This window comes from Pseudomonas sp. B21-048, from assembly GCF_024748615.1.
GTDB lineage: Bacteria > Pseudomonadota > Gammaproteobacteria > Pseudomonadales > Pseudomonadaceae > Aquipseudomonas.
The window spans coordinates 5,198,496-5,652,870 of sequence record NZ_CP087168.1 but is presented as its reverse complement, the minus strand read 5'-3'; the positions used below and the strand labels follow the sequence as shown (position 1 = coordinate 5,652,870).

At 59.4% G+C, this 454,375-nt stretch carries 414 protein-coding genes, 1 other RNA gene, 14 pseudogenes and 1 riboswitch (2 of these 430 only partly in view); of the genes and pseudogenes, 218 read left to right on the top strand and 211 right to left on the bottom strand.

The window, feature by feature from the left end; translation table 11 throughout:
- The 3 genes in view from LOY56_RS26530 to LOY56_RS26520 are tightly spaced (at most 47 nt apart) and all read right to left on the bottom strand, a layout consistent with a single transcriptional unit that may run on beyond the window.
- Positions 1–258, bottom strand: the 5' portion of a protein-coding gene (locus tag LOY56_RS26530; protein ID WP_258618376.1) for a hypothetical protein. Its footprint begins 171 nt before the window's first position; only the first 258 of its 429 coding nucleotides appear in the window; its start codon is at positions 256–258; its stop codon lies beyond the left edge, outside the window.
- 47 nt (positions 259–305) lie between these two features.
- Entirely contained in the window at positions 306–2,930 is a 2,625-nt protein-coding gene (locus tag LOY56_RS26525) for an RHS repeat-associated core domain-containing protein (protein ID WP_258618375.1), read from the bottom strand.
- Positions 2,931–2,947: 17 nt separating this feature from the next.
- Positions 2,948–4,465 carry a DUF6531 domain-containing protein gene (locus LOY56_RS26520; protein WP_258618373.1) on the bottom strand — a complete coding sequence of 506 codons (1,518 nt, stop codon included), beginning with the start codon at positions 4,463–4,465 and terminating at the stop codon, positions 2,948–2,950.
- 379 nt (positions 4,466–4,844) lie between these two features.
- Between LOY56_RS26520 and hexR the strand changes: the two genes are divergently transcribed.
- Together hexR and LOY56_RS26510 are read left to right on the top strand one after the other, a co-directional pair.
- The gene (hexR, locus tag LOY56_RS26515; RefSeq protein WP_258618372.1) at positions 4,845–5,711 is read left to right on the top strand and encodes a transcriptional regulator HexR; all 867 of its coding nucleotides are present in this window, start codon (positions 4,845–4,847) and stop codon (positions 5,709–5,711) included.
- 196 nt (positions 5,712–5,907) lie between these two features.
- Entirely contained in the window at positions 5,908–6,120 is a 213-nt protein-coding gene (locus LOY56_RS26510) for a PA3496 family putative envelope integrity protein (protein ID WP_258618371.1), read from the top strand.
- On the opposite strand, the gene LOY56_RS26505 is transcribed toward LOY56_RS26510, so the two are convergent.
- The gene (locus LOY56_RS26505; protein ID WP_237885188.1) at positions 6,062–7,024 is read right to left on the bottom strand and encodes a LysR family transcriptional regulator; all 963 of its coding nucleotides are present in this window, start codon (positions 7,022–7,024) and stop codon (positions 6,062–6,064) included. The two genes, LOY56_RS26510 and LOY56_RS26505, sit on opposite strands and share 59 nt — an antisense overlap.
- 190 nt (positions 7,025–7,214) lie before the next feature.
- On the opposite strand from LOY56_RS26505, the gene LOY56_RS26500 reads away from it, so the two are divergent.
- The 3 genes from LOY56_RS26500 to LOY56_RS26490 all read left to right on the top strand — a co-directional run bounded on the left by LOY56_RS26500 (position 7,215) and on the right by LOY56_RS26490 (position 11,811).
- Entirely contained in the window at positions 7,215–8,630 is a 1,416-nt protein-coding gene (locus LOY56_RS26500; RefSeq protein WP_007896523.1) for an acetyl-CoA carboxylase biotin carboxylase subunit, read from the top strand.
- Between the two features lie 11 nt (positions 8,631–8,641).
- Positions 8,642–10,450 carry a sodium-extruding oxaloacetate decarboxylase subunit alpha gene (gene oadA, locus LOY56_RS26495; protein WP_258618368.1) on the top strand — a complete coding sequence of 603 codons (1,809 nt, stop codon included), beginning with the start codon at positions 8,642–8,644 and terminating at the stop codon, positions 10,448–10,450.
- 155 nt (positions 10,451–10,605) lie between these two features.
- Positions 10,606–11,811, top strand: coding sequence for an ISL3 family transposase (locus LOY56_RS26490; protein WP_258618365.1), 1,206 nt, complete (start codon positions 10,606–10,608; stop codon positions 11,809–11,811).
- Between the two features lie 78 nt (positions 11,812–11,889).
- Here LOY56_RS26490 and LOY56_RS26485 read toward each other — a convergent pair whose 3' ends face one another.
- The 3 genes from LOY56_RS26485 to LOY56_RS26475 all read right to left on the bottom strand — a co-directional run bounded on the left by LOY56_RS26485 (position 11,890) and on the right by LOY56_RS26475 (position 15,397).
- A complete protein-coding gene (locus LOY56_RS26485; RefSeq protein ID WP_258618364.1) occupies positions 11,890–13,413 on the bottom strand; it encodes an autotransporter domain-containing protein in 1,524 nt (507 codons plus the stop codon).
- A gap of 329 nt (positions 13,414–13,742) precedes the next feature.
- Positions 13,743–14,579, bottom strand: a complete 837-nt coding sequence (locus LOY56_RS26480; protein WP_258618363.1) for an amino acid ABC transporter permease — start codon at positions 14,577–14,579, stop codon at positions 13,743–13,745.
- A complete protein-coding gene (locus LOY56_RS26475; protein WP_258618361.1) occupies positions 14,576–15,397 on the bottom strand; it encodes an ABC transporter substrate-binding protein in 822 nt (273 codons plus the stop codon). The genes LOY56_RS26480 and LOY56_RS26475 overlap by 4 nt, the downstream gene beginning before the upstream one ends.
- Before the next feature lie 112 nt (positions 15,398–15,509).
- Between LOY56_RS26475 and LOY56_RS26470 the strand changes: the two genes are divergently transcribed.
- Positions 15,510–16,406 carry a homocysteine S-methyltransferase family protein gene (locus tag LOY56_RS26470; protein ID WP_258618359.1) on the top strand — a complete coding sequence of 299 codons (897 nt, stop codon included), beginning with the start codon at positions 15,510–15,512 and terminating at the stop codon, positions 16,404–16,406.
- Positions 16,407–16,518: 112 nt separating this feature from the next.
- Here the strand turns inward: LOY56_RS26470 and LOY56_RS26465 are convergent, their stop codons facing one another.
- Genes LOY56_RS26465 through LOY56_RS26455 form a run of 3 tightly spaced genes read right to left on the bottom strand, consistent with a single transcriptional unit; the run spans position 16,519 to position 18,287 of the window.
- The gene (locus tag LOY56_RS26465) at positions 16,519–17,190 is read right to left on the bottom strand and encodes a GNAT family N-acetyltransferase (protein ID WP_258618358.1); all 672 of its coding nucleotides are present in this window, start codon (positions 17,188–17,190) and stop codon (positions 16,519–16,521) included.
- 17 nt (positions 17,191–17,207) lie between these two features.
- Entirely contained in the window at positions 17,208–17,654 is a 447-nt protein-coding gene (locus LOY56_RS26460; RefSeq protein ID WP_258618356.1) for a GNAT family N-acetyltransferase, read from the bottom strand.
- A gap of 9 nt (positions 17,655–17,663) precedes the next feature.
- Positions 17,664–18,287 (bottom strand): FMN-binding negative transcriptional regulator, encoded by a 624-nt coding sequence (locus LOY56_RS26455; RefSeq protein ID WP_258618355.1) that lies wholly within the window; start codon positions 18,285–18,287, stop codon positions 17,664–17,666.
- A 90-nt stretch (positions 18,288–18,377) separates the two neighbouring features.
- On the opposite strand from LOY56_RS26455, the gene LOY56_RS26450 reads away from it, so the two are divergent.
- Positions 18,378–19,940 (top strand): PLP-dependent aminotransferase family protein, encoded by a 1,563-nt coding sequence (locus tag LOY56_RS26450; RefSeq protein ID WP_258618353.1) that lies wholly within the window; start codon positions 18,378–18,380, stop codon positions 19,938–19,940.
- 25 nt (positions 19,941–19,965) lie between these two features.
- Here the strand turns inward: LOY56_RS26450 and LOY56_RS26445 are convergent, their stop codons facing one another.
- The 6 genes from LOY56_RS26445 to aspA form a co-directional block, all read right to left on the bottom strand.
- On the bottom strand, positions 19,966–24,549 hold the full coding sequence (locus LOY56_RS26445) for a dermonecrotic toxin domain-containing protein (RefSeq protein ID WP_258618352.1): 4,584 nt from the start codon (positions 24,547–24,549) through the stop codon (positions 19,966–19,968).
- 269 nt (positions 24,550–24,818) lie between these two features.
- Entirely contained in the window at positions 24,819–25,850 is a 1,032-nt protein-coding gene (locus LOY56_RS26440) for a histone deacetylase family protein (protein WP_258618347.1), read from the bottom strand.
- A 136-nt stretch (positions 25,851–25,986) separates the two neighbouring features.
- Positions 25,987–26,979: an AraC family transcriptional regulator gene (locus tag LOY56_RS26435; protein WP_258618345.1), complete on the bottom strand. Its 993-nt coding sequence runs from the start codon at positions 26,977–26,979 to the stop codon at positions 25,987–25,989.
- 131 nt (positions 26,980–27,110) lie between these two features.
- Positions 27,111–28,115, bottom strand: coding sequence for an asparaginase (locus tag LOY56_RS26430; protein ID WP_258618343.1), 1,005 nt, complete (start codon positions 28,113–28,115; stop codon positions 27,111–27,113).
- A 189-nt stretch (positions 28,116–28,304) separates the two neighbouring features.
- Entirely contained in the window at positions 28,305–29,756 is a 1,452-nt protein-coding gene (locus tag LOY56_RS26425; RefSeq protein WP_258618342.1) for a sodium:alanine symporter family protein, read from the bottom strand.
- A 484-nt stretch (positions 29,757–30,240) separates the two neighbouring features.
- Complete coding sequence (gene aspA, locus LOY56_RS26420) at positions 30,241–31,665, bottom strand: aspartate ammonia-lyase (RefSeq protein WP_258618339.1); 1,425 nt, start codon at positions 31,663–31,665, stop codon at positions 30,241–30,243.
- 180 nt (positions 31,666–31,845) lie between these two features.
- On the opposite strand from aspA, the gene LOY56_RS26415 reads away from it, so the two are divergent.
- From LOY56_RS26415 to LOY56_RS26395, 5 genes are all read left to right on the top strand, one after another.
- A complete protein-coding gene (locus tag LOY56_RS26415; protein ID WP_258618337.1) occupies positions 31,846–32,763 on the top strand; it encodes a LysR substrate-binding domain-containing protein in 918 nt (305 codons plus the stop codon).
- Positions 32,764–33,225: 462 nt separating this feature from the next.
- Positions 33,226–33,717, top strand: coding sequence for a 5-(carboxyamino)imidazole ribonucleotide mutase (gene purE, locus LOY56_RS26410; protein ID WP_003196369.1), 492 nt, complete (start codon positions 33,226–33,228; stop codon positions 33,715–33,717).
- An 11-nt stretch (positions 33,718–33,728) separates the two neighbouring features.
- Positions 33,729–34,811 carry a 5-(carboxyamino)imidazole ribonucleotide synthase gene (locus LOY56_RS26405; protein ID WP_258618335.1) on the top strand — a complete coding sequence of 361 codons (1,083 nt, stop codon included), beginning with the start codon at positions 33,729–33,731 and terminating at the stop codon, positions 34,809–34,811.
- Positions 34,812–34,918: 107 nt separating this feature from the next.
- The gene (locus tag LOY56_RS26400) at positions 34,919–35,167 is read left to right on the top strand and encodes a GlsB/YeaQ/YmgE family stress response membrane protein (RefSeq protein WP_258618333.1); all 249 of its coding nucleotides are present in this window, start codon (positions 34,919–34,921) and stop codon (positions 35,165–35,167) included.
- 97 nt (positions 35,168–35,264) lie between these two features.
- The gene (locus LOY56_RS26395) at positions 35,265–35,801 is read left to right on the top strand and encodes a DUF3299 domain-containing protein (protein ID WP_258618331.1); all 537 of its coding nucleotides are present in this window, start codon (positions 35,265–35,267) and stop codon (positions 35,799–35,801) included.
- Between the two features lie 48 nt (positions 35,802–35,849).
- Here LOY56_RS26395 and LOY56_RS26390 read toward each other — a convergent pair.
- Positions 35,850–36,748: pseudogene (locus LOY56_RS26390) on the bottom strand (D-hexose-6-phosphate mutarotase).
- 101 nt (positions 36,749–36,849) lie between these two features.
- The gene (locus LOY56_RS26385; RefSeq protein ID WP_007896491.1) at positions 36,850–37,254 is read right to left on the bottom strand and encodes an acyl-CoA thioesterase; all 405 of its coding nucleotides are present in this window, start codon (positions 37,252–37,254) and stop codon (positions 36,850–36,852) included.
- 366 nt (positions 37,255–37,620) lie between these two features.
- Between LOY56_RS26385 and LOY56_RS26380 the strand changes: the two genes are divergently transcribed.
- Positions 37,621–38,919: an MFS transporter gene (locus LOY56_RS26380; RefSeq protein WP_258618330.1), complete on the top strand. Its 1,299-nt coding sequence runs from the start codon at positions 37,621–37,623 to the stop codon at positions 38,917–38,919.
- Positions 38,920–38,935: 16 nt separating this feature from the next.
- Here the strand turns inward: LOY56_RS26380 and LOY56_RS26375 are convergent, their stop codons facing one another.
- Positions 38,936–39,427 carry a type II toxin-antitoxin system VapC family toxin gene (locus LOY56_RS26375; RefSeq protein ID WP_258618329.1) on the bottom strand — a complete coding sequence of 164 codons (492 nt, stop codon included), beginning with the start codon at positions 39,425–39,427 and terminating at the stop codon, positions 38,936–38,938.
- Complete coding sequence (locus tag LOY56_RS26370; protein WP_258618328.1) at positions 39,424–40,482, bottom strand: XRE family transcriptional regulator; 1,059 nt, start codon at positions 40,480–40,482, stop codon at positions 39,424–39,426. The genes LOY56_RS26375 and LOY56_RS26370 overlap by 4 nt, the downstream gene beginning before the upstream one ends.
- A 187-nt stretch (positions 40,483–40,669) precedes the next feature.
- Between LOY56_RS26370 and LOY56_RS26365 the strand changes: the two genes are divergently transcribed.
- From LOY56_RS26365 to LOY56_RS26335, 7 genes are all read left to right on the top strand, one after another.
- Positions 40,670–41,668 carry a phosphate ABC transporter substrate-binding protein PstS family protein gene (locus tag LOY56_RS26365; RefSeq protein ID WP_123357149.1) on the top strand — a complete coding sequence of 333 codons (999 nt, stop codon included), beginning with the start codon at positions 40,670–40,672 and terminating at the stop codon, positions 41,666–41,668.
- A gap of 419 nt (positions 41,669–42,087) precedes the next feature.
- Positions 42,088–44,121, top strand: coding sequence for an ABC transporter permease subunit (locus tag LOY56_RS26360; RefSeq protein WP_258622904.1), 2,034 nt, complete (start codon positions 42,088–42,090; stop codon positions 44,119–44,121).
- 15 nt (positions 44,122–44,136) lie between these two features.
- Positions 44,137–45,807 (top strand): phosphate ABC transporter permease PstA, encoded by a 1,671-nt coding sequence (pstA, locus tag LOY56_RS26355; protein WP_258618325.1) that lies wholly within the window; start codon positions 44,137–44,139, stop codon positions 45,805–45,807.
- Between the two features lie 94 nt (positions 45,808–45,901).
- The gene (gene pstB, locus LOY56_RS26350) at positions 45,902–46,735 is read left to right on the top strand and encodes a phosphate ABC transporter ATP-binding protein PstB (protein ID WP_258618324.1); all 834 of its coding nucleotides are present in this window, start codon (positions 45,902–45,904) and stop codon (positions 46,733–46,735) included.
- A gap of 120 nt (positions 46,736–46,855) precedes the next feature.
- Positions 46,856–47,617, top strand: a complete 762-nt coding sequence (gene phoU / locus LOY56_RS26345; protein WP_008073516.1) for a phosphate signaling complex protein PhoU — start codon at positions 46,856–46,858, stop codon at positions 47,615–47,617.
- Positions 47,618–47,800: 183 nt separating this feature from the next.
- Complete coding sequence (locus tag LOY56_RS26340) at positions 47,801–48,751, top strand: response regulator (RefSeq protein ID WP_258618318.1); 951 nt, start codon at positions 47,801–47,803, stop codon at positions 48,749–48,751.
- Between the two features lie 131 nt (positions 48,752–48,882).
- On the top strand, positions 48,883–49,779 hold the full coding sequence (locus LOY56_RS26335; RefSeq protein ID WP_258618317.1) for a peptidoglycan DD-metalloendopeptidase family protein: 897 nt from the start codon (positions 48,883–48,885) through the stop codon (positions 49,777–49,779).
- Positions 49,780–49,949: 170 nt separating this feature from the next.
- Here the strand turns inward: LOY56_RS26335 and LOY56_RS26330 are convergent, their stop codons facing one another.
- From LOY56_RS26330 to phoB, 3 genes are all read right to left on the bottom strand, one after another.
- The gene (locus LOY56_RS26330) at positions 49,950–51,290 is read right to left on the bottom strand and encodes a hemolysin family protein (RefSeq protein WP_258618315.1); all 1,341 of its coding nucleotides are present in this window, start codon (positions 51,288–51,290) and stop codon (positions 49,950–49,952) included.
- A gap of 122 nt (positions 51,291–51,412) precedes the next feature.
- A complete protein-coding gene (gene phoR, locus LOY56_RS26325; protein WP_217450417.1) occupies positions 51,413–52,699 on the bottom strand; it encodes a phosphate regulon sensor histidine kinase PhoR in 1,287 nt (428 codons plus the stop codon).
- Positions 52,700–52,775: 76 nt separating this feature from the next.
- Positions 52,776–53,465 (bottom strand): phosphate regulon transcriptional regulator PhoB, encoded by a 690-nt coding sequence (gene phoB, locus LOY56_RS26320; RefSeq protein WP_007896474.1) that lies wholly within the window; start codon positions 53,463–53,465, stop codon positions 52,776–52,778.
- Positions 53,466–53,617: 152 nt separating this feature from the next.
- Here phoB and LOY56_RS26315 point away from each other — a divergent pair, with 152 nt between their 5' ends.
- Positions 53,618–53,995, top strand: a complete 378-nt coding sequence (locus LOY56_RS26315) for a hypothetical protein (protein ID WP_258618314.1) — start codon at positions 53,618–53,620, stop codon at positions 53,993–53,995.
- A gap of 75 nt (positions 53,996–54,070) precedes the next feature.
- On the opposite strand, the gene ubiA is transcribed toward LOY56_RS26315, so the two are convergent.
- Together ubiA and LOY56_RS26305 are read right to left on the bottom strand one after the other, a co-directional pair.
- Entirely contained in the window at positions 54,071–54,961 is an 891-nt protein-coding gene (ubiA, locus tag LOY56_RS26310; RefSeq protein ID WP_258618313.1) for a 4-hydroxybenzoate octaprenyltransferase, read from the bottom strand.
- On the bottom strand, positions 54,961–55,524 hold the full coding sequence (locus tag LOY56_RS26305) for a chorismate lyase (RefSeq protein WP_258618307.1): 564 nt from the start codon (positions 55,522–55,524) through the stop codon (positions 54,961–54,963). Before LOY56_RS26305 ends, ubiA begins: the two co-directional genes overlap by 1 nt.
- 200 nt (positions 55,525–55,724) lie before the next feature.
- Between LOY56_RS26305 and LOY56_RS26300 the strand changes: the two genes are divergently transcribed.
- From LOY56_RS26300 to LOY56_RS26290, 3 genes are all read left to right on the top strand, one after another.
- Positions 55,725–55,892, top strand: a complete 168-nt coding sequence (locus LOY56_RS26300) for a rubredoxin (RefSeq protein ID WP_237885215.1) — start codon at positions 55,725–55,727, stop codon at positions 55,890–55,892.
- A 19-nt stretch (positions 55,893–55,911) separates the two neighbouring features.
- Complete coding sequence (locus LOY56_RS26295) at positions 55,912–57,060, top strand: NAD(P)/FAD-dependent oxidoreductase (RefSeq protein WP_258618300.1); 1,149 nt, start codon at positions 55,912–55,914, stop codon at positions 57,058–57,060.
- A 192-nt stretch (positions 57,061–57,252) separates the two neighbouring features.
- The gene (locus tag LOY56_RS26290) at positions 57,253–57,528 is read left to right on the top strand and encodes an HU family DNA-binding protein (RefSeq protein ID WP_003213368.1); all 276 of its coding nucleotides are present in this window, start codon (positions 57,253–57,255) and stop codon (positions 57,526–57,528) included.
- Positions 57,529–57,616: 88 nt separating this feature from the next.
- Here LOY56_RS26290 and LOY56_RS26285 read toward each other — a convergent pair whose 3' ends face one another.
- The 12 genes from LOY56_RS26285 to LOY56_RS26230 form a co-directional block, all read right to left on the bottom strand.
- Positions 57,617–58,012: a DUF6124 family protein gene (locus LOY56_RS26285; RefSeq protein ID WP_258618299.1), complete on the bottom strand. Its 396-nt coding sequence runs from the start codon at positions 58,010–58,012 to the stop codon at positions 57,617–57,619.
- Positions 58,013–58,535: 523 nt separating this feature from the next.
- The gene (locus LOY56_RS26280) at positions 58,536–59,009 is read right to left on the bottom strand and encodes an SMI1/KNR4 family protein (RefSeq protein WP_258618298.1); all 474 of its coding nucleotides are present in this window, start codon (positions 59,007–59,009) and stop codon (positions 58,536–58,538) included.
- 132 nt (positions 59,010–59,141) lie between these two features.
- The gene (locus tag LOY56_RS26275; protein ID WP_258618297.1) at positions 59,142–59,375 is read right to left on the bottom strand and encodes a hypothetical protein; all 234 of its coding nucleotides are present in this window, start codon (positions 59,373–59,375) and stop codon (positions 59,142–59,144) included.
- 139 nt (positions 59,376–59,514) lie between these two features.
- Positions 59,515–59,895 carry a hypothetical protein gene (locus tag LOY56_RS26270; RefSeq protein WP_258618295.1) on the bottom strand — a complete coding sequence of 127 codons (381 nt, stop codon included), beginning with the start codon at positions 59,893–59,895 and terminating at the stop codon, positions 59,515–59,517.
- Between the two features lie 113 nt (positions 59,896–60,008).
- Positions 60,009–60,293: a hypothetical protein gene (locus LOY56_RS26265; RefSeq protein ID WP_258618294.1), complete on the bottom strand. Its 285-nt coding sequence runs from the start codon at positions 60,291–60,293 to the stop codon at positions 60,009–60,011.
- Positions 60,290–60,913 (bottom strand): hypothetical protein, encoded by a 624-nt coding sequence (locus tag LOY56_RS26260; RefSeq protein WP_258618293.1) that lies wholly within the window; start codon positions 60,911–60,913, stop codon positions 60,290–60,292. The genes LOY56_RS26265 and LOY56_RS26260 overlap by 4 nt, the downstream gene beginning before the upstream one ends.
- Before the next feature lie 10 nt (positions 60,914–60,923).
- Positions 60,924–65,306: an RHS repeat-associated core domain-containing protein gene (locus tag LOY56_RS26255; protein WP_258618291.1), complete on the bottom strand. Its 4,383-nt coding sequence runs from the start codon at positions 65,304–65,306 to the stop codon at positions 60,924–60,926.
- Between the two features lie 96 nt (positions 65,307–65,402).
- Positions 65,403–65,684, bottom strand: a complete 282-nt coding sequence (locus LOY56_RS26250) for a hypothetical protein (RefSeq protein ID WP_258618289.1) — start codon at positions 65,682–65,684, stop codon at positions 65,403–65,405.
- 55 nt (positions 65,685–65,739) lie between these two features.
- Positions 65,740–66,339 carry a hypothetical protein gene (locus tag LOY56_RS26245; protein WP_258618288.1) on the bottom strand — a complete coding sequence of 200 codons (600 nt, stop codon included), beginning with the start codon at positions 66,337–66,339 and terminating at the stop codon, positions 65,740–65,742.
- A 21-nt stretch (positions 66,340–66,360) separates the two neighbouring features.
- On the bottom strand, positions 66,361–70,803 hold the full coding sequence (locus tag LOY56_RS26240) for an RHS repeat-associated core domain-containing protein (RefSeq protein WP_258618287.1): 4,443 nt from the start codon (positions 70,801–70,803) through the stop codon (positions 66,361–66,363).
- Positions 70,804–70,815: 12 nt separating this feature from the next.
- Entirely contained in the window at positions 70,816–71,250 is a 435-nt protein-coding gene (locus LOY56_RS26235) for a DUF1795 domain-containing protein (protein ID WP_258618286.1), read from the bottom strand.
- Between the two features lie 18 nt (positions 71,251–71,268).
- Positions 71,269–73,206 (bottom strand): type VI secretion system Vgr family protein, encoded by a 1,938-nt coding sequence (locus LOY56_RS26230; RefSeq protein WP_258618285.1) that lies wholly within the window; start codon positions 73,204–73,206, stop codon positions 71,269–71,271.
- A gap of 248 nt (positions 73,207–73,454) precedes the next feature.
- On the opposite strand from LOY56_RS26230, the gene LOY56_RS26225 reads away from it, so the two are divergent.
- From LOY56_RS26225 to LOY56_RS26205, 5 genes are read left to right on the top strand one after another with little or no spacing between them, the layout of a single operon-like run.
- Complete coding sequence (locus tag LOY56_RS26225) at positions 73,455–73,889, top strand: DUF1795 domain-containing protein (protein WP_258618284.1); 435 nt, start codon at positions 73,455–73,457, stop codon at positions 73,887–73,889.
- Positions 73,890–73,943: 54 nt separating this feature from the next.
- The gene (locus LOY56_RS26220) at positions 73,944–75,239 is read left to right on the top strand and encodes a PAAR domain-containing protein (protein ID WP_258618282.1); all 1,296 of its coding nucleotides are present in this window, start codon (positions 73,944–73,946) and stop codon (positions 75,237–75,239) included.
- A complete protein-coding gene (locus LOY56_RS26215; protein WP_258618281.1) occupies positions 75,236–75,769 on the top strand; it encodes a hypothetical protein in 534 nt (177 codons plus the stop codon). Before LOY56_RS26220 ends, LOY56_RS26215 begins: the two co-directional genes overlap by 4 nt.
- A 12-nt stretch (positions 75,770–75,781) precedes the next feature.
- Positions 75,782–76,102 carry a hypothetical protein gene (locus LOY56_RS26210; RefSeq protein ID WP_258618279.1) on the top strand — a complete coding sequence of 107 codons (321 nt, stop codon included), beginning with the start codon at positions 75,782–75,784 and terminating at the stop codon, positions 76,100–76,102.
- Positions 76,099–76,362, top strand: a complete 264-nt coding sequence (locus LOY56_RS26205) for a hypothetical protein (RefSeq protein WP_258618277.1) — start codon at positions 76,099–76,101, stop codon at positions 76,360–76,362. Before LOY56_RS26210 ends, LOY56_RS26205 begins: the two co-directional genes overlap by 4 nt.
- 48 nt (positions 76,363–76,410) lie before the next feature.
- Here LOY56_RS26205 and LOY56_RS26200 read toward each other — a convergent pair whose 3' ends face one another.
- From LOY56_RS26200 to tssA (LOY56_RS26150), 11 genes and pseudogenes are all read right to left on the bottom strand, one after another.
- Entirely contained in the window at positions 76,411–78,351 is a 1,941-nt protein-coding gene (locus LOY56_RS26200) for a type VI secretion system tip protein VgrG (RefSeq protein ID WP_258618275.1), read from the bottom strand.
- Positions 78,352–78,491: 140 nt separating this feature from the next.
- Positions 78,492–81,171: pseudogene (gene tssH, locus LOY56_RS26195) on the bottom strand (type VI secretion system ATPase TssH).
- Positions 81,164–82,216 carry a type VI secretion system baseplate subunit TssG gene (tssG, locus tag LOY56_RS26190; RefSeq protein WP_258618273.1) on the bottom strand — a complete coding sequence of 351 codons (1,053 nt, stop codon included), beginning with the start codon at positions 82,214–82,216 and terminating at the stop codon, positions 81,164–81,166. Before tssG (LOY56_RS26190) ends, tssH (LOY56_RS26195) begins: the two are co-directional and overlap by 8 nt.
- On the bottom strand, positions 82,180–84,039 hold the full coding sequence (gene tssF / locus LOY56_RS26185) for a type VI secretion system baseplate subunit TssF (RefSeq protein ID WP_258618270.1): 1,860 nt from the start codon (positions 84,037–84,039) through the stop codon (positions 82,180–82,182). Before tssF (LOY56_RS26185) ends, tssG (LOY56_RS26190) begins: the two co-directional genes overlap by 37 nt.
- Entirely contained in the window at positions 84,036–84,548 is a 513-nt protein-coding gene (gene tssE / locus LOY56_RS26180) for a type VI secretion system baseplate subunit TssE (protein WP_258618264.1), read from the bottom strand. The genes tssF (LOY56_RS26185) and tssE (LOY56_RS26180) overlap by 4 nt, the downstream gene beginning before the upstream one ends.
- Entirely contained in the window at positions 84,542–84,988 is a 447-nt protein-coding gene (locus LOY56_RS26175) for a hypothetical protein (protein ID WP_258618260.1), read from the bottom strand. The genes tssE (LOY56_RS26180) and LOY56_RS26175 overlap by 7 nt, the downstream gene beginning before the upstream one ends.
- The gene (locus LOY56_RS26170) at positions 84,985–85,422 is read right to left on the bottom strand and encodes a type VI secretion system amidase effector protein Tae4 (protein WP_258618259.1); all 438 of its coding nucleotides are present in this window, start codon (positions 85,420–85,422) and stop codon (positions 84,985–84,987) included. The genes LOY56_RS26175 and LOY56_RS26170 overlap by 4 nt, the downstream gene beginning before the upstream one ends.
- Before the next feature lie 82 nt (positions 85,423–85,504).
- Entirely contained in the window at positions 85,505–85,993 is a 489-nt protein-coding gene (locus LOY56_RS26165; protein WP_007894494.1) for a type VI secretion system tube protein Hcp, read from the bottom strand.
- A gap of 158 nt (positions 85,994–86,151) precedes the next feature.
- Positions 86,152–87,645 (bottom strand): type VI secretion system contractile sheath large subunit, encoded by a 1,494-nt coding sequence (gene tssC / locus LOY56_RS26160; protein ID WP_258618258.1) that lies wholly within the window; start codon positions 87,643–87,645, stop codon positions 86,152–86,154.
- A gap of 15 nt (positions 87,646–87,660) precedes the next feature.
- The gene (gene tssB, locus LOY56_RS26155) at positions 87,661–88,170 is read right to left on the bottom strand and encodes a type VI secretion system contractile sheath small subunit (RefSeq protein WP_007894500.1); all 510 of its coding nucleotides are present in this window, start codon (positions 88,168–88,170) and stop codon (positions 87,661–87,663) included.
- Positions 88,171–88,250: 80 nt separating this feature from the next.
- Positions 88,251–89,270 (bottom strand): type VI secretion system protein TssA, encoded by a 1,020-nt coding sequence (gene tssA / locus LOY56_RS26150; RefSeq protein ID WP_258618252.1) that lies wholly within the window; start codon positions 89,268–89,270, stop codon positions 88,251–88,253.
- A 405-nt stretch (positions 89,271–89,675) separates the two neighbouring features.
- On the opposite strand from tssA (LOY56_RS26150), the gene tagH (LOY56_RS26145) reads away from it, so the two are divergent.
- The 12 genes from tagH (LOY56_RS26145) (at position 89,676) to tagQ (ending at position 106,876) form a co-directional block, all read left to right on the top strand.
- Positions 89,676–91,073 (top strand): type VI secretion system-associated FHA domain protein TagH, encoded by a 1,398-nt coding sequence (gene tagH, locus LOY56_RS26145; RefSeq protein ID WP_258618246.1) that lies wholly within the window; start codon positions 89,676–89,678, stop codon positions 91,071–91,073.
- 75 nt (positions 91,074–91,148) lie between these two features.
- Complete coding sequence (tssJ, locus tag LOY56_RS26140; protein WP_258618245.1) at positions 91,149–91,661, top strand: type VI secretion system lipoprotein TssJ; 513 nt, start codon at positions 91,149–91,151, stop codon at positions 91,659–91,661.
- 12 nt (positions 91,662–91,673) lie between these two features.
- Positions 91,674–93,008, top strand: coding sequence for a type VI secretion system baseplate subunit TssK (gene tssK / locus LOY56_RS26135; RefSeq protein WP_258618240.1), 1,335 nt, complete (start codon positions 91,674–91,676; stop codon positions 93,006–93,008).
- A 6-nt stretch (positions 93,009–93,014) separates the two neighbouring features.
- Positions 93,015–94,313, top strand: a complete 1,299-nt coding sequence (locus tag LOY56_RS26130; protein WP_258618238.1) for a DotU family type VI secretion system protein — start codon at positions 93,015–93,017, stop codon at positions 94,311–94,313.
- Positions 94,310–97,810 carry a type VI secretion system membrane subunit TssM gene (gene tssM, locus LOY56_RS26125; RefSeq protein WP_258618237.1) on the top strand — a complete coding sequence of 1,167 codons (3,501 nt, stop codon included), beginning with the start codon at positions 94,310–94,312 and terminating at the stop codon, positions 97,808–97,810. Before LOY56_RS26130 ends, tssM (LOY56_RS26125) begins: the two co-directional genes overlap by 4 nt.
- Positions 97,807–98,460 carry a type VI secretion system-associated protein TagF gene (gene tagF, locus LOY56_RS26120; RefSeq protein WP_258618233.1) on the top strand — a complete coding sequence of 218 codons (654 nt, stop codon included), beginning with the start codon at positions 97,807–97,809 and terminating at the stop codon, positions 98,458–98,460. Before tssM (LOY56_RS26125) ends, tagF begins: the two co-directional genes overlap by 4 nt.
- Complete coding sequence (locus tag LOY56_RS26115; RefSeq protein ID WP_258618230.1) at positions 98,461–99,192, top strand: PP2C family serine/threonine-protein phosphatase; 732 nt, start codon at positions 98,461–98,463, stop codon at positions 99,190–99,192.
- Complete coding sequence (locus LOY56_RS26110; protein ID WP_258618228.1) at positions 99,189–102,230, top strand: serine/threonine-protein kinase; 3,042 nt, start codon at positions 99,189–99,191, stop codon at positions 102,228–102,230. The genes LOY56_RS26115 and LOY56_RS26110 overlap by 4 nt, the downstream gene beginning before the upstream one ends.
- Entirely contained in the window at positions 102,230–102,946 is a 717-nt protein-coding gene (locus LOY56_RS26105) for an ABC transporter ATP-binding protein (RefSeq protein ID WP_258618226.1), read from the top strand. Before LOY56_RS26110 ends, LOY56_RS26105 begins: the two co-directional genes overlap by 1 nt.
- Positions 102,946–104,142 (top strand): ABC transporter permease, encoded by a 1,197-nt coding sequence (locus tag LOY56_RS26100; RefSeq protein WP_258618225.1) that lies wholly within the window; start codon positions 102,946–102,948, stop codon positions 104,140–104,142. The genes LOY56_RS26105 and LOY56_RS26100 overlap by 1 nt, the downstream gene beginning before the upstream one ends.
- On the top strand, positions 104,135–105,862 hold the full coding sequence (locus LOY56_RS26095) for a formylglycine-generating enzyme family protein (RefSeq protein WP_258618224.1): 1,728 nt from the start codon (positions 104,135–104,137) through the stop codon (positions 105,860–105,862). The genes LOY56_RS26100 and LOY56_RS26095 overlap by 8 nt, the downstream gene beginning before the upstream one ends.
- 84 nt (positions 105,863–105,946) lie before the next feature.
- On the top strand, positions 105,947–106,876 hold the full coding sequence (gene tagQ, locus LOY56_RS26090) for a type VI secretion system-associated lipoprotein TagQ (RefSeq protein ID WP_258618223.1): 930 nt from the start codon (positions 105,947–105,949) through the stop codon (positions 106,874–106,876).
- Between the two features lie 535 nt (positions 106,877–107,411).
- Here the strand turns inward: tagQ and LOY56_RS26085 are convergent.
- The 3 genes from LOY56_RS26085 to tssI all read right to left on the bottom strand — a co-directional run bounded on the left by LOY56_RS26085 (position 107,412) and on the right by tssI (position 112,366).
- Positions 107,412–107,747, bottom strand: a complete 336-nt coding sequence (locus LOY56_RS26085; RefSeq protein ID WP_258618220.1) for a DUF2388 domain-containing protein — start codon at positions 107,745–107,747, stop codon at positions 107,412–107,414.
- 511 nt (positions 107,748–108,258) lie between these two features.
- Positions 108,259–108,945 carry a DUF2931 family protein gene (locus tag LOY56_RS26080; protein ID WP_258618217.1) on the bottom strand — a complete coding sequence of 229 codons (687 nt, stop codon included), beginning with the start codon at positions 108,943–108,945 and terminating at the stop codon, positions 108,259–108,261.
- Positions 108,938–112,366 (bottom strand): type VI secretion system tip protein TssI/VgrG, encoded by a 3,429-nt coding sequence (gene tssI, locus LOY56_RS26075; RefSeq protein ID WP_258622901.1) that lies wholly within the window; start codon positions 112,364–112,366, stop codon positions 108,938–108,940. The genes LOY56_RS26080 and tssI overlap by 8 nt, the downstream gene beginning before the upstream one ends.
- A 735-nt stretch (positions 112,367–113,101) precedes the next feature.
- Here tssI and tssA (LOY56_RS26070) point away from each other — a divergent pair.
- The 17 genes from tssA (LOY56_RS26070) to LOY56_RS25990 all read left to right on the top strand — a co-directional run bounded on the left by tssA (LOY56_RS26070) (position 113,102) and on the right by LOY56_RS25990 (position 134,251).
- On the top strand, positions 113,102–114,658 hold the full coding sequence (tssA, locus tag LOY56_RS26070) for a type VI secretion system protein TssA (RefSeq protein ID WP_258618216.1): 1,557 nt from the start codon (positions 113,102–113,104) through the stop codon (positions 114,656–114,658).
- Positions 114,659–114,690: 32 nt separating this feature from the next.
- Complete coding sequence (gene tssB, locus LOY56_RS26065; RefSeq protein ID WP_258618214.1) at positions 114,691–115,194, top strand: type VI secretion system contractile sheath small subunit; 504 nt, start codon at positions 114,691–114,693, stop codon at positions 115,192–115,194.
- 26 nt (positions 115,195–115,220) lie between these two features.
- Positions 115,221–116,696, top strand: a complete 1,476-nt coding sequence (gene tssC / locus LOY56_RS26060) for a type VI secretion system contractile sheath large subunit (protein ID WP_258618212.1) — start codon at positions 115,221–115,223, stop codon at positions 116,694–116,696.
- A gap of 12 nt (positions 116,697–116,708) precedes the next feature.
- Positions 116,709–117,116, top strand: a complete 408-nt coding sequence (gene tssE, locus LOY56_RS26055) for a type VI secretion system baseplate subunit TssE (RefSeq protein WP_258618211.1) — start codon at positions 116,709–116,711, stop codon at positions 117,114–117,116.
- A 20-nt stretch (positions 117,117–117,136) separates the two neighbouring features.
- Positions 117,137–118,924 (top strand): type VI secretion system baseplate subunit TssF, encoded by a 1,788-nt coding sequence (gene tssF / locus LOY56_RS26050; protein ID WP_258618210.1) that lies wholly within the window; start codon positions 117,137–117,139, stop codon positions 118,922–118,924.
- The gene (gene tssG / locus LOY56_RS26045; protein WP_258618203.1) at positions 118,888–119,895 is read left to right on the top strand and encodes a type VI secretion system baseplate subunit TssG; all 1,008 of its coding nucleotides are present in this window, start codon (positions 118,888–118,890) and stop codon (positions 119,893–119,895) included. The genes tssF (LOY56_RS26050) and tssG (LOY56_RS26045) overlap by 37 nt, the downstream gene beginning before the upstream one ends.
- Before the next feature lie 13 nt (positions 119,896–119,908).
- Positions 119,909–122,563: a type VI secretion system ATPase TssH gene (gene tssH / locus LOY56_RS26040; protein WP_258618196.1), complete on the top strand. Its 2,655-nt coding sequence runs from the start codon at positions 119,909–119,911 to the stop codon at positions 122,561–122,563.
- Positions 122,564–122,573: 10 nt separating this feature from the next.
- Positions 122,574–124,094, top strand: a complete 1,521-nt coding sequence (locus tag LOY56_RS26035; protein WP_258618188.1) for a sigma-54-dependent Fis family transcriptional regulator — start codon at positions 122,574–122,576, stop codon at positions 124,092–124,094.
- A gap of 168 nt (positions 124,095–124,262) precedes the next feature.
- On the top strand, positions 124,263–124,403 hold the full coding sequence (locus tag LOY56_RS26030; protein WP_008150087.1) for a hypothetical protein: 141 nt from the start codon (positions 124,263–124,265) through the stop codon (positions 124,401–124,403).
- Between the two features lie 17 nt (positions 124,404–124,420).
- The gene (gene tagH, locus LOY56_RS26025) at positions 124,421–125,611 is read left to right on the top strand and encodes a type VI secretion system-associated FHA domain protein TagH (protein ID WP_258618184.1); all 1,191 of its coding nucleotides are present in this window, start codon (positions 124,421–124,423) and stop codon (positions 125,609–125,611) included.
- A 5-nt stretch (positions 125,612–125,616) separates the two neighbouring features.
- Positions 125,617–126,117, top strand: a complete 501-nt coding sequence (tssJ, locus tag LOY56_RS26020) for a type VI secretion system lipoprotein TssJ (protein ID WP_258618183.1) — start codon at positions 125,617–125,619, stop codon at positions 126,115–126,117.
- A gap of 2 nt (positions 126,118–126,119) precedes the next feature.
- Positions 126,120–127,451, top strand: a complete 1,332-nt coding sequence (gene tssK / locus LOY56_RS26015; protein WP_258618182.1) for a type VI secretion system baseplate subunit TssK — start codon at positions 126,120–126,122, stop codon at positions 127,449–127,451.
- Positions 127,452–127,456: 5 nt separating this feature from the next.
- On the top strand, positions 127,457–128,332 hold the full coding sequence (gene icmH / locus LOY56_RS26010) for a type IVB secretion system protein IcmH/DotU (protein ID WP_258618181.1): 876 nt from the start codon (positions 127,457–127,459) through the stop codon (positions 128,330–128,332).
- 13 nt (positions 128,333–128,345) lie between these two features.
- Complete coding sequence (gene tssM, locus LOY56_RS26005) at positions 128,346–131,870, top strand: type VI secretion system membrane subunit TssM (protein WP_258618180.1); 3,525 nt, start codon at positions 128,346–128,348, stop codon at positions 131,868–131,870.
- A complete protein-coding gene (locus LOY56_RS26000) occupies positions 131,870–132,598 on the top strand; it encodes a PP2C family serine/threonine-protein phosphatase (protein ID WP_258618179.1) in 729 nt (242 codons plus the stop codon). The genes tssM (LOY56_RS26005) and LOY56_RS26000 overlap by 1 nt, the downstream gene beginning before the upstream one ends.
- Positions 132,595–133,617 carry a serine/threonine-protein kinase gene (locus LOY56_RS25995; protein ID WP_258618178.1) on the top strand — a complete coding sequence of 341 codons (1,023 nt, stop codon included), beginning with the start codon at positions 132,595–132,597 and terminating at the stop codon, positions 133,615–133,617. Before LOY56_RS26000 ends, LOY56_RS25995 begins: the two co-directional genes overlap by 4 nt.
- A gap of 250 nt (positions 133,618–133,867) precedes the next feature.
- Positions 133,868–134,251, top strand: coding sequence for a helicase (locus LOY56_RS25990; RefSeq protein ID WP_258618177.1), 384 nt, complete (start codon positions 133,868–133,870; stop codon positions 134,249–134,251).
- Positions 134,252–134,298: 47 nt separating this feature from the next.
- Here the strand turns inward: LOY56_RS25990 and LOY56_RS25985 are convergent, their stop codons facing one another.
- The 8 genes from LOY56_RS25985 to exbB form a co-directional block, all read right to left on the bottom strand.
- Positions 134,299–135,063: a Fic family protein gene (locus LOY56_RS25985; RefSeq protein WP_258618176.1), complete on the bottom strand. Its 765-nt coding sequence runs from the start codon at positions 135,061–135,063 to the stop codon at positions 134,299–134,301.
- Positions 135,060–135,317, bottom strand: coding sequence for a hypothetical protein (locus LOY56_RS25980; protein ID WP_123357408.1), 258 nt, complete (start codon positions 135,315–135,317; stop codon positions 135,060–135,062). The genes LOY56_RS25985 and LOY56_RS25980 overlap by 4 nt, the downstream gene beginning before the upstream one ends.
- Before the next feature lie 157 nt (positions 135,318–135,474).
- Complete coding sequence (locus LOY56_RS25975) at positions 135,475–136,875, bottom strand: aminoacyl-tRNA deacylase and HDOD domain-containing protein (protein ID WP_258618175.1); 1,401 nt, start codon at positions 136,873–136,875, stop codon at positions 135,475–135,477.
- 78 nt (positions 136,876–136,953) lie between these two features.
- Entirely contained in the window at positions 136,954–139,029 is a 2,076-nt protein-coding gene (gene recG, locus LOY56_RS25970) for an ATP-dependent DNA helicase RecG (RefSeq protein WP_258618174.1), read from the bottom strand.
- 9 nt (positions 139,030–139,038) lie between these two features.
- Positions 139,039–139,968 carry a hydrogen peroxide-inducible genes activator gene (locus LOY56_RS25965; protein WP_008007618.1) on the bottom strand — a complete coding sequence of 310 codons (930 nt, stop codon included), beginning with the start codon at positions 139,966–139,968 and terminating at the stop codon, positions 139,039–139,041.
- A 173-nt stretch (positions 139,969–140,141) separates the two neighbouring features.
- The gene (locus LOY56_RS25960) at positions 140,142–140,894 is read right to left on the bottom strand and encodes an energy transducer TonB (protein ID WP_258618173.1); all 753 of its coding nucleotides are present in this window, start codon (positions 140,892–140,894) and stop codon (positions 140,142–140,144) included.
- Entirely contained in the window at positions 140,891–141,319 is a 429-nt protein-coding gene (exbD, locus tag LOY56_RS25955; RefSeq protein ID WP_007894651.1) for a TonB system transport protein ExbD, read from the bottom strand. The genes LOY56_RS25960 and exbD overlap by 4 nt, the downstream gene beginning before the upstream one ends.
- Before the next feature lie 6 nt (positions 141,320–141,325).
- Positions 141,326–142,267 carry a tonB-system energizer ExbB gene (gene exbB / locus LOY56_RS25950; protein WP_258618172.1) on the bottom strand — a complete coding sequence of 314 codons (942 nt, stop codon included), beginning with the start codon at positions 142,265–142,267 and terminating at the stop codon, positions 141,326–141,328.
- Positions 142,268–142,456: 189 nt separating this feature from the next.
- On the opposite strand from exbB, the gene LOY56_RS25945 reads away from it, so the two are divergent.
- Complete coding sequence (locus LOY56_RS25945) at positions 142,457–143,314, top strand: SDR family oxidoreductase (RefSeq protein ID WP_258618171.1); 858 nt, start codon at positions 142,457–142,459, stop codon at positions 143,312–143,314.
- A gap of 81 nt (positions 143,315–143,395) precedes the next feature.
- Here the strand turns inward: LOY56_RS25945 and LOY56_RS25940 are convergent, their stop codons facing one another.
- From LOY56_RS25940 to LOY56_RS25915, 6 genes are all read right to left on the bottom strand, one after another.
- Positions 143,396–144,136, bottom strand: a complete 741-nt coding sequence (locus LOY56_RS25940; protein WP_258618170.1) for a hypothetical protein — start codon at positions 144,134–144,136, stop codon at positions 143,396–143,398.
- 71 nt (positions 144,137–144,207) lie between these two features.
- On the bottom strand, positions 144,208–144,588 hold the full coding sequence (locus LOY56_RS25935) for a RidA family protein (protein ID WP_095633622.1): 381 nt from the start codon (positions 144,586–144,588) through the stop codon (positions 144,208–144,210).
- A gap of 24 nt (positions 144,589–144,612) precedes the next feature.
- Positions 144,613–146,718 (bottom strand): bifunctional GTP diphosphokinase/guanosine-3',5'-bis pyrophosphate 3'-pyrophosphohydrolase, encoded by a 2,106-nt coding sequence (spoT, locus tag LOY56_RS25930; RefSeq protein ID WP_258618169.1) that lies wholly within the window; start codon positions 146,716–146,718, stop codon positions 144,613–144,615.
- A gap of 57 nt (positions 146,719–146,775) precedes the next feature.
- Positions 146,776–147,039, bottom strand: a complete 264-nt coding sequence (rpoZ, locus tag LOY56_RS25925) for a DNA-directed RNA polymerase subunit omega (protein ID WP_003177259.1) — start codon at positions 147,037–147,039, stop codon at positions 146,776–146,778.
- Positions 147,040–147,206: 167 nt separating this feature from the next.
- Positions 147,207–147,827, bottom strand: coding sequence for a guanylate kinase (gene gmk, locus LOY56_RS25920; RefSeq protein WP_052964483.1), 621 nt, complete (start codon positions 147,825–147,827; stop codon positions 147,207–147,209).
- Between the two features lie 12 nt (positions 147,828–147,839).
- Complete coding sequence (locus LOY56_RS25915; RefSeq protein WP_258618168.1) at positions 147,840–148,703, bottom strand: YicC/YloC family endoribonuclease; 864 nt, start codon at positions 148,701–148,703, stop codon at positions 147,840–147,842.
- Positions 148,704–148,971: 268 nt separating this feature from the next.
- Between LOY56_RS25915 and rph the strand changes: the two genes are divergently transcribed.
- Positions 148,972–149,694: a ribonuclease PH gene (gene rph, locus LOY56_RS25910; RefSeq protein WP_008007612.1), complete on the top strand. Its 723-nt coding sequence runs from the start codon at positions 148,972–148,974 to the stop codon at positions 149,692–149,694.
- Positions 149,695–149,724: 30 nt separating this feature from the next.
- A complete protein-coding gene (locus LOY56_RS25905) occupies positions 149,725–150,093 on the top strand; it encodes a DUF4870 domain-containing protein (protein WP_038980733.1) in 369 nt (122 codons plus the stop codon).
- A 108-nt stretch (positions 150,094–150,201) separates the two neighbouring features.
- On the opposite strand, the gene LOY56_RS25900 is transcribed toward LOY56_RS25905, so the two are convergent.
- A complete protein-coding gene (locus LOY56_RS25900) occupies positions 150,202–150,981 on the bottom strand; it encodes an exodeoxyribonuclease III (RefSeq protein WP_008030595.1) in 780 nt (259 codons plus the stop codon).
- 82 nt (positions 150,982–151,063) lie between these two features.
- On the opposite strand from LOY56_RS25900, the gene pyrE reads away from it, so the two are divergent.
- A complete protein-coding gene (pyrE, locus tag LOY56_RS25895) occupies positions 151,064–151,708 on the top strand; it encodes an orotate phosphoribosyltransferase (RefSeq protein ID WP_007894680.1) in 645 nt (214 codons plus the stop codon).
- A 109-nt stretch (positions 151,709–151,817) separates the two neighbouring features.
- On the opposite strand, the gene LOY56_RS25890 is transcribed toward pyrE, so the two are convergent.
- From LOY56_RS25890 to coaBC, 5 genes and pseudogenes are all read right to left on the bottom strand, one after another.
- Positions 151,818–152,078 carry a zinc ribbon-containing protein gene (locus LOY56_RS25890; RefSeq protein WP_258618167.1) on the bottom strand — a complete coding sequence of 87 codons (261 nt, stop codon included), beginning with the start codon at positions 152,076–152,078 and terminating at the stop codon, positions 151,818–151,820.
- Positions 152,079–152,280: 202 nt separating this feature from the next.
- Positions 152,281–153,186, bottom strand: coding sequence for an acetylglutamate kinase (gene argB, locus LOY56_RS25885; protein WP_008007602.1), 906 nt, complete (start codon positions 153,184–153,186; stop codon positions 152,281–152,283).
- A gap of 25 nt (positions 153,187–153,211) precedes the next feature.
- A pseudogene (locus tag LOY56_RS25880) lies at positions 153,212–154,588 on the bottom strand (phosphomannomutase/phosphoglucomutase); the annotation flags it as partial.
- A gap of 332 nt (positions 154,589–154,920) precedes the next feature.
- Positions 154,921–155,376 carry a dUTP diphosphatase gene (dut, locus tag LOY56_RS25875; protein ID WP_007894692.1) on the bottom strand — a complete coding sequence of 152 codons (456 nt, stop codon included), beginning with the start codon at positions 155,374–155,376 and terminating at the stop codon, positions 154,921–154,923.
- A gap of 5 nt (positions 155,377–155,381) precedes the next feature.
- Complete coding sequence (coaBC, locus tag LOY56_RS25870) at positions 155,382–156,590, bottom strand: bifunctional phosphopantothenoylcysteine decarboxylase/phosphopantothenate--cysteine ligase CoaBC (protein WP_258622899.1); 1,209 nt, start codon at positions 156,588–156,590, stop codon at positions 155,382–155,384.
- Between the two features lie 136 nt (positions 156,591–156,726).
- On the opposite strand from coaBC, the gene radC reads away from it, so the two are divergent.
- The gene (radC, locus tag LOY56_RS25865; protein WP_258618166.1) at positions 156,727–157,401 is read left to right on the top strand and encodes a RadC family protein; all 675 of its coding nucleotides are present in this window, start codon (positions 156,727–156,729) and stop codon (positions 157,399–157,401) included.
- A 71-nt stretch (positions 157,402–157,472) separates the two neighbouring features.
- On the opposite strand, the gene LOY56_RS25860 is transcribed toward radC, so the two are convergent.
- Positions 157,473–159,062, bottom strand: a complete 1,590-nt coding sequence (locus LOY56_RS25860; protein WP_258618165.1) for an ABC transporter substrate-binding protein — start codon at positions 159,060–159,062, stop codon at positions 157,473–157,475.
- Positions 159,063–159,507: 445 nt separating this feature from the next.
- Between LOY56_RS25860 and rpmB the strand changes: the two genes are divergently transcribed.
- The gene (rpmB, locus tag LOY56_RS25855) at positions 159,508–159,741 is read left to right on the top strand and encodes a 50S ribosomal protein L28 (protein WP_007894701.1); all 234 of its coding nucleotides are present in this window, start codon (positions 159,508–159,510) and stop codon (positions 159,739–159,741) included.
- An 11-nt stretch (positions 159,742–159,752) separates the two neighbouring features.
- Positions 159,753–159,908, top strand: coding sequence for a 50S ribosomal protein L33 (rpmG, locus tag LOY56_RS25850; RefSeq protein ID WP_007894709.1), 156 nt, complete (start codon positions 159,753–159,755; stop codon positions 159,906–159,908).
- 316 nt (positions 159,909–160,224) lie between these two features.
- Here rpmG and LOY56_RS25845 read toward each other — a convergent pair whose 3' ends face one another.
- Positions 160,225–160,587, bottom strand: a complete 363-nt coding sequence (locus LOY56_RS25845; protein WP_258618164.1) for a cupin domain-containing protein — start codon at positions 160,585–160,587, stop codon at positions 160,225–160,227.
- 247 nt (positions 160,588–160,834) lie between these two features.
- On the opposite strand from LOY56_RS25845, the gene LOY56_RS25840 reads away from it, so the two are divergent.
- A complete protein-coding gene (locus LOY56_RS25840) occupies positions 160,835–162,328 on the top strand; it encodes an aldehyde dehydrogenase (protein WP_258618163.1) in 1,494 nt (497 codons plus the stop codon).
- Positions 162,329–162,510: 182 nt separating this feature from the next.
- A complete protein-coding gene (locus LOY56_RS25835; RefSeq protein ID WP_258618162.1) occupies positions 162,511–163,656 on the top strand; it encodes an MFS transporter in 1,146 nt (381 codons plus the stop codon).
- A gap of 17 nt (positions 163,657–163,673) precedes the next feature.
- On the opposite strand, the gene LOY56_RS25830 is transcribed toward LOY56_RS25835, so the two are convergent.
- On the bottom strand, positions 163,674–165,257 hold the full coding sequence (locus tag LOY56_RS25830) for a phospholipase D family protein (RefSeq protein WP_258618161.1): 1,584 nt from the start codon (positions 165,255–165,257) through the stop codon (positions 163,674–163,676).
- A 58-nt stretch (positions 165,258–165,315) separates the two neighbouring features.
- Entirely contained in the window at positions 165,316–166,737 is a 1,422-nt protein-coding gene (locus tag LOY56_RS25825) for a PLP-dependent aminotransferase family protein (RefSeq protein WP_258618160.1), read from the bottom strand.
- A 178-nt stretch (positions 166,738–166,915) separates the two neighbouring features.
- On the opposite strand from LOY56_RS25825, the gene LOY56_RS25820 reads away from it, so the two are divergent.
- A complete protein-coding gene (locus LOY56_RS25820; protein ID WP_258618159.1) occupies positions 166,916–167,161 on the top strand; it encodes a DUF1127 domain-containing protein in 246 nt (81 codons plus the stop codon).
- 198 nt (positions 167,162–167,359) lie between these two features.
- Positions 167,360–167,713 (top strand): YkgJ family cysteine cluster protein, encoded by a 354-nt coding sequence (locus LOY56_RS25815; protein WP_258618158.1) that lies wholly within the window; start codon positions 167,360–167,362, stop codon positions 167,711–167,713.
- Between the two features lie 38 nt (positions 167,714–167,751).
- Here the strand turns inward: LOY56_RS25815 and LOY56_RS25810 are convergent, their stop codons facing one another.
- Entirely contained in the window at positions 167,752–168,240 is a 489-nt protein-coding gene (locus LOY56_RS25810; protein ID WP_003206849.1) for an Lrp/AsnC ligand binding domain-containing protein, read from the bottom strand.
- 156 nt (positions 168,241–168,396) lie between these two features.
- On the opposite strand from LOY56_RS25810, the gene dadA reads away from it, so the two are divergent.
- The 6 genes from dadA (at position 168,397) to LOY56_RS25780 (ending at position 174,533) form a co-directional block, all read left to right on the top strand.
- A complete protein-coding gene (dadA, locus tag LOY56_RS25805) occupies positions 168,397–169,701 on the top strand; it encodes a D-amino acid dehydrogenase (protein WP_258618157.1) in 1,305 nt (434 codons plus the stop codon).
- Entirely contained in the window at positions 169,673–170,026 is a 354-nt protein-coding gene (locus LOY56_RS25800) for a RidA family protein (RefSeq protein ID WP_258618156.1), read from the top strand. Before dadA ends, LOY56_RS25800 begins: the two co-directional genes overlap by 29 nt.
- A gap of 97 nt (positions 170,027–170,123) precedes the next feature.
- On the top strand, positions 170,124–171,197 hold the full coding sequence (gene alr / locus LOY56_RS25795; protein ID WP_258618155.1) for an alanine racemase: 1,074 nt from the start codon (positions 170,124–170,126) through the stop codon (positions 171,195–171,197).
- 129 nt (positions 171,198–171,326) lie between these two features.
- Positions 171,327–171,875: a cupin domain-containing protein gene (locus tag LOY56_RS25790; protein WP_052964500.1), complete on the top strand. Its 549-nt coding sequence runs from the start codon at positions 171,327–171,329 to the stop codon at positions 171,873–171,875.
- A gap of 182 nt (positions 171,876–172,057) precedes the next feature.
- Positions 172,058–172,474, top strand: a complete 417-nt coding sequence (locus LOY56_RS25785) for a cytochrome c5 family protein (protein WP_258622890.1) — start codon at positions 172,058–172,060, stop codon at positions 172,472–172,474.
- A 133-nt stretch (positions 172,475–172,607) separates the two neighbouring features.
- Entirely contained in the window at positions 172,608–174,533 is a 1,926-nt protein-coding gene (locus tag LOY56_RS25780) for an acetyl-CoA hydrolase/transferase C-terminal domain-containing protein (protein ID WP_258618154.1), read from the top strand.
- 122 nt (positions 174,534–174,655) lie between these two features.
- On the opposite strand, the gene LOY56_RS25775 is transcribed toward LOY56_RS25780, so the two are convergent.
- A complete protein-coding gene (locus tag LOY56_RS25775; protein ID WP_020799401.1) occupies positions 174,656–175,228 on the bottom strand; it encodes a xanthine phosphoribosyltransferase in 573 nt (190 codons plus the stop codon).
- A 57-nt stretch (positions 175,229–175,285) separates the two neighbouring features.
- Entirely contained in the window at positions 175,286–177,295 is a 2,010-nt protein-coding gene (rep, locus tag LOY56_RS25770; protein ID WP_258618153.1) for a DNA helicase Rep, read from the bottom strand.
- Between the two features lie 263 nt (positions 177,296–177,558).
- Here rep and LOY56_RS25765 point away from each other — a divergent pair, with 263 nt between their 5' ends.
- Positions 177,559–179,232, top strand: a complete 1,674-nt coding sequence (locus LOY56_RS25765) for a bifunctional diguanylate cyclase/phosphodiesterase (RefSeq protein ID WP_258618152.1) — start codon at positions 177,559–177,561, stop codon at positions 179,230–179,232.
- A gap of 75 nt (positions 179,233–179,307) precedes the next feature.
- Here the strand turns inward: LOY56_RS25765 and LOY56_RS25760 are convergent, their stop codons facing one another.
- Positions 179,308–180,705, bottom strand: coding sequence for a NorM family multidrug efflux MATE transporter (locus tag LOY56_RS25760; RefSeq protein WP_258618151.1), 1,398 nt, complete (start codon positions 180,703–180,705; stop codon positions 179,308–179,310).
- Positions 180,706–180,862: 157 nt separating this feature from the next.
- Here LOY56_RS25760 and LOY56_RS25755 point away from each other — a divergent pair, with 157 nt between their 5' ends.
- Complete coding sequence (locus LOY56_RS25755) at positions 180,863–181,783, top strand: LysR substrate-binding domain-containing protein (protein WP_258618149.1); 921 nt, start codon at positions 180,863–180,865, stop codon at positions 181,781–181,783.
- A gap of 145 nt (positions 181,784–181,928) precedes the next feature.
- Positions 181,929–183,143, top strand: coding sequence for an aldose 1-epimerase family protein (locus LOY56_RS25750; protein WP_258618147.1), 1,215 nt, complete (start codon positions 181,929–181,931; stop codon positions 183,141–183,143).
- Positions 183,144–183,149: 6 nt separating this feature from the next.
- Here LOY56_RS25750 and LOY56_RS25745 read toward each other — a convergent pair.
- Positions 183,150–183,313 (bottom strand): annotated as a pseudogene (locus LOY56_RS25745) (magnesium chelatase); the annotation flags it as partial.
- A 38-nt stretch (positions 183,314–183,351) separates the two neighbouring features.
- The gene (locus LOY56_RS25740; RefSeq protein WP_258618144.1) at positions 183,352–184,851 is read right to left on the bottom strand and encodes a PLP-dependent aminotransferase family protein; all 1,500 of its coding nucleotides are present in this window, start codon (positions 184,849–184,851) and stop codon (positions 183,352–183,354) included.
- 272 nt (positions 184,852–185,123) lie between these two features.
- Between LOY56_RS25740 and LOY56_RS25735 the strand changes: the two genes are divergently transcribed.
- From LOY56_RS25735 to glyA, 3 genes are read left to right on the top strand one after another with little or no spacing between them, the layout of a single operon-like run.
- Positions 185,124–186,374: a benzoate/H(+) symporter BenE family transporter gene (locus LOY56_RS25735; RefSeq protein WP_258618143.1), complete on the top strand. Its 1,251-nt coding sequence runs from the start codon at positions 185,124–185,126 to the stop codon at positions 186,372–186,374.
- Positions 186,374–187,192: a YggS family pyridoxal phosphate-dependent enzyme gene (locus LOY56_RS25730; RefSeq protein ID WP_258618142.1), complete on the top strand. Its 819-nt coding sequence runs from the start codon at positions 186,374–186,376 to the stop codon at positions 187,190–187,192. Before LOY56_RS25735 ends, LOY56_RS25730 begins: the two co-directional genes overlap by 1 nt.
- 55 nt (positions 187,193–187,247) lie before the next feature.
- Positions 187,248–188,513 carry a serine hydroxymethyltransferase gene (glyA, locus tag LOY56_RS25725; protein ID WP_258618141.1) on the top strand — a complete coding sequence of 422 codons (1,266 nt, stop codon included), beginning with the start codon at positions 187,248–187,250 and terminating at the stop codon, positions 188,511–188,513.
- Between the two features lie 99 nt (positions 188,514–188,612).
- Here the strand turns inward: glyA and LOY56_RS25720 are convergent, their stop codons facing one another.
- The 3 genes from LOY56_RS25720 to LOY56_RS25710 form a co-directional block, all read right to left on the bottom strand.
- Positions 188,613–190,106, bottom strand: a complete 1,494-nt coding sequence (locus LOY56_RS25720; RefSeq protein WP_258618140.1) for a YifB family Mg chelatase-like AAA ATPase — start codon at positions 190,104–190,106, stop codon at positions 188,613–188,615.
- 192 nt (positions 190,107–190,298) lie between these two features.
- Entirely contained in the window at positions 190,299–191,174 is an 876-nt protein-coding gene (locus LOY56_RS25715; protein ID WP_258618139.1) for a TylF/MycF family methyltransferase, read from the bottom strand.
- Positions 191,175–191,365: 191 nt separating this feature from the next.
- Positions 191,366–191,626: an accessory factor UbiK family protein gene (locus tag LOY56_RS25710; RefSeq protein ID WP_258618138.1), complete on the bottom strand. Its 261-nt coding sequence runs from the start codon at positions 191,624–191,626 to the stop codon at positions 191,366–191,368.
- Positions 191,627–192,042: 416 nt separating this feature from the next.
- On the opposite strand from LOY56_RS25710, the gene glnK reads away from it, so the two are divergent.
- From glnK to sutA, 4 genes are all read left to right on the top strand, one after another.
- On the top strand, positions 192,043–192,381 hold the full coding sequence (gene glnK / locus LOY56_RS25705; RefSeq protein ID WP_002555808.1) for a P-II family nitrogen regulator: 339 nt from the start codon (positions 192,043–192,045) through the stop codon (positions 192,379–192,381).
- A gap of 35 nt (positions 192,382–192,416) precedes the next feature.
- Complete coding sequence (locus LOY56_RS25700; RefSeq protein WP_038980776.1) at positions 192,417–193,754, top strand: ammonium transporter; 1,338 nt, start codon at positions 192,417–192,419, stop codon at positions 193,752–193,754.
- A 214-nt stretch (positions 193,755–193,968) separates the two neighbouring features.
- Positions 193,969–194,394, top strand: a complete 426-nt coding sequence (locus LOY56_RS25695; protein ID WP_007989493.1) for a secondary thiamine-phosphate synthase enzyme YjbQ — start codon at positions 193,969–193,971, stop codon at positions 194,392–194,394.
- Between the two features lie 103 nt (positions 194,395–194,497).
- Positions 194,498–194,821, top strand: coding sequence for a transcriptional regulator SutA (gene sutA / locus LOY56_RS25690; protein WP_030129119.1), 324 nt, complete (start codon positions 194,498–194,500; stop codon positions 194,819–194,821).
- A gap of 102 nt (positions 194,822–194,923) precedes the next feature.
- On the opposite strand, the gene LOY56_RS25685 is transcribed toward sutA, so the two are convergent.
- Genes LOY56_RS25685 through lptM form a run of 6 tightly spaced genes read right to left on the bottom strand, consistent with a single transcriptional unit; the run spans position 194,924 to position 199,528 of the window.
- The gene (locus tag LOY56_RS25685; RefSeq protein WP_258618135.1) at positions 194,924–195,628 is read right to left on the bottom strand and encodes an HAD family hydrolase; all 705 of its coding nucleotides are present in this window, start codon (positions 195,626–195,628) and stop codon (positions 194,924–194,926) included.
- Positions 195,625–196,524: a tyrosine recombinase XerC gene (gene xerC, locus LOY56_RS25680; protein ID WP_258618133.1), complete on the bottom strand. Its 900-nt coding sequence runs from the start codon at positions 196,522–196,524 to the stop codon at positions 195,625–195,627. Before xerC ends, LOY56_RS25685 begins: the two co-directional genes overlap by 4 nt.
- Before the next feature lie 2 nt (positions 196,525–196,526).
- On the bottom strand, positions 196,527–197,252 hold the full coding sequence (locus tag LOY56_RS25675) for a DUF484 family protein (RefSeq protein WP_258618131.1): 726 nt from the start codon (positions 197,250–197,252) through the stop codon (positions 196,527–196,529).
- 13 nt (positions 197,253–197,265) lie between these two features.
- Positions 197,266–198,096: a diaminopimelate epimerase gene (dapF, locus tag LOY56_RS25670; protein WP_258618129.1), complete on the bottom strand. Its 831-nt coding sequence runs from the start codon at positions 198,094–198,096 to the stop codon at positions 197,266–197,268.
- A gap of 4 nt (positions 198,097–198,100) precedes the next feature.
- Positions 198,101–199,348 (bottom strand): diaminopimelate decarboxylase, encoded by a 1,248-nt coding sequence (lysA, locus tag LOY56_RS25665; RefSeq protein ID WP_258618125.1) that lies wholly within the window; start codon positions 199,346–199,348, stop codon positions 198,101–198,103.
- Between the two features lie 9 nt (positions 199,349–199,357).
- Positions 199,358–199,528 (bottom strand): LPS translocon maturation chaperone LptM, encoded by a 171-nt coding sequence (gene lptM, locus LOY56_RS25660; protein WP_258618122.1) that lies wholly within the window; start codon positions 199,526–199,528, stop codon positions 199,358–199,360.
- Between the two features lie 281 nt (positions 199,529–199,809).
- Between lptM and cyaY the strand changes: the two genes are divergently transcribed.
- From cyaY to rnk, 3 genes are all read left to right on the top strand, one after another.
- Positions 199,810–200,142 carry an iron donor protein CyaY gene (gene cyaY, locus LOY56_RS25655; protein WP_258618119.1) on the top strand — a complete coding sequence of 111 codons (333 nt, stop codon included), beginning with the start codon at positions 199,810–199,812 and terminating at the stop codon, positions 200,140–200,142.
- 4 nt (positions 200,143–200,146) lie between these two features.
- Positions 200,147–200,365, top strand: a complete 219-nt coding sequence (locus tag LOY56_RS25650; RefSeq protein WP_258618109.1) for a DUF1289 domain-containing protein — start codon at positions 200,147–200,149, stop codon at positions 200,363–200,365.
- A 298-nt stretch (positions 200,366–200,663) separates the two neighbouring features.
- Positions 200,664–201,074, top strand: a complete 411-nt coding sequence (gene rnk, locus LOY56_RS25645; RefSeq protein ID WP_008076120.1) for a nucleoside diphosphate kinase regulator — start codon at positions 200,664–200,666, stop codon at positions 201,072–201,074.
- 7 nt (positions 201,075–201,081) lie between these two features.
- Here rnk and LOY56_RS25640 read toward each other — a convergent pair whose 3' ends face one another.
- From LOY56_RS25640 to LOY56_RS25630, 3 genes are all read right to left on the bottom strand, one after another.
- Entirely contained in the window at positions 201,082–203,928 is a 2,847-nt protein-coding gene (locus LOY56_RS25640) for a class I adenylate cyclase (protein WP_258618108.1), read from the bottom strand.
- Positions 203,929–204,122: 194 nt separating this feature from the next.
- Positions 204,123–204,368, bottom strand: a complete 246-nt coding sequence (locus LOY56_RS25635; protein ID WP_007894898.1) for a TIGR02647 family protein — start codon at positions 204,366–204,368, stop codon at positions 204,123–204,125.
- Between the two features lie 309 nt (positions 204,369–204,677).
- Positions 204,678–204,962, bottom strand: coding sequence for a hypothetical protein (locus LOY56_RS25630; protein WP_258618107.1), 285 nt, complete (start codon positions 204,960–204,962; stop codon positions 204,678–204,680).
- Positions 204,963–205,087: 125 nt separating this feature from the next.
- Between LOY56_RS25630 and LOY56_RS25625 the strand changes: the two genes are divergently transcribed.
- Positions 205,088–205,747, top strand: coding sequence for a glutathione S-transferase family protein (locus LOY56_RS25625; RefSeq protein ID WP_258618106.1), 660 nt, complete (start codon positions 205,088–205,090; stop codon positions 205,745–205,747).
- Between the two features lie 115 nt (positions 205,748–205,862).
- Here LOY56_RS25625 and argH read toward each other — a convergent pair whose 3' ends face one another.
- Positions 205,863–207,257 carry an argininosuccinate lyase gene (argH, locus tag LOY56_RS25620; RefSeq protein ID WP_258618097.1) on the bottom strand — a complete coding sequence of 465 codons (1,395 nt, stop codon included), beginning with the start codon at positions 207,255–207,257 and terminating at the stop codon, positions 205,863–205,865.
- Positions 207,258–207,717: 460 nt separating this feature from the next.
- Here argH and LOY56_RS25615 point away from each other — a divergent pair, with 460 nt between their 5' ends.
- From LOY56_RS25615 to LOY56_RS25585, 7 genes are all read left to right on the top strand, one after another.
- Complete coding sequence (locus LOY56_RS25615) at positions 207,718–208,464, top strand: LytTR family DNA-binding domain-containing protein (protein WP_007899317.1); 747 nt, start codon at positions 207,718–207,720, stop codon at positions 208,462–208,464.
- Between the two features lie 176 nt (positions 208,465–208,640).
- Positions 208,641–209,582 (top strand): hydroxymethylbilane synthase, encoded by a 942-nt coding sequence (hemC, locus tag LOY56_RS25610; RefSeq protein ID WP_258618093.1) that lies wholly within the window; start codon positions 208,641–208,643, stop codon positions 209,580–209,582.
- A complete protein-coding gene (locus LOY56_RS25605) occupies positions 209,579–210,346 on the top strand; it encodes a uroporphyrinogen-III synthase (protein ID WP_258618090.1) in 768 nt (255 codons plus the stop codon). The genes hemC and LOY56_RS25605 overlap by 4 nt, the downstream gene beginning before the upstream one ends.
- Positions 210,347–210,362: 16 nt before the next feature.
- Entirely contained in the window at positions 210,363–211,517 is a 1,155-nt protein-coding gene (locus LOY56_RS25600) for a uroporphyrinogen-III C-methyltransferase (RefSeq protein ID WP_258618089.1), read from the top strand.
- On the top strand, positions 211,514–212,752 hold the full coding sequence (locus LOY56_RS25595) for a heme biosynthesis protein HemY (protein WP_258618088.1): 1,239 nt from the start codon (positions 211,514–211,516) through the stop codon (positions 212,750–212,752). Before LOY56_RS25600 ends, LOY56_RS25595 begins: the two co-directional genes overlap by 4 nt.
- Before the next feature lie 274 nt (positions 212,753–213,026).
- Complete coding sequence (locus tag LOY56_RS25590) at positions 213,027–213,569, top strand: disulfide bond formation protein B (RefSeq protein WP_258618087.1); 543 nt, start codon at positions 213,027–213,029, stop codon at positions 213,567–213,569.
- Between the two features lie 179 nt (positions 213,570–213,748).
- Positions 213,749–214,207: an Rsd/AlgQ family anti-sigma factor gene (locus LOY56_RS25585; protein ID WP_007899333.1), complete on the top strand. Its 459-nt coding sequence runs from the start codon at positions 213,749–213,751 to the stop codon at positions 214,205–214,207.
- Between the two features lie 70 nt (positions 214,208–214,277).
- On the opposite strand, the gene LOY56_RS25580 is transcribed toward LOY56_RS25585, so the two are convergent.
- Positions 214,278–214,943: an FKBP-type peptidyl-prolyl cis-trans isomerase gene (locus tag LOY56_RS25580; RefSeq protein ID WP_258618086.1), complete on the bottom strand. Its 666-nt coding sequence runs from the start codon at positions 214,941–214,943 to the stop codon at positions 214,278–214,280.
- 192 nt (positions 214,944–215,135) lie between these two features.
- On the opposite strand from LOY56_RS25580, the gene LOY56_RS25575 reads away from it, so the two are divergent.
- Positions 215,136–216,227 carry an AlgP family protein gene (locus tag LOY56_RS25575; RefSeq protein WP_258618085.1) on the top strand — a complete coding sequence of 364 codons (1,092 nt, stop codon included), beginning with the start codon at positions 215,136–215,138 and terminating at the stop codon, positions 216,225–216,227.
- Here the strand turns inward: LOY56_RS25575 and LOY56_RS25570 are convergent.
- Positions 216,224–216,688, bottom strand: a complete 465-nt coding sequence (locus LOY56_RS25570; protein ID WP_258618079.1) for a TIGR02444 family protein — start codon at positions 216,686–216,688, stop codon at positions 216,224–216,226. The genes LOY56_RS25575 and LOY56_RS25570 overlap by 4 nt on opposite strands.
- A gap of 50 nt (positions 216,689–216,738) precedes the next feature.
- Here LOY56_RS25570 and LOY56_RS25565 point away from each other — a divergent pair, with 50 nt between their 5' ends.
- The 3 genes from LOY56_RS25565 (at position 216,739) to LOY56_RS25555 (ending at position 220,011) form a co-directional block, all read left to right on the top strand.
- The gene (locus LOY56_RS25565; RefSeq protein ID WP_258618076.1) at positions 216,739–218,649 is read left to right on the top strand and encodes an ATP-binding cassette domain-containing protein; all 1,911 of its coding nucleotides are present in this window, start codon (positions 216,739–216,741) and stop codon (positions 218,647–218,649) included.
- Positions 218,649–219,230 (top strand): mechanosensitive ion channel family protein, encoded by a 582-nt coding sequence (locus LOY56_RS25560; RefSeq protein ID WP_258618073.1) that lies wholly within the window; start codon positions 218,649–218,651, stop codon positions 219,228–219,230. Before LOY56_RS25565 ends, LOY56_RS25560 begins: the two co-directional genes overlap by 1 nt.
- 148 nt (positions 219,231–219,378) lie before the next feature.
- Positions 219,379–220,011, top strand: coding sequence for a LysE family transporter (locus LOY56_RS25555; protein WP_258618071.1), 633 nt, complete (start codon positions 219,379–219,381; stop codon positions 220,009–220,011).
- Positions 220,012–220,169: 158 nt separating this feature from the next.
- Here LOY56_RS25555 and LOY56_RS25550 read toward each other — a convergent pair whose 3' ends face one another.
- Genes LOY56_RS25550 through LOY56_RS25535 form a run of 4 tightly spaced genes read right to left on the bottom strand, consistent with a single transcriptional unit; the run spans position 220,170 to position 223,325 of the window.
- Complete coding sequence (locus LOY56_RS25550; RefSeq protein ID WP_258618070.1) at positions 220,170–220,913, bottom strand: penicillin-binding protein activator LpoB; 744 nt, start codon at positions 220,911–220,913, stop codon at positions 220,170–220,172.
- A 3-nt stretch (positions 220,914–220,916) separates the two neighbouring features.
- Complete coding sequence (gene lpoB, locus LOY56_RS25545; protein ID WP_007899345.1) at positions 220,917–221,504, bottom strand: penicillin-binding protein activator LpoB; 588 nt, start codon at positions 221,502–221,504, stop codon at positions 220,917–220,919.
- A 39-nt stretch (positions 221,505–221,543) separates the two neighbouring features.
- Positions 221,544–221,915: a YcfL family protein gene (locus tag LOY56_RS25540; protein ID WP_007899347.1), complete on the bottom strand. Its 372-nt coding sequence runs from the start codon at positions 221,913–221,915 to the stop codon at positions 221,544–221,546.
- A gap of 15 nt (positions 221,916–221,930) precedes the next feature.
- Positions 221,931–223,325, bottom strand: coding sequence for a COG3014 family protein (locus tag LOY56_RS25535; RefSeq protein WP_258618068.1), 1,395 nt, complete (start codon positions 223,323–223,325; stop codon positions 221,931–221,933).
- Between the two features lie 327 nt (positions 223,326–223,652).
- Here LOY56_RS25535 and LOY56_RS25530 point away from each other — a divergent pair, with 327 nt between their 5' ends.
- Positions 223,653–225,551 carry an FTR1 family protein gene (locus LOY56_RS25530; RefSeq protein ID WP_258618066.1) on the top strand — a complete coding sequence of 633 codons (1,899 nt, stop codon included), beginning with the start codon at positions 223,653–223,655 and terminating at the stop codon, positions 225,549–225,551.
- A 77-nt stretch (positions 225,552–225,628) separates the two neighbouring features.
- Positions 225,629–226,081 (top strand): YaiI/YqxD family protein, encoded by a 453-nt coding sequence (locus tag LOY56_RS25525; RefSeq protein WP_258618065.1) that lies wholly within the window; start codon positions 225,629–225,631, stop codon positions 226,079–226,081.
- A gap of 113 nt (positions 226,082–226,194) precedes the next feature.
- Here the strand turns inward: LOY56_RS25525 and elbB are convergent, their stop codons facing one another.
- The gene (gene elbB, locus LOY56_RS25520) at positions 226,195–226,863 is read right to left on the bottom strand and encodes an isoprenoid biosynthesis glyoxalase ElbB (protein WP_258618064.1); all 669 of its coding nucleotides are present in this window, start codon (positions 226,861–226,863) and stop codon (positions 226,195–226,197) included.
- A gap of 61 nt (positions 226,864–226,924) precedes the next feature.
- Here elbB and LOY56_RS25515 point away from each other — a divergent pair.
- Positions 226,925–227,421 (top strand): annotated as a pseudogene (locus LOY56_RS25515) (sterol desaturase family protein); the annotation flags it as partial.
- Here the strand turns inward: LOY56_RS25515 and LOY56_RS25510 are convergent.
- The gene (locus LOY56_RS25510) at positions 227,324–227,956 is read right to left on the bottom strand and encodes a DedA family protein (protein WP_258618063.1); all 633 of its coding nucleotides are present in this window, start codon (positions 227,954–227,956) and stop codon (positions 227,324–227,326) included. The pseudogene LOY56_RS25515 and the gene LOY56_RS25510 overlap by 98 nt on opposite strands.
- A 273-nt stretch (positions 227,957–228,229) precedes the next feature.
- Between LOY56_RS25510 and hemB the strand changes: the two genes are divergently transcribed.
- A complete protein-coding gene (gene hemB, locus LOY56_RS25505) occupies positions 228,230–229,243 on the top strand; it encodes a porphobilinogen synthase (protein ID WP_258618062.1) in 1,014 nt (337 codons plus the stop codon).
- Positions 229,244–229,261: 18 nt separating this feature from the next.
- On the top strand, positions 229,262–231,484 hold the full coding sequence (gene ppk1, locus LOY56_RS25500) for a polyphosphate kinase 1 (protein ID WP_258618061.1): 2,223 nt from the start codon (positions 229,262–229,264) through the stop codon (positions 231,482–231,484).
- A gap of 108 nt (positions 231,485–231,592) precedes the next feature.
- Here ppk1 and ppx read toward each other — a convergent pair whose 3' ends face one another.
- The 5 genes from ppx to LOY56_RS25475 form a co-directional block, all read right to left on the bottom strand.
- Positions 231,593–233,095, bottom strand: a complete 1,503-nt coding sequence (gene ppx / locus LOY56_RS25495) for an exopolyphosphatase (protein ID WP_258618058.1) — start codon at positions 233,093–233,095, stop codon at positions 231,593–231,595.
- Between the two features lie 208 nt (positions 233,096–233,303).
- The gene (locus tag LOY56_RS25490) at positions 233,304–234,041 is read right to left on the bottom strand and encodes an amino acid ABC transporter ATP-binding protein (protein ID WP_258618057.1); all 738 of its coding nucleotides are present in this window, start codon (positions 234,039–234,041) and stop codon (positions 233,304–233,306) included.
- On the bottom strand, positions 234,028–234,678 hold the full coding sequence (locus tag LOY56_RS25485) for an amino acid ABC transporter permease (protein WP_007899375.1): 651 nt from the start codon (positions 234,676–234,678) through the stop codon (positions 234,028–234,030). Before LOY56_RS25485 ends, LOY56_RS25490 begins: the two co-directional genes overlap by 14 nt.
- Positions 234,675–235,346: an amino acid ABC transporter permease gene (locus LOY56_RS25480; protein WP_258618055.1), complete on the bottom strand. Its 672-nt coding sequence runs from the start codon at positions 235,344–235,346 to the stop codon at positions 234,675–234,677. Before LOY56_RS25480 ends, LOY56_RS25485 begins: the two co-directional genes overlap by 4 nt.
- A gap of 22 nt (positions 235,347–235,368) precedes the next feature.
- The gene (locus LOY56_RS25475) at positions 235,369–236,154 is read right to left on the bottom strand and encodes a transporter substrate-binding domain-containing protein (RefSeq protein WP_258618053.1); all 786 of its coding nucleotides are present in this window, start codon (positions 236,152–236,154) and stop codon (positions 235,369–235,371) included.
- A gap of 258 nt (positions 236,155–236,412) precedes the next feature.
- Here LOY56_RS25475 and LOY56_RS25470 point away from each other — a divergent pair, with 258 nt between their 5' ends.
- The 6 genes from LOY56_RS25470 (at position 236,413) to LOY56_RS25445 (ending at position 242,545) form a co-directional block, all read left to right on the top strand.
- Positions 236,413–237,120, top strand: coding sequence for a FadR/GntR family transcriptional regulator (locus LOY56_RS25470; protein ID WP_123360951.1), 708 nt, complete (start codon positions 236,413–236,415; stop codon positions 237,118–237,120).
- A gap of 122 nt (positions 237,121–237,242) precedes the next feature.
- Positions 237,243–237,572 carry a thioredoxin TrxA gene (trxA, locus tag LOY56_RS25465; protein ID WP_007899382.1) on the top strand — a complete coding sequence of 110 codons (330 nt, stop codon included), beginning with the start codon at positions 237,243–237,245 and terminating at the stop codon, positions 237,570–237,572.
- A gap of 247 nt (positions 237,573–237,819) precedes the next feature.
- Positions 237,820–239,079, top strand: coding sequence for a transcription termination factor Rho (rho, locus tag LOY56_RS25460; protein WP_007899384.1), 1,260 nt, complete (start codon positions 237,820–237,822; stop codon positions 239,077–239,079).
- A 142-nt stretch (positions 239,080–239,221) separates the two neighbouring features.
- Positions 239,222–240,688, top strand: coding sequence for a 4-hydroxy-3-polyprenylbenzoate decarboxylase (gene ubiD, locus LOY56_RS25455; protein ID WP_007899385.1), 1,467 nt, complete (start codon positions 239,222–239,224; stop codon positions 240,686–240,688).
- Complete coding sequence (locus LOY56_RS25450; protein ID WP_258618051.1) at positions 240,688–241,656, top strand: CDP-6-deoxy-delta-3,4-glucoseen reductase; 969 nt, start codon at positions 240,688–240,690, stop codon at positions 241,654–241,656. The genes ubiD and LOY56_RS25450 overlap by 1 nt, the downstream gene beginning before the upstream one ends.
- Positions 241,657–241,876: 220 nt before the next feature.
- The gene (locus LOY56_RS25445) at positions 241,877–242,545 is read left to right on the top strand and encodes a gamma-glutamylcyclotransferase (RefSeq protein WP_258618049.1); all 669 of its coding nucleotides are present in this window, start codon (positions 241,877–241,879) and stop codon (positions 242,543–242,545) included.
- A 53-nt stretch (positions 242,546–242,598) separates the two neighbouring features.
- Here LOY56_RS25445 and LOY56_RS25440 read toward each other — a convergent pair.
- Positions 242,599–242,988, bottom strand: a pseudogene (locus tag LOY56_RS25440) (alcohol dehydrogenase catalytic domain-containing protein); the annotation flags it as partial.
- A gap of 150 nt (positions 242,989–243,138) precedes the next feature.
- Between LOY56_RS25440 and LOY56_RS25435 the strand changes: the two are divergent.
- On the top strand, positions 243,139–243,546 hold the full coding sequence (locus LOY56_RS25435; protein ID WP_258618047.1) for a flagellar basal body-associated protein FliL: 408 nt from the start codon (positions 243,139–243,141) through the stop codon (positions 243,544–243,546).
- Between the two features lie 44 nt (positions 243,547–243,590).
- Here LOY56_RS25435 and LOY56_RS25430 read toward each other — a convergent pair whose 3' ends face one another.
- Positions 243,591–244,043, bottom strand: a complete 453-nt coding sequence (locus tag LOY56_RS25430; RefSeq protein ID WP_258618046.1) for an EVE domain-containing protein — start codon at positions 244,041–244,043, stop codon at positions 243,591–243,593.
- A gap of 202 nt (positions 244,044–244,245) precedes the next feature.
- Here LOY56_RS25430 and LOY56_RS25425 point away from each other — a divergent pair, with 202 nt between their 5' ends.
- Positions 244,246–244,395 (top strand): hypothetical protein, encoded by a 150-nt coding sequence (locus tag LOY56_RS25425; protein ID WP_007899400.1) that lies wholly within the window; start codon positions 244,246–244,248, stop codon positions 244,393–244,395.
- Positions 244,396–244,430: 35 nt separating this feature from the next.
- On the opposite strand, the gene LOY56_RS25420 is transcribed toward LOY56_RS25425, so the two are convergent.
- The 4 genes from LOY56_RS25420 to LOY56_RS25405 all read right to left on the bottom strand — a co-directional run bounded on the left by LOY56_RS25420 (position 244,431) and on the right by LOY56_RS25405 (position 245,854).
- On the bottom strand, positions 244,431–245,036 hold the full coding sequence (locus tag LOY56_RS25420; RefSeq protein WP_258618045.1) for a 5-formyltetrahydrofolate cyclo-ligase: 606 nt from the start codon (positions 245,034–245,036) through the stop codon (positions 244,431–244,433).
- A gap of 85 nt (positions 245,037–245,121) precedes the next feature.
- A non-coding RNA gene (gene ssrS, locus LOY56_RS25415) (6S RNA) lies at positions 245,122–245,300 on the bottom strand.
- A 30-nt stretch (positions 245,301–245,330) separates the two neighbouring features.
- Entirely contained in the window at positions 245,331–245,648 is a 318-nt protein-coding gene (locus tag LOY56_RS25410) for a cell division protein ZapA (protein ID WP_018927584.1), read from the bottom strand.
- Complete coding sequence (locus LOY56_RS25405; RefSeq protein ID WP_007899405.1) at positions 245,645–245,854, bottom strand: TIGR02449 family protein; 210 nt, start codon at positions 245,852–245,854, stop codon at positions 245,645–245,647. Before LOY56_RS25405 ends, LOY56_RS25410 begins: the two co-directional genes overlap by 4 nt.
- A 128-nt stretch (positions 245,855–245,982) precedes the next feature.
- Between LOY56_RS25405 and LOY56_RS25400 the strand changes: the two genes are divergently transcribed.
- The 10 genes and pseudogenes from LOY56_RS25400 (at position 245,983) to gcvP (ending at position 258,079) form a co-directional block, all read left to right on the top strand.
- Complete coding sequence (locus LOY56_RS25400) at positions 245,983–246,537, top strand: YecA family protein (protein ID WP_258618044.1); 555 nt, start codon at positions 245,983–245,985, stop codon at positions 246,535–246,537.
- 27 nt (positions 246,538–246,564) lie between these two features.
- Positions 246,565–247,899, top strand: a complete 1,335-nt coding sequence (pepP, locus tag LOY56_RS25395; RefSeq protein WP_258618042.1) for a Xaa-Pro aminopeptidase — start codon at positions 246,565–246,567, stop codon at positions 247,897–247,899.
- Positions 247,896–249,083, top strand: coding sequence for a 2-octaprenyl-6-methoxyphenyl hydroxylase (gene ubiH, locus LOY56_RS25390; RefSeq protein WP_258618041.1), 1,188 nt, complete (start codon positions 247,896–247,898; stop codon positions 249,081–249,083). Before pepP ends, ubiH begins: the two co-directional genes overlap by 4 nt.
- Positions 249,084–249,096: 13 nt before the next feature.
- Positions 249,097–249,189: pseudogene (locus tag LOY56_RS25385) on the top strand (tetrameric acyl-CoA thioesterase); the annotation flags it as partial.
- A gap of 9 nt (positions 249,190–249,198) precedes the next feature.
- A complete protein-coding gene (locus tag LOY56_RS25380) occupies positions 249,199–250,416 on the top strand; it encodes a 2-octaprenyl-3-methyl-6-methoxy-1,4-benzoquinol hydroxylase (protein WP_258622888.1) in 1,218 nt (405 codons plus the stop codon).
- A 160-nt stretch (positions 250,417–250,576) separates the two neighbouring features.
- Complete coding sequence (locus LOY56_RS25375) at positions 250,577–251,581, top strand: extracellular solute-binding protein (protein ID WP_258618039.1); 1,005 nt, start codon at positions 250,577–250,579, stop codon at positions 251,579–251,581.
- 177 nt (positions 251,582–251,758) lie between these two features.
- On the top strand, positions 251,759–253,375 hold the full coding sequence (locus LOY56_RS25370; protein ID WP_258618031.1) for an iron ABC transporter permease: 1,617 nt from the start codon (positions 251,759–251,761) through the stop codon (positions 253,373–253,375).
- 156 nt (positions 253,376–253,531) lie between these two features.
- Positions 253,532–254,614 (top strand): glycine cleavage system aminomethyltransferase GcvT, encoded by a 1,083-nt coding sequence (gene gcvT / locus LOY56_RS25365; protein WP_258618030.1) that lies wholly within the window; start codon positions 253,532–253,534, stop codon positions 254,612–254,614.
- 50 nt (positions 254,615–254,664) lie between these two features.
- Positions 254,665–255,048 carry a glycine cleavage system protein GcvH gene (gcvH, locus tag LOY56_RS25360; RefSeq protein ID WP_038980852.1) on the top strand — a complete coding sequence of 128 codons (384 nt, stop codon included), beginning with the start codon at positions 254,665–254,667 and terminating at the stop codon, positions 255,046–255,048.
- A gap of 157 nt (positions 255,049–255,205) precedes the next feature.
- Positions 255,206–258,079 carry an aminomethyl-transferring glycine dehydrogenase gene (gcvP, locus tag LOY56_RS25355; protein WP_258618028.1) on the top strand — a complete coding sequence of 958 codons (2,874 nt, stop codon included), beginning with the start codon at positions 255,206–255,208 and terminating at the stop codon, positions 258,077–258,079.
- A gap of 155 nt (positions 258,080–258,234) precedes the next feature.
- On the opposite strand, the gene LOY56_RS25350 is transcribed toward gcvP, so the two are convergent.
- The 3 genes from LOY56_RS25350 to LOY56_RS25340 form a co-directional block, all read right to left on the bottom strand.
- Positions 258,235–258,555, bottom strand: a complete 321-nt coding sequence (locus tag LOY56_RS25350) for a DUF2388 domain-containing protein (protein ID WP_258618025.1) — start codon at positions 258,553–258,555, stop codon at positions 258,235–258,237.
- Between the two features lie 164 nt (positions 258,556–258,719).
- A complete protein-coding gene (locus tag LOY56_RS25345) occupies positions 258,720–260,504 on the bottom strand; it encodes a GspE/PulE family protein (RefSeq protein WP_258618024.1) in 1,785 nt (594 codons plus the stop codon).
- 90 nt (positions 260,505–260,594) lie between these two features.
- The gene (locus LOY56_RS25340) at positions 260,595–260,933 is read right to left on the bottom strand and encodes a hypothetical protein (protein WP_258618022.1); all 339 of its coding nucleotides are present in this window, start codon (positions 260,931–260,933) and stop codon (positions 260,595–260,597) included.
- Positions 260,934–261,060: 127 nt separating this feature from the next.
- Here LOY56_RS25340 and LOY56_RS25335 point away from each other — a divergent pair, with 127 nt between their 5' ends.
- Positions 261,061–261,531 (top strand): Lrp/AsnC family transcriptional regulator, encoded by a 471-nt coding sequence (locus LOY56_RS25335; RefSeq protein WP_258618021.1) that lies wholly within the window; start codon positions 261,061–261,063, stop codon positions 261,529–261,531.
- Between the two features lie 125 nt (positions 261,532–261,656).
- On the opposite strand, the gene LOY56_RS25330 is transcribed toward LOY56_RS25335, so the two are convergent.
- Positions 261,657–263,024, bottom strand: a complete 1,368-nt coding sequence (locus LOY56_RS25330) for an inorganic triphosphatase (protein WP_258618020.1) — start codon at positions 263,022–263,024, stop codon at positions 261,657–261,659.
- A gap of 157 nt (positions 263,025–263,181) precedes the next feature.
- On the opposite strand from LOY56_RS25330, the gene argE reads away from it, so the two are divergent.
- Both argE and argA read left to right on the top strand, forming a co-directional pair.
- Positions 263,182–264,348: an acetylornithine deacetylase gene (argE, locus tag LOY56_RS25325; protein WP_258618019.1), complete on the top strand. Its 1,167-nt coding sequence runs from the start codon at positions 263,182–263,184 to the stop codon at positions 264,346–264,348.
- Between the two features lie 147 nt (positions 264,349–264,495).
- The gene (gene argA / locus LOY56_RS25320) at positions 264,496–265,794 is read left to right on the top strand and encodes an amino-acid N-acetyltransferase (RefSeq protein ID WP_258618018.1); all 1,299 of its coding nucleotides are present in this window, start codon (positions 264,496–264,498) and stop codon (positions 265,792–265,794) included.
- A gap of 310 nt (positions 265,795–266,104) precedes the next feature.
- Here the strand turns inward: argA and tauA are convergent.
- Positions 266,105–266,278 (bottom strand): annotated as a pseudogene (tauA, locus tag LOY56_RS25315) (taurine ABC transporter substrate-binding protein); the annotation flags it as partial.
- Between the two features lie 357 nt (positions 266,279–266,635).
- Between tauA and LOY56_RS25310 the strand changes: the two are divergent.
- The 8 genes and pseudogenes from LOY56_RS25310 (at position 266,636) to LOY56_RS25275 (ending at position 273,387) form a co-directional block, all read left to right on the top strand.
- A complete protein-coding gene (locus LOY56_RS25310) occupies positions 266,636–268,000 on the top strand; it encodes an OprD family porin (RefSeq protein WP_258618017.1) in 1,365 nt (454 codons plus the stop codon).
- 296 nt (positions 268,001–268,296) lie between these two features.
- Positions 268,297–268,362: pseudogene (locus tag LOY56_RS25305) on the top strand (peroxidase); the annotation flags it as partial.
- Between the two features lie 270 nt (positions 268,363–268,632).
- Positions 268,633–269,226, top strand: coding sequence for an NADPH-dependent FMN reductase (gene ssuE, locus LOY56_RS25300; RefSeq protein WP_258618016.1), 594 nt, complete (start codon positions 268,633–268,635; stop codon positions 269,224–269,226).
- Between the two features lie 103 nt (positions 269,227–269,329).
- A complete protein-coding gene (locus LOY56_RS25295) occupies positions 269,330–270,295 on the top strand; it encodes a sulfonate ABC transporter substrate-binding protein (protein ID WP_258618015.1) in 966 nt (321 codons plus the stop codon).
- A 25-nt stretch (positions 270,296–270,320) separates the two neighbouring features.
- Positions 270,321–271,469 (top strand): FMNH2-dependent alkanesulfonate monooxygenase, encoded by a 1,149-nt coding sequence (gene ssuD / locus LOY56_RS25290; RefSeq protein ID WP_258618014.1) that lies wholly within the window; start codon positions 270,321–270,323, stop codon positions 271,467–271,469.
- A gap of 9 nt (positions 271,470–271,478) precedes the next feature.
- Positions 271,479–272,261 (top strand): aliphatic sulfonate ABC transporter permease SsuC, encoded by a 783-nt coding sequence (gene ssuC, locus LOY56_RS25285; RefSeq protein WP_258618013.1) that lies wholly within the window; start codon positions 271,479–271,481, stop codon positions 272,259–272,261.
- Positions 272,258–273,064, top strand: a complete 807-nt coding sequence (gene ssuB, locus LOY56_RS25280; RefSeq protein ID WP_258618012.1) for an aliphatic sulfonates ABC transporter ATP-binding protein — start codon at positions 272,258–272,260, stop codon at positions 273,062–273,064. The genes ssuC and ssuB overlap by 4 nt, the downstream gene beginning before the upstream one ends.
- Before the next feature lie 107 nt (positions 273,065–273,171).
- Positions 273,172–273,387: a molybdopterin-binding protein gene (locus LOY56_RS25275; protein WP_003229256.1), complete on the top strand. Its 216-nt coding sequence runs from the start codon at positions 273,172–273,174 to the stop codon at positions 273,385–273,387.
- Between the two features lie 55 nt (positions 273,388–273,442).
- Here LOY56_RS25275 and LOY56_RS25270 read toward each other — a convergent pair whose 3' ends face one another.
- Both LOY56_RS25270 and LOY56_RS25265 read right to left on the bottom strand, forming a co-directional pair.
- Complete coding sequence (locus tag LOY56_RS25270) at positions 273,443–274,078, bottom strand: TetR/AcrR family transcriptional regulator (protein WP_258618011.1); 636 nt, start codon at positions 274,076–274,078, stop codon at positions 273,443–273,445.
- A 272-nt stretch (positions 274,079–274,350) separates the two neighbouring features.
- Positions 274,351–275,727 carry a glutamine synthetase family protein gene (locus LOY56_RS25265; protein ID WP_007897683.1) on the bottom strand — a complete coding sequence of 459 codons (1,377 nt, stop codon included), beginning with the start codon at positions 275,725–275,727 and terminating at the stop codon, positions 274,351–274,353.
- Between the two features lie 279 nt (positions 275,728–276,006).
- On the opposite strand from LOY56_RS25265, the gene LOY56_RS25260 reads away from it, so the two are divergent.
- The 8 genes from LOY56_RS25260 (at position 276,007) to LOY56_RS25225 (ending at position 285,152) form a co-directional block, all read left to right on the top strand.
- Positions 276,007–276,783, top strand: a complete 777-nt coding sequence (locus LOY56_RS25260; protein WP_258618010.1) for a gamma-glutamyl-gamma-aminobutyrate hydrolase family protein — start codon at positions 276,007–276,009, stop codon at positions 276,781–276,783.
- Between the two features lie 37 nt (positions 276,784–276,820).
- A complete protein-coding gene (locus LOY56_RS25255) occupies positions 276,821–278,179 on the top strand; it encodes a glutamine synthetase family protein (protein WP_258618009.1) in 1,359 nt (452 codons plus the stop codon).
- A gap of 33 nt (positions 278,180–278,212) precedes the next feature.
- Entirely contained in the window at positions 278,213–279,577 is a 1,365-nt protein-coding gene (locus LOY56_RS25250; RefSeq protein WP_258618008.1) for an aspartate aminotransferase family protein, read from the top strand.
- A 183-nt stretch (positions 279,578–279,760) separates the two neighbouring features.
- Positions 279,761–280,858: a polyamine ABC transporter substrate-binding protein gene (locus LOY56_RS25245; RefSeq protein ID WP_258622887.1), complete on the top strand. Its 1,098-nt coding sequence runs from the start codon at positions 279,761–279,763 to the stop codon at positions 280,856–280,858.
- 189 nt (positions 280,859–281,047) lie between these two features.
- A complete protein-coding gene (locus LOY56_RS25240; RefSeq protein ID WP_258618007.1) occupies positions 281,048–282,145 on the top strand; it encodes a polyamine ABC transporter substrate-binding protein in 1,098 nt (365 codons plus the stop codon).
- A 60-nt stretch (positions 282,146–282,205) separates the two neighbouring features.
- The gene (locus LOY56_RS25235; RefSeq protein WP_258618004.1) at positions 282,206–283,348 is read left to right on the top strand and encodes an ABC transporter ATP-binding protein; all 1,143 of its coding nucleotides are present in this window, start codon (positions 282,206–282,208) and stop codon (positions 283,346–283,348) included.
- Between the two features lie 35 nt (positions 283,349–283,383).
- Positions 283,384–284,265, top strand: a complete 882-nt coding sequence (locus tag LOY56_RS25230; protein WP_258622885.1) for an ABC transporter permease subunit — start codon at positions 283,384–283,386, stop codon at positions 284,263–284,265.
- Positions 284,262–285,152 (top strand): ABC transporter permease subunit, encoded by an 891-nt coding sequence (locus tag LOY56_RS25225; RefSeq protein WP_258618002.1) that lies wholly within the window; start codon positions 284,262–284,264, stop codon positions 285,150–285,152. The genes LOY56_RS25230 and LOY56_RS25225 overlap by 4 nt, the downstream gene beginning before the upstream one ends.
- A gap of 900 nt (positions 285,153–286,052) precedes the next feature.
- On the opposite strand, the gene LOY56_RS25220 is transcribed toward LOY56_RS25225, so the two are convergent.
- Positions 286,053–288,464, bottom strand: a complete 2,412-nt coding sequence (locus LOY56_RS25220; protein WP_258618000.1) for a penicillin acylase family protein — start codon at positions 288,462–288,464, stop codon at positions 286,053–286,055.
- A 103-nt stretch (positions 288,465–288,567) separates the two neighbouring features.
- Positions 288,568–289,146, bottom strand: a complete 579-nt coding sequence (locus LOY56_RS25215) for a DUF6436 domain-containing protein (RefSeq protein WP_258617999.1) — start codon at positions 289,144–289,146, stop codon at positions 288,568–288,570.
- Between the two features lie 97 nt (positions 289,147–289,243).
- On the opposite strand from LOY56_RS25215, the gene LOY56_RS25210 reads away from it, so the two are divergent.
- Positions 289,244–290,191, top strand: coding sequence for an alpha/beta hydrolase (locus LOY56_RS25210; protein ID WP_258617998.1), 948 nt, complete (start codon positions 289,244–289,246; stop codon positions 290,189–290,191).
- A gap of 100 nt (positions 290,192–290,291) precedes the next feature.
- On the opposite strand, the gene LOY56_RS25205 is transcribed toward LOY56_RS25210, so the two are convergent.
- Positions 290,292–291,044 (bottom strand): hypothetical protein, encoded by a 753-nt coding sequence (locus LOY56_RS25205; RefSeq protein WP_258617996.1) that lies wholly within the window; start codon positions 291,042–291,044, stop codon positions 290,292–290,294.
- Positions 291,045–291,177: 133 nt separating this feature from the next.
- On the opposite strand from LOY56_RS25205, the gene LOY56_RS25200 reads away from it, so the two are divergent.
- Both LOY56_RS25200 and LOY56_RS25195 read left to right on the top strand, forming a co-directional pair.
- Positions 291,178–291,810 (top strand): 2OG-Fe(II) oxygenase, encoded by a 633-nt coding sequence (locus tag LOY56_RS25200; RefSeq protein ID WP_258617995.1) that lies wholly within the window; start codon positions 291,178–291,180, stop codon positions 291,808–291,810.
- 2 nt (positions 291,811–291,812) lie between these two features.
- Positions 291,813–292,298: a DUF523 domain-containing protein gene (locus LOY56_RS25195; RefSeq protein ID WP_258617993.1), complete on the top strand. Its 486-nt coding sequence runs from the start codon at positions 291,813–291,815 to the stop codon at positions 292,296–292,298.
- A gap of 64 nt (positions 292,299–292,362) precedes the next feature.
- Here LOY56_RS25195 and LOY56_RS25190 read toward each other — a convergent pair whose 3' ends face one another.
- A complete protein-coding gene (locus LOY56_RS25190) occupies positions 292,363–292,950 on the bottom strand; it encodes a transporter substrate-binding domain-containing protein (protein WP_258617992.1) in 588 nt (195 codons plus the stop codon).
- A 135-nt stretch (positions 292,951–293,085) separates the two neighbouring features.
- On the opposite strand from LOY56_RS25190, the gene LOY56_RS25185 reads away from it, so the two are divergent.
- Positions 293,086–293,511: a DUF4399 domain-containing protein gene (locus tag LOY56_RS25185; RefSeq protein WP_258617991.1), complete on the top strand. Its 426-nt coding sequence runs from the start codon at positions 293,086–293,088 to the stop codon at positions 293,509–293,511.
- Positions 293,512–293,587: 76 nt separating this feature from the next.
- Here the strand turns inward: LOY56_RS25185 and serA are convergent, their stop codons facing one another.
- Positions 293,588–294,817 carry a phosphoglycerate dehydrogenase gene (gene serA, locus LOY56_RS25180; RefSeq protein WP_258617989.1) on the bottom strand — a complete coding sequence of 410 codons (1,230 nt, stop codon included), beginning with the start codon at positions 294,815–294,817 and terminating at the stop codon, positions 293,588–293,590.
- Positions 294,818–295,036: 219 nt separating this feature from the next.
- On the opposite strand from serA, the gene LOY56_RS25175 reads away from it, so the two are divergent.
- The 4 genes from LOY56_RS25175 (at position 295,037) to LOY56_RS25160 (ending at position 299,278) form a co-directional block, all read left to right on the top strand.
- Entirely contained in the window at positions 295,037–296,431 is a 1,395-nt protein-coding gene (locus tag LOY56_RS25175; RefSeq protein ID WP_258622884.1) for an FAD-binding oxidoreductase, read from the top strand.
- Positions 296,432–296,468: 37 nt separating this feature from the next.
- Entirely contained in the window at positions 296,469–297,134 is a 666-nt protein-coding gene (locus tag LOY56_RS25170) for a fumarylacetoacetate hydrolase family protein (RefSeq protein ID WP_008007329.1), read from the top strand.
- Between the two features lie 190 nt (positions 297,135–297,324).
- Positions 297,325–298,254 (top strand): SdiA-regulated domain-containing protein, encoded by a 930-nt coding sequence (locus LOY56_RS25165; RefSeq protein WP_258617986.1) that lies wholly within the window; start codon positions 297,325–297,327, stop codon positions 298,252–298,254.
- 106 nt (positions 298,255–298,360) lie between these two features.
- Complete coding sequence (locus LOY56_RS25160; protein WP_258617985.1) at positions 298,361–299,278, top strand: SdiA-regulated domain-containing protein; 918 nt, start codon at positions 298,361–298,363, stop codon at positions 299,276–299,278.
- Between the two features lie 57 nt (positions 299,279–299,335).
- Here the strand turns inward: LOY56_RS25160 and rpiA are convergent, their stop codons facing one another.
- The gene (gene rpiA / locus LOY56_RS25155) at positions 299,336–300,007 is read right to left on the bottom strand and encodes a ribose-5-phosphate isomerase RpiA (RefSeq protein WP_258617984.1); all 672 of its coding nucleotides are present in this window, start codon (positions 300,005–300,007) and stop codon (positions 299,336–299,338) included.
- Between the two features lie 148 nt (positions 300,008–300,155).
- Between rpiA and ilvA the strand changes: the two genes are divergently transcribed.
- Both ilvA and LOY56_RS25145 read left to right on the top strand, forming a co-directional pair.
- Positions 300,156–301,670, top strand: a complete 1,515-nt coding sequence (gene ilvA / locus LOY56_RS25150; protein WP_258617983.1) for a threonine ammonia-lyase, biosynthetic — start codon at positions 300,156–300,158, stop codon at positions 301,668–301,670.
- A gap of 39 nt (positions 301,671–301,709) precedes the next feature.
- Positions 301,710–302,135 (top strand): DUF2269 domain-containing protein, encoded by a 426-nt coding sequence (locus LOY56_RS25145; protein ID WP_258617981.1) that lies wholly within the window; start codon positions 301,710–301,712, stop codon positions 302,133–302,135.
- 121 nt (positions 302,136–302,256) lie between these two features.
- Here LOY56_RS25145 and LOY56_RS25140 read toward each other — a convergent pair whose 3' ends face one another.
- Positions 302,257–302,913, bottom strand: a complete 657-nt coding sequence (locus LOY56_RS25140; RefSeq protein WP_258617980.1) for an HAD family phosphatase — start codon at positions 302,911–302,913, stop codon at positions 302,257–302,259.
- A gap of 143 nt (positions 302,914–303,056) precedes the next feature.
- Here LOY56_RS25140 and LOY56_RS25135 point away from each other — a divergent pair, with 143 nt between their 5' ends.
- Together LOY56_RS25135 and ptsP are read left to right on the top strand one after the other, a co-directional pair.
- Positions 303,057–303,536 (top strand): RNA pyrophosphohydrolase, encoded by a 480-nt coding sequence (locus tag LOY56_RS25135; protein WP_007897732.1) that lies wholly within the window; start codon positions 303,057–303,059, stop codon positions 303,534–303,536.
- Positions 303,537–303,558: 22 nt separating this feature from the next.
- The gene (ptsP, locus tag LOY56_RS25130) at positions 303,559–305,838 is read left to right on the top strand and encodes a phosphoenolpyruvate--protein phosphotransferase (protein WP_258617977.1); all 2,280 of its coding nucleotides are present in this window, start codon (positions 303,559–303,561) and stop codon (positions 305,836–305,838) included.
- A gap of 106 nt (positions 305,839–305,944) precedes the next feature.
- Here the strand turns inward: ptsP and LOY56_RS25125 are convergent, their stop codons facing one another.
- Positions 305,945–306,691, bottom strand: coding sequence for an NRDE family protein (locus tag LOY56_RS25125; RefSeq protein ID WP_258617976.1), 747 nt, complete (start codon positions 306,689–306,691; stop codon positions 305,945–305,947).
- A 133-nt stretch (positions 306,692–306,824) separates the two neighbouring features.
- On the opposite strand from LOY56_RS25125, the gene LOY56_RS25120 reads away from it, so the two are divergent.
- The 3 genes from LOY56_RS25120 (at position 306,825) to LOY56_RS25110 (ending at position 309,531) form a co-directional block, all read left to right on the top strand.
- A complete protein-coding gene (locus LOY56_RS25120; protein WP_258617972.1) occupies positions 306,825–307,607 on the top strand; it encodes a sulfite exporter TauE/SafE family protein in 783 nt (260 codons plus the stop codon).
- An 83-nt stretch (positions 307,608–307,690) separates the two neighbouring features.
- A complete protein-coding gene (lgt, locus tag LOY56_RS25115) occupies positions 307,691–308,497 on the top strand; it encodes a prolipoprotein diacylglyceryl transferase (RefSeq protein WP_258617971.1) in 807 nt (268 codons plus the stop codon).
- Between the two features lie 62 nt (positions 308,498–308,559).
- Positions 308,560–309,531, top strand: coding sequence for a thymidylate synthase (locus LOY56_RS25110; RefSeq protein WP_258617970.1), 972 nt, complete (start codon positions 308,560–308,562; stop codon positions 309,529–309,531).
- A 46-nt stretch (positions 309,532–309,577) separates the two neighbouring features.
- On the opposite strand, the gene cadR is transcribed toward LOY56_RS25110, so the two are convergent.
- The gene (gene cadR, locus LOY56_RS25105) at positions 309,578–310,027 is read right to left on the bottom strand and encodes a Cd(II)/Pb(II)-responsive transcriptional regulator (protein WP_007897786.1); all 450 of its coding nucleotides are present in this window, start codon (positions 310,025–310,027) and stop codon (positions 309,578–309,580) included.
- An 84-nt stretch (positions 310,028–310,111) separates the two neighbouring features.
- Between cadR and LOY56_RS25100 the strand changes: the two genes are divergently transcribed.
- Entirely contained in the window at positions 310,112–312,391 is a 2,280-nt protein-coding gene (locus LOY56_RS25100) for a heavy metal translocating P-type ATPase (RefSeq protein ID WP_258617967.1), read from the top strand.
- A gap of 84 nt (positions 312,392–312,475) precedes the next feature.
- On the opposite strand, the gene LOY56_RS25095 is transcribed toward LOY56_RS25100, so the two are convergent.
- Positions 312,476–313,849 carry a GTPase/DUF3482 domain-containing protein gene (locus LOY56_RS25095; RefSeq protein WP_258617966.1) on the bottom strand — a complete coding sequence of 458 codons (1,374 nt, stop codon included), beginning with the start codon at positions 313,847–313,849 and terminating at the stop codon, positions 312,476–312,478.
- Positions 313,842–315,212: a DUF2868 domain-containing protein gene (locus LOY56_RS25090; RefSeq protein ID WP_258617965.1), complete on the bottom strand. Its 1,371-nt coding sequence runs from the start codon at positions 315,210–315,212 to the stop codon at positions 313,842–313,844. The genes LOY56_RS25095 and LOY56_RS25090 overlap by 8 nt, the downstream gene beginning before the upstream one ends.
- 85 nt (positions 315,213–315,297) lie before the next feature.
- Here LOY56_RS25090 and LOY56_RS25085 point away from each other — a divergent pair, with 85 nt between their 5' ends.
- Entirely contained in the window at positions 315,298–315,810 is a 513-nt protein-coding gene (locus LOY56_RS25085) for a dihydrofolate reductase (protein WP_038980923.1), read from the top strand.
- Positions 315,811–315,963: 153 nt separating this feature from the next.
- Here LOY56_RS25085 and LOY56_RS25080 read toward each other — a convergent pair whose 3' ends face one another.
- The gene (locus LOY56_RS25080; protein ID WP_258617963.1) at positions 315,964–317,214 is read right to left on the bottom strand and encodes an IS256 family transposase; all 1,251 of its coding nucleotides are present in this window, start codon (positions 317,212–317,214) and stop codon (positions 315,964–315,966) included.
- 65 nt (positions 317,215–317,279) lie between these two features.
- Positions 317,280–317,513 (bottom strand): annotated as a pseudogene (locus LOY56_RS25075) (cation:dicarboxylate symporter family transporter); the annotation flags it as partial.
- Positions 317,514–317,724: 211 nt separating this feature from the next.
- On the opposite strand from LOY56_RS25075, the gene LOY56_RS25070 reads away from it, so the two are divergent.
- Complete coding sequence (locus tag LOY56_RS25070) at positions 317,725–318,792, top strand: haloacid dehalogenase-like hydrolase (RefSeq protein ID WP_258617962.1); 1,068 nt, start codon at positions 317,725–317,727, stop codon at positions 318,790–318,792.
- A gap of 193 nt (positions 318,793–318,985) precedes the next feature.
- Here LOY56_RS25070 and ilvD read toward each other — a convergent pair whose 3' ends face one another.
- The 5 genes from ilvD to LOY56_RS25045 form a co-directional block, all read right to left on the bottom strand.
- The gene (ilvD, locus tag LOY56_RS25065) at positions 318,986–320,827 is read right to left on the bottom strand and encodes a dihydroxy-acid dehydratase (RefSeq protein ID WP_052964965.1); all 1,842 of its coding nucleotides are present in this window, start codon (positions 320,825–320,827) and stop codon (positions 318,986–318,988) included.
- 257 nt (positions 320,828–321,084) lie between these two features.
- Positions 321,085–322,305 carry an MFS transporter gene (locus LOY56_RS25060; RefSeq protein WP_258617961.1) on the bottom strand — a complete coding sequence of 407 codons (1,221 nt, stop codon included), beginning with the start codon at positions 322,303–322,305 and terminating at the stop codon, positions 321,085–321,087.
- Positions 322,298–323,275 carry a diiron oxygenase gene (locus LOY56_RS25055; RefSeq protein WP_258617958.1) on the bottom strand — a complete coding sequence of 326 codons (978 nt, stop codon included), beginning with the start codon at positions 323,273–323,275 and terminating at the stop codon, positions 322,298–322,300. The genes LOY56_RS25060 and LOY56_RS25055 overlap by 8 nt, the downstream gene beginning before the upstream one ends.
- Entirely contained in the window at positions 323,272–324,351 is a 1,080-nt protein-coding gene (locus LOY56_RS25050) for a SagB/ThcOx family dehydrogenase (protein WP_258617955.1), read from the bottom strand. The genes LOY56_RS25055 and LOY56_RS25050 overlap by 4 nt, the downstream gene beginning before the upstream one ends.
- A gap of 437 nt (positions 324,352–324,788) precedes the next feature.
- Positions 324,789–325,985 carry a class I SAM-dependent rRNA methyltransferase gene (locus LOY56_RS25045; protein ID WP_007897847.1) on the bottom strand — a complete coding sequence of 399 codons (1,197 nt, stop codon included), beginning with the start codon at positions 325,983–325,985 and terminating at the stop codon, positions 324,789–324,791.
- 259 nt (positions 325,986–326,244) lie between these two features.
- Between LOY56_RS25045 and LOY56_RS25040 the strand changes: the two genes are divergently transcribed.
- The 3 genes from LOY56_RS25040 to LOY56_RS25030 are packed head-to-tail and all read left to right on the top strand — an operon-like array spanning position 326,245 to position 328,278.
- Positions 326,245–327,057: an HDOD domain-containing protein gene (locus LOY56_RS25040; protein WP_258622882.1), complete on the top strand. Its 813-nt coding sequence runs from the start codon at positions 326,245–326,247 to the stop codon at positions 327,055–327,057.
- Positions 327,058–327,087: 30 nt separating this feature from the next.
- Positions 327,088–327,900 carry a bifunctional DNA-formamidopyrimidine glycosylase/DNA-(apurinic or apyrimidinic site) lyase gene (mutM, locus tag LOY56_RS25035; protein WP_258617954.1) on the top strand — a complete coding sequence of 271 codons (813 nt, stop codon included), beginning with the start codon at positions 327,088–327,090 and terminating at the stop codon, positions 327,898–327,900.
- A gap of 54 nt (positions 327,901–327,954) precedes the next feature.
- Positions 327,955–328,278: a multidrug transporter gene (locus LOY56_RS25030; protein ID WP_258617951.1), complete on the top strand. Its 324-nt coding sequence runs from the start codon at positions 327,955–327,957 to the stop codon at positions 328,276–328,278.
- A gap of 39 nt (positions 328,279–328,317) precedes the next feature.
- Here the strand turns inward: LOY56_RS25030 and LOY56_RS25025 are convergent, their stop codons facing one another.
- The 4 genes and pseudogenes from LOY56_RS25025 to LOY56_RS25010 all read right to left on the bottom strand — a co-directional run bounded on the left by LOY56_RS25025 (position 328,318) and on the right by LOY56_RS25010 (position 330,912).
- Complete coding sequence (locus LOY56_RS25025) at positions 328,318–328,569, bottom strand: YfhL family 4Fe-4S dicluster ferredoxin (RefSeq protein WP_003195146.1); 252 nt, start codon at positions 328,567–328,569, stop codon at positions 328,318–328,320.
- A gap of 162 nt (positions 328,570–328,731) precedes the next feature.
- On the bottom strand, positions 328,732–329,211 hold the full coding sequence (coaD, locus tag LOY56_RS25020; RefSeq protein ID WP_095052503.1) for a pantetheine-phosphate adenylyltransferase: 480 nt from the start codon (positions 329,209–329,211) through the stop codon (positions 328,732–328,734).
- Positions 329,212–329,360: 149 nt separating this feature from the next.
- Positions 329,361–329,474, bottom strand: a pseudogene (locus LOY56_RS27100) (twin-arginine translocation pathway signal protein); the annotation flags it as partial.
- 7 nt (positions 329,475–329,481) lie between these two features.
- Entirely contained in the window at positions 329,482–330,912 is a 1,431-nt protein-coding gene (locus tag LOY56_RS25010) for a coniferyl aldehyde dehydrogenase (RefSeq protein WP_258617933.1), read from the bottom strand.
- A 142-nt stretch (positions 330,913–331,054) separates the two neighbouring features.
- Between LOY56_RS25010 and LOY56_RS25005 the strand changes: the two genes are divergently transcribed.
- Both LOY56_RS25005 and LOY56_RS25000 read left to right on the top strand, forming a co-directional pair.
- Positions 331,055–331,726: a TetR/AcrR family transcriptional regulator gene (locus LOY56_RS25005; protein WP_258617932.1), complete on the top strand. Its 672-nt coding sequence runs from the start codon at positions 331,055–331,057 to the stop codon at positions 331,724–331,726.
- Positions 331,727–331,771: 45 nt separating this feature from the next.
- Positions 331,772–332,626 carry a sulfurtransferase gene (locus LOY56_RS25000; RefSeq protein WP_258617931.1) on the top strand — a complete coding sequence of 285 codons (855 nt, stop codon included), beginning with the start codon at positions 331,772–331,774 and terminating at the stop codon, positions 332,624–332,626.
- 215 nt (positions 332,627–332,841) lie between these two features.
- Here LOY56_RS25000 and LOY56_RS24995 read toward each other — a convergent pair whose 3' ends face one another.
- The 5 genes from LOY56_RS24995 to LOY56_RS24975 form a co-directional block, all read right to left on the bottom strand.
- Positions 332,842–333,672 (bottom strand): AraC family transcriptional regulator, encoded by an 831-nt coding sequence (locus LOY56_RS24995; RefSeq protein ID WP_258617930.1) that lies wholly within the window; start codon positions 333,670–333,672, stop codon positions 332,842–332,844.
- A gap of 3 nt (positions 333,673–333,675) precedes the next feature.
- The gene (locus tag LOY56_RS24990; protein ID WP_258617929.1) at positions 333,676–334,686 is read right to left on the bottom strand and encodes a hydrolase; all 1,011 of its coding nucleotides are present in this window, start codon (positions 334,684–334,686) and stop codon (positions 333,676–333,678) included.
- Between the two features lie 73 nt (positions 334,687–334,759).
- A complete protein-coding gene (gene rsmD / locus LOY56_RS24985; protein ID WP_258617924.1) occupies positions 334,760–335,377 on the bottom strand; it encodes a 16S rRNA (guanine(966)-N(2))-methyltransferase RsmD in 618 nt (205 codons plus the stop codon).
- The gene (locus tag LOY56_RS24980) at positions 335,377–336,867 is read right to left on the bottom strand and encodes a pitrilysin family protein (RefSeq protein ID WP_258617920.1); all 1,491 of its coding nucleotides are present in this window, start codon (positions 336,865–336,867) and stop codon (positions 335,377–335,379) included. The genes rsmD and LOY56_RS24980 overlap by 1 nt, the downstream gene beginning before the upstream one ends.
- On the bottom strand, positions 336,860–338,215 hold the full coding sequence (locus LOY56_RS24975) for a pitrilysin family protein (RefSeq protein ID WP_258617915.1): 1,356 nt from the start codon (positions 338,213–338,215) through the stop codon (positions 336,860–336,862). Before LOY56_RS24975 ends, LOY56_RS24980 begins: the two co-directional genes overlap by 8 nt.
- A 343-nt stretch (positions 338,216–338,558) precedes the next feature.
- Between LOY56_RS24975 and ftsY the strand changes: the two genes are divergently transcribed.
- From ftsY to rpoH, 4 genes are all read left to right on the top strand, one after another.
- A complete protein-coding gene (gene ftsY, locus LOY56_RS24970; RefSeq protein ID WP_258617913.1) occupies positions 338,559–340,097 on the top strand; it encodes a signal recognition particle-docking protein FtsY in 1,539 nt (512 codons plus the stop codon).
- Complete coding sequence (gene ftsE, locus LOY56_RS24965; RefSeq protein WP_007897888.1) at positions 340,094–340,765, top strand: cell division ATP-binding protein FtsE; 672 nt, start codon at positions 340,094–340,096, stop codon at positions 340,763–340,765. The genes ftsY and ftsE overlap by 4 nt, the downstream gene beginning before the upstream one ends.
- Positions 340,762–341,790, top strand: coding sequence for a permease-like cell division protein FtsX (ftsX, locus tag LOY56_RS24960; RefSeq protein ID WP_258617908.1), 1,029 nt, complete (start codon positions 340,762–340,764; stop codon positions 341,788–341,790). Before ftsE ends, ftsX begins: the two co-directional genes overlap by 4 nt.
- Positions 341,791–341,903: 113 nt before the next feature.
- Entirely contained in the window at positions 341,904–342,758 is an 855-nt protein-coding gene (gene rpoH, locus LOY56_RS24955; protein ID WP_007897890.1) for an RNA polymerase sigma factor RpoH, read from the top strand.
- An 84-nt stretch (positions 342,759–342,842) separates the two neighbouring features.
- Here rpoH and mtgA read toward each other — a convergent pair whose 3' ends face one another.
- A complete protein-coding gene (mtgA, locus tag LOY56_RS24950) occupies positions 342,843–343,565 on the bottom strand; it encodes a monofunctional biosynthetic peptidoglycan transglycosylase (protein ID WP_258617906.1) in 723 nt (240 codons plus the stop codon).
- A 74-nt stretch (positions 343,566–343,639) separates the two neighbouring features.
- Here mtgA and LOY56_RS24945 point away from each other — a divergent pair, with 74 nt between their 5' ends.
- The 4 genes from LOY56_RS24945 (at position 343,640) to trmB (ending at position 345,882) form a co-directional block, all read left to right on the top strand.
- A complete protein-coding gene (locus LOY56_RS24945; RefSeq protein ID WP_258617905.1) occupies positions 343,640–344,020 on the top strand; it encodes a DUF423 domain-containing protein in 381 nt (126 codons plus the stop codon).
- A 71-nt stretch (positions 344,021–344,091) separates the two neighbouring features.
- Positions 344,092–344,292, top strand: a complete 201-nt coding sequence (gene thiS / locus LOY56_RS24940; protein ID WP_258617904.1) for a sulfur carrier protein ThiS — start codon at positions 344,092–344,094, stop codon at positions 344,290–344,292.
- 60 nt (positions 344,293–344,352) lie between these two features.
- Positions 344,353–345,147 carry a thiazole synthase gene (locus LOY56_RS24935; RefSeq protein WP_007897902.1) on the top strand — a complete coding sequence of 265 codons (795 nt, stop codon included), beginning with the start codon at positions 344,353–344,355 and terminating at the stop codon, positions 345,145–345,147.
- A 9-nt stretch (positions 345,148–345,156) separates the two neighbouring features.
- Complete coding sequence (gene trmB, locus LOY56_RS24930; RefSeq protein ID WP_007945510.1) at positions 345,157–345,882, top strand: tRNA (guanosine(46)-N7)-methyltransferase TrmB; 726 nt, start codon at positions 345,157–345,159, stop codon at positions 345,880–345,882.
- A 131-nt stretch (positions 345,883–346,013) separates the two neighbouring features.
- Here the strand turns inward: trmB and LOY56_RS24925 are convergent, their stop codons facing one another.
- From LOY56_RS24925 to LOY56_RS24880, 10 genes are all read right to left on the bottom strand, one after another.
- On the bottom strand, positions 346,014–346,337 hold the full coding sequence (locus LOY56_RS24925; RefSeq protein ID WP_007897907.1) for a DUF3392 domain-containing protein: 324 nt from the start codon (positions 346,335–346,337) through the stop codon (positions 346,014–346,016).
- 9 nt (positions 346,338–346,346) lie between these two features.
- Positions 346,347–347,552 (bottom strand): radical SAM family heme chaperone HemW, encoded by a 1,206-nt coding sequence (gene hemW / locus LOY56_RS24920; RefSeq protein ID WP_258617900.1) that lies wholly within the window; start codon positions 347,550–347,552, stop codon positions 346,347–346,349.
- Positions 347,549–348,145: an RdgB/HAM1 family non-canonical purine NTP pyrophosphatase gene (gene rdgB / locus LOY56_RS24915; protein WP_258617897.1), complete on the bottom strand. Its 597-nt coding sequence runs from the start codon at positions 348,143–348,145 to the stop codon at positions 347,549–347,551. Before rdgB ends, hemW begins: the two co-directional genes overlap by 4 nt.
- The gene (locus tag LOY56_RS24910) at positions 348,142–348,576 is read right to left on the bottom strand and encodes a DUF4426 domain-containing protein (RefSeq protein WP_258617895.1); all 435 of its coding nucleotides are present in this window, start codon (positions 348,574–348,576) and stop codon (positions 348,142–348,144) included. Before LOY56_RS24910 ends, rdgB begins: the two co-directional genes overlap by 4 nt.
- Before the next feature lie 26 nt (positions 348,577–348,602).
- Positions 348,603–349,223, bottom strand: a complete 621-nt coding sequence (gene metW / locus LOY56_RS24905; protein ID WP_007939351.1) for a methionine biosynthesis protein MetW — start codon at positions 349,221–349,223, stop codon at positions 348,603–348,605.
- Positions 349,224–349,230: 7 nt separating this feature from the next.
- Positions 349,231–350,370 carry a homoserine O-acetyltransferase gene (locus LOY56_RS24900; protein ID WP_258617893.1) on the bottom strand — a complete coding sequence of 380 codons (1,140 nt, stop codon included), beginning with the start codon at positions 350,368–350,370 and terminating at the stop codon, positions 349,231–349,233.
- Between the two features lie 185 nt (positions 350,371–350,555).
- Complete coding sequence (locus LOY56_RS24895) at positions 350,556–350,852, bottom strand: DUF167 domain-containing protein (protein ID WP_258617891.1); 297 nt, start codon at positions 350,850–350,852, stop codon at positions 350,556–350,558.
- Entirely contained in the window at positions 350,852–351,439 is a 588-nt protein-coding gene (locus LOY56_RS24890; RefSeq protein WP_095052523.1) for a YggT family protein, read from the bottom strand. Before LOY56_RS24890 ends, LOY56_RS24895 begins: the two co-directional genes overlap by 1 nt.
- A 25-nt stretch (positions 351,440–351,464) precedes the next feature.
- A complete protein-coding gene (gene proC, locus LOY56_RS24885) occupies positions 351,465–352,283 on the bottom strand; it encodes a pyrroline-5-carboxylate reductase (protein ID WP_258617884.1) in 819 nt (272 codons plus the stop codon).
- A 36-nt stretch (positions 352,284–352,319) separates the two neighbouring features.
- On the bottom strand, positions 352,320–353,006 hold the full coding sequence (locus LOY56_RS24880; protein WP_258617882.1) for a YggS family pyridoxal phosphate-dependent enzyme: 687 nt from the start codon (positions 353,004–353,006) through the stop codon (positions 352,320–352,322).
- Positions 353,007–353,062: 56 nt separating this feature from the next.
- On the opposite strand from LOY56_RS24880, the gene LOY56_RS24875 reads away from it, so the two are divergent.
- A complete protein-coding gene (locus tag LOY56_RS24875) occupies positions 353,063–354,097 on the top strand; it encodes a type IV pilus twitching motility protein PilT (RefSeq protein WP_007897938.1) in 1,035 nt (344 codons plus the stop codon).
- Positions 354,098–354,226: 129 nt separating this feature from the next.
- Here the strand turns inward: LOY56_RS24875 and LOY56_RS24870 are convergent, their stop codons facing one another.
- The gene (locus tag LOY56_RS24870) at positions 354,227–354,847 is read right to left on the bottom strand and encodes a C40 family peptidase (RefSeq protein WP_258617873.1); all 621 of its coding nucleotides are present in this window, start codon (positions 354,845–354,847) and stop codon (positions 354,227–354,229) included.
- A gap of 250 nt (positions 354,848–355,097) precedes the next feature.
- Here LOY56_RS24870 and LOY56_RS24865 point away from each other — a divergent pair, with 250 nt between their 5' ends.
- Positions 355,098–355,517: a TM2 domain-containing protein gene (locus LOY56_RS24865; protein WP_258617872.1), complete on the top strand. Its 420-nt coding sequence runs from the start codon at positions 355,098–355,100 to the stop codon at positions 355,515–355,517.
- A gap of 156 nt (positions 355,518–355,673) precedes the next feature.
- Here LOY56_RS24865 and LOY56_RS24860 read toward each other — a convergent pair whose 3' ends face one another.
- From LOY56_RS24860 to gshB, 7 genes are all read right to left on the bottom strand, one after another.
- Positions 355,674–356,945 carry a dihydroorotase gene (locus LOY56_RS24860; RefSeq protein ID WP_258617871.1) on the bottom strand — a complete coding sequence of 424 codons (1,272 nt, stop codon included), beginning with the start codon at positions 356,943–356,945 and terminating at the stop codon, positions 355,674–355,676.
- A complete protein-coding gene (locus LOY56_RS24855; protein WP_007897943.1) occupies positions 356,942–357,946 on the bottom strand; it encodes an aspartate carbamoyltransferase catalytic subunit in 1,005 nt (334 codons plus the stop codon). Before LOY56_RS24855 ends, LOY56_RS24860 begins: the two co-directional genes overlap by 4 nt.
- Before the next feature lie 27 nt (positions 357,947–357,973).
- Positions 357,974–358,477, bottom strand: coding sequence for a bifunctional pyr operon transcriptional regulator/uracil phosphoribosyltransferase PyrR (pyrR, locus tag LOY56_RS24850; protein WP_258617870.1), 504 nt, complete (start codon positions 358,475–358,477; stop codon positions 357,974–357,976).
- A 100-nt stretch (positions 358,478–358,577) separates the two neighbouring features.
- Positions 358,578–359,015 (bottom strand): Holliday junction resolvase RuvX, encoded by a 438-nt coding sequence (gene ruvX, locus LOY56_RS24845; RefSeq protein ID WP_007897947.1) that lies wholly within the window; start codon positions 359,013–359,015, stop codon positions 358,578–358,580.
- Positions 359,015–359,587, bottom strand: a complete 573-nt coding sequence (locus LOY56_RS24840; protein WP_258617867.1) for a YqgE/AlgH family protein — start codon at positions 359,585–359,587, stop codon at positions 359,015–359,017. The genes ruvX and LOY56_RS24840 overlap by 1 nt, the downstream gene beginning before the upstream one ends.
- 229 nt (positions 359,588–359,816) lie before the next feature.
- A complete protein-coding gene (locus LOY56_RS24835; protein ID WP_258617866.1) occupies positions 359,817–360,716 on the bottom strand; it encodes an energy transducer TonB in 900 nt (299 codons plus the stop codon).
- A 77-nt stretch (positions 360,717–360,793) separates the two neighbouring features.
- Positions 360,794–361,747 (bottom strand): glutathione synthase, encoded by a 954-nt coding sequence (gene gshB / locus LOY56_RS24830; RefSeq protein ID WP_258617864.1) that lies wholly within the window; start codon positions 361,745–361,747, stop codon positions 360,794–360,796.
- Positions 361,748–361,968: 221 nt separating this feature from the next.
- On the opposite strand from gshB, the gene pilG reads away from it, so the two are divergent.
- The 6 genes from pilG (at position 361,969) to LOY56_RS24800 (ending at position 371,956) form a co-directional block, all read left to right on the top strand.
- Positions 361,969–362,373 (top strand): twitching motility response regulator PilG, encoded by a 405-nt coding sequence (gene pilG / locus LOY56_RS24825; protein ID WP_258617861.1) that lies wholly within the window; start codon positions 361,969–361,971, stop codon positions 362,371–362,373.
- A gap of 57 nt (positions 362,374–362,430) precedes the next feature.
- The gene (gene pilH, locus LOY56_RS24820; RefSeq protein ID WP_007897961.1) at positions 362,431–362,796 is read left to right on the top strand and encodes a twitching motility response regulator PilH; all 366 of its coding nucleotides are present in this window, start codon (positions 362,431–362,433) and stop codon (positions 362,794–362,796) included.
- 10 nt (positions 362,797–362,806) lie between these two features.
- Entirely contained in the window at positions 362,807–363,361 is a 555-nt protein-coding gene (locus LOY56_RS24815) for a chemotaxis protein CheW (RefSeq protein ID WP_258617856.1), read from the top strand.
- A gap of 157 nt (positions 363,362–363,518) precedes the next feature.
- A complete protein-coding gene (locus tag LOY56_RS24810; protein WP_258617853.1) occupies positions 363,519–365,567 on the top strand; it encodes a methyl-accepting chemotaxis protein in 2,049 nt (682 codons plus the stop codon).
- A gap of 37 nt (positions 365,568–365,604) precedes the next feature.
- A complete protein-coding gene (locus tag LOY56_RS24805) occupies positions 365,605–371,508 on the top strand; it encodes an Hpt domain-containing protein (protein WP_258617852.1) in 5,904 nt (1,967 codons plus the stop codon).
- Positions 371,501–371,956 (top strand): chemotaxis protein CheW, encoded by a 456-nt coding sequence (locus tag LOY56_RS24800; RefSeq protein WP_258617848.1) that lies wholly within the window; start codon positions 371,501–371,503, stop codon positions 371,954–371,956. The genes LOY56_RS24805 and LOY56_RS24800 overlap by 8 nt, the downstream gene beginning before the upstream one ends.
- A gap of 51 nt (positions 371,957–372,007) precedes the next feature.
- Here the strand turns inward: LOY56_RS24800 and LOY56_RS24795 are convergent, their stop codons facing one another.
- On the bottom strand, positions 372,008–372,385 hold the full coding sequence (locus LOY56_RS24795; RefSeq protein ID WP_258617847.1) for a DUF6124 family protein: 378 nt from the start codon (positions 372,383–372,385) through the stop codon (positions 372,008–372,010).
- 541 nt (positions 372,386–372,926) lie between these two features.
- On the opposite strand from LOY56_RS24795, the gene LOY56_RS24790 reads away from it, so the two are divergent.
- The 3 genes from LOY56_RS24790 to LOY56_RS24780 all read left to right on the top strand — a co-directional run bounded on the left by LOY56_RS24790 (position 372,927) and on the right by LOY56_RS24780 (position 374,845).
- Positions 372,927–373,556, top strand: a complete 630-nt coding sequence (locus LOY56_RS24790; RefSeq protein ID WP_258617845.1) for a nucleotidyltransferase domain-containing protein — start codon at positions 372,927–372,929, stop codon at positions 373,554–373,556.
- Positions 373,519–373,941 carry a hypothetical protein gene (locus tag LOY56_RS24785; RefSeq protein ID WP_258617843.1) on the top strand — a complete coding sequence of 141 codons (423 nt, stop codon included), beginning with the start codon at positions 373,519–373,521 and terminating at the stop codon, positions 373,939–373,941. Before LOY56_RS24790 ends, LOY56_RS24785 begins: the two co-directional genes overlap by 38 nt.
- A 286-nt stretch (positions 373,942–374,227) precedes the next feature.
- Entirely contained in the window at positions 374,228–374,845 is a 618-nt protein-coding gene (locus LOY56_RS24780) for a PAQR family membrane homeostasis protein TrhA (RefSeq protein WP_258617842.1), read from the top strand.
- A gap of 5 nt (positions 374,846–374,850) precedes the next feature.
- On the opposite strand, the gene LOY56_RS24775 is transcribed toward LOY56_RS24780, so the two are convergent.
- A complete protein-coding gene (locus tag LOY56_RS24775) occupies positions 374,851–375,759 on the bottom strand; it encodes a LysR family transcriptional regulator (RefSeq protein ID WP_258617839.1) in 909 nt (302 codons plus the stop codon).
- 107 nt (positions 375,760–375,866) lie between these two features.
- Between LOY56_RS24775 and LOY56_RS24770 the strand changes: the two genes are divergently transcribed.
- Genes LOY56_RS24770 through LOY56_RS24760 form a run of 3 tightly spaced genes read left to right on the top strand, consistent with a single transcriptional unit; the run spans position 375,867 to position 378,408 of the window.
- A complete protein-coding gene (locus tag LOY56_RS24770; RefSeq protein ID WP_258617838.1) occupies positions 375,867–377,108 on the top strand; it encodes a D-amino acid dehydrogenase in 1,242 nt (413 codons plus the stop codon).
- Between the two features lie 18 nt (positions 377,109–377,126).
- A complete protein-coding gene (locus LOY56_RS24765) occupies positions 377,127–377,477 on the top strand; it encodes a RidA family protein (RefSeq protein WP_258617836.1) in 351 nt (116 codons plus the stop codon).
- Positions 377,478–377,505: 28 nt separating this feature from the next.
- A complete protein-coding gene (locus LOY56_RS24760) occupies positions 377,506–378,408 on the top strand; it encodes a transporter substrate-binding domain-containing protein (protein ID WP_052965021.1) in 903 nt (300 codons plus the stop codon).
- Positions 378,409–378,534: 126 nt separating this feature from the next.
- Here the strand turns inward: LOY56_RS24760 and LOY56_RS24755 are convergent, their stop codons facing one another.
- Both LOY56_RS24755 and LOY56_RS24750 read right to left on the bottom strand, forming a co-directional pair.
- The gene (locus LOY56_RS24755) at positions 378,535–379,254 is read right to left on the bottom strand and encodes a 16S rRNA (uracil(1498)-N(3))-methyltransferase (protein WP_258617835.1); all 720 of its coding nucleotides are present in this window, start codon (positions 379,252–379,254) and stop codon (positions 378,535–378,537) included.
- A 142-nt stretch (positions 379,255–379,396) separates the two neighbouring features.
- Complete coding sequence (locus LOY56_RS24750) at positions 379,397–380,803, bottom strand: adenosylmethionine--8-amino-7-oxononanoate transaminase (protein ID WP_258617832.1); 1,407 nt, start codon at positions 380,801–380,803, stop codon at positions 379,397–379,399.
- A 222-nt stretch (positions 380,804–381,025) separates the two neighbouring features.
- Between LOY56_RS24750 and LOY56_RS24745 the strand changes: the two genes are divergently transcribed.
- Positions 381,026–382,882: an FAD-dependent oxidoreductase gene (locus tag LOY56_RS24745; protein WP_258617831.1), complete on the top strand. Its 1,857-nt coding sequence runs from the start codon at positions 381,026–381,028 to the stop codon at positions 382,880–382,882.
- 90 nt (positions 382,883–382,972) lie between these two features.
- Here LOY56_RS24745 and LOY56_RS24740 read toward each other — a convergent pair whose 3' ends face one another.
- Positions 382,973–383,902, bottom strand: a complete 930-nt coding sequence (locus tag LOY56_RS24740) for a YncE family protein (RefSeq protein ID WP_258617828.1) — start codon at positions 383,900–383,902, stop codon at positions 382,973–382,975.
- A 283-nt stretch (positions 383,903–384,185) separates the two neighbouring features.
- Between LOY56_RS24740 and LOY56_RS24735 the strand changes: the two genes are divergently transcribed.
- Together LOY56_RS24735 and LOY56_RS24730 are read left to right on the top strand one after the other, a co-directional pair.
- Positions 384,186–384,737: a cytochrome b gene (locus tag LOY56_RS24735; RefSeq protein WP_258617827.1), complete on the top strand. Its 552-nt coding sequence runs from the start codon at positions 384,186–384,188 to the stop codon at positions 384,735–384,737.
- 32 nt (positions 384,738–384,769) lie between these two features.
- Positions 384,770–385,363 (top strand): YceI family protein, encoded by a 594-nt coding sequence (locus tag LOY56_RS24730; RefSeq protein ID WP_258617826.1) that lies wholly within the window; start codon positions 384,770–384,772, stop codon positions 385,361–385,363.
- 68 nt (positions 385,364–385,431) lie between these two features.
- On the opposite strand, the gene LOY56_RS24725 is transcribed toward LOY56_RS24730, so the two are convergent.
- The 4 genes from LOY56_RS24725 to ahcY all read right to left on the bottom strand — a co-directional run bounded on the left by LOY56_RS24725 (position 385,432) and on the right by ahcY (position 390,971).
- Entirely contained in the window at positions 385,432–387,297 is a 1,866-nt protein-coding gene (locus LOY56_RS24725; protein WP_258617825.1) for a DEAD/DEAH box helicase, read from the bottom strand.
- A gap of 222 nt (positions 387,298–387,519) precedes the next feature.
- Positions 387,520–388,335, bottom strand: a complete 816-nt coding sequence (locus tag LOY56_RS24720) for an ABC transporter substrate-binding protein (protein WP_258617821.1) — start codon at positions 388,333–388,335, stop codon at positions 387,520–387,522.
- A 195-nt stretch (positions 388,336–388,530) separates the two neighbouring features.
- Positions 388,531–389,376 carry a methylenetetrahydrofolate reductase [NAD(P)H] gene (gene metF / locus LOY56_RS24715; protein WP_258617820.1) on the bottom strand — a complete coding sequence of 282 codons (846 nt, stop codon included), beginning with the start codon at positions 389,374–389,376 and terminating at the stop codon, positions 388,531–388,533.
- Positions 389,377–389,561: 185 nt separating this feature from the next.
- The gene (gene ahcY, locus LOY56_RS24710; RefSeq protein WP_007898042.1) at positions 389,562–390,971 is read right to left on the bottom strand and encodes an adenosylhomocysteinase; all 1,410 of its coding nucleotides are present in this window, start codon (positions 390,969–390,971) and stop codon (positions 389,562–389,564) included.
- A 23-nt stretch (positions 390,972–390,994) separates the two neighbouring features.
- Positions 390,995–391,093, bottom strand: a riboswitch (S-adenosyl-L-homocysteine riboswitch).
- Between the two features lie 189 nt (positions 391,094–391,282).
- On the opposite strand from ahcY, the gene LOY56_RS24705 reads away from it, so the two are divergent.
- The 4 genes from LOY56_RS24705 to LOY56_RS24690 all read left to right on the top strand — a co-directional run bounded on the left by LOY56_RS24705 (position 391,283) and on the right by LOY56_RS24690 (position 394,191).
- The gene (locus LOY56_RS24705) at positions 391,283–391,687 is read left to right on the top strand and encodes a hotdog domain-containing protein (protein WP_309474867.1); all 405 of its coding nucleotides are present in this window, start codon (positions 391,283–391,285) and stop codon (positions 391,685–391,687) included.
- Between the two features lie 241 nt (positions 391,688–391,928).
- On the top strand, positions 391,929–392,816 hold the full coding sequence (locus LOY56_RS24700) for a formate/nitrite transporter family protein (protein WP_258617816.1): 888 nt from the start codon (positions 391,929–391,931) through the stop codon (positions 392,814–392,816).
- 103 nt (positions 392,817–392,919) lie between these two features.
- Positions 392,920–393,753, top strand: coding sequence for an EamA family transporter (locus tag LOY56_RS24695; protein ID WP_258617815.1), 834 nt, complete (start codon positions 392,920–392,922; stop codon positions 393,751–393,753).
- 51 nt (positions 393,754–393,804) lie between these two features.
- Positions 393,805–394,191: an MAPEG family protein gene (locus tag LOY56_RS24690; protein ID WP_258617813.1), complete on the top strand. Its 387-nt coding sequence runs from the start codon at positions 393,805–393,807 to the stop codon at positions 394,189–394,191.
- A 126-nt stretch (positions 394,192–394,317) separates the two neighbouring features.
- On the opposite strand, the gene LOY56_RS24685 is transcribed toward LOY56_RS24690, so the two are convergent.
- Positions 394,318–395,502 (bottom strand): murein transglycosylase A, encoded by a 1,185-nt coding sequence (locus LOY56_RS24685; protein ID WP_258617810.1) that lies wholly within the window; start codon positions 395,500–395,502, stop codon positions 394,318–394,320.
- A gap of 128 nt (positions 395,503–395,630) precedes the next feature.
- On the opposite strand from LOY56_RS24685, the gene LOY56_RS24680 reads away from it, so the two are divergent.
- Entirely contained in the window at positions 395,631–396,080 is a 450-nt protein-coding gene (locus tag LOY56_RS24680) for a cytochrome c (RefSeq protein WP_258617809.1), read from the top strand.
- A gap of 60 nt (positions 396,081–396,140) precedes the next feature.
- Here the strand turns inward: LOY56_RS24680 and LOY56_RS24675 are convergent, their stop codons facing one another.
- The 4 genes from LOY56_RS24675 to LOY56_RS24660 all read right to left on the bottom strand — a co-directional run bounded on the left by LOY56_RS24675 (position 396,141) and on the right by LOY56_RS24660 (position 400,762).
- Positions 396,141–396,536, bottom strand: coding sequence for a DUF1090 domain-containing protein (locus LOY56_RS24675; protein WP_258617808.1), 396 nt, complete (start codon positions 396,534–396,536; stop codon positions 396,141–396,143).
- Positions 396,537–396,627: 91 nt separating this feature from the next.
- Entirely contained in the window at positions 396,628–398,307 is a 1,680-nt protein-coding gene (ligB, locus tag LOY56_RS24670) for an NAD-dependent DNA ligase LigB (RefSeq protein WP_258617807.1), read from the bottom strand.
- A gap of 250 nt (positions 398,308–398,557) precedes the next feature.
- Positions 398,558–399,748 carry a methionine adenosyltransferase gene (gene metK, locus LOY56_RS24665; protein WP_258617806.1) on the bottom strand — a complete coding sequence of 397 codons (1,191 nt, stop codon included), beginning with the start codon at positions 399,746–399,748 and terminating at the stop codon, positions 398,558–398,560.
- 18 nt (positions 399,749–399,766) lie between these two features.
- On the bottom strand, positions 399,767–400,762 hold the full coding sequence (locus LOY56_RS24660; RefSeq protein ID WP_258617805.1) for a metalloregulator ArsR/SmtB family transcription factor: 996 nt from the start codon (positions 400,760–400,762) through the stop codon (positions 399,767–399,769).
- Between the two features lie 273 nt (positions 400,763–401,035).
- Here LOY56_RS24660 and tkt point away from each other — a divergent pair, with 273 nt between their 5' ends.
- The 6 genes from tkt to fba all read left to right on the top strand — a co-directional run bounded on the left by tkt (position 401,036) and on the right by fba (position 407,223).
- Positions 401,036–403,033, top strand: a complete 1,998-nt coding sequence (tkt, locus tag LOY56_RS24655) for a transketolase (protein ID WP_258617804.1) — start codon at positions 401,036–401,038, stop codon at positions 403,031–403,033.
- 117 nt (positions 403,034–403,150) lie between these two features.
- Entirely contained in the window at positions 403,151–404,212 is a 1,062-nt protein-coding gene (gene epd, locus LOY56_RS24650) for an erythrose-4-phosphate dehydrogenase (protein ID WP_258617803.1), read from the top strand.
- A 25-nt stretch (positions 404,213–404,237) separates the two neighbouring features.
- Positions 404,238–405,401: a phosphoglycerate kinase gene (locus LOY56_RS24645; protein WP_007894933.1), complete on the top strand. Its 1,164-nt coding sequence runs from the start codon at positions 404,238–404,240 to the stop codon at positions 405,399–405,401.
- Between the two features lie 34 nt (positions 405,402–405,435).
- On the top strand, positions 405,436–405,657 hold the full coding sequence (locus LOY56_RS24640; RefSeq protein WP_258617800.1) for a hypothetical protein: 222 nt from the start codon (positions 405,436–405,438) through the stop codon (positions 405,655–405,657).
- Between the two features lie 56 nt (positions 405,658–405,713).
- Positions 405,714–406,046 (top strand): MliC family protein, encoded by a 333-nt coding sequence (locus tag LOY56_RS24635; RefSeq protein WP_038981062.1) that lies wholly within the window; start codon positions 405,714–405,716, stop codon positions 406,044–406,046.
- A gap of 112 nt (positions 406,047–406,158) precedes the next feature.
- Complete coding sequence (gene fba / locus LOY56_RS24630) at positions 406,159–407,223, top strand: class II fructose-bisphosphate aldolase (protein WP_007981624.1); 1,065 nt, start codon at positions 406,159–406,161, stop codon at positions 407,221–407,223.
- Between the two features lie 143 nt (positions 407,224–407,366).
- Here the strand turns inward: fba and LOY56_RS24625 are convergent, their stop codons facing one another.
- Both LOY56_RS24625 and LOY56_RS24620 read right to left on the bottom strand, forming a co-directional pair.
- A complete protein-coding gene (locus LOY56_RS24625) occupies positions 407,367–407,642 on the bottom strand; it encodes a hypothetical protein (protein WP_258617795.1) in 276 nt (91 codons plus the stop codon).
- Positions 407,643–407,739: 97 nt separating this feature from the next.
- On the bottom strand, positions 407,740–408,429 hold the full coding sequence (locus LOY56_RS24620) for a transposase (RefSeq protein ID WP_258617793.1): 690 nt from the start codon (positions 408,427–408,429) through the stop codon (positions 407,740–407,742).
- Between the two features lie 68 nt (positions 408,430–408,497).
- Between LOY56_RS24620 and LOY56_RS24615 the strand changes: the two are divergent.
- Positions 408,498–408,686: pseudogene (locus LOY56_RS24615) on the top strand (fructose-1,6-bisphosphate aldolase); the annotation flags it as partial.
- 92 nt (positions 408,687–408,778) lie between these two features.
- Here LOY56_RS24615 and LOY56_RS24610 read toward each other — a convergent pair.
- The 3 genes from LOY56_RS24610 to LOY56_RS24605 form a co-directional block, all read right to left on the bottom strand.
- A complete protein-coding gene (locus LOY56_RS24610; RefSeq protein WP_258617788.1) occupies positions 408,779–409,105 on the bottom strand; it encodes a hypothetical protein in 327 nt (108 codons plus the stop codon).
- A 241-nt stretch (positions 409,106–409,346) separates the two neighbouring features.
- A complete protein-coding gene (locus LOY56_RS27095; protein ID WP_408980347.1) occupies positions 409,347–409,637 on the bottom strand; it encodes a transposase in 291 nt (96 codons plus the stop codon).
- Between the two features lie 69 nt (positions 409,638–409,706).
- The gene (locus LOY56_RS24605) at positions 409,707–410,396 is read right to left on the bottom strand and encodes a transposase (RefSeq protein ID WP_258617785.1); all 690 of its coding nucleotides are present in this window, start codon (positions 410,394–410,396) and stop codon (positions 409,707–409,709) included.
- 263 nt (positions 410,397–410,659) lie between these two features.
- On the opposite strand from LOY56_RS24605, the gene LOY56_RS24600 reads away from it, so the two are divergent.
- Complete coding sequence (locus tag LOY56_RS24600; RefSeq protein ID WP_258617784.1) at positions 410,660–410,797, top strand: hypothetical protein; 138 nt, start codon at positions 410,660–410,662, stop codon at positions 410,795–410,797.
- 48 nt (positions 410,798–410,845) lie between these two features.
- Here LOY56_RS24600 and LOY56_RS24595 read toward each other — a convergent pair.
- Positions 410,846–411,141: pseudogene (locus LOY56_RS24595) on the bottom strand (fructose-bisphosphate aldolase).
- Positions 411,142–411,832: 691 nt separating this feature from the next.
- Positions 411,833–412,501 (bottom strand): polysaccharide lyase family 7 protein, encoded by a 669-nt coding sequence (locus tag LOY56_RS24590; RefSeq protein ID WP_258617783.1) that lies wholly within the window; start codon positions 412,499–412,501, stop codon positions 411,833–411,835.
- A gap of 318 nt (positions 412,502–412,819) precedes the next feature.
- Between LOY56_RS24590 and LOY56_RS24585 the strand changes: the two genes are divergently transcribed.
- The 3 genes from LOY56_RS24585 to LOY56_RS24575 are packed head-to-tail and all read left to right on the top strand — an operon-like array spanning position 412,820 to position 415,806.
- Positions 412,820–414,943 (top strand): bifunctional diguanylate cyclase/phosphodiesterase, encoded by a 2,124-nt coding sequence (locus LOY56_RS24585; protein WP_258617782.1) that lies wholly within the window; start codon positions 412,820–412,822, stop codon positions 414,941–414,943.
- A gap of 45 nt (positions 414,944–414,988) precedes the next feature.
- Positions 414,989–415,480: a M48 family metallopeptidase gene (locus LOY56_RS24580; protein ID WP_258617781.1), complete on the top strand. Its 492-nt coding sequence runs from the start codon at positions 414,989–414,991 to the stop codon at positions 415,478–415,480.
- 29 nt (positions 415,481–415,509) lie between these two features.
- Entirely contained in the window at positions 415,510–415,806 is a 297-nt protein-coding gene (locus tag LOY56_RS24575) for a helix-turn-helix domain-containing protein (protein WP_007894945.1), read from the top strand.
- A gap of 88 nt (positions 415,807–415,894) precedes the next feature.
- On the opposite strand, the gene LOY56_RS24570 is transcribed toward LOY56_RS24575, so the two are convergent.
- A complete protein-coding gene (locus tag LOY56_RS24570; protein ID WP_258617780.1) occupies positions 415,895–416,347 on the bottom strand; it encodes a GNAT family N-acetyltransferase in 453 nt (150 codons plus the stop codon).
- 259 nt (positions 416,348–416,606) lie between these two features.
- Between LOY56_RS24570 and LOY56_RS24565 the strand changes: the two genes are divergently transcribed.
- A complete protein-coding gene (locus LOY56_RS24565; RefSeq protein ID WP_258617779.1) occupies positions 416,607–417,344 on the top strand; it encodes an ABC transporter substrate-binding protein in 738 nt (245 codons plus the stop codon).
- 56 nt (positions 417,345–417,400) lie between these two features.
- Here LOY56_RS24565 and yccS read toward each other — a convergent pair whose 3' ends face one another.
- From yccS to betI, 9 genes are all read right to left on the bottom strand, one after another.
- Positions 417,401–419,584: a YccS family putative transporter gene (gene yccS, locus LOY56_RS24560; protein ID WP_258617778.1), complete on the bottom strand. Its 2,184-nt coding sequence runs from the start codon at positions 419,582–419,584 to the stop codon at positions 417,401–417,403.
- A gap of 139 nt (positions 419,585–419,723) precedes the next feature.
- The gene (locus LOY56_RS24555; RefSeq protein ID WP_258617777.1) at positions 419,724–420,902 is read right to left on the bottom strand and encodes an NAD(P)/FAD-dependent oxidoreductase; all 1,179 of its coding nucleotides are present in this window, start codon (positions 420,900–420,902) and stop codon (positions 419,724–419,726) included.
- A 132-nt stretch (positions 420,903–421,034) separates the two neighbouring features.
- Positions 421,035–422,372 (bottom strand): ATP-dependent RNA helicase DbpA, encoded by a 1,338-nt coding sequence (gene dbpA / locus LOY56_RS24550; protein ID WP_258622880.1) that lies wholly within the window; start codon positions 422,370–422,372, stop codon positions 421,035–421,037.
- A gap of 105 nt (positions 422,373–422,477) precedes the next feature.
- Positions 422,478–423,905 carry a multidrug transporter subunit MdtD gene (mdtD, locus tag LOY56_RS24545; RefSeq protein WP_258617776.1) on the bottom strand — a complete coding sequence of 476 codons (1,428 nt, stop codon included), beginning with the start codon at positions 423,903–423,905 and terminating at the stop codon, positions 422,478–422,480.
- A gap of 69 nt (positions 423,906–423,974) precedes the next feature.
- A complete protein-coding gene (locus LOY56_RS24540) occupies positions 423,975–425,312 on the bottom strand; it encodes a TldD/PmbA family protein (protein ID WP_258617775.1) in 1,338 nt (445 codons plus the stop codon).
- Positions 425,312–426,754 carry a TldD/PmbA family protein gene (locus LOY56_RS24535; RefSeq protein ID WP_258617769.1) on the bottom strand — a complete coding sequence of 481 codons (1,443 nt, stop codon included), beginning with the start codon at positions 426,752–426,754 and terminating at the stop codon, positions 425,312–425,314. The genes LOY56_RS24540 and LOY56_RS24535 overlap by 1 nt, the downstream gene beginning before the upstream one ends.
- Positions 426,755–427,069: 315 nt before the next feature.
- A complete protein-coding gene (betA, locus tag LOY56_RS24530) occupies positions 427,070–428,773 on the bottom strand; it encodes a choline dehydrogenase (RefSeq protein ID WP_258617763.1) in 1,704 nt (567 codons plus the stop codon).
- 134 nt (positions 428,774–428,907) lie between these two features.
- Positions 428,908–430,380, bottom strand: coding sequence for a betaine-aldehyde dehydrogenase (gene betB, locus LOY56_RS24525; protein WP_258617756.1), 1,473 nt, complete (start codon positions 430,378–430,380; stop codon positions 428,908–428,910).
- Positions 430,381–430,491: 111 nt separating this feature from the next.
- Positions 430,492–431,085, bottom strand: coding sequence for a transcriptional regulator BetI (gene betI, locus LOY56_RS24520; protein WP_052966694.1), 594 nt, complete (start codon positions 431,083–431,085; stop codon positions 430,492–430,494).
- A gap of 243 nt (positions 431,086–431,328) precedes the next feature.
- Here betI and LOY56_RS24515 point away from each other — a divergent pair.
- Positions 431,329–431,916 (top strand): annotated as a pseudogene (locus LOY56_RS24515) (BCCT family transporter); the annotation flags it as partial.
- A gap of 187 nt (positions 431,917–432,103) precedes the next feature.
- Here the strand turns inward: LOY56_RS24515 and choV are convergent.
- The 3 genes from choV to LOY56_RS24500 form a co-directional block, all read right to left on the bottom strand.
- The gene (choV, locus tag LOY56_RS24510) at positions 432,104–433,282 is read right to left on the bottom strand and encodes a choline ABC transporter ATP-binding protein (RefSeq protein ID WP_258617752.1); all 1,179 of its coding nucleotides are present in this window, start codon (positions 433,280–433,282) and stop codon (positions 432,104–432,106) included.
- Positions 433,279–434,124, bottom strand: a complete 846-nt coding sequence (choW, locus tag LOY56_RS24505) for a choline ABC transporter permease subunit (RefSeq protein ID WP_258617751.1) — start codon at positions 434,122–434,124, stop codon at positions 433,279–433,281. The genes choV and choW overlap by 4 nt, the downstream gene beginning before the upstream one ends.
- 68 nt (positions 434,125–434,192) lie before the next feature.
- Positions 434,193–435,140: a choline ABC transporter substrate-binding protein gene (locus LOY56_RS24500; RefSeq protein WP_258617750.1), complete on the bottom strand. Its 948-nt coding sequence runs from the start codon at positions 435,138–435,140 to the stop codon at positions 434,193–434,195.
- 437 nt (positions 435,141–435,577) lie between these two features.
- On the opposite strand from LOY56_RS24500, the gene LOY56_RS24495 reads away from it, so the two are divergent.
- Both LOY56_RS24495 and LOY56_RS24490 read left to right on the top strand, forming a co-directional pair.
- Positions 435,578–436,954 (top strand): L-serine ammonia-lyase, encoded by a 1,377-nt coding sequence (locus LOY56_RS24495; protein ID WP_258617747.1) that lies wholly within the window; start codon positions 435,578–435,580, stop codon positions 436,952–436,954.
- Between the two features lie 602 nt (positions 436,955–437,556).
- A complete protein-coding gene (locus LOY56_RS24490) occupies positions 437,557–438,660 on the top strand; it encodes a GlxA family transcriptional regulator (protein ID WP_258617744.1) in 1,104 nt (367 codons plus the stop codon).
- On the opposite strand, the gene aac(6') is transcribed toward LOY56_RS24490, so the two are convergent.
- The 7 genes from aac(6') to choX form a co-directional block, all read right to left on the bottom strand.
- The gene (gene aac(6') / locus LOY56_RS24485) at positions 438,661–439,107 is read right to left on the bottom strand and encodes an aminoglycoside 6'-N-acetyltransferase (protein WP_258617743.1); all 447 of its coding nucleotides are present in this window, start codon (positions 439,105–439,107) and stop codon (positions 438,661–438,663) included.
- A gap of 55 nt (positions 439,108–439,162) precedes the next feature.
- On the bottom strand, positions 439,163–439,423 hold the full coding sequence (locus LOY56_RS24480; protein ID WP_258617741.1) for a hypothetical protein: 261 nt from the start codon (positions 439,421–439,423) through the stop codon (positions 439,163–439,165).
- A gap of 160 nt (positions 439,424–439,583) precedes the next feature.
- Complete coding sequence (locus tag LOY56_RS24475; RefSeq protein WP_258622932.1) at positions 439,584–439,796, bottom strand: hypothetical protein; 213 nt, start codon at positions 439,794–439,796, stop codon at positions 439,584–439,586.
- A 13-nt stretch (positions 439,797–439,809) separates the two neighbouring features.
- Complete coding sequence (locus LOY56_RS24470) at positions 439,810–440,286, bottom strand: thioesterase family protein (RefSeq protein WP_218395245.1); 477 nt, start codon at positions 440,284–440,286, stop codon at positions 439,810–439,812.
- 134 nt (positions 440,287–440,420) lie between these two features.
- Complete coding sequence (locus LOY56_RS24465) at positions 440,421–441,386, bottom strand: L-carnitine dehydrogenase (RefSeq protein WP_258617740.1); 966 nt, start codon at positions 441,384–441,386, stop codon at positions 440,421–440,423.
- A gap of 140 nt (positions 441,387–441,526) precedes the next feature.
- On the bottom strand, positions 441,527–442,414 hold the full coding sequence (locus LOY56_RS24460; protein ID WP_258617739.1) for a 3-keto-5-aminohexanoate cleavage protein: 888 nt from the start codon (positions 442,412–442,414) through the stop codon (positions 441,527–441,529).
- 99 nt (positions 442,415–442,513) lie between these two features.
- Positions 442,514–443,458, bottom strand: a complete 945-nt coding sequence (gene choX, locus LOY56_RS24455; RefSeq protein WP_258617738.1) for a choline ABC transporter substrate-binding protein — start codon at positions 443,456–443,458, stop codon at positions 442,514–442,516.
- 207 nt (positions 443,459–443,665) lie between these two features.
- Here choX and LOY56_RS24450 point away from each other — a divergent pair, with 207 nt between their 5' ends.
- Positions 443,666–444,610, top strand: a complete 945-nt coding sequence (locus LOY56_RS24450) for a GlxA family transcriptional regulator (RefSeq protein ID WP_258617735.1) — start codon at positions 443,666–443,668, stop codon at positions 444,608–444,610.
- A gap of 40 nt (positions 444,611–444,650) precedes the next feature.
- On the opposite strand, the gene LOY56_RS24445 is transcribed toward LOY56_RS24450, so the two are convergent.
- The 4 genes from LOY56_RS24445 to LOY56_RS24430 all read right to left on the bottom strand — a co-directional run bounded on the left by LOY56_RS24445 (position 444,651) and on the right by LOY56_RS24430 (position 446,274).
- Positions 444,651–445,067: a DUF3010 family protein gene (locus LOY56_RS24445; protein WP_258617734.1), complete on the bottom strand. Its 417-nt coding sequence runs from the start codon at positions 445,065–445,067 to the stop codon at positions 444,651–444,653.
- Positions 445,068–445,099: 32 nt separating this feature from the next.
- A complete protein-coding gene (locus tag LOY56_RS24440) occupies positions 445,100–445,423 on the bottom strand; it encodes a helix-turn-helix domain-containing protein (RefSeq protein WP_123719627.1) in 324 nt (107 codons plus the stop codon).
- Positions 445,407–445,661, bottom strand: coding sequence for a type II toxin-antitoxin system RelE/ParE family toxin (locus LOY56_RS24435; protein ID WP_258617730.1), 255 nt, complete (start codon positions 445,659–445,661; stop codon positions 445,407–445,409). The genes LOY56_RS24440 and LOY56_RS24435 overlap by 17 nt, the downstream gene beginning before the upstream one ends.
- A gap of 211 nt (positions 445,662–445,872) precedes the next feature.
- Positions 445,873–446,274, bottom strand: a complete 402-nt coding sequence (locus tag LOY56_RS24430) for a lysozyme inhibitor LprI family protein (RefSeq protein ID WP_038981114.1) — start codon at positions 446,272–446,274, stop codon at positions 445,873–445,875.
- Between the two features lie 248 nt (positions 446,275–446,522).
- Between LOY56_RS24430 and LOY56_RS24425 the strand changes: the two genes are divergently transcribed.
- From LOY56_RS24425 to LOY56_RS24395, 7 genes are all read left to right on the top strand, one after another.
- A complete protein-coding gene (locus tag LOY56_RS24425) occupies positions 446,523–447,500 on the top strand; it encodes a dipeptidase (protein WP_007907542.1) in 978 nt (325 codons plus the stop codon).
- A gap of 78 nt (positions 447,501–447,578) precedes the next feature.
- On the top strand, positions 447,579–448,109 hold the full coding sequence (locus tag LOY56_RS24420; RefSeq protein WP_038981116.1) for a DUF5943 domain-containing protein: 531 nt from the start codon (positions 447,579–447,581) through the stop codon (positions 448,107–448,109).
- 15 nt (positions 448,110–448,124) lie between these two features.
- Complete coding sequence (gene dgcA, locus LOY56_RS24415) at positions 448,125–450,185, top strand: dimethylglycine demethylation protein DgcA (protein ID WP_095052597.1); 2,061 nt, start codon at positions 448,125–448,127, stop codon at positions 450,183–450,185.
- Between the two features lie 170 nt (positions 450,186–450,355).
- Entirely contained in the window at positions 450,356–452,305 is a 1,950-nt protein-coding gene (gene dgcB, locus LOY56_RS24410) for a dimethylglycine demethylation protein DgcB (RefSeq protein ID WP_258617724.1), read from the top strand.
- Positions 452,305–453,525, top strand: a complete 1,221-nt coding sequence (locus LOY56_RS24405; protein ID WP_258617720.1) for an electron transfer flavoprotein subunit alpha/FixB family protein — start codon at positions 452,305–452,307, stop codon at positions 453,523–453,525. Before dgcB ends, LOY56_RS24405 begins: the two co-directional genes overlap by 1 nt.
- Before the next feature lie 15 nt (positions 453,526–453,540).
- The gene (locus LOY56_RS24400; RefSeq protein WP_030128552.1) at positions 453,541–454,311 is read left to right on the top strand and encodes an electron transfer flavoprotein subunit beta; all 771 of its coding nucleotides are present in this window, start codon (positions 453,541–453,543) and stop codon (positions 454,309–454,311) included.
- Between the two features lie 21 nt (positions 454,312–454,332).
- Positions 454,333–454,375: the 5' end (the start) of a GNAT family N-acetyltransferase gene (locus LOY56_RS24395; RefSeq protein WP_258617716.1), read on the top strand. It continues 524 nt past the right edge of the window; the window shows 43 of its 567 coding nt (coding positions 1–43); it begins with the start codon at positions 454,333–454,335; the stop codon falls past the right edge of the window.

Here is a 454,375-nt window from a genome sequence, read left to right as displayed (position 1 = left end):
GTCTTTTTCTTGCGTGATTTTATTTATTAACATATCGGTTAGTTGAAGTCGTTGAGTACACCTTGCGACACCATCACTCTCGTAAGTTGTAACTGGAACTGCATTGACAATGGTTGATGCACAAATATTTTCGCCAATTATGCGGTCGATGCTCGACTCTGGATACAGCCAGATCACTAGCTCAAAGGGTTCCTGATTCACAAACTCAGAGATCAACTGTATCTGTCTCGCGAAGCTATTTTCTTCAATGTAAATCATTTTTTATTTCTCTTTGATTATTAGGTAATTTACGCTTGATATGAATTCTAACACTCTCTAGGCACGCCCTCCATTGGATCAGGGAGGCGGTATGGATTTATTCTTTCCAAAAATTCAGGAGAGAGGGGGATTAGTATTAAAGGGATTTTTAGATTCCAGTTGAACTTATTGTTTATCTTATTTTTTATTTGTTGTGGCGGTTCTTTACCGTGTCGTATTGATCCATCCTTATTTACCGCATTCTTCCGCGGATCGGACTTATCTCCCCAGTGAACATGTTCCTTGCCACCATTGTGTGATTCCACACCACTACCAAGATCGGGTTTGGCGAGGCCGTATGGGTCAATAAAGCTAATCGGATTTCCCTCAACATACCCATAGGTATTTAGTCCTCCACTCAGCCCAATCGGGTCACTTTCCACATACCGCCCTGTCTCCGGGTCGTAATCCCTAAAGTAGTTATAGTGCAACTCAGTCTCAACGTCATAGTACTGACCAGGGAAGCGGAGGTTTAGAGTCAAGGAACCACTGGCTTTCCCTATACCAAAGGCGTCGGGTTTCCATTCCCACACAATTTCCTGAGCGGCATTCGTTCCGATGCACGGTGTATTGAGGTGGTCGCTATGAAGATAGAACAGGGCGCTGCTGGCAAGTGCGCCTGTCGTATCGTAATTCACGCTCACACCGCCCAATGGCATACCTTCAAGCCAGATATAAAACTGACTCGTAAGCTTCATGCCGTGGCTGTCCAACAGAGTTTCGCCCAGCAATTCACCATCAAACCCATAGAGAAATGTGGTAACGCCTTGTGGAGTGATTTTCTGGATGCGTTGACCTAGAGCGTTATAGCGAAACTGAGCCCGGATCATCCCGTCAATCTTCACGCTGCTCAGGCGATTTTGCTCGTCGTACGAGAATTGGCGATTGGCGCGGTCTTTGATCAGGTTACCGGCCGCATCGGTGGTCACCAATTGGTCGCCTATTTTGATCAATCGATTGTTACTGGCGCCATACTGGTAGGTCGTGACTGTACTGTCTTGCACCTTGCCTTCGATCTGAGGAATAAGTGTTTTGTTGGTGCGGTTACCCACCGCGTCATAAGTAAAGGTTTGCTGTCGCTTGGCATTTTCTTCTTCTGTCAGGCGATCGAGCGCGTCATAGCTGTAGTTCAGATCACCGAGTGAACTGCTTTGTATTTTGGTGATGTTTCCGGTGGCATCGTAGGCATAAGTGCTGTTCCTGCCGGCGACTGTTTGTGCAGTTAGCCGATAGTCCAGATCGTAGGTACGTTGAAGCGTAGTCCCGTTGTTCCAGGTCAGGCTTTTGAGCGGGCCGAAGGGTAGATAAGCAAGGTCTCGCACGAAGGTGGTCGGCTCATCAACGCCACGCCGGATTTGCACGTGACTGACCTGACCAGCGGAATTGCGTAGGTAGTGGATGCTGAACCCGGTCGGGTAATCGATCCGATTGAGTCGATTTGCTCGATCGTAGCCGTAGCCAAGATTGTCAGATTGAGTGACTTCATTCACTAACGGCGTATGCAGTTGGGCTACGAGGTTTCCTTGTATGTCATAGACATAATTCAGCGTGCCATTGATATCTTCCACTGCAGTCAGTCTGCCGATACCTTTGTTGCTTGCGGCAATCGAATCGTAATGGAACCGGATATTAAGCTTCGGGTTTGCCGGATAACGTCGAGCGGTCAAACGATTAAGAGCATCGTAGGTGAGTGACGTAATTACGCCTCGCGCGTCGGTCTTTTGTGTGATGTTACCCGCGGCATCATATTCAAATTTACTGGTACCACTGTCGGAACTGTCCAACTGTGTCAAATTGCCTAAGCCATCGTACTTATATTGAGTGATCACTCCGCGTGAGTCACGAACTTGCGTGAGGTTGTCTTGAGCGTCGTATTCAAAATGAGTCGCGTTATTTAGTGGGTTCGTGTTCTTCACTAACCGATCGAGCGGATCATAGGCTCTTGTATGGTTGTCATTGCGAGGGTTGGTAATAGTGGTTGGATTGTTGTTCAGGTCGTACTGCGTGCGACTGGTCTGGCCAGCAGCTCCCACAGAGTGCAGTAAGCGACCGAGTTCGTCATATACCCACTGGTGTTGTTTCGTCAAACTACCTGTGACAGCTTTGAACCGTATTGCAATACGGTTACCCATTGGGTCGAGATCAAATTCGGCTTTTTCCTCCAAACTATTAGTAATGCGAATGAGCCGCCTTGCGTCGTCCCAAATGTAAGCTAACCAGCTACCATCGCCGCGAGTCAGCTTGGTAATGTCGCCGACAGCATTGTGTTCGAAGCGCGTAGTGTTATCGGCAGTACTTACTGACGTTAACCAGCCTTGTGGGGCAAAGGTCAGGTTTGTGATGACCCCATTGGGGTCAACAATCGTTTGCGGATTACCCATGACGTCGAAATTCGAAAGCGCAGTGATATGTCCGAGCGCATTGATCACACGCGTCAGATTTCCTTTGGTGTCGTATTCATAGCGAGTAATGTCGTTCACATCGGTGCGGGGGCCATCCGAGGTAGCAAGCAGGCCCTTAGCGTTGTAGGCGAACGACCAGCCGCGCTCCGCAGCTTGCAAAAATGGAGCGGTAATAATTGTTCCACCTAGAGCAAGTGTTAAAAGACCTACCCTCAATATAAGTATGTTCATGATCAGATCCTTCTGAGTCAGAGTGCAGTAATAGACTGAGTAAGTTGTCGTCCTTCAGCGTCGTAGGTGTATTGAATTGAACGGTTTGGTTGGGTGACGCGTACAGGAAGGGAAAGAGTCGGATGCCATTCGGTGGTGATGGTTCTCGAGTCGGTTGTTCCGCTGGCTTCGGTGCGGGAGGTTTCTAAACCACGATCATTGTGGGTATACGTTGTGATGTTTCCATTGCTATCAGTCTTCGACTTAAGCAGGCCGCGTTCGTCATAAATAAAGGTAGAGTTGCTACTTGGGCAATTAACCGTTGGTTCACCATCAATCGAGGTGATGCGCTTGATACCTTGGAAAAAACCAAATTTGTAATTTGTAATTTTACCGAGAGCATTCGTAACAGTGACTGACTCGTCGGGGTTGTATGTGATATTTGTTTTTTCCGCTCCGTTAGAGTGTTCGCTTGAGATGGCGCGGCCGTGATCGTCGTAACTCCATGATGCATAGGTGACGCCACGCTCGTCAGTCATCGATGTTAGTAACCTTCCGTCCCGAGGATCTTGGTAGAAAAACATTTTTTTATCTGACTTTCTGAAAAACGCTCTCGATACGGTCTTGAGTTGTCGATAGTCATCATAACCATATTCGATCTGAATATCTTCGGATGAGAAACTCAGAGGCTGTTTCTTAGTGTCTTCTGTAAATTTTATTGTAGTGCCGTAGCTATCGGTGACCGTAATATGGCTTTCGTCATATTTGATGTTTTGTAGTGCACCAAATTTCCGGATTTCAGAAATTCTGCCATTTTCATTAAAGGTGTAATAATGATTTTCTGGTGACTGATACGTCCATTGGGATTCCCCTTTTGTCAGGGATTCGCCAGTTGGTTTTTTCGGTTGATAGTTGTCCCCAACTTTATGAAATATCGATGTTTTTCCATTGGCAAGAGCAATCGATATAGAGGACTCATCGAAGAACATGCGGGATGCATAGTTGTGAGCCCATGTACCGTTTTTGCTGCTGTAGCTGCGTGAAAATTCAATTTCGTTGGGTTTGCGTATTTTTTTTGAGATAGGAAAATCAGTTTCCAATTCAACTTTATGGCCAGTCAGAAAATCAATCGGATTTCCGACGATGTTTGATGGGCAACTATTATCTATACTCTCAATTTCACACATTCCTGTCAGCTTGTTAAGTGATTGATTTTCTTTGCATGAATCTCCAGTAAGGAGTATTTCCTGAGTAAAAGTACCGGGATCCGGCCCGCCGTCTTCTTCGGCTATCTCGTCAGCTATATAATCTATTCTGCATAACCATTTCCAATCATAAGTTTCATGGGGTATGGCTGGGTGGTAGCCCAATATATGATCATATTCAATGCTGAGCTCTTTATGGAACGCTTGGCACGCGATGTCTGGAGAGTTATGCTGCGTTGGTTGATGGCGAAGATACCACGCTTTCCAGTTATATATTTCAGCTGTTGAATTTTGATGGAATGCTGCTATTAAAAGTAAGATGGCGATGCCGCAACTGTGTTTGATGTTCATTTGATCTTCCGTGATCATTCTTAATATTTTGGTGGTTGATTACCGCGAGTGCCCCTCCAGTTTATGAGCAGCAGTTGGCTGCTTTGCGGTACATATATATTGGATTTGTAAAATTGTGCGTCGCGTTGCCTGGCCAGAGTTGGGTCTTGGCCTTGGCCTTGGCCTTGGGCTGGGAGGGGCAGGGTTGAGAGGTATGGGCTTGTCAATAGCTTCTACGGCGTAGGTTCGAGCAGACCTTGACCGTAGGGCTACATGCAGCGCGTGTGCCTGAAATAGCGGGATCTTGTTACGCATTGAGCAGGCAAAATGCCGATTCATGTAGTATAACTACAAGCGTGCTACACCCCCGGCACCTGCCAATAACAAAGAGTCCGCCCCTTTGAATCTGCTGCAACACATCGCCCAGTCACGCCACCTATTACGCAAGTCGGAGCTCAAGGTCGCCGACCACGTGCTGCTTGACCCTGCGGCGGTGATGCACAGTTCCATGGCCGACCTGGCTCACAGCGTGGGCATCAGCGAGCCGACCATCGTACGGTTTTGCCGCGCCATCGGTTGCTCCGGGTTTCAGGATTTGAAGCTGAAACTCGCGCAGAGCCTGGCGGCCGGCGCGAGTTTCGGGCAGTTCGCGATCCATGAAGACGATTCGGTCGCCGATTACAGCCTGAAAATCTTCGACACCACCCTGCATACGCTAATGGAGGTTCGCGAGAAACTTGATCCGATGGCGTTGCAGAAAGCCGTGACGGCGATGTCCCAAGCCCAGCGCGTGGAGTTCTATGGCTTCGGCGCGTCCGGTGCGGTAGCGGCGGATGCCCAGCACAAATTCTTCCGTTTGCTGCTGACCGCTGCGGCGTATTCCGATCCGCACATGCAGGCGATGTCGGCGGTGACCCTGAAGCCAACCGACGTGGCGATCTGTATTTCCCAGTCGGGGCGTTCCAAGGACCTGTTGATCACGGCCAATCTGGTGCGTGAAAGCGGCGCTACATTGATCACTTTGTGCCCGAGCCAGACACCGTTGGCTGAGTTGTCGACTGTCAATCTGGCGATCGATGTACACGAAGACACCGAAATTTATACGCCGTTGACGTCGCGTATTGCCCACCTGGTGGTGATCGACGTGCTGGCGATGGGCGTGGCCATGGCTCGCGGGCCGAGTCTCGTCAATCACCTCAAAAGCGTCAAGCGCAGCCTGCGCAGCTTGAGGCTGTCACCAAAATCGGTGAAAGCGCTGGACGATTGATTCCTTGCCTTGAGATTGCCTTCGCGGGCAAGCCTGTAGCGGTCCAGTTTTTTTAGACCAATCTGTAGAGGCAAGGCTTGCCCGCGAAGGCGTCATCAAATTCGCTACATTTCATCTCACTGTCATCCCTTCGCCGCCAAACCGTCATCCCTCGCGCCTATCTTGAAACTCCCGTACTCGCCTTGGGAGACTCGAAATGGTTCAGCCCTACGAAGAACGCAATAGCGCCGTCAAAACCCGTCGTCAGCAAGAAGATCAGCGCCGCATGGAATTTCGCCGCGCCATCGAAGATCGCAGCGAACGCCGTCAGCTTATGGCGGAAATTGGCGAATTTCCTGACGGCCTGGAACTCAATTACTGGCAGGCAACTCCCGCAACTTCCCGTCGAAGCGCTCAACCAGGGCGCTGATTTGTATCCGCTCGCTGCGGATAAACGCAAGGAACGCGTGTGCCACGGGTGACAGCCGTTTGGCTTTGGCTTGTACCAGGCACCAGCTGCGGTACAGCGGCAGCTCTTCGACGGGCAACTCAATCAATCCGCCGGTTGCCAATTCAAGGTTCAGGGCATGGCGCGTCAACAGCGCCAGGCCCAGACCCGCTAGCACACATTCACGCTGGGCTTCGGCCGATGAGACCTCTTGTGTCTGGTTGAAGTGCACGCGCTTTTCTTTGAAATACTCCTCGCACGCCAATCGCGTACCAGAGCCGGATTCGCGCAATAGCAGTGTGTAGGGCTCCAGATCCTGTAAGCGCAGTGGGCCCATGTGGCACAGCGGATGATCCGGTGGTGCTACAGCGACAATCGGGTTGTTGAGAAATGGCAAGAACTCCAGCCCCATGTCCTGCGGCACCATGGACATGATCACCAGATCGTCGCGGTTATCGGAGAGACGCCGGATCACCTGCCCACGGTTGACCACCGTCAGTTGCAGATTCACCTCCGGGTGCTGACGCTTGAAGGCGGCAAACAGGTGCGGCACGAAATACTTGGCGCTGGATTCCACCGCCAGTTTCAGCTGACCCTGCAATGAGCCTTGCATGTCCGACAGTTGCATATCGAGGTTTTCCAGGCGCCCGAAAATGTCTCGGCTGGCGCGCTGCAATGCTTCGGCCGCCTCGGTCATGTAGAGTTTTTTGCCGACGTAATCGAATAAAGGTTGGCCGATCAGCTCTTCGAGTTGACGAATCTGTAGGCTCACGGCAGGTTGGGTGAGAGACATTTCGTCGGCCGCGCGGCTGTAGGACCTTAAGTCGCACACCTCATTGAAGATCTGCAATTGACGCAATGTCATACGCATCAATGACTTACGCATTTTTTGTGCATCCTGAGCGAAGAGCGATGACTCAACTATAAGTCTTTACTTATGCATGACCCAATTATTATTCATTTTTGTTAATCCCTTGCGAAGGCTAGTGTGGAGCTGCGACTGAATTGAAACATTTGGTCACGCGCCGACCTGGTCTGACAGGTCGTGGGTGCCACCGGCTCAAGGGAACCTCCAAGTGATAAAAAAGATCCTGATCGCCAACCGTGGTGAAATTGCCGTACGAATCGTGCGTGCCTGCGCCGAGATGGGCATTCGCTCGGTCGCGATCTATTCCGACGCCGATCGGCATGCCTTGCACGTGAAGCGTGCGGACGAGGCCCACAGCATCGGTGCCGAGCCTCTGGCCGGCTACCTGAACCCGCGCAAGCTGGTGAACCTGGCGGTGGAAACCGGTTGCGATGCGTTGCACCCCGGCTACGGCTTCCTTTCGGAAAACGCCGAGCTGGCAGACATCTGCGCCGAACGCGGTATCAAATTCATAGGTCCATCGGCTGAAGTGATTCGCCGCATGGGCGACAAGACCGAAGCGCGCCGCAGCATGATCAAGGCTGGCGTACCGGTCACCCCGGGCACCGAAGGCAACGTGTCGGGCATTGAAGAAGCCCTGACCGAAGGCGACCGCATCGGTTATCCGGTGATGCTCAAGGCCACCTCCGGTGGCGGCGGCCGTGGCATTCGTCGCTGCAACAGTCGCGAAGAACTCGAACAAGCCTTTCCACGGGTCATTTCCGAAGCCACCAAGGCTTTCGGTTCGGCGGAAGTGTTCCTGGAAAAATGCATCGTCAATCCGAAACACATCGAAGCGCAGATTCTCGGTGACAGCTTTGGCAACGTGGTGCACTTGTTCGAGCGGGATTGCTCGATCCAGCGTCGCAACCAGAAGCTGATCGAGATCGCTCCGAGCCCACAACTGACCCCGGAACAGCGCGCCTACATCGGCGACCTGTCGGTGCGTGCGGCCAAGGCTGTGGGTTACGAGAACGCCGGCACCGTGGAGTTCCTGCTCGCCGAGGGCGAGGTGTACTTCATGGAGATGAACACCCGGGTCCAGGTGGAACACACCATCACCGAAGAAATCACCGGCATCGACATTGTTCGCGAGCAAATTCGCATCGCGTCCGGCCTGCCGCTTTCGGTGAAACAGGAAGACATCCAGCACCGCGGTTTCGCGCTGCAGTTCCGGATCAACGCCGAAGACCCGAAAAACAACTTCCTGCCGAGCTTCGGCAAGATCACCCGGTACTACGCCCCCGGCGGCCCCGGCGTGCGCACCGATACGGCGATCTACACCGGTTACACTATTCCGCCGTTCTACGATTCCATGTGCTTGAAACTGGTGGTCTGGGCGCTGACCTGGGAAGAGGCGATGGACCGTGGCTTGCGAGCTCTGGACGACATGCGTCTGCAAGGGGTCAAGACCACCGCCGCGTACTACCAGGAAATCCTGCGTAACCCCGAATTCCGTAGCGGCCAGTTCAACACCAGCTTCGTTGAAAGCCACCCTGAACTGACCAACTACTCGATCAAGCGCAAACCCGAAGAGCTGGCCCTGGCCATCGCCGCCGCCATCGCCGCCCACGCAGGCCTGTGAGGAATAGAACAATGAGCAAACAAATCCACGTTACCGACACAATCCTGCGCGACGCCCACCAATCGCTGCTCGCCACCCGCATGCGCACCGAAGACATGCTGCCGATCTGCGACAAGCTCGACAAAGTCGGCTACTGGTCGCTGGAATGCTGGGGCGGCGCAACCTTCGACGCCTGCGTCCGCTTCCTGAAAGAAGACCCATGGGAGCGCCTGCGCCAACTGCGCGCAGCCTTGCCTAACACGCGTCTGCAAATGCTCCTGCGTGGCCAGAACCTGCTGGGTTACCGCCACTACAGCGACGACGTGGTCAAAGCGTTCGTCGCCAAGGCTGCGGTCAACGGCATCGACGTGTTCCGCATCTTCGACGCGATGAACGACGTGCGTAACCTGCGAGTTGCCATCGAAGCCGTAAAAGCAGCCGGCAAACACGCTCAAGGCACTATCGCTTACACCACCAGCCCAGTGCACACCATTGACGCGTTCGTGGCGCAAGCCAAGCAAATGGAAGCCATGGGTTGCGACTCCGTGGCGATCAAGGACATGGCCGGCCTGTTGACCCCGTACGCCACTGGCGAACTGGTCAAGGCATTGAAATCCGAGCAGTCGCTGCCTGTGTTCATTCACTCGCACGACACTGCTGGCATGGCCACCATGTGCCAACTCAAGGCCATCGAAAACGGTGCCGATCACATTGACACCGCGATCTCCAGTTTCGCTTCCGGCACTAGCCACCCAGGCACCGAATCAATGGTCGCCGCCCTTAAAGGCAGCGAATATGACACCGGCCTGAATCTGGAGCTGTTGCAGGAAATCGGTCTGTACTTCTACGCCGTGCGCAAGAAGTACCACCAGTTCGAAAGCGAGTTCACCGCCGTTGATACCCGCGTTCAAGTCAACCAGGTACCGGGCGGGATGATTTCCAACCTGGCCAACCAGTTGAAAGAGCAGGGCGCGCTGAACCGCATGAGCGAAGTGTTGGCGGAAATTCCGCGCGTTCGCGAAGACCTCGGCTTCCCGCCGCTGGTGACCCCGACTTCGCAGATCGTCGGCACCCAGGCGTTCTTCAACGTGCTGGCCGGCGAACGCTACAAGACCATCACCAACGAAGTGAAGCTCTACCTGCAAGGCGGCTATGGCAAAGCGCCGGGCACCGTGAACGAAAAACTGCGTCGTCAGGCGATCGGCAGCGAAGAAGTGATCGACGTCCGTCCAGCTGACCTGCTCAAGCCGGAAATGACCAAGTTGCGTGCCGAAATCGGCGCCGTGGCCAAGTCTGAAGAAGACGTGCTGACCTACGCCATGTTCCCGGACATTGGCCGCAAGTTCCTCGAAGAGCGCGCAGCCGGCACCCTCACGCCAGAAGTGTTGCTGCCGATTCCGGAAGCGGGCGGCGTGGCGTCGGCCGGCGGCGAAGGCGTACCGACCGAGTTTGTCATCGACGTTCACGGCGAAACCTACCGCGTCGACATCACCGGTGTCGGCGTCAAGTCGGAAGGCAAGCGCCACTTCTATCTGTCCATCGACGGCATGCCGGAAGAAGTGGTCTTCGAACCACTTAACGAATTCGTCAGCGGCGGTAGCAGCAAACGCAAGCAAGCCACTGCACCCGGCCACGTCAGTACCACCATGCCGGGCAACATCGTCGATGTGCTCGTCAAGGAAGGCGACACTGTGAAAGCCGGCCAAGCCGTGCTGATCACCGAAGCGATGAAGATGGAAACCGAAGTCCAGTCGGCCATCGCCGGTAAAGTCACCGCCATCCACGTGGCCAAGGGCGATCGGGTGAACCCGGGCGAGATACTGATCGAGATCGAAGGCTGAGTTACCAGCGTCGATAGACCGTTTTAAACCTCGGGGGGGCATGTGCTCCCCTTTTTTTTGGTTCTTCACGGAATCCCGGGAAACACAGAAACAAGAACGCCGATTTGATTGATGATGTTCGTGCGAGCAAACACATCTAACAAACCGGCGTTCTTATGCGCGATATTAATACTTTCCTTCCTTTTTGGGAGGGCTTTTCTGTTGTCACCATCAAGCCTGATGGCGATACGCTACAAATCGATCTAACCCCTCATGCCACCCGGTTCCCCTCCTGTGGCGGGTGCCAAAAGCCCTGTTCAACCACTCATGAGTATTGCGAGCGAACCGTTCGTGATTTACCCATCCTCGGCCGTGCGGTGCGTCTCAGTGTGTTGCTCAGACGTGTGGGCTGCCGTGATTGCGGTAAACGTATGGAGGCCGTCAGTTGGCTGGATCGCTATGCCCGCATGACGCGCCGCCTGGCTGAGGCCGTCATTCAAGCCTGCGAGCGCCTTCCCACGCTGCACGTGGCTCAACTGTTTGGGCTGCATTGGGACACCGTTCGGTTGCTGGAGCGTCGAGCCTTGCAAGCGGCGTTGAGTGTTTTGCCAAAGGCGCAGCCACGGCGCTTGGTAATGGACGAATTCGCGCTGTTCAAAGGTCATCGTTACGCCAGCGTTGTGCTGGACGCCGATACCCGGCGAGTGCTGTGGATTGGCGAAGGCCGCAGCCGTGCAGCGATCAGGCCGTTCTTCGAAGAGCTGGGGCCAGAGGGTTGCGCTCGAATAGAAGCGGTGGCGATGGACATGAACACTGCCTTTGACCTGGAGGTTCGTCAGCACTGCCCAAAAGCGCGAGTGGTCTACGACCTCTTCCATGTGGTGGCCAAATATGGAAGAGAGGTGATTGATCGGGTCCGCGTCGACGAAGCTAATCGGCTACGTCATGACAAGCCTGCACGAAAGGTCATCAAGCAAGCGCGATGGCTGCTTCTGCGCAACCCGGAGAACCTGAAAACGCCGGCGCAACAGGTCCGTTTGGAGGATCTGCTGGCGGCCAACCAAGCGTTGATGACGGTCTATTTGATGAAGGCTGAACTCAAAACGCTCTGGACGCCGAGTACCGCCTGGGGCTGGCGATCAGCCTGGAAGCAATGGCTGCGCCATGCTCATGAAAGCGGAATACCGGCGCTGATCCAGTTTGCAAAACGACTAAAGGGTTACTGGCGGGGCATCGTCAGCCGTGTTCGCTGGCCGATGCACACGGGGCAGCTGGAAGGCATAAACAATCGAATAAAGGTCATCAAGCGGATGGCGTACGGTTGCCGGGATAGCGAATTCTTTTTCATGAAGATCAAGAGCGTCTTTCCCGGTAATCCGTGAAGAACCTTTTTTTTTGCCCGGAGTTTTGGGCTTTCGTTCCCACAAGGTGTTGTGCTGAATCAGTGAATGACGGGTGAATCAGAACGCCATCCGCCACTGTCCCATCACGCTATGATTGCGACTGTCAGTGCCGATCTTCCCAGTGACGCCCACGCCCAGCGTGTGGTTGACCGAGAGCCCCAGGTCGAGCCCGGCATCAAGCGACAGGCTGTCGCGATCAAACGCTGCCCCGGCAATGTCGAAATGTTTCCCGCCCTTGACCAGCTGTTGGCGGGTTTCGCTGTCGAGCTCGCCGTAGGTGTGTTCCCAGCCGGCGCTGAATCGCGGAGTCAGGCGCATGCCGTTATCCAGTGTGTTCAGTTTCGCCGTGCGCAAGCCGAAGGTGCTACTGAAGTTGTCCTGGGTTTGCCCGTAGATTTTCAACGCCGCATCTCCACCTTTTTCGGTGTGACTGTCCCGTTGGTAGCGCTGATAACCCAGGCTGGCGAATGGCTCGATCGTCACATTGTTGCTGCCCAGGTTGAAGCCCACTTCGGCGACGGCTTGTTGGGTGTTGGCGTCATAACTGCCTTTGAGGCGGTCGCTGAATCCGTTGAACGCGACCCGACGTTTGCTGCTGCCTTCATGGTTGGCGAAGGTCGCACCGAGACGCAGCGTCAATGGGCCGTCCTGGCGCACTGCATAAGCACCCAGGTGCCAGCTGTCGAGATCGCCTTCGAATTGCCGGGCATCGAGTTTCGTCTGCGATTTTCCGCCCATCACCCCGACATACCATTGCTCGTCGAGCCGCCAGTCGGCGCCCAAAACCAAGCCATGGGTGGAATGTTTCAGCGTGTTGTCGGCGTCGCTCTCGACTTTGCCGCCATTGCCCAATGCCTGAAGCCATACGCGGCCGCTGTTTTCACTGCCAGTGGCAACGCGTGGAGCTTTGTCGGAAACATTGCCCGTGCCGTTATCCAGCTGACGCATGGCTGAGAGCATGCTGGTACTGACAGGGCTGACACTGCTTAAAGTGGCTTTTGCGAGGTTGGCGTTGCTACTTGCGGTCAATTGTTCAATGGCGACGGAGGCAGTGGCCTTGTTACTGGCCAGCAGCGCGCCGATGGCGGCGTTGGTGATCACGGTTTTGGGGGTGTCTACACTGCGGGCCAGGGCCTGCCCGCTGGCAGAGGTGGCAACCGTCTCAAGCGGCACATCGTTGCGGGTCAGCGCCACTTGAGTGTCACTATAGGAAGCCTCTGGCGTCATGAATGCCAGATTGCTGGTGACTTGTCCGAACTCACCTTCAACATTTCCGGCGTTCAGCACGGTGTGGACGGTGCTTTGGTCGTGGTTACCGGGAAGAGCAACAACATTCATGTCTGCGTTACTTGTTGTGGCCGTACCCTCGACCGTAGGCACTGAAGCGCTTACGGTGGGCTCTTCAAACACACTGCCAGCGGGGGCTACAGGTTTGGTGGCTTTTTTTCGGGTTTTGCTGGGCTTTGCGTCGGCGTCGACTTGAGGCTTCAGTTGCTGGGCCAGGGAGAACTCTGCACAACCAGCTGCAAGTGCAATGGCCAGGACAAGGTGATGGGGTATGTATTTATGTTGAATGGGCATCGAGTACAGCCTCTTTTGAGTAGAGGCCAAACTCTAAGAGGGAGGCTATAGGTGCCGATGTCAGCTGCTTCCGACGGGCTTGCGGGGAGTGTCAGATGGGTTGTGTAGAAAATGGCCAGTCGTTTGAGACCGGCTGATTTTATCTGTTCGCGCTGATGCTTTTTCTTACATCGAATCAAGATGCGGGGGCTATCGCATCTTCAAAAAAACGCATCTGCCACACGTTGAAGATCAAAAGATTGTCCGAGCGCGGCCCGAGCCTTCGGCAACGCCTACGTAGATTTTCGTACGCCCGTAGTTGCCGAAGGTTGGATTTCTCTGTTTTAAACCTAACTACGGCTCAAATACGCCTTCCCATAATGCCGCTCCATCCGCGCTTGAATCAGCTCCAATCCAATCGACATCACCCAATAAATAACCGCCGCCGTGGTCAGCATCTCGATATAGCGATAGCTCGAGCGCCCATACGACTGCGCCAAAAACATCACTTCCCAAACCCCCATCACCGAGATCAGTGATGAGTCCTTGAGCATGGAGATGAACTGGTTGGTGGTAGGCGGGATGATGGTGCGCATGGCTTGGGGCAGGGTGACGCGCCAGAAGATCACGGTTTCGCGCATGCCCAGGGCCAGCGACGCTTCACGTTGACCGTGGGGCACGCCGAGGATGCCGGCGCGGAAAATTTCACTCAGGTAGGCGCCGTAGTTCAGCGACAGGGCGATGATGCCGGCGGCGATGGCGCCTGGCACGATGCCGAGTTGTGGCAGGCCGAGGTAGATCAGCAGGATCTGGATCAGCAGCGGTGTACCGCGAAAGAATGAGGCATAGAAGCTCGCGATGCCGAACGCCACGGCGCTTTTCGACAGCCGCGCCAGGGCGGTGATGAATCCTAGCAGCGAAGACGTCACGATCGAGCACAGACACAAAAACAATGTCAGCGCCGCACCTTGCAGAAAGCCGTTGGGCGCCAGGTGCAGGCCGATCAGGTTCGGCAGTTTGTCGAGGATGATCGAGAACTTCAGGTCGAAGCTCAGGAAGAAACTCGCGAACAAGCCGAACATCGCCGCCCAGGTCAGGTACAGCCGCGTGCGGAAACCGAAAATCCGTTGCAGCAACGACTCAGCCACCGGTTGCGGTGGCTGAGGTGGTTTGGGGAAAGAAGTCATTTGCTGATGTCGGCGCCAATCCATTTTTGCGACAGTTTGCTCAGGGTTCCGTCTTGTTTCAACTGAGCGAAAACTTCACGCACTTTGCTGTTCCACTGCACGTCGCCTTTTTCGATGGCCACCGAGTTCGGTTCCGAGTACAGCGGCTGGCCGGCGAGTTTGAAACGCTTGTCTTCGTTCAGGCGTGGTTGGGCAGTGACAAGGTTGGTGAGGATCGCATCCAGACGCACGCCAGCGCCCAGGCCCAAATCCTGGAACGCGACGTTGTCGGTGTCATACGGGGCGATCTGCACATTCTCGAACGGGTACTGCAGTTGGGTGTCTTCGGCGCCTTCGATCACCAGGTTTTTGTTCAGGTAGCTTTCATAGCTGGAGGCGCTGGTGAGGCCGATTTTTTTGCCGCTCAGGTCCTTGGCGTTGTGAATGCTGTCATCCTTGGCGTTGACCACGATGACGGCAGGGGAGGCGTAGTACTCGACCGGGAAGTCGAAGACTTCGGCGCGAGCCTTGCTCGGCGTCATGGAGCAGATGCAGATATCGTAACGCCCGCTCCAGCGACCGGCGGCGATCACGTCCCAGGACGGCGTTTCGAGGCGCAGCTTGACGCCCAGTTTGTCCGCCACGGCCTTGGCCACGTCAACATCGAAACCGTCGAGCTGGTTTTGATCGTTGAGGAACGAGAAAGGTGGATAGCTTTCCATCAGCACGCCCACCAGTTCTTTCTTTTGCTCGATGCGATCCAGGGTGGCGCCTGCAAAGGCGTGAGTGGAGGCAGCCATAATTGTCAGGCCCAGGGCCAGCAGCGGTTGGAATTTCACAGTTGGATCCCTGAAAAAAAGAGGTTGTTATTAACCGAGTGGAGCGTATTAAATAGTTATAAGAACGACTCTGATAGTGAGTTATTTTCATAAGCTTATGAGTGAAAAGCATATGGGCGCAAATACGGTAATTCTGGATGGCGGCATGGGTCGTGAGCTGCAACGCCGCGGGGCACCGTTCAGGCAGCCCGAGTGGTCGGCGCTGGCCTTGAGCGAAGCGCCGCAAGCGGTGGAGGCGGTGCACGCAGCCTATATTGAAAGCGGTTCTAACGTCATCACCAGCAACAGTTATGCGGTGGTGCCGTTCCATATAGGCGAAGAGCGTTTTGCCGCTGAAGGCCAGGCCCTCGCGGCATTGGCCGGTGAGCTGGCCCGTCGTGCGGTCGATGCGGCGGGCAAACCGGTGCGTGTGGCCGGTTCATTGCCGCCGTTGTTCGGCTCCTATCGCCCGGACCTGTTCGACGCTGCGCGGGTAACTGAATTGCTGACCCCTCTGGTCAACGGTCTGGCGCCGCATGTCGACCTGTGGCTGGCGGAAACCCAGAGCTCGATCGTCGAGGCTCGGGCGATCCATGCGGGTCTGCCAAAGGACGGCAAACCATTCTGGCTGTCGTTTACCTTAAAGGATGAAGACACCGACGAAGTGCCGCGTTTGCGTTCCGGTGAGCCTGTGGCTGAGGCTGCCGCGGTGGCGGCTGAGTTGGGCGTCGAGACCTTGCTGTTTAACTGCAGCCAGCCCGAAGTGATCGGCGCTGCGATTGATGCGGCGCGGGAAACCTTTGAACGCCTGGGTGTGAAGATTTACATCGGCGCCTACGCCAATGCCTTCCCTCCGCAGCCGAAAGAGGCCACGGCCAATGACGGTCTGGACCCGTTGCGCGACGATCTCGACCCGCCGGGCTACCTGCAATGGGCGGCTGATTGGCAGAAGCGTGGGGCCAGCCATTTGGGCGGTTGCTGCGGGATCGGGCCGGAGCATATTGCGGTGCTCGCTCAGAAACTGGTTTGAAAGATCGTTCCCACGCGTAGCAAAGGAATGCATCCCGCGACGCTCTGCGTCGCCTTCCGGATCGAACGCAGAGCCGTGGCTGAATTCCCACGCAGGAGCGTGGGAACGATCATCAGGTGCGGCACTCCACCAACGTTTTCACCTGCCCCGATTCCGTCTGGTTTTCATCGGACAGCCACCGCTCGAACCCCGCGCCAATCGCTGGCCACTCCGAATCCAGAATCGAATACCACGCCGTGTCTCGGTTCTGTCCCTTGACCACCATGTGCTGGCGAAACACCCCTTCAAAACTGAACCCCAACCGCTCGGCCGCGTACTTGGAGCGGGCATTGCCGTTATTGCATTTCCATTCCAGACGCCGGTAACCCAAGGCAAAGGATTCCCTGGCCAGCAAGTAAACCGCCTCGGTGCTTCTTGGGGAGCGTTGCATCGCTGCGCCGAAGGTCACATGGCCGATCTCGATGCGGCCCTGAGCAGGGACAATCGACATCAGGCTGAGGATGCCCTGCACGTCGCCGCTGGCCCGGTCGATCACCGTGAAGAAATACGGGTCGCTGTTGGCCGCATGGTTGTTCAGCCAATCGTTGAAAGCGCTGCGCTCCGGGAAAGGACCATAAGGCAAATAGTCCCAGAGTTTCGGATCAGAGCCCGGGCCCTCCAGGGCTTTCCACAGGCCATCGGCATGACGGGGCGGGTCAAGTTTTTCCAGGCGAATGAAACGCCCTTCGATCAGTTGAACCGAGGGTGGCGGAACGCCTTTCCAGTCCGCGAGTGAAATCGACATGCTGCTCTCCTTGAACCTTATAGGGCGTGGCAAAACTGGATGAAGCCGGGACGCTCGGCGATTCGCTCATAGAGCTGGATCGCGGTGGCGTTGGTTTCGTGGGTCAGCCAATGAACCTCGCAGCACCCATCGGCCTTGGCCGTGGCGTAGACGTATTCGATCAGTTGCCGGCCAACACCGGTGCCACGGGTTTCGGGCGTTACCAGCAAGTCTTGCAGATAACAGGAGTTTTCGATGCTCCAGTTCGAGCGGTGATAGATGAAATGCACCATGCCCACCGCTTTGCCATCGGCCCAGGCCAGCGCCGCGTGGGTCGGCTCGCTCGGATCGAGCAGGCGCTGCCAGGTGCTCTGGGTGACTGCATCGGGCAATTCGGTGTTGTAGAAGCGCAAGTAGGCTTGCCACAACGGCAGCCAGGCAGCGTGATCGTCGGCGGTGACCTGGCGGATGTCGATCTGACTCATGGGGGTTCCTTAATGCATCAAGTGGGCGAGGGCCTGGTCGTGCACATCAGGGCTGGTGGCCAGCCCCTCGCGCACACCGGCGATGTCTGCAGCATTGCGGTTCTGGCTGAGCTTGCGTTTGCCCTCCAGACGCTGGATCGGCAAGGCAAAACCGACGATGGCCTTGAGCATCCCGTCAATGTAATCGGTGGGGGCATCGGCGACTTTCCATGGATGGGCGCGACCCGCTTCATGACGATCAGTCAGAGCGCTGACCAGAGTGCGCAGGCGTTCCGCATCGGTGAAAACTTCGGCCTTGCCATAGGCATGCACGGCGACGTAGTTCCAGGTTGGCACGACTTTACCGTGCTCGGCTTTGCTCGGGTAAAGCCCCGGGCTGACGTAAGCATCCGCACCGGCAAGAATCACCAGCGCTTCGGCGCCGTTTTGCAATTCACGCCATTGCGGATTGGCCCGGGCGAGGTGGCCGTAAAGGGTGCCATTTGGGCCGTGGTCGACGTTCAGCAGCAATGGCAGATGACTGGCTTGCAGGCCTTGCTCACCGTGGGTGACCAAGACCGCGAGACGAGTCCCGAGAATCTGCTGATGCAGTTCGTTCAAATCATCGATGGCGAAAGTGCTGGGCGTGTACATGGAAATTTTCCTTGGCGAATGCCTGCATCCTAGGCAGGCTATTGGTCTGTTGTAAGAGCCATTAATGACCAATTTCATAGGTCCATTATCATGTCGAACATGCCGCTTCCTTCTTCATTCAACCCCGCGGGTATCGAACTTGACCGCCGTCAGGGCCTGAGTCGTCAGCTCTACCAAGCGCTGCGGGTGCGAGTGCTCGACGGACGATTGGCCAGCGGCACACGACTGCCAGCCAGTCGCGATCTGGCGGCGGCGTTATCGATATCCCGTAACAGCGTGGTCCGTGCCTACGATCAGCTTTACGCTGAGGGCTTCATCGAGGGACGTGTTGGCGACGGGACTTATGTCGCGCAATTGCCTCAAGCCGCGGTATCGGTAAAAAAATTATCCACAAAATTATCCACAAAAGTATCCACAGGGTTTTCAACAGGGTTACCCACAGCCTTATCCACAAATTGGCTGGATTTACCTGTGATTTCATCCAGTAAAGTTATCCACAGGGGTGCTTTGGGCAGGGTTGAAAAGAACCATTTGGCCTTGCCTCCCAGTGGTCCGCCTCGGGCATTTCGTGTCGGCGTTCCGGCGTTCGATCTGTTTCCTTTCGAGGTCTGGGCCAAGCTGAATGCGGCTTTCTGGCGTAAGCCGGATTTACAGCAACTGTGTTATGGCGATCCGGCTGGCGATGCTCGACTGCGTGGGCTGATTGCCGCTTATTTGCGCAGTTCGCGGGGCATGCAGTGCACCGCTGGACAAATAGTAATCACCAGTGGTGCACAGCAGGGAATCAGCCTTTGTGCACAGCTGCTGGTGGAACCAGGCGACACAGTGGCGATTGAAAATCCGGGGTACCAGGCGGCGGGTCATGCATTCGCAGTGGCCGGCGCGCGATTGCAGGGCGTGGCAGTGGACAGCGAAGGCATCGAGTGTGCGCAACTGGCGGAACTCGGCGATTGTCGGCTGACGTATGTCACACCGTCGCATCAGTACCCGACCGGGGTGGTTATGAGCCTGGCGCGACGCCTCGAATTATTGGCTTGGGCTGAACGCACCCAGGGCTGGATCGTCGAGGACGACTATGACGGCGAATACCGCTACAGCGGCGCACCGCTGGCCCCGTTGGCGGCACTCGACCGGCAGGGGCGAGTGCTGTATGTCGGAACATTCGGCAAGGTTGCGTTTCCGGCATTGCGTCTGGGCTATCTGGTTTTGCCGCCGAGCCTGGTGGACGCGTTCGCGCAACGTCGGGCGGTGGATATGCGACATTCCGAAGTCAGTACTCAAGCGATCATGGCCGAGTTCATGGCCGCCGGCCATTTCCAGCGGCATATCCGGCGCATGCGGCGCGCGGCGCTGAGCCGACGCAATTGTTTGTTGAACCATTGGCCGATGAGCATCGAGGGCGTTGGCAACCTGCCCGCGGTGATGGCCGGGTTGCACATGACTGTGCCGGTGAGCAGCGTGGCCCGCGAACGTGAGTTGATCGAATACGCCGAAAGTGTCGAGGTCGAGGTCAACGGATTGAGCAATTACTGGCTGCCCGACTCGCAGACCCCATTGGATCAGCGAGCCGGGCTGGTACTGGGTTTTGCCGCGGTACCAGAGCCCGCGATCGAAGCGGCCCTGGCCCGTTTGCGCAAGGTCTGGTGCGACTGATCAGGTGTGGCTTTTTACCGTTGCGTCATGCTTTCGGTTCGGGTTTCAGAAACAGGTCCCGCACTGTCGGATTGACGATACGGCGCAGCGCGTTATCCACCGCATCAAAGGTATCGAGTTCCTGTCGGGTCTTCGCGGGTTGTTCCTGTAGATAGGCATCAGCAAACTTGAGGTGCGCGACGGTAAACCGGTCATCCGGATCGGTGAGGTTGTCATAATGAAAATGCGCTACCCATAGCGCCTTGTCGTTGTGAGTCTTGTCGAGGATTTTATATTCCTGAAAGTAGTCGTTGCGCTGTTTGGTTCTGATGCGGCCGCGCTCATCCTTTACGATCTTTACCTGGTTGTTTTCGTCAAGCCATTGCAGATAGGTTTCCCGAGGTTTGCGTTTCATGAGCATGGCGCCGTAGACGCTGACGCCTTCGCGTCGCAGCTTGTTCGCCCCGTCATGCAGTTCTGCGGGCAAACTCGTGACACCGAACCTGGAGCTGTTGCGAACAAGAACTTCTTTAACGGTATCGGCGGCTTGATCAAGCCGGGTCGCCTGTTGATCAAACAGATCTTTCATGTCCGCCGGCACACGCGAGGAACGTTGAGCATCGGTGCGCGTACGGCTTATGAACTTGTTGAGATTGATGCTCAAATCGAGCCCGTTGGAGATGATGCCTTCATCACTCATGGTTGCCGCTTGTGCTTGGCTACCGCGCCTCGCTTTGACGATGGGGACTTTTTCGACAGATTCCAGACTTTCTGTAGAAGGGGTCTTTTGTGCGTCAACGACCCGTGGCCGGGATTTGCTGACTTTGCCGATGGCTCTTGAAGTCGAGGGTATCGGTTCAAGTCTGGACATCGCAGCGACCGGTACTGCTTCCGGTTCCGGAAGCAACTCGAGCAGGCGATTGCGCGCCACTTGATGCAATTGCGCGATCAGTTCCTGAACGCGCTTGAATCTCACCGGCTCCAGTTGATCGGACGAGCGGACTGACAGCTCCCGCAGACGCCGTTCGCAGTCCGCCAGACGGTCAACCAGGAGGGTCAGCTGTTCCACATCCTGTGTCTGGGTGTCAGCAGATTGCGCGGCTTCGCGCCGCTCGACGAGCATGTGACCCGCATCACCTGCATTATCGAAAATTTTTACGACTAGCTGACGTGTCTGACTGATGTCGCTGCCCGACACCTCACGCAGGCAGAGCTCGGTGGACATGCCGATTTCATTGGCATAAAGGTCATAGCGCGAAAATGAAGGCTGTAACCGTTTCAGGTCACTGGCGACCTTGCGGGCGGGACCTGTACGGCTCATTAGCTTTTCCAGTGAGCTGTCCAGGCGACCGAGACGGTCAACTATTTCATCGCTCACGGCAATGGCCTTTTGTGCGGTCTCCATCTGTTTGGCACGGGTCATCGTGGTCGAGGCCTCTGCCTGGAGAGGTACGACGTTTTTTGCGTACTCGCGCAACTTCATTCTCAGCCAGCCGTTGATGTAGCGGTGCTGTTCAACGGTGAAGCGCATTAACTGCGACTGGTAAAACACGCCGGCGCCTCCCGCTTCGTGCCATTTTTCGAGGTCTTGCAGTGCCTGGTCATATCCATTGGCCAAGTCATTGGCCGTCGAGGTGTAAGTGGCGATGGCTGCGTCGGAGGCCGTTGATATGTCGTCATCCTCCAAAAGTTTTAAGGCCACCTCCAGATTGGCCTTACGAGTGGGTTCCTGTGCGATGAACTGATGCAGCGCGGCCCACGCCTCTTCCTTTTTCTTGGCTCTTGCTTGCCGAAACGCCTGGATCCGGCCGGTTGGGCCACCGCCGCGCAAGCGCAATTTCAGATCCCACACCCATTGACCTTCGGCGGTGTCGAACCTGATTCCCAATCCGGGCCGCGAGGAATCGTCTGGATCAACGACGAAAACCGGTTCGTCCGTTTCGGCACTGACCTGAAACCAGCGCTCACCGACCTTGGCGTAGCGTTTGCCCGCGAATGGATGGAGATGATCGGAATCAGCTTGCGCACCTTCGGGCAGCTGCGGTTCCGGAACCATGAGTTGATTGATGTGCTGTAAAAATCTCGTTCCTTTGTCAGCGCGGGTCTGGGCGGCCGGTGCCAGGGCGGAGAGATGAGCCTCGGGCAATTCGGCGCCCAGCGGGCTTGGGTTCTGCGCGATCATCGACGGCTTTGTGAGCGGCGGCGTGACGTTTACAGGCTCGCCCTCCGACAGGCTTTTCGGCGGGGTATTTTCGCTTTCTGGGCTTGAGAACCGAATACGTCGTGTCGCGATCCTCTGGGTGAGCAATATGCCCAAGGTCAACAGGACATTGCCAATCGAAGACCACGCCATGCTCGTGTCGCCACGCTCATGGGCGTCCAGAGCCTGCTGGATCTGGCTGATGCTTTGCCAGACCCAGATTGCGGTGCCTGCCGGGCCACTGAGGAAATTGGTCGCCACGCTGAAAATCGCCCAACCACTGTCGGCCAGCAATGCCCAGCGACGCTCGGCATTTGAGGTCGATTGGCGGTCGGCGAGCTGAGTCATGGCCTGGCTGTTGTGGGTGAACAGGGTCGCGAGAATATCGCTGCTCAGAGGCGTATTTGCCAGCTCGACAGAGGCGGTGAGGTCGAGGTGGATAAAGGGTTCGAAGGCCAGGTCGGTAATGGTCCACGGCGAGGGGGTGCCAGTGGAAAACACATACTGGGCGTATTCGAAATTCAACGCATTGGTGGGCAGCCAGGCCAGTATCGAATCGCGCAGTTCGCTCGGCTGGTAAAACGCGTACAGCATGTTTTGCTCGGACGGGAACTGGCGCAACGTTTGATCCAGCAAGGGTCGATAAAGCAGGCAGGGCCCGCTCAAGCCTTTGCGAGGGCCGATGATGTACATATTCGCCACGGTGTCCGGTGTGCTGCCAAAACGAAAATGCGGCATAAACGCCAGCGGACGAATCTGCACTGGCCATTCGGTTACTGGCGTGTTGTTTTCGATCGACTCCATCAGTTGGCAAACCTGACGGTAACCTTGTTCATCGACCCCCCCTTCACCTTTGAGTTTGCACTCCAGCGCCCGCAACGGCAGGAGCAATGGCAGCTGACGGCAGTAGCGGGTTTTGTGACGCCGGGCCTGGACCGGGTCGTCGATGAGCGTGCGCTTGATCAACTGCGGATAGGTTTCGCCGATGTTGACCTCGTTGGCCATGCTTAACAAAAACGTGACCGTCATCCAGTCCGGTGCGGCGGTTCCATTGGCATAAGCCACCGTCGCGCTGTAGGGGCGGGTGTTTTGCAGGGCGAATTCGCCAAGGGTTTCGATGCTGCGGCTGCGCGGGTCGGGTAGGGTGAAGCCGCCAGCTTCGAAGCTGTGCGTGACGGTGATCCGAATATCATCCAGATGCAATTTCACTGGGTCTTCGTCAGCTTTTTCGGCGACGATGGCGTCACGCATTTGCTGTTGGGCATAGCTTTGAATGATCGGGATGTCTTCGACGTCGAAAGCGTCACTGTCCACACCGCCTCTGAGGATGCCCAAATCAGTCAGGTAGCCACTATAGGCCTGGATATCGTCGTGTGAGCCTGCCGAAAGCCACTTGGGTATTGCGTTCTTCAGCTGCTCGACGCGTGCGCTATCCCTGGCACTGAGCGTGTTGTTCACGATCTGTCTGGACGCGAGTCGGGCCAAGGGCGAACGGCTGGTCGGGTCGAGTGTATCGATGGCGTCGAGCTGACAGCCCACCAGTGCCCGGGCCATGGCATCGAAAATGTTGCCCTCGGGTTCGTAGAGGCGCCACTTGAGGCTGTAGCCGCTGAAGTCGATGTCGATCCGTTCGGGGAGGGCGGCACCCAGTTGCTCCATCGAACTGAACGATTCGTAGCCGTTGGAGATCGTGTACATCACGATCAGCTCACGGGTGCCTTGAGTCGCCGTCAGCACCAGAGCACCGGGCAGCATCAAGTGCCGGGTGACGCTGTCCTCGGCCATTTCGAAGGCATGATCGAGATCCAGCAGGCAGGCGCGGACATTCGACAATCCGCTACCAGCCACCGGGCGCGATGCCTTGTCGGGGTGTTGCGAAACCAGGCGCCCGAGGGTGCATTGATCCGAGTTCCAGCCATTGACCGACTGAACGTCGAGCGCCTCTTTGAGGGTGTCGGACAGCAATTGCCAGCGCGGCAGTGAGCCAACGGTTTTATTCCAGTAGTCGAGCTGGCTTTGTTCGAAAGCCACAAACAATGAAGGTGCGCATTCGTTCAGCACCGAGGTAATCGCGTCCATGCTGACCGGCAGATGAATAGGTTCGGCGATATGGGGTGTCTGGGTCAGAAAGTGTTCACCCTCGATGTAGTTGGCGGTCGCTTGGGTGAAAGCCTGACGCGCCAGTGCATGGGTCAACGATTCGTAATGGCTGCTGTTGGAGACGAGAACTTCGTTTCGCTGGCGCCATACGGGGGACACCAGCATGGCCTTGCCGGGATCGATGTTTTGGTCGCTATAACGTTTTTTCAACGCGTTTCGCAACAGCTGGGCAGCTGCGTCATGCAGGGTCGGGCCGCTGCTGGTCTGTTTCACCAGACGGCTTTTGTTCAACAGCAGGGAGGCGGTGTTCGTTCGGGTTTTCTCGCTCATGGGATCGGAACCGGTTGGATAATGTTAGGGCATTAATGCCGTTCCAAACCGACAGTAATCAGGTGCCAACCGGTCCAGGTGGTACATATGTATTGGGTACAAAAAAGCCCATCGTTTTCAGGTGCGCGGCAGTAAATGACGCCAAGGGATGGGTTGACGATTCAGCCGGGGGAGAGGGGGCGCAGATAAAAAAGCCCCGCACTGGCGCGCGGGTCTTTGGCCCGGATCGTGGGGAAAAGCGCTTGAGTCAGTTCATTTCTTCTAATGCCTCATTGGGCGCTTTCAAAACCTTCGAGAACGTTCACGGCATTGATGCCGATTTCTTCCACCGCGTAACCGCCTTCCATCACGAACAGCGTCGGTTTGCCGAGACCCGCGATGCGCGCGCCCATCGCCAGGTAATCGGGGCTGTCGAGTTTGAATTGGGAGATCGGGTCATCTTTGAAGGTATCGACGCCCAAGGACACGACGATGATGTCGGCGCCGTACTTTCCGATCGCTTTGCAGGCCTGCTCCAGCGCCGCGCTCCAACTGTCCCAGCCTGAACCGGCGGGCAACGGGTAGTTGAAGTTGAACCCTTCGCCTGCGCCTTCACCGCGTTCATCTTCGTAGCCCAGGAAGAATGGGAACTCGGCTTGCGGATGGCCATGGATCGAGGTGAATAGCACGTCGCTGCGCTCGTAGAAAATCGATTGGGTACCGTTGCCGTGGTGGTAATCGACATCGAGGATCGCGACCTTTTTGTGGCCCTGATCGAGGAATGCCTGAGCGGCGATGGCGGCGTTGTTGAGGTAGCAATAACCGCCCATCAAATCGCGGGCGGCATGATGCCCCGGTGGACGGCACAAGGCGAAAGCACTGCGGGCTCCGCGTTGGATCCCCGCTTGGGCCGTGAGGGCAACTTGCGCCGCGCTATACGCCGCTTGCCAGGTGCCGGCGGTAATCGGGGCGCTACCGTCAAAGCTGTAATAGCCGAGTTGGCCATGCAGGCTGGTGGGCATGATTCGGCGCAAGGTGCGGGCCGGCCAGGTATAGGGCAGCAAGTCGCCGTCGGTATTGAATTCGGTCCAGCGCGCCCAGGCCCCTTTGAAGAAGTCGAGGTAGTCGCGGCTGTGGATGCGCTCGATCGGCCCGAGACCGAAATCCTGCGGCGCCTCGACCGGGCCAAGGTTTTGGTTCTGCACGCGTTGCAGCACATGGTCGGCCCGCGAGGGCATTTCGAAGCAGGGCATCAATTGCCCGTCCATCAATTCACAACGGCCGTGATGCAGGTGGTGATCGTCCGAGTAGATCGTCAGCATTTTTTGCGCTCCGCAGGCTGATTCGGTTGCGCACAGTCTTGCGGCGGGGCGGCGTTTGGGAGAACGGCAGGAAAGGCCAAAAGGGGATTGATATGGCCAAAATATTTGACCGAAATTCGCCCCTCGCAGGGGTAGATCACGGCCGGAACTGACTCGGCGCCACGCCACTCCAGCGTACAAACGCATGTCGGAAACTTGCGGTCTCGCTGAAACCCAGCGCCTCGGCGATTCGATAGATCGGCATGTGGTCTTCACAGAGCATTCGCTTGGCCTGCTCGAATCGCAATTCATCGAGCAGTTCCTGATAACTGCACCCCAGATCCTTCAGGTGTCGACGCAGCGTGCGCGCCGAGCAGTTCAACTGTTCGGCCAGCCCCTCCAAGCCTGGTGCCGCGCTCAATTGTGCGGCGAGTAGTTGGCGAATCCGCCCGAGCCAGGCCTGACGCCCGGTGAATTCGGTGTTTTGCTTGCGACAGCGCTCGGCCATGGCTTGATGGGTAATGGTGTCGGCCAGCGGCAGAGGTTGTTCGAGCCAGCATTTATCGAAGGCAAAGGCGTTGGACACCGCATCGAACTGCAAGGGGCAGTCGAAACGCTCAGCGTAGCGCGCCTGATAATCCGGCGCCGGGTGTTCAAAGCGTGCGCCGAGTAGAGGCAGAGGGTGGCCGAGCAGGTCTTCGCAGGTGACTTTCATCGAGACCAGGCAAAACTCGACATTGAACGGCGCCAGCGCCGGATTTTCCCGATAGTCGCTGGCGGTGAGCCAGATGCGTTCGCCCGCTTCCTCCAGGCTCAACTCGAACAGTGTTCCCAATAGCGCCGGATAGTGCAGCGCCAACCGCAAGGCGTCACCTAAAGTGGCGCTGGTGAGTAAAGCGTACCCGAGCATGCCATAGGACGAGACATGCATCCGCCGACCCAGTTCCAGGCCGATATCGCGGCGTAACGCGACGGCGTTGGCGCAAACCAGCATCTCTTGATTGGTGGTGATGCGCGTGTCCGCCCGGCTCAGATCCGCCGCGCTGATGCCGCTGCCGGCCAGCAATGCTTCGCTGGACAGGCCTTCGGCCTTGAAGGTGTCAAGCACCAGGGAGACGGCGTTGAGGGTGGTGAGGTGAGAGTGGAGCATAGGTGGTTCCAGCGTTGGGCATGCTGGAAGAGGAGCAAGTTATATGCCCAATGACGACCCTGTGGGCTTTTGTGGCGAGGGGGCTTGTCTGAATGCCGCCTCGCCACAAAAGCCACAGGGATTGTGCTGTGTCAGCTGAGTTCGCCGCACAGGTCGAGTTCAACCAACCGCCGAACTTCAGCGATCTCAAGCCCTGCACCCAGCAGCCCATGCAACTTGCCAAACGCTGCCTCGCGAGTCATGCCACCACCAGACAACACACCGACATCCCGCAAGCGGCTACCCGCCTCGTACACGTCGAGCTGCACACCACCGTCATGGCACTGCGTAACCGCGACCACCACCACACCTTTGTCCCGCGCCCGTTCCAGGCTGGCGAGAAACTCGGGGTTGTCGCTTGGCCCAGTACCGCTGCCATAACATTCCAGTACCAGACCCTCAATACCGCTGTTGAGCAGGCCATCCAGTTGATCGGCACCGATGCCGGGGAACAGCGGCAGCACCGCGACCTTCGCCAGCTGTTTAGGCTGGTTGTAGTTCAGTCGCTCAGGTATCGAGGACGCTTTCACGCCGTCGCCCTGACGCTCCAGCCGTTTGAACGGATGACGACCGAAACTGCGAACCTTCGCGCAGCGGGTCGGATCGAGCAGTTCGCCGTGGAAGTACAGATGAACGCCCGGCGCCAGGCCCTGGCCTAGGGCAACCAACGCACCGCTGAGGTTTCCCCAGGCATCGCTGTCGGTCACGCCGGCCGGCAACATGGAGCCGGTGAACACAACGCGCGCATGCAGGCCGAGCAGCTGAAAGCTCATGGCCGCAGCGCTGTAGGCCAGGGTGTCGGTGCCATGCAGGATCAACACGCTGTCGCAGCCCTGGACATCAACGGCGTCGACCACCGCTTCACGCAGTTGTTGCCAGTAGGCGGGCGTCATGTTGGCGCTGTCGATCAGCGGCGCCATCTCGCGAAAGCGCCACTGCGGCACCACCAGCTCAGGCTGGCTGTGCAGATACTCGCGCATCCGTGCTTCGAAACCGGACGCCGGCGCCAAGCCGTGGGCACTGGCTTGCATGCCGATGGTGCCACCGGTGTACAACACCATGACGTGCTGGGCCGCAGGAAAAGTCGAGGAATTCATGGGTGTCTCCGAAAACTGTGGGGGCGGCGGTGCGGCGATCCGACTTGCTCGCGAAGGCCGCAATGCGGTCTTACAGGCTTGAACCCTGAACGGCAGCCTCATCAAGCTGCCACAGCGTCAGGCCGAGCATGACGCCGACCGAACGCTGTGTCACGCCGGGCGCAGGGGATGCGCCCGGTTTTTTACCGATCAGCGTTGCGCTGCGGTCACGCCTTGTGGCTCGGCTTCGGCCTTTGGAGCGGCGGCTTGCGGATTGGCTGGCCACGCTTTCAGGTCCAGGTCCAGATCCGGGAACTTGCTCGAATCGAATACTGGAGTCTTGATGCCGGCAGCGCGCTGGTCATCGTAGTCACGCAGGATGCGCATGCCGACCTTGAACAGCAGGAACAGCGCGATCAGGTTTACGAAGGCCAACAGGGTCATGGTGATGTCGGCGAACGCGAACACCGTGTTCAAGTTCTCGATGGCACCCCAGAAAATCAGTACCAATACCAGCGCGCGATAGCCAATCAGCGCCTTGCGGTTTTCACCGATCAGGAAGCGCAGGTTGTTCTCGCCCAGGTAGTAGTTGTAGAGAATCGAGGTGAACACGAACAACGCCAAGGCTACGGAAATGAACATCCGGCCCCATTCACCGACCACGGCAGCCAGGGAGTTCTGGGTCAGGGCAATGCCGTCGCCTTCGAAGCCCGGAGTGTAGAAGCCCGACAGCAGGATCAGCAACGCGGTGCAGGTGCAGATCACGAAGGTGTCGAGGAACACGCTGAACGCTTGAACCACGCCTTGCGCGACCGGGTGCTCGACCGAGGCCACAGCGGCCACGTTCGGCGCACTGCCCAGGCCTGCTTCGTTGGCGAACACGCCGCGCTTCACGCCCATGACGATGGCGCTGCCGATCAGGCCGCCGAACGCCTGGTCCAGACCGAAGGCGCTTTTGACGATGGTGATCAACATGCCCGGAACGTGGTCGAACTGCAGCACGATCACGTAGATGGTCACGCCGATGTACACCAGGGTTTTCACCGGTACCAGCAGGTCAGCGACCTTGGCGATTCGCTTGATCCCGCCGATGAACACCAGCCCCAGCAACACCGCCAGGGCCAGCCCGGTGTAAGTGGTGTCGAAGCCGAACGCGTTGTTCAGCGAGTGGGTCACGGCGTGGGCTTGCAGGCCGTTGAAAGCGAAGCCGAAGGTGATCAGCAGCAGGAACGCCATGATCATGCCCAGCCAGCGCTTCTGCAGGCCGTGCTGAATGTAGAAGGACGGGCCGCCACGGAACTGGCCTTCGGAGTCGCAGCGCTTGTAGAGCTGGCCGAGGGAGCATTCGAAGAAGCTGCTGGACATGCCGACCAACGCGGTCACCCACATCCAGAACACCGCACCGGGGCCGCCGAGGGTCACGGCGATGCCGACACCTGCGATGTTACCCGCACCGACGCGGCCGGCGAGGCTGAGCATCAGGGCCTGGAACGAGCTGAGTTGTTCGGAGCTGCTGCGCAGACTGTCACGGAACACCGCGAACATGTGAAAGAAATGACGGAACTGAACGAAACGCGAGCGGATCGTGAAGTAGCTACCGAGCCCGACAATGAGCACGATCAGTACTTTCCCTGAGAGGAAGTCGTTGATGACTTCGAGCATGGAGTTTTCCTCGCTGTTTTTTGTGTGTGCGAATACTGGATGGTCCGACACCTCGTGTTACACCGGCCTGCGCGTGGCACAGCAGGTGGATCGAAGGTTCGTCCCGTTCCCATATCGCGGGTTTTATTAGTTCGGGTTTCGCATGGGTTTGGGTCTCGTTATCGACGACCGCTCAAGCGAAGAGGGCCGGCACTATACATAAGGTGAGTGCCGTCCGTCTGCACGATTGTGGTGCAAGCGACGAAACGAGAGCGCTGCAAAATCAAAAAATCGCAGCCTTCGGCAGCTTCAATAGGGGGTCAAACCCTGTAGAAGCTGTCGAAGGCTGCGATCTTGGCGGCACTGAAAACACTCAACATGTTCGGAAAATCCGCAAGGGTTAAAAAAAGGGCTTGAGGGAACAAATCCCCAAGCCCTCAAAAGGTGAGAGGTGTCTAGTCCCTCGACCTGGTGAGCGGTGCTCTTCAAAAGAGCCTGCGTTCGGTTAAGCCTTCAGAGGCACCAGACGCGGAGCAATCATGTTTTCCGGGCGCAGGATGTCGGCGAGCATGTCTTCGTCGAGCAACCGTTCTTCGCGCACCAGTTCCAGCACGCCGCGGCCGCTTTCGAGGGCGATACGGGCAATGCGGGTGGCGTTTTCATAGCCGATGTACGGGTTCAGCGCAGTGACCAGGCCGATCGAGTGTTCAACCAGTTCACGGCAGCGCTCTTCGTTGGCGGTGATGCCGACGATGCAGTGCTCGCGCAGCATGTCCATGGCGCGTTGCAGCAGGCGGATCGAGTCGAAGATCTTGAACGCGATCAGCGGCTCCATCACGTTCAGTTGCAGCTGGCCGCCTTCGGCAGCGATGGTCAGGGCCAAGTCGTTGCCGATGATCTGGAACGCCACCTGGTTGACCGCTTCCGGAATAACCGGGTTGACCTTGCCTGGCATGATCGAGCTGCCTGGCTGACGCGCTGGCAGGTTGATTTCGTTGATGCCGGTGCGTGGGCCGCTGGACAGCAGACGCAGGTCGTTGCAGATCTTCGACAGCTTGACCGCGGTGCGCTTGAGCATGCCGGAGAACAGCACGAAGGCGCCCATGTCGGAGGTGGCTTCGATCAGGTCGGCGGCTGGCACCAGCGGTTGACCGCTGATCAGAGCCAGACGCTGAACGGCCAGGGCCTGGTAACGCGGGTCGGCGTTGATGCCGGTACCGATCGCGGTGCCGCCCAGGTTCACTTCGGTCAGCAATTCAGGCGCCAGGGTCTTCAGGCGCGCCAGGTCTTCGCTCAGGGTGGTGGCGAAGGCGCGGAATTCCTGGCCCAGGGTCATCGGCACAGCGTCTTGCAGCTGGGTACGACCCATCTTCAGAACGTGGCTGAATTCTTCACCTTTGGCGGCGAACGACTGGATCAGGCTGTCGAGGCTGGCCAGCAGCGCGTCGTGACCCAGCAGCAGACCCAGACGGATCGCGGTCGGGTAGGCGTCGTTGGTCGACTGCGCCATGTTCACGTCGTTGTTCGGGTGCAGGTACTGGTATTCGCCCTTGCTGTGGCCCATGGCCTCCAGCGCGATGTTGGCGATGACTTCGTTGGCATTCATGTTGGTTGAAGTGCCAGCGCCGCCTTGAATCATGTCCACCACGAATTCTTCGTGGAAATCGCCGCGGATCAATCGGGCACAGGCTTCGCTGATGGCCGCGTGCTTGGCTTCGCTCAGGTGACCCAACTCGCGGTTGGCGTCAGCGGCGGCCTGTTTGACCATTGCCAGACCGACAACCAGTTTCGGGTAATGCGAAATCGGAACACCGGAAAGGCGGAAGTTATTCACCGCTCGCAGGGTCTGGATGCCGTAATACGCTTGCGCAGGTACTTCGAGTACGCCAAGCAGGTCTTTTTCTGTGCGGAAAGATGCAGCGGAAGACATGATAGAAATCATCTCGATATGGACCCGGTCTATGCCGGAACGCATCAAATGCTAGGCTTGTGAAGAATTTTGGGCCAATGCTGTTAAACACTAGCCTATGCACATTCGGCATAATGCCCGTGTGACGCCGTATGCGCGGCGAGCGTGTGACCTAAATTGGTGCGTGTCCGGGAGGGCGTGATGAATCTGGAAAGCAAATGGCTCGAGGACTTTAGTGCTCTGGCCGCCACCCGCAGCTTCTCCCAAGCGGCTGAGCGACGCTTCGTGACCCAACCGGCATTCAGCCGACGGATCCGCAGCCTCGAAGCCGCGCTGGGGCTGACACTGGTCAATCGCTCCCGTACACCCGTCGAGTTGACAGCGGCGGGTCAGCTGTTTCTCGTTACTGCGCGTACGGTGGTCGAACAATTGGGTGAAGTGTTGCGCCACCTTCATCACCTGGAAGGCGGGCAGGGCGAGGTGATACAAATCGCCGCCGCTCACTCCCTGGCACTGGGTTTTTTCCCGCGCTGGATCGCAAAATTGCGCAACGAAGGATTGAATATCGCCACGCGACTGGTGGCCACCAACGTCGGTGATGCGGTGCATGCGCTGCGTGAAGGCGGATGTGATGTGATGCTGGCGTTCTATGATCCGGACTCGGCGATGCAAATGGACCCGGAGATTTTCCCGTCACTGCATCTGGGTGACACTGAAATGCTCCCGGTCTGCGCGGCCGATGCCGACGGCAAGCCGTTGTTCGACCTGGAAGGCGAGGCCAGCGTACCGCTATTGGCCTACAGCGCCGGTGCGTTTCTTGGGCGTTCCGTGAACTTGCTGTTGCGCCAGCGGGCCCTGCGATTCACCACTATTTACGAAACCGCCATGGCCGACAGCCTGAAAAGCATGGCGCTGGAAGGCCTAGGCATCGCTTGGGTACCGCAACTGAGTGTGCGCGCCGAACTGGCTCGCGGCGAATTGGTGGTCTGCGGCGGCCCGCAATGGCATGTGCCGTTGGAGATTCGTCTGTATCGCTGCGCGCTGGTGCGCAAGGCCAACGTGCGGTTGCTCTGGCGCAAACTTGAGGGCGGCGCTGCACAAACCACCACCGGTCAATAAGGTTTTGTCGGCGCCAGCCTTGCCAGTCAGTTAAGCGTGATACTGAACCTGTGGCGAGGGAGCTTGCTCCCGTTGGACCGGTCCGTGCTTGGGGCGAAGCAGTCCCCCTCTTTTTGGGGATAAAGGGGGCCGCTTCGCGGCCCAGCGGGAGCAAGCTCCCTCGCCACAGGTTACTCATCCCTTGTTCTATCTCTTAACTGACTGGCATTACAGGCAAGCCTGGCGCCCACAGGCCAGGTCGATTTGCAACGTTTTCGCCTGACCTTCGGGTCAATAAAACCGGCACTTTGCGTCGTATGACAGATGGTCGCATCGGGGGCTGTTTATCTGCTTCATTGAGGTATACTGCGCGGCCTTCGGCCGGTTCGTCCGGCCATTTTTCCTACAATCAAGCCACGCACTTCTGCGTGGCTTGTTGTTTTTTGACGCGCCTGCGGGCGCCCAGAGAGAAGAGGCACGACGATGAGCGCACTGGTTGGCGTGATCATGGGCTCCAAGTCCGATTGGTCCACCCTTAGCCACACCGCCGATATGCTGGAAAAGCTCGGCATCCCTTACGAGGTGAAAGTGGTCTCTGCCCACCGCACCCCGGACCTGCTGTTCCAGTATGCCGAAGAGGCCGAGGCCCGTGGCATCGAGGTGATCATCGCCGGTGCCGGTGGCGCGGCCCATCTGCCAGGCATGTGTGCGGCCAAGACCCACCTGCCAGTGCTGGGCGTGCCGGTACAGTCGTCGATGCTCTCGGGCGTCGATTCGCTGCTGTCTATCGTGCAAATGCCTGCAGGCATTCCGGTTGCCACCCTGGCCATCGGCAAGGCCGGCGCGATCAACGCAGCGCTGCTCTCGGCGAGCATCCTGGGCGCCAAGCATCCGCAATTTCATACCGTGTTGAAGAAATTCCGCGCTGAGCAGACAGACAGCGTCCTGGACAATCCAGACCCACGCATCGCCTGAGGTTGTTGACGATGAAGATCGGTGTAATCGGTGGCGGCCAATTGGGTCGCATGTTGGCGCTGGCGGGCACTCCGCTGGGCATGAACTTCGCTTTCCTCGATCCGGCGCCGGATGCTTGCGCAGCCGCATTGGGCGAACACCTGCGGGCCGATTACGGCGATCAGGATCACCTGCGTCAGTTGGCCGATGAAGTCGATCTGGTGACCTTCGAGTTCGAAAGCGTCCCGGCCGAAACCGTGGCATTCCTGTCGCAATTCGTCCCGGTGTACCCGAGCGCTGAAGCACTGCGCATCGCCCGCGATCGCTGGTTCGAAAAGAGCATGTTCAAGGACCTGGGGATTCCGACCCCCGCGTTCGCTGACATCCAGTCGCAAGCCGACCTGGACGCCGCCGTGGCTTCCATCGGTCTGCCGGCCGTGCTGAAAACCCGCACCCTGGGTTACGACGGCAAGGGCCAGAAAGTCCTGCGCAAGCCTGAAGACGTGGTCGGCACCTTTGCCGAGCTGGGCAGCGTCGCCTGCCTGCTGGAAGGTTTCGTGCCGTTCACTGGCGAAGTCTCGTTGATTGCCGTGCGTGCCCGCGATGGCGAAACGAAATTCTATCCTCTGGTTCACAACACCCACGACAGTGGCATCCTCAAGCTGTCCGTGGCCAGCACCGATCACCCGCTGCAAGCGTTGGCTGAAGATTACTCCAGCCGGGTACTCAAGCAGCTGGAGTACGTTGGCGTGATGGCGTTCGAGTTCTTCGAAGTCGACGGCGGCCTCAAGGCCAACGAAATCGCCCCGCGCGTGCACAACTCCGGGCACTGGACCACCGAAGGCGCCGAGTGCAGCCAGTTCGAAAACCACCTGCGGGCCGTCGCCGGTCTGCCGCTGGGTTCGACGGCCAAGGTCGGCGAGAGCGCGATGCTCAACTTCATCGGTGTCGTGCCGCCCGTAGAGAAAGTGATTGCGATCGACGACTGCCATTTGCATCACTACGGCAAGGCTTTCAAGGTCGGCCGCAAGGTCGGTCACGCCAATTTGCGCTGTGCAGACCGTGAGACGTTGGCTGTGCAGATCCTCAAGGTCGAAGCGCTCATCGCCGAATAGTTTCATGTGGCAGCGGCGGAACCTTCAGGGGCCGCCGTTCTCTGATGGCAGGATGCCAAGGTCTGTCTAGGCTTTTGACATATCCAAATCAATCAGAGGGAAATGCCATGGGAATTATCGGAACCATCTTTATCGGCTTGATCGTCGGCCTGCTGGCTCGGTTTTTGAAACCGGGCGATGACAGCATGGGCTGGATCATGACCATCCTGCTCGGTATCGGCGGTTCGCTGGCGGCCACGTACGGCGGCCAGGCCCTGGGTATCTACCATGCGGGTCAGGGCGCAGGTTTCCTCGGTGCGCTGGTAGGCGCAGTGGTGTTGTTGGTGATCTACGGCCTGATCAAAAAAAACAACTGATTGAAGCGACAAAGCCCTCTCTGCGTCATCGCTGGAGAGGGCTAGAATGCTCGGCGTTGTCATCGTCACATTGTCCTATCCTTTACTGAGCACTTTCATGCGCAGTCTTCTGTTGACTCTTCTCTTCCTGGGCAGTGGTTTGGCCCATGCCGGCGAACTGCCGGAAACCGACTGGCTCGAACTGATGCCCAAGTCGGACCAGAAAGCCCTCGAGGCAATGCCCGAAATCGATCACAACTCCCCGGAAGCCAACGGCACCTTTACCCAAAAGGGTGGCATGAAGCAGAGCAAGGGCTTGCCGGCGGTGATGTACTCGACCAAAACCGTGCCGTCGATGAACGACAAACACATCCGTATTGGCGGTTATCCGGTGCCGCTGGAATCCGACGCCAAGGGCCGCAGCACATTGTTTTTCCTTGTGCCGTACCCGGGCGCTTGCATCCACGTGCCGCCACCACCACCTAACCAGTTGGTGCTGGTGCGTTATCCCAAAGGCTTGAAGTTGAATGACATCTACACGCCGCTGTGGGTGACCGGCACGCTGAAGATCGAGACGGTCAATAACGATCTGGCGGATGCAGCGTATGCGCTGGATGCGGCGCAGGTGCGAGTGGTCAAAGAGTCGGATTTGTAATCGCGCATACCAAAAAAGATCGTCCGAACGCGGCCCGATCTTTTGATCTTAAAGCGGTTTGCTGGCGATGCTCACGCCCAGGGTATGACTCGCCCCGGTGCCAACGTCACCACATCCCCCATCACATTCGCCGTTTCAATGCACAGCATGCGCTGCCAGCCATCGTCAGCCATGTCGCTGAACGCTGCAGCGCGGTCGATCCAGGGGTTCCAGATCACCGCAGAGCGCGAACCGCTGCTGGTCAGTTCGATGCGTCGTTCCCAGTGCGGGTCAACAATGCTCAGCTTCGGCGGGGTATTGAGATAGATGCGGTCGGTCTCGCCGATAAAACGCAGATCACCGGTCTGAGTGATGGTTTTCCAGTCGTCCAGGGTTTCGATATAACTCAAGCCATCCAGCCCTTCAACGTGCACGTTGCGCACATCGCTAACCGCGAAATAGCTGTGCAATGCCTGGCTGATCGTGACGTGTTCGGCGCCCTTGTTTTCGCTCGTCAGGCTGATATGCAACTGCTCATCCAGACGAATGCTCAGTTTCAAGTCCACCTGATGCGGCCATCCCGGCAGACCGCCTTCGGGGTAGGGCAGGACGAATTCCATCTTCAGGCTTTCGCCTTCGGTTTCGATGCCACCCAGTTCCCAGTCCATTGCCCGCACCAGGCCATGGGCGGTCGACGGTTCCTGGCTGACGCGCATGGCCTGGACGCTCTGCGGGTTGCGCGACAGGTTGCCGAACCATGGCCAGCACACCGGCACGCCGGCTCGGATGCTCTTGCCAGTCTTGAATACCGCCTCGTCGTTGAGCCAGATCAGCGGCGGTTCACCAGCCAATTGATAACTGAGGATGTGCGCTCCTTGCTGGGCCACCAGCAATTCGGCCTGACCGTGGCGGATGCGCCAGCAGTTCAGTTCATCCAGTTTCACGGTTTCAACGTTGGGCGTGCTCATGGGGCAACTCTCGATCAGGAACAGGACTGCAATGGACCGCAAAACGGTCGCCGGGTTTAACGCACCGTTTTTTTACAGGCTCCGTTTTTACCAGCTCCGGTTTAACGAGCTCTAGGCGGAACCGAGCGAGTGCGGCCGCTGCCGTCGATGGCGACGAACACGAAGACGGCTTCGGTCACTTTACGCCATTCGCTGGACAGTGGATCGTCGCTCCAGACTTCGACCATCATCTGGATCGAGCTGCGGCCGATTTCCAGCGCCTGGGTATAAAAGGACAGCTGAGCACCCACCGCTACCGGCACCAGGAACGCCATGCGATCGATCGCCACGGTGGCCACGCGACCACCGGCGACCTTGCTGGCCATTGCGGTGCCAGCCAAATCCATCTGCGCCACCAGCCAGCCGCCGAAAATATCGCCAAAGCCATTGGTTTCACGCGGAAGCGCGGTGATTTGCAGGGCCAAGTCGCCTTGCGGGATTGGATCTTCTTGTTCGAGCTCTATCATGCCGGGGGTGCCTCTGACCCGTGACTCTTCGTAGGTGTAGCGGGTGAATAGCCGTCTCCAGGAAAAACGATTCAGCCCCGAACATACTACGTTCGTCACGTTTTTCGTAAGGCGCCTAAAGGGAAACTCTGCGAAATCGGCTGACGGATGCCAACGACGGTTTCGCACAGCAACCCCTTACAAGCCGTTGCAATGTTGCGAGTATATCGATCGGTAGACTCCGAGACGACCGTCCGGTTCTCATTTCGACCGTCAAATACGCGCCTCTATGTGCTTTTTCGAACAATTTGCTATCGTGCCGAACCTGCCCAAGCCTCCGCCAGCGTTGTTGAGGTTGCAGATCCGACTATAAGAGAAGCCCTTGCCATGACCACAGCGCCTTCGAGCATCGCGCAGCCCGCCCAATCCGCACGTCCGCTGACCCGCAACGACTATAAGACGTTATCGCTGTCTGCCCTGGGCGGCGCGCTGGAGTTTTACGACTTCATCATCTTTGTGTTCTTCGCCACAGTGGTCGGCAAACTGTTCTTCCCCGCCGACATGCCCGAATGGCTGCGCTTGATGCAGACATTTGGCATCTTCGCCGCCGGCTACCTGGCGCGGCCGCTGGGCGGCATTGTCATGGCGCACTTCGGTGATCTGTTGGGGCGAAAAAAAATGTTCACCTTGAGCATTTTCATGATGGCCGTGCCGACCCTGATCATGGGCTTGCTGCCGACTTATGCGCAGATTGGTATGTGGGCGCCGATTCTATTGCTGCTGATGCGGGTGATCCAGGGCGCGGCAATTGGCGGTGAGGTGCCGGGAGCCTGGGTATTCGTTTCCGAACACGTGCCGCAGCGGTACATCGGTTATGCCTGCGGCACGCTGACCAGCGGTCTGACCGTCGGTATTCTTTTGGGCTCGCTGGTCGCCACCGCGATCAACAGCATTTACACGCCGGTTGAAGTCTCGGATTACGCCTGGCGGATCCCGTTCCTGCTGGGCGGTGTGTTTGGCCTGTTCTCGGTTTACCTGCGCCGTTGGCTCCACGAAACCCCGGTATTCGCCGAACTGCAATTGCGCAAGGCCCTGGCCGAAGAAGTGCCGCTGCGCGCGGTGTTGCGTGATCATCGCGGTGCGATTCTGATTTCCATGCTGCTGACCTGGTTGCTGTCCGCCGGCATCATCGTGGTCATCCTCATGACCCCGACCGTGCTGCAGACCGTTTACCACTTCGCGCCCACTACCGCGTTGCAGGCCAACAGCCTGGCCATCGTGTTCCTGAGCCTGGGCTGTGTGACCTCCGGTGCATTGGCTGACCGCTTCGGCGCCGGTCGTGTGTTCGTATTCGGTAGCGGTTTGTTGCTATTAATGTCGTGGACCTTCTATCACAGCCTGTTCAACCATCCCGACTGGCTGTTCCCGATGTATGCGCTGACCGGTTTTCTGGTCGGGATAGTTGGCGCAGTGCCCTATGTGATGGTCAAGGCTTTTCCGGCGGTGGTGCGTTTTAGCGGGTTGTCGTTTTCCTACAATCTGGCCTACGCCATCTTCGGTGGCCTGACCCCGATGGTGGTGACGCTGCTTTTGAAGGAAAGCCCGATGGGACCTGCCTATTATGTGGCGATCATTTGTGGCGTCGGGATTCTGGTGGGTGGGTATCTTTGGAAGAGCGGGCGGTAACAGGCGCGGTTGGATGTCAAGGCTTCCGCCAGTGCGAAAGCCTTGCATCACATTCTCCAGACGGTAAACGTGCTCCATGTTCGAGCATGTTATCCAAAGCATCTGCAGCGTGCGCTGGTGGAACAACTTGATGCTCGACCATTAGGTCGAGTAGCCAGAGCGCCCCGTGAACTTGCAAACCATCTCGTTGAGCCTGGCGTCTAAGCTTGCCGTCTCCGGTCAGTAACGGTCGGCCCGTCTCCTGTGCGAGCAAATAGCAGGAGACATCCGCCAGTGAACTGTTGTTGTGCTCGACTTTAAGGCTGAAAAGTCGAGCGACTCCAAGGCCATCGAAAGACTCGACAATCAACCCATGGGCGAGTAATTCGTCATGGGGGAAGTCTTCCAGTTCATCCATCACGAAATCGGTGCAGCATAATGTGAACGGAAGTCTGAACATCTGTTCCAGCAATCCAGCGTTTCTGAAATCGATCCAGATATTTGTATCGCTGATGTAGATCAGACTCATGCACTCTCCAGTGAGCCCAGGAAGTTGGGGTCCAAGGCGCTCGCTGGTTTACGTAAAAGTTCGGCTGCGCGGGATTTGGTTATCAGTCCTTCTGCCAATCCCCAAAACACCAATGATTCAAAACGTTGCGGTGGCTTGCAGGGCATGGGTTCTGGTTCAGTCTTGCGCCAGCCGTTCGCGCTAAATTGGATGGTTAGAGATTTGTAACCCGCATCGCTAAGCAGGTTCAGATCCTTGAGGCGCCGTAGTGCTGCGTGCATCGAAATTCCGTATTGGCGCTTAGCGATGAGTAGCTCGCGAGGATGAACCCGTGAACGTGGGTGGCTGCCGAAGTCGCTAGTGACGCCTTTTGCCGGGTAAAGAAATGCCCCTGCAAACCGATGACAGCAGTTTTCCTTGTCTCTCTCAGGCATGTATTCAGGTAACTGCATGACCCAATGGCCAAGCTCATGGGCAGCGGTGAAGCGTATACGCTCACCTGGCCGCTCGGCATTTAATGCGATCAAAACATGGCGCCCATCCCCAGTAGCGGCGCAGGCCCCATCGAAATCATCCGGCCCCATGAGCATCGCCACCTTGATACTGTGCTCTTCCAGTTGCTCGGTCAGATTGGCGATAGGGTCACTACCAATTCCCCAGAAATCCCGAAGTAATTCGGCCGCGTGCTCGGCCTCTTCAATAGAAGAAACGGGCAGCATCTGAGAGGGAGTGCCTGGAGTCTGGATGTCCGCGGGGTCGAAACATTCTTCCAGAGCCATATAGCGCTCAAGGTATTCACGAATCTGTTCTTCGACTTGCACCTGACGGTATTTGGGCATTTTCGCAAGCTTGCGGAACTCCAGCGGTGCAAGCGGGATGGCGTCCGCACGGAAAAAGTACTCAGGATTGACTTCGAGTACTTTTGCCATTTGCAGCAGACGTGAGGAGTTCGGGGTGCTTAACCCTTTCTCGTATTTGCTGAGGGCTTGCTTGGTAATGTCACCAAGCTGGCACGCCAGCGCCTCCAGGGACATACCACGCAGAAGGCGAGCGCGGCGGATTCGATCATTAATCATGGGTTCCTCTCGTGGTTGACAAGCCTATATTTTAGTTTTTATTTGTCAACCTGCCACGAGGATTGGATTGTATCCGGCAATTGGATGCTGGCCTTTCATCCAATTGTCATATTTCGGCCATAGAGTGTTCACACGGCCTGCTGATACTTGGCCCCGACTTAACACACCTATCTGCTAGGAGTAAGGCATGAAACTGAAGCGTTTGATGGCGGCAATGACTTTTGTCGCTGCTGGCGTTGCGACTGCCAACGCGGTTGCCGCTGTTGACCCGTCGATCCCGAGCTACACCAAGACCACTGGTGTGTCGGGCAACCTGTCCAGCGTCGGCTCCGATACCCTGGCCAACCTCATGACCCTGTGGGCTGAGAACTACAAAAAAGAGTACCCGAACGTAAACATCCAGATTCAGGCCGCTGGCTCCGCCACTGCGCCACCTGCGTTGACTGAAGGCACCTCTAACCTGGGCCCGATGAGCCGCAAGATGAAGGACACCGAACTGGCTGCCTTCGAACAGAAATACGGCTACAAGCCAACCGCGATCCCGGTTGCCGTGGACGCCCTGGCTGTCTTCGTACACAAAGACAACCCGATCCAGCACCTGACCATGGAACAGGTCGACGCGATCTTCTCCTCGACGCGTCTGTGCGGCGCCAAAGCTGACGTGAAAACCTGGGGCGACCTGGGTGTGACCGGCGACCTGGCCAACAAGCCAGTGCAACTGTTCGGTCGTAACTCGGTATCCGGCACCTATGGCTACTTCAAAGAAGAAGCCCTGTGCAAAGGCGACTACAAGCCAAACGTCAACGAACAACCAGGCTCGGCTTCGGTCGTGCAGTCGATCAGCTCCTCGCTGAACGGTGTTGGTTACTCGGGCATCGGCTACAAGACCGCCAGCGTGAAAACCGTGGCCCTGGCCAAGAAAGGTACCACTGAGTTCATCGAAGACACCGAAGAGAACGCCCTGAACGGCAAGTATCCGCTGTCGCGTTTCCTCTACGTATACGTCAACAAGGCCCCGAACAAGCCTCTGGCCCCGCTGGAAGCCGAGTTCGTGAAACTGATTCTGTCCAAACAGGGTCAGGAAGTGGTTGTGAAAGACGGCTACATCCCGCTGCCAGCCAAGGTTGCTGCAAAAGCACTGGCTGACCTGGGTCTGCAAGAAGGCAACAACGTAGTAAAAAAGTAAAACCCTAGGTCCGGGGTAAACCCGGACCTGTGTAGGAGCTGCCTCGGTTCCCTCGACAGCTCCTACACACCCCCCAAATTTCCGATCCGCTGCCAGTTCCCACAGGCGGCGGATTTGTTGCGTCACTGCATTGTCATCTTTCTGTCATACAGGATCGCTAGGGTGTGCGCATGAATGATCTGGCCAATTCCACCATGACTACAAATCCCCCCAAGCGAATTGACTTCAATACGCCTGAGCTGCAACGCAAGCGCCGTATTCGTGCGCTAAAAGATCGCCTGACCCGCTGGTACGTCCTCGTCGGCGGCCTCGCCGTTCTGGGTGCGATCACCCTGATCTTTTTCTTCCTCGGTTACGTCGTCGCGCCGCTGTTCCAGGGGGCCGACCTGACCGCCAAAGACGCCATCACGCCCGCGTGGATGCAAGACGCCGGCAAACCGCTGATGATCTCTCTCGAAGAACAGAACCAGGTCGCCATGCGGGTTTCCGACAAGGGCCAGGCATTGTTCTTTGATATTGACACTGGCGCCGAGCTGCGCCGCGTCGACCTGCCGATTCCGGCCGGCACCAGCGTGACCTCCATCGGTGAAGATCAACCGGGCCAGCCATTAGTGGCAGTGGGCTTGTCCAACGGCCAGGCGCTGGTGTTCCGTCACACGTATAAAGTCAGCTACCCGGAAGGCAAGAAAACCATCTCGCCGGCCGTCGAGTACCCGTATGGTGAAACGCCGGTCGCGCTGAACGAGGCGGGCGGTGCTCTGGAGCATGTCAGCCTCAACGCTACCGATTCGACCCTGCTGCTGGCTGGTTCCACCGGTGCGCAGTTGCATGTCATGTCGCTGACCAGCGAAGAAAACATGATGACCGGCGAAGTCACCAGCGAGCAGAAGCGCATCGAACTGCCGCAGATGACCGAGCCGGTGAAGAACATCTTCGTCGACCCGCGTCAGCAATGGCTGTACGTGGTCAACGGTCGCGCTCAAGCCGACGTGTTCAGCCTGCGCGAGAAGAGCCTCAACGGGCGCTACAAGTTACTTGAAGACGGTAATGCCGAAGTGACCGCCAGCACTCAATTGCTGGGCGGCATCTCGCTGATCGTCGGCAACTCCAAGGGTGGTCTCGCCCAGTGGTTCATGGCCCGTGACCCGGATGGCGAGCTGCGTCTGAAGCAGATTCGTAGCTTCCAGATGGGTACCGCGCCGATCGTTGAAATCACCGCCGAAGAGCGTCGCAAAGGCTTCGTTGCCCTCGACGCGTCCGGCAAACTCGGCGTATTCCACAGCACCGCTCACCGCACTTTGCTGGTGGACCAGGTGGTTGATGGCCAAGGCCTGTTCGGCCTGTCGCCACGGGCCAACCGCGTGATTGTGGAGCAGGGCGGCAAGCTGCAACCGTTGCTGCTCGACAACCCGCACCCGGAAGTCTCGTGGAGCGCGTTGTGGAGCAAGGTCTGGTACGAGAACTACGACGAGCCTAAATACGTCTGGCAATCGACCGCCGCCAACACCGACTTCGAACCCAAGCTGAGCCTCTCACCGCTGACCTTCGGTACCCTGAAAGCCGCGTTCTACGCGATGCTGTTGGCCGCGCCACTGGCCGTGGCCGCTGCGATCTACACCGCGTACTTCATGGCTCCGGGCATGCGTCGCAAGGTCAAACCGGTGATCGAGCTGATGGAAGCGATGCCGACGGTGATCCTCGGCTTCTTCGCCGGCCTGTTCCTGGCACCGTATGTAGAAGGGCATTTGCCGGGCATCTTCAGCCTGCTGATGCTCCTGCCGATCGGCATTCTGGTGGCGGGTTTCGTCTTCAGTCGCCTGCCTGAGTCCATCCGCCTGAAAGTGCCGGACGGCTGGGAAAGCGCGATTCTGATCCCGGTGATTCTGTTTGTGGGCTGGTTGTCGCTGTACATGAGCCCGTACATGGAAACCTGGTTCTTCGGCGGCGACATGCGCATGTGGATCTCCCACGACCTAGGGATTACCTACGACCAGCGCAACGCTCTGGTGGTCGGTCTGGCCATGGGCTTCGCGGTCATTCCGAACATCTATTCCATCGCCGAAGACGCCGTGTTCAGCGTGCCTCGCGGCCTGACCCTGGGCTCCCTGGCCCTCGGTGCCACGCCGTGGCAGACCATGACCCGCGTGGTAATCCTTACCGCCAGCCCGGGCATTTTCTCGGCACTGATGATCGGCATGGGCCGTGCGGTCGGTGAAACCATGATCGTGCTGATGGCCACCGGTAACACCCCGGTCATGGAAATGAACCTGTTCGAAGGCCTGCGCACTCTGGCGGCCAACGTCGCGGTGGAAATGCCCGAATCGGAAGTCGGCGGCAGCCACTACCGCGTGCTGTTCCTCTCGGCGCTGGTGCTGTTGTTGTTCACCTTCATCATGAACACCCTCGCGGAACTGATTCGTCAGCGTCTGCGCAAGAAATACTCGTCGCTTTAACAAAGGTAGAAGTCTGTGAAACAGAACTCCCTGAATGGATGGTTCAAGAGCGGCGCCCCCGGCGTCTGGATCAGCGGCGGCGCGGTGTCCATTGCGGTCATCATGACCATTGGCCTGCTGGCGGTGATTGCCGTGCGCGGTCTGGGTCACTTCTGGCCGGCGGACCTGATCCACGCCAGTTACGACGTGCCGGGCCAGGCCAATCACCTCGTCATCGGCGAAGTGGTGCAAAAGGAAGAAGTGCCACGCGAGCGCCTGAAAAGCGCTGGCCTGCCGGTGCCCGATCAGGGCCCGGAGTTCATGACCCGCGAGCTGATCAAGGTCGGCAACCGTGATCTGAACGGCACCGACTTCACGTGGATCGTCGGCGAGTGGCTAACTAACCAGAAGACCCCGCCAGAGCTCATGACCATCGAGCGTCGCGAGTGGGGCAACTTTTACGGTTATCTGGTCAACGTCAAACAGGATGGCAAAGTCATCGCTGAAGGCGAGGCCGCATGGCCTGAGTTGCAGGCGCGTGTCGATCGTGTCAACCAGCTCGCCGCACAGCTCAAGACTCTGGAAAAGACTGACATCGGTGCGATCAACGCCGGTCTTGAGCGCGTGCGTCTGCGCGGTCGCAAACTGGAATTGGCCGGCCATCTCGATGCTGCCGCACAAGCAGATATGGAGTCCGAGCGCGCCGAGCTGAATGCCCGTTATCAGGAAATCGAGGCGCGTCTGAACGATCTGCACACGCAGTTCAATCGCGACAGCCTGACCGCTCGCGACGCGAACGGCAAAGAAGTCGAAATCGGCATCGGTAAAGTGGTTCACGCCTACCAGCCGAACGCCATGGGCACCTTCACCAAGATCGGCTTTTACTTCAGCAAGGCCTGGGAATTCCTCAGTGATGACCCGCGTGAAGCCAACACCGAAGGCGGGATTTTCCCGGCGATTTTCGGCACCGTGATGATGACCCTGATCATGGCGATGATCGTGACGCCGTTCGGCGTGCTGGCGGCGGTTTACCTGCGTGAATATGCAAGGCAAGGACCGATGACCCGGCTGATCCGCATCGCGGTGAACAACCTGGCGGGTGTTCCGGCCATCGTTTACGGCGTGTTCGGTCTGGGCTTCTTCGTCTACGTGCTCGGCGGTTCGGTCGACCGGTTGTTCTTCCCGGAAGCACTGCCGGCGCCGACCTTCGGTACGCCGGGCCTGCTCTGGGCGTCGCTGACCCTGGCGCTGCTGGCGGTGCCGGTGGTGATTGTGGCCACCGAAGAAGGCCTGGCGCGGATTCCTCGCACCGTGCGCGAAGGCTCGCTGGCTCTTGGCGCGACCAAGGCCGAGACTTTGTGGAAGATCGTGCTGCCAATGGCCAGCCCGGCAATGATGACCGGCATGATCCTCGCCGTGGCCCGTGCCGCCGGTGAAGTGGCGCCGCTGATGCTGGTGGGGGTGGTGAAACTGGCGCCGTCGCTGCCGCTGGATGGCAACTACCCGTACTTGCACCTGGACCAGAAGATCATGCACTTGGGCTTCCACATTTATGACGTCGGCTTCCAGAGCCCGAACGTCGAAGCCGCGCGGCCGCTGGTGTACGCCACTGCATTGCTGCTGGTGCTGGTGATTGCCACGTTGAACTTGTCGGCGGTATGGATTCGTAACCACCTGCGCGAAAAATACAAAGCACTGGATAGCTAAAGCCATTAGCCACAAGCGGCAAGCTACAAGCCGCTTTTGCTCAAAACTTGCAGCTTGCAGCTAGAAGCTTGCAGCTATGAACGGAGTGAGACCCATGCAGCACGAAGCACACACTCACGGCATCAACATGTCGGCCTTGGGCCGCAACAAACAGAGCCTGAGCCTCGAACAGGAAACCGTGGCCATCGAAGTGCCGGGCCTGAGCCTGTTCTACGGCGACAAACAAGCGCTGTTCGACGTCAGCATGAACATCCCGAAACAGCGCGTGACCGCCTTCATCGGCCCATCCGGCTGCGGCAAGTCCACGCTGTTGCGCACCTTCAACCGCATGAACGACCTGGTGGACGGCTGCCGCGTCGACGGCGCGATCAACCTCTATGGCAACAACATCTATCGCAAGGGCGAGGACGTGGCCGAGCTGCGTCGCCGGGTCGGGATGGTGTTCCAGAAGCCCAACCCATTCCCGAAAACCATCTACGAAAACGTGGTTTACGGTTTGCGCATCCAGGGCATCAACAAGAAACGCATCCTCGACGAAGCCGTTGAGTGGGCGTTGAAAGGCGCAGCGTTGTGGGATGAGGTCAAAGACCGTCTGCACGAGTCGGCCCTTGGCCTGTCCGGTGGTCAGCAGCAACGTCTGGTGATTGCCCGCACCATCGCCGTGGAGCCGGAAGTATTGCTGCTCGATGAACCGTGCTCGGCACTCGACCCGATCTCGACGCTGAAAGTCGAAGAGCTGATCTACGAACTGAAATCCAAGTTCACCATTGTTATCGTGACCCACAACATGCAACAGGCCGCGCGGGTTTCCGACTACACGGCGTTCATGTACATGGGCAAACTGGTGGAATTCGGCGACACCGATACGCTGTTCACCAATCCGGCGAAGAAGCAGACCGAAGACTACATCACAGGACGGTACGGCTAGCCATACAGCCGCAAGCGTCAAGCTGCAAGCGGCAAGAAAGAAGCGGTGCGATATCAGGACTTATACATAACTGCTTGAAGCTTGCGGCTTGAAGCTTGCAACTTTCGCGGAGCGAACAAGATGATTAGTAAAGAAGGCCTTACCCATCACATCTCCCAGCAGTTCAACGCTGAGCTCGAGGAAGTGCGCAGCCACCTCCTGGCCATGGGCGGGCTGGTCGAGAAGCAGGTCAACGACGCGGTCACCGCGTTGATCGAGGCTGACTCCGGCCTGGCCCAGCAGGTTCGCGAGATCGACGACCAGATCAACCAGATGGAACGCAACATCGACGAAGAATGCCTGCGCATCCTGGCCCGTCGTCAGCCGGCGGCGTCGGACTTGCGGTTGATCATCAGCATCTCCAAATCGGTGATCGATCTGGAGCGCATCGGCGACGAAGCCACCAAGATCGCCCGTCGTGCCATCCAGTTGTGCGAAGAAGGCGAAGCGCCGCGCGGTTACGTCGAGGTTCGCCACATCGGCGACCAGGTGCGCAATATGGTTCGCGATGCCTTGGATGCGTTTGCCCGCTTCGACGCCGACCTGGCGTTGTCGGTGGCGCAGTACGATAAGATCATCGACCGCGAATACAAGACCGCACTGCGTGAGCTGGCCACCTACATGATGGAAGACCCGCGCTCTATCTCACGGGTCTTGAGCATTATCTGGGTGCTGCGCTCGCTGGAGCGTATCGGCGACCACGCGCGCAATATCTCGGAACTGGTGATTTACCTGGTGCGCGGCACCGACGTGCGTCACTTGGGCCTCAAGCGCATGAAGGAAGAAGTTGAAGGCACAAGTGCCGAAACCGCTAATGTTCCGGGCAAAGCTGACGATAAGTAAGATTGCCCAAGAAAAGCGCCCGGCCCTTTTGGCCGGGCGTTTTTGTTTGCGTGAGGCTCTCGAATTGAAAAGCCGAATAGAAAAGCAGCACCCGCGAACGAAAAGTCCCGGCGTGACTGAAGAGTTTTGGCAAAGTGCCATCAGCCAGCGTTATGCTTGCCGGGATTTTTAAAGGGGTGTTGGATGAGCAAGATCAGTGTATTGGTCGTGGACGATGCGTCGTTCATTCGTGACCTGGTGAAGAAGTGCCTGCGCAACTACTTCCCGGGGATCCGGACCGAAGATGCAGTCAACGGCAAAAAAGCCCAGGCCATGCTGGCCAAAGAAGCGTTCGACCTGGTCCTGTGCGACTGGGAAATGCCGGAAATGTCCGGTCTTGAACTGCTGACCTGGTGCCGTGAGCAAGACAACCTCAAGACCATGCCGTTCGTGATGGTCACCAGCCGTGGCGACAAAGAGAACGTGGTCCAGGCTATCCAGGCCGGGGTTTCCGGTTATGTCAGCAAGCCGTTCACCAATGAGCAGTTGCTGACCAAGGTCAAGCAGGCGCTGAACAAGGTCGGCAAACTCGACACCTTGATGAACAGCGCGCCGACCAAAATGAACTCGGCGTTCGGCAATGATTCCCTCAGCGCGTTGACCGGCGGTAAAGCTGCCCTGGCTACCCCATCGGCAGCCGTCGTCAACCCGTTCGCCAAGCCTGTCGCTGCTGCGCCAACCCCGACCGCCGCACCGTCTCGCGGCCTGCTTAACAGCCCGCCGGTCAAGGCACCTGTTGCCTCCGCGGCATCCGCTGGTGGTCGTGGTCAGGGCCAACTGCGCCTGCCAAACGGTACTCAGCAGTGCGTGATCAAAGCCTTGAGCATCAAGGAAGCGCTGTTGGTGGTGAAACGCACCGATACGCTGCCGCAAGTCCTCGACAGCGCCGTGCTCGACCTGGAACAGGGCGACAACGCCGAAATCGCCCGCCTCAACGGCTACCTGCATGCCATTGTCGCCCACGAGCCGAAACCCGACAGCGAGTGGCTGCAACTGACCTTCCGCTTTGTCGACCAGGACGCACAGAAGCTCGACTACATCTCCCGCCTGATCGCCCGTGGCACGGCGCAGAAGCATTTCGTACCGGGCGCATAACGTTTACCGCTGATCGTTCCAACGCAGAGCGTGGGAACGATCAGCCACCCATCTTGAAACATCTGTCGACTACGCTGGTCCATTTCAGCTGCTAGGCTCCTTCCCAGGCCTTACTCGACAGAATCTTGCCCATGCTCGCGCGCCTGCTGTTTTTCTGTGGTCTGTTCATGGCCTCCACCTCGGTTGTGGCCATGACGATCTACAGGTCCACCAATGCCAGTGGCGTGGTCTCTTATAGTGACCGCCCCACCAAAGGCGCGAAGGTGTTCGTTTTTCGAGACCGGATGGTCGAGCGCCTTGAGCGGCAGGTGTACCTCGATATCAAGAAGCAGGGGGGCATGGACAGTGTGTTCGTGCGCAACGATCTATATGCGCCGGTCGAGATCGAGCTGAGTTTTTCCGGGCTGAATAACGTCAGCGGCGCGCCGAGCCGGCCGATCCGTCGGGTTCTGCCGGCGCGCAGTAACATCCGTCTGGCGCTGCTCAAGGCGACGAAGGCCGGAAGGCCGCTGGCGTATACCCCAAGGTTCGAATATTCCATGGGCGACCCCGCAGGGGCCGCTATGGCCTATCGATATCCATTGCCGTGGCGCGGCGGGCCGTTTCGGTTGAGTCAGGGCGCCAATGGCAAATACAGTCACTACGGGCCGAAGAACCGTTATGCGATGGACATCGCGATGCCCGAAGGTACGCCGATCATCGCGGCGCGCGGCGGGATGGTGGTTAAAACCGAGAATGGCCAGACCGGGCGCGGCAACGATCCGTCGGGCAATTTCGTGCGGGTATTGCACGATGACGGGACCATGGGCGTATACCTGCACCTCAAGAAAGGTTCGGTCAACGTGCGGGAAGGTCAGCGCGTGGTGGTGGGCAGTGCGCTGGCGCTGTCGGGCAACACCGGCAACAGCAGCGGCCCGCACCTGCACTTCGTGGTGCAGCGTAATACCGGCTTGGGGTTGGTGTCGATTCCGTACCAGTTCAATCAACCGGTAGGCGCGTTGCCCAACTTTGCGTTGGGCAAGAAATGAACGATGGAGATCTACTGTGGCGAGGGAGCTTGCTCCCACCGGCCGGTCCGCGTTTGGGCGCAGCAGTCGTAAACCGGTGAATGCGGTGTACCCGGGTAAGCGCGGTTGCAGGATTGGGGCCGCTTCGCGACCCAGCGGGAGCAAGAACCCGCTCGCCACCGGTATCACACCTAGTCGAGCATCAACACCTTGGCCAAAACAATCTTCGGCCCTTTCATCTTCTTGATGATGATCCGCAAGCCTTCGACCTCTAGCACTTCTTCCTCTTCCGGCACCCGTTTCAGGGTTTCGTAGACCAGCCCGGCGAGGGTTTCGGCTTCGATGTGGTCCAGGTCGATACCCAACAGGCGTTCCACCTTGAACAGCGGCGTATCGCCGCGCACCAACAGTTTGCCCGGCTGATACGCGAGGATCCCGCGTTCAGCCTTGCGGTGTTCATCCTGAATGTCGCCCACCAGCACTTCCAGCACGTCTTCCATGGTCAGGTAGCCGATGATGTTGCCGTCGGCTTCTTCGACCACAGCGAAATGCGAACCGCCCTTGCGAAACTGTTCTAGCAGCTGCGACAGCGGCATGTGACGCGATATGCGCTCCAGCGGCCGGGTCAGTTCGGCGAGGTTGAACGACTCGGGAATGTGATCCAGGGCCGCCAGTTCCAGCAACAGATCCTTGATGTGCAGCAGGCCGACGAACTCCTGGCGTTCGCTGTCGTACACCGGGTAGCGGCTGAACTTGTGGCGACGGAACAGCGCCAGGATTTCCTTGAGCGGCGCGTTGAACTCAAGTGTGACCAGGTCTTCCCGGGAGTTGGCCCAATCGACCACTTCCAGCTCGCCCATTTCCACCGCCGAGGCCAAAACGCGCATGCCTTGGTCGCTCGGGTCCTGGCCACGGCTGGAGTGCAGGATCAGTTTCAGTTCTTCACGGCTGTAATGGTGCTCGTGATGCGGGCCGGGTTCACCCTGGCCGGCGATCCGCAGGATCTGGTTGGCGCTGGCGTTGAGCAGGTAAATGGCCGGGTACATGGCCCAGTAGAACAGGTACAGCGGCACGGCCGTCCAGAGCGACAGCAGCTCGGGTTTGCGGATGGCCCAGGATTTCGGGGCCAGTTCGCCGACCACGATGTGCAGGTACGAAATGATAAAGAACGCGGTGAAGAACGACACGGCCTTGACCACTTCAGCGGACTGTACACCGACCGCTTCGAGCACTGGCTCGAGGAGGTGTGCGAACGCCGGTTCACCGACCCAGCCAAGGCCCAGGGAGGCGAGGGTGATACCCAATTGGCATGCTGACAGGTAAGCATCGAGCTGACTGTGCACGGTGCGCAGGATGTGCCCGCGCCAGCCGTGCTGTTCTGCGATGGCTTCGACCCGGGTCGAGCGCAATTTGACCATGGCAAATTCCGCCGCAACGAAAAAGCCGTTGAGCAAAACCAGGATCAGAGCAAAAAGAATCATGCCGAAATCGGCGAAGAGTGTCGCGAGAGTCAAGCCAGGGGAAGGGTCCATGATGGAGTTTTGCGGGTTCCGTAATTCAAAAGGAGAGAAAAAAGTGCGCCTGAAGGGCAGGCACAAGTCAGCCAATGTAGCGGCTGACTCTTGGCTTGCCTAGTGGCGAGTGCTGGCCGGTATCAATCGGCGGTGCTGATGACGCGGGATTTCGTCACTTGGGCCGGCGCAAAATGGCAGGTAAACGTGCTGCCATGCCCCGGCACACTGCTGATTTCCATACGTGCCCGGTGGCGCAGCAACACATGTTTGACGATGGCCAGCCCCAGCCCGGTGCCGCCGGTGTTGGAGTTGCGGCTGGAGTCGACGCGGTAGAAGCGCTCGGTCAGACGCGGCAAGTGTTTGCTGTCGATGCCGATCCCTGAATCCTGCACGCTCAAATGCGCGCCTTGATCATCACCCCACCAGCGGATGCGGATATTGCCTTCGGCCGGGGTGTATTTCACGGCATTGAACACCAGGTTGGAAAAGGCGCTGCGCAATTCGGCTTCGCTGCCCTTGAGCAGAATCGTTGGATCGGCTTCCAGGCTGATGTGCTGGTTTTTTTGGCCGGACAGTTGCTGAGCGTCGCCCTTGATCGATTGCAGCAGGCTGTCGATGGACACTGGTTGATTGTCCGACGGGTAATCGGTGGCTTCCAGTTTGGCCAGCAGCAGCAAATCGTTCAGCAAGGTCTGCATGCGCCCGCCTTGCTGCTGCATCTGCTGCAGTGCACGGGTCCAGCGCGGGTTCACTTCCTCGACGTTGTCGAGCAGGGTTTCCAGGTAGCCGCAGATCACCGTCAGCGGCGTGCGCAGCTCGTGGGACACGTTGGCGATGAAGTCTTTGCGCATCTGTTCCAGCTGATGGATACGCGTCACGTCGCGCACCAGCATCAAGTGTTCATTGTTGCCGTAGCGGGTGATGTACAACTGAATACGCAGGCGATCATTGATCGGCGAAGGAATTTCCAACGGCTCGGCGTAGCTGTCCTGTTCGAAGTATTCCTTGAAGCGCGGATGGCGCACCAGGTTGGTCACGGGCTGGCCGCTGTCCTGTGGAGTCTTGAGACCCAACAGGGTTTCGGCGGCACGGTTCCACCATTCCAGGTTGCCATCGCTGTCGAGCATGATCACCGCGTCTTTCAGCGCCGCGGTGGATTCCTGGACCCGGTCGATAACCGCTTGCAGGCGCCCGCGCACCCGTTGGTCGCGGCGTTGCAAGTGGTAGATGCTGTCGAACACTTCGCCCCACAGGCCATAGCCATCGGGCGGTGCTTCATCGGGTTTGTGCAGGCGCAGCCATTCGTGCAGGCGCAGCAGTTGTTTGAGGGTCCAGGCCAGATAAAGGCCCAGGCCCACGGCGAGGCTCCAGCCGTAGTAGCCGGAAATCAGGCCGATCACCAGGCAGGCGGTGACCAGCAGCAGCATGTGGCGAATCAGGGTGCCATGCCAGTTTTGGTTCACGGAAAAATGCGTCCTTGTCAGCGAGTCTGGCGCAGTCGGCTCAGGCCTTGGTGGAAAACCGGTAGCCAGTGCCGCGCACGGTTTGTACCAGATTTTCATAGGCATCGCCGAGGGCTTTGCGCAGGCGACGGATGTGGACATCGACGGTGCGCTCTTCGACATAGACATTGCCGCCCCAAACCTGATCCAGCAACTGGCCACGGGTGTAGGCACGTTCCTGGTGGGTCATGAAAAATTGCAGCAAACGGTACTCGGTCGGGCCCATCTCGGCAGGTTTGCCGTCAATGGTCACGCGGTGGCTGATCGGGTCCAGCAGCAGGCCGCCGACTTCGATCGGCGCTTCGCCATCGGTCGGGCCGGCGCGGCGCAGCACGGCTTTCAGGCGCGCCACCAGTTCGCGTGGGGAAAACGGTTTGGTGATGTAATCGTCGGCGCCGACTTCCAGGCCCTGGATCTTGTTGTCCTCTTCGCCCTTGGCAGTGAGCATGATGATCGGGATATCCCCGGTCAGCTCATCGCGCTTGAGGCGGCGGGCCAGTTCGATGCCGGAGGTGCCGGGCAGCATCCAGTCGAGCAGGATCAGGTCCGGTTTGCGGTCGACGATAATGGCATGGGCCTGCTGCGAGTTCTCCGCCTCCAGGCAGTCATAGCCGGCCATTTCCAACGCAACGGCGATCATTTCGCGAATGGGCGCTTCGTCGTCGACGATCAGAATGCTCCTGCCAACCATGCGTTAATCCTCTTGTCATTTAACTGTCTTGCGCCGCATTAGATAACGGAATTATTGCAGTCGTGTGACAGTATTTTAGTCGCCCGGCGATTGTCATGATCCTGAACTAAGCTCTAAGTCCGAATCCTGACAACCACAAAAGGAAGGTTTCCATGAAGCACATCGCTCAATCCTGGAAGTCGCTGCTGGTCACTGCTGCGCTAACGCTGCCGTCCCTGGTCTTTGCCGCCGATCCGGGCATGATGAAAGACGGCATGATGGTCGACCACAAGGGTATGACCTTGTATACCTTTGACAAGGACAAAGATGGCAAGTCGATGTGCACGGGCGAGTGTGCGACGAACTGGCCGCCGTTGATGGCGCCGACGGATGCCAAGCCCATGGGTAAGTGGATGCCGATCAAGCGTGACGACGGCACGATGCAATGGGCGTATGACGGCAAGCCAATGTATGGCTACAAAATGGACGCGAAGCCGGGGGATGTCATGGGTGACGGTAAAGGCGGCTTCTGGCACATGTATAGGCACTGATTGAGTCCCGAACGATCACAGTCTCGGCAGCGCCGTTATCGGTGAGCTGCCGAAGGCTGCGATCTATTCGGAACATCAGCGCAACGCGTAATCCAGCACAATCCCGACAAAAATCGCCAACCCCGCCCAATGGTTATGCAAAAACGCCTGGAAGCAGCGCATCCGGTCCTTGCTGCGGGTGTACCAGAACTCCCACGCAAAACAACCCGCCGCCGCCAGTAACCCGAGGTGGAACCATCCGCCGAGCTGGAATTTCGAACCCGCCAGCAGCAGGCATCCCAACGCCAACCCTTGCAAAGTCAGAATGATCACCCTGTCGGCGTCGCCAAACAGAATCGCTGTGGATTTCACCCCGATCTTCAGGTCATCGTCGCGATCGGTCATGGCGTAATAGGTGTCGTAGCCAACGGTCCACAGCAGATTGGCGATCCACAGCAACCAGGCTGTTGCCGGCAGTTCACCTGTTTCGGCGGTGAATGCCATCGGCATGCCCCAAGAGAACGCTGCGCCCAGCACCACCTGCGGGTAATAGGTGTAGCGCTTCATGAACGGGTAAGTGAAGGCCAAGGCCAAACCGCCCAGCGACAGCCAGACCGTCGTCGCGTTGGTGCACAACACCAGCAGAAAGCTCACACCCATCAGTACCGCGAAGAACATCAGGGCTTCTTTAGAGCTGATTTTGCCGCTCACCAGTGGCCGCTGTTCGGTGCGTTTCACGTGGCCATCGACCTTGCGGTCCGCCCAATCGTTGATCACGCAACCGCCGGCGCGGGTCAGCACCACGCCGAGCACGAAAATCACGATATTGGCCAATGATGGCGAGCCTTCACCGGCAATCCAGAGTGCCCACAACGTCGGCCATAGCAGTAAATAAATGCCGATCGGTTTGTCCATGCGGGTCAGCTGAATGAAATCCCAGGCCCGTGGATTCAAACGGTTCAGGGACTTGAGCAGGCTTTGGTACATCAGCAGTTCTCCGGATGGGCGCGGGTGGCGTTCCACAAGGTCGGCAGAAAGATCTCGGCCACCAGCACGCTCAAGGCGCCACGGTCGAAACGCGAGCGCCGGCCCCACAGTTCAGGCGCCTGAGCGTCCACCGGCAGCCATGCTTGAGGATAGTGACAAACTTCGATGGCCCGGCGCTGAAACGCCTGATCGCAAAACAGCAATTCGCCCAGTGAACGGCTGCCCAATTCGTCCATGTGCAGTCCATCGCCCTGCAATGCGCTACGCGCCGCCACGCTGCGGGCAAACACCCAGGCTTCACCGTGACCGCGCAGATACACCTCGCGTACCCAGCCTTCACTGCCTTCGGCCAGCTCCAGCGCAGCACATTCGTCGGCGCGCAGCGATTGCCAGCCTTCGAACAGCGGCGTGACGCTGAAACTGTCATTCGACAGGCGGGTCAAGCGGCGGGTCAGCGATCCTTCATCGAACAGCCAATCGAGCGTAGACGTGTCGGGGAGGGGCGTCAGTTGGCTTCGAGCGAGCCAGACCGATATCGCGGAGGGGGTTTTTGAGTGCGGCACAGTGAGTCATTATTGGCAGCAAATGAGGCGGCGAGCTTACCATGTCAGGCACCGATGTTGATTGACCGGCCTGCCGTTGCGCCGAACAGGCTTGCATCTGCCCGGCCCGATCAGTACAAAACGCCCCTGAGCCGGACGGCAACGCTTCACCTATCGACCGTGCGCGCCGGCAAAAGCCTGAATCCTGAGGAAGTACCTGAATGAAAAAGTGGCAATGTGTGGTCTGCGGCCTGATCTATAACGAAGCCGACGGCTGGCCGGACGAAGGCATTGCGCCGGGAACGTTGTGGCAGGATGTGCCGGAAGATTGGCTGTGCCCGGACTGCGGCGTGGGCAAGATGGATTTCGAAATGATCGAAATCAACTAAGAATCCAAGGAGTAAGGGAATGAACGCACCTGTCGTGATCGTCGGCACTGGGCTGGCTGGCTACAACCTGGCCCGGGAGTTTCGCAAACTCGATGGCGAAACCCCGCTGCTGTTGATTACTGCAGATGACGGACGCTCTTACTCCAAGCCGATGCTCTCCACCGGCTTCGGCAAGAATAAAGACGCCGACGGCCTGAGCATGGCCGAACCGGGCGCCATGGCCGAGCAGTTGAAAGCCGAAGTGCGCACCCACACGCGCATCAGCGGTATCGATCCGGGCCATAAACGCCTGTGGATCGGCGAAGAGGCGGTGATCTACCGCGACCTGATCCTGGCCTGGGGCGCGGAAACCGTGCGGGTGCCGATCGAAGGCGACGCGGCGGATGCCGTTTTCCCGATCAATGATCTTGAAGACTACGCACGCTTTCGCGCGGCCGCGGCCGGCAAGCGTCGGGTATTGCTGCTGGGCGCCGGTTTGATCGGCTGCGAATTCGCCAACGATCTCATCCTCGGTGGTTACGAGGTGCAACTGGTTGCACCGTGCGAACAGGTCATGCCGACCTTGCTGCACCCGGCGGCGGCCGCTGCGGTCCAGGCCGGCCTGGAAAGCCTGGGCGCGCGCTTCCACCTCGGGCCGGTGCTCAATCGCCTGCAACGAGTGGCAGATGGCCTTGAAGCGCATCTGTCCGATGGCCAGGTCATCCCGTGCGATGTGGTGGTGTCGGCTATCGGTCTGCGTCCGCGCATTGACCTGGCGGCCGCCGCCGGGCTGCAGGTCAACCGTGGCGTGGTGGTCGACCGTCACCTGAAAACCTCTCACGCCAACATCTATGCCTTGGGCGACTGCGCCGAGGTCGATGGGCTGAATCTGTTGTACGTCATGCCCCTCATGAGCTGTGCGAGAGCGCTGGCCCAAACCCTCGCCGCAAACCCTACAGCGGTGAGTTACGGGCCGATGCCAATCACCGTGAAAACCCCGGTCTGCCCATTGGTGGTTTCCCCGCCACCACGGGGCGCGGAGGGCGTCTGGACAGTCGAAGGACAGGGCGCGGACATCAAAGCCCTGTGCCGCGACAGCGCCGGCAAATTGCTGGGTTATGCCCTGACAGGCGCGGCGGTGATGGAAAAACTCGCTCTGAACAAAGAGCTTCCGGCCTTGCTGGCGTAAATACCGGTCGTTCTGTCGGAATCACCCCGCTTTTGCTCCCACAAAGGTCGCGGGGAGACTGGCGCCGCTCTAAAGCGCGTGCCATTCTCACTCCCGTCTGCCGCAGAGTAGAGCACCTGCGGCGCCTTAGGCGCTGTTCCAACGAGAACAGCACGGACATAACAACAAAAAACCGTCAAAGGGGCTTCACTAATGCGTAAACCAGAACTCGCCGCTGCAATCGCGGAAAAAGCAGACCTCACCAAAGAACAGGCCAACCGCGTTCTCAACGCCGTCCTCGAAGAAATCACCGGCGCTCTGCACCGCAAAGACAGCGTCACGCTGGTGGGCTTCGGGACCTTCCTGCAACGCCATCGCGGTGCACGTACGGGCAAAAACCCGCAGACCGGTGAGCCAGTCAAAATCAAAGCCAGCAACACTGTTGCGTTCAAGCCGGGCAAGTCGTTGAAAGACAGCGTTAATCCGTAACACGCACCGACTTCCCGCATAGCGGGTGAGCGGGATAAAAAATGGGCACGCCAACGAGGTTGGGCGCCCATTTTTTCTGTCTGGCGGATCAGCCGACTCGGCTTTGTTTCCTGGCGAGAATCGCTGCTATTTCCGGCTCATTCAGGTGATCCAGCGCTCGCTCCACCAACAAATGCACCCTATCGGCCATGCGGCTGAGCGCCAGGGCTACGGAGCGGCGTGAACCGTCCACATCGTCGGCGAGGTCGGCGGCGATGGCGCTGATGGACAAGAGGTCTTCCGAGGCGTTGGCGAGGAGGGCTTCAGTGTTGATGCCCGGGCAGACGCTGAAGAGTTGGCCGATGCGTTTCGGTGGCTTTGGTTCGGCTGACGGGAAGTGATGGTCGAGGGCGCGCTCGGCGGCGTCGTTGAGTTTTTTTGAATCGGGGCTTTCGTATGGGGAGACCGGATCGGTGTCCGGTGGGTTAGGCGTAACTTTGAACATGATCTTCAATTCCTTGAGTGATGCTGACACCACTTCGCCGACTAAACGAAGGGGTGGCAGCTGTACGCAGGTTAGTCGGACCGGGGAATTGAAGAAGCCGGCGCACCCAAAGGTGCCCTACGCACAGCTACCATCAAATGCAGGTAGGAAATACCTGTCTGACGGACACTTGTACAACTTCAATTACCAGCGGGCGACTAAACCCGACCACTGACGATCAGTGACACGAATGAAGTTACCGGCCGGCCCCAAAGCGCACAAGCCGGCGGATTCTGGCGTAGCCGTAGGCAACGACGCAAGGTGTTGTAGCTTTCACGGCGTTACCTACAAGGCTTTTAAACAAGCACTGTCAGGCATTGGAGTGGGACCGACTGGAAAACCTTTTTTGATCAGGACTGGGGTTGCCTACGTAATCGTCAGGCAGAAAGCATTAGTATTTCCTTGTTGATTTGGATAACAGCTCCCTCGCCACAGGGGATCCACGTTTCTAACCAAATCCGCCGCTTGTGCGGCGTTGGCTCTTTCATTCCTCGTCCAAATCTTCCTCATCGATCAGCCCTTGAACAAACCGGAGGAAATTCGAGCAGACCAGTTTTTCGGATTGAGCCTGATTCTCTTCAGGGCTTAGGTCGCTATCAAAGCTGTCAGTTGTGAAATAACTAACGGCCTCCGTATCAAGATTCAAGCAAAAGAAGTTGCCACCCCAGTCGTTCGCGAAAGGCAGGAGGTGTGCAGGAAGTACCTGTTTTTTCAGGATCAACTGATAGGTGGACAGCAGAGTGGAGTCGCCACCGGTAATCGGCTTGAACGCAGCCACTTCCAGTGGCTCGTCAAAATCTTCGCTGACCCAATAGGTCCGCACCGGTACGCCGCCGTTGTACTTGAGGTAATGGTTTCGAAAGGCGGACGGTAGTTTCTTTCCGATAGCGGACTCCAGATGGTCAAAGTCTGCTGGGGTAATGGCCGCTTCATCATCTGAGAATGTGTTTTCGATCATGACTCATCTCAAGGGGGGGATCAGTTTGTAGGCGCGACGTTGGCCGCCACTGAAACACATTGTGCAATGTGGCTTTTCCAGGAAAATCCACGCTCTGGCAATGCCTGAAAAACTTTATTCGGGCACTTGGTATTATCCTGCTGAATACAAATAAATTGCATTTTCCGATATGTATATTATTTTTCTGTTTGGATGTGCCTGAACTGGAGCGATTAATAACTCACGCAGATCGCCTGAAGTCACGGAATCATCAAGAAAACTCACGAGATCGTTTCTTTCTGTCTTATACAGTTCTCCCTTGAAAATTATTTTTTTGCCTTTGTAAGCAATCAGTTTGTGGGCCACATAATAGTAATCTGAAGTCATGTGAGGCCCCAGATCTCTAAGTGAGTCGACTGCTTGAATGAAATAACACTGAGAGTGTTGGCTGTAACATCAGTGAATAGATAGCTTCTCTGCTTTCATTCTGCCTAATTCAAACTTATTAAGTTTTTCCAACCGATAGTTATTTCTCATACTGGTTCGGTTGATACGGACTACTAAGCAAAGAGGAGGAGTCAGAAATATATATTTCATTTAAAATCAAGTCTAGAGGTATGTTTTCAGTGCTATCGGCTATCTCGTCGTAAGGAGCAGGTAATGCATAGGAAAAACCGAAGTCATCATCTAGAATTATTGAGCCATTAAAGATGCGTTGACGCTTTGTAAGCTTTTTTACTTGGCCAAAAGACATCCCTGTAGAAAGCACACCTCTGTAAAGTCCTTGGTAATGTACATTGCAGCCGATTGAGAATATTGCTCCGTCAGAAAGGGTTACTATGGTGATGGTGTCGTTTACCACATAGGCCACCCTTGTTTCGTCGTCCGGTAGATTGTGATTTTTCATTGTGATGTTATGTTTTTTATATAGCTCATCGATATGGCTGGAAATGTTTTCCCCTAATAGTACGTTTGCTGCTGAGTGCTTGGATTTGATATCTGCTGTGAAGTCAATAATATTTAAGCTTCATCATTCATTAACGTGCCATTAACGTAAACTGGAAAATCTTTTATTAGGTCGTAATTTTTGAAATCGCCATGTCCAACTCTACCGAATATTACATCTTTTTCAGATTTCTTGGCCTTGTGCACTTTCCAATAATCGTTTCCGTGAATGTTGGGCTGGGTGGAGCCGCCATATTGGATGGTAATAAATAACCCTGGAGTACGACCGCCTCTCGAATGCTCTGAGTCTTCAAGTGTGGGTAAATACTTGCTCGTCAAGAGTTTGATCTCGTCAATCATTCCTCAGGATAAATTTTCAGTTTACTATTGTCCGTAAGTATTTCAAAAATGGTTAGGGAATCACCTGCGTGATTGATCTCATAAAATCTTTCCGTGAAGGTGCTTCGCCATATTTTTTCAGTAATCGAAGTGATTTTATCGGCGTTGTATTTATAAAGGGTTTCGAAATATTCTCCCGTGTTGTTCAAGCTGTAATGCCCTGTAGCTTTATTATTCAAAAACTTAATAAGGGAAACCGAGTCAAGGTTGGCCTCTAGGTTGCCGTTTAGCTCACTGCCGAATGTAAGCTCAAGGATTTGATCGGCCTCATGCAAAAAAAACCTTCTATAAACAATCCATTGCTTTTTAATTGTTACGTATTTCGCAAATTTCAACTCACCTATTATGTTGTTATCTTTATTTAAGAAGTAACATTGCCTGTTTTTGTCTGGCTCGGAATCTTTTTTTAGAAAGCGTCCAGGCTTACATCCCTGGAGCTCCGACATATAGGGGGCCGGCGAATAGGAAGGCATGATCCCCATGCCCCAGATTGTCGTTTTGTAGTTTTTCTCCATAGACGATATAAGCTCTGAATATTTATCCTTATATTCATTGAGTCGTGCATATAAAAAGTCTTTCATGGGGCATCTCCTACTTTGCTAATGGGAAAACCTTTCCGCCGTTGAGCTCCAAGTTGAGTTTATTTAAACCCGACTCGAATCCAGATTTTGTGTTCGCCCCTTTTAGGGTTTCCCATACGTGTTGTTTATACGCATTGCCATGTACTCCTTCCCCGGCATGAGCGGTTGCTGTTGTATTTGGTAAACGGGACTGTGGGTTTACAGGCAGCCATATACCATTTTCTTTCTGATTTATGTCAATGCCAAGTCTGTCCATACGTCTTCTCAACCAGCGCATACGCACATCCTTCGAATTGGACATTACTATATGGTGGGCTCGATAGTTCGAGTTTGGCGCTTTACCCAAACGGCTTCCAAGAACTTTAGCATCGCTCGAGCAACTCAGGCCCAGAGCGTCTATCCAAGTGAATGGGTTAGGTGAGTATTGATAAAGATTGATTCCCCCCGCCAACCCAATCGGATCCGGCGTCGTAAACCGCCCCACATCCGGATCATAAAACCTGAACGTATTGAAATGCAGCCCCGTCTCCCGGTCCAGGTACTGCCCCTGAAACCGCAGGTTCTGCTCTTCAAGGTAATACGGCTCGCGCACCTCTTCTAACGTGTTGCCCCATACCCGATAAGTTGCCTGCCAGACGTTGTGGCCGTCCGCCTCGGTGAGCTGTTCCGGCAGACCGTTGAGGTCGTTGTGGTAATAGCGGATTTTTTGCAGCGGGCCGGTGCCGTCGACGCGGGCCAGGGGTTCGTAACCTTCGTCTTCGTAGAGGTAAAGGCTGGTCTGTTGATGGCGATGCTCCTGCAACAGGCGCAGGCCGTCCCAGGTGAAGCGGGTTTCGCCGAGGGGATAACCATTGCCATCCTGTTCGGTCTTTTTAATGCGTCGACCCAACGGGTCGTAGGTCATCCTGAGCACGCTGCCGTTTTCATTGCGCACTTCAATCAACCGGCTTTCGGCGTCGTAACCGAAGCGCTGCAGGCCCCGCTTAGCGCTGCGTTTTTCGATCATTCGGCCAAACGCGTCGTAGCGGTAACGCTTGTCCTCGTAGGTCAGCAGTTTGTTGTGCACCACCAGCCCGGCGCCGGGTTGCGGGCCGTCCTGCAGGTTGGCGGCGGCGTCGTAGGCGAAGGTTTCGCGCTGGCCGTGCAGGCTGTCCTGGCTGGCGATGATGCGGCCAGTGGCGTCGTAGTGCAGCAGTTGGCGGTGTTGCGCGGCGGGTTGCTGGTCGAGTTTGCCGATCAGGTTGTCGGCGGGGTCGTACTCGAAATGTTTCTGCACCGCTGCCGGCATCAGCGAGGGCTGGCTGCTGTGTCGGCGTTGGCGTGAGCGTAAACGGCCGCTGCGGTCGTAATCGCTGCGGGTGCTGATCTGGCCTTGGGTGCGCAGCACTTCGCGGTGCAGGCGATCGCGCTCGAAGTCGCTGATGACCTGGCCGTCGAGGTTGATCTGGTGCAGGTGGCCGCTGCCGTAGTACAGGCGATTGAGCCAGCGACCGTCGGGCAGTTGGGTCTGGATCAGGTTGCCGAGTTCGTCATAGTGATATTGCAGGCTGCCAGCCGCGCTTTGTTCTTCGAGCAACTGGCCGAGGGCGTCGTAGGCGAAGCTCAGGGTTTGTGCGTTGCCTTGCAGGTCGGTGAAGGTGACGGCGGTGAGCTGGTCCAGTGGGTCGTAGGTGTAGCCGGTGCGGCCATCGTCGGTGATTTTGGCGATCAGCCGGCCGACAGCGTCGCGTTCCAGTCGATGAACGATGGGAGCGGGGGGCGACTCGGGGACGACGGCCAAACCGTTGCCGTAAGGCGCCGGAACAGCCGTGACCGCCGCGACGTTATCCAGCAGGTCATAGGTGTAGCGCTTGGCGCTGCCGTCGAGGTCTTGTTGTTCGGTCAGTCGATCGGCGGCATCCCAGGCAAACCGATAACTTTCGCCATTCTCATTGGTCAGCACGTGCAGCCGCCCGTAGCTGTCATACCCGAACTGCACCTGCCGGCCATGGGCGTCAGTGCGCTGACGCACCTGGCCGCGACGGTTGTGTTGATAGAGCGTGGTGTGCCCGGCCGGGTCGGTATAACCGGTCAATTGGCCGCTGACGTCGCGCTGATATTGCTCGGTGCGCCCATCCGGCAATTGGCTGCTGAGCAACCGCCCCTGGGCGTCGTAGCTGAATTGGGTGCGCTCGCCGAGGGCATCGGTGATGGTTTGCAGATAGCCCCGGTTGTCGTAGCTGAACCGCGTCGGATAACCCGAGCAATCAATGTGTTCGATCAATTGGCCGAACGGGTTCCAGCGCAGCTTTTTGCTTTTGCCGGTGGCGTCGATGATCTCGAGGACCTGGCCGTGGGTGTCGTAGCGGTATCGGGTGATGTGGCCCAGCGGATCGGTTTCGGCGATGCAGTTGCCGCGCTGATCGTAGCGATACTGCCAGCTGTTGCCGGCGGCGTCGGTTTCCACCAGCGGCAAGGCCCAGAGCTCCAGCCACAAGGTCGAGTCACTGCGACCCAGCGGGTCAGTTTCGCCGATCAGGTTGCCGGCGTCGTCGTAGCTGTATTCGTAGCGACCGCCCTGTGGGTCGGTGGCGCTGAGCAATTGGCGTTCGTCATTCCACTCGAACTGCCAGGTCTGGCCGAGGTTGTCGGTGTACTCGGTGATCTGGTGCTGGCTGTTCCAGCGTCGTGTACTAATGCGCTGCAAACCATCGGTAATGCGCGTGACACCGGCGCCGAGGTCATAGTCGAACTGGTAAGCGTCGCCCTCGTCGGTCCAGTGCCGGACCACGCGCCATTCCAGGTCTTCGATCAACGCCCATTCATAGCAGCAACGCAGTCCCGTGGACAACTGATGCTCGACCATCCGCCGCCCGGCGTCGTAGGCGAAGCGCCGTTGTACTTGGCCGGTGGTGTCGCGCACTTCGGCCAGGTTGCCGGCTGCGTCGTAGCCATAGCTGGCGAGTATTTCGCGGTGTTGGTCGGGGTACAGGCGTTCTATCTGGGTCACGCGGTTGCGTTCGCGAATCAGCTCGACCTGCACCAGATCGAAGGTGTCCCGCAGCCGGACAAGTTGCCCGACGTCGTCATAGTCGAGATAGATGCGGTTGTCGTTGCGGTCGCCCAATTGATCAAGGCGCAGCAGCGCTGTATTGCCCGGCGTCGGATTGAACAAGCGGTACACACCGTCATCGCTTTCAATCAACAACTGCCCATTAACATGGCGTCGAACACTGAGCCCTTCACCCGCACTGAACACCGCGCCGCCCAAGGGAATCGAACCCATGTCGATGCGCCGACCCTGTTCATCGGTGTAGACCAGCGTTTCACCGCCCTCGGGGTGAGGCAGGATTTCAACCCGCACCTCATAAGGCACACTCCAACCCGCCCCGAACAACCCGTCGCGACGCTCGTCGCGGCTGTTGTAGAAGCGCTGCCAATCCATCGGCAAGATGCCAGGCAACACGAAATCCAACTCTTCATCGCCACCCAGCACCTTGGCCCCCGTGGCGGCGTGCACCGGGTTCGACGAGCCCATGGCGGCGGTGGCCATCGCGCCCATCGCGCTGCTGACGGCCATCGACGTCGCGCCGCCGATCAACATGCACGGCAATTTGCTGAAGAACTTCCCTTTGCCGCCCTTGAGCATCAGCAACGCGGTGACCGCCAGCCCCACGCCCGGGGTCTTGCCACTGCGGATCTCACGCACCACCACCGAACCGCCACCAATGGTCACGTTGGATGAGATCAGCCCGGAGCCCACCACCTTGGCATCGCAGGTGCTGCGGTCGCCGCTGCGCACGGCGGGTTGGCCGTTGATGGTGACTTTGTCCGAGCCCTCGGCCAGAAACTGCGGCGGCATCGGCGGATGCTTCATGCAGACGAGCAGGTCCAGCGGCTTGGGCACGGCGCCGGGTGCCGGGGTGGCAACGGTGGGGCGCCACATCTGCGAGAAGAAGCTTTCGGCCATGTCCAGGTAACTGGCTTCTGCTTCGGGCTCGGGTATTTCCAGCTCGGTACCGGCCGGTGCGACATGGGACGGAATCGCCCCGGCGGCGCGGGCGGCGGGAATGTTGTTGGTGAGGGTGTTGGTGGAACCGGTGAGAATGTTCGCCTGCACCGTGGGCGGAAACAGGGCGTTGCTGATCTTCTCGCACCAGTTGCTTAAGCCCTTGTCGGCTCCGGTCTTGCTCATGGCAAGGCCGACGACCGTGCCCACCACCAGGCCGAGCACGAAGCAACCTAGTCCGCCAGTGACGACCGTGATGCCCGTGGCCGCCACCACGGCGGCAGTGGCCAGCGCGGTAATCGCGATGTTGGCCGCCACCTCCAGCACACCGCCGAGGATATCGGCCATCATCGAGGTGTGGTTGAGTGCATCACCCAGCCGGGCGGCCCAGAGCGCGTCAGACATGTGGGATGTTCATCCGACATAAGCATCTGACGGCTGCGTAATCGTTGTGCTTGTGGCGCAATTCGATGCCTTCCATTGCACCTTTCTCCGTGTCGGTTACGGCATACTCATCAGCGCCATTCTCAGGCGTTTGATCAGCTTCGGATTCTTGAGGCAATCGGCCGGCCGTTTGTTACCGAGGGCGGGCACTTTCTGTTCGATCCACCACAATCCTTCCTCAAGCCCTCTTTTACCGTTGAGGACGACCGCCATATCGAGGTTGCCATCCAAGGCTTTCGCCAGCGTGCGGGCGTTGCCGTCAAGATAGTCCTCTTCATACAACCGTACAAAACTTTGCCAATCGGCATCGTCCATGTACTCGTCTTCCAGTTGTTCCATCTTCAAATATCCAATATTTGCGCACATGGACCGGCTCAGGACCATGACCTAAAGATCAACCATAAAAATAATCAAAAAACCGTTCGAAGTTTTCTTTCCCAAGTAGTGGGCTGACTTCCTTTGTGAGTAACTTCACAAACTTGCTAGAAAGTTCGTCATCATCGTTGTATATCTCAAAAATTTCGAACTGGCCGTGAACAACCTCAATCAGTTTGGCAAAAGCGAAAAAGAAATCGGCCAATGAATCAGCAATTTTGAAGGGCAAGACCACGTCATAGCTCGCAAATACAGGCGTACCATCGATGTCGGTAACGGCTATGACAGGCTTGCCGCCTCCGATGTCATCCATAAATACTACAAAACTGGTAGGCCAGTGGGTATTGAGCTGCGACTTGTTTGAATTGCCATCCCACTTGTAGCCTACCTGGGCATCCTCAAGAATGTTCAGCTCAAAAAAACGTATCGGAGTCAAACCTGTCTCTATTTCTACATCCACAGGCTCGTAGTTGTCATAGAAGAAGTCAGTTTCGCCGGAGCGTTCAAGCGTTTGTGGCCATGTGGTGTTGACCTGGCCATTCTTTTCGAAGCTGCCTTCCAACTGGAATTTTTTGTGGATACGACGCAGCTCTATCAGTGCCTTTTCTAACGCGCTCATGTTCGTTCTCCAAATAAAAAATCAAGTGCCGCATTTACCCTTGCCGGGCGTTCTAAGGCGGTCGATCAAGCGCCCCTTGCCAGCGTTGCCGTAATTACCGCGGTGCCCCCGAGGACTGTTCAAATGCTCGTCCACACCGCTTGGGTGTTGCGCGTTCTGCAAAAATACAATATTCCTTGGATCGCCTTTCCAGGCTTTACCCAATGTTCCGTTGCCTTCGACACTGTTGATATGGTGTCCGGTATAGCCTGCTTTAGACATTTTGGAGTTCAGTTGTGCGTTGCTCTTGGTGTCCAGAATCATATCGCGCTCGGCCGCGGTCCAATCCCTTGAGCCACCGCCACGTGAAACAAGCTCCCGTTCCTGACCCCAAGCACGGTTAATGGCTGTTCCTCGTCCACCAGGCTTCGGTTTGACGGTTTCTCTAGGCTTATAACGCACCAAGTCCTGCGGGTTTAACCCGAGCGGGTCTATCCACATTAATGGATTGGTTGCGTAGAGGTAGAGGTTAAGCCCTCCAGTGAGTCCTATGGGATCGGGTGTCGTAAATCGTCCAACATCCGGGTCGTAGAATCGGAAAGTGTTGTAGTGCAGCCCGATTTCCCGATCCAGATATTGTCCTTGGAATCTCAGGTTCTGCTCTTCTATGTAATAAGGCTCACGGATTTCTTCAACCGTATTGCCCCATACCTGATAGCGAGCCTGCCAGACCGTTTGACCGTTCGCCTCCGAAAGCTGCTCAGGCAGACCATTGAGGTCGTTGTGGTAATAGCGCACTTTCTGTTGCGCGCCTGTCCCATCAATTCGGGCTATAGGTTCGTGGCCTTGGTTCCCATAGATGTAAAGGCTGGTCTGGGAGTGCTTGTGCTCCTGTAGCAGGCGCAGGCCATCCCAAGTAAAGCGGGTTTCACTCAGGAGATACCCATTGCCGTCATAAGTGGCTTTGGTAACGCGCCTGCCTAGAGGGTCATAGGTCATCCGCACGATCGATGCGCGTCCAGCATGATCATTGCGCACTTCAATCAGACGGTGTTCGGCGTCGTATGCGAAGCGTTGCGTTCCGCGAAGGCTACTGCGCTTCTCGATCATTCGGCCGAAGCCGTCATAGCGATAGCGTTTGTCCTGATAGGTCAGCACCTGGTTATGCACCACTAGCCCAGAGCCTTGTTGCGGCCCGTCGAGTAGGTTCGCAGCATCATCGTACGCAAAGGTTTCGCGCTGCCCGTGCAGACTATCTTGGCTGGCGATAATTCTATCGGTGGCATCGTAATGAAATAACTGTCTGTTTTGGTCACCGGATTGCTGGTCAAGCTTGCCAATCAAATTATCTGTTGGGTCGTACTCGAATTGTTTTTGCGCAGTTGTGGTTAGCGGGCTATGCCCACGTTTAAGAGAGCGCAAGCGACCGCAGCGGTCATATTGGCTGCGAGTGGTGATATGGCCTTGGGTGCGAAGCACTTCACGGTGCAGTCGGTCGCGCTCGAAATCGCTGATGACCTGCCCGTCGACATTGATCTGGTGAAGGTGGCCACTTCCGTAATACAGCTGATTAAGCCAGCAACCGTCAGGTGTTTTTGTCTGTATCAGGTTGCCCAGTTCGTCGTAACGATACTGCAGACTGCCGGCCGAGCTTTGCTCTTCAACCAGTTGACCCAGTGCGTTGTAAACAAAACCCAATGATTGTTGCTGGCCAGCCTTATCGATAAAGCTGACAGCCGTAAGTTGATCCAACGGGCTATAGGTGTACTCGGTACGTCCATCATCGGTCACCTTCGCCACCAGACGCCCCATGGCGTCGCGTTCAAAACGATGGATGATCGGGGCTTCGGATGTTGTGGGCACCAAAGCCATGCCGTTGCCATAAGGCGCTGGAACAGTTTCCACCACCGCAATATTATTCAGCGCATCGTAGGTGTAACGACGAGAACTGCCATCAAGATCATGTTGCTCGGCTACACGGTCATTGGCATCCCAAGCGAAACAATAATGTTCGCCGTTTTCGTTGGTCAGGACTTGGAGACGCCCATAGCTGTCATAGACGAATTGCACCTGACGTCCATGAGTGTCGACACGCCGGCATACTTGGCCCCGGCGATTACGCTGGTAGTGCGTGGTGTGCCCGACCGGGTCGGTATAACCGGTCAATTGGCCGCTGCTATCGCGCTGGAGGCGTTCAACGCGTCCATCAGGTAATTGACTGGTCAGCAAGCGCCCCTGAGTGTCGTAACTGAACAGGGTGCGTTCGCCCATGGCGTCAGTGATGACCTGCAAATAACCCCGATCGTCGTAACGGAAGCGAGTTGGGTAGCCAGAACAGTCGATATGTTCGCTGAGTTGGCCGAAGACATTCCATTTAAGCCTTTTGCTTTTACCTGTGGCATCGATGATTTCTACCAGTTGCCCGCGGTCGTCATAACGGTACTGAGTCACTTGTCCCAGTGGGTCGGTTTCGCCAATGCAATTACCCCGCTGGTCATACCGTAGTTGCCAACTGTTGCCTGCACTGTCCGTTCCTGCGACGGGCAAGGCCCAGTGCTTGAGCCATAAGGTCGAGTCACTGCGGCCCAGCGGGTCGGTTTCGCCGATCAAGTTTCCGGCGTCGTCGTAGCTGTATTCGTAGCGCCCGCCCTGTGGGTCGGTGGCGCTGAGCAATTGGCGCTCGTCGTTCCACTCGAACTGCCAGGTCTGGCCGAGGTTGTCGGTGTATTCGGTGATCTGGTGCTGGGTGTTCCACCGCCGTGTGCTGACGCGCTGCAAACCATCGGTAATGCGCGTGACACCGGCGTCGAGGTCATAGTCGAACTGGTAAGTGTCGCCCTCATCGGTCCAGTGCCCGACCACGCGCCATTCACGATCTTCAATCAACGCCCATTCATAGAAGCAACGCAGCCCCGTGGGCAACTGATGCTCAGTCATCCGCCGATCACTGTCGTAAACGAAACGGCGCTGTACCTGACCTGCTGTATCGCGCACTTCTGTCAGGTTGCCTGACTGATCGTAGCCATAACTCACCAACACTTCGCGGTGTTGGTCAGGGTAGACCCGCTCCACCTGACTGACTCGTGCCTGGAGGTAGGTCAATTCCACCTGAACCAAGTCAAAGGTGTCGCGCAGTTTTACAAGGCGTCCGGCGGCGTCATAGTCGAGGTGAACCCGGTTGTCGTTACGATCACCCAGCTGGCTAAGGCGCAGTGCCGATGAATTTCCAGGTGTTGCATCGAACAGTCGATACAGTCCGCTGTCGCTTTCAATCAACAACTGCCCATTAACATGGCGTCGAACACTAAGCCCTTCACCCGCACTGAACACCGCGCCACCCAAGGGAATCGAACCCATGTCGATGCGCCGACCCTGTTCATCGGTGTAGACCAGCGTTTCACCGCCCTCCGGGTGAGGCAGGATTTCAACCTGCACCTCGTAGGACACACTCCAACCCGCCCCGAACAACCCGTCGCGACGCTCGTCGCGGCTGTTGTAGAAGCGCTGCCAATCCATCGGCAAGATGCCCGGTAACACGAAATCCAGCTCATCGTCACCACCCAGCACCTTGGCCCCGGTGGCGGCGTGCACCGGGTTCGACGAGCCCATGGCGGCGTTGGCCATCGCCCCCATCGCGCTGCTGACGGCCATCGACGTCGCGCCACCGACCAGCATGCACGGCAATTTGCTGAAGAACTTCCCCTTGCCACCCTTGAGCATCAGCAACGCGGTGACCGCCAGCCCCACGCCCGGAGTTTTGCCACTGCGGATCTCGCGCACCACCACCGAACCGCCACCAATGGTCACGTTGGAGGAAATCAGCCCGGAGCCCACCACCTTGGCATCGCAGGTGCTGCGGTCGCCGCTGCGCACGGCGGGTTGGCCGTTGATGGTGACTTTGTCCGAGCCCTCGGCCAGAAACTGCGGCGGCATCGGCGGATGCTTCATGCAGACGAGCAGGTCCAGCGGCTTGGGCACGGCGCCGGGTGCCGGGGTGGCAACGGTGGGGCGCCACATCTGCGAGAAGAAGCTTTCGGCCATGTCCAGGTAACTGGCTTCTGCTTCGGGCTCGGGTATTTCCAGCTCGGTACCGGCCGGCGCGACATGGGACGGAATCGCCCCGGCGGCGCGGGCGGCGGGAATGTTGTTGGTGAGGGTGTTGGTGGAACCGGTGAGAATGTTCGCCTGCACCGTGGGCGGAAACAGGGCGTTGCTAATCTTCTCGCACCAGTTGCTTAAGCCCTTGTCGGCTCCGGTCTTGCTCATGGCAAGGCCGACGACCGTGCCCACCACCAGGCCGAGCACGAAGCAACCTAGTCCGCCAGTGACGACCGTGATGCCCGTGGCCGCCACCACGGCGGCAGTGGCCAGCGCGGTAATCGCGATGTTGGCCGCCACCTCCAGCACACCGCCGAGGATATCGGCCATCATCGAGGTGTGGTTGAGTGCATCACCCAGCCGGGCGGCCCAGAGCGCGTCAGACATGCAAGGTGCTCATCAGGCCGGAACGTCGAACAGCAGCGAACTTTTGATCGTCGCCCAATGCGCGGCTTCGGCATCGCCGAGTTTCTCGGCCTTCACGTAGCTCAGGGCGAGCATTTTGCGGGTGCCGGGCAACACCAGTGCCAACTGATATTGGAAGACTTTGTCGTTGCCCTTGTTGAACTGGCTGCGCAACTCTATGCCTTCGACTTGCTGGTTGGCCCCCAGACGCACCGCGACGCCCGGTTGGAAACGCAAGTCTTGCACTTGCTTTTCCAGGCGCTTGAGCTGGTCGTCGAAGTTGCTCTGCAAGGTTTCGCCCTCGGCCAGCAAGCTGCGGCTGACAATCAGCGAAGTGCCCAGTTCAGGGAACTTGAGGATGTTGATCGTCGCGTCTTGCAGTTCGCCTGCTGGCAGTTGGAACTGGAATTCATTGATTCGGTAAGTCATGGAGCACAGATCTCGTGATTAGCCCTTGGGCTTGGGAAACGCGGCATTGATGTTGGCGTCGATGCTGGCCTTGACGCCCTGGCCATCAGGTGTGGCACCAGCGCCGCCGCCATTGTTCAGGTGCAGCACGCCGCCGGTGTTGAACTCGGCATCACCGCTGGCATAGAAGCTGATTTGCACGCCGGTCAGGTTGATCTGGCCGCTGGCATTGAGCTCCAGGATGCTTTCACCACAGACCAGCCGCAGGTTCTCGCCCACTTCAATGACGTAGCTCTGGCTGATGCTGTCGGTCTTGCGCTGGCCCACCGAAAGAATGTCTTCCTGTTTGACGATACGCAGGCGGTTATTGCCGATGGTCACCGTCTCGTTATGCCCGATGCTCTTGTTGCGGTCGTGGCCCACCGAGTGGCTTTCGTCCACCTCGACCACGATGTCTTGATTGCGCTCGGCATGGATGTACAGCTGCTCGGCGCCTTTCTTGTCTTCCATGCGGATTTCGTTGAAGTTCGCTGGTGTGCCGCCCTTGCTCGAACGGCTTTTCATGCCGCTTTGGGTGGCGTTTTCCGGCAAATCGTAAGGCACGGTCTGTTCCGCGTTGTAGACGCGGCCGGTGATGATCGGCCGGTCGGGATCGCCTTCAAGAAAACTGACGATCACTTCCTGGCCGATCCGTGGGATCTGCATCGAGCCCCAGTTTTTCCCGGCCCAGGATTGCGACACGCGAATCCAGCACGAACTGTTTTCGTTGGATTGGTCGTGACGGTCCCAATAGAAATGCACCTTCACCCGGCCAAACTGGTCGGTCCAGATTTCCTCGCCCTTGGGGCCGACCACCAGTGCGGTCTGCGGGCCTTTGACGATGGGGCGGTGGGTGTTGGGCAGGGGGCGGTAGCTTTGTTGGGCGTCGATGCAGGTCAGGCTGCTTTCGAATTGCGCCGAAGGCGCACCACCACCGGTTTCCCCACTTTCCTGGGAAATGTAATAGCGGGCGCCGACGATCAGGTATTCGCGGTTCTGGTCCTGGCGGCTGAAGCCGGTGAGACTGAACAAATGACCCGAGCCCAGGCCCCGGGCGTTGCCGGCCAGCTCGACTTGTTCGTGCAGGGTCTGCAAGGCTTCGATGCGGGTGCGGGCGTAATGTTCGCCGTCTGCGCTTTGCACATAGGTGCCGGGATAGTCGTACAGCGGATAGTCGCCGGCGGTGTGCGGACGCGGCATGGCCGAGCGCACGTCAATTCGCGCGCTGGGGCGCTGGAAGTCATAGTCGTTGAGCTCCAGCGAGCCCGGCTGGACTTCCTGGGCCAGGTGCCAATCGTGAATATGATCGCGTTCGCGCTGCTGCTCATTCTTGGGGTAGTAGGGCACCGAGCCGTAGCCGGGCGCGCTGGTGTGGGCGCCGTAGGCATCGGCCAACACCAACACATGACGACCCTGTTCGTGGCGGAAGAAGTAGTAGATGCCTTCCTGCTCCATCAGGCGGCTGACGAAATCGAAACTGGTTTCGCGATACTGCACGCAGTATTCCCACTCGCGATAAGGCCGGCTCAGGGCATCTTCGAAATCGGAAAAGCCCAGGTCGCGAAACACCTGCTTGATGATCTGCGGGAGGGTCAGGTTCTGGAAAATCCGGCAATCGGAGGTGCGGGTCAGCAGCCAAAGCCAAGGCCGCAGCGTGACCTGGTAGCTGGCGAACTGGCCCTGGTCGACGTTCTGGCTACAACGGGCCACGATGCCATGGAAATGACGCTCGCCACCGCCGTCCAGTTGCAGGCTCAGGCACATGGGTTTGCCGAGCAACTGGTTGAGGTCGATGGCATTGTCCAGCGAGTGCAGCTGCAACTCATAGTTGAACAGCCGCCCCAGCTCCTCGCCGCCGCCCATGTCCTTGAGCAGCAGCACCTCCGGCCCCAGGGGGCTGGTGATTTTTGCCAGGCGTGAGAGTTGCTCGAATAGCATCGGTTGTCCTTATCGCTGCCGCAGTCCATTTGACGCTGCGCAAGATTGCCGACTTTTGACGTTGAAGATCAAGAAATCGCGCCCTTTGACAGCTCGTGCACAGGCATGAAATCGCCCGAGTAGTGACGCTGATCGCATAATGTAGTTCGTTAGTTGGGGCAGAGGAACCCGGTTCTTGATTGTTACCAGGCATTACTTGAATATCTGCTCCTTCGCGCGTCACCTCATGTCCATGGAAAGCGATTACTGTGACCTCTTACCGCATTCAAGAAGCCGATCTCGAAATCCCCGATACCTGGCAGGACCAGAGCATCAATATTTTCAAGCTACCGGCAGTCGGTCCTGCTAAAGAAGCCAGTTTTGTGATCAGCCGCGATGCCACCCAGGGCGACGCTCCCTTTGCAGAGTACGTGGACCGCCAACTCAAAAGCGCGGAGCAGCAACTGCCGGGCTTCAAGCTGGTTCAGCGCTGGGACACGGTGCTGCAAGGGCACACCGCCACATTGCTGGATTACACCTGGCAACGCGAAGGTCGCGAACTGATGCTGCGTCAGGTGTTCATCGAGCGTAAGCCGTCCGTGCTGATCACAACCCTGACCACGACCCCGAACGACTTCGCCTATCACGAGCAAGCCTGGAAGCTGGCGATGCATTCGCTCAAGCCACAGCCTCCGATCGTCTGAGCATCGATACGTCCCACTGAGCAGTCATACGAATCAGTAAGGTAGATGCGCGCAATGGATGCACAGGCAGCAGCACGTCTGGGTGACGAAATAGCCCATGGGTTCGGGTTGGCCGCGATGGTCGCCGGTGCCGTGGCTGGCGCCTTGATCGGCGCGGCGGTCGTCGCCGCGACTGTCGCCACGGGCGGCGTGGCGCTGGCTATCATGGCGGGCTCGATTGCGGCCGGCGGCTTGTCGATGTTCCAGATCGTCAAGGGCCTCTCCACCCTCTTCAACCTGCCCGAGCCCACCACGGGGGCGTTGGTGATGGGCAGTTTCAATGTCTATATCAACGACCGCAATGCCATGAGGGCGGGCGAAGACATTGCGTCTTCCTGCACCGGGCTGCCGATGAATCATCCGATATGGCCTTTCCCGGTGCTGATCGCCGAAGGCAGCGCCACGGTATTCATCAACGGCAAACCGGCAGCGCGCTTGCACAGCAAGATGGTTTGCGGCGCTCACATCAAGAGCGGCAGCCCGAATACGTTTATCGGTGGGCCGACGGTTTCGGTGGCGTTTGTCCTGGATCTCGAAGGCTGGATGCACACCGGGTTGGAAGCGTTGGGGTTGTTGGCCATGGGAGGCGCAGCGATTCTCGCGGCCATGGCTGGCGTGGCTGCTTTAGTCGGTTTCGTGGTGATCGGCGGCACGATGATGGCTGGCATGGCGTTGCTGGGAGACCTGGGGGATCGCTTGGGGCCGGGGTACCGGGACCTGCTGCAGGGCGTCGCGGGATTGGCGCTTTTGGGCCTGGGCCCGAAAATAGCAAAAATCGGTACTGCGCCCAAGCCCCGCTCGGTGAGCTTCAAACCGGGCTACACGTCGGACGATATCGCTGCGATACCCAAGTTAAGCCGCCCGAATCCTGCCGATTACCTTGAGGCCTCCTATATCGACAAGCACCTCAAAGTCTTTCAGGATGAAGGCGGTGCGTTTCTGTTTACCCCCGATGACATTGCCAACCCGATGTACGGAACCTTTAGCGACACTAAGTACGTCATGGCCAAATCAGACCTGCACGGTGTGGTCGCCGAGTTTAAGAAAACCGGTGATCTTTCCATTCTGGAGACCGCCTTGGGCTATGAACCGGGCAGCTTTACCGGCAAAGAGATTTACATGATGAACCTGGACAATCCCAAGGTTGTCATGCCCTCCGGTAACGAGCGCGGAGCGAACCCGTTATGGCGTCCTGGTGGTCTGACCCATCCCGGTGGCATGCGCGAAGCGGTATTGGACAAGGTGGCTATCCCACACAATAACGACATCAATTTCCTGCTCGCGAACCCTGATGTAGTGAGAATCCAATGAGTGCCAATCTGGACAACGTATTGCTGCTGGCTCTGGCCAATGACGAGCTGGATAAATTCCTTGTAGGCGAGCCGTTTTATTTTCAAGAAGCCAAGAATGACAATGAAGAACCACAGAACATCGTCGCGGCTTTCGATTTGCTGGTGCTGCGTTACTGGCAACAGTCGCGCGACCCCCAGTTTCCTATGCGCTTCGTCGCGGCTTTGCTCAAGATTCTCGCGACCTACCCTGACCGTAATCGGGCGATTTATGTCGCAGCGGTGTGGCTCTGGTACTACCGGTTTTGCCTGAGCAAAAAGCAGGCACAACCCGAGGGGCTTTATGCCGACTTGTTCGAGATCGATATGGGGGCCGTGGCGCTGGCCCTTCAGAGGCAGCTTGAGATCAACAAGGCTGAGCTTGTCCAGGATACGCGTTGGGCGGGTGGCAGCTGGAACAGCCAGAACGGCCTGTGGGGGCCGCTAATGCGGACCGCCCTGGTCGTTCGGGATAAGCTGGGCGGCCCGGACTTCGTGCCGGTCAATCTCTGAGTGATTAATGATGTGCTGAAGGCCTACGTGGAAAGAGCCGACGGTGACTCGATTCGTGTTCGAATCATGGATAACCCGCTGGACTCGCCCCTACGCGCTATCGGGTTTTTGAAGGCGGCAGAGAAAGATATCTATGTTTTGCACGTCGCGGACGACAAGCAGAAGGCTAAGGTCTTCGATGAGCTACGTTCTTTGCGGGTGGCCTTTTCGGCGGGCAAGGAATGGTGTCCCTCCGAAGTTTTCGAATATCTTCGTGACGAGCAACTGCTGAGCGGTAAATTTTTGCGCGTCGCGTGGACGCAGCTCGGTCAATACGTGCTTGTGAACGCATGAAATTTCAGGAGGCTTTGGTCAGTCGTGAGCACATGTTCTCCGTGGGCATCGAACAGGACTCGGGTCGATTCTATGTCTCCATACCGGTCAGCAATGGCATGGCCGACTACGAGGAATACTATGAAATCGACCGTGCGACCTTTGAGCTGTTCAGGCATGACCCGGATGCCGCGCTGCCGTTCGTGGCACGTTGCAGAAAGCGCGAGCTGGACGAGTTGTTGATTGTCCAGCCGGGAACGAACCGCGGCACCGCCATCTGATCGTCGAAAGGCAAGGGTGGTGAGGCTGGCGTTATTCCTTGCGTGAACTCAGTGTTTGGCTTTTGCCGGGAACAACGCTTTTACCGCCGCATCGATAACGCCCTTGATGCCTTTGCCTTTGGGGTCCACGGCGCTGGCGCCTCCGGAGTTGAGGTCCAAACGGCCGCCGGTGTCGATGTTGCCATTGCCGCTGGCGTAGATATTGAACGCGGTGCCCGAGATATTGATCTCGCCACTGGCATTGAATTCCAGCACGCTTTTGCCACACACCAGTCGAATCTGCGAACCCGCCTCCACGAGGTATTGGGTCGCGATGCTGTCGCTCTTGGTTCCGCCGACGAGCAGAGCATCGTTGCGCTGCACGGCCCGCAGCCGGTCTTCGCCAATCCGTACGGTTTCGTTGCGGTCGATATTCTTGCGCCGATCGCGACCGACCCAGTGGCTTTCATCCACTTCCACGGCGATGTCCTGGTTGCGCTCGGCATGGATGTACAGCTGCTCGGCGCCTTTCTTGTCTTCCATCCGGATTTCGTTGAAATTCGCCGGCGTGCCGCCCTTGCTCGAACGGCTTTTGGTACCGCTCTGAGTGGCATTGGCGGGTAATGCATAGGGTACGGTTTGCTCGGCGTTATACACACGACCGGTGACGATGGGCCTGTCGGGATCCCCTTCAAGGAAGCTGACGATCACTTCCTGCCCAATGCGCGGGATCTGCACCGTCCCCCAGTTCTTGCCTGCCCAGGATTGCGACACGCGAATCCAGCACGAACTGTTTTCGTTGGACTGGTCGTGGCGGTCCCAATAGAAATGCACCTTCACCCGGCCGAACTGGTCGGTCCAGATTTCCTCGCCTTTGGGGCCAACCACCAGTGCGGTCTGCGGGCCCTTGACGATGGGGCGGTGGGTGTTGGGCAGGGGGCGGTAGCTTTGTTGGGCGTCGATGCAGGTCAGGCTGCTTTCGAACTGCGCCGAAGGCGCGCCACCACCGGTTTCCCCACTTTCCTGGGAAATGTAATAGCGGGCGCCGACAATCAGGTATTCGCGGTTCTGGTCCTGGCGGCTGAAGCCGGTGAGGCTGAACAAATGACCCGAGCCCAGGCCCCGGGCGTTGCCGGCCAGCTCGACTTGTTCGTGCAGGGTCTGCAAGGCTTCGATGCGGGTGCGGGCGTAATGTTCGCCGTCTGCGCTTTGCACATAGGTGCCGGGGTAGTCGTACAGCGGATAGTCGCCGGCGGTGTGCGGACGCGGCATGGCCGAGCGCACGTCAATTCGCGCGCTGGGGCGCTGGAAGTCATAGTCGTTGAGCTCCAGCGAGCCCGGCTGGACTTCCTGGGCCAGGTGCCAATCGTGAATATGATCGCGTTCGCGCTGCTGCTCATTCTTGGGGTAGTAGGGCACCGAGCCGTAGCCGGGCGCGCTGGTGTGGGCGCCGTAGGCATCGGCCAACACCAACACATGACGACCCTGTTCGTGGCGGAAGAAGTAGTAGATGCCTTCCTGCTCCATCAGGCGGCTGACGAAATCGAAACTGGTTTCGCGATACTGCACGCAGTATTCCCACTCGCGATAAGGCCGGCTCAGGGCATCTTCGAAATCGGAAAAGCCCAGGTCGCGAAACACCTGCTTGATGATCTGCGGGAGGGTCAGGTTCTGGAAAATCCGGCAATCGGAGGTGCGGGTCAGCAGCCAAAGCCAAGGCCGCAGCGTGACCTGGTAGCTGGCGAACTGGCCCTGGTCGACGTTCTGGCTACAACGGGCCACGATGCCATGGAAATGACGCTCGCCACCGCCGTCCAGTTGCAGGCTCAGGCACATGGGTTTGCCGAGCAACTGGTTGAGGTCGATGGCATTGTCCAGCGAGTGCAGCTGCAACTCATAGTTGAACAGCCGCCCCAGCTCCTCGCCGCCGCCCATGTCCTTGAGCAGCAGCACCTCCGGCCCCAGGGGACTGGTGATTTTTGCCAGGCGTGAGAGTTGCTCGAATAGCATCGGTTAATCCGTAAGTGTTGTAGTCGCCGTGCCGCTTTTTTCAGCAGAAACCGGATCAAAGGTGGGAGCTGGCTTGTCGGATCGCCGCACCGCTGCGATCCGACAAGCCAGCTCCCACACTGACCGCATTCCTCCAGGGGCTATGCCGCGTCGCTGAAGTCGTAGTGCAATTCGTTATCCCGGGCGCTGATCCGCACGCCAGCCAGTGCTTTGCCTTCGAGCATGCGGGTGAGGAACTCGCGGCTCATGTCCGGCAGCAGGCTGTTGGTCAGGATGGTGTCGATCATTCGCCCACCGCTTTCGGTTTCGGTGCAGCGGGAGACGATCAGGTCGATCACCGCGTCGTCGTAGTCGAAGGCCACTTTGTGGGTGCTCTCCACACGCTTTTTGATGCGGTTGAGTTGCAGGCGGGTGATGGCCTTGAGCATCTCGTCGCTGAGCGGGTAGTACGGAATGGTCACCAGGCGGCCTAGCAATGCCGGCGGGAAAATCTCCAGCAGCGGCTGGCGCAAGGCCTTGGCGATCTCTTCGGGCTCGGGCACGTTTTGCGGGTCTTTGCAGACACGGGCAATCAACTCGGTGCCAGCGTTGGTGGTCAGCAGGATCAAGGTGTTCTTGAAGTCGATCACCCGGCCTTCGCCGTCCTCCATCACGCCTTTGTCGAAGACCTGGAAGAAGATCTCGTGCACGTCCGGGTGGGCTTTTTCCACCTCGTCCAGCAGCACCACGCTGTACGGTTTGCGCCGCACGGCTTCGGTCAGCACGCCGCCTTCGCCGTAGCCGATGTAGCCCGGTGGCGCGCCCTTGAGGGTGGACACGGTGTGGGCTTCCTGGAATTCGCTCATGTTGATGGTGATGACGTTCTGCTCGCCGCCGTACATGGCTTCGGCCAGGGCCAGGGCGGTTTCGGTCTTGCCCACGCCGGAGGTGCCCGCGAGCATGAACACGCCAATCGGCTTGCTCGGGTTGTCGAGACCGGCACGGGAGGTCTGGATGCGTTTGGCGATCATCTGCAAGGCGTGGTCCTGGCCGATGATGCGTTTTTTTCAGGTGCTGGTCGAGGTTGAGCACGGTTTCCAGTTCGTTACGGGCCATGCGGCCCACCGGAATCCCGGTCCAGTCGGCGACCACCGAGGCCACGGCCTGGTAATCGACCGTGGGCAGAATCAGCGGGGTTTCGCCTTGAAGGGCGCTGAGGCGCTGTTGCAGGTCCACCAGTTTCTCGCGCAGGGCGTGGCTGTCGTCACTGCCAACGTCGCTGTCCACCACGCCAACGCGTTCGCGCAGGGTGGCGCGGGTGGCGAGCAGTTCGTCCACCAGGGTTTTCTCTTCGGCCCAGCGGCTTTCGAGTCCGGCCAGGCGTTCGCGCTCGGCGGCCAGCAGGTTTTCGCTGTTGCTCTGGCGGGCGCCGATGACGATGCCGATGGCGTGCTCGCGGGCGATGATTTGCAGTTCGGTTTCCAGCGCCTCGATGCGACGACGGCTGTCGTCCACTTCGGCCGGCACGGCGTGCAGACTGATGGCGACCCGGGCGCAGGCGGTGTCCAGCAGGCTCACGGATTTGTCCGGCAACTGGCGCGCCGGGATGTAGCGATGGGACAGCTTGACCGAGGCTTCCAGGGCTTCGTCAAGGATCTGCACCTGATGGTGTTTCTCCATGGTCGAGGCCACGCCGCGCATCATCAGCAGCGCCTTGTCTTCGGACGGCTCGGCGACTTGCACCACTTGGAAACGGCGGGTCAGGGCCGGGTCTTTCTCGATATGCTTTTTGTACTCGGCCCAGGTCGTGGCGGCCACGGTGCGCAGGGTTCCCCGGGCCAGGGCCGGTTTGAGCAGGTTGGCCGCGTCCCCGGTACCGGCGGCGCCACCGGCACCTACCAGCGTGTGGGCTTCGTCGATAAACAGGATGATCGGTTTTGGCGAGGCCTGGACGTCTTCGATGACCTGGCGCAGGCGCTGTTCGAATTCACCTTTCATGCTCGCGCCGGCCTGCAACAGGCCGACGTCGAGGCTGCGCAGTTCCACGTCCTTGAGCGCTGGCGGCACGTCACCGGCGACGATGCGCAGGGCAAAGCCTTCGACCACGGCGGTTTTACCGACGCCGGCTTCACCGGTCAGCATCGGATTGTTCTGCCGACGGCGCATGAGGATGTCCACCAGTTGGCGGATTTCTTCGTCACGCCCGACAATCGGATCAAGCTTGCCGCTGCGGGCCTGCTCGGTGAGGTCGACGGTAAAACGCTTGAGCGCTTCCTGCTTGCCCATGGCGCTTGGAGCCATGGCGCCGCTGGCTTCACCGGGCACGCTGCCTGCGTTGAAACCATCGCTGGCGCTGAGCGAATTTTCCGGCGAGTCACCGACGTATTCGTCAAAACGTTCGCTCAGGGCTTCGACCTTGATCTTGTCAAACTCTGCCGACAGCCCCAGTAGCCCATGGCGCAGGCTCGGCGTCTTGAGAATGCCCAGCACCAGGTAACCGGTACGCACCTGGCTTTCGCCGAACATCAGGCTGCCGTAGACCCAGCCACGTTCCACGGCTTCTTCCACATGGGAGGACAAGTCAGTGATTGAAGTCGAGCCGCGTGGCAAACGGTCCAGGGCTTCGGTCAGGTCACGGGCCAGGCGCGCCGGCTCGATGTTGAACTGACGGATGAGGCGGTGCAGGTCCGAATCCTGCAATTGCAGCAACTGATGAAACCAGTGGGCCAGTTCCACATAAGGGTTACCGCGCAACTTGCAGAACACGGTGGCGGCTTCGATGGCTTTGTAAGCCACGCTGTTGAGTTTACCGAACAACGCGGCGCGACTGATTTCACCCATGCTCTTGGCTCCTTGAGGTCTGTGAGGTGTTGGCTTGCTCGGCGTAATGCCGGGCCAGTATTAGATCGTTGGCATCTTTTTCAGGACGTCCCAGCCAGGTGTTGAAACCCAGACGGAAGCGGCCATTGAGTTGTAACGCCGGTACTTCAGGCTGTTTCAGAATCAGGTTCAGGTCCCAGTCCAGTTCATGGCCCAGGTATTCGGCCACCCAGGCCACCAGCTCATTGAAGGGTTGGCTGCCGGGCAACATGCCCATGTAGTCATCCAGCTTGAGTGGGCCCAGGCGAATGCGGAATTTGTGCTGGCGATCCCAGACGTAGCGACCCAGGCAAAAATCCACGCCCAATTGATGGGCGCTGATACCCACGCGGCTGCGTTCGGGCAGCTCCAGCCATTGGCCGACGTACTCTTCGATCTCCGCCGGCAGGCCGAAGTACTCGCTGAGAATGGCCTTCAAACCGTCCGGGTAGCGGGTTTGTGCCGACAGGTGACCGCTGTAATGCAACTTCGCCGTGTCGGGGATCAGCCCTTGTTTGAGCAGGCTCGGCATCCCCCGGCCGCTCAGTGCTGCCAGGCGTGCCGACCAGTAGTCATCGTCCGGGCGATCATGGCTGACCGTCGGCCGCGCTTCGGCCCAGGCCCGGTAAAACAGGCTCAGCAGGCGGTGATGGAACACATCCAGGAAACGTTTACTGGTGCTGTCGGCGTTGTTGCGCTGGCGTTCGCGCACGTATTCGGTGATGTGCAGCGGCAATGGGCCGTTGGGGCCGCCGAGGCCGAAAAAGAACTGCTCCAAGCGCGCCGGCGCACCGTCAATGCCCGGCTGTACCGACGCCAGGGTCGCTGGGGCGAAGGTGCAATCGGCTTGTTGCCCAAGACGCAGCGGATCATCGGCCAAGCGCAACGAATGGCCCAGGCGCGGCAGTTCAGGCGATTCGCACTCGATGCGCCGCAACGCCTGGAAGAAGTCGTATTCCCAGGGCTCCTGGTGCATCGCGTCCAGGGTACTCACAGGGTCGGACGACGTCCGGGCTTGGCTTTCCATCGCATGATCTCGCCGCGTTCGGTGGTACGGATCACCGTCTCGGTAAAGCTGTTGATCGACACGTAGCGTGCCAGGAAGCGCTCGAACACTGCACCGAGCAAGAAGACTCCAGTGCCGCGAAACGCGTTTTCATCGAATTCCAGAGTGATCTCCAGGCCACGACCAAACACGATCGGGCCCGGCATTGGCAAGCGTCGGGTGCAGGCCTTGCTGCTGACTTCGCGCAGGCCTTCGATCTGCAACTGCAACGCCGCATCGTTACTGTCGCCGTACAGGCGCAGCAGTTCGCGCAGGGCGGCGGCACCCTGGCCTTGTTCGCTGAGGGACAAATAATTCAGCGAAAGCTGGCTGATCAACCGCCATGCCTTGGCGTCATGGGCATGGCTGGCGCGTGGGCGGCTCGGGCCGGCCACGCAGCGCACCGCCGCTACCGGTGCGCTGTCGGCCAGGGTGAAATCGGTCTTGCTGTTGCCCACGCTCATGAACAGTGGCAGGTCGCGGTTGGTGCACAACGCCGTTACGCCCAGTTGACGCAGGTCGTGGCGATAAGGCGCCTGCTGGCTGTCCACCAGGCTGACGAAGGTTTCGCTGCCGATGTAAGTCGAGCGCGGGCCGTTGCGCCGCTGGCCGCTGGACAGCACGCGAGGTTCGCGCCGCACCGTGTACCAGGCCTGATCGCGGCCGTAGCGAGACGGATCGCGTACCGCATAGAACGGCAAAAAAGGTTGCTCCGACCCGGTGCCGTGGCCGGTGAGGGTGGTCAGGGAATGAATCTCGAAATCCATCGGCCGGGTGCGGTCGGCGATCACATGGTGTTCATTGACCCGTTCCGACAGGTGAATGCGATCCAGGCGCTTGGGAAACAAGTTGATTGCCGGCGTGCAGAACGGCAGGAACTGCGCGGCGCCGACGCTGCCTTCCAGGCTCGGATCGTGACGGTCGAACAGCACGATCAATTCCAGTTCCTGGCCGTCGCAGCGTTTGACCGCACGGCTCAACTGGGTGAAATCGACGAACAGAAAGCGGTGGGGCAGGGCGAAGTATTCCTGCAGCAGGCGATAGCCCTGGAAGGCTCGCGAGACCACTGGCAGCGCGGCGTCGGTATCGTCGAATCCCCGGGAGCGTAGTGCATCCTGCGGCAGGCGTTCCACCCAATCGCCGCCGGGCTGACGAGCGAACACGGCGCAGACATTGCCCAGCAGTTGTTCGTAGAGGCGGAAGGGTTGTTCGTCTGCGCCGCTGAGGTACAGCGGCAGGTTGTTCAGGGCCAGACTGTTGAACGGTAGTTCGGCGCCGGTGCGCAGGGTCAGGCGCAGACCGGCCTTGGCCTTGGGTTCGCTGGCGGCCAGGCGTCCGAGCACGGCGGACGGGTTGCCGAAGTACTCGGCCTGGCTGACCTGCAGTGGCCACAACGTCACCGCGTGGGCGGTGCGGTACTCGCAGCAGGTTTGGGTTTCGCGGCCCAGGGCGGCACGCAGGACCGTGTCCCGGGGCAGCGGGAAGCCGCTGCTCAGCGAGCCTTCATCGGGGTCGGCCTGCAATTGCACCACGGTCATCGACGGTGTCGGCGCCAGGTAATGGGGGTATGCGATTTCCAGCAGGTTATGAGTGAAGGTCGGGTATTCGGCATCCAGCTTGAGCTGTACCCGCGCCGTCAGATAAGCAAACCCCTCCAGCAAACGCTCGACGTACGGGTCGGCGCAGTCCATGCCGGACAACGTCAGCCGACTGGCGATTTTCGGGTATTCCTGGGCGAACTCCGCCGCGCTTTCGCGCACGTGGTGCAGCTCTTGGTTGTACAGTTCCAGCAGGCGCGGGTTCATGAGCGTCTCCGTTGTTCGGCGTTGATCACTCGCACATGGCCGGATTCCAGGTCCAGGTCGGTTTGCAGCATCAGGCGCAGCGGCACCGGCTGCGCCCAAAGGTCGCCTTCGATCTCGAAACTCAGGGCGTTGTGGTTCATCTCGGCGGATGCCCGGGCCCGCACGCGCAAAGTGTTACGCAGAATCCGCGGTTCGAAGGTGGCGATGGCTTGGTGGATCAGCGCTTCAAGCGCCGCGATATCGACGTTCGACGCACTGTTGCCGGCCAGCGCTGGCAGCCCGAAGTTGACCACCGACGTGCCAGCCTCGGTGTGCAACGTCGCGTCGGCGCTGAGCAACGAAGTGGTGTTGAGCAGCCACGCCAGGTCACGCAGCACCGAGGCTTTCAATTGGGTCAGGGAGAGCACGCGCTTGTCGGCGCTTTCCTTGAGGTTGTTCGGTTCGTCGTCGGTCAACCGGTCCAGCAGGGATGGTTGCAGGCGATCGCGGGTGGCGATTTCGGTTACCACCGGAATAGCGCCGTAAACATTTTCTGGTCTTGCTGGCCAAGCCCGCACATGGCGCTGGGGTTGACCGACGAAGCCTCTAGAAAGCCATTGATTTTGCGTACAGCCTGGGATTTTGTATCGCAGTCCCGACTGGGCGGTGGTTCGGGCATGCTCCGTTCGACTAGAAAGATCGGAACGCCTTTGAACATTTCTACCCGCAATTCACCCTTTGGGTTCAGGTTGAAATAGCACGGCCATTCCATACCCAGTTCCAGATGAGTCTGATCAGGTTTGAGGACCGCGCATTGACCATTCAGGTCGACCAACTTAAGTGTCTGGCCCGCGAATGTTCCTTGAGTGCGAGCAGGTGCGTCGAGTTGATCGGGGGCGGTTTCAGCGCAGGCATTCAAGCTGATCAACAGGCTGCACAGGAGTGTGGCCCGTAGCGTTGGTCCTATCATGTCAACTCCCAGAACCAGACCTGTCTGGAAAGGAAGTCACCATCAAAGAAGCCTTTGGTTCGGCCACGATTCCATAGATCGATGTGGTCGCCTGAACGTTGGCCTTCAGACTCTTGTGCACGGGCAAAGCAATCCTTGAAAAAGATGATCCCGGTCTTCTGGCTGAGTGTCAGCCGATCGGTTGCGCTACCACTCAGAATGGTCGGGCGCCCTAAATGATGCCGCCAGAGCCAGTTTGCCAGGGACTCGGCGCCACGGGCATGGTCATGCTTGCATTTGGGATCGGTGTAGGTCGAATTGTTGACCTTGATGCTCAACTCGCCATTCAACGCGACACTCATGCGAATCGCGCACTGGTTGCCCCAAGGCTGGTCGCAGGGATCCTTGACGGTGGGATAGCTGCTCCACAAATTAATAAACGAAGGCTTGGCCATGACTCAGACACCGGGTGGAAAAGGATTGGATTCGAGCAGGCACTAAAACACCCCCGGCGTGTAACGCCGGGGGCATGTTCGATTACACCTTGACGTTCTGGCGGATGTTCCAGCCGAACTTGACCGGCCCGCCTTCCTTGGTGCCATCGGCCTTTTGCGGCTGGTAGTCCACCAGCACCTTGGCGAAGTTCAGGGTGAGGTTTTCAGTCAGACGATCATCGCTACCCGAGCCGCCAGTGCTCAGGGAAGTGACCAGCACTTCTTCCAGGTTGATGATCATGTACTCGACCTGGCTTTCGCCGCCGGCCTTGCGCACGGTCAGCTTGACCTTGTCGATGTGCTTGCCGCTGGCACAGTGCATCATCAGGTTCGGTGAGGCTTTGTCGACGTACTTGGTCAGCGACAGGTCCTGGATGTTCACCTTGCCGGCACCACCGCCGCTGCCCACGTGCATGTTGCCGGACTGAGACATGCCCCAGCTCCAGTTCAAGACGTCGATTTCGTCCTTGTGGGCCTTGTCCATGGACTCGCCCTTGATGTCGCCGATCTTGATGAAAATATCAACAGCCATGTTTTCTCCGTGTGTGGTCTCTACCACATTGTGTTTTGTTGATCGCTCCCACGCTCTGCGTGGTAACGCATCTGGGGACGCTCCGCATCACTGGGACGCGGAGCGTCCCGGGCGGCATTCCCACGCTGAGCGTGGGAACGATCACATCAAGCTCGGTGTTACGCGCCTTTGGCCGAAGGCAGCTTGGATACCAGGCGCAGCGACACGGTCAGACCTTCGAGCTGATAGTGCGGGCGCAGGTAGAACCTGGAGTTGTAGTACCCCGGATTGCCTTCCACGTCCTCGACGATCACTTCGGCCGCCGCCAATGGATGCTGGGCCTTGGTGGTTTCGGTGGAGTGCGCAGGGTCGCCGTCGACGTAGTTGAGGATCCAGTCCTGCAACCAACGCTGCATTTCGTCCTTCTCTTTGAAGGAGCCGATCTTGTCGCGCACGATGCACTTCAAGTAATGGGCGAAACGGCAGGTGGCGAACAGGTACGGCAGGCGCGCGGCCAGATTGGCGTTGGCGGTGGCGTCCGGGTCATCGTATTCGGCCGGTTTTTGCAACGACTGGGCGCCGATGAACGCGGCGAAGTCGGTGTTTTTCTTGTGCAGCAGCGGCATGAAACCGTTCTTCGCCAATTCCGCTTCGCGGCGGTCCGAAATGGCGATTTCGGTCGGACACTTCATGTCCACGCCGCCATCGTCAGTCGGGAAGGTGTGCGCTGGCAGGTTTTCCACTTCACCGCCAGACTCCACGCCACGAATGCGCGAGCACCAGCCGAAGTGTTTGAACGAACGGTTGATGTTCACCGCCATCGCGTAAGCGGCGTTGGCCCAGGTGTACTTGGAACTGTCGGCGCCGTCGGTGTTTTCTTCGAAGGCGAAGGCTTCCACCGGATCGGTCTTGGCGCCATACGGCAGACGCGCGAGGAAACGCGGCATGGTCAGGCCGATGTAGCGCGAGTCTTCCGATTCGCGCAGCGAGCGCCAGCCGGCGTATTCCGGTGTGGTGAAGATTTTGGTCAGATCGCGCGGGTTCGACAGTTCCTGCCACGAGCCCATGCCCATCACGGTCGGCGATGCGGCTGCGATGAACGGCGAGTGCATGGCGGCGCAGACTTTCGACAGTTCGCCCAGCAGTTCTACGTCTGGAGGCGACTGGTCGAAGTAGTAATCGCCCACCAGGCAACCGTAAGGTTCGCCGCCGAACTGGCCGTATTCTTCTTCGTACATCTTCTTGAAGATCGGGCTCTGGTCCCACGCGGTGCCCTTGAATTTCTTCAGGGTCTTGTGCAGGTCGGTCTTGGAGATATTGAGCACGCGAATCTTCAGTTGCTCATCGCTCTCGGTGTTGTTGACCAGGTAGTGCAAGCCACGCCAGGCGCTTTCCAGTTGTTGGAATTCCGGGTGGTGGATGACCTGGTTGACCTGGGCGGTGAGCTTGGCGTCGATGGCGGCAATGATTGATTCGATCGACTTGATGGCGTCGTTGGACACCAGGTCGGTCTGCGCCAGGGCCTGTTCGGCCAGGGTGCGCACGGCGGTCTCGACGGCTTCGCGAGCGCGTTCGGTCTTGGGTTTGAATTCTTGCAGCAGCAGGGAGGCGAACTCGCTGGCTTCTTCGGTGGTGCCCAGTTTCTGAGCGTCTGCACGTACTGAATCGGTCATGATCATTCGTCCTGATTAAGCCTGAGGCTCGGCTGGCTTCGGCGCACTGGCAAGCGCCTGAAGCAGCGCCGGATCCTTGATGGCCTTCATGATGATTTCTTCGGCACCGGTCTTGCCGTCCATGTAGGTCAGCAAGTTGGCCAGTTGGGTGCGCGCTTCGAGCAGCTTGTTCAGCGAGTCGACCTTGCGCGCCACGGCGGCGGGGCTGAAGTCGTCCATGCTTTCAAAGGTGATGTCCAGGCTCAGGTTGCCTTCGCCGGTCAGCTCGTTGGGCACGTGAAACGCGACGCGTGGCTGCATGGCCTTGAGGCGCGAATCGAAGTTGTCGACATCCACCTCGAGGAATTTGCGATCGGCCACAGGCGCCAGAGGCTCGGCGGGCTTGCCGGCGAGGTCCGCCATGACGCCCATGACGAAGGGCAACTGGACCTTTTTCTCGGCGCCGTAGAGCTCGACGTCGTACTCGATCTGCACTCGAGGCGCGCGGTTGCGCGCGATGAATTTCTGAGAACTTTGCTTCGCCACGTTGCTGCTCCTGGTCGCTTGAGCGACGGTGTTGGCGTCATCGGTGGTACCGGTGACGTGACTGCGTGATCCGTTCGCTTTTATTCGCTGTCTGGTCCGCGCAGGTTTTCAAATTGGCTCATGCCGTCGGGAATCAGGTTGCGCACGATGGCCGCAAAGTCGGCGTGCACCAGATTCTTCGCCCGGTTCAACAGCACCGGTAGCGGGCTGGAGGGTTCATGGCGGGTGTAATACGCAAGAATCCGGTCCAGGCTGCGCAGCACATCGTCGCGGTTGTTGATTTCGCCGGTGCTGCGCGGTGTGCTCGGCGCGGCGGGGTGTTCAACCGGCGCGGCATTGTCGTCGCTGATGGAATCGGGCAGGGGGCTGTCGCCGCTCTGCGGGGCGAACTGGCCGAGAATCTGCAGGGCCATTTTTAGTGGTTGCTTCAATGGGCCAAGGTCAACGCCCTGGGCGGAACCGATGTGTTCGCTGATCTGTTGCTCGATGGCCTCGGCGACGCTGCGGGCCTCGTGCAAAGCTGCCCGGGTGATTTCCAACTGTTCGGGATCGCTGTCCAGGAACGCCCCAGCGAGCTGCTCGGCGCCGAGGTTTTCGTCAGGGAAACTTTGCAAGCCGCTGGCATTGGCGGCGGCGCGCAGGCTGACAACACCAAAGGTTCGCGAACGGGTCAGGATGCTTTCGCGCAACAGGCGAATGGTGGCATCGGACGTCAGGCCGGCGAGGGCATTGATGCGCACGGTGGGGTCGTTGTCGTCTTCGGCATCCAGGCGCGGATGCAGGTCGGCCCAGTACTGCTTGAGCAACTCGCTGATCAGCGTCAGGACGCGGGCCAGGCCGGTGACGCCTTCGAGGGCAAGGGAACTTTGCAAAAGGAAGTGGGTGATACGCAGGTCTTTGCTGCGTTGCAACAAATCCAGACTTTGCTGCTGGATGCTGCGCCATTCAGGGGGGGCGGCAGGCAATATCGAATCGCCCATGCTGCGCTCGGGCTGGCCTTGGGAATCGCGTTCCAGGCGCAAAAAATCCGCGTCGTATTCCAGATCTTCGCCACAGGGCGAAGTCGCGGAAACGGCGGCGAGCAATAAAGGCACTTCCACTGAATTTGATCTCCCTATCGCCCGACTGACAGAGTCGGGCAGTTCACACGTTAGCGCCAGGTGGAACTACGCATGTTTCCTTGAGTGTAATGGCCCTTTGGATACGCAGTGATCTCAAAGCGCCATCATCGTTATTCAAGAAGTTGTTATTTTTGGTGTAGTACTTATGGCTTGTCAAGGTAAGCTATTTCCCCTGTATGACAGATGTGAGGTGCTTAACAACCCGCGCGACCGATGGGTCGAGGCAGGCACTGATGCAGGTTTTTTGTCATTCAAGCCGGTTAAGATCAGCAAACATGCTGGCAAAAAGCCGTTTTTCGAGGTTGTTTGCAAGGTCGTCGGACCGAGTCTGGCGGGAGTGAATCCCGATTCGTCCGCGCGCAAAGTGTTCAGCAAGGAGGCAAGATGTCGCTGTGTTTGACTATCACTAGTTATCACAAAATTACCCCTGGCCAGTGCCCTGAGAAATCCATGAATCAGGGTGTGATGGCGATAGGCCGAAACTCTGATAATGACTGGGTATTGCCCGACCCTGAACGCTTGGTTTCCGGCAAACATTGCAGTATTCAATATAAAGATGGTCGGTATTACTTAACCGATAACAGCACTAATGGTGTGGAATTGGTCAAGGCCGGTATTCGTCTGCGCAAGGGAAACAGCGAGCCGTTGCAAGATGGCGAAGTTATTCGCATCGGTGATTATGAAATCCAGGCGCGTATTGATTTCAGTCTGCCAGTGACCGACGGCAACCCTTTCGCTGATTCGTCCAGCAGCTTTGAGGCCCTGATGGGACGTCAGGGCGCCGTTGTGAATACGCCGACGTCGTTGCCCATGACCCCCCCTGCACATTTTCAGGGCGTATCGGCCATGGACACGATGCCGGACCTGTTCGACTTTTTGACACCGACCAGCGTTCCGCCGGCCACCCAGCCCGACCATGTCCCGGCCGAGCTGCACGATTTCCGCCCACCGACCCCGATCCCCGACCCAGCGCCCGTGGCCGGGCCTGAGCCATTGGCGTCGGCCCCGGTGATTCCGGAAGATTGGGACCTGTTCAGCGACAAGCCTGCGCCGGTGGCTGTTGCCCCTTTGCCTGTTGCAGAGGTTGCGCCGCCAGCCGTACCTCACATCAGCGCACCGATCGAACCGGCACCCCTTTGCGAACCGCCCGTGGCTATCGTCGAGCCCCTGATCAGCCCGGCCGACAATGCTCAACCCGACCTGTTGCAAGCCTTTCTACGCGGTGCCGGGCTGGATCAAGTGCGCCTGGACAAGGCCCAGGCCGAGGCGCAAATGGAAAGCATCGGTCGCAGTTATCGGCTGATGGTCGAAGGCCTGATCGATGTCTTGCGCGCCCGTAGCAGCCTCAAGGGCGAGTTCCGCATTCAGCAGACGATGATTCAGCCGGTGGAAAACAATCCGCTGAAATTCGCTCCCAATGTCGATGAAGCCTTGCTGTTGCTGTTGCGCCACAGCAATCAGGCGTTCATGGCGCCGGACCTGGCTGTGCGCGACAGCTTCGATGATTTGCGTGCCCACCAATTGGCGGTGATGGCCGGCGTGGAAGCTGCGATCAAGCATCTGCTGGCGCGCTTTGAACCGGCGCAGCTGGAAGAGCGCATGGGCAAGCCCGGTGGCCTGTCGAGCATTTTCCATGGCTCGCGACAGGCCCAGTACTGGCAGCAGTTCACCGAGCTCTACAGCAATATTTCCCGCGAGGCCCAGGAGGATTTCCAGGACCTGTTCGGTCGGGAATTCAGCCGCGCCTACGAAGAACACAGTACACGGCAGCGCCGCGGCTGAGCATCGCCATCGCATAGCGCCATTCATAGCAAAGAACGGAACAACGGATAGCTGAAACGTCATTGAGGACGCAGGATGATTCCCAGGTTTTTACTCGCAGTTGCCACCGCGCTTCTGCTGACCGCATGTGCCAAGGATGCGGCCAAACCCCAGCCCGAAGAGGCTGAGGCCGAGGCCGACACGGCCGCCGTCGAGTTGCACTTTCACGCCATTGCCGGGCTCAACCCCGGCGCCACTGGCCAGCCAGCCCCGGTCCGGGTGCGTATTTTCGAATTGAAAAACGCCGCCACCTTCGGCCGTTCCGATTATTTCGCACTGGCCGAACGGGCCCAGGCGACGCTCGGCGCAGACCTGATCGACCAGGACGAAGTGCTGATCCAGCCCGGCCAGCAGTTGAGCCTGCAGCGCGACCTCGACCCGGCCACCCGCCATATCGGCGTACTGGTGGGGTATCGCGAGCTGGATCAGTCGTTGTGGCGCACGGTGATGACCGTCCCGCCGCGCCAATACACCGAATACCAGATCAGCCTCGACGTGCGCGCCGTGCGCAGCGCCGTCGCGGTTTCCCCATCCAGCCCTGCCCAATAAATCGGAGCCCCCATGTCCTGGAACAATCGCGTGGTCTGGTCGGAAGGCATGTTCATTGGAACGCAGCACTTCCAGCAGCATGACCGTTACCTGGAGAACCTCATCGACGCCCGGAGCCGCCCATTGTCGGCCGGCGCCTGGGGTTTCTCCGAATTGCTGATCGACCAGGGTCTGCTGGCCCAGGGCAAACTGGCCATCGTCTCGGCGCGGGGCCTGTTGCCGGACGGCACGCCCTTCAACATTCCTCAGGATGACCTGGCGCCGAGCCCGCTGAATGTCGATGACAACCTGCGCGATGGTCTGGTGTACCTGGCCTTGCCGCTCAAGCGCGCCGGTGCGCGCGATACCGTTGACGAAGGCGAAGCCCTGGGCGCTGCGCGCTACGTGAGCCAGGTGCGCGAAGTGCGGGACGACAACGCGCCGTTCGAAAACCAGGTGCCGGTGGCCGTGGGTTCGAGGGCGCTGCGATTATTGGTTGCCCAGGATGGCATCAGCGACTACGCCGCCATCGGTCTGGTGCGTATCAAGGAAAAACGCGCCGACCGCGCCTTGGTGCTCGACAACACGTACATCCCGCCGCTGCTGGATGTGGTCGCCTCCAACCCCTTGGCGGCGTTTCGCAGCGAACTGCTGGGCCTGCTGCATCAGCGCGGCGAAGCCCTTGCCGGGCGCGTGGTGGCGTCCGGTGCCGGTGGTGCCTCGGAGATTGCCGATTTCATGCTGCTGCAACTGGTCAACCGTGCCCAGCCGTTGATCCAGCATTTGAGCCAGTTGAGCCCGTTGCACCCCGAGCGGTTTTACAGCGAGCTGGTGAGCCTGGCTGGGGAGTTCTCGACCTTTACCGCTTCCGGGCGGCGACCCCAGGAATACCCGCAGTACCAGCACGATGATCTGGCGCTGAGTTTCGCGCCGGTGATGCAGGCCTTGCGTGAGGCGCTGTCGATGTTGATCGACAGCAAGGCCACGCCGATTCCAATCGTCGAAAAAGCCTACGGCATTCATGTGGCCATGCTGGCTGACAAGACGCTACTCGAGAGCGCCAGCTTCATCCTGGTGGTGCGCGCCGACGTGCCCGCCGAGACCCTGCGCGGACGCTTCGGCCAGCAGAGCAAGGTTGGCTCGGTGGAACACATCCGCGATCTGGTCAACCTGCAATTGCCGGGCATCGGCCTGCTGCCGTTGCCGGTGGCACCACGGCAAATCCCATATCACACAGGCTCCACTTATTACGAACTGGACCGGGGCAGCGAGCATTGGCAGCAACTGGCCAACTCCGGCGGTTTTGCATTCCACATTGCGGGCCAATTCCCGGGGCTGAACCTGGCTTTCTGGGCGATCCGAGGATAAACCGCAATGAGCAACGACGATCGTACCCAATTCATGCCGACACCCGGTGGCCGTGGCGCCGACCCGCTCCGACCGCAGGCGGGTCGCGCCCAGGCCGCGCCGCTTTCGATGCCGGCCGCGCCGCTTTTGATCGGCACGGCCGAAGGTCTCAACCCCCTGGAGAGCGCCGCTGGCCCCTTGCTGGCGTTGCTGACCCGTTTGCGCAACACCATTGCTCACCCGGCGCCGGCGAGCCTGCGGGCGCAATTGCTGGCCTACCTGCGCCAGTTCGAGGAGCGCGCCGAGGCTGCCGGCGTATTGCGCAACGATGTGTTGCTGGCCCGTTATGCCTTGTGCACCGCCCTGGATGAAGCGGTGTTGAGTACGCCGTGGGGTGGTGCCAGCGATTGGGGCAAACAGAGCCTGCTAATCACCGTGCACAACGAAGCCTGGGGCGGCGAGAAGGTGTTCCAGCTGTTGGAACATTGCCTGCAAAGCCCCCGCGAACGTTTGTATCTGCTGGAGCTGTTGTACCTGTGCATGTGCCTGGGTTTCGAAGGGCGTTATCGGGTCATGAACGACGGTCGCAGCCAACTGGAAGCCTTGCGTGAGCGCACCAGTGCGGTCATCCGCGGCGCCCGTGGCGATTATGAGCGTGAACTGTCGCCCCATTGGCGTGGCGTTACCGTGGCCCGCGACCGGCTGGCGCAATTCATGCCGCCATGGATCGCCGTGGCCATCGGCGTGGCGTTGCTGCTGGCACTGCTGTTCGGGCTGCGCTTGAAACTGGCCGCCGATGCCGAGCCGGTGTTTAAAAATATCCATGCGCTGGGTGAGATCCCGGTGCAGGCCATCGACCGTCCGGTGGTGCAACCGAAACTGGTCGAGCGTCCACGCCTGGCGGGCTTTCTTGCCGATGAAATCAAGGCTGGGCGGATAGCGGTGGAAGACGCCGTTGACCGTTCAGTGGTGACCATCCGTGGCGATGAACTGTTCGCCTCGGGCAGTGCCAGCATCGTCGACAATTTTCAGCCGCTGATGCTGCGCATCGCCGATGCCATTCGTAAGGTCAAGGGCCAGGTCCGGGTGACTGGCCACAGTGACAATCGCCCGATTGCCACTTTGCGGTTTCCATCGAATTGGGCCTTGTCCGAGGCGCGGGCCACTTCGGTGCTGCAAATCCTTTCGGCCAAAACCGGCCAGCCTGAACGCTTCAGCGCCGAAGGCCGCAGCGACACCGAACCGTTGGCCTCGAACGCTACAACAGAGGGCCGCGCACGCAACCGTCGGGTCGAAATCACAGTGTTGGCGGAGGGGGTCGAGTGAAGGCGTTTTTCAGTTTTATCATCCGCTGGGTCATTCCGGTGCTGGGGCTGATCGCTCTGAGCCTGATCATCTGGTTTGTCGGGCCGCTGCTCGAATTCCTGGTGCCTGAAGGCCGGCGCTGGGCGCTGATCATTCTGCTGTTCGCGGTGTGGATCGCCTATCGAGTGTTTCGCATCATCCAGGCGCGCCGTCAGGCCGCTGAAGTGATGCGCAGCCTGGCGGCGCAAACCCCGCCGGACCCGACCAGTATCGCCACTGCTGAAGAACTCGAAACCCTGCGCCAGCGCATGGATGAAGCCCTGGCGTTGTTGAAGAAAGCCAAGCTGGGTGGTGACGAGCGACGTAACCTGTATGAACTCCCGTGGTACGTGATCATCGGCCCGCCGGGTTCGGGCAAGACCACGGCGCTGGTCAATTCCGGGCTGCATTTTCCGTTGGCGGCGCAGTTGGGCGCCGGTGCGGTCCGCGGCGTCGGTGGCACGCGCAATTGTGATTGGTGGTTTACCGACCAGGCCGTGCTGCTCGACACCGCCGGGCGCTACACCACCCAGGACAGCGACGCGACAGTCGATAAAGCCGCGTGGCTGGGTTTTCTCGGCCTGTTGAAAAAACAGCGGGCCCGACGTCCGATCGATGGCGCGTTTATCGCCATCAGCCTCTCCGATCTGCTGCTGGGCAGCGACACCGAGCGCGCGGCCCATGCCGCCGCGATCCGCCTGCGTATCCAGGAGCTGTATACGCAACTCGGCGTACGCTTTCCGATCTACCTGATGCTGACCAAGCTCGATCTGGTGCCAGGGTTCATGGAGTATTTCGATACCCTGAGCAAGGAAGAACGGACCCAGGTCTGGGGTATGACCTTTGCCCTGGACGACGGCAAAAACAATGACAGCCCGCTGGCCCATCTGCAAAGCGAATTCACCGGCCTGGAACAGCGCCTCAACGATCGTTTGGTGGAGCGTTTGCAACAGGAGCGCGACCCGGCGCGACGCGATCTGATCTACGGTTTTCCGCAACAGTTCGGCGCGTTGAAGGATTGCCTGCAAGGCTTCCTCGAGGGTGTGTTCAAACCCAACGCCTTCGAAGAGCGAGTGCTGTTGCGCGGGGTGTATTTCACCAGCGGCACCCAGGAAGGCAGCCCGATTGACCGGCTGATCGGCTCCATGGCCCAGAGCATGAACCTGGACCGCCAGCACCTGGCGCGCCAGAACGGCACCGGGCGCAGTTACTTCATTGAAAAACTCTTCAGCGCCGTGGCCTTTGCCGAGCGTGGGCTGGTGGGGGTCAATCCGAAAGTCGAACGTCGGCGCAAGTGGATCGCCCGGGGCGTGCTGGCCTCGACCGTGGCCCTGGTGCTGGTGGTCGGGACCTTGTGGTGGGTCAGCTACCGCGCCAACCAGGCATACATCGCGCAAGTCGATCAGAAAGTCGCGCCCCTGGGCCAGGCCGTGCAGAACCTCAGCCCGGCACAACGGGACGTGCTGGCGGTGTTGCCCTTGCTCAACGCGGTCAAGCATTTGGCCGACGACGCGCCGAGCTGGGCCGAAGGCCTGGGCCTGTATCAGGGCAACATGCTTGAAGCCGAGTCTGGCAGCGTCTATCGCAAGCTGTTGATCGCGGTCTTCGCGCCACGCTTGCTCACGCGCATCGAAGAGCAACTGCACGGTGGCGGCAATTCGGATTTCCTTTACGAAGGCTTGAAGGCCTACCTGATGCTCGCCGACAGCGAGCATTACGATGCCGACTTCATCAAGGCGTGGATCGCCCTGGACTGGGATCGCAGCCTGCCGCGCGACTTGCCGGGCGAGCAGCGCGCAGCCCTCGGGGAGCATTTGCAGGCACTGTTCGAGCGCCATCCGCCCACCGCACGTCTGGACACGCGCCTGATCGACGACCTGCGCCGACAGTTGCAGCAGCTGCCGGTGGCCCAGCGCGTCTATGACCGGGTCAAGCGGCAGAAACTGCCGGAAGGCATCCCGGACTTTCGTCTCAACGAAGCGGCCGGGCGCGATGCCGCGCTGGTGTTCAGCCGCAAGAGCGGCAAGCCACTGGGCGAACCCTTGAGCGGTTTCTTCACCGCCAAGGGTTACCGCCAAGGGTTTTTGCTCACCAGCCTGAGCCAGACCGGCACCTTGGCCGAGGAACAGTGGGTCCTCGGTAACGATCAGGCAGAACAACAGAACGTTGCAAGCCTGGCCGCCGACGTGCGCCGTCTGTATTTCCAGGATTACCAACGCCAGTGGGATGCCTTGCTGGCTGATATCGACTTTGTGCCGATCACTAGCGTGGCCCAGGCCGCCGATGTGCTGCGGGTGATTTCCGGCCCGACCTCGCCGTTGAAAAAACTGCTGGTGGCAGTGGCAAAAGAAACCGACTTGCAACAGGAAGAACGCCTGCTGGCCGCCAAGGGCGCACCGGTGGAGGGCGGGGTCGACAAGCTCAAGGAGCGTCTGGGCAGCTTGCTCGGCCAAGAGCAGGCGACACAAAACACGCCGGATGCCAGTGAAGATCCAATCACCGCGCATTTTGCCGGACTCAACAGCATCGTCAGCAAAAGCGAAGGCGAGCCGGCAGCCATCGACGGCCTTCTGGCCGACATGAACGCCCTGTATGTGCAGGTCAGCGCCATGGTCGGCGCCAGCGGCGACGCCTTGCTCGGCGAAGCCAAGAACCAGGCCACGGCGGCCGCGACACGGGTCAGCCTCAACGCCGAGCGTCAGCCGCCGCTGGTGCAGGGCCTGGTCAAGTCGGTGGTCAACTCCACCACCAACAGCATGATGGGCGGAGTACGCAATCAACTGAACGCGGCCTGGACCAGCGAAGTGGTGAACATCTATCGCCAGTCCCTGGCCGGGCGTTATCCGATGTCGCCGGGCAGTGCGCGGGACGCGACCCTGGACGACTTCGGCCAGTTCTTCGGCGTGGGCGGGGTGATGGACAACTACTTCCGCAAATACCTGCAGCCGTACGTGGATACCTCGACCCAGGCCTGGCGCTGGCAACCGGGCGCCGCGCAGAAGCTCGGCATCGCCCCGGGCGTGCTGCAAACCTTCCAGCGGGCAGCGACCATCCGGGATGCGTTTTTCCGTTCCGGCGGCACCCAGCCGATGGTGCGCTTCGAACTCAAGCCCGTGGCGATGGACGCCACCATCACCCAGTTTTTGCTCGACCTCGATGGCCAGCAATTGAGCTACGACCATGGTCCGAGCCGCCCCACCTCCATGCAATGGCCTAACCCCGGCAGCATCGGTGTGGTGCGGATTTCGATTATGCCGCCTTCGGCCAGCGGTCGTTCGGGCATTACCCTGGACGGGCCTTGGGCCTGGTTCCGCCTGCTGGAACAATCGGACCTGACCGCCGGCAACTCGCCGGATCGCTTCAATCTGCGGCTGCGGGTCGATGGCGCCAGCGTTTCTTATGAGCTGCGGGCCAACAGCGCCTTCAACCCATTCAAGAGTCGTGTGCTCAACGGTTTCAGCCTGCCGGAGCGGTTATGAGTACACCGGGCTTCTATGGAAAGCTGGCCAGTCGCGGGGACTTTGTCAGCCGTGGCTTGCCGAAGAGTTTTATCGACCCCTGGGATTCGTGGCTGGCGGCTGGCCTGCTCGCCAGCCAGACGAGCCTCGGCGAGCGTTGGCTGGACGCCTATCTGGTCAGTCCCTTGTGGCGCTTCATGGTCGCGCCTGGCGTGTGCGGGCCGGACGCTGCCGTCGGCGTGGTGATGCCGAGCATCGATCGAGTTGGCCGGTATTTTCCGTTGACCGTCGCAGTGCTGCTGGACCCGGATGCGGACCCGGCATCGGTGGTCGGCGGTGCGGATAATTGGTTTGAGCGGGTGGAGAACCTGTTGCTGAGTACGCTGAACGTGGAGGCCAGTTTCGAAGCCTTTGGCGCGCAGCTGGAGACCTTGGGCTACCCGATGTATCTGCCACGCACCCCGAGCAGCCGATTCGCCAGCCTGCATCGCTTCGATGCCACCGACCCGCAACGGCGGATGAATGCGCTCGCCGAGTCGGCCTGCGAAGGCTTCAGCCTGTGGTGGGGCCAGGGTTCGGAGCGCATCGCGCCCGGCTTGATGCGGTGCCAGGGCCTGCCGGCCGCCGCTGATTTTGCGCAATTTTTGCTCGGCCAAGAAGGTGTTGTGTAGATGTGTCCAAGCCTTGGAAAGACGTTCAAGTCTGCAAGCAAGAGCCATGTCGGCATGGTCCGCCAAGTGAACGAAGATGCTTGCCTGGACCGGCCGGAAAACGGTCTGTGGGTGGTCGCCGATGGCATGGGCGGGCACGCGGCGGGCGACTACGTCAGCAGTCTGATTGTCGACAGCCTGCGTAGCATTGCCGTGGGCCGCTCGCTGGATGAATACGTCTCTGCGCTGAAAACCGATCTGTTGCGGGTCAATGCCGCCGTGCGTGAAGAAACCGCCAACCGCGGCGTGACCATGATGGGCAGCACGGTGGTGGTGCTGGCGGCACGTGACTTGCGCGGGGTGTGCCTGTGGGCAGGTGACAGCCGCTTGTATCGCCTGCGTGACGGCCTGCTCGAAGGCATCTCGCGGGACCACAGTTACGTCCAGGATTTGCAGGACAGTGGCCTGCTCAGCGAAGCCGAAGCCCGGGTGCATCCGCGGTCCAATATTGTCACCCGCGCCATCGGGGTCCAGGCACAGCTGGAGCTGGCGAAGGTCGAGTTGCTGTTGAAGCCCGGCGACAGCTATCTGTTGTGCAGCGACGGGCTGACCAAGACCGTCGAGGACCATGAAATCGCCGAGGTGCTGGGCCACGACGACCCCGGGGAAATCGCCAGCAGCCTGGTGTCCCTGGGCCTGAGGCGCGACGCTCCGGACAACATCACCGTCATCGTCGTGAAGGTGCCTTCATGAACCTCACCGCGAACATTCTGATCCCGGGCTACGACATCGGCGATGAGATCGGCGAAGGCGCCATGGCCAGCGTTTACCTGGCGACCCAGCGCTCGCTGGAACGCAAGGTGGCATTGAAGGTCATGGCCGCCGCGCTGGCGGCCGACCCGAGTTTCTGCGAGCGCTTCCTGCGCGAAGGCAAAACCCTGGCGCGCCTGTCTCACCCGCATACGGTCACCATCCATGACATCGGCAATGTCGGTGAGCTGTATTACATGGCCATGGAATACCTGCCCAACGGCACGCTCAAGGAGCGTATAGCCGCTGGCCTGACACCAGAGCAAGGCCTGATCTACGTCCGCCAGATCGCCTCGGCCCTGGGCTATGCCCATGGGTTGGGGCTGGTGCATCGCGACGTCAAACCGGCGAATATTCTGTTTCGCGCCGATGGCACGGCGGTGCTGTCGGACTTCGGCATCGCCAAGTCTCTCGACGACCGCACTCAGTTCACCCAGGCCGGTTTCGCTGTCGGCACCCCCAGCTACATGAGCCCGGAACAGGCGCGCGGTCAGGACATTGACGGCCGGGCCGATCTGTATGCCCTGGGCGTGGTGCTCTACGAAATCCTCGTCGGCAAACTGCCGTATACCGGTAACGACGCACTCTCCACGGCCCTGGCGCATTTGACCGAACCGTTGCCGGAACTGCCAGTGCACCACGGTCGTTATCAAGAGGTACTGCGCAAGCTGTTGGCCAAGGATCCGGCCGAGCGTTACCCGGATGCAGCGGCGCTGTTGCAGGCGCTGGATAATTTGCCTAGGGAATCGGTTGAAGCGACCACCATCCGGCCATTGCCCATTCCGGTATTGCCGATTGCGGTGAGCAATGACCTGGCGGGACTGACGCCAGTGTCCATCGATATACCGACCGGCCCCGTGCAGCCACAACCTCGACCCAAGCCTGTTGCGCCAACGGTGAAGCCGACGCTGCACCCCACAGTCTCGGAGCCGCGCAAGGGGCCGGTGCTCGCACTCGCCGCCGTCGCGGTAGCCGTAGCGCTGGCCTTGGGCGGCGCGGGTTATTGGTGGCTGTCCGGTGACGTCGAAGCCGATGCCAAGGTGCCGGTGGTTTCACCGCCGGCCAGTGCGCCGCCGACCGTGGCGCCACCCGTAAAGCCCTTCGTGGCGACGGAGGTCGATGGCGGTCAGCGTCCGCTGCTGATGACCGGCAAAAAGACCTTGTTCCAGCGAGTACTCAGCAAGCCAGGGGCGAAACTCGCCAGCGACCCGGGGGCCACACCTGACAAGGCCTTGCCGGCGTTCTCGGTGCTTTACGTCTATCAGCGCAAAGAGGTGGATGGCAGCGCGTGGTTGCGTGTCGGCGCCGCCACCGACGGGCGCAGTGACGGCTGGTTGCCGGCCGCGCAAGTCAGCGACTGGAAGCAAAGCCTGGTACTTAAATTCACCGAACGCTCCGGCCGTGCGCCGGTGATGTTCCTGCGTCAGCCCGGTGACGTGGAGAAACTGCTGGCAGATCCGTCGACGGCAAAAAACCTGCTGCTCAAGGCCCAGCAGAATCGCGAAGACAACCAGCAGGTACTGGCCCTGGAACCGGCCGCCAGTGCGGTGCCGCAGAATCAGTTTTACCTGTTGCCAATTTTCGATTCGCGCGAGAGCTTCGATGAGAACGGCCAGTCGGTGCAGTTGCTGAACGTGGCGTCCATCGACCCTGGCAATGCGCCGAAGGTCACAGCCAACAACACGCCAATCACTACTGCTAACGCCGACGCGTTCCGCACCGCCGTGGTGTTGGTCGTTGATACCACCGTGTCCATGCAGCCCTACATCGATCAGGTCCGCGACGTCGTACACCAACTGCAAACCCGCATCGCCGAGCGGGGCGAGCAGGACAGTGTCAGCTTCGGCCTGGTAGGGTTTCGCAGCAGCACGCAGAAAACACCGGGTCTGGAATACGTCGCTAAAACCTTGATCACCCTGGAACAGGGCCGCGACCCACAGCGCTTCATGGACCTGGCGCGGCAGGTCAAAGCGTCCACGGTCTCTAGCCATTCGTTCAACGAAGATGCGTTTGCCGGTGTGATGGAAGCGGTCGAGGGCATGGACTGGTCCGGCTATGGCGGGCGCTTGATCCTGTTGGTCACCGATGCCGGTGCCTTGCGCAAAAACGACCCGTATGCCGCCACGCAAATGAACGAAGCCGAAGTGCGCCAGGCCGCGCAGGGCAAGCAGATCAAGATCTACGCCTTGCACCTGCTCAGCGATGCCGGCAAGAAAACCCATGGTGGTGCGCAAAGCCAATATCGCACCCTGACCGCCGACGCCAACCCGCAGATCGGCGACCTGTACATTCCGGTGCCGGGCGCCGATGTGCGCAAGTTCGGTGAGCGGGTCGACGAGATCGGTTCGGTGTTTGCCAATCTGGTGCATCAGGTGCGTGGCAACAAGCCGCAAACTGTGCCGCTGCTGAGCGCCGCGCCGAGCCTGACTGACAAATCGGCGGCCGTCGGCTACGCGATGCACATGGACTTCCTGGGGCGTAAAGCCGCCAGCCAGGCGCCGCAACTGGTCAGCGCCTGGACCGCCGACCGCGACCTGACCAACCCGGCACTGCCGGCGTTCCAGGTGTGCGTGATGCTGACCAAGTTGCAGCTCAACGACTTGCAGCAATCGCTGAAACTGATCGTCGATGCGGCCCGCAAAACCCAGACCTCGCCGAAGAATTTCTTCCAGGAAATCGCCAGCGCCAGTGCCTACATGAGCCGCGATCCCTCGGCCTTGCGCAAGGGTGGCAACCTGGCCGATGGCGGGGTTCTGGGTGAGTACCTGGAAGGGCTGCCTTACCGCAGCAAGTCGCTGAACATGACCCAGGATTTGTGGCTTTCGCTGAGCGTGGCCGAGCAAGAGGACTTTATTGACGAGCTGGATTCGAAGATCCGCCTCTACGAAACCTTCCACAACGACTTGGCTAACTGGGTGCGTTTCGGCGATGCCGAACCGGGTGATGCCTTGTATCGCGTTCCGTTGTCGACGCTGCCGTGATGCTGAACATGAGCGCAGTGCACAAACACCGGGGCGCCGGCCACCAACGCTACAGCCTGATGATTCCACGGCTGCAACTGCATGCCGGTGAACAATTGGCGGTGGTCGGTCCCAGTGGCTGCGGCAAAAGCACGTTGCTCGATTTGCTGGCGCTGGTACTGGCGCCGGATCAGGCCGGGCAGTTTGATTTTTCGCCCGGCCAAACCAGGACGGACATCACCCGGCTGTGGCGCGCTGATGCGCAAAGTGCCTTGGCGGACCTGCGTCGCCGGCACTTGGGCTACGTGCTGCAAACCGGTGGCCTGCTGGATTTTCTGGACGTGCGCGGCAACATCGACCTGTCGCGCAAACTGCTCGGCTTGAAAGACGACGGTAGCGTGGAACGCTTGGCCGGGGCGTTGGATATCGCCGATCAATTGGGCAAAAAGCCGGGTGATTTGTCTGTCGGCCAACGGCAACGGGTGAGTTGTGCTCGCGCCCTGGCCCATGGGCCACATCTGCTGCTGGCCGATGAACCGACCGCCGCCCTCGATCCGCTGAACGCGGAGCGCGTGATGCAGTTGCTGGTGACCCAGGCCCGCGAACATGGCGTGTGCTGCGTCGTCGCCACCCACGACGAGTCACTGGCCCGCGCCAGCGGTTTACAGGTGCGGCGCATCAGTTGTCATCGCGACATCGATGGCGGTGTCACCGCCGTTCTCGGGGAGGCCTGCTGATGCGCAGCGCGCTGGTGGCTTCTCTGGCCTGGCAGGATTACCGCAACGATGCGTGGCTGTCGGCTTGTTCGGTACTGGCGCTGGTGGCGGTGATCGCTCCGCTGCTGGTGCTGTTCGGCTTGAAATTCGGCCTGGTCAGCAGCTTGACCGAGCGCCTGGAAAACGACCCGGCCACCCGGGAAATCATTCCCTTGGGTGGCGGTCGGTTCAGTGCCGCGTTTATCGAACAGTTGAACCAGCGCAGTGACGTGGCTTTCGCCTTGCCGCGCACCCGGCAGATTGCCGCAACGACGGATTTGACCGCTGGCGCTTCGACCGTGACCGTCGAAATGATCCCCACCGCCGCCAACGATCCCTTGCTCGGCAGTCTGCCGGTGCCCCAGGGGCTGGGTCAGGTGCTGCTCAGCCAGACCACCGCCGAAAAACTCGGGGCCAAGGCCGGTGATTGGCTACAGGCCAGTTTTGGTCGGCAGGTCGCTGGTCGTGGCGAGGCTCAGCGCACTCGCGTCCAGGTGCTGCGTGTTCTGCCGCTGGAAGCCTTCGCCCGGGACGGATTGTTCGCGTCATTGGCGTTACTGGAAGCGGCTGAAGATTATCGGGACGGTCGCGCCGTGCCAGCGTTCGGTTGGCCAGGTGATGCGGTGGGCGTGACGGAGCAGCGGGTGTATCCGGCGTTTCGCCTGTACGCCAGTAGCCTCAAGGATGTCGAGCCGTTGCGTCAGTACTTCGCTGCACAGAATCTGCTGGTCTCGACCCAGGCCCAGACCATCGCCCAGGTGCAATCGCTGAGCCGCAACCTGTCGATCGTGTTCTGGATTATCGCCGGATTGGCCTTGGCGGGAGCGTTCGCGGCGATTTTTGCTGGCGCGTTGGCGGCGGTCGAGCGCAAGCGCCGAGCGTTGTCGGTGTTGCGCCTGCTGGGGTTTTCCACGGCGGCGTTGCTCTTGTTTGTGGTAGTGCAGGCACTGTACAGCGCCGGTCTTGCCGCCCTGTTGAGTGCCGTGCTGTATGGCCTGGCGCAATCGGGTCTGAACCATTTATTTGCGCAGGTGCCGGGCGAGTACGCCAGTCATCTGCTGGCGCGTCACTACGCGTTGGCCCTGGCGGCCGTGCTCGGCGTCAGCGCCGTGGCGGCCGTCTGTGGTGGCTGGCGAGTGGCGCGTATCCAAGCGTGTGAAGGAATCCGAGATGTATAAGTTACTGGGCGCCGCCGTGGCGCTGAGCCTGGCCAGCATGGTCTGGGCTGATGAAAGCACCGACAAACTGGACAACCCAAAGCCATTGCCCGATGACATCAGCCTGCCGCTGCCGTGCGAAGGGCAAATGGTGTTCCGTTACGTCTATATCCTGGCGCAGGGCACTCTGGACGACCGCGAGATCAGCCTCGGCTATCCATTCAGCGAGGGCGAGTCCGGTTATCAACAGTCGTTCATCTCCGGTTACCGCCGGGACTTTATCAACGGCCAGTTCACCCTCAAGGATCTGCCCAAGGATTGGGGCAAGACCATCACGCCGTTGATGCCCAAGACGGACGCCAAGACCCCGCTCAAACCGATGCTCTATTTCATCGGCAAATACGAAGTCACCGCCCGCCAATACGCCCAGGTCATGGCCCAGGCGCAATCGTTGGCCAGTGGCGAGCCGGCGCCGGCCTGCGAGGCATTGCAAGCCGAGGCCCCGCAAGGCATGGCCGGGCGTTTGCCCAAGGTGAAATTGTCGCGCTTCGAGGCCGAACGCTTCTCGGCGGTGTACAGCGCCTGGCTGATGAAATACCACAAAGACCTGCTACCGGTGAGCGGTCGCGGCACCTCGGCGGAAGAGGGCGGGCTGGGTTTTGTGCGCTTGCCGACCGAGGTCGAATGGGAGTTTGCTGCCCGTGGCGGGCAGGCCGTTAGCCGTCAGGACCTGGAAGGGCGTCTGTTTCCCCGGCGTCTGGAAGGCAGCGAAAGCGATGGACCACTGGCGGACTGGGCAGTCTTCAATCAGGTCGCCGGTGGCACCGGCCAGGCAGCGCGCCTGATGCCGATCGGTACCAAACTGCCAAACCCCATCGGCCTGTTCGACGTGATCGGCAACGCCGCCGAGATGGTCCAGGAGTCCTTCCAGCTCGTGCACGCCGGACGCCGCCAAGGCACCTACGGCGGCTTCGTGGTCAAGGGCGGCAATTACCTGGAAGGCGAGGGCACCTTGTTCTCCGGGATGCGCCGCGAGTACCCGCTGTTCGCCGCCGACGGCACCGAGCAAAACAACGAAACCACCGGCTTCCGGGTCGCGATTGGCGCGTTGTCGGCGCCACGTTCGCGCTACAAGGAACTGTTTGCCCAATGGCAGAAAGAAGGTCGGCTGGCTTCGCTGACCGATGCCATCGACGACGCCCAAGACCCGACCAAACGCCTGGACAGCATCATCGCCGCCAGCGTCGACCCGCGCCTGCAAGCCGAGTTGGGGCTGGTCAACGAAGAGCTCAAGCGCAACGTCTCGCTCATCGCCCAGCAGCGCGAGGAAGCGGCCGGCAACCTGATCCAGTCGGCGGCCCTGGTGGCCGAGACCATCAACAACTACAACATTCGCCTGACCAATTTACACAAGAGTCGCCAGCAGGCCGTGGATGCCAAGGACGAGGCCAGCGCCAAGCTGTTCGCTACCGCCATCGACAATGGCCGCAGCGCGCTGGACGGCGCGGTGGCGATCTACATCGACAACCTGGCGACCGGCACGCGCTACACCGATGCCGTGATTCAGGCGCAGTTGCAACGCATCAAGGAAGAGTTGGAGCGCAAGCCGGTACTGGGCAAAAGCCTGGTCACGCGCGCGACGTTATTCGTTCGCCATGTCGGTGATTATCGTCAGCAACGACGAGCCGACCCGGCGGCGATATTGAAGGAATTGCTCGCATCGAGCGCTCAGCGGTCTTGATCGTTCGTTGTACAGCGAGCTTGGAAGGGGCTCAGGCGGCGGTGGGCCGTGCTGAGCTGGTCAAACTTAAAAGAGAACACAACTATGCTTTCCTCCCGTAAACCTTTTGCTTCGCTTTCCAAGCGTCACTTGCTGCTGATGGCCGTCGGCTTCAGCACCGTACTGAGCGGTTGCGCCACGTCGCCGACCTCCAAGGTCGCCTCGAGCACCAAGGTCGAGTACTACCCCAACTGCTACGAGCCGGTGCAGCACCTGCGTGCCACTGATTCGAACATGACCAAGTCGGTCGTCACCGGCGCGGCCGTCGGCGCTGTCGGCGGAGCACTGCTGGGCGCCCTGACCGACTCCGAGAACCGTGGCCGCAACGCCGCCATCGGTGCGGCGGGTGGTGCCGTGGTGGGCGGCGCGGCCGGTTACTACACCGAGCGCCAGAAGCAGATCGCCGATGACAACCAGCGCATCGCGTCCTATGCCTCCGACGTCAACAAAAGTGCCGCCGATATCGACCGCAGCACCGTGTACGCCAAGACCTCGCAACAGTGCTACCAGACCGAGTTCACCAAACTGGTCGCCGACCGCAAGGCCAAGACCGTCAACGACACCGAAGGCCGCAAGCGCCTGGCGGAAATCGTCGCGGGCCTCAAAGAGTCCAACGACCTGATCGTCGCGGTAAACGGTAAAGCCAGCGAAGACCTGAACAACTACACCCAGGCCTACGAAAAAGACCTGCAACAAGTAGGCGTGCAGCGCACCGACGTGGTCACTGTGGCAACCGCCGACATCACGCCGGTCGTCGCGCCGACCAAGAGCAAGAAAGCAGTGAAACCGGCGAAAAAACCGGTGCTGCCAACCGTGCCGAAAGAAGCGGTGACCACCGAAAAAACCCTGCAGACCGCCAAGGCCAAACAGGATGAAAGCAAGCAGGTCGCCAGCGCCGGCACCACTCAGGTCAACAGCATGTGCAAGAACCCGGACCTGGGCGACTGGGCACCGGTGCCTTGCCCGAATGTTTGATTGAGTTTCTGTAGGTCTTTGATCATTCCCACGCTCTGCGTGGGAATGATCTGTACTGGCTACACCTTGGCGCTATGCGCCGCCATCTCCTGCGCTTGTGAATGATTCAGCGCTCGCGTCATCAACAATGCACCCCATCGGCCATGCGGCTGAGCGCCAAGTTGTCTGGCCAGCCTGCGGGCTTGCCCTTGTTGTCACTGGGAGTGTGTACCGAAGCAATCCCGGAGCCGGCTCTTCGTGAAACGCGCTTCTGGATATCCACGACGTCCGCTGTTTCAATCCAGGGCCAGTCAGGAAAACCGCATCCTTGTGGGAGCGAGCTTGCTCGCGATGGCAGCATTACATTCACATCAATGTTGACTGAACCTCCGCTATCGTGAGCAAGCTCGCTCCCACAGGTTTAGCACCTTAACTGACTGGCATTAGTGGCGAGGGTGTTTTTCATTGACCGCATCGTCAGTCGCGTTTGTATTTTCGTGTGGCGGATCAGCTGACTCGGTTCTGTTGTTTGGCGAGAATCGCCACCGTCTCCGGCTCATCCATAGTCAGCTAATACCATGTGGGCAAACTTTTTCTTACTTGGCTGAAGATCAGCGTGCTGCTCCAAGTGCGCGCGCCATGCGGATTCAAGCATGGGTCCATCGAAATCGCCGTCGGAAGCAATATAAGCGGCGGCATCGTCCTTCACCGCCTGGACGTAGTGTTTAGAGAGGCCATTCTTGGTGGCGTCCGACGTCGAAACAAACGGCCCGACCGTTGTGAAGAGCAACCCAAATCCAGTTGTTGCCGAGTAATCAAGGGGGCCGAATTCGCAGCGACCATAGCGGCAAAATTCAGCCCGAACAGAAGCGCTAGCTACGAGTGTGAGCATGGCGACCCAATAGCACCCAAATGCCACGGACCATTTTTTATTGTGTCGAGTAGCCATAATCTGATTGAACTCCCTGTTTATAGGCGCGCGCTGCCTTGAGCGATGTGCCGCACCAACTCAACATTGAGTGTGCCTGTGCAAGTAACGAGGCAGAAAGGTACTTCAAGACCAAGGAGACCAAATCAGACGCGTCCTACATGTGTTCCGGAAGCAGGGAAGATAACTGTGTTGGTTTCTATGCTCCCAACTGTGTGCTCGGGACGAGAAACCCCGATGGGGAGGAACACGCCATCAGGGTTATTTACTGCTTGGTGGGTTATCCGACCTGGTTCTCTTCTTACGATCAGTGATACGAACCAAGTTACCGACCGGCCCCAAGGCGCACAAGCCGGCGGATTCTGGCGTAACTGTAGACAACGGCACAAGGTGTTGTAGCTTGCAGGACGTAACTTTGAGGTGTTTTAAACAGGCGTTGTCGGGCGGTGTTTAACCATCGAAAATGTTTGCATGCCTACCAACTGCCATAGGGAATTCCGAACTTGTCGATGTAGGCTTTTGATTCTTCTGAAAGCGGGCGGTGTTTCCCGTTGGATGTGCCCCCGTAGGGGCCTTTGGGACTGATCGTGCCTTGGACTCGGGTGACTTCGGTCGATTGAAGACAGGCCCCACCCAACCACACTTTGGCGACTCCTCCTGGCGCCAAGCCGACAGTCAAAAACTTTCGGTAATCGGTTTTCCATTTGCCTACCGCACCGCAAAAAGCTGCTTCATCTTTAAGCATGGTGTTTCGCGCCGATTGGGGGATCTCGATGTAGGCCTCGTAGGTCTGCGGCTCTGCCATGGACTGCCAGCGCACATAGACCAAACGAGGCAGGTCAGCCCCCGTTACATATCGCCCCTTTCCTGTTGGATGCTCAAACCAGCCTTTTGCATCGCCCTTGAAGAGAGCGGGTATGCCTTTACTGAGCCCTCGGGGATAGCCAGTCGAGGGGATTCCGCTACCGGCACCCCGGAACACATGGTCATTGATGTCCACGACGTCAGCGGTTTCAATCCAGACCTCCATATAGTCTGGGTTAAAAAAATTGAGGCTCCACGCGTCGTAAGGTAATGATCTGCTTTCGTAAGAGGCACATCCTCCTAATAACGCGAATAGCAGCGCACAGCCGGTCTTAAGCATGTATGAGCGCTTACGCATCGGAATGCACCGCGCGCTTATAGTTTTCCGCAGGTCGATTAATAAACACGATGTTCAGATCGCTGTTGTTCCAGCCTTTGGCAGCATTCCAGTTGGCAGACAGATGGATGTAGCGGCGGTAGAGCAACTCCTCTTCGTCGAGGCTCAGGTTCGTGCGGCGAGTTTCGCCCAACGCATAAGCCATCAGTTTTTCGGCAATCGGTTTCAGCTCTGTCGGTAATGCGTACGTTTGATCCTCTTCGTCAATAACCTTGAACGGGACGTCGTGCGCGGCCCCCAACTCGCGCATGATTCGCAGGTAAACCAACGCCAGATCGTTGCGCACAGTTCGATGGCTGCGTACTGCTGCATACACATTTTTCGACCTGGATCTGTCGCCTTTTGCGTTGTTGGTTACCTCCACCGCCCAGGTTTGCACCTCCAGTGCAAGCCCATACAGGTTAAGTTGATCCTGAAGGCGACCTAGCTCTTGCTCAGCCCAACGATAGGCGGTTGACGCTGTGGAAGGCACGGAAAGTTCCATGTCGCGGCTGCAGCGCGGCTTGCTAAGCAGAACTCGTTCAATGAAGTTTGGTATATACCCTCCACCCAAGTCGGAGTGGACGCCGGGCAGCTCGATGTCGGCAGCACCGGCGTTGTTGAGCGAAAAGTTGTGGCGGCGCTCGTCCCGAGCCACCAAATGCACGACTTTTTTTGCGATGTCAGGTGCAAGGTACAAATTGACGCCGGGGTTGTTTGCATTGTGAGCGCTGACGTCGCCGTCGGAGATGCTTGCTATGGCGGCAACAGTGTCGAAGATGCCGATAAAGTTGATGGAGACATCGGTGTTGGTGCGCCAGGAAAAATCCTCGGTAAACAACGTCGCATTGGCGGGTAGCAGCGCTGCCAATGGATTCTTTTCTCCCTTTTGTACTTCATTGGCAAAATGCCGCGCAGCTGCGGCACCGCGACTGAAACCGAAGATATCGAACTCAACACGTTCAACTTTTCGATCAAGATTAGACAGTTTGAAATGCTCGACCCTTTCAAGAATTAGTGCTGGGCTCTGCGCAACACGCGCCAATACACCGTGTGCGCCGACGCCTGTTGCTAGCGAAAAACGTGAATCCCCTTCACCACTGCTAGTACCAATGCCATCCAGATAAACGGGGATGAAACCTATGGTTTCTTCATCATCCAATTGCCGCTGGCTGTCATCGGTATACAGCTTATACAACTTCGCCACATTACTCGCGTCATTCCCATAGCTGTTATCCGGCGTGTTCCCCAAACCGTCATACCCATGCGCCTGACAAAACCGCTGAATATCCTCAGCCTCATCCAGCAAATTCACATCCCGCGCATAACACCCTGCGACCTTCTCACTGTTGGACCGGTTATTCCCGGTCCCATCAAAAAACACCCCAATCCGCAAAGTAATCCCTTCCTCTTCGACTTCTTCCTCCTCTTCCTCCAGCTCATCCGTTTCATTTTCTTCTGATGGTGGTGGCTCAGGTGCGACGGATACCAACAACCCCGCTGCGGCCCCCTGCAGTAACGTATGTGCCGCAGAACCCGGCTTTGGAGCACTGCCGAGCTCAATCGCGTGACTGCTGAAAATACCGTCAGGGTTAAGCACGATGTGCTCACCGCCGACTTTTATGGAAATGCTCTCACCCGCTTCTATCACAAGGTGTGTGCCTGCCTTGATATGCACGTGCTCACCCGCTTCGACGACCAGCGTTTCATCGACTCTTGTGTGGCGGTCGCCTTCGACATGCAGGTAGTCGCTGGCGTTAACCTGAATCTTGCGATCCGACGTGACAGTGATGTGCTCTTCAGCCCCTACCACTCTAATGCTGTCGCCCTTGATGGTGACTCGACGTTCATTGCCTACTTCCAGCCGACTGTCGTTTCCAACCTTCTGCTCCATATCCCGCTGAGCACGCAGGTAGATCAACTCCTGCCCGGCGCGGTCTTCAATCGACAGTTCGTTGTAACCGCCTGTGCTGGGGGAGCTTTGGCTGCGCAGCACCGTTTTGGTTTTGTTCTCGGGCAAGGGGTAGGGCGCGGGCATGACCTTGTTGATCAGGCATCCGGTTATCAGCGGGTTATCGGGGTTGCCTTCGAGGTAGGTGACGAGGACTTCCATGCCAATACGCGGAATGGTCACCGCGCCGAAATTGTCCCCCGCCCAGCCGGACGCCACCCGCAGCCAGCAACTGCTTTTTTCGCTGTTGTACTCAGCTCTGTCCCAATGGAATTCGACTTTGACGCGACCGTATTCGTCGCAGTAGATCTCTTCACCGACAGGTCCGGTGACGCGAGCGGTCTGGCAGTTCAGCATCGGCCTCGGTGCGGGCATTGGTGGCCGATAAAACACGTCCCACGCAATCGCGCTAAAGCTGTTGCGGTAGCCCTGGGTAAAACCGTCCTCGGGTTCGGTGGCGTTTGTGATTGACTCTTCTAGCACCTGGGGGCTTTTTCCAGTGTGGGTAACACTGAGCAGCAGCCATAGATCGTTGTACGTTTCGTGTGGGTGTTCCCTCAGCCCGAAAAAGTGGCCACTGCGCAGCGTTGGCTCGTCGCTTTCACCTTCTGCCAACTGATAATCGACTCGGTGCCGTTCCAGTGCCTGTCGGGCCAGTTGTTTGCCGAGTTTTTCACTGCCGAAATAGAGCGGGTAACCATAGTCTTCAAGCTCGGGACTGAACCCAGCGGTAAAGCGAGTTTCCAGCAACCGACTGGGGCGGTTCAGGTCGTAGTCGCGGCGGGTGACTATGCTGGGGCGGGTGCTGAAACCCATGGATAACTGACTGACCACCGGATGCTCCGCCACCATGCCGGAGTCTTGCCGATACGGCGTTTCGCCCAACGTGGGGAAGCAGGTCTGGTCGTCGGTGAACACCAGCAAATGGCCTTCCCGAGAATGCTGGTGATGCCACGCAATGCCGTCCTCGGCGCACAACCTCCGGACGAACTCAAAATCAGTTTCGCGGTATTGGGTGCAGTATTCGCGCTCGGGACTCGTTTTGACGTGGAAGGTAAATGCATCGGCCTGGATGCCATGCCCCTCGAGTACTTGAGCAATGATTTGCGGCACCGTCTGGCCCTGGAAAATCCGCTGATCGTGGCAGAACTGCAAGTAGTACAGCGCCGGTACCAGGTTCACGCTATAGCGGGTCAGGCGTTTGCCGACATCGCCCACGGACACCGCTACGATGTGGCCATGAATACCTTCGCCGTTAAGGCCGAATTGCAAAAATGCAGGTTGGCTGAGCAGGCTCTCCAGATCGATATCCGGGTCCTCGCTGACCAGATCGACCTTAATGGAATACAAGGCGCTGATGGTTTCAGTGCCTTCAAAGGCCAGCACTTTAAAGTCGTTGTGAACCGTTGGGATCACAAGGGTGAATTGAGGGGCATTAGCTGGAGCGAACATGCGCTTATCCTTTTGCTTTTTTAGCTCGTCCTTAAGCTGAGAGAGGAAATGAATTGCGGTGCCCAAGCCATACGGGATCCGGGCAAGCGCGAATTACCGGGCACGCTAACAAGGCGTCAAAAGTATTGATGTAGGAAGGTTCTTGAGAACAAGTCCGAAATTTCCGCATTTCAAAATAATGCGACGGCGACCGAGAGGGGCGTGAAGTTATGTCGGAGTCATTAATAAAAACGTGAGAAGGCGCAGTTATGGGCCGGTCCGTTGCATTGGGGAGGTCAAATCCATACAAGTTCCGTCAATATGATGGCATTTTAATTGTCAGTTTCCCTTGGCGTTTTATTCGAAGATTTACGTACATTTCGGAATGATCCTACATTCACCCTATTATTTTTTTGGCATCCTTCGCACCTGCCTCAGGAGCGAATCGACAATGAATACGGCAATGATTATGCGTGCTTCGAAGAAACGGCTCTATTTCGATGGTTCTGGGCCGATTGGCTGGCTGGTGAACTAATAATCCGGTTTCAGGGATTATCCTTGCGCCATATAGGGAAATTTCCTACGACCAACAGAGAAGACGCTGTCTTGTTGTTAACGCCATTGTTGTGGTTGGGATGCGCGACTTTAAAGAGCACGAACTCAATTGGATGAGATTCATCGCAGCTCTTTAATACTGTCCCGCGTCATTGCAACTCCAATTGGCCGTCAAACTGTAATCCTAATTGAAGGCCACGGATGTCTTACTCCAGCAAACTTTCTGCCCATTACCTTGAACTCGTAAAAACCTCTGTTTCCACAGAGAATTTCGCGGGCGAGGACGTTCGTTTTTCGAGCGAATACGAGGCATTGGAAAGCGAGCTGGGCAAAGCCCGATCCATGCACGAAAGCGGTCAGATCGACTGGCAGAAAATCCGCGAAAACAGTGAAAACCTGCTGCGTAGCCAGTCCAAGGATTTGCGTGTCGGCGCCTGGCTGACCTGGGCGCTGTACCAGCGCGAATCTTTTCAGGGGCTGCTGGCCGGCCTCGGTTTGTTGCACCACCTCTGTGAAAACCACTGGGCCGAGATCCACCCGAACAAGGCCCGCACCCGCGCTGCCGCCATCAGCTGGTTGGTGCCGCGTCTTGAGCAGGTGTTGAACGAAAACGTCGCGATCAAAGAGCAACTGCCGCTGTTCCGCCGTCTGGTCGAACACCTCGAAGGCCTCGACGCCGCCTGCACTGAACACTTGGGCGACGACGCGCCATTGCTGCTGCCAATCTCCCGTCGCTTGAAGAACATGGTTCAGCGTGCCGCCGACAATCAGCCGGAGCCCGGCGTGGTGGGTGCCGCGGTGGCTCAGGTCAAGCAGGCCGCGACCCAGCTGTTCACCCCCGGCGCACCGATCGACAACGAGAAAGAAGCCCACAAGGCCCTGCGTGCCCAGCAGGAAAATGCTCGTCCGTTGTGCGCCTGGTGGCTCAAGCAGAAAGCCACCGACCTGCGCGCCCTGCGCCTGAATCGCACGCTGCTGTGGCTGCCCATCGATGCGGTGCCCGAGCGTAACGCCGAGCAGATCACCGTGCTGCGCGGGCTGCCGGCCGACAAACTCAAGGCCTGTCAGGACCGCTACGACCAAGGGAAATACGCTGATCTGCTGGTGGAGCTGGAGGCGAGCCTGGCCAAGGCGCCGTTCTGGTTCGATGGCCAGCGAATGGTCTGGGAATGCCTTCAGGGGCTGAACGCCGAGATGGCGATGCGCGAAGTGGAAATCCACTTCGCACTGTTGGTTCAGCGCCTGCCCGGCATCATCGAATTACGTTTCCATGACGGCGCGCCGTTTGCCGATCCGGCCACCCGCGTCTGGATCGGCGCCCATGTCATGCCGCATCTGCAAAGTGCCAATGCGCCGCGCAAGATCGCAGTCGCCGATACCCAGCCGGCCTGGGAACTGGCCCTGGAAGAAGTCTTGCCGATTCTGCGCAAGGATGGCCTCAAGGCCGCCGTGCAGATCCTCAAGCAGGGCCTGCAAAGTGCCCAAGGCGGGCGGGTCCGATTCTTCTGGCAGTTCGCCCTCGCGCGGCTGTGTTTCATGGCCAAAAAATACGAACTGGCCAAGACCCAACTCGAAACCCTCGACCAGACGTTACAGGACTCAGGCCTGTACGCCTGGGAGCCCGATCTTGCGCTGGAAGTACTGCATTTGCTGCATAGCTGCTGCGAGTTGTTACCGCAGAACCATGCAGTGCGTGAACGCAAGGAAGAGATTTATCGCAGGTTGTGCCACCTCGATCTCGAAGTGGTACTCGAATAGGCCGCAGGGCCACAACCGCAAGGAGAAAAGCCATGGCCAAAGAAGGCTCGGTAGCCCCCAAGGAACGCATCAACGTCACCTTCAAACCCGCCATCGGCGGTACTCAGGAAGAGATTGAACTGCCGCTGAAACTACTGGCAATCGGTGACTACACCCATCGCAAGGACGAACGCAAAGTCGAAGATCGCAAGCCGATCAGCATCGACAAGATGACTTTCGACGAAGTGCTGGCCAAGCAAGAGCTGAGCCTGACGCTGAGCGTGCCGAACCGTCTTCAGGAAGCAAGCGACACTGAAGAACTGGCCGTGCAGCTGCGCGTCAACTCGATGAAGGATTTCAACCCGGCCTCGCTGGTCGAGCAAGTGCCTGAACTGAAAAAACTGATGGAGCTGCGCGACGCGCTAGTGGCCCTCAAAGGCCCGCTGGGTAACGCGCCTGCGTTCCGCAAAGCCATCGAAGGCGTGCTCGCCGACGACGAATCTCGCGGTCGCGTACTGGGTGAGCTGGGCTTGAACGCCGCAGCCCAAGACGTCTGAGCCCTGATCAGCCAAGGAAGCCAACAATGAGCACTAGCGCAGCACAGCAAAAGAGCAACGAGAACGGCGAATACAGCATTCTCGACAGCATCATCGCCGAAACCCGCCTGACCCCGGATGACGAAGCCTACGACATTGCCAAACGTGGTGTGTCGGCGTTCATCGAAGAGCTGCTCAAGCCGCAGAACAATGGCGAGCCGGTCAAGAAGGCCATGGTCGACCGCATGATCGCCGAGATCGATGCCAAGCTCAGCCGTCAGATGGACGAAATCCTGCACCACCCAGACTTCCAGTCCCTGGAGTCGTCGTGGCGTGGCCTGCAGCTGCTGGTCGACCGCACCAACTTCCGAGAAAACATCAAGATCGAAATCCTCAACGTCTCCAAGGACGACCTCCTGGACGACTTCGAAGATTCGCCGGAAGTGATGCAGTCGGGCCTGTACAAGCACATTTACACCGCTGAATACGGTCAGTTCGGTGGTCAGCCTGTGGGCGCGATCATTGCCAACTACTATATGTCCCCAAGCTCGCCGGACGTGAAACTGATGCAGTACGTGTCCAGCGTTGCCTGCATGTCGCACGCACCGTTCATCGCGGCTGCCGGCCCGAAATTCTTCGGCCTGGAAAGCTTCACCGGTCTGCCGGACCTGAAGGATTTGAAAGATCACTTCGAAGGCCCGCATTTCGCCAAATGGCAGAGCTTCCGCCAGTCGGAAGACTCCCGCTACGTTGGCCTGACCGTGCCGCGATTCCTGCTGCGCAACCCATACGACCCGGAAGAAAACCCGGTCAAATCGTTCGTGTACAAAGAAACCGTCGCCAACAGCCACGAGCACTACCTGTGGGGCAATACCGCTTACGCGTTCGGCACCAAGCTGACCGACAGCTTTGCCAAATTCCGCTGGTGCCCGAACATCATCGGCCCACAGAGCGGTGGCGCAGTTGAAGACCTGCCGTTGCACCACTTCGAAAGCATGGGCGAAATCGAAACCAAGATCCCTACCGAGGTCCTGGTCAGCGACCGCCGTGAATACGAACTGGCCGAGGAGGGTTTCATCTCCCTGACCATGCGTAAAGGCTCCGACAACGCGGCGTTTTTCTCAGCCAGCTCGGTGCAGAAGCCCAAGTCCTTCGGCATCAGCGCCGAAGGCAAGGTCGCAGAGCTGAACTACAAGCTCGGCACCCAACTGCCGTACATGATGATCGTCAACCGCCTGGCTCACTACTTGAAAGTGCTGCAGCGCGAGCAACTCGGTTCGTGGAAAGAACGTACCGACCTTGAGCTGGAACTCAACAAGTGGATCCGCCAGTACGTGGCCGACCAGGAAAACCCAAGCGCCGAAGTCCGTGGCCGTCGTCCACTGCGCGCTGCCCAGATCATCGTCAGCGACGTTGAAGGCGAACCTGGCTGGTACCGCGTCAGCCTGAACGTGCGCCCGCACTTCAAGTACATGGGTGCCGATTTCACCCTGTCGCTGGTTGGCAAGCTGGACAAAGAGTAAACGGAGCGACTCATGACTGGATACGGCAGCCTTTTCGAACGCCTGGGTGGCGATGCGGACAAACGCGTCGGCTGGAGCCGTGAGGTTTGCGCCATGGCGTCGGTGGCTGCCCATCTGGCCAAGATGCTCAGCACCCGTGCGGGCAGCGTACAAACGCTGTCCGATTACGGGCTACCCGATCTCAATGACATGCGCCTGAGCCTGCACGACTCCCTGAGTCAGGCCCGCCAGGCCATCGAAAGCTTCATCAAAGCCTACGAACCGCGCCTGAGCAATGTGCGTGTCATCTCCCAGCCGCGTGACAACGATCAGCTTCGCCTGTCCTTCCGCATCGAAGGCCTGCTGGAAGTTGAGGGCTTCAAGCGCCAGGTCAGTTTCGCCGCGTGTCTGGATGGCAGCGGTCAAGTCAATGTCAGCTAACGACTTACAGGTAACCCCCCGTGTCCTTTAACCACTACTACCAAAGCGAGCTCACCGCACTTCGCCAGTTAGGTCGTCGATTCGCCGAGCGTAGTCCGGCGCTGGCGCCTTTCCTCGGTCAGGCCGGGCGGGATCCGGATGTGGAGCGGTTGCTGGAGGGCTTCGCGTTCCTGACCGGCCGCTTGCGCCAGAAGCTCGATGACGAGTTGCCGGAGCTGAGCCATTCGCTGATGCAGTTGCTGTGGCCGAACTATATGCGGCCATTGCCGGCGTTCAGTATTTTGCAGTTCGACCCGTTGGAGCGTTCCGGTCCTGCGTTGAGGGTCGAGCGTAATACGCCGGTGGAAAGTGTGCCGGTCGATGACATGCGTTGCCGTTTTCGCACATGCTATCCGACCGAGGTGTTGCCGCTGGATCTGACCGCGCTGACTTACTCGGTGAAGGGCGACGGTTCGCTGTTGAGCCTGCGCCTGGAAATGAGCGCTGATGGCCATCTCGGCGAACTGGAGTTGAGTCGCTTGCGTCTGCACTTTGCCGGTGAGCGCTACATCAGCCAGATGCTTTACCTGAGCCTGTTGCGCAACCTCGAAGGCATCGAGCTGATTCCGCTGGACGGCGCCGGCAAGGCCATTGACGGGGTGAACGGCCAGCCGATGGTGTTCAAGATGCCCGGCAGCCGCGTGCAGCCGGTGGGTTTTGCCGAAGAAGAAGCGTTGATCCCGTATCCGTTGAACACCTTCCGCGGCTATCGCTATTTGCAGGAATATTTCGCCTTCCAGGACAAATTTCTCTTCGTCGATGTCAATGGACTGGACCTGCTCAAGGCCTTGCCGGAAAACACTTTGAAGCAGATGCGCGGCCTGGAGTTGCGCTTCGATATTCGCAAGAGCGGCATCATGCGCATGCGTCCGACCCTGGACAACGTGAAGCTCTACTGCACGCCGATCGTGAACCTGTTCAAGCACGATGCGCTGCCCATTCGCCTCGATGGCAAACAGGACGAGTACCTGCTGCTACCGACCGAATACGATCTGGAAAACTGCGGCGTGTTCTCGGTGGAAACAGTGACCGGCTGGAAGCCGGGCGGTCTCGGTTATCAGGAATACGTGCCGTTCGAATCCTTCGAGCACGACCCGAGTTTCGACGTGCCCACCAGCCGCCCGTATTACAGCATCCGCCAGCGCTCGTCCTTGCTGCACGACGGCCTCGACACTTACCTGAGCTTCGGTATTCGCCACACCGAAGCCCACGAAACCTTGTCGATCGAGCTGATGTGCACCAACCAGAACCTGCCGCGCAAGCTCAAGCTCGGCGACATTTGCATGGCCTGTGAAAACACGCCGGAGTTTTTGAGCTTCCGCAACATCACCCCGGCTACTTCAAGTTTCGCGCCGCCGCTGAACCGTGACTTCCTCTGGAAGCTGATCAGCAATATGTCGCTCAACTATCTGTCGCTGGCCGACGTCAATGCGTTGAAAGTGATTCTCGAAACCTACGACCTGCCGCGTTACTACGACCAACACGCCGAAAAAGTCAGCAAGCGTCTGCTGGGCGGGCTCACGTCGATCAGGCACCAGCATGTCGACAGATTGCACCGAGGGTTGCCGGTTCGCGGGTTGCGCACCGATCTGACCATCGACCCGAAAGGGTATATCGGCGAGGGCGACCTGTTTGTGTTCGCTTCGGTTCTTAACGAGTTTTTCGCGCTTTACGCCAGTCTCAATTCGTACCACGAGCTGCGGGTAAAAAGCACACAGGGAGAGGTGTACCAATGGACACCCCGTATGGGCCTGCAGCCCCTGCTTTAAGCGGGCTGACCCGGGTAATACGCGAGTACTCGCTGTTTCAGGCCGTGCTGCTGGTCATTGACCGGCTGCGCGATGCACACCCGCACCTGAGCGAAGACGACCTGTACGACCAGCTGGAATTCCAGGCCAATCCGAGCCTGGGTTTCCCTGGCAGCGACGTTGATCGCGTGGAGTTTTTCAAAGAGCACGGGCAGATGCGTGCGCGTCTGCGTTTCAACCTGATCGGTCTGGTCGGTTCCGGTTCGCCGCTGCCGGCGTTCTATGGCGAACAGGCCCTGGGCGATAGCGAAGACGGCAACCCGACGCGCAATTTTCTCGACCTGTTTCACCATCGCCTGCAACGGTTGATGCTGCCGATCTGGCGTAAATACCGCTACTGCGCCAGCTTCCAGAGCGGTGCCCTCGATCCGTTTTCGGAGCAGCTGTTTGCCTTGATCGGCCTCGGTGGCGAAGAGATCCGCAAGGCTCAGGAGCTGAACTGGAAACGTCTGTTGCCCTACCTCGGCCTGCTCAGCTTGCGGGCGCACTCGGCGGCGTTGATCGAAGCGGTGCTGCGTTACTACTTCAAACACGCCGAATTGACTATCGAGCAATGCATCGAGCGCCGCGTCGAAATCCTCGACGAACAGCGCAATCGCCTGGGACGCGCCAATAGCCTGCTCGGCGAAGACCTGGTGCTGGGCGAACACGTGCGTGATCGCAGTGGCAAGTTCCGCATTCATATCCGTGAGCTCGACTGGCAATGCTTTCACGAATTCCTGCCGATCGGTTTCGGTTACCAGCCGCTGTGTGCGCTGGTGCGGTTCACCCTGCGTGATCCACTGGATTACGACATTCGCCTGGTATTGCGCCAGGAAGAAATCCGCGAACTGCGCATCGGTGAGCAGAACGCCTGTCACCTGGGCTGGACCAGTTGGCTTGGCCGCGAAAAAGCGGACGGCGTGGTGACCCTGGGTAGCAAAATCCATTAAGGACAGATGACACATGATCAACGTAGACCTGCAACAACTTATCCAGGCCCTGGACGCCGAAACCCGTCGTGACCTGGAAAGTTCTGCCGAACGTTGCGTCGCCCGTGGCGGCAGCAAGATCCTCGTCGAAGACTTGCTACTGGGCCTGTTGGAGCGCCCGCAAGGCCTGCTCGCACGGGCGCTGCAAGATGCCGAAGTGGATGCCGGTGAGCTGAACGTCGCGCTGCAATCGCGGGTCGAGCACAGCGCCTCGCGCAACCCGGTGTTCGCCCCGGAACTGGTGCAATGGCTGCAAGACGCCTTGCTGGTGGCCAACCTCGAATTGGGCCAGAGCCAAGTCGAGCATGCCGCGTTGATCCTCGCCCTGCTGCGTAACCCGATGCGTTACGCCGGCAGCCGCTATCTATCGTTGCTGGCCAAGCTAAACATCGAGCGCCTGAAAGAATTCGCCCTGTCGCAGAAAGAACAACCGGCCAACGGCAAACCCGCCGTACCCGGCGAATCGCTGCTGCAACGCTTCACTCACAACCTGACCCAACAGGCCCGCGACGGCAAACTCGACCCGGTGCTGTGCCGCGATGGCACGATCCGGCAGATGGTCGACATCCTCGCCCGTCGGCGTAAAAACAACCCGATTGTGGTCGGTGAAGCCGGCGTCGGTAAAACCGCGATCGTCGAAGGTCTGGCCTCGCGTATTTCGACCGGTGAAGTCCCACAGGTACTCAAAGGCGTCGAGTTGCTGTCGCTGGACATGGGTCTGCTGCAAGCTGGCGCCAGCGTCAAAGGTGAATTCGAACGTCGCCTCAAAGGCGTGATCGACGAAGTCAAAGCCTCGTCGAAACCAATCATCCTGTTTATCGACGAAGCCCACACCCTGATCGGCGCGGGTGGCAACGCCGGTGGTTCCGACGCAGCCAATTTGCTGAAACCGGCTCTGGCCCGTGGCGAGTTGCGCACCATCGCGGCCACCACGTGGGCGGAGTACAAGAAATACTTCGAGAAAGACCCGGCCCTGGCCCGTCGCTTCCAACCGGTGCAACTGCATGAACCGACCGCCAGCGAAGCAGTGACCATCCTGCGGGGCCTGGCTCAAGTCTACGAGAAGAGTCACGGCATCTACCTGCGCGATGACGCGGTGGTTGCGGCGGCCGAGTTGTCTGCCCGTTACCTGGCGGGTCGTCAGTTGCCAGACAAAGCCGTCGACGTACTCGATACCGCTTGCGCTCGAGTACGCATCAGCCTCGCCGCCGCCCCGGAAAGTCTGGAACGCCTGCGTGGCGAACTGGCCGAAGGTGGCCGTCAGCGTCAGGCCTTGCGTCGTGACGCCGAGGCCGGTCTGCTGATCGATCACGAAGCTCTCGACGCTCTGGAAGATCGCCTGGCCGGCGCCGAAGAAGAAATGGTCGCGCTGGAAACCCTCTGGACCGAGCAGAAAGCATTGGCCGAGCGTTTGCTGGACTTGCGTCAGCAACTGGCCAAGGCCCGTGAAGCCGCTATCGTCGAACCAACCATCACGGTTGAAGAAGACGCCGAAGGCGCTGTAATCGAAACCGTCGAAGCGACCGTGGATGAAGCGCAAAGCGTCGAGTCGCTGGAAGCCGCCCTCAACCAAACCCATTGCACCCTGACCGAGTTGCAAGTCAAAGAGCGTCTGGTGAGTTTCGAAGTCTGCCCGCGTCTGGTGGCCGAAGTGATCAGCGCCTGGACCGGTGTCCCATTGGCGCAACTGGCCCGCGAACACAACGCCAAGGTCGCGAGTTTCGCCACCGACCTGCGCACCCGCATTCGTGGTCAGGAACAAGCGGTTCATGCCCTCGACCGTTCAATGCGCGCCACCGCTGCTGGCCTGAACAAGCCTGATGCACCGGTCGGTGTGTTCCTGCTGGTCGGCCCGAGCGGTGTGGGCAAAACCGAAACCGCACTGGCCCTCGCCGATTTGCTGTACGGCGGTGATCGCTTCATCACCACCATCAACATGTCCGAGTTCCAGGAGAAGCACACCGTCTCACGTCTGATCGGTGCGCCGCCGGGCTACGTCGGTTACGGCGAGGGTGGCATGCTCACCGAAGCGGTGCGTCAAAAGCCGTACTCGGTGGTGTTGCTCGATGAAGTCGAAAAAGCCGACCCGGACGTGCTGAACCTGTTCTACCAAATCTTCGACAAAGGCGTGGCCAACGACGGTGAAGGGCGCGAGATCGACTTCCGCAACACGCTGATCCTGATGACCTCGAACCTGGGCAGCGACCGCATCAGCGAACTCTGCGAAAACGGCGCGCGGCCAACCGCCGAAGTCCTCGAAGAAACTATTCGCCCGGTGCTCAGCCAGCACTTCAAACCGGCGCTGCTGGCACGCATGCTTGTGGTGCCTTACTACCCGGTCGGTGGCCCGGTGTTGCGCGAGCTCATCGAAATCAAACTCGGTCGTTTGGGCGAGCGGCTGAACCGTCGTCAGCTGGACTTCACCTACTCCCAGGACCTCGTCGATCACCTGGCCGAACGCTGCACCCAAAGCGATAGCGGCGCGCGCTTGATCGACCATTTGCTTGACCTGCACGTGCTGCCGTTGGTGGCTGACCGCTTGCTCGATGCAATGGCCACCGGTGAAAGCCTCAAGCGTGTGCATGCGACGCTCGACGGCGACGCCAGCGTAATGTGCGAGTTCGCCTGAGGTGGGTGTGATGTTCACTCAAGTGCCGCAACCACTGGCCTATGCCGAAGCCTTGCTGGCGCAATTCGCCACCCTGTCGCACGCAGCGGACGGTGCCGCGCTGCTGGGGCACTTCGTGCGCGGGTTGGCCGAACTCAGCGGTTGCGAGCTGACGCAATTGTATTTACTGGACGCTACCCATACCTGCCTGGGGATGAATGCCGAGTGCCTGGATGGCATTCTGCAACCCCGGGAAGGGGCGAGCCTGCCGACGGATTACAACGGTGAACAACTGCTGCAATTCGCCCTGTGCCAGAACCGTGTGGTGTGCCTTGGCGAGCTGAGCGGCAGCTTGTACGAAACCAGTTTCCTGCCACCGCAGGCCACGCCCTGGCAGTCGCTGCTGTGCGTGCCGCTGGTCAATCGGCAGAAGGCTGTCGAAGGTTTGTTGTTGTGCGCCAGTCGCCGCCACATCGACCTACACGGCTTTGCCGATTCCCTCGGTCAATTGGGCTCGTTCGTACACGGCCAATTGCACTTGCTGCAGCGTTTGCGTCAGCCGAGCGGCGATGTTCGACCGGCGCCGGTCAGTGTCCCGAGCGCCAGCGGTTATGGCTTGATTGGCAAGAGCGCGGCGATGCGCCAGACCTGTTCGCTGATCAGCAAAGTCCTGCACAGCCCGTACACCGTGCTGTTGCGCGGCGAAACCGGCACCGGCAAGGAAGTGGTCGCGCGGGCGATTCACGACTGCGGCCCGCGACGCTCCCAGTCATTCATCGTGCAGAATTGCGCGGCGTTCCCCGAGAACCTGCTGGAAAGCGAGCTGTTCGGCTACCGTAAAGGCGCCTTTACCGGTGCCGACCGTGACCGTGCCGGGCTGTTCGACGCGGCCAATGGCGGCACCTTGTTGCTCGATGAAATCGGCGACATGCCGTTGTCCCTGCAAGCCAAATTGCTGCGGGTGTTGCAGGAAGGCGAGATCCGTCCACTGGGCTCCAACGACACCCACAAGATCGACGTGCGCATCATTGCCGCGACTCACCGGGATTTGGCGGTGCTGGTCAACGAAGGCAAATTCCGTGAGGACTTGTACTACCGCCTCGTGCAGTTCCCGATCGAGCTACCGGCGCTGCGTCAGCGTGAAGGCGACATCCTCGACCTGGCGCGGCACTTCGCCGACAAGGCTTGCGCGTTTCTGCAACGTGATGCGGTGCGTTGGTCCGACGCGGCGCTGGATCACCTGTCCGGTTACGCTTTCCCCGGTAACGTTCGTGAACTCAAAGGTCTGGTCGAACGCGCGGTATTGCTGTGCGAAGACGGCGAGTTGCTGGTCGAGCACTTTTCCCTGCGCATGGAAGCCATGCCGGAAGACAACGGCGGTTTGAACCTGCGTAAACGCCTGGAGCAGGTCGAACGCAGTCTGTTGCTCGATTGCCTGCGCAAGAACGACGGCAACCAGACTCTCGCCGCCCGCGAACTAGGCCTGCCGCGCCGCACGCTGCTGTACCGCCTCGGACGCCTGAATATCAATTTGGGTGACTTCGATGGCTGACCCCATTTTTGAGCGGCGAAATCCTGTGGCGAGGGAGCTTGCTTCCTCGCCACAGAGTCCGGTGTCAAATCCCTGGACTAGAGCGCTCGACCTTACCCCATTCGCTTCTGATAGCGCCGCCCAAACGGGTCGGTGCTTCGTGCTTTGTCTACCCCTGGAGACCCTCTGATGTCTGTTCGTCACTGGCAAGCCGTCCTGCTGACCCTCGTCGTTCTATGCGGCCTCGGCGGCTGTAGCGGCAATTACAAATACAACGACAACACCTATCGCCCATTGGGTGATCCGCAGGCGGTCAATCGCGGCAAGTGACTGCAAGGAGCATCATCATGGAACTGGTTTTCGAAATGCTGAACACCAAGCAGTTCGTGCCCACGGATTTGTGCCAGAAGACCTTCAAAGAGGCCGGTGGCGTAATTGGCCGGGGCGAGGATTGTGACTGGATCATCCCCGACCGCAAGCGTCACCTGTCCAACCACCACGCGGCGATCAGCTACCGCGAAGGTACGTTTTTCCTGACCGATACCAGTAGCAACGGTATTCAGGACAGTGAAAGCGGCGCGCGCTTGCGCAAGGGCGAGCCGATGCGCATCGAGCACGGCAGCGTGTATGTGCTGGGTGACTTCGAGATCCGTGCGCAACTGGTGCGCGCCCCGGCGACCTTCGACGGCGAAGTCGGTCGTCCGCAAGCGGCGGGCAGCACTATTCCGGACGATGCGTTCCTCGACCTCGACCCGCTGAATGCCCTCGACCAGCAAGAGCGTGTGTACTCGGAAATCGACGAACTGATTTCCCCGAGCACCACTATCGAAGACCCCCGTCAGCGTGCCGACTACGCGCGCATCGACATGGAAAGCCTGATGGTCCCGGAGTTGATCGACGCTCCGGCAGAGCTAGCACCGACGCCGCAAGCGGTCGAACGTCAGAGCGAAGGTTTCTGGGAGCACTTCGGTGCAGGGCTGGGCGTGGACCTCAAAGGCCTGGACCACGACGCCCGCGAAGCCTTGGCGCTGAACGCTGCGCGCCTGCTCAAACAAAGCGTCGGTGGTTTGCAACAGAGCCTGCGTACCCGCAGTGAACTGAAAAATGAACTGCGCCTGGCCCAGACCACCGCGCAAGGCACCCACAAGAACCCGCTGAAGTTCGCTGTCGATGCCGGCGAAGCGCTGGGCATTCTGTTGCAGGGCAACAAGCCGGGTCAGTTGCCGGCCGAGCAAGCTCTCTCCCGTGCGTTCCGCGATTTGCAGGCGCATCAGGTGGCGTTACTGACCGCCAGTCGCGCCGCTGTTCGCGGCACCCTGGAGCACTTCTCGCCGCAACAGTTGACCCTGCGTTTCGAGCGCGACAACAAGCCGTTGCTCGTCACCTCTGGCAGTCGCTGGAGAGCTTACGGGCGTTATCACCAGGCCCTGCGTCAGGACGATGACTGGAGCGAACGCCTGCTGGCCCGCGACTTTGCCCAGGCCTACGAAGAACAGATCCGCCTGATTTCCACCCTTCACACCGACCACCAAGGATGATGCGCATGTCTCGCTGCTCGACCGCTTTTTTCAAGACGCTGACTGCGCTCACTGCCCTCGTGCTGTTGGCCGGTTGCTCATCGCTGTCGCCGTATTCCACCGTGACCAAGCTCAACCTGAAGCTGACCGCCAGCGATCAGCTGAACCCGGACCTCAACGGTCGTCCGTCGCCGATTGTCGTGCGCCTGTTCGAACTCAAGCACCCGGTGGCTTTCGAGAATGCCGATTTCTTCAGCCTCTACGAACGCGCCAAGGAGTCCCTGGCCCCGGACCTGGTGGCCAGCGAAGAACTCGAGCTGCGCCCGGGTGAAACCGTTGAGCTCAAACTCAGCGTGGAAGAGGGCAGCCGTTACGTCGGCGTGCTGGCGGCCTACCGCGACCTGCCGGAAACCAAATGGCGCTACACGGTGCAAATCACGCCGGTGGAAGTCGCCGCCGCTGACCTGACCCTCGATCAGGCCGGCATCCGCAACACCCACGATACGCTCGCCAAGGCGGATGACTGATCATGAATACCCATAAAGTCATTTGGCAGGAAGGCATGCTGCTGCGACCGCAGCACTTCCAGCACAACGATCGTTACTACGACCACCAGATGAAGATCCGCACCCAGTTGCTGGGCAGCTACACCTGGGGCTTCCTTAGCCTGGAAATCGACTTGCAGTTCCTCAACATGGGCAAACTGGTGATCAACCAGGCCTCGGGAATTTTGCCGGACGGCAGCCTGTTCGAACTCGGCGGTAACGCCGAACCGTTGGCGCTGGATGTGCCGCCGAACACGAGCAACACGCCAATCTACCTGGCGCTGCCACTGGTGACCGGTAACCACATCGAGTCTCGCCGCCCGGAGCAATCCGACGTGCTGGCGCGCTATACCGCGTACGAAGCAGAAGTGGCCGACTCCAACGCCGGCGACGATTTCGCCAGCCAGGTCAGCTGCGCCCGTCCGGACTTCAAGCTGTTGCTCGGCGAGCAGCTGAGCGATCAGGCCTACGTGAAGCTGAAGATCTGCGAAGTGCTCGACACCACGCCCGACGGCGTGATCAGCCTCGCCCCGGGCTTCGTGCCGACCTACATTCAGGCGCATTCGTCCAGTTACTTGCTGTCGTGTCTGAAAGAAGTGATCAGCATGCTCGGCCACCGGGGCGACACCATCGCCGACCGGATTCGTTCCAACGGCAAGGTCGGTGGCGCCGAAGTCGGCGACTTCATGATGCTGCAACTGATCAACCGCACCGAAATGCTGTTGCGCCACTATCTTGACCTGGAACAGGTTCACCCGGAAGCGTTGTACCGCACACTGCTGACCCTGCTCGGCGATCTGGCGACGTTTTCCAGCGACAGCAAACGCCCGCGTCTGGACAGCCATTACCAGCACAGCGACCAGGGCACGAGCTTCCGCAAACTGATGGAAGCGATTCGTCAGGTGCTGTCGATGGTGCTCGAACAGCACGCCATCGAACTGGTGCTGCAAGCGCGTCAGTACGGGATCATCGTGTCGCCGTTGCACGACCACAAACTGCTGGGCTCGGCCTCGTTCGTGCTCGCGGCCAGTGCCAACTGCGACTCCGAAGAACTGCGCCATCGCTTGCCGGCGCACCTCAAGGTCGGCCCGGTGGAGCGCATCCGCCAACTGGTCAATCTGCACCTGCCGGGCATCAAGGTCAAACCGTTGCCGGTGGCCCCGAGGCAGATCGCGTTCCACTCCAACAAAACCTATTTCATCCTCGAGCTCAGTTCCGAAGACCTGGCGCAACTCGAGCGCTCTGGCGGCTTTGCGTTCCACGTGTCCGGCGAATTCGCCGAGCTTGAATTGAAATTCTGGGCCATCAGGAACTGACCGACATGATCAAGGACATGGAGCACAACCTGGACGACAAAACTGTCCTGCTCGACCGTCAGGGCCACGGCCCGGCGTCGAGTCCACTGACTGACTTCGCTGCACCGCCGCGTTTCGAACAGCTGGAAGAACGGATGATCTACGCCGCGCGTTTGCGCCCGGCCGAAGCGTTCAATATCAGCCTCAACTCGCTGGTGGCGGCGGCGTCCGACTTGCTGTCGGAAGTGGTGCGGCTCAAGCACAGCGATACCCGCGAAGACCTGTACGCGCTGAACGAGCGACTAACCGCCGGGCTCAAGCTGTTTGAGGTGCGTGCGCTGCACAACGGCGCTGAAAACAGCCAGATGATGACCGCCCGTTACTTGCTCTGCACCGTGGTCGACGAAGCCGTTGTCACCACGCGGTGGGGCAATGAAAGCGAGTGGTCGCAGATGAGTCTGCTCAGCAGCTTCCACAACGAAACCTTCGGTGGCGAGAAGTTCTTCCAGCTACTGGATCGCCTGTCGAAAAACCCGGTCAAGCACCTGCCGATGCTGGAGCTGATGTACCTGTGCCTGTCCCTCGGTTTTGAAGGCAAATACCGGGTGCAAGCGCGCGGCATGCTCGAACTCGAAGGCATCCGAGACGCCTTGTACCGGCAGATTCGTCAACTGCGCGGCGACGTGCCTCGTGAGCTATCGCCGCATTGGGAAGGCTTGAACGATCAGCGCCGCAGTCTGGTGCGCATCGTGCCGGCGTGGATGGTGGTGCTGTTCACCTTGGTCTGCCTGGTGGTGATGTATTCGGGCTTCGCCTGGGTACTGGGTGAGCAACGCGAAACCGTTCTGCAACCTTATCCGCCGCTAGATCCGGCCGCGGTCCAGCCGCAGTCGCAGCCGTAAACAGGGACGTGTGATGAAAAAGTTATTCAAGAAAGTCGGCGCCTTCCTGCGCCAGACCTGGGTCTGGACCCTGCTGCTGGCGCTCTTTGTCGCGCTGCTGGTGTGGTTCGTCGGGCCGTTGCTGGCGGTCAATGACTACAAGTTCTGGGAAGGTTCGACCGCCCGCCTGCTGTGCATCAGTGTGCTGTTCCTGATCTGGGGCCTGGCCATGGTATTCGTCAGCTGGCGCGCCGGTGTGCGCAAAAAGGCCATCGAAGAAACCGAAGACGGCCAGGACCGTATCCGTCGTGAAGGGCTGATCGACGAAGAGCAGAAAGAGTTGAAGGTGCGTTTCAAGGACGCCCTGAAAACCCTGAAGACCTCGAGCCTGTATCGCGGTCGCAGCGAACGCTGGCGCAGTGATTTGCCGTGGTACTTGTTAATCGGCCCGCAGGGCAGCGGCAAAACCAGCCTGTTGGACTTCTCGGGTCTGGAGTTCCCGATCAACAAGATCGACCGCAAACTCACCCGTGACACCCTCGGCACTCGGCATTGCGACTGGTACTTCGCCGACCACGGCGTGCTGATCGACACCGCTGGACATTACCTGACCCAGCCGAATACCGAAGTCGATGGCAGCGCCTGGAGCACCTTGCTCGACCTGCTGCGCAAGCATCGCCGCAACCGTCCGTTGAACGGCGTGCTGGTGACCATTGCGGTGGAAACCCTCACCGGTGGCAGCGAGCAAGACATTGAGATTCTTGCCCGCCAGGTGCGTGCACGTCTGCAAGACGTGCATCAGAAACTCCACGTCGATGTGCCGATTTATCTGGTGTTGAGCAAGGCCGATCGCTTGCTCGGTTTCGACGAATTCTTCGATCAACTGACCCGCGAAGAAAGCGATCAGGTACTCGGCACCAGCTTCCGCAAAGAGCAGAGCGGTACTGACGTGGCCGTGCTGCGCGCCGAGTTCGAAGAGCTGCTGCGTCGCCTCAACAGCCAGGTGATCATGCGCATGCATCAGGAGCGCGACACCCAGCGACGTGGCCGCATCCTCGACTTCCCGCATCAATTAGGGCAGATCGGCGAGCGCCTGTGCCTGTTCGTCGACATGGCGTTCACCGGCAACCGCTACCAGCGTGTCAGCCAGTTGCGTGGTTTCTACCTGACCAGCGCACCGCATCTGATTCAAGAAATGGACCAGACCACAGCCGGCATCGGCGCGAACCTGGGCATGAACGCTGGCGTGCTGCCGACCCTGCGCAGCGGCCGTTCGCGCTTCATTCACCATGTGCTCAGCCGAGTGATTTTCCCCGAAGCCGATCTGGCCGGTCTGGACAAGCGCGAACGCAGTCGCATCCATTGGGGCCAACGTGCGTTGTACGTAGGTGCACTGGCGGCATTGGCGCTGTTCGGCATACTGTGGGCTGGCGGTTTCTCGGCCAACTATGAACGTCTGGAAAACCTGCGTTCCCTGACACAAAACTGGAATCAGCAACGCTCGGCCCTGACTGCGCGGGATGACTCCATGGCGGTGCTCAAAACCCTCGACATCCGCTATATGGCGACCCAGGTCTTCCCGAACAAAGGTGACGTGTCGTACCACGAGCGCGGCGGCCTGTACCAAGGTGAAGACGTCAATCCGGTGGTCAAGAGCGCCTATGAGCGTGAGCTCGAAGCGCAACTGCTGCCACGGGTAGCAACGCTGCTGGAAGGGCAAATCCGCGCCAACATGAGGGACCGCGAACGCTTGCTCAACAGCTTGCGTGCGTACCTGATGGTGAACATGAAAGATCGCCGCGATGCCGCTTGGCTCAAGGATTGGGTCGCCACTGATTGGTCCCTGCGCTACGCCGGCAATACGGCAGTGCAGAATGGCTTGAACATCCATTTCGAGCGTTTGCTCAAGCAGCCATTTATCTACCCGCTGAACGATCAACTGGTGGCTCAAGCGCGTCAGGTGTTGCGCAGCGAGTCGCTGGCCAACGTGGTTTACCGGATGCTGCGCGAGCAGGCTCGTCATCTGCCGGAGTACCGTTTAAGTCAACACCTGGGTTCACAGGGTGCACTGTTTGTCGGCACCGATTACGTGATTCCGGGGTTCTACACCCGACAGGGTTATCAGCAGTATTTCTCGGTCCAGGGCAATGCGCTGGTTACCGACATCCTGCGTGATAACTGGGTACTGGGCGAAGGTTCGGGCATCAGCGGCATGGACTTGCGTCGCCTGATGGTCGAACTGGAGCAGCTGTACTTTCGCGACTACGCCAACTTCTGGAGCGAAGCGGTCGGCCAGGTGGCATTGCCGCCGATCATCGATGCCGGTGAAGGCGCCGAGCAATTGGCTGGCCTGACTTCCGCCAACTCCCCCGTGCTGCAACTGCTGGTAGAAGTGCGCAAGAACACCCGTTTCCAGGTGATTGCAGACCGCGCTGATGAAACCGCCGCTGCGGCAGAGAAACTGGGCGAGAAGGGTGGCAAGCTCGGCAAACTCGCGGCGGCTGCCGCTGACAAAGCGTCGGATATGGCCAAGAACCTCCCGGACACCGCGAAAAAATCCCTGCAACGTCGCTTCGAACCGCTGCACCGTTTGCTGGATGACAACAACGGCCCGGCGGCTGATTTGACCCCGGCGCTGACAGCGCTCAACGACCTGCAACTGCAACTGTCGAGCCTGGCCCGTGCCAGCGCGCCGGAGCAGGCTGCGTTCGAAATGGCCAAGACTCGCATGAGCGGCCAGCGTGATGCGTTGAGCAACTTGCGCAACGCGTCGAACCGTCTGCCGCGTCCGGTGAGCGTGTGGTTCAACGTATTGGCTGAAGACACCTGGCGTCTGGTGCTCAACGATTCCTACCAGTACCTGAACCAGCGTTATCAGAGCGAGCTGTACAGCTTCTACGGCAAGGCGATCAACAAGCGTTACCCGTTCAGCGCCCACAGCAACAGTGACGTCGCGATCAGCGATTTCCGTGAGTTCTTCAAGGCCCAGGGCATCGCCGACCGCTTCTTCGAGAATTACTTGCGTCCGTTCGTCAGTGGCGATCCCGGCCACTACCGCCTGCGCAGCGTTGACGGTCACAGCATGCCGATCTCCAAGGTCTACCTCGACCAGATGGCCGCGGCAAAAGTGATCCGCCAGAGCTTCTTCTCGATCAACCCGGCCGAGCCGCAAGTGCAGTTCAAACTGGAGCCGTACACCCTCGACCCGGCCGTCAGCCGTTCCGAGTTCAAGTTTGGCGATAAGACCATCGAATACCGCCACGGCCCGATCGTGCCGGTGTCGTTCAAATGGCCGACCGACGCTGAAGACGGTCGCACCAGCCTGGTCCTCGACAAAATGGCTGGCCGCCCGATCGGCATCGAGAAGAACACCGGCCCATGGTCGCTGTTCCGTCTGTTCGACCTGATGCAGACCGAGTACCTGACCGGTCGCGACGTGCTGGTGCTGAAGGCTGACGTGGGTGGCCTGCGCGCCAACTACTTGCTGTCGAGCCAGCGCATGCCGAATCCGTTCGACATGGGCGTACTGCGTACTTTCCGTATGCCGGCGCAGCTCTGATGCGGGTTGCCAGTCCCTGGCGCAGCGCTGCGCGTACCGATCCGGGCAAGGTTCGGGCGCGCAACGAAGATGCTTTTCTCGACTGCCCGCAGCAGGGGCTGTGGGTGGTCGCGGACGGCATGGGCGGTCATCAGGGTGGCGACATCGCCAGCCAGTTGATCGTCGCCAGCCTGGCGCAATTGCCGGTACAGAATGACTTCGACGAACGACTCAAAGGTATTCGCCAGTGCCTGCACTGGCTCAACCGCCGCTTGGGTCAGGAGTTGACTGTCACCGCCGGGCGCCATGACAGCATCATGGGCAGCACCGTGGTGGCGCTGCTGGTGGAAGTCAATCGCGCGGCCTGCATCTGGGCCGGCGACAGCCGTTGCTACCTGTGGCGCGGCCAGCGTTTGTATCAGCTGTCCAAGGACCATTCGCTGCAACAGCAATTGATCGACGAGCAGAACATGAGTGTCGAAGACGCTCGTGCGCATCCTGCCGCTCATGCGCTGACCCGTGCGGTCGGCGCTGCCGAGCAACTGACGCTGGACGTGCTCGAACTCGAAGTCTATCCCGGCGATGCGTTTCTGTTGTGCAGCGACGGTTTGTATCAAGGGCTGAGCAGCGATGCCCTAGGCAACGCCTTGAGCCTGACCGCGCCACACGTTGCGCTGGAGCGTCTGTTCGACGGCGCGCTGCGTGGCTCGGCCCGGGACAACCTGACTGCCGTGGTGATCCGCCAATGACTGAATTCATGCCCCTAATCGACGACCTGCTGGTGGCCGAGGAAGAAGCCAATAACCTGACTTACTTCGCCTTCGCCAAGCCTTTAAACGGAAAGCCGCATAAGGCTGAGCCTGCGCTGGCCCCGACCAAGGCCAGCGTCGGTGAACTGCCCGACGTGCTGGCGGGGCGTTACCGCATCGAGCGCCTGCTCGGCGCCGGGGGCATGGGCGCGGTTTACCGTGCACGGGACTTGTTGAGCGAACAGTTCGGCGACCCCGACCCTTACCTCGCGCTGAAAATCCTCAGCGAAGAATTTGCCGAATCGCCGGACGCCAGTGCCTTGCTCTACAGCGAGTTCGCCCTGACCCGACGACTGCGCCATAACAATGTACTGCGTTTGCACACCTTTGAAGTGGACACCGACCGTCAGCGCGCCTTCATCACCATGGAACTCATGCGTGGGTTGACCCTGGATAAATTACTCTGCGAGCGGCCCCTGGGCCTGCCGTGGAAAGAACTGCGCGACATCGCGCTGCCGCTGCTCGATGCGCTGGCCTACGCCCACGCTCGCGGCGTGCTGCATGGCGACATGAAGCCGAGCAACGTCATGCTCAGCGAAGAAGGCGTGCGCCTGTTCGACTTCGGCCTCGGCCAGGTGGAAGAGGGCATCTTGCCCGGCCTGCCGCATCTGAGCCGCAACCGCTTCAACGCCTGGACCCCCGGCTACGCCGCCCCCGAACTGCTCGAAGGCCAGCTGCTGTCAGCCAGCGCGGACGTGTACGGCGTGGCCTGCGTGATCTACGAATTGGCGGGCGGCAAACACCCGTTCCGCCGCTTGCCCTCGACCGAGGCCCGCGATGCTCACCTCGATCGTGAGCTGCACCCACCCCGACACCTACCGAAACACTGCTGGCCAGCCCTGCGAACGGCGCTGGCTTTTGATGCCGCAGAGCGAACGATCACTGCCGCGCAATTACATGACACATTAGCGCGTGCCGCCATGGACGCCTGGCTGCAATGTTTGCGACTCCGGGCGTAATGGATGACTCCCAAACGGGGAACAGGCAATCGGAGAAGACGTCGGTGTTGGATGTGATGCGGAGTATCACGGGGGCATTCCCACGCGGAGCGTGGCAATGATCAGGTGGCAGGTAACGAATAAAACGTGACTTGGCGGTCATTATGCTGGAAAAGTGGTTCATCTTCTTCTAACGAAAGCCGATTGTGGCGTTTTTGCTTGAAGCCGCTACACTGCGCCGGTCGTTCATTTTCCTTTTGAGGCTGTGCGCATGAAATTTCGTTTTCTTCTGTGGATGCTGGGTTTGTTGATGGGTAAGGCCAGTCGCACGAACCCTGCGTTTCAGCAGCAGTTGGGTGAGAAGGAACTTGTATTCCAATTACAGACCCTGGACGGGAAAGTGGCGCGGCATTTCTTTGTGAAGGATCAGCGCATTACCAGCAAGTCGGGCGTGTATGCCGAGCCGGCGTTTGCGATTGCGTTTAAAGACGCGGCGTATGGCTTTGCCACGATGCAGGCGAAGAACAGACAATTGGCGTTTATGACGGGGATTCAGGACAAGTCGATTCAGATCAAGGGCAACCCGGCGCTGGTGATCTGGTTTCAGGGGTTGACCAAGTATTTGAAGCCGAGGAAGGCCAAGCCTAAGGCCTAGGTCTTTCAAGTGGCTCGCCGGGATTCATCGAGAGCAAGCTCGCCTCTTCAGCCATCCGACTCAGGAGGCGCAGGGGCGTCGAGCGGTTGGGCTCGGTATGTCTTGTAGATTTGCTGGACTCGCGGGTTGTCCAGGTTCTCGTATGTGATGTCTTCCTTGTCCAGGCCATCCAGACCTCTGATACCACTAATGGTCTCTGGCCATTCGTCACGACTGGATATATCGACTACGAACGGGTTGAGGTAGTTATCGAGATGCCTCTCGCGAGGCTCTCGGATCTCATCGCTGAGTGCCCGCAGGTAGTCGTCTTTGCTTGTCCTTGACCAGTCAATGGCGAACTCGGCCCGATAACAGAGTTCCATGAAGACTAATAGAATTGTGCGCCCATTGCCGTCCAGGAAGGGGTGTGCGAAAGCCAGCTGGCCCATTACTCCGCCGGGATGGGCTCTGAAGCGTTTCTTGTCTGCTGCCAGCTTTAGCGCATAGTCGACAGATATTTTGATGGAGTCCGGACGCTCGAAGACGGTGCTTCGGGGATCGTCGTAGGAGCCCTTGAAGACCGCGAGGTGAGGGACAAGCTCGTTCCGGTCTTTTCCTGCCCAGTGATAGAAGCCGGAGAACAGGATTTCGTGAACTTTGAGTACAGTCTTGTAATCGATTGGCTTTTTCTTGGCCAAATAGGCAAGTGCATCTTCGATACTCAATTCGAACGAAAGATGCTCTGACTCTTTTACTTCAGTGGGATCTTTCAGTTGCAGCGAATTTTGAAGATATCCAGCAGTTTCGAAGTCGCCGAATGGATCAAAAGTCATGCGCTACGTTTCTGTGCACGCCTTTCCTGAAGATAACGCCCTTGGAGCGCCAGGATTTCAGACTTGCTTAGAACGCCTTTTCTCTTGAGATTGACGAGCAACTGTTCGATGCCATCCAGCTCGACGACATCGCCAGCCAAACGGGTAATGCTCACGGCCATACGACTCATGCCGTCACGTCCAGCAGTGACCTTGTTTTCTTTAGCAAGCTTACGGACTTGGCTTGCAACACTGACAGCAGCTGTTTGGGTCATCGGAAAGCCCTCTATTTGCCGTCAAATCATAGCAGGGCGCTTGCTTCTTGTCGTCTTGGGTGCATAGCCGACGATCAGGGAAAGAGCGTGTCTTCCGAGCCGGCGTTTGAACCCTGTGAGAGCGAGCCGGCTCCGGGCGGCGATCCGACGAAGCTTTTCAGGACTGGCTGAATTGTGAAGCGAGTTCGCGCAACAGCACTTCAGCCTCAAGCACTTTGCTGACCACATCGTTGGCCTTGTCGCGGGTCAGGCCGACTCGCTCCAGCAACGCATCCGGAATGTCTTCATCCGGGCCAGACCCAATCCCACGACTGCGCAGCAGGCGCACGGCCAGGCAGACGAGGTTCGGGTATTCGGCATAGTCGCCGTCGTAGCTTGGGTCGTGCTGGAAGCGCAGGGCGGTGGCCAGTTCTTCGGGCATGTCCCAATAGCGCATCAGCCACGCGCCGATCTGTTCGCGGCTGATGCCCAGCAGGTGTTGTTCCACGTAGCTGTGGCACAGGTGCGGGTTGACCTCCAGGTGGCGGCAGATCAGCGAGAAGTGTGGCGGGAACACGTGAGCCAGCAGCAAGTAGCCGAAGTTGTGCAGCAGGCCGGCGAGGTAGGTCAGGCCGGCTTCCGGGCGCTGGGCGCGGGGCATGGCGCGGGTCAGACCTTCGATGACGGCGGCGGTGTAGATCGATTGCTGCCAGTACGGCGTGGTGTGTTGCGGGTGGTCTTTGGGCAGGCTCAGGGTTTTGCCCAGGGCCAGGCCCAGCGCCAGGTTGATCACCAGGTCGAAACCGAGCACGCGGACGATGGCGTCTTCCACTGAACGAATCTTGCCCGGCGAGGCGTAGTACGGCGACGCTGCCCAGCTGACGACTTGTGCGGCCAGGGCCGGGTCGGTTTCCACCACGCCGGTGATGTCGTCGATGGTGGCGTTGGGGTCGACCCGCAGTTTGATGATTTTCTGCGCGGTTTCGGCCAGCGGCGGAATCTCGATGGTCGCTTCCAGACGCTGCTGGATGCGCCGCGCGGTGAACGCTTGCACGGCCTGGGTGATTTCCTCGCGGTCATCGTCGGGGCGGTCGAGGTTCGGGCGGATGCTGGTCAGGGCTTCGCCGAAGTTGGCGGCGCTGGCCTTGGTGAGCATGGCTTTGAAATCGTCGCGGGTGATTTCCAGCAGCACGCCCGGCTCACCCGAGTTGATTAGCAACGTCGGTTCGCGCAGCAGGCTTTCTTCATACATACACGGCGAGCTGGTGAGTGCCGGCAGGCCGGGCAGCAGGCTCAGGCTGTGTTTGCCGAGCATTTTTACCAGACGTTCGGTGGATACCGCAGTCAACCGGCGGCCAGTGAGTTCGGCGAGGCGGTTGAGGTCGAGCAATTGGCTCTGGGGGAACAGCACCATAAGCGCGCCGACGGCATCGTCCAGCAAAACTGCCTGCACTTTACGCGCGGCGTTCAGGCCGTGATGATCGAGGACTTCTTCGTAGGCGATGCCCAGCTTGCCGAGCAGCAGCCGAATAACAGACGGAGCGTGCGGGGTTTCGGGGGCGAGGGCAGCTTCTGGCATGGTCTGTATCCGTTTGCAAACAATTGCGGGAGTATAACCAGCTTGTTTAAAGCCAGGGCCCAGAAACTGCGACAGTGCTCACACTTGGCCGTATTGCTGCCCATGGCGTAGCCAGCGGTCGAGCAGCGGGCTGACATGACCCGGCCAGCGTTCGAGCAAGGCCTGAGCGGCGTCGCGTACGGCGGGCAGCAGGTCGGCGTCGCGCATCAGGTCCGCGACTTTGAATTGCAGCAGGCCGGTCTGGCGCGTGCCGAGCATTTCGCCGGGGCCACGCAGTTCGAGGTCTTTTTCGGCGATGACAAACCCGTCGTTGGTTTCGCGCATGATGCCCAGCCGCTGACGGCCGATCTGCGACAGCGGCGGGTGGTAAAGCAGCACGCAGTGGCTGACGGCGCTGCCCCGTCCGACACGGCCACGCAGTTGGTGCAGTTGCGCGAGGCCGAGGCGCTCGGGGTTTTCGATGATCATCAGGCTGGCATTGGGCACGTCGACGCCGACTTCGATCACCGTGGTGGCAACCAGCAGTTGCAGGTTGCCGGCCTTGAACTCGGCCATCACCGCGGCTTTCTCGGCGGGCTTCATGCGGCCGTGGATCAGCCCGACCTTCAACTCGCCGAGGGCGGCGGTGAGGTCTTCAAAAGTGGTTTCGGCGGCCTGGCAAGTCAGCTCTTCAGACTCTTCGATCAGCGTGCACACCCAATAGGCCTGACGCCCTTCGGCACAGGCACCGCGCACCCGTTCGATCACTTCGACGCGCCGGGTGTCGGTGACCAGCACGGTGTTTACGGGCGTACGACCGGGCGGCAGTTCGTCGAGGATCGAGGTGTCGAGGTCGGCGTAGGCGCTCATGGCCAGCGTCCGGGGGATCGGTGTGGCGGTCATGATCAACTGATGCGGGCACATCCGCCCGCCGACGCCTTTCTGCCGCAATGCCAGGCGCTGCTGCACGCCGAAGCGGTGTTGTTCGTCGATGATCGCCAGCGCCAGGTTCTTGAACTGCACCTCTTCCTGAAACAGTGCGTGGGTGCCGACCACCATTGGCGTACCACTGGCGATTTGCTCCAGCGCGGCGACGCGGTTTTTACCCTTGAGCTTGCCGGCCAGCCAGGCGACTTCGATGCCTAGTGGCTCGAGCCAGCGCTTGAAGGTGATGAAGTGCTGCTCGGCGAGAATTTCTGTGGGCGCCATCAGTGCGACTTGGTAACCGGCCTCCAACGCCTGGAGCGCGGCGAGGGCGGCAACCACGGTTTTGCCGGCGCCCACGTCGCCCTGGATCAGCCGCAACATCGGTTCGTGCTGGCTGAGGTCGTAAGCGATTTCGTTACCGACCCGTTGCTGGGCGCCGGTCGGCGTGAAGCCGAGGTTGGCCAAATACTGTTCTGGCAGCTTCGTGGCTTTCGGCATCGCCGGGGCACGCAGCGAACGCATGCTTTCGCGCAGGCGCTGCTGGGACAGTTGATGGGTCAGCAGTTCTTCGAAGGCCAGCCGATGCTGCGCCCAGTGATGACCGAGGGCGAGTTCGTCGACGTCGGCATCGGCGGGCGGGTGATGCAGGTAGCGAATCGCATCAGCCAGCGGCGCCAGTTGATAGTCCCGGGCCAGTTCGGTCGGCAACCAGTCGGGCAGGCTGCTGGGGCCGAGCAGGGTCAGGGTTTGCATGCACAACTGGCGCAAGCGCTGCTGGGTCAGGCCTTCGGTGAGCGGGTAGACCGGGGTCAGGGTTTCATCCACCGGCGGCGGTTCGTCGCCGGTGATGGCACGGTATTCCGGGTGGTAGATTTCCAGCCCTGACGCACCGGGCCGCGCTTCGCCGTAACAACGAATGCGCGTGCCGCGTTTGAGGCCTTCTTTCTGGGCGTTGCTGAAATGGTAGAAGCGCAGGCTAAGCCCGCCGGTGCCGTCCTGCAGACGGACAACCAGGCTGCGGCGCCGGCCCATGACCACGTCGGCGCCGCTGACGGTGCCTTCGATCACGGCGTCTTGCCCGGGTCGCAAATGGCCGATCGGGACCACGCGGGTGCGGTCCTGATAACGTAGCGGCAGGTGAAACAGTACGTCCTGGAGATTCTCCAGGCCGACCTTGGCCAGTTTCTCGGCCATGGCTTCGCCGACACCCTTGAGTGCCGTCACCGACACTTGCGACAACTCGGTCATGGCCGCGACTTAACCGGCCACCACCGGCGCGGGCGGCTTGGCCACCGAGCACAGGCGAATGGAGTCGGCGAGGATTTCAATCGCCTTCGGCCGCGGAAAGCTCGCGCGCCAGGCGATGGCCACAGTGCGGAACGGCACGGGCGCGCTCAATGGGCGCACTTCGATCACGCCGGGAGCGTAGTGGTGGCTGTCGACCGCCGACAGCGGCAAGATCGAAATGCCCAGGCCGGAGGCGACCATGTGGCGAATGGTTTCCAGCGAACTGGATTCCACCGTGGTGTGTTTGGCGCCGTCGTTGCCTTTGGCCAGGGTTGGGCAGGCTTCCAGCACTTGATCGCGGAAGCAGTGGCCTTCGCCGAGCAGCAACAGGCTCTTGTCGTTGAGCAGGGCGGCGTCGATGGATTCTTTTTGCGTCCATGGGTGCTGGGCCGGCATCAAGACGTAGAACGGCTCGTCGTAGAGCTGCAAGGTCAGTACGTCGGCTTCGTTGAACGGCAGGGCGATGATGATCGCGTCGAGTTCGCCGTTGCGCAGTTTGTCGCGCAGCACGTGGGTGAAGTTTTCTTCGATGTACAACGGCATCTGCGGGGCGACCCGGTGCAGTTGTGGAATCAGGTGCGGGAACAGATACGGCCCGACGGTATAGATCGCGCCGACTTTCAGCGGTGCGGTCAGCTGGTTCTTGCCGGCCTGGGCCAGTTCGCGGATGCCTTGGGCCTGCTCCAGGACTTTCTGTGCCTGGGCGACAATGCCTTCGCCGACCGGGGTCAGGCGCACGGCGCTCTTGCTGCGCTCGAAAATCAGCACACCGAGTTCGTCTTCAAGCTTTTTCACGCCCACCGACAGGGTCGGCTGGCTGACGTGGCAACGCTCGGCCGCATGGCCGAAGTGCTGCTCTTGGGCGAGGGTAACGATGTAGCGTAATTCTGTCAGAGTCATAGCAAGCGTCCATGAAGTTGCGGGCCAAGCATACCGGCTGCAATCGATAGACGCACGTTATCAGACTGAGTGTGTTGAGTGACACAGGGCAATGCAGGTTTGGCGTTTGCGGATATGCAAAAGGCATCTTTCGATGCCTTTTCATAGGTGTTGTAGTCACCTTCGGCGGTGCCTTAACGGCGACGTTCCAGCGAGTAAACAAACGGTGCGGTAATTTCGATGGTGCCGTTGGTCAACATATCAGCCGGTGGCTTGGGCAGCGGCTGGGCCTTATGGATCATTTGCAAGGTGGCCCGATCCAGATCGGCTACGCCCGAGCGGTCCACCAGCTCGAATGACAAGACGTTACCTTCAGCATCCACCACGAAGCGCAGACGGTTCAAGCCGCCCTTGTTCCGCATCCGTGCACTGGCCGGGTACTCTTTGTATTTGGCGAGGTGCGCGAGCAGAGTGCCTTGCCAACTGGCCTTGGCCGCTTGCTGCGCTGGCGATGGGCCGGGTGCTGGCTGAGCGGATTTCTCCGTCGGTGCCTGGGTCGGTTGCGCGTCGCTCGGTTTTTCCTCGGAAGGCTTTTCCTTCGGCGGCTCCGGCTTTTTTTCCACAGGCTTGGGCGGTTGAGGCTTCGGCTTCGGCTTGGGTTTGACCGGTTTAGGCACAGCAATCTCGGCCTTCGGCGCTTCAGCGAGTTTGGGCAGCGGCAGTTCTTCCACTGGGGCTGGTGGCTGCGGCGGCGTGATCACCTTCGGCGGTGCGGGCGGTGGCGGGGCCGGAGCCGGTGCCAGCTCGACCATCATCGCTTGCGGCGGCAGCTCGATCGGCGGGCGCGACGTCCAGTTCAGCGCCAGCGCAATGGCCAGCGCATGGACGCCCAGCACCACGGCCAGGCTCGCGCTGTAACGCGTCAGCTTTTGGCGCGTGTTGATCATTTCTTGGCTGCCGTCTCGAGTCCGACCAGGCCGACCTTCAGATAACCGGCGGCACGCAGGGCGTCCATCACGCTCATCAGGTCGCCGTAGTCCACGCCTTTATCGGCCTGGAAGAAGATCGTCGTGTCTTTCTTGCCCTGGGTCTTGGCGTCGAGTGTGGCGCCGAGGGTCTCGGCCTTCACTTCATCTTCGCCGAGGAACAGGCGCTGGTCAGCTTTCACGCTGAGGAATACCGGTTTCTCTGGCCGTGGCGCCGGTTTGGCGGTGGAGGCAGGCAGGTCGACCTTGATGTCCACGGTGGCCAGCGGGGCCGCCACCATGAAGATGATCAACAGCACCAGCATCACGTCGATGAACGGCGTGACGTTGATTTCGTGGTTCTCGGCCAGATCGTCGTCTGCGCCTTCTTTCAAATGCAGGCCCATGGCCGATTACCCCACTTTCACCATGTGCGGTTGCGAGATACGCTCGGCCGGCAGGTGGTCGAGATCACGGCTGACCAGCAGCAGGACTTCTGCCGAGGCGTCGGACACTTGTGCTTTGTATCCGGCGATGGAGCGGGCGAAGACGTTGTAGATGACCACTGCCGGGATCGCTGCAACCAGGCCCAGCGCGGTTGCCAACAGAGCTTCAGCGATACCGGGCGCTACGACGGCGAGGTTGGTGGTTTGGGTTTTGGCGATGCCGATGAAGCTGTTCATGATGCCCCACACGGTGCCGAACAGGCCGACGAACGGCGCGGTGGAGCCGATGGTGGCGAGTACGCCGGTGCCGCTGCTCATGTTGCGACCGCAGGCAGCGACGAGGCGCTCGAGGCGGAAGCTCACACGTTCCTTGATGCCTTCCTTCTCGCGGCTGTTGGCCGACAGGCGCATTTCTTCCAGCGCGTCGTGGACCAGCAGGTTGGCGAGGGTGCCTTCCTTGGCCGCCGTGGTGCTGGCTTCTTTAAGGGTGGCGGCTTTTTTCAGGTGGGCGATTTCAGCGCGCAAACGACGCTTGGCGCCCATCAGTTCGAAGCCCTTGGCGATCCAGATGGTCCAGGTAATGATCGAGGCGATGGCCAGGCCGATCATCACAAGCTTCACGATGATGTCGGCGTTCTGGTACATGCCCCACGGCGACAGATCATGGGCCATGCCCAGCGAGTTATCGGCTTCGAGGACTTCCGGCGCGTCAGCGGTATCTACGGCCTGGACCGGGTTGGTCGCGGCAGGCGCGGCGGGTGTTTGAATGGCAGCAGGCTGTGTGGTCGGCGCTTGTGCATCGGCGAAGGCGGCGGTCGGCGCCAGCATCAGGCTGAGCAGCAGGGCGGCCACCGCGCTCCAGGCGCGAGGTCGTTTGGTTGGCGAAGCGGGGAATTGATTGCGTGTCATGCTGGCCGGACCTGAGAGGAAAAGACGATAAATGTTCTTCCAGGCCTCGTGAGGCCGAGAACAAAAGTGGCGTGCATTATTGCAAGTAATTCTTGTTAACAAAAGTAATAGAGTATCTTTTTTTCTTTCATTGCTAGCCGCATGTCCTTTGCCGACGCTAGTCTGTAGCTTTCCGATAGGAGTGTTCTAATGTCCGCGCCTTCTGTTTTGATCGCCGGCTGCGGTGATGTCGGCAGTCGTCTGGCCACGCAATTGCTGGTTTCGGGGTGGGAGGTTCACGGCTTGCGGCGTGACGTCTCACGTCTGCCCGAGGGTGTGATTGGCGTTGCCGGCGACTTGTTCAATAAAGACTGTCCGGCGACCTGGCCAATCGGTGCGGTGGATTACCTGGTGTATTGCGCGGCCGCGACCGATCACGATGAGGCAGGATACCGCGCCGCTTATATTCAGGGTTTGCGGCACGTGCTGGAATGGCTGGGCGACTACGGGCAAGTGCCCAATCGGCTGCTATTCGTTTCCAGCAGCAGCGTTTACGGCCAGCAAGAGGGCGAATGGGTCGACGAGAGCTCGCCGACCGTGGCGGCTGGCTATTCAGGGCGTGTGATGCTGGAGGCTGAACAAGTGGCGCGTGATAGCGGCATCCCGACCAGCATTGTGCGCTTGACCGGTATTTATGGCCCCGGTCGTGAGTGGCTGCTGACCCAGGTCCGTCGCGGTTATCGGGTGGCGATAGATCCACCGTTGTATGCCAATCGAATTCACGTCGACGACGCGGCTGGGTTACTGGCATTCCTGCTTGAGGCGGATCAGCGTGGGGTGACGCTGGATGATGACTATATAGGCGTCGACGATGCGCCCGCGTCATTGGCGGAGGTGGTGGGCTGGTTGCGTGAGTATCTGAGCGTGACCGAATGGGCCGAGGATGCGAGTGTGCGTCGTGCCGGCAGCAAGCGCTGCAGCAATGCCCGGGCGAAGGCGTTGGGTTGGGTGCCGAAGTATTCGAGTTTCCGCGAAGGTTATGCCGCGATCCTCGAAGGCCGCTGCTAACTTTCAGTCATCACCGATACTGTAGGAGCAGGGGGAGACGCCTGCTCCTACATCTGGTTCTGCATTGGCCTTAGGGCCGGGTTACTGCTTTTCCAGTAACCACTTGCGATTACCCGGCGTAAACGAAGGCATCTCGTCCGCCAACGCAGTGTTCACGGTCTGGAAAATCTCCAGTTCCTTGCCCTTGCGCGCAAAGATCCAGGTATTGCCCTGGCCATTCACCTGCAACCAGATGTTGTCGTTGCCGCCGCTCATCGACGCGCAATCGCCCGCCAGGCACAGGGCATAACGATCCGCACCGGGCAGGCCGGCAACCTGGCCATCGGCCTGGAATTGCACGGTATTGCCTTCGCCCGGGCCGCTGAGGATTTTCCAGCCGCCACCCATATAAGCCGAATACAGTGCCCGCTCGAAACTCGCGCCAATCGGTGCGCCTTCCGGCACTGGGACCAATGCACGGTCGAAGACTTGCTCCGGTTCGTTGTCATTGGCGGCCTGGCTCAGTTGCTTGCCATCACGCTTCAACTCGCTGGCTGAGCTGCCGTAAAAGTCGACTTTCCAGGCGCCGGACTCTTCACCCAGCAGCTTGCCTTCGACATTTTCAAAACCATTGGTGTAGCGGGCCTGACCGGCTCGGGTGTTGACGTCCCATTCCAGATTCGGGCCATAGGCCTGAAGCGCTTCCCGCAGGGGGCCGCCTTTGGATGCAGCATCGATCGCCGACTGATTGATCCAGGTACCGCTGATATCACGGTCGGCAGGGTCGCTGGCACAACCGCCCAAGAGAAGGGCGACCAGCGAGAGAGCTAGCGCAGTGCGCATGGTGGAATCCTTTCAAGACGCTTTTTATACATATGGCAGCGGCGCAGCTTTAGAGAGCTGCGCCGGACACATTACTCGATGACCAGAATGGCATCCATCTCAACCTGCGAACCCTTTGGCAGGGCTGCTACGCCGATGGCGGCGCGGGCTGGGTAAGGTTGCTCGAAGTATTTGCCCATGATCTCGTTGACCTTGGCGAAGTGGCTCAGGTCGGTGAGGAAGATGTTCAGTTTGACGATGTCCTTGAACGAGCCACCGGCCGCTTCCGCCACGGCTTTGAGGTTCTCGAACACCTGGACGGTCTGGGCTTCGAAGCCTTCGACCAGTTCCATGGTTTTTGGGTCCAGAGGAATCTGACCCGACATGTAAACAGTATTGCCAGCCTTGATCGCCTGGGAATAAGTACCGATGGCGGCCGGAGCCTTGTCGCTGTTGATAACGGTCTTGGTCATGTATGACTCCTTGTGAGGGATGGGCTACGCGCGCATGCGGGTGATGCGGATGACCCCGGTCAGGGCGCGCAGTTTCTTGATCACGCGGGCCAGGTGCACGCGGTCGTGCACACTGACCACCAGTTGGACCACGCTGATACGACCGTCGCGTTCGTCCATGCTGATTTTTTCGATATTGCCGTCGGCCGCATTGACGCTGCTGGCCAGCAGGGCGATCAAGCCACGCTGGTGTTCCAGCTCGACGCGCAGCTCGACGTTGAATTCGCCGGTGACATCCTTGGCCCACGAGAGCTGGATGCATTTTTCCGGGTTGTGGCGGATTTCGCTGATGTTGCGACAGTTGTCCAGGTGCACCACCATCCCTTTGCCTGCGGACAGGTGGCCGACAATCGGGTCGCCCGGGATCGGCGTGCAGCACTTGGCGTAACTGAGTACCAGGCCTTCGGTGCCACGAATCGCCAGCGGACCCTCCGGGCTCGGCAGTTGTTCGCCTTCGCCGAGCAAGCGGCGGGCGACTACATAAGCCATGCGATTGCCCAGGCCGATGTCTTCGAGCAGGTCTTCGATCAGTTCGAGACGGTATTCGTGGAGCATCAGCTGCACGCGCTCGGTCGGGACTTTTTCCAGGGAACTGTCGAAGCCGTTGAGCACCTTGTTCAGCAGGCGTTCGCCGAGGCTGATGGACTCGGAGCGACGTTGCAGTTTCAGCGCATGGCGGATGTGCGTCCGCGCTTTGCCAGTGACCACGAAGTTGAGCCATGCCGGATTCGGCCGCGCGCCCGGGGCGCTGACGATCTCGACCGTGGAGCCGCTTTGCAGCGGTTCGGACAGCGGCGCGAGACGACGATTGATCCGACAGGCAATGCAGCTGTTGCCAACGTCGGTGTGCACCGCGTAAGCGAAGTCGACCGCCGTGGAGCCTTTTGGCAGCTCCATGATCCGGCCTTTGGGCGTGAACACGTAGACCTCGTCCGGGAACAGGTCGATCTTCACACTCTCGATGAATTCCAGCGAATTGCCGGCCCGTTGCTGCATCTCCAGCACGCCTTTGACCCATTGGCGGGCGCGAGCGTGAGTGCCTTTGGGCTGCTCGTCGCCGCTGGATTTGTACAGCCAATGGGCGGCGATGCCATTGTTGGCCATCTCTTCCATTTCACGGGTGCGGATCTGGATCTCGATCGGTACACCGTGCATGCCGAACAGCGTGGTGTGCAGCGACTGGTAGCCGTTGGCCTTGGGGATCGCGATGTAATCCTTGAAGCGCCCCGGCAACGGTTTGTACAAATTATGTACAGCGCCTAGCACGCGGTAGCAGGTATCGACCTTGTCGACGATGATCCGGAACGCATACACGTCCATGATCTCGTTGAAGGCCCGACGCTTGCCGCGCATTTTCTTGTAGATGCCGTAGAGGTGTTTCTGCCGTCCGCTGACCTCGCCCTGAATGCCATCGATGGCCAGGCAGTGACTGAGGGACTCTTCGATCTTGTTGACGATTTCCTTGCGGTTGCCCCGGGCGCGCTTGACCGCCTGGTTGATCCGCGCGGAACGCATCGGGTGCATGGCCTTGAAGCCGAGGTCTTCGAACTCTATGCGGATGGCATGCATGCCCAGCCGGTTGGCGATGGGCGCATAGATTTCCAGGGTTTCCTTGGCGATCCGCCGGCGTTTTTCGCCGGAGAGCACTTCCAGGGTACGCATGTTGTGCAGGCGGTCGGCCAGCTTGACCAGGATCACGCGAATATCGCGCGCCATGGCCATGGCCATTTTCTGGAAGTTTTCGGCTTGGGCTTCGGCCTTGGTCTCGAAGTTCATCTGGGTCAGTTTGCTGACCCCGTCGACCAGTTCGGCCACGGTTTCGCCGAACTGCGCTTGCAGCGCTTCCTTGGCAATACCGGTGTCTTCGATCACGTCATGCAGCATGGCCGCCATCAGGCTCTGATGGTCCATATGCATGTCGGCAAGAATATTCGCCACTGCAAGAGGATGCGTGACGTACGCCTCACCGCTGCGGCGGCGTTGGCCGTCGTGGGCTTGTTCGGCGTAGAAGTACGCTCGGCGGACCAGATTGACCTGGTCCTTGCCGAGGTAGGCCGATAAGCGATCGGCGAGGGCGTCTATGCTCGGCATGATAATTCCTGCCGTTCGTTGTGACCCCGCGCCGTGCTACGTCGACCAGGCATAGGCTTATACTGCCTCGTTGGACTCGTCCTCGAACGCTGCGAACAGCGGTTCGTCTTCGACGATTTCAGCGTTGGCAATGAACTCGTAGCTCATCAGCCCTTCAGCGATTTCACGCAGCGCTACAACAGTAGGCTTGTCGTTTTCCCACTGAACCAGGGGCTCTTTGCCACCGGTGGCCAGTTGACGGGCACGCTTGGTAGAGAGCATGACCAGCTCAAAGCGGTTTTCCACGTGTTCTAGGCAGTCTTCAACGGTTACGCGGGCCATGGTATTCCTCGGAGCGAATGCAATATGCGCGCTGCCCGGTTGGGCGAGCGGACTCAACAGTTTAAAAAATCACCAGCGATTAGGGAAGCGCTGATTTTTTGACCAGGCTCTTCAACGCGCTATAAGTGCCAATGTAAAGCCCTTGCAGCGATTTTGGGAAGAGCTGTTTAGTCGAGCAATTCAGCCAATAATTTGCCATGACGCTGCTGCTGACGCTTCTGATGCAGCTGATTGGCGCGGAAAATCGCCTTCAGATCGTCCAGTGCATGGGCGAAATCGTCGTTGATAATCAGGTAGTCGTAGTCGACGTAGTGGCTCATCTCGCTGACGGCTTCGCGCATCCGGCCTTCGATGATCTCGTCGCTGTCCTGGCCACGATTGGTCAGGCGCTGGTGCAAGGCCTGCAAAGACGGCGGCAGGATGAAGATCGAGCGCGCCTGGGGCATCAACTTGCGCACCTGCTCGGCGCCCTGCCAGTCGATTTCCAGAATCAGGTCGTGGCCTTCATCCAGGGTCTGCTGCAGGTGGCTTTGCGAGGTGCCATAGAGATTGCCGAACACTTCGGCGCGCTCAAGGAAATCCCCGTGCTCGATCATCTTCACGAACTCGCTGCGTTCGACGAAGTGATAGTTCACGCCGTTCACTTCGCCGGGGCGCATGGCGCGAGTGGTGTGGGAGACCGAGACACGGATCTCCTGATCAGCGTCGGTCAGGGCCTTGACCAGGCTGCTCTTGCCCGCGCCCGAAGGGGCGGAAATGATGTACAGGGTGCCGGTGCTGTGGGTCATGTCGGGTTTGCCTTACTCAATATTCTGCACTTGTTCGCGCATCTGCTCGATCAACACTTTGAGGTTGACCGCCGCTGTCGTGCTGCGCGGGTCGAAGGCTTTGGAGCCCAGTGTGTTGGCTTCGCGGTTGAGTTCCTGCATCAGGAAGTCCAGGCGCCGACCGGCAGCGCCGCCGGATTTAAGCACCCGGCGAACTTCGATGATGTGAGTGCTCAGGCGATCCAGTTCTTCGGCGACGTCGCTCTTTTGCGCGAGCATGACCATTTCCTGTTCCAGGCGCTGCGGGTCGAGGTCGGCCTTCATGTCGGTGAAGCGGTCGAGGACTTTCTGGCGTTGGGTGGCGAGCATCTGCGGGACCAGCTCACGCAGGATCACCACATCGCCTTCAATGAAGGTCAGGCGCTCGTTGATCAACCGCGCCAGCTCTGCGCCTTCGCGCTCGCGACCGGCCTTGAGTTCTTTCAGGCCCTGATTGAACAGTGCCAGGGCTTCGGCATTCAGTGCTTGCGGGTCGGCGGCATCGGCCACCAGCACGCCGGGCCAGGCCAGGACTTCCAATGGGTTCAACGCGGCTGGGTTCTTGATCAGGCCGGCGACCGTCTCGGCGGCAGCGACCAGTTGCGCGGCGCGTTCGCGGTCCACTTGCAGCGGTTTGCCGATGCTTTCTTCGGTAAAGCGCAGGGTGCATTCGAGCTTACCCCGGGACAAACCCTGGCGCAGAGATTCGCGGACCGCGCCTTCGAGGTCGCGGAAAGACTCCGGCAGACGCAGGTGGGGTTCCAGGTAGCGGCTGTTGACCGAGCGCAGTTCCCAACTCAGGGTGCCCTGGACGCCAGCTTTCTCGACGCGGGCGAAGGCGGTCATGCTGTGCACCATGGAGGTACCTCGCAATGCAGGTCGGCGCGTAACCCATGGTTCGCGGACCCGCTATCTGTGAATTAAAGCCGACAGGCAGCAAAGGCGCAGGATTGTAGCGCAGTGGGGCGGATGCGCCCAAACACACGCTGTGACAAAGAGCTGCAGGCCGTCGGCTAAGCTCTATTCAGGGGCTTCAATCGTCGGGCGATTTTTTTAGAAGTGCCCACGGACGGTCCACGGCTCTATAATGCTCGGCAGTTTTCCGTCCCCCGTACAGGTAATCCCTATGAAACGTCCAAGTGGTCGCGCTGCCGATCAGCTCCGCTCGATCCGCATTACCCGCAACTACACCAAACACGCCGAGGGTTCTGTACTGGTCGAGTTCGGTGATACCAAAGTCATCTGCACCGTCAGTGTCGAGAACGGCGTGCCGCGTTTCCTCAAAGGTCAGGGCCAGGGTTGGTTGACCGCCGAATACGGCATGCTGCCGCGCGCCACTGGCGAACGTAACCAGCGTGAAGCGAGCCGCGGCAAGCAAGGCGGTCGTACTCTGGAAATCCAGCGTCTGATCGGCCGCTCCCTGCGCGCTGCGCTGGACATGACCAAGCTGGGCGACGTCACCCTGTACGTCGACTGCGATGTGATCCAGGCTGACGGCGGCACCCGCACCGCGTCCATCACCGGCGCCATGGTTGCCCTGATCGATGCCTTGAAAGTGATCAAGAAGCGCGGCGGCCTGAAAGGTGGCGACCCGCTCAAGCAAATGATCGCTGCCGTTTCGGTGGGCATGTACCAGGGCGAGCCTGTGCTTGACCTCGACTATCTGGAAGATTCGGCTGCCGAGACTGACCTCAACGTGGTGATGACCAGCACGGGTGGCTTCATCGAAGTTCAGGGCACTGCTGAAGGCGCGCCGTTCCAGCCGGAAGAGCTGAACGCAATGCTGGCGCTAGCGAAGAAAGGCATGATCGAGATTTTCGAACTACAGAAGGCTGCACTGGCCGACTGATTGTTTTGACGCCCGGCAAAGGAGAGCGCCATGAGTGATGAACAGCAGTTGCTTCCCACCCCGAGCCCCGAGGCTCGCCAGTGGGCGATGTTTTGTCACCTCTCGGCGTTTCTCGGTGTCTGGTTTCCATTCGGTCACCTGATCGGGCCGCTGATACTCTGGCAGTGGAAGCGTGAAACCGATCCGTTCATCGATGCCCAAGGCAAGGAAGCGCTGAACTTTCAGATCACCGTGGCCCTGGTCTCGGGTATCTGTTATCTGCTGATGCTGGTGTTGATTGGCTTTGCGCTGTTGCCGTTGGTGCTGATCGGGGCGATGGTGCTGTGCATCATTGCCGGGCTCAAGGCCAATGATGGGGTGCCTTATCGTTATCCCTTCACCTGGCGATTGATCAAGTAAGCGCCGCGTCCCTTGTAGGATCGCCGCACCGCTCGCTCCTGCAGGAATCAAGTGCGCACAAAAAAAGCCGACAGCGATGTCGGCTTTTTTGCATCTGCGAATAGACGCTTAGATGGTCAGCGTCCAATCGTAGTCCACGATCAGTGGTGCGTGCTGCGAGAACCGTGGCTGACGCGGCAGGCGTGCGCTGCGTACAAAACGCCGCAGACCCGGCGTCAGTATCTGGTAGTCGAAACGCCAGCCCAGGTTGAGCATCTCGGCCTGTTCGTTGTCCGGCCACCAGCTGTACTGGTCGCCTTCACGGCTGACTTCGCGCAGGGCATCGACATACCCCATGTTGCCGACAATCTCGTCCATCCAGGCACGCTCAGGCGCCAGGAAGCCCGGAGATTGCTGGCTGTCGCGCCAGTTCTTGATATCCAGCTTCTGTTGCGCCACGTACAGCGAGCCACAATAAATGTACTCGCGGCGTTTGCGTCGCTGCTTATCCAGATAACGGGCGAAGTCGTCCATTAGCTTGAACTTCTGGTTCAAGTCTTCATCGCCGTTCTGCCCCGAAGGGAGCAGTAAGGTCGCGATGCTGACCTTGTCGAAATCGGCTTGCAGGTAACGCCCGTAGCGGTCGGCCGTCTCGAAGCCGAGACCGCTGATGACTGCCTTCGGTTGCAACCGCGAGTACAAAGCCACGCCACCTTGGGCGGGAACTTCGGCTTCGCAGGCATAAAGGAAGTAGCCATCCAGTTGGAAGGCTGGATCGTCCAGTTCAAAGGCGGAGGCGCGGGTGTCCTGCAGGCAGATGACGTCGGCGTTCTGTGCTTGCAGCCAACTGAGCAAACCACGCTCGACTGCAGCCTGAATACCATTGACGTTCACACTGATGATCCGCATAAGTGGCCCCAAAAATCGCGTGCGGGTATGATACACGGCGTCTACCTAATTAGCTAAATCCGTGGTATTTGGGGTTTTTTTCATGCAAGCGTATCAGCGCGACTTCATTCGTTTTGCCATTGATCGTGGCGTTTTGCGCTTCGGTGAGTTCACCCTGAAGTCCGGACGCACCAGTCCTTACTTCTTCAATGCCGGCCTGTTCAACTCGGGTTCTGCCCTGGCGCAGCTGGGGCGTTTCTACGCAGCAGCCATCGTCGAGAGCGGTATTTCGTTCGACGTGCTGTTCGGCCCGGCCTACAAAGGCATCCCGTTGGCGGCGACCACCGCCGTGGCGCTGGCCGAACATCATGGCCGTGATCTGCCATGGTGCTTCAACCGCAAGGAAGCCAAGGCCCACGGTGAAGGCGGCAGCCTGGTCGGCGCGCCATTGACCGGCGACGTGCTGATCATCGACGACGTGATCACCGCGGGCACCGCCATCCGTGAAGTGATGCAGATCATCGCCTCCCAGGACGGCGCCAAGGCTGCCGGCGTGTTGATCGCCCTGAACCGTCAGGAGCGTGGCAACGGCGAATTGTCGGCCATCCAGGAAGTGGAGCGTGACTTTGGTATCCCGGTGATCAGCATTGTTTCGCTGAACCAGGTGCTGGAATTCCTGGCGGATGATCCGCAGCTCAAGCAACACCTGCCGGCAGTCGAAGCCTACCGCGCCCAATTCGGCGTCTGACGCCATCCCCTGGAGGAGCTCGCTCCTGCAAGGGATCGCAGGCAACAAAAGACCCCGCTCAGCAATCTGAGCGGGGTCTTTTGTTGATGCGTGGTTCGGTCTCCCAGGATTATTCTTTGCTGGTGCTGCTGAGTGTCTCGGCCTTTTTGATTCCCACGGGTTTACTGGCTTTCTCTGGGTACGGATCAACAGCGGCATCGCCCTGACCGGTAAGAATTTTCCAGCCATGACGGGTGTGTGGGGTTTTGCGGAGTTGCGGGCACGGCGGCATTGAGGTTTTGGCCTGGTTCGAATACTCATGACCGCAATCGACGCAGGCATAGGTGCCAGGTGAAACATCACTGCCGTATGGGGCATAGTCTTTTTGCATGGAGAGATCTCCTGTGGATTCAGGGACGATCCTATGCAGATTGATTCTTTTGCGATGTCGGACGTTTCGCCCAATCGGGTCAGGCATTTCCTGCGCGCATAAAAAAGATCGCAGACTTCGTCAGCTCCTACAGGGTTTTCGTACATCCGAAAATCCGCTGTCGTAGGCGCTGTCGAAGGCTGCGACCTTTCTAAGGTTTGAATCAGTGACGCTTGCGATTACTGATCAGCGTACCCACACCGGTATCGGTGAAGATTTCCAGCAGAATCGCGTTCGGCACCCGACCGTCGATGATCAACGAGCTACCCACGCCGCCCTGTACCGCTTCCAGTGCGCAACGAATCTTCGGCAGCATGCCGCCGTAGATAGTGCCGTCGGCGATCAGGTCGTCGACCTGTTGAGTCGTCAGGCCGGTCAGAACCGTGCCCGACTTGTCCATCAGGCCGGCGATGTTGGTCAGCAGCATCAGCTTCTCGGCCTTCAACGCTTCGGCGACCTTGCCGGCCACCAAATCGGCGTTGATGTTGTACGACTCGCCGTTGGCGCCGACGCCGATGGGCGCGATCACCGGGATGAAATCACCTTTGACCAGCAGGTTCAGCAGGTCGGTGTTGATCCCGACCACTTCGCCAACCTGGCCAATGTCGATGATTTCCGGCTGGGTCATTTCCGGCGTCTGACGGGTAACAGTGAGCTTTTTCGCGCGAATCAGCTCGGCGTCTTTGCCGGTCAGGCCGATGGCGCTGCCGCCATGACGGTTGATCAGGTTGACGATGTCCTTGTTGACCTGGCCACCGAGGACCATTTCCACCACGTCCATGGTTTGCGCATCAGTCACGCGCATACCATCGATGAAGTGGCTCTCGATCGACAGACGCTTGAGCAGGTCGCCGATTTGCGGGCCGCCACCGTGAACCACCACTGGGTTGATGCCAACGGCTTTCATCAGCACGATGTCGCGGGCGAAGCCGGTTTTCAGCTCCTCGCTTTCCATCGCGTTGCCGCCGTATTTGATCACCAGCGTCTTGCCGACATAGCGGCGAATGTAAGGCAGCGCTTCGGACAGGACCTTGGCGGTGTTGGCGGCGGCTTCGCGTTCGAGGGTCATTCAGGGCTCCGGGTGCTTCAGAAGATCAAAACGGTAATTGGAGATCAGGTGCAACGCGTTTCAGCTGGACGTGGAACACATCCTTGATGCGCTGCAGTTCAGCCTCGTCATCGGCCTCGAAGCGCAGCACCAGCACCGGTGTGGTGTTGGAGGCGCGAACCAGGCCCCAACCTTTGGCATAGTCGACTCGCACGCCGTCAATGGTGGTCAGGTCGGCGCCTTCACCCCATTGCGCATCGTGCAGTGCATCAATGATGCTGAATTTGCTCTCTTCGGTCACATGGATATTGATCTCTGGCGTAGAAATATCGTTCGGGAAGGTCGCGAACAGCTCTTCCGCGGTGGATTTTTCCTTGCTGAGGATCTCCAGCAGCCGCGCGGCGCTGTAAATACCATCGTCAAAACCGAACCAGCGCTCCTTGAAGAAGATGTGCCCGCTCATCTCGCCGGCCAACAGGGCGCCGGATTGTTTCATTTTCTTTTTGATCAGCGAGTGGCCGGTCTTCCACATTAGCGGACGACCGCCGTACTCCTTGATCAGCGGGATCAGGCGGCGGGTGCATTTAACATCGAAGATGATTTCTGCGTCGGGGTTGCGTGCTACCACATCCTTGGCGAACAGCATCAGCAGGCGGTCCGGGAAGACTACGCTGCCGGTGTTGGTTACCACGCCCACTCGGTCGCCGTCGCCATCGAAAGCCAGGCCCAGATCGGCGTTGGTTTCCTTGACCTTGGCGATCAGGTCTTCCAGGTTTTCCAGCTTGCCCGGATCTGGATGGTGGTTCGGGAAGTTGCCATCGACTTCGCAGAACAGCGGGATGACTTCGCAGTTCAGGGCTTCGATCAGCTGCGGGGCGATCACGCCCGCCGCGCCGTTGCCGCAATCGACCACCACTTTCAGGCGACGGGCCAGTTTGATGTCCTGGACGATTTCAGTGTTGTAGCGGTCGAGGATCTCGACCTGGGTAATGCTGCCCTTGCCGCTGCTCAGGTTGTTGGTCTTGAGGCGTTCGTGCAGGGCCTGGATCTGTTCGTTGGCCAGTGTGTCACCGGCAATGACGATCTTGAAGCCGTTGTAGTTCGACGGGTTGTGGCTGCCGGTGAGCATCACGCCGGATTTACCGGCCAATACGTTAGCGGCGTAATACAGCGCAGGGGTTGGCACCAGGCCGACGTCGCTGACATGGCAACCGCTGTCGGCCAGACCCTGGATCAGTTGTTCCACCAGTTCCGGGCCGGACAGACGACCGTCGCGGCCGACGGATACGTTGGGTTCGTTCTGGGCCAGGCTCTGGGAGCCGATGGCGCGACCAAGCCAATAAGCGGTTTCAGCGTTCAAGAATTCCGGGACGGTGCCACGAATGTCGTAGGCGCGGAAGATGCTGTCGGGGAACGTGGGTGCGACTTGGGCTGGGGTGCTCATCTGTAGGAATGCTCCATCTTGAAAGTGGCTGGACCTGCCTGCGAAAAACTCGTCGGCAGGCTCAAACTGAAGGGTATGACGGCGTTTTTCACCGAGAGTTCGTGGTGTGAAAAGGCCATGCCATCAGCATCGGCGAGCAATTGTCCGTTCAATGCCTCGATTTTCAGTGGTAAACCTTCCAGATGACGTCTTTGCAATTTGTGGTGAGGGAGCTTGCTCCCGCTTGAGTGCGTAGTACTCAGAGTTTGGGGTCGCTTCGCTGCCCAGCGGGGGGGGCAAGTCCCCTCGCCACAGGGTTGCCATCTTTCGGATCAGTGGCTGCCGGAGTGGCCGAACCCGCCGGTGCCGCGCTGGGTTTCGACGAACTCTTCGACCATTTCAAAATGCGCTTGAACCACCGGTACCAGCACCAATTGGGCCAGGCGTTCGCCTACCACCATGTTGAAATCGGTCTGGCCACGGTTCCAGCACGACACCATCAGCGGGCCCTGGTAATCGGAGTCGATCAAGCCGACCAGGTTACCCAGCACGATGCCATGCTTATGGCCCAGGCCGGAGCGCGGCAGAATCAGCGCGGCCAAACCGGGATCGCCAATGTAGACAGACAGACCAGTCGGAATCAGCAGGGTTTCGCCCGGCTTGATGACGGTGTCTTTTTCCAGCATGGCGCGCAGGTCGAGGCCGGCGGAGCCTGGCGTGGCGTACTGCGGCAGCGGGAATTCGGTACCGATGCGTGGGTCGAGGATCTTGGCTTGCAAAGCGTGCATGTAAATTAAACCTGGTTCAGACGTTCGGCGATAAAAGTGATCAGCTGGCGAGCGATTTTGCTCTTGCTGGTCTGGGCGAAGAGTGTGGCGTGCAGCTCACGGTCAATCACGCTGCAGGCGTTTTCTTCGCTGTTGAAGCCAATACTCGGGTTCGCGACGTCGTTGGCGACGATCAGATCGAGGTTCTTGTCTTTCAACTTGCGGGCAGCGTAATCGAGCAGGTGTTCGGTTTCGGCGGCGAAGCCGACACTGAACGGACGGTCGGGACGGGTGGCGATGGTGGCTAGGATGTCTGGGTTGCGCACCATCTGCAGCAACAAGCCGTCGCCGTTCGTAGGGTCTTTCTTGAGTTTCTGTGGGGCGACGACTTCCGGACGGTAGTCCGCGACCGCTGCCGAGGCGATGAACAGGTCGCAAGGGATCGCCGCTTCACAGGCAGCGAGCATGTCGCGGGCACTCACCACGTCGATGCGCGTGACGCGATCCGGGGTCGGCAGGTGCACGGGGCCTGTGATCAAGGTCACGCGGGCGCCGGCTTCTACCGCGGCTTCGGCCAGGGCAAAGCCCATTTTCCCGGAGCTGTGGTTGGTGATGTAGCGCACCGGGTCGATGTTTTCCTGAGTCGGTCCAGCAGTGATCAGTACGTGTTTGCCGGTCAGCGCCTGGCGCTGGAAGCAGTCTGCCGCGCACTGGGCGAGGTCGGTGGCTTCGAGCATGCGACCCATGCCGACGTCGCCGCAGGCCTGGCTGCCGGAGGCTGGGCCGAAGACTTTGAGGTCGCGGTTTTCGAGGGTTTGCAGGTTGGCCTGGGTCGCCGGGTCGCGCCACATGGCCTGGTTCATCGCCGGGGCCACCGCGACCACGGCGTCGGTGGCCAGCACCAGCGTGGTCAACAGGTCGTCGGCAATGCCTTGGGCCAGTCGGGCGATCAGGTCCGCGGTGGCGGGAGCGATCAGTACCAGATCGGCCCATTTGGCCAGCTCGATGTGGCCCATCGCGGCTTCGGCCGCCGGGTCCAGCAGGTCGAGGTGAACCGGATGCCCGGACAAGGCCTGCATGGTCAGCGGAGTAATGAATTCGCTGCCGCCACGGGTCATGACCACGCGCACTTCGGCACCCTGGTCGATCAGGCGACGAACCAGCTCGGCGCTTTTGTAGGCAGCGATGCCGCCGCCGACGCCCAGAACGATGCGTTTCCGATACAGCCGCTGCATAGGTCTGCCTTTCATTTCGTGGATGACTGCTTGGCGATACCCCCTCCCCAGGGATGAATTCGCCAGCAAAAAAGATGGGCTACGATATCACAGCGACCGCTACGGAACAGCGGCGCCCACATTCCAGGGAGGTGCTATGAGTATTCGCGATTGGCCGGCGGCCGAGCGGCCACGGGAGAGGTTGCTTGAGTTGGGCTCGGGGAGTCTTTCGGATGCCGAACTGCTGGCGATTTTTTTAAGGACCGGCGTGTCGGGTAAAAGCGCAGTTGATCTGGCGCGACACCTGTTGAGTCAGTTTGGCAGCCTGCGCTCACTGCTCGAAGCCGATCAGGCAGCATTCAGCAGGCAGTTGGGGCTCGGGCCGGCGAAATTCGCTCAGTTGCAAGCGGTCCAGGAAATGAGCCGGCGGCATTTGGCCGAACGTGCGCGCCAAAAATCGGCGCTGGAAAATCCGCAGGCGGTTCGTGATTACCTGAAGTCAATGTTGCGCCATGAGCCTCACGAGGTGTTCGGGTGTCTGTTTTTGGATTCCAAGCATCAAGTTTTGGCGTTTGAGGCACTGTTTCGCGGCTCTATCGACAACACGAGCGTCCATCCCAGGCAGGTAGTCAAGCGCGCCCTGGCCCATAACGCCGCAGCGCTGATTTTGTGCCACAACCATCCGTCGGGTAACACCGACCCCAGTCAGGCCGACCGGATGCTGACCAAGCGCCTGCAAGAGGCGCTGGACCTGATTGATGTGCGGGTACTCGACCATTTCATCGTGGGTGACGGCGATCCGCTGTCCATGGCCGAGTATGGGTGGATGTAGGAGAAGCAGCGGCAAGTTTCAAGCTGCAAGCTAGAGCAGTGCTCGGACTGCTTGAGCTTGCCGCTTGTGGCTTATGGCTTGAACCTGACCTTGGAATAATCCTGCCGCCCGAACGGGCTGACCGAGTAACCCTCGACGTCTTTGCGTGTCAGCGCAAAGGCGGTCGGGTGAGCCAGCGGTAACCACAGCGCCTGTTGCTGGATCTGCGCCTGAGCCTGTTCATAGAGCTTGGTGCGCACGCCTTGCTCGCCGGTGGTCTTGCCGGCGCTGATCAGCTTGTCCAGATCCTGATTGCAGTAGCGGGCGAAGTTGGTGCCGGATTTGAGCCCCGCGCAGGAAAACTGCGGCGTGAGGAAGTTGTCCGGGTCACCGCTGTCGCCGGCCCAGCCCATGAACAGCAGGTCGTGCTCGCCGGCCTTGGCGCGGCGAATCAGTTCGCCCCATTCGATCACGCGAATCTCGGCCTGAATGCCGATTTCCGCGAGGTCGGACTGAAGCAATTGTGCACCGAGGCTTGGATTGGGGTTCAGCAGGCTACCGGAAGGGCGGGTCCAGATGGTGGTCTGGAAACCATTCTTGAGCCCGGCCTTGGCCATCAATGCACGGGCCTTTTCAACGTCATGCGGGTAGCCCGGCAAGCCTTTGGCATAGCTCCAGGTGTTGGGCGGGTACGGACCGTTGGCGGGTTCGGCGGTGTCTTCGAACACGGCTTTGATGTAGTTGGTCTTGTCGAACGCGAGATTGATCGCCTGGCGCACTTCAGGTTTGTCCAGCGGCGGATGCTGGCTGTTGATGCCGACGAACGCGGTCATGAATGCGTCAGTCTTTTCCACCTTCAGGGTCGGTTCCTGTTTTGCAGCCTGTACGTCCAACGGTTTGGGCGACAGGGCGATCTGGCACTCGTTGCGGCGCAATTTCTGCAAGCGCACATTGGCGTCCGGGGTGATGGCGAAGATCAGCGGGTCAACCGATGGCTTGCCGCGGAAGTAATCCGGGTTGGCCTTGTAGCGAATCGAGGCGTCTTTCTGGAAGCGCGTGAAGATGAACGGGCCACTGCCGATCGGCTGGCTGTTGAGCTTTTCCGGAGTGCCAGACTTCATGAGTTGGTCGGCGTATTCGGCCGAATAGATCGAGGCAAAACCCATGCTCAGGGTGGGCAGGAACGTCGAGTCCGGGTGGTCGAGGGTGAAGCGAATGGTAAGCGGGTCCAGTGCGTCGATCTTCTTGATCAGCGCCGGTAACTGCATCGACTGGGCGTGCGGAAAGCCACTCTGGGCGACTTTGTGCCACGGGTTCGCCGGGTCGAGCATGCGGTCGAAGCTGAACTTCACGTCTTCGGCGGTCAGGTCACGCGTCGGAGTGAAGTATTCGGTGCGGTGAAATTTTACCTGCGGGTGCAGTTTGAAAACATAGATCAGGCCGTCGGGCGTGACTTCCCAACTGTCCGCAAGGCTGGGGACCACTTTGCCGCTGTCCGTGTCGAAATCCACCAGGCTGTTCATCAGCACGTCGGCTGAGGCGTTGGTGGTAGTCAGCGAGTTGTATTGCACCACATCGAACCCTTCCGGACTGGCCTCGGTGCAGACGCTCAGGGCGGCGGCATGGGCCAAAGGGCTCAGTAGAAGCGGGGCGAGCAGCAGCGGTAGGGCAGCGAGGCGCATGGTCGGATTCCTTTACAGATCGAAGGCCCATCTGCAAGTGCAGTCTGGAAAAGGCTTACCCTAGTGGGCTCTTTTGCAAATGACTATCCCCTTTTTCATTTTAGGGGGAGTATGGCGATAGTTTTCGGTGAGTGGCGGTTGAGGAAAACCCTGAATGGGCCCGTTGGCCGATTCTCTGCGACGAGCGGTCGTTCTCGGTGACAGCCTTTGTCCAAGGCGCCCGGCGCCCGGAAACCCGGGTTTTTATCAACTCAATCCACACCGGTTGTTGTTGCTCTCTAGTCTTTCTGGTATAAAGCAGCGCTCTTTTCTAGGGGCCCGGTTCCTTCACTGTAGGTGTAGCCGGTAAGACCTCTAAAGAAACGCGGCGCCTGGCGCCAAATGACTGAGAGATTAAGCGGCCAACCCATGCCGGGTTGGGCATGTGGTTTTAGAGGGCTGAGGCATGTCGAGAGTCTGTCAAGTTACCGGTAAGGGTCCGGTGACTGGGAATAACATTTCCCACGCAAACAACAAAACCCGTCGTCGTTTCCTGCCGAACCTGCAGCATCACCGCTTCTGGGTTGAAGAAGAGAAACGTTTCGTGCGTCTGCGCGTATCTGCCAAAGGCATGCGTATCATCGACAAGCGTGGCATCACTGTCGTGCTGGCCGAAATCCGCAAAGCCGGCAAGATCTAAGGGAGCTAATCATGCGTGAATTGATTCGTTTGATTTCGAGCGCCGGTACTGGTCACTTCTACACTACCGACAAGAACAAGCGCACTACTCCGGACAAAATCGAGATCAAGAAATTTGATCCGGTTGTTCGTAAGCACGTGATCTACAAAGAAGGCAAAATCAAGTAATTGATTTTTCCCTCTTACGAAAAAGGCCCATATCGCGAGATACGGGCCTTTTTTGTTGTCATTGTTTCGTCCTGAAAAGGCGAGACCCTGTTCAGCCGCAATACATATCGGTGATAAACAGGTCGAAATCCGTGAGGATTTGCAGGCGGTTGTATTCAACATCTCGCGCCACTCGATTGACCACAACACTGATCGCGTTCGCCTCAACGCGTGCTTGCTCCTTGATTACCCGTGTCAGGCGTTGGCCAATGAGATGCTTTGCATACCGTATATGACCGAAAGCGCTACAGGGTGCGGTATCTATATATCGCGCGTGTCAGGCCTTCTGTTCAAACACCACGTAGATCTTGCGACAAGGCTCCAATACCTCCCAGGTACCCTTGAATCCGGCCGGGATCACGAAGCGATCGCCCACGCGCAAAGTCTTGGCGTTGCCATCGTTGTCGCGCAGTACTGAAACCCCCTGAACGATTTCGCAGTATTCGTGCTCGGTATAGTTCACTAGCCACTGGCCGACTTGGCCTTCCCAGACACCTGTACTCATCTGGCCGCACGGGCTGTTGTAGTGGTTGTACACCGCTTGCTCTGGGGCGCCCTTGAGGACTTTTGCCGGGTCTGGCCGATAGCGATCAGGTAGGGTGTTGGCCTGGCTGAAATCAACGATGTCTTGGATGTTCATTCTTATCATTCCCCGTGATTGCGGCGCGAGTGGCTGGACAGATGCTGGAAAGCCTAAAGTCTATGTTTATTAAAATGAACACTTCAAGACCGTTTTCCGACCTTATGTCAAATATATTGAAACAAGTAGGGCCGCTGGTTTAGGGTGACGGTTGTCTAGGCCGAAAGGTAGGCTGGCCGGGCAGCATTCCTGACAGCGCCCGCATAGAACGCGGGGCACTCGTATTCAATAAGAGGAGGACACTCGTATGACCACCCTGACTCGTGCCGACTGGGAACAACGGGCTCGCGATCTGAAGATCGAAGGCCGCGCCTACATCAATGGCGAATACACCGATGCCGTCTCTGGCGATACCTTCGAGTGCATCAGCCCGGTCGATGGCCGTCTGCTGGGCAAGATTGCCAGCTGTGACGCCGCCGACGCCCAGCGTGCCGTGGACAACGCCCGCGCCACTTTCAATTCCGGCGCCTGGTCGCGCCTGGCGCCGACCAAACGCAAAGCCACCATGATTCGTTTCGCCGGCCTGCTGAAACAGCACGCCGAAGAGCTGGCCCTGCTCGAAACCCTGGACATGGGCAAGCCGATCAGCGATTCCCTGTACATCGACGTTCCCGGCGCGGCGCAAGCCCTGAGCTGGAGCGGTGAAGCTATCGACAAGATCTACGACGAAGTCGCCGCCACTGCGCACGATCAGCTGGGTCTGGTGACTCGCGAGCCGGTCGGGGTGGTTGGTGCGATCGTGCCGTGGAACTTCCCGTTGATGATGGCCTGCTGGAAACTCGGCCCGGCGCTGTCCACCGGTAACTCGGTGATCCTCAAGCCTTCCGAAAAATCGCCGCTGACCGCGATCCGCATTGCGGCGCTGGCGGTTGAAGCCGGTATTCCGAAAGGCGTGCTGAACGTGCTGCCGGGCTACGGTCACACCGTCGGCAAGGCCTTGGCCTTGCATAACGACGTCGACACCCTGGTGTTCACCGGTTCGACCAAGATCGCCAAGCAACTGCTGATCTACTCCGGCGAATCGAACATGAAGCGCGTCTGGCTCGAAGCTGGCGGCAAGAGCCCGAACATCGTGTTCGCTGATGCGCCGGACCTGCAAGCCGCCGCCGAAGCCGCTGCCGGTGCCATCGCCTTCAACCAGGGCGAAGTCTGCACCGCTGGCTCGCGCCTGCTGGTCGAGCGTTCGATCAAGGACAAATTCCTGCCGCTGGTGATCGAGGCCCTGAAAACCTGGAAGCCGGGCAACCCGCTGGACCCGGCAACCAATGTCGGTGCGCTGGTGGATACCCAGCAGATGAACACTGTGTTGTCCTACATCGAATCCGGTCACACCGACGGCGCCAAACTGGTGGCCGGCGGCAAGCGCATTCTTCAGGAAACCGGTGGCACCTACGTCGAGCCGACGATTTTCGATGGCGTGAGCAACGCGATGAAAATTGCTCAGGAAGAAATCTTCGGCCCGGTGTTGTCGGTGATCACCTTCGACAGCGCTGAAGAAGCCATCCAGATCGCCAACGACACGCCATACGGTCTGGCCGCTGCAGTCTGGACCGCCGACATCTCCAAGGCTCACCTGACCGCCAAGGCTTTGCGTGCCGGTAGCGTATGGGTCAATCAGTACGACGGCGGCGACATGACCGCACCGTTCGGTGGCTTCAAACAATCCGGCAATGGTCGTGACAAATCGCTGCACGCGTTCGACAAATACACCGAGCTGAAGGCGACCTGGATCAAGTTGTAATGTGTAGCGGGCCTCGGTTCATATCGAGGCCCGACGCAACATAGATCCCTTGTGGGAGCGAGCTTGCTCGCGATAGCGGTATGACAGTCGACGTCAATGTTGAATGTTGCTCCGTCATCGCGAGCAGGCTCGCTCCCACATTGCTTTGCGCTGCACATAAAATATCCACAGGAGTGTGGAATATGCGTTGGGCGACTTATTTCGCCGTTTTGGCGTCTGTCTTGAGTGTCGGCCTGGCCCTGGGGGTCAGCATGCCGTTGGTATCGCTGCGTCTGGAAGGCTGGGGTTACGGCTCGTTCGCGATCGGCGTGATGGCGGCGATGCCGGCCATTGGTGTGCTGCTGGGGGCGAAAATCTCCAGCCACCTCGCGGCCCGTCTTGGCACGGCCAATTTGATGCGCCTGTGCCTGTGGGCCGGTGCGGTATCCATCGGTTTGCTGGCAGTGTGGCCGAGCTATCCGGTCTGGCTGGCGCTGCGGTTGATGATCGGAGTGATCCTGACCCTCGTCTTCATCCTCGGTGAAAGCTGGATCAACCAACTGGTGGTCGAGCAATGGCGCGGTCGGCTGGTGGCACTGTATGGCAGCAGTTACGCGTTGAGTCAGCTGGCCGGGCCGTTACTGTTGGGTGCGTTGGGCACCGAGCACGATTACGGCTTCTGGGTCGGTGTCGGCTTGCTGATGACGTCTCCGTTGCTGCTGCTGGGGCGCGGCGGCGCACCTACCAGCGAAGCCTGCAGCGTCACCCTCGGTGACTTGTTGACCTTCTGCCGCGGCTTGCCGGCGATTGCCTGGGCGGTATCGCTGTTCGCGGCGTTCGAAGCGATGATCCTGACCTTGCTGCCGGTCTACTGTCTGCGTCAGGGCTTCACGACGGAAATCGCCTTGGCGATGGTCAGCACGGTGGTGGTGGGTGATGCTTTGCTGCAGTTGCCGATTGGCGCGCTGGCCGATCGCTTGTCGCGGCGTACGTTATTCACCGGCTGTGCGATGCTCTTGTTGCTGTCGAGCCTGGCGATTCCGTTGCTGATCGATACGCTGCTGATTTGGCCGCTGTGGGTGCTGTTTGGCGCCAGTGCCGGCGGATTGTTCACCTTGTCGCTGATCCTGATCGGAGAGCGTTATCGCGACGATGCCCTGGTGCGCGCTAATGCCCACATCGCGCAGCTCTGGGGCATTGGTTGCCTGATCGGGCCATTGGCGGCGGGTGCCGGCAGCCAATGGATCAGCGGGCATGCCTTGCCGTTGCTGATGGCGGCGGGCGCGCTGGGGTTGGTGATTCTAGTGTCGCGGCAAGGGGCGTTTGGCACCATTGCCGAACCGGCCTGAATGCCACAGGGCCGTGTTTACAGCATCTTCTCCAGGCCGACCACGCTGCCGAGCCATGAATTGAAACGCCGCCACCATCCCCCCGGTTCTTTGGTCAATGTGTGCGGCTTGCCGTCATCTTCGGTGACCCAGACGAGCTGACCCTTTTCCAGCCGTGCCTGATAGCTGAGGGGCGGTGCCATACCCTCCAGTGCCAGTTCGCGCACCCGTCCGGCGAGCTGCGGATTGTCTACCAGCACCCCGACTTCGGTGTTCCACAGGACCGAGCGCGGGTCGAAATTGAACGAGCCGATGAAGGCTTTCTGTTGGTCGAAAATCATCGCCTTGCTGTGCAGGCTGGAGTCGGAGCTGCGGTAACTGCTCCCGCTGTGAAACAGGCTCGGTCCGCTGCCGCTGCCGCTGCCGCCGTTATCGCCGGGCTGGCGGCGTAATTCGAACAGCTGCACACTATGCTCCAGCAAGGCTTTGCGATAAGGCGCATAACCACCGTGTGTGACCGGAACATCGGTGGCTTCCAGTGAATTGGTCAGCAACCTGACTGACACGCCGGCATCGGCGCGACCGGTCAGGTACACCAGCCCCGGTTGACCGGGCACAATGTAGGCCGAGACCATAATCAGCTCTTTGTTGACCCCATTGAGCTCGGGTGCCAACTGGGTGGTCAGCTGCAAGTGCGGAGCCGGCTCGCCCTTGGACAGCACCTTGCTCGGTGCGTCCCATAGCGCCTGGTTCCAGGCCCAGATCAGCTCTCGACGCCAGACATCCAGGCGCGGGTGAGTGGTGTAGGCCATCAATTGTTGATAGAGCGCATGATTCTGTTTGCGCGTTTCTTCGAGGGACTCATTCAGTCGGATTCGGGTATTTTTCAGATCCCTGGCTGTCGACCTGATCGAGAGAAACTGCTCGATCGGCTTGCTCAGAGCGCTGTTCCAGTACTGGTCGAAGCTATGCCCCAGCTGCTCTGCAACCGGGCCGACACTGAGCATATCAATGTCGGTGAAATTCATTTTTGGCTCGGCATCGAAATACTCATCCCCCAGGTTGCGCCCGCCAACGATCGCCGCGCTGTTGTCCGCCACCCACAGTTTGTTGTGCATGCGCCGGTGTTGCAGCGACAGGTTGAAGAATCGGCCCATGGTTCGCGTAACGACGGTGCTGCGGCCCAGGTGCAGCGGGTTGAACACGCGGATCTGAATCTTCGGGTGGGCGGCGAGGGTCGCGATGATCCGGTCCAGGCCATCGCTGGTGGTGTCGTCGAGCAGAATCCGCACCCGCACGCCGCGGTCGGCGGCATTGAGCAGTTCGCCCACCAGTATTCGTGTGCTGATGCCGTCGTGGACGATGTAGTACTGCAGATCCAGGCTGCTTTGGGCGTTGCGAATCAGCTCGGCGCGGGCGGTGAAGGCCTCGGCGCTGTCGGAGAGCAAGCGAAAGCCCGATTGGCCCTGATGGGGGGCGGCCTGGGCCTGGATGGAGCGGCCGAACGCCGAGTCTGCTGCCGGTAGGGCCTGACTCGGTTCGCGAGGAACGTCGAGCGTCGCACAGCCACCCAGGAACGAGGCGAGCAACAGAAGAGCAAGCAGGGGCTGTCTGATTCTCACGGAGCATGTTCCGTTGGCGGCCTTGTTAGTTATATGGACGCCGGATCCCGAAGAAAGGTCAGTCGGTTTCTGCCAGCAGTTTGATGGCTGCCGTGCCAACCTTGCGCACTGCTTCTTCAATCTGCGGTGTGGGTTTGGCCGCGTAGTTCATTCGCAGGCAATTGCGGTATTTACCCGAAGCGGAAAAGATACTGCCGACGGCGATCTGAACGCCTTGGTCATGCAGCGCCCGATTGAGTTTCAGCGTGTCAAAGCCCTCCGGCAGTTCGACCCATAGCATGAAGCTGCCCTGCGGACGGCTGGCCCGGGTGCCAGCGGGAAAATAGCGGGTTACCCAGTCGATCATTACGTCACGATTGCGTTGGTATTGCGTACGCATCCGCCGCAAATGCGGTTCGAAGTGCCCGGCCTTGAGAAAATCGGCAATCGCCATTTGCGGCTGCGTCGCGGTGGAGCCGGTGCTGATGTACTTCATATGCAGCACCCGTTCCAGATAACGGCCCGGTGCGACCCAGCCAATGCGCAGGCCTGGTGCCAAAGTCTTGGAAAAAGAACTGCAGAGCAGGACGCGGCCGTCTTCGTCGAATGATTTGATCGTGCGCGGGCGCGGGTAGGTGTAGGCCAGTTCGCCATACACATCGTCCTCGATAATCGCCACGTCGAAACGCTGTGCGAGTGTCAACAACGCACGTTTTCGCGCCTCCGGCATGATGTAGCCCAGCGGGTTGTTGCAGTTGGGGGTCAACTGTATGGCTTTGATCGGCCATTGCTCCAACGCCAGCTCCAAAGCCTCGAGGCTGATGCCGGTGAGCGGGTCGGTGGGGATTTCCAGGGCTTTCATGCCCAAGCCCTTGAGCGTTTGCATGGCACCGTGAAAGCTCGGCGAATCGACGGCGACGATATCCCCCGGCTCGCAGATGGCGCGGATGCTGGCGGACAATGCTTCATGGCAACCGGTGGTGATCACCAGATCGTTGGCGCTCAACTGGCAGCCGGAATCGAGCAGCAGGCGAGCGATCTGTTCGCGCAACTCGAGGGTGCCATAGATGTTGTCGTAATACAGGCCAGGCATGTCTTGCCGCCGGCTGATTCGCGCCAGGTTGCGCAGCAGCGGTTTCATGGTTGGCGTGGTGATGTCCGGCATGCCACGACCCAGTTGCACGACGTCCTTGCGCGGTACGGCGCGGATCAGTTCCAGCACTTGATCCCATTGCGAAATATCCACCGGCCGTTGGGCCGGCCGGCCCACCACGGGTAGCTCCGGCAGTTCACGACTCACCGGTACGAAATAGCCGGACTTGGGTTTTGGCATCGCAAGTCCCACGTCTTCCAGCACTCGATAAGCCTGCTGCACCGTGCTCAGGCTGACGCCGTGTTCGACACTCAGCGCTCGCACCGAAGGCAACCGGTCGCCGGGGCGATAGAAGCCCTGTTCGATACGCGTGCCGAGCAACTCGGCGAGGTTGACGTAAAGGGTCATGGCGCAGTCTCGGTGTGGGTGAGTCGGTTAACCAGTACAGATTTGGCAGAAATATGGGATTCAGAGGCTGAGCTGAAAATCTGTATGGAGTTAATACGCTTTCGTTGAATCTGTAATGATTTTCGCCGTCCGCGCATCATGAAAGCTCTGGCTTCCCAAGTAAACAGGAGCAACGAAAATGAACGGCTTGAGCGATGTGCGGCTGACGTTACACAGTCAGGAACTGGCGGCAGGGCAAGAAACCGGCGCACGCGAGGCGGTCATGCGCAACGCACCGTCCTGCCTGGGTCGCTGGGGTTTGTTCTGGCATCGTCTGCACACGCGCAAGGTCTTACTGCAATTGACCCCGGAGCAACTGAAGGACATCGGTTTGAGTCGGGAGCAGGCGCAGGACGAGGGGCTTCGACCTTTTTGGCGGATCTGATATTGCGGGATTCCGACTTGCCCATCAGGTGCGTGGCGTTCACCCCAGCACCTGGATCATCCTGATGCGTGCGTTTGAAAAAATTGACGGAGCATGAGCCGCCGCTTCGAACACAGGCAACACCGGTCGGTTGGCGCTGTCTGGATCGGGATTTTTGCGTCAGAATCCCGGTCTATTCCGCATTCGGTCACCGCTTCAATGAGCTGCAACAGTCAGAAAATTCGCACGTTGCGTCAGCAAATTCCCACCTTCGAGTGCGTCCCCGGCTGCCATGATTGCTGTGGGCCGGTGACCACCTCGCCCGAAGAAATGTCCCGCCTGCCACGCAAGACCCGGGCTGAGCAGGATGCGGCGATGGATGAACTCAATTGCGTCCATCTAGGGCCCAACGGCTGTACGGTGTATGACGAACGACCGCTGATCTGTCGGCTGTTCGGTACCACCCAGACGTTGCCATGCCCCAACGGGCGGCGGCCGGTGGAGTTGATCCATCCGCGGGTCGAAAAGCAGATTCATGAGTACATGGCCAGCACCCGGCAGGTCCTCGTTTGATCGTTCCCACGCTCTGCGTGGGAATGATCTGTCTAGGCTCAATCCGGAATCGGCAGATTCAAGCTCTCTTTCACTTCTTCCATCACGATATAGCTCTTGGATTCGCGCACATGCGGCAGCTTGAGCAGGATGTCGCCCAGCAGTTTGCGGTACGAGGCCATCTCGGAAATCCGTGCTTTCACCAGGTAGTCGAAGTCCCCTGACACCAAATGGCATTCCAGTACGTGGGGCAGTTTCAGCACCGCGCGTCGGAACTCTTCGAAAGTATCGCCGGATTTGTAGTCGAGGCTGATCTCGACGAATACCAGCAGGCTACCCTTGAGGTGCTGCGGATTCAGGCGGGCGTTGTAGCCCATGATGATCCCTTCGCGCTCCAGTCGCCGTACCCGTTCGGTGCAGGGCGTGGTGGAGAGACCGACCTTTTCCCCCAGTTCGGTGAAGGAAATGCGCCCGTCCGCTTGCAGGATCCGCAGGATATTGCGGTCGATCTTGTCCAGCTCACGTTTGGTCTGAGTGTTGGTCCGCATAGGGGATGCGCCTCCGTGAAAAGGGTTTTTACCGAGAATTGTCGCCAAATATAGGCACTTATATAGTGAAAAGCACTGGCTAATCTTTTTTAAACTGCCCACATCTTCGGTCTGCACAATAAACGTCAGCGGTAAGCCGCGATGAGGGATATGAAAATGCGCGTTCTGGTCTTGGGTAGCGGCGTCATCGGTACCGCCAGTGCCTATTATCTGGCACGGGCCGGCTTTGAAGTGACGGTGGTTGACCGTCAGCCAGCGCCGGCCATGGAAACCAGTTTCGCCAACGCCGGGCAGGTGTCGCCGGGTTATGCCTCGCCGTGGGCCGCGCCGGGCGTGCCGCTCAAGGCCATCAAGTGGCTGTTACAGCGTCACGCGCCATTGGCGATCAAGGCCACCGCCGACATCGACCAATACCTGTGGATGGCGCAGATGCTGCGCAACTGCACCGCCAGCCGTTATGCGGTGAACAAGGAGCGCATGGTGCGCCTGTCCGAGTACAGCCGTGACTGCCTCGACGAATTGCGCGCCGAAACCGGCATTGCCTACGAAGGCCGCAGCCTGGGGACTACCCAGCTGTTCCGCACCCAGGCGCAGCTTGATGGCGCCGCCAAAGACATCGCCGTGCTGAAAGAGTCCGGCGTGCCGTTCGAACTGCTCGACCGCGCCGGCATTGCCCGGGTCGAACCGGCCCTGGCCAGTGTCACCGACATCCTCGCCGGTGCCTTGCGCCTGCCGAACGACCAGACCGGCGATTGCCAGATCTTCACCACCCGCCTGGCTGAAATGGCCACGAAGCTGGGTGTGGAATTCCGTTTCGGCCAGGACATTCAGCGCCTCGACTTCGCCGGTGATCGCATCAACGGCGTGTGGATCGACGGCAAGCTGGAAACCGCCGACCGCTACGTGCTGGCGCTGGGCAGCTACTCGCCGCAATTGCTCAAGCCGTTGGGCATCCGGGCGCCGGTGTATCCGCTCAAGGGTTACTCGCTGACCGTGCCGATCATTAACCCGGCGATGGCCCCGACGTCGACCATTCTCGATGAGACCTACAAGGTCGCGATCACCCGTTTCGACAATCGCATTCGCGTCGGCGGCATGGCGGAAATCGCCGGTTTTGACCTGTCGTTGAACCCTCGTCGGCGCGAAACTCTGGAGATGATCGTCAACGACCTTTATCCTCAGGGCGGCGATCTGCCTCAGGCGAGTTTCTGGACCGGTTTGCGTCCGACCACCCCGGACGGTACCCCGATTGTTGGTGCCACGCCGTTCAAAAACCTGTTTCTGAATACGGGCCACGGTACGCTCGGCTGGACCATGGCCTGTGGTTCCGGTCGTTTGCTGGCTGACCTGATAGCCAGGAGAACGCCACAAATCAGTGCCGAAGGCCTCGATATTTCCCGTTATGGCAACAAACTTAAGGAGTCTGCAAAACATGTCAATCCAGCGCCAGCTCACCAATGAGCGCATGAGCCAGATCGTTGTCCATAACAGCACGGTGTATCTGGCAGGGCAGGTCGGTGACGACATGAACGCCGGGATTGAACAGCAGACCCGTGAAACCCTCGCCAACATCGAGCGTTTGCTGGATCTGGCCGGGACTGACAAGAGCCGTCTGCTGTCGGCGACGATTTACCTGAAAGACATCGATGCGCACTTCGAAGGCATGAACGTGGTGTGGGACCAGTGGCTGCCAAAAGGCGTCGCACCGGCTCGCGCGACGGTCGAATCGAAGCTGTGCGAACCGCAAATCCTGGTCGAGCTGTCGGTTGTTGCCGCGCTGCCATAACGCTCAGCCAGAAAGATCCCTCTCCCGGCGCTGTTGGCGGTTCACGCTGTCAACCGGCGCCGGTTTTTTTCCAATGACCGACTAGAAGTCTGCCGCCATGCGTCCAGCCCGTGCCCTGATCGACCTTCAAGCCCTGCGCCACAACTACCGGATCGCCCGTGAAGTCACGGGTGCCCGTGCCCTCGCGGTGATCAAGGCCGATGCCTATGGCCATGGCGCGGTACGCTGCGCCGAGGCACTGGAAGCCGAGGCGGACGGGTTTGCCGTGGCGTGCATCGAAGAGGCGCTGGAGCTGCGTGCGGCCGGCATTCGTGCGCCGGTGTTGTTGCTCGAAGGCTTTTTCGAAGCCGAAGAACTGTCGCTGATCGTTGAGCATGACTTCTGGTGCGTGGTGCATTCGCTGTGGCAACTCGACGCCATCGAAAAAGCCACGTTGAGCAAACCGATCACGGTATGGCTCAAGCTCGACTCGGGCATGCATCGGGTTGGCTTGCACCCGGCGGATTACCAGGCAGCCTATCAACGGCTTTTGGCCAGCGGCAAAGTGGCGAAGATCGTGCTGATGAGTCACTTCGCCCGTGCCGATGAACTGCACTGCCAGGCCAGCGCCGAGCAGGTTGCGGTGTTCGAGGCAGCGCGTCAGGGTTTGGCGGCCGAAATCAGTCTGCGTAACTCGCCGGCGGTGCTCGGTTGGCCGCAGATTCCGAGCGATTGGGTGCGCCCAGGCATCATGCTCTACGGCGCGACACCGTTCGAAGAGGCCAATGCCGTGGCGTCTCGCCTGCAACCGGTGATGACTCTGGAATCGAAAGTGATTTGCGTGCGTGAGCTGCCGGCCGGCGAGCCGATTGGTTACGGCGCGAAATTTGTCACCCCCAAGCCAATGCGCGTTGGCGTGGTGGCGATGGGGTATGCCGACGGCTATCCACGTCAGGCACCGACCGGTACGCCCGTGATGGTCGCCGGGCAGCGCAGCCAGTTGATTGGCCGCGTGTCGATGGACATGCTCTGCATCGACCTGACCGACGTGCCGCAAGCCGGCCTCGGCTCGCCCGTCGAGTTGTGGGGCAAAAATATCCTCGTCAGTGACGTCGCAACGGCCGCGGGCACGATTCCTTACCAGATCTTCTGCAACCTGCGTCGGGTGCCGCTGCTCTATTCCGGGGCCTGATGAAAAACGTTCCCGACCGAAAGTCGCTTCGCCAAACAGGATTCAGGTCCAAGTGTTGTAAATACTGAACGCTGTCGCCATGATAACGCTCAATATTCCTGCAACCCTGAATCCCTGGAGGCTCCAGCATTGGACGTCGGTGAACGACTGCAATCGATCCGTAAGCTCAAAGGTCTTTCCCAGCGTGAGCTCGCCAAACGTGCGGGTGTTACCAACAGCACCATTTCGATGATCGAGAAGAACAGCGTCAGCCCCTCGATCAGTTCGCTGAGGAAGGTGCTGGGCGGGATTCCCATGTCCATGGTCGAGTTCTTTTCCGAAGAAATCCTGCAGGAAAAACCGACTCAGATCGTCTACAAGGCCCACGAGCTGATCGATATTTCCGATGGGGCAGTGACCATGAAACTGGTCGGTCGGGCTCATCCGAGCCGGGCTATCGCGTTCCTCAACGAAATCTACCCGCCAGGCGCCGACACCGGTGACGAGATGCTCACCCATGAGGGTGAGGAAACCGGAATTCTGTTGGAAGGGCGGCTGGAACTGGTGGTCGGGCTCGAAACATTTGTGCTCGAAGCCGGCGACAGCTACTACTTTGAAAGTACCAAGCCGCACCGCTTCCGTAATCCGTTCGATGCCCCGGCGCGACTAATCAGCGCAGCCACACCAGCGAACTTCTAAGAGAAGAGGCGTCCTGTCCGGATTGCGCAGACGCCCATGCTGTATTTCCGCTCCACGATAAAACCCCTTCGACTTTGGGGTTGTTTCAGTGTGACGGGCTTACCGCTATACTTGCGCCCGCCTGCGAACCGTGGCCGTAGGCGTGACTAGCCACCATTGAGGGTGTACGCGTGAACCTAATTATGAAAATGCTGGCCGCACCAGCAACCGTATTGGCCCTTTGGGCAGTCAGCGCACAAGCAGCGACCAACGACGATATTGCTAAACGTCTTGAACCCGTCGGCCAGGTTTGTGTGCAGGGCAAAGAATGCAAGGGGATGGAAGTCGCAGCATCTGCTGGTGGCGGTGGTGGTGCCAAGACCCCTGACGAAGTGATTGCGAAACATTGCAACGCTTGCCACGGTACCGGCCTGTTGGGCGCACCGAAAATCGGTGATGCCGCAGCTTGGGGCGAGCGCGCCAAGAAAGAAGGCGGTGTTGATGGCTTGCTGGCGAAAGCCATCTCCGGCCTCAACGCAATGCCGCCAAAAGGCACTTGCGCCGATTGCGCAGACGCCGAACTCAAGGGCGCCATCCAGAAGATGTCCGGTCTGAAGTAAGCCCGGCCTTCAACGAAAAGCCGCTTTCGAGCGGCTTTTTTGTGTCTGCGATTTACCCCTGAGGCTATGCTTTGCAGCAAAGACCCGGCAAGCTCGGTCCATCCCCAATTCATGGAGCGGGCGGGAGGATCAGATGGTGCAGTTGTGTTCTATCGAGCAGGCGGTCGATGATGTTCTGGCGCGGTTGCCGGCGCATGTCCACATGGGGTTGCCGCTGGGGCTGGGCAAACCCAACCACTTCGTCAACGCACTGTATCAACGAATCGCGCAACGGCCCGAGCGGCAACTGACGATCTACACCGCCCTGTGCCTCGGCCGCCCGCCATTAGGCGATGGTTTGCAAAAACGCTTCCTCGAACCCTTCATCGAGCGGGTGTTCGGCGATTACCCGGAACTGGATTTTCTCGCCGACCTGCGTTGCGACAGCCTGCCTAGCAACATTCGCGTTCATCAATTTTTCTTGCAGCCGGGTAGCCTGCTGAACAGCGCATCGGCGCAGCAGAATTATGTCAGCAGCAATTACAGCCACGCCGCACGGGACATCAATGCTGCTGGTTTGAACCTGGTGGCGCAACTGGTGGCCAGCCATGCCGAGCATCCCGATCGCCTGAGCCTGAGCTGCAACCCGGACATCACCCTCGACCTATTGCCGATGATCGCCAAACGCCGGGCGGCGGGGGAAACGATCCTGATGGTGGGCCAGGTGCACAACGATTTGCCATACATGCCGGGGGACGCGGAAATCGACTTCGACACCTTCGACCTGCTGATCGACGAGAAGGACGAAACCACACTGTTTTCCACGCCGAACATGCCAGTGGGTTTTCAGGATCATTTCATCGGGCTGCACGCCAGCACGCTGGTGCGCGATGGCGGTACCTTGCAGATCGGCATCGGTTCCATGGGCGATGCCCTGACGGCCGCGTTGCTGGCGCGACAGGCTGACAGTGATGGTTACAAGGCGTTGTTGGCTGATCTGAATCTCAGCCAGTGGGCGCAGCTGATTGAGCGCGAAGGGGGTATCGAACCGTTCGCCAAGGGCCTTTACGGTTGCAGCGAAATGTTCGTCAACGGCTTATTGGTATTGGCCGACGCCGGGATCGTACGGCGCAAAGTTTACCCGGACGTGCCGACCCAGCAGCAGGCGAATGCCGGCACGCTGGATGAGGCCGTGCAAACCGATGGGATCTGCGTGCACGGCGGGTTTTTCCTCGGGCCGCGCAGTTTCTATGAGCGCCTGCGGGAAATGCCCCAAGGCAAACGGCTCGAATTCAACATGACCCGCATCAGCTACATCAACGAGCTCTACGGTCAGGAACAACTCAAACGCTTGCAGCGCCTCGATGCGCGCTTCATCAACACTGTCTTCACCATGACCTTGCTCGGCGCCGGCGTGGCCGATCAACTCGAAGACGGGCGGGTGCTGAGCGGTGTCGGCGGGCAATACAACTTCGTCGTCCAGGGCCATGCGCTGGAAGGCGCGCGTTCGATCTTGCTGCTACGCAGTTGGCGCGAGTCGGGTGGTGAAGTCAGTTCGAATATCGTCTGGGAATACGGTCACTGCACGATCCCACGGCATCTGCGGGACATCGTCGTCACCGAGTACGGCATCGCCGATTTGCGCGGCAAGACCGACGCGGCGGTGATCGAGGCGTTGCTGAACGTCAGCGACTCACGCTTCCAGCCAGGGTTGATCGAGCAGGCGCAGAGTGTTGGTAAATTGCCGAAGCACTTTCGCCTCGATCCACGTTTTGCCGACAACCACCCACAGCGTTTGCAGGCCATTCAGGGTCGGCATTCGAATCTGTTTGCGGAGTATCCGCTGGGCTGTGATTTCACCGCTGAGGAACGGGACTTGTTGCGGGCGCTGAACTGGTTGAAGAGCAAGTTCAAGCTCACGGAGATTCTGGAGTTGGGCAAGGCTGCGTTGGATGCACCAGCGGCTTCGGAATTTCCGGTGCATCTGGAAAGGATGCAGCTGACCAACCCGGAAGGGCTGAAGGAGGATGTGTTTCAGCGGTTACTGCTCACCGGCCTGAAGGCCACCGCACAGGTTTGATCGCTCCCACGCTCTGCATGGGAATGCAGCCCGGGACGTTCCGCGTCCCATTCGAAAGCTGGAACGCGGAGCGTCCCTTGAGGCATTCCCACGCGGAGCGTGGGAACGATCATTGGCGGGCGTTATTCGATGAAGGTCACAACACCGCCAGCCAGCGACTGCACCCGAGCCAACGATTCAACGCGATAGCCCTGAGCATCCAGTTCCGCACGCCCTCCCTGAAACGACTTCTCGATCACAATCCCCAAGCCTGCAACGGTCGCACCGGCCTGTTTGATGATCGAAATCAGCGCTTGCGACGCCTTACCGTTGGCCAAAAAGTCGTCGATGATCAGCACGCGGTCGCTGCTGGTCAGGTGGCGCGGGGAGATTGCCACGGTGCTTTCGGTCTGTTTCGTGAACGAGTAAACGGTCGCCGACAGCAGGTTTTCAGTCAGGGTCAGGGACTGATGCTTGCGGGCGAAAATCACCGGCACGCCGAGGTTCAGGCCGGTCATGATCGCCGGAGCAATGCCCGAGGCTTCGATGGTGACGATCTTGGTGATGCCCGAATCCTTGAACAGCGTGGCGAATTCGTCGCCGATCAGCTTCATCAGGGCCGGGTCGATCTGGTGGTTCAGAAAGGCGTCGACTTTCAGAACCTGGTCGGAAAGCACGATGCCTTCTTCGCGAATTTTCTTGTGCAGTGCTTCCATAAAGCGTTCCTCTTTTGGCGCCTTGTGGCCCCTGAATGCTTATAAAAGTGCTCGATTCTAGCGCTTTAACATCGCGCGTATATCCGCCAATGCGGTATTACCGCGAACCGCTTTGACTTCAACGGGAGTGTCGTCATTACCTTCCCAGGCGAGGTCGTCCGGTGGCAGTTCATCGAGGAAACGGCTAGGCGCGCAGTCGATGATCTCGCCGTACTGCTTACGCTTGGCGGCGAAGGTGAACGCCAACGTCTGACGCGCCCGGGTAATCCCGACGTAGGCCAGGCGACGTTCCTCTTCAATGGTGTCGGCTTCGATGCTGGAGCGGTGCGGAAGAATTTCCTCTTCCATGCCCATGATGAACACGTAGGGGAATTCCAGACCCTTGGAGGCGTGCAAGGTCATCATCTGCACGCCTTCGGCGCCGTCTTCCTCTTCCTGCTGACGCTCCAGCATGTCGCGCAGAACGAGTTTGCCGATGGCGTCTTCGACGGTCATCTCGCCTTCTTCGTCTTTCTCCAGCGTGTTCTTCAACGCCTCGATCAGGAACCAGACGTTACCCATGCGGTAATCGGCGGCCTTGTCGCTGGAGCTGTTGGTGCGCAGCCAGTTCTCGTAGTCGATGTCCATGACCATGCTGCGCAGGGCGCAGATCGGGTCTTCGCCGGCGCACTGCTCGCGGACCTTGTCCATGAAACGCTTGAAGCGTGACAGGCGATCGGTGAAGCGCGTGTCCAGATGCTCGCCCAAGCCGATTTCGTCGGTGGCAGCGTACATCGAGATTTTTCGTTCGGTGGCGTAGTTACCCAGCTTCTCCAGCGTGGTCGAACCGATTTCCCGGCGTGGGACATTGATCACTCGCAGGAAGGCGTTGTCATCGTCCGGGTTCACGATCAGCCGGAAGTAGGCCATCAGGTCTTTCACTTCCTGACGTCCGAAAAAGCTGTTGCCACCGGAAAGTCGGTAAGGCACCTGGTGATGCTGCAGCTTCAGCTCGATCAGCTTGGCCTGGTAGTTGCCGCGATACAGAATCGCGAAATCGCTGTAGGGGCGGTCAGTGCGCAAGTGCAGGCTGAGGATTTCCACAGCCACGCGCTCGGCTTCGGCGTCCTCGTTGCGGCAACGGATCACGCGGATTTCGTCGCCGTGGCCCATCTCACTCCACAGCTGTTTTTCGAACTCGTGCGGGTTGTTGGAGATCAGCACGTTGGCGCAGCGCAGGATGCGGCTGGTGGAACGGTAGTTTTGCTCGAGCATCACCACTTTCAGGGACGGGTAATCATCCTTGAGCAGCATCAGGTTTTCCGGGCGGGCGCCGCGCCAGGCGTAGATCGACTGGTCGTCGTCGCCCACCACGGTGAACTGGTTGCGTTTGCCGATCAGCAGTTTCACCAGCAAATACTGGCTGGCGTTGGTGTCCTGATATTCGTCCACCAACAGATAGCGGACCTTGTTCTGCCATTTTTCCAGGATGTCGGCGTGTTCCTGGAACAGTTTGACCGGCAGCAGGATCAGGTCGTCGAAGTCCACCGCATTGAACGCCTTGAGCGTGCGCTGATAGTGGGTGTAGACGATGGCGGCGGTCTGTTCCTTGGGATTGCGCGCGTTTTCCAGGGCTTCGGGCGGCAGAATCAGGTCGTTTTTCCACGAGCCGATCATGTTCTTGATCTCGTCGACGCCGTCGTCGCCCGAGTATTCCTTCTGCATGATGTCGGTCATCAGGGCTTTGACGTCGGTCTCGTCGAAGATCGAGAAGCCCGGTTTATAGCCCAGCCGCACGTGTTCCTTGCGGATGATGTTCAGGCCCAGGTTGTGGAAGGTGCAGACCGTCAGGCCGCGGCCTTCGCCGCCCTTGAGCAGCGTGCCGACCCGTTCCTTCATCTCCCGCGCGGCCTTGTTGGTAAAGGTCATGGCGACGATGTACTGGGCGCGAATGCCGCAACTCTGGATCAGATGCGCAATTTTTCGGGTGATCACGCTGGTCTTGCCGGAGCCTGCGCCGGCGAGCACCAAAAGAGGGCCGCCGACGTAGTTCACGGCTTCTTGCTGCCGGGGATTGAGTCGGGACATACGAAGTCAGGGAGTCATTAGCGAAATGGGCCGGCATTTTAACAGGCTCAGCGAATTGTGCTGCTCTCTCCGACTTGTGACGCAACACGCGATCTCTATTTGCCGGTTTTGTTACTTTCACGCAGGATGCGCAGTGAATTTACGTCTAATGTTCGTATTCAATACGCCCAAAGCCGTGTTTGATAACCGATGTCATTTGGTCATTGGTTACCCGCGCGGCATAATGCCCGCCGCCTACATCTTTGCAGAGTCTAGGAGCTAGCTTGTCTACGCCTGTCGAACCCTTGCGTTTGCTGTTACTGGCCGAAGAGCCGGCGTGGGCAGCGTTGTTGCGCGAGTGTCTGGCTCCGATGGGGAGTTCGGCTGTGCTGCTCAGCGCGCCGAGCTGGGAGTCAGTCAGCAACCTGTTTGATGACAACCGCAGCGCGGTGTTGTTGACGATTCCCGCGCTTCAGCCAGCACCCGGCCGTTGCAACTTGCCGACGGTGTTGCTGCTCGAACACGAGCCGCTGGCGCCGCCCGACGGTGTGAGCGACTGGCTGGTGCGCAATCTGCTGGAGCCCGGCATGTTGCGCCGCTGCCTGCGCCATGTGCGTGAACGCGGCGTGCTGGAAAACACCTTGCAGCGCCTGGCCGAGCAGGACCCGTTGACCGGTATCGCCAACCGTCAGGGCTTCCAGACCTTGTTGGCGGCGCGTCTGGCTGAAAACGAAGGTCGCGGCCTGGCCCTCGGTCACCTCGACCTCGATAACTTTCGACACGCCAACGACGCCCTCGGCCATCAGGCTGGCGATCGGTTGATCCTGCAAGTGGTCTCGCGGTTGAAAAGCCAACTGGAGGCCAGTGATCAACTGGCGCGGCTGGGCAGCGACGAGTTTGCCCTGCTGATCGACACCCGCCGCGCCCCTCAGCGCGCCGAATGGATGGCCGAACGCATTACCGAAGCCCTGTCCGAACCCTATTGGATCGATGGCGAAAGCCTGTTGATCGGTTCCAGCCTTGGCATCGCTCATGCACGAGCGCAGGCCGGCGCCGACCCGTTGATGTGGCACGCGCACATCGCCATGCAGCAAGCCAAGAGTACTCAGGGCTGTACCTTTCACATCTTCAACGAGCGGATCAATCGCAATGCCCGTAGCATCGCCGACCTCGAAAGCGAACTGCGCCGGGCCTTGCGCCGCGATGAGCTGGAGTTGCATTACCAGCCACGCCTGAACCTTGAGGACGGGCAGATCGTCGGCCTCGAAGCGTTGGTGCGCTGGCGTCATGGCGAACGCGGCCTGTTGCCCCCCAGCGAATTCGTGCCGTTGGCCGAGCAAAGTGGTTTGATCGTGCCGCTGGGTTACTGGGTGATTTCCCGGGCCCTGCGGGACATGCAGGCGTTGCGTGAGCGGGGGCTGCCAGCACTGCACATGGCAATCAACCTGTCGTTTCGACAGTTTCAGGACAGCCAGTTGCTGGCGACCCTGAGCCGGCTGATTGCCGAGCGAGGCGTCGAGGCACAATGGCTGGAATTTGAATTGACCGAAACCGCGGTGATGCGTCGCAGCGATCTGGTCAAGCAGACCATGGACGCCCTCGGACGTTTGGGCGTGCGCTTCTCGCTGGATGATTTCGGCACGGGGTTCTCTTCGTTCGTGCACCTCAACAGCCTGCCGATTGCATTGTTGAAGGTCGACAAGAGCTTTGTCGGCGGGATGGAAGAGCGGGAAGAGAATCGCAAACTGGTGCACGCCATGATCAATCTGGCGCACAACCTCAACCTCGAAGTGGTTGCCGAAGGGGTGGAAACACTGGAACAGCTGGATTTATTGCGCGGATTCGGTTGCGACCAGGTGCAAGGGTATCTGATCAGCAAGCCGTTGCCGTTGGTGGAGTTGGTGGAGTATTTGACCTTTGGCAGCAGTCAGCAGCCTGCACTGGAAGTTATGAGCTGACCACAATCAACTGTGGATGCTTTTGTGGCGAGGGAGCTTGTCGGATCGCCACACAGCCTCACTCCTACAGGGATCTCAATCTGGCTGGGCGACTTGGAAACTCGCCCCTGACGCCGGCTCCCGCCGAATCATCCGCTTCATCTTCCACTCAAACGCCAGCGTCAGGCTCACCGCCGCACACGCCAGTCCCAGCGCCAGGCCCCACCAGACCCCCGTCGGTCCCCACTTCAAATGGAACGCCATCCACCACGCGGCGGGTGCGCCGATCAGCCAATAACAACCCAAGCCCACCAGGAAGGTGGTCTTGGCATCCTTGAGCCCACGGATGCAGCCCATGGCGATGGTTTGCGTGCCGTCGAACAGTTCGAACCACGCCGCCACCGCCAGCAGGCTCACGGCCAGGTTGATGACTTCGCGGAACGCCGGGTCATTGTGGTCCAGGAACAAGCCGATCAACTGATGCGGCAACAGCCAGAAGACCATCGCGAAGCCGAGCATTGCCGCCGCACCAAAGGCAATTCCGACCCGTCCGGCCAGCCGCGCATCGAGTAATTGCCCGGCGCCGTAATGCTGACCGATGCGCATAGTGATCGCGTAAGAAAGCCCCGCCGGAATCATGAACGCCACCGAGACGATTTGCAGGGCGATCTGGTGGGCCGCCAGTTGCGTACTGCCCATGGTGCCGATACACAGCGCGGCGAAGGCAAACAGGCCGACCTCCACCGCATAGGTGCCGCCAATTGGCAGGCCCAGGCGCCACAACTCCTTCAAGTACTGGCGGTTGGGCTGCGACAAACCTTGACGCAATGGATAAGCGTCGTAGGCCGGATGCCGGCGAATGTGCAACGCGAGCGCCAGCGCCATGAGGTTGGCCACGATCGCCGTGACCAGGCCGATGCCCACCAGGCCCATTTTCGGCAGACCGAACAGGCCCGTGATCAATGCATAGTTGAGCAGGAAGTTGGCCACGGTGCCGGCGAGGCTGATGACCATCACCGGCGTCGCCCGGCCGATGGCGCTGGTGAAGCCGCGCAGCACCATGAAGCTCAGGTAGCCGGGCAGGGCGAACGGCAGGATCAACAGAAACTGACCAGCCGCCCGGACGTTGGTTTCGGTCTGGCCGAACAGCAGCAATACCGGTTTCAGGTTCCACAGCACTAACCCCGCCACCAGCGCCATCAACCATGCCAGCCACAACCCGGCCTGGGTCAGCCGCGCCGCGCCGATGATGTCGCCCGCGCCCTGACGAATCGCCACCAGGGTGCCGACGGCGGCGATCACCCCGATGCAGAAAATCGACACGAACGAATACGTCGCCGCACCCAGACCGCCGCCCGCCAGCGCTTCGGGGCTCAGGCGCGCCATCATCAATGTGTCGGTGAGGACCATCAGCATGTGCGCCAACTGCGAGGCAATCAACGGCCCCGCCAGCCGCAGAATGGCCCAGAGTTCAATACGCGCTGGATGCTGCATGATCATCACGCTCGAGTGTCAGAATGAACAGGAAGCGTCGATTCTCGGCGCTCTGCGGCCTTTCCACAAAGGGATAAAAAGGATGGGTGGCATGATTAAAACTCATGTATGGGGCTTTCTGATAAGTTGATGCAACCGCGCTATAGGAGCTTTCCCGATGTCCCGTCGTCTTCCTCCCTTGTATGCCCTTCGAGCTTTCGAAGCGGCGGCGCGGCATAGCTCGTTTACCCGCGCCGCCGAAGAACTGTCGATCACGCAAAGTGCGGTCAGTCGGCACATTCGTACGCTCGAAGAGCATTTTGCCTGTCGGCTGTTTCATCGCAGCGGGCGCAACCTGCAACTGACTGAGTCGGCGCGGCTGATCCTGCCCGGCATTCGCGAAGGCTTCACCGCCCTCGAGCGGGCCTGCAATACCTTGCGCGCCGAGGACGACATCTTGCGCATGAAAGCCCCGTCGACCCTGACCATGCGTTGGCTGTTGGCGCGGCTCAGCCGTTTTCGGCACCTGCGACCCGGGAACGAGGTGCAATTGACCAGCGCCTGGATGGACATCGATACGGTGGACTTCAACCACGAACCCTTCGACTGCGCTGTCATCCTCAGCAACGGGCATTTTCCACCGGACTGGGAGACGACTCTCCTGTTCCCCGAAGAGCTGATTCCGGTGGGCGCGCCAAATCTTCGCAAGGATCAACCGTGGGACGTTGCGCGCCTGGCCAGTGCCGAGTTGCTGCACCCGACGCCGGACCGTCGTGACTGGCGCAACTGGCTGGAGCGAATGGGCCTGACCGATCAAGTCTCGCTCAAGGGCGGGCAGGTGTTCGACACGCTGGAACTGGGCATGATCGCCGCTGCCCGAGGTTACGGCGTGTCCATGGGCGACTTGCTGATGGTGGCGGAGGATGTTGCGCAGGGGCGTCTGAGTTTGCCGTGGCCGACGGCTGTCGCCAGTGGGGAGCATTATTACCTGGTCTGGCCGAAAACCCGCCCCGGCGGTGAGCGTTTGCGCCGCCTCAGCGATTTCCTGCAAGGCGAAGTCCGGGCCATGGAATTACCGGATGTCGAACGTCTGGGCTGACCGCCGCCATGGCGGTGAATCAATTACCTCACCGGTTGCCTGGTCGTCTTTCTTGGCATTTGCCACCGTAGTTGGCATTTTTAAGCTTGCTGAAACGTTTCTTCAGGTCTATAAAATTGGCACAACTCCAAGAAAGGCTGCTGCCATGACTCCGCTTAAACTTTTCGTCACTCTCAGCGCACTGTCCGCTGCTTCCCACGCCATGGCTTGGGATTACGTCCTGCTCGACACCGACAAAGCCGCCCAGAACTGGCAAATCACCAGCCAGCAACTCGGGGCAAAAACCGACAAACCCTTCAGCGTGACCCTGCGCACCTTGCATGGCGGTCGGCAGGAGGGCGTCAGTATCGTCGACATCGATAACGGCACGATGAAACTCTCGGTGGTGCCGACTCGCGGTATGAACGTCCTGCAAGCCTCGGTTGGCGATGTGCGCATGGGTTGGGATTCGCCGGTCAAGGAAGTGGTCAATCCATCCTTCATCGAACTCAACGGCCGTGGTGGTTTGGGCTGGCTGGAAGGTTTCAATGAACTGGTCACCCGCTGCGGCTACGAATGGGTCGGCCACCCTGGCATGGACAACGGCGAACTGCTGACCCTGCACGGTCGCGCCGCTAATATCCCGGCGAACAAAGTCATCCTGCACATCGATGAGAAACCGCCGTACGCAATCACCCTGCGCGGCGAATTGAAAGAGCAGGCATTCAAGAAAGTCGACTTCTCCGTCGCGACCGAACTCGTCACCGAACCCGGCAGCGTAGCGTTCGCCCTCAACGATACCCTGACCAACAACGGCGACTATCCGAAGGAATATCAGGCGCTGTATCACAGCAACTTCAGTACGCCATTCCTGGAGCAGGGCGCTCGTTTCGCCGCGCCGGTGAAACAGGTGTCGCCGTTCAACGATAAGGCCAAGGGCGATCTGCCCGACTGGCAAACCTACCGCGCACCGACCAAGGACTACGACGAAACGGTCTACAACGTGGTGCCGTATGCCGATGCCAAAGGCGATACGCTGACCGTGCTGCATAACAAGGCCGGCAGCCTGGGCGTCTCGGTCGGCTTCAATACGCAAACACTGCCCGTGTTCTCCCTGTGGAAAAACACCGATACCCAAGGGCAGGGCTATGTCACGGGGCTGGAACCGGGAACGAGTTTTTCCTACAACCGCCGGTATCAGCGGCCACTGAACCTGGTGCCGACAATTGGGCCGAAGGAACAGAAGCAGTTCCGCATCAACTACAGCTTGCTGGCGGATAAGGCGGCTGTGGATAAGGCATTGAAGCAGGTGAGCGAGATTCAGGATGGTCGGGAGACCGAGGTGCGGCAGACGCCGTTGGTTGATCTCACCAAGGGATGATGCTGATTAGAGCATTGTCGGCCGATATTGTAGCGCTTCGGCCAGGTGTTCACCGGTAATGCCGTCGATTTGCTCAAGGTTCGCCAGGGTGCGAGCAACCTTGAGCAGTCGATGGGCCGCGCGCAGCGACAAGTCAGCCGTTCACACGCCGTTTCCAGCCAGGTTTGGTCAGCAATGACGGGAATCGCGCGAGCCCTCCCAAAATGCCCTACCGGGTTTTCAGTGCATTGGCCAGGCGCAGCATGGCCGCTTCGATTTCATAAGCGGTCAGGGACGAGTAACCCAATAACCAGCCTTGTTTCTTCTCCTTGCCGGCGTACAACCGGCTCAGGCCGGAAAGCTGTACGCCCGCGCTGGCCGCTTGGCGGATGGTTTTTTCTTCAGACCAGCCATCGTGCAGCAGGCAGGGAATTTGTAGCCCGCCGGGAGGGCGCAAGGCGGTAACGATGCCATCCAAGTGCTTGCCGATTGTGTCGAGCATGATGGAGCGGCGTCCGGCATACAGCTTGCGCATGGCTCGGACGTGGGCGTTGTAATGGCCGTCCTCCATGAAGCGCGCCAGGGTCAGTTGCAGGATTTGTGGCGTGTGGCCGTCCATCATGCTGCGCGCGTAGGTGAAGGCTTTGATCAGCTCGTGGGGCAATACCATGTAACCCATTCGCAACCCAGGGTAGAGGGTCTTGCTGAAGGTGCCGATGTAGAGCGTACGCTGATACTTGTCCAGGCCCTGTACGCAGGCGGTCGGTTGCCCGTCGTAGTGAAACTCGCTGTCGTAGTCATCTTCGATGACCCATTTGCCCTTCTCCGCTGCCCAGTTGATCAACTCAAGACGACGTTCCAGCGGCAAGGTCGCGCCGGTGGGGTATTGATGAGACGGTGTGACATAAACGCAATTGGCGCCGCTGCGGTCGGCGTACAGCAGGTCGGTACGTATGCCCAGTTCATCGACATCGATGGGCAGAACCTTGGTCTCGGCGGTTTCAAAGGCCTTTTTGGCGCCATAGTAACCGGGGTTTTCCAACAGGATCGGTTTGCCGGCGTCCACTAGCAATTGCGCACACAGAAAGAGGGCCTGGCGAGTGCTGCTCAGCACCATGATCTGGTCGGGAGAGCATTTGGCCCCGCGCTCGAGGTTCAAGTAGGTGGCAATCGCCTTGCGCAGCGGCTCGGCACCTTGCGGATCGCCGTGCAACAGCACGTTGGCGCGATAGTCCTTCATGACCTGGCGTTGCAGGCGCTCCCAGACATCGGTGGGGAAGGTGCGGGTTTCCGGCAGGCCGGTCGCGAATGCCTTGATTACCTGCTGATCGTTCACGCCGCCACTGTCGAAGATCATCCGCCCGCGCTGGCTCAATCCCGCCCCCGCTGCCGCCTGACTGCTTTTGATTTCCTGCGCCTTGATGCGTCGGCGCGCTGCGCCGCGTAATTCGGTGCCCAGCGTTTCGCAGACATAACTGCCAGCCCCCTCGCGCCGCACGATAAAACCGTCGCGGTGCAGTTGCACGTAGGCGTTTTCAACAGTGTCGCGGGCAACCCCGAGTGACTTGGCCAGAACCCGGGTCGCGGGCAGCTTCAAGCCTGGGTCAAGGGCGCCATCGAGGATCAATGCACGCAGTGCGCGCTGAATCCGCTGATGCAGATTCAACAGCTGAAACTCAACATCGTTGAGGCGCATTTTCAGCGTTTCCAGCTCGAACGTTTTCGCCATGCGGTCTGCCTGATCCTAGTAAATTGGCCTGCAAAGGCAGGCCAGTCTATCCGTAGAATCCGCCCCTCGTCACTGCCTTTGCGCTCGGTGATCGGTCGATGCATTGACCGACTTCATGAAGAGTTTTGCCCGCGCGTATGGCTGAGGTAGGGATCGCTTTTCAGTCACAGCAAGCGGTCTGGCCCTCTACGACAAAGTGTCAGGGAGAAACATGCCATTTCAGCACTATAAATCCCCTCGCCCGGGGCAGTTTTGCAAGGAGCAAAGCCATCATGTCGTCTTCAGTATTGTCATCGCCCCTGCGTCTACGGGACCTTCTGCATCCGATTGTCGCCGGGATGATTTCAGTCATCGTCAACTATGGCGGCACGTTCATCCTGGTCTTTCAGGCCGCCAAGGTGGCCGGGCTCAGCCCCGAGCTGACGGCGTCGTGGGTATGGTCGGTGTCGATTGGCGTGGGCATTACCGGGCTGTTTCTCAGTTGGGTGAGCCGTGAGCCGATCATTACCGCCTGGTCGACACCCGCCGCGGCTTTTCTGGTCGTCGCGCTGTCCACCACGCCCTACGCCGAGGCGGTGGGTGCGTACATCATTTCGGCCGCCGCCTTCGTGCTGCTGGGGTTGTCCGGTTGCTTCGAAAAACTCATCCGCCTGATTCCGTCGGGTGTGGCTGCGGGCCTGCTGGCCGGTATCTTGCTGCAGTTCGGGATCGGCGCGTTTGGTGGCATGAGTCTTGACCCAATGTTGGTCGGGTTGCTGATTGCCATTTACGTTGTGCTCAAGCGTTTTACCGCGCGCTATGCGGTGGTGGGCATTCTGGTGCTGGGGCTGGCATTTCTACTGACGCAGGGCCGTGTAGAACTGTCGGGGCTGGCGCTGCAATTCGCGGCACCGGTATTCACCCAGCCTGAGTTTTCGATCAATGCGCTGCTCAGTGTGGCACTGCCGCTGTTCCTGATCACCCTCACCGGCCAGTACATGCCGGGCATGCTGGTGCTGCGCAACGATGGCTTCAGCACCAGCGCTAATCCTGTCCTGACTGTCACAGGGCTGGGCTCCTTGCTAATGGCGCCCTTCGGTTCTCACGCCTTCAATATCGCGGCCATCACGGCGGCCATCTGCACCGGCAAAGAAGCCTCGGAGGATCCGTCCAAGCGCTGGATCGCCGGGGTTGCCGCGGGCGTGTTCTACATGCTTGTCGGGATTTTCGGGGTGACCCTCGCCGCGGTATTCATGGCGTTCCCGCCCACCTTCATTACGACGCTGGCCGGGCTGGCCCTGCTCGGCACTATCGGCGCCAGCCTGGCCAGCGCCATGGCTGACGTCAAAACCCGCGAAGCCTCGCTGATCACCTTTCTCGCGTCCGCCGCGAACATCACTTTGCTGGGGATCGGTGGGGCGTTCTGGGGGTTGCTGATCGGTCTGGCGGCCTACGCCTTACTCAATGGGCGCTTGCCGCGTCGCGAGACGTTGGTCATTCCGGCTGCCGACGCTGTTGTGACGACCAAAGGAGCCACCCACTGATGCTCGATCAACTGGAAGAAACTGTCACCTTGCACGAGCGTCATGGCCGTTACCCACAGGCCACCAGCGTCGAGGACTTTTGCCGCAACCTGGCAGCCGTGCAGCAGCGAATCGCCAATGCCTGTCAGCGGGTCGGACGTGATCCGGCGAGTGTGCGTCTGCTGCCGGTCAGCAAGACCTTTGACGAAGCTCATCTGCGTCTGGCCTACGCCGCCGGCTGTCGCCTGTTCGGTGAGAACAAGGTGCAGGAAGCGCAGCGCAAATGGCAGGCCATGACCGACCTTGCCGACCTGCAATGGTCGGTTATTGGCCACCTGCAAACCAACAAGGCCAAGCAGGTGGCGTGTTTTGCCAGTGAGTTTCAGGCGCTGGACAGCCTGCGATTGGCCGAGGCCCTGGATCGTCGCCTGCACATCGAGGGGCGCCAACTGGATGTGTTCGTTCAGGTCAACACCTCCGGCGAAGCCAGCAAATACGGCTTGGCGCCCGAAGCCGTCGCGGACTTTTTGTACGCCCTGCCGGCGTTCTCGGCGTTACGGGTGCGTGGGCTGATGACGCTGGCGCTGTTTTCGGCCGACGTGGTCCGTGTCCGCCCTTGCTTTGTACGGCTGCGCGAACTGCGCGAGCGCTTGCGCCAGCACGCCCCGGCGGGCGTCGGGCTGGAGGAACTGTCCATGGGCATGTCCGGTGATTTTGAAGTCGCTATTGAAGAAGGGGCCACCGTGGTGCGTGTCGGTCAGGCCATCTTCGGCGCACGTGCCATGCCGGATGCCTACTACTGGCCGACCGCGGATGCCCGTCCGGAACGTGATGAATAGTCGCCGCTGATACCTCCCTTAACATCTTGATCCAGCTCTACAGGAAGCCAACCCGATGTACGACTCAACGCTGACCCTTAAAGCATTCGACGCCGAGCTGTGTGAGGCGATTCATAACGAAGAACATCGTCAGGAAGACCACGTCGAACTGATCGCTTCCGAAAATTACGCCAGCCCTCTGGTGATGAAAATCCAGAGCACCGTGCTCACCAATAAATACGCCGAAGGCTATCCAGGCAAGCGCTACTACAGCGGCTGCGAGTATGTCGATGTGGCCGAGCGCCTGGCCATCGAGCGGGTCAAGACCCTGTTCAACTGCGACTACGCCAACGTGCAGCCGCATGCGGGGGCACAGGCGAACGCCGCGGTATTCCTGGCATTGATCAATCCCGGCGATACGGTGATGGGCATGAACCTGGCCCAAGGCGGGCACCTGACCCACGGTAACCCTTCAAACTTCTCGGGCCGTCATTACAAGATCGTTCCTTATGGCCTTGACCCGAAGACGGGCCTTCTCGACTACGACGAGATGGAACGTATCGCCCTGGAAACCCGGCCGAAGATGCTGATCGGTGGTTTTTCTGCCTACTCCCGGTACAAAGACTGGGCGCGCATGCGAGCCATTGCCGACAAGGTCGGGGCCATGTTCTGGGTCGACATGGCCCACGTCGCAGGCCTGGTCGCCGCTGGCGAATACCCGGACCCATTGCCGCACGCCCATGTGGTCACCAGCACCACGCACAAGACCCTGCGGGGCCCACGGGGTGGCTTGATTTTGTCCAAGGGACAAGATGAAGCATTCTACAAAAAGCTCGACTCTGCGGTATTCCCGGGTGTCCAGGGCGGCCCATTGATGCACCAGATCGCCGCCAAGGCCGTCGCCTTCAAGGAAGCACTGAAGCCAGAGTTCAAAACCTATCAGGCCCAGGTGGTGATCAACGCCCGGGCCATGGCGGCCGTGCTGCAAGAGCGGGGTTACAAGATCGTCTCCGGTGGCACCGATAACCACATGATGCTAATCGACCTGTCCGACAGGCCTTATACCGGCAAGGAAGCCGACGCGGCCCTGAGCAATGCCTACATCACCGCCAACAAAAACTCGGTGCCCAACGACCCGCGCTCACCGTTCGTGACCTCCGGGCTGCGTATCGGTACCCCGGCCATCACCACCCGTGGTTTCGGCGTGATCGAATGTGAACAATTGGCGGGCTGGTTGTGCGACGTGCTGGACGCCCTGGAAAACGGCGACAGCGAGAGGGTCGGGCACCACGTGCGCGAGCAGGTGGTGGAGCTCTGCCGTCGTCATCCTGTCTATCGTTAACCCTGTTACTCCGGGCTATTACCAGGCTGATGTCATCATTGGGCGAAAAACCAGGCGCCCGGGACGACCGGGCGCACTCGATGCCAATCTGTTGAGTTTCTAGCTGGATGCGGATGGCCGATACTGCAGTGCTTCGGCGACGTGGCTGCGACCGATAGCGTCTACTTGTTCCAGATCTGCCAGGGTACGGGCGACTTTCAGTAGGCGGTGAGCGGCACGAAGCGAAAGGGTTAGTCGCTCGCAGGCGCTTTCCAGCCAGCCTTCATCTGCTTTGGATAACGCGCAATGCTGGCGCAGCCCTGGCAGGTCGAGAAAGGCGTTGGCGCAGCCCTGGCGTTGTTGCTGGCGCTCCCTGGCCTGGGCGACCAGGGCAGAAGCGCTGGCTGTGTCGTCACCGGTTTTGATCGGGTTCAGCGCCGTGCTTTCCCGGGCTACGGTTAGATGCAGGTCAATGCGGTCCAGCAAGGGCCCGGACAACTTGTTGCGATAGCGCTGAACCATGTCCGGCGTACAGGAACAACGGCCACTTGGCTCGCCAAGATATCCACAGGGGCAGGGATTCATCGCGGCGACCAGTTGAAAGCGCGCCGGGAAGCGTACGCGGTCCTTGGCGCGGGAAATCACAATATGGCCGGATTCCAGTGGCTCTCTCAGTACCTCCAATACCTTGCGATCAAATTCCGGGAGTTCATCGAGGAATAGCACGCCATGGTGGGCGAGGGTGATTTCGCCGGGTTGCGGTTTCGAGCCGCCGCCTACCAGTGCCGGGCCGGAGGCAGAGTGATGAGGTTGGCGAAACGGTCGTTGCGGCCAATGGCTCAACGGCACACAGCTGGCGACCGATTGAATCGCCGCCACTTCCAACGCCTCGCTCTCGATCAATGGCGGTAGCAGCCCCGGCAAACGACTCGCCAATAACGTTTTCCCCGTCCCCGGCGGTCCGCTGAACAGCAAGTTATGAGCCCCCGCGGCCGCAATCAGCAACGCGCGCTTGGCCGCGAGTTGCCCCTGCACTTCATTCAAATCGGGGTAGGGTTTGTTGGCGTAGAGCAAACCATTGGAAGCATAGGGCGCGATGGGCGTGTGGCCATTGAAATGCGCGACCGCCTCCAGCAAATGATCCACCGCAATCACCTTCAGCCCTGAAGCCAGACAGGCCTCCTCGGCATTCGCTCGCGGCACCACCAGCGTGCGTCCGGCTTTGCGCGCCGCCAGCGCAGCGGGCAACACACCACGGACGGCCCGAACCGCACCCGAAAGCGCCAACTCACCCAGGCACTCCACGTCATCCAGCGTCAACGTTGGCACCTGCACGCTGGCCGAGAGAATCCCCAGGGCAATCGCCAGATCGAACCGTCCGCCGTCCTTTGGTAAATCGGCCGGGGCGAGATTCAAGGTGATACGCCGTGCCGGAAATTGCAGACCTGAATTGATGATCGCGCTGCGTACCCGGTCCTTGCTTTCCTTCACGGCGGCTTCGGGCAGCCCGACCATCGTCAATGATGGCAAGCCGTTGGCCAGATGGACCTCGACGGTGACGGCAGGCGCTTCGACACCAACCTGGGCACGGCTGTGGACGATAGACAGAGACATGATCGTTCCTTGAGCTGAAAGAACCGCTTCCTGCGGTTTTTTGAAGGGTAGTCGTGGGTTGGCGTTTTGGCGGTGCGGTCGATAGGCCAAACCTTCGCAAGATGTTGCGAGTGCCCGAAATCAGATTTCAGGCGCAAAAAAACCGCCAGTACAGGCGGTTCTTTTGAACGGATCACGGGCCTTTCAGTTAATTCAAGGTTTGATCAGCAGGCCTTGGCCGGTCGGTAAACTGGCGATCGATATATCGTTTTTCGCAGCCCATTCATCCATGCCTTCCTTTTGCGGTTGATAGCCGAAGTAGGCGTAATCATCCAGGAGGACAAATGCACCCGGCACCAGACGATCCCACAAGTAATCAAGGGCCGCTACTTCTGGAATAGTGCAGTTCAAGTCGATATGCAAAAACGCGATTCGGTCTGAGTCAATCTGGGAAAGAGTATCCGGAATGCTGCCCTGAATGATTTTTGCATTGGGCCACTCTGCAAAGTTTTGTTTCACGGAGTCGAGATTGGTTGTGTAGAAGCCCGAGTCAATTTCGCGGAGATTACGATCGAAGGCGCCCGCCGATTTTTCGTCATCTGACAAGTAGCGTTCATCAAGACCGGCAAACGTGTCCAAAAGATAAAAGGTTCTGCCGGTGTTGTTCCAATCCAGGTCATGCATGATCGCGGAGCTCAGGAAGCCACGATTAACGCCGCACTCGACGAAGTCACCGGTGTATTTTGCGGCGGACCTGGCGGCCCAAAGCCCCAGGTGGACGCGCCAGAACCATTTGTAATCACCGCCTGCAGCGACGACGCCACGACCATAGGCCGCCATGAAGGCGGGATCAATCATGAAGTCATGATTGTGTTTGGAGGCCAGACTGTCGTATTGATAAGTGCCGTCGATCTTCGGGTGCAGCGGATTGTATTCTTTCTGCACGACGTAACGAGAGTCCCCCTTGTAAGCCCGCCCTTCAGCCACACCGTAGTTCAAGTAATGCAGTGCCGGATCAAGTCTTGCCTGGCGGACATCTGGGTGCAGCTCTAAATATCTCTCAGTGGAAAAATCTTCAGGTAACGTCATTTAAGCTCCACTTTTTTCTTTTTGAGATTCCACGGCGCTCACAGCGGCGATCACCCACGACCACTGAGTGCCCGATGACTGATCCGCTGTATTGGCTGGGGGGGTTAAATTGGGAAACTTTCTTAAACACAAATCTTGTGCAACTCGTGCGCCGAAACTTCAACGATCGCTCCCGCGCGCGCAGCGATCAGTTAATCGCCAGGCGGGGTGAGTCTGGCTTCCAGCTCAGCCACTTTTGCCTCAAGGCTCTCCAACCGTGCCCGGGTCCGTGCCAGCACAACCATCTGGCTATCAAACTCCTCCCGACTCACCAGATCCAGCTTGCTGAAGCCGCTCTGCAACAGCGCCTTGAACTGGCTTTCGATTTCGCTTTTTGGCAGTGGGGTGTCGCCGCTGAAGAGGCGGGAGGCGGTGCCGCTCAGGGCGTCGAGGAAGTCTTTGGGCGCGAGCATGGGAAATGTCCTGTCAACAATGGCGGGCAGTGTATCACGCAGTGTCTATAGTCAATCTCGGCAGCTGCGATGCACGCTTTTCGCGCATAGGGATGGACGGTGGCGCACTGTTATTGTGCGTATCCGTTGCGTCAATGGCGTGAAAGAGTTGGCGGCGGTAGCCAAGGGCTTGAAATCAATGGGTTTTGGATAGATGGCAAGCTTTCTGCTTAGTCGCTGGTGACCCATGCACTGATGCAGTCGCTGTGACGAATGCAGTGCGCCAAGCGGAACGGGGGAAGTTTCGTGCGGAGTGGTTCGCTGGCGTCGGACGGGCAGGTAAGGCCGACGATGCGTTACAAAGCCAGGCACTGCGCTTAGACTTGAGTCGGGTTTGTTTTCCTGGGGCAAGTCCACCAATTCGGGAGAGAGTTTTCATGAAGCTAGTCACTGCCATCATCAAGCCGTTCAAACTGGACGACGTGCGCGAATCGTTGTCCGAGATCGGCGTGCAGGGCATTACCGTTACTGAAGTCAAAGGCTTCGGTCGGCAGAAGGGTCACACCGAGCTGTATCGCGGCGCGGAGTACGTGGTCGATTTTCTGCCCAAGGTGAAGATCGATGTCGCCATTGACGACAAGGATCTGGACCGGGTTATCGAGGCGATAACCAAGGCCGCCAACACCGGCAAGATCGGTGACGGCAAGATCTTCGTGGTCAATCTGGAACAGGCGATTCGCATCCGTACCGGCGAAACCGATACCGACGCCATCTAAGCCGCCACAAACCCAACGCCCCAGGAGAAAACAATATGACTCTGCGTAAATTCGCAGGGCTAGGAGCCCTGTTGTCCCTCGTCATGCCCGGCCTGGCCATGGCGGCAGACGAAGTGGCGGCCCCTGTCCTCAATTCCGGCGATACCGCCTGGATGATGACCTCGACAGCCCTTGTGCTGTTCATGACCATTCCCGGACTCGCGCTGTTCTACGGCGGCATGGTTCGTTCGAAAAACATTCTTTCCGTGATGATGCAGTGTTTCGCCATTACCGGTCTGATCAGCATTCTGTGGGTCATTTATGGCTACAGCATTGCGTTCGACACCACCGGCATGGAGCAGGGCGTCGTCAACTTCAACTCGTTCTTCGGCGGCATGGGCAAGGCGTTCCTCGCCGGTGTCACGCCTTCGAGCCTGACCGGCCCCGCGGCGCTGTTCCCTGAGGCGGTCTTCATTACCTTCCAGATGACTTTTGCCATCATCACCCCAGCGTTGATCGTCGGTGCTTTCGCCGAGCGGATGAAGTTCTCCGCCATGCTGATCTTCATGGGCATCTGGTTCACTCTGGTTTATGCACCGATCGCGCACATGGTCTGGTCTGGCAACGGCGGCCTGATGTGGGACTGGGGCGTGCTCGACTTCGCCGGCGGCACCGTGGTGCACATCAACGCCGGTGTGGCCGGTTTGATTGCCTGCCTGGTATTGGGCAAGCGTAAAGGCTTCCCGACCACTCCGATGGCCCCGCATAACCTCGGCTACACCCTGATGGGCGCCGCGATGCTGTGGATCGGCTGGTTCGGCTTCAACGCCGGTTCCGCCGCCGCCGCCAACGGCACTGCCGGCATGGCGATGCTGGTCACCCAGATCGCCACCGCTGCTGCGGCGCTGGGCTGGATGTTTGCCGAGTGGATCACCCACGGCAAACCAAGCGCACTGGGTATTGCTTCGGGTGTGGTGGCCGGTCTGGTTGCAATCACGCCGGCGGCAGGCACCGTGGGCCCGATGGGCGCCTTGGTGATCGGTCTGGCGGCGGGCGTGGTGTGCTTCTTCTGCGCAACCACCCTGAAACGCAAACTCGGTTATGACGACTCCCTGGATGCCTTCGGCGTGCATGGTATCGGCGGTATCCTCGGCGCGATCCTGACCGGTGTGTTCGCGGCACCGGCACTCGGTGGCTTCGGCACCGTGACCGACATCGGTGCACAAGTCTGGATTCAGTGCAAAGGCGTGGGCTTCACGGTGATCTACACCGCGATCGTCACGTTCATCATCCTCAAGGTCCTGGACGCTGTCATGGGTCTGCGTGTCACCGAGGAAGAAGAAGCTGTCGGCATCGATCTGGCGCTTCACAACGAACGCGGCTACAACTTGTAAGCACGCGCATGAAAAATTTGCCCGGCTTGCCGGGCATTTTTTTGTCCGGGATTTGTCAGTGAAGGAAGGGCTGAAAGGTTTTTTCTGACACGTTCAGTCGCGTTTGCGACGGGCGTTTTTCTGCGGCCAATGGCTTACACGATTGAAGGAATATTAGGGCCTTTGTTTTTTTCCAGAGCGCGCTAGAATGCGCCCCGAACGTGCGGAGAACAGTATGTGGCAACAGACTCTGATCACCTTGCGAGCACGGCCCCGAGGGTTTCATCTGGTAACGGACGAATTACTCGCCGGCTTGCCTGAACTCAAAGCGTGTCGGGTCGGTCTGTTGCATTTGTGGCTACAGCATACCTCGGCCTCGTTGACCATCAACGAGAACGCCGATCCGGCGGTACGTCGCGACTTCGAACGATTTTTCAATCGTCTGATCCCACAAGGAACAGACGGCTATGAGCATAACGACGAAGGCCTGGACGACCTCCCGGCGCATTTCAAGGCCAGCGTGCTTGGCTGTCAGCTCAGTTTGCCGATCTCGGCGGGCCGACTGGCGTTGGGGACCTGGCAAGGTGTTTATCTGGGCGAGCACCGTGATCATGGCGGTGCCCGTAAAGTCCTCGCCACCGTGCACGGTGAAGGGGCATAAAACCGCTGGTTACCAGCGGTGGTTGATTTTTTTCCGGCAGCCGTCGACAGACGGCAAAGCTGGGCTATAACTAATCTGCTTTTCGCAAGTCATGAGGTAGAACATGAGCGACGATGATCTGGAAAACGACGACCTCGAAGTAGGCGACGAAGACGAAACCGAAGAAGGCCTTGAAGCAGCGGCAGAAGACGTTGCTGAAGATGACGGCGGTGATACGCCCGTTCCGACTGCCAAAGGCAAAGCCAAGGCTGCGGTATCGGTCGATGAACTGCCGAGCGTCGAAGCCAAGAACAAGGAACGCGATGCCCTGGCCAAGGCCATGGAAGAGTTTCTTGCACGGGGCGGCAAGGTGCAGGAAGTGGAGGCCAATGTGGTCGCCGATCCTCCCAAGAAGCCTGATAACAAGTACGGCAGCCGGCCTATCTAAGCGCCTGCTTCCTGCTTGCTGAAAAAGCCCGCCGTCGCTGCGGGCTTTTTCATGGGTGAAGATAAGTGGGCCGACTTGCCCGTGAAGGCGATCTCGAAGCCGTTACGAAACCGAATTCCACCGCGCCAACAACCCCGGCAACTCGGTCAAACTGCGAATCTCTGCATCCGGCGCCTTCTCGGCTTCCCACACTTTGGCTGCCGGGTTAAACCAGATTGCCCGCAGCCCCGCCTGCTGGGCGCCGGCAATGTCATCGCCGGGATGATCACCGATATGCACGGCGGTCTCGGCGGTCGCGCCGCCCCGGCGCAGTGCTTCATGAAACAGTCGCACATCGGGCTTGGCGATGCCGATGTCTTCGGCGCACAGGGCAAACTTGAAGTAATCCGCCAGCCCCAATCGACGCACATCGGCATTGCCGTTGGTCACCACACCAAGCGCATAGTGATTGGCCAGAATTTCCAGGGTCGGTTGCACCTCCGGGAAGATATCCAGTTGGTGCCGTGCATGCAGAAACACTTCGAAACCCTGATCAGCCAGGTCGAACGCTTCGGTATGTCCGTAACCGGCTTCTTCCAGCGCATGGAACAACACCTGCCGACGCAGGGCACTGATGCGGTGTTTTAGGCTCGGTTCGTTGCTTAGCACTCGCTCGCGAATCGACCACAGATGCTCCACCGGCACCGCGCCCAGGTTCGGTGCATGCCCGGTCAGCCATTCACGCAATACGACTTCGGCACTGGCAATCACCGGGGCGGTGTCCCACAGGGTGTCGTCGAGGTCGAAGGTGATCAATTGGAGGGTCATGAATCATCGCCTTTAATGCGTTTGGCCCGTGGATGGGCGCTGTCGTAGACCGTCGCCAGGTGCTGGAAGTCCAGGTGGGTATAGATCTGGGTGGTCTTGATGTCTGAGTGGCCGAGCAGTTCCTGCACCGCCCGCAAGTCCTGAGAGGACTCCAGCAAATGGCTGGCGAAGGAGTGTCGTAGCATGTGCGGGTGCAGGTTCTGCCCTAGCTCGCGTTCGCCGGCAGCCTTGACCCGCACCTGAATCGCCCGAGGGCCGAGGCGCCGGCCTTGCTGGCTGACAAACACCGCGTCGTCCGCCGGGTTGGTCATGGCTCGCAGTGGCAGCCACAACTCCAGCGCTTCGCGAGCCTTTTTGCCCACTGGTAACAGTCGAGTCTTGCTGCCCTTGCCGAGCACCTGGACCATGCCGTCAGCCAGGTCCAGCTGATCAAGGTTGAGCCCGGTCAGTTCGGAGAGGCGCAGGCCGGAGGAATAGAACAGTTCCAGAATCGCCTGATCCCGACGCGCGAGAAAATCATCCTCTACCGCACCCTCAAGCAGTTGTAGCGCGCGATCGGTGTCGAGGGTCTTCGGCAGGCGACGTTCGCCCTTGGGCGGTGCCAGGCCATTGGCCGGGTCGTGATCGCACAGACCTTCGCGGTTCAGATAGTGATAGAGCCCGCGCACTGCCGACAGCAATCGCGCCAGGCTGCGGGACGATTGGCCTTGAGCATGCAGGCGAGCGATCAGGCTGCGCAGGCGCTGGATGTCCAGCGCTGCCCAGCTGTCGATGTTCTGTTTGACGCACCAGCCCAGTACTTTGTCGAGGTCGCGGCGGTAGGCGTTCAGCGTGTGTGGCGACACCTGCCGCTCACTGCGCAGGTGTTCGCAGTAAGCGTCGAGTTGTCGTTCCATGGTCAGCGTACCGAGCGCAGGGAGCTGTTGACCCGTGGCAACACGCGGCCCATGACTTCAGCGATGTAACTCAGGAACAGCGTGCCCACCGAACTCTTGTAGTGCTGTGGATCACGGCTGGCGATGGCCAGGACGCCGTGGATGCCCTGGTGGCTGATAGCGACGACGGCAGTGGAGCCGATCTGTTTGCGCTGTTCTTCGCCGAACAGGAAATCCAGTTCATGCTCGCGCAGGCTGCCGCTGACGCTTTTGTCTTCCGAGAGCAAGCCGCCGATGGCTGTTTGCGCCTCGGCATGCGTCACCCAACGGCCTACCGGCATTGGGTTGTCGCCCAGCAGGATCAGGCTGACGAAGGGCACCTGGAAGTCTTGCCGCAAGCTGTCTTCGACGGCGATCACCACGTCTTCCAGGCTGGTGGCGTCCATCAGCGCCAGAATCAGGCGGCGGGTCTTGTCGAACAGTCGATCGTTGTCGCGGGCCACGTCCATCAAGTGCGAGAGACGATGACGCAACTCGATGTTGCGGTCGCGCAGGATGGTCATCTGGCGCTCGACCAGCGAAATGGTGTCGCCGCGCTGGTGCGGAATGCGTAGCGCCGGGAGCAGTTCTTCGTGTTCGATGAAGAAATCCGGATGAGCCTCCAGATACGCGGCAATCGCTGCCGCCTCAAGGCTTTCGGAAGGCGATTCGTCGGGCTGCAGGACGGGAACCTGGGGCTTGTCGGTCATGGATTTCGCTCACTCAAAGACGCACTTGTCCTTCGTATACGCGTACTGCCGGGCCGGTCATCATGACCGGTTGGCCAGGGCCTGCCCATTCTATGGACAGACGCCCGCCGGGCAGGTCGATCAATAGCGGCGAATCCATCCACCCCTGGCTGATCGCGGCCACTGCGGCAGCACAGGCGCCGGTTCCGCAAGCTTGGGTTTCCCCGGCGCCACGTTCCCAAACGCGTAACTGTGCGCGATTGCGGTCGATGATCTGGAGAAAACCGACATTGACTCGCGCCGGGAAGCGCGGGTGATGCTCGATTTTCGGCCCCAGTTCATGCACCGGTGCATTGTTGATGTCGCTGACCCGCAACACGGCATGGGGGTTGCCCATGGACACTGCGGCCAGTTCGACCGTGGTGCCGTCGACGTCGACTTGATAGCTCAGGGCCTGGCTCGGGGCTTGGAACGGAATCTCGGCCGGCACCAGGCGCGGGGCGCCCATGTTGACGCTGATCTGGCCATCGTTGCGGATGTCCAGTTCGATGATGCCGCTTTTGGTCTCGACGCGAATCAGCCGCTTGGCGGTCAGGCGCTTGTCGAGCACGAAGCGGGCGAAACAGCGCGCACCGTTGCCGCACTGTTCCACTTCGGAGCCGTCGGCGTTGAAGATCCGGTAGCGGAAATCCACGTCCGGGTTGCTCGGCGCTTCGACGATCAGCAACTGGTCGAAACCGATCCCCGTGTGCCGATCGCCCCATTGCTTGGCGTGTTTTGGCAGGATGTGCGCGTGCTGGCTGACCAGGTCGAGGACCATGAAATCATTGCCCAGGCCGTGCATCTTGGTAAAACGCAGCAGCATGGTTTTACTCCGGCAGCAGGCTTTCGCCAGCAAACAACTCGGCTACCGTCTCACGGCGACGCACTTCAAATGCCTGATCACCGTCCACCAACACTTCAGCGGCACGGCCGCGGGTGTTGTAGTTGGAACTCATGACAAACCCATAGGCACCGGCCGAATGCACGGCCAGCAGGTCGCCTTCTTCCAGGGCCAGCTGACGATCCTTGGCCAGGAAGTCGCCGGTTTCGCAGATCGGGCCGACGATGTCGTAGGCGCGAGCGGCGCTGTTGCGCGGGCGTACGGCGGTGACGTCCATCCAGGCTTGATACAGCGCCGGGCGGATCAGGTCATTCATGGCCGCGTCGACGATGGCGAAATCTTTGTGCTCGGTATGCTTGAGGTACTCGACCTGGGTCAGCAGCACGCCAGCGTTGGCGACGATGAAGCGGCCCGGCTCGAACACCAGCGCCAGGTCACGACCGTCGAGACGCTCGCGCACGGCTTTGATGTAGTCGGCAGCCGATGGCGGATCTTCATCACGATAACGCACGCCCAAACCACCACCGAGATCGATGTGGCGCAGGTAGATGCCGCAATCGCCGAGGCGGTCGACCAGGCCCAGCAGGCGGTCGAGGGCGTCGATGAATGGCGGCAGGGTGGTCAGTTGCGAACCGATGTGGCAATCGACGCCGACCACTTCCAGGTTAGGCAGTTGTGCGGCACGGACGTACACGTCTTCGGCGTCGGCAATGGCGATGCCGAACTTGTTTTCCTTGAGACCGGTGGAGATGTACGGGTGAGTGCCAGCATCGACGTCCGGGTTCACGCGCAACGAGATCGGCGCGCGAACGCCCAGCTCGGCGGCCACCACTTGCAGACGTTCGAGCTCATCGGTGGACTCGACGTTGAAGCAGTGCACGCCGACTTCCAGCGCCCGACGCATGTCGTCACGGGTCTTGCCGACGCCGGAGAACACGATCTTGTCGGCACTGCCGCCTGCGGCCAGTACACGTTCCAGCTCGCCACGGGAAACGATGTCGAAGCCGGCGCCCAAACGCGCCAGGACATTCAGTACGCCCAGGCTGGAGTTGGCCTTGACCGCAAAGCAGACCAGGTGCGGCATGCCGGCCAGCGCATTGGCGTAGGCCAGATACTGGGCTTCGATGTGGGCACGGGAGTAGATATAAGTCGGTGTACCAAAACGTTCGGCGATGGCGGACAGGGCAACCCCTTCCGCGAACAGCTCGCCGTCACGGTAATTAAAAGCGTCCATAGCGTTCCCTTAGTAGACGTCGTGCTTGTGAGCTTTCGACGGAGTCTGCTGCGACGATTTGGCTTGCTCTGCAGGGTCCTGATTTTCATCAGGCAGGTACAGCGGGCCTTTTTGACCACAGGCCGATACAAGGCAGGCAACCGCGAGGAGCGCAGCAAGGGAAGAGATCAGGCGCTTCATGGCGAAATCCTTGAAAATGCGTTAATTGCGCCGGAGTATACCGGCCACCCGGCAGCTTGCCTATGCGACGCGGCTCCCGTCCGGCGGGGCTTGTGCCGATGCCCGTCAGTAATGTGCAATCCCTGTGGACGCGAGCCTGCTCGCGAAAGCAGTGTGTCAGGCAACGAATAGGTTGAATGTACCGGCCATTCGCGAGCAGGTGGTTATTCTTTGCATTCGCCGGGGCTCGCCCGTATCTTGCGGCGCTTGAGCGTGAGTAGACACTTTTTGAGGTTCCCGCAATGAGTTTGACCGAAGCACGTTTTCACGACCTGGTCGATGCAACCCAGCAGACGCTGGAGGATATTTTTGACGAGAGTGGCCTGGATATCGACCTTGAGAGCTCGGCCGGTGTGCTCACCGTCAAGTTCGAAAACGGCAGCCAATTGATCTTCAGTCGTCAGGAACCGCTGCGTCAGCTGTGGCTGGCGGCGGCATCCGGCGGTTTCCACTTCGATTACGACGCAGAGAGCGAGCGCTGGATGTGTGACAAGAGTGAAGAGCAGCTTGGTGAGATGCTTGAGCGCATCGTCAAGCAGCAAGCCGACGTTGAACTCGATTTCGAAGGTCTGTGAGATCGTGACCCAACCTGCGCCCGTTCGTCCGCCCAAACCGCTTTACAGCAATGTCAGCCCGGCGGTGCCTTCTCCGTGCAGCGGTGTGTGTCGGCTGAATGAACAGAAGGTCTGCCTGGGGTGTTTCCGCCATGTCGAAGATATTCGCGAATGGCGCTCGGCGGATGATGAACGACGGCGAGTGATTTGTGCGCAGGCTGCCCAACGCCAAGTCTTGGCTTAAGGGCTTAAGGGCTTAAGGGCTTAAGGGCTTTTGTGGCGAGGGAGCTTGCTCCCGCTCGGTTGCGAAGCAGCCGCAAGGTTTTTAGGGCCGCTCCGCGCCCCAGCGGGACGGTGCGGCGTTCCGACAAGCTCCCTCGCCACAATGGTCAGCGCAGGGCCGTGATCGCCCCTCACTTGTATATTTATTGAGCTGTGATAGTGTCCGGAGACGCCTCAACCCATCGAGGCTCGTGAAAACCCCGCCTTTTTCTGGCGGGGTTTTGCTTTTTTCGTGCAGAAGAAAGGAGTCTGCCCTGATCATGACCGCACCTTCCATCACCCTTACCCGTCTGGACGTACAACGTCTGGAGCGCCTGATCGACAGCCTGGATGACACGCTGCCGGGCGTTATCGCGCTGCAAACCGAACTGGATCGCGCCGATACCCTGGTCGGTCACGATGAAGTGCCCGCCGATGTCGTGACCATGAATTCCCGTGTGCATTGCCGTGAAGAGAGCAGCGGCAAGGACTATCACCTGACCCTGGTTTACCCCAAGGATGCCAACGCCGACGAAGGCCGGATTTCCATTCTGGCGCCGGTGGGCAGTGCCTTGCTCGGCCTGAAGGTTGGCCAGCACATCGACTGGCCGGCACCTGGCGGCAAAACTCTGAAACTAACGTTGCTGGAAGTCGAATCGCAGCCGGCCAATGGCGGCGCCTTCCCGGAATGACATCCCTTCAGGCCTGTTCGAGCGCCTCGTTCAATGCGCGCTCCAGCTCGGCCTTGTAGCGCAGATACAGATGGCTTGAACCCTGACCATCACCGAGTAGGCCCGACAGGTCCAGGTCGGTGATGTAGCAGCGGTAGCGTTCTGTCTCGCGACGCTGCTCGAAGATTTCCCCCGCGACTACGCTGAACAATTGATCGCCATGTTCCAGCTCGGAAAATTCCCGCTGATTGCAATACAAGGTGACCTGCACCTGCCCCGGTGCGGCTTTGCCGATGATGGCCTGCACGTCATAGAACGGTTTGTTGAGCGGGGTTTGCGGTGTCGGCCGGGCTTCGACCCGACGCGCCCGCGCGGGACCTGAAGGCAACAACTGGTAATACAAAGTCTCCAGGCTCAGTGGCTGGGCGGCGTCTATCGGCAGCAAGGCATCGCGCCGGTACTGGATCGATTGCAGGAAGCGTTGCAGCGGCACCAACAGGCTCTGTTCGTCGTGATAGGGCAAACGCTGCTGCCACAAGGCATTGAATTCATCCAGTACATACACATCGGCCTGGTGTTCACTGATCCGGTAGAACACCTGAACGCAGTCGGGTTGCCCCATGGGCAGGATCAGCGCCAGGTCGTGGTCTTCCAGTGCCATCGAGTCCAGATGCAAGGGGCTGTAGCTCGCCAGTTCTTCGCCGAGGTAGTCGAACAGCGCCGGCAGGGTGGCGAGGGCAACGTGATTGACCTGCCCGGGCACCAGTTCCAGCACGTGGTAATGCTGCTGGACCTGAATCAGGTAACGATGATTGAGTTTGCTCAGCAGCAGGTTCTGCGCAGTGTCGAGAATTTCTTCGACCCGCCGGGCAATGAACTGCGCGCGGTTGTGGCAGAAGCAGCGCACCCGCAGCTTGGGCTGTTGTGGCCCGTCCGGCAGGTTGTTGAGGTAATCGCGCAGGCAGTCGAGCAGGGCGTGGGGACCGTCAAAACGGCTGACCAGCACCTCGTTCCAGCTATTGAGCGTGACTTGGTCCAGGGTCAACACCAGGTTTTCCCGCACGCCGGCGTAGCTCAGGGAGTCGGTGCGCTCGGTGGTCATCAGAATGTTCAGGTCGCGATGGTGCCTGAGCGGATCGACGCCGACGTTCACCAGAATCAGTATTTCACTCGGCACACTGGCGCGTAGCAAAGGCTCTTCGGCGACAGTGGTCAGGGGCAGGGCGATGCTTTGTTGCAGGCTGCCGAGCAGGTTGAACAGTTCGAACTCGCTCAAGTCACTGGTGCCGGGGTGCAAGGCCAGGCGGGTACTGCTGTCGATCACGCCGTTGCGGTGGCACCAGGTGAGCAGTTCCAGCAGCTGGCGGCTGCGCTTGATCGGCGCGAAATGCTCCCACTCGTGGGCGGCCAGGCTGCCGTTGTACAAACCCCATTGGGTTTGCCCCGACTCTTTCTTGTTGGGTGCCTGCACCAGCGTCAGGGTGTCTTCGGCCAGATCGGGGGCGATGCCCGGGTTGATGAATTCGACTTTGTCGGCCTTGCGCTCAAAGGCCGCGTACAGCCGCCGACCCAGCACATTGAGGTCGCGCTTGTTGATCAGGCTGACGGTCTGCTCGTTGCGGGCAAACTGCGTCAGGAAGCGGTAGCTGTAATTCAGCTCGCCGACCAAGGCTCGGCGTTCGGCGCTGACCTGACGGACTTTCCACTGGCTGCGGCTGTCGAGCAATGCAAGCTGACGCTGATCCCAGTGCCATTCGTGGGCCAGGCGTTCGAGCAACGAGCGCTGCCAGCTCTGAGTGCGACCGCTGCTGCCGGTGAGTTTGCGATTGACCTTCAGGTACAGCGCGCGGCGTACCAGCTCCAGCCGTTCCGGTTCGCCCCGGGCCGTGAGGTATTCCTCGATTCGCCGGTATACCACCACGTATGGATCCAGTTCGTCGAGGTCCAGTCGATTGGCAAACACCGCCTGCTTGAAACGTAGGCTCAGACACTGGACCTTGGGGTATTCGCTGGCGTAAACCTCGGTCAGCAGCAGTTTGAGCACTGATTTGTACGGTGACTCGATGCCTTTGAACAATTGCCAGAGCCCCGCACCGATGAATTCCCCGGGTGGGATATGCGCCAGATGCCCCAGGTCCAGAGTCTCGTCGGCACGGATGAAGCGCTTGGATAACAGCGTGTGGGTATAGCGGTCGTACGCCGCTTCTTCATAAATCGGCACCAGCCACCAGATGGGTGTGCGGCCGACCAGCCAGATCGCGGTGCGGTAGAACTCGTCCAGCAGCAGATAGTGCTGGGTGGTGCCACAGTCTTCCGAGCTCAGTTGGGTATCGCGCTCGCCGAGCACGAAGCGAGCCGGGTCGATCAGGAAAAAATGCGCCTCGGCACCCTGGCTGGCGGCCCATATTTCAAGTAACTGGCATTTCTTGCGCAGCTCAGTGAGCTCGCTTTCGCTCAAGTCCGGCCCGTGACAGACCCATACATCCATATCGCTCTGGTCGGCCTGGGCAAGGGTGCCGAGGCTGCCCATCAGGAACAGACCGTGGATCGGTCGCGGCGGATTGCTGCCGTGGCGCGGCTTGTAGGAAAACGAGCGGGTCAGGCGCTGGGCTTCGGCGAGAGCATTGGCGTCAGGTTCGAAATTCGACAGTCCGGCCGGGGTGCTACCCGAAACGTAACCCGGCAACAGCGGATGATTGACATGGAAAAACAGCGGCAGCAGGGTCAGAACCGTTTGCTGGCGCGTCGATAACCCTTCCATGGCACGGGCCATGCGGCCCTCGTTGAGCTTCAGAAAACGGGCGCGCAGCTGGCTGAGAACCTTGCGGTCGATTCCCTCGTCCAGATCGGGGCGGATTTCATGGGTGCGGGTCATGTCAGCTCAATCCGGCTCGCGGGGCTCGGACGTGGAGGGCTCGGGATGAGGGGCAGTTTAGCGCCTCGGCCCCGGGACTTTTAAGCTGATTTTATTTTCCAGGCGCCAGATGTCTATTACATGGCGACGGCGGGCACCAGAGTGTGCCCGCGGAAATCCCGTAACAGAGCTTTCCGTGGGCGATGCGGTGCTACTCAGGCTGTTTCGCGTACGGACAGAATGGTTAGAACAGTTTGCACATTTTGTGCGGCGTCACGACCCAGGCTAGTCAGATAACCGCCATCGGGCTGGGTGATCAATTCTTTGTCGAACAGTCTTTGGGCGGCGGCAATGGCTTTCGGGGCAGCGGTCTGATGAATTTTCAAACCTTCCTGGGAACTGTCCAGGTTGAAGAGGGCGAGGATTTCCAGTTCGGCAACCAACTCAGGGGTAAGCGACATAAGGACTCCAGACTTTCTAGGAATTAGACGATAGCGCTCCTAAGGTGAACTCGCTGGTGCGGCATGTCCAGTGCTCGTAACAGGGTTTTTTCGCCTTGGGGTGGTTTCCAGTTTAGTCAGCGTCTGGGGCAAGGCGGTATTGATTGGTGACAATCTATGTGGAGGCGGGCTTCTATGGCGAAAGGGCTTGTCTGTGGCGAGGGAGCTTGCTCCCGTTGGGTCACGAAGCGGCCCCAAAAGCTTTGCGACTGCTACGCAGCCGAACGGGTGCAAGCTCCCTCGCCACAAAAGCCCCGTGACAGGGCTGGCCTATTTCTTTTCCGGCGGCAATTCTGGCAGAGCGCGCAGCGCCGCTTCGTACCATTGGGTGTTGAACGCGCGGTCTTCTTCGAGGATCGCGTCGATTTCCACCGCCAGCACGTGGGCCATCAAGTTGAGGATTTCTTCACGCTCGTAACCCACCAGGGTCAGCTTGTTGAAGGTCGCCTTGGCCGCTGGCGGGTTATCGCTTTCGATCTGGTTCTCGATCGCTTCGATCAGCGTCGTTTCGGTGAACGCTTCTTCGTCGTTGTCGATGTCGTTTTGCTCGCTCATGGCAGGCTCCTCAAGGAAAGGCGGCCAGTTTACCTGCATTCAGCGCTGTGATGCTGCTGGCAAGAAGTGCCCGGGCGTTCTATAACGGGCGCTGCCAACCCCCTGCACGGCCTGGAGGCTATGTAATGCTCAAACTTTATGGATTTTGCGTCAGCAACTACTACAGCATGGTCAAGCTGGCGTTACTGGAGAAGGGACTGCCGTTTGAAGAGGTGCCGTTTTACCCAGGCACTACCCCCGAGGCGCTAGCGATCAGCCCGCGTGGAAAGGTTCCGGTGCTGGGCGTCGAACAAGGTTTCATCAATGAAACCAGCGTGATTCTCGAGTACCTCGAGCAGAGCCAGAAAGGCACGCCGCTGCTGCCAAGCGACCCCTTCGAACGAGCGCAGGTCCTGGCCTTGGCCAAGGAAATCGAGCTGTACATCGAACTGCCCGGACGCGCCTGTTACCCCGCGGCGTTTTTCGGCATGACGGTGCCGGAGGCTATCCAGGAAAAGACCAAGGCAGAGTTACTGCTGGGGTTTGCCTCGCTGGGCAGACACGGCAAGTTTGCCCCTTATGTGGCAGGTGACAGCCTGAGCGTGGCCGATCTGTATTTCTTCTACAGCGTGCCGTTGGCGCGTGCCGTGGCGCAGAAACTGTTCGATATCGATCTGTTGGCCGAGATGCCGGCGGCCAGGGCGCTACTGGAGCGTCTGGAGCAGAATCCGCATGTGCAGCGGATCGCAAAGGACAAGGACGCGGCGATGCCTGCGTTTCTGGAGATGATCGCGTCCAAAAAGTAGACGTGTAACGATCTTGAAAATGCCTTCGCGGGCAAGTCGGAACGCCGCCCGCTCGCTCATACACCGAAATCTGTAGGAGCGAGCGGTGCGGCGATCCGACTTGCCCGCGAAGCTTTTAGCGGCTGGCGAGCAACGCCTGACCGCGAGCAACAGCCTTCTTGACCTGCGCCGGCGCAGTCCCGCCGATGTGGTCACGGGCATTCACCGAGCCTTCCAGGGTCAGCACGGCAAACACGTCCTGCTCGATCTGGTCGCTGAACTTGCGCAGTTCTTCCAGGCTCATTTCCGCCAGGTCCTTGCCGCTGTCCACGCCGTACTTCACCGCGTGGCCAACGATTTCGTGGCAATCACGGAACGGCAGGCCACGCCGAACCAGATAGTCAGCCAGGTCGGTGGCGGTGGAGAAACCGCGCAGAGCCGCTTCGCGCATTATCGCGTGCTTGGGCTTGATCGCCGGGATCATGTCGGCAAAGGCCCGCAGCGAATCGCGCAGGGTGTCGGCGGCGTCGAACAGCGGTTCCTTGTCTTCCTGGTTGTCCTTGTTGTAGGCCAGTGGCTGGCCTTTCATCAGGGTCAGCAGGCCCATCAGCGCGCCGAATACCCGGCCAGTCTTGCCGCGAACCAGCTCTGGGACGTCCGGGTTTTTCTTTTGCGGCATGATCGAGCTGCCGGTGCAGAAACGGTCCGGCAGATCGATGAACTGGAACTGCGCGCTCGTCCACAACACCAACTCTTCGGAGAACCGCGACAAGTGCATCATCGCGATGCTCGCGGCCGAGCAGAACTCGATGGCGAAGTCGCGATCGGACACGTTGTCCAGCGAGTTGCCGCCGACCGCGTCGAAGCCCAGCAGTTGAGCGGTGTATTCGCGATCGATCGGGTAAGTGGTGCCGGCCAGCGCGGCGCTGCCCAGCGGCATGCGGTTGGTGCGCTTGCGGCAGTCCACCAGACGCTCGTAGTCACGGCTGAGCATTTCGAACCAGGCCAGCATATGGTGCCCGAAAGTCACCGGCTGCGCGGTTTGCAGGTGAGTGAAGCCCGGCATGATGCTGCCGGCTTCGCGCTCGGCCTGCTCCAGCAAGCCTTGTTGCAAACGGGTGATTTCGCTGAGGATCAGGTCAATCTCGTCACGCAGCCATAAGCGGATGTCAGTGGCGACTTGGTCGTTACGGCTGCGACCGGTGTGCAACTTTTTACCGGTCACGCCGATGCGGTCGGTCAGACGCGCCTCGATGTTCATGTGCACGTCTTCGAGGTCAATGCGCCAGTCGAACTGGCCGGCCTCGATTTCACTCTGGATGGTTTTCAGCCCATCGATGATGCTGTCACGCTCGGCATCGGTCAGCACGCCGACCTTGGCCAGCATGGTGGCGTGGGCGATCGAGCCCATGATGTCGTGGCGATACAGGCGCTGGTCGAAAGTGACGGAGGCGGTGAAGCGGGCGACGAAGGCGTCGACGGGTTCACTGAAGCGGCCGCCCCAGGACTGATTGGTCTTGTCAGTGCTCATGAATTCGCTCGTATCGGCTTGAAGAAAGATGGCGTGGAACGCTGATGCGGATAATAACAGGGTTGCCAATCCTGTCGCTGACACTGGTCGACAGGTTTTTTTTCATCGTGCACCCCCTGCTCGAAGCAAGCGATACGGAAATTGCGCAACGATATTTTTCAATTGAGCAATATCGTCCCGGCAACCGTCTACAGTTGGACAGAGGATCAGCGCATTTCTCGAGGCTGCAGCTGACTACAGAAAGAAGAGGGGTGTTCATATTGTGTATCAGCAAACCCTATGGCGATGCCTCGCCAGTGCGGGCCTGGGCCGTCAGTCACGCGGCAGATGAAAATTTAGCCGCCGGTCTCGCGGCACTTTTTGGCCCTCGCACTAGTCTTAGCGTGGATCGCGGTGACGGACGTCACTTCACCTGTCTACGCTATCCTTGTGCGAGACTCACGCAGGAATCCAGCGCAATATGAATGTCCTGATCGTCGATGACGAACCCTTGGCCCGCGAGCGCCTGAGCCGGATGGTCGGCGAACTCGAGGGATACAATGTCCTGGAGCCCAGCGCTACGAATGGCGAAGAGGCGTTGGCACTGATCGACAGTCACAAGCCGGATATCGTGTTGCTCGATATTCGCATGCCGGGTCTCGATGGCCTGCAAGTGGCTGCACGATTGTGCGAACGCGAAACCCCGCCCGCCGTGGTGTTTTGCACGGGGCCCGATGAATTTGCCGTGGAAGCCCTACAGGCCAGCGCCGTGGGTTATCTGGTGAAGCCAGTGCGCACAGAACAGTTACACGAAGCATTAAAGAAGGCCGAGCGACCCAATCGCGTTCAGCTCGCGGCCTTGACTCGCCCCGCGGCCGAAACCGGTAGCGGTCCGCGTAGCCACATCAGCGCCCGCACCCGAAAAGGCATCGAACTGATTCCGTTGGGTCAGGTGGTCTACTTCATCGCCGACCACAAGTACGTCACCTTGCGTCATGAAGGCGGTGAAGTGCTGCTCGACGAACCACTCAAGGCCCTCGAAGACGAATTTGGCGACCGTTTCGTTCGCATCCACCGCAACGCATTGGTTGCCCGCGAACGCATCGAGCGGCTGCAACGCACGCCTCTGGGGCATTTCCAGCTGTTTCTCAAAGGTCTGAACGGCGATGCCCTGATCGTCAGCCGACGCCATGTGGCCGGCGTGCGCAAAATGATGCAACAGCTTTAAAGCGACAACCCGGCGGGGAAATTAATTGAGAACGTCCCCTAATCCGCCATTCACGGCGGATTTCTACCTTATTGCAGGGCATTGAGGGCCAGGAGGCGATGCAGTTCTGATACAAATCAAAGCGGATTTGGCTGAGCTGTTATTATCCGTCGTATCTACTCAGTACGGATTGAACCATGTCCTCTCGCGAAATCCGCATCGCCACCCGCAAAAGTGCACTCGCCTTGTGGCAGGCCGAATACGTCAAGGCCCGTCTGGAAGAGGCCCATCCGGGCCTGCTCGTGACGCTGGTACCCATGGTCAGTCGCGGCGACAAGCTGCTCGATTCGCCGCTGTCGAAAATCGGCGGCAAGGGCCTATTCGTCAAGGAACTGGAAACCGCGCTGCTGGAAAACGAAGCTGACATCGCCGTGCACTCCATGAAAGATGTGCCGATGGACTTCCCCGAAGGCCTCGGTCTGTTTTGCATCTGCGAGCGTGAAGACCCGCGCGATGCCTTCGTTTCCAACACTTACGCCAGCCTGGATGAGTTGCCAAAAGGCAGCATTGTCGGGACTTCCAGTCTGCGCCGTCAGGCTCAACTGCTGACTCGTCGCCCGGACCTGGAAATCCGCTTCCTGCGCGGCAACGTCAACACTCGCCTGGCCAAGCTCGATGCTGGCGAATACGACGCCATCATCCTCGCCGCGGCAGGCTTGATTCGCCTGGGCTTCGAAGGCCGCATCACCTCGGCCATCAGCGTCGAAGACAGTCTGCCGGCTGGTGGCCAAGGCGCGGTCGGTATCGAATGCCGTAGCGCCGACACTGAAATCCACGCATTACTGGCGCCGCTGCATCATCAGGACACGGCCACTCGTGTGACTGCCGAACGTGCTCTCAACAAACATTTGAATGGCGGCTGCCAGGTGCCAATCGCCTGCTACGCCGTGCTTGAAGGCGAGCAGATCTGGTTGCGTGGTTTGGTGGGTGATCCGGGCGGCGGCCTGCTGCTCAGTGCTGAGGCTCGTGCGCCACGTGGCGATGCCGAGGCTTTGGGAGTGCAAGTGGCCGAAGACCTGCTGAGCCAGGGCGCCGGCGCCATTCTGAAAGCAGTTTATGGTGAGGCAGGTCACGAGTGACTGGCTGGCGCCTGCTGCTGACGCGCCCTGCGGATGAGTCGGCGGCGCTTGCCCGTGTGCTGGCCGACGCGGGGGTTTTCAGCAGCAGCTTGCCGCTTTTGGATATCGAGCCGATGCCTGCTTCTGACACAATGCGCGAAATGATTCAGAACCTGGATCGCTATTGCGCGGTGATCGTGGTCAGCAAACCGGCCGCCCGAATCGCTGTCGATCTGCTCAACCAGTACTGGCCGCAATCACCGGTTCTGCGGTGGTTCAGCGTAGGCGCGGCGACGGCGCAGATCCTCGGGGATAACGGGCTGGATGTGAGTTTCCCGGTCGCTGGCGACGACAGTGAAGCGTTGCTTGAGCTTGCGCCGTTGCGCGAAGCTGTCGCCGGCCCCGATCCGCGGGTACTGATCATGCGCGGGGAGGGTGGGCGCGAGCTGCTGGCTGAGCGTTTACGCGAGCTTGGTGCTAGTGTCGAGTATCTGGAGTTGTACCGACGCGGCTTGCCGCAGTACCCGTCGGCAACGCTGCCTGACCGGATCGAAGCGGAACACTTGAACGGGCTGGTGGTCAGCAGTGGACAGGGTTTTGAGCACCTGCATCAGTTGGCTGGCGATGCCTGGCTGCAGTTGTCGCAGCTGCCGTTGTTTGTTCCAAGCCCCAGGGTAGCCGAGCTGGCACGTGCCGCCGGGGCCCAAACAGTTGTGGATTGTCGTGGCGCCAGCGCCGCGGCCTTGCTGACGGCGTTACGGGAGCATCCCGGACCCGTTCTCTAATGCAAAGGATGGATACGTGAGCGAAACAGCCCTGCCTAAAGATGACGTCCGGCCTGTGCTTGATGCACCGGTTGATGCACCGGTTGAAACTGCGCCACCTGCTGTTGAGCAGCGCCGAGGCAATGGGTTGGCAATCATCGCGCTGCTGTTGGGCGCGGCCGGTGTTGCCGTGGGCGGTTGGGGAGTCTGGCAGGTGCGTCACCTGCAAGCCAATAACCAGCAACAGTTGAGTCAGGTTCAGGCGCTGAACGATCAGGCCCAGAGCTTGAAACTCAACGAGCAACGCCTGACGGCTCGCCTCGAGCAAATGCCGGCCGCCGAGGAACTCGACGCGCGCAGTCGCTTGGTCACTCAACTCCAAGGCGATCAGCAACGCCTGAATCAACGTTTGGAAACCGTCCTCGGTGCCAGCCGCAAGGACTGGCGTTTGGCCGAAGCCGAGCACTTGCTGCGTCTGGCCAGCCTGCGTCTGTCGGCGTTGCAGGACATCAGCAGCGCCCAGGCCCTGGTGCAGGGTGCCGATGAAATTCTCCGTGAACAGAACGACCCGGGGGCTTTTTCCGCTCGCGAGCAAGTGGCCAAAACCCTGGTGGCCCTGCGCAGTACCGAACAGCCGGATCGCACCGGGTTGTTCCTGCGTCTGGGGGCCTTGCGCGATCAGGTGATCAGCCTCACCGAGCTGGCGCCCGAGTACAAGGACCGTGGCGAATCCCTGCTGGGCCTGACCGCCGATGGCGACGGTGCCAGTCGCTGGGCGCAATGGTGGGATCAAATCTCGCGTTATATCCGCATTGATTTCAACGCCGACAAGAATGTTCGTCCGTTGCTGGCAGGCCAGAGCCTGAGCCAGGTGCGTCTGGCTCTCAGCCTGGCGCTGGAGCAGGCGCAGTGGGCCGCGCTCAATGGCCAGGCCGCGGTTTACACCCAGGCGTTGGCCGAGGCGCGGGACGTGCTCAAGGGTAACTTCAACCCGGACAACCCTCAGAGCAAGATCATGCTGGAGCAGGTGGCCGAGTTGAGCAAGCAGCCGGTCACGGTGGTCACGCCAGATCTGACGGGCACGTTGAGCGCCGTCCAGGCCTACCTTGAGCGGCGCAACGTCAACGCCGAAGACTCGGTCAAACCTTTTGCAAAACCCGCCTCGAACACTGCGCAGGAGGCCACGCCATGAAGCGCCTCTATGTGATCGTGTTTGTGGTCATCGCCGCTGCCGCCGCGCTGGGCCTGGCGATTGCCGAGCATTCCGGCTACGTACTGATCGCCTACAAAACTTTCCGTTACGAATCGAGCCTGTGGGCAACCCTGGCCTTGGTAACCGTGCTGTGGCTGGTGTTTTGGGGCATCAAGGCGTTGATCGAACTGGTGATGACTTCCGGAGGGGTGGTCAATCCATGGTCACGGCGCAATCGCAGTCGACGAGTGCAAGTGGCGATCGAGCACGGTCAGCTGGATTTGGCCGAGGGTCGCTGGGCCAGTGCGCAGCGTCATCTGTATCGCGCGGCGGAAGCCGAGCGCCAGCCGTTGCTCTACTACCTAGGGGCTGCCCGCGCCGCGAACGAACAAGGTCATTATGAGGAAAGCGATAACCTGCTGGAGCGCGCCCTCGAGCGCCAGCCCCAGGCCGAGTTGGCGATTGCCTTGAGCCATGCCCAATTGCAGACTGATCGCGGTGACACTGACGGCGCGCTGGTGACCCTGCAAGCGATGCACGAGCGTCATCCTCATAACGTCCAGACCTTACGCCAGTTGCAGCGCCTGCTTCAGCAGCGGGGCGACTGGTCGGCCGTGATTCGCTTGTTGCCGGAATTGCGTAAGGACAAGGTATTGCCACCGGCCGAGCTGGCTGAACTGGAGCGCCGCGCCTGGGGTGAGAATCTTTCGTTGGCGGCGCACCAGGAAGAGGACGGAACTGTCGGTTTGCAATCGCTCAATCGCGCGTGGCAACAACTCACCGCTGCCCAGCGTCAGGAGCCGCCACTGGTACTGGCCTATGCCGAGCAATTGCGGCAACTGGGCGCGCAGGTCGAGGCCGAAGAGCTCCTGCGTACGGCCCTCAAACGTCAATACGACAGTCATCTGGCACGCTTGTACGGACTCGTTCGCGGCAGCGATCCGGCCAGGCAACTGCACATCGCCGAAAGTTGGCTCAAGGATCATCCGGCCGATTCAAGCCTGTTACTGACTTTGGGCCGTTTGTGTCTGCAAAGCAGTCTGTGGGGCAAGGCCCGGGATTATCTGGAAAGCAGCCTGCGCGTGCAGCGTAACCCTGAAGCCTGCGCCGAACTGGCGCGATTGCTGGCGCAACTGGGTGACACCGAACGCAGTAATCAGCTGTTCCAGGAAGGTTTGGGTCTATTGGATGAGCGCTTGTTGGCGGCACCGCTGCCGGTGCCGGCTCACGCCTGATTACGGCGCGAACCTATGTAGCAGCTGCCAAAGGCTTGGGCCGCGTTCGGACGATCTTTTGATCTTCTTGTAAGAGCGCGGTCGCTTCGAATCCACCACTGTTTTAGCGTTGTAGTCCTTCGCCGGCAAAGTCCTACAGTGGACTACATCAAATCCTCTCGACCCTGTCGGGAATTCCCTACGCTTTTGGTGAAGTGTCCGTGCTGAGCTGCCTTGAAAGGCTGCCGTGCTTTCCTCTACCGTAACCGTCTGTCTCTACAGTTACGGAAAAGCCATGTCTTTGGCCTGCTCACGCTCCTTGTTTTTCATGGTTTTCATTGCAGGTGCCCTGGCCTTGGGCGTTTCCTATCACTTGGAATACGTGGTCGGCCTCAAGCCTTGCGGGTTGTGCCTGTTGCAACGAGTTTGCCTGGCACTGCTCACGGCTGTATGCCTGGCGGCTTCAGTGCAGGGACCTGGCCGCTTTGGATCCTTCCTGTATTGGTTGCTGGGTCTGCTTTGCAGTCTGGGGGGGACCGTCACGGCGTGGCGGCAAGTGGTGTTGCAGAGCGATCCGGAACATCAGTTATCGGCCTGTTTGCCTGATCTGGTCGCCAGTACGCCCTGGTTGTGTTTCCTGCAACGAATATTCAAAGGAACCGCCGACTGCACGGAAATTTCCTGGACGCTGTTCGACCTGAGCATTCCGGAATGGAGTTTGCTGTTCTTCGTTGCGATGACGATTCTGGGTGGCTATCAGTTGCTGCGCCTTGCCTGGATCAGGTGTCAGCGACCGCTCAGCGGCGAGTCGTCACACCGGCTACTGGCGGGCGATTAAACACTTGTATGAACTTTATCTCCTGCGTACCTTGAAGCGATAAGCGCGCGGGCATAATCTGGCCCGCACGTGTCATTGGATTTATGTTGCTCGAATGACGCTCTGCCTGGTCGATTCTTGATCCTCAAGTGTGCGACAGGTGTAGAGCAGCATGACCCACAAGGGAAGAGAGAATCACCATGCTTGAAAGTTGTCAGAATGCTCAGGAACGCTGGGGTGGAGTGCATCTGCTGATCGATCGCTGGTTGCAGGAGCGTCACGAACTGGTTCGGGCCTATGACGCTCTCGGCGCCAAGCCAGAAGCTTTGGGCGAGAACCGAAAACCGTTGCAGGAATTCTGCGGTGTGCTGGTCGACTACGTGTCTGCCGGGCATTTCGAGATTTACGAACAGCTGACCGGCGAAGCCAAGGCGTTCGGTGATACTCGCGGTCTGGAGTTGGCCGAGACGATTTACCCGCGCATCGACGTCATCACCGAGAAGCTGCTGGCGTTCAACGACCTGTGTGATGCAGGCAAATGTGTCGCGGAGAAATTCAAGGAGCTGGGAGGCTTGTTGCATGAACGCTTCGAACTGGAAGATTGCCTGATCGAAGTGTTGCATACCGCCCACAAGGAAGAAGATTCGGTTCAGGCCTGAACCTTGCGCAAGACCCTTCCCAAGAAACCAGAAACGGTGCGCAATGCGCGCCGTTTTTCGTTTCCGGCTTTCAGCTTGTAGCACCGCGCAATTCGACTTCGAATACCAGCGGCGTGAACGGCGCGATCACGTCACCGGCACCGTCGGCGCCATAGGCTTGGGCCGATGGAATGACCAGGCGCCATTTTGCGCCAACCGGCATGTTTTGCAGCGCATTGCGCCAGCCCGCGATCACACTGTCCAGACTGAACCACTGCGGTTGACTGTTCTGGTCGAACACTGAGCCATCTGGCAAGCGTCCGATATACAGCACCTGAACCCTGCCATTCGGTCCTGCCTTGGCACCGGTGCCCGGCGCCAGTTCTGTCAGCAATATTCCATCTGTCAGTTCGCGAACGCCGGGTTTGGCTTTTTCCTCAGCAAGAAAACGTTGCTCATTTTCCAAAGCCAATTCGCTTTGCGGCACAGGCGATTGCATGGCAATTCGGGCTTCATGCTCGGACAGTATCTGTTCAATCCGCTCATCTCTCAGGGCCAGCGGCTTGCCTTGATACGCTTGCTGCAAACCTTCGAGCAATGCCTGAAGTTGCAGGTCCGGAGCTTCCTGGCGCAAGCGTTCGCCAAGGCTTGCGCCCAAGCTGTAAGCGAGATCGTGAGCGTCATTTACGGCAGTTTTTTCGCCGGCCTGAGCCACGGAAAAACACACGAACAGCGATAAAAAAAGGTAACGCGACATAGGCACTCTCCGACCTGAGATGCGCAGGATTATGCCAGTGTGGATGCACTCGAAGGTGAACTGGTTTTGTGCTGGCGCCGAACATTTTTGCGCCGTTGCAACAGAGCGCTTGCAATACTGTCAACATGCCCTAGCGGCGGTAGCAGCAGAGGTCTAGTATGAGCCGCATTAACGCCAGCCAGGAGGTAAACCATGTCGGCCACCAAGAAGCCTGTAAATACTCCGTTGCACTTACTCCAACAACTCTCGGGCAGCTTGCTTGAGCATTTGGAAAACGCTTGTTCCCAAGCCCTGGCTGACGCTGAAAAACTGCTCGCCAAACTGGAAAAGCAGCGCGGAAAAGCGCAGGAAAAGTTGCACAAATCCCGCACCAAATTGCAGGACGCTGCGGCGGCCGGCAAAGCCAAGGCACAGGCCAAGGCCAAAGACGCGGTGAAAGAACTTGAGGGTCTGCTCGACGCCCTCAAGGATCGTCAGTCCGAAACTCGCAGCTACATCCTGCAACTCAAACGCGACGCTCAAGAAAGCCTGAAACTGGCCCAGGGTGTCGGTCGTGTCCAAGAGGCTGTCGGCAAGGCGTTGTCCCTGCGTGCGGCCAAGCCAGCTGCAGCACCTGCGAAGAAAGCGGCGGCCAAACCGGCTGCTGCAAAAGCGCCGGCCAAGCCTGCTGCCAAAACTCCGGTGAAAGCCGCAGCCAAGCCAGCCGCAAAACCTGCGGCGAAAAAACCAGTTGCTGGCAGCGCTGCAAAACCGGCGGCTAAAACGACGGCTGCAAAACCTGCCGCCAAGCCAGTTGCTGCCAAAACAGCTGCGGCTAAACCGGCAGCAAGAACCACGGCTGCCAAACCCGCCGCGGCGAAAACTGCAGCGGCAAAACCAGCGGCTAAATCTGCTGCCAAACCAGCCGCTAGAACTGCCGCCGCGAAACCGGCTGCCAAGCTTGCCGCCAAACCCGCCGCGAAACCGGCTGCCAAAACGGCTGCCAAAACGGCTGCTGCGAAACCGGCTGCCGCTGCCAAGCCAGCCACTGCTGCCAAACCAGCCACCGCAAAACCGGCTGCAAAACCAGTAGCCAAAACCGCAGCCAAGACAGCAGCAAAACCGGCCGTGAAAAAGCCAGTCGTCGCTGCCAAGCCGGCTGCTGCGCCAGCGATCAAGCCAGCAACTCCGGCCCCGGTCTCCTCGGCTTCGCCCGCGCCTGCAGCAACCACCTCGACCACCACGTCTGCGCCAACGCCAGCCGCGTCGTCGAGCACCGGCACCACCCCAACCAGCGCTTCCTAAGTGCCGGTTACCGCGACGCGCAACTGATGCAGCGCGTCGCGGTTCAGGTTGGCGGCGCCTGCCGCCACACCTTCGAGCCAGGCCGTTCGTTCGGTCTCCTCACACTGCGGCCAACTCTGTGCCAATCGTTCCAGCCGTGACAAGAGATGTCGTTCGGCTTCCAACTCCAGTGATTTTACTTGTTCGCGCAAATCATCCAGCCCGGCATCCTCGCTAGCGCCGGCTTTCCATTGCAGGCGCAAGGCGCGCAACGGTTGCACGACATCCGCGTCCCAAGGCCCGGCGACATCACGAAGCAGTTGCAAGCGTTGTTTGTTGCAGGTGACTCCACGTTCTTCCAGCCACAACCCGCACAGCAGCAGGCACACATTCACGCCTGCCGACTGCAATTGCAGGCACGCACCTTCTACTCCGCGACGGGAGTAAGTGATAACGGAAAAGCTCCACAGGTCAGAGGACATAGTGCTACTCGCGCCAGTTGCGAGCGAAGCTGGTAGACTCCGCCGCCATTATGATTCGACTTCAGAACCTGACTTTACAGCGTGGCCCGCAACGTCTGCTAGAAGACGCCGAGCTGACCCTGCACGCCGGCCACAAAGCCGGCCTCATCGGTGCCAACGGCGCCGGCAAATCGAGCCTGTTCGCCTTGATCCGGGGCGAACTGCACCCCGACTCGGGTGATTGCTTCCTGCCGGCCGACTGGCGCATCGCCCACATGCGCCAGGAAATCGAGACGCTCGAACGCATCGCGGTCGACTACGTGCTCGATGGTGACCTGCGCCTGCGCGAGGTGCAACGCGACCTCGCCGCAGCCGAAGCGGCCCATGACGGTGCCGCTCAGGCCCGCTTGCACTCGGAACTCGATAGCGCCGACGGCTACACCGCCGATGCCCGGGCTCGAAAGCTGCTGGCCGGCCTTGGGTTCACCAATGAGCAGATGGATCGGCAAGTAGGAGATTTCTCCGGTGGCTGGAGGATGCGTCTGAACCTGGCGCAGGCTTTGATGTGCCCCTCGGACCTGTTGCTGCTCGACGAACCGACCAACCACTTGGACCTCGATGCCATCATCTGGCTCGAAGAGTGGCTTAAAAGCTACCCCGGCACCTTGATGCTGATTTCCCACGACCGGGACTTCCTCGATGCCGTGGTCGATCACGTAGCCCATGTCGATCAACGCAAGATCACCCTGTATCGCGGTGGTTATAGCGCTTTCGAGCGCGCCCGTGCCGAACGTCTGGCCCAGCAACAACAGGCTTACGAGAAGCAACAGGCGCAACGTGCGCACATGGAAAGCTACATCGCCCGCTTCAAGGCCCAGGCCACCAAGGCCCGTCAGGCCCAGAGCCGGATCAAGGCGCTGGAGCGGATGGAAGAGTTGTCCGCCGCGCACGTCGATTCGCCGTTCGACTTCGTCTTCCGTGAATCGACGAAAATTTCCAGCCCGTTGATCGATCTGTCGGATGCCCGACTGGGTTACGGCGACAAAGCCGTGCTGGAGAAGGTCAAGCTACAACTGACCCCAGGCGCGCGGATCGGCTTGCTCGGCCCCAACGGCGCGGGTAAATCGACCCTGATCAAAAACCTCGCCGGTGAGCTTGAGCCGTTGGCCGGTCGCCTGACGCGCGGTGAAAACACCGTCGTTGGCTACTTCGCCCAGCATCAGCTCGATTCCCTCGACGCCAAGGCCAGTCCGTTGCTGCACTTGCAGCGCCTGGCGCCGACCGAGCGTGAGCAGACCCTGCGCGACTTCCTCGGTGGTTTCGATTTCCGCGGCGCGCGTATCGATGAGCCGGTACTGAATTTCTCCGGCGGTGAGAAGGCGCGTCTGGCCTTGGCATTGATCGCTTGGGATCGACCGAACTTGTTGCTGCTCGACGAACCGACCAACCACCTGGATCTGGAAATGCGTCTGGCGCTGACCATGGCGTTGCAGGAGTTCAGTGGCGCGGTACTGGTGGTCTCCCACGATCGTCATCTGCTCAAAAGCACCACCGATAATTTCTATCTGGTGGCAGACGGCAAGGTCGAGGAGTTCGACGGCGACCTGGAAGACTACGCCCGTTGGCTGGTCGACTACCGTCAACGCAATGCCCCGGTCAGCAATACCCCGGTCAATCCGGACAAGACTGACAAGAAGGCTCAGCGCCAGGCCGCTGCCGCATTGCGTCAGCAGTTGGCACCGCACAAGCGCGAGGCCGACAAGCTTGAAGCCGAACTGGGCAAGCTGCACGAGAAACTGGCGAAGATCGATACCAGCCTTGGCGACAGCGACATTTACGAGCCGATGCGCAAGAACGATTTGCGTGATCTGCTGGCTGAACAAGCCAAGCTGAAGGTGCGTGAAGCCGAACTGGAAGAAGCCTGGATGGAAGCGCTGGAACTGCTGGAAAGCATGCAGGCGGAGCTGGAGGCACTGTCCTGATGGAAGCCTTCAAGCTGCCTTTACCGGCTGGGTGGGGCGAGCCGCTCTGGCTGGTCATGCAAATCCTGCTGATCCTGCTGGCCGGTTATATCGCCCAGCGGGTGGTCGCTAAATGTCTGACTCGTCTGGGTGAGCGCTACCCGTTTCCGCCACAGTTTTTCATGCCACTGCGCGGCGGTTTGCGCTGGCTGATCATGGGCAGTGCGCTGATTTTTGTGCTGGAGCGTCTTGGCGTGTCGGCCACTGTGCTCTGGACCGCATTGTCCGGTTTCGTAGCGGTAGCGGCGGTGGCGTTCTTCGCCATGTGGAGCGTGCTGTCCAATCTGCTGTGCGCGATCCTGATCTTCACCGTCGGCCCGTTCCGCATCGGCGATGTGGTCGAGTTGGTGGACACCACCGACAAGCCCGGCGTCAAAGGCCGGGTGGTGGCGATCAATCTGCTCTATACCACGCTGATCGAAGCCGAAGAACTCGGCACCGGCAGCGCCATGGTGCAAGTGCCCAATAGCCTGTTCTTCCAGCGCTCGGTTCGGCGTTGGCGTGGTACGGATGTGTTTCCGTCCAGCGGGTTTGAAAAATAGGCTCTGAATTCCTGCATCGATCTCGCGATGAGGCCTTACAGCCGTAAACGCTGGTCGGCAGTCGCTCTGTCCGACAAAAAATCGGTAGTCATCGGCCCAAAGGCGCATTAGCTTAGACGTCTGTCACGAGTCTGAGTCGAGGTGTGCGATGGTGCTTCAAACATGGCTGGCGTTTTTTGCCGCCTGCTGGGTGATCAGTCTTTCTCCCGGTGCTGGCGCCATTGCGTCGATGTCCAGCGGTTTGCGCTACGGTTTCTGGCGCGGTTACTGGAACGCCCTGGGCCTGCAATTGGGCCTGGCGTTGCAGATTGCGATTGTTGCTGCCGGTGTCGGTGCGATCCTCGCGGCCTCCGCCACGGCTTTCTATGCGATCAAATGGTTTGGCGTGGCCTACCTGGTCTACCTCGCGGTCAAGCAATGGCGCGCGCTGCCCAACGAGATGAACGACGATGCTGCCATCCGGCAGATCGGTAAGCCGATGGCGCTGGTGTTTCGCGGTTTTCTGGTGAACGTCAGCAACCCCAAGGCCCTGGTGTTCATGCTCGCGGTGCTGCCGCAATTCATCGACCCCCACGTGCCGCTGGTGGCCCAGTACCTGATCCTCGGCGTGACCATGATCTGTGTCGACCTGATCGTCATGGCTGGTTACACCGGGCTGGCGGCCAAGGTGCTGCGTTTGCTGCGCACACCCAAGCAGCAAAAACGCATGAACCGCACCTTTGCCGGGCTGTTCATCGGCGCGGCGGCGTTCATGGCGACCCTGCGCAAAGCCGCGGTGTAAAACCTTCAGGCACAAAAAAGGCGACTCTTACAGGTCGCCTGATCGTTCCCATGCTCTGCGTGGGAATGCCTCAACGGAGGCTCCGCGTTCGGCTCTTTGGGACGCAAAGCGTCCCTGGCTGCATTCCCACACAGAGCATGGGAACGATCAAAGCCTGCTCAGTGCAGAATCACCGGTGCCGTATCCCGTGGCAGGTTATTGCGCAGCGGCGCTTGCCCCGGCTGCTCATAGCCACCGCCACCGAGCTGTTGGCTCAATTGCCCAGCCACATCCTCGCCCAACGCCTTGGACACATCACGCACCACCCGTGGGCGGTTCAGCGAAATCTTGATATCCCGGCCATTCACCAGTTTGGTGTCCTGACCTTCGCCCATCGCTGTGAAGGCCGAGGTGATTTCAAAGGTCTTGGTGTTGATCAGACTGAAATCCGCCACCAGCGTCAGCCCCAGCACCGCCGAATAGCTGTCGGTGTTGGCCAGTTCGTTCATGTCGCGGGTGAAGTCGATGTCTGACACGGTGCCGAACAGCACGTAGTCGGCACCCTTGAAGCTACCGGCCTTGATGCGCTTGATCACGTCATACACGTCACCTTTGGACGATGCCGTGTAAGGCGTGCCCTGCACCAACTGAAACATGCCGGTGCGAAGAATCTCGCCCTTGATGTCGCCGGTGAATTTACGCAGCTCACCTTGCTCGATGTAGCTGCTGGTTGCTTCGTACTCTTCGTAACTGGACGAACCACTGGCGCTGTAATAGCTCTGGCTGTGGTTGCTCTGGGCCGAAACAGTGTGGACGTATTGCTCCACCCGTTCCTGATACGCCAGGTCCGCTACGGCGACTTTCGGGGCCGCTTGCACGCTGAACGCGCAAGCCAGGGCCATCATGCCAATCCATGTGCGCATCGATTAACGCTCCGTGGTTTTGCGGATCTCTTTTTCGTCCATCCATTCGGCCAGACCGCTTTCAACGTCGATCAATTGCAGGCTGAACTTGTAGAAGACATCCTTGTAATCGCTGCTGCGCTTGACGATCGAGCTGATCGAACCTTCGATGCGATACTGGGCTGCGATCATGTTGCCAGTCTTGGCAACGGTGCTTTTCTTGTACAGGCCGCTCTGGTTTTGCAACTTCAGCTGGTCAACCTGGCTTTGCATGGCGGTGTTATCGCTGGCGAAGCGGGCGACGCCGGTCTTCATCAACTGGGTCTTGATGCTGGTGGTGATTTCGCGGGTATCGATGTACTCGCTGGTCTTGTTCTTCACGTCGTAAACCTGAACCACCGGACGGCCTTGCAGGATGCCGGACTGCGCCAGGGAGCGGGTCATGGATTCGGCGATCATCTGCAGGTCGGTGGAGCCGAACTCGTTGGTCACGGTTTCCACGGCTTTGGTGTCGCCGTAGCTGATGTTTTTGCTGCCCAAGGTTGGCGAAGTGTTGGCGCAACCGCTGGCCAGAAGGGCGATGACGGCGATGAACGAAAAGCGTGCAAACATGGGAATGCTCTCTAGAACTGAACGAATAGGGTGTGGGGCTTAAGGCGTTTTGATTTCGAGACGGAAATCCACGGCTTTGGCGGTTGGCGCAATGGCCTGGATGAAACTGGTCTGCTCGCCGTACATCATCTGGCTTTTCCAGGTTTCTTCCTCGGCAACCGGGAAACCTTCAGGGCCGAGCCAGGCAAAACGGTAGTAGAACGTCTTGTTGTTGTAGCTGGTGTTGCTCAGCTGCGCATTGACCGTCATGAAGCCGTTTTCCCGGGCCACGCGCATGGCACCGACCACGATGTTCTTGAGCTTGCCCATGGCCACGACCTTGCTGGCAGCGCTGCCTGGCTCAGGTGGTGGCGGGGTGGCGCAGCCGGCCAGCAAGGCCAGGGCGACGACAGCGATGAATTTGAAACGCATGCAAAGACTCCGTTCTTAAGGTTGTTTGAGGCTGGCCACGGTGGTCGGGTTGGCGCTCGGGATCACGTGCGCCGCCACGCCGCTGGCGAATACTTGATTGCCCACGGCGCGCAGGGTGATGACCTGAAAGCGCTGATCGACAGTGACCTTGATCACCGAGCCGCCCACGGCGCTCGGCAGCGAGACATGGTGCTCGCCTTTCTTCAAGCGCAGACGCACTACCTGAGTGTTGTCCGGCAGCGTACGCCACGTACGGGTATCGGCACCTTCGAGCACGGCTGAAGTGATGCCGACCGCAAGACCCGCCAACGGGTTGGTTTCGTTGATCTGCTTCTGTGCCACGCCACGGGTGATCGCCCGCACGGTGGTGCGCAGGATGATGCCCGGCATGTCATCACGCAGCGCGCGACGGGACATGGCGGTGGTGCTGTTGAGTTGAGTCAGGTTCAGTTGCTGACCGTCCACGCCAATCTGGGCGAAGGTGGCGGTAGAGGTATCCGGTTTGATGATCGGGAACGACAGCGGCGTGATCACCACGTTGTTGCTGATTGGCAACGGCAACGGAATGCGGATCGAGTCGCGGGATGGCGCCAGACCGCTTTGCACGACGATCAGGATGTCGCTGTCCTCATCCTTGGCGGGTTTGTCGAGACTCACCAGCGCCTGTTCCAGCAGCGGTGTGTTCGGACGCAGTTCGGCGGCCTTGCGATAACCCGGCGCCGCCAGATCTTTCTCGCCCAGGGCTTCATAAACGAAGCCGGCCAGATAATGGCTGAACGCGCTCTGGTAGCTGTTTTTCAGGCTGACCACGTCTGGCGCGTCGAGGCTGGCCACCGGGTAACCCTGAAGATCCTTGTACTGGGTTTTGACGCCTTCTTTCTCGGCTTGCTCTTCGCTCTTGAGGTATTCCTTGTCGCGCAGCTCGGCGATCACCGCTTCACGCTCGTGGGTCTTCTTGATCGCGGTGCGCGCCCCATCGAAGTCGTTCATCGCCAGCAGGTTGAGGGCCATCTGAGTCGTCAGCAGAACTTTTTCGTAGTCATAACCTTCGTAACGACGGACCTTGTCGTTGACCAGGAAACTGCCGAACTGGGCCAGGTATTTGTCGGTGTCGAGCTTGACCGCGTCTTCCCACTTTCCCACTACCTGATCGGCGCGGGTCCAGGCGTTCTGGCTGCCGGACAAATCGCCCTTGGCGCGCAGCAGTTCACCCTTCTCGAAGTAATAGAGCAGGTCTTTGTCGGCACCCGTGTTGTTTTTTTCCAACAGAGTCAACGCGGCGTCGACGTTGCCGGAAGCCAGTTGCTGATTGGTTTGTGCAAGTTCCGAATCGTAGTTACGAAAGGCCGAGCAGCCGGAAAGTAACATGACAGCGCTGAGCGCGATCAAGGTGGGGGCGCGGAATGCCATAGGGGTACGTCTTCCCTGAATAAAAGCAGCCGCGTGCTGGTCGGGCTGTTGGGACCCATCGACAGAACGGTTGGCGTCCTGCCAATTCCTCATAAAAAAAGGAGCATAAATGCCATATCGCAATAACGACGGCGCGGCATTATAAACAGGGATGCTGGCTATGTAATGGCTTTTTGGCGTCATATTTGAAGGGTTGTGCCATTATTTATTGCAACGGGAGTTCAATGCGGCGGCTGGTCAATACAAAAACCAAACACAACAAAGCTTGAGTGAAACTCATTGGAAGTGAACAATGTGTTACTTCGTATTTCCATTTGAGATTTATTCATGACTGGCTCCTCTCGTTTTCTGGCGTGGCTCCTGCTGCCGATGATCGCGCTCTGCGGCTTCAATGCGCTGGCCGAAACCACAGAAGGTGCGCCCAAGGCCCTGCATTTGCTCGATTACATTGGCGCCGATTACCCGGCGACGGTCGAGGCGGGCAAAGTCATCGATGAGTCTGAATACCGCGAGCAGCAGGAATTCTTGAAGGTGTTGCAAGGTTTGATCGCCGATTTACCGGCCAAACCCGAGCGCGCAGAACTGGAACAGGGGGTCAGCAGCCTTCGCGCTGCGATCGCCGCACGCAAGGACGGCGCGGATGTTGCCCGTCAGGCGCGGCAACTGGGGGCAAAACTGGCAGTGACCTACGAGGTCAGCCAGGCCCCGGTCATCACCCCGGACCCGACCCGCGGCGCACCGCTGTATGCCCAGCAATGCTCGGTGTGTCATGGCGACGCGGGCGCCGGTGATGGCCCGGCAGGCGTCGGCATGACGCCGCCGCCGGCCAATCTGCGCGATGCCGTGCGACTGGACCGTCTGAGCCTCTACGCGATCTACAACACACTGGGCATGGGCGTCGAAGGCACCGACATGCCGGCTTTCGCCGATCAGCTGGATGATCGCCAGCGTTGGGACCTGGCGACCTACATCGCCAGCTTCAGCGCCGATCCGGCCACGGCAACGTCCGAGAAAACCTACAACATCGCCGACCTGGCGCGTCAGACACCCGCCGAAGTGCAGGCCGCCGAAGGTCCGCAAGCCGCCGCGACCTTCCGCGCGCAACGAGCGCAACCGCCGCAGGTCAAGCGTGGCCCGGGGCAGTTGCTGGATTACACCGCAGCCACCTTGGACAAAAGCATCTCAGCCTACCGCGCCGGCGATCACGATCAGGCCTACGACCTGTCGGTGGCCGCGTACCTGGAAGGCTTCGAGTTGGTCGAAAGTTCTCTGGACAATGTCGATGCCAACGTGCGCAAAGACACCGAGAAGTCCCTGATGGCTTACCGTCAGTCGTTGCAGGATGGTTTGCCGGTGGCCCAGGCCGAGCAGCGTCTGGAGACGGTCAAGGCCAAGTTGAAAGAGTCCGCTGGCCTGCTCGGCAGCGATGGCTTGAGCTGGTCGCTGAGCTACATTTCTGGCCTGTTGATTCTGTTGCGAGAAGGCCTGGAAGCGATTCTGGTGCTCGCGGCGATCCTCGCATTCCTGCGCAACACCGGTCAGCAATCGGCGGTGCGCAGCGTCAATATCGGTTGGGGCCTGGCGCTGCTGGCCGGGTTGGCGACCTGGGCGGTGGCGGCGTATGTGATCGACGTCAGCGGTGCCCAGCGTGAACTGCTGGAAGGCGCGACGGCGTTGTTTGCCAGTGTCATGGTGCTCTGGCTTGGCGTGTGGATGCATGACCGTCGCCACGCAGCGGCCTGGCAGGATTACATCAAGAGCAGCCTGGTGAGCGGCGGCGGGCGTTTCGGGTTTGCGATCCTGGCATTCTTCTCGGTGTATCGCGAGCTGTTCGAAGTGATCCTGTTTTACGAAACCCTGTGGTTGCAGGCAGGGCCAGCAGGGCACAACGCCGTAATGGCGGGCGGGGCGACGGCGCTGGTATTGCTGATCGGTCTGGCCTGGGTGATTCTGCGCGGTTCGGCGAAACTGCCGCTGGCGTTGTTCTTCGGCATCAATGCCGGGCTGCTGTGCGCGTTGTCGGTGGTGTTTGCCGGCCATGGTGTGAAGGCGTTGCAGGAAGCCGGGGTCTTCGGCACGCGGCCAGTGCCGTTCTTTGATTTCGACTGGCTGGGGATCCACGCTGATGCCTATTCGCTGAGTGCTCAGGCCGTGGCGATCATTGCAATCATCGTGCTGTACAGCCGTAGCCGGATGGCTGAGAAGCGGCGGGTGTCGGTTTCCTGATCGAGTGATCCTTTAAAAGATCGTCCGAACGCGGCCCGAGCCTTCGGACGATCTTTTGCTTTCAAGAGGTGAAAAACATGCGCGTGTGGATCGATGCCGACGCCTGCCCGCGGGCAGCCAAGGATCTGGTGGTGAAGTTCGCCCTCAAACGCCAGTTCGAAGTGGTGCTGGTGGCCGGTCAGCCGCAGATCAAACCGGGCCTCGCCCTGGTGAAGCTGATCGTGGTGCCCAGCGGTCCGGATGCCGCCGATGATTACCTGGTGGAATACGCGGTGCCGGGTGAACTGGTGATTTGCAGCGATGTGCCGCTGGCGGACCGGCTGGTAAAGAAGGGCGTAGCGGCGCTGGATCCACGGGGCAAGGAGTTCGATGCGCAGAACATGGGGGATCGATTGGCGGTGCGTAACCTGTTCACCGATCTGCGCGAGCAGGGCCAGATGAGTGGTGGACCGGCCCCGTTTGGCGAGCGTGAGAAGCAGGCGTTCGCCAATGCGCTGGATCGGATACTCACGCGGCTGTCGCGTAGGTAATGATCGTTCCCACGCTCTGCGTGGGAATGCCTCAATGGACGCTCTGCGTCCGCTTTGGGACGCAGAGCGTCCCGGGCTGCATTCCCACGCAGAGCGTGGGAACGATCACAGTGTTATTCGTCGTTTTCGTGGGTCAGTTCCAGCACCCGGTCGACCAGTTTATTGATGCCGGAAGCGGCCTCGCTGATCGATTGCGCCAGCATGTACGCCGGAGTGCTCACCAGCTTGCGCGCCTTGTCTTCGACGATGTCGGTCACTGCGCACTCGGCATGGGTGGCGCCCATCTTGTTCATCGCGGCGGCGGTTTCGGCATCGTTGCCGATGGTGCAAGTCACACCCGGGCCGTAGATCTTGGCCGCCAGGGCCGGTGAGATGCAGATCAGCCCCACCGGTTTGCCGGCTTCGGCGAACGCTTCGGTCAACGCCAGGACGTCAGCCTGAACGCTGCAACCGGCGCCGTCGACGGCAAAGTTCGACAGGTTCTTGGCCGATCCAAATCCGCCAGGAACGATCAGCGCATCGAAGTCTTCGACGCTGGCCTCGCGGATGTCCTTGATGTTGCCCCGAGCGATTCGCGCCGACTCCACCAGCACGTTGCGCGCCTCGGGCATTTCTTCGCCGGTCAGGTGGTTGATCACCTGCAATTGCGAGATATCGGGTGCGAAACACTGCACCTGGGCACCGCGCTGATCCAGCCGCAGCAGAGTGATCACGCTTTCGTGGATCTCGGCGCCGTCGTACACGCCGCAGCCGGAAAGGATCACTGCAATTTTTTTGCTCATGGGCTTTTCTCCAGATTCATGGCGTTAAATGTCCACTAATTTGTCACTCGTTGCCATAGGGTTTATGGATCGCAACTACAGTGGGGTGTTCATTATTTGGGGCCGTCTGTTCGGCTCGTTCCAGGAAGAGGACGACAACGAACCGGTGATTTTCGGCATGACCACACTGCTGGCGAGCTGGAACCCGTAGGGGCGAACGTGCAGTTCCATGTGCCGCTGTGGGACGGCGCCCGGCGCGCCGAAAGCGGGTGGGACGCGCTGCGGATCGGGTTCATTCGCACCGGTTGGTGGCCGGCGGAGGTGGCGACCCAATATCCGATGAACAAACCGGACCTGAGCCAGTTCCGCAAATTCGAGGCGCCAATGGTCGGGCCATGGCCGGGCAGCGTGGTGGGCTGGGTGGGGCTGCTCAGCTACAGCCTGCTCAGCGGAATCGGTCTCTACTGTTGTAGAAACCGCTTCACTCGATGGGCGTCGTCGGTTCGCTGGACTTGGCCTGTTCGGCTTTCAATGCCTGCTCGTCGGCGTAGATCTGCTTTGCCAGGCGGGCATTCTTGAAGCGCCGCCGCAGCCACAGAACAAAGCCCAGTATCAGCAGGGCGCCCAGCACCCACAGCTCGTATTTCTTGATACTGCCCAGCATGCCTTCGAGCACCGCGCCGAAGTGATAAGAGGCTGCGGCCAGCGCCGTGGCCCAGATCGCGGCGCCAATCCCGTTGAGTAGCAGATAACGTCCCGGCGGATAGCCCGACAGCCCGATCGCCACTGGCATCACGGTGCGCAGGCCATAGACAAAACGGAAGCTCAACACCCAGATGTCCGGGTGCTTGCGGATATGTTCCAGCGCCCGATCACCCATCAGTTGCCAGCGCGGTTTACGTGCGAGCAATTTGCGCCCGTGCTTGCGCCCCAGGAAGTACCACAGCTGATCGCCGGCATAACTGCCGAAGAACGCCACGACGACTACCAGATTGATGTCCATGTATCCGCGGAACGCGAGGAAGCCTGCGAGCACCAGAATGGTTTCGCCTTCGAAAAACGTGCCGAGGAACAGGGCAAAGTAGCCGAAGTCATGCAGAAATTGTTGGAGCATTGTCTGGGTGCTGGCGAAATGAACGCGCAGCCTAACCCCTCGGACACATTCAGGAAAGTGTCAAAATGTGTCTCGACGTGAACATTTCCTACAAGGACAATGGAATGCGGCTACCTGTCACAGGGGGCACGGGTGTCTCGTCCTGAAGTCAGGTTCAAGCCGCCACTGCAGTTGAACAGTGACTTCAAGACAAGACACTTATGTCATGCGTTCGTCATAATGGCCGCTTATAACTGTCATGCTCGCCCGCCAGCGCGGGCTCAGGAGTCTGCCGTGAGCTTCACCCCCGCCAACCGTTTGTTTCCTGCAACCCGCCTGCGCCGCAACCGTCGTGATGATTTCTCGCGTCGACTGGTCCGTGAAAACGTGTTGACCGCCGATGACCTAATCCTGCCGGTGTTCGTGCTGGACGGTGAAAATCGTCGCGAAGCGGTGGCCTCCATGCCGGGCGTCGAACGCTTGACCATCGACCTTTTGCTGGAAGAAGCGGCCAAGTGGGTCGAGCTGGGGATTCCGGCGCTGGCCTTGTTCCCGGTGACGCCACCGGAGCTCAAATCCCTGGACGCCGCCGAAGCCTGGAACCCCAACGGTATCGCCCAGCGCGCCACCCGAGCACTGCGTGACCGGTTCCCGGAGTTGGGTGTGATCACCGACGTCGCTCTGGACCCGTTCACCACCCACGGTCAGGACGGCATTCTCGACGAAGAAGGCTACGTGCAGAACGACATTACCGTCGACGCACTGGTTAAACAGGCCCTGTCCCACGCCGAAGCCGGCGCTCAGGTGGTGGCCCCGTCGGACATGATGGACGGTCGCATCCAGGCGATCCGCGAAGCGCTGGAACTGGCCGATCACGTCAACGTGCGGATCATGGCCTACTCGGCGAAGTACGCCAGCGCCTATTACGGCCCGTTCCGCGATGCGGTCGGTTCGGCGCTGAACCTGGGCAAGGCCAACAAGGCCTCCTATCAGATGGACCCGGCCAACAGCAACGAAGCCCTGCACGAAGTGGCGGCGGACTTGTCAGAAGGCGCGGACATGGTCATGGTCAAGCCAGGCATGCCGTATCTGGATATCCTTTACCGGGTCAAGAAAGAATTCAAAGTGCCGACCTTTGTCTATCAGGTCAGCGGCGAGTACGCCATGCACATGGCGGCGATCCAGAATGGCTGGTTGAGCGAAGGGGTTATCCTCGAATCCCTGACCGCTTTTAAACGTGCAGGCGCTGATGGCATTCTGACTTACTTTGCCGTCCGCGCTGCTCAATTGTTACGAGAGCAAAAATAGCCCTCCCAGGAACATTCGATGAATACCGAAGGACTCACTGAAGTTGCCGTAAAAGACGCTCAACCTGTGGTGGAGCAAATCGCCGAAACCCCGCCGGAGCTGGAGCCTGCTCCACCCGCGGTGGTGGCCGAGCCCGCTGTGGCGGCGCCAGCGATTGCCATTCCCGGTCTGGATGACAGCAGCCTGTACATCCATCGTGAGCTCTCGCAACTGCAGTTCAACATTCGCGTGCTGGAACAGGCGCTGGATGAGTCCTACCCATTGCTGGAGCGGCTGAAGTTTCTGCTGATTTTCTCCAGCAACCTGGACGAATTCTTCGAGATTCGGGTGGCCGGCCTGAAGAAGCAGATCACCTTCGCCCGTGAGCAGGCCGGCGCCGATGGCCTGCAACCGCACCAGGCCCTGGCTCGCATCAGCGAATTGGTGCACGGCCACGTCGATCGCCAATACGCGATCCTCAACGACATTCTGTTGCCGGAACTGGAAAAACATCAGGTCCGCTTCATTCGTCGTCGCTACTGGACCACCAAGCTCAAGACCTGGGTTCGCCGTTATTTTCGCGACGAGATCGCGCCGATCATCACCCCGATCGGCCTCGACCCGACGCACCCGTTTCCGTTGTTGGTGAACAAGAGCCTGAACTTCATCGTCGAACTCGAAGGCATCGATGCCTTCGGTCGCGACTCCGGTCTGGCGATCATCCCGGCACCGCGCCTGCTGCCCCGGATCATCAAGGTTCCGGAAGAAGTGGGTGGCCAAGGCGATAATTACGTGTTCCTGTCGTCGATGATCCACGCCCACGCCGATGACCTGTTCCAAGGCATGAAGGTCAAGGGCTGCTACCAGTTCCGCCTGACCCGAAACGCCGACCTTGCGGTCGATACCGAAGACGTCGAAGACCTGGCGCGCGCCCTGCGCGGCGAGTTGTTCTCCCGTCGCTACGGTGACGCGGTGCGGCTGGAAGTGGCCGACACCTGCCCGAAACACCTGTCCGATTACCTGCTCAAGCAGTTCAACCTGCACGAGACCGAGTTGTATCAGGTCAACGGTCCGGTGAACCTGACCCGGCTGTTCAGCATCACTGGTCTGGACAGTCATCCGGAGCTGCAATACACCCCCTTCACCCCCCAGATCCCGAAACTGCTGCAAAACAGCGAGAACATTTTCAGTGTGATCAGCAAGCAGGACATCCTGCTGCTGCACCCGTTCGAGTCGTTCACCCCGGTGGTCGACTTGCTGCGCCAGGCGGCCAAGGATCCGCATGTGTTGGCGGTTCGTCAGACGTTGTATCGCAGCGGCGCCAACTCGGAGATCGTCGATGCGCTGGTGGACGCGGCGCGTAACGGCAAGGAAGTGACGGCGGTAATCGAATTGCGCGCGCGGTTCGACGAGGAATCCAACCTGCAACTGGCCAGCCGTCTGCAAGCGGCCGGTGCGGTGGTGATTTACGGCGTGGTCGGTTTCAAGACCCACGCCAAGATGATGCTGATTTTGCGCCGCGAAGCGGGCGAGATTGTCCGTTACGCTCACTTGGGTACCGGCAACTACCACGCGGCCAACGCTCGTCTGTACACCGACTACAGCCTGCTGACTTCCGACGATGCCTTGTGCGAAGACGTCGGCAAACTGTTCAGCCAGTTGATCGGCATGGGTAAAACCCTGCGCATGAAGAAACTGCTGCACGCGCCGTTCACGTTGAAGAAGGGCATGCTCGACATGATTGCCCGGGAGACGCAGTTCGCCCTCGACGGCAAACCGGCGCACATCATCGCCAAGTTCAACTCGCTGACCGATCCGAAAGTCATCCGCGCGTTGTACAAGGCCAGTCAGTCCGGTGTGCGTATCGATCTGGTGGTGCGCGGCATGTGCTGTCTGCGACCGGGTATCGCCGGCGTATCCCACAACATCCACGTGCGCTCGATCATCGGTCGCTTCCTGGAGCACACCCGGGTCTTCTACTTCCTGAACGGCGGTGAAGAGCAGATGTTCCTGTCCAGTGCCGACTGGATGGAGCGCAACCTCGACAAGCGCGTCGAGACTTGCTTCCCGGTCGAGGGCAAGAAGCTGATTTTGCGGGTCAAGAAAGAGCTGGAGCTTTATCTGACCGATAACACCCACAGCTGGAGCCTGCAGGCGGACGGTCGCTACATCCGCAACACACCGACCGGCAACCAGAACCCGCGCAGTGCCCAGGCAACCTTGCTTGAGCGTTTGGGCAGCCCGATTCTGGCTGTGCGTTAACCTCGGCGTAGCATAAAAAAATGGCGATCCCTGCGGATCGCCATTTTTGTTTTCACCGGACGTTGATGTCGAACCTGTTCCGTGTAGGGATTTTCGGCAGCCTTCTGATTAGCGCACGTTCAGCACGAAGCCGACGCGGGTCAGCCATTCCGCTTCCAGGGCGAAATCGGCCTGGGTCAGCTGGTTGTCCTCCAGCCAGTGTTCCGGGAATAACACATCCAGGCTGTCGCCGTTGGCGTGCAGCACCACTTGTGGCATTTCCTGGGTGCCGCGGATGTGATGGAACAGAATCGCAAAACGCAGCAGCGCGCACAGGCGAATCAGTTTGATGCCGTCGTCGCCGAATTCGGCGAACTTGTCCTTGGGAATATTGCGTCGATGGCCGCGCACCAGCAGCGCGAGCATTTGCTGGTCTTCGCGGGAGAATCCGGCCAGGTCCGAGTGCTCGATCAGATAGGCGCCGTGCTTGTGGTACTGATAGTGCGCGATGTCCAGGCCCACTTCATGGACCTTGGCCGCCCAGCTCAGCAGTTCGCGCCAGACACCGTCATCCAGCTGCCAATCCTCGGCCACCTGATCGAAGGCATGCAGCGCCTTGCGTTCGACCCGCACGGCTTGTTCCAGGTCGACGTGGTAACGCTCCATCAGCGAGCTGAGTGTGCGCTCACGGACGTCTTCGTGATGATGACGGCCCAGCAGGTCATAGAGCACGCCTTCGCGCAGGGCACCTTCACAGTGATCCATGCGTTGCAGTTCGAGGGCATCGAAGATCGCTTCGAGAATCGCCAACCCGGCGGGGAAGATCGCCCGGCGGTCGGGCTTGATGCCTTCGAAATCGATTTTCTCGGCGTCGCCGAGTTTGAACAGCTTGCGCTTGAGCCAGGCCAGGCCTTCGGCATTCACTTCGCCAGTGCCATGCCCGCCGGCCTTCAGCGCCAGGCCGATGGCGCGAATGGTGCCCGAGGAGCCGATGGCTTCATCCCAAGTCAGGCGGTGCAGAGCGTGTTCGATGCTCATGATCTCCAGCCGCGCAGCGGTGTACGCCTGGGCGTAACGGGCCGGCGTAATCTTGCCGTCCTTGAAATAGCGCTGAGTGAAGCTCACGCAGCCCATTTGCAGGCTTTCGCGCAACAATGGCTCGAATCTCTGCCCGATGATGAATTCAGTACTGCCGCCACCGATATCGGCCACCAGGCGCTTGCCCGGCGTGTCGGCGAGGGTGTGGGAGACGCCGAGGTAAATCAGGCGCGCTTCTTCTCGGCCGGAGATGACTTCTACCGGATGGCCGAGAATTTCTTCGGCGCGACGGATGAATTCGCCGCGGTTACGGGCTTCGCGCAGGGCGTTGGTGCCGACGATCCGCACGGCGCCGGGCGGCATACCGCTGATCAGTTGGGCGAAACGCTTCAGGCAATCGAGCCCGCGCTGCATGGATTCTTCGCTGAGTTGACGCTCTTCGTCGATGCCGGCGGCCAACTGAACCTTCTCCCCGAGACGTTCGAGAATACGGATTTCGTCATTCTGGGCCTTGGCCACGACCATGTGAAAGCTGTTGGAGCCCAGGTCGATTGCGGCGATCAGGGACAGATTCTTGGCTTGGGATTGCGGCATGGTCAGGGGGTCTCGGTCGATAACCTCGACATCCTGCCACGATCAAACGCTGCCGCCAACGCGTAGTGTTCAAAGCATTGATCCAGCACACCCTGTCTGCCCTGATCGTTCCCACGCTCCGCGTGGGAATGCCTCAATGGACGCTCCGCGTCCGCTTCTGGGACGCGGAGCGTCCCGGGCTGCATTCCCACGCGGAGCGTGGGAACGATCAGTTGGCGTGTTCAACCGTCCCAATGAAATTCGCCAGCTCCGCCGTCTGCGGGTTGGCAAACAGAATCTTCGGATCCCCCACCTCATGCACCTTGCCATGGTGCATGAACACCAATTTGTCCCCAACCTCCCGGGCAAAGCGCATTTCATGGGTGACCATGATCAGTGTCATGCCCTCCTTGGCCAGTTGCCGGACCACGTTGAGCACTTCGTTGACCAGTTCCGGGTCCAGCGCCGAGGTGATCTCGTCGCATAACAACACCTTCGGCGACATCGCCAAGGCACGAGCAATCGCCACCCGCTGTTGCTGGCCGCCGGACAATCGATCCGGGAACGCATCAAACTTCTCCCCCAGCCCGACCCGTTCCAGCATCTGTCGCGCCAGTTCGGCGGCTTTGGCTTTCGGCACTTTCTGCACCACTTGCGGCGCGAGCATGACGTTTTCGCCCACGGTCAGGTGTGGGAACAGGTTGAACTGCTGGAACACCATCCCGACTTTCTGCCGCAGGCTACGCAGGTCGGCGCGGGCGGCGTCGAGGTATTCGCCATCGACTTCGATCACGCCGTCATTGATCGATTCCAGACCGTTAAGGGTGCGCAACAAGGTGGATTTGCCCGAACCGCTGCGGCCGATGATCGCCACCACCTGACCTTCATCGACGCTCAGGTTGATGCCTTTGAGCACATGGTGGTCGCCGTAATATTTATGCAGGGCGGAAATTCTAAGCAGAGGCATGCAGTCTCCTTTCCAGGTAGCGCGCGCTGAGGGACAAGGGGTAGCAGAGCAGGAAGTAACCGAGCGCCACCAGGCCGTAGACCATGAAGGGCTCGAAGGTCGCGTTGGCGAGCATGCCGCCGGTCTTGGTCAGTTCGGTGAAGCCGATGATCGAGGTGACGGCGGTGCCTTTGACCACTTGCACCGAGAAGCCCACGGTTGGCGCCACGGCGATGCGCAGGGCTTGCGGCAGGATCACGTAGCGCAGTTGCTCCAGCGGATTGAGCGCCAGGCTCGACGAGGCTTCCCACTGGCCATTAGGGATCGAGTCGACGCAACCGCGCCAGATCTCCGCCAGATAAGCGCTGGTGAACAGCGTCAAGGCAATCGCCGCCGCCATCCACGGTGAAATTTCTACCCCGGCCAACGCCACACCGAAGAACACCAGAAACAGCTGCATCAATAGCGGCGTGCCCTGGAACAGTTCGATGTAGGTGCGGGCGAAGTGGCTGGGGAGGGATTTTTTTGAAATCCGCATCACCATGATCAACAAACCGATCAGCCCGCCGCCGATAAACGCCACCAGCGACAAGGCCAGGGTCCATTGCAGGCCCGTGAGCAGGTTGCGCAGGATGTCCCAGAAGGTGAAATCGCTCATTGGCTGCTGCTCCTTGCTATGTAGCGCCGGCCGATCCAGTTCAGCAATTGGCGGATCAACAGCGCCATGCACAGGTAGACCAGCGTGGTCAGGGCATAGGTTTCAAAGGCGCGGAAGTTGCGCGATTGAATGAAGTTGGCGGCGAAGCTCAGCTCTTCGGTGGCAATCTGCGAACAGACCGCCGAGCCGAGCATCACGATGATGATCTGGCTGCTCAGGGCCGGCCAGACCTTGCCCAGCGCCGGCAACAGAACCACGTGGCGGAAGGCTTCGGAGCGCGTCATCGCCAAGGCGGCTGCGGCTTCCAGCTGCCCGCGGGGGATCGCTTGAATGCCGGCACGGATGATCTCGGTCGAATAGGCGCCCAGGTTGATCACCATCGCCAGCACCGCCGCCTGCCATTCGGAAATCTGCAGGCCCAGCGACGGCAAACCGAAGAAGATGAAAAACAACTGCACCAGGAATGGCGTGTTGCGGATCAACTCGACGTAAACCCCGAAAATGCCGGCGAACGGGCGGATGTTCCACGCCCGCACCAGTGCCCCGACGATACCCAGACCGACCCCGAGCACCGCGCCAATGGCTGTCAACTCAAGGGTGAACAGCGCACCGCGCAGCAGCAGGTCGGTGTTTTCCACCACCGGCAAGAAATCGAACTGATAAGCCATTAATCGTCTCCCGCGCGAACGATCAGAGATCGGCCGGCAGCGGCTCTTTCAGCCAGGTTTGCGAGTTCTTTTCCAACGCACCGTCAGCCTTGGCCGAGGTGAGGATGTCGTTGACCTTGCCCAGCAGCGCCGACTCGTTCTTGTTCACGCCAACGTAAACCGGCGAGTCCTTGAGTTTCACTTTCAGCGCCGGCACGCGTTTCGGGTTTTTCTCACTGATTGCCACCATCACCACGTTACCGCTGGCGATCAGGTCGACTTGGCCGGCGAGGTAAGCGGCGATCGTCGAGTTGTTGTCTTCGAAGCGTTTGATGGTCGCGCCTTCGGGGGCGACTTTGGTCAGCTCGATGTCTTCGATGGCGCCACGGGTGACGCTGATGGTTTTGCCCTTGAGATCATCCAGGCTCTTGATGGCGGCGTCTGGCGGACCGAACACGGCGAGGTAGAACGGTGCGTAGGCACGGGAGAAGTCGATGACTTTTTCGCGCTCAGGGTTTTTGCCGAGGCTGGAAATCACCAGGTCGACTTTGCCGGTGGTCAGGAACGGGATGCGGTTGGTGCTGTTGACCGGGGTCAGCTCGAGTTTGACCTTGAGTTGGTCGGCCAGCAGTTTGGCGGTGTCGATGTCCAGGCCGCGAGGTTTCATGTCCGGGCCGACCGAACCGAACGGCGGGAAGTCCTGCGGCACGGCGACCTTGAGGGTACCGCGCTTGACCACATCCTCCAGACCGTCGGCGTGGGCGGGTGCCTGGCTCAGCATCAGGCTGGCGAACAGGGCTTTGATGAGGACGCTGTAACGCATGGTCATGGCAAATCTCCGAATCGGCGGGAAGTGATTTCTGCGGATCGACAGAGCACGGGCCATGCCAAGATTAGGTTTTGGGGGGCGCAGGCCACGGTTTTGCTGGGGGCGTTCGGTCTTACTGGTCTGAACAGTTGGGTGGCCTTTCGCACCCTGATGGCGCACCCGTTAAAAGTCCCGAACCCCCATGGGGCACGACTTGTCGGATGTCGCGAATAGCTTTACAACTAGCCGCTCATTGGCCTGGCTCGTCTGAAAAAAACCATGAACTCGATCTCCCGCGCCGTACCTGAAGTGGCGCTGCAAGCCATCCGCAAACTGATCACCGAGCAAGGCTTCGGGGCGGGGGATGCCTTGCCTTCGCAACGGGATCTGGCGGTGCAATTGGGGGTCAGTCGGGCGTCATTGCGTGAGGCGTTATCGTCCCTGAGTGCGCTGGGCGTGATCAGTATCCAGCCAGGCAAGGGCGTGTTCGTGCAGTCACCGGTCGATCTGCCCCGTGGCGATGCGGCGCCGGGCTGGCCGTTCGCGGCCCAGGCATCTCCGCTGGACATCTTTCAGTTGCGCTACGCGCTGGAAGGTTTTGCCGCCGGGCTGGCGGCCGTGACCCTGAGCACCGATGAGCTCGATGCCCTGGAAGACAATGTCGCCGCCATGCGCAATGAACTGCGCGCCGCCGACTTCGAGGCGGCGGCGCGACTGGATTTCGAGTTTCACCGACGCATCCTCCTGGCCAGTGGCAATCAGGCGATGCTGAGCATTCTGACGGCCAGCGCCGACATCTTCCTGGAGAGCCAGAAGCTACCGTTCATCCGGGCCGAACGGGCGATGGAAACCTGGCAGGAGCACCGCAAAATCCTCCGTGCGCTGGCGCGTCGGGCCTCTGGCGCCGCGCAGAAGGCCATGCAAGAGCATGTGCGCAACGCCGCCCTGCGTACCGGAATCGCTTTCGTCGCTCCCGCCACCTCATGACTTGAGCTATACCCAAACTCATGGGCCACCATAGCGAGACTCAATCATCTGCGGCTTCCTGAACACGGGAAGGGCGGCTATGATGGGCCACGTTTTTTATTGCTTACAACCCGGAGACATCCATGAGCAGCGATCTTATCAAGCACGTCACCGACGCTAACTTCGAAGAAGAAGTACTGAAGGCTGCTGGCCCTGTGCTTGTTGACTACTGGGCTGAGTGGTGCGGCCCTTGCAAAATGATCGCCCCGGTTTTGGACGAGATCGCTGGCACCTACGCTGGCAAGCTGACCGTTGCCAAGCTGAACATCGACGAAAACCAGGAAACCCCGGCCAAGCATGGCGTGCGTGGTATCCCGACGCTGATGCTGTTCAAGAACGGCAACGTCGAAGCCACCAAGGTTGGCGCGCTGTCGAAGTCGCAACTGGCTGCTTTCCTCGACGCCAACATCTAAGCGTTGTTATAAAGCGTCATGAAAAGGCCCCGTATAATGCGGGGCCTTTTCGTTATTGAGGGCTAGACGCTCCGAAACTCAGGTGGTACATTCGGCCCCGCACTGGTTTCTCCACTGCCCCCTGCTAGCCGTCGCCGACGCACTCCTTTTCGAATAAGTACGCGATCCTGTCGCCTTCTCTGCGGCGCGGCCTCATTAAGCCAAAAGCTTAATTTCCCCCCTCCATAAATGATTACGTCATTCCTATATGAATCTGACTGAACTCAAGCAAAAGCCGATTACCGAACTGCTCGAATTGGCCGAACAGATGGGCATAGAAAATATGGCCCGTTCGCGCAAGCAGGACGTGATTTTCTCCCTGCTCAAAAAGCACGCGAAAAGCGGCGAGGAAATCTCCGGTGATGGCGTGCTGGAGATTCTCCAGGACGGCTTCGGCTTCCTGCGCTCCGCTGACGCTTCCTATCTCGCCGGCCCGGACGATATTTACGTCTCGCCGAGCCAGATCCGCCGCTTCAACTTGCGCACCGGTGACACCATCGTTGGCAAGATCCGCCCTCCAAAGGAAGGCGAGCGTTATTTCGCGCTGCTCAAGGTCGACACGATCAACTACGATCGTCCCGAGAACGCGAAAAACAAGATTCTCTTCGAGAACCTGACCCCGCTGTTCCCGACCGTGCGCATGAAGATGGAAGCCGGCAACGGTTCCACCGAAGACTTGACCGGTCGTGTCATTGACCTGTGCGCCCCGATCGGCAAAGGCCAGCGCGGCCTTATCGTTGCACCGCCGAAAGCCGGTAAAACGATCATGCTGCAGAACATCGCGGCGAACATCGCACGTAACAATCCTGAAGTTCATCTGATCGTATTGCTGATCGACGAACGTCCGGAAGAAGTAACCGAAATGCAGCGCACCGTGCGCGGCGAAGTAGTTGCCTCGACGTTCGACGAGCCGCCAACCCGCCACGTGCAGGTTGCCGAAATGGTGATCGAGAAGGCCAAGCGCCTGGTCGAACACAAAAAAGACGTGGTGATCCTGCTCGACTCCATCACCCGTCTGGCGCGTGCCTACAACACCGTGATCCCGAGCTCCGGCAAGGTACTGACCGGTGGTGTCGATGCCCACGCCCTGGAGAAACCGAAACGTTTCTTCGGCGCTGCACGGAACATCGAAGAAGGCGGCTCGCTGACCATCATCGCTACCGCGCTGGTTGAAACCGGTTCGAAGATGGACGAAGTGATCTACGAAGAATTCAAAGGCACCGGCAACATGGAACTGCCTCTGGATCGCAAGATCGCCGAAAAGCGTGTGTTCCCGGCCATCAACATCAACCGTTCCGGTACTCGCCGCGAAGAGTTGCTGACGGCCGACGACGAACTGCAGCGTATGTGGATTCTGCGCAAGCTGCTGCACCCGATGGACGAAGTCTCTGCCATCGAGTTCCTGGTCGACAAGCTGAAACAGACCAAGACCAACGACGAGTTCTTCCTGTCGATGAAGCGCAAGTAAATCGCAGAAAGTCAGCAAAAGCCGGGGAAACCCGGCTTTTTGCTATCTGATTTTTGATGAACCGGCAGTTCGTGGTTCTGAATAGAGGGGTTCGGCGCTAAACTGCCTGCCCCGAACGCCACGGCCAACACGAGGCTCACGCATGCAGTATCGCGACTTGCGCGACTTTATCAGCGGCCTGGAAAAGCGCGGCGAACTCAAGCGCATCCAGGTTCCAGTGTCCCCAGTGCTCGAAATGACCGAGGTCTGTGATCGCACGCTGCGGGCCAAGGGCCCGGCGCTGCTTTTCGAAAACCCTACCGGCTATGACATTCCAGTACTCGGCAACCTGTTCGGCACCCCAGAGCGCGTGGCGCTGGGCATGGGCGCGGAAGCGGTCAGCGAGTTGCGCGAAATCGGCAAGCTGTTGGCGTTCCTCAAGGAGCCCGAGCCGCCGAAGGGCCTGAAGGATGCCTGGTCCAAGCTGCCGATCTTCCGCAAAATCATCGCCATGGCGCCGAAAGTCGTCAAAGACGCGGTGTGCCAGGAAGTGGTCATCGAAGGCGACGATGTCGATCTGGCGATGTTGCCGGTACAGACCTGCTGGCCGGGCGACGTCGGTCCGCTGATCACCTGGGGCCTGACCGTCACCAAAGGTCCGAACAAGGATCGCCAGAACCTCGGCATCTACCGTCAGCAAGTGATCGGCCGCAACAAGGTGATCATGCGCTGGTTGAGCCACCGTGGCGGCGCGCTGGATTACCGTGAGTGGTGCGAGAAACACCCCGGCCAGCCGTTCCCGGTTTCCGTGGCCCTGGGCGCTGACCCGGCCACCATTCTGGGCGCCGTGACGCCGGTGCCGGACAGCCTCTCTGAATACGCTTTCGCCGGTCTGTTGCGCGGCAATCGCACCGAACTGGTGAAGTGCCGTGGCAACGACCTGCAAGTGCCGGCCACCGCCGAGATCATCCTCGAAGGCGTGATCCATCCGGGCGAAATGGCCGATGAAGGTCCATACGGCGACCACACCGGTTACTACAACGAAGTCGACAGCTTCCCGGTGTTCACCGTCGAGCGCATCACCCACCGGATCAAACCGATCTACCACAGCACCTACACCGGCCGTCCACCGGATGAGCCGGCGATTCTCGGCGTGGCGCTGAACGAAGTGTTCGTGCCGATCCTGCAAAAGCAGTTTCCGGAGATCACCGACTTCTACCTGCCGCCCGAAGGCTGTTCGTACCGCATGGCCATCGTGACCATGAAGAAGTCATATCCTGGGCATGCCAAGCGGGTAATGCTCGGTGTCTGGTCGTTTTTGCGACAGTTCATGTACACCAAGTTCGTTATCGTCACTGACGACGATATCAACGCACGGGACTGGAACGACGTGATCTGGGCCATCACCACACGCATGGACCCCAAGCGTGACACGGTGATGATCGACAACACGCCGATCGACTACCTGGACTTCGCCTCGCCGGTCTCCGGCCTGGGTTCGAAGATGGGGCTCGATGCCACGCATAAATGGCCGGGCGAAACCACTCGCGAGTGGGGCCGGGTCATCGTCAAGGATGAAGCCGTTACCCAACGGATCGATGCCATCTGGAATCAGTTAGGAATAGATTGATGCGTGTAACCTTGCAGCCCTCCGGAGCAGTGCTAGAGATTCTGCCCGGCGAGCGTATTCTCGATGGCGCGCGGCGCCTGGGCTATGAATGCCCGCAAAGCTGTCGCAACGGCAATTGCCATGTGTGCGGCGCGTTACTGGTGGAAGGGCGGGTCGAACAAGCCGGCGATGTGCGCGACCATGGCGAGTTCTACACTTGCATTGCAGAGCCGCTGGAAGACTGCATCGTGCTGTGGGATGGCGTGCTCGCGCTGGGAGAATTGCCGGTGCGCAGCGTGTCGTGTCAGGTCATTGAATGCAGGGACGTCGGCGGCGATACCTGGCGTGTGCGCCTGCGTGCGCCGGCGGGCAAGCCGCCGCGCTATCACGCCGGCCAGTACTTGATGATCGAGCGTGAGAACGGCGAGAAATCCGCCTTCTCCCTGGCCTCTGCACCGCATTCCGGACGCGATCTGGAGATTCATGTGCTGGCGCGCGAAAGCAGTGCGCTGAGCCTGATCGAACAGCTTCAGCGCAACCTGATGGTGCGCATCGAGATGCCGTTCGGCGACACCCATCTGGCGGAACTGCCGGACGGTCCATTGGTACTGATTGCTGCCGGTACCGGCATGGGCCAGATCCACAGCCTGATCGAACATTGCCGGGCCACGGGTTTCAAGTATCCGGTGCATTTGTATTGGGGCGTGCGTCGTCCCGAAGACTTTTATCAGATCGAGCATTGGGATGAATGGTTGAAGTTGCCCAATCTGTTCCTGCATAAAGTCGTCAGCGATCAATGTGGCTGGGGCGGGCGTTGCGGCATGTTGCATGAGGCGGTGTGTGAAGATTTCCCTGATCTGAAAGCCCTGCACGTCTACGCCAGCGGCTCTCCGGCGATGGTCTATGGCACGCTGGATGCGCTGGTTGAAGCGGGGATGGATGCCCATCAAATGCGCGCGGACGTTTTCGCTTACGCGCCGCGATCTTGATCCGCCCCCCCCCCCGATTTTAAATCGTTATAACTCTCCATATAGCCGATCGGTATTTATAGATTTATATAAATGCCGGTAGGTTATATCTCATTCAGGCAATAAGTTTTAGAGCGCCGCCATGGCACTTAAATTGCCTTAAAACATATGTGCCTTATTGTTACAACGGTGCGTTCTATTAAGTAATTCTTCACTCGCGGGGAGCTGAACGCTATTCGCCATGAGCGCCATTGAATCTGCTTTTTTGAATCTGGCTTACCCTCCACGGCTCGATCTGGGGCCGCAGCTTACGCACGAACAATTACTCGGCTCAATGCAGGCGACCATGGCACGCCACAAGGGTGGGCCGGTCTGGTTGTTCGCTTATGGTTCGCTGATCTGGCGTCCAGAATGCGCGGCGGTTGAGCGAGTGCGCGGTCGCGTGCATGGCTACCATCGCGGTTTATACCTGTGGTCCCACGAACATCGCGGTACACCGGAAGTGCCTGGGCTGGTGTTTGGCCTGGATCGCGGCGGCTCATGCAGCGGGTTTGCCTATCGCTTGCCAGAAGAACAACTCGACGCTTCGCTTTATGCACTCTGGCAGCGTGAAATGCCATTCCCGTCCTATCGCCCCCACTGGCTCAACTGCCGTCTTGAAGATGGGAGCCAGGTTCAGGCATTGGGGTTTGTATTGGAACGGCACCTGCCCAGCTATGCCGGCAACTTGCCGGATCATGTGCTGAGCCAGGTGTTCGAAAGCGCTTGCGGACGTTACGGCACCACTCGCGAGTATGTCGAGCAGACTGCGCACGCCCTGCGTAGCCACGCCATGCCTGACCGGAATCTGGAAGCGCGGCTCAAGCGCTGTAAATCAAAGGCTGATCAGGTGGTCGCTTCGCGGCTCTGACTGGCGACGTTCTTGTGGCCCAGAGTGGTGCAAGGAGCGCCATCGTCACCAGAAGCCTCAACGGACCTGACGCGAGCGATGCTGAAGGCGGCGGCAGTGTTGAAGTCCATCGACGGTGGAATTGGCAGCACGTTGTAGCCCGGCCCCACGACCTGTTCGGCGAAGCTGCCCCAGCCAGTCAGAGCCATGACCCGGTCACCGACCTTGAGGTGGCTGACCTTTTCGCCTACTGCGCTGATCACCCCGGCCGCTTCGCCCCCCGGTGAAAAAGGGAAGGGCGGTTTGAACTGGTACTTGCCCTCGATGATCAACGTGTCCGGGAAATTTACCCCGGCCGCGTGCACGTCCAGCAGGATTTCGTTCTTCTTCGCGACAGGACTGGCGACGTCTTCCAGCACCAGCGATTCGGCAGGGCCGAAGGCTTTGCACAGCACGGCTTTCATCAGGGCTATTCCTTTGGGAGTGATGGCCGATAAGTGTAGGTGTGTGAGTCGATGGGGCAACGAGTATGCCCGACTCTGATAGTCAGCCATAAGCGTGTGCTTGAGCGGCGGGCCGTTATGCTTGGCCGCAAACCGGATAAGGAGCGAATTGTGAAAGCGTGGATCATGTTGATGCTGGCCCTGTCTCTGCCTGTGGCAGCGATGGCCGAAGAAGCCAAAGAAGGTGAAGCCCCGAAGGTCAACTACATCACCCTGAGCCCGCCATTCGTGGGCAATTATGGGCTGGACGGTACGCCGAAGCTCAAGGTCTACAAGGCCGATGTGGCGTTGCGGGTGACCGGTGAAGAGGCGACCAAAGCCGTGAAGGCCAATGAGCCATTGATCCGTAATCAGCTGGTGGCGTTGTTTTCGCAGCAGACCACTGAAGCCATGAACAATGTCGAAGCCAAGGAAAAGCTGCGTCAGGAAGCCTTGAAGCAGACCCAGCAAGTGATGAATGACGAAACCGGCAAACCGGTGGTTGAGGATTTGTTGTTCAACAACCTGATCATTCAGTAAATTTTTCGCTGTCCGAATGGGCCTCATCGCGGGCAAGCCCGCGATTACGGCTTGAGCGCAATCACCGCCGCCCACTGCTCAGCCGTCACCGGCATCACCGACAGTCGCGAGCCTTTTTGCACAAGTGGCATCTCGGCCAGCGCCGTTTGCTGTTTCAGATAATCGAGCTTCAGCACCTTGGGAAACGTCTCGACATGAGCAACATCAATCGCGCTCCAGGCGTTTTTCTCGGCAGTGGCCTTCGGGTCGAAGTAATGACTCTCAGGCTCCCGCGCCGTCGGGTCCGGATAGGCGGCCTCGACAATTTTGCCGATCCCGGCAATTCCCGGTTCCGGGCAACTGGAGTGATAGAAGAAAAATTTGTCACCTACCGCCATCGCTCGCAAGAAGTTACGCGCCTGGTAGTTGCGAACCCCGTCCCAGCGTGCTCGGCCAAGCTTCTCCAGGTCTTTGATCGAGAGTTCGTCGGGCTCGGATTTCATCAGCCAGTAGGCCATGGTTTTTGCTCCTTGCGAGGTGTGCGGACAAGTGGTGGGTCAATTTTATGACAAACCGACAGTCGGTTGACGCCAGCGTTTGCGTGTCGGTTCACGTTGTCGCAAAATGCCGGCCTTCCAAGCTTGACGCTGCTGCACGGCCTACACCTAAAACGGAAACCGCTGCTGTCATCGTGTTGATGTGCCTTGAGGGGGGCAATCGATGAAACGCAAACCGGATTTACTATGGATATTGGTTATTTTGTTCGGTTTGGGCGTCGTGACCACCGGCTATGCCCAAAGCCTGTGGGCCAACAAGACCGATGCTCCCGTCGAGATCGCGCAGCAACAACCGTCAGCCTTCAAGCGCTGAAGCTGTCTTTTTGACGCCGCTGATTTCAGTGGCGTCTAATCCGCGAAATACCACGCCTTGTCCGTGACCGTTCCCTGCAGCGGTACATCCCAGCTCGCCTGAGCCAATCGTTGAACCTTCTGACATTCATGGGCCAGGCCCAGCAGCGTCGGCTTGCGCCAGTTTTTGCGGCGAGCGAGATAGGCCAGGCTCCGGTCGTAGAAACCACCGCCCATCCCCAGGCGTCCGCCGACATCGTCAAACCCCACCAACGGCAGCAACACCAGATCCAGCGCCCAGACCTTGCGTTGTCGGGCGATGTTGTGCCGAGGTTCAGGGATGCGAAAGCGGTTGGGTTTAAGCTTTTCGCCGGGACGAATCCGCTGGAACGCCATTTTTGTTCGCGGCCACGCACTGAGCACCGGCAGATACGTCACCTTGCCCCGACGTTGCGCGGCACGCATCAGCAGGTGCGGATCGATTTCACCGTCCATGGGCAGGTACAGGGAGATGTGTTTTGCGCGGCGGAACAGCGGGTGCTGGGCCAATTGCTTATACAGCCCGCGAGCGGCCTCGCGCTGCTGACAGGGTGTCAGTGCGCGGCGGGCCTTGCGCAGCATGCGTCGAAGTTGCGGGCGGGGCAGCAGCGCAGGTTCGGTCATGGATTCAGGCTTCGAAGTGCGAGTACGTAAAGCGTACCCGTAAAAAAGCCGATGCCGGTATGAAAACCGGCATCGGACTGGAATCAGGCTCCCCGGATGAACCGCTGTCGACTTAGCCCTTGAACCCGAAAGTTCAAGGTGGAAGATGCAGTAGGCTTTAAGGCTTTCCGTCTAGCGGACATGCACACCAGCCCAACGTGCAACCTCCAGGGTAGTGCGAATCGGCTCAGGGACGTCGTCAACTGGCAAGCACCCCAGGGAGTGATGCGAGTATAACCCAAGCGATCACGCGAATCAGCCCTTGGTGACATCCGGATCGGTCGACAGCGCCAGATCGACGCGGTCCAGCAAATCGCGAACCTGCTCGCGGGTCGAGCCGCTGGCCTGTACATCCGGGCGTTCTTCTTTATGCAGAAGATCGTGCGTGATGTTCAGTGCGGCCATCACGGCGATGCGGTCGGCGCCGATGACTTTGCCGCTGCTGCGAATTTCGCGCATCTTGCCATCCAGATAACGGGCGGCGCTGATCAGGTTGCTGCGTTCTTCCTGGGGGCAGATGATCGAATATTCTTTGTCGAGGATCTGCACGGTAACGCTATTGCTTGAACTCATGAGTCTTGCTCCAGGGCCTTGAGGCGCGAAATCATCGATTCGACCTTACGCCGGGCGATTTCATTTTTTTCAATGAGGTGCGCGCGTTCCTCGCGCCAGCTCTTTTCCTGAGCTAATAGGAGTCCATTCTGGCTCTTTAGTTGCTCGACTCGAGTAATTAGCAGTTCGAGTCTGGCCATCAGCGCTTGCAGGTCGGTGTCTTCCATTGGGTCCACTGGGTTTGTGTCTGATGGTAGGTAACAGGCGGACAGCCTTTAATAGTCTTGGCGAGTCTGTCGATGTAGGATACAAGGCCTTCATTCTAGACATAGCGCCGTCTGGCGCCTAGCTGCCCATGCCCATTCAGAATTCACCGTACCAAGCCTTCGCCACCCTGCTGAACACCAGCGGCCACCCCGTCTCGCCTGCCGAACTGCACGGTCTGTTGCTCGGCCGCAGTTGCGCCGGTGCCGGCTTCGAAGCCGACAGCTGGTTGGCTGACGCCGCCGAGCTGCTCGAAGGCGAGCCGCAAGACAACGTTCGCAACGCCTTGATCGGCTTGCAAGAGATGGTCAAGGGCGAGCTGACCAGCGACGACATGACCGTGGTTCTGCTGTTGCCGACCGACGACGCGCCGCTCACCGAGCGCGCGGCTGCACTGGGCCAGTGGTGCCAGGGCTTCCTTACCGGCTTCGGTCTGACCCGCCGCGAATATGCCTTGAGCACTGAGGCCACCGAAGTGCTGCAGGATCTCGCCGCCATTGCCCAGGTGCAAGACGCGCTGGAAGAGTCCGACGACGGCGAAAGCGACTACATGGAAGTGATGGAGTACCTGCGCGTCGCGCCGTTGCTGCTGTTCACCGAAACCAAGAAAACCGACGAAGCGGCTGCCAAACCGTCGTTGCATTAATCGCGTGCCAGGGAAAGCCATCTGCCCATGATTCATATCCCGAAATCGGAATACAGCCGTCGCCGCAAGGCGCTGATGGCGCAGATGGAACCCAACAGCATCGCCATCCTGCCCGCCGCCGCGGTGGCCATCCGCAACCGCGATGTCGAGCACGTCTACCGTCAGGACAGCGACTTTCAGTACCTCAGCGGTTTCCCCGAGCCTCAAGCCGTCATCGTCTTGATGCCCGGTCGTGAGCACGGCGAATACGTGCTGTTTTGCCGGGAACGTAATGCCGAGCGCGAGTTGTGGGACGGCCTGCGCGCCGGCCAGGAAGGCGCGATCCGCGACTTTGGTGCTGACGACGCTTTCCCGATCACCGACATCGACGACATCCTGCCGGGCCTGATCGAAGGGCGTGACCGGGTGTACTCGGCCATGGGCAGCAATCCTGAATTCGATCGGCACCTGATGGACTGGATCAACGTGATCCGCTCTAAAGCGCACCTCGGCGCCCAGCCGCCGAACGAATTCGTTGCCCTGGATCATCTGCTTCACGACATGCGCCTGTATAAATCGGCGGCAGAAGTGAAGGTGATGCGCGAAGCCGCGCGGATTTCCGCCCAGGCACATATTCGTGCGATGCAGGCCAGCCGTGCCGGTTTGCATGAGTTCAGCCTCGAAGCTGAGCTCGATTACGAGTTCCGCAAGGGCGGGGCGAAGATGCCGGCTTATGGGTCGATCGTCGCGGCGGGGCGCAACAGCTGCATCCTGCATTACCAGCAGAATGACGCGGTGCTCAAGGACGGCGATCTGGTGCTGATCGACGCCGGTTGTGAAATCGACTGCTACGCCAGCGACATCACCCGCACCTGGCCGGTCAACGGCAAGTATTCACCGGAGCAGAAGGCGATTTACGAGTTGGTGCTGGCTTCCCAGGAAGCAGCGTTTGCCGAGATCGCGCCGAACAAACACTGGAATCAGGCGCACGAGGCCACGGTCCGGGTGATTACCACCGGTCTGGTGAAGTTGGGCCTGTTGCAGGGCGACGTTGACGAGTTGATCGCCAGCGAAGCCTATAAAGCGTTTTACATGCACCGCGCTGGCCACTGGCTGGGTATGGATGTGCACGATGTCGGCGAATACAAGGTCGGCGGCGAATGGCGCGTATTGGAAGTCGGCATGGCGCTGACGGTTGAACCGGGCATTTACATCGCCCCAGACAACCAGAACGTGGCGAAGAAATGGCGCGGTATTGGCGTGCGCATCGAGGACGACGTGGTAGTGACCAAAACCGGTTGTGAAATCCTGACTAACGGCGTGCCGAAAACGGTCGCCGAAATCGAGGCCTTGATGGCCGCCGCACGGGCACAAGCGGCATGAGTCGAATCAATCTGGCAATCATCGGCGGTGGCCTGGTCGGCGCCAGTCTGGCGTTGGCGTTGCAGGCTGGAGCCAAGGCCCGTGGCTGGAAGATCGTGCTGATCGAACCGTTTGCCCCCGGCCACACCTATCAGCCGAGCTATGACGCCCGCTCTTCGGCGCTGTCCTTCGGTGCCCGGCAGATTTATCAACGGTTGGGTGTGTGGCAGGAAATCTCCCGCCGCGCCGAGCCGATCAAGCAGATTCATGTCTCCGACCGTGGACGTTTCTCCACCGCCCGGCTGTCGGCGATGGAAGAGGGCGTTCCGGCGCTGGGTTATGTGGTGGAAAACGCCTGGCTTGGCCAATGCCTCTGGCAAGGTCTGGACAAGGACGTGATCAGTTGGCGCTGCCCGGCGGAAGTCACCCGCATGGAACCGCTGACCGACGGCTATCGCCTGACGCTCGACGATGAAACCATCCTGGAATGCGACCTTGCGGTGCTCGCCGATGGCGGCCGTTCCGGCTTGCGTGAGCAACTGGGGATCGGCATCAAGAAACGCCCTTACAACCAGAGCGCGCTGATCGCCAACATCACCACCAGCGAAGCGCACAACGGCATGGCCTTCGAGCGTTTCACCGACGATGGTCCAATGGCTTTGCTGCCGCTGCCGGAAAACCGCTGCGCTTTGGTCTGGACCCGTTTGGGCATGGACGCGCAGCGGCTGGCAGCCCTGGATGACCGCAGCTTTCTCGCCGAGTTGCAGGGCATCTTCGGTTATCGCCTCGGCACGCTGAAACAGGTCGGCGCACGGCATTTGTATCCGCTGTCGCTGATCGAAGCCGAGGAACAAGTCCGCCCGCATCTGGCAATTCTCGGCAACGCTGCTCATAGCCTGCATCCGATCGCCGGGCAGGGTTTCAACCTGTCGTTGCGTGACGCCCAGGCGCTGGCCGACAGTTTGTTGGGTAGCGAGACCGGGCCCGGCGACTTCGCTACCTTGCAGGCCTATCGCGAGCGTCAGCGAATGGATCAGAACCTGACCGTGGGCTTTTCCGATCAGGTCACCCGGTTATTTGGCAGCACTCAGCCGCTGGTTTCCCTGGGGCGCAACATCGGCCTGCTTGGCCTCGATCTGCTGCCGCCGGCCAAGCGCTGGTTCGCCCGACAGGCCATGGGTTTGGGTACGCGTCCTGATGTTTGAGCCTACGCACTGGCAAGTCGATATTCATGACAGCGCGAGCACTTTGCTGACACGCGTTGAAGAAACCCTTTACCTGCGGCTCAAACCGCAAGCGAGACAGGCTTAAAGCATGGAAATGCGCGCAGATCTGCTGATTGTCGGAGCCGGAATGGTCGGCAGTGCCCTGGCGCTGGCGTTACAAAACAGTGGGCTTGAAGTCCTGCTGTTGGACGGTAGCCCCCTGAGCGTCAAACCCTTCTATGGGCAGGCTCCGTTCGAACCACGGGTGAGCGCCTTGTCGGCGGCCAGCCAGCGAATACTCGAACGTCTGGGCGTCTGGGATGGCATTGCCAGTCGGCGCAGTAGTCCGTACACCGACATGCACGTCTGGGACGGCAGCGGCACCGGGCAGATCCATTTCTCGGCGACCAGTGTGCATGCCGACGTGCTCGGGCATATTGTCGAGAACCGCGTGGTTCAGGACGCCTTGCTCGACCGGCTGCACGACTGCGATCTCGGGATGCTGGCCAATGCGCGTCTGGAGCAGATGCGCCGCTCCGGTGACGATTGGCTGCTGACCCTGGCCGACGGTCGCACCTTGCGGGCGCCTTTGGTAATTGCGGCGGATGGTGCCAACTCGGCGGTGCGGCGTCTGACCGGTGTCGCGACCCGCGAATGGGATTACATGCACCACGCGATCGTCACCAGTGTGCGCAGTGCAAAACCTCATCAAATGACGGCGTGGCAGCGATTCACCGACAACGGCCCTCTGGCGTTTCTGCCGCTGGAACGGGACGGCCGGCAGGATTGGTGCTCGATCGTCTGGTCGACCACGCCGAGCGAAGCCGAACGCCTGATGGCGCTGGACGACGAAGGCTTCTGCAAGGCGCTGGAACGGGCCTTCGAAGGCTGCCTCGGCACAGTGCTCAGCGCTGACCCGCGCCTGTGCGTGCCGCTGCGTCAGCGTCATGCCAAGCGGTATGTGGCTGAAGGCCTGGCGCTGATCGGCGATGCGGCCCACACCATCCATCCGTTGGCGGGGCAGGGCGTGAACCTCGGTTTCCTCGATGCCGCAGTGCTGGCCGAAGTGCTGCTGCAAGCGGCCGCGCGGGGTGAGCGGTTGGCGGACGTGAAAGTGCTCAGTCGCTATGAGCGTCGGCGCATGCCTCACAACCTGGCGTTGATGGCGGCGATGGAAGGGTTCGAGCGACTGTTCCAGGCCGATCCGTTACCAGTGCGCTGGTTGCGTAATACCGGATTGAAGATGGTCGATCAGATGCCCGAGGCCAAGGCGTTGTTCGTGCGTGAGGCGCTTGGGTTGATCGGGGATCTGCCGGCGCTTGCCAAGGCTTGAAATTTTCGCTGCGGTAGCTTGCCCGCGATGGCGGCAGATCAGCCACCTCATATCCTTACCCGTGCAACATTTGGTAACTTCTCCGCAAACTGTTCGATTGAGAAGCTAAATGTGAGTCCTTATCATTTGCGCTCACTTCCCCATTCGAGAGACCGCTTCCATGTTGGCACCCAAGCGTCTACTGACCGCACTGGCCCTGACCCTGATTGGCAGCACCGCCGTCCAGGCCGCCGACGAGGTGGTGGTTTACTCCTCGCGTATCGATGAGCTGATCAAACCGGTCTTCGATGCCTACACCCAGAAAACCGGCGTGCAGGTGAAGTTCATCACCGACAAGGAAGCGCCGCTGATGCAGCGGATCAAGGCCGAGGGCGAAAATGCCACCGCCGATCTGCTGCTGACCGTCGATGCCGGCAACCTCTGGCAGGCCGAGCAGATGGGCATCCTCCAGCCGTTCACTTCCAAGGTGATCGACGCCAACATCCCACTGCAATACCGCGCTTCCTCCCATGCCTGGACCGGCCTGAGCCTGCGGGCGCGGACCATCGCCTACTCCACCGACCGGGTGAAACCGGGCGAGCTGAGCACCTACGAAGCGCTGGCCGACAAGCAGTGGGAAGGCCGTCTGTGCCTGCGCACGGCGAAGAAGGTCTACAACCAGTCCCTGACCGCCACCCTGATCGAAGTCCATGGCGCCGAGAAAACCGAGAAGATCCTCAATGGCTGGGTCAACAACCTGTCCACTGATGTGTTCTCCGATGACATTGCCGTGCTGGAGGCGATCAACGCCGGCCAATGCGACGTTGGCATCGTCAATACTTACTACTACGGTCGTCTGCACAAACAGAAGCCGGACCTGCCGGTGAAGCTGTTCTGGCCGAATCAGGGTGACCGTGGCGTACATGTCAACCTGTCGGGCATCGGCCTGACCAAACATGCGCCGCACCCGCAAGCTGCCAAGGCGCTGGTGGAGTGGATGACCACGCCTGAAGCACAGAAGATTTTCGCTGACGTGAACCAGGAATTCCCGGCCAACCCTGTCGTTCAGCCTTCAGCTGAAGTAGCGGCCTGGGGCAAGTTCGTTGCCGATACCCTGCCGGTGGAAGTGGCTGGCAAGCGTCAGGCAGAAGCGATCCGGATGATGGATCGGGCTGGCTGGAACTGAGTCTGTCGATATACTGCGCCACAGAATGAAGTCGGCGGCGTCCCTGCCGACCTGATCGTTCCCACGCTCTGCGTGGGAACGCATCCACCGACGCTCCGCGTCGAGGCGTGACGCAGAGCGTCACAAGATGTGTGCCCACGCAGAGCGTGGGCACAATCATTTAAACGAGAGCTTTCCTTGGCCCACCCCGCTCAACGCCGCTGGTATCCCCTGGTCTTCGCCATTGCTGCGCTGGTCCTGCTGCCCCTGAGCGTCCTGCTTCTTTCCTGGCAAACCATCGATCAGCAGATCTGGTCCCACCTGTGGGACACCCAGATGCCGCGACTGCTGGGCAATACCCTCACGCTGGTCCTCGGTGTCGGTTTCGGCGTAACGCTGCTGGGCGTCAGCCTGGCCTGGCTCACCAGCCTTTGCGAATTCCCTGGGCGGCGTTGGCTGGATTGGGCGCTGATGCTGCCCTTTGCGATTCCTGCCTACGTGCTGGCCTTCGTCTTTGTCGGCCTGCTGGATTTTGCCGGCCCCGTGCAAACCTTGTTGCGTGAATGGTTCGGCAGCGGTCTGAGGCTGCCGCGAGTGCGCTCCACCGGCGGTGTGATTCTGGTGCTGGTGCTGGTTTTCTATCCGTACGTTTACCTGTTGGCGCGTACCGCTTTCCTGGCTCAGGGCAAAGGCTTGATGGAAGCAGCGCGAGTCCTTGGGCAATCCCCATGGCAGGCGTTCTGGCGTGTGGCGTTGCCCATGGCACGTCCGGCCATCGGCGCGGGGGTGGCGTTGGCGCTGATGGAAACCCTGGCGGATTTTGGTGCGGTGTCGGTGTTCAACTTCGATACGTTCACCACCGCTATCTACAAAACCTGGTACGGCTTCTTCAGCCTTTCCACCGCGGCGCAACTGGCCAGCCTGTTGCTGTTGGTGGTGATGGTCGTGCTGTATGGCGAGCGCCGTGCCCGCGGGGCCAACCGGGCGAGCAACGAACGGCCACGGGTCAAGGCGTTGTATCACCTGCGCGGGGTCAAGGCGCTGGCGGCCATGAGCTGGTGTGGTCTGGTATTCGCCTGCGCCTTCGTCATTCCCGTGCTGCAACTGATGGTGTGGTTCTGGCAACGCGGGCGCTTCGATCTGGATGAGCGCTATGCCGGATTGATCGTGCATACCCTGTACCTGGGCGGTATGGCGGCGTTGATCACCGTCAGTGTCGCTCTGGTGCTCGCCTTTGCCCGTCGATTGGCGCCGACCCGGGCGATCCGTTCCGGCATCAGTCTGGCTAACCTTGGTTATGCGTTGCCAGGCTCCGTACTGGCGGTGTCGATCATGCTGGCGTTCAGTTACCTGGATCGCGAACTGGTGATCCCGTTGTCAGGCTGGCTTGGCGGCGCGGGCAAACCGTTACTGCTGGGCAGTCTGTCGGCGTTGTTGCTGGCCTATCTGGTGCGATTCATCGCCGTGGCTTACGGACCGCTGGAAAGCAGCCTGGCGCGAATACGGCCATCATTGCCCGAAGCAGCACGTAGCCTTGGCGTCAGTGGGCCACGACTGTTTTTCAAAGTGTATCTGCCGCTGCTGCTGCCGGGCACGTTGAGTGCTGCGTTGCTGGTGTTCGTCGACGTGCTCAAGGAAATGCCGGCGACCCTGCTGATGCGCCCGTTCGGCTGGGACACGCTGGCGGTGCGCATCTTTGAAATGACCAGCGAGGGCGAGTGGGCGAGGGCCTCGTTGCCGGCACTGACCCTGGTTTTGGTTGGGCTGTTACCGGTCATCGGACTGATCAGAAGGTCGGCGCATCGAAACACCTAGGTGTCAGTCCTACACCTTGCGGCTACAATGCGCGGCATTCGGTGCGGTCCGTCCTTCAGACCGGGTCGCTGAAATCGGCTGAAAGCCTTTATTTACAGGTATTTCACCCCGTGCAGCGCCCGTCCGCACCTTCGCCACGCCCGGAAGGAGAAACCCATGGGACAGCGTACGCCTCTGTATGACCTTCATCTCGCCCTCGGCGCGAAGATGGTCGATTTTGGCGGTTGGGACATGCCTCTGCATTACGGCTCTCAGGTCGAGGAACACCATCAGGTGCGCCGCGATTGCGGGGTTTTCGATGTATCCCACATGACCGTGATCGATGTTGACGGCCCTCAGGCCAAGGCCTGGCTTCAGTATTTACTGGCCAATGACGTCGAACGTCTGCACAGCCCCGGCCGTGCCTTTTACAGCGCCATGCTCAACGAGCACGGCGGCATCGTCGACGACATGATCGTCTATCGTCTCGAGGACGGTTATCGCCTGGTGGTCAATGCCTCCACCCGCAATCAGGATCTGGCCTGGATGCAAGCTCATCTCGGCGACTTCGATGTGCAGCTCAACGAGCGCTCCGAGTTGGCGATGCTGGCCATTCAAGGGCCTCACGCCCGGCACAAGATTGCCGAACTGGTGACTCAGTCCCGTGGCACGCTGATTCAGCAGCTCAAATATTTCGAAGGTCAAACCGACGGTGACTGGTTCATCGCGCGCACCGGTTACACCGGTGAGGATGGTCTGGAAATCGTGCTGCCGGCCGATCAGGCGCCGGGGTTCTTCAATGATCTGGTGGGTGCGGGCATTTCCCCGATCGGCCTCGGTGCCCGCGATACCTTGCGGGTCGAAGCCGGCATGAACCTCTACGGTCAGGATATTCATCAAGACGTTTCGCCATTAGCCTCCAACATGGCCTGGAGCATTGCCTGGGAACCGGCCACGCGCCCGTTCATCGGCCGCACTGCCCTGGAAGCCGAACTGGCTGCCGGCGTGCAGCACAAACTGGTCGGTCTGGTCCTTGAAGAACGGGGAGTTTTGCGTGCGCATCAGGTGGTTCGCATCGCCGATGTTGGCGAAGGGGAGATCACCAGTGGTAGTTTCTCTCCTACGCTTAGCAAGTCGATAGCACTGGCGCGCGTGCCGGTGGCCACCGCTGACCGCGCTGAAGTGGAAATCCGTGGCAAGTGGTACCCGGTTCGAGTGGTCAAACCGACCTTCGTACGCCACGGCAAAACCTTGATCTAACTTTTTCTGGCGGGCAATGACCGCTGACATTTTTCTTGAGGACACAGAACATGAGCGAAATCCCTGTCGACCTGCGTTTTGCCGAAAGTCACGAATGGGCCCGTCTAGACCATGATGGCGGCGTGAAAGTGGGTATTTCAGACCATGCTCAGGAAGCCTTGGGTGACGTAGTGTTCGTTGAGCTGCCGGAAATCGGCAAAGTGTTCGCTGCCGGTGAGGCTGCGGGTGTCGTCGAGTCGGTCAAGGCTGCGTCGGATATCTACTCGCCAGTTTCCGGCACCGTCATTGCCGTTAACGAAGAGTTGGCCAACAATCCGGAACTGGTCAACAGCGCGCCTTATGACAGCTGGTTCTTCAAACTCGAGCCGAGCGATACCTCCGAGCTGAACAACCTGCTCGACCCGGTGGCCTACAAGGCTGCTATCGGCGAGTAATGCTCGCCCCGTAGGAGCTGCCGAACGCGGCCCCAGCCTTCGGCAGCTCCTACATCGTTTACATACGACTCCTTCTTCAAGGCACTGTGACAGCGACTGCTATGCTGGTTTGACCGCATTGCATCGACGCCGAGCGCCAGTCAAGAGAGAGCCCGTCATGTCCCAGTTGCCGTCCTTGAGCCAGTTACGCGACCCCAATACCTTTCTGCGCCGCCACTTGGGCCCCGATGCCGCCGAGCAGCAGGCGATGCTCGACAGCCTTGGTCTTGGCAGCCGGGTCGAACTGATCGAGCAGACGGTGCCGCCGGGAATCCGCCTCAACCGGCCGTTGGATCTACCGCCGGCCCTCGACGAGGAAGCCGCACTGGCCAAGCTGCGGGGCTACGCCGAGCAGAACCAGGTCTGGACCAGCCTGATCGGAATGGGGTACCACGGCACCCTCACGCCGGCCGTCATCCTGCGCAACGTGCTGGAAAATCCCGGTTGGTACACCGCCTATACCCCCTATCAACCAGAGATCGCCCAAGGCCGGCTCGAAGCGTTGTTGAATTTCCAGCAGTTGACCATCGACCTGACCGGCCTGGAACTGGCCAACGCCTCGCTGCTGGATGAAGCCACGGCGGCAGCCGAGGCCATGGCTCTGGCCAAGCGCGTGGCCAAGTCCAGGAGCAACCTGTTTTTCGTCGATGAGAATTGCCACCCGCAGACCATTTCCGTAGTGCGGACCCGGGCCGAAGGGTTCGGTTTCAAGCTGATCGTCGACGCTGTGGATAACTTGAAACAACATCAGGTGTTCGGCGCGCTGCTGCAATATCCCGACACCCATGGCGAAGTGCGTGATCTGCGCCCATTGATCGATCATTTGCATGCCCAGCAAGCTCTGGCCTGTGTAGCGACCGATCTGCTAAGCCTGCTGATGCTGACTCCGCCGGGGGAGCTGGGTGCCGACGTGGTATTCGGTTCGTCCCAGCGCTTTGGTGTGCCCATGGGTTACGGCGGCCCGCACGCGGCGTTTTTTGCCAGCCGCGACGAATACAAACGGGCAATTCCCGGGCGGATTATCGGCGTGTCGAAAGATGCGCGTGGCAACGTCGCCCTGCGCATGGCCCTGCAAACCCGCGAGCAACATATTCGCCGGGAGAAAGCTAACTCCAACATCTGCACCGCTCAGGTGCTGCTGGCCAATATCGCCAGTTTCTACGCGGTCTACCATGGCCCGGAAGGGCTCAAACGGATTGCCCAGCGCGTCCATCGGCTGACCTGCATCCTCGCTGCTGGCCTGGAGCGTCACGGCATTACACGTCTCAACCAACACTTCTTCGACACCCTGACCCTGGAGGTCGGTGGCACTCAGACTGCGATCATCGAAAGTGCCCAGGTGGCGCAGATCAATTTGCGCATTCTCGGCCGTGGACAGCTCGGCCTCAGCCTCGACGAAACCTGTGACGAAACCACCGTGGCGAAGCTGTTCAATGTGTTTCTCGGTGCCGATCATGGGCTCAACATCGACGACCTGGACGCTGAAGCACTGGCATCCGGCATTCCTGCCGGGTTGCAGCGCAGTACGCCGTATCTGCGTCATCCCGTGTTCAACGCTCATCACAGCGAAACCGAAATGCTGCGTTATCTGAAGCAGCTGGAGAACAAGGACCTGGCGCTCAACCAATCGATGATTCCGCTGGGCTCCTGCACCATGAAGCTCAACGCGACCAGCGAGATGATCCCCATCACCTGGCCGCAGTTCGCCAACCTGCATCCGTTCGTGCCGAAAGAGCAGGGGGTGGGTTATTCCTTGATGATCGAGGAATTGGAGCGCTGGCTCTGCGCGATCACCGGTTTCGATGCGATCTGCATGCAACCCAATTCGGGCGCTCAGGGTGAGTACGCCGGGTTGTTGGCGATTCGCAAATATCACGAGAGCCGCCATCAGGGCGCGCGGGATATCTGCCTGATCCCGTCCTCGGCCCACGGCACCAACCCGGCTTCGGCGCAAATGGCCGGAATGCGGGTAGTGATCGTCGAGTGCGACGAGGGGGGTAATGTCGATCTGAATGATCTGAAGGAAAAAGCCACGGAGGCGGGGGACAAACTCGCCTGCCTGATGGCGACTTATCCGTCGACTCACGGGGTCTACGAGGAAGGCATCAGCGAGATCTGTGAAGTTATCCACAATCACGGCGGTCAGGTGTACATGGATGGCGCCAACCTTAATGCGCAGGTTGGATTGGCACGGCCGGCCGACATCGGTGCCGACGTATCGCACATGAACCTGCACAAAACCTTCTGCATTCCCCACGGCGGTGGCGGACCGGGGATGGGCCCGATCGGCGTTCGGGCGCACCTGGCGCCATTCGTCGCCAATCACCCGGTGGTGCCAATCGAAGGTCCGCTGCCGGAGAACGGCGCGGTGAGCGCGGCACCTTGGGGCAGCGCAAGCATTCTGCCCATCAGCTGGATGTACATCGCGATGATGGGGCCGCAACTGGCGGATGCGAGCGAAGTGGCGATTCTCGCCGCGAATTACCTGGCGCAGCATTTGGCGGGTGCATTTCCAGTGCTCTACACCGGGCGCAACGAGCGAGTGGCCCACGAATGCATCCTCGACTTGCGACCGCTCAAGGCGCTGACCGGAATCAGTGAAGAGGACGTTGCCAAGCGCCTGATGGACTACGGCTTCCATGCGCCGACCATGTCATTCCCGGTGCCGGGGACGTTGATGGTCGAACCGACCGAGAGTGAGTCGAAGGCGGAGCTGGACCGTTTTATCGGCGCGATGCTGAGTATTCGCGCGGAAATCACCGAGGTGCAGAACGGCAACTGGCCGGCGGAGGACAACCCGCTGAAACGCTCACCGCATACCTTGGCCGACATCACCGGGGTTTGGGAGCGGCCGTACAGCATCGCGCAGGCGGTAACGCCGGATGCGCATACCAAGGCCCATAAGTATTGGCCGGTGGTGAACCGTGTGGACAATGTTTACGGTGACCGCAATCTGTTTTGCGCGTGTGTGCCGGTGGACGAATACCGCTGACAGGGGGAGGCTGATCGTTCCCACGCTCTGCGTGGGAATGCATCCCGGGACGCTCCGCGTCCCAAGAGCGGACGCAGAGCGTCCATGGCGGTGCTACCACGCGGAGCGTGGGAGCGATCATCAAATGGATCGCATTTTTTGTTCAGCAACGAACCTTATTTCGAGGCGATGGCATTCTTCGCCAGGATTGCGTTCGCCAGTTCCATGTCCGTGGCTTGCAGGCCAGGGTTGTCGGCGCGGACTTTCTGCATGGCGGCTTCCAGGTACGGGCCGCGAATGGCGCCGTCACTGGCGACAAAGCTGCCGGCGTCGTCCTGGGCAGCGACGACCAGCTTATGATCCCTGGAGGTCAGGTAGGACGTACCGGTGGTGGCACCGGACGTAAGAACGTTACGCAAAAAGCTGTCATCAGCCATCGCCGAACCGACTGGGAGGGACAACACGGCGAAGGTAGCGACAGCAAGTTTGAGACGCATAAAAGGTGACTCCACTGGGTTTTAACTGCGGGCTTTGATTGCCAATATCCCAATCGAGTTCCGTGACGTTAGTCGGCTCGCCGCAGGCTGCGATCTTTTGATTTTCGCTTTTAAAAACAAGATAAAAGGATCGCAACCTGCGGCAGCGCCTACCAGCATCAGGCCTATTTCTGCTCGCTCTGCGGCGTCACTCGCAACACCTCTTCGATCGTGGTCAAACCCGCCGCCACTTTCTGCGCCCCCGACAAGCGCAAACTGCGCATGCCTTCCTTGAAAGCCTGACGGCGGACCGCCAGCAAATCGGTATCAGGGTTGATCAGCGCTTTAATGCCGTCAGTCAGCTGCATGATTTCGTACACCCCGGCGCGGCCGCGATAGCCGGTTTCGCGGCATTCCAGGCAGCCGATGGCGCGTTGTGCGTTGCCTGGCAGTGGCGCTTGCCAAGGCCGGGTCAGGGTTTGCCAGTCGTCCTCGCCCAACGTTAATGGTGCCTTGCAGTGAGGGCATAGCGTACGGACCAGACGCTGAGCCATGACCCCGAGCACCGTGGCCTTGATCAGGTAATGCGGCACGCCGAGTTCCAGCAGGCGGCTGATGGCGCTCGGGGCGTCGTTGGTGTGCAACGTCGACAACACCAAGTGGCCGGTGAGTGCGGCCTGAATCGCCATCTCGGCGGTTTCGAGGTCGCGGATCTCGCCGATCATGATGATGTCCGGGTCTTGGCGCATCAGCGCGCGCACGCCGGCGGCAAAGGTCAGGTCGATGTTGTGCTGGACCTGCATCTGATTGAACGCCGGTTCGACCATTTCGATCGGGTCTTCAATGGTGCAGAGGTTGACCTCCGGCGTCGCCAGTTTCTTCAGGGTGGTATACAGCGTGGTGGTCTTGCCCGAACCGGTCGGCCCGGTCACCAGAATGATGCCATTGGGCTGGCGGGTCATGTCTTGCCAGCGGCGCAGGTCATCGGCGGAAAAACCCAGCTGATCGAAGTCCTTGAGCAGCACTTCCGGGTCGAAGATCCGCATGACCATTTTTTCGCCGAATGCAGTCGGTAATGTCGACAGCCGCAGTTCGACTTCGCCGCCATCCGGGGTCTTGGTTTTGACCCGGCCGTCCTGGGGTTTGCGCTTTTCCGCGACGTTCATCCGCCCCAGGCTTTTCAGGCGGCTGACGATGGCCATGGTCACCTGCGGCGGGAATTGATAGACGTTGTGCAGCACGCCATCGATGCGAAAACGTACCGTGCCTTGCTCGCGCCGGGGTTCGATGTGGATATCGCTGGCCCGCTGCTGGAACGCGTACTGGAACAGCCAATCGACGATATTGACGATGTGCGCATCGTTGGCGTCCGGCTCCTGGTCGCTGGCGCCGAGGTTGAGCAACTGTTCGAAGTTGCCCAGAGTGCTTGTTTGCTGATCAGCGTTGGTGGCGCCCGTGACCGATTTGGCCAGGCGGAAAAATTCCACGCTGAAGCGCTGGATGTCCACCGGGTTGGCCACTACGCGCTTGATTGGCAGCTTCAATACGTGGGTCAGGTCGGCTTCCCAACTGCTGACGAAGGGCTGGGCGCTGGCCACGGTGACGGCGTCGCGGTCGATAGACACTGCCAGAATCTTGTGGCGTTGGGCGAAGGCATAGGACATCAACGGCGTAATGGCCGCGACATTGATTTTCAGCGGGTCGATGCGCAAGTAAGGCTGACCGGCCTGCTGAGACAGCCAGAGCGTCAGGCTTTCCAGATCGAGGTGTTTGCCGGGACGGCTGAGGTCGTCCAGGTGTTGGCTGGCGATGAGCTCCAGCGGGTGCTGCTGACCAGTGGTGGCGTGACGGCGGCGGGCGTTGAGTGCGTGTTCGGCCGAGTCCTGGCTGATAAAGCCCTGGGCGACCAGTTCACGCAGCAAATCGTTAAGGTCCAGCCAGCGGTCCTGAGTGGCGAGTAGAACGGACATGCGGGCTCCTTATGAACAACCGTTTGCAAAGGATAGCTGCGTGCCCGCAGACCGTTGGGCCACTACCGGACCAACACGTGTCGGGTTTTTTCAGCCGGCTGCCTGAGCCGGCCCTTGCCACGCAGAATCCGCCGCTTGCAGGTTCACCGAGCAGACGCTGATCAGGTTACGTAATTTTTCCGCGATCACCTGAGCACGGTGCCAGCTCAGGCCGTCCATGACGATGTCGACCGATAGCAAATCGTCCATGCGCTGCACGTTGACCTGCTGCGGCGTCAGAAACTGCAAGGCGAACAGGTTGAGCGCCCGGCACAGCAAATCCGGCTCGGCCTCGGCCAGTAATTGATAGTGAACGCGGCAGTGGGCGTTGCTGACGTTCCAGACATCGGCGCGGGCAGGCGGGGTGTTCACGGCTTCTAAATGCGGCATGGGTCGGTCTCCAAAATCACTGGAGGAATTTTTACATTCGGTGCCGGGCATTTCTTATCTATGATGGGGCTTATTGACCGTTTATCGAATCGATCAATTCGATTTAGTACCAACTATAGGTTTTTTTATGCACAGCGAGCTGGATGGCTACGACCGCAAGATTCTCGCGTTGCTGCAAGAGGACGCTTCGCTCTCCAGCGCGCAGATCGCCGAACAGGTAGGGCTCTCACAGTCGCCGTGCTGGCGGCGGATTCAGCGGATGAAGGAAGAGGGGATCATTCGCGCTCAGGTGACGTTGCTTGACCGGAAGAAAATCGGTCTTAACACGCAGATCTTCGCCGAGATCAAACTCAACGCCCACGGACGTTCGAACTTCAACGAATTCACCGAAGCGATTCGCGGTTTTCCCGAAGTACTGGAATGTTATGTGCTGATGGGGTCGGTGGATTTCTTGCTGCGGATTGTCACGGCAGACATCGAGGCTTATGAGCGCTTCTTCTTCGAGAAGCTGTCGATGGTGCCGGGGATTCAGGAGGTCAACTCGATCGTGGCGTTGTCGGAAATCAAATCCACGACGAGTTTGCCGGTGTTGCGCTGACCCGACACTGATCGTTCCCACGCTCTGCGTGGTAATACCTCAAGGGACGCTCCGCGTCCAGGTGACGCGGAGCGTCACCGGCTGCATTCCCACGCGGGAGCGTGGGAACGATCACCATCGCGAGATTACATACGCAGAAGCATCTTCCAGGCACGATTCTGATACACCGCAATCGCCTGCTGCTTGCGCGCATCCAGCGATTCATCAGTGATCGGCTCGTTCGCTAGCAGAGCAAGCTGTTTCAGCTCACCGTACAGGCGATCCATTTCCGGGATGTCCAGTACGTTACGGGCATGGTGTAGCCAGGCCTGGATGCGCTCGATACGCGGCAGCTGCTCGGCCAAGTCTTCCGGCTGTTGCTGATAACGCTGCAATTGCAGCGAGTTGGCTTCTTCGCCCAGCATGCGCGGCAGCCAGCTGCCCAGTTGTGCAGCGCCCTGGCGATTGCCACGGACGTTACGATCAGTCGTCCAGGTGCGGGCCAGCAACCAGCGCGAAGTGTTCAGGGAGAACAGGCCCCAGCGTGGGTCTTCCAGTTCTTCAAGGAACTGTTCCGGCGCGGCTTTGCGCACGTCTTCGTCGTCCAGGCCGGCTTGTACCAGCGGACGCCAGTCTTCTAGCAGGGCATCCAGCGCGACCCGCAGATCGTGAGTCGACTGACGCGGTGCGGCCTGACCGAGGCTGCTGATCAGCGCGCGCATTTCAGCGAGGTTCTCGACCCAGTCCTGCAACAGGCGCCAGTGGCCATTGAAGCGATATTGCTCGGCCAGACGCTGGCTGCTGCTCAGCAAATGCCAGCTCAGGGCGGCGAACGCATCGTCCAGCGGCATTTCGGCGGTGATCTGCGGCGCCGGCAAGCTCAGCGAGTAGCTGTTGGCGTCGAACAAGCGATAACCGCGTTCGGCCTTGCTGATGTCACATGGCATCAGCGCCAGGGTTGCAGCCAGTTCGGCGGCCAGTTCCAGCAGCGCGGCCGGTTCGCCTTCGCGCAGTTCCAGTTCCAGCTCGCAGATTTCTTCTTTCTGCTTGCCGACCACCACGTGGCCCAGGTCCAGCGCGGCTTCGATGACCACTTTGGTCTTGCCACGGCCCCAAGCGATTTCGGCGCGTTCGCGAACGAAATCGGTGGTGAAGATGGCTTTCAGGGTTTTCTTGTCCAGCTCGGCCAGCTCTTCGGGCCAGCATTCACCGTCGAGTTTCTTCACGTCGAGCTTGGCTTTGGGCAGGGACCAGTCGTACTCGTGACGCTCGGACAGACCGGCGATACTCTGGCCACGGGTCTTGAGGGTCTGAATCACTTCTTCGCCATCGCGACGCAGGCGCAGGGCAACCTTGGCGCGGGCCAGGTCGCGCTCAGGCGTGTCGAAGTACTGGTTCATCAATTCACGGCGTTCCCAGCCACTTTTGTTGCGTTTTTTCAGTAACGGGTGCTCGCGCAGGGCGGCGAGGGTTTCGCGGCTGACGCGGAGTTTGATTTCGGTTTCTTTCTGCATGGCCGGAAAATCCAGGATCGGGAGCGCAGCCGGGGGAATGTGTGGCTGCCAAGGTCGTGCAGTGTACAGGACTCATCCGTGATAGGCCGCGACGGTTTATTCCTGTCGCCGGATGGTTCTATGATGGACTTCAATTCGGGAGTGTTGGGAGTCAGCGATGTCTTTGCCGTCCATGAAAGATCAGTTTGCTGCGCTGATCGCTGCGCCATCTGTCAGCTGTACCCAACCCAGCCTGGATCAAACCAATCGGCCGGTCATCGACTTGTTGGCGACATGGCTCGGGGACTTGGGTTTCGCCTGCGATATCCAACAGGTCAGCCCCGGCAAATTCAATCTGCTGGCCAGTTTTGGCTCCGGCCCCGGCGGCCTGGTGCTGGCCGGTCACAGCGATACGGTGCCGTACGACGAGGTGTTGTGGCAGACCGACCCGCTGAAGCTGACGGAAGTGGACGGTCGCTGGGTCGGCTTGGGCAGTTGCGACATGAAGGGCTTTTTCGCCCTGGCCATCGAAGCCGTCAAACCCTTGCTTGATCAACCGTTCAAGCAACCCTTGTTGATCCTCGCCACCTGCGATGAAGAAAGCTCGATGTCTGGCGCTCGCGCTCTGGCCGAAGCCGGGCGGCCATTAGGTCGCGCGGCGGTGATCGGCGAGCCGACCGGGCTGAAGCCGGTGCGGATGCACAAAGGCATCATGATGGAGCGCATCGACATCCTCGGCCAGAGCGGCCATTCCTCCGACCCGCGTCTGGGCCACAGTGCCCTCGAGGCCATGCACGATGCCATCGGCGAACTGCGCGGCTTGCGCCTGGCGTGGCAGCGCGAATTCCGTAACCTGCAGTTCAGCGTGCCGCAGCCGACGATGAATTTCGGCTGCATTCACGGCGGCGATAACCCCAACCGCATCTGTGGCCAGTGCTCGCTGGAGTTCGACTTGCGTCCGTTGCCGGGCATGGACCCCAAAGCCCTGCGCGCGGCGATTTTGCAGAAGCTTAATCCGATCGCCGAACGGCATCAGGTGAAGATCGATTACGCGCCGTTGTTCCCCGAAGTACCGCCGTTCGAGCAGGCCGAGGACTCGGAATTGGTGAGGATCGCTGAAAAGCTCACCGGCCATCGCGCCGAAGCAGTGGCATTCGGCACAGAAGCGCCTTATCTTCAGCGACTTGGCTGTGAAACACTGGTATTGGGACCGGGTGATATCGCCTGCGCCCACCAACCGGGGGAATACCTCGAAATGTCACGTTTGCAGCCTACCGTGCATCTATTACGTCAACTGATTGAACATTACTGCCTGACGCCGGCCAAAACGACGATGCCAGTGTAGGAGCGTGTATAAATTGCCGATGTCCCAACCCGTATTCATGAGGAGAGCGCGCGTGTCGCCAAGCCTGTTCCGACGATAACCATCAGCCCGCTGTGCGTTTACTGCTTTACCCTTTTTTCGGCTGCTATTTATTACAGGCCCAGGTTCATGCCCGAATACGTCAATTGGCTTCGTCACGCTTCGCCTTACATCAACGCCCACCGCGATTGCACCTTCGTCGTCATGCTGCCCGGCGACGGCGTGGAGCACCCGAACTTCGGCAATATCGTCCACGATCTGGTGCTGCTGCACAGCCTGGGCGTGCGTCTGGTGCTGGTTCACGGTTCGCGTCCGCAAATTGAAACCCGTCTCGCCGCTCGCGGCCTGACCCCGCATTACCACCATGGCATGCGCATCACCGATGCGGCGACGCTTGAGTGTGTGATCGATGCGGTCGGCCAACTGCGCATCGCTATCGAAGCGCGGCTGTCCATGGACATGGCCTCGTCGCCGATGCAGGGCTCACGCCTGCGGGTGGCCGGCGGCAATCTGGTTACTGCGCGGCCAATCGGCGTACTTGAAGGTGTCGACTATCACCACACCGGCGAAGTGCGCCGGGTCGATCGCAAGGGCATCAATCGCCTGTTGGACGAGCGCTCCATCGTGCTGTTGTCGCCGTTGGGTTACTCGCCGACCGGTGAGATCTTCAACCTCGCTTGCGAAGATGTCGCCACCCGCGCAGCTATTGATCTGGGGGCGGACAAGCTGCTGCTGTTCGGCGCCGATCTGGGCTTGATCGATGAAAATGGTCGTCTGGTTCGCGAATTGCGCCCGCAGCAAGTGCCGGCGCATTTGCAACGTCTGGGCAACAATTATCAGTCCGAGCTGCTGGACGCTGCCGCTGAAGCGTGCCGGGGCGGGGTGGCGCGCAGTCACATCGTCAGTTACGCCGAAGATGGTGCGCTGCTGACCGAACTGTTCACCCGTGACGGTGGCGGTACGCTGGTGGCGCAGGAGCAATTCGAAGTTGTGCGCGAGGCAGCCATCGAAGACGTCGGTGGTTTGCTGGACTTGATCAGCCCGCTGGAAGAGCAGGGGATTCTGGTGCGCCGTTCCCGTGAGGTGCTGGAGCGTGAGATCGAGCAGTTCAGCGTGGTCGAACGCGAAGGCATGATCATCGCCTGCGCGGCGCTGTATCAGATTGCCGATTCGGATGCTGGGGAGTTGGCGTGTCTGGCGGTGAACCCGGAGTACCGCCATGGCGGTCGCGGCGATGAACTGCTGGAGCGCATCGAAACCCGTGCCCGGGCTCAGGGGCTGAAAACCTTGTTCGTGCTGACCACCCGGACGGCTCACTGGTTTCGTGAGCGGGGCTTCGTGCCGAGCAGCGTCGAACGCCTGCCGTCGGCGCGAGCGTCGCTTTACAACTACCAGCGAAATTCGAAGATCTTCGAAAAAGCCCTCTGACTGGGTGGCTGTCCGTGTTGGCTTTTGTGGCGAGGGAGCTTGCTCCCGCTGGGCTGCGAAGCGGCCCCAAAACCAATAAACGCGTTATGACTGATTTACCGCGTTGTCGGGTTTGGGAGTCCTCCGGCCTGGAGCGCCAGCCCGGTCCAGCGGGAGCAAGCTCCCTCGCCACAGGTTCTGCGTGTTACTCAGTGACGAATTTCGCGCTGACGTACGGCGAATAATCCGGCAGCACCGTCTCGACCTTCCCTTGCTCCGGCACCGGTCAGTTTGGCGATTTTCTGCACCGGTACTGAATCGACGTAGTGGGATCAATTTTCTGGCCAAGGGTTTTCTCGTAAACACCATCAGCCTGAGGGACTTTACTGGGGTCGATACCGGTTTGATAACCGACGGTGAGCGTGTCTGCTTGGGCGGAAAAAGAAAATATCAGCGATACACAAACTGTAACAAATTGACTGGATAGTGCGCGTCTGGTCATGATGGCGTCGCCTTTTCGAAAGTGATTGACGTATAGGGGATGCGTCGAAAGCTAATCGATCTAAAAAATGGCGAACAAATACCATTTAGGAATTAGCTTATGAGCCGATACCTTGTGTCCAGGCTCGGATCATCAGTAGCGAGCTATATTCCTAAATGGCATTAAAAAGAATTAAACAATTCTTTTTGGGTTTATGAGGAGCTCATTACCCTGCAGGGACCAAATCACTGCGGTTAGACCTTAGTCGTATCACACAGGGTTACGATTGAGTCGTGGTCTGGCGCTAATCGCGCATCTGTGGATCCGGGCGTTAGACCCGAGACCAAAGAACACAAAAATTAGAACGAGAGGAGCGAAACAATGAAGAAGTCCACCTTGGCCCTGGCTGTGGCCGTAGGGGTTTTGGCGCAGCAGGCAGGCGCCGCTGGTTTCATCGAAGACAGCAAGGCTACATTGGGGCTGCGTAACTTCTACATCAACACCGATAACCGTGATTCCGCTGCGAGCACGGCTTCTGGCGTTCAAAACAAGAACGAAGAATGGGGTCAAGGTTTCGACCTGCGCTTCACTTCCGGCTACACCCAAGGCACTGTCGGCTTCGGTATCGATGCCATCGGCCTGCTGGGCGTGCGTCTGGACTCGGGCGGCGGTACCAACGGTGCCACTTCGACTTCTTACGGCGGCACTGTTTTCCCAAGCAAATCCAACGGCGAAGCGGTTGATAACTTCTCCAGCCTGGGCCTGACAGCCAAAGCCAAGATTTCCCAGACCGAACTGAAATTGGGCACCCTGCAGCCAAAACTGCCAGTGATCGTGACCAACGACGGTCGTCTGCTGCCGCAAACCTTCCAGGGCGGTCAGATCACCTCGAACGACATCAAAGACCTGACACTGGTCGGCGGTCAGATCGAGCACGCCAAGGGCCGTAACTCCAGCAACAACGAAGAGTTGTCGATCGCTGGTGCAAACGCTCACACCGCTGCCGGTCGTGACAGCAACAAGTTCATTTACGGTGGTGGTGACTACAAAATCACCAAAGACCTGACTGCCCAGTACTACTACGGCAACCTGGAAGACTTTTACAAGCAACACTTCCTGGGCCTGGTTCACAACTGGTCGATCGGTCCTGGAGTGTTGAAGTCTGACTTGCGTTACTTCAACAGCTCCGATGATGGTGCCAACGGCCATGACTCGGCTTACTACAGCTCCGGTAACTATCAGGGCTTCCGTGGTGGTAAAGGCAAGGTCGACAACAACCTGTATAGCGGCCTATTCCTGTACACCGTTGCCGGTCACACTTTCGGTGGCGGTTATCAGGTCAGCAACGGCAGCAGCGACTTCCCTTGGCTGAACCAGGGTGACGGCTCGTCGGCTTACCTGACTACCGACATGCAGATCGCCAAGTTCGCCCGTGCCGGCGAACGTACCTGGCAAGCTCGCTACTCGTATGACTTCGCCAAGGTTGGTCTGCCGGGCGCTACTGCCGGTATCGTTTACCTACGTGGTGACAACATCGATACCATCAGCAGCACCAGCACTGCTGTCGCCGGTTCCGGCCGTTCGGAGTGGGAACGTGACCTGACCCTGGCTTACGTAGTGCCAGAAGGTCCGCTGAAAAACCTGGGCCTCACCTGGAAAAACGCCATGTGGCGCAACGACGTTCCAGGTCAGCGCGACCAGGACGAAAACCGTCTTATCGTCAGCTACTCGATCCCGCTGTTGTAACAGCACTCGCGTAACCGAACGTAAAAAAAGCCCCGCCCGGCATCACGCCGGGCGGGGCTTTTGCGTTTTCAAGGTGGGCTCACCCCCGTAAACCCTCCTTGAAATTCCCCTTTTTTGCAGCAACTCAAGGCCTTCTCGAACCTTGTGATCGATGTTCGTATCGATGGCTATTCAGGTCCAGTGAACAGATATTTAATATTCACTTGTGATCTAAATAAATCGATATTTATTCTTTTTAATCTCTAAGGAATGCAGGCAAAGTTCAGCTCAAACAAGCACTCCCAAGGAGCAGCACCATGAGCCTCAGACTCGGCGATATCGCCCCCGATTTCGAACAGGATTCCAGCGCCGGCACCCTCCGTCCGTGACGCTCTGCGTCATAGTGGGCGCGGAGCGTCCATGGATGCATTCCCACGCAGAGCGTGGGAACGATAAGTCCACCAAAGCAGGAGATTTCGGGCCGTTTCGACGGCCTATTTTTTTGCCTGAAAAAAGCCAATTCTTATATTCATTTAAGATATAACCAAATGAATAAATATGATTTATGGATATATAAATCACCTGTTAAGGTCACTCCATCAACGCGAAATTGCAAGCCGCGAATCGCCAACACCGCTCAAGGAATTGTCTGAATGCTGGTCGTCTCACTCGGTGGCAGTCCCAGCCCGCGCTCCCGTTCCGGGGTTTTGCTGGAGCGCTCGCGACGCTGGTTGCAAGAACAAGGGGTGGAAGTGGTGAATTACCAGGTACGGGATTTCCCGGCCGAAGATTTGCTATACGCACGCTTCGACAGCCCGAAGGTGATCGACCTGTTGCAACAGATTGAAAACGCCGATGGCTTGCTGATTGCCACACCGGTTTACAAAGCGTCGTTCTCTGGCGCGCTGAAAACGGTACTCGATCTGCTGCCCGAACGCGCCCTGAGCCATAAGGTTGTTCTGCCGATGGCTACTGGCGGCAGCATCGCCCACATGCTGGCGGTGGATTACGCGCTCAAGCCGGTGCTGTCGGCACTGAAAGCCCAGGAAATGCTCCAGGGAATTTTCGCCGTGGACAGCCAGATCGCTTATGGCGAAGGCAGCGCCCAGGCGCAGTTGGCGCCGGAACTAGCGCAACGATTGTTTGAAGCGCTGGAGCAGTTTTTCAGCGCCATGGCTCGTCGGCCCAAGCCGCTCGATCCGAACCTGTTGAACGAACGTTTGTTGAGTGCTCGCTGGGGCATTTAAGCCAGCACTCAAGCCACGCCCATATTTGATGTACTCCACCTTACTGGCCCGCTAACGGGCAAGCAGGTGCAGCCAAAACCCAACTGCAAAAAAGGAGAGCGCCATGCGCCCTGTCATTTTGCGTCGTGGTCTGGTCGCTCTGTTTGCTGCGGCTGTGTCCTTCGGCGTCATTACCCAAGCTCAAGCCGAGACCTTAAGAATCGGCTATCAAAAATATGGCACCCTGGTGCTGGTCAAAGCCAAAGGCACACTCGAAAAACGCCTCGCCGCCCAAGGCGTAGACGTGCAATGGACTGAATTCCCCGGTGGCCCGCAACTGCTCGAAGGCCTGAACGTCGGCTCCATCGATTTTGGTGTCACCGGTGAAACGCCGCCCGTGTTCGCTCAGGCGGCCGGTGCCGATCTGCTCTATGTCGCCTATGAGCCACCAGCGCCCCACAGCGAAGCGATCCTGGTGCCGAAGGGTTCGCCGATCCAATCGGTGCAGGACCTCAAGGGCAAAAAAATCGTGCTCAACAAAGGCTCCAACGTGCACTACTTGCTGGTGCGTGCGCTTGAAGACGACGGCCTCAAATACACCGACATCCAGACCGTGTTCCTGCCCCCCGCCGATGCCCGCGCCGCGTTCGAGCGTGGCAGTGTCGATGCCTGGGTGATCTGGGACCCGTATCAGGCCGCCGCCGAACAGCAATTGCAAGCGCGCACCCTGCGCGATGGCAAGGGCCTCGTCGACAACCACCAGTTCTACCTGGCGACCAAACCCTACGCGCAGAAAAACCCTGAAGTGATCAAGGCGCTGGTGGAAGAAGTGCGCGCGGTTGGCGAGTGGTCCAAGGCCAATCCCATCGAGGTGACCCAACAAGTTTCGCCACTGCTCGGCCTGCCAGCGGACATCACCCTGACCTCGGTGAAACGCCAGGGTTATGGCGCGCTGTTCCTTACGCCGGAAGTCGTCGCGGCCCAGCAAAAAATCGCCGACAGCTTCTACCAGCTCAAGTTGATTCCCAACCCCTTGAGCATCAAAGACGTGATCTGGACGCCACCGGCCGCCGTTGCCAAAGCGCCGTAATTCGACTTCCCAAGGAGACCACTCCATGAGCCTCAATATCTTCTGGTTCCTGCCTACCCACGGCGATGGCCATTACCTTGGCACCGCCGAAGGCGCTCGCGCCGTCGACCACGGTTACCTGCAACAGGTCGCGCAAGCGGCGGATCGTCTGGGCTTCGGCGGGGTACTTATTCCAACCGGTCGCTCTTGCGAAGACTCATGGCTGGTGGCGGCATCGCTGATCCCGGTGACCCAGCGTTTGAAATTCCTTGTCGCCTTGCGCCCCGGGATCATTTCCCCGACGGTGGCGGCACGTCAGGCCGCGACACTGGATCGCTTGTCTGGCGGTCGTGCGCTGTTCAACCTGGTTACCGGTGGCGATCCGGAAGAACTGGCCGGCGACGGTTTGTTCCTCAGTCACGAAGAGCGCTATCAGGCCTCGGTGGAGTTCACCCGCATCTGGCGCCGGGTACTGGAAGGTGAAACCGTCGACTATGACGGTCAGCACATCAGCGTGAAGGGCGCCAAATTACTCTATCCTCCGATCCAGCAACCGCGTCCGCCGCTGTATTTCGGCGGCTCGTCGGAAGCCGCGCAAGACCTCGCGGCAGAACAGGTCGAAATGGTCCTGACCTGGGGCGAGCCACCGGCCGCCGTGGCAGAAAAAATCGCGCAGGTTCGTGCCAAAGCCGCGAAGCTCGGGCGCACCGTGCGCTTCGGTATTCGCTTGCACGTGATCGTGCGTGAAACCAATGCCGAGGCCTGGCAAGCGTCGGATCGACTGATCTCGCATCTGGATGATGAAACCATCGCCCGTGCCCAGGCTTCTTTGGGGCGTTTCGATTCAGTTGGCCAACAACGCATGGCCGCCTTGCATGGCGGCAGCCGCGATAACCTGGAAGTCAGCCCCAACCTCTGGGCCGGTGTCGGTCTGGTGCGCGGCGGGGCCGGTACGGCGCTGGTTGGCGATGGTCCGACCGTGGCTGCTCGGGTCAAGGAATATGCGGACCTGGGCATCGACACGTTCATCTTCTCCGGTTATCCACACCTGGAAGAATCCTATCGGGTGGCCGAGTTGCTGTTCCCTCACCTGGACATCGAGCGCCCGGAGCTGCCGAAAAGTGCCGGTTACGTCAGCCCGTTCGGCGAGATGGTGGCCAACGACATTCTTCCCAAAGCAGCGTCCCAGAGCTGAGGAGCTGTCATGAAGAAACTCCTCCACAACCTTGCACCCTGGGCGTTGCCGGTCTTGTTGCTGGCGGTATGGCAGTTGTCGGTGTCGGCGGGCTGGTTGTCGACGCGGATTCTGCCGGCGCCCATCGCGGTGATCGAGGCCGGTGTGAGCCTGGTCAGCAGCGGTGAAATCTGGACCCACCTGGCCATCAGCGGCTGGCGTGCGGCGCTCGGTTTCGCCATTGGCGGCGGCATCGGCCTGACCTTGGGTTTCATCACCGGCTTGTCGACATGGGGCGAACGCCTGCTCGACAGTTCGGTGCAGATGATCCGCAACGTACCGCACCTGGCGCTGATTCCACTGGTGATCCTGTGGTTCGGCATCGACGAGTCGGCGAAGGTATTTCTGGTGGCGTTAGGCACGGTGTTCCCGATCTACCTCAACACGTATCACGGTATCCGCAACGTCGATCCGGCGCTGGTGGAGATGGCGCGCAGTTATGGCTTGTCCGGTTTCAGCCTGTTTCGCCAAGTGATCTTGCCGGGTGCATTGCCTTCGATTCTGGTCGGTGTGCGTTTCGCGTTGGGCTTTATGTGGCTGACATTGATCGTGGCGGAAACCATTTCCGCGAGCTCGGGCATCGGCTACCTGGCGATGAATGCCCGAGAGTTCTTGCAGACCGACGTGGTGGTGCTGGCGATTCTTTTGTACGCGGTGCTCGGCAAGCTGGCCGATCTTGCGGCGCGTGGGCTTGAACGTGTGTGGCTGCGCTGGCATCCGGCCTATCAGGTTGCCAAGGGAGGTGCCGCATGACGGCTCAACAACCTCCACGCTTGCTGCACGGCATTCCGCTGGTGGTGCGCAAGCTGCAAAAAACCTTCGGTTCGCGGCAAGTGTTGCGTGAAATCGATCTGCACATTCCGGCCGGGCAGTTTGTGGCGGTGGTCGGGCGTAGTGGCTGCGGCAAAAGCACCTTGCTGCGCTTGCTCGCCGGTCTCGACAAGCCCACGGGAGGTGAGCTGCTTGCAGGCGCAGCGCCACTCAGTGATGCGCGGGAAGACACTCGGCTGATGTTCCAGGAAGCACGTCTGCTGCCGTGGAAAAAGATCATCGACAACGTCGGTCTCGGGCTTAAAGGCGACTGGCGGCCGCAAGCATTGCAAGCGCTGGAAACGGTCGGCCTGGCGGATCGCGCCAATGAGTGGCCGGCAGCGTTGTCTGGCGGACAAAAACAGCGTGTGGCCCTGGCTCGCGCGCTGATTCATCAACCACGCTTGTTGTTGCTCGACGAACCCTTGGGCGCATTGGATGCCCTGACCCGAATTGAAATGCAGCAACTGATCGAACGGCTCTGGCAACAGCATGGCTTCACCGTGTTGCTGGTGACCCACGACGTCAGCGAAGCGGTGGCGATTGCCGATCGGGTGATCCTGATTGAAGAGGGCGAAGTCGGCCTCGACCTGCATGTGGAACTGCCGCGCCCTCGGGTCCGTGGCTCCCATCGGCTGGCGGCGCTGGAAACCGAAGTGCTTAACCGTGTGCTGTCCCTGCCTGGCCAACCGCCGGAACCGGAACCTGTTTCACCACTGCCTACGCAATTGCGCTGGGCGCAATAGAAGCAGCGGCAAGTTGCAAGCTTCAAGCGGCAAGGGGAAGCAGAGCGCTTTTACTTGCAGCTTGTCGCTTGCCACTTGCAGCTCATTTCGACCTCAGGAGAAATATCATGACTATCAAAGCCATCAACGTCCGCAACCAGTTCAAAGGCTCGATCAAGGAAATCGTGCTGGGTGACGTGCTGTCGGAAATCGACGTGCAGACCGCCTCCGGCATCGTCACTTCGGTGATTACCACCCGTTCGGTGAAAGAGCTGGAACTGGTGGTCGGCAGTGAAGTGATCGCGTTTGTGAAATCCACCGAGGTGTCGATCGCCAAGTTGTAAGCGCGTGCGCAAACGGTGTGAGCCCTGATCGTTCCCACGCAGAGCGTGGGAACGATCAAAGCACTTCGCGCTTGGGCAGGTAGGGCGGCAAATACAGCCCAAGATAAGCATCAAACACGCGCATCCCTTCTTCAGCCATTCTCGGCGTGATCTGCCCATGCTGCTGCACCGAGCGTGCATACACTCGGTCCCCCAGTTCCATGGCCAGCGCAAACACATCGACATCACCCGGCAGTCTCGGCAGCTCGAAGTGATGATCGAACAGCTTGTGCATCAGGTCGCCGAGTTCGATGTCGTGCTGGCGGTCAGCCTGGGTGACTTCGGTCAGGCCATGCTGGGCGAGGATCAGTTGGCGGGCGGCGGCATCTTCGTCGTAGATGGCGAGCATGCGTTGTTCCACCAGTCGCGACAGATCGCGCCAGCCGTTGAGGGCATGGTGGTCGATGGGCGCTTGCAAGCAGGCGCGGAACGCGGCGTGGACGTCGGCGGTCAGGGCTTCAAGCAGGGCCGGGACGCTGGCGAAAAAATGGTAGACGGAGGAGGGCGGGATCTCCGCGCGTTCGGCGACGCTGTAAATCGACAGGCTGGCCACGCCCTCGGCGGCCAGCAGCGTGCGGGCGGCATCGAGTATCGAATCGATCCGGGCCTGGCTGCGGGCGCGGGGTTTGCGAATGGTGGCGGTGCGCGTCATTGAAGTCTCCTGCGGGCAGCGGGCATTGTACGAGTCGAGTTGTGTGTTGTCTTCTCGGCCGCCATCGCGGGCAAGTTGATCGTTCCCACGCTCTGCGTGGGAATGCAGCCCGTGACGCTCCGCGTCACATCGATGTCAGGCAAGACATCATCGGTGAGACTGGAACGCGGAGCGTCCCTTGATGCATTCCCACGCAGGAGCGTGGGAACGATCGATGCACAAAAAAACGCCGCAAGCTGTGAGGCCGGCGGCGTTGTTTTTACTGCAACCGCTTACACGGTATGCAGGTACCAGTTGTACTCAAGGTCGGAGATGGAGTGTTCGAACTCCTCCAGCTCGCTCTCTTTACAGGCGACAAAAATGTCGATGTATTTCGGATCGATGTACTTGGCCATGACTTCGCTGTCGTCCAGCTCACGAAGTGCATCACGCAGGTTGTTCGGCAGGCTTTGCTCGTTCTGCTCGTAGGAGTTGCCTTCCACGGGCGCGCCCGGTTCGATCTTGTTGGTCAGGCCGTGGTGCACGCCCGCCAACACCGAAGCCATCAACAGATACGGGTTGGCGTCGGCGCCGGCGACACGATGCTCGATGCGCACGGCATCGGAGGAACCGGTCGGTACGCGGATCGCGACGGTGCGGTTGTCCAGGCCCCAGCACGGCGAATTCGGCACGTAGAACTGTGCGCCGAAACGACGGTAGGAGTTAACGTTCGGGCAGAGGAAAGCCATCTGCGCCGGCAGGGTCTCGAGCACACCGCCGATCGCGTGACGCAGTGCGGCGTTCTGCTCGGGATCCTCGCTGGCAAAAATGTTTTTGCCATCTTTATCAAGAATCGAGATATGGACGTGCAGACCGTTACCTGCCTGGCCTGGATAAGGCTTGGCCATGAAGGTGGTGTCCATCTCATGGTCGTAGGCGATGTTTTTGATCAGACGCTTGAGCAGGACCGCATAGTCGCAAGCCTTGATCGGGTCGGCCACGTGGTGCAGGTTCACTTCGAACTGTGCCGGGGCGCTTTCCTTGACGATCGCGTCGGCAGGGATACCTTGCTCTTTCGCACCTTCCAGAATGTCCTGGAGGCAGTCGACGTATTCGTCGAGGTCGTCGATCAGGTAAACCTGTGTCGAATGCGGGCGTTTGCCGGAGATCGGCGAGCGCGGCGGTTGCGGGCGACCGTTCACGTTCTCCTGGTCGATCAGGTAGAACTCCAGTTCGAACGCAGCGCAGATGGTCAGGCCCATCTCGTCAAACTTGGCTACGACTTGTCGCAGGACTTCGCGCGGGTCGGCGAAGAAAGGATCACCTTCGAGTTCGTGCATGGTCATCAACAGCTGCGCGGTCGGGCGCTTCTGCCAGGGCTCATTGCACAGGGTGTCTGGGATTGGATAACAGATTCGGTCAGCATCGCCGATGTCCAGGCCCAGGCCGGTGCTTTCCACCGTCGAGCCATTGATATCCAGAGCAAATAGAGAGGCCGGCAGGTTGATGCCTTTCTCGTAAACCTTGTGGAGGCTGGTGCGTTCAATGCGCTTGCCGCGCACCACACCATTCATATCCGCAATCAGAAGGTCAACGTACAGAACCTCAGGATGTTCCTTAAGGAACGCGTTCGCTTCGTTAAGCTGAACGGCACGCGGGGGTACCGACATGATGCAACACCTTTGTTGTTAAAAATATCAATCATTGATCTCTTCGGATTCCAGTCAACCCGAACGGCATGCCGAAGTCAAGCGAGGCCTTTTTTGCTCTAAAAAAGCACGTGAAGGGCTTTTTTGAGGCACTTTGTGGCGTTTTTTTGCCTTCAGCCTTCTTGGCATCCGCGAGCTTGAGCGGGCCGTGTTGTATTTTTTACGGGGGTGTTGTGTAAAAAAATGAACAAGGCTAAGCTCGATTCAAACCCATAACAGCAATAATTACCGGGGTGCTTCATGTCTCGCCTGCCGTTAATCGGCGTCACCGCCTGCTCAAAGCAGATCGGTCTGCATGCTTATCACATCAGTGGCGACAAATACGTACGCGCCGTGGCATCAGCTGCCAAGGGCCTGCCGTTGATTCTTCCATCCCTGGCGGATCGACTGGCGCCGTCCGATATTCTCGACGCTCTGGACGGCATTCTCTTTACAGGCTCTCCCTCTAATATAGAACCGTTTCACTATAACGGCCCGGCCAGTGCGCCGGGTACTGCTCATGATTCTGCACGCGATGCCACCACTCTCCCGCTGATCCGCGCCGCTGTCGAGGCCGGTGTTCCCGTGCTCGGCATTTGCCGCGGCTTCCAGGAAATGAATGTGGCGTTCGGCGGCAGTCTGCATCAGAAGGTTCACGAGGCCGGTCCATTCATGGATCACCGTGAAGACGACAGCCTGCCGCTGGAAGGGCAGTACGCGCCAAGTCACCCGGTGCACGTCCAACCGGGTGGCGTGCTGGCCGGCCTGGGCCTGGCGAGCGAGATTCAAGTCAACTCAATTCATGGTCAGGGTATCGAGCGTCTGGCACCGGGCCTTCGTATGGAAGCCGTGGCACCCGACGGGTTGATCGAAGCCGTCTCTGTTATCGAAGGCAAGGCTTTTGCTTTGGGCGTGCAATGGCATCCCGAATGGCAGGTAAGCTTGAATCCTGACTACCTTGCGATTTTCCAGGCATTTGGTGATGCCTGTCGCAAGCGCGCATTACAACGCGACGCCGATGCGTCAAACAACGCCTGACTTATAAGAGTCAGGAAACTCAGCCTAAGAGGCATTTATGAGTAACAACCTCGACCAGCTCACCGATTGGTTGAAAGACCACAAGATCACAGAAGTCGAATGCATGATTGGCGACCTGACCGGCATCACCCGGGGCAAGATTTCGCCGACCAACAAGTTCATCGCCGAAAAAGGCATGCGCCTGCCCGAAAGCGTCCTGTTGCAGACCGTGACTGGCGACTACGTCGAAGACGACATCTATTACGAACTGCTCGACCCGGCCGACATCGACATGATCTGTCGCCCCGACCATAACGCCGTATTCCTGGTGCCCTGGGCCATCGAGCCCACCGCCCAGGTGATCCACGACACCTACGACAAGCAGGGCAACCCGATTGAGCTGTCCCCGCGCAACGTGCTCAAAAAGGTGCTGAAACTCTACGCCGACCACGGCTGGCAGCCGATCGTGGCGCCGGAGATGGAGTTCTACCTCACCAAGCGCAGTGATGACCCGGATTACCCGCTGCAACCGCCGATCGGCCGCTCTGGTCGTCCGGAAACCGGTCGCCAGTCCTTCTCGATTGAAGCGGCGAACGAATTCGATCCGTTGTTCGAAGACGTCTACGACTGGTGCGAACTGCAAGAGCTGGACCTCGACACGCTGATCCACGAGGACGGCACCGCGCAGATGGAAATCAACTTCCGTCATGGCGATGCCCTGTCCCTGGCGGACCAGATTCTGGTGTTCAAACGCACCATGCGTGAAGCCGCGCTCAAGCACAACGTGGCGGCGACCTTCATGGCCAAGCCCATGACCGGCGAGCCGGGCAGCGCCATGCACTTGCACCAGAGCATTATCAGCATCGAGACCGGCAAAAACGTCTTCTCCAATGAAGACGGGACCATGAGTCAACTGTTCCTGAACCACATCGGCGGATTGCAGAAATTCATTCCTGAGCTGCTGCCGTTGTTCGCCCCCAACGTCAATTCGTTCCGCCGCTTCCTGCCGGATACCTCGGCACCGGTGAACGTGGAGTGGGGTGAAGAGAACCGCACCGTTGGCCTGCGGGTGCCGGATGCCGGGCCGCAGAACCGTCGGGTGGAAAACCGTTTGCCGGGCGCCGATGCCAACCCTTACCTGGCCATCGCCGCCAGCCTGTTGTGCGGCTTTATCGGCATGGTCGAAGGGCATAACCCGAGTGCTCCGGTCGTGGGTCGTGGTTACGAGCGGCGCAACCTGCGCCTGCCTCTGACTATTGAAGACGCCCTGGATCGCATGGAAAACAGCAAGACCATCGAAAAGTACCTGGGCAAGAAATTCATCACCGGCTACATCGCGGTCAAGCGGGCCGAGCATGAAAACTTCAAGCGCGTGATCAGTTCGTGGGAACGGGAATTCCTGCTCTTCGCCGTCTGATGCGCCCTTCACTGCAATCCAAGGAGAATTCGCATGACCAGCAACAACCCGCAAACCCGTGAGTGGCAAGCCCTGAGCAGCGATCACCACCTGGCCCCGTTCAGCGACTTCAAGCAGCTCAAAGAGAAAGGCCCGCGGATCATCACCCATGCCAAGGGCGTTTACCTGTGGGACAGCGAAGGCAACAAGATCCTCGACGGCATGGCTGGCCTGTGGTGTGTAGCGATCGGCTACGGTCGCGATGAACTGGCCGATGCCGCCAGCAAGCAGATGCGCGAGCTGCCTTATTACAACCTGTTCTTCCAGACGGCTCACCCGCCGGTGCTAGAGTTGGCCAAGGTCATTGCCGACGTTGCGCCTGAAGGTATGAATCACGTGTTCTTCACCGGTTCCGGTTCCGAAGGCAACGACACCATGCTGCGAATGGTTCGCCACTACTGGGCGATCAAGGGCCAGCCGAAGAAGAAAGTCATCATCAGTCGCAAGAACGGCTATCACGGTTCCACCGTGGCCGGCGCGAGCCTGGGTGGCATGACGTACATGCACGAACAGGGCGACTTGCCGATCCCGGGCATCGTCCACATTGCCCAGCCGTACTGGTTCGGCGAAGGCGGCGACATGACCCCGAACGAGTTCGGTATCTGGGCGGCCAATCAGCTGGAAGAGAAGATCCTGGAAGTCGGCGTCGATAACGTCGGTGCCTTTATTGCCGAGCCGATCCAGGGCGCCGGCGGCGTGATCATTGCGCCAGACAGCTACTGGCCGCGGATCAAGGAAATCCTCGCCAAGTACGACATTCTGTTCGTGGCCGACGAAGTGATTTGCGGTTTCGGCCGTACGGGTGAGTGGTTCGGTACCGATTTCTACGACCTCAAACCTCACATGATGACCATCGCCAAAGGCCTGACGTCCGGCTACATCCCGATGGGCGGCCTGATCGTGCATGACGACGTGGTCGAGGTGCTCAACGAAGGTGGTGATTTCAACCACGGTTTCACTTATTCCGGGCACCCGGTGGCCGCGGCGGTGGCGCTGGAAAACATCCGCATCCTGCGCGACGAGAAAATTGTCGAGCGCGTACGTGCAGAAACGGCACCTTATTTGCAAAAGCGTCTACGGGAACTGAGCGATCACCCGTTGGTGGGGGAAGTGCGTGGGGTCGGTCTGTTGGGGGCCATCGAACTGGTTCAGGACAAAGCCACCCGCAAACGTTACGAAGGCAAGGGCGTTGGCATGATTTGCCGCACCTTCTGCTTCGACAACGGCCTGATCATGCGCGCCGTCGGCGACACCATGATCATTGCTCCGCCACTGGTGATTACACCGGCTGAAATCGATGAGCTGGTAACAAAAGCACGCAAGTGCCTGGACCTGACCCTGAGTGCGTTACAGGGCTAAGTGCTAGGCTCTGAGCGAGGTGTGAAGTGTGCACTTCGCTCAGTGCAAACAAAGGATGGGTCTTTCCTTGAAAGCCTGCCTTGGATCTTGCCAGACTAACGGTTGTTCGGATGCCCGCTAAAAGGCCACCGAGCACGTGCTTAAAAAGAAAAAACTGGAGCATTACCCATGAAGGCATTAGGTATGAAGATAGCTGGCAAGACCCTCCTCGCCATGTCCCTGATGGGCGTGATGGCGGGCGCCGTTCAGGCGGACGACAAGGTGCTGCACGTGTACAACTGGTCCGATTACATCGCACCGGATACCGTCAAGAAGTTCGAGGCCGAGTCGGGTATCAAAGTCGTCTACGACGTGTTTGACAGTAACGAAACCCTTGAAGCCAAGTTGCTGGCGGGCAAGTCCGGCTACGACATCGTCGTGCCGTCGAACAACTTCCTGGCCAAGCAGATCAAGGCCGGCGTTTACCAGAAGCTGGACAAGTCCAAGCTGCCTAACTGGAAAAACCTGAACCCGGATCTGCTTAAAGCGGTAACGGTGAGCGACCCGGGCAACGAACATGCGTTCCCTTACATGTGGGGTTCGCTCGGTATCGGTTTCAACGCCGAGAAGGTCAAGGCTGCACTGGGTGCCGATGCGCCAACCAACTCCTGGGACTTGCTGTTCAAACCTGAAAACGCTGCCAAGTTGAAGTCGTGCGGTATCAGTTTCCTCGATTCGCCAACCGAGATGATTCCGGCGGCGTTGCATTACCTGGGCTATCCGACCGACAGCCAGGACAAGAAACAACTGGCTGAAGCCGAAGCATTGTTCCTGAAGATTCGTCCTTCGGTGAGCTACTTCCACTCGTCCAAGTACATCTCCGACCTGGCCAACGGCAACATCTGCGTCGCCGTGGGTTACTCGGGTGACATGTACCAGGCCAAGGCTCGCGCCGCTGAAGCCGGTGACAAGGTGAAAGTCAGCTACAACATTCCGAAAGAAGGTGCCGGCAGCTTCTACGACATGGTCGCCATCCCTAAAGATGCCGAAAACGTCGAAGGCGCCTACAAGTTCATGACCTTCCTGCAGAAGCCGGAAATCATGGCCGAGATCACCAACGCCGTGCGTTTCCCGAACGGTAACGCGGCATCGACTCCACTGGTCGATAAAGAAATCACCAGCGACCCAGGCATCTACCCGCCAGCGGAAGTCCTGGCCAAGCTGTACGCGATTGCCGACTTGCCGGCCGCCACCCAGCGGATCCTGACGCGCAGCTGGACCAAGATCAAATCCGGTAAATAAGCCGGTTTGAAGCAACGTCCTGTTGTTCGTCGTCTGCGCGACGGCGGCAACAGGAACCAGTAAATGACAGAAAGTTTTGCTGGAACGGTTTTTCGAGGGTAAGTTGCGCGCCGGTTTGGTTGCCAGGCAGCCATGGCTTTCATGTAACGCGGGGCAACTTGAGCCCAACTCATTTTAGAGGACCTCCACTTGCCTATTTTTTCTTTGTTGCGCAACGTCCTGCTGGTCGGCGCCGGGCTGGCACTGGCTGTCAGTGTTCAGGCCGCTGGCACAGTGCATATTTATAACTGGTCGGACTACATCGGTGAAACCACCCTGGCCGACTTCCAGAAAGAAACCGGCATCAAGCCGGTGTATGACGTATTCGATTCCAACGAAACCCTGGAAGGCAAGTTGTTGGCAGGCCGTACCGGTTATGACGTGGTCGTGCCGTCCAACCATTTCCTTGGCAAGCAGATCAAGGCTGGCGCTTTCCAGAAGCTCGACAAGTCGAAGCTGAGCAATTATTCCAATCTCGATCCGGTGCTGCTCAAGCGGCTGGAGCAGAACGATCCGGGCAACCTGTACGCCGTGCCGTATCTGTGGGGCACCAACGGCATCGGTTACAACATCGACAAGGTCAAGGCCGTGTTGGGCCTCGACAAGATCGACTCCTGGGATGCGGTGTTCGAGCCGCAGAACATCAAGAAGCTGCACAGCTGTGGTGTGGCGTTTCTCGACTCCGCCGATGAAATGATGCCCACGGTCCTCAACTACATGGGCCTGAACCCCAACAGCACCAACCCTGAAGACTACAAAAAGGCTGAAGCCAAGTTGCTGGCGGTGCGGCCTTACGTGACGTATTTCCACTCCTCCAAATACATCGCAGACCTGGCCAACGGTGATATCTGTGTGGCGATCGGTTTCTCCGGCGATATATTCCAGGCCAAGGCCCGCGCGGCTGAAGCCGGCAAAGGCATGAACATCGCCTATTCGATTCCGAAAGAGGGCGGCGCGCTCTGGTTCGACATGCTGGCGATACCCAAAGATGCGGCCAACGCCAAAGAAGCTCATGCCTTCATCAACTATGTGCTCAAGCCTGAGGTGATCGCCCAGGTCAGCGATTCCGTAGGCTACGCCAACCCGACCCCCGGGTCGGACAAACTGATGGAACAGTCCATACGCACTGACGCATCGGTTTATCCACCGCAAGCGGTCCTCGACAAGACATACGTATCCATCGAGTTGCCACCGAACATTCAACGGTTGATGACGCGCAGCTGGACCAAGGTCAAGTCGGGCAAATAGCTTCAAATTATCCAGGTTCGCCACATGAGCGAACTGCACATTCTGTTGGGAGTTTCGTAAATGGCAGTTGCCTCCGGCGCCTATAAGAAAGCCCTCGAGGGCGACCAGACACCTAAACAGGTGTTGGTCAAAATCGACCGGGTCACGAAAAAGTTCGACGAGACGATTGCCGTGGACGACGTGTCCCTGGAAATCAGGAAAGGCGAAATCTTCGCCCTGCTCGGCGGCTCGGGTTCGGGCAAATCCACCTTGCTGCGGATGCTGGCAGGTTTCGAACGGCCCACGGAGGGGCGCATTTACCTCGATGGCGTCGACATCACAGAGATGCCGCCGTACGAGCGACCGATCAACATGATGTTCCAGTCCTATGCCTTGTTTCCGCACATGACCGTGGCGCAGAACATTGCCTTCGGCCTCAAGCAGGACAAGATCCCGGCGGCTGAAGTCAATGCTCGCGTGGCCGAGATGCTCAAACTGGTGCAGATGAGCCAGTACGCCAAACGCAAACCGCATCAATTGTCCGGTGGCCAGCGTCAGCGCGTGGCGCTGGCGCGCTCCTTGGCCAAGCGGCCGAAGCTCTTGCTGCTCGACGAACCCATGGGCGCGCTGGACAAGAAACTGCGCTCGCAAATGCAACTGGAACTGGTCGAGATTATCGAGCGGGTCGGCGTGACCTGCGTGATGGTGACCCACGACCAGGAAGAGGCCATGACCATGGCCGAGCGCATCGCGATCATGCACCTGGGCTGGATCGCCCAGATCGGCAGCCCGATCGACATCTACGAAACCCCGACCAGTCGTCTGGTCTGCGAATTCATCGGCAACGTCAACATTTTCGACGGTGAAGTGATCGACGACGCCGAAGGCCACGCGACCATCACCTGCAAGGACCTGGACCGGCAGATTTATGTGGGCCACGGCATCAGCACGTCGGTGCAGGACAAGTCCGTGACCTACGCGATCCGTCCGGAAAAACTGCTGGTGACGCCGACCATGCCGACCTGCGAATACAACTGGTCCAGCGGCAAAGTGCATGACATCGCCTACCTCGGCGGCCACTCGGTGTTCTACGTCGAACTGCCGAGCGGCAAGCTGGTGCAGTCCTTCGTCGCTAACGCCGAACGTCGCGGTCAGCGCCCAACCTGGGGTGACCAGGTTTACGTGTACTGGGAAGACGACAGCGGCGTGGTACTTCGCTCATGAACATGCGCAAATTCAAACGCCGGCTCAATCGAATAATTCCCGGTGGCCGTCAGCTGGTCATCGGGGTTCCGTTCATTTGGCTGTTCATGTTCTTCATGCTGCCGTTCTTCATCGTCTTGAAGATCAGCTTCGCCGAAGCCGACGTGGCCATTCCGCCGTACACCGAGATCTACAGTTTCATTGACCAGAAGCTCCAGGTGCTGCTTAACCTCGGCAACTACGCGATGCTCGGCGACGACGAGTTGTACATCGCTGCTTACCTTGGCTCGTTGAAGATGGCGCTGATCAGCACCGTCCTCTGTTTGCTGATCGGCTATCCAATGGCCTACGCCATTGCCAGCGCCCGCAAAGAGCTGCAAACGGTGCTGGTGCTGCTGATCATGATGCCGACCTGGACTGCGATCCTGATCCGCGTTTATGCGTGGATGGGCATCCTCAGCAACAACGGTCTGCTTAACGGTTTTTTGATGAGCATGGGCTGGATCGACGAGCCGCTGCAGATTCTCAACACCAACCTCGCGGTTTATATCGGAGTTGTTTACTCCTATCTGCCGTTCATGATCCTGCCGCTCTACGCCAACCTGGTCAAACACGATACCAGCCTGCTGGAAGCCGCATCGGACCTCGGTTCGAGCACCTTCAACAGCTTCTGGAAAATCACCGTGCCGCTGTCGAAAAACGGCATCATCGCAGGCTGCATGCTGGTGTTCATCCCGGTGGTGGGTGAGTTCGTGATCCCGGAACTGCTGGGCGGGCCGGAAACCCTGATGATCGGTAAAGTGCTCTGGCAAGAATTCTTCAACAACCGTGACTGGCCGGTGGCATCAGCGCTTGCGGTGGTGATGCTGGCGATCCTGATTGTGCCGATCATTCTGTTCAACCGCAGTCAGGCCAAAGAAATGGAGGGCAAGGAATGAAGCGCTTCCGTTTCTCAAGTTTCATGCTGGTAGCGGGTTTGCTGTTCATCTACGCGCCGATGCTGATCCTGGTGATCTACTCGTTCAACGCCTCGAAACTGGTGACGGTGTGGGGCGGCTGGTCGATCAAGTGGTACGTGGGGTTGATGGACAACACGCAACTGATGGGCTCGGTGGTGCGCTCGCTGGAAATCGCCTGCTACACCGCGATTGCTGCCGTGGCACTGGGGACGCTGGCGGCCTTCGTGCTGACGCGTATTACCCACTTCAAGGGCCGTACGCTGTTCGGTGGTCTGGTCACCGCGCCGCTGGTGATGCCGGAAGTGATCACCGGTCTGTCGCTGTTGCTGCTGTTCGTGGCTATGGCGCAGATGATCGGTTGGCCACAGGAGCGTGGCATCGTCACCATCTGGATCGCCCACACCACGTTCTGTGCGGCGTATGTGGCGGTGGTGGTCTCGGCGCGTCTGCGTGAGCTGGATCTGTCGATCGAAGAAGCGGCCATGGATCTCGGTGCGCGGCCGTGGAAGGTGTTCTTCCTGATCACCATCCCGATGATCGCGCCGTCACTGGCGGCGGGGGGCATGATGTCGTTTGCCTTGTCGCTGGATGACCTGGTGCTGGCGAGCTTCGTGTCCGGTCCGGGTTCCACGACCTTGCCGATGGAAGTGTTCTCGGCGGTGCGCCTGGGCGTGAAGCCCGAGATCAACGCCGTGGCCAGCCTGATTCTGCTGGCGGTGTCGCTGGTGACGTTCCTGGTCTGGTACTTCAGCCGTCGTGCCGAAGAGATTCGCAAGCGTGCGATCCAGCAAGCCATCGAAGAAGGCGCTGCCGACTCCTGGAAACAACCGGACGTGCGCCGGGCGCAGGCGTCGGAAGCGGCTTGAGCCTGATGCCGGGTTGACCACCGTTGCGTGGTCAACCCGAATCCCTGTAGGAGCGGGCCTTTACTGACTGGCATTAAGGCTTGCCCGCGATGGCCATGGGTATCTACATATCTTCCCTCGCTTGATGGTGTACATATCCGTTTCTGCGGTCACGGCCGCTGGCGGTTTCGCTTTTACAGCGAGTCACTTGGAAGAGCCCCAAGTAACCAAGGGCTCTTGCCCCTTTCGTTCGGTGCCTCGCTTAGGCTCGGCATGCCCTCGCTCCGGTCCTGCTCCGTGGGCCCGCCGCGATCGGCCATCCATGGCCGTGCGCGGCTAACCCGGCATCCATGCCGGGTTGCCCACTGCGCAGAACCTCCACTCGGCCTCTCGATGGGGCGGTGCATCAAGATCAAGAGCTGCAGGCGAGCTAACGCTCGGCCTGTTGAGTGGTGAGAAGCGCAGTCGTATGCCGATCCATTGTGGGATGCTGATTCATTGTGGGAGCGAACCTGCTCGCGAAGCTGTTGATCTGCCGTTGCCGTTGCCGTTGCCGTTGCCGTTGCCGTTGCCGTTGCCGTTGTTTTGGCTTTTGATCTTGATCTATCTGCCCCTTTCCCAGAGGCCGAACGCAGGCGTTGCGCAGGGGGCACCGCGGCAAGGATGCCGCGGCGGGCCCCCGGAGCAATGCCGGAGTGAGGGCATGCCGAGCCTAAGCGAGGCACCGAATGGCGGGGCAAAGCCTTTTGGTTCCTTTTCGGCGTTTGGAAAAGGGACTCGCTGTAAAAGCGAAACCGCCAGCGGCCGTTACCGCAGAAACGGATATGTACTCCAAAAACACCAAGCCCCGGCAGTGAATCTGTAGCTCAAGAGATATGCAGATACCCATGCCGCGAAAGCGTCAGCCCGGCCAACAAAAATCTACTGCGCAACCCGCGCCGGCAACAGCTTCAGCGTGCTACGGGTATTGGCCGTCACTTCTTCATCATTGAAATACGCCTGGTTATAAACCCCTTCGATATACGCCTCGGCCTGATCGGCATAGTGGCTGTCGAACGGCACGCCGCTCTGGCCGACCGGGTTGATGGTCAGGCTGTGGGCCGGGTCGGCGAAGTCGATCAGCCGTCGTGTCGACGGGCCGTAAGTCACGGGCCACGGCGCCGGGCCGATCTTGGCCGAGAGGTTGTTCGGCACTTCGTGGGTGCCGGGCGCCGCGAATGGCCCGACGTTGAAGATCCGCTCCAGCGGTTTCTGCGTCCCCAGCGGATGGCCGTGAGTCAGGGTGTGCGCCTTGCCCCACTTCCATTGTGTCGAATCAGCGCCAAGGGTGGTTTTGAGGTGAGCCATGCTCGCTTGCCAGGCAACCTTGACCGTATCGGCGCGGGTTTCCTTGCCGGGGGTGTTGCGGTTGTCCCACCACGGTGAATCGGCCGAAGCCGCCAGGCGCGGCAGCGCGGCATCGATCACCCGGGTCGGGAGCAGCGTTTCGAAAAAGTCATTGCCCAATTCATCGCGCATCGCCGCGTCGGCAAGGTTGAACAAAAACTGGTTGAACAGCGTGGCGCTGATGGAGTCCAGCGGGTAATCGCCGCTCCACTGCGCCAGTTGCTCCACCCATTTGAGCTCGGCGGGATCACTCACCACTTCACGCAGCACCGGCAGCAACGGCGCCAGCAAACGCGGGCCATAAGCGGTGATGGTGCCCAGCTGCAGCTTCTGGTTGGCCTCGTTGTCCCACTTCATATTTTTGTCGCTGAGTTGACGATTGAGCTGCTGACCGCGATCGGCGAGGTTGTAGTAACCGGGAATTTCCATGCCGGTCGGCGACACCGGTTGGAAGTTGGCCGAGACGATATAGCCCCGCCCCGGGTTCTCTTCCTGTGGGTTGGCGCTGAACGGGTAAAAACCTTCCTTGTCCGCCTGAGGAGTGCTGCCGTCGAGGATGAAACCTGGCTTCACTCCGGCCGGGCGCTTGGGCAGCAGCGCCGAGGCCCACCAGCCGATGTCGCCCTTGGCGTTGGCGTAGACGATGTTCAGCCCCGGAGCCTGAACCTTGGCCGACGCGGCACGGGCCTTGGCCAGGGTGTCGGCGCGGTTGAGCTGGTAGAAGCCGTCGAGGATCGGATTCGGGGTCTCGAGGAAGGCCCACCACATGGCGACCGGCGTCTTGCCGGCGGCGGTGCCGAGTGCATCGTTGATGATCGGGCCGTGGGGCGACTGGCGCAGGGTCAGCGTGACCGGTGACTGGCCTTTGACCGCGATCTGTTGTTCGGTGTTGACCATGTCGACCCACTGGCCGCGATACCAGACCTGGTTCGGGCTGTCCGGGTTGACCTTCTCGGCGATCAGGTCCAGATCGTCGTTCTGGAACATCGTCAGGCTCCAGCCGAAGTCCAGGTTGTGGCCAAGAAACGCAAACGGCACCAGCGCCTGATGGTAGCCATAAAGCTCGAAGCCCGGCGCCGACAGGTGCGCTTCGTACCACACCGACGGCACCGAGAAGCGAATATGCGGGTCACCGGCCAGCAGGGGCTTGCCGCTTTTGCTGCGGTTGCCGGCAATCACCCAGGCATTGCTGCCTTCGAATTGCGGCAGGCCATTGTCGGCCAGGGCCTGCTCACTCAAACGGGCGAGGGCGTTCAGATCCTGCCAGTCACTGGCGGCGAGGGCCGGCGCAGGGTTAGCGCGCCCTTTGACCAACACGCCCTGAGGCTGCCAGTCGAGATCGAAGATGTTCAGGTATTCGGCGCCCAGTTGATCGCGCACGTAAGTCAGCAACGGCTCGGTGCGAAATGCCGCGGCAAAGCTGTAGGCCATGTAGCCGGCGATGCTGATGCTGTCTTCGGCGGTGAAAGGGCGCTTGGGGATCCCCAGCACGTCGAACTCTACTGGCGCTGCGTGGCTGTCCTGATATTGATTGATGCCATCCAGATAGGCTTGCAAGGCTTTCCATGCCGGAGACTGATGATCCAGCGCGGCCACGTAACGGTCAGCCCGTTCGCGGATGCGCAGGCTGCGAAACAGTTTGTCGGTGTCGAGCAGTTTCGGGCCGAGGACTTCGGCCAGTTCCCCACGGGCCAGACGCCGCACGGCTTCCATCTGGAACAATCGGTCCTGGGCCTGCACATAGCCGAGGGCGCGGTAGAGGTCGGTTTCGTTTTCGGCACGGATATGCGGCACGCCACGCTCGTCGTAGCGTACGGTCACCGAACCCTGCAGGTGCTGCAATTTCACCTGGCCCTGACGCGTCGGTTGCTTGCTGTACACATACCAGCCGCCCCCGGCGACGAGCACGACGATCAGCAAGGCAAGTACGGTCAGGACGCGTTTCATGGTGACTCCTTGTTCTTTCGGGATTGCCGCCCGTGTGGGCTGAAAACGTGTAGCACAGACCTCCTGTGCCGGGCATCGCGGGCCTGGAAAAGTCAGGAATGCCTTACTTCACCTTGGCAGGCCACGGGCAGTAGCAACCCACCGCCAGCGTGTGGGTAGCGTTTACCGCCCGGCCTTCATTCAGCGCTTGCAGGATGGGCTCGATAAAACTGTTGCTCGAATTGCAGGTCAGGCCTTCGCTGTAAGGACCGAAATACGCCAGCCTGCCACTGCGGTCCCAGATCGCCACTGCCGGGCTGGCAGGGATCTGTTCGGAACCTGGCAGGACAGTGATGGTTTTAAGACGACTCAAAGTACCGGGCAACTGGCCGTGGCTGCCGGGCTTTTGGACTGCATAGAACTCGACGCCCTGCGGTACATACTGCTCAACCAGTTCGCTCAGGTGTTGTTGGTTGCCGACATTGCACGGGCAGGCCGGGTCCCAGAAATGCACCAGGCGGATGGCGCCGGGGCCGGCAAGTTCGCCTGGCAGGCGCAACGGGTCGCCGGAGAACACCGCCGTGTGCGAACTGAAAGCGCGCAAGTAGCGCCCCTGAAACCAGTCATAGGCGGCCCACAGCACGCCGGCACACACAAGGGCGAGCAGGCTGGCAAGCAGTGTGGTGTGGTAGGCCGGACGCATGGGTTTCAATCCTCGAAGGTCGGCTAGCTTGCCATGCTTGCCGCGACAGATGAATATCGCAGGCCCATAAAGTCCGTTTCGCGCTCTGGAATAGCCCATGTCCGCCACTTTCGATCCCGATCATTTGCGTGCCAGCCTGCGGCCATTGGCCGAGTGGCAGCCGCTGTCGACGGAAGCCATGGCCTATCAGCATTTTTATCGGCTGGATTTCCCGCAGCGAAACCTGCGCAGTGGCCTGGGGCGTTTTGAGGTCGAGGGCTATGAAGTGGTCAGCCAGCTCTGGTGGCCCGAGCGGGCGAAGGCGACGCTGTTTTTGTTTCACGGCTTCTACGATCACACCGGGCTCTATCGGCACGTGATCGAGTGGGCGCTGGGCCAGGGTTTTGCGGTGATTGCCTGTGACCTGCCGGGGCATGGCCTGTCCAGCGGCGAACGGGCGAGCATTAAGGATTTCGCCGAGTATCAGAACACCCTGCAAGGGCTGTTGGCTGAGGCGCAGTCGCTGGGCCTTCCGCAGCCCTGGCACTTGTGCGGGCAAAGCACCGGCGGGGCGATTGTGATCGATCATGTGCTCAATCAGGGCGCGAACAGCCCGGCCCAGGGGCAAGTGATTCTGCTGTCGCCCCTGGTGCGGCCACGCGCCTGGGGCTGGTCGAAGCTCAGTTATTATCTGCTCAAGCCATTCGTCAAAGGCATCGCCCGGCGCTTCAGCGAGAACTCCAACGACCTTGACTTCCTGGCATTCCTGCAAGCCGATCCGCTGCAGCCGCTGCGCCTGCCCACGGCTTGGGTCGGTGCGTTGGGGCGGTGGATCAAGCGTATCGAAGCAGCGCCGAGCAGCCGGCGGCGACCGCTGATCGTGCAGGGGCAGGCGGACATGACCGTGGATTGGCAGCACAACCTTGAGGTGTTGCGGAGCAAGTTTGATCGGCCTCAGGTGCTGATGCTGCCTGAGGCGCGGCATCATCTGGCGAATGAGACGTCGGCGTTGCGTGGGGAGTATTTCGGGTTTTTGACCAGGCGGATGAGTCGTCAGAACCGATGAGGCAAGATCAAAAGATCGCAGCCTTCGGCAGCGCCTACAAAAGCATGTCGTGCACCCTGGAGCTGCCGAAGGCTGCGATCTTTTCGGGAGCGGCGCTATTTCACTGGGCAAGGCTCGACGTACTTTGCCCCACCGCAAGTCCCGCCCGAATCGCCGCCAATGCCGCTTGGTAGTAAGCCTTGCCTTCCATGGACTCGGCAAAGGTCGCGAACTCTTCCAGCTCGTCATCCGACAGGTCGCGATAGACATACAGCAACGTGTTGTTCAGGTCCGCGCCAATCTGCTCCATCAAGCGCTGGCGCTGACCGTTCAACATGCCTTGCGCCTGACCGCCGCCGAGCAGACCGGGGATCATCGAACTCAGGCTGTCGGCCGCCACGCCCGCGATCGCCAGGCTGACTTCAGCGCCGGCCTCGCGGGCGGGCAGGGCCTGGGCCAGGTGACCGATGATGAGTTGACGGGTATCGCTGGCCTGCATTTTCGGCAAGCCCTTGGCGTTTTTCGCCAATTGATCGCGACGGGTCGCCAGCAGTTCGGCGGCGACGATTTTCTTGCCCAGCGCCGATTGAAAGAAGGTCAAGGCAGGCTTTGGATCGACAAGCTTTTTGCGCAATTGCGCTTCGGCACGCTGGTCCATGGCCTTGGGCGCAAAGCGCTGATTGCTGTTACTGACCAGGGCCTGGAACACTGCCGGCGGCAGGCTGTTCTGATAGCGCTGCTGAGCGACAGAGAGAGCATCGTTGAAATGCGCGCGTTGTTCTGGCCAGCCGGCGACCTTGTACAACTGGTCGTGGCCGTCCGCCCAGGCGGGCAAAACGCAGAACATCAACAGTGAGAAAAGCAAGCGACGCATAGGGACTCCTGTCAGCAGGCGACCATTCTCCGTGCGGCATACGTACTTGTCGAGAATTCGTATCAGGTTGAGTGCCTTATCCGACCAATCCTCCGCTGCGCGGCGCTGTCGGATTTGCGGGCACAGGAATACTATGCGCGCCATGCACATACCCTCTGATCATCCGCTGCTGTTACGTATCGTCGACGACTTGGCTGCACGCGGCTGGTCGCGGCAGAATATTTTCCTGCCTCTGGATCTGACCCAGGCGCTGGCGGCCGAGTGCCGCAAACGTGCGGCCGAGGGCGAACTTGCCCCGGCCGCCGTGGGGCGCGGGCCGTTTTCGGAAATTCGCGAGGGCATCCGTGGTGACCATATCCAGTGGATCGAACCCGGTCAGGTCGAGGCCTGCGACCGTTATCTGGGGTTGATGGACAGCCTGCGTGAGGCGATGAATCGCGGTTTGTTTCTGGGCCTGGAAGATTTCGAAAGCCATTTCGCCCTGTACCCGCCTGGCGCTTTCTACCTAAAGCATGTCGACCGTTTCCGCGACGACGACCGGCGCATGGTCTCGGCGGTGATCTACCTCAATGACGGCTGGCTGCCCGAGCATGGCGGTCAGCTGCGCATGTACCTGGACAAAGGCGTCGAACACGATGTGGTGCCTACCGGCGGATGCCTGGTAGTGTTCCTGTCGGGCGAAGTCCCCCACGAAGTCCTGCCCGCGACCCGAGATCGCCTGTCGTTGACAGGCTGGTTCCGCCGTCGTGGCAACGAGCCGTTCTGATCATGCAAAAGATTCTGGTAAGCCGCTGTTTGCTGGGGCACCGCGTCCGTTACGACGGTGGGGCCAGTGGGCCGTTTGATCTGTTGGAGCAGTGGATTGCCGAAGGCCGAGTGGTGCCCTTGTGCCCGGAAGTCGCCGGTGGCTTACCGACGCCAAGGGCTGCGGCGGAGATTGCGGGCGGGCAGGGCGCTGAAGTGCTTGATGGCCTTGCATCGGTCATCACCACCGAGGGCGAGGACGTCAGTGCCGAGTTTCTTTCGGGGGCTTATCAGGCGCTGGAACTGGTGCAGCAGCACGGCATCCGCATTGCCGTGCTCAAGGCCAACAGCCCGTCCTGCGGGAATCTATTAACCTATGACGGGACGTTCAGTGGCGTGAAGGTCCGTGGTGAGGGTGTGACGGCGGCGTTGCTCAAGCGCAATGGCGTGCAGGTTTTCAGTGAGCTGGAGCTGGTTGAAGCCGCTACAGCCCTGGCAACCCTGAATTAACGACCTGCCCAAAACCCATTGTGGGAACGGCGGTGCGTCGATCCCACATAAAATCTTCAGTGCCTTATGGTTTCGGCGCCACACTCGTATCCGCCCCGAACCACTTCTGCGACAACGCTTCCAATCGCCCATCTCCCTTGATCCGCTGCAAGGCGTTTTCGAGGCTGGCGTGAAACGCCGGGTTACCCTTCTGAAACGGAATCGCCAGGCTCACAGCAGAGGCGGCTTTCGGCTTTTCCTCTGTCAGCGACTGCACCAGCAATATTGAGCGCGGTGGTTCTTCTTTCTGCGCGATCAAGTGTGCATTGGTTTGAATGTAAGGTTCGCTGAAGTCGAAACGCGCCATGAGCGCCGGGGTCTCTGTGATGTGATTGATGGCCACGTCGTACTTGCCGCTTTCAACGCCAGTCAACAAATCGCCGGAATCGGTGACGACGAAATCGGCCCGTACATCCAGTTCATTGGCCAGCAGTTGACCCAACTCGACTTCGAAGCCGGTCAGTTTGTCGTCCTCCTTGAAGTTGAAGGGCGGTGTATTAGCCTCAAGAGCAATGCGCAATTCGCCGCGATCGTTTACATCGTCAATCAGTTCGGCATGAGCCAAAGGGCTCAAAAGGGGTAGCAGGCAGATCAGGCCAGGCAAAAAGCGCATGGTCACTCCTTGGAATTTATTTATCGCGATGCGCTGTTCAGGCTCGCTTTGCTATGGTTGTCGTGTGCCTTCGACAACGAATGGCCGTGAAGTTGTCTCGGCCGCGCGAATTTTACGGAAAAACTGGAGAAGAGAATGAAAACCTTTATGTCACGTGTTGCTTTGGCTGGCCTGTTGATGGGCGTTTCGGTGCTGGCGAGTGCTGCCACGCCGGCCCCCAAAGGCGCCGAAGCGTCCATCGTTTCTCCTGAGGACGGCGCCACGGTTCCCCAGACCTTCACCGTCAAATTCGCTGTGAAGAACATCGCGCTGGCGCCTGCCGGCGATGTCACCAAGAACACGGGGCATCATCACTTGCTGATCGATGTCGACAAACTGCCCTCCGCCGGTGCGCCGATCCCGATGGATGCCAACCACATGCACTTCGGCAAAGCGCAGACCCAGGCTGAAATCAAACTGGCACCGGGCAAGCACACCTTGCAGCTCGAGCTGGGCGACAGCGGTCACATGCCGTTCGATCCGCCGATCGTTTCGAAGAAAATCACCGTGACGGTGAAGTAACGTTTTCCACTGGCATGGACACAGCCATGAAAAAGGGAGCTCCGAGGAGCTCCCTTTTTTGTCGCTCAAAACGCGATCAGAACAACACCCGGCTACGGATAGTGCCTTTGATGTGCTGTAGCTTCTCTTGCGCCAGGTCCGAGTATTCGGCGTCTACGTCGATAACCACATAACCGACTTTTTCGTTGGTCTGCAGGAACTGACCGGAAATGTTGATGCCGTTTTCGGCGAAGACCTTGTTGATCTCGCTCATCACACCCGGAATGTTCTCGTGGATGTGCAGCAGGCGGTGCTTGCCAGGGTGAGCCGGCAAAGCCACTTCCGGGAAGTTCACGGACGATACCGACGTACCGTTGTCGCTGTACTTGACCAGCTTTTCCGCCACTTCCAGACCGATGTTGGCTTGTGCCTCAGCGGTGGAACCACCGATGTGCGGGGTCAGGATCACGTTGTCCAGGCCGCGCAGCGGGCTTTCGAACTCTTCTTCGTTGGAGCGCGGCTCTACCGGGAATACGTCGATGGCCGCACCGATCAGGTGCTTGTCCTTTATCGCGTCCGCCAGGGCGTCCAGTTCTACAACGGTGCCGCGAGCAGCGTTGATCAGGATGCCGCCCTTCTTGATGGCGCGGATTTCCTTCTCGCCGATCATCCACTGGGTGGCTGCGGTTTCCGGAACGTGCAGGGTCACGATGTCGGACATACCCAGCAATTCGTGCAGGTTGCCGACCTGGGTGGCGTTACCCAGTGGCAACTTGGTCACGGTGTCATAGAAGTACACCTGCATCCCCAGGCCTTCTGCCAGGACCGACAGTTGGGTACCGATCGAGCCGTAACCGACGATGCCCAGCTTCTTGCCGCGGATTTCGAAGGAGTTGGCTGCGCTCTTGATCCAGCCGCCACGGTGGCAGGAAGCGTTCTTCTCAGGAATGCCGCGCAGCAACAGGATCGCTTCGGCCAGTACCAGCTCGGCAACGGAACGGGTGTTGGAGTACGGTGCGTTGAACACGGCGATACCGCGTTCGCGGGCCGCGCCCAGATCGACCTGATTGGTGCCGATGCAGAAACAGCCGACAGCCACCAGTTTCTTCGCGTGATCGAAGATCTCTTCGGTCAGTTGAGTGCGGGAGCGAATGCCGATGAAGTGAGCATCAGCGATCTTTTCCTTGAGCTGGGCTTCCGGCAGAGAACCTGTGAGGTACTCGATGCTGGTGTAGCCCGCCGCCTTGAGGACGTCGACAGCCGATTGGTGGACGCCTTCGAGAAGAAGGAACTTGATCTTGCTCTTATCGAGAGAAGTCTTGCTCATCTGCGTAAACCTGTGTCCCGGAGAAAAAAATGGCAGGGAAGGGAGCGAGTGCTCTGAGCACTGGAGCTGACCCGGACGGCAAGAAAGCCGCGACCGCAGCACAGCCTTTGGGCACTATCCTGCGGGGTCGGTATGCTAGCATATGCACCCCGCTAAACACTCATTCCTGCGACGTGAAGCGTTCTCAGGATGACCATGAATTGTTCGAGAGTTCTGTCGATGACCAATCCTGCGCTGATTGATGAGCTGAAGACCCTGGTTGAGCCTGGCAAGGTGCTGACCGACGCCGACTCCCTGAATGCTTACGGTAAGGATTGGACCAAGCATTTCGCTCCGGCCCCGACGGCCATTGTGTTTCCCAAGACCACTGAGCAGGTCCAGGCCATTGTTCGTTGGGCCAACGAACACAAGGTGGCGCTGGTGCCGTCCGGCGGTCGTACCGGGCTTTCGGCTGCGGCCGTGGCAGCCAATGGCGAAGTGGTCGTGTCCTTCGACTACATGAACCAGATCCTCGACGTGAACCTGACTGACCGCACGGCCGTTTGTCAGCCAGGCGTGGTCACCCAGCAATTGCAGAACACGGCCGAAGAGCACGGTCTGTACTACCCCGTAGACTTCGCGTCGGCAGGTTCCAGCCAGATTGGCGGCAATATCGGCACCAATGCCGGCGGGATCAAGGTGATTCGCTACGGCATGACCCGCAACTGGGTGGCTGGCATGAAAGTCGTCACCGGCAAGGGCGATGTACTGGAACTGAACAAAGACCTGATCAAGAACGCTACTGGCTACGACCTGCGTCAGTTGTTCATCGGTGCCGAAGGCACCCTCGGTTTCGTGGTCGAAGCGACCATGCGTCTGGACCGTGCGCCGAAAAACCTCACCGCGATGGTCCTCGGTACCACCGATTTCGATTCGATCATGCCGGTGTTGCACGCGTTCCAGAGCAAACTTGACCTGACCGCCTTCGAATTCTTCTCTGATAAAGCCTTGGCCAAGGTCATGGCGCGCGGCGATGTGCCGGCACCGTTTGAATCCGATTGCCCGTTCTACGCGCTGCTGGAATTCGAAGCGACCACTGAGGAAGTGGCCAACCACGCCCTGGAAACCTTCGAGCACTGCGTCGAGCAGGGCTGGGTGCTGGACGGCGTGATGAGCCAGAGCGAAACCCAGTTGCAGAACCTGTGGAAATTGCGCGAGTACATCTCTGAAACCATTTCCCACTGGACGCCGTATAAGAACGACATTTCGGTCACTGTGTCGAAAGTCCCGGCATTCCTCAAAGAAATCGACGCGATTGTCGGCGAACACTACCCGGATTTCGAAATCGTCTGGTTTGGCCACATCGGTGACGGCAACCTGCACTTGAACATCCTCAAGCCGGATAACCTGAGCAAGGACGAGTTCTTCGCCAAATGCGCCACCGTCAACAAGTGGGTGTTCGAAACCGTCGAGAAGTACAACGGTTCGATTTCCGCCGAACACGGCGTGGGCATGACTAAGCGTGATTACTTGACCTACAGTCGCTCGCCGGTTGAGATCGAGTACATGAAAGCCGTCAAAGCGGTGTTCGACCCGAACGGCATCATGAACCCGGGCAAGATTTTCGCTGTTTGATTCTTCGAACTTTAAGAGCACGAAGCAGGAGTCGGTAATGAGCTATCAGCACCAGTATGTCGACGGTACGCGTATTCATTTCCCGTTGGGGAAAGTGGTATGCATCGGCCGCAACTACGCCGAACACGCCAAGGAACTGGACAATCCGGTGCCTACCGAGCCATTGCTGTTCATCAAGCCGGGCAGTTGCGTAGTCCCACTGGAAGGCGGTTTCAGCATTCCGACCGAGCGTGGCTCGGTGCATTACGAAGCGGAAATCGCCGTGTTGATCGGTAAGCCGTTGTCGACCAAACCGAGTCGTGAAGAAGTGCTGGATGCCATCTCCGGCATCGCCCCGGCCCTGGACCTGACCCTGCGCGACAAGCAGGCCGAGCTGAAAGCCAAGGGCCTGCCTTGGGAAATCGCCAAGTCCTTCGACGGTGCGGCGGTAATTGCGCCATTCGTGGCGGGCAGTACCTTCGCTGATCTGACTGATATCGGCATTCGCCTGACCATCAATGGCGAAGTCCGCCAGGATGGCAACAGCAAGGACATGCTCAATCCGATCGTGCCGATGATCCAGTACATGGCCGGCTGCTTCTCGCTGCAGGCCGGTGATGTGATCCTCACGGGTACGCCGGTGGGCGTTGGTCCGCTGAATGTCGGCGATGAACTGGTGCTGGAACTGCCGGGCGCTAGCCGCTTCACCAGCAGCGTGCGCTAAAAAAGCAAAAGATCGTCCGAACGCGGCCCGAGCCTTCGGACGATCTTTTGATCTTGACTGCCCGTACAGGGCAATCCCGCCATTTCCCGTTTTTTTCACATCATCTCTGGATAATTCCTGGGCTTCTGGCGTCTGAGCCAGCCCCAATGTGCTATTACCCATAGCCTGAATTTCTGGAAAGCATCCCTGCATGGCCACCCAACCGCTGCCCAAGCTGAAAACTGCCCGCCGCTCGCGCTTTGTCATGCGGTGGTATTCCTGGCTTTTGCTGGTGGCGGCCGCTGTGTATGGCCTCGTGCATGCGATGCACTGGGATGATCGCGGCGTGCTCTGGGTGAAGGAGCGGTTCGAAAGTCCGGCCGAGCGTCAGGAGAGTGTCTGGCTGCCGGATTACCGGGCGGTGATCGACGCCAAGCTGCTGCCGGGCATGGAGAAGGATGAAGCATCAGACGTCTCTTATGATCCGCAGACCAAAACCCTGTTTGCGGTGATGGGCAAGAACCCGTTCCTGGTCGAGCTGACTTTGCAGGGTGATGTGTTGCGCAAAATGCCGCTGGTGGGCTGGAGCAACCCGGAAGGGGTGACGGTCATGGGCAACGGTTTGCTGGCGATCACCGATGAGCGCGAACATTTGCTCTCCATCGTCAAGGTCGATGCCGATACTCGCGAACTGAATATCGCCCATTTCCCGAAATACGACCTGGGCCCGTCGAAAGACCAGAATAAAGCCTTCGAGGCGATCGTCTGGGATGCGCGTAACCAGCAACTGCTGCTGGGTGAAGAGCGTCCACCGGCGTTGTTCAGCTGGAAAAGCGACGGCAGCCAAATCCTCAAGGGCGACAAACGAAAGCTGTCCAGCGACGAACTGGATATCCGTAACCTGTCGGCCTTGGCCATTGATCCGCGCTCCGGCCATACCCTGGTGCTGTCCGCCGATTCCCACTTGTTGCTGGAATTGGACGAGAAAGGCGAGCAGGTCAGCTTCATGACGTTGCTTGGGGGGTTCAATGGTCTGAAGAAAACCATTCCCCGTGCCGAAGGCGTAACCATGGACGAAGCGGGCACGCTGTACATGGTGAGCGAGCCGAACCTGTTCTATCGCTTCGAAAAACAACGCTGACCTGTAGGAGCTGCCGCAGGTTGTGGTGTCAGGCCAGTGGCCATTAAGCTTGAATTCATACTGCCGTGGTATTTCATCTGCCCGTCTTGTTGCCGAGCTCGCCTGAATGCGCCGACTTGCCCGTCCCAAACCCCTGATGCTGATCCTGTCGGTAATTGCGCTGATCGTGCTGATTGCCATCGGCCAGTACCTGCGCCTGTTCGAGCGCGCCTGGTTTAATGTTCAGGCGTTCTGGCAGCCGATAAATGCGCAGTCCATCGGCCTGGATCAATATCAGGTCGCGATCGAGGCGCAGGTCATTGAGGGTCTGGACGATGATGTTTCGGCGCTGACCTTCGATCCCGTGCGCAAAAGCCTGTTCACCGTCACCAACAAAAACGCTGAACTGATCGAATTGTCCCTGGAGGGCAACATTCTGCGGCGTGTGGCGCTGGTCGGGTTTGGCGACCCGGAAGCGGTGGAATTCGTCAGCGCCGACACTTACGTGATCACTGACGAGCGCCAGCAACGGTTGATCAAGATTCATCTGGAGAAGGACGCGACATTCCTCGATGCCGCGGATGCCGAACAGATGACCCTCGGCGTGCACATGAGCGGCAACAAGGGTTTCGAAGGGTTGGCCTATGACTCGGTGGGCAAGCGCTTGTTTGTCGCCAAGGAGCGCGATCCGATGCTGATTTACGAAGTGCAGGGCTTTCCGCATTACAACCCGGAGAAGTCCTACGCGGTGCATGTGGTGAACAACCCCAAACGCGATGCCGGGATGTTCGTGCGAGACCTGTCGAGCCTGCAGTACGACGAGCGTAGCGGCCATTTGCTGGCGCTGTCCGATGAATCGCGACTGATTCTGGAGCTGGATGTCGATGGGCGACCGCTGACTACCCTGTCACTGAGCAAGGGCCGCCAGGGATTGCAGAAGACTGTGCCGCAAGCGGAAGGCATCGCCATGGACGACGACGGCACCCTGTACCTCGTCAGCGAGCCGAATCTGTTCTACGTCTTCAAAAAACCGGCACAACCCTGACAACACCCCAAAACCAATTGTAGGAGCGAAGCTTCGCTCCTACAGGAGGACGAGGCGTCAGGCTTTGAGGGTTTTCACGCCTTCACTCGTCCCCAGCAGCAGCAAATCAGCCGGGCGGGCTGCGAACAAGCCGTTGGTGACCACACCGACGATCGCATTGATCTGTGTTTCCAGCTCCACCGGGTTGGTGATCTGCATGTTGAACACATCGAGGATGATGTTGCCGTTGTCGGTCAGCACGCCTTCACGGTAAACCGGATCGCCGCCGAGCTTCACCAATTGGCGGGCGACGTGGCTGCGGGCCATCGGGATCACTTCCACCGGTAGCGGGAACGCACCGAGCACCGGCACCAGTTTGCTGGCGTCGGCGATGCAGATGAAGGTCTTGGCCACGGCCGCGACAATCTTCTCGCGGGTCAGGGCCGCGCCACCGCCCTTGATCAGGTGCAGGTGCTCGTCGCTTTCGTCGGCACCGTCGACGTAGAACTCCAGGTCGCTGACGGTATTGAGCTCATACACCGGAATGCCGTGGCCCTTGAGGCGGGCGGCGGTGGCTTCGGAACTGGCAACCGCGCCATCGAACGCACCCTTGTGTTTGGCCAAGGCATCGATGAAGCAGTTGGCGGTGGAGCCGGTGCCGACGCCGACGATGCTCTTGTCGTCGAGTTTCGGAAGGATGAAGTCGACGGCGGCCTGGGCTACGGCCTGTTTGAGTTGATCCTGGGTCATGCGGGCTCCGGAAGCGGGCAAGGGGAGAACAGAAAGGCCGGCATTATAGCCCCATGCCGGGCTAAAACCTCTTGATTCGTGTGGTCGCCCGCCCGAAAGCCGGGTTAGACTCCTTGACCCTGCCCAACCCGCTCAGTGATGCTTTCCGATGCTCGAACAGTACGTCAAAAAGATTCTCACCTCGCGCGTTTATGACGTTGCCGTAGAAACCCCATTGCAGACGGCCCGCCAGCTCTCCGAGCGGCTGGGCAACGATATCTTGCTCAAGCGTGAAGACTTGCAGCCGGTGTTCTCGTTCAAGATTCGCGGCGCCTACAACAAGTTGACGCAGCTGAGCGATGAAGAGCGCGCTCGCGGCGTGGTCACCGCGTCGGCGGGCAATCATGCGCAAGGCCTGGCCCTGGCTGCCAAGGTTCTGGGCGTGAAAGCGACCATCGTGATGCCCAAGACCACCCCGGAGATCAAGGTTGAAGGCGTGCGTTCGCGCGGCGGCAAAGTGGTGCTGCACGGGGATTCGTTCCCGGAAGCCCTGGCCTACTCGCTGAAACTGGTCGACGAAAAAGGCTACGTTTACATTCACCCTTACGACGATCCCCACACCATTGCCGGGCAGGGCACGGTGGCCATGGAGATTCTGCGCCAGCAGCCGGGGCGTCTGGACGCGATCTTCGTTCCGGTGGGCGGCGGCGGGTTGATCGCCGGGATTGCGGCGTACGTGAAATACCTGCGCCCGGACATCAAAATCATCGGCGTCGAACCGGATGACTCCAACTGCCTGCAAGCCGCCATGGCGGCCGGCGAGCGGGTGGTGCTGCCGACCGTGGGTCTCTTCGCCGACGGCGTCGCGGTGGCCCAGATCGGTCAGCACACTTTCGATATCTGCAAAGACTACGTAGATGAAGTCATCACTGTCAGCACCGACGAGATCTGCGCAGCAATCAAGGATATCTACGACGATACCCGCTCGATCACTGAGCCTGCTGGCGCCTTGGGCGTGGCCGGGATCAAGAAGTACGTCGAGCAACGCGGTGTCACGGGGCATACGTTTGTGGCCATTGATTCCGGTGCCAACGTCAACTTCGACCGCTTGCGCCACGTGGCCGAGCGCGCTGAACTGGGCGAAGGTCGCGAAGCCATCATCGCCGTGACCATTCCCGAGAAACCGGGCAGCTTCAAGGCGTTCTGCGAAGCCATCGGCAAGCGCCAGATCACCGAGTTCAACTACCGCTACAACACCGGCAGCGAAGCGCACATCTTTGTCGGCGTGCAGACGCACCCGGAAAACGATCCGCGCAGTGCGCTGCTCGCCAGCCTCACCGAGCAGGGTTTCCCGGTGCTCGACCTGACCGACAACGAACTGGCCAAGTTGCACATCCGTCATATGGTTGGCGGGCGCGCCGCCCAGGTTGTCGATGAAGTGGTGCTGCGCTTCGAGTTCCCGGAGCGCCCGGGTGCGTTGTTCAATTTCCTCAACAAACTCGGCGGGCGCTGGAACATTTCGATGTTCCACTACCGCAACCACGGTGCGGCCGATGGCCGTGTGGTCGCGGGCCTGCAGGTGCCGCACGACGAACGTCATCTGGTACCGGCCGCGCTGGAAGAAATCGGCTATCCGTACTGGGACGAAAGCGACAACCCGGCCTATCAGCTGTTTCTCGGCTGAGCGGCTACGCTGATCGGCAGGCCATAAGGAAATCGAACAATGGAAACGTTAACCGCCCTCAAAATCGCTCATAGCGTGGCGACGGTGTTGCTGTTGATCAGCGCGCTGGGGCTGGCGATCTGGGTCTGGCGCACACGCCGTAACGGCGACGCGACGGCTCACACTCGTACCTTGCAACGACCGCTGGTGTTCATCTGGCTATTGATGGGCCTGGCACTGCTGAGCATGCCGTTCACTGGTTGGTGGATGGTGCATCTGGTGGGCTGGCCATTGGGGCAGACCTGGCTGCTGGCTTCCAGTGTGCTGTACACCTTGGCGGCGTTGGGGTGGTTCTGGTTGCTGGTGCGACTGAACAAGTTGCGCAAGGCGCCGGCGGGGAACGGCAAATTCACCTTTGCCATCGCACTGTTCAGCTTTGTTTGTTTCATCGCGATTGCGGGTTTGATGGGCGCCAAGCCGGTTTAAGGCTACAGACCGAGTCGGCCCCTTCGCGAGCAAGCCCGCTCCCACATTGATCTCGGCTGTACACAAATCCTGTGTCCACTGAAGATCAATTGTGGGAGCGGGCTTGCTCGCGAAGGCGATATCAGCCGCGCAACGAAATCACCGGCCAACCCCGCTTCTCGGCCTCGGCGCGCAAGTTAGGATCCGGATCGACCGCGATCGCATTCGTCACTTGCTCCAGCAGCGCCAAGTCATTCATCGAATCGCTGTAGAAATAGCTGTCTTCCAGAGTGTGGCCAGTCTCTTCCAGCCAACGAATCAACCGGGTCACCTTGCCTTCACGGAAGCACGGAACATCGGTGCTACGCCCGCTGTAGCGGCCATCCACCATTTCACACTCGGTGGCAATCAGGGTTTCAACGCCTAAGCGTGCTGCAATCGGCCCGGTCACAAAGCGATTGGTGGCGGTGATGATCACCAGCTTGTCGCCGGCCTTACGGTGCTTGGCCAGCAGTTCGATAGCCTTGGGCAGCACGATCGGTTCGATGCAGTCGCGCATGTAATCCAGGTGCCATTGATCCAGCGTGGCCATCTCGGTGCGGCCGAGGACTTCCAGGCAGAAGTTCAGGTACGCGTCGTTATCCAGCTTGCCGGCCAGGTAGTCCTGATAGAACTCGTCGTTGCGTGCCTTATAGGCGACGGCGTCGAGGAAACCGCGTTCACACAGGTAATCGCCCCAGGCGTGGTCACTGTCACCGCCCAGAAGCGTGTTGTCCAAGTCGAATAAAGCCAGGCGCATTGCAGTTACTCGCTGAAAAGACTGTAGAAAGGTGTCCAGAATACGGACTTTTCACAAGAGTGCACATAAGGTAGGTCGGCTCGTTGCTGCTTTCACAACCTTTGTGGAACAATGCCCCGACATGCGTTTGCGAGGTTGTTGCCGTGATCGACCCCGATGGTTTCCGCCCCAATGTCGGGATCATTCTGACGAATGATGCCGGCCAGGTGCTATGGGCTCGCCGTATCAATCAAGATGCCTGGCAGTTTCCACAGGGAGGGATCAATCCCCAGGAGACGCCGGAAGACGCCTTGTACCGCGAGCTGAACGAAGAAGTGGGCCTGGAGCGCGAAGATGTTGAAATACTCGCCTGCACCCGGGGCTGGTTGCGCTATCGTTTGCCGCAACGTCTGGTCAGGACACACAGCCAACCGCTGTGCATCGGCCAGAAGCAGAAATGGTTTCTCCTGCGCCTGATCTCCAACGAGCAGCGGGTGCGGATGGATTTGACCGGTAAACCGGAATTCGATGGCTGGCGCTGGGTCAGTTATTGGTATCCGTTGGGCCAGGTGGTGACATTCAAGCGCGAGGTGTATCGCCGCGCTCTCAAAGAGCTTGCCCCGCGCCTTTTAGCGCGCGACTGACGACGGAGTTCGACCCCGAGCCATGCTCAATACGCTGCGCAAGATCGTCCAGGAAGTTAACTCCGCCAAGGATCTCAAGACGGCGTTGGGGATTATTGTGTTGCGCGTCAAAGAGGCCATGGGCAGCCAGGTCTGCTCGGTCTATCTGCTTGACCCTGAGACCAACCGCTTCGTGCTGATGGCCACCGAGGGCTTGAACAAGCGCTCGATCGGCAAAGTCAGCATGGCACCCAACGAAGGTCTGGTCGGCCTGGTCGGCACGCGTGAAGAACCCTTGAACCTCGAGAACGCCGCGGATCACCCGCGCTACCGTTACTTCGCCGAGACCGGTGAAGAGCGCTACGCCTCGTTCCTTGGTGCGCCGATCATTCACCACCGTCGCGTCGTCGGCGTGTTGGTCATTCAGCAAAAAGAGCGTCGCCAGTTCGATGAAGGTGAAGAAGCTTTCCTCGTGACGATGAGCGCGCAACTTGCCGGCGTTATCGCCCACGCCGAGGCCACTGGCTCGATCCGTGGCCTGGGTCGTCAGGGCAAGGGCATCCAGGAAGCAAAGTTCGTCGGTGTACCGGGTTCGCCGGGCGCGGCGGTCGGCACCGCGGTCGTCATGTTGCCACCGGCCGATCTGGACGTGGTGCCGGACAAGACCATCACCGACATCGACGCTGAACTGAAACTGTTCAAAACCGCCATCGAAGGCGTGCGCGCCGACATGCGTGCCTTGTCCGCCAAGTTGGCGACCCAGCTGCGGCCTGAAGAACGGGCGCTGTTCGACGTTTACCTGATGATGCTCGACGATGCCTCGCTCGGCAGCGAAATCACCACGGTGATCAAAACCGGTCAGTGGGCCCAGGGCGCGTTGCGCCAGGTGGTCACCGAACACGTCAACCGTTTCGAATTGATGGACGACGCCTACCTGCGTGAGCGCGCCTCGGACGTCAAAGACCTCGGTCGCCGCTTGCTCGCCTATTTACAGGAAGAGCGGCAGCAGACGCTGGTCTACCCCGACAACACCATTCTGGTCAGCGAAGAACTGACGCCGGCGATGCTCGGCGAGGTGCCGGAAGGCAAGCTGGTCGGTCTGGTGTCGGTACTCGGTTCCGGCAACTCCCACGTGGCGATCCTGGCGCGCGCCATGGGTATTCCGACGGTGATGGGCCTGGTCGACTTGCCGTACTCCAAGGTCGACGGGATCCAGATGATCGTCGATGGCTACCACGGTGAGGTCTATACCAACCCGAGTGACGTGCTGCGCAAGCAGTTCGCCGAGGTGGTCGAGGAAGAGAAACAGCTGGCCCTGGGGCTGGATGCACTGCGGGACCTGCCGTGCATCACGGTCGACGGTCACCGCATGCCGCTGTGGGTCAACACTGGCCTGCTGGCGGACGTGGCGCGGGCGCAGAAGCGCGGTGCCGAGGGGGTGGGGCTGTACCGCACCGAAGTGCCGTTTATGATCAATCAGCGCTTCCCGAGCGAAAAAGAGCAGCTGGCAATTTATCGCGAGCAGCTCGCCGCATTCCATCCGCAACCGGTGACCATGCGCAGCCTGGACATCGGCGGCGACAAGGCGCTGTCGTACTTCCCGATCAAGGAAGACAACCCGTTCCTCGGCTGGCGCGGCATTCGCGTGACCCTCGACCACCCGGAAATCTTCCTGGTGCAGACCCGCGCCATGCTCAAGGCCAGCGAAGGCTTGAACAACCTGCGCATCCTGTTGCCGATGATTTCCGGCACCCATGAACTCGAAGAAGCCCTGCACCTGATCCATCGGGCCTGGGGCGAAGTCCGCGACGAAGGCACCGATGTGCCGATGCCGCCGATTGGCGTAATGATCGAGATTCCGGCGGCGGTGTATCAGACCAAGGAGCTGGCGCGGCAAGTGGACTTCCTGTCGGTCGGCTCCAACGACCTGACCCAGTATCTGCTGGCCGTGGACCGTAACAACCCGCGAGTAGCCGACCTCTACGACTACCTGCACCCGGCCGTGTTGCAGGCCTTGCAGAGCGTGGTGCGCGATGCCCATGCCGAAGGCAAGCCCGTGAGTATCTGCGGCGAAATGGCCGGTGATCCGGCGGCAGCGGTGTTGTTGATGGCGATGGGTTTCGACAGCCTGTCGATGAACGCTACCAACTTGCCGAAAGTGAAGTGGATGCTGCGTCAGATCAATCTGAGCAAAGCCAAGGAGTTGCTGGCGGAACTGATGACCATCGATAACCCGCAAGTTATCCACAGCTCGCTGCAACTGGCGCTGAAAAACCTTGGTTTGGCGCGGATGATTAATCCGGCTTCGGTTAAAACCCTCTGAAACGCTGAGGGCCTCTTCGCGGGCAAGCCTCGCTCCTACAGATTGATCGCATTCCCCTGTAGGAGCGAGGCTTGCCCGCGAAGGCGTCCGCAAACACACCACATCTTCAAATCCTGATCTCTACCTCCCCCAAATGCCCTCCATACGGCCCGAAACTCCTTTCGACCATATGCCGCCCCCCATCTGCCTGAACAATCAACGCCGTGCTTGCCCGTGTCCCATAAGTCGGGCTCTTGATAAACACGCTCGACAACAACGTCTCCGTAGCCTGTCCCACGCCAGTGTCCGGCAATTCGGCAAGCGGCGCTGTCTGCGAGTCGCTGAGCAAGGCTAACAGCGCCTGCGGCTGCGGATCGCCCAACACCTCGCTCAAGGCTGCCTTGGCCTTGAGCACTTTCGGCCACGGCGTATCCAGCCCCGCGTTCGATAACCCATGAATGCCTGGTGGGAGCATGACCGCCTCCGTCTCCCGAGCGTTGAAGTGCCATAGCTCGTGGGTATTGCCGACCAACAGATTAAACCCGGCATATTCAGGCGAACGTCCGACAACGTCCTTTAAATAGTCATCAATCGACAGGTCGCCGCTGAGAAACTGCGCAACCAGTTCACCCCGCGACTTGCGCGCCGGCGGTTGAAGGGAGTCACGGATGTTGGTCAGCGCGGCGAAGCGCCCGTTGGCGCCGACACCGAGCCACGTACCGCCGGCCTCAAGGTCGCGACCGGCATACACGTGCGGGGCATGCGGCCATTGCGCCAGGGGCAGGCTGGGTCGGGCATAGAATTCGTCGCGGTTGGCCGCCACGATCAACGGCTGGGCGTGACCCGGCCGCCAGGCAAAAACAATCAGGCACATAAGGGGATCCTTGTGTGTTTTTTGCTCACTCTACGCAGACATCGCTCATCGATCCATCGCCATCACAGTGGAGCCCGAGGCCATGCATCCGTTACCATGCCGCTCCTGATTCGGGATGCTTGGGGATGTGGCCATGGAATTTCTGCTCTATCTGGCGCTGGGCGCCTGCGCGGGCGTGCTGGCCGGGCTGTTCGGGGTAGGCGGCGGGATCATTATTGTCCCGGTGCTGGTGTTCAGTTTCACCTTGCAGGGATTTGATGCCTCGATCCTGACGCATCTGGCAGTCGGCACCTCGCTGGCGACGATCATCTTTACGTCGGTCAATGCGATTCGCGAGCACCATCGCCGCGGCGCCGTGCGTTGGCCGATTTTTGCCTGGATGACCCTCGGCATTCTGATCGGTGCCGGTTTCGGCGCGCTGACGGCCGAAGCGATTTCCGGGCCGAATTTACAGAAGATCATCGGCGTATTCGCGCTGATCATCGCCGTTCAACTCGCTTTGGACGTCAAACCCAAGGCCAGCCGAACGGTGCCCGGTAAAGTCGGTCTGACCGTGGCCGGCAGCATCATTGGCTGGGCCTCGGCGATTTTCGGAATTGGCGGCGGCTCGTTGACCGTGCCGTTCCTGACCTGGCGCAGCGTGCCGATGCAGCAAGCGGTGGCCACTTCGTCGGCCTGCGGCCTGCCCATCGCCTTGGCCAGTGCATTAAGTTTCATGATTCTGGGCTGGCACGATCCACTGCTGCCGGCCCATAGTCTCGGTTTTGTGTATTTGCCGGCGCTGCTGGGGATCGCCCTGACCAGCATGGTCTTCGCCCGCCTCGGTGCGCGACTGGCCCACAGGCTGTCGCCGCGCTTGTTGAAAAGACTGTTTGCCGCTTTGCTGTTTTGCGTCGGCTTGAGCTTCCTGCTCTGACGCATCGCGCAATCCTGGCTTAATCCTGGCGTGACAGCGTGGCCCGGGAATTTTGAAGGTTTCAACTCTAACGAGGAGTCGCAATGCTGCCTTACCCGCAGATCGACCCGGTGGCCCTGGCCATCGGTCCGCTGAAAATCCACTGGTACGGCCTGATGTACCTGATCGGCATCGGCGGCGCATGGTGGCTGGCGTCTCGTCGGCTGAACCGCTTCGATCCGACCTGGAGCAAAGAGAAACTCTCCGACATGGTGTTCTGGATGTCGATGGGCGTTATCGTCGGCGGCCGCTTGGGTTATGTGCTGTTCTACGACCTGAGCGCCTACATCGCCAACCCACTGCTGATTTTCGAAGTGTGGAAGGGCGGCATGTCGTTCCACGGCGGCTTAATCGGCGTGATGCTGGCGGCGTTGTGGTTCGGTAAAAAGAACAACAAGTCGTTCTTCCAGCTGATGGACTTCGTTGCGCCCATGGTGCCGATTGGCCTGGGAGCCGGGCGCATTGGCAACTTCATCAACGCTGAATTGTGGGGCAAGGCGACCGACGTGCCGTGGGCGATGGTCTTCCCGACCGATCCGGCGCAGCTGGCGCGTCATCCGTCGCAGCTGTACCAGTTCGCGCTGGAAGGCGTGGCGCTGTTCGTGATCCTCTGGCTGTTCTCGCGCAAGCCGCGGCCGACCATGGCGGTGTCCGGGATGTTCGCGCTGTTCTATGGCCTCTTCCGTTTCATCGTCGAATTCGTTCGCGTGCCGGACGCGCAACTGGGTTATCTGGCCTGGAACTGGCTGACCATGGGTCAGGTGCTATGTGTACCGATGATCGTCTGCGGGCTGTTCCTGATCTGGCTGGCTTATCGACGCGCTCCGGCGACCCCGGCGGCCGCTGTATAAGAAACAGGCGTTAAATTCGAACCCCGGGGCGACGCTTCCGGGTTCAAGGACACAGGTAATTCATGAAGCAATATCTCGAACTGGTCGCCCACGTCATCAAGAACGGCACCAAACAGGCCAACCGTACCGGCGTGAACACCATCAGTTTTCCGGGCGCGATGCTGCGCTTCGATCTGCAGGAAGGTTTCCCGGCGATCACCACTCGCAAGATGGCCTTCAAATCCGCCATCGGCGAAATGTGCGGATTTCTACGCGGGGTGAACAACGCCGCCGAATTCCGTGCGCTGGGCTGCAAGGTCTGGGACCAGAACGCCAACGAAAACGCTCAGTGGCTGGCCAACCCGTTCCGTCAGGGTGAAGACGACCTCGGCGAGATCTATGGCGTGCAATGGCGCAAATGGCCGGCGTACAAGCAGATCCCGGTCAGCAATCAGGCCGCCATCGAGCAGACGTTGAGCCAGGGTTATCGTCAGATTGCCGAAGGCTCCGAGGCTGGTCAGGCCTACGTGGTGCTGTACAAGGCGATCGACCAGATCCGCCAGTGCGTCGACACCATCATCAAGGACCCGGGCAGCCGTCGCATTCTGTTCCACGGCTGGAACGTCGCCCAGCTCGACGAAATGGCCCTGCCACCGTGCCACTTGCTGTATCAGTTCCACCCGAACGTTGAGACCAAAGAGATCTCTTTGACCCTCTACATTCGCTCCAACGACCTGGGGCTGGGCACGCCGTTCAACCTCACCGAAGGTGCCGCGCTGCTGAGCCTGATCGGTCGCCTGACCGGTTACACGCCGCGCTGGTTCACCTATTTCATCGGCGACGCCCACGTCTACGAAAACCATCTGGACATGCTCAACGAACAGCTCAAGCGCGAGCCGTTCCCGATGCCGAAACTGGTGATCAGTGATCGTGTGCCGGAGTTTGCCAAGACTGGTGTTTATCAGCCGGAATGGCTGGAGTTGATCGAACCAAGTGATTTCTCGCTGGAAGGCTATGAACACCACGCGCCGATGACCGCGCCGATGGCGGTCTAGTCCCTCCTGATCGTTCCCACGCAAGCGTGGGAACGATCAGGAGCTGCTAATGCCCGTGACTGCGCCCAACATGGGAATGCTCAACCTCCGTCGCCACAACCCCGCCGCTCACTTCCAGCCGCTGCAAAATCCCGCACTGATCGATATCCGGCCCTTCGCTGCAGCGTTGGCGCAGGTCGAGCAGTTGTGTCTGCAAGGCCAGCAAACCATCGATCCGAGCTTTCACATGGTGGATATGTTCATCGATCAACGCATTGACGTTTTCGCATTGATCCTGCGGGCTGTCGCGCAGGGCCAGCAGGCTGCGGATTTCCTCGAGGGTCATGTCCAGAGTGCGGCAGTTGCGGATGAAGGTCAGGCGCTCGGCGTGGGCCTGGGTGTAGACGCGGTAGTTGCCGTCGCTGCGGGCCGGCTCCGGCAGCAGGTTTTCGCGCTCGTAGTAGCGAATGGTTTCCACGGCGCAGTCGGTGAGTTTCGCCAGTTCTCCGATTTTCATCGCGACAATCTCCAAAAGGATGCTTGACCCTATAGTGGCTACAGGGTCTTTACTTGGCAACAGGCACTTTCATGGACGCGACCGATGAGCGATTCTCTTCACACCCACAAACCCGAAGCCGGGCACGATCACAGCCACAAACTGAAGCCTGTCATCCGGCATGAGCATGGAAACCACGGGGATTCCTGCTGTGCCTCCAAAGCCGCGGCACCTTCGCGGATTGTGTTGAGCGAGACGCCGACCGCCGGCGCGCGGTTGAGCAGTTTCCGCATCGAAGCCATGGACTGCCCGACCGAGCAAACGCTGATCCAGAACAAACTCGGGAAGCTTGCAGGTGTGCGGCAACTGGAATTCAACCTGATCAATCGGGTGTTGGGCGTGACCCATGACCTGCCAAGCACTACGCCGATCATCGACGCGATCAAGTCCCTCGGCATGCACGCCGAACCGATGGAGCAGGGCGCTGAAACGCCAGTGTCGAGCCCTGCACCTGCGAAAAAGCCCTGGTGGCCGCTGGCCCTGTCCGGCGTCGGGGCGCTGGCTGCCGAGCTTCTCCACTTCACCAATGCGGCGCCAAACTGGGTGGTGGCGGTTATCGCGCTGATCTCGATCCTCAGCGGTGGCCTCAGCACTTACAAGAAGGGCTGGATTGCCCTGAAAAACCTCAACCTGAACATCAACGCGCTGATGAGCATCGCGGTGACCGGGGCGATTCTGATCGGCCAATGGCCGGAAGCGGCGATGGTGATGTTCCTGTTCACCGTGGCTGAGTTGATCGAAGCCAGGTCTCTGGACCGGGCGCGCAACGCCATCGGCGGGCTGATGCAGATGGCTCCCGAGCAGGCCACGGTGCAGCAGGCGGATGGCAGTTGGATCGCCCAACCGGTTAAAAACATCGAACTGGGTGCGCGGGTGCGGGTGCGTCCCGGCGAACGGATTGGCCTGGACGGCGAAGTGCTGTCCGGCAACTCGACCATCGATCAGGCGCCGATCACCGGTGAAAGCCTGCCGGTGGAGAAAACCATTGGCGACAAGGTGTTCGCCGGCACCATCAACCAGTCCGGTTCGCTGGAATACACGGTAACCGCTGCGGCGAACAATTCGACCCTGGCGCGGATTATCCACGCCGTGGAACAGGCTCAGGGGGCACGCGCTCCGACCCAGCGTTTCGTCGACGCCTTCTCGAAAATCTACACCCCGGCGGTGTTCATCCTGGCCCTGGCCGTGGCGGTGATCCCGCCGCTGTTCATGGACGCGTTGTGGTTCGACTGGATCTACCGGGCACTGGTGTTGCTGGTGGTCGCCTGCCCATGTGCGCTGGTGATTTCCACCCCGGTGACTATCGTCAGCGGCCTTGCGGCGGCGGCGCGCAAAGGGATTCTGGTCAAGGGTGGCGTTTACCTGGAGCACGGCCACAAACTCGATTACCTGGCCCTCGACAAGACCGGCACCCTCACTCACGGCAAACCGGTGCAGACCGACTATTTGTCCCTCGACCCAACCGCTGATGGAACAGCACCGGCCATAGCGGCGGCACTGGCCGGTCGCTCGGATCACCCGGTGTCGCTGGCCATCGCCAATGCGGCTGTGGATGCAGTTGTGGATAGCCAACTAGCGCCGCTGACTGTGGATAACTTCGAAGCCCTGGCGGGGCGTGGTGTACGCGGCGAGATCAACGGTGAGCTCTATCACTTGGGCAACCACCGTCTGGTGGAAGACTTGGGCCTGTGTTCACCCGCGCTGGAAGAGCAGCTGTTTGCACTGGAGAAACAGGGCAAATCCGTGGTGCTGTTGCTCGACAAGTCAGGTCCACTGGCATTGTTTGCCGTGGCAGACACCGTGAAAGCGTCCAGCCGCGAAGCGATCCAGCAATTGCATGAGCTGGGCATCAAAACCCTGATGCTGACCGGCGACAACGTTCACACCGCTCAGGTCATCGCCGCCCACGTGGGCATCGATCAGGCGCAGGGCGATCTGTTGCCGACCGATAAGCTGCAAGCCATTGAAAGGCTGTATATCCAGGGCCATCGGGTCGGAATGGTCGGCGACGGTATCAACGACGCTCCGGCGCTGGCGCGGGCCGAGATCGGTTTCGCCATGGCGGCCGCCGGTACCGACACCGCCATTGAAACCGCCGATGTCGCCCTGATGGACGACGATCTGCGCAAGATCCCGGCCTTCATCCGCCTGTCGCGGCAGACCTCGAATATCCTCAAACAGAACATCGCCCTGGCATTGGTCATCAAGGCGATCTTTCTTGGGGTAACCTTCGCCGGGCTCGCCACCATGTGGATGGCGGTGTTCGCCGACATGGGCGTGAGCCTGTTGGTGGTGTTCAACGGTTTACGCCTGTTGCACAAATAGACGATGAGGGACGGGTGTGCTGAGGCGCAGTAAATGGCCTCGGTTGAAGAACTGCGGCGATCCGACTTGCCCGCGAAGGCGTACTTAACTATCAACCACCTTCCCAGCCAACACCTCAACCTGCTCTTGGCGCTCCGCCTGACTCAACTTCGAATGAGGATTGAGCGACGACCATTGCGGATGCGCCCGCGCCTTGTTCAGCGCATCCGGCAGTTTGCCTTCGCGCCAGGTTTTATCCTGCGGCGTGGCGACCTGAATGCTGTCCATCGCCGCATGCCCACGGGAATTCAGAGCCTGCAGCAATTGTCGCTGGCGCAAGGCCAACAGCCGTAACACGCCGTCGTCGACAGTCAGTTCTCGCTGCCCTTTGATTTTTCCCAGCAGGCGGCCGCCGTAACTGCGGGCGGTTTGCAGGGCGCCGCCGGCAATCGCTCCGGCCAGCGCCGCAGCGCCGAGGGTCAGGCCGCCCACCAGCAAATCAACCCCGGCCCCGGCCGCCGCGCCGGCCGCGATACCGCCGCCGACCCGCACACCGAGCTGCTTCAGGGTTTCCGGGTTGAACAGATCATCGCCCCAGCGGCCATCAAGCAACGGCAAGTCACTGGCCGCCGCATCTTGTGGGCGGAAAGCGTAGAGCTTGAGCAAGGCCTCGACGCAGCGTTGTTCGCGCTGACGCACGGCTTTGCGCAGTTCGCTGATCGCTTGCTGTTCCTGCGCCGCCTCGCTGACCACACTGCGGCGGCAGGCGGCGCAATCGATCAATAAATCGGCAATCAGCCGCGCTGCACTTTGCTGACGGGCCAGGCGTTGGGCCTGCTGGTCGGCAATCAAACGCTCAAGCTGTTCGCGGGAGTTTTCCAGCAGCAGCGCGAGGCTTTCATAGAGTCGACGCTCGCCATCTTCCGGTGGCGCGACGCTGTCGAAGCGCACCAAGGCATGCAAGCCCAACCGCGCCAGTGCTTCGCGCCAATCAGGTTCGCGATGCTGGGCGCTGCTGACAAAATTCAACACCGGCAGCAGCGGTTTGCCGCAACTGGCCAACACTTCCAGTTCGTCGCGGTACTTGGCCAGCACCGGCTCTCGGGCGTCGATCACATAGAGGCCGGCGTCCGAGGCGAGCAATTGCCGCAGCACTTTGGCTTCCTGTTCGAAGCGCTGCCGGGCTTCGCTGCTCTCCAGAAAACGCGCCAATCGTGCCGGGCCGTCGAGGCGTTCGCCAGGTCGTTCCAGGCGTTCGAGGTAGTCGAGTAGGGCGATGGCGTCTTCCAGGCCCGGAGTGTCGAAGAGATCAAGCAATGGCTCGCCGTCTACCGACAATCGTGCGCCTTCGACGTGGCGAGTGGTGCTGGGACGATGGGACACTTCGCCGAAGCCGACGTCTCGTGTCAGCGTTCGCAGCAACGAAGTTTTGCCGACATTGGTGTGACCGACCACGGCGAGCTTTAAGGGATTAGTCATGACCCGTCTCCAGCCAGTTCAACGGCGCGCAATCGGCGAATGGCAGGTCCAGTTGTTGTAGCGCAACATGCCAGTCGCCCAGGCGTTCGGCATCCAGCGCTTCGCCGGGCGGCGCTTGCAACAACCACACGCGGGTGGCGCTGGCGCTGCGGGCCAGTTCGGCAATCAGCGCCAGGCTGCCACGGTCCGGCGAACGCCGTGGGTCACAGGCGATGGCCAGACGGGCCGGAGGAAAACGACTCAGTTGTTCGAGCAGTTTGTGCCGCGATTCACGGCTGTCGAGGACGCCGGCGTTGTTGACGGTTTTCGGCAATTGCGGCGGCCAGGGGCGTTGCTCGTCCAGTTCGATGGCCACCAACAGCGCGCCATCGCTTTGCAGGTCGCTGGCGGCGCTTTCCACCCGATGAAGTTGTTCTGGCGCGGCATCGCTGATGCCCAGGCGTTCGCTGGTGGGCATCAGCCGTTCGCGCAGTTGGGCGTAGCCGGGCAGGTTCAAATCCAGATGCAGGGCTGCTTGACCGGTTTTCCAGCGCCACAGGCAGAACAATGCGAGCAACAATCGCGGCAAAACGCCGTACACCAACAGCACCCCAACCAGCCACGCCGCCCAGGCCTGGCGGGCGCTTTCGATGTTCAGCGCGGCATCGCCGCTGGCGCGGATCATCTCCACGCTGGGCACGCTGAAACCGAGCAAGGCCGGCAGGGCGCCGAGGGCTTGGGTCATGGCGACGAAGGTGTCGCCGCCGAGAATGGTGGTTTCCCAGACGAAGCCGTAGCGCCGGGTCGCCATCAGCGTCAGCACCATCACTAAAGCGCTGAGCATTGCCAACAACCACAATCCATTGACCAGTAGGCCAAGTGCCCAACGATTGAGTTTCTGCCGTTGCAGCAACAGCAGCAGGGCCGGCGCCAGTTGCGCGGCGTTGGCATCGCGGGCGAGTTTTTCACTGAGCCACAGCCACAAGCGTCCGAGGGCGGCACCCTGTTCGCCGGCAAACACCAGGCCCAAGGCCCAGCTCAGCAATAGAATCAGGTTCAACCCGAGCAGGCTGCCCAACGCCCAGAACACATTGACCGGGATTTGGCCGTCGCCCAGCGCGGCAAACGCCAGGCCGGCGCCACTGATCACGGCCAGAGTGGCCAGCACGATCAGCGCCAGTCGCGCGCCTTGCAGCCAATGTTTGAGGGCGTGGGCCTGTCCGTCGCGCTCAGCCAGCCACAGGGCGCGGCGTTGAATGCGCGTCGGCAGATCGCCGCCGGCGCTACGGGCGATTCGATTGGCTTCCAGGTCGTCCAGGGGACCCGCGTGTTCTTCACGCAGGCGTATGGTTTCTGTCAGCCAGAGGTTATTCAGTTCAGTCACGCGGCATCCCGTCGCTTAATTGAGCGATGAGCATAACCGCTGTGACGCTTATCGGGGTAAGGGAGGCTCTGGTATCCTCGCCGACATGACTAAATCACTCCCCCTCAGCCTGATCGCAGCCCTCGGTGAAAACCGTGTGATCGGCGTCGACAACAGCATGCCCTGGCACTTGCCGGGGGACTTCAAATACTTCAAGGCCACCACCCTCGGCAAGCCGATCATCATGGGTCGCAAGACCTGGGATTCCCTCGGTCGTCCGCTGCCGGGCCGGTTGAACATCGTGGTCAGCCGTCAGGCGGATCTGCAACTGGAAGGCGCGGAGGTTTATCCGTCGCTGGAGGCAGCAGTGGTTCGCGCGCAGCAATGGGCGAACGAGCAGGGCGTCGATGAGGTGATGTTGATTGGCGGGGCGCAGCTGTATGCGCAAGGGTTGGCACAGGCTGATCGGCTGTACCTGACCCGCGTGGCACTGAGCCCGGAAGGAGATGCGTGGTTTCCGGAGTTTGATTTGAACCAGTGGAAACTGGTGTCGAATGTTCCGAACCCGGCGGAGGGTGACAAACCGGCGTATAGCTTCGAGGTGTGGGAGCGCACATAGATCGTTCCCACGCTCTGCGTGGGAATGCAGCCCATGACGCTCCGCGTCACTGGACGCGGAGCGTCCCTTGAGGCATTCCCACGCGGGAGCGTGGGAACGATCGGTACGGCTTAAGCGGGGGGTGTACGGGATTCTGTGTAAACGGCGTTGCTGTTAATCCTGCAAAAGCCGGTCTTCGAACTGGATACTGAACCGGTTCAAGGCCCCCGCCCAGTCCCTGATTGGCATTGTCCACTTCTTGCTGATGTTATTCAGCGCCAGATAAAAGAGCTTCATAACCGCGTCATCAGTCGGGAATGAGGCTCTGCTTTTGGTGACCTTGCGCAAGCTCATGTTGATCGACTCGATGGCGTTGGTGGTATAGATCACCGTCCGTATCTCAGGTGGATAATCGAATAGAGGTATGACCCTCGCCCAGTTTTTGCGCCATGACTGGCTGATCAGAGGGTATCGATCATCCCATTTGGCCTCGAAATCGGTCAGCTTTTGCTCGGCCATTTCAACCGTCGTCGAGCGGTAAATAAGCTTGAGGTCGGCAGCGGCTTCGCGTTGATGCTTCCACGATACGAACTTCAAGCTGTTGCGCACCATATGCACGATGCACAGTTGAACCGAGGCTTGCGGATAGACCACTTCGATCGCCTCAGGAAAGCCCTTGAGCCCATCCACGCAGGCGATAAAGATGTCTTTTACCCCGCGTGTTTTAAGCTCTGTGACTACTTGCAGCCAGAATTTGGCACCTTCAGTCTGTGCGATCCACAATCCTAGAACTTCTTTTCGACCGTCCATATTGACGCCAATGGCCAAGTAAACCGCCTTGGTTCTGACCGCGCCACTGTCGCGCACTTTGACGTGAATGCAATCGAGGTAGAGGATCGGATAGAGCTCGTCCAGAGGACGCGATTGCCAGACTTTGACCTCTTCGCTAACGGCGTCGGTAATCGCCGAGATGAGGCTAGGAGAGACCTCTGTGCCGTACATCTCCTGCAGGTGCCCCTGAATTTCCCGAACAGTCATCCCTCGGGCGTACAGCGAAATGACCTTGTCATCGAAGCCGGTCCAACGCGTCTGGTGCTTGGAAACTAGCTGGGGCTCGAACATTCCCTGGCGATCACGGGGAATCTCCAGCGGTAGCTCGCCAAAGTCGCCCTTGAGCGTCTTACCGCTATGGCCGTTGCGAGCATTTCCTTCGGCATTGGTAACGGCTGCGCTTTTGTCATGCCCCAGGTGCTCGGTCATTTCAGCTTCCAGCGCTCGTTCGACGAGCATCTTGGTGAGCTGCTTGAGCAGGCCATTTTCGCCGATCAGATCTTCGGGTTTTCGGTAGTTGGTCAACAGGCTGTCGGCCAGCTTTACCAGTTCAGGATCGGGTTTGACTCGTTTAGTGCGCTTGGGCTCGGTCATTGAGACTCCTTGGGAAAGGCAGTGTGCGCCTAATGACCGTTTACACAAACCTCAGGACACCCTCCTTAAGCGTGAGCCAACTCCGAATGCTCATCCGCCTCCAGCAACGCTTTATCCGTCTGCTGCATCATCTGGCTGGTAATCGCCCCCGCCGTAATCGAACCACTCACGTTCAACGCCGTACGCCCCATATCAATCAACGGCTCAACCGAAATCAACAACGCCACCAGTGACACCGGCAAACCCATGGCCGGTAGCACGATCAGCGCGGCGAAGGTCGCGCCGCCACCGACCCCGGCCTTCCGGGGCTTGCCGCGAACGGGGAAGCCTAACAGCTTGAAAACTAATGAATTAATATCAAAAAAATATGGTTTCCGTCGTTTTTGGAATAAGGGAGTGTCGCTGTCGGAGATGCAGTTGGCGCAATAGGAACGCGGGCGGTCGCTGACAGACGAGGACTGTCACACTTATTTGTTAGCGTCGATTTCTTTGAATCAGGGAGAAGCGCCGATGAAGCTCGCACCGAAATTTCTGGCTGTCGCACTTGGATTGAGTTTGGGCTTTGGCCTTGCCGGCCAGGCGTTCGCTACGGACCTGAAGCACTGGCCTGCCGATCAGGCCAAGGCGCTGGATGCGATGATCGCGGCCAACGCCAACAAGGGTAACTTCGCGGTGTTCGACATGGACAACACCAGCTACCGCTATGACCTCGAAGAGTCCTTGTTGCCGTTCATGGAAAACAAGGGCCTGATCACGCGCGAGAGCCTTGATCCCTCCCTGAAACTGATCCCGTTCAAGGACACGGCCGACCATAAGGAAAGCCTGTTCAGCTATTACTATCGCCTCTGCGAAATTGACGACATGGTTTGCTATCCATGGGTCGCCCAAGTGTTTTCCGGGTTCACGCTTCAGGAGCTCAAGGGTAACGTCGATGAGCTGATGGCGTCTGGCAAACCGGTGCCGAGCACTTATTACGAAGGCGATGTGGTCAAGACCATCGACGTCAACCCGCCGAAAATCTTCACCGGTCAGAAAGAGCTCTACAACAAGCTGATGGAGAACGGCATTGAGGTCTACGTGATGACCGCTGCCTCCGAAGAATTGGTGCGCATGGTCGCTGCCGATCCGAAGTACGGCTACAACGTCAAACCACAGAACGTGATTGGCGTGACCACGATGCTCAAGGACCGCAAGACTGGCGAACTGACCACGGCGCGTAAGCAGATCACTGCCGGCAAGTATGACGAGAAGGCCAACCTTGGCCTCGAACTGACCCCGTACCTGTGGACCCCGGCAACCTGGATGGCCGGCAAGCAGGCAGCGATTCTGACTTACATTGATGAATGGAAAAAACCGGTCCTGGTGGGCGGCGATACCCCGACCAGCGATGGCTACATGCTGTTCCACAGCGTCGACGCATCCAAGGGCGGCATCCATTTGTGGGTCAATCGCAAAGACAAATACATGACTCAGATTAACGGCATGATGGCCAAAAACGCAGCAGCCCAGGCGAAAGAAGGCTTGGCGGTGACGGCGGACAAGAACTGGGTGATCGTTAAACCGGAAGAGATTCAGTAAGACCGAGTCGCACCCATCGCGGGCAAGCCTCGCGGATCTTCGGTGATGATCGTTCCCACGCTCTGCGTGGGAATGCAGCCCGTGACGCTCCGCGTCACTAGACGCGGAGCGTCCCTTGAGGCATTCCCACGCGGGAGCGTGGGAACGATCTGCCCCGCACTTGGCGGGGCATTTTTGTTTCTGCGACTGAGGCTTACAGCCCGTCGAGCATCGCCTTGTTACGTACCGCACCCTTGTCGGCGCTGGTGGCCAACAGGGCATAGGCTTTCAGCGCAGTGGTCACTTTGCGTGGACGCACTTCCACCGGTTTCCAACCTTTCTTGTCCTGCTCGACACGGCGTGCGGCCATTTCTTCATCGCTGATCAACAGGTTGATCGAGCGGTTCGGAATGTCGATCAGTACCTTGTCGCCATCCTGCACCAGGCCGATCGCGCCGCCAGCAGCGGCTTCTGGCGAAGCGTGGCCAATGGACAGGCCCGAAGTACCGCCAGAGAAACGGCCGTCGGTGAGCAGGGCGCAGGCTTTGCCCAGGCCTTTGGATTTCAGGTAAGACGTCGGGTAGAGCATTTCCTGCATGCCCGGGCCGCCTTTCGGGCCTTCGTAACGAATGATCACGATGTCGCCGGCCTTCACTTCGTCGGCGAGGATGCCGCGTACGGCGCTGTCCTGGCTTTCGAAGATCTTCGCGTTGCCTTCGAAGACGTGGATCGACTCGTCGACGCCGGCGGTTTTTACCACGCAGCCATCCAGAGCGATGTTGCCGTACAGAACGGCCAGGCCGCCTTCTTTCGAGTAAGCGTGTTCGACACTGCGGATGCAGCCGTTTTCACGGTCGTCGTCCAGGGTTTCCCAACGGGTCGACTGGCTGAACGCGGTTTGCGTCGGAATGCCCGCCGGGCCGGCCTTGAAGAAGTGATGCACGGCTTCGTCGGTGGTCTGGGTGATGTCCCACTTGGCGATGCCTTCAGCCAGGGATTTGCTGTGCACGGTCGGCAGGTCGGTGTGCAATAGACCGCCACGGGCCAGGGAACCGAGGATGCTGAAGATCCCGCCGGCACGGTGCACATCTTCCATGTGGTACTTCTGGATGTTCGGCGCGACTTTGCACAGTTGCGGCACATGACGGGAGAGACGGTCGATGTCGCGCAGGTCGAAATCGATCTCGGCTTCCTGGGCTGCGGCCAGCAAGTGCAGGATGGTGTTGGTGGAACCGCCCATGGCGATGTCCAGGGTCATGGCGTTTTCGAACGCCTTGAAGTTGGCGATGTTGCGCGGCAACACCGACTCATCGTTCTCGCCGTAGTAACGCTTGCACAGCTCGACGATGGTGCGGCCGGCCTGCAGGAACAGCTGTTCGCGGTCGCTGTGGGTGGCCAGGGTCGAACCGTTGCCCGGCAATGCCAGACCCAGGGCTTCAACCAGGCAGTTCATCGAGTTGGCGGTGAACATGCCGGAGCACGAACCGCAGGTCGGGCAAGCGCTACGCTCGTACTCGGCGACTTTCTCGTCGGATGCGCTGGAGTCGGCGGCGATCACCATGGCGTCGACCAGATCGAGACCGTGGCTGGCCAGTTTGGTCTTGCCGGCTTCCATCGGCCCGCCGGACACGAAGATCACCGGGATGTTCAGGCGCAGGGCGGCCATCAACATGCCCGGGGTGATCTTGTCGCAGTTGGAGATGCAGACGATGGCGTCGGCGCAGTGGGCGTTGACCATGTATTCGACGGAGTCGGCGATGATCTCGCGGCTCGGCAGCGAATAGAGCATGCCGTCGTGGCCCATGGCGATGCCATCATCCACGGCGATGGTGTTGAATTCCTTGGCGACGCCGCCGGCCCGTTCGATTTCGCGAGCGACCAGTTGTCCCAGATCCTTGAGGTGCACATGGCCCGGTACGAACTGGGTAAAGGAGTTGGCAATGGCGATGATCGGCTTCTTGAAGTCGTCATCTTTCATCCCCGTGGCGCGCCACAGTGCGCGGGCACCGGCCATGTTGCGGCCGTGGGTGGATGTTTTCGAGCGGTAATCAGGCATGAAGCACTCCGGGCGGCTAATCAGGTATCAAAAGGGAAGTGAGCTTCTATTGACGTCTGGAACACTCAGAAATGGCCGTGTGTCCGGAAGTTGCCGATAACTTTGCGGGATCGCCGCGCGCTTCAGCTTGAGCTCATAAACCCGCCGGGGGATGAATGGCGATGAATCTCGCGATTCTACACCGGTGGCGTCAAGAGGGAATGCCGGAAAGTGTTGAACCAGCGCTGATGGCGCGTGTGGGGTGACGATCGGCCGGATTATTCGGTGCTTGGGCTGGCTCTTGGGCTTTTGGCTCGACGATTGATACGACTGTTCAGCGCCAGCGCCGCGCTGCTCAAAATGATGAAACTGTATCCAAGAGTGGATTGCAGATTGGCCGGGCTCAGGCTGATGAGCGCACTGATCAATCCACCGCAGATGAAAGTCACCGTGCTGCCGGCCGACGCGGAGGTTCCCGCATTTTCAGGGAACAGGCTCATGGCTTTGGAACTGGCGGCCGGTCGAGTGATGGTGGTGCCGGCGGTACAGATAAGCATCGGTATCAGGACGGTGATCGGGGACAGCGCAAAGTGGCTCGCGAGGTAAAGCATGATGAGGCCAGACAGCAGGATCAGGCTCAACCCGCTGATGATTTGATGGCCGGGACTGATGCGTTTACCCAAGAGAGTCGCCACCATGCCTCCGACAATGTAGGCGCCGCCGTACATCAACAGAATCAGCGAGAAGTCATAGGCCGATAGCTGGAGTTGATCCATGAAAATCAGCGGCGAAATGACGATGAACGAAAAATGGCAGGCGAAAGCAAAGGCAGAGATCAACCAGTAGGGCAAGAAGTCGGCATCACGCAGGACCCGACCATAAGACTGGAGGATATTCGGCCGGGCTCCAGTTACCACCGGACGGGTGTTTTCGAGAAACAGACAGGCTTTGAGCAGTACCACGCCAGCCACTGCGATAAACATCCCAAAGCTGCCCTGCCAGCCCAGCGTGGCTTGCAGGAATGTTCCGGCCAATGGCGAGACCGAGATGAAAATGCCGCTGGCGGTGACCATCAGGACCCGCAACCGGGTACGTTCCTCACCCTCGAACAGATCCTGCACCAGCGCTTGTGACAGCACGAAACACCCGCAGCCCAAGGCTTGAATGACACGGAACAGCAGGAAGTAGCCATAGTCCGTGGTCAATAGGCAGCCCACTGCGCCCAGCATCGAAACGGTTATTCCGGCGAGCAACAGTCCTTTGCGCCCGATCACATCGGACAGCGGCCCGAGCAGCAGTTGAGAGGCCGCTATGCCGATGGCAAATAGACTGACCGACAGCGCAATATCGGCCCGCGTGTTGCGAAAGTGTTCGGCGAGCGCAGGGAACGAGGGAAGCAGGACATCCAGCGGGAACACGCCAAGCAGCACCATTGCCAACAACAGGCTGACCTTTCCTCGGCGGTGTCTGGAGGTTGCAGCAGAGTGGCCTTCATCCATCGATCAGTCCTGCCTTCATGAATAGTTGCCGGTTGTAAGCCAGATCGAAGAAACCGGCCTTCTTCAGAGCCTGAAGCATTGCCTCGGCGCCGGATCGCGCACGGACAAGGGTGGCTTGGGGGCTGGTCAGCTCGCCGAGAACTTCCGTGACGGCTGTCTCGCCGACCCCCGCGCTGTGCAGGCTTTCCCGCAGCCAGCGCTCATCGGCTTCGAAGAAAATCCGGATGCAGTCCATCAACAGCCTGGCGGCGAATAGGCGTTGGCGGCTGTTCAGCGTCAGCCACAGGTAATGGAACACTTCAGAGAAATAGCGACTGTGGCGCGCCTCATCCGCAAGATGATCCCTGAGCATTGCCTGGACGCTGGACACCAGGTCGTCACGGCAGGCGTCGAGCAGTTCCCTGGCAATGATCGTCTCCGACACGAACCCGACGAGAAACCAGGCCAGCGCTCGGTGCTTGTCAGGTGTGCGCTCGAGCAGGGTGTTCAATCGCGTGATGCGCTGCGGCATGACCGGGCGCAAGTTGATCCCGTAGAACCCGGCAATCTGCTCGGCAAGGCTATTGGAGAACAGCGCGTGATAACCCTCGTCGGTATAAAGCTGAAGCGCGGCAGTTTTCATCCGCGAAGGAATGTTGACCTTCAGTTCGCCGTGGATGATGGTTTCCACGGAACGGTTGACGATGCGATGTTCGAGCACGGTGGTGTAGTCGAGGAAGTACACCAGATGATTGGCCGACAGCCGATGGATGACGGTTGGACCTAGCGCCTTGATAGCCGGGTGATTCAGGTAAGCCAGGAAACCTGGGGGAAACCAGTGACGTGTTTCCAGTTGCTGTTCCAGGTCTGGCGGTAATAGATAGTCATGCTCGCTGGTTCGCACCGACGCGCGGGTATTCCAGTCGCCGAGGGTGAAACAATGAGCCCATGAAACGGGGCGGTCCAACGGGTCAATGGTGGGATGAGTCATTGTTGCGGCTCCCGACTGCTCAGCAGTTCTTTTAATTCCTTACACATCACTTGCCCTTCGCTCTGCCCGCAGCCAACAAAAAACAAGGGTTGTTCCGCGCTGTTCTCGAGCCCCAGTAACATTTCGACCTGATCGTCCGTCAGCGCTCCGGTCAGCCACGTGTTCAACCCCAGAGCAGTGGCCACCAACTGGAACGTCTGGGAAATGTGCCCCGCCTCCACGAAGGCCATGCGGTAGGCTCGCGAGTGTTCATATTTCCACCACAACTTGTCGAAGCGAGCGGTAATGAACAGGCCCACCGGCAGGTTATTGATGAAATGTTGCCCACACAGCAACTGCCCCAAGGGCGAGGAAGGTATCGGGTTGACAAAGCTCAGTGCATGATCGATGGGATGGTAGGCGTAGAGCCCGGGATTCAGGCCGTTGACGTTTTGTACAAGAAGAAAACCTTCGCAAGCATTCAGTCCGCCACCGGACGGGCTGCTGCGCCGGGCACCGAGACCTTCGACGATGGTTTCGTCGATGTCGTTGTCACGCTCATGTAAATAGCCCAGGGACAGGTAAAGCAGTGTGCTGACATCCTTCAGTGAAACCGCTGCATCCGTGAAAGTGCGGCAGGTTTTTCGACTGACCAGGACATTGGCAAGAGCACCTTCGGGTGGGCAGGCAGGTTTTGGCAGGGCAATCAACTCACCTGCATGGCGTTCTGTAAGCCTGGCGTGCGGCGCGGGAGCGGCCAGTACTTCGGTGCAATGGTCCAGATAGTGTCGGGACCATTCATGGATATTCTGAGGAATATGTACGCAGGGGATGTTCTTGGTGCCGATATGAAATATTTTCGACAGTTCATCCCAGCCCCATTCAAGAGTGTCTTGTATTGAAGTGGTCAGTATTCCAGCGTTAAAAAGTTGAGTGTCGACTATGTTGCTGTCGTTATACAGTTCGGGGTCGCTGATAAGTTGTGCGAGCCGGGTTGAATATTCAAGATTGAGTTCAAATTGTTTGTGATTTTTGTAATCCCAGACTATTTGTCCGGGCGTACGGGGAAGTATGAACAGGTATGGATTTATCTGCATGATGGGCCGTTCGCTCTGGGCTGTGCCATAGAAAACGCTGGGTAGCCGGCACTCCCCAGCGTCTCATTTACTTAACGGGCTTTTGGCGCAACCAGAAAAGCCAGATTAGCGATCTTGTTAGCTTCCAGAGTAATTGCTTTCATGTTTTGAACTCCTTGTTATTGATAGTGAGTGTCACTTCGTGGTGACAACTTAATCATAGGCCGTAATGAGTTCTTATCAAGGGGATATTAAGTAGGAATATTCCAGTAATTTTGTCGGAGCGATCTTGGGTTTGGAGGAAGTTTGTAAGTCGTATTCTTTAAAGTAGGATCTGCAGGGAAACGTCCTGCAAGCCAGTAGGACTGCAAGAGTAAGACGTTGAGGGCGAAAAGTAGATTTTGTGGGAGCAAAACGGCTGACGGAGAGCCTGTTGGCTCCCCGTCAAACCAGCACACTCAGCTGTTTGGCAACAAACGGCAGGTAATGCTCTTGATGTAGCGGGTCTCGGCAATGGCCGGGTGTACCGGGTGATCCGGGCCCTGACCGCCGCGCTCCAGCATCTGGATGTTGCGGTCCAGGTGACGGGCACTGGTCAGCAGGATGTTCTGCAGATCATCTTCCGGCAGGTGCATCGAGCATGAAGCGCTGACCAGGATGCCGTCCTTGCTGAGCAGGCGCATGGCTTGCTCGTTCAGACGACGGTAAGCACCTTCACCGTTTTTCATGTCTTTCTTGCGTTTGATGAAGGCAGGAGGGTCGGCCACGATGACGTCGAAACGTTCTTCGCTGGCTTTCAGTTCCTTCAGGGCTTCGAACACGTCGCCTTCGATGCAGGTCATTTTTTCGGCGACGCCGTTCAGTGCGGCGTTGCGCTCGACCCCGTCGAGGGCGAAGGCCGAAGCGTCGACGCAGAACACTTCACTGGCGCCGAAGGCAGCCGCTTGAACGCCCCAGCCGCCGATGTAGCTGTACAAGTCCAGTACGCGTTTACCTTTGGCGTAAGGGGCCAGACGCGCGCGGTTCATGCGGTGGTCGTAGAACCAGCCGGTTTTCTGCCCCTGGATGACGGGCGCTTCGAATTTCACGCCGTTTTCTTCCAGCGCGACCCACTCCGGCACCAGGCCGAACACGGTTTCGACGTAGCGGTTGAGGCCTTCGGCATCACGGGCGGCGGAGTCGTTCTTGAACAGAATGCCGCTTGGCTTGAGCACTTGGGTCAGTGCCGCGATCACGTCATCTTTGTGAGCTTCCATGGTCGCCGAGGCGATCTGCACCACCAGGATGTCGCCGAAACGGTCGACCACCAGGCCTGGCAGCAGGTCGGAGTCGCCGTAGACCAGGCGATAGAACGGCTTGTCGAACAGGCGATCGCGCAGGGACAGGGCCACGTTCAGGCGATGCACCAGCAGCGACTTGTCCAGCGGCAACTTGATGTCGCGTGACAGCAAGCGGGCGCAGATCAGGTTGTTCGGGCTCATGGCAACGATGCCCAGCGGCTTGCCGCTGGCGGCTTCGAGGATCGCTTGGTCGCCGGCCTTGAAACCGTGCAAAGGCGTAGCGGCTACATCGATTTCGTTGCTGTAAACCCACAAGTGGCCGTTTCGCAGGCGACGGTCGGCGTTGGCTTTGAGGCGCAGGCTAGGCAGGGACATGACGTCGCTCCGGAAAAAAGAGCGGGAGTATAGCGTGTTGAGATCCAGGATAGGCCGGCGACTGGACATGTGGCGAGGGAGCTTGCGCTGTGCCCGGAAGAGGGCCTGAGCATTTGCGGATGAAACTTCAAGTGATCTACCGGCCAATGTGTCGGATCGAACTTTATAAAGGTTAGAATCCCCGCCTGACCCGGAGTGCGTACTGATGTCCCAAGAACTGACGACCGAACAGATTCAACAGTCCCTGCAAGGCATCAGCGTGCCGGCCCAGCCGCAGATCATGGTGGATCTGCAGATGGAGCAATACATGCCCGACCCGGACCTGGAGGTGATCGCGAAGCTGATCTCCCAGGACCCAGGCCTTTCCGGCGCCTTGCTGAAAATCGTCAACTCGCCGTACTACGGCTTGAGCAACAAAATCACCGCGATCCAGCGGGCAGTGAACCTGTTGGGCAGCCGTTCGATCATCAACCTGATCAATGCGCAATCGATCAAGGGTGAGCTCAACGACGACGCCATCGTCACCCTCAACCGTTTCTGGGACACGGCACAGGACGTAGCGATGACGTGCCTGACCCTGGCCAAACGCGTCGGTGTCCAGGCCGGTGATGAAGCCTATGCGCTGGGCCTGTTCCACGATTGCGGCATCCCGTTGATGCTCAAGAAATTCCCCGATTACATGAAAGTGCTGGAGCAGGCCTATGGCACCGCCAGCGCCGAATGCCGCGTGGTGGATACCGAGAACAAAAATTACAACACCAACCATGCGGTGGTCGGGTATTACACCGCCAAGTCCTGGCGCCTGCCGGAACACGTCACCCAGGCCATTGCCAACCATCACAATGCCCTGGCCATTTTCAGTGATGAATCGTCGCGCAACACACCACTGAAAAACTTGCTGGCGCTCCTGAAGATGGCCGAGCACATTTGCGCCTCCTTCCGGGTGCTGGGCAACCAGTCCGAAGACCATGAATGGAACAGTGTCGGGCCTCTGGTGCTCGATTACATCGGTCTGTCGGAATACGATTTTGAAACCCAGAAACAAGAGATTCGCGACCTCGCCACTCGTTGAGTGTCGAACCTCGCCTGATTCGAGAGCCCCATGCCTGAACTGCCGGAAGTCGAAACCACCCGCCGCGGGATAGCGCCGCACCTGGAAGGCCAGCGCGTCAGCCGGGTGATTGTGCGTGAGCGCCGTCTGCGCTGGCCGATCCCCGAAGACCTGGATGTGCGGTTGTCCGGCCAGCGCATCGTGCTGGTGGAACGGCGCGCCAAGTACCTGTTGATCAACGCCGAAGTCGGCACGCTGATCAGTCATTTGGGGATGTCGGGGAATTTGCGGCTGGTAGAAGCCGGCATGCCGGCGGCCAAGCATGAGCATGTGGACATTGAACTGGAATCGGGCCTGGCCCTGCGTTACACCGACCCGCGACGTTTTGGCGCGATGCTCTGGAGCCTGGACCCGCTCAACCATGAATTACTGATTCGCCTCGGGCCGGAGCCATTGACCGACCTGTTTGACGGCGAGCGTTTGTTTCAGCAATCGCGCGGACGTTCCATGGCGGTCAAGCCGTTCATCATGGACAACGCGGTGGTCGTCGGCGTCGGCAATATCTATGCGACCGAAGCGCTGTTCGCCGCCGGTATCGATCCCCGGCGCGAAGCCAAGAGCATTTCCCGGGCTCGCTATTTGAAGCTGGGAATCGAGATCAAACGCATCCTGGCCGCCGCTATCGAACGCGGCGGCACCACGCTACGGGACTTTATCGGTGGTGACGGTCAACCGGGTTACTTCCAGCAGGAACTGTTCGTGTACGGCCGTGGTGGTGAACACTGCAAGGTCTGTGGCACAGCACTGCGGGAGGTCAAGCTGGGGCAGCGCGCCAGCGTCTTTTGTCCGCGCTGTCAGAGCTGATCCTGCCTACGGTCTATAGTCAGTGTTCTGACTGCCTAGCCGAAGGACCGTGCCATGAATCTGTTTCGAACCCTTGTCGTTACGCTGCTGCTGAGCGTCGGTGCGTCCGCGCTGGCGGCTGAAAACGGCAGCGGCGATCCGCGTTACACCATCCAGAACCCACCGGCCTACGCCATGCTTGGCGATTTACTGATTGCCCGACCATTGTTGGTGGTGGCGACCGTGATCGGTGCCGGCGCGTTTGTGCTGTCGTTGCCGTTTACCGCACTGGGTGGCGGCATTGGCGATGCGGGGCAGGCGTTGGTGGTCGACCCGGCGAAAGCCGCATTTGTGCGGTGTCTGGGGTGTATCGGGGAAGGGTTTGAGCAGCGAGAGTGAGCTCTAAGAGCTTCGGCGCCCTGACAGGCGCCGAATGACTCAAGCCTTACCGGTGATCTTGCGGTACTTCTCCATCAACTGCTCTTCAGTCTCCGGATGAGCCTCGTCCAGCGGGATGCAATCCACCGGGCAGACCTGCTGGCACTGCGGTTCGTCGTAGTGGCCAACACATTGTGTGCACAGATTCGGGTCGATCACATAGATCTCTTCGCCCTGGGAGATGGCGGCGTTCGGACACTCGGGTTCGCAGACGTCGCAGTTGATGCAATCGTCGGTGATGATCAGGGACATGCTAACTCCAGCCGGGGCGGCAGGCCCGGGCGCAATAAATCAATGCGCACAATTGTGCCGCATTGGCGCCCGCAGTGCACGCGGGCGCGATCAAGTGCAGCGATCGAAGATTGCGGCAGCCGTAAAAGATCGTCCGAACGCGGCCCGAACCTTCGGTAGCTCCTACTTTTTAAAGCGTAGGGTAAGGGCGTCGGCCACCACCGGGTGGACGAACTTGGTGATATCGCCGCCCAGGGCTGCGATTTCACGGACCAGCGTCGAGGAAATGAACGAATAACGCTCGGATGGGGTAAGAAACAGGCTTTCCACGTCCGGTGCCAGTTGGCGGTTCATGTTGGCCAGCTGGAATTCGTATTCGAAGTCCGACACCGCGCGCAAACCACGCAGGAACACGTTGGCATTCTTCTCTTTGGCGAAGTGCGCGAGCAGCGTCGAGAAACCGACGACTTCAACGTTCGGCAAATGTTTGGTGACCTCGCGGGCCAGCTCCACGCGTTGTTCCAGGGGAAACAGCGGGTTTTTTTTTGGGCTGGCGGCGACGGCGATGATCACGTGATCGAACAGGCGCGAGGCGCGTTCGACCAGATCGCCATGGCCCTTGGTAATAGGGTCGAAGGTACCTGGGTACAACACTCGGTTCATCGCGTCGTCCTGGCGGGAATCCGTTGGGGAGTCGGATGGTATCGCAGCCTTCCCGGTCGGCCAAGTCGCCTGTTGGGTAAGAAAGCACTATAGACGATGGGAATATTCCGCGTTTTCATGGATTTTTCAAACGTCGGGCCAGCAAAGTGGCCAATTGCGCCGTCAGCCGAAGAGCAGCCGCTGAGGCTCGCGCCTGATCCGGCCGGGGCCATAAACGCACGGGCGCCGAGGCTGAATTTAAGCAGGTCGCGCGGTGACAGCACGAGATCGTTAGCGGATAAACAGCTTCTGGATCAGTTTCTGAATGGATTTGCCATAGGGTGGATAGATCAGTTTTGCCGCATTGAAGCGCTGTTTGATCAACACGCCTTTGGCCTTGCTGAAGGTCAGAAAACCCTCGTGGCCGTGGTAGTGGCCCATGCCCGAGGCACCGATGCCGCCAAACGGCATGTCGTCCTGAGCCACGTGCAGCAAGGTGTCATTGAGGCAAACACCGCCGGAATGGGTTTCGTGGAGGACGCGGTTTTGCTCGCGCTTGTCGTAGCCGAAGTAATACAGCGCGAGCGGACGAGGGCGTTGGTTGATGTAGGCAAATGCTTCGTCGAGATCCTTGTACGGCACGATCGGCAGCAGCGGGCCGAAAATTTCGTCCTGCATCACCGTCATGTCGTCGCTGACGTTGAGCAGCAGGCTATGACTCATGCGCCGCCCCTGGCCCTGATCGAACAGCGGAATCAGCAGCGCGCCCTTGCTGGTGGCGTCGCTGAGGTAGCCGTTGAGCCGCGCCAGCTGCCGGTCATTGATGATGGCGGTGTAGTCCGGGTTGTCGGCCAGCGTCGGATAAAACCCGCGAACCGCCTGACGATAGGCTTCGACGAAAGAGCCGACGCGGTCTTCCGGCACCAACACGTAGTCCGGGGCGACACAGGTTTGCCCGGCGTTGAGGGTCTTGCCGAAAGCGATGCGTTCGGCGGCGTCCTTGAGTGGCACATCGCGGGAAACGATGGCCGGGGACTTGCCGCCCAGTTCGAGGGTCACCGGCGTCAGGTTCTCGGCTGCCGCGCGCATCACGTGTCTGCCGATGCTGGTGGCGCCCGTGAACAGCAAGTGATCGAACCGCAGCCGCGAGAACGCCACACCGATATCGGCCTCACCCAGCACCACGCAGACCAGGTCCTGGGGGAAAACCCTCCCCAATAATTCCTTGAGCAGCAAACCGGTGGCCGGGGTCGATTCGCTGAGTTTGAGCATCACCCGGTTGCCCGCTGACAACGCACCCACCAACGGCCCGATGGCCAGGTAAAGCGGGTAGTTCCACGGCACGATCACGCCGACCACGCCCAACGGCTGATAAACCACTTTGGCCGACGCGGGTTGAAAGGCGAGACCGACTTTGCGTCGCGAGGTTTTCATCCAGTCTTTGAGGTGCCGGCTGGCGTAGTGAATGCCGTGCAGGCTGGGCATCAGTTCGGCGAGCAGGGTTTCATCGGCGCTGCGGTGACCGAAGTCCTGGTTGATGGCGTCGATCAGGGCCTGACGCTCATTGCTCAGCAGGTCCTGCAACGAGTTTAGCCATTGCTGGCGCTGAGCCGCCGGGGGCATTGGGTTGCCTGAATATGCCGCGCGTTGCGCATCGAATAGCGTTTGAAGATCGTCCAGAGGCTGCTGCGGATTTTTCAGGTAGGCGATGTCAGCAGGCATGGTCGGCTCCGGGTTTATTCAGCGACTTTTTTAGAGTCTATGCTCTAAGGTGTCAAATACTCTTCTGGTGCAGCTTTGTTTTATCCCTTCGCGGATAGGTCGTAAGATGCCTCTCACCGCACTCTGAATTAAAGCTCAAGCCATGGCCCCTCGGATCAAAACCAGCGAGCGCATCGTGCAGAACAGCCTGGAGCTGTTCAATCAACAGGGCGAGCGCAGCATCAGCACCAACCATATCGCTGCCCACATGGAGATTTCCCCGGGCAACCTGTACTACCACTTCCCCAACAAGCAGGCGATCATCGCCGTGTTGTTCAGTGAGTACGAAAACCTGGTGGACAGCTTCCTGCGCCCACCTCAGGGGCGCGCCGCGACGGTCGACGACAAGCGCTTCTACCTCAAGGAATTGCTCTCCGCCATGTGGCGCTACCGCTTCCTGCATCGCGACCTCGAGCATTTGCTCGACAGCGACCCCGAGTTGGCCGCCCGTTACCGGCGCTTTTCCCAGCGCTGCCTGATCCAGGGCACGCACATCTACGCGGGCTTCGTCGAGGCGGGCATTCTGTGCATGGACAAGGTTCAGATCGAATCCCTGACCCTCAATGCCTGGATCATCCTTACCTCATGGGTGCGCTTTCTGTGCACCACGCGGGAAAACTCCAACCATCTGAGCGAACAGGCCATCAAACGAGGGGTGTATCAGGTGTTGGTGCTGGAGGCCGGTTTTGTCACGGATCAATCTCGCGATGCGGTGAATGCGCTGTTCGAAGAGTTTTACGTGCCGCTGGCCCAGGCGCTGGAAGAAGTGGGATAAAGAGTGCAGTAGGATTGTAGACAGACAACCTCACAGGAGCCCGTTATGCCCATTGCGCAACTGATCAGCCCGCAAGCGTTGGACCGGAAAAAGGAGGCGCCGGGGCTGGTGATTCTGGATTGTCGTTCTGCCCTCGAAGACCCTGATTACGGTCAGCGCAGCTACGCCGAAGGGCACATTGCCGGGTCGAGCTTTGCCGATCTGGGGCGTGATTTGAGTGGTGCGGTGGTCAAGGGGGTGACTGGGCGTCATCCGTTACCTGAGTCCGCCGACTTGATCGAACGCTTTCAAGCCTGGGGCATCAACGCCGACAGCGAAGTGGTTTTGTACGATGACGGTCCCGGTGCCTACGCGGCGCGGGCCTGGTGGTTGCTGGCGTGGCTGGGCAAGCGCGATGGCGTGTTCATTCTCGATGGTGGGCTGAAAGCGTGGCACGCCGCCGGATTGCCCCTGAGTCTTGATCCGCCGTCGGTTACCCGTGGCACCTTCACCGGCACGCCGGATGCTTCGTTGGTGCTCAGTGCCGAACAACTCCAGCAACGTCTCGGCCAGCCCGCATTGACCTTGCTCGACGCCCGCGGCTTACCGCGCTTCAAGGGCGAAGTGGAGCCGATCGATCCAATTGCCGGGCACATCCCCGGCGCACAATGTGCCGCGTTCACCGATAACCTGGGCAGCGACGGTCGGTTCCTGCCGGCCGAACAGCTCAAGCAACGGTTTGCCGCAAAGCTCGGTGATCGTTCACCGACGGAGCTGGTCGCGTATTGCGGTTCCGGGGTGACCGCCTGCCACAACCTGTTTGCCTTGTGCCTGGCGGGTTATCCGTTGGGGTCGTTGTATGCCGGGTCGTGGAGCGAATGGATCAACGATCCCGCGCGAGGCGTCGCCAAGGGCGAGTAAACGCCAAACCCTGTCGGAGCGAGCCTTTGTGGCGAGGGGGCTTGCCCCCGTTGGAGTGCGAAGCACTCACGAAGCGAGCGGATGCGGTGCTTCAGTTAGACCTCGTCGTCCGATCTGCGACTGCTTCGCAGCCCAACGGGGCGATGCGGCGTTCCGACAAGCCCTCTCGCCACAAAGGCTCGCTCCCATATGGTTAATAAGGTGCTCTTGAGATTTCACAGCTGCCGCGCGCTGCGATACGCCCCCGGTCCTACCCCGTAAACCTGTTTGAATTGCCGACTCAGATGGCTTTGATCGGCAAAACCCAGCTGCGTCGCGACCTCCAGCGGCAGGCAGCCGCGCTGTAACAGCGCTCGTGCCCGGGCGATACGCTGTTGCATCAACCAAGTGTGTGGCGGCATACCGGTGGCTCTGCGGAATACTCGGGCGAAGTGGAAGGGCGACAGGTTCACCGTCGCCGCCAGTTCTTCCAGCGAGGGCGGCGCCGCCAAGCGTGATTGCAGCAGTTCCTTGGCCAGGGTTACCGCCCGGTGTTCCTTGCCAGGGTTGTTGGCGATCGGAACGGCTGCGTGACGTTGCAACAGCGACAGCATCATTTCCCGCCAGACCGTTTGCTGCTGCAGCGCCATGGACGGACTCTCCAGCAAGCAATGCAGTTGGCAGAATCCCTTCACCAGATCCGGATCGCGATACAGCGTGGCGCCAAACGCCGGCAAGGTATCGGTCGGCAGTTCGAGCTCGTCCAGCAGTGAAAGAATCTGCCCGCTGTCGGGATAAAACGCCCGATACAACCAACCACCTTCCGTTCCTTTGTGGCCGGTGTGCAGTTCATCCGGGTTGATCAACACCAGTGTGCCGCTGCCGGCCAGATGCTCGGCGCCTCGATAGCGATAACGCTGGGCGCCGGCCATGATCATGCCGATCACATAGCCGTCGTGCACGTGGGGGGTGAAGCGTTGTTCGATGTAGCGTGCGGACAACAACTCGACCCCAGCCAACGGCGCCGTTTGCCAGAAGTGAATCGATTCGCCCTGATCCAAATCCATGGGTTACTTGCGTCCTGTGGTGGCTAGCCATTGGGGAATGCGCCGTTCCAGGTAGTAACCCGGTTGCCGAAACGAGCCCTCGACGAAGCCGACATGCCCACCCTTGGCCTGCAACTCGAATTGAGTGGAGGCAGACAATTCGTCGGCATGCGGCAGGCTATGAGGAAACACAAACGGATCATCGGCCGCCTGGATAATCAGGGTCGGTGTGCGAATCTCCCCAAGGAAATAACGACTCGACGCGCGGCGATAATAATCCGCGGCATCGGCGAAACCATTCAGCGGCGCGGTCACCCGGCCATCGAAATCCCAAAAGGTGCGCATATTCTCCAGCGAGCCCAGCGCCGCCAATGCCGCCAAGCCATCCTGATGCCCTTCATGCTGAAACCTGCGCTGCTTGTTCTTGATGTAGGCGACCATCTCCCGCATGAAATGCGCCTGATAGAACTTGGAAAAACCCTGGCTGATCCGATCGGCGCAGTGATCGAGGCGAAACGGCACGGACACCGCTACTGCGCCAAGCACACCGCTGTTGCTGCCGGTTTCGCCCAGATGCTTGAGTAACACGTTACCGCCCATGGAATAACCGACCGCGTACAGGGGCGCGAGGGGGCGCTGGGTCCGCAGGTGTTTGATGGTTTCCGCCAGATCTTCACTGGCCCCGGAATGGTAACTGCGCGGCAACAGATTGGGTTCGCCGGAACAGCCTCGCCAGTTCAGCGCGACGCTGGCCCAACCTTGGGCGCCCAGAGCCTTTTGCATGCCCGCCACGTAAGGCGAATTCGATGAGCCGGTCAGGCCGTGCAGCACTAACACCAGTGGCACATTCGCGCTGTGGGGGCCGTGCCAGTCCAGGTCAAGGAAGTCGCCGTCTTCGAGCCATAAACGTTCGCGCTCGCGGTCCAGGTGAGTGGTTTTGCGCCATAGCGGTCCCCACAGGGTTTGTAAGTGCGGATTGCCCAGGCCGTAGGCGGGCGTGAAGGCGGGGTTGAAGCGTTCTGGCAGATGGGACACGATTGCTCTCGATGCAGCGGTGCTTACCCGCAGCGTTAACTGACTGAGCTTCGCACCGTTTCTACAGGCCGGACTAACCGGCGATCCCTGCCATACGTTGCCACAACGCGTAGTACACCCGTCCTGATTTTTGCTCCCGATGCAGGCGCCAATTTTCTGGCAAACCCAATATCGACGGTGCCGTTTCGCTTTCAGTGTAGACCCACGCATCGTCACTCAGCCAATGACGCTCTTCGAGCAACGTGCAAACGGCCGGCAACAGATTCTGATTAAACGGCGGGTCGAGAAACACCAGATCGAATGCCGTTGCCGGTTGGGTTTCCAGATAGCGCAAGGCGTCGGCAGTCTGTACCTGACCAGTCGTGCAGCGCAGGGTGCCCAGATGTTCCTTGATGCTCGCTACCGCGATGTTGCTGGCATCCAGCGCCTGGCCCATTGCTGCGCCACGGGACAAAGCCTCGAGAAACAACGCGCCGCTACCGGCAAAGGGGTCGAGCACCTTGGCCCCGGCGACATAAGGCGCGAGCCAGTTGAACAGGGTTTCACGGACTCGGTCCGGTGTTGGACGCAAGCCTGGCGCATCGGGGAAGCTCAGCTTTCGGCTGCCCCATTGGCCGCCAATGATGCGCAGTTGATTCACACCGTTATGCACGTTGTGAACAGGTTTTTTTGGACGCGATGGACTGGCCATTAATGCTCCGGAACCCCGAGCGGTTGCTCGGCAGGTTTGTCTGTGGGGGCCGGCAAAGGCTTTTGTGGCACGGTCGGGCCAACGCTGACGATGACCAGTTTGTCCGTGCTCAGGTGTTTGTTCAGTGCAGCTTTGACTTGCTCGACGGTCAGGCTCTGGGACTGCTGCATGAAGTCTTCCAGATAGCTCAACGGCAAGTTGTAGAAACCCATGGCGCCAAGCTGACCGACGATATCGGCGTTACTGGCGGTGGACAGCGGAAAGCTGCCGGCCAGTTCACGCTTGGCGTCGTCGAGTTCTTTCTCGGTGGGGCCGGTTTTAAGGTAGTCGGCGAGCACATCCTGCACCAGTTTCAGCGTACCTTCGCTCATCTCGGCACGGGTTTGCAGGTTGATCATGAATGGGCCGCGAACCTGCATCGGGCTGAAACCCGAATACACGCCGTAAGCCAGGCCGCGCTTCTCGCGCACTTCGCTCATCAACCGGGTACCGAAGCCACCGCCGCCAAGGATCTGATTGCCCAGCGACAGCGCCGCGTAATCCGGATCGTCACGGTCGATGCCCAGTTGCGCGATCATCAGGTTGGTCTGCTTGGACGGAAACTCGATGTGGCCGATGCTGGGCTTGGGGTCGGTCGGTTGTTCGATTTTTGCCAAGGCCGGCCCTTTGGGCAGGTCGGCGGAGACTTGTGCGGCAACCGCCTCGGCCTCGGCGCGCGACAAGTCGCCCACCAACGCAATCACCACGTTGCCAGCAGCGTAGGCTTTCTGATGGAAGGCCCGCAGCTGCGCCAGGGTGATCGGTGGAATGCTTTTCGCCGTGCCATCGCTGGAATGCGCGTACGGGTGATCGCCATACAAGCGGTTCATCAGCTCCAGGCTGGCGAGTTTGCCGGGGTTCTGTTTCTGGTATTCGAAGCCGGCCAGCATCTGGTTCTTGATGCGGGCAAACGAATCGGCGGGGAAGGTCGGTTTACCGACGACTTCAGCGAACAGCTTCAAGGCCGGCGCGCGTTTGTCCGCGGCACTGAGACTGCGCAGCGAGGCAATCGCCATGTCTTTATAGGCGCCGTTACCGAAATCGGCCCCCAGCCCTTCGAAGCCCTGGGCGATAGCGCCGACGTCTTTGCCAGCCACACCTTCGTTGAGCATGGCGTTGGTCAACAGTGCCAGGCCGGATGCATCGCCGTCCTGGCTGCTGCCAGCGGCGAAAGTCAGGCGCATGTCGAACATCGGCAGCTCACGGGCTTCGACGAACAGCACCTTGGCACCTTCGGCGGTGTTCCAGGTCTGCACGTTCAGTGAGCGATGGCTTGGGGCCTTGCCGTCGAGCTCCGTCAACGATTGCAGTTTCTGGCTCGCCTTGGCTTTGTCGAGGGCTTCGCTGGCGCTGGTTTCATCAGGCTTGGAAAAATAGAAGGCGGCGGACCCGAGCAGTGCAATGACGATCAGGCCGATCAGGGCCAGGCGCGGTTTTTTACGCTCACTCATGAGTCGTCTCCTGTGGCAGTACATGGGCGACGCTGAGACGTGCGCGAGTGAAATACAGCTTGGCGGCCTTCTGGATGTCATGCGGGGTCACGCTTTCCAGATCGGCGAGTTCGGTGTCCATCAGTTTCCAGGACAGCCCGACGGTTTCCAGTTGGCCGATGGCGGTGGCCTGGCTGGTGATCGAGTCACGCTCGTAGACCAGGCCGGCAATGACCTGCGCTCGCACGCGCTCCAGTTCTTCAGTGGATGGCGCGGTGGTTTTCAGCTGTTCGAGCAGTTTCCACAGGCCGGCTTCCGCCTGGGCCATGGTTTTCTTCTTCTGGGTGTTCGGCGTGGCCGACAAAGTGAACAGGCTGTCGCCACGGGTATAGGCGTCGTAGCTCGACGAACCGCCGGACACCAGTTCTTCGCCGCGTTCCAGTTGCGTCGGGATCCGGCCGCTGTAGCCGCCGTCGAGCAGTGCGGAGATCAGGCGCAGGGCATTCACCGATCGCTTGTCTTCGGCGGTGGCGATGCTCGGCACGTTGAAGGCCAGCATCAGGCTCGGCAATTGAGTCTGCACATGCAGGATGATTTTCCGTTCGCCGGGCTCGGCCAGTTCCAGCGGGATTTTCGCGGATGGCACGTCGCGCTTGGCGATTGGGCCGAAGTAACGCTGGGCCAGGGTTTTGACTTCGTCCGGGGTCACGTCACCGACCACTACCAGGGTAGCGTTGTTCGGCACATACCAGGATTGATACCAGTGGCGCAGTTCTTCGATCTTCATGCGGTCGAGGTCCGCCATCCAGCCGATGGTCGGCGTGTGATAACCGCTGGCAGGGTAGGCCATGGCCATGAAGCGTTCGTAGGCCTTGGACATCGGCTTGTCGTCGGTGCGCAGGCGACGTTCTTCCTTGATCACCTCGATCTCGCGGGTGAACTCGTCGGCTGGCAGGCGCAGGTTGGCCATGCGGTCGGCTTCCAGCTCGAAGGCCACGCCCAGACGATCACGGGCCAGCACTTGGTAATAAGCGGTGAAGTCATCGCTGGTGAAGGCGTTCTCTTCGGCACCGAGGTCGCGCAAGATCAGCGACGCTTCGCCGGGGCCGACTTTCTCGCTGCCCTTGAACATCATGTGTTCCAGCGCGTGGGACAGCCCGGTCTGGCCCGGGGTCTCATAGCTTGAGCCAACCTTGTACCAGACCTGGGAAACGACGACCGGTGCACGATGGTCTTCGCGCACGACAACCTTCAGGCCGTTGTCGAGGGTGAATTCGTGGGTGGGTTGTGGATCGGCAGCCAGGGCTGAAAGGGGCAGACAAACTGTGCTGAACAGCAGGCCTGCAGCGCGGCGGGCTAGAGCATTCATTCGTTTTTAAACCTGTTGGGCTGCCCGCTTGGTCTTAGCGTCGGCGGGCGAGAGGGTGCTAGGATACTGATCCGTTTTACTGGCGGCCACGCCTATCAGGCCTTTGTGTTTGATCAGGCTGTATAGGTTTGCGACGGAAGGCATGTGTTTAGCAGCTAAACTCTGCTTTTTCGCCGATTTTGCCGGTCTAGTCCTTCGTGAAATCGTATCTTTGAGGTGCCGTTCGTACCTCGACAAAATGTTGCGCGCGAACAAGCTGGATGAATCGCAGTCTGTTCTGCATCGAATTATTTATTGCCGAGGCGCCCTTTGGCGCGTCGCTACTGTGAGATAGCCGTCCTCCATGTTTGGTTCCAACGACGACAAGAAGACCCCAGCTGCGGCTGGCGAAAAGAAAAGCCTGTTCGGATGGCTGCGCAAAAAGCCGCAGGAACCCGTTATCGAACAGCCACAGCCACTTCCTGAGCCAACACCTGCGCCGGTCATGGAACAAGTGCCTGCGCCGATTGCCCTGCCGATCGCCGAGCCGGTGCTGCAACCCGCGGCCGAGCCTGCGCCTGAGCCTGAAACCGTAGTCGTGGCCCCGTTGCCACTGACGCCAGCCGCCGAGCCATGGCTGACGTTGCCGGTGGCGGAAGAGCCGGTGGCGTTGGTCGAAGATGAGCAAGCGGTTCACATCACGCCACCGATTCCGGCCCAGGCCGCATTTGCTCCTGAGCCGGTTCAGGCGCCAGTGGTTGAGCCGGTCGTTGAACCTGTGTTCGTGGCCGAGCCTGCACCGGTTGTTCCAGAACCAGAAGTGCCGGTATTTGTTGCTCCCGCTCCGGTTACTCCGATTGTTCAAGCACCAGAGCCTGCACCTGCACCTGCACCGGTCATCGTTCCTGTTGTCGCCACGCCCGTTGCTCCCGTCGAAACACCGGTCGAGCCTGTGCGTACCGAAGAGTCCAAGGCCGGTTTCTTCGCCCGCCTCAAGCAAGGCCTGTCCAAGACCAGCGCCAGCATTGGCGAGGGCATGGCCAGCCTGTTCCTCGGCAAGAAAATCATCGATGACGAGTTGCTCGAAGACATCGAAACCCGTCTGCTGACCGCCGATGTCGGCGTCGAAGCAACGTCGGTAATCATTCAACGCCTGACCCAGAAAGTCGCCCGCAAAGAACTGGCCGACGCCGACGCCTTGTACAAATCCCTGCAAGCCGAACTGGCAGCGATGCTCAAGCCCGTCGAACAGCCGTTGAAAATCACCTCGCAGAACAAGCCGTTCGTGATTCTGGTGGTGGGCGTCAACGGCGCCGGTAAAACCACGACCATTGGCAAACTGGCGAAGAAACTGCAACTGGACGGCAAGAAAGTCATGCTTGCCGCCGGTGACACCTTTCGCGCCGCAGCGGTCGAGCAATTGCAGGTCTGGGGTGAGCGCAACAAGATTCCGGTCATCGCCCAGCACACCGGCGCCGACTCGGCTTCGGTCATCTTCGATGCCGTGCAGGCCGCCAAGGCCCGGGGTATTGACGTGCTGATCGCCGACACCGCCGGTCGTTTGCACACCAAAGACAACCTGATGGAAGAACTGAAAAAAGTTCGCCGGGTAATCGGCAAGCTCGACGCCGATGCGCCGCACGAGGTGCTGTTGGTGCTCGACGCCGGTACCGGCCAGAACGCCATCAATCAGGCCAAGCAATTCAACCAGACCGTCGAACTGACCGGCCTGGCACTGACTAAACTCGACGGCACCGCCAAGGGCGGGGTGATTTTCGCCCTGGCCAAGCAGTTTGGCTTGCCGATTCGCTACATCGGCGTCGGTGAAGGCATCGATGATTTGCGTACTTTTGAAGCAGAACCCTTTGTCCAGGCATTGTTTGCCGAGCGGGAGCGTTCATGATTCGTTTCGAACAGGTCGGTAAACGCTACCCGAACGGTCACGTCGGCTTGCATGAGCTGAGCTTTCGAGTCCGTCGGGGCGAATTCTTGTTTGTCACCGGCCATTCCGGCGCTGGCAAAAGCACCTTGTTGCGGCTGTTGCTGGCCATGGAGCGTCCGACCACCGGCAAATTGCTGCTGGCAGGGCAAGACCTGAGCACCATCAGCAATGCGCAGATTCCGTTCCTGCGCAGGCAGATTGGCGTGGTGTTCCAGAATCACCAGTTGCTGTTCGATCGCACGGTGTTCAATAACGTCGCGTTGCCGTTGCAGATCCTTGGCCTGTCAAAGGCCGAAGTCGCCAAGCGCGTGGACTCGGCCCTGGAGCGCGTGGCGCTCTCGGACAAGACCGATCTTTACCCCGGCGACCTGTCCACGGGTCAGCAACAACGCGTCGGCATCGCCCGCGCCATCGTTCATCGTCCGGCCTTGCTGCTGGCGGACGAGCCCACCGGTAACCTCGACCCGCGTCTGGCGGCAGAAATCATGGGCGTGTTTGAAGACATCAACCGTCTGGGCACCAGTGTGCTGATCGCCAGTCACGACCTGGCCCTGATTGCCCGCATGCGTCATCGCATGCTCACCCTGCAGCGTGGCCGATTGATCGGCGACGGGGAGGCTGGCGTATGAGTGCGACACGGAGCCCCAAGGTTTCCGAGCGCGTGGCCCCGAAGGCTGCCGATCCACAACCGCAGCAGCAGAAGAAAAAGCGCGACGATGACGATGGCCCGGATTTCTCTACGCTGTTCCGTGCCTGGGTCGAAAGCCATCGTGCCAGTCTGCTGGACAGCTTGCGCCGCTTGGGTAAACACCCGATCGGCAGCTTTTTCACCTGCATGGTGATGGCAGTGGCCCTCAGCTTGCCGATGGGCCTGTCACTTTTGCTAAGTAACGTCGAGCGTCTCGGCGGTTCCTGGCAGCGTGCTGCGCAGATTTCCCTGTACCTGCAACTCGATGCCAGCCCTGAACAGGGCGAATCGTTGCGTGAGCAGATCAAGGGCATGCCGGGCGTGGCCGACGCCGAATACGTGGGTCGTGATCAGGCACTGGAAGAGTTCCAGCAACAGTCCGGACTGGGCGAAGCGCTCAAGGAACTCCCGGAAAACCCGCTGCCGGGCGTGGTCCTGGTGACCCCGGATGAGGTCGACAAGCCCACGCTTGAAGCATTGAGACAAAAACTTTCCGAATTGCCGAAGGTACAACAGGCACAACTTGATCTAGTCTGGGTCGAGCGTCTGGCAGCCATCCTCAAGCTGGGTGACCGTTTTGTCTTTGGTCTGACCGTGCTTTTGGTTTCTGCATTACTTTTGGTGATAGGCAATACCATTCGTCTTCATATTGAAAACCGCCGCACAGAGATAGAAGTGATTAAACTCGTCGGCGGCACTGACAGCTATGTGCGCAGGCCCTTTCTGTATATGGGCGCGCTTTATGGCTTCGGTGCGGGGATTCTTTCCTGGGGTGTACTGGCGTTCGGCCTGAACTGGCTGAACGACGCGGTGGTTGGACTGGCCGGGTTGTACGGCAGTGATTTTGCGCTGGCCGGAGTGCCTGTTGCCGACGGTCTGTCGCTCTTGCTTGGCGCGGTGCTGTTGGGGTATATCGGTGCATGGATTGCAGTCGCACGCCACCTGCGGGAGCTTGCGCCAAAGTAATATCATTTTGCTCGTATTGACCTTTCAGCGTTTATGGGAACTTGTCTTTTGGTTTCCGGTCAATTTTCGCAGTGCTGAACTGCACGAGTTAGGTAAGTCGGAGGTTTTTTCGTATGACCAATTCTTTGCAACCTGCATATGCTCTGGTCCCGGGTGCGAACCTGGAGGCCTATGTGCACACGGTGAACAGCATTCCATTGCTGACGCCGGAGCAGGAGCGTGAACTGGCCGAGAGTCTCTATTATGAGCAGGATTTGGGGGCGGCTCGGCAGATGGTGCTCGCCCACCTGCGTTTTGTCGTACACATTGCCCGTAGCTATTCCGGCTACGGCCTGGCCCAGGCTGACCTGATCCAGGAAGGCAACGTCGGCCTGATGAAAGCGGTCAAGCGTTTCAACCCGGAAATGGGTGTTCGCCTGGTGTCCTTTGCGGTGCACTGGATCAAGGCAGAAATCCACGAGTTCATCCTGCGCAACTGGCGGATCGTGAAAGTCGCGACCACCAAGGCTCAGCGCAAGTTGTTCTTCAACCTGCGCAGCCAGAAAAAACGTCTGGCCTGGCTGAACAACGAGGAAGTCCATCGCGTGGCGGAAAGCCTCGGCGTAGAGCCGCGGGAAGTGCGCGAGATGGAAAGTCGCCTGACCGGCCATGACATGGCCTTCGATCCGGCCGCGGAAGCGGACGACGACAGTGCATTCCAATCGCCGGCCAATTATCTGGAAGACCACCGGTACGACCCGGCCCGTCAACTGGAAGATGCCGACTGGAGCGACAACTCGAACCACAACCTGCACGAAGCGCTTGAAGTGCTGGACGACCGCAGCCGCGATATTCTCTATCAGCGCTGGCTGGCAGAAGAAAAAGCTACGCTGCACGACCTGGCGCAGAAGTACAACGTCTCGGCCGAGCGTATTCGTCAGCTCGAGAAGAGTGCGATGAACAAGCTCAAGTTGTCGATCGCCGCGTAACCCGCGCACCGGCAATAAAAAACGCCCCGATCATTGATCGGGGCGTTTTTGTTGGTGCCCAATATTTCACTGTTCTGCGTCACGTCATTGAGACCAAGGCGCCCGACGCGAATCATTGAGCCCGAGCAGATAACTGTCCCCGCCCAACTGACTCATCTGCTGGCGAATCCACCCGGCCCGTCTTGCAACGTAAGAGGTTGGATGGCTGGCGCTCCACACCCGCGGGTTCGGCAGTACCGCAGCCAGCAAACTCGCCTGCTGTCGGGATATCGAGCGAGCGCCCACACCGAAGTGATGCCGAGCCGCTGCTTCGGCGCCAAACACCCCTTCATCCCACTCGACGCTGTTGAGGTATACCTCAAGAATCCGCTGCTTGGGCCAGAACACCTCGATCAGCCCGGTAAACCAGACTTCCAGGCCTTTGCGCAGCCAGCTGCGGCCAGACCACAGAAACAGATTCTTCGACACTTGCTGGCTCAGAGTGCTGGCACCACGAATCGAGCCACCGCGTTCGTTATGCGCAAACGCCGCCTGAATCGCGCCGATATCAAAGCCCCAATGCTCGGGAAATTTCTGATCCTCACCCGCAATCACCGCAACTTTCAGGTCGTCGGAGATTTCATCCCAGGGTTTCCAGGTGCGTTGCACGTCGATCGGTTCGCCGTCGAACCAGGATTCGATCTTGCGCTCGACCATCAGCGCCGTTCCCGGTGGTGGCACCACTCGAAACAGCAACACCAGCAATACGCTGCCGCCCGCGAACCAGAGCAGGGCCTTCGTGAAACGACGGAAAATTAAACGCAGCATAGAGATGGCTTGGCCGAACCCGTTGAGCCGGCCATTATACAGACCCTGTTGATCGAGTCTGACTGGAGTTCTTCATGTTGCGTGGCTTCCTGATGCTGGCTGCTTTTTTTGGCTTCACCGGTGTCGCCTTGGGCGCATTCGCCGCTCATGGCCTGAAAAGCCGCCTGAGCGCCGAGTACCTGGCGATTTTCCATACGGGCGTCACCTATCAACTGGTGCACACCCTGGCGTTGCTGGGTGTAGCGCTGCTCGCCACGCAAATGCCCGGTCGACTGATCACCTGGGCCGGCGCATCATTTGCTATTGGCATTCTGTTGTTTTCCGGCAGCCTGTACCTGCTGACGATAACGGGCATCAGCAAGCTCGGGATCGTTACGCCCTTCGGTGGCCTGGCATTCCTGATCGGTTGGGTTTGCCTGGGGCTTGCCGCCTGGCGCTTGCAGCTTACCGCTTGACGCTTGTTGCTGACCTTTAGGTCATGATCGGGCTAGAATGCCAGCCCCTAGAAATGATGGCGGCATTCGGTATGCGCATTCAATTGAACGGCGAATCCCTTGAACTGCCCGACGGTGAAACCGTTGCGGCCCTGCTGACCCGTCTGGAACTGACCGGACGCCGGGTGGCGGTCGAACTCAATCTGGATATCGTCCCGCGCAGTCAACATGCCGGCACCACGCTGAACGACGGCGATTCTGTCGAAGTCGTTCACGCCATCGGCGGCGGCTAGCCGTGCAGCCCGCAAGGGCACAGAATTCTGCAAGAACCTCACCCCTACAGAGGATTTCCCATGAGCATCGTTCGTAGCGACAAGCCCTTCGTCCTGGCCGGTCGTACTTACCAGTCGCGTTTGCTGGTAGGCACCGGCAAGTACCGCGACATGGAAGAAACCCGCCTGGCCATCGAAGCCTCCGGCGCCGAGATCGTGACCTTCGCCGTGCGCCGCACCAACCTCGGCCAGAACCCGGGCGAACCGAACCTGCTCGAAGTCCTGTCGCCGGATCGCTACACCTTCCTGCCTAACACCGCCGGCTGCTTCGACGCTACCGAGGCTGTGCGCACCTGCCGCCTGGCCCGTGAGCTGCTCGGCGGCCACAACCTGGTGAAGCTGGAAGTGCTGGCGGACCAGAAAACCCTGTTCCCTAACGTGATCGAAACCCTCAAGGCCGCCGAAGTGCTGGTCAAGGAAGGTTTCGACGTGATGGTGTACACCAGCGATGATCCGATCATTGCCCGTCAACTGGCGGAAATCGGCTGCATCGCGGTCATGCCGCTGGCCGGCCTGATCGGCACAGGCCTGGGGATCTGCAACCCGTACAACCTGCAGATCATCCTCGAAGAAGCCAAGATTCCCGTGCTGGTAGATGCCGGTGTCGGCACCGCTTCCGACGCCACCATCGCCATGGAACTGGGTTGCGAAGCGGTGCTGATGAACTCGGCCATCGCCCATGCCCAGCAGCCGATCATGATGGCCGAAGCCATGAAACACGCCATCGTGGCAGGTCGCTTGGCCTACCTCGCCGGCCGCATGCCGAAAAAACTTTATGCCAGCGCCTCCTCGCCGCTGGATGGTCTGATCAAGTAAGAGCCATTGATGACTGAATCAAACGACACGCCTATCCAGACGGAAGAAGGCGAAGAGCGCCAACACCGCCGCATCAAGAGTTTCGTGATGCGCGCCGGGCGAATGACTGAAGGCCAGCAAAAAGGTCTGGAGCAGGGCACGCCGCTGTTCGTACTGCCTTTGGCCGATGCGCCGGTGGACTTCGATCAGGTGTTCGGTCGCTCGGCACCGCGCTCGCTGGAAATCGGCTTCGGCATGGGCCATTCGCTGCTGGAAATGGCCGCGGCCTCGCCGGAGCAGGATTTCATTGGCGTTGAGGTTCACCGTCCGGGTGTCGGCGCGCTGCTCAATGGTGTGCTGACTCAGGGCCTGACCAACCTGCGCGTCTACGATTGCGATGCGATCGAAGTGCTCAACCGTTGCATCGCCGACAACAGCCTCGATCGCCTGATGCTGTTTTTCCCGGACCCGTGGCACAAGAGCCGCCACCACAAGCGTCGTATCGTTCAGGCGTCGTTCGCTGAGCTGGTGCGCAGCAAGTTGAAAGTCGGCGGTGTGTTGCACATGGCCACCGACTGGGAACCGTACGCCGAGTACATGCTGGAAGTGATGAACGTCGCGCCGGGCTATCGCAACCTCGCCGAAGACGGCAAATGCGTCCCACGCCCGACTGAACGCCCGATCACCAAGTTCGAACGCCGCGGCGAACGCCTTGGGCATGGCGTGTGGGATTTGAAGTTCGAAAAACAGTCTTAAGCGATGCGCAATGATCGTTCCCACGCTCCGCGTGGGAATGCCTCAACGGACGCTCCGCGTTCGGCTCTGAATGGGACGCGGAGCGTCCCTGGCTGCATTCCCATGCAGAGCGTGGGAACGATCGTCAGTCCTCAGCGGCGGTCGGCTACGACACCGATGAGCACCAGCACCACCAATAGCACCGGTGCCAGGCTGTAGTTGTTGAACTGGCTCAGGCCTTTGATGATCCATGGCGTGGCATAGATCAGCGCCACGCCGCTGCCGACCATGCACAGCAGGGCCATCAGCGGGACGCGCAAGGCGCCGGCGATGCTGCCCAAGCGTTGGTCGACCCAGCCTTTGATGTCGGCGCCAAACAGCACCAGCAAGCATCCCACCAGCGCCAGAGAGATTTCCGACAGGTTGCTACGGCTCCAGCGGGACACGGTGGCGAGCAGGTCGAGTACCAGATCCATTCGATTTCCTTATGTCAGAAAATTCTGCAGCAAGTCATTGAGAAAGAGTTGTCCGCGCAGCGTGGCCGCCAGACGTGACGGTTCGACCTGCAACAAGCCACTTTGTTCGGCTTCGCGGCGGCCTTCGGCGAGGCTTTCCAGGGGCAGCCCGGTACGCTCTGGATACAATCGCGCTTCGACGCCCTCGGTCAGGCGCAAGGCGTTCATCAGGAACTCGAACGGCAGCTCTTCGTTGGTCAGGGCTTTCTCGCCGGCCTGAAAGCTTTTGGCCGGGTTGAGGTAGTCCTTCGGCAGGCGGGTCTTCCAGGTGCGCACGATGCGCCCATCCGGATGGCTGAGCTTGCCGTGAGCCCCGGCACCGATGCCGATGAAGTCGCCGAAACTCCAGTAATTGAGGTTATGCCGTGCCGGACGACCGGGCAGGGCATAGGCCGAGACTTCGTATTGTGCGTAACCGTGTTCGGCCAACAGCGCCTGACCGGCCTCTTGAATATCCCACAGGGTGTCGTCTTCCGGCAGCGTCGGCGGCTGGTTCCAGAACACCGTGTTCGGTTCCAGCGTCAGCTGATACCAGGACAGGTGCGTCGGCTTCAGGGCAATGGCCTGGCGCAGGTCGTTCAGGGCATCGTCCAAGGACTGATCGGGCAAACCATGCATCAGGTCCAGATTGAAGTTGTCGAAGCCGGCCTGACGGGCCATGCCGGCGGCACGCACGGCTTCATCACCGTTGTGAATCCGTCCCAGGGCCTTGAGTTTCTCTTCCTGAAAGCTCTGGGTGCCGATCGACAGGCGATTGATGCCCAGTGCCCGGTAGGCACGAAATTTTTCCTGCTCAAACGTTCCGGGGTTGGCTTCCAGGGTGATTTCAATGTCACTGGCAAACGGAATACGTTGCTCGACGCCCTTGAGCAAACGGCCCAGCGCATCAGCACTGAACAGGCTCGGCGTACCGCCACCGAAGAAGATCGAACTCAGTTTGCGGCCATAGACCGCATGCAGGTCCTGATCGAGGTCGGCCAGCAAGGCGTCGACATATTCTTCTTCCGGCAATACGGGGCTGGCGGTGTGGGAGTTGAAGTCGCAATAAGGGCATTTGCGTACACACCACGGGATGTGGATGTACAGCGCCAGAGGCGGCAGCACGGGCAAGGGCGCTCGAGGTGATTGTGCGGCGCCGCCGAAGATCAGCGGCGACGCGGACGAGTCATGGGTCATTTCAGGCCCAGACGCTGGCGCAGCAGATCCGTTGCACGGGCGCGGTGGCTGATCTGGTTCTTTTCGCTCGGGCTCAGTTCGGCGCTGGAGCATTCGCGTTCCGGCACCCAGAACAGCGGATCGTAGCCAAAACCATGCTCACCGCTGGCCTGGGTCAGGATGCGCCCATGCCACAGGCCTTCGCAGAGGATCGGCAACGGATCGTCGGCATGACGCACCAATGCCAGCACGCAGACGAACTGCGCGCCGCGCTCGGCTTCGGGCACGTCTTTCAAGACGTCGAGCAGTTTGGCGTTGTTCGCCGCATCGCCGTTGCCGTCGGCATAACGCGCCGAATAGATACCCGGTGCACCGCCGAGGAAATCCACCGCCAGCCCGGAATCGTCGGCCAAGGCCGGCAGGCCGGAAATGCGCGAGGCATTGCGGGCCTTGAGAATGGCGTTCTCGACGAACGACAAGCCGGTTTCTTCAGGCTCGACGCTGCTGAACTCGCCGATCGAGCGCAAGTGCACCGATTCGCCGAGCATGGCCTGGAGTTCCTTGAGTTTGCCGGCGTTATGGCTGGCCAGTACGAGTTGGGTGAAATTCATCATTGGCCGGGGAAAAGCTCTTGCTGGAAATTGATGGTGTTGGTTTTGTCGCCGGTTTTAACATCGATCTTGAAGGTGCGGATTTCCTGCTGATCCACCGGGAACTGGGCGATGTAGTACACCGCGCCTGTTTCAGTGATCTGTTTGAACTTCAGCGGGATGCTTTGGCTGGTCAGGTCTTTGACCGTACCGCTGACTTGGGCCGTCTGTGGTTTACCTTCCTTGAGTACCGAGACGTTGATCACGCCCTGATTTTTGCTGCGGTTCAACTCGGCCGCTTTAGCGATCTCCGGTGTCAGGAAGGTGGAATTGAAGGTGTTGTAATGCACCGTCACATCGCCAAAGGTTTCCTTGCGCTCGCCCTTGATGACATCGGCGGCCATGGCGGTGACGCTCAGGCAGGCAGTAAGTAAAAACAGCGCTAGACGACCCATGATCGTTCTCCTCGAAGTGTCGTGATTCAGACCGCGACCTTGTGGTCCGGCAGACCGGGGCTGCTGACGCGATAGATACCGATCTCACCTAACAGATTAGGCCATAGCTTACTGGCCCACCCGTGCCGATGCTGTTGATCCACGGCAAGTCGATCAATGACCTTGGCTTCACGTTCGCGACACAGCGCTTCAAAGTCTTCGAAGGTGCAGAAGTGGATGTTCGGCGTGTTGTACCAGGTGTACGGCAGAAACTCCGAAACCGGCATCCGGCCCTTGCTCGCCAGGTACCAGCGGCAGCGCCAGTGACCGAAGTTGGGGAAGGTGATGATGCACTGGCGACCAACCCGCAGCATTTCGTCGAGGATCTTGTCCGGGTAATGCACCGCTTGCAGGGCCTGGGTCATGACCACGATGTCGAAGCTGTTGCTGGCGAAGTTGCCCAGGCCCTTGTCCAGGTCCTGCTCGATGACGTTGATGCCCTTGGCCACGCACTCGGCAATATTGTCCGGGTCGTTTTCCAGGCCATAGCCGGTGACCTGTTTGTGGTCACGCAGCCAGGTCAGCAGCTCGCCGTCACCGCAACCGAGGTCGAGCACGCGGCTGCCGGCGGGGATCCATTCCTGGATGATTTCCAGATCGGCTCTCATGTCTTCCTCAAAACGCTATACGGTTCATGTAATTGCTGAAAGCCTGCAAATAACGCGGGATCGGAATCAGGAAGGCGTCGTGGCCTTGCGGGGCATCGATCTCCAGGTAGCAGACATCTTTTCTGGCCGCCATCAGCGCGTCGACCAGTTCCCGCGAGCGGGCAGGGGAGAAGCGCCAGTCCGTGGTGAAAGACATCACGCAGAACCTGGCCGTGGCGCCGGCGAAGGTTTTCGCCAGGTCATCGTCGAAGTTCGCCGCCGGGTCGAAGTAGTCCAGCGCCTTGGTCATCAGCAGGTAGGTGTTGGCGTCGAAACGTCCGGAAAACTCCTCGCCCTGATACCGCAGGTAGCTTTCGACCTGGAACTCGACGCTGTGGAAGTCGTAGTTAAGCTTTTCGCTCTTCAGGCCGCGACCGAATTTCTCGCCCATGGAGTCGTCGGACAGGTACGTGATGTGCCCGACCATTCGCGCCAGCATCAGCCCGCGCTTGGGGATCACGCCCGCTTCCTGGAACGAGCCGCCGTGGAATTCCGGGTCGGTGAGGATTGCCTGGCGGGCGACTTCGTTGAACGCGATGTTCTGTGCCGACAGTTTCGGTGCCGAAGCGATCGCCAGGCAGTGCCGTACGCGGTCCGGGTAGGTGATGGTCCACTGCAAGGCTTGCATGCCGCCGAGGCTGCCGCCGATCACCGCCGCCCATTGGCGAATGCCGAGCAAGTCGGCGAGACGCGCCTGGCTGTGCACCCAGTCTTCCACGGTCAGGACCGGGAAATCGGCACCGAATGGCTTGCCGGTTTCCGGATTGATGCTGCTGGGGCCGGTGGAACCGTTGCATCCGCCGAGATTATTCAGGCTGACCACGAAGAACTTGTTGGTGTCGATCGGCTTGCCGGGGCCGATGCAGCTGTCCCACCAACCGGGTTTGCGGTCGTTGGGGCTGTGGAAGCCGGCGGCGTGATGGTGACCGGACAAGGCGTGGCAGATCAGCACGGCGTTGCTCGCCGTAGTGTTCAGCGTGCCGTAGGTTTCGTAGATCAGGTCATAAGCGGGCAGCGAACGTCCGCAGGCCAAGGCCAGGGGTTCACTGAAGTGCGCCACTTGCGGCGTCACTAGACCAACAGAATCGGGGGGGAAGGCAGCTGGCATCGACCCTGCTCTCATTGAAATGAGGCGTAAGTCTAAAGACCGCTGCCCGTAGCAGCAAGCGACGACCTATGATCGTTACCACGCTCCGCGTGGGAATGCCTCAATGGACGCTCTGCGTCCGCTTGGGCAGGGACGCGGAGCGTCCCGGACTGCATTCCCACGCGAAGCGTGGGAACGATCATAGGTCAACCTGATGGGCGCACCAGATCGGGCAAATCCGGCAGCTTCTTCGGCGAACAAATCCGCACCCGCTTCTGCCGGTTCAGCTCTCCGCTGATCAAACTCACCTGACTCTTGGAAACCCCGAACGCCTTGGCCAAAAATGCCATCAGGTACGCATTGGCCTTGCCTTCAACCGGTGGCGCCGTCAGGCGAATCTTTAATCGATCGCCATGCAGCCCGCAGAAATCATCGCTGCGGGCCGCCGGTTGCAGGTGACATTCCAGAATCAGATCATCACCGTCCCAGCGAAAGTAGCTCATCAGATCAGCCCGAGCAGTCCCTGAGGCATGAGGGCATAGTACGCAAGACGTGGGATCAGCCAGCTTTGCACCAGCTGGATCGCGATAAACGCGAAGATCGGCGAGATGTCGAGGCCGCCCAGGTTTGGAATGATCCGGCGGAACGGGGCGAGTACCGGTTCAGTAATCTGCGCGACCAGTTCTGCGCCCGGATTGTGGCTGCCCGGGGCGACCCAGGACAGAATCACACTGATGATCATTGCGTAGAACAGCACACTCAGAAACAGCGAGAAGATTGCGATCAATGCCCAAGGCACCAAAAGCAGCAAATCGACCTCGAAGCCTTTGAGCAGCAGGATGACGGCTATTAGCACCATCTGCACGATCAGCGCCAGTACCAGTGACGACATGTCCAGCCCGAACATGCTCGGGATTACCCGGCGCAGAGGCTTGAGCAGCGGTTGAGTGGCCTTCACGATGAACTGGCAGAGCGGGTTGTAAAAATTCGCCCGAACCAATTGCAGAATGAAGCGCAACAGCACGATCAGCAGGTACAGGCTGCCCAAGGTCTTGATTATGAAAATGGCAGCGTCATTGAGTCCGAGCATCGTTGAATTCCTTTGTAAGAGCTGATTAGCGACCCAGTTGCTCGGCCATTTCGGCCGAGCGGTGCGCAGCGGCGCCGAGTGCTTTTTCGACCAGGGCTTCGAATCCGTCGGCCTGGAAGGACTTGATCGCCGCTTCGGTGGTGCCCGCAGGCGAGGTCACGCGGCGACGCAATTCTGCCGCGTCGACATCACTGGCGACCGCCATGTGTGCTGCGCCCAACGCGGTTTGCACGGTCAGTTGTGCGGCAATGTCCGCTGGCAGACCGAGCTTCACGCCAGCGGCGGTCATGGCTTCGATCAGCAGGAAGAAATACGCAGGGCCCGAGCCGGAAACGGCGGTGACCGCGTCCAGTTGCTGTTCTTCGTCCAGCCACAGGGCGATGCCAACCGCCGACAGCAGCTCTTCCGCTTGCTGGCGCTGTGCGGCGCTCACTTCGCGGGTGGCGAACAAACCGCTCACGCCCTGACGCAGCAGCGCCGGGGTGTTGGGCATGCAGCGCACAATAGGCTGGGCGCCAAGCCAGTTGTTCATGCTGGCGCAGGTGATGCCGGCCGCAATCGAGACCACCAGTTGATTCGGCTTGAGGCTTGGGCGAATGGCTTCACAAACGGTTTTCATCGCCTGGGGTTTGACCGCCAGCACGATCACGTCCACGCCCTCAATGGCTTGGGCGTTGTCGGCAAACATTTCGATGCCGTGTTCGGCGCTCACGCGGGCACGGGTTTCTTCACCCGGATCGCTGGCGCGGATCTGCGCGGCGTCCAGACCTTTGGCGCGCAGGCCGCCGATCAGGCTGGCGGCCATGTTGCCGGCACCGATAAAGGCAATACGAGTCTTGCTCATGTCAGGTCCTTGTAAAGAGTGGTGTCAGCCATTGTTTCAAGGCTGGTGGTAGTCGCGGGCACCAAACAGGGCCGTACCGATACGGACCCAAGTGGCGCCCATGGCAATGGCCGACTCGAGGTCGTGGCTCATGCCCATGGAAAGTGTGTCGAGTGGCAGATTCAGGCTGGCTTGCAGGCTCTGCACGGCAGCAAAGGCTGCATCCTGGGCGGCGCGATCTTCAGTCGGCTCAGGAATCGCCATCAGCCCGCGCAATTTCAGATGCGGTAGAGCGCTGATGGCAGTGGCCAGTGCGGGCAAATCGGCCGGGGTGCAGCCGGACTTGCTGGCTTCACCACTGACGTTGACCTGGATGCAGATGTTCAATGGAGGCAAATCGGCAGGGCGTTGTTCGGACAGGCGTTGTGCGATTTTCAAGCGATCCACGGAATGCACCCAGTCGAAATGCTCGGCGATAGCGCGAGTCTTGTTCGATTGAATGGGGCCGATGAAGTGCCAGATCAAGGGCAGGTCGGCCAATTCGAGCTGTTTGCTCAGCGCTTCCTGCAGGTAGTTCTCGCCAAAATCGCGCAGGCCGGCGGCATACGCTTCACGCAAGGCCTCGGCGGGTTTGGTCTTGCTCACGGCCAGTAGCTGGATGGTGTGTTCGTCGCGACGGGCAGCTTTGGCCGCTGCCTGGATGCGCGAACTAACCTGAAGGATGTTGTCTGCTATCGTGGACATCAAGAGGCGCCAGCGGTCTGAAGGTTCGCGGCATTCTACTGGAATTGAGGAGCGCTATGGATATCACTGAGCTGCTGGCTTTCAGCGCCAAACAGGGCGCGTCCGACCTGCACCTGTCTGCCGGCCTGCCACCGATGATCCGTGTCGACGGCGATGTGCGGCGTATCAACCTGCCGGCTCTGGACCACAAGGAGGTGCATGAGCTGATCTACGACATCATGAACGACCTCCAGCGAGTGGACTTCGAGAAGCATCTTGAAACCGACTTTTCCTTCGAAGTGCCCGGCGTGGCGCGTTTTCGGGTCAATGCCTTCAACCAGAATCGTGGTGCGGGGGCGGTATTCCGGACCATCCCGTCCAAGGTCCTGAGCATGGACGACCTGGGCATGGGGGAAGTGTTTCGCAAGATAACCGAAGCGCCCCGGGGCTTGGTGCTGGTGACCGGCCCGACCGGTTCAGGCAAGTCCACCACGCTGGCGGCGATGATCGATTACCTGAACAACCATCGCCATCACCACATTCTCACCATCGAAGACCCCATCGAGTTCGTCCACGAATCGCGCAAATGCCTGATCAATCAGCGCGAAGTCCATCGCGATACCCGCAGCTTCGCCACGGCCCTGCGCTCGGCCCTTCGCGAAGACCCGGACGTGATTCTGGTAGGGGAAATGCGTGACCTGGAGACGATTCGGCTGGCATTGACCGCCGCCGAAACGGGTCACCTGGTATTCGGCACGTTGCACACCACGTCGGCGGCGAAAACCATCGATCGCGTGGTGGACGTGTTTCCGGGCGACGAGAAATCGATGGTGCGTTCAATGCTCTCCGAGTCGTTGCTGGCGGTGGTGTCGCAGACGTTGATCAAGAAAATCGGCGGCGGGCGGATTGCCGCGCACGAAATCATGCTCGGCACTTCGGCGATCCGTAACCTGATCCGCGAAGACAAGGTGGCGCAGATGTATTCGTCGATTCAGACCGGAGGGTCGCTGGGGATGCAGACACTGGATATGTGCCTGAAGGAGCTGGTGACCAAGGGCGTGATCAGCCGCGAACACGCGCGGGAAAAAGCCCGGTCGCCGGATAACTTCTGACAGGAAGTTGATCGTTCCCACGCTCTGCGTGGGAATGCCTCAATGGACGCTCCGCGTCCGCTTTGGCAGGGGACGCGGAGCGTCCCGGGCTGCATTCCCACGCAGAGCGTGGGAATGATCAGTGTCGAATCAACGCTGAACAACCCGCAATGCGTTCTGTTCTTTCGGCAGGACCCGCTTGGCAACCACGTAATGGCTTTCCCAGTACGGTTTCTTCAGGGTATCGATGGTCACCGACTTGCCACGGCGTGGTGCGTGGATGAAGCGGTCGTTGCCCAGGTAGATGGCAACGTGATTGACCCGACGGCTCTTGATGTTGAAGAAAATCAGGTCGCCTGGTTTCAGATCGTTGCGATCGACTTTCTCGCCATGACCACTGGCCATGGCGTTCGAGGTACGGGGCAAGTCAAACGTGGCGTCGTTGAACGCGTATTTCACCAGACCGCTGCAATCGAACCCTTTACTTGGGCTGCTGCCACCCCAACGATAAGGTGTACCGAGCACGTTTACCGCGCGGCTCAGCACGTTGCTGCTTTCCTTGGTCGCCATCGGCGGGACTAGCTTGCTGTTTACGCTGCTCAGTTGGCTGGAGCGTTTTACTGTTTGTTTGTTTTTGCTCGAAGTAGCAGAAACATGGGATTTTGGGGTGTAACCATTAACGTTAGGAAGACGTTGCTCACGATTGGTGGCGTGGGCGGCCAGGGGCAATAATAGGCAAATGGTTAGCCATGTCTTGAAAAATGGACGCATTAGGCAAGGCTCATATGGGTGAACGCGCAACTTTATAACAGCTTTTTTGGCCCTTCCGAGGCCATTGGTCGATTCAGACTGAGGGCCGCGGAACTAAAAAGCAGCAAAATTGACCTGAGTTGTCTGACAAAAGTCAGGCATTACAAGGCTTTGACAGAAGTGAAGGTAGCATTTGCCGTATGTCGGTCATCTGTAAAAAAGTCACAAAGAATTCAAGAATATTTCTCTATCGTGTGATTCGAGGTCATCCATGAACACCTATCGACATCCCATTTCAGAGCAAGACACACACAGCAAAGTGATCGGTTACCTGCTGTGGATTTTCGGTTTTACCGGGGCGCATCGCTTCTATTACGGCAAACCGGTGACCGGGACGATCTGGTTTTTTACCCTCGGTTTACTGGGTATTGGCTGGCTGATCGACGTGTTCCTGATCCCGGCCATGGATCGTGAAGCGGACCTGCGCTTTACCGCCGGCCCCATCGAATACAACATTGCGTGGATTCTGCTGACGTTTCTCGGGGTGTTCGGTGTGCACCGGATGTATCAGGGAAAATGGATCAGCGGGTTGCTGTACCTGGTGACGGGCGGGGTGTTCTTTCTGGGAGTGTTATATGACTTCTGGACGTTGAATGACCAGGTGTCGATTCGCAACGCGCAGAACCGCTGATGATCGTTCCCACGCTCTGCGTGGGAATGCCTCAAATGGACGCTCCGCGTCCGCTTCGGAAGGGACGCGGAGCGTCCCGGGCTGCATTCCCACGCAGAGCGTGGGAATGATCAACGGGGCGGTGCGGCGTTCCGACAAGCCTCCTCGCCACAGGTTTTACACCTGGTAGCTGATCCGCCCATCCACCAACGTATAGCGCACCACACCCGGCAAGCTATGGCCAATGAACGGGCAGTTTTCGCCCTTGGACAGCCAGGTTTCACCGACCACAGTCGAGGCCGCTGGGTCGAACAGTACGATATCTGCAGGCCCCCCCACCGCCAGCTTGCCCGCTGGCAGACGCAACGCTTCGGCAGGACCTGCGCCCAAGCGTGCGAGCAGCGTCGGCAAGTCGAGCAAACCGTCTTCCACCAAGGTCATCGCCAGCGGCAGCAGCAGTTCAACGCTGCTGATGCCCGGTTCGGTAGCACCGAACGGCGCCAGTTTGGCATCGCGTTCATGGGGCTGGTGATGGCTGGAGATGGCTGACACCACCCCCGACTTCACCGCTGCCCGCAGGCCATCGCGGTCCGCACGAGTGCGCAGCGGCGGCTGGACGTGATAGAGGCTGCTGAAGTCGATCAGCGCTTCGTCGGTGAGGATCAGCTGATACAACGCCACGTCCGCCGTGACCTTCAGGCCACGGGCTTGGGCCTGAGCGATCAGCGCCACACCGCGGGCGCTGGTGAGCTGGCTGAAGTGCGCACGCACGCCGCTTTGCTCGACCAGCAGCAGATCCCGGGCCAGGGCCACGGTTTCGGCGGTTTCCGGAATGCCCGGCAAACCGAGGAAACTCGCAGTCGGACCTTCGTGAGCCAGGCCGCCTTCGGCCAGATCATGGTCCTGCGAATTGAAAATCACCGTCAGGTCGAACGTCGCCGCGTATTCCAGCGCCCGGCACAGGGTGCGGGTGTTGCGAAAGCTCTCCAGACCGTTGCCGAAGGCCACACAACCGGCATCGCGCAAGGCGACCAGTTCGGCCAACTGTTCGCCGTCCAGGCCTTTGCTCAAGGCGCCGATCGGGAAGACTTTGGTGTTGCCGGCTTCGCGGGCGCGGTCGAGGATCAGTTCGGCCACAGCCGAGGTGTCCAACACCGGTTTGGTTTTCGGTGGGCAGCACAGGCTGGTCACACCACCGGCAGCAGCGGCGCGGGTTTCGCTGGCGATCGAGCCTTTGCGGCTGTAGCCCGGCTCGCGCAGGGCGACGTTCAGGTCAACCAGACCCGGGGCCGCCACCAGACCCTTGGCGTCGATGGTGTCTACTGCAACGAAACCGGCCGGAGCGGCGCCAAAGGCGACGATCTTGCAGGCTTCAACGTGGATATCAGTCACTTGATCCAGGCCGCTGGCCGGATCGATCACGCGTGCGCCGAGAATGCTGAGCTTCACTGGGCGTTCTCCTGCTCGAATTGGCGCTGGGCAGTTTGCCCGCTCATGGCCATGGACAACACGGCCATACGAATGGCGATGCCGTAGGTCACCTGGTTGAGGATCACCGAGTGCGGACCGTCGGCCACCGCCGACTCAATTTCCACCCCACGGTTGATCGGCCCCGGGTGCATGACGATGCAATCCGGTTTGGCTCCGGCCAGACGCGCGGTGGTCAGGCCGAACAGGCGGTAGAACTCACCTTCGCTCGGCAGCAGGCCACCGGTCATACGCTCACGCTGCAGGCGCAGCATGATCACCACGTCGACGTCTTTCAGGCCTTCGGTCATGTCGGTGTAGACCTTCACGCCGTATTGCTCGATGCCGATCGGCAGCAGGGTTTTCGGCGCGATCACGCGGATGTCCGGGCAGCCGAGGGTTTTCAGGGCCAGCATGTTCGAGCGCGCCACCCGCGAGTGCAGGATGTCGCCGACGATAGCCACCGAGAGATTCTCGAAGCCGCCCTTGTGCCGACGGATGGTGAGCATGTCGAGCATGCCCTGGGTCGGGTGGGCATGACGGCCGTCGCCACCGTTGATGATCGCCACTTGCGGGCAGACATGCTCGGCGATGAAGTGCGCCGCGCCGGAATCACCGTGGCGCACGACGAACATGTCGGCGGCCATGGCTTCCAGGTTGCGCAGGGTGTCGAGCAGGGTTTCGCCCTTGCTCGCCGACGACGTGGACACGTTCAGGGTGATCACGTCCGCCGACAGCCGCTGGGCTGCCAGTTCGAAGGTGGTGCGGGTGCGGGTGGAGTTCTCGAAGAACACGTTGCACACGGTCTTGCCGCGCAGCAACGGGACTTTCTTCACCGCCCGGGCGCCGACTTCGAGGAACGAGTCGGCGGTGTCGAGGATTTCCGTCAGCAGCTCGCGGCGCAAACCGTCGAGCGAGAGGAAGTGGCGCAGCTGGCCCTGATCATTGAGCTGCAGCGGGCGCTTGGTTTCTAGAGGCGTCATCGCGAGGGGGACTCTCAATAGGGCAAATTAAAGGGCGAGGTCTTGAAGTTCGAGCTTGAGTTCCGGGCCGGACAGTTTCACTCGTTCGTGGGCCGCCAGCGACAGGGTCGCGCCGACCACGTTCGGGCGGATCGGCAACTCACCGGCGTCCAGGTCCAGCAGGCACACCAGCGTCACGCTCGCCGGGCGGCCGTAGTCGAAGAGTTCGTTCATCGCGGCGCGGATGGTCCGACCGCTCATCAACACGTCATCGATCAGCACCAGATGCTGGCCTTCGATCTCGAACGGCAGCGCCGATGGGCGTACTTGTGGGTGCAGGCCATTCTGGCTGAAGTCATCGCGGTAGAACGAAACGTCCAGGGTGCCCAAGGGCGAATCGCTGCCCAGTTCATCGAGCAACGCCTGCGCGACCCAGACGCCACCGGTCCGAATGCCGATGTAGCGTGGTTCGGTGATGCCACGGTTTTCCAGATAAGCCTTGAGACGGATCGCCATCTGGCTGATCAGTTCGGCGGGATTGGGCAGGCTCATGGTTTGCTCCTTTCTTTGTCCCGAGCCGGATGCTGCTTGAGTGGTGGCTCGGGTTGTCGCCAAGGGAGACGCCGCAGCGGCTCTTCAGAATTAAATGCGGTCAGGATTCGAACAGCGCGGTGTTTTCGTCGAGCCAGCCTTGCAACAGCAGCGCGGCGGCGATGGCATCGACCGGGTTGTCGCGGTAACTGCCTTTCTGGCCGCCACGGACCAGGCGTTCACCCTTGGCCTCGAAGGTGGTCAGGCGCTCGTCGTGAGTATAGAAAGGCAGGTTGTAACGGCCGTTCAGGCGCCGGGCAAACTTCTCGGCGCGCAGGCACATGTCGCTCGGCGTGCCGTCCATGTTCAGCGGCAGACCGACTACCACAGCGTCGGGTTTCCACTCTTTAATCAGGGCTTCGACCTGATTCCAGTCGGGAATACCGTTTTGCGCTTTCAAGGTGCACAGCTCGCGGGCCTGGCCGGTAATCACCTGGCCGACCGCAACGCCGATCTGTTTAGTGCCGTAGTCGAAACCCAAAATCAGCCGCAGGGCCATCAGGCGTGCCCCGCCTGACTGGTGAGCAAACTGAGATTGATACCCAGATGTCTGGCCGCCGCTTCAAGGCGCAATTCGCTGCTGGTGTTGAACAGGATGTCGGCGTGGAACGGGCAAGTCAGCCAGGCGTTGTCAGCCAGTTCGGCTTCCAGTTGCCCGGCTTCCCAACCGGCGTAACCGAGGGTGATCACACTTTTCGCGGGGCCGACGCCATCGGCGATGGCGAACAGCACGTCCTGGGAGGTCGACAGGGATAACTCGCCGTCCAGATCAACGGTCGCCTGATAGGTTTTTCCCGACGGGTGCAGGACAAAACCGCGATCGGTTTGCACCGGGCCACCGATAAAGATCGGCACATGCTGGCAGAGCACCGGCGGCTCGATATCGGGGCGCAATTGCTCGAGGATGTCGGCCAGGTTCAGGTCCTGCGGACGGTTGACCACCAGCCCCATGGCACCATTGGCCGTGTGCTCGACGATGTAGGTCAAGGTGTGCGCAAAGTTCGGGTCGGCCATATGAGGCATGGCGATCAGGAAGTGATGCTTGAGGTAGCTGGGGCTGACGTTCTTCATGAGCGCTAGTGTGGCGTTGGAGGGGCGAACTGACAAGCCGGGGATGCACAGGAAATGGCTGGGTGAGTGTCTTTTTGATGTGGTTTTGCTTGAGGGCCTCTTCGCGGGCAAGTCGGATCGCCGCCCGCTCGCTCCTACAGGTTTGGTATGCACTTTGAAAATGGCGCATGACCTGTAGGAGCGAGGCTTGCCCGCGAAGGCGGCGGCTCAATCACCACAAACCAATCGGTCAATTACTGGATAACCGGTCCCCACGCGCAAACTTCCAGGTGCGGATGATTTCCAGGCGGTCAATGTCCGACAGATCCCCGGTGAACGGTGAAAACGGCGCCGCCAGCCTTACGATGCGCTGCGCCGCCTGGTCCAGCAGCGGCTGGCCGGACGATTCCAGCACCAGCACTTCATACAGCGAGCCGTCGCGGTTGATCGAGACCATCAGGCGCAAATTACCGTAAATCTGTTTGCGCCGAGCCTCGTCGGGGTAGTTGAGGTTGCCGATGCGCTCGACCTTCTTGCGCCATTCATCTTTGTACCAGGCGCCTTTGTCGCGCATGGTCGATGCGGCGCTCAAACGGTGAATGCGCGGGCGCTTGGCGTACAGCTGTTGTTCGCTGGCCAGTTCCGCTTCCAGGCTGGCGATGTCGCTGGACAGTTGCGCGCTGTCGAACGTCGGTGCCGCCACTTGGGGTTTGGTCAGGGGCTTGGGTTCTTCAGTCTTGGTTGCGGCTTTTTTCGGCTTCGGCGCGACGGTGGTCACAGACGCCTTGGGCGCGGCTTCCTGCACTTGAGGTTTGGCAGCGGGCGGCGGGGTGACCTTCTGTACCTTGTTGTCCTGGAAGGGCGCGACCTCGGTGGTCTTGGGAATCGCCTTTTTCTCCAGGGTGCCGCTGCCTTGCTGATTTTCCTGGGCGAGAAAGTCAGCTTTTTCCGGCTTCTTTTCGCTTTTGAAAGTGGCGAGGGTGATTTCCAGGGTTTTGCTGATTTGCTGGGGTTCGACCATGGAGAACCCGACGCCCAACAGCAAGGCCAGGTGAATCAGCGCCGCCAGAAACAGAGTAAAACCGAGGCGATCAGCTGGACGCACGCCATGATGGGCGAGTTCAGGGGGCAGATCGGACGGGAGTGTCATAACAAGAAAACCAACATCGCGTTTTTTACAAGCCGGGGATGATAACGCAATGTTGGTTGCTTCTTGGCTGTTCTCGATCAACGAGTCTTGAGCTTCTGATCGATGGCATCCATCAGAAGGCCACCAATGTCGGTGCCGAACGCGTTATCGATCTCGCGAATGCAGGTCGGGCTGGTGACGTTGATCTCGGTCAGATGCTCACCGATCACGTCGAGACCGACGAACAGCAAACCCTTCTCGCGCAGGGTCGGGCCGACTTGCGCGGCGATCCAGCGATCTTTCTCGGTCAGCGGTCGGGCTTCGCCACGGCCACCGGCGGCGAGGTTGCCACGGGTTTCACCGAGCGCGGGAATCCGGGCCAAGCAGTAATCCACCGGCTCGCCGTCGATCATCAGGATGCGTTTGTCGCCATCAATGATCGCCGGCAAGTAACCCTGGATCATGATCTGCTGACGGCCATGCAAGGTCAGGGTTTCGAGGATCACCGACAGGTTCGGGTGGCCAGCGGTGTGACGGAAGATCGACGAGCCGCCCATGCCGTCCAGCGGCTTGAGGATCACGTCACCGTGATGGTCGGCGAACTCACGCAACACGTCCGGGCGACGGCTGACGATGGTCGGCGGCGTGCACTGCGGGAACAGCGTGGCGAACAGCTTTTCGTTGCAGTCACGCAGGCTTTGCGGCTTGTTGACCACCAGTACGCCGGCATTTTCCGCTTGTTCCAGCAAATACGTGGAATAGACGAATTCCATGTCGAACGGCGGATCCTTGCGCATCAGGATCACGTCCAGGTCGCTCAGCAGCGCGTCGCTTTCGGCGCCCAGTTCAAACCATTTTTCCGGGTTGGCGAACACCTTCAGCGGACGCATCCGCCCGCGAGCCTCGCCTTCGGCCTGATACAAGTCGCGCTGTTCCATATAGAACAGTTCCCAGCCACGCTTTTGCGCGGCCAGCAGCATGGCCAGCGAGCTATCCTTTTTATAGGAGATGCTGGCGATAGGGTCCATGACAATCCCGACGCGAACGCTCATGGGGTTTTCCTCGAAATTGGGGTGGAAAGTGTGGTGAAAAAGTGGCGTCAGAGTGGCGCTGAGCGTGTTCCCGGTCAAGGAAAAACCTCCGCCAGGGTCGTCCGATAGATTGGAGGGGGAGACTGTGCTAAAAAGGCTCGGCCCTTGATCAATAAGGGTTTCGAGCCATCAATGAGCCGTAAACAGACAAATTGATTCACAAAGGCGACGGTAGAGCCCCTATGGAACAGCATTCCAGCGCCTTGAAGGTCATGGTGATCGATGATTCGAAAACGATTCGTCGCACCGCCGAAACGCTGTTGAAAAATGTGGGCTGTGAAGTCATCACCGCAATCGATGGTTTTGATGCCCTGGCCAAGATTGCCGACAATCACCCCGGCATCATCTTTGTCGACATCATGATGCCGCGTCTGGATGGCTATCAGACCTGCGCTTTAATCAAGAACAACAGTGCGTTCAAGTCCACGCCAGTGATTATGCTGTCGTCCAGGGACGGGTTGTTCGACAAGGCCAAGGGGCGGATCGTTGGCTCCGACCAGTTTTTGACCAAGCCTTTCAGCAAGGAAGAGCTGTTGAACGCGATTCGGGCTCATGTACCGGGCTTCGCCGCTGTTTCGCCGCAGTAGGACACGCACAGTGACGCTCGGCCATGGGGCCCGGTGTCGACAAGAATGGGGAAGACCATGGCACGTATTCTGATCGTCGATGACTCGCCGACTGAAATGTACAAACTGACCGGCATGCTCGAAAAGCACGGTCATGAGGTGTTGAAAGCCGAAAACGGCGCCGACGGCGTTGCCCTGGCCCGCCAGGAAAAACCCGACGCGGTGCTGATGGATATCGTCATGCCCGGCCTCAATGGTTTCCAGGCGACCCGTCAGCTGACCAAAGACCCGGAAACCGGGCACATTCCGGTGATTATCATCACCACCAAGGATCAAGAAACCGACAAAGTCTGGGGCACGCGCCAGGGCGCCAAGGACTACCTGACCAAACCGGTCGATGAAGACACCCTGATCAAAACCCTGAACAACGTGTTGGCCGGTTGATCGTCCGGCCATGACCGAGTCGCTGACGGCTTTCGAACTGCTGCTGCAGATTGACCAGCGCTGTCGTCTGCTGGCGGCGGACCTGCCGTCCCAGCCGACCCGACAGGCCAGCTGGAGCGGCATCGGCTTTCGCTTGGGCGAGCATTGGTACGTCGCGTCCATGGGCGAAGTCAGCGAAGTGCTGCACGAACCGCGCGTTACCCAATTGCCAGGGGTCAAACCTTGGGTCAAGGGCGTGGCCAACCTGCGCGGGCGACTGCTGCCGATCGTGGATTTGCATGGCTTTTTTTATGGTTATGAGCCCGGCCATGAACTGCCTGCCTTGCGCAAGCAACGGCGGATATTGGTGGTGGAGCACAAAGACGTGTTTGCAGGGTTGATGGTCGATGAGGTCTTCGGCTTGCAGCACTTTGCCCAGGACAGCCTGGAGCCGGTGCCGGCCGATGACGTGCAAGGGCCGATGACGGCGTTCGTCAAAGGCCGGTTTCAGCGTGAGCAGAAGTGGCAGGTGTTCAGCCCGTTTGCGTTGGCGCAGTCGCAAGGATTCATGAACGTAGCGCTGTAAACGCGGCGCCGGCGATCCTGAGCGAGGCTTGCCCGCGAAGAACGAAAACGCGGTGTTCCTGAAAGACCGCAGCGCCTGCTTCGCGGGCAAGTCGGATCGCCGCACCGCTCGTTCCTACAAGGGCATAGAGTGAATTGGGCAGGACAGGCGAGGACCGATGATAAAAGCAAACACAGGCAAGCCAGAAGGGTCGCGCAGCCGGTCGCAGATCATCGTGCTGTTCATCGCGCTGATTGTCTTCATCATGCTGCTGTTCGCCAACTTCGCGTACCTCAACACCCAGGCCAATTACGACAAACAGTACATCGGCCATGCCGGTGAGCTGCGCGTGTTGTCCCAACGCATCGCCAAGAATGCCACCGAAGCCGCCGCCGGCAAGGCCGCGGCGTTCAAATTGCTCAGTGATGCGCGCAACGACTTTGCCCAGCGTTGGGGCTATCTGAAGAAAGGCGATTCTTCCACCGGCCTGCCGCCGGCACCGTCCATCGTGCGCCCGGAAATGCGCGCCGTGCAGCTGGATTGGGAGCGTCTGCTGAAAAATACCGACGCCATCCTTTCCAGCGAGCAGACCGTGCTGTCCTTGCATCAAGTCGCCGCCACCCTGGCCGAAACCGTGCCGCAGTTGCAGGTCGAGTATGAAAAAGTCGTCGAAACCCTCCTGCAACGTGGCGCCCCGGCCGCTCAGGTGGCGATGGCTCAGCGTCAGTCGCTGCTGGCCGAGCGGATTCTCGGTGCGGTGAACACCGTGCTGTCGGGCGATGAAAATTCGCAGCAGGCGGCCGACGCTTTCGGTCGCGACGCGGCGCGTTTCGGTCAGGTGCTCAACGGCATGCTTCAGGGGAATGCGGCACTGAAAATCAGCCAGGTCGAAGACCGTGATGCGCGCGCGCGGTTGAGCGATATTTCCGAACTGTTCGAATTCGTATCGGGTTCGGTGGACGAAATCCTCGAAACCTCGCCGCAGCTGTTCAAGGTCCGCGAATCGGCCAGCAACATCTTTACTCTGTCGCAAACCCTGCTCGATGAAGCCTCGCAACTGGCCAGCCGTTTCGAAAACCTCGCCGGCGGGCGCAACACCGATACCATCGGCGGCTATGTGCTGGGCTTGCTGGCATTGATGTCGATCATCCTGATCGGCCTGGTGATGGTGCGCGAAACCAACCGTCAACTGCGTGAAACCGCCGAGAAGAATGAGCGTAACCAGAACGCGATCATGCGTTTGCTGGACGAAATCGAAGACCTCGCCGACGGCGACCTGACCGTGACCGCCTCGGTGACCGAAGACTTCACAGGCACCATTGCGGACTCGATCAACTATTCCGTCGACCAACTGCGCGATCTGGTGGCGACCATCAACCTCACTGCCGGCCAGGTCGCCGCCGCCGTGCAGGAAACCCAAGCCACCGCCATGCACTTGGCCCAAGCCTCGGAGCATCAGGCGCAGCAAATATCCGAAGCCTCCACGGCGATCAATGACATGGCCCAGTCCATCGATCAGGTCTCGGCCAACGCCGCTGAATCCTCTGCGGTGGCCGAGCGCTCGGTGGAAATCGCCAACAAGGGCAACGAAGTGGTGCACAACACCATTCATGGCATGGACAATATTCGCGAACAGATTCAAGACACGGCCAAGCGCATCAAACGCCTCGGAGAGTCTTCTCAGGAAATCGGTGACATTGTCAGCCTGATCGATGACATTGCCGATCAGACCAACATCCTCGCCCTCAACGCGGCGATTCAGGCCTCCATGGCCGGTGATGCCGGGCGTGGTTTTGCGGTGGTGGCCGATGAAGTACAGCGTCTGGCCGAGCGTTCGTCCGCGGCGACCCGGCAGATCGAAACGCTGGTGCGGGCGATTCAGGCCGACACCAACGAAGCGGTGATTTCCATGGAACAGACCACCACCGAAGTGGTGCGCGGCGCGCGTCTGGCGCAGGATGCTGGAGTGGCCCTGGAAGAAATCGAAGGCGTATCGAAGACCCTCGCGGCACTGATCCAGAGTATTTCCAACGCCGCGCAGCAACAGACTTCGTCGGCCGGCCAGATTTCCCTGACGATGAACGTGATCCAGCAGATCACCACGCAGACCTCGTCCGGCTCCACCGCCACCGCCGAGAGTATTGGCAACCTGGCGAAAATGGCCAGCCAGCTGCGGCGTTCAGTGTCAGGGTTCACCTTGCCGGCCAAGTCTGCGGACAACGTTTGACCGCCCCCGGGCGGATTGCATCTTGATTGGAGTAGTTATGGGTGATCGGCACGACTATGTGGCCCTCGAATGGGTCAAAGGCGAGATTGCCGAAACGCTGAAACAGGCTCATCAGGCGATCGAAACCCTGATCGACGACCCGCAGGCGACACACACGCTGGGTGAGTGTCTGGCCTGTGTCCATCAGGTTCACGGTAGCTTGCAGATGGTCGAGTTTTACGGCGCGGCCCTGCTCGCCGAAGAAATCGAGCAGCTGACCAGCACCTTGCAGCAAAACCGCATCAGCCATCGCGACGAGGCGATCCATCTGTTGCTGCACGCCCTGGGGCAATTGCCGACTTACCTCGACCGGGTGCAAGGTGCCCGTCATGATTTGCCGTTAGTCGTGTTGCCGTTGATCAACGACTTGCGCAGTGCCCGCGGCGAAAGCCTGTTGTCGGAAACCAGCCTGTTCAGCCCGCAACTGCCGGAGCTGCCGCCTCTGAGCCCGCAAGCCCTGGCGCTGCTGGAGCCGTCCGACTTGCCGAATGTGCTGCGCAAGTTGCGGCAGATGTTGCAGATGGCCCTGGTCGGTTTGCTGCGCGAGCAGGATGACGAAACCCACTTCGGTTATCTGGCCAGGGTGTTTGCGCACCTTGAAGCGCTGTGCGGCAATGCGCCCCTGAGCCCGTTATGGCAAGTCGCTTCGGCGCTGGTCGAAGGCATGCGAAATGGCTCGATTGCCAACAGCCCGGCGTTGCGCAGCCTGTTCAGGGACGCCGACAAAGAGCTCAAACGTCTGCTCGAACACGGCATGCGCGCCATCAATCAACCGGCACCGCCGGAGCTGCTCAAGAGTTTGTTGTTCTATATTGCCAAGGCCGAACACCACACCGGGCAGATGCTGACCATGAAAGATCGCTACTCACTTGACGATGCGCTACCCGACGGCGCGATGGTCGATGAAGAAGGCGCAAGGCTGGCCGGCCCCGACCGCGACGCCATGCGTTCGGTATTGTCGGCGCTGTGCGAAGAGCTGGTGCGGGTCAAGGAGCGCCTGGACCTGTTCGTGCGCAGCGACCGCCAGCACACCTCGGACCTCGAAAGCCTGCTGGCGCCCCTGCGGCAAATCGCCGATACCCTGGCGGTCCTCGGTTTCGGCCAGCCGCGCAAAGTCATCATCGATCAACTGGCGGTGGTGCTGAGCCTTGCCCAAGGCCAGCGCGAACCCAACGACGCCACCCTGATGGACGTCGCCGGGGCCTTGCTCTACGTCGAAGCGACCCTGGCCGGCATGGTCGGCACCGTTGAACCGGAAAGCCAGGAAGACAACCGTCTGCCGACCATCGACCTGACGCAGATCCATCAGATCGTGATCAAGGAAGCGCGCATTTGCCTGCAACAGGCCAAGGACATGATCGTCGACTACATCGACGCCGACTGGAATCGCCAGCATTTGCAACCCTTGCCGGCGTTGCTGACCCAGGTGCGCGGTGCGTTGGCGATGATTCCGCTGGCCCGCGCAGCGAGCCTGGTCGAGGCCTGCAACGGTTTCATCCGCGAGCATTTGCTGGTGGACCCGGGCCAGCCCGGCTGGCGGCAACTGGACAGCCTGGCCGACGTCATCACCAGCATCGAGTATTACCTGGAGCGCCTCAGCGACGACCCCGAAGCACCGGGGGAACACCTGCTCGACGTCGCCGAAAAAGGCCTGGTCTCACTCGGCTTCTTCCCCAGCGAACAGCAAGTGCCGATGCTCAAGGATGTGCTCAGCCCCAATGAAGCACTGGTCATGCAGGACATGCAGGAACTCGACGATCCCGAAACCGTTCAGTCTCTGGCCGATGTGTTGGCCAGCCCGGTGTCGTCCGTCAACCCGCCAGCCCTGACCATGCCGGGTAGCCTGTTGCCGCCGCCCGCCGGGGAAGAACCGGTGGACGATGAGCTGCGGGACGTCTTCCTCGAAGAGACTGACGAGGTGCTGGAAATCCTCGAGGAGTATCTGCCGCGCTGGTCGGCCAACCCCGACAGCACATCGGTTTTGAGTGAATTACGCCGCGCCTTCCACACCCTCAAAGGCAGTGGCCGGATGGTCCGTGCGCTGGTGCTGGGTGAGTTGGCCTGGGCGGTGGAAAACCTGCTCAATCGCGTGCTTGAACACAGCGTCACCCCAGGGCCTGCGGTGCAACAACTGGTGGGAGATGCGCTGAAGCTGCTGCCGGAACTGGTGGCCGAGTTCGCCGCCAATGCCCAGCGCCAGCGCAACGATGTCGATCAGTTGGCCGCTCGCGCCCATGCCCTCGCCAAGGGTGATGAGCCGGTGGCGGATGAGGACACGCAGGATGTCGCGGCGCTCGATCCACTGTTGCTGAAGATCTTCCGCAACGAGGCGCAAACCCATCTAAGCAGCCTTAATCGTTTCCTCGATCAAGCCGCCGAGCACGTGCCGCTCCAGGCCAGTGACGAGTTGCAGCGTGCCTTGCATACGCTCAAGGGCAGCGCGTCCATGGCCGGCGTGCTGCCGATTGCCGAGCTGGCGGCACCCCTGGATCAACTGGCCCGGGAATACAAGGCACACCGGATTGCCTTCGATCTGGACGAAGTCGAATTGCTATTGGAAGCCGAAGGGCTGTTCCGCCTTGGCCTGCGACAACTCAAGAGTGATCCGCTGGCCGAAATTCCCGACGCCCGCTCGTTGATCGAGCGAACCCAGGCATTGCTGGCCGAACGTCTGCAAAGCCTGTTGAACGCACCGAGTACGAAGCAGCGCATCAAGCGCGATCCGCAACTGATCAACAACTTCCTCGCCCAGGGCATGGACATCCTGCTGGACGCCGAAAGCCTGTTGCAGCGCTGGCAGCAGCATCCCGGCGAGCGGCAGGAACTGAGCGCGCTGCTGGACGAATTGACCACCCTCGGCGAAGGCGCGCACCTGGCCGATCTGCATCCGGTGGATGAGCTCTGCGAAGCATTGCTCGACCTGTATGGCGCGGTGGAAGAAAGCAGCCTGGCGGTCAGCGACAGGTTTTTCCACGAGGCGCAAAGTGCCCATGAAGCGCTGATCAACATGCTCGACGAACTGGCGGCCGGCCAGGAAGTCACTGCGCAACCGGAGCGCGTTCGGGCCTTGCGCGGCTTGCTCGATGAGAGTCTCGATCCATCCTCCATGGGCCTGATCCGCAGTGACGGCAGCCGCACCCTGAGCATCCGGGAACTGGGCAGCGCCACCGCCGAGCTGGAGCAGAGCGCGACGCAGGTGGAGCTGGACGACGAAATCGTTTCGATCTTCCTTGAAGAAGCGGTGGATATCCTCGAGAGCGCCGGCCAGGCCTTGCAGCGTTGGCTGAGTGACCCGGACAACGCCGCGCCGCTGTTGTCCTTGCAGCGCGACCTGCACACCCTCAAGGGCGGTGCGCGGATGGCCGAGGTCGAGCCGGTCGGCGATCTGGCCCATGAACTGGAAAGCCTTTACGAAGGCCTGGTGGACCGCCGTTACAGCCACAGCGAAGCGCTGGCGCAGTTGCTGCAACAGAGCCATGACCGACTGGCCATGTTCCTTGATCAGTTGCAGCACAATCGTCCGCTGGGTGACCCGGGCGAGTTGATCGCGGCCATTCGTGAGTTTCGCCAGGGCAATGCCGGCAGCGCCGAGGTAGTCGAGCCGGCGGTCAGCAATGACTCGGCGGGCCATGATTCCGAGCTTCTGGAGATCTTCCTCGAGGAAGGTTTCGACATCATTGAAAACTCTGGTGCGGCACTGTTGCGCTGGCAGGCCGAACCGTCGAATCGCCAGGAAGTGGAAACCCTGCTGCGCGACCTGCACACCCTCAAGGGTGGCGCGCGAATGGTGGAGATTGTGCCGATTGGCGACCTGGTCCATGAACTGGAATTCCTCTACGAAGGCTTGTCGGCTGGCGTGCTGCAACCCACCGCCGAGCTATTCTCGTTGTTGCAACGCAGCCATGACCGACTGGCGCAGATGCTCGACGCCACCCGCGCCGGCCAGCCATTACCGCCAGCCGATCGGTTGATCGATGCGATCAAGAATTTCAGCCATCCGGCGGTGCCTGAAACATCGGCACCCGTGACGCTGCCCGTAGCGCCCAAAGCCGATCCAACCGCACCACAAGCCGAAGGCACCGACACGGTCAAGGTCTCGGCGGAGTTGCTCGACGACCTGGTCAACCTGGCCGGGGAAACTTCAATCTTCCGTGGCCGCATTGAACAACAGGTCAACGACGCACGGGTGGCCCTGAGCGAGATGGAAACCACCATCGAGCGCATGCGCGACCAGTTGCGCCGCCTCGATACCGAAACCCAGGGGCGGATTCTCAGCCGTCAGCAAGTCGAAGCCGAACGCCTGGGCTATGAGGAATTCGACCCGCTGGAGATGGACCGTCACTCGCAGCTGCAACAACTGTCACGGGCGCTGTTCGAGTCTGCCTCCGACCTGCTCGACCTCAAGGAAACCCTCGAACGGCGTAATCATGACGCGGAAAACCTGCTGCAACAGCAGGGCCGCATCAACACCGAATTGCAAGAAGGCCTGATGCGTACGCGCATGGTGCCTTTCGAGCGGATGTTGCCGCGGTTGAAGCGCATTGTTCGGCAGGTCGCCAGCGAACTGGGCAAGGACGTGGACTTCATTGTGGGCAACGCCGAAGGCGAGATGGACCGCAATGTCCTTGAACGCATGGCCGCGCCGCTGGAACACATGCTGCGCAACGCCGTCGACCACGGGCTGGAATCGGCCGAGGTGCGTATTGCGGCCGGCAAACCGGCTCAGGGCAAGATCACCCTCGACCTGTCGAGAGAGGGCGGCGACATCATTTTCGACATTCGCGATGACGGTGCCGGCGTGCCTTTGGACGCCGTGCGGCGCAAGGCAATCAAGCGCGGGTTGCTCGACCCGGACAGCGACATCAGCGACCGCGACGTGCTGCAATTCATCCTGCAACCGGGGTTCTCCACCGCCGAGAAAATCACCCAGATCTCCGGGCGTGGCGTGGGCATGGACGTGGTTCACGAAGAAGTCCGGCAGCTCGGCGGCAGCATGGTCATCGACTCTGTGCCAGGGCAGGGCGTGCATTTCCGGATTCGCCTGCCGTTCACCGTGTCGGTCAACCGCGCGCTGATGGTGCAGTGTGGGGAGGATCAATACGCGATCCCTTTGAACACCATTGACGGCATTGTTCGGGTGTTGCCCAACGAACTCGAAGGGCATTACCGGCTCGATCCGCCGACCTACGAATACGCCGGGCAACGTTATGAGTTGTGCTATCTCGGTGAGCTGCTGAAAACCAGCCCCCGCCCGAAACTGCTGGGCCAGAGCCTACCGTTGCCGGTGTTACTGGTGCAGTGCAATGAGCGACACGTCGCGGTGCAAGTGGATGCCATGGCCGGCACCCGGGAAATCGTGGTCAAAAGCCTCGGCCCGCAGTTCGCCGCGGTGCAGGGTTTGTCCGGCGCGACGATTCTCGGTGATGGCCGGGTGGTGCTGATTCTCGACTTGCTGGCGCCGATCCGCGCCATGCAAGCGCAGGTGCCGTCACGGCCTGTGACGCAGGACGTAGAGCCTGAATCGCAACGACCGTTGCTGGTGCTGGTGGTCGACGATTCGGTCACCGTGCGCAAGGTCACCAGCCGTTTGCTGGAACGCCACGGCATGAACGTGCTGACCGCCAAGGACGGTGTCGACGCCATGTTGCTGCTCGAAGAACACATGCCCGACCTGATGCTGCTGGACATCGAAATGCCGCGCATGGACGGCTTCGAAGTGGCGACCCAGGTACGCGCCGACGAACGCTTGCAGCATCTGCCGATCATCATGATCACCTCCCGTACCGGCCAAAAACACCGCGACCGCGCCATGACCATTGGCGTCAACGACTACCTCGGCAAGCCGTATCAGGAATCGGTGCTGCTCGACAGCATCGCCCGGTGGAGCAAAACCCATGCATGAACACCGCTCCAGCAATCTTACCGGCCTGCTGCTGCCCCTGGCTGACCGCAACCTGATCCTGCCCAACGTCGCTGTCGCTGAACTGATCGACTATCAGCCGGGGGCATTCGATCTCGATACACCGCCGTGGTACCTGGGGTTGGTGAAGTGGCGGGATCGGCAGATTCCGTTGCTAAGTTTCGAGTCGGCGTGTGGCAACAAAGTGGTGATCGGTGATCGGGCGCGGATCGTCATCCTCAACGCCCTCGGCGGGCGGCCTGAGCTGAAGTTCATTGCGCTGCTGGTGCAGGGGATTCCGCGGTCTTACAAGCTGGATAGCCAGTTGAGCTATGTCGATGTGCCGTTGTGTGCGCTGGAAAAGGCGGCGGTGCAGGTGGGGGAGCAAGTGGCCAAAGTGCCGGATTTGTTGGCGCTGGAGGAGCTGCTTGTAAGCGCGGGCCTGGTCTGACCGGATCGCCTGTGGCGAGGGAGCAAGCTCCCTCGCCACAGGGGGGCTGCGCTAAACCCCGGCCTGAGCCTTCATCTGCAACGACTCATGATGATCCAGCACCCGCTCCACCAACAACTGCACGCCATCTGCCAAACGGCTGAGCGCCAAGGCGATAGAGCGGCGTGAGCCCTCCACATCGTCCGCCAGATCGGCCGCAATGGCGCTGATGGACAGCAGGTCTTCGGAGGCATTGGCCAGAAGGGCTTCGGTGTCGATATCGGGGGAGACGGTGAAGAGCTGGGACTTGCGGCGTTTGGCCGGTTTTTCGTGGGGTGACGGGAAGTAATGGGAGAAGGCGCGGTCGGCGGCTTCCTTGAATTTCTCGGCTTCGAGGGATGCTTGGGAATCGACGCCGGTTTCCGGGGGATTGGGAGTAGCTTTGAACATAGTGAAGCTCCATTTAATGAGTTTCAGCTGCTCCATCGGGTTCCAATCGAAGGGGTGGCAGCTGTACGCGGGCTGGAACCCGGGCAAACGGACAAAACCCGACAGACACTAAGGTCTCCCGCGCACAGCCGCCATAACGGAGTGCACACATTAAAGGTGCGCAAGCATACGTTATGAAAGGCGCTTTTGCCTCGTTAACACCACGGGGTTCCAATCCCGGTCGCTGAGTTTGCAGCGACCTCCAAACGATAAAGATCAACGCAAAACCGCACCAGTCGGCGGGTTCCGGCATTGCTGTAGGCAGCGCCGCCAGATTGCGTAGCCTCTCACCGTGTCTGCGGACAAACTTTTAAACACAAAACCCCAGGCTGTCGGCCCCCCCTGTGGCGAGGGAGCTTGCCCCGTTGGGTTGCGCAGCAGCCCCAAAACCTGCAATCAAGGTGTATCAGGTACGCAGAGAACAATGGTTTACGCTGCGTCAGGTTGAAGATTCCCAAAAAGGGACCTATCGTTCCTTTTTTGGGACTTATCGGTCGTTGCCGTGAAAAACCTGTCACTGAGCGAAGCCTTGTTCACCACCACCCAGCAAAAAGTGCTCGGCCTGCTGTTTGGTAAATCCGACCGAAGTTTTTACGCCAACGAGATCGCCCGCTGGGCTCAAGTGGGTAAAGGCAGCCTCATGCGCGAGCTGGATCGGTTGCAGCGGGCAGGCGTGCTGACCATGACCCGTCAGGGTAACCAGACCCACTATCAAGCCAATCCCGACTGCCCCATCTATGCCGAACTGCTGGGCATCGCCCGCAAAACCTTTGGTATTGCCGAGCCTCTGCGTCAGGCGCTCCAACCCTTTGCCGAACAGATCGCCTGGGCATTTGTGTACGGCTCTATCGCCAAGGATCAGGCAAACGCATCCAGTGACATTGATCTCATGCTGATCGGCGAGGGCCTGCACTACAGTGAAGTGATGGAGCGGCTTATCCCGATGGAAGAACTGTTGGGCCGCGTCCTCAACCCGACGCTCTACACCCCCGACGACTGGGCCGCAAAACTGGCGGCCGAAAATAGTTTTGTCGTGCGGGTAGCGCAGCAGGACAAGATCAATCTGATGGGGGGAAACCCTTTGGAGTCCAAGGATGGGCAGCAACGAGAACCTGGAAAACCTGTTACGTAGCGGTGGACTGAAAGCTGAGCCGCCGGACCGCAAGGAATGCGAAGGGCTGATGCGTTCGGCTGTGGATCGATTGAAAGACGCGCAAACGCCTTCGCTTTCCTTCGCGAGTCGTTTCGACCTGGCTTACAACGCTGCCCATGCCCTTGCACTGACGGCTCTTCGCTTGTGCGGCTACCGTTCAGACAAGCGATATCTGGTGTTTCAGTGCCTGGTTCATACCGCTGATATTGGCAAAGTACAGGTTCGGCTATTCGCCCTGTGTCATGAGCGACGAAACCTGGCGGAGTACGAAGGTTATATGGATGAAGATCCGGCGTTGTTGGCGCAACTATTGGAAAGCACCGCGCAGCTGCAGATTCGTGTGCAGCAGTTGACCGGACTGTAATGCTCCGCCATTGAAAACTGCGGGGATTATTTCTGGCCTCTTCGCGGGCAAGTCGGATCGCCGCACCGCTCGCTCCTACGGATTGGTGTGATATGCGGTTTCTGTGAACGACATATACCTGGAGCGAGACTTGCCCGCGATGCAGGCGACATGGCCGAAAATCAAAATCAAAAGATCGCAGCCTTCGGCAACTCCTACGGGGGTGTCGTGTTCTGAAACATTGCGCTTTTACGCTTGAGGCCTGAGCCTTGCGCGATGCGGTAACGAATTTTGAGGTGAGCAACACATGTATCACGGGGAAAGATTGAACGCCTGGACGCATTTGGTCGGGGCGGTGGCGGCGTTTGTCGGGGGCGTGTGGCTGCTGGTGATCGCCAGTATGGACGGCAGTCCGTGGAAGATCGTCAGCGTGGCGATTTACGCGTTCACCTTGCTGGTGCTCTACAGCGCCTCGACCGTTTACCACAGCGTGCGCGGGCGCAAGAAAGCGATCATGCAGAAGGTCGATCACTTTTCGATCTACCTGCTGATTGCCGGCAGTTACACGCCGTTCTGCCTGGTGACCCTGCGTGGGCCGTGGGGTTGGACGTTGTTCGGGATTGTCTGGGGGCTGGCGCTGATCGGCATCCTGCAAGAAATCAAGCCGCGTTCGGAAGCGCGGATTTTGTCGATCGTGATTTACGCGGTGATGGGCTGGATCGTGCTGGTGGCGGTCAAGCCGTTACTGGCGGCACTGGGGCCAGTCGGCTTTACCTGGTTGGCGTCGGGCGGGGTGTTGTACACCGTGGGGATTATCTTTTTTGCCCTCGACCATCGTTTGCGCCATGCCCACGGGGTCTGGCATCTGTTTGTGATTGCCGGGAGCTTGCTGCACTTTGTGGCGATTCTGTTTTATGTCATTTGAGGCTTCTAAGGGATCAAGCGATCCAATTGCGCCTGTGCCCGTCGGCTGAACACCTGCAACAAATCGCTCAAGGTGTGTGGCGGCGGTTCGTCGGCGCGGGTTACCGCGTACAGGGTGATCGGTAGCGCCGGGGCCAAGGGACGAATCGCCGTGGCAGCGGGGGACGCGCCGAGTGCGGTGAACGGGTCGATCACTGCTAGCCCGGCCCCGGATTCAACCATCGCCCGCGCCAGCGAATAGGTCTGCACCGCGATGCGTACCTTTGGCGGCGGATCGACCGCCTCGAGGTAGCTGTCGAGTCTGGCGGCCAGCGGATCGGAGCTGGACAGACCGATCAGCGGTGCGCCGGCCAGTTCGATCAACGGCAGCGGTTTACCGTGAGTGCCCTCGACCCAAAAGCCCTTCGGCGCCAGCGCCACCAGCATTCCACAGGCCAAGGCCTGCGCCTTCAGGCCCGGATGATCGGGCAGTTGCAGCGTCAGGGCGACATCCACCTCGCGCATCAACAGGTTCTGCATCAGCTCGCGGCTGTGGGCGCTGGACAGTTCGCAGGCAATTTCCGGGTAGCGTTGCGTCCATTCGTTGATCGCCGGCGGCAGCAGCGACAAGGCCAGCGCCGGGATCGCGCCGATCCGTACACTGTGGCCCGGCTCGCGACGCAGGCTCTGGGCCAGACGTCGCACGCCTTGCAGGCTCTCTGTGACCTTGTCGACTTCGCGCTCAAGCTCCAGGGCTTCGGGCGTCGGCTGCAATTTACCGCGAACCCGCAGGAATAATGGAAAGCCCAGTTGCTGTTCGGCGTGTTGCAGCACTTTGCTCACCGCCGGCTGCGACACGTGCAGCAACTGGGCGGCGCCACTGACTGAACCGGTCTGGCGAATGGCCTGAAAAATCTCGATGTGTCGCAGTCGCATGGCAAGTCCATAACCTTTGTTTATGGGGCAAGCATCTTTATGCATTGTTCAACGGCTGTCACCTGGTCCTAACCTGAAGCACGTTCCAACAACGCTTAAGGACAGACATGGCTCAGCGGATTTGCATCATCGGTGGTGGCGTCATCGGGCTGACGACGGCTTACGCACTGGTTCGCGACGGCATCGACGTAACGCTGATCGAGGCCCGGGATTCGTTTGCCAGCGAGACCAGTTTCGCCAACGGCGGCCAGTTGTCCTACCGCTATGTCGCGCCACTGGCCGATGCCGGCGTACCGTTGCAGGCGCTGGGCTGGATGTTGCGCGGTGATTCGCCGTTGAAGCTGCGCCCGCGCCTGGACCCAGCCCAGTGGCGCTGGATGGCGTCCTTTCTGGCGGCTTGCCGTCGTTCGGTGAATCAGCGCAACGGCGCACATCTGCTGCGCCTGGCGTTGCTGAGCCAGGCCACGCTGCAAGGCTGGCGCGACGAAGACCGCCTCGACGGTTTCGACTGGCGGCGCAACGGCAAACTGGTGACGTTTCGTGAAACGGCGAGTTTCGAGCATGCGCGCCAAGGGCTGGCCGATCCGCGACAGCAACAGGTGTTGTCCCGGGCCGAGTGCGCTCAGCTGGAGCCGGCACTCGCCGAGGCGCCGTTCGTGGGCGCGATCTACACGCCCGATGAAGAAGTCGCCGATTGCCATGCGTTCTGCCAGCAACTGGTGGCCCGGCTCAAGGCGTCGGGGCGTTGCGAGTTTTTGCTGGGCCGCACGGTTACCGGCATTCGTCACGGAGACGGCGCGGTACAGGCCATCGAAATGGGCGCGCAGGTATTGCCGGTTGAGCAATTGGTGATCGCTGCCGGTCATCGCAGTCCGGCGCTGGCGTTGCCGGGCATGAGCCTGCCGCTGTATCCACTCAAGGGCTATAGCCTGACCCTGCCGATCCGCGCCGAACATCGCGCGCCAGAGCTGAGCATCACCGATTACAACCGCAAGATCGTTTACGCCCGGATCGGGGCACAACTGCGCATAGCGGCGATGGTCGACATTGTCGGTTTCGACCCGGCACTCGATCCCAAGCGTCTGGCGCTGATCAAGCGCCAGGCGCAGGAAACACTGCCCATTGCCGGCGATTACGACGCCGCCATCGAATGGGCCGGCATGCGCCCGGCGACTCCCAGCGGCGTGCCGTTGATTGGTGCCACGACGTACCGCAACCTCTGGCTCAACCTCGGCCATGGCGCCTTGGGTTTTACGTTGGCCTGCGGTAGCGCGCGGCTGCTGAGTGAGTTGATTGCCCGGCGCGCACCCTCGATCGAAATGCAGGGCCTCGCACCCCGCGTCGCCTGACTGGAAAAGGAACAACCGATGAGCGTCAAGCGTTTCAACAGCAACAGTCGACTCTCTGGCGCCGTGACCTTTGGCGAGCTGGTGTTTCTATCGGGACAGGTACCGGGTGACAGCTGCGACGCCGCCGGCCAAACCGCAGAGGTGCTGGCGAAAATCGATGGGTTGCTGGCCGAGGCTGGCAGCGACAAGGATCACTTGCTCAGCGCGACCATTTACTTGAGCGACATTGGCCGCGATTTCGCCGCCATGAACGAGGTCTGGTCACAATGGCTGTCGCCGGACATGGCACCGACCCGCACCACGTTGCAGGCGCAACTGGCCCGTCCAGAGGTTTTGGTGGAAATCACCGTGATCGCCGCCCGCCGTTAATTCGATCTACCCACAACGGAGAATAACAATGCAAAAAATCACGTTGATCGGCTGCACCCTCGGCCTGCTGCTCGGCAGTCAGGTCCAGGCCAATGAAGCGCCGCTGACCGGCACGCTGAACAAGGTCGCCAATGCCAAGAGCATCACGCTGGGTTATCGCGACGCGTCAGTGCCGTTCTCTTACGTGGGTGATCACACGGGGCAGCCGATGGGTTATTCGGTGGATCTGGCGAGCAAGATTGTCGAGCGCATCAAGCAAAAACTCGAGCTGCCGGATCTGCAGGTGAAGTACAACCTGGTGACCTCGCAAACACGCATACCGCTGGTGCAGAACGGCACGGTCGACCTTGAATGCGGCTCCACCGGCGTGACCGCCGAGCGCATGCAGCAAGTGGCGTTTTCCTATGGGTTCATCTACGTGAAGGGGCAGCTGCTCACGGCGAAAGACAGCGGCATCAAGCGCTTCGCCGACCTGCGCGGCAAGAACGTCGTGACCACCGCCGGCACCACCAATGAGCGGTTTCTGAAGAGCTACAACGTCGATCACAAGATCGATATGTTCGTGATCAGCGCCAAGGACCACGGCGAAGCATTCCAGATGCTGCAGTCAGGGCGGGCAGCGGCGTTTTATATGGATGACGCGCTGCTCTACGGTGAGCGCGCCAAGGCTCGCGATCCGCATAAGTGGGTCGTGGTGGGCGAGGAGCAATCGCGGGAAATCTACAGCTGCATGGTGCGCAAGGGCGATCCGCAATTTCTCGAGTTGGTGAATTCGACGCTTGCTGATTTGTACAGCTCAGGGGAAATCAATGGCATCTACAACCGCTGGTTCCAGCAGCCGATTCCGCCTAAAGGTTTGAACCTTGAGTTTCCGATGACCAGCGAACTCAAGGCGATCATTGCAAAGCCGGTGAGTGATCCGGTGCAGTAGTTCCTGAAAGATCGTTCCCACGCTCTGCGTGGGAATGCCTCTACGGACGCTCCGCGTTCGGCTTTTGATGGGACGCGGAGCGTCCCGGGCTGCATTCCCACGCAGAGCGTGGGAACGATCATGGGGTTAGAAGTCGCCCCACAACTGCTGGGCTACCGCCAACGCCACCACTGGCGCGGTTTCGGTGCGCAGTACGCGAGGGCCGAGGCGGGCGGCTTGAAAACCGCCAGCCTTGGCCTGCTCGACTTCAGCGTCGGACAACCCGCCTTCCGGGCCAATCAAAAACGCCAGCGTCGCCGGTTTCGCATGACTCACCAGCGGCTCGGCCACCGGGTGCAGCACCAGTTTCAATTCGGCCTCAGTCTGTTTCAGCCAATCGGCCAACAGCAGCGGCGGATGAATCACCGGCACCGATGAGCGCCCACACTGCTCGCAAGCGCTGATCGCCACCTGACGCCAGTGCATCAGGCGTTTGTCGGCGCGCTCGTCCTTGAGGCGGACTTCGCAGCGGTCGGTGAAGATCGGGGTGATTTCGCTGACACCCAGTTCGGTGGCTTTCTGAATCGCCCAGTCCATCCGCTCACCACGGGACAAGCCCTGGCCGAGATGGACCGCCAGCGACGACTCGACCTGCCCGGCGAAGCTTTCATCGATGCGCACCGAGACGCGCTTCTTGCCGACTTCCGCCAGCCTGCCGCGAAACTCATGGCCCGAGCCGTCGAACAATTGCACCGCATCACCCTCGGCCATGCGCAGCACGCGGCTGATGTAATGGGCCTGGGCCTCGGGAAGCTCGTGTTCGCCGATGCTCAAGGGGGCGTCGATAAAGAAGCGGGACAGTCTCATCAATGGTCTCTGTAAAAGTGTGGAAGTCTGGCGGCCCCATCGCGGGCAAGCCCGCTCCCACAGGTTTTGCGCCGATCCTGTGGGAGCGGGCTTGCCCGCGATGACGGTAGTCCGGTCACCGCTGAAGCTTAGGTGAAGTCAATCAGCCCGGATCACGGTAGCCCGGATGAAAGTCCTTCGGCACTGCCACGCTGATGCTGTCACGGGTGGCGATGTCGATGCCTTCACTGGCCACTTCGGCCAGAAAATCGATCTGCTCCGGGGTAATCACGTACGGCGGCAGGAAATACACCACGCTGCCCAACGGCCGCAATAAAGCACCACGCTCCAGCGCATGCTGGAACACCTTCAAACCGCGACGTTCCTGCCACGGATAAGCAGTCTTGCTGGCTTTGTCCTTGACCATCTCGATGGCCAGGACCATGCCGGTCTGGCGCACTTCGGCAACGTTCGGGTGATCGGCCAGGTGCGCGGTGGAGGAGGCCATGCGTTGGGCCAGGGCCTTATTGTTCTCGATAACGTTGTCTTCTTCGAAGATATCCAGCGTCGCCAATGCCGCCGCGCACGCCAGCGGATTGCCGGTGTAACTATGTGAATGCAGGAAGGCGCGCAGGGTCGGGTAGTCGTCGTAGAAAGCGCTGTAGACCTCATCGGTGGTCAGGCAGGCCGCCAACGGCAGGTAACCGCCGGTCAGGGCCTTGGACAGGCAGAGGAAATCCGGGCGGATGCCGGCCTGTTCGCAGGCGAACATCGTACCGGTGCGGCCGAAACCGACGGCGATTTCATCGTGGATCAGGTGCACGCCATAACGATCACAGGCTTCGCGCAGCAACTTGAGGTACACCGGGTGATACATGCGCATCCCGCCGGCGCCCTGAATCAGCGGCTCCAGAATCACGGCGGCCACGGTGTCGTGGTTGTCGGCCAGCGTCTGCTCCATGGCGGCGAACATATTGCGCGAGTGTTCTTCCCAGCTCATGCCCTCGGGGCGCAGGTAGCAATCGGGGCTCGGCACCTTGATGGTGTCCATCAGCAGGGCTTTGTAGGTTTCGGTGAACAGCGGCACGTCGCCCACCGCCATCGCCGCCATGGTCTCGCCGTGGTAACCGTTGGTGAGGGTGACGAAGCGCTTCTTGTTCGGCTGGCCGCGGTTGAGCCAGTAGTGAAAGCTCATTTTCAGCGCGACTTCGATGCACGACGAACCGTTATCGGCGTAGAAGCACCGGGTCAGGCCTTCAGGCGTCATCTTCACCAGACGCTCCGACAGTTCGATCACCGGCTGATGGCTGAAACCGGCGAGGATCACGTGTTCCAGCTGATCGACCTGATCCTTGATGCGCTGGTTGATCCGCGGGTTGGCGTGACCGAACACGTTGACCCACCAGGAGCTGACCGCGTCGAGATAGCGTTTGCCTTCGAAGTCTTCCAGCCAGACGCCTTCGCCGCGCTTGATCGGGATCAGCGGCAGCTGTTCGTGGTCTTTCATCTGGGTGCAGGGATGCCACAACACCGCGAGATCGCGTTGCATCCACTGATTATTCAGGCCCATGTTCAGTCTCCTCGAGGCGGCTCGCTGGGTGCGCGGGCAAACAATCGCGCAAGCCTATGCAATGCGCGTCATCGGGACAACCCATTGTGTCGATTGAGCTACTTTGTATAGGTGGATAGACGTCGCTGGCGGCCTTTTGATGGCTGACGTATTCTTCGCGGTTCTTTGAGTCGTCTGACTCGTAAAACCGCTATTTCCTCGTGTATTTCCGGAGTTCGCTGAATGTCTGCTGGTTGGCTGCGCGCCTGTGCGCTGGTGATGTTGGGGCTGTTCAGCGTTTCGGCGCTGGCCAAGGATAAAACGGTGATCGTGGTCGGCGGCGGGCTTTCGGGCCTCACCGCGGCGTACGAACTGCAGAACAAAGGCTGGCAGGTCACCCTGCTGGAAGCCAAACCGACTTTGGGCGGTCGCTCCGGCATGGCCACCAGTGAGTGGATCGGCAACGACAAGACCCAGCCGGTGCTGAACAAGTACATCTCGACGTTCAAGCTGACCACCACGCCAGCCCCTGAATTCGTACGCACCCCAGGCTATCTGATCGATGGTGAATACTTCACCGCCGCCGATCTGGCGACTAAACAGCCAGCCACTGCCGAAGCGCTGAAACGCTACGAAAAGACTTTGGATGATCTGGCGCGTTCGATCGAAGACCCGCAAAACCCGGCCGCCAACAGCACGCTGTTTGCCCTGGACCAGATCAACGTGTCCAACTGGCTCGATCGTCTGAATCTGCCGACCACTGCGCGTCAGTTGGTGAATCAGCAGATTCGTACCCGCTATGACGAACCTTCGCGCCTGTCGCTGCTGTACTTCGCACAACAGAGCCGCGTCTACCGTGGCATTGCCGACCGTGACCTTCGCGCCTCGCGTCTGCCTGGCGGCAGCCAGGTGCTGGCCCAGGCGTTCGTCAAACAACTGAAAACCATCAAGACCAGCTCCCCGGTTTCGGCCATTACTCAGGACAAGGATGGCGTGACCGTCAAGGTCGGCAGCGTTGGCTATCAGGCGGACTACGTAGTGCTGGCCGTGCCATTGCGCGCACTGAACAAGATCCAGATGACCCCGGCGCTGGATGCCCAGCATCTGGGCGCCATCAAAGGCACCAACTACGGCTGGCGTGACCAGATCATGCTGAAGTTCAAGACGCCTGTGTGGGAAAGCAAGGCGCGCATGTCCGGGGAGATCTACAGCAACACTGGTCTGGGCATGTTGTGGATCGAGCCGGCCTTGAAGGGCGGCGCCAATGTGGTGCTCAACATTTCCGGCGACAACGCACGGTTGATGCAGGCCTTTGGCGACAAGCAGATGGTCGATCAGGTACTGATTCGTCTGCACGCGTTTTATCCGCAGGCGCGTGGCTCGTTCACCGGTTATGAAATCCGCCGCTACAGCACCGACCCGTCGATGGGCGGCGCTTACCTGGCCTTCGGCCCGGGCCAGATGAGCAAGTACTGGCGTTTGTGGGAACGTCCGCTGCAACGTGTAGCCTTTGCCGGCGAACACACCGACACCTTGTACCCTGGCACTCTGGAAGGCGCATTGCGCACCGGTCAGCGCGCAGCCAGTCAGGTAGAAGACCTGGCGGCAGGCAAATCGTTTGAACCGGCGAAGGTTGTGCCGGCGGCGACCGCAGCGGCGGCAGGCGCAGCAGTGGCGAAGAAAGGCAACTTCTTCAGCAATCTGTTCGGTGGTTCTTCCGATAAAGCGGCCAACAAGCCAGAGCCGGCCAAGGTTGAAGCGATAGCGCAAGAATCGAAACCTGGCTTCTTCTCGCGGATGTTTGGCGGCGGCGCGGACAAGACCCCGGCCAAGGCGGTGGAACCCGTGGTCCCGGTAGCTCCTGCACCCGTCCCGGTACCTGCGCCAGCCCCAGTGTCTGCGCCGGTTGAGGCACCGAAGCCAGCGGTGCCGGTGAAGGCCGAGCCGGTGAAGAAAGCACCTGTGAAAAAGCCTGCTGCTAAAACCGACGCCAAAAAAGCGCCAGTCAAGGCGGCGGGGAAAAAGACTGAGCCAGCGAAGAAACCAGCGGTCAGTACGGCTGCGAAAACCCCTGCGACGACTGAAACCAAGACGCAGTAAGTCCTGGAATCAAAAAAGCGCGGCAGTGATGCCGCGCTTTTTTTATGCCACGGGTATATCGCCCCGACGCGGGTTGCTGTGGGCATGACGCTAAGCTAGATCGACACTGTGTACTTCGTCGCTTTGATAGTCGCTGATATAGGCACGGTTATGTTGATCAAGCACCATGTCATATGGTTCGAAAGCACCGGGAATGGGAACCCGGCGAATAATTCCATACGTGGTGGTATTAATTTCCACGACCTCTTTTTTGGCTTGATCAACGGCATAAGCGTTTTTCTCGCCGAACACTATTTTTCCTTCGCAAGTCACAAAGTCGAAATGCCGGATGCTCGATGATCCCGTGTCCAGCACGGTCAGTTTTCGAGCGTCCAGACACACGATATACACTTTTCTGCCGTCGGGACTGACGGTAACCGCTGAGGGATATTTTTCGGTCTGGAAGATATTGAGAACTTCGAAAGTCTTGCTGCTGATAACCGTGAGTGCGTCTTGATACGGGCCGGCAGGAGAGTTGGTGCTGGAAATATAAAGACGCGAATTGTCCTGGCTGATATCCACGCTGATGGACGGTGAGGGTAATCCTAGAACTCTGCTCACCGCATAAGTGCGGGTATCAATAATTGCCAACCACTCTTTACCTTGTCGAACGGTGACGTAAACATACTTTCCGTCCCGGCTGACTACAATCCCCCAAGGATGCCTTCCCACTGTAACGTGGCCCACGTCGTAAGTTTTAGTGTCAATAACGGAAACCGAACCTGAACCGTAGTTGGTCACGTAAGCTCTCTTCCCTCTATGGGCAAGAACAATGCTTTGGGGATAACGCTCGACAGCGATGGTGCGGATGACTTTTCTGTTCCGGGTGTTGATCACTGACACATTGCCCGAAATGTAATTGCAAACGAAAACCCGTGATCCATCCTCGCTGATGGCTATCCCACGGGGTCCTTCTCCTACAGGTATCGAAATGGATTGATTGTCCATTCCCACCAGTGATGAACTTGAATCGTGACGCATTATAGAACTCCTGTTCAGACGCTCGGACAAACGCCCGAGCTAAAGTCCATCAACCACCATCAATTATAGCTACTGTCAGATATGACAGTTCAGACGAGCGGTAAGCTCCGCTGGACAGGTAGAAAGGGGAGGCGTCTGAAAATTTTTCATCGGGTTAACACTCTCTTAACGTCTCGACTCCAAGGTCTGTATCGTATTTTTCGATATTTCAGAGCAAAATTTTCCGCTTTAAATCGATAGATAACTCGATAGTCTTGGGCGCAGTTCTTACAGGATTTGGGCAATGCAGCTACGTAACTCTTCTTCCCGCTACGGTGGGGTCAGCATTTTCATGCACTGGGGCGTGGCGCTCGCGGTCTTTGGCCTGTTCGCACTAGGGCTGTGGATGGTCGGTCTCGATTACTACAGTTCGTGGCGCAAAGATGCGCCGGATCTGCACAAGAGCATTGGCCTGGTGTTATTCGCCGTCATGTTGCTGCGGGTGTTGTGGCGCTTCATCAGCCCACCGCCGCCGCCCCTGCAGAGTTACAGCCGCATGACGCGTCTTGGCGCTGTGTTCGGCCACGCCTTCCTGTATCTCGGTCTGTTCGCCGTGATGATTGCCGGTTACCTGATTTCCACCGCAGACGGTGTCGGGATCCCGGTGTTTGGCCTGTTTGAAATTCCTGCGCTGGTTTCCGGACTACCGGACCAGGCAGATACCGCGGGTGTGATCCATTTGTACCTGGCGTGGGCGCTGGTCATTTTTTCCGGCCTCCATGCGTTGGCAGCATTGAAACACCACTTTATTGACCGTGATGCGACCCTGGCGCGAATGCTGGGACGCAAAGCCTGATGTTCAAACTCGACTCCCAAGGAATAGAAAGCATGTTGAAAAAGACGCTCGCCGCTCTGGCAATCGGTTCTGCTGTACTGTCCGCTAACGTGATGGCGGCCGATTATGTGGTCGACAAAGAAGGCCAGCACGCCTTCGTTGACTTCAAGATCAGCCATCTGGGTTACAGCTACATTACTGGTACCTTCAAGGATATCGACGGCAAGTTCAGCTTCGACGCTGCCAAACCTGAAGACAGCAAGATCGAGTTCAATGTGCGCACCGCCAGCGTGTTCACCAACCACGCCGAACGTGATAAGCATATCGCCAGCGGTGACTTCCTGAACGTGGGCAAATTCGCCGACGCCAAGTTCGTTTCCACCAGCGTCAAATCCACCGGCAAAAACGCCGCTGGCAAAGACACCGCCGACGTAGCCGGTAACTTGACCTTGCTGGGTGTGACCAAGCCAATCGTGGTCAAAGCCACCTTCCTGGGTGAGGGCAAGGATCCGTGGGGCGGCTACCGTGCTGGCTTTGAAGGCACCACCAGCATCAAGCGTTCAGATTTCGGCAAGCAGAAAGACCTGGGCCCAGCGTCTGATGCTGTTGAGCTGTACGTGACGTTTGAAGGTGTGAAAGCGAAATAACTTTCGCGCCGACCATAAAAAATGCCCCTGATCTTGCGATCCGGGGCATTTTTCATATCAGCGATAAATCAGCGATTGCGAGTCAGCAAGGCTGGTTTTTCGCCGCGCGGACGGCCTGGGAGTTGATCCAGTTGCTCAGGTGTCGGGAAGCGATCGCTTTTCGACTCCTTGTGAATGATCTTCGGTGCCGGACCACGCGGGTTCTGCACGGCTGGTTCCGAACGAGGTTGTTCGTCACGGGCCGGGCGGCGGTTGCGGGACTCTTCGCGACGGGCCTGGCCGTCACGTGGCGCACCATTGCGTGGGCCGCTGCGCTTGGCCGGCGGAGTGCCGGTGGTTGCGCCGCTGCTGCTGCGCGGACCGTTCTGGCGACCTTGTGGCTGACTGGTGCGCGGAGCACCTGCACCTGCGCCTTGTGCCGGAGCGCCCGGACGGCGGCCACGGCCCTGAGCAGGTTTGGCTTGAGGCACGTAGTCGACGCGGTTACCGAAGTTATCGACATCGTCGTCCAGGAACTCATCCGGAGCACGGTCAGCGGCGGCGCGAGGTGCCGGACGCTGTTGCTCGCGGGCCGGGGTGCCTTCGCGAGGTTTGTGTTCGCGGGCCGGGCGATCGCCACGGCCAGTGGTGGCAGGTTTTTCCTTGCCGCCCTTGTCCTTGCCTTTGTCTTTACGACCGCCACCACCGCCGCTGCCGTTCGGACCGTCGCCGCGTGGGCCACGTGGGTTGCGCGGGTTACGCACATCCGGACGCTCGCGAACTTCCGGTTTCTCGGCTTCCACAGCGCTGGAATCGAAGCCCATCAGGTCGCCGTCGGCGATTTTCTGCTTGGTCATGCGTTCGATGCTTTTCAGCAGCTTTTCTTCGTCCGGAGCCACCAGCGAGATCGCCTCACCCGAACGACCGGCACGGCCGGTACGACCGATACGGTGCACGTAATCTTCGTCGACGTTCGGCAGCTCGAAGTTGACCACGTGAGGCAACTGATCGATGTCCAGGCCGCGAGCGGCGATGTCGGTGGCGACCAGGATGCGCACTTCACCGGCCTTGAAGTCGGCCAGGGCTTTGGTGCGGGCGTTCTGGCTCTTGTTACCGTGGATGGCGACGGCGGTGAGGCCGTGTTTGTCCAGGTACTCGGCCAGGCGGTTGGCGCCATGCTTGGTTCGGGTGAACACCAACACCTGTTCCCAGGCGCCGGCAGTGATCAGGTGCGCGAGCAACGAGCGCTTATGGCTGGCAGCCAGGCGGAATACGCGCTGTTCGATCCGCTCGACCGTGGTGTTCGGCGGCGTGACTTCAATGCGTTCCGGGTTGTGCAGGAGCTTGCCGGCAAGATCGGTGATGTCTTTGGAAAAAGTCGCCGAGAACAACAGGTTCTGGCGTTTGGCTGGCAGACGGGCCAGAACCTTTTTCACGTCATGGACAAAGCCCATGTCGAGCATGCGATCGGCTTCATCCAGCACGAGGATTTCCACGTGGGACAGGTCGACGCTGCCTTGGCCGGCGAGGTCGAGCAGGCGACCGGGGCAAGCCACCAGCACGTCGACACCACGGGACATCGCCTGAACCTGGGGGTTCATGCCGACGCCACCGAAGATGCAGGCGCTGACGAACTTCAAGTCGCGAGCATAGACCTTGAAGCTCTCGTGTACCTGGGCCGCGAGTTCGCGGGTTGGAGTCAGGACCAGGACGCGTGGTTGGCGCGGGCCGTGACGCTGGGATTTGTCCGGGTGACCGTTGGGAAACAACCGCTCCAGAATCGGAAGGGCGAAGCCGCCGGTTTTACCAGTACCTGTCTGCGCTGCAACCATCAGGTCGCGACCTTGCAACACGGCGGGAATGGCCCGCTGTTGCACCGGAGTAGGCTCGGTATAGCCCGCTGCCTCGATGGCGCGGACTAAAGCCTCGGAGAGACCGAGGGAAGCAAAGGACATGAGTAATCCTGTTTTAGTTAGGGCTTGGCCCAATGGGAGTCTTGCCTGGCGCGAATCGCGTTTAAGAGGACGCAATCCCGTCCGGTCCTGCTGGGCCTCGAAGGCTCGTCTGGAGCGCTCGCGCGGGCTGAAAAGCTGCGCTGTAGCGTGATCGAGATGCCTTGAACGAGTCCGAGCGTCCGGGCGTGAGCCTGGCGGGAAGGCCGGAGTATAACAGAGCAATCACTGCGCGCCGCTTTCCTGCTGCTCAACGGTTTTTCTGCTGGTTGTGGTGGCGTTGGTGGTCCGTGCGTCGGTGGCCGGGCTGGCGCCATAGCGGGCGCTCAGTTCGGCATAGGCCGGCTCGCGCTTGAAACGTTTGAGTTCGGCACCGAAACGCTGCACCAACAAATCCATCCCGGCATTGCGCCGTACCGCTAGAAACTGGCTCTGCTGGCTGATGACGGTCGGGTTCTCGGTGATCTTGTCGCGAATGTTCAGATGATCGAGCAAATGCTGGCCGACCCGGCGATCGGTGATCAGCAGGTCGATGCGACCGCGCTCCAGTTTGCCGAAGTTGGCTTCATGGGTGGGTGCCGGCTCCCGGGTGAATAGTGTCGATTCGCTGAAGTCCTTGCTATACAGGTAGCCCGGCGAGGTGCCGATGGTCAGGCCTTTCAGATCGCCCAGCGTGTGAAACGGATACGGTCGCTCGTTGGTGTAGAACATCACGAATTCCACTTGCGAGAGCGGTTCGCTGGGATAAAGCAGGGTCGCGTTGCGTTCATCGCTGTAGAAAATATCCAGCACGCCATCCGCTTGGCCTTGCTCGAGCATCGACAGACAACGCTTCCATGGGAGGAACTGCCATTCCACGTCGATCCCCAGGCGCTTGAAGACAATGGCCGTGGTTTCGTAGTCCAGCCCCAGCGATTTGCCATTTTCCTCATACACGTAAGGCGCCCAGGGTTCGGTGACAATACGCAGCTTCTCGCCCCGAGCGGTGAGGCTCAGGCAAGTGAACAGAAGCACGGTCAGTAACTGAGCGATCAGGGGCATGGGTTGAGATTACGACGAGAAATCATAAAGAGCCAGAAAGCGGATCCAGAAGCACGGGTTCAGCGTATGGCTGCACAATAAAGGGGCGCTGGAAAGCAACAGGTCGCAGCTTCCGGCATTTCCTACAGGCACGTAGGAGACGCCGAAGGCTCGGGCCGCGCTCGGACGATCCTTTGACTTTTGCTTGCGCTTTTCTTAACGCGGCAACTTCAGGTTATTCCACACCGCCAGACTCGGCTCAGCCTGGTTCAGCGTGTAGAAATGCAGCCCTGGCGCACCACCTTGCAACAAGCGTTCGCACATCTCGGTGATGACTTGCTCCCCGAAGCCTTGGATGCTTTGGGTGTCGTCGCCGTAAGCTTCCAGTTGCTTGCGGATCCAGCGCGGAATTTCCGCACCGCAAGCGTCGGAAAAACGTGCCAACTTGCTGTAGTTGGTGATCGGCATGATCCCCGGCACTATCGGGATGTTCACACCCTTCGCTCGTACACGCTCGACAAAATAGAAGTAGCTGTCGGCGTTGAAGAAGTACTGGGTGATCGCACTGTTGGCGCCGGCGTTGGCCTTGCGCACGAAGTTGTTGAGATCGTCTTCAAAATTGCGCGCTTGCGGATGCATTTCCGGGTAAGCGGCGACTTCGATGTGGAAATGATCGCCGGTTTCTTCACGAATGAATTCAACCAGGTCATTAGCGTGACGCATCTCGCCGCTGGCTATGCCCATACCCGAGGGCAGGTCACCGCGAAGCGCAACGATACGTTTGATGCCGGCTGCCTTGTACTGGCTCAGCAGACCGCGCAGGTCGGCCTTGCTGTCGCCCACGCAAGACAGATGCGGCGCGGCAGGGACTTTGACTTCGCTTTCAAGCTGCAACACGGTGTTGAGCGTGCGATCACGAGTCGAGCCGCCAGCGCCGTAGGTGCAGGAGAAGAAGTCGGGATTGTAGGTTGCCAGCTGACGGGCAGTGGCGATCAGTTTTTCATGTCCAGCATCGGTCTTCGTAGGGAAGAACTCGAAGCTGTAGCGACAGTCTTGGGACATGGAGGGGGCCTCCAGCTGCAAGCTGCAAGCTGCAAGCTGCAAGAGGGCGGTGCGCCGACTCTTACGCTTGAAGCTCACAGCTCAGGGCTGCGTAATAGCGATGAAGAAGCGAGCTTCAAGCCTCAAATCACAAGTAAACGAATCGCCGTTACTTGTCGCTTGGAGCTTGTAGCTCGCAGCTGCTGTCAGTACCGATAAGCGTGCGGCTTGAACGGGCCTTCGACGGTCACGCCGATGTAGTCAGCCTGTTGCTTGGTCAGTTGAGTGACCACGCCACCGAAACCGCGGACCATTTCCAGGGCCACTTCTTCGTCGAGTTTCTTCGGCAGTACTTCAACGGTCAGGCGCTCGGCTTTCTGGGCTGGCGACAGGTCGGCGTACTTCTGGCCGAACAGGAAGATCTGAGCCAGCACCTGGTTGGCGAACGAGCCGTCCATGATGCGGCTTGGGTGGCCAGTGGCGTTGCCCAGGTTAACCAGACGGCCTTCGGCCAGCAGGATCAGGTAGTCGTCGTTCTGAGCGTCGAAAGCGCCCGGGCCGGTACGGTGAACCTTGTGAACCTGTGGCTTCACTTCTTCCCATGCCCAGTTCTTGCGCATGAAAGCAGTGTCAATTTCGTTGTCGAAGTGACCGATGTTGCAGACAACAGCGCGCTTCTTCAGGGCTTTGAGCATGTTCGCGTCGCAAACATTGACGTTGCCGGTGGTGGTCACGATCAGGTCGATCTTGCCCAGCAGCGCTTTGTCGATGCTCGCTTCGGTACCGTTGTTGATACCGTCGATGAACGGCGAAACCAGTTCGAAACCGTCCATGCAGGCTTGCATGGCGCAGATCGGGTCGACTTCGGACACTTTAACGATCATGCCTTCCTGGCGCAGGGACTGGGCCGAGCCCTTGCCCACGTCACCGTAACCGATGACCAGCGCTTGCTTGCCGGACAGCAGGTGGTCGGTGCCGCGCTTGATCGCGTCGTTCAGGCTGTGACGGCAGCCGTACTTGTTGTCGTTCTTGCTCTTGGTCACCGAGTCGTTGACGTTGATGGCCGGGATTTTCAGCTCGCCCTTGGCCAGCATGTCCAGCAGGCGGTGAACGCCGGTGGTGGTTTCTTCGGTGACGCCGTGGACGCGGTCCAGGATCGCCGGGTATTTCTTGTGCAGCAGCTCGGTCAGGTCGCCGCCGTCGTCGAGGATCATGTTGGCATCCCAAGGCGCGCCATCTTTGAGGATGGTTTGCTCCAGGCACCACTCGTACTCTTCTTCAGTCTCGCCCTTCCAGGCAAAAACCGGGATACCGGCAGCAGCGATCGCGGCAGCGGCCTGGTCTTGAGTCGAGAAAATGTTGCAGGACGACCAACGTACTTCGGCACCCAGGGCAACCAGGGTTTCGATCAGCACGGCAGTCTGAATGGTCATGTGGATGCAGCCGAGAATCTTCGCGCCTTTGAGCGGTTGCTCGGCGGAATATTTGCGGCGCAGACCCATCAGGGCTGGCATTTCGGATTCAGCGATGATGGTTTCGCGACGGCCCCAGGCCGCCAGGGACATGTCGGCGACTTTGTAATCGTTAAAATCTACAGGCGTGATAACAGCGCTCATGATGAGCCTCCATTCGTAATGTATGCGAATGGGCGCCGTTGTGCGTTTAGTGTCTGGCCATGGCCAGTCAACGCCCCATCCGAGCCTGACAGGTCGAACCTGCTGCAGCGCCCCTCGGACAGGTGGCGGGAAAACGGTATCAATCGAAGATGACCGTTTTGAAACGGTGGCGATTATAGCTTTCTTTGAGCGACAAGTTGCAAGCTGCAAGCGATAAGCGAGAGCAGGTCGGTTTTTCTTGCAGCTTGTAGCTTGAAACTTGAAGCTGGGGGGGCATCCACCACCATCGCTCAAACACCCCGGAGCCCCCCATGAATTTCCACACCCGCAAATGGGTAAAACCCGAAGACCTCAACCCCAATGGCACGCTGTTCGGCGGCAGCCTGTTGCGCTGGATCGATGAAGAAGCGGCGATCTACGCCATCGTCCAGCTGGGCAATCAGCGTGTGGTCACCAAGTACATTTCCGAAATCAACTTTGTCAGCGCTTCGCGCCAGGGCGACATCATCGAACTGGGCATCACCGCCACCGAGTTCGGTCGCACCTCGATCACGCTGACCTGCGAAGTGCGCAACAAGATCACCCGCAAGAGCATCCTGACGGTGGAGAAGATGGTTTTCGTGAACCTGGGCGAAGACGGCCTGCCCGCGCCGCACGGCCGGACCGAGATCAGATATGTCAAAGACCAGTTCAAGGATGATGAAATCGGCAGGTAATGGCCGCTTCTGTGGCGAGGGAGCTTGCTCCCGTTGGGCCGGGCTGGCGCTCCAGCGCGAAGCGGCCCGGAAATCTCTCATCGGGTTCTTTCAGGCAGACTTCACGTCATCTTACGACTGCTTCGCAGCCGAGCGGGAGCAAGTTCCCTCGCCACAGGGTTTGCTTCGTTTTGTCGGGTAGTGAACAGCTCCGAACCCCGCGTGTCGTAATTAAACGACACGCCACCGGCTCAGGAGATTTATGGACACGCCCAAAGACGGCAAGACCCCGGACCTCTCGGCGCAAGAGCAGCGCGAGGTCGACAAGAACCAGCCACCGCGCGCGGCGGTGCTGCACGAAATCATTCGCACCCAAGGTAATCAGGAACTCGAGCGTAGCGTTGCGGCGTTGTGGTGGTCGGCCCTGGCTGCGGGTCTGACCATGGGCTTGTCACTGATGGGCATGGGGCTGCTCAGCTCGCGTCTGCCGGACGGTGAAGGCTTCAAGGTGATTGCCAGCTTTGGTTACTGCGCAGGTTTTCTAGCGGTGATCCTCGCCCGTCAGCAACTCTTCACCGAGAACACCCTGACTGCCGTATTGCCGATCATGAGCAAGCCTACGCTGGGTAATTTCGGTCGGTTGTTTCGGCTGTGGTCGGTAGTGTTGGTGGGCAACCTCTGCGGCACCTTGCTGGTGGCGTACGTGATGCTGCACCTGCCGATTTTCGACACCAAGACCGATCTGGCCTTCCTCGATATCGGGCGCAAGGTCATGGAGAACGATGCGAGCAAGATGTTCGCCAAAGGCATCATCTCCGGCTGGATGATCGCCACCATGGTCTGGATGATTCCGTCCATGGAAAGCGCCAAGATGTGGATCATCATCCTCATCACCTATTTCATGGCGCTGGGCGATTTCACCCACATTGTGGTTGGGTCGGTCGAGGTCTCGTACCTGGTGTTTGCCGGTGAGTTGCCTTGGAAGGATTTTTGGCTGGTATTCGCTGGGCCGACGCTGGTGGGGAACATCATCGGTGGCAGTTTTATCTTCGCGCTGATCAGTCATGCGCAGATTCGCAGCGAAAGCGGACCGCCGAAGACATCTGCGCAGCAGGGGCAGGAATCCGAATGGCAGAAAATCAAGAAATGATCATGTAGGAGCATGGCTTGCTGGCGATGGCGATCTGAAGAGCGATATCGCCGGCAAGCCGTGCTCCTGCCAGGGGAGAGGCGGGCAACAAAAGGAGTGTGCCGTGCTTGCGACGGTTCTGGTGTTGGTGGCGGCGCTGTTGCACGCGGCGTGGAATACCCTGATCAAATTCAGCGCGGAGCGCCTGTTGGTGGTGGCCTGCATGGACAGTGTGGCGATGCTGTTTGTCGCGCTGATGCTGCCGTTCGTGGCGTCGCCGCCACTGGAGATGTGGCCATGGATTCTGGCTTCAGCGGCATTTGAGTTGCTCTATCGCTACCTGTTGATCCAGGCCTATCGGGTTGGCGATCTCGGTCTGGTCTATCCCTTGATGCGTGGCCTGTCGCCGCTGGTGGTGCTGGCACTGACGCTGATTTTCGCCGGGGAAGTGCTGACGGCTCAGCAGATCTTCGGCATTTTGCTGATCCCGTTCGGCATGTTGTGCCTGCTCTGGCAGGGCGGTGGCGGGGTGCGTCTGCCGTGGTCAATGCTGCCGGTGGTGGCGCTGATCGGATTGTGCATCGGTTGCTACACCTTCATCGATGGCCAGGCCTTGCGGCACTGGTCGCACCCGCTGGATTACCTGGTGTGGGTCACCTTGCTCAGCGCCTGGCCGTTCCCGGTGCTGGCGCTGGTAGGCAAGCGGCCGGCGTTCATGCTGTTCTGGCGAGAGCAGTGGCGGTTAGGGTTGGCGGTCGGGTGTTGCGTGCTGTTCAGTTACGCTCTGGTGCTGTGGGCCATGCAACTCGGTTCGATTGCCGAAGCGGCGGCGCTGCGCGAAATCAGTGTGATTCTGGTGGTGCTGTTCGGTATGCGCTACCTGAAAGAACCTTTCGGCAGGTCTCGGCTCTTAGCTTGTGGGCTGGTGCTGATTGGCATGTTGGTGATGAAGTTTTAGTCGCCTCTGATGGAATTCGATTCTCTATAACTTAAAAAAAGGGACTGCGTTATGACGGTTGCTCTGTGGTGCATTTTGATTGCGATCTGCTTGCCGTATCTATGCACAGGTGTCGCCAAGTTCAGCGGTGGCAAGTTCGGGCTGAAACAGAATCACGACCCGAGGGCGTTTCTGGATTCGCTCGAAGGCGTGGCCAGGCGTGCACATTCGGCGCAGTTGAACAGCTTCGAAGTGACCCCGGCGTTCGCGGCGGCGGTAATCGTCGCTCACCTGGCCGGCAATGCCGAGCTGGTGACGATCAATGTGCTCTCGGTGTTGTTTATTACCAGTCGACTGCTCTACATCATTTGCTATCTGGCGGACTGGGCGATTCTGCGGTCGCTGGTATGGACCATTGGCATGGGGCTGATTGTCAGTTTCTTTGTGGTGTCGGTCTGACACTGCTTCAGTGTTTTTACCGACCTCATCGCGGGCAAGCCTACAGGTTATGCACAATCCCTGTGGGAGCGGCGGTGCGACGATTCGACTTGCCCGCGATTGCTATCTATACAATCGCCGCAGAATTCAAGGGCTGGCTTTAGCCGCATCGGCAACTTGAGGTACTTGCGGTAACGCCGCCCCTTTAGGCCAAAGCATCCAGATCTGTCCTTGCTGTTTCATGTCGCCGGCCAATTGCCCGGCCGCCTCGCCTGTGCCCCAGAACAGGTCCGCACGGACCTCGCCGACAATCGCGCCGCCAGTATCTTGCGCGGCCACCGGACGTACCAGTGCGCTGCCATCCGGGCGTGTGGTCGATAACCACAACAGGCTGCCGAGCGGAATCACCTTGCGGTCCACCGCCGCGCTATAACCTGCGGTCAGCGGCACATTCAGCGAGCCGCGCGGCCCTTCGTTGCTATCCGGGTTGCGATTGAAGAAGACATAGCTGGGGTTGCTGCCGAGCAGTTCGGGAATGCGCGTCGGATTGGCTTTGGCCCAGGTGCTGATAGCGCCCATGGTCACGTTTTCTTTCTTCAACTCACCTTGGTCCACCAGCCAGCGGCCGATGGGTCGATATGGGTGGCCATTCTGGTCGGCGTAACCGATGCGCAACTGACGACCGTCATCAAGCTGGATGCGACCCGAGCCCTGGATTTGCAGAAACTGCAGGTTCATCGGGTCGGTCAGCCAGGCAATCACCGGCGCCTTTATGCCTTGGGTTTCAATGGTTGCCGCATCGTCGTATGGCTTGAGCACGCGACCTTCGAGTCGCCCGCGCAGGCGTTTGCCTTTGAGTTCCGGGTAGATACTGTCCAGCGAGACGATGATCATATCCTCGGGTACACCGTACACCGGGATGTTGGCGTCTTCGGTCTGGGTCAGGCTGCCGGGGTATACCGGTTCGTAGTAACCGGTAATCAGGCCGTTGGGATTGTCATTAGCGGCACGCAGACCGTAGACGTCCAGGTTCTGTTTGAGGAAACCGCGAATGTCATTGGCGGTTGGTTGCACATTGGCGGAAGCCGCACAGGTGCCGCCCCAGACCGGGTCGGCCTTGAGTCGGGTGCAGGCGCTGCGCCACGAGCCGAAGCCGGCGACGAGGTCGTTGTCCGACACCGCCGGAAGCGCTTCCCAAGTAGCGCTGGTGTAGGTCGCCAGTGCGTGGGTTTTCGGTTTGCTGCTGTCGCCGCCGGTGCAACCCGCTAGCACGGCCACCATCGGAAGGGACCAGGCCAGGTTGTGACGCCATGCCTTGAAACGGCTGTTCATGGAGTAATTCCTTTGCCGGTTGCCTGAGTGCTCCATGCGCTCAAACAACCCATATTGATAATAGGGCTATTGGTCTTTGCCGGTGACGCGAGGATACTGGCCGCCGTTTCCAGTGACCTGAAGCCACCATGACTCTTAAAAGACTTTCTGTTGTATTGCTGGCCTGCCTGACCTTGTCCGCCTGCGGTGGTGTCGACCCGAATTCGCCGCTGGGTCTGCGCAAGGCGATCTTCAAGCAGATGCTCAAGACTGGCGAAGACCTGGGCGGCATGTTGCGTGGGCGTATTCCGTTCGATGGCCCGAAATTCGCCGATGGCGCGGTGAAGCTCGATACGTTGTCCCGTGAGCCTTGGAAACATTTCCCGCAGGTGCGCGAAGAGGATCACACCAGCGCCAAGGATGATGTCTGGCAGAAGCAGGCACGCTTCCAGGAAATGGCCCGCACCCTTGAAGGCGCCACCGGTGAACTGGTGATTGCCAGCAAGGTTCAGCCCTACAAGGCCAGTAATCTGGGGCCGGCGGTGCAGAAAGTCGAAGATGCCTGTAGTGCGTGCCATAAGGAGTTTCGGGATCATTGACCGTGGCTTGCCAGCGAATGGTTCTTGAGACCGCCAGAAGCTTCGCTGGCAAGCCAGCTCCTACTTGTCCAGCTCATCCAGTGCTTCCTGCAATTCCTTGCGCGATTGCGCCAGTTTTTCTTTGCGTTTGTTGATCTTCTCGGCGTCGCCTTTTTTCATTGCCTTGTCGAGGTCGGCCTGCCGCGTGCTGACTTCGTGCTTGGCGTCGAGCACCTTGTTTTCCCGTTCTTTCTTCAAGGAGGCGTCGGTGCAATGGGCAGTGACTTCGCTCAGGGCGGTTTCCAGGCTGGCCTGTTGGTCGGCGTTGCCACGGGACTTGGTTTGTTCGATCTGGTTGATGATGCCTTGTTTTTTTGCGGCGCAGCCGGTGAGGCCCGGGGCATCTTCGGCGGCCATCAATGGAGCGGCCATCACGCTGCACAGGGTCAACAAGGCGAGCGGTGAAAGAAGTTTCATAAAAGCTCCAGATGAAAAAATCGATGTGGCGATGGGCTGTTTGAGCGCATCGGCCCCTTTTGGGTTCCCGGTGCTGAGACAGCGCTGGCGTTTAGAAACCGTCAACTCCGGCAATACGTAATGTCTCACTCAAGGCCATGACCTGCGGGTCGCGGAAAAATGCGCTCAATTGCGCTGCGCGCCCCGGGCCGATGCCGGCCTCGGCCTGCCACTGTTCGGTGTTTCGTTGCGCCAGCGCCTGCCATGAGTCGGCGAGGTTTGCCTGACCGGTCGGCGGCAAGCCCAAGGCTTTGAGCCAACGAACGAACGGACGTTGCCGGGCACTATTGAAGCTGTTCAAAAGATGAGCACTGCTGCGCTCGCCGAAGCCGTCAATGTTAGCAAGCTCTTGCTCATCGAGGGTTAACCAATCGAGCAGGCTGTCGAGGCGTTCGGCCTTTAGCAGTTTCTCCCAGGTACCGGGTCCGACATGAGGCAAGCCAAGCCCCTGTTTGCCGCTAAGCCAGGTCAACCGTGCGAGAAATTGGCTCTCGCAGCCAGGTGTTGCCTGCCAGCAGCTTAAAGAATGAAAGTCTGCCGCCAGCGGTACATTCAATTCCGCACGTTCAGTGCTGCGCAATACGATGCCATCTAGTCTGGGGACGGTCAGCCCCGCCAGGCTGATGGCGACCTGATCGCCGGGGCGAATGTCCAGTCCCTCCCAGCGTTGCAGGGAGCCGACACTCACACGCTTGATCTGCCGGTCATCGAGCATCACCGGTACCAGATCCAGCACGGGTGTGATCCGGCCGGTTCGCCCGATCTTGAAGTGGACCTTGCGTACCTCGGCCAGTGCCTGGGCAAAGGGGTATTTCCAGGCGACGCTCCAATAAGGCGTTTTCGCCTGCCAGCGCTCGGCCGGTGGGCGTGGGCTCTGACGCAAAACGATGCCATCGCTGGCAAAGGGCAGGGGGGAGCGATACCAGTGATCGCGCCAACGTTCGGCATCGGCAAATGCCTTGATCGGCTGACTGTAGGGCGTCGTGCTCGCAAACCCCAATTCATCCAGCGCCGCCACCCGGGCTGGCAGGTTTTTCGGGCCTTGCGGCCAGTCCCAGACAAACAACCCGATACCGGCAGCTTGCTCGGTGCTAAGCGCCTTGCGCGCCATCAACCCGGCCACCGTGGCGCGGGCATTGAGGCTGCCGGCTTGGGCTTGCACGTGTTCGGTGAGGCGCCAATAGAGTTCGCCTTGCAACAGCAAGTCCAGCGGCTGCGGAAGTTTTTGAGGGATGGCGGCGATCTGGCGCGCCGAGGCCGTCCAGTCCTGGCCGTTTACTCCATCCCCCCGACTGATCGCTTGGTGCAGCCAGCCGTTGCGATAGATCAGCGTCACCGCCACCCCGTCGACCTTGGGCTGTATCCAGACCTCCTCCCGGTCTTTTAGCCAGGCTTCGACGGCGCGTCCATCGGGCAGTTTTTCCAGGCCGGTGTGGGCGATGGGGTGAGCAACCGTGCCGCCGGCCGTACGCAATGGTTCGGCGGAGAGCCCTGAATCAAAACACTCGCGCCATTCGGTCAGTCGCGCACGGGACTGATCATAGAGTTCATCGGCGATCAGCGATTGGCCTTCACGGTGGTAGCTGTCATCCCAATGATCAATTTGCTGTTGCAGGGTGATGATTTCCTCCTGCGCGCGGGCCGGTGGCCAGTCGGGGCATTCGGCGGCATTGGTGATCAGGCAGGTGAAGGTCAGGAGAAAACCGAAAAACGGGCGCAGGTTGGGCAGCATCGAGAGCGTCCTTGCCAAGTGGGATGCTTGAAGGCTAGGACGGATTTCCATAATGACGAGGCTGACTGTTTTTCAGTGTGTGTCGATGGATCCTGTAGGAGCGAGGCTTGCCCGCGATGAAGGCACAGTGGCGTTTCTGAAACTCCACGGTGAAGCTATCGCGGGCAAGCCTCGCTCCTACAAAAGACACGGGCAATAAAAAGCCCCGCACGGCGAACCGTGCGGGGCTTTGGGTGCCGCAGGAAAAGTCTTACAGGCCGGCCGCGACACGCAGGTCGTCGGCGCGGTCGGTTTTTTCCCAAGTGAAGGTGGTGAACGTATCGTCGCCCACAGTCTTGGTTGCCGGAGTGCGACCGAAGTGGCCGTACGCAGCGGTTTCCTGGTACATCGGATGCAGCAGGTCGAGCATGGTGGTGATCGCGTATGGACGCAGGTCGAACACTTCGCGAACCAGTTTGACGATTTTGTCGTCGCTGATTTTGCCGGTGCCGAAGGTGTTCAACGAAATCGACGTAGGCTGGGCAACACCGATCGCGTAGGAAACCTGAATCTCGCAACGCTCGGCCAGGCCGGCAGCGACGATGTTCTTGGCCACGTAACGACCGGCGTAGGCCGCCGAACGGTCAACCTTCGATGGATCCTTGCCGGAGAACGCGCCACCGCCGTGACGGGCCATGCCGCCGTAGCTGTCGACAATGATCTTGCGACCGGTCAGGCCGCAGTCGCCCACCGGGCCACCGATGATGAATTGACCAGTCGGGTTGATGTGGAACTGGGTGTCCTTGGACAGCAGCTCGGCAGGCAGTACGTGCTTGACGATCAGTTCCATCACGCCTTCGCGCAGGTCTTTGTAGGACACTTCAGGGTTGTGCTGGGTCGACAGTACAACGGCGTCGATACCGACAACCTTGCCGCCTTCGTAGCGGCAAGTCACTTGCGACTTGGCGTCCGGGCGCAGCCAAGGCAGCAGGCCGGATTTACGGGCTTCGGCCTGACGCTGAACCAGCTGGTGCGAGAAGGTGATCGGTGCTGGCATCAGCACGTCGGTTTCGTTGCTGGCGTAGCCGAACATCAGGCCCTGGTCGCCGGCGCCCTGGTCTTCAGGCTTGGCACGATCGACGCCCTGATTGATGTCAGGGGACTGCTTGCCGATGATGTTCATCACGCCGCAAGTTGCACCGTCGAAGCCGACATTGGAGCTGTTGTAGCCGATGTCGAGAATCACGTTACGGACGATGTCTTCCAGGTCGACCCAGGCCGACGTGGTGACTTCACCTGCGATGATTGCCACGCCGGTTTTCACCAGCGTCTCGCACGCCACGCGGGCGAACTTGTCTTCAGCAATGATGGCGTCCAGCACCGCATCGGAAATCTGGTCGGCGATTTTGTCCGGGTGCCCTTCGGACACGGACTCGGAGGTGAAGAGGGAGTATTCGCTCATCTCGATTTTTTCCTGAATTTACCGATGGTGAGTGTCGCCAGCCGGTCGCTGAAAATGGCGGACCTGAATCTGGAAACCATTACGTAAGCCTACATAGAGGCTTTCCCCGGGAACGAGTCCCGCAGCGGTGGCCCAACGGGCCAGATCGTCCTGTTCAAACCCCAACCAGAGATCACCGCAGGCCTCCCTGGCCCAACTCTGGTTGTGGCTACATAACTCTGTCACGAGCAGGCTACCGCCCGGTTGCAGCAAGTCGGCCATGTGCTTGAGCGCTTCGGCCGGCGCGGCGAAATGATGCAGTACCATGTTCAGTACAACGCAATCAGCCTTGAGGCTTACACCGTTCAATGCATCGGCCAATTGCAGGCAGACGTTAGCCAGCGTTTCACGCTCACAGACCTGACGGGCCAGATCGAGCATCGCCGGGCTGTTGTCCAGCGCCGTGACCTGAGTGAAGCGACGTGCCAGCTCTGGCAGAAAACCGCCGTCGCCAGGGCCCACTTCGATGGCCGTGGCGCCCGGGCCGAAACCCAGTTTGTCGAGCAATGCCACCACGCTTTCGCGGTACTGCGGCAGGCCGGCGATCAGGTCTTGCTGGGCGCGAAACTTCTCCGCGACCCGTGAGAAAAAGTCCTGGCTGGCCGCTGCCCGTTGCCCATGAACCTGACCGATCCGCGACTGAACGTCAGTCGGCAGGGTCAGGTTATCTACTTCGTCCAACAGTGCGGCATGCAACTTGCCGCCCAGCAGATCAGTGTGGGGCAGGGCGCGGCGGTAGAAAATCGCATTGCCTTCACGGCGGGTCGCCACCAGATCGGCCTGGGCCAATACCTTGAGGTGATGACTCATGCCGGACTGACCGATGCCGAAGATCTGCGCCAGTTCCAGTACGCCGAACGAATCGTTGGCCAGCGCGCGCAATACATTCAGCCGCAGAGGATCGCCACCGGCCTTGCACAGGGCCGCCAGCTCATCGCAATCGTCATGTTGAATGGAAGGCACGCGTAGATTCATAGGGCCAGCAGTCTAGTGACGGTCGGAAATCACCGCAAGAGCAATATCAAAAAGTTTTGATATTGCTCGATAGATGGCACTTCTCAGCGTTAGGTTTTGTCAGGAAACAAACAGCGGAAAGGTTTCACTCGTCGAATACGTCGTTATCCATGGGAAAAACGCCTTCGAATGACTATCTGTCATTGCCCCGAGGGCGGTCGGTGAGGGAAAATGCTCGCCTTTTTTCCGTTTCGTTTTATTCACTCTCAATTCAGAACCCGCAGGAGATCAGCGATGCCCAGCCGTCGTGAGCGTGCCAACGCCATTCGTGCCCTCAGCATGGATGCCGTGCAAAAAGCCAACAGCGGCCATCCCGGTGCCCCTATGGGTATGGCGGATATCGCCGAGGTACTTTGGCGTGACTACCTGAAGCACAACCCGAGCAATCCATCGTTCGCCGACCGTGACCGCTTCGTGCTGTCCAACGGTCACGGTTCGATGCTGATCTACTCGCTGCTGCACCTGACCGGCTACGACCTGTCGATCGATGACCTGAAAAGCTTCCGCCAGCTGCACAGCCGCACTCCGGGTCACCCGGAATTCGGTTACACCCCGGGCGTCGAGACCACCACCGGTCCACTGGGCCAAGGCCTGGCCAACGCCGTGGGTTTCGCCCTGGCGGAAAAAGTCCTGGCGGCGCAGTTCAACCGTCCCGGCCATGACGTCGTCGATCACCACACCTACGTGTTCCTGGGTGATGGCTGCATGATGGAAGGCATTTCCCATGAAGTCAGTTCCCTGGCCGGTACATTGGGCCTGGGCAAACTGATCGCCTTCTACGATGACAACGGTATCTCCATCGACGGCGAAGTCGAAGGCTGGTTCACCGACGACACGCCGAAGCGTTTCGAGGCCTACAACTGGCAAGTGATCCGCAACGTCGACGGTCATGACCCGGAAGAAATCAAGATCGCCATCGACACTGCGCGCAAAAGCGAGCAGCCGACGCTGATCTGCTGCAAGACCACCATCGGCTTCGGTTCGCCGAACAAGCAAGGCAAGGAAGACTGCCACGGCGCCCCATTGGGTGACGCGGAAATCGCTCTGACCCGTGAAGCACTGAAGTGGAACCACGGCCCGTTCGAAATCCCGGCCAACATCTATGCCGAGTGGGACGCCAAGGAAGCCGGTCGCGCTGCCGAAGCCGAGTGGGATCAGCGTTTCGCTGCTTACTCCGCTGCTTTCCCGGAGCTGGCCAACGAACTGGTTCGTCGTCTGAGCGGTGATCTGCCGACTGACTTCACTGAAAAAGCCTCGGCGTATATCGCTGAAGTCGCGGCCAAAGGCGAAACCATCGCCAGCCGTAAAGCCAGCCAGAACGCCCTGAACGCGTTCGGCCCGCTGCTGCCGGAACTGCTCGGCGGTTCGGCTGACCTGGCCGGTTCCAACCTGACCCTGTGGAAAGGTTGCAAAGGCGTCACCGGCGAAGACGCCAGCGGCAACTACATGTACTACGGTGTTCGCGAGTTCGGCATGAGCGCGATCATGAACGGCGTAGCCCTGCACGGTGGCCTGGTGCCTTACGGCGCGACCTTCCTGATGTTCATGGAATACGCCCGCAACGCAGTGCGCATGTCGGCGTTGATGAAGAAACGCATCATCTATGTGTTCACCCACGACTCCATCGGTCTGGGCGAAGACGGCCCGACTCACCAGCCAATCGAGCAACTGGCCAGCCTGCGCTGCACGCCGAACCTCGACACTTGGCGTCCAGCCGATGCCGTTGAATCGGCGGTGGCCTGGAAGTCTGCTCTGGAGCGCGACGACGGTCCGTCGGCACTGATCTTCTCCCGTCAGAACCTGCAGCACCAGACCCGCAATGCGATTCAGATCGAAGAGATCGCGCGTGGCGGTTACGTGCTGAAAGACTGCGCGGGCGAACCTGAGCTGATCCTGATCGCCACCGGTTCGGAAGTCTGTCTGGCCGTTCAAGCCTTTGACAAACTGACCGAGCAAGGCCGCAAGGTGCGTGTTGTTTCGATGCCATGCACCAGCGTCTTCGAAGCTCAGGACGCTGGTTACAAGCAAACGGTTCTGCCGTTGCAGGTCAGCGCGCGTATCGCCATCGAGGCCGCCCACGCGGACTACTGGTACAAGTACGTGGGCCTGGAAGGCCGCGTAATCGGCATGACCACCTACGGCGAGTCGGCGCCTGCGCCTGCCTTGTTCGAAGAGTTCGGCTTCACCCTGGAAAACATCCTGGGTCAGGCTGAAGAGCTGCTGGAAGACTAAAACACGACGCGGCGGCCCTGGCTGCCGCGATCCCCCGTAGGAGCTGCCTGCGGCAGCTCCTACGGGGGATTGTGCTGTTAAGAAGAATTCGTCTGCCCCGCGTCTATCGAGAACCCCATGCCTCAACCGCGTCCTTACAAAGTTGCACTCAACGGCTACGGCCGGATTGGTCGTTGCGTCTTGCGTGCGTTGTTTGAGCGAGGCTCGACGGCCGGGTTTGAAATTGTCGCGATCAACGATCTGGCCGACATGGCCAGCATCGAATACCTGACACGCTTCGACTCCACTCACGGGCGGTTTCCCGGCGAAGTGAAGGTCGAGGGCGATTGTCTGCATATTAATGGCGACTGCGTGAAGGTCCTGCGCAGTGCCACCCCCGAAGGCATCGATTGGGCGTCCCTGGGCGTCGATCTGGTGCTGGAGTGCTCCGGCGCTTACCACACCCGTCAGGATGGCCAGCGTTTCCTCGACGCCGGTGCGCCCCGGGTGCTGTTTTCCCAGCCGATGGCCAGCGAGGCGGATGTCGACGCCACCATCGTCTACGGCGTGAATCAGGATTGCCTGACCGGCGACGAGCTGCTGGTGTCCAACGCCTCCTGCACCACCAACTGCGGCGTGCCGTTGTTGCGCCTGCTGGATCAGGCCATTGGTCTGGAATATGTGTCGATCACCACCATCCATTCGGCGATGAATGATCAGCCGGTGATCGATGCCTATCACCACGAAGACCTGCGCCGCACCCGGTCAGCGTTCCAGTCGGTGATTCCGGTGTCCACGGGTCTGGCGCGAGGCATTGAACGCCTGCTGCCGGAACTTGCCGGGCGAATTCAGGCCAAAGCCGTGCGGGTGCCGACGGTTAACGTGTCCTGCCTCGACATTACGATGCAGACCGTAAGTGATACCGACGCCACCGAGGTCAACCGGATTCTGCGCGAGGCCGCCACCCATGGCCCGCTCAAGGGCCTTCTGGCCTACACCGAGTTGCCTCACGCCAGTTGTGATTTCAATCATGACCCACATTCGGCCATCGTCGATGCCAGTCAGACCCGCGTTTCCGGCCCACGGCTTGTGAATATCCTGGCCTGGTTCGACAACGAATGGGGTTTTGCCAATCGAATGCTGGACGTTGCAGAACACTATTTGCAAACAGCCGCACCCCAACCAAAACCTGCTCTCTAAAACAGCTATCCAGGAATTGCGACCCATGACTGTGTTGAAGATGACCGACCTCGATCTGCAAGGTAAGCGCGTACTGATCCGCGAAGACCTCAACGTCCCAGTCAAGGACGGTGTTGTCACCAGCGATGCGCGAATCCTGGCCTCGCTGCCGACCATCAAGCTGGCCCTGGAAAAAGGCGCAGCCGTGATGGTCTGCTCGCACCTTGGTCGTCCGACCGAAGGCGAGTTCTCTGCCGAGAACAGCCTCAAGCCAGTCGCTGACTACCTGAGCAAGGCGCTGGGCCGCGAAGTGCCGCTGGTGTCCGATTACCTGGGCGGCGTCGACGTGAAAGCCGGCGACATCGTGCTGTTCGAAAACGTGCGCTTCAACAAGGGCGAGAAAAAGAACGCTGACGAACTGGCCAAGCAATACGCCGCCCTGTGCGACGTATTTGTGATGGACGCCTTCGGCACCGCTCACCGCGCTGAGGGTTCGACCCATGGCGTGGCCAAGTTCGCCAAAGTCGCCGCCGCTGGTCCGTTGCTGGCCGCTGAACTGGATGCACTGGGCAAAGCTCTGGGCGCCCCGGCGCAGCCAATGGCGGCTATCGTTGCCGGCTCCAAAGTGTCGACCAAACTCGACGTGCTCAACAGCCTGAGCCAGATCTGCAACCAGCTGATCGTCGGCGGCGGCATTGCCAACACTTTCCTGGCCGCTGCCGGTCACCCGGTCGGAAAATCCTTGTACGAGCCGGACCTGCTGGACACTGCCCGTGAAATCGCCGCCAAAGTCAGCGTGCCACTGCCGGTGGACGTGGTGGTTGCCAAGGAATTCGCTGAAAGCGCGACCGCAACCGTCAAGCTGATTGCCGACGTGGCAGCAGACGACATGATCCTGGACATCGGTCCACAGACCGCGGCGAATTTTGCCGAGCTGCTGAAGTCGTCCAAGACCATTCTGTGGAACGGCCCGGTGGGCGTGTTCGAATTCGACCAGTTCGGTAACGGCACCAAAGTGCTGGCCCAAGCCATCGCCGAAAGTTCGGCGTTCTCCATCGCTGGCGGCGGCGACACCCTGGCAGCCATCGATAAATATGGCGTTGCCGAGCAGATCTCCTACATTTCTACCGGCGGCGGCGCGTTCCTCGAGTTCGTCGAAGGCAAAGTCCTGCCGGCCGTTGAAGTCCTGGAAAGCCGGGCCAAGGCCTGAGGCCGCGCATTTGACCAGGCAAAGGAGTGTTCACATGGTCAGGACCTTCGTGTTGTTGATCGCTGCGGGTTTGCTGGCGGCTTGCGGGAGTAATCCGAAAGCCACGCCGGAACCCGCGCCGCAAACACAGGAAAAAGGCTGCTACCAGGCCGACTGGCAAGCGGAAACCAACCCGGTGATCAACAAGCGTTCCGGGCCCGATGGCCTGGACAAATACGAGACACAGGCCCCCGCCAAGGAACATGGTTGCCCTTGAGGGGTCTGACTCTTTACTCAAGGCGGGCGGCGTGCGCCGTCAGCCGAGGAACACGGATGAAACGCTTTATCGCCGTTGCGGCACTGGCATTGCTGGCAGGTTGCGCCAATCTGAACCTGTTCAACGCTGCCGAGCCTGCGGACAGTTGGACCACCTGGACCTGTGACAGTCAGGCCAAAGTGCTCTGGCGCTACACTGACGTCAGCCGCAAGGAAGTCGACGTTCGCCTGGGCGGCGCCGATCAGGTCTACCGCTTGAAGCTTGAACCGGGCGCCGAAGGTTCGCTGTACAGCAACGACATGCTGGCGTTTCACGTAAAAGGTGAGGAAGGCCTGGTGTACTGGGTCGCCACCAATGATTTGATCGGCCGCGGTTGTAAGGCCGAGTAATTGACCGAATTCGCAGCCCGGGCCAACCCCCGATCTGCAATAACTTGAATAGCCGCCGCCGCTACGGCAGGCTGGCACGATTAACGACCCTCAACCGGGAGAGACACACACAATGGCACTTATCAGCATGCGCCAGATGCTGGACCACGCAGCCGAGTTCGGCTACGGCGTTCCAGCCTTCAACGTCAACAACCTTGAGCAGATGCGCGCCATCATGGAAGCCGCTGACAAGACTGACTCCCCGGTGATCGTCCAGGCTTCGGCCGGTGCTCGCAAATACGCAGGCGCCCCGTTCCTGCGTCACCTGATCCTGGCGGCCATCGAAGAATTCCCGCACATCCCGGTGTGCATGCACCAGGACCACGGCACCAGCCCTGACGTCTGCCAGCGTTCCATTCAACTGGGCTTCAGCTCGGTAATGATGGACGGTTCCCTCGGCGAAGACGGCAAGACCCCGACCGACTACGACTACAACGTCCGTGTTACCCAACAAACCGTAGCCATGGCTCACGCCTGCGGCGTATCGGTAGAAGGCGAGCTGGGCTGCCTGGGTTCGCTGGAAACCGGCATGGCCGGTGAAGAAGACGGCATCGGCGCCGAAGGCGTTCTGGATCACAGCCAAATGCTGACCGACCCTGAGGAAGCCGCTGACTTCGTCAAACGCACCCAGGTCGACGCCTTGGCCATCGCCATCGGCACCAGCCACGGCGCCTATAAGTTCACCAAGCCACCTACCGGCGACGTGCTGGCCATCGACCGCATCAAAGAAATCCACAAACGCATCCCGAACACCCACCTGGTAATGCACGGTTCGTCTTCGGTTCCGCAAGAATGGCTGGCGATCATCAACCAGTACGGTGGCGACATCAAAGAAACCTACGGCGTACCGGTTGAAGAAATCGTCGAAGGCATCAAACACGGCGTGCGCAAGGTCAACATTGATACTGACCTGCGTTTGGCGTCTACCGGTGCGATGCGTCGTTTGATGGCTACCAACCCGAGCGAGTTCGATCCGCGTAAGTTCTTCGGTGCGACTGTTACTGCGATGCGTGATGTGTGTATCGCGCGTTATGAAGCGTTTGGTACGGCGGGTAATGCTTCGAAGATCAAGGCGATCTCGTTGGAAGGGATGTATCAGCGTTATTTGAAGGGTGAGTTGAACGCTAAGGTTAACTAAGTCGAAAGCGTTTTAGTTGCATAAAAACCCGCCGAAAGGCGGGTTTTTTGTCGTTAAAAATTTAAGTAGATTTTTCGATTGTCGATAGAGTTTAACTTGTACGGCCGCCATTTTTATAATGGTCCCAGATCCATTGAGGTGTGTCATCTCCATCTGGCTTCTTGATATAAGCTGGTGGGGGGGGAAGTATTAACAGATTCTGGGTTACATTCGAACTTAATGTTTTCTTTTATTGATTCCTCAAGCATCCGGCTTGATTTATCGTCGAGGCGACCATAATAGGAATCAAAGTTTTCTCGGTTTATTATGAAATTGTATGGTTCGTAGTTTCCAAAGTCGATTGGTGATACATGGTTGTTTTCAATTAGCTGAATAATGTCGGATGCAAACAGTTTGTCAAGATCAATAGTGGAATTCATTTTTTCTCCATTACCGTTCGGTTTTCAGAAAAGAAGAAAATGGGACGGATTTATTTAATATATTTAATAGCTATCCCCTTACCTTTATCTCTTCGACTTAGTTGGCTGGTCTGCCTCGCGCCCGTTGCGATACTCGCACGCCGGTGATGCGTTCTATCTCGTCCGTGAATCGAGAATTCCCCGTCAGTTGGCCTCTCTGAAGCGCGTCCCTTATTAGTCGTAGTTCTGAGGGTTGGGTGGCCTGGTCCACAAAAGCGTTATAGCGAGCGAGTCGTTCGGGATATGTCGTGCCTAGCTTGTGGAAGCAAGGATCTTCGTCCAGCCAGCGACTTTCTATCTTTTCGTTGTGGCGAAAGTGCAAGCTCGACCAGGGATAGTCCTGTGCATGTTCAACCATTTGCGCTCGCACCGGGTTGAGCTCGATGTACCGACTACAGGCCAACAGGTAAGTGTCCGTTTGCACGAGGCTGGATTTGTAGCGGCTCTCCCATAGGGTTCCCGAGCGTCCTTCCAGCTTGTTGCGGTAACGCGTTGTGCGCCCTGCGAGGCTTTTCATCAACTGACCAAGCCCCGCCGCATTGTCTCCTGGTGCCAGCAACAGATGGACATGATTGGTCATCAGGCAAAAGGCATACACCTTTACACCCAGTGCAGTTTTGAGTTCTTGCAGATCGGCGAGGTAGCGCTCGAAATCCTCCGGATGGGCGAACACAACCTGCTTGTTGTGACCTCGCTGTACGACATGGTGGGGATAGTGGGGTAATACGACACGTGCCATTCTGGGCATATAGCTTCCTACATCCTTGTAGTGATGGAGGAAGCTTAGCAGCAGATCGCAAATTAAATAGATCTGTCCCTATTAATCCTAGCGAGTTTGATCCGCGTAAGTTCTTCGGTGCGACTGTTACTGCGATGCGTGATGTGTGTATTGCTCGTTACGAAGCCTTTGGTACTGCGGGTAATGCTTCGAAGATCAAGCCGATCTCGTTGGAAGCGATGTATCAGCGGTATTTGAAGGGTGAGTTGAACGCTAAGGTTAACTAAGTCGAAAGCGTTTTAGTTGCATAGAAACCCGCCGAAAGGCGGGTTTTTTTGTCGTTAAAAATTTAAGTAGATTTTTCGATTGTCGATAGAGTTTAACTTGTACGGCCGCCATTTTTATAATGGTCCCAGATCCATTGAGGTGTGTCATCTCCATCTGGCTTCTTGATATAAGCTGGTGGGGGAGAGGTATTAACAGATTCTGGGTTGCATTCGAACTTAATGTTTTCTTTTATTGATTCCTCAAGCATCCAGCTTGATTTATCGTCGAGGCGACCATAATAGGAATCCAAGTTTTCTCGGTTTATTATGAAATGGTATGGTTCGTAGTTTTCAAAGTCGATTGGTGATACATGGTTGTTTTTAATTAGCTGAATAATGTCGGATGCAAACAGTTTGTCAAGATCAATAGTGGAATTCATTTTTTCTCCATTACCGTTCGGTTTTCAGAAAAGGGGGCCAGAAAAAGGGGACGGATTCATTTATGTGCCCTGTTCTTCTTTTTTGTGTTTCGTAGATAAGGCTAGTTCTGTGAGGATGCACGGTCACCTGTAATAAATGACAGTTTTTAATATCTTTTTGCGATAAGTTTTATCTATATCTAGCGAAAAGGCGAAAAGCCAGCCTAAAAGGGGACACCCATTAGCCGGTCTCAAGTCAAGGCTAAAAGCCCACTCGCCCTGCAGCTCGGCGCGGACAGCGACTCCGGTGGCGAGTCACGCCAACGCCAAAGTGCTCGCTTTTTACATCCCTGAAGCCTTCTTCTATCTGCAAACGCTGCTTGTAAATGGCCACGATTCTCGATGGATTCCATTGATTCTCCGGTAGGTTGCTGGCCAATAACCAAGGCTCTCGTTCACGATTGGCTGATTGCCTGCTGAGTTTGTTTTTGGCGATTGAACCGGTGACACGCTGATGTTTTCGCCCCTTTGCCGAATGCCTGATGCAGTACAAATGGGGAGAAAAGGGGACGGATTTATTTAATATATTTAATAGCTATCCCCTTACCTTTATCTCTTCGACTTAGTTGGCTGGTCTGCCTCGCGCCCGTTGCGATACTCGCACGCCGGTGATGCGTTCTATCTCGTCCGTGAATCGAGAATTCCCCGTCAGTTGGCCTCTCTGAAGCGCGTCCCTTATCAGTCGTAGTTCTGAGGGTTGGGTGGCCTGGTCCACAAAAACGTTATAGCGAGCGAGTCGTTCGGCATATGTCGCGCCTAGCTCATGGAAGCAAGGATCTTCGTCCAGCCAGCGACTTTCTATCTTTTCGCTGCGGCGCAGGTGCAAGCTCGACCAGGGGTAGTCCTGTGCATGCTCAACCATTTGCGCTCGCACCGGGTTGAGTTCGATGTACCGACTACAGGCCAACAGGTAAGTATCCGTTTGCACGAGGCTGGATTTGTAGCGGCTCTCCCATAAGGTTCCCGAGCGTCTTTCCAGCTTGTTGCGATAACGCGTCATGCGGCCTGCGAGGCTTTTCATCAACTGACCAAGCCCCGCCGCATTGTCTCCTGGTGCCAGCAACAGATGGACATGATTGGTCATCAGGCAAAAGGCATACACCTTTACACCCAGTGCAGTTTTGAGTTCTTGCAGATCGGCGAGGTAGCGCTCGAAATCCTCCGGATGGGCGAACACAACCTGCTTGTTGTGACCTCGCTGTACGACATGGTGGGGATAGTGGGGTAATACGACACGTGCCATTCTGGGCATATAGCTTCCTACATCCTTGTAGTGATGGAGGAAGCTTAGCAGCAGATCGCAAATTAAATAGATCTGTCCCTCTCTATTACTCTCTATTAATCTCTTTATTGCGCTTGTTGTGATATGGGATGAACCCAAGATCATCGAATTGTCTCGTCCTTTGTTTGCGGCGTTATCGCAAATGTATATAAATGACTGTCAGATCTGATAGTAGACAGCCTGTGTCGATTCTCTCAGGATAAAAACTCCACCCTGTAATGGAGTACGTAATCATGAGCACCAAGGATGTAAAACCAAAAGCGAAAGGCCCTGCGCCTGCCACTATTCCAGTTGTCCCACAGCAGAAATCGGGAAGTATCCAAAACTCTAAAGGGCCTGCACCTTTCACGCTTCCGAAAGAGTCGGAATAACAAATAAAAAACCCGCAGAAATGCGGGTTTTTTATCGCATGAGGCTGATTACTGATCTTTAGGTGTATCAAACCCGCGCTGCTCAATCACCCCAAACACATCAGCAATGTCCTGGACCATGATCCGGGCGATGTTGGTGAGACGGTGTTGATATCGTTCTCGGCGTAGTCAGGCAGGCTGGTGCAGGCCATCAGGTTGAGGTATTTGAGGACGGCGTTGAGGCGTTCGCTGACGCAGTTATGGAGTTCGCGTAGCGGAGCGTCGCTGTCGATGAGCAGGACGGGATAGTCGGTGGCGAATTGGGACATAGGGGTGAAGCGGCGGGGCGGGTGTTGATTGATCATGGAAAATCCTTAACTCAAGAAAAGAATTCGCCACCGTTTGCTGCGAAACAAATGGGGTGGCAGCTGTGCGCGGGTTCGCAGACCGAGGAGTTAAGACCCGGCAGACCCGAAGGTCTCCCACGCACAGCCGCCATAAAAAACGAGTACGGGCAAACGCTGCCCGTGTCGTATTTTGACGGTTGTGGTTCTAACTCGGTAGGGCTGCGAAACCCTATCGCCGACTGTTGCCGGCGACGGGGCGAACTATAAGCGGCGACTTTGGTGACTGCAACCGGGGTGTAGGACGGGTTGCGTAGCTTGAGATCAAAAGATCGCAGCCTTCCGCGGGTCCTACAGAGGGCGGTGGGGATGCCACTTTTTGTGGCTAGGGGCTTGCCTCGTTTGACGGCGCGGCCGTCGTGAACCGGGCGGTGCGGTATGTCTGGGGAATTGGGTGGCAGGGTTTGGGGCTGCTTCGCCGACCAGCGGGAGCAAGCTCCCTCGCCACAGTCGGAGCAGTCCTACGAGTTTTGCGGATGCCCGGTTTGTTGTGGTGTCCCGTAGCAGCTGTCGAGCCTGCGTTCGGCTGCGCAGCAGTCGCAAAATCAGACTCTGCGTTTTTTCAGGTAAACGCATGCACCGGACTGCGACCGCTTCGCGGCCGAACGCAGCCTCGCGGGCTCGGCAGCTGCTACAGAGGATCGAGTCGCCCTTACGTATCGTGATCAATATCCAGCTTGCTGAACGTCACTTCCCCACCCTCGCTGGTATATCCGGTGTTGTCCTGCACATAGACGCCGGCCTTGAAGTACAACGGTTTATCACGCCACATTGTGCTGATGTCGGTGTCCCACTGGTAACCCGCCGCACTGATGCCCAATGCGCCGCCAGGGCTGAGGTGGATGAGGTAGGAGAATTCCTGATTGAGTTTCACGCCGGTGGCGATGGTGATAATCCTGGGGGTGTCGTCGTCGGGGTGCATGCGGACTTTGGCGACGATGTTGCCGGTCGAGCTGTAGGTTTTGTATTGGAATTCGACCTTCACCATGGGCTTCTGGCTGTTATAGGCGTGGATCTGGCCAATGACGATCTTGCCCGAGCTGGGTACCTGGCTGACCGAAAGGGTCGCGCGCAGGGAGTTGTCCGCGTCGGGGTAGTACCAGTTTTTCAACGTACCGTTGCTGTAGGTTTCGCGCAGTTCAGTGCGAGGGTAGATCGCGTTTTCAGTGCGAGTGCCGGTTACCGGAGACCAGAAAAACAGTGTGCCGGTGTCGGAGTGGAAGTATTGATCCTTGAAGCCGTCCACCAGCTTGGCTGTTTCGACGGTGTACGGCGGACTGCCGACAGGAACGCTGAGGTTCCAGGTTGCGAGATCGATCATATTCAAGCTTCCACATTTTTTTGTTGCACACACGTACCAGAAGCTCTGGCGCGCGCCTTCGGGCCGTCTTTATAAGCGTAGAACGGTTCTTTGTTAACGCCCGTCTGGCAGATGGTTGACGTCAACAACCTGTCGAAACGCCACCTTTCCCTGTTTATGTGGCCTGTAGGACTGACCGTTAGTCGGCTTCTGAAACTTTGCTTGAATGATGGCTCACCGGCAGCTTCTGCTTTCGCGGATCCGGGGCTAGAGTGAAGTCGCACTATGTGTCCGGTTTTCACAAGAGACCGGCCTGAAGTCCCGAACAAGAGATGCAGCATGGAATGCGCACAACCTACGCCAGCTGAAGGCAGCTCAATCCTATTAATTGTCGATGATTACCCTGAAAATCTGATCAGCATGCGCGCGTTGTTACAGCGCCAGGACTGGCAGGTCTTCACCGCGGCTTCCGGCTTTGAAGCGCTCAGTCTGTTACTCGAACACGACGTCGACCTGGTGCTGCTGGATGTACAGATGCCGGGCATGGACGGTTTCGAAGTGGCGCGTTTGATGCGTGGCAGCCAGCGAACCCGCCTCACGCCAATCATTTTCCTTACCGCCAACGAACAATCCCAGGACGCCGTGATCAAGGGGTATGCCAGTGGCGCGGTGGATTACTTGTTCAAGCCGTTCGACCCGCAAATTCTCAAACCCAAAGTCCAGGCCCTGCTCGAGCATCAGCGTAATCGCCGTGCCTTGCAGCGGTTGAGCCATGACCTGGAAGTCGCCCGGGCCTTCAACGCCTCGGTGCTGGATAACGCCGCCGAAGGCATTCTGGTGGTGGGTGAGGATGGGTTGATTCGCTTTGCCAACCCGGCGATGTCTCGCCTGCTCAATGCCACGGTGCACGAACTGCAAGGCAAAGAGTTTCTGGATTTCCTGCAAAAACCGCACATCCCGATCTGGGCCGACTCCGAATTGTTTACCGGCTACAAGCGCGGTGAGACCCTGCGTCTGCACGATGCATTGCTGCGTACGGCGCCCGGTCAGCAAGTGCCGGTGGCGTTGTCTTGCGCGCCGTTACCCGCCGAACAACAGGCCATGGTGGTGACGGTGCTGGACATGTCGGTGGTGCGCCATCTGCATCAACAGCTGGAGTTCCAGGCGGTGACCGACCCGCTGACCGGGCTGCTCAATCGCCGGGGGTTTTACCAGACCGTTGAAAACCTGTTGCTGCGTGGCGAACGCTCCGACAGCAGCTGGGTGCTGTTGTACCTGGACCTCGACGGCTTCAAGCGGGTCAATGATTCCCTCGGCCACGATGCCGGCGACCGGGTGCTGCGTTGGGTGTCCGAGCAGCTGAAGGCGTGTCTACGGCCTTTCGATATTCTGGCGCGGATGGGCGGCGATGAGTTCACCGCGCTGCTGGATCTTGAGCTTCCCGAGCAGGCGGCAAAGATTGCCGAGAAACTCATCGAGCGGGTGTCGATCTGTCAGCAGATCGACGGCATGGACATCGTCCTGGGGGCCAGCATCGGCATTGCCACTTACCCCGATTGCGGGGCCAATCTGGACGGATTGATGCGCGCCTCCGACATTGCAATGTACGAAGCCAAACGTGCCGGGCGTCAGCAATATCGCTTCTACGATCACGAAATGAACGGGCGGGCGCGCTCGCGGCTGATGCTCGAAGAAAGCGTGCGCACGGCCATCGAAAACCGCGATTTCAACTTGGTGTATCAGCCTCAGGTGGCCATTGCCGACGGGCAGATTCGTGGTTTTGAGGCGTTGTTGCGCTGGCAGCATCCGAGTGTCGGCGATGTTCCACCGGGGCTGTTTTTGCCGTTGCTGGAAGAGGCGCGGTTGATCAGTCGCCTGGGCAGCTGGATTTACCATCGAGGGGCCAAACAGCGAAAAGCCTGGGAAACCTTGTTTGCCGAAGATCTGGTGTTGGGCGTCAGTTTGAGCAGTACCCAGTTCGGATTGCCCAACCTGGTCACTGAGTTGCGTCAGGTGCTGGAGCGCCATGGTTTGAAGCCACGGCAAATGGAGGTCGAGGTTACCGAAGAGGCCTTGATGCTTAACCCCGATGAAACCCGCAAGCAATTACGTTTGCTGCGCAATCTGGGGGTTCGGGTGGCGCTGGATGACTTTGGCTCCGGGGCTTGTTCGCTGGCACACCTGCGAGACCTGGAACTGGACACGCTCAAACTCGACCGGCACTTGATCGCCCGGCTGCCGGGATCCGAACGGGATGCAGCGCTGGCTCGCAGTGTCATCGATTTGTGCAAACAGTTCGGTCTGTTGGTCATTGCCGAAGGGGTGGAGACGGTGGCGCAATATGAATGGCTGCAAGCCAACGGTTGCCAGTATGTGCAAGGATTTTTGGTCGCGCGGCCGTTGATGGCCGAAGACACTCGACACTTTGTGGAACCGTTCGACTGGAACGCACTGACGGGTTGAATTCGCTACACTGGCGATCTTTCCGTGATGTGTGTTGCCGCCCCAATGACTGCGTTGAAATACCTCCAGGCCTATCCCGCTGCGTTGCAGGACCAGGTGCGCCAGCTGATTGCCGAAGGCCGGCTGGGCGATTACCTGAGCCAGCGTTATCCGCAAAAGCACGGGGTGCAGAGCGACAAGGCGCTGTACGCCTATTCCCTGGACCTCAAGCAGGAATACCTGCGTAACGCCCCGGCCATCGACAAGGTGTTATTCGACAACCGTCTGGACCTGACCCATCGCGCGCTCGGCCTGCACACTGCGATTTCCCGGGTGCAAGGCGGCAAACTCAAGGCCAAGAAAGAAATTCGTGTCGCCTCGCTGTTCAAGGAAGCGCCTTCCGAGTTCCTGAAAATGATCGTGGTGCATGAGTTGGCGCATTTCAAAGAGTCGGATCACAACAAGGCGTTCTACAAGCTGTGCGAACACATGTTGCCGGGGTATCACCAAGTGGAGTTCGATTTGCGGGTGTACCTGACTTGGCGGGAGATGCACTGAAAAGATCTTTTCAAGTCGGGGATATTTAGATGGACGTGAGCAAGACCAAAAGCAGCTTCTACCGCCGGTTGTACGTGGCGTACCTGATCGACAGCGGGTTGGCCAGCAGCGTCCCGGCGTTGACCGAAGTGACCGGCATGCCCCGGCGCACGGCCCAGGACACCATTGCGGCATTGGCGGATCTGGATATCGTTTGTGAATTCGAGCAGGAAGAAGGCGCGCGCAACCATGCGGGGCGCTATCGGATACGCGAGTGGGGGGCGATTGACCGGGGGTGGATCGAACGTAATCTGCGGCAGATTAAAGCGGTGTTGGAATATCCCTGAGTTTTGCTGTGGTGACGGGGCTGATGCCTTCGCGGGCGAGCCTCGCTCCTACAGCCTGTAGAAGCAAGGCTTGCCCGCGAAGAGACCCTTATGGGCGACGCATCCCGATATGCGGAATCTCACCCTCCAGATACTCCTCACCCACCGCCACAAACCCGTACCGCCCGTAGTACCCCTGCAAATGTGCCTGGGCCGAAAGATAGATTGGCATTTCAGGCCAGTGCTTCCCGGCCTGTTCCAACGCCTGGCTCATCATTTCATGCCCAAGCCCGCTGCCGCGTGCGGCGGGAGCAATGATCACCCGGCCGATCACCACGTCGCCGCCCTGTAACTCCGGGTCGAGCAAACGCAGATAGGCCACCAGTTGATCCCCATCCCAGCCCATCAAATGGCAGGTGTCACCTTCCAGGTCCTGGCCATCGATATCCTGATAAAGGCATTTCTGTTCGACAACGAACACTTCGACGCGCAGCTGCAGAATGGCATACAGCTGCTCTTTCCCCAGATCGCTGTGATGTTTGCAGACCCAATCGATTGTCATCTTCAGATTCCTTGAACAACGTTGCTCCGATACTAAGCGTCCTGACGCGGGATGTCTTGATGGCAGAGAAATCTGTGACAAAGGCCAAAATGCCATCATTCATTTCTCGCGAGATTGTCTTCTTTGTGTAATCTGCGATGAAGCGCTGTGCAATGTTGTCGATAAGCTAATGTTAGGACCTGGGTTTCGCCAGTAGAGGGGCCTTGGATTTTTGGCTGAGAAACACGTCGGGCAGCCTGCCCGCTAAGGAATTTCTGGCATGCCGCGATTGCATCGAGCGTTGGCTTTGATTGGGTTGCTGTTGTTGACACAGAGTGCGGCAGCGGAAAAGCTGCGCCTGGTCGCTGACGCCTGGCCACCCTTTACTGACGCCACGCTGGTCAATGGCGGATTGGCCACGGACATCGTCAGTACAGCGCTGGCCCGGGCGGGTTATGCCAGTGATTTTGAACAGGTGCCTTGGGCACGAGCCTTGTTTGGGGTGGGCGAGGGGCGTTATGACGTGCTGGTCAACGCCTGGTACAACGACGAGCGTACGAAGCTGGGGCAGTTTTCCGGCGAGTACCTGCTTAATCGCGTGCGCTTTCTCAAGCGCAAGGACGCGGCGATCGAGTTCAACAGCCTGCAACAACTGCACACTTTTCCGATAGCCGTGGTGCGCGGTTATGCCTATTCGCCAGCATTCGACGACGATGTGTCGCTGCAGAAAGTCCCGGTGCATAACTTCGCCATGGCCGTTCGCATGGTTGCGGCCGACCGGGTCAAGCTGACCCTGGAAGACGAGTTCGTCGCCCGGTATTACCTCGCTCGCGAGTCATCCAGGATACGCAATGCCGTGGAGTTTTTGCCCAAGCCATTGAGCGAGAACAGCCTGCATATTCTGGTGAGCCTGAAGAACCCGCAGCATGAGCAGATCGTCGCCGGTTTCGACCGAGCGATTGCGGCGATGAAGGCTGATGGGAGTTATGAGAAGTTGCTCAAACAGCATGGGATGTGATCTGAAAGGCCTGCGGTGTCTGAGCTGACGCCTTCGCGGGCAAGTCACTACAAATCTCAGGCTTCGCTAGTGTCTTTAATGAGATGCGCCGCCAGCGTCCGCAATGGCCCCAGCTGCCGGCAGATCAACGCCAGTTGCGTCTGCACCAGGCGCTGCCCTTCATCGATCTCATCCGGCATCTGCTCAAGTCCGTTGGCCAGCGCCTCTTCCTCATCGCTCTGAATCGCAATGGTCTTTTTGTTCGACAGGCCTTGGGCGATGTCGTCGAGGCTGGCGGCCAGGTTCACACCGGCACCGTTGATCAAATACTCGCGCACGTCCGACGGGAGCTGGGTTTCGCGATGTGCCCCCAGCCCCGACAAATAGCTGAGCAAGGTGTGCGACAGCACCAGGAAACGGAACCCGACATCCGCTTCCTTACGGAAGTGCCCCGGCTCCATCAGCATGTTGGCCAGCGTCGTCGACAGCGCGGCATCCGCATTGTGCGCATTGCGTCGGGCCAGGCGATAAGCCAGGTCATCGCTTTTACCCACGGCGTATTGCTGCATGATCTGGCGCAGGTAAATGCTGTTGCAGGTCAGAGTATTGGCCAGCACCTTGTTCAAGCGTCGACCCTGCCAGTCCGGCAGGAACAGAAACACCGACAACCCGGCGATCAGGCTGCCAAGCAAGGTATCGAGCAGGCGCGGCAGGAACAGCCCGTAGCCATCGCCGACCTGATTGAAACAGAACAGCACCATCAAGGTGATCGCTGCGGTCGCCAGTGTGTAACGGGTGGTGCGGTTGGTAAAAAACACCACGCCGGCGGCAATGGCGAATAGTGACTGCACCAACGGGCTCGGAAACAGATCGAACAGCGCCCAGGCCACGGTCAGGCCGATGGCAGTGCCGATGATCCGCTGCCCGAGTTTGCGGCGGGTGGCGCCGTAATTCGGCTGACAGACAAACAGCGTGGTGAGGATGATCCAGTAACCCTGCGACGGGTGGATCAAATGCACCATCGCGTAACCGATGCTCAATGCCAGGGGCAAGCGCAGGGCGTGGCGGAACAGCAAGGACGTCGGCGTCAGCTGTGTGCGCAAACGTATCCAGACATCCTTGAGGCTGCGAGGCGAACGGTCGAGCAGGCTGCTATCGGTGGCATCTGCGAGCGCATCAGGGTTGCTGGCGTCGCTGAGCAAGCGGTCAAGGGTGCCGAGGTTGGCGGCCAACGCTCGCAACGAACGCAGCAGGCCACGCCAGGCCGGATTGCTCTGGATACGCAGGTGTTCGAGGGAGGCGTGCAGGTCGCTCAAGGCTTCGGCGAAGCTTGCATCATAGATGAACGACTGACGCATCTGGATCGATTCGGCCAGCGCGCGACAAGCCTTGCCTTGCTGACGCAGCAGGCGCTGGCAGCGGAACAGCACATCGCTATGAAAGAACGCCTCGGCCAGCGCGTTGTAGGGGTAGTGCGAGGAACTGGCGCGCTCGTGGATGTCCTGGGCGAGGAAGTACAGCTTCAGGTAACGGCTGAGTTTCGAGCCCGGCCGGCCATCGCCGACGCGGTGCAGAATGATTTCCTTGGCGGCGTTCAGGGCCGCCACCACCCGACCGTTCTGTTGGGCCAGCTCCAGCCGCTGCGCTTCCACGTCCATCTGTCGGATCGGTTCGAACAGCGACGATTTCAGCTTCAGGTAATAACCCAGTTCACGGAACAGCCGGGCCAGGCTCTGCTGCACCGGCTGGTTGGAAAACAGCGCCTGCCACAGCACCGAGAGCAAGCCGTACCAGGCCGCACCGGCCACCAGCAGCACCGGTTCGTGCCAGAAATCAGTGACCGCGCCGCCGCGCTGATCCACGCCGATCATGGTGTAGACCGACAGAATCAGTGTTGCCGAAGCAATCGCGCCATAACGTTCGCCCAGCGCGCCGAGCATGGTCAGGCAGAAGCTGGCCAGTGCGAAAGCGATGATAAAGAGCACGGGGTAGGGAAAGAGCAGTTCGACGGACAGGGCAGCGACCATAAAGCACATTAGCGTCACTGCGAGCGCATTGAGGCGACCCTGCCAACTGTCGTCGGTTTCAGCCAGGGCGCTGGCGATGATCCCCAGGAACAACGGGATCAGCAGCCCCATTTCATCCTGATACCAACACAGCGCCATGCTGCCGGTCAGGGCGATGAATACCCGCACGCTGTAGCTGAATTTATCCAGGGCCCAGAGGCGACGCAGAGACTGCCGAAATGTGGTCGATGACATGAAGTGCGAAGGCCTTCCGGGGCAATGACGCTAAATTGAGCCACTAATGACGCCGACGCAATGGCGCCGATCACATCTGATAGCAAAATCTGTTCCTTGCGCGTTCTGTGTTGCCTGCGAAGAACGATAACGCGGTCGGTCAGACGAATTGCGCGGCGGCGTAACCGGAGGCCCAGGCCCACTGAAAGTTGAAGCCACCCAAATGCCCGGTAACGTCGAGTACTTCACCGATGAAATACAGACCCGGGCTTTTCAGCGATTCCATAGTCTTGGACGACACTTCGCGAGTGTCGACGCCGCCCAGGGTCACCTCAGCAGTGCGATAGCCTTCAGTGCCGGCCGGCACGATTTTCCAGCTCGCCAGTTTTTCGGCGATGTCCGACAGTTCCGCATGGGTGTACTGCTTCATCGGTTTGGAGACGAACCAGTTGTCCGCCAACAGGTTAGCCATCTTCTTGGTGAAGATTTCACCGAGCAGGGTTTTCAGCTCGCTGTTGGGGCGTTCGGCCTGCTGCTGTTGCAGCCAGCTCGGCACGTCGTGATCCGGCATCAGATTGATTTCCACCGTGTCGCCGGATTCCCAGAACGACGAAATCTGCAAGATCGCCGGCCCGCTGAGGCCGCGATGGGTGAACAGGATGTTCTCGCGGAAACTCTGGTCATTGCAGCTCACCAGGCAATCCACCGACGTACCGGACAGCTCGGTGCAAAGCGTCTTGAGCTGATCGGTGATGGTGAACGGCACGAGGCCGGCGCGAGTCGGCAGTAGGGCGTGGCCGAACTGTTTGGCGACCTGATAGCCGAAACCGGTAGCACCCAGCGTCGGGATCGACAGGCCGCCGGTGGCGATGACCAGTGATTCACAGGTGATTTGCCCCAGCGTGGTGTCCAGCAGGTAACCGCTTTCGAGCTTCTCGATGGTCTGAATCGAGGTGTCCAGGTGCAGGCTGACGCCGACCTGGTCGCACTCGTTGAGCAGCATTTCGAGGATGTCGCTGGATTTGTTATCGCAGAACAACTGGCCGAGTTTCTTCTCGTGGTACGGCACGTCGTGCTTGGCCACCATGCCAATGAAATCCCACTGGGTGTAGCGCGCCAGGGCGGATTTGCAAAAGTGCTCGTTCTGCGAGAGAAAATTGCCTGGTTCGGTGTACATGTTGGTGAAATTGCAGCGTCCACCGCCCGACATCAGGATTTTCTTGCCGGCCTTGTTCGCATGGTCGAGCAATATCACCTTGCGCCCGCGCCCGGCGGCGGTCAGCGCACACATCAACCCTGCGGCGCCAGCGCCAATGATCACGACTTCGGTAGAGCGCAAAACAGTGTCCTCACACAATGATTGTTCCCACGCTCTGCGTGGGAATGCCGCCATGGACGCTCTGCGTCTGCCGTTATGTGACGCGGAGCGTCACGGGATGCATTCCCACGCAGAGCGTGGGAACGATCAGGTTCAGAGGATGCGCACGCGCAACGAGCGGCCTTTGATCTTGCCGTCGTTCAAACGCTGCAAGGCTTGCTTGGCGATCCCGCGTTCCACGGCCACGTAAGCCTGGAAGTCGAAAATAGCAATCTTGCCGACCTGAGCGCCCGGAATGCCGGCATCGCCGGTCAGTGCGCCGAGAATGTCGCCCGGGCGAACCTTGTCTTTACGACCGGCGCCGATGCACAGCGTGCTCATCACCGGCAACAGCGGACCACCGCCCTGGGACGTGAGGCTGTCCAGCTGATCCCAGCTCAACGGTGACTTCTGCAACTGCTCGATGGCCTGGGCGCGGTGGGCTTCGGACGGTGCAACCAGACTGATCGCGATGCCTTTCTCACCGGCACGACCGGTACGGCCAACACGGTGAATGTGGATTTCCGAATCACGGGCCAGTTCGACGTTGATCACCATGTCCAGCGCATCGATGTCCAGGCCGCGAGCGGCGACGTCGGTGGCGACCAATACCGAAGTACTGCGGTTGGCGAACATCGCCAATACCTGGTCGCGGTCACGCTGTTCCAGATCGCCGTGCAGGCCGACGGCTGAGATGCCTTTGGCGGTCAGGTGATCGACGGTTTCCTGAACCTGCTGCTTGGTGAAGCAGAACGCTACGCAGGACGCCGGGCGGAAGTGGCCGAGCACCTTGGTTACCGCGCTCATGCGCTCTTCCGGAGAGATCTCGTAGAAACGTTGTTCGATCTGTGTATCGTCGTGGAACGCCTCGGCCTTCACCTGCTGCGGGTTGCGCATGAATTTCGACGCCAGTTGCTTGATGCCCACCGGGTACGTGGCGGAGAACAGCAGGGTCTGGCGACGCTCCGGGGTCTGCATGATGATTTCTTCGATGGAATCGTAGAAACCCATGTCGAGCATGCGGTCGGCTTCGTCGAGGATCAGCGTGTTCAGACCATGGAGCACCAGCGAACCCTTGCGCAGGTGCTGCTGAATGCGCCCCGGGGTGCCGACGATGATGTGCGCGCCGTGCTCCAGCGAGCCGATCTGCGGGCCGAAGGACACGCCGCCACACAGGGTCAGCACCTTGATGTTGTCTTCGGCACGGGCCAGACGACGGATTTCCTTGGCGACCTGGTCAGCCAACTCGCGAGTCGGGCAAATGACCAGCGCCTGGCAACCGAAGAAGCGCGGATTGATCGGGTTCAACAGGCCGATACCGAAGGCGGCGGTCTTGCCGCTGCCGGTCTTGGCCTGGGCGATCAGGTCCATCCCCTTGAGGATCACCGGCAAGCTTTGCGCCTGGATCGGCGTCATCTGGGCATAACCGAGGGAGTCGAGGTTAGCCAGCATGGCGGCGGACAGCGGCAAAGTATTAAAAGCGGTGGCGATGGTGGTCACGGGACTGGCCTGCAAAACAAAATGTCGCGCAGTGTACCAGCCCGATGGCTATTCGCCCTAAGGCTCGATGTGTTCTTCCGGATGCCTGACGCGCCGTCCGTCAGTTCCAGACAGCTGCGAGAAGATCGTTGCAGCCAGCATCGCCATGATTCCGACCGTCACGAACGTCAGCTGGAACGCGCCCAGAACCGTGTCCACGCCGTCATTGCCGATCTCTGCCGTGAAGCCGCCGAGCAGGGCGCCGGCGCAGGCCACGCCGAGGCTCAGGGACAATTGCGCGACCACCGACAGCAAACTGTTGCCGCTGCTGGCGCTGGCGTCGTCGAGGTCGATCAGGGTGACGGTGTTCATTGCGGTGAACTGCAAGGAGTTGATCGCCCCCAGAATCGCCAACTGAACCAGCAGCAGCCAATACGGCGTCTGCTCGCTGACCAGGCCCATGCTTGCCAGCATGATCCCCAGTGCCAGTGTGTTGCCGGTCAGCACGGTACGGTAGCCGAAACGTTCGATCAGCGGACGCGCCACCGACTTGGCGACCATCGCGGCCGCCGCCAGGGGCAGCATGCTCATCCCGGCCTGTGACGGCGAGTAACCCAGCGCCACCTGCAGCAGCAATGGCACCAGAAACGGCAAGGCGCCACTGCCCAGGCGGGCGAACAGGTTGCCGAGGATGCCCACGGCGAAAGTCCGGGTCTTGAATAACGATGGCGCAAACAGTGGATTATCGACGTGCCCGGCCCGCAGCCAATACGCCGCCAGACAGGCCATGCCGCCAAACAGCAGCAACATCACTCGCAGGTGCGGCAGGTGCAGTTCGCCGAGCCCCTCCATGGCGATGGTGATCAGCACCATCGCCGCGCCGAACAGCAAAAAGCCCAGGCTGTCGAAGCGGGTGCGTTCGCTGCCGCGCAGGTCGGGAATGAATTTCCATACCGCGTAGCAACCGAGGACGCCCACCGGCAGGTTAATCAGGAAGATCCAGTGCCAGGTCAGGTATTGCACCATCCATCCGCCCATCGTCGGACCGATCAGCGGGCCAAGCAGGCCAGGAATGGTAATGAACCCCATGATCCGCACCAGATCCGAGCGCGGATACGCGCGCAGCACCACCAACCGACCAACCGGCAGCATCAGCGCACCACCGAGGCCCTGAATCACTCGCGCACCGATGAGCATGCTCAAGGTGCTGGACAAGGCGCAGAGCAATGAGCCAAAGCTGAACAGGAGAATCGCGCCGAAGAAGATTTTCCGGGTGCCGAAGCGGTCGGCGATCCAGCCGGAGGCGGGGATCAGCAGTGCGACGGTAAGCATGTAGGCGATGATGACGCCCTGCATGCGCAGCGGGTCTTCGGCCAAGTCCCGGGCCATGGCGGGGAGGGCGGTGTTGAGGATTGTCCCGTCGAGGGATTGCATGAAGAAGGCAATGGCCACCACCCACGGTACCCAGCGGGCGGTGACAGCGTCGAGAGGTGGGCGGTTGGGCATGGGACCTCTTGTTGGCGGAGATGATCGTTCCCACGCTCCGCGTGGGAATGCATCCTGTGACGCTCTGTGTCAGAGCGTCAACGTCAGTCGGCTGACGAGCGCGCCCGGCAACAACGCCGAAGCAGTCGCCCGCTGACTGTAGGTGCTGGCCGACAACATCAGCTCGCGTTCCTCGGTCAACGCTTCCAGCTGCGAACCGAGCAGGCTGTAGACGCTGTCATCAAACCGCATGGTGCTGACCGGCGCCTGAATCTCGCCGTTCTCGACCCAGAAAGTCGCAAACCGGGTCATGCCGGTCAGGCGCGCCGCCGGTTGGTCCGAGTAGTTCAGGTACCACAGGTTGCTGATGTAGAGCCCGGTGCCGAGGCGCTTGAGGATGTCCGCCTGCTCCAGGTTGCCGCCTTGCATGACCAGCGCCGTCGGGTATTCATGACTGCTGGCGCCGTTGGCAGTGAGGTTGTATTCAGCGGCGCTGCGCGAATTGATCAGTCGGGCATTGGCCATGCCTTTGGCGATCAACCCCAGATCATCGCGAGGATAACCTTCGTCGGAAAATGCCGGGCTCAAGGAGCCGCTGACCTGCTCACTCAACCCTACGTTGGGGCTGAAGCAGGTTTCGTTGGCGTAGAACTTCTGCAACGGGCTCTGTTTACTGGCAATCGCCTGGGCCGAAAACCCGCCCCAGCTCAACATGCCCATGATTTCTTCCAGCGCTGCCGGCGCCAGGTAGGCGCGGTATTCGCCGGGCGGCAGCGTGCGCAATGGCCGCCCCAGAAACGCCAACTGCTCGCGCGCTTGCGCAAAGCGTCTGGCAAACCCTTCGCTGTTCCAGTCGTGCCCGGCATAGCTGGCTTTCACCGCCTGACCGTTTTCATGGAACAGGCTGAAATCGAAGTTGAAGCTGTTGGCCTGATGCCAGCCGAACGCGCCCGAGGAACTGGCGAAACCACGACTGATAGGCCCGGCGGCATAGAAGCCGACCAGATCCAATCCTTCGGTAGCTTGAGTGATTTCAGCGACCACTTGCTCGGTGTCCGGTAGCGGATGCTCCTGCACGTTGTTGCTCTGCCAGTCGTTATGGTTGAGCAGCAGGTACGGGTCCTGAGGCAACAGTGGCAGGGTTTCGCGCAACTGTTGCAGCCCTTCGGCCAGACGCTGAAGGTCGATTTCGGGGTCGCCCGACAGCGTGATATTCAGATCCGCATGACGACCATCGTTGATCAGTTTGAACCCGACGCTCGCCTGCTGCACCTGCCCGGCCTGACGGACCTTGGCGTGGTTGAAGCGCACGAAGGCCGACGATTCGGCGGCATAGCTGAGGGTGAATTGCTCAGGCCCACGAATTGCCTCGCGCAGCCAATTGACCAAGTCCTTGAATGACTCAGCCTGACTCGTGGAAGTACTCATCAGGCGTCTCCTCCAAACACATCAACATTGCTGAACACACAGGCCGGCGACGCGTGACCGACGCGGATCACCTGGTTCGGCTCGCCCTTGCCACAGTTCGGCGTGCCTAGCACTTTGACGGTGTTGGCATCGCCGACAGCGCTGAGGCTTTTCCAGAATTGTGCGGAAATCGCCCGGTAGTTCGGGTTCTTCACCACACCCTTGAGTTCGCCGTTTTCGATCAACTGGCCCCATTCGCAACCGAACTGGAACTTGTTGCGCGCATCGTCGATGGACCACGAACGGTTGGTGCTCATCAAAATGCCGTGCTCGATGTTGCCGATCAGTTGCTCCAGCGGCTGATCGCCGTGCTCGATGTTGAGGTTGGCCATGCGGTCGATCGGCGGACGGTTCCAGCCGCAGGCGCGGCTGTTGGCAACGCCATCCATGCCGGCGCGAAATTGCGAGAGTGCGCCGCCCAATGGCCGCAGCAGCAAACCTTCCTTAATCAAGAATTGCTTGCTGGCGGCGCTGCCGTCGTCGTCATGGCCGTAGCTGGCGAGCTGCTCGGGGATGTCCGGGTCGAACGTCACGTTGAGCAGTTCGGAGCCGTATTGCAGGCTGCCGAAGTCTTCTGCCTTGACGAAACTGGTGCCAGCGTAATTGCGCTCATCGCCCAGGATGCGGTCCAGTTCCAGCGGGTGACCGATGGACTCGTGGATCTGCAGCATCATTTGGTCAGGCATCAACAACAGATCGCGCGGGCCTTGCGGGGTATTGGGCGCCAGCAGCAATTGCAGCGCCTGGTCGGCGACTTTCGGGCCGGCACCGATCAGGCCGCAACGGCTGATCACATCAAAGCCGCCCTGCTGGCCGAAGTTCTCGCGGCCCAGGGTGCGGGTCTGGCTGTCGCTGCCGTCGTAGGCGGTGACGTCCATGCTCGGGTAGACGAAGCGCTGGGCTTGGCGCAGCTCGGCGCCGGCGCTGTTGAGGTAGATTTGCTCGACGTTGGTGATGCCGATGCTCGCCTGCCAGTTCACCAGTCGCTCGTCCTTGGGCACGGCGGCGGATTCGGCGCCGAGCAATTGGTAGCAATCGCTCAGGGACGGAAAGGGCTGGTCGACGTTGGGCGAGAAATAGTCGGCGCGGTCGCTGGAGACGGCTTGCTCGCGTAGGTCGAGCAGGGCGTGAGGCTTGAGTCGACGGGCTTGTTGCTCAGCTTTCTCCAGCGCGGTCTGCAGGCCGGATTGGGACAAGTCGTTGGTGGCGGCATAGGCTTCGACGCCGTTGACCCGAACGGTCAGCATCGCGCCTTCGTCACGGCTCAGGCTCGGCGGTTCGGCGACGTTCTTGCGCACCGACAGATACTGGCCGGACTCGCGCACATAACGCAGCGAAAAGAATTCAGCGCCCGTGCGCAAGGCAGCAAAACGCTGCTTGAGCTGGGGGTGGAAATCGAACATTCGGGAACCTCCTTGGTATGGAGTGGCGGTGCATCGATGTTGCGAGGGGGGTGAAGCATTTGCGTGGCGCTAGATTAGGCCTGGGCGGGGGGTAGATCAAGGGCGGAGCGGTGTGGGGAGGGATTGCCCGGTGTATGGCATGAAGTAATGTGTTGTTTGGTCGGGCCCCTTCGCGAGCAAGTCGAGTCGTCGCACCGCCGCTCCCACATTAGATCGGTAGTGAACACAGATTTTGTGAACATCGGAGATCAAATGTGGGAGCGGCGGAGCGACGACTCGACTTGCTCGCGAAGGCCGCGCCTCGGTGTAACGGTCTTACTGAGCAGCCAGGCTCACATCCCGCAACGGCTTGCCACGCACAGGTGCATCACCGGCCACGAAGTAGGCGGCCTTGCTACGCGGTAATGGCTTGCGACCGCGGATCTTGTCGGCGATTTTCTCGGCCATCATGATCGTTGGCGCGTTCAGGTTGCCGGTGGTGATGATCGGCATGATCGAGGCATCGACCACGCGCAGGGCTTGCATGCCGTGCACACGGCCTTCGCCATCGACCACGGCCATCTCGTCGGTGCCCATCTTGCACGAGCAGGACGGGTGGAACGCGGTTTCGGCGTGCTCGCGGATGAACTTGTCCAGCTGCTCGTCGGTTTGCACGTCGATGCCCGGGCTGATTTCACGACCACGGAAGGCGTCCAGTGCAGGCTGTTGCATGATTTCACGGGTCAGGCGGATGCCATCGCGAAATTCCTGCCAGTCCTGCTCGGTGGCCATGTAGTTGAACAGGATGCTCGGGTACTCGCGCGGATCCTTGGACTTGGCCTGGATGCGACCACGGCTTGGCGAACGCATGGAGCCCATGTGCGCCTGGAAGCCGTGCTCTTTCACACCGTTGCTGCCGTTGTAGTTAATCGCCACCGGCAGGAAGTGGTACTGAATGTTCGGCCAATCAAATTCCGGACGAGTGCGGATGAAACCACCGGCCTCGAACTGGTTGCTGGCGCCGATGCCGGTGCCCTTGAACAACCACTCGGCACCGATGGCCGGCTGGTTGTGCAGCAGCAGCGACGGGTACAGCGAGACCGGTTGAGTGCAGGCGTATTGCAGGTACAGCTCAAGGTGATCCTGCAGGTTTTCACCAACGCCCGGCAGGTCGTGGACCACCGGAATGTCGAGTTTCTTCAGCAGTTCGGCCGGGCCGACGCCGGAGCGTTGCAGAATCTGCGGCGACGCGATGGCGCCGGAGCACAGCAGCACTTCCTTGCGGGCGCGGGCTTCAACGCGCTCTTCAGCGGCGCCGATCAGGTAACGCACGCCGACCGCACGCTTGCCTTCGAACAGGATCTTGTCGGTCAGGGCGTGGGTGACGATGGTCAGGGTCGAGCGCTTCTTGGCGACGTCCAGGTAACCGCGCGCGGTGCTGGCGCGACGGCCGTTCGGCGTCACGGTGCGGTCCATCGGGCCGAAACCTTCTTGCTGGTAGCCGTTCAGGTCTTCGGTACGCGGGTAACCGGCTTGCACGCCTGCTTCAACCATCGCGTGGAACAGAGGGTTGTTGCCGGCTTTCGGCGTGGTCACGCTGACCGGACCGTCGCCACCGTGGTAATCGTTCGGGCCGATGTCACGGGTTTCGGCCTTGCGGAAATATGGCAGGCAGTCGAGGTAGGTCCAGTCTTCCAGGCCGGGCAGTTTGGCCCAGCCGTCATAGTCCATGGCGTTGCCGCGGATGTAGCACATGCCGTTGATCAGCGAAGAACCACCCAGGCCCTTGCCGCGACCGCATTCCATCCGGCGGCCGTCCATGTGTGGTTCTGGATCGGTTTCATACGCCCAGTTGTAGCGACGACCTTGCAGCGGGAACGCCAGCGCGGCCGGCATTTGCGTGCGGAAGTCGAGACGGTAATCCGGGCCGCCCGCTTCGAGCAGCAGGACGGTGACGCCTTTGTCTTCAGTCAGACGGGTCGCCAGGGTGTTACCGGCCGAGCCGGCACCGATGATGATGTAATCGAACTCTTGGGACATGGGCCCTCCGGGGGGCTTCAAGCTGCAAGCTTCAAGCTGCAAGAAAGAGCAGCGAGCGGTGCTGAGATAGAGCGGCAAACCAAACTGCTTTTACCTGCAGCTTGAAGCTTGCCGCTTGTAGCTGGATCAGCTAATCAAAATACCGAAACGTACTCACCTAGTTCGACTTGCACGGACTTGATGCGCGTGAAGTTATTGAGAGAGCTGATCCCGTTCTCACGGCCCACGCCCGACTGCTTGTAGCCGCCGACCGGCATCTTGGCGTCGGACTCGCCCCAGGCGTTGATCCAGCAGATACCGGCTTCCAGTTGATGGATCACACGGTGAGCGCGGTTCAGGTCTTTGGTGACGACGCCAGCGGCCAAACCGAACTCGGTGTCGTTGGCACGACGGATCACTTCTTCTTCGGTTTCGTAAGTCAGGATGCTCATCACCGGGCCGAAGATTTCTTCGCGAACGATGGTCATCTCGTCGGTGCAATCGGTGAACACGGTCGGAGCCACGAACGCACCTTTGGCGAATTCACCGTCGGTCAGACGATCGCCGCCGCACAGGACGCGAGCGCCTTCTTCCTTACCTTTGGCGATGTAACCCAGCACGCTTTCCATGTGGGCGAAGCTGACCAGCGGACCGAAGTTGGTGTTTTCGTCTTCCGGGTTGCCGACGCGAATGCGCGCAACGCGCTCAACGATCTTGGCTTCGAACGCGGCTTTCAGGTGGCTCGGTACGAACACGCGAGTGCCGTTGGTGCAGACCTGACCGGAGCTGTAGAAGTTGGCCATCATCGCGGTGTTGGCGGCGCGATCCAGGTCGGCGTCGTCGAAAATGATCAGCGGGGATTTGCCGCCCAGTTCCATGGTCACGTCTTTCAACGACGAGGCGGAAGCGCTGGCCATGACCTTCTTGCCGGTGTCGGTGCCGCCGGTGAAGGAGATTTTTTCGATGCGTGGGTGTTCGGTCAACCAGGTGCCGACTTCACGGCCGCTGCCGGTCAGAACGTTGAACACGCCAGCCGGAACGCCGGCCTCGGTGTAGATCTCGGCCAGTTTCAGGGTAGTTAGGGAGGTGACTTCGCTTGGCTTGAAGATCATCGCGTTACCGGCCGCCAAGGCAGGTGCGGATTTCCACAAAGCGATCTGGATCGGGTAGTTCCAGGCGCCGATACCGGCCACCACGCCCAGCGGCTCGCGACGGGTGTAAACGAAAGACGTGGTGCGCAGCGGAATCTGCTCGCCTTCGATGGCCGGCACCAGGCCCGCGTAGTATTCCAGCACGTCAGCGCCGGTAACGATGTCGACGTAACGGGTTTCGGAGTACGCCTTGCCGGTGTCCAGGGTTTCCAGGGCGGCCAGTTCGTCGTTGCGCTCGCGCAGGATGTCGACGGCGCGACGCAGGATGCGCGAACGCTCCATGGCGGTCATGGCAGCCCAGATTTTCTGGCCCTTTTCGGCGCTGACCACAGCGCGCTCAACGTCTGACTGGGTCGCACGTTGTACGGTTGCGAGGACTTCACCGTTAGCCGGGTTGATGGCTTCGAAAGTGGCGTCGCTGCTGGCGTCACTGTAGCCGCCATCGATGTAGAGTTTTTGCAGTTCGAAACGGGCCATAAAGTCCTCGCAAGAGCATAAGTGGGTTGGCGTTAACCACTGGGGCGTGCCGTGTAGCGTTGGCGACGCTGGTCAGTGGCGGTTCAGGGGCTGAGCGCTTTTATGTGTGCTCTAACTCACCTGCTTGGCCAATTGGAAATCCATGTATTCGTACGCGATCTGGTGCGCTTGCCCGGTGTCGAAAGCATCTCCCGACAGCGCGCCGCGCAACCACAAACCGTCAATGAGGGCTGCCAGGCCGCGGGCGGCGCTGCGCGCTTGATCAAGCGGCAACACACGGCGGAACTGGCAGCACAGGTTGGAATACAGACGGTGATCGTTGATCCGCTGCAACCGGTGCAAAGACGGGTGGTGCATGCTGGTGGCCCAGAAGGCCAGCCAGGTTTTCATTGCCGGGCCATTGACCTGGCTGGCGTCGAAGTTGCCTTCGATAATCACCTGAAGATGAGCCCGTGGGCTGGCGTCCTCCAACGCCTGACGGCGCGCGGTGACGTTCTCGCTGAGGACGCTCATCAGATACTGCGCCGTGGCGGCGATCAGGCCGTTCTTGTCCTTAAAGTAGTGACTGATGATGCCATTCGAGACACCGGCCAAACGGGCGATCAGCGCAATGCTGGCGTCCCCCATGCCGACCTGATCGACGGCCTGCATCGTGGCTTCGATCAATTGCTGGCGGCGGATGGGTTGCATACCGACCTTGGGCATCTTGCACATCTCCTTAGGCCTTCCGGTGGACGAAAAACGGCTACCGGGTTGAGGGCCAGTCTATTTTGTTTTGATTGAACGTTCAATCAACAAAGAATAAGATCTGCGACAAATCGTCGCTACCTACAGGTTTTTCCTACGTGTAGTTGGCGGAAAAACGACATCCAAAAATGCTCGAAACCTATGCGCACAGGCGTTCCAAGGGTTTCTGGCTTTTTTCGGGGTGTCTTTATATCACCCGCCGGTCGGCTGTTCGCCGGTAACTTCGAAGCCATGCAAACCATGGTGGTGCTGGCGGGGCTGCCGTTCTCGGTAGTGCTGGTGTTCTTCATGTTTGGCTTGCACAAGGCCATGCGCCAGGACGTGCAAATCGAACAGGAGCAAGCGGAACTGGCAGCGCGTGGTCGTCGTGGTTTCAGCGAGCGTTTGACCCAGCTTGACCTGCAACCGAACCAGTCGATCGTTCAGCGCTTCATGGACAAGCACGTCAGCCCGGCGCTGGAAGATGCGGCAGTGCAATTACGTGCTCAGGGTCTGGATGTGCAGCTGTTGGGCAAGTCGAAACGCTGCATGGGCGTACGGATCGAGAGGGAAGAGGGCAACCCTTTTGTCTATGAAGTGAGCCTGGACGGTTATCTGGCGGCGGCGAGTGACACGGTGTCTGCTGAAAGCGCTGATGAACCGCGCGCACGTTACTACCGCACCGAGGTGTACCTGCATAACGGCAGCCAGGATTACGACCTGATGGGCTTCACTCAGGATCAGATCACCCGTGACGTGCTCGATCAGTTTGAAAGCCATCGGCAGCTGCTTGGTCGGGTTTATAGCTGAGGTGTGATTCAAGATCGTTCCCACGCTCTGCGTGGGAATGCCTCCTGTGACGCTCCGCGTCACGCGGCTAGGGACGCAGAGCGTCCCGGGCTGCATTCCCACGCAGAGCGTGGGAACGATCAATGCCCCAATATCCCGCAAACAAAAACGCCGCGATCTCTCGCGGCGTTTTTGTGTTTGCTGCTTCTTACCCCAGGTTCTTGCCGAGCAGCGCGTGGTACAGCTCGCTGTCACCGAGAATCCCGACCACCTTGTTGTTGTCGTGCAGCACCAGTTTGTTGCCAGTCTGGTAACGAATCTGCAGCGCATCGCGCATGCCGATGTTGGAATCCACCAATGTTGGGCGACGACTCAAGCCTTCAACCGCTTGGCCCGGTATCCAGTTCTGCAGGTCCAGGCTCGAGCCATTCTGGCGTGCGCCTTTGATGGTGTTGCCTTCGGCCAGGTCCAGCCACGAATCGCCGCCCGGATCCAGGCACACCGAACCGTTGATGCGTTTGCACTTGTCCAGGGTGCGCATCAGGCTGCGACCGCACAACACGTTCAGCGGGTTGGTGTGAGCAACGAAGGTGCGCACGTAATCGTCCGCAGGGTTCAGGACGATTTCTTCCGGTTTGCTGTACTGGATGATCCGGCCGTCTTTCATGATCGCGATACGGCTGCCGAGCTTCAGGGCTTCATCGAGGTCGTGGCTCACGAAAACGATGGTCTTGCTCAGTTTGCGTTGCAGCTCCAGCAGTTCGTCTTGCAGGCCTTGGCGAATCAGCGGGTCGAGGGCCGAGAATGGTTCGTCCATCAGCAGAATGTCGGCGTCCATCGCCAGCGCTCGGGCCAGGCCCACACGTTGCTGCATACCACCGGAAAGCTCGTCGGGTTTCTTGTTGCGCCACTGGGTCAGGCCCACCAGCTCAAGCTTCTCGTCTACCAGCTTACGGCGTTCTTTCTCCGGCCGGCCCTGCATCTCCAGACCGAAGCTGATGTTCTCGCGCACGGTCAGCCAAGGCATCAGCGCAAACTTCTGGAACACCATCGCAATGCGCTTGGTGCGCATCATTTTCAGTTCCGCCGGGGTGCAGGAGGCGATGTCGATCTGCTTGCCTTCGTGCTCGACGAACAACTTGCCACGGCTGACGGTATTGAGACCGTTGATGCAGCGCAACAGGCTGGATTTGCCGGAGCCGGACAGGCCCATCAGCACGCAGATTTCACCTTTTTCGATGTCCAGGCTGGCTTTTTCGACGCCGACAATCTGCCCGGTTTTTTTCAGGATCTGGTCGCGGGTCATGCCCTGGTCGAGGAGTTTAAGGGCCTCGCGCGGGTCTTTGGAGAAGATCACGTCCACGTCTTCGAAGCGAATAATGCTCATGCGTCACCCCCTACTTTAGCGTCGGGTTGTTTGCAGATACGGTCGAGCATGATCGCCAGCAGTACGATCGCCAGGCCTGCTTCGAAGCCCAGTGCGATATCAGCAGTGTTCAGTGCGTTGACCACGGGTTTGCCCAGGCCGTCGGCGCCCACCAGTGCCGCAATCACCACCATCGACAACGACAGCATGATGCACTGGGTGATACCGGCCGCGATGCTTGGCATGGCGTGGGGCAGTTCGATTCGCGAGAGCAGCTGACGGCGCGAGCAGCCAAAGGCCTTGCCGGCGTCCATCAATTCTTGCGGAACATCGCGGATGCCCAGGTAGGTCAGGCGGATGGGCGCGGCAATCGCGAACACCACCGTCGAAATCAGACCCGGAACCACACCCAGACCGAAGAGGGTCAGGGTAGGAATGAGGTACACGAAGGTCGGCACGGTCTGCATCAGATCGAGCACCGGTCGCATCATGGTGTAGAACATCGGTTTGTGCGCGGCGACGATGCCCAACGGCACGCCGATCAGCACGCACACCAGGGTGGCGAACAACACCTGGGCGAGGGTTTCCATGGTTTCCTGCCAATAACCCAGGTTGAGGATCAGCAGAAAGGAGGCGACGACGAAAACGGTCAGGCCCCATTTGCGTTGGATGAAGTGTGCCAGTAGCGCGATGAGGCCGATCAATGCCAGCGGGTTGAACCAGGTCAGCGCAAAAGTCACGCCGTGGATCATCGTTTCCAGTGACACGGCGATTGCGTCGAAGGTGCTGGCGCCGTTTTGCGTCAACCATTCAACGAAGCCCGCGATGTACTGGCCTAAAGGTATTTTCTGATCAATCAGCATGGTAGTGAACGTCCGCATGCAAGGAAATAAACAGCCCGGACGGCCGAAGCCGCCCGGCGTAAGCGATTTTACTGTGCGAGCTTGGCTTTCACGGCCTCCAGGCCAGGTTTACCGTCAATGGTGGTCACGCCAGCGAGCCAGGTATCGAGCACCTGTGGATTCTTTTTCAGCCAGGCCTTGGCGGCCGCGTCAGGCTTCATTTTGTCGTCCAGGACGTTGCCCATCAGCGTGCTTTCCATGTCGAGGGTAAAGACCAGGTTTTTCAGCAACTGACCGACGTTGCTGCATTCCTGTGCGTAACCCTTGCGGGTGTTGGTGTAGATGGTCGCCTGGCCGAAGTTCGGGCCGAAGTATTCGTCGCCACCGGTCAGGTACTTCATCTTGAATCGAGTGTTCATCGGGTGCGGTTCCCAGCCCAGGAACACCACGGCGGTGTTGCGGCGCTGGGCGCGATCGACTTGCGAGAGCATGCCTGCCTCGCTGGACTCGACCACCTTGAAGCCGGCTTCTTTCAGGCCGAAGGCGTTCTTGTCGATCATGCTCTGGATCAGGCGGTTGCCGTCGTTACCCGGTTCGATGCCATAGATCTTGCCGTCGAGTTCTTTCTTGAACTTGGCGATGTCGGCGAAATCTTTCAGACCTTTGTTATACAACTCTTCGGGGACGGCGAGTGTGTATTTTGCGTTTTCCAGATTAGCGCGCACCGTGTCCACGGTGCCGGCATCGCGGTAGGCCTTGATGTCGTTTTCCATGGTCGGCATCCAGTTACCGAGGAATACGTCCATGTTCTTGCCGTCGGCCAGCGACTTGTAGGTCACCGGCACGGAAATCATCGTGGTTTTGGTCTTGTAGCCCAAGGCATCGAGAACGACGCTGGTGGTGGCGGTGGTGACGGTAATGTCCGTCCAGCCGACATCGGAGAAGTTTACGGTGCTGCATTGGGCCGGTTCTGCGGCTTGAGCCAGAAACGGCAGACTCAGCATGGCGGCCAACAACAACGACGGGGAACCTTTCATAGGGGCGACTCCTTGGTGTTTTTTTTGGCAGTGTTCCGACTGGGACCACCGCACTTATCTGTTGCGGTTGGATGGCGTTTTGGAGACAGCTCTACCACGGCGCCGTGCAATCGAGTCGATACGATCATGTACCAGTGAAAATCTGACGCCTACAGGGTGCGTCGTAACCAGTACAGGGATGGTCGCATCCAGTGTCGGTGACGTCGTTTACAGCTTTTTTCAGCCCCGTTTGCCCCTCTGATCCGCAAAAAAACGGCGAAAACATTGCGTGAGAGACCTGCGGCGCTGGTGGGCATGAGTGCGTCGGTGTGAGACGTCGAACGGCATGGCAAAAGCCTGATGATGCGGCCATCTCGGCGGATTGCAGCTTCAGCGTAGCAGCTCCGTCACTGGGCGTTTTTGCGCCTGGAGCAGGCACATCCAGGAGTTCAGCAGTAATGGCTATCAGCGTTTTCGACCTGTTCAAAATCGGCATCGGCCCTTCCAGTTCACACACCGTGGGGCCTATGCGCGCCGCGGCGCTGTTCGTGCAAGACATGCGCGAGCGGGGACTTCTAGAGCAGGTGTGTCGCGTCGAAGTTCAGCTTTATGGATCGCTCTCGGCCACCGGCATCGGTCACGGCAGCGACAACGCGGTGATCATGGGCCTGATGGGCGAGTGGCCCGACGCGATCGATCCGTCGCAAATCGGCGTCCGTATAGAAGCCTTGTGTGAAACCCAAACGCTATTGCTCGACGGCCGCTTGTCGGTCCCGTTCATCTGGGCCCGGGACATGCGCCTGATCGACGAGAACCTGCCGTTCCATCCCAACGCCATGACCCTGGTTGCCGAAGGCGATCACGGCGAGCTGCATCGCGACACCTACTATTCCATCGGCGGCGGTTTTGTCGTCGATGAGGCACAGGCTTCCAGCGGCGTGGTGGATCTGGATCGCACTGTGTTGCCTTACGATTTCTCCAGTGCCGTCGAGCTGCTCAGTCTCTGCAAGCAGCACAACCTGCGCGTTGCAGAGCTGATGATGGCCAACGAGAAAGTCTGGCGCAGCGAAGAGGAAATTCGCGCTGGCCTGATGAGGCTTTGGCGCGCGATGCAAGATTGCGTGGAGCAAGGCCTCAAGCACGAAGGCATCCTGCCTGGCGGGCTCAATGTGCGTCGTCGCGCAGCCAAATTGCACCGTAGTCTGCAGGAGCTGAACAAGCCCAACGTAATCGGCTCGACCCTGAGCGCCATGGAGTGGGTGAACTTGTTCGCCCTAGCGGTCAACGAAGAAAACGCTGCCGGCGGGCGCATGGTTACGGCTCCGACCAATGGCGCGGCGGGGATCATTCCGGCGGTGTTGCATTACTTTATGAAATTCAGCGAGGCAGTGACCGACGCCAACGTGGTCGACTACTTCCTGAGTGCCGCGGCAGTAGGGATTCTGTGCAAGAAGAACGCCTCGATTTCCGGTGCCGAAGTCGGTTGCCAGGGTGAAGTCGGTTCGGCCTGCGCCATGGCGGCGGCCGGGTTGGCGGAGATTCTCGGTGCCACCCCGGAGCAGCTGTGCAACGCGGCGGAAATCGGTCTTGAGCATAACCTCGGCCTGACCTGCGATCCCGTGGGTGGGCTGGTGCAGGTGCCGTGCATCGAGCGCAATGCGATTGCCGCGGTGAAAGCGATCAACGCGGCGCAGATGGCGCTGCGCGGCGACGGTCAGCACTTTATCTCGCTGGACCGGGTGATCCGCACCATGCGTGATACCGGTGCCGACATGCACGACAAATATAAAGAGACATCGCGCGGTGGGTTGGCGGTTAGCGCGGTGGAGTGTTGAGACCGAATTGACCTGTGGCGAGGGGCTTTTGTGGCGAGGGGGGCTTGTCGGAACGCCGCATCGCCCCGTTCGGCTGCGCAGCAGTCGTAAAGATTTCAGGGCCGCTGCGCGACCCAACGGGGCGAGATGCGGCGTTTCGACAAGCCCCCTCGCCACAAAGACCTCATTTGGGCCAGACCAGTCAAAACTGCGCACCAAATGAGCACCCGATTCAAAACGCGCCACCTTTTAGCGCGTCGCAAACAGGCAAGTCTGTCTCCCCTGATCGGGGATCCAATTCAAGCCTGACCGTCCGTCATCCGTGCCTGCGGTGACACTCGTTCCCGGCACGTCGCAGCCCTGTTCCCACAAGTGCTACCGATTTGCTCACAGGCAACGGGGTAGCGGGTTTGCAGCCCTTGATGGCACTTATGACCTCTTATCTCTGCGCGCCATATCCAGACACATCGCGACGTCGTTTTCAGGAGTTATTGAACACGCATTCAATTTTAGGCATGGCAATTGCTCTGTCATTACAAAGCCCGTCTCCCACGCGAGAACGATGGCAATAAAAAGAGCCTCCGCCTGAGGCCATCACCCGCTTTGTGTGAGGAGATACCGCGATGACGACGTTCAACTCCGGGGCCCAACCCCAGAACCGTGCGCCCCAATCCATCGGCTTTTTGCTGCTGGACAACTTCACGCTGATTTCTCTGGCCTCAGCAGTAGAACCCCTGCGCATGGCCAACCAACTGTCCGGTCGCGAGCTGTATCGCTGGACCACACTCACCGTCGATGGCGGTCAGGTCTGGGCCAGTGATGGTCTGCAGATCACCCCCGACGCCGCGATGCACAAAGCGCCTCCCCTGGACACCGTGATTGTCTGCGGCGGTATCGGCATTCAGCGCACCGTGACTCGCGAACACGTATCGTGGCTGCAAAGTCAGGCGCGTCAGCATCGTCGTCTTGGGGCGGTTTGCACCGGCAGCTGGGCCCTGGCGTGCGCCGGTCTGCTGGACGGCTTCGATTGCAGCGTGCACTGGGAATGCCTGGCGTCGATGCAGGAAGCTTTCCCGCGGGTGGCAATGAGCACCCGGCTGTTCACCCTCGACCGTAACCGTTTCACCAGCTCCGGTGGCACCGCGCCGCTGGACATGATGCTGCACCTGATCAGCCGCGATCACGGCCGTGAACTGTCGGCCGCGATCTCGGAGATGTTCGTCTACGAGCGCATCCGCAATGAGCAGGATCACCAGCGCGTGCCGCTCAAGCACATGCTCGGCACCAACCAGCCGAAGCTGCAGGAAATCGTGGCGCTGATGGAAGCCAACCTCGAAGAGCCAATCGATCTCGACGAACTGGCGGTGTACGTCGCCGTGTCGCGTCGTCAGCTGGAGCGGCTGTTCCAGAAATACCTGCACTGCTCGCCGTCTCGTTACTACCTGAAACTGCGCCTGATCCGCGCTCGGCAATTGCTCAAGCAAACGCCGATGTCGATCATCGAAGTCGCGTCGGTGTGTGGTTTTGTGTCCACGCCGCACTTCTCCAAGTGCTACCGCGAATACTTCGGCATTCCGCCGCGTGACGAGCGCGTGGGTTCCAACACCACGCAACAAGTGGCGATGATGCCGCTGCCGCAGGCACTGGTGCTGTCGCCGCTGTCCGGGCCGCTGTCGGCGTTGAGTCAGGCGCGTAATGAATCGACGTTTGCCAGCGTTCGTCTCTAGTCATAGCGGGCGTTTGAAAAATACGACGCGCTCGGTTTCTTCGAAGCCGAGCGCCTTGTGCGTCTCCTGGCTCGGCAGGTTGTCGAGGCTTGTGTCGGAGGCCATCTCCACGCAGCCCTGTGCTCGTCCCCAGTGCGCCACCTGTTCGATCAGTCGTGCCGCCACTCCGTGCCGGCGCAGCGGCGGCACCACGTAGATACCCTCCAGATACACCACCGGCGAGCTGTCAGTGCCATTGACGTAGTCGTGGCGCAACGAGGCTTCGGCCAGACCGACGGGTTGCTCCTGGCGGTCGTAGGCAACAAAGTTGATATAGCGTTGCGGCTCGCGTAGCTGCTGGGCGATTTCGTCCCGATGCTCCTGTTCCGAAGCATCGGGCCAGAGCGCCTGGCGCAAAGGCAGCCAGCCCGCTTGCTCGTCGGACTGGCAGTGTTGGATACGGAACATCAGCGCTCGCTCGTGGTAGGCAGGAAGGCCGCTACTCTAGCAAACCCTCGACACCTCAGACGCGACTCTGCTGATACTCCGCCAATGCCGGCAGCAACTGCTTGTCGATGGCCGAACGCACGGCCGGCAGAATGGTCGCGCTGCTGGTGTACATCTGCTTGACCATTGTCCGCAGTGTCATCGCCCGCTCATCGTTCAATCCTCGCACCGCACACTCGCAAGCCTGTTCGGCTGTAGAGCCATTCGGCACTTGAAAACCCAACGATTTCAGCTGGCCCAACAGGTCTTCCTGGTCTATCAAATCGGCGTGCATCATGACGCAATCCTTCTTCAGGGAACGGTGGCGTGGTTCGATTCTGGTTGGGGCATGGAGTGGCGGCAAGGGCGATTTATCGCAATGGCCGCATTGGCTATGAACAGGTCGTTTTCGGCTAACTTGCCAGAGGGAAGAGGGGGCACACTGGACTCAGCTGGCTTCACGAAGGTTTGGTCACCCTCGCGCAACAGCTCCTCAACAGTACCCTCCTCAGCTCCGATCCTGTCACGGCTTGATCGGGGTTTTTTTTTGCCTGTGAATCAGTCATGAAAGTGTCACTGCACTTGAATGCGGTCCGCCAGGTATGCACGGCGGTCAACGCGCTGATCAACGGGTAGGTGCGGAAATCGGCAAAAGCGGCGGCAGTGTTCATGACGAGCTCCTTATTATTTTTCGGGCGGTAAGGCGATCACTCGGCCGATGAAGGCGGGTGCGGGCAGGTCGGCTTGCTCGGCAACAATGGCTTGCAGTTTGCTCAAGGTTTCTTCGCTGAACGGTGCGGATCGCGGCCCGGCGAGGTCGACGTGCAGCAGCATTTGTTCATTGCCCGCCAGCTCCTTGTCACCGCCCACCAGATGCAGGCTGTGGTAGAGGTGCAGGCGCTTGCGGTCATGGCCGATGATCTGGGTGTGCACTTCGACGTCGGCATCGAGCTTCACTTCGTGCAGGTAGTTAAGGTGCAGTTCGAGGGTGAACAGCGAATTGCCGCTGGCTTCGCGGTTATTGCTGTCCATGCCCAGTCGATCCATCAGCGCGTCGGTGGCGTAGCTGAAAATCAGCAGATAGAAGGCATCGCGCAGGTGGCCGTTGTAGTCGACCCAGTCGGGGATGATTTTGGTTTGGTAGGTGGTGAGGGTGGGCATCTTGCTCTCCAGAGATGATCGTTCCCACGCTCCGCGTGGTAATACAGCCCGGGACGCTCCGCGTCCCAAGAGCGGACGCAGAGCGTCCATTGAGGCATTCCCACGCAGAGCGTGGGAACGATCAGTGTTACGGGTTACTCGCTAAACGCCATCCCATGCTTCTCTTTGGTGGTTTTCACTGCCTCCAGCACCGCCAGCAAGCAATCATCACGATAGCGCTCCAGCGCCGAGATGCTGTGCTGGCCCAACTGCTCGCGGGTGCCGTCCACCACGTCATCGATCAATTTGTCGGTCAGCTCTGGTGCCGGCAGATACGTCCAAGGCAACTGCAACGCCGGCCCGAATTGCGCCATGAAGTGCCGCATGCCCGCATCGCCGCCCGCTAAGGTGTAAGTCAGAAAGGTGCCCATGAACGACCAGCGCAGGCCCGCGCCAAAGCGAATCGCATCGTCGATTTCGCCAGTGGTCGCCACGCCATCGTTAACCAGATGCAGCGCCTCACGCCACAACGCTTCAAGCAAACGGTCGGCGATAAACCCCGGCACTTCCTTGCGCACATGCAGCGGACGCATGCCTAAGGATTCGTAGACGTTCATTGCTGCTTGAACCGCTTCTGGCGCAGTGTTTTTGCCGCCGACCACTTCCACCAATGGCAGTAGGTAAACCGGGTTGAACGGGTGCCCGACCACGCAGCGTTCCGGGTGCGTCGAGCTCTCGTAAAACTCGCTCGGCAACAGCCCCGAAGTACTCGAACCGATCAAGGCATTGGGCTTGGCCGCCGCGCTGATTTTACTGTGCAGTTCCAGTTTCAGTTCCAGTCGTTCTGGTGCACTTTCCTGAATGAAATCCGCATCGCGAACGCATTCTTCAATAGTGGCGACAAAGCGCAGACGATCCTGCGACGCGCCGGGTGCCAAGCCTTGTTTCTCCAGTGCGCCCCAGGCATTGGCGACGCGTTTGCGCAAGGCCGCTTCGGCACCGGGCGCCGGGTCCCAGGCCACCACGTCGAGGCCGTGGGCGAGGACGCGAGCCACCCAGCCGCTGCCGATGACACCGCTGCCTAGCGCAGCGAAGGTTTTGATATCAGTGATAAAGCTCATGGCGGCATCCTAAAAAGGTTGGTTATCCCTGTAGGAGCGAGGCTTGCCCGCGAAGAGGCCGGTACATCCGATGGATCTCTTACGGCGGGAATACCGCCTTCGCGGGCAAGCCTCGCTCCTACAGGTATTGTGTGTGGGGGTTAACCGCGCTGGGTCAGGCCCATTTTTGCCCGGCCTTCAGCTGGGGTCAGAACGCGCGCGCCGAGGCGGCTGAGGATTTGCGAGGCGCGTTCGACCAGTTGGCCGTTGGTCGCCAATACGCCCTTGTCCAGCCACAGGTTGTCTTCCAGGCCGACCCGCACGTTGCCGCCGAGCAGCACCGCTTGCGCCGCCATGGGCATCTGCATGCGACCGATGCCGAACCCGGCCCAGACCGCGTCGGCGGGCAGGTTGTCGACCATGGCTTTCATGGTGGTGGTGTCGGCCGGCGCGCCCCACGGGATGCCCAGGCACAACTGGAACAACGGGTTATCGAGCAGGCCTTCCTTGATCATCTGCTTGGCAAACCACAAGTGGCCGGTGTCGAAGATTTCCAGCTCGGCCTTCACGCCCAGCTCTTGGATGCGTTTGGCGCCAGCACGTAGCTGCGCCGGGGTGGAGACGTAAATGGTGTCGCCGTCGCCGAAGTTCAGGGTGCCGCAATCCAGCGTGCAGATTTCCGGCAGCAGTTCTTCGACGTGGGCCAGACGGGTCAGCGGGCCGACCAGGTCGGTGTTCGGGCCGAACTCCAGCGGGTTCTCGCCCGCGCCGATTTCCAGGTCGCCGCCCATGCCGGCCGTAAGGTTGACGATGATGTCGACGTCGGCCTCGCGGATGCGCTCCATCACTTCGCGGTACAGCGCCACGTCACGGCTGAACTTGCCGGTTTCGGGGTCGCGAACGTGGCAATGGACCACGGTGGCGCCAGCCTTGGCGGCTTCCACGGCGGCCGCGGCGATTTGTTTCGGGGTGACCGGCACGTGTGGGCTTCTGGCGGTCGTGTCGCCAGCACCGGTGAGTGCGCAGGTGATGATGACGTCGTGGTTCATGAGGCGGTTCCTTACAGGCGTGATTTTTGGGTGTGGCTCAGGGCGTGACGGTTCCGTTCGCAGCCCGGTCGGGCTGCGAATCGGTGATTCATTTCAGGTCTATTTACTGGTCAGTTTCAGGTTTTCAGCCGCCGGTTTGCCGTCGAAGGTGGTCACGCCTTCGAGCCAGCGCTGCTTGTCTTGCGGGTGATCCTTGAGCCATTGCTTCGCCGATTCGAAGGCGTCTTTGTGATCGAGCAGCGGCTGCATCATCCGGCTCTCGTCTTCGGCGGTGTAGGTCAGGTTGCTCAATAAACGTCCAATGTTCGGGCATTGCTCGGCGTATTTCGGCGCGGTTACCGTCCATACGGTGGCCATGCCTTCGTTCGGGCCGAGGGCGTCTTCACTGCCAGTGAGGTAGGTCATTTGCACGTTGACGTTCATCGGGTGTGGCGCCCAGCCGAAGAACACCACGGCTTCCTTGCGCCGCACGGCACGATCCACCGTCGCAAGCATGCCGGCCTCGCTGGACTCGACCAGCTGGAACTTGCCCAGGCCAAACTGGTTCTTGGCGATCATCGCCTTAATCTGAGTGTTGGCGCCTGAGCCAGGCTCGATGCCATAAATTTTGCCGCCCAGTTCTTTCTCGAATTTGGCGATGTCGGCGAAGGTTTTCAGGCCTTTGTCGGCGAGGTAAGTCGGAACGGCGAGGGTGGCTCGGGCGTCTTTCAGGCTGGGTGCTTCAAGGACCTTGACCTGATTGGCCTCGACGAAGGGCGTAATGGTCTGGGTCATCAGCGGGTTCCAGTAACCGAGGAACAAGTCCAGGCGCTGGTCGCGAATCCCGGCGAAGATGATTTGCTGGGAGGCGCTGGTCTGTTTGGTGTTGTAGCCGAGGCCGTCGAGCAATACTTGGGTCATGGCGCTGGTGGCGATCACGTCGGTCCAGTTCACTACACCCATGCGCACGTTCTGGCACGACGCGGGTTCGGCCGCCATGACGCTGGCGCTCAAGAAAGCGGTACCGCTGAGTGCAAGAACGCAGCTGCTGATCAGTCGTTTCATGTCGGGTTCCTCGGCAGGTCGTTATTGTGGGTTCCGGCGTCTGATGCGCCGGTGATGCCAAGTTACGCAGCTGAGCCCCCGTAAAAACGCACTGCGGCGACCAGCTCTTGCACTGCAGCGACCTGCGCGCTTGAATGCCGCCGGCAAGTGGCGTATCAACGTCCACACGCTTCCCGCCCTTTCGCTACCTGCCATCGAGTGCGCTCCATGTCCCAGGATTTCTACTTCTTGTTGATGCCGGGTTTTTCGGCGATCGGTTTTATCTCAGCGATCGAGCCGCTGCGGGTCGCCAATCGCTTTCGCGGCGAGTTGTATCGCTGGCATGTGTTGAGCACCGATGGCGGGGCGGTGTTGGCCAGCAACGGCATGTCGGTCAACGCGGATGCGGCGCTGGAACCCCTGAAGAAAGGCGCGACGTTGCTGGTGGTCGCCGGTTTCGAGCCACTGAAATTCACCACCCCGGCGCTGGAGCACTGGCTACGTCGCTTGGACAACGAAGGCGTGACGCTCGGCGCTATCGATACTGGCAGCTTCGTCCTCGCCGAAGCTGGCCTGCTCGACGGCCACCGCCTGACCCTGCACTGGGAAGCCATCGATGCCTTCAAGGAGTCTTATCCACAGCTCAGCGTCACTCAGGAGCTGTTCGAGATCGACCGTCGTCGCATCACCTCCGCCGGCGGCACGGCCTCTATCGATTTGATGCTCGACCTCATCGGCCAGGCCCACGGCCCGGAACTGGCGATCCAGGTCAGCGAACAATTCGTACTCGGGCGCATCCGCCCGCGCAAAGACCACCAGCGCATGGAAGTCGCCACGCGGTATGGCATCAGCAACAAGAAATTGGTGCAGGTGATCGGGGAGATGGAACAGCACAGCGAACCGCCGCTGAGTACGCTGGCGCTGGCGGAATCGATCAAAGTGACCCGGCGTCAGCTGGAGCGCCTGTTTCGCCTGCATCTGAACGACACGCCGAGCAATTTCTACCTGCGGTTAAGGCTGGAGAAGGCGCGGCAGTTGCTGCGTCAGACGAACATGAGTGTGTTGGAGGTGAGTATCGCGTGTGGATTTGAATCGCCGTCGTATTTCACCCGCAGTTATCGGGCGAGATTTGAGCGGTGCCCGCGTGAAGACAGGCGTACCGCCAAGGCATGATCGTTCCCACGCAGAGCGTGGGAACGATCGGTGGAGGGCGTTACTTCTTAATCAGCGCTGAACACGCCGCTTTGTAAGCCTCATGCTGATACTTGTTCAGCGTATCCGGCAGCGCAAAATCGAACTTCTTGTTCTGCGCATTGATGGTCTGCGGCGACAGCAGCGTCACCTCGCAATTTTCCAGCAGCTGGAAAATCCCCTCGATCTTGAACGTAGTCGGCCCACCGGCGAACTCACCTTTCTTGCTGCGTTTCTTGATCGCGATCCGGTCGATGGAATTCTCGCGAACAAACGACGCCACCTGAGCGGCGAAGACTTTGACGTTGGCGGCTTCGTCGTCCTCGTCGAGGGCGATTTTCTTGGTGGCGAGGGCGACGTGACTGAGCGCCTGACCGTCGAGCGAGGCCACGGCGATGATCGCTTCACTGCCTTTGATTTCGATGCCGCAGATTTTCATTTCAATCCCTTTTCCTGATGCTGGCGTTCAGCTTACAACTCTAGTTGGTTGGCGGTGATGCCAAAAGCTGCGGCAATTTTTTCACGGGTTGCCTTGCGGGGCTTGGCGACCGTCTCTTGCTGGGCGAAAGCCGGTTGGGAAATGCCCATGCGCTTGGCAACTTCATCCTGCGTAAGGTTCAGGTGTTCGCGCCAGGCGCGAATGGGCGTCGCGCCATCGACGATGCGACTGACCACTTCGTGGGGAATCAGATCGGGCTCGATCTTCTGCGCCACATACTGCGCGTATGGAATGACCACGAACGCCGGTTTTCCCTCCGCGTCGTTGATGATTTGAATCTCAGTAGGTGCGTTCATCGCGTTTTTTGACCTCTTGAATAGTGACCACTTTGATCGCGCCATCCCAGTCGAACATGACCCGATAACTACCGACTCGCAGTCGATAGGCGTAGTCATGACCAACCAGTGCTTTGACGTTGCCTACATCAGGCATGCCAGCTAGCGCCGTGATGGCATCACGAACCTGGATCTGATGAACGGAATGCAATTTCAAGAGCTGCTTAACGGCCTTTCGAGTCCAGTGAATGCTGTTCATGGGAGAATATAAGTCTTTTATAAGATTTGCGAATCTTTACTTATATTTTTCAGGTGGCCAACAAACGAAATTTGTCGGGATATTGCTCGAAAAACCGCTTTAAACCTTTACTCAGCGGGAGTTGTAGGCTTGCTCAGTGAAGCCTGTGGGAAAGGTCTTTATTGAAGGTAAAAGCTGGTAGGGCTACCAGCTTTCGACGGACGATTCAGGATCACTCCTGCCCAATCGACTCCAAAAACTCCGACCGCTCGTCACTCATGCGCGCCACGCAATCGTTCTGCGCAATGGTGAACGCTTTGCTACCGCTGGTCGCCGGAAATGCGTCCACTGCGCAATCGGCGTCCCGGGTTTTCAGCCATTGCTGTTGCGCGGTTTTGATTTTGGCGGTGATGTCGGTCAGTTGCGCCTTGTTGTTGCCGTAAAGCGTTTGCATGCGCTCGGTCAGGCTCTGATAGTTGTCGCTCAGCAGCTGTTCGGCGGTGGTTCTGCTGTAGGCCGAGCATTCCAGGGTCTGGATTTCGTTTTCGACGGCGTCGCAGGGGTTGTCGTCGGCCTCTTCAGCTGCTTGTACGCCAGTCGCTATCAGTGCCAAAGCCAGGAAGATCGATTTCATTGCGCCGCCGCCCCTTAATCCAGTCATGCATTCAGTAAAACATCCAGTGATGCGGCGAATTCTGGCCCAAGCGGGCGGCGTTGGATAGGTAGGCAATGACGCCTGTTGACGACCCTTTGTCGCGGATTGACGCTTTCGGCAATTCCCCTGTCGTTTTTGCACCCGGCTGCCCCGGCCCTCAGGCATATGCTGGCCCCAAAGCGCCGGCACACGATTCGGCGCATGAATCGCTAATAGGGGACAGCCTGATGAGCCCAGCCGAATTGCACGCCGACAGCATCGTTATCGACGGGCTGATTATTGCCAAGTGGAACCGCGAGCTGTTTGAAGACATGCGCAAGGGCGGTCTGACCGCGGCCAACTGCACCGTGTCGGTGTGGGAGGGCTTCCAGGCCACTGTCAACAACATCGCCGCCAGCCAGAAGCTGATCCGCGAGAACAGCGACCTGGTGATTCCGGTGCGCACCACCGCCGATATCCGCAAGGCCAAGGAGCAGGGCAAGACCGGCATCCTCTTTGGCTTCCAGAATGCTCACGCGTTTGAAGACCAGATCGGCTATGTCGAGGTGTTCAAGCAGCTCGGCGTCGGTATCGTGCAGATGTGCTACAACACCCAAAATCTGGTCGGTACCGGTTGCTACGAGCGCGATGGCGGCCTGTCGGGTTTCGGTCGTGAAATCGTCGCCGAGATGAACCGTGTCGGCGTCATGTGCGACCTGTCCCACGTCGGCTCGAAAACCTCCGAAGAAGTCATCCTCGAATCCAAGAAGCCGGTCTGCTACTCCCACTGCCTGCCGTCGGGTCTGAAAGTGCACCCGCGCAACAAATCCGACGAAGAGTTGAAGTTCATCGCCGATCACGGCGGTTTCGTCGGTGTGACCATGTTCGCGCCGTTCCTGGCCAAGGGCATCGATTCGACCATCGACGACTACGCCGAAGCCATTGAATACACCATGAACATCGTCGGCGAAGACGCCATCGGCATCGGCACCGACTTCACCCAGGGCCATGGCCAGGACTTCTTCGAATACCTGACCCATGACAAGGGCTACGCCCGCCGTCTGACCAGCTTCGGCAAGATCATCAACCCGCTGGGCATCCGCACCGTGGGCGAGTTCCCGAACCTGACCGAGACCCTGCTCAAACGCGGCCATTCCGAGCGGGTGGTGCGCAAGATCATGGGCGAGAACTGGGTGAACGTCCTCAAAGACGTTTGGGGCGAATAAGCCACCGCACCTCTGAATCCTTTCCCTCGGCCGTCCGTGCCGGGGGCAACACAACGAATTTTCTGGAGTTAAGTTTCCATGGCCAAGATCGCCCCGCAATTGCCAATCGAAGTCGACAGCGAAACCGGTATCTGGACTTCCGACGCCCTGCCGATGCTGTACGTACCGCGTCACTTCTTCGTCAACAACCACATGGGAATCGAGGAAGTGCTGGGCGCCGAAGCCTACGCCGAAATCCTCTACAAGGCCGGCTACAAGTCCGCCTGGCACTGGTGTGAAAAAGAAGCTGAATGCCACGGCCTGGAAGGCGTTGCGGTGTTCGAGCACTACATGAAACGTCTGTCGCAACGCGGCTGGGGCCTGTTCAAGATTCAGGACATCGACCTCGACAAAGGCACCGCCAGCGTCAAGCTCGAACACTCCGCATTTGTCTACGTGTACGGCAAGGTCGGGCGCAAGGTCGACTACATGTTCACTGGCTGGTTCGCCGGCGCCATGGACCAGATCCTGGCCGCTCGCGGCAGCAAGATCCGTACAGTCGCCGAACAAGTCTACGGTGGCTCCGAAGAAGGCCACGACGACGGTTTGTTCACCGTCAAGCCGTTGTAAGTCGAGGACCCCGCCATGGCTTTCGAAGCAATGTTCCAGCCGATCCAGATCGGCAAACTGACCATCCGCAACCGCGTGCTCAGCACCGCGCACGCCGAGGTCTACGCCACCGACGGCGGCATGACCACCGACCGGTACGTCAAGTATTACGAAGAGAAAGCCAAGGGCGGGATCGGCCTGGCGATTTGCGGCGGTTCCTCCAGCGTGGCCATCGACAGCCCGCAAGGCTGGTGGAAGTCGGTCAACCTGGCCGACGACCGGATCATTCCGCACTTCCAGAACCTGGCCGACGCCATGCACAAGCATGGCGCCAAGATCATGATTCAGATTACCCACATGGGCCGTCGTTCGCGCTGGGATGGCGAGCATTGGCCAACCCTGCTGTCGCCGTCGGGCATCCGTGAGCCGGTGCACCGTGCGACCTGCAAAACCATCGAGCCGGAAGAAATCTGGCGGGTGATCGGCAACTACGCCAGCGCAGCCGCGCGGGCCAAGGCCGGTGGCCTGGACGGCGTCGAATTGTCTGCCGTGCACCAGCACATGATCGACCAGTTCTGGAGCCCGCGCGTCAACAAGCGTACCGACGAATGGGGCGGCAGCTTCGAAAACCGCATGCGTTTCGGCCTGGAAGTGATCAAGGCTGTGCGCAAGGAAGTCGGTCCGGATTTCTGCGTCGGCATCCGTCTGTGCGGTGACGAATTCCACCCGGATGGCTTGTCCCACGAGGACATGAAACAGATCGCCAAGTACTACGACGACACCGGCATGATCGACTTCATCGGCGTCGTGGGTTCGGGTTGCGACACCCACAACACCTTGGCCAACGTTATTCCGAACATGAGTTATCCACCGGAGCCATTCCTGCATTTGGCCGCCGGTATCAAAGAAGTGGTGAAGGCCCCTGTGCTGCACGCGCAGAACATCAAGGACCCCAACCAGGCGACCCGTATTCTGGAAGGCGGTTACGTCGACATGGTCGGCATGACGCGCGCTCACATCGCCGACCCGCACCTGATCGCCAAGATCAAAATGGGCCAGGTCGACCAGATCAAACAGTGTGTCGGCGCCAACTATTGCATCGACCGTCAGTACCAGGGCCTGGACGTCTTGTGCATCCAGAACGCCGCGACTTCCCGTGAATACATGGGCGTGCCGCACATCATCGAGAAATCGACCGGTGTGAAGCGCAAAGTTGTGGTGGTCGGTGCCGGTCCTGCCGGGATGGAAGCGGCTCGCGTGTCGGCCGAACGTGGCCACGATGTGACCCTGTTCGAGAAGAAAGAATTTATCGGCGGGCAGATCACTACCGCGTCGAAAGCTCCACAACGGGACCAGATCGCCGGTATCACTCGCTGGTTCCAGCTTGAGCTAGCGAGGTTGAAAGTCGACCTGCGCCTGGGCGTGGCGGCGGATGCGGCGACCATTCTCGACCTGCGTCCGGACGTGGTGGTACTCGCCGTCGGCGGCCATCCGTTCCTGGAGCAGAACGAACACTGGGGCGCGGCTGAAGGCTTGGTGGTCAGCAGCTGGGACATCCTCGATGGCAAGGTTGCGCCGGGCAAGAACGTGCTGGTCTACGACACCATTTGCGAGTTCACCGGGATGTCGGCGGCTGACTTCCTCGCCGACAAGGGCAGCCAGGTCGAGATCGTCACCGACGACATCAAACCGGGCGTGGCCATCGGCGGTACGTCGTTCCCGACTTACTACCGCAGCATGTACCCGAAAGAAGTGATCATGACCGGCGACATGATGCTGGAGAAGGTCTACCGCGAAGGCGACAAGCTGGTGGCGGTGCTGGAAAACGAATACACCGGCGCCAAAGAGGAGCGGGTGGTGGACCAGGTGGTCGTCGAGAACGGCGTGCGTCCGGACGAAGAAATCTACTACGCGCTGAAGGAAGGCTCGCGCAACAAAGGCCAGATGGACATCGAAGCCCTGTTCGCGATCAAGCCTCAGCCTTCGCTGAGCCAGGCGGGCGACGGCTACTTGCTGTTCCGCATCGGCGACTGCGTGGCCCAGCGCAACACCCACGCGGCGATCTACGACGCGTTGCGGTTGTGCAAGGATTTCTAAGAGCTTGTGGAAACCTTAGTGGGAGCGGGCTTGCTCGCGAATGCAATCTGTCAGCCGACATTGATGTCGACTGACCCACCGCTTTCGCGAGCAAGCCCGCTCCCACAGGAATCGAGCAAGGCATCCAGGTAGTTTGGCCTGCAAGACCCTGCGGTCTTTGGGAGCTCCACATGTTGAACACCCTTCTTCCAATCCTGTTGTTCGCTGCCCTGGGCCTGGCTGTCCTGGGCGCGTTGCGGCGGGTGGCTATGTGGCGTCAGGGCCGGGCTTCGAAAGTCGACCTGATCGGTGGCCTGTTCGCCATGCCCAAGCGTTACATGGTCGATTTGCACCACGTCGTCGCGCGGGACAAATACATCGCCAACACCCACGTCGCCACAGCTGGTGGTGCGGTGGCGTCCATTGTGCTGGCGATTCTGGTTCATGGCTTCGGCCTGCATAACCGCATCCTCGGTTATGCACTGTTGCTGATGTCGGCGGTGATGTTTGTTGGCGCGATCTTTATGTTTCTGCGCCGTCGCAACCCACCGGCCCGCTTGTCCAAAGGCCCGTGGATGCGCCTGCCGAAAAGCCTGATGGCGTTCTCGGCATCGTTCTTCCTGCTGACCCTGCCGGTTGCCGGTATCCTGCCGGAAAACTTCGGTGGTTGGGTGGTGGCTGCGATCCTCGGCGTCGGTGTGCTGTGGGGCGTTAGCGAACTGTTCTTCGGCATGACCTGGGGCGGGCCGATGAAGCACGCCTTCGCCGGTGCCTTGCACCTGGCCTGGCACCGTCGCGCCGAACGTTTTGGTGGCGGTCGTTCCACCGGTTTGAAGCCGCTGGATCTGAATGACCCGAATGCGCCACTGGGCGTGGAAAAACCCAAGGATTTCACCTGGAACCAACTGCTCGGCTTCGACGCCTGCGTGCAGTGCGGTAAATGCGAAGCCGCGTGCCCGGCGTTCGCCGCAGGCCAGCCGCTGAACCCGAAAAAACTGATTCAGGACATGGTCGTTGGTTTGGCTGGCGGTACTGACGCCAAATTCGCTGGCAGCCCCTATCCAGGCAAAGCCATCGGCGAACACGCCGGCAATCCGCATCAACCGATCGTCAACGGTCTGGTGGACGCTGAAACCCTGTGGTCCTGCACCACTTGCCGTGCCTGCGTCGAGGAGTGCCCGATGATGATCGAGCACGTCGACGCCATCGTCGACATGCGTCGCCATCTGACTCTGGAAAAAGGCGCGACCCCGAACAAGGGCGCCGAAGTTCTGGAAAACCTGATCGCCACCGATAACCCGGGCGGCTTCGCGCCAGGCGGGCGGATGAACTGGGCGGCGGATTTGAACCTGAACCTGCTCAGCGAGAAGAAATCCACCGACGTGCTGTTCTGGGTCGGCGACGGTGCTTTCGACATGCGCAACCAGCGCACCCTGCGCGCCTTCGTCAAAGTGCTGAAAGCGGCCAAGGTCGACTTCGCGGTGCTGGGTCTTGAAGAACGCGACAGCGGTGACGTGGCCCGACGCTTGGGCGACGAAGCGACCTTCCAGCTGTTGGCCAAACGCAACATCCAGACCCTGGCGAAATACAGCTTCAACCGCATCGTTACCTGCGACCCGCACAGCTTCCACGTGCTGAAAAACGAATATGGCGCCTTCGACGGCAACTACCTCGTGCAGCACCACAGCACCTACATGGCGGAAATCATTGGCGAAGGCGCTCTGAACCTCGGCCAGCACAAAGGCAGCAGCGTGACCTATCACGACCCGTGCTACCTCGGTCGCTACAACGGCGAATACGAGGCACCGCGTGAAGTGCTGCGCGCCCTGGGCATCGAGATCAAGGAAATGCAACGCTCCGGTTTCCGCTCACGCTGCTGCGGCGGCGGTGGCGGAGCGCCGATCACTGACATTCCGGGCAAGCAACGGATCCCCGACATGCGCATGGAAGACATCCGCGAAACCGGCGCCGAACTGGTGGCCGTGGGTTGTCCACAGTGCACTGCGATGCTCGAAGGCGTGGTCGAACCGCGTCCGATGATCAAGGACATCGCCGAACTGGTAGCCGATGCGTTGCTCGAAGACGCAACGCCGGGAAAGCCTTCGGCACCGGCCAAACGTGAACCTGCGGAGGTGCATTGATGAGCGACATTATCCGCCGCGACCCACGCGCCGAATGGATCGCCCGCAACCGTCTGCACCCGCTGCACGCGGCCATGCAACCGGCGCAACACAGCTGGATGGGGCCTAACGGTCTTATCCGCAAGAATCCTCACGGGATCGGTTTTATCGGCCCCAATGGCATTAAACGGATTGACCGCAGCGGCGCTCAGCAGGGCGGGGCGACCAAACGCTCGGCCGCGGTTGAAGTGCAATTGCCGCTGCATCAAGTGGCCGCACCTGCGTTCTACATCAGCGTGGTGCCGGACATGGTCGGCGGCCGCTTGAGCAGCCACGACCGTGACTTGCTCGGCCTGGCTCATCAGTTGGCCGGCAAGGACGGCGCGGTATTGGCCGTGGTCTTCGGTGAGCACAAGGAAAACGCCTTCGCCACCGCTGGCGTTGATCGTTTGTTGGTACTGGAAGGCGACGAATTCAGCGGTTATGCACCGGAACAACGCGTCCAGGGTCTGCGGGCTGTGGATAACCAGTTCAGCCCACGTCACTGGTTGCTGCCGGACAGCCGCAGCGGTGGTGGCGAACTGGGTCGACGCTTTGCCGCTGCATTGGGCGAACGCCCGGCCACTCGGGTCTGGCAGGTCAAGGATCAGGAGTGCATCGGCCGCGCAGGTGCTGGTTTGCAGGATCTTGCACGTCCGGTCGCCCGCTTGATTCTGGCTGCTGCCGAATGCGCCGAACCGGTCAACGAAACCCGTCATGAGGCCTTGCCGGTGGAGTTATCCACAGCGGTCGCACGCAGCCTGTCGCGGATCGAAGATCTGGGCGCGGTGGCGGTGGACCCGGCAGCGATTCCGATGGCCGAAGCGGAGTTCATTTTCTCCGGCGGCAACGGGGTCAAGGACTGGGGACTTTTCCACAGGACGGCCGAGGCGTTGGGCGCGACCGAAGGCGCATCGCGAGTGGCGGTGGACGACGGCTTCATGGCCCGCGACCGTCAGGTCGGTGCGTCCGGCACTTGGGTTACGGCACGGGTTTACGTGGCGGTGGGCATTTCCGGGGCGATCCAGCACCTGCAAGGCATCGGTGCCTGCGACAAGGTGGTGGCGATCAACCTCGATCCGGGTTGCGACATGATCAAACGGGCCGACCTGTCGGTGATCGGTGAGAGCGCCGAGATTCTTCAAGCCTTGATCGATGCGGTAGAGGCTTACCGCAATGAAGCCAAGCGCGATGCGGCTTAAGGAAAGGAAAGGGTTATGAGCACGAAAATCATCAGCCTGGTGTCCATCGGCGCCCACCCGACCTCCGGCCGGCCACGCCGCGCCGAGCAGGATGCGCGAGCGGTTGAACTGGGTTTGCAACTGGCTGGGGATAACCTGCAAGTACTGCATGCCGGCGACGTCGCGGAACCGGCACTGCGCGCTTATCTGGGCATGGGCCTGGAACAATTGCATGTGCTGGAGCAACCGGAAGGTGCCGACGCGCTGCCGGCGTTGACCGCGTATTTGCGCGATGCCGGGGCGCAAGTGGTGCTGACCGGCAGTCAGGCGGAAACCGGTGAAGGCTCGGGCATGTTGCCGTTCCTGTTGGCGGAAAGCCTTGGCTGGCCGCTGGTGGTGGGGTTGGCGCAGGTCGAATCCATCGACGGTGGTTCGGCGCTGGTGCTGCAGGCGTTGCCGCGCGGGCAGCGTCGCCGCTTGAAAGTACGCTTGCCGTTTCTGGCGACTGTGGATAACGCGGCGCCCAAGCCTCGGCAGAGCGCTTACGGCCCGGCCCGGCGCGGCGTGTTGCAGGCGGATGAAGTCGAAGTGATTGACGATGAACTGCTGGCGGTGGCCACGCTGCAACCGGCCAAGCCACGGCCTAAACGCTTGAAAGTGATCAAGGCCAAGAGCGGTGCAGACCGCATGAAGGCCGCGACGGCCAAGGCGAGTGGCGGAGGCGGGCAGGTACTCAAGGGCGTCACCGCGCAGGCGGGCGCCGAAGCCATTCTCAAGTTACTGATTGAAGAAGGTGTGGTTCGCTAACGGTCCTGTGGAGCCCGGTAAATGGCAGTTGAGTTTCGTTCGGCCCTGCGCGCGGATGCGCGGG

What these genes read in the sequence shown, in the direction of transcription:
- LOY56_RS24840 (WP_258617867.1), bottom strand. Translation starts at nt 359,587, where the DNA reads ATGAAGAACGTCAGCCCCAGCTACCTCAAGCATCACTTCCTGATCGCC.
- thiS (WP_258617904.1), top strand. Translation starts at nt 344,092, where the DNA reads ATGCGCATTCAATTGAACGGCGAATCCCTTGAACTGCCCGACGGTGAA.
- LOY56_RS25425 (WP_007899400.1), top strand. Translation starts at nt 244,246, where the DNA reads ATGAAACGCAAACCGGATTTACTATGGATATTGGTTATTTTGTTCGGT.
- LOY56_RS24620 (WP_258617793.1), bottom strand. Translation starts at nt 408,429, where the DNA reads ATGCCCAGAATGGCACGTGTCGTATTACCCCACTATCCCCACCATGTC.
- LOY56_RS25810 (WP_003206849.1), bottom strand. Translation starts at nt 168,240, where the DNA reads ATGCGGACCAACACTCAGACCAAACGTGAGCTGGACAAGATCGACCGC.
- LOY56_RS25905 (WP_038980733.1), top strand. Translation starts at nt 149,725, where the DNA reads ATGAGTGATGAACAGCAGTTGCTTCCCACCCCGAGCCCCGAGGCTCGC.
- ppx (WP_258618058.1), bottom strand. Translation starts at nt 233,095, where the DNA reads ATGCCGCAATCCCAAGCCAAGAATCTGTCCCTGATCGCCGCAATCGAC.
- LOY56_RS24740 (WP_258617828.1), bottom strand. Translation starts at nt 383,902, where the DNA reads ATGCGTCACGATTCAAGTTCATCACTGGTGGGAATGGACAATCAATCC.
- pstB (WP_258618324.1), top strand. Translation starts at nt 45,902, where the DNA reads ATGCAGCACGAAGCACACACTCACGGCATCAACATGTCGGCCTTGGGC.
- LOY56_RS25340 (WP_258618022.1), bottom strand. Translation starts at nt 260,933, where the DNA reads ATGCCGCATTTAGAAGCCGTGAACACCCCGCCTGCCCGCGCCGATGTC.
- LOY56_RS25800 (WP_258618156.1), top strand. Translation starts at nt 169,673, where the DNA reads ATGTCAATCCAGCGCCAGCTCACCAATGAGCGCATGAGCCAGATCGTT.
- LOY56_RS24975 (WP_258617915.1), bottom strand. Translation starts at nt 338,215, where the DNA reads ATGAATGCTCTAGCCCGCCGCGCTGCAGGCCTGCTGTTCAGCACAGTT.
- LOY56_RS24865 (WP_258617872.1), top strand. Translation starts at nt 355,098, where the DNA reads ATGAACACCTATCGACATCCCATTTCAGAGCAAGACACACACAGCAAA.
- LOY56_RS26200 (WP_258618275.1), bottom strand. Translation starts at nt 78,351, where the DNA reads ATGCTATTCGAGCAACTCTCACGCCTGGCAAAAATCACCAGTCCCCTG.
- LOY56_RS26445 (WP_258618352.1), bottom strand. Translation starts at nt 24,549, where the DNA reads ATGAGCGAGAAAACCCGAACGAACACCGCCTCCCTGCTGTTGAACAAA.
- LOY56_RS24585 (WP_258617782.1), top strand. Translation starts at nt 412,820, where the DNA reads ATGGAATGCGCACAACCTACGCCAGCTGAAGGCAGCTCAATCCTATTA.
- LOY56_RS24430 (WP_038981114.1), bottom strand. Translation starts at nt 446,274, where the DNA reads ATGAAATCGATCTTCCTGGCTTTGGCACTGATAGCGACTGGCGTACAA.
- rho (WP_007899384.1), top strand. Translation starts at nt 237,820, where the DNA reads ATGAATCTGACTGAACTCAAGCAAAAGCCGATTACCGAACTGCTCGAA.
- LOY56_RS25445 (WP_258618049.1), top strand. Translation starts at nt 241,877, where the DNA reads ATGAGCGCCATTGAATCTGCTTTTTTGAATCTGGCTTACCCTCCACGG.
- LOY56_RS26245 (WP_258618288.1), bottom strand. Translation starts at nt 66,339, where the DNA reads ATGAGCGCGTTAGAAAAGGCACTGATAGAGCTGCGTCGTATCCACAAA.
- LOY56_RS25120 (WP_258617972.1), top strand. Translation starts at nt 306,825, where the DNA reads ATGGAATTTCTGCTCTATCTGGCGCTGGGCGCCTGCGCGGGCGTGCTG.
- LOY56_RS24480 (WP_258617741.1), bottom strand. Translation starts at nt 439,423, where the DNA reads ATGATGCACGCCGATTTGATAGACCAGGAAGACCTGTTGGGCCAGCTG.
- LOY56_RS25250 (WP_258618008.1), top strand. Translation starts at nt 278,213, where the DNA reads ATGACCAGCAACAACCCGCAAACCCGTGAGTGGCAAGCCCTGAGCAGC.
- LOY56_RS26485 (WP_258618364.1), bottom strand. Translation starts at nt 13,413, where the DNA reads ATGCCCATTCAACATAAATACATACCCCATCACCTTGTCCTGGCCATT.
- LOY56_RS25380 (WP_258622888.1), top strand. Translation starts at nt 249,199, where the DNA reads ATGCGCGCAGATCTGCTGATTGTCGGAGCCGGAATGGTCGGCAGTGCC.
- aspA (WP_258618339.1), bottom strand. Translation starts at nt 31,665, where the DNA reads ATGTCTTCCGCTGCATCTTTCCGCACAGAAAAAGACCTGCTTGGCGTA.
- rep (WP_258618153.1), bottom strand. Translation starts at nt 177,295, where the DNA reads ATGTCCCGACTCAATCCCCGGCAGCAAGAAGCCGTGAACTACGTCGGC.
- LOY56_RS25345 (WP_258618024.1), bottom strand. Translation starts at nt 260,504, where the DNA reads ATGTCCGTTCTACTCGCCACTCAGGACCGCTGGCTGGACCTTAACGAT.
- LOY56_RS24805 (WP_258617852.1), top strand. Translation starts at nt 365,605, where the DNA reads ATGGGTGATCGGCACGACTATGTGGCCCTCGAATGGGTCAAAGGCGAG.
- rph (WP_008007612.1), top strand. Translation starts at nt 148,972, where the DNA reads ATGAAACGTCCAAGTGGTCGCGCTGCCGATCAGCTCCGCTCGATCCGC.
- LOY56_RS25575 (WP_258618085.1), top strand. Translation starts at nt 215,136, where the DNA reads ATGTCGGCCACCAAGAAGCCTGTAAATACTCCGTTGCACTTACTCCAA.
- epd (WP_258617803.1), top strand. Translation starts at nt 403,151, where the DNA reads ATGCCTCAACCGCGTCCTTACAAAGTTGCACTCAACGGCTACGGCCGG.
- LOY56_RS26085 (WP_258618220.1), bottom strand. Translation starts at nt 107,747, where the DNA reads ATGCTCACACTCGTAGCTAGCGCTTCTGTTCGGGCTGAATTTTGCCGC.
- LOY56_RS25675 (WP_258618131.1), bottom strand. Translation starts at nt 197,252, where the DNA reads ATGACCGACAAGCCCCAGGTTCCCGTCCTGCAGCCCGACGAATCGCCT.
- xerC (WP_258618133.1), bottom strand. Translation starts at nt 196,524, where the DNA reads ATGGAACGACAACTCGACGCTTACTGCGAACACCTGCGCAGTGAGCGG.
- LOY56_RS24895 (WP_258617891.1), bottom strand. Translation starts at nt 350,852, where the DNA reads ATGAGCTACTTTCGCTGGGACGGTGATGATCTGATTCTGGAATGTCAC.
- LOY56_RS25430 (WP_258618046.1), bottom strand. Translation starts at nt 244,043, where the DNA reads ATGGCCTACTGGCTGATGAAATCCGAGCCCGACGAACTCTCGATCAAA.
- LOY56_RS24440 (WP_123719627.1), bottom strand. Translation starts at nt 445,423, where the DNA reads ATGAACGCACCTACTGAGATTCAAATCATCAACGACGCGGAGGGAAAA.
- LOY56_RS24945 (WP_258617905.1), top strand. Translation starts at nt 343,640, where the DNA reads ATGTTGCGTGGCTTCCTGATGCTGGCTGCTTTTTTTGGCTTCACCGGT.
- gshB (WP_258617864.1), bottom strand. Translation starts at nt 361,747, where the DNA reads ATGAGCGTTCGCGTCGGGATTGTCATGGACCCTATCGCCAGCATCTCC.
- LOY56_RS25750 (WP_258618147.1), top strand. Translation starts at nt 181,929, where the DNA reads ATGACTCCGCTTAAACTTTTCGTCACTCTCAGCGCACTGTCCGCTGCT.
- LOY56_RS25900 (WP_008030595.1), bottom strand. Translation starts at nt 150,981, where the DNA reads ATGCGGATCATCAGTGTGAACGTCAATGGTATTCAGGCTGCAGTCGAG.
- LOY56_RS25050 (WP_258617955.1), bottom strand. Translation starts at nt 324,351, where the DNA reads ATGCAGATAAATCCATACCTGTTCATACTTCCCCGTACGCCCGGACAA.
- tagH (WP_258618246.1), top strand. Translation starts at nt 89,676, where the DNA reads ATGTCGCTGTGTTTGACTATCACTAGTTATCACAAAATTACCCCTGGC.
- LOY56_RS25730 (WP_258618142.1), top strand. Translation starts at nt 186,374, where the DNA reads ATGCTCGATCAACTGGAAGAAACTGTCACCTTGCACGAGCGTCATGGC.
- LOY56_RS25260 (WP_258618010.1), top strand. Translation starts at nt 276,007, where the DNA reads ATGTCTCGCCTGCCGTTAATCGGCGTCACCGCCTGCTCAAAGCAGATC.
- LOY56_RS25560 (WP_258618073.1), top strand. Translation starts at nt 218,649, where the DNA reads ATGGAAGCCTTCAAGCTGCCTTTACCGGCTGGGTGGGGCGAGCCGCTC.
- tssA (WP_258618216.1), top strand. Translation starts at nt 113,102, where the DNA reads ATGTCTTACTCCAGCAAACTTTCTGCCCATTACCTTGAACTCGTAAAA.
- LOY56_RS25860 (WP_258618165.1), bottom strand. Translation starts at nt 159,062, where the DNA reads ATGCGCCTCGCTGCCCTACCGCTGCTGCTCGCCCCGCTTCTACTGAGC.
- LOY56_RS25270 (WP_258618011.1), bottom strand. Translation starts at nt 274,078, where the DNA reads ATGACGCGCACCGCCACCATTCGCAAACCCCGCGCCCGCAGCCAGGCC.
- LOY56_RS25055 (WP_258617958.1), bottom strand. Translation starts at nt 323,275, where the DNA reads ATGACTCATCCCACCATTGACCCGTTGGACCGCCCCGTTTCATGGGCT.
- rpmB (WP_007894701.1), top strand. Translation starts at nt 159,508, where the DNA reads ATGTCGAGAGTCTGTCAAGTTACCGGTAAGGGTCCGGTGACTGGGAAT.
- LOY56_RS25775 (WP_020799401.1), bottom strand. Translation starts at nt 175,228, where the DNA reads ATGGAAGCACTGCACAAGAAAATTCGCGAAGAAGGCATCGTGCTTTCC.
- betA (WP_258617763.1), bottom strand. Translation starts at nt 428,773, where the DNA reads ATGTCCCAAGAGTTCGATTACATCATCATCGGTGCCGGCTCGGCCGGT.
- pyrR (WP_258617870.1), bottom strand. Translation starts at nt 358,477, where the DNA reads ATGAGCCTGCCCAATCCCGCCGAACTGATCAGCCAGATGGCGATCCGT.
- LOY56_RS26505 (WP_237885188.1), bottom strand. Translation starts at nt 7,024, where the DNA reads ATGCGTAAGTCATTGATGCGTATGACATTGCGTCAATTGCAGATCTTC.
- LOY56_RS25940 (WP_258618170.1), bottom strand. Translation starts at nt 144,136, where the DNA reads ATGCGCACTGCGCTAGCTCTCTCGCTGGTCGCCCTTCTCTTGGGCGGT.
- LOY56_RS24405 (WP_258617720.1), top strand. Translation starts at nt 452,305, where the DNA reads ATGAGCGACATTATCCGCCGCGACCCACGCGCCGAATGGATCGCCCGC.
- LOY56_RS25490 (WP_258618057.1), bottom strand. Translation starts at nt 234,041, where the DNA reads ATGCCTCTGCTTAGAATTTCCGCCCTGCATAAATATTACGGCGACCAC.
- metW (WP_007939351.1), bottom strand. Translation starts at nt 349,223, where the DNA reads ATGAGAGCCGATCTGGAAATCATCCAGGAATGGATCCCCGCCGGCAGC.
- LOY56_RS25695 (WP_007989493.1), top strand. Translation starts at nt 193,969, where the DNA reads ATGTGGCAACAGACTCTGATCACCTTGCGAGCACGGCCCCGAGGGTTT.
- LOY56_RS24490 (WP_258617744.1), top strand. Translation starts at nt 437,557, where the DNA reads ATGACGACGTTCAACTCCGGGGCCCAACCCCAGAACCGTGCGCCCCAA.
- LOY56_RS26265 (WP_258618294.1), bottom strand. Translation starts at nt 60,293, where the DNA reads ATGATTGACGAGATCAAACTCTTGACGAGCAAGTATTTACCCACACTT.
- LOY56_RS26375 (WP_258618329.1), bottom strand. Translation starts at nt 39,427, where the DNA reads ATGAGTCTGATCTACATCAGCGATACAAATATCTGGATCGATTTCAGA.
- LOY56_RS25350 (WP_258618025.1), bottom strand. Translation starts at nt 258,555, where the DNA reads ATGCGTCTCAAACTTGCTGTCGCTACCTTCGCCGTGTTGTCCCTCCCA.
- ilvD (WP_052964965.1), bottom strand. Translation starts at nt 320,827, where the DNA reads ATGCCTGATTACCGCTCGAAAACATCCACCCACGGCCGCAACATGGCC.
- dgcA (WP_095052597.1), top strand. Translation starts at nt 448,125, where the DNA reads ATGGCTTTCGAAGCAATGTTCCAGCCGATCCAGATCGGCAAACTGACC.
- LOY56_RS25580 (WP_258618086.1), bottom strand. Translation starts at nt 214,943, where the DNA reads ATGTCGCGTTACCTTTTTTTATCGCTGTTCGTGTGTTTTTCCGTGGCT.
- LOY56_RS26400 (WP_258618333.1), top strand. Translation starts at nt 34,919, where the DNA reads ATGGGAATTATCGGAACCATCTTTATCGGCTTGATCGTCGGCCTGCTG.
- ftsX (WP_258617908.1), top strand. Translation starts at nt 340,762, where the DNA reads ATGAGTGCGACACGGAGCCCCAAGGTTTCCGAGCGCGTGGCCCCGAAG.
- LOY56_RS25275 (WP_003229256.1), top strand. Translation starts at nt 273,172, where the DNA reads ATGACTATCAAAGCCATCAACGTCCGCAACCAGTTCAAAGGCTCGATC.
- LOY56_RS25330 (WP_258618020.1), bottom strand. Translation starts at nt 263,024, where the DNA reads ATGCAGAAAGAAACCGAAATCAAACTCCGCGTCAGCCGCGAAACCCTC.
- LOY56_RS24465 (WP_258617740.1), bottom strand. Translation starts at nt 441,386, where the DNA reads ATGAGCTTTATCACTGATATCAAAACCTTCGCTGCGCTAGGCAGCGGT.
- LOY56_RS25095 (WP_258617966.1), bottom strand. Translation starts at nt 313,849, where the DNA reads ATGACTAATCCCTTAAAGCTCGCCGTGGTCGGTCACACCAATGTCGGC.
- LOY56_RS25200 (WP_258617995.1), top strand. Translation starts at nt 291,178, where the DNA reads ATGCGCGCCATGCACATACCCTCTGATCATCCGCTGCTGTTACGTATC.
- LOY56_RS25160 (WP_258617985.1), top strand. Translation starts at nt 298,361, where the DNA reads ATGCGCCGACTTGCCCGTCCCAAACCCCTGATGCTGATCCTGTCGGTA.
- LOY56_RS25835 (WP_258618162.1), top strand. Translation starts at nt 162,511, where the DNA reads ATGCGTTGGGCGACTTATTTCGCCGTTTTGGCGTCTGTCTTGAGTGTC.
- LOY56_RS24810 (WP_258617853.1), top strand. Translation starts at nt 363,519, where the DNA reads ATGATAAAAGCAAACACAGGCAAGCCAGAAGGGTCGCGCAGCCGGTCG.
- metF (WP_258617820.1), bottom strand. Translation starts at nt 389,376, where the DNA reads ATGTCCCAAGACTGTCGCTACAGCTTCGAGTTCTTCCCTACGAAGACC.
- tagF (WP_258618233.1), top strand. Translation starts at nt 97,807, where the DNA reads ATGAGTACACCGGGCTTCTATGGAAAGCTGGCCAGTCGCGGGGACTTT.
- LOY56_RS25470 (WP_123360951.1), top strand. Translation starts at nt 236,413, where the DNA reads ATGAACTCGATCTCCCGCGCCGTACCTGAAGTGGCGCTGCAAGCCATC.
- LOY56_RS26395 (WP_258618331.1), top strand. Translation starts at nt 35,265, where the DNA reads ATGCGCAGTCTTCTGTTGACTCTTCTCTTCCTGGGCAGTGGTTTGGCC.
- LOY56_RS26385 (WP_007896491.1), bottom strand. Translation starts at nt 37,254, where the DNA reads ATGATAGAGCTCGAACAAGAAGATCCAATCCCGCAAGGCGACTTGGCC.
- LOY56_RS25595 (WP_258618088.1), top strand. Translation starts at nt 211,514, where the DNA reads ATGAAGCGCCTCTATGTGATCGTGTTTGTGGTCATCGCCGCTGCCGCC.
- argA (WP_258618018.1), top strand. Translation starts at nt 264,496, where the DNA reads ATGCCCGAATACGTCAATTGGCTTCGTCACGCTTCGCCTTACATCAAC.
- LOY56_RS24675 (WP_258617808.1), bottom strand. Translation starts at nt 396,536, where the DNA reads ATGAAACTTCTTTCACCGCTCGCCTTGTTGACCCTGTGCAGCGTGATG.
- LOY56_RS24980 (WP_258617920.1), bottom strand. Translation starts at nt 336,867, where the DNA reads ATGAGTGAGCGTAAAAAACCGCGCCTGGCCCTGATCGGCCTGATCGTC.
- icmH (WP_258618181.1), top strand. Translation starts at nt 127,457, where the DNA reads ATGATCAAGGACATGGAGCACAACCTGGACGACAAAACTGTCCTGCTC.
- LOY56_RS24435 (WP_258617730.1), bottom strand. Translation starts at nt 445,661, where the DNA reads ATGAACAGCATTCACTGGACTCGAAAGGCCGTTAAGCAGCTCTTGAAA.
- oadA (WP_258618368.1), top strand. Translation starts at nt 8,642, where the DNA reads ATGAGCAAACAAATCCACGTTACCGACACAATCCTGCGCGACGCCCAC.
- LOY56_RS26480 (WP_258618363.1), bottom strand. Translation starts at nt 14,579, where the DNA reads ATGACTTCTTTCCCCAAACCACCTCAGCCACCGCAACCGGTGGCTGAG.
- coaD (WP_095052503.1), bottom strand. Translation starts at nt 329,211, where the DNA reads ATGAACCGAGTGTTGTACCCAGGTACCTTCGACCCTATTACCAAGGGC.
- gcvT (WP_258618030.1), top strand. Translation starts at nt 253,532, where the DNA reads ATGGGACAGCGTACGCCTCTGTATGACCTTCATCTCGCCCTCGGCGCG.
- LOY56_RS26275 (WP_258618297.1), bottom strand. Translation starts at nt 59,375, where the DNA reads ATGACTTCAGATTACTATTATGTGGCCCACAAACTGATTGCTTACAAA.
- LOY56_RS25335 (WP_258618021.1), top strand. Translation starts at nt 261,061, where the DNA reads ATGCACAGCGAGCTGGATGGCTACGACCGCAAGATTCTCGCGTTGCTG.
- rsmD (WP_258617924.1), bottom strand. Translation starts at nt 335,377, where the DNA reads ATGGCCAGTCCATCGCGTCCAAAAAAACCTGTTCACAACGTGCATAAC.
- LOY56_RS24400 (WP_030128552.1), top strand. Translation starts at nt 453,541, where the DNA reads ATGAGCACGAAAATCATCAGCCTGGTGTCCATCGGCGCCCACCCGACC.
- LOY56_RS25195 (WP_258617993.1), top strand. Translation starts at nt 291,813, where the DNA reads ATGCAAAAGATTCTGGTAAGCCGCTGTTTGCTGGGGCACCGCGTCCGT.
- LOY56_RS26405 (WP_258618335.1), top strand. Translation starts at nt 33,729, where the DNA reads ATGAAGATCGGTGTAATCGGTGGCGGCCAATTGGGTCGCATGTTGGCG.
- LOY56_RS26455 (WP_258618355.1), bottom strand. Translation starts at nt 18,287, where the DNA reads ATGTACACGCCCAGCACTTTCGCCATCGATGATTTGAACGAACTGCAT.
- LOY56_RS24925 (WP_007897907.1), bottom strand. Translation starts at nt 346,337, where the DNA reads ATGGATCTGGTACTCGACCTGCTCGCCACCGTGTCCCGCTGGAGCCGT.
- LOY56_RS25965 (WP_008007618.1), bottom strand. Translation starts at nt 139,968, where the DNA reads ATGACTCTGACAGAATTACGCTACATCGTTACCCTCGCCCAAGAGCAG.
- LOY56_RS25140 (WP_258617980.1), bottom strand. Translation starts at nt 302,913, where the DNA reads ATGCGCCTGGCTTTATTCGACTTGGACAACACGCTTCTGGGCGGTGAC.
- LOY56_RS25890 (WP_258618167.1), bottom strand. Translation starts at nt 152,078, where the DNA reads ATGCAAAAAGACTATGCCCCATACGGCAGTGATGTTTCACCTGGCACC.
- LOY56_RS25995 (WP_258618178.1), top strand. Translation starts at nt 132,595, where the DNA reads ATGACTGAATTCATGCCCCTAATCGACGACCTGCTGGTGGCCGAGGAA.
- betI (WP_052966694.1), bottom strand. Translation starts at nt 431,085, where the DNA reads ATGCCCAAGGTCGGTATGCAACCCATCCGCCGCCAGCAATTGATCGAA.
- LOY56_RS26300 (WP_237885215.1), top strand. Translation starts at nt 55,725, where the DNA reads ATGAAAAAGTGGCAATGTGTGGTCTGCGGCCTGATCTATAACGAAGCC.
- LOY56_RS25535 (WP_258618068.1), bottom strand. Translation starts at nt 223,325, where the DNA reads ATGGCATTCCGCGCCCCCACCTTGATCGCGCTCAGCGCTGTCATGTTA.
- LOY56_RS25030 (WP_258617951.1), top strand. Translation starts at nt 327,955, where the DNA reads ATGAATCTGTTTCGAACCCTTGTCGTTACGCTGCTGCTGAGCGTCGGT.
- LOY56_RS25475 (WP_258618053.1), bottom strand. Translation starts at nt 236,154, where the DNA reads ATGACCATGCGTTACAGCGTCCTCATCAAAGCCCTGTTCGCCAGCCTG.
- LOY56_RS24460 (WP_258617739.1), bottom strand. Translation starts at nt 442,414, where the DNA reads ATGAACCACGACGTCATCATCACCTGCGCACTCACCGGTGCTGGCGAC.
- LOY56_RS24760 (WP_052965021.1), top strand. Translation starts at nt 377,506, where the DNA reads ATGCAAAAAATCACGTTGATCGGCTGCACCCTCGGCCTGCTGCTCGGC.
- LOY56_RS24725 (WP_258617825.1), bottom strand. Translation starts at nt 387,297, where the DNA reads ATGTCCTTTGCTTCCCTCGGTCTCTCCGAGGCTTTAGTCCGCGCCATC.
- LOY56_RS24815 (WP_258617856.1), top strand. Translation starts at nt 362,807, where the DNA reads ATGACCGAGTCGCTGACGGCTTTCGAACTGCTGCTGCAGATTGACCAG.
- LOY56_RS24735 (WP_258617827.1), top strand. Translation starts at nt 384,186, where the DNA reads ATGCAGCTACGTAACTCTTCTTCCCGCTACGGTGGGGTCAGCATTTTC.
- LOY56_RS26425 (WP_258618342.1), bottom strand. Translation starts at nt 29,756, where the DNA reads ATGCTCGAAGTCATCAACGACTTCCTCTCAGGGAAAGTACTGATCGTG.
- LOY56_RS24935 (WP_007897902.1), top strand. Translation starts at nt 344,353, where the DNA reads ATGAGCATCGTTCGTAGCGACAAGCCCTTCGTCCTGGCCGGTCGTACT.
- LOY56_RS25715 (WP_258618139.1), bottom strand. Translation starts at nt 191,174, where the DNA reads ATGACGTTACCTGAAGATTTTTCCACTGAGAGATATTTAGAGCTGCAC.
- dbpA (WP_258622880.1), bottom strand. Translation starts at nt 422,372, where the DNA reads ATGCTGGCTAACCTCGACTCCCTCGGTTATGCCCAGATGACGCCGATC.
- LOY56_RS25145 (WP_258617981.1), top strand. Translation starts at nt 301,710, where the DNA reads ATGGAAACGTTAACCGCCCTCAAAATCGCTCATAGCGTGGCGACGGTG.
- tkt (WP_258617804.1), top strand. Translation starts at nt 401,036, where the DNA reads ATGCCCAGCCGTCGTGAGCGTGCCAACGCCATTCGTGCCCTCAGCATG.
- LOY56_RS26220 (WP_258618282.1), top strand. Translation starts at nt 73,944, where the DNA reads ATGGATGCACAGGCAGCAGCACGTCTGGGTGACGAAATAGCCCATGGG.
- LOY56_RS26230 (WP_258618285.1), bottom strand. Translation starts at nt 73,206, where the DNA reads ATGCTATTCGAGCAACTCTCACGCCTGGCAAAAATCACCAGCCCCCTG.
- tssJ (WP_258618245.1), top strand. Translation starts at nt 91,149, where the DNA reads ATGATTCCCAGGTTTTTACTCGCAGTTGCCACCGCGCTTCTGCTGACC.
- rpiA (WP_258617984.1), bottom strand. Translation starts at nt 300,007, where the DNA reads ATGACCCAGGATCAACTCAAACAGGCCGTAGCCCAGGCCGCCGTCGAC.
- gmk (WP_052964483.1), bottom strand. Translation starts at nt 147,827, where the DNA reads ATGACCCACAGCACCGGCACCCTGTACATCATTTCCGCCCCTTCGGGC.
- LOY56_RS25840 (WP_258618163.1), top strand. Translation starts at nt 160,835, where the DNA reads ATGACCACCCTGACTCGTGCCGACTGGGAACAACGGGCTCGCGATCTG.
- LOY56_RS24755 (WP_258617835.1), bottom strand. Translation starts at nt 379,254, where the DNA reads ATGAGACTGTCCCGCTTCTTTATCGACGCCCCCTTGAGCATCGGCGAA.
- LOY56_RS25915 (WP_258618168.1), bottom strand. Translation starts at nt 148,703, where the DNA reads ATGGTGCACAGCATGACCGCCTTCGCCCGCGTCGAGAAAGCTGGCGTC.
- LOY56_RS24570 (WP_258617780.1), bottom strand. Translation starts at nt 416,347, where the DNA reads ATGACAATCGATTGGGTCTGCAAACATCACAGCGATCTGGGGAAAGAG.
- LOY56_RS25700 (WP_038980776.1), top strand. Translation starts at nt 192,417, where the DNA reads ATGACTCTGCGTAAATTCGCAGGGCTAGGAGCCCTGTTGTCCCTCGTC.
- LOY56_RS25170 (WP_008007329.1), top strand. Translation starts at nt 296,469, where the DNA reads ATGAGCTATCAGCACCAGTATGTCGACGGTACGCGTATTCATTTCCCG.
- LOY56_RS25410 (WP_018927584.1), bottom strand. Translation starts at nt 245,648, where the DNA reads ATGAGTTCAAGCAATAGCGTTACCGTGCAGATCCTCGACAAAGAATAT.
- LOY56_RS24855 (WP_007897943.1), bottom strand. Translation starts at nt 357,946, where the DNA reads ATGACGCCTCTAGAAACCAAGCGCCCGCTGCAGCTCAATGATCAGGGC.
- LOY56_RS26205 (WP_258618277.1), top strand. Translation starts at nt 76,099, where the DNA reads ATGAAATTTCAGGAGGCTTTGGTCAGTCGTGAGCACATGTTCTCCGTG.
- LOY56_RS26080 (WP_258618217.1), bottom strand. Translation starts at nt 108,945, where the DNA reads ATGCGTAAGCGCTCATACATGCTTAAGACCGGCTGTGCGCTGCTATTC.
- phoB (WP_007896474.1), bottom strand. Translation starts at nt 53,465, where the DNA reads ATGGTTGGCAGGAGCATTCTGATCGTCGACGACGAAGCGCCCATTCGC.
- dadA (WP_258618157.1), top strand. Translation starts at nt 168,397, where the DNA reads ATGCGCGTTCTGGTCTTGGGTAGCGGCGTCATCGGTACCGCCAGTGCC.
- LOY56_RS25235 (WP_258618004.1), top strand. Translation starts at nt 282,206, where the DNA reads ATGGCAGTTGCCTCCGGCGCCTATAAGAAAGCCCTCGAGGGCGACCAG.
- betB (WP_258617756.1), bottom strand. Translation starts at nt 430,380, where the DNA reads ATGGCCCGTTTCGAACTGCAAAAACTCTACATCGATGGCGGCTACAGT.
- phoR (WP_217450417.1), bottom strand. Translation starts at nt 52,699, where the DNA reads ATGCTGCTGCTGGTCACCGCCTGCCTGGTGATCGGCCTGATTTCCGGC.
- LOY56_RS25685 (WP_258618135.1), bottom strand. Translation starts at nt 195,628, where the DNA reads ATGACCCTCCAATTGATCACCTTCGACCTCGACGACACCCTGTGGGAC.
- LOY56_RS25025 (WP_003195146.1), bottom strand. Translation starts at nt 328,569, where the DNA reads ATGTCCCTGATCATCACCGACGATTGCATCAACTGCGACGTCTGCGAA.
- choX (WP_258617738.1), bottom strand. Translation starts at nt 443,458, where the DNA reads ATGAAACGACTGATCAGCAGCTGCGTTCTTGCACTCAGCGGTACCGCT.
- phoU (WP_008073516.1), top strand. Translation starts at nt 46,856, where the DNA reads ATGATTAGTAAAGAAGGCCTTACCCATCACATCTCCCAGCAGTTCAAC.
- mtgA (WP_258617906.1), bottom strand. Translation starts at nt 343,565, where the DNA reads ATGCTGCGTTTAATTTTCCGTCGTTTCACGAAGGCCCTGCTCTGGTTC.
- tssM (WP_258618180.1), top strand. Translation starts at nt 128,346, where the DNA reads ATGAAAAAGTTATTCAAGAAAGTCGGCGCCTTCCTGCGCCAGACCTGG.
- LOY56_RS26430 (WP_258618343.1), bottom strand. Translation starts at nt 28,115, where the DNA reads ATGAATTCCTCGACTTTTCCTGCGGCCCAGCACGTCATGGTGTTGTAC.
- rdgB (WP_258617897.1), bottom strand. Translation starts at nt 348,145, where the DNA reads ATGATGAATTTCACCCAACTCGTACTGGCCAGCCATAACGCCGGCAAA.
- tssH (WP_258618196.1), top strand. Translation starts at nt 119,909, where the DNA reads ATGATCAACGTAGACCTGCAACAACTTATCCAGGCCCTGGACGCCGAA.
- cadR (WP_007897786.1), bottom strand. Translation starts at nt 310,027, where the DNA reads ATGAAAATCGGAGAACTGGCGAAACTCACCGACTGCGCCGTGGAAACC.
- LOY56_RS25740 (WP_258618144.1), bottom strand. Translation starts at nt 184,851, where the DNA reads ATGGCGAAAACGTTCGAGCTGGAAACGCTGAAAATGCGCCTCAACGAT.
- dgcB (WP_258617724.1), top strand. Translation starts at nt 450,356, where the DNA reads ATGTTGAACACCCTTCTTCCAATCCTGTTGTTCGCTGCCCTGGGCCTG.
- hemW (WP_258617900.1), bottom strand. Translation starts at nt 347,552, where the DNA reads ATGACCCATGACTCGTCCGCGTCGCCGCTGATCTTCGGCGGCGCCGCA.
- rpoH (WP_007897890.1), top strand. Translation starts at nt 341,904, where the DNA reads ATGACCAATTCTTTGCAACCTGCATATGCTCTGGTCCCGGGTGCGAAC.
- LOY56_RS26270 (WP_258618295.1), bottom strand. Translation starts at nt 59,895, where the DNA reads ATGAAAAATCACAATCTACCGGACGACGAAACAAGGGTGGCCTATGTG.
- LOY56_RS25225 (WP_258618002.1), top strand. Translation starts at nt 284,262, where the DNA reads ATGAAGCGCTTCCGTTTCTCAAGTTTCATGCTGGTAGCGGGTTTGCTG.
- LOY56_RS25635 (WP_007894898.1), bottom strand. Translation starts at nt 204,368, where the DNA reads ATGTCGCTTACCCCTGAGTTGGTTGCCGAACTGGAAATCCTCGCCCTC.
- LOY56_RS26460 (WP_258618356.1), bottom strand. Translation starts at nt 17,654, where the DNA reads ATGAGTCAGATCGACATCCGCCAGGTCACCGCCGACGATCACGCTGCC.
- lysA (WP_258618125.1), bottom strand. Translation starts at nt 199,348, where the DNA reads ATGGACGCTTTTAATTACCGTGACGGCGAGCTGTTCGCGGAAGGGGTT.
- LOY56_RS24540 (WP_258617775.1), bottom strand. Translation starts at nt 425,312, where the DNA reads ATGAGTACTTCCACGAGTCAGGCTGAGTCATTCAAGGACTTGGTCAAT.
- lgt (WP_258617971.1), top strand. Translation starts at nt 307,691, where the DNA reads ATGCTGCCTTACCCGCAGATCGACCCGGTGGCCCTGGCCATCGGTCCG.
- LOY56_RS25590 (WP_258618087.1), top strand. Translation starts at nt 213,027, where the DNA reads ATGTCTTTGGCCTGCTCACGCTCCTTGTTTTTCATGGTTTTCATTGCA.
- LOY56_RS26295 (WP_258618300.1), top strand. Translation starts at nt 55,912, where the DNA reads ATGAACGCACCTGTCGTGATCGTCGGCACTGGGCTGGCTGGCTACAAC.
- LOY56_RS24705 (WP_309474867.1), top strand. Translation starts at nt 391,283, where the DNA reads ATGAATTTCCACACCCGCAAATGGGTAAAACCCGAAGACCTCAACCCC.
- LOY56_RS25980 (WP_123357408.1), bottom strand. Translation starts at nt 135,317, where the DNA reads ATGACCCAAACAGCTGCTGTCAGTGTTGCAAGCCAAGTCCGTAAGCTT.
- LOY56_RS25990 (WP_258618177.1), top strand. Translation starts at nt 133,868, where the DNA reads ATGAAATTTCGTTTTCTTCTGTGGATGCTGGGTTTGTTGATGGGTAAG.
- LOY56_RS25070 (WP_258617962.1), top strand. Translation starts at nt 317,725, where the DNA reads ATGAAGCTCGCACCGAAATTTCTGGCTGTCGCACTTGGATTGAGTTTG.
- LOY56_RS24700 (WP_258617816.1), top strand. Translation starts at nt 391,929, where the DNA reads ATGGACACGCCCAAAGACGGCAAGACCCCGGACCTCTCGGCGCAAGAG.
- gcvH (WP_038980852.1), top strand. Translation starts at nt 254,665, where the DNA reads ATGAGCGAAATCCCTGTCGACCTGCGTTTTGCCGAAAGTCACGAATGG.
- tssJ (WP_258618183.1), top strand. Translation starts at nt 125,617, where the DNA reads ATGTCTCGCTGCTCGACCGCTTTTTTCAAGACGCTGACTGCGCTCACT.
- LOY56_RS24800 (WP_258617848.1), top strand. Translation starts at nt 371,501, where the DNA reads ATGCATGAACACCGCTCCAGCAATCTTACCGGCCTGCTGCTGCCCCTG.
- LOY56_RS26285 (WP_258618299.1), bottom strand. Translation starts at nt 58,012, where the DNA reads ATGTTCAAAGTTACGCCTAACCCACCGGACACCGATCCGGTCTCCCCA.
- LOY56_RS25710 (WP_258618138.1), bottom strand. Translation starts at nt 191,626, where the DNA reads ATGCTCGCGCCCAAAGACTTCCTCGACGCCCTGAGCGGCACCGCCTCC.
- LOY56_RS25060 (WP_258617961.1), bottom strand. Translation starts at nt 322,305, where the DNA reads ATGGATGAAGGCCACTCTGCTGCAACCTCCAGACACCGCCGAGGAAAG.
- LOY56_RS25420 (WP_258618045.1), bottom strand. Translation starts at nt 245,036, where the DNA reads ATGACCGAACCTGCGCTGCTGCCCCGCCCGCAACTTCGACGCATGCTG.
- argH (WP_258618097.1), bottom strand. Translation starts at nt 207,257, where the DNA reads ATGAGCACTGACAAGACCAATCAGTCCTGGGGCGGCCGCTTCAGTGAA.
- ftsE (WP_007897888.1), top strand. Translation starts at nt 340,094, where the DNA reads ATGATTCGTTTCGAACAGGTCGGTAAACGCTACCCGAACGGTCACGTC.
- LOY56_RS24720 (WP_258617821.1), bottom strand. Translation starts at nt 388,335, where the DNA reads ATGCCCCTGATCGCTCAGTTACTGACCGTGCTTCTGTTCACTTGCCTG.
- spoT (WP_258618169.1), bottom strand. Translation starts at nt 146,718, where the DNA reads ATGCCGAGCATAGACGCCCTCGCCGATCGCTTATCGGCCTACCTCGGC.
- LOY56_RS26525 (WP_258618375.1), bottom strand. Translation starts at nt 2,930, where the DNA reads ATGAACATACTTATATTGAGGGTAGGTCTTTTAACACTTGCTCTAGGT.
- LOY56_RS25555 (WP_258618071.1), top strand. Translation starts at nt 219,379, where the DNA reads ATGGTGCTTCAAACATGGCTGGCGTTTTTTGCCGCCTGCTGGGTGATC.
- LOY56_RS25210 (WP_258617998.1), top strand. Translation starts at nt 289,244, where the DNA reads ATGTCCGCCACTTTCGATCCCGATCATTTGCGTGCCAGCCTGCGGCCA.
- exbB (WP_258618172.1), bottom strand. Translation starts at nt 142,267, where the DNA reads ATGACACGCAATCAATTCCCCGCTTCGCCAACCAAACGACCTCGCGCC.
- elbB (WP_258618064.1), bottom strand. Translation starts at nt 226,863, where the DNA reads ATGAGCAAAAAAATTGCAGTGATCCTTTCCGGCTGCGGCGTGTACGAC.
- LOY56_RS26030 (WP_008150087.1), top strand. Translation starts at nt 124,263, where the DNA reads ATGTCTGTTCGTCACTGGCAAGCCGTCCTGCTGACCCTCGTCGTTCTA.
- LOY56_RS24535 (WP_258617769.1), bottom strand. Translation starts at nt 426,754, where the DNA reads ATGTTCGATTTCCACCCCCAGCTCAAGCAGCGTTTTGCTGCCTTGCGC.
- LOY56_RS24780 (WP_258617842.1), top strand. Translation starts at nt 374,228, where the DNA reads ATGTATCACGGGGAAAGATTGAACGCCTGGACGCATTTGGTCGGGGCG.
- LOY56_RS25005 (WP_258617932.1), top strand. Translation starts at nt 331,055, where the DNA reads ATGGCCCCTCGGATCAAAACCAGCGAGCGCATCGTGCAGAACAGCCTG.
- LOY56_RS24625 (WP_258617795.1), bottom strand. Translation starts at nt 407,642, where the DNA reads ATGAATTCCACTATTGATCTTGACAAACTGTTTGCATCCGACATTATT.
- LOY56_RS24870 (WP_258617873.1), bottom strand. Translation starts at nt 354,847, where the DNA reads ATGCGTCCATTTTTCAAGACATGGCTAACCATTTGCCTATTATTGCCC.
- LOY56_RS24690 (WP_258617813.1), top strand. Translation starts at nt 393,805, where the DNA reads ATGACGGTTGCTCTGTGGTGCATTTTGATTGCGATCTGCTTGCCGTAT.
- purE (WP_003196369.1), top strand. Translation starts at nt 33,226, where the DNA reads ATGAGCGCACTGGTTGGCGTGATCATGGGCTCCAAGTCCGATTGGTCC.
- ligB (WP_258617807.1), bottom strand. Translation starts at nt 398,307, where the DNA reads ATGCTGCCCAACCTGCGCCCGTTTTTCGGTTTTCTCCTGACCTTCACC.
- ssuC (WP_258618013.1), top strand. Translation starts at nt 271,479, where the DNA reads ATGAAGAAACTCCTCCACAACCTTGCACCCTGGGCGTTGCCGGTCTTG.
- LOY56_RS24645 (WP_007894933.1), top strand. Translation starts at nt 404,238, where the DNA reads ATGACTGTGTTGAAGATGACCGACCTCGATCTGCAAGGTAAGCGCGTA.
- LOY56_RS25550 (WP_258618070.1), bottom strand. Translation starts at nt 220,913, where the DNA reads ATGCGCACATGGATTGGCATGATGGCCCTGGCTTGCGCGTTCAGCGTG.
- LOY56_RS25000 (WP_258617931.1), top strand. Translation starts at nt 331,772, where the DNA reads ATGCCCATTGCGCAACTGATCAGCCCGCAAGCGTTGGACCGGAAAAAG.
- LOY56_RS24875 (WP_007897938.1), top strand. Translation starts at nt 353,063, where the DNA reads ATGGATATCACTGAGCTGCTGGCTTTCAGCGCCAAACAGGGCGCGTCC.
- LOY56_RS24900 (WP_258617893.1), bottom strand. Translation starts at nt 350,370, where the DNA reads ATGCCAGCTGCCTTCCCCCCCGATTCTGTTGGTCTAGTGACGCCGCAA.
- LOY56_RS26105 (WP_258618226.1), top strand. Translation starts at nt 102,230, where the DNA reads ATGCTGAACATGAGCGCAGTGCACAAACACCGGGGCGCCGGCCACCAA.
- ubiA (WP_258618313.1), bottom strand. Translation starts at nt 54,961, where the DNA reads ATGTACCAAAGCCTGCTCAAGTCCCTGAACCGTTTGAATCCACGGGCC.
- LOY56_RS25295 (WP_258618015.1), top strand. Translation starts at nt 269,330, where the DNA reads ATGCGCCCTGTCATTTTGCGTCGTGGTCTGGTCGCTCTGTTTGCTGCG.
- LOY56_RS25945 (WP_258618171.1), top strand. Translation starts at nt 142,457, where the DNA reads ATGTCCGCGCCTTCTGTTTTGATCGCCGGCTGCGGTGATGTCGGCAGT.
- pepP (WP_258618042.1), top strand. Translation starts at nt 246,565, where the DNA reads ATGATTCATATCCCGAAATCGGAATACAGCCGTCGCCGCAAGGCGCTG.
- LOY56_RS26510 (WP_258618371.1), top strand. Translation starts at nt 5,908, where the DNA reads ATGGTTCAGCCCTACGAAGAACGCAATAGCGCCGTCAAAACCCGTCGT.
- trmB (WP_007945510.1), top strand. Translation starts at nt 345,157, where the DNA reads ATGACTGAATCAAACGACACGCCTATCCAGACGGAAGAAGGCGAAGAG.
- LOY56_RS26465 (WP_258618358.1), bottom strand. Translation starts at nt 17,190, where the DNA reads ATGTCGATTTCACTCGCGGACTGGAAAGGCGTTCCGCCACCCTCGGTT.
- LOY56_RS24835 (WP_258617866.1), bottom strand. Translation starts at nt 360,716, where the DNA reads ATGACACTCCCGTCCGATCTGCCCCCTGAACTCGCCCATCATGGCGTG.
- ahcY (WP_007898042.1), bottom strand. Translation starts at nt 390,971, where the DNA reads ATGAGCGCTGTTATCACGCCTGTAGATTTTAACGATTACAAAGTCGCC.
- rpmG (WP_007894709.1), top strand. Translation starts at nt 159,753, where the DNA reads ATGCGTGAATTGATTCGTTTGATTTCGAGCGCCGGTACTGGTCACTTC.
- LOY56_RS25185 (WP_258617991.1), top strand. Translation starts at nt 293,086, where the DNA reads ATGAAAACCTTTATGTCACGTGTTGCTTTGGCTGGCCTGTTGATGGGC.
- LOY56_RS26035 (WP_258618188.1), top strand. Translation starts at nt 122,574, where the DNA reads ATGTTCACTCAAGTGCCGCAACCACTGGCCTATGCCGAAGCCTTGCTG.
- cyaY (WP_258618119.1), top strand. Translation starts at nt 199,810, where the DNA reads ATGAGTTTGACCGAAGCACGTTTTCACGACCTGGTCGATGCAACCCAG.
- LOY56_RS26440 (WP_258618347.1), bottom strand. Translation starts at nt 25,850, where the DNA reads ATGCTGACGATCTACTCGGACGATCACCACCTGCATCACGGCCGTTGT.
- LOY56_RS26330 (WP_258618315.1), bottom strand. Translation starts at nt 51,290, where the DNA reads ATGGACCCTTCCCCTGGCTTGACTCTCGCGACACTCTTCGCCGATTTC.
- LOY56_RS26175 (WP_258618260.1), bottom strand. Translation starts at nt 84,988, where the DNA reads ATGATAGGACCAACGCTACGGGCCACACTCCTGTGCAGCCTGTTGATC.
- LOY56_RS24590 (WP_258617783.1), bottom strand. Translation starts at nt 412,501, where the DNA reads ATGATCGATCTCGCAACCTGGAACCTCAGCGTTCCTGTCGGCAGTCCG.
- LOY56_RS25640 (WP_258618108.1), bottom strand. Translation starts at nt 203,928, where the DNA reads ATGACCCGCACCCATGAAATCCGCCCCGATCTGGACGAGGGAATCGAC.
- LOY56_RS26340 (WP_258618318.1), top strand. Translation starts at nt 47,801, where the DNA reads ATGAGCAAGATCAGTGTATTGGTCGTGGACGATGCGTCGTTCATTCGT.
- LOY56_RS25265 (WP_007897683.1), bottom strand. Translation starts at nt 275,727, where the DNA reads ATGTCGGTACCCCCGCGTGCCGTTCAGCTTAACGAAGCGAACGCGTTC.
- LOY56_RS25220 (WP_258618000.1), bottom strand. Translation starts at nt 288,464, where the DNA reads ATGAAACGCGTCCTGACCGTACTTGCCTTGCTGATCGTCGTGCTCGTC.
- LOY56_RS25615 (WP_007899317.1), top strand. Translation starts at nt 207,718, where the DNA reads ATGAATGTCCTGATCGTCGATGACGAACCCTTGGCCCGCGAGCGCCTG.
- LOY56_RS25935 (WP_095633622.1), bottom strand. Translation starts at nt 144,588, where the DNA reads ATGACCAAGACCGTTATCAACAGCGACAAGGCTCCGGCCGCCATCGGT.
- mutM (WP_258617954.1), top strand. Translation starts at nt 327,088, where the DNA reads ATGCCTGAACTGCCGGAAGTCGAAACCACCCGCCGCGGGATAGCGCCG.
- LOY56_RS26280 (WP_258618298.1), bottom strand. Translation starts at nt 59,009, where the DNA reads ATGATCGAAAACACATTCTCAGATGATGAAGCGGCCATTACCCCAGCA.
- ssuB (WP_258618012.1), top strand. Translation starts at nt 272,258, where the DNA reads ATGACGGCTCAACAACCTCCACGCTTGCTGCACGGCATTCCGCTGGTG.
- LOY56_RS25540 (WP_007899347.1), bottom strand. Translation starts at nt 221,915, where the DNA reads ATGCGTTTCAAATTCATCGCTGTCGTCGCCCTGGCCTTGCTGGCCGGC.
- LOY56_RS24750 (WP_258617832.1), bottom strand. Translation starts at nt 380,803, where the DNA reads ATGGGCCTGAATAATCAGTGGATGCAACGCGATCTCGCGGTGTTGTGG.
- LOY56_RS26095 (WP_258618224.1), top strand. Translation starts at nt 104,135, where the DNA reads ATGTATAAGTTACTGGGCGCCGCCGTGGCGCTGAGCCTGGCCAGCATG.
- LOY56_RS26110 (WP_258618228.1), top strand. Translation starts at nt 99,189, where the DNA reads ATGAACCTCACCGCGAACATTCTGATCCCGGGCTACGACATCGGCGAT.
- LOY56_RS25760 (WP_258618151.1), bottom strand. Translation starts at nt 180,705, where the DNA reads ATGCAGCATCCAGCGCGTATTGAACTCTGGGCCATTCTGCGGCTGGCG.
- LOY56_RS26235 (WP_258618286.1), bottom strand. Translation starts at nt 71,250, where the DNA reads ATGACTTACCGAATCAATGAATTCCAGTTCCAACTGCCAGCAGGCGAA.
- ubiD (WP_007899385.1), top strand. Translation starts at nt 239,222, where the DNA reads ATGCAGTATCGCGACTTGCGCGACTTTATCAGCGGCCTGGAAAAGCGC.
- alr (WP_258618155.1), top strand. Translation starts at nt 170,124, where the DNA reads ATGCGTCCAGCCCGTGCCCTGATCGACCTTCAAGCCCTGCGCCACAAC.
- tssG (WP_258618203.1), top strand. Translation starts at nt 118,888, where the DNA reads ATGGACACCCCGTATGGGCCTGCAGCCCCTGCTTTAAGCGGGCTGACC.
- choV (WP_258617752.1), bottom strand. Translation starts at nt 433,282, where the DNA reads ATGAGCATTATTCGCTTCGAAGACGTGGACGTGATCTTCTCCAAAGAC.
- LOY56_RS24420 (WP_038981116.1), top strand. Translation starts at nt 447,579, where the DNA reads ATGGCCAAGATCGCCCCGCAATTGCCAATCGAAGTCGACAGCGAAACC.
- LOY56_RS25630 (WP_258618107.1), bottom strand. Translation starts at nt 204,962, where the DNA reads ATGAGCGAGCAAAACGACATCGACAACGACGAAGAAGCGTTCACCGAA.
- LOY56_RS25735 (WP_258618143.1), top strand. Translation starts at nt 185,124, where the DNA reads ATGTCGTCTTCAGTATTGTCATCGCCCCTGCGTCTACGGGACCTTCTG.
- trxA (WP_007899382.1), top strand. Translation starts at nt 237,243, where the DNA reads ATGAGCAGCGATCTTATCAAGCACGTCACCGACGCTAACTTCGAAGAA.
- LOY56_RS24610 (WP_258617788.1), bottom strand. Translation starts at nt 409,105, where the DNA reads ATGAATTCCACTATTGATCTTGACAAACTGTTTGCATCCGACATTATT.
- LOY56_RS25010 (WP_258617933.1), bottom strand. Translation starts at nt 330,912, where the DNA reads ATGCCTGCTGACATCGCCTACCTGAAAAATCCGCAGCAGCCTCTGGAC.
- LOY56_RS26240 (WP_258618287.1), bottom strand. Translation starts at nt 70,803, where the DNA reads ATGTCTGACGCGCTCTGGGCCGCCCGGCTGGGTGATGCACTCAACCAC.
- LOY56_RS26435 (WP_258618345.1), bottom strand. Translation starts at nt 26,979, where the DNA reads ATGCTCCACTCTCACCTCACCACCCTCAACGCCGTCTCCCTGGTGCTT.
- mdtD (WP_258617776.1), bottom strand. Translation starts at nt 423,905, where the DNA reads ATGCCCAACCGCCCACCTCTCGACGCTGTCACCGCCCGCTGGGTACCG.
- LOY56_RS24445 (WP_258617734.1), bottom strand. Translation starts at nt 445,067, where the DNA reads ATGAAAATCTGCGGCATCGAAATCAAAGGCAGTGAAGCGATCATCGCC.
- tssC (WP_258618258.1), bottom strand. Translation starts at nt 87,645, where the DNA reads ATGACCGATTCAGTACGTGCAGACGCTCAGAAACTGGGCACCACCGAA.
- LOY56_RS25125 (WP_258617976.1), bottom strand. Translation starts at nt 306,691, where the DNA reads ATGTGCCTGATTGTTTTTGCCTGGCGGCCGGGTCACGCCCAGCCGTTG.
- LOY56_RS25960 (WP_258618173.1), bottom strand. Translation starts at nt 140,894, where the DNA reads ATGATCAACACGCGCCAAAAGCTGACGCGTTACAGCGCGAGCCTGGCC.
- LOY56_RS24605 (WP_258617785.1), bottom strand. Translation starts at nt 410,396, where the DNA reads ATGCCCAGAATGGCACGTGTCGTATTACCCCACTATCCCCACCATGTC.
- LOY56_RS25405 (WP_007899405.1), bottom strand. Translation starts at nt 245,854, where the DNA reads ATGGAAGACACCGACCTGCAAGCGCTGATGGCCAGACTCGAACTGCTA.
- LOY56_RS25110 (WP_258617970.1), top strand. Translation starts at nt 308,560, where the DNA reads ATGAAGCAATATCTCGAACTGGTCGCCCACGTCATCAAGAACGGCACC.
- LOY56_RS26165 (WP_007894494.1), bottom strand. Translation starts at nt 85,993, where the DNA reads ATGGCTGTTGATATTTTCATCAAGATCGGCGACATCAAGGGCGAGTCC.
- LOY56_RS25525 (WP_258618065.1), top strand. Translation starts at nt 225,629, where the DNA reads ATGCGCGTGTGGATCGATGCCGACGCCTGCCCGCGGGCAGCCAAGGAT.
- pyrE (WP_007894680.1), top strand. Translation starts at nt 151,064, where the DNA reads ATGCAAGCGTATCAGCGCGACTTCATTCGTTTTGCCATTGATCGTGGC.
- LOY56_RS26450 (WP_258618353.1), top strand. Translation starts at nt 18,378, where the DNA reads ATGTCGAACATGCCGCTTCCTTCTTCATTCAACCCCGCGGGTATCGAA.
- LOY56_RS25205 (WP_258617996.1), bottom strand. Translation starts at nt 291,044, where the DNA reads ATGCGTCGCTTGCTTTTCTCACTGTTGATGTTCTGCGTTTTGCCCGCC.
- LOY56_RS25625 (WP_258618106.1), top strand. Translation starts at nt 205,088, where the DNA reads ATGCTCAAACTTTATGGATTTTGCGTCAGCAACTACTACAGCATGGTC.
- hemC (WP_258618093.1), top strand. Translation starts at nt 208,641, where the DNA reads ATGTCCTCTCGCGAAATCCGCATCGCCACCCGCAAAAGTGCACTCGCC.
- tssK (WP_258618240.1), top strand. Translation starts at nt 91,674, where the DNA reads ATGTCCTGGAACAATCGCGTGGTCTGGTCGGAAGGCATGTTCATTGGA.
- LOY56_RS24565 (WP_258617779.1), top strand. Translation starts at nt 416,607, where the DNA reads ATGCCGCGATTGCATCGAGCGTTGGCTTTGATTGGGTTGCTGTTGTTG.
- tssK (WP_258618182.1), top strand. Translation starts at nt 126,120, where the DNA reads ATGAATACCCATAAAGTCATTTGGCAGGAAGGCATGCTGCTGCGACCG.
- LOY56_RS24765 (WP_258617836.1), top strand. Translation starts at nt 377,127, where the DNA reads ATGAGCGTCAAGCGTTTCAACAGCAACAGTCGACTCTCTGGCGCCGTG.
- LOY56_RS25570 (WP_258618079.1), bottom strand. Translation starts at nt 216,688, where the DNA reads ATGTCCTCTGACCTGTGGAGCTTTTCCGTTATCACTTACTCCCGTCGC.
- LOY56_RS26335 (WP_258618317.1), top strand. Translation starts at nt 48,883, where the DNA reads ATGCTCGCGCGCCTGCTGTTTTTCTGTGGTCTGTTCATGGCCTCCACC.
- LOY56_RS25480 (WP_258618055.1), bottom strand. Translation starts at nt 235,346, where the DNA reads ATGGCTTATCAGTTCGATTTCTTGCCGGTGGTGGAAAACACCGACCTG.
- proC (WP_258617884.1), bottom strand. Translation starts at nt 352,283, where the DNA reads ATGAGCAAGACTCGTATTGCCTTTATCGGTGCCGGCAACATGGCCGCC.
- LOY56_RS25085 (WP_038980923.1), top strand. Translation starts at nt 315,298, where the DNA reads ATGACTAAATCACTCCCCCTCAGCCTGATCGCAGCCCTCGGTGAAAAC.
- LOY56_RS26360 (WP_258622904.1), top strand. Translation starts at nt 42,088, where the DNA reads ATGCAAGACGCCGGCAAACCGCTGATGATCTCTCTCGAAGAACAGAAC.
- LOY56_RS24745 (WP_258617831.1), top strand. Translation starts at nt 381,026, where the DNA reads ATGTCTGCTGGTTGGCTGCGCGCCTGTGCGCTGGTGATGTTGGGGCTG.
- tssG (WP_258618273.1), bottom strand. Translation starts at nt 82,216, where the DNA reads ATGGAAAGCCAAGCCCGGACGTCGTCCGACCCTGTGAGTACCCTGGAC.
- glnK (WP_002555808.1), top strand. Translation starts at nt 192,043, where the DNA reads ATGAAGCTAGTCACTGCCATCATCAAGCCGTTCAAACTGGACGACGTG.
- LOY56_RS25215 (WP_258617999.1), bottom strand. Translation starts at nt 289,146, where the DNA reads ATGCGTCCGGCCTACCACACCACACTGCTTGCCAGCCTGCTCGCCCTT.
- LOY56_RS26170 (WP_258618259.1), bottom strand. Translation starts at nt 85,422, where the DNA reads ATGGCCAAGCCTTCGTTTATTAATTTGTGGAGCAGCTATCCCACCGTC.
- LOY56_RS26370 (WP_258618328.1), bottom strand. Translation starts at nt 40,482, where the DNA reads ATGATTAATGATCGAATCCGCCGCGCTCGCCTTCTGCGTGGTATGTCC.
- LOY56_RS25565 (WP_258618076.1), top strand. Translation starts at nt 216,739, where the DNA reads ATGATTCGACTTCAGAACCTGACTTTACAGCGTGGCCCGCAACGTCTG.
- LOY56_RS26130 (WP_258618238.1), top strand. Translation starts at nt 93,015, where the DNA reads ATGAGCAACGACGATCGTACCCAATTCATGCCGACACCCGGTGGCCGT.
- rnk (WP_008076120.1), top strand. Translation starts at nt 200,664, where the DNA reads ATGACCGCACCTTCCATCACCCTTACCCGTCTGGACGTACAACGTCTG.
- LOY56_RS25975 (WP_258618175.1), bottom strand. Translation starts at nt 136,875, where the DNA reads ATGCCAGAAGCTGCCCTCGCCCCCGAAACCCCGCACGCTCCGTCTGTT.
- LOY56_RS24580 (WP_258617781.1), top strand. Translation starts at nt 414,989, where the DNA reads ATGACTGCGTTGAAATACCTCCAGGCCTATCCCGCTGCGTTGCAGGAC.
- argE (WP_258618019.1), top strand. Translation starts at nt 263,182, where the DNA reads ATGTCTTTGCCGTCCATGAAAGATCAGTTTGCTGCGCTGATCGCTGCG.
- ssuD (WP_258618014.1), top strand. Translation starts at nt 270,321, where the DNA reads ATGAGCCTCAATATCTTCTGGTTCCTGCCTACCCACGGCGATGGCCAT.
- ppk1 (WP_258618061.1), top strand. Translation starts at nt 229,262, where the DNA reads ATGAATACCGAAGGACTCACTGAAGTTGCCGTAAAAGACGCTCAACCT.
- LOY56_RS24995 (WP_258617930.1), bottom strand. Translation starts at nt 333,672, where the DNA reads ATGGATTTGGATCAGGGCGAATCGATTCACTTCTGGCAAACGGCGCCG.
- dut (WP_007894692.1), bottom strand. Translation starts at nt 155,376, where the DNA reads ATGCACGCTTTGCAAGCCAAGATCCTCGACCCACGCATCGGTACCGAA.
- LOY56_RS25780 (WP_258618154.1), top strand. Translation starts at nt 172,608, where the DNA reads ATGGTGCAGTTGTGTTCTATCGAGCAGGCGGTCGATGATGTTCTGGCG.
- recG (WP_258618174.1), bottom strand. Translation starts at nt 139,029, where the DNA reads ATGACCGAGTTGTCGCAAGTGTCGGTGACGGCACTCAAGGGTGTCGGC.
- LOY56_RS24640 (WP_258617800.1), top strand. Translation starts at nt 405,436, where the DNA reads ATGGTCAGGACCTTCGTGTTGTTGATCGCTGCGGGTTTGCTGGCGGCT.
- LOY56_RS25820 (WP_258618159.1), top strand. Translation starts at nt 166,916, where the DNA reads ATGAACGGCTTGAGCGATGTGCGGCTGACGTTACACAGTCAGGAACTG.
- LOY56_RS26365 (WP_123357149.1), top strand. Translation starts at nt 40,670, where the DNA reads ATGAAACTGAAGCGTTTGATGGCGGCAATGACTTTTGTCGCTGCTGGC.
- radC (WP_258618166.1), top strand. Translation starts at nt 156,727, where the DNA reads ATGAGTATTCGCGATTGGCCGGCGGCCGAGCGGCCACGGGAGAGGTTG.
- LOY56_RS25175 (WP_258622884.1), top strand. Translation starts at nt 295,037, where the DNA reads ATGACCAATCCTGCGCTGATTGATGAGCTGAAGACCCTGGTTGAGCCT.
- LOY56_RS24685 (WP_258617810.1), bottom strand. Translation starts at nt 395,502, where the DNA reads ATGAACAGCCGTTTCAAGGCATGGCGTCACAACCTGGCCTGGTCCCTT.
- LOY56_RS25100 (WP_258617967.1), top strand. Translation starts at nt 310,112, where the DNA reads ATGAGCGATTCTCTTCACACCCACAAACCCGAAGCCGGGCACGATCAC.
- LOY56_RS24890 (WP_095052523.1), bottom strand. Translation starts at nt 351,439, where the DNA reads ATGCTCGGACTCAATGACGCTGCCATTTTCATAATCAAGACCTTGGGC.
- lpoB (WP_007899345.1), bottom strand. Translation starts at nt 221,504, where the DNA reads ATGTTTGCACGCTTTTCGTTCATCGCCGTCATCGCCCTTCTGGCCAGC.
- rpoZ (WP_003177259.1), bottom strand. Translation starts at nt 147,039, where the DNA reads ATGGCCCGCGTAACCGTTGAAGACTGCCTAGAACACGTGGAAAACCGC.
- LOY56_RS25165 (WP_258617986.1), top strand. Translation starts at nt 297,325, where the DNA reads ATGGCCACCCAACCGCTGCCCAAGCTGAAAACTGCCCGCCGCTCGCGC.
- LOY56_RS25985 (WP_258618176.1), bottom strand. Translation starts at nt 135,063, where the DNA reads ATGACTTTTGATCCATTCGGCGACTTCGAAACTGCTGGATATCTTCAA.
- LOY56_RS24635 (WP_038981062.1), top strand. Translation starts at nt 405,714, where the DNA reads ATGAAACGCTTTATCGCCGTTGCGGCACTGGCATTGCTGGCAGGTTGC.
- LOY56_RS24680 (WP_258617809.1), top strand. Translation starts at nt 395,631, where the DNA reads ATGACTCTTAAAAGACTTTCTGTTGTATTGCTGGCCTGCCTGACCTTG.
- dapF (WP_258618129.1), bottom strand. Translation starts at nt 198,096, where the DNA reads ATGCTGCTGCGTTTTACCAAGATGCACGGCCTGGGCAATGATTTCATG.
- ilvA (WP_258617983.1), top strand. Translation starts at nt 300,156, where the DNA reads ATGCTCGAACAGTACGTCAAAAAGATTCTCACCTCGCGCGTTTATGAC.
- LOY56_RS25190 (WP_258617992.1), bottom strand. Translation starts at nt 292,950, where the DNA reads ATGCGCTTTTTGCCTGGCCTGATCTGCCTGCTACCCCTTTTGAGCCCT.
- LOY56_RS25400 (WP_258618044.1), top strand. Translation starts at nt 245,983, where the DNA reads ATGCCCATTCAGAATTCACCGTACCAAGCCTTCGCCACCCTGCTGAAC.
- LOY56_RS24450 (WP_258617735.1), top strand. Translation starts at nt 443,666, where the DNA reads ATGTCCCAGGATTTCTACTTCTTGTTGATGCCGGGTTTTTCGGCGATC.
- LOY56_RS24795 (WP_258617847.1), bottom strand. Translation starts at nt 372,385, where the DNA reads ATGTTCAAAGCTACTCCCAATCCCCCGGAAACCGGCGTCGATTCCCAA.
- LOY56_RS25785 (WP_258622890.1), top strand. Translation starts at nt 172,058, where the DNA reads ATGAAAATGCTGGCCGCACCAGCAACCGTATTGGCCCTTTGGGCAGTC.
- tssF (WP_258618270.1), bottom strand. Translation starts at nt 84,039, where the DNA reads ATGAACCCGCGCCTGCTGGAACTGTACAACCAAGAGCTGCACCACGTG.
- LOY56_RS25755 (WP_258618149.1), top strand. Translation starts at nt 180,863, where the DNA reads ATGTCCCGTCGTCTTCCTCCCTTGTATGCCCTTCGAGCTTTCGAAGCG.
- LOY56_RS24770 (WP_258617838.1), top strand. Translation starts at nt 375,867, where the DNA reads ATGGCTCAGCGGATTTGCATCATCGGTGGTGGCGTCATCGGGCTGACG.
- LOY56_RS26290 (WP_003213368.1), top strand. Translation starts at nt 57,253, where the DNA reads ATGCGTAAACCAGAACTCGCCGCTGCAATCGCGGAAAAAGCAGACCTC.
- LOY56_RS25080 (WP_258617963.1), bottom strand. Translation starts at nt 317,214, where the DNA reads ATGACCGAGCCCAAGCGCACTAAACGAGTCAAACCCGATCCTGAACTG.
- LOY56_RS25045 (WP_007897847.1), bottom strand. Translation starts at nt 325,985, where the DNA reads ATGTCCCTGCCTAGCCTGCGCCTCAAAGCCAACGCCGACCGTCGCCTG.
- LOY56_RS24730 (WP_258617826.1), top strand. Translation starts at nt 384,770, where the DNA reads ATGTTGAAAAAGACGCTCGCCGCTCTGGCAATCGGTTCTGCTGTACTG.
- LOY56_RS26520 (WP_258618373.1), bottom strand. Translation starts at nt 4,465, where the DNA reads ATGAACATCAAACACAGTTGCGGCATCGCCATCTTACTTTTAATAGCA.
- LOY56_RS25450 (WP_258618051.1), top strand. Translation starts at nt 240,688, where the DNA reads ATGCGTGTAACCTTGCAGCCCTCCGGAGCAGTGCTAGAGATTCTGCCC.
- LOY56_RS26100 (WP_258618225.1), top strand. Translation starts at nt 102,946, where the DNA reads ATGCGCAGCGCGCTGGTGGCTTCTCTGGCCTGGCAGGATTACCGCAAC.
- ubiH (WP_258618041.1), top strand. Translation starts at nt 247,896, where the DNA reads ATGAGTCGAATCAATCTGGCAATCATCGGCGGTGGCCTGGTCGGCGCC.
- LOY56_RS24880 (WP_258617882.1), bottom strand. Translation starts at nt 353,006, where the DNA reads ATGTCCACGATAGCAGACAACATCCTTCAGGTTAGTTCGCGCATCCAG.
- LOY56_RS26470 (WP_258618359.1), top strand. Translation starts at nt 15,510, where the DNA reads ATGGGCGCAAATACGGTAATTCTGGATGGCGGCATGGGTCGTGAGCTG.
- LOY56_RS26315 (WP_258618314.1), top strand. Translation starts at nt 53,618, where the DNA reads ATGAAGCACATCGCTCAATCCTGGAAGTCGCTGCTGGTCACTGCTGCG.
- coaBC (WP_258622899.1), bottom strand. Translation starts at nt 156,590, where the DNA reads ATGCAGCGGCTGTATCGGAAACGCATCGTTCTGGGCGTCGGCGGCGGC.
- LOY56_RS24475 (WP_258622932.1), bottom strand. Translation starts at nt 439,796, where the DNA reads ATGAACACTGCCGCCGCTTTTGCCGATTTCCGCACCTACCCGTTGATC.
- pilH (WP_007897961.1), top strand. Translation starts at nt 362,431, where the DNA reads ATGGCACGTATTCTGATCGTCGATGACTCGCCGACTGAAATGTACAAA.
- sutA (WP_030129119.1), top strand. Translation starts at nt 194,498, where the DNA reads ATGAGCGACGATGATCTGGAAAACGACGACCTCGAAGTAGGCGACGAA.
- argB (WP_008007602.1), bottom strand. Translation starts at nt 153,186, where the DNA reads ATGACCCTCGAACGCGAAGCCGCCGCCAACACCGCCAAGGTCCTGTCC.
- LOY56_RS25825 (WP_258618160.1), bottom strand. Translation starts at nt 166,737, where the DNA reads ATGACCCTTTACGTCAACCTCGCCGAGTTGCTCGGCACGCGTATCGAA.
- LOY56_RS24470 (WP_218395245.1), bottom strand. Translation starts at nt 440,286, where the DNA reads ATGCCCACCCTCACCACCTACCAAACCAAAATCATCCCCGACTGGGTC.
- LOY56_RS24785 (WP_258617843.1), top strand. Translation starts at nt 373,519, where the DNA reads ATGGGCAGCAACGAGAACCTGGAAAACCTGTTACGTAGCGGTGGACTG.
- LOY56_RS25255 (WP_258618009.1), top strand. Translation starts at nt 276,821, where the DNA reads ATGAGTAACAACCTCGACCAGCTCACCGATTGGTTGAAAGACCACAAG.
- LOY56_RS26215 (WP_258618281.1), top strand. Translation starts at nt 75,236, where the DNA reads ATGAGTGCCAATCTGGACAACGTATTGCTGCTGGCTCTGGCCAATGAC.
- LOY56_RS24500 (WP_258617750.1), bottom strand. Translation starts at nt 435,140, where the DNA reads ATGAAAGGTTCCCCGTCGTTGTTGTTGGCCGCCATGCTGAGTCTGCCG.
- LOY56_RS25485 (WP_007899375.1), bottom strand. Translation starts at nt 234,678, where the DNA reads ATGAGCGATTTCACCTTCTGGGACATCCTGCGCAACCTGCTCACGGGC.
- serA (WP_258617989.1), bottom strand. Translation starts at nt 294,817, where the DNA reads ATGAGCAAGACTTCTCTCGATAAGAGCAAGATCAAGTTCCTTCTTCTC.
- ptsP (WP_258617977.1), top strand. Translation starts at nt 303,559, where the DNA reads ATGCTCAATACGCTGCGCAAGATCGTCCAGGAAGTTAACTCCGCCAAG.
- LOY56_RS25375 (WP_258618039.1), top strand. Translation starts at nt 250,577, where the DNA reads ATGTTGGCACCCAAGCGTCTACTGACCGCACTGGCCCTGACCCTGATT.
- LOY56_RS26000 (WP_258618179.1), top strand. Translation starts at nt 131,870, where the DNA reads ATGCGGGTTGCCAGTCCCTGGCGCAGCGCTGCGCGTACCGATCCGGGC.
- pilG (WP_258617861.1), top strand. Translation starts at nt 361,969, where the DNA reads ATGGAACAGCATTCCAGCGCCTTGAAGGTCATGGTGATCGATGATTCG.
- LOY56_RS26490 (WP_258618365.1), top strand. Translation starts at nt 10,606, where the DNA reads ATGCGCGATATTAATACTTTCCTTCCTTTTTGGGAGGGCTTTTCTGTT.
- LOY56_RS25720 (WP_258618140.1), bottom strand. Translation starts at nt 190,106, where the DNA reads ATGTCTCTGTCTATCGTCCACAGCCGTGCCCAGGTTGGTGTCGAAGCG.
- fba (WP_007981624.1), top strand. Translation starts at nt 406,159, where the DNA reads ATGGCACTTATCAGCATGCGCCAGATGCTGGACCACGCAGCCGAGTTC.
- ssuE (WP_258618016.1), top strand. Translation starts at nt 268,633, where the DNA reads ATGCTGGTCGTCTCACTCGGTGGCAGTCCCAGCCCGCGCTCCCGTTCC.
- LOY56_RS26255 (WP_258618291.1), bottom strand. Translation starts at nt 65,306, where the DNA reads ATGTCTGACGCGCTCTGGGCCGCCCGGCTGGGTGATGCACTCAACCAC.
- LOY56_RS26380 (WP_258618330.1), top strand. Translation starts at nt 37,621, where the DNA reads ATGACCACAGCGCCTTCGAGCATCGCGCAGCCCGCCCAATCCGCACGT.
- ftsY (WP_258617913.1), top strand. Translation starts at nt 338,559, where the DNA reads ATGTTTGGTTCCAACGACGACAAGAAGACCCCAGCTGCGGCTGGCGAA.
- gcvP (WP_258618028.1), top strand. Translation starts at nt 255,206, where the DNA reads ATGTCCCAGTTGCCGTCCTTGAGCCAGTTACGCGACCCCAATACCTTT.
- LOY56_RS24660 (WP_258617805.1), bottom strand. Translation starts at nt 400,762, where the DNA reads ATGAATCTACGCGTGCCTTCCATTCAACATGACGATTGCGATGAGCTG.
- LOY56_RS25845 (WP_258618164.1), bottom strand. Translation starts at nt 160,587, where the DNA reads ATGAACATCCAAGACATCGTTGATTTCAGCCAGGCCAACACCCTACCT.
- exbD (WP_007894651.1), bottom strand. Translation starts at nt 141,319, where the DNA reads ATGGGCCTGCATTTGAAAGAAGGCGCAGACGACGATCTGGCCGAGAAC.
- LOY56_RS25310 (WP_258618017.1), top strand. Translation starts at nt 266,636, where the DNA reads ATGAAGAAGTCCACCTTGGCCCTGGCTGTGGCCGTAGGGGTTTTGGCG.
- LOY56_RS24775 (WP_258617839.1), bottom strand. Translation starts at nt 375,759, where the DNA reads ATGCGACTGCGACACATCGAGATTTTTCAGGCCATTCGCCAGACCGGT.
- LOY56_RS26415 (WP_258618337.1), top strand. Translation starts at nt 31,846, where the DNA reads ATGAATCTGGAAAGCAAATGGCTCGAGGACTTTAGTGCTCTGGCCGCC.
- lptM (WP_258618122.1), bottom strand. Translation starts at nt 199,528, where the DNA reads ATGAAGCGCCTGATCTCTTCCCTTGCTGCGCTCCTCGCGGTTGCCTGC.
- glyA (WP_258618141.1), top strand. Translation starts at nt 187,248, where the DNA reads ATGTACGACTCAACGCTGACCCTTAAAGCATTCGACGCCGAGCTGTGT.
- LOY56_RS25510 (WP_258618063.1), bottom strand. Translation starts at nt 227,956, where the DNA reads ATGCTCCAACAATTTCTGCATGACTTCGGCTACTTTGCCCTGTTCCTC.
- LOY56_RS24495 (WP_258617747.1), top strand. Translation starts at nt 435,578, where the DNA reads ATGGCTATCAGCGTTTTCGACCTGTTCAAAATCGGCATCGGCCCTTCC.
- tagQ (WP_258618223.1), top strand. Translation starts at nt 105,947, where the DNA reads ATGCTTTCCTCCCGTAAACCTTTTGCTTCGCTTTCCAAGCGTCACTTG.
- LOY56_RS24600 (WP_258617784.1), top strand. Translation starts at nt 410,660, where the DNA reads ATGAGCACCAAGGATGTAAAACCAAAAGCGAAAGGCCCTGCGCCTGCC.
- yccS (WP_258617778.1), bottom strand. Translation starts at nt 419,584, where the DNA reads ATGTCATCGACCACATTTCGGCAGTCTCTGCGTCGCCTCTGGGCCCTG.
- tssI (WP_258622901.1), bottom strand. Translation starts at nt 112,366, where the DNA reads ATGTTCGCTCCAGCTAATGCCCCTCAATTCACCCTTGTGATCCCAACG.
- tssC (WP_258618212.1), top strand. Translation starts at nt 115,221, where the DNA reads ATGAGCACTAGCGCAGCACAGCAAAAGAGCAACGAGAACGGCGAATAC.
- LOY56_RS26115 (WP_258618230.1), top strand. Translation starts at nt 98,461, where the DNA reads ATGTGTCCAAGCCTTGGAAAGACGTTCAAGTCTGCAAGCAAGAGCCAT.
- LOY56_RS25530 (WP_258618066.1), top strand. Translation starts at nt 223,653, where the DNA reads ATGACTGGCTCCTCTCGTTTTCTGGCGTGGCTCCTGCTGCCGATGATC.
- LOY56_RS26250 (WP_258618289.1), bottom strand. Translation starts at nt 65,684, where the DNA reads ATGGAACAACTGGAAGACGAGTACATGGACGATGCCGATTGGCAAAGT.
- LOY56_RS25815 (WP_258618158.1), top strand. Translation starts at nt 167,360, where the DNA reads ATGAGCTGCAACAGTCAGAAAATTCGCACGTTGCGTCAGCAAATTCCC.
- metK (WP_258617806.1), bottom strand. Translation starts at nt 399,748, where the DNA reads ATGAGCGAATACTCCCTCTTCACCTCCGAGTCCGTGTCCGAAGGGCAC.
- tagH (WP_258618184.1), top strand. Translation starts at nt 124,421, where the DNA reads ATGGAACTGGTTTTCGAAATGCTGAACACCAAGCAGTTCGTGCCCACG.
- LOY56_RS25245 (WP_258622887.1), top strand. Translation starts at nt 279,761, where the DNA reads ATGAAGATAGCTGGCAAGACCCTCCTCGCCATGTCCCTGATGGGCGTG.
- LOY56_RS25585 (WP_007899333.1), top strand. Translation starts at nt 213,749, where the DNA reads ATGCTTGAAAGTTGTCAGAATGCTCAGGAACGCTGGGGTGGAGTGCAT.
- LOY56_RS24575 (WP_007894945.1), top strand. Translation starts at nt 415,510, where the DNA reads ATGGACGTGAGCAAGACCAAAAGCAGCTTCTACCGCCGGTTGTACGTG.
- LOY56_RS24425 (WP_007907542.1), top strand. Translation starts at nt 446,523, where the DNA reads ATGAGCCCAGCCGAATTGCACGCCGACAGCATCGTTATCGACGGGCTG.
- choW (WP_258617751.1), bottom strand. Translation starts at nt 434,124, where the DNA reads ATGCTGATTGATCAGAAAATACCTTTAGGCCAGTACATCGCGGGCTTC.
- tssB (WP_258618214.1), top strand. Translation starts at nt 114,691, where the DNA reads ATGGCCAAAGAAGGCTCGGTAGCCCCCAAGGAACGCATCAACGTCACC.
- ruvX (WP_007897947.1), bottom strand. Translation starts at nt 359,015, where the DNA reads ATGGCCCTGCGGCTGATTTTGGGTTTCGACTACGGCACTAAACAGATC.
- tssE (WP_258618211.1), top strand. Translation starts at nt 116,709, where the DNA reads ATGACTGGATACGGCAGCCTTTTCGAACGCCTGGGTGGCGATGCGGAC.
- LOY56_RS26260 (WP_258618293.1), bottom strand. Translation starts at nt 60,913, where the DNA reads ATGAAAGACTTTTTATATGCACGACTCAATGAATATAAGGATAAATAT.
- LOY56_RS24910 (WP_258617895.1), bottom strand. Translation starts at nt 348,576, where the DNA reads ATGGGTCGTCTAGCGCTGTTTTTACTTACTGCCTGCCTGAGCGTCACC.